General features: G+C 72.9%; 410 protein-coding genes, 6 tRNA genes, 7 pseudogenes, 1 CRISPR repeat array and 1 riboswitch (2 of these 425 cut by a window edge). Of the genes and pseudogenes, 224 read left to right on the top strand and 199 right to left on the bottom strand.

Annotated elements, in window-relative coordinates; all coding sequences use genetic code 11:
- The 3 genes in view from STTU_RS17930 to STTU_RS17920 are tightly spaced (at most 45 nt apart) and all read right to left on the bottom strand, a layout consistent with a single transcriptional unit that may run on beyond the window.
- Positions 1-1083, bottom strand: partial view of a YncE family protein gene (locus tag STTU_RS17930; RefSeq protein ID WP_043255579.1) — the 5' portion only. 138 nt of this gene lie to the left of the window's left edge; only the first 1083 of its 1221 coding nucleotides appear in the window; it begins with the start codon at positions 1081-1083; the stop codon falls past the left edge of the window.
- Complete coding sequence (locus tag STTU_RS17925; RefSeq protein WP_007825395.1) at positions 1080-1754, bottom strand: ankyrin repeat domain-containing protein; 675 nt, start codon at positions 1752-1754, stop codon at positions 1080-1082. The genes STTU_RS17930 and STTU_RS17925 overlap by 4 nt, the downstream gene beginning before the upstream one ends.
- Positions 1755-1799: 45 nt before the next feature.
- Positions 1800-2372: a GlcG/HbpS family heme-binding protein gene (locus tag STTU_RS17920; protein WP_007825388.1), complete on the bottom strand. Its 573-nt coding sequence runs from the start codon at positions 2370-2372 to the stop codon at positions 1800-1802.
- Between the two features lie 444 nt (positions 2373-2816).
- On the opposite strand from STTU_RS17920, the gene STTU_RS17915 reads away from it, so the two are divergent.
- Both STTU_RS17915 and STTU_RS17910 read left to right on the top strand, forming a co-directional pair.
- Entirely contained in the window at positions 2817-4100 is a 1284-nt protein-coding gene (locus tag STTU_RS17915; RefSeq protein WP_007825383.1) for a sensor histidine kinase, read from the top strand.
- Positions 4097-4759: a response regulator gene (locus STTU_RS17910; RefSeq protein ID WP_043255577.1), complete on the top strand. Its 663-nt coding sequence runs from the start codon at positions 4097-4099 to the stop codon at positions 4757-4759. The genes STTU_RS17915 and STTU_RS17910 overlap by 4 nt, the downstream gene beginning before the upstream one ends.
- A gap of 75 nt (positions 4760-4834) precedes the next feature.
- On the opposite strand, the gene STTU_RS17905 is transcribed toward STTU_RS17910, so the two are convergent.
- Entirely contained in the window at positions 4835-5401 is a 567-nt protein-coding gene (locus STTU_RS17905; RefSeq protein WP_043257514.1) for a Uma2 family endonuclease, read from the bottom strand.
- Positions 5402-5708: 307 nt separating this feature from the next.
- Here STTU_RS17905 and STTU_RS17900 point away from each other — a divergent pair, with 307 nt between their 5' ends.
- Complete coding sequence (locus tag STTU_RS17900; RefSeq protein WP_007825376.1) at positions 5709-6209, top strand: hypothetical protein; 501 nt, start codon at positions 5709-5711, stop codon at positions 6207-6209.
- A gap of 4 nt (positions 6210-6213) precedes the next feature.
- Here the strand turns inward: STTU_RS17900 and STTU_RS17895 are convergent, their stop codons facing one another.
- On the bottom strand, positions 6214-6933 hold the full coding sequence (locus STTU_RS17895; RefSeq protein ID WP_007825375.1) for a pentapeptide repeat-containing protein: 720 nt from the start codon (positions 6931-6933) through the stop codon (positions 6214-6216).
- A 234-nt stretch (positions 6934-7167) separates the two neighbouring features.
- Here STTU_RS17895 and STTU_RS17890 point away from each other — a divergent pair, with 234 nt between their 5' ends.
- Complete coding sequence (locus STTU_RS17890) at positions 7168-7467, top strand: hypothetical protein (protein ID WP_007825374.1); 300 nt, start codon at positions 7168-7170, stop codon at positions 7465-7467.
- Between the two features lie 15 nt (positions 7468-7482).
- On the opposite strand, the gene STTU_RS17885 is transcribed toward STTU_RS17890, so the two are convergent.
- Positions 7483-7995 (bottom strand): GNAT family N-acetyltransferase, encoded by a 513-nt coding sequence (locus STTU_RS17885; protein WP_007825373.1) that lies wholly within the window; start codon positions 7993-7995, stop codon positions 7483-7485.
- A gap of 297 nt (positions 7996-8292) precedes the next feature.
- On the opposite strand from STTU_RS17885, the gene STTU_RS17880 reads away from it, so the two are divergent.
- Positions 8293-9114, top strand: coding sequence for an alpha/beta hydrolase (locus STTU_RS17880; protein WP_007825372.1), 822 nt, complete (start codon positions 8293-8295; stop codon positions 9112-9114).
- Positions 9115-9209: 95 nt separating this feature from the next.
- Here STTU_RS17880 and STTU_RS17875 read toward each other — a convergent pair whose 3' ends face one another.
- Positions 9210-10127, bottom strand: coding sequence for an aminoglycoside phosphotransferase family protein (locus tag STTU_RS17875; protein WP_007825370.1), 918 nt, complete (start codon positions 10125-10127; stop codon positions 9210-9212).
- A 106-nt stretch (positions 10128-10233) separates the two neighbouring features.
- Here STTU_RS17875 and STTU_RS17870 point away from each other — a divergent pair, with 106 nt between their 5' ends.
- The 3 genes from STTU_RS17870 (at position 10234) to STTU_RS17860 (ending at position 13079) form a co-directional block, all read left to right on the top strand.
- Complete coding sequence (locus STTU_RS17870) at positions 10234-11631, top strand: NAD(P)/FAD-dependent oxidoreductase (protein WP_007825367.1); 1398 nt, start codon at positions 10234-10236, stop codon at positions 11629-11631.
- A gap of 135 nt (positions 11632-11766) precedes the next feature.
- Entirely contained in the window at positions 11767-12771 is a 1005-nt protein-coding gene (locus tag STTU_RS17865; RefSeq protein WP_007825365.1) for a phosphotransferase family protein, read from the top strand.
- Entirely contained in the window at positions 12741-13079 is a 339-nt protein-coding gene (locus STTU_RS17860) for a hypothetical protein (protein WP_043255572.1), read from the top strand. The genes STTU_RS17865 and STTU_RS17860 overlap by 31 nt, the downstream gene beginning before the upstream one ends.
- Before the next feature lie 75 nt (positions 13080-13154).
- Here the strand turns inward: STTU_RS17860 and STTU_RS17855 are convergent, their stop codons facing one another.
- Positions 13155-13652 (bottom strand): FBP domain-containing protein, encoded by a 498-nt coding sequence (locus STTU_RS17855; protein ID WP_007825362.1) that lies wholly within the window; start codon positions 13650-13652, stop codon positions 13155-13157.
- A 95-nt stretch (positions 13653-13747) separates the two neighbouring features.
- Between STTU_RS17855 and STTU_RS17850 the strand changes: the two genes are divergently transcribed.
- From STTU_RS17850 to STTU_RS17840, 3 genes are all read left to right on the top strand, one after another.
- On the top strand, positions 13748-14407 hold the full coding sequence (locus STTU_RS17850) for a TetR/AcrR family transcriptional regulator (protein WP_043255570.1): 660 nt from the start codon (positions 13748-13750) through the stop codon (positions 14405-14407).
- A 90-nt stretch (positions 14408-14497) separates the two neighbouring features.
- Positions 14498-15667 (top strand): GDSL-type esterase/lipase family protein, encoded by a 1170-nt coding sequence (locus STTU_RS17845; RefSeq protein WP_043255568.1) that lies wholly within the window; start codon positions 14498-14500, stop codon positions 15665-15667.
- A gap of 436 nt (positions 15668-16103) precedes the next feature.
- Positions 16104-16508, top strand: a complete 405-nt coding sequence (locus STTU_RS17840; protein ID WP_007825355.1) for a VOC family protein — start codon at positions 16104-16106, stop codon at positions 16506-16508.
- A 75-nt stretch (positions 16509-16583) separates the two neighbouring features.
- Here STTU_RS17840 and STTU_RS17835 read toward each other — a convergent pair whose 3' ends face one another.
- Complete coding sequence (locus tag STTU_RS17835) at positions 16584-18041, bottom strand: sugar porter family MFS transporter (RefSeq protein WP_043255567.1); 1458 nt, start codon at positions 18039-18041, stop codon at positions 16584-16586.
- Between the two features lie 247 nt (positions 18042-18288).
- Here STTU_RS17835 and STTU_RS17830 point away from each other — a divergent pair, with 247 nt between their 5' ends.
- The gene (locus STTU_RS17830; protein ID WP_007825353.1) at positions 18289-19020 is read left to right on the top strand and encodes a GNAT family N-acetyltransferase; all 732 of its coding nucleotides are present in this window, start codon (positions 18289-18291) and stop codon (positions 19018-19020) included.
- A 35-nt stretch (positions 19021-19055) separates the two neighbouring features.
- Here the strand turns inward: STTU_RS17830 and STTU_RS17825 are convergent, their stop codons facing one another.
- Entirely contained in the window at positions 19056-19916 is an 861-nt protein-coding gene (locus STTU_RS17825; protein ID WP_007825352.1) for an arylamine N-acetyltransferase family protein, read from the bottom strand.
- Between the two features lie 123 nt (positions 19917-20039).
- On the opposite strand from STTU_RS17825, the gene STTU_RS17820 reads away from it, so the two are divergent.
- Entirely contained in the window at positions 20040-20504 is a 465-nt protein-coding gene (locus STTU_RS17820) for a hypothetical protein (RefSeq protein ID WP_007825351.1), read from the top strand.
- Between the two features lie 39 nt (positions 20505-20543).
- Here the strand turns inward: STTU_RS17820 and STTU_RS17815 are convergent, their stop codons facing one another.
- Positions 20544-21350, bottom strand: a complete 807-nt coding sequence (locus STTU_RS17815) for an HAD family acid phosphatase (protein ID WP_043255565.1) — start codon at positions 21348-21350, stop codon at positions 20544-20546.
- A gap of 606 nt (positions 21351-21956) precedes the next feature.
- On the opposite strand from STTU_RS17815, the gene STTU_RS17810 reads away from it, so the two are divergent.
- Positions 21957-23078, top strand: a complete 1122-nt coding sequence (locus tag STTU_RS17810) for a translation initiation factor IF-2 (protein ID WP_078518999.1) — start codon at positions 21957-21959, stop codon at positions 23076-23078.
- A gap of 54 nt (positions 23079-23132) precedes the next feature.
- Here the strand turns inward: STTU_RS17810 and STTU_RS17805 are convergent, their stop codons facing one another.
- The 5 genes from STTU_RS17805 to STTU_RS35520 form a co-directional block, all read right to left on the bottom strand.
- Positions 23133-23705, bottom strand: a complete 573-nt coding sequence (locus tag STTU_RS17805) for a chloramphenicol phosphotransferase CPT family protein (protein WP_043255562.1) — start codon at positions 23703-23705, stop codon at positions 23133-23135.
- A 128-nt stretch (positions 23706-23833) separates the two neighbouring features.
- On the bottom strand, positions 23834-25231 hold the full coding sequence (locus tag STTU_RS17800; protein WP_043255561.1) for a chitinase: 1398 nt from the start codon (positions 25229-25231) through the stop codon (positions 23834-23836).
- The gene (locus tag STTU_RS17795) at positions 25228-26529 is read right to left on the bottom strand and encodes a glycoside hydrolase family 16 protein (RefSeq protein ID WP_007825345.1); all 1302 of its coding nucleotides are present in this window, start codon (positions 26527-26529) and stop codon (positions 25228-25230) included. Before STTU_RS17795 ends, STTU_RS17800 begins: the two co-directional genes overlap by 4 nt.
- A gap of 391 nt (positions 26530-26920) precedes the next feature.
- Positions 26921-27202: a hypothetical protein gene (locus STTU_RS35525; protein ID WP_234019261.1), complete on the bottom strand. Its 282-nt coding sequence runs from the start codon at positions 27200-27202 to the stop codon at positions 26921-26923.
- Positions 27199-27726 (bottom strand): hypothetical protein, encoded by a 528-nt coding sequence (locus tag STTU_RS35520; RefSeq protein ID WP_234019260.1) that lies wholly within the window; start codon positions 27724-27726, stop codon positions 27199-27201. The genes STTU_RS35525 and STTU_RS35520 overlap by 4 nt, the downstream gene beginning before the upstream one ends.
- A 183-nt stretch (positions 27727-27909) precedes the next feature.
- Between STTU_RS35520 and STTU_RS17785 the strand changes: the two genes are divergently transcribed.
- Complete coding sequence (locus STTU_RS17785) at positions 27910-28080, top strand: hypothetical protein (RefSeq protein WP_007825338.1); 171 nt, start codon at positions 27910-27912, stop codon at positions 28078-28080.
- A 267-nt stretch (positions 28081-28347) separates the two neighbouring features.
- On the opposite strand, the gene manD is transcribed toward STTU_RS17785, so the two are convergent.
- The 5 genes from manD to STTU_RS17760 form a co-directional block, all read right to left on the bottom strand.
- Positions 28348-29556, bottom strand: coding sequence for a D-mannonate dehydratase ManD (manD, locus tag STTU_RS17780; protein WP_007825336.1), 1209 nt, complete (start codon positions 29554-29556; stop codon positions 28348-28350).
- A gap of 54 nt (positions 29557-29610) precedes the next feature.
- The gene (locus STTU_RS17775; protein WP_043255558.1) at positions 29611-30507 is read right to left on the bottom strand and encodes a carbohydrate ABC transporter permease; all 897 of its coding nucleotides are present in this window, start codon (positions 30505-30507) and stop codon (positions 29611-29613) included.
- Positions 30504-31448, bottom strand: coding sequence for a carbohydrate ABC transporter permease (locus STTU_RS17770; protein ID WP_007825332.1), 945 nt, complete (start codon positions 31446-31448; stop codon positions 30504-30506). The genes STTU_RS17775 and STTU_RS17770 overlap by 4 nt, the downstream gene beginning before the upstream one ends.
- A complete protein-coding gene (locus tag STTU_RS17765) occupies positions 31448-32620 on the bottom strand; it encodes an ABC transporter substrate-binding protein (protein WP_007825331.1) in 1173 nt (390 codons plus the stop codon). The genes STTU_RS17770 and STTU_RS17765 overlap by 1 nt, the downstream gene beginning before the upstream one ends.
- A 752-nt stretch (positions 32621-33372) precedes the next feature.
- Positions 33373-34497: a CRISPR direct-repeat array (repeat unit 29 nt; unit sequence GGGTCCATCCCCGCACGCGCGGGGAGCAG).
- A gap of 116 nt (positions 34498-34613) precedes the next feature.
- A complete protein-coding gene (locus tag STTU_RS17760) occupies positions 34614-35384 on the bottom strand; it encodes a FadR/GntR family transcriptional regulator (protein WP_007825327.1) in 771 nt (256 codons plus the stop codon).
- A gap of 182 nt (positions 35385-35566) precedes the next feature.
- On the opposite strand from STTU_RS17760, the gene STTU_RS35910 reads away from it, so the two are divergent.
- Complete coding sequence (locus tag STTU_RS35910; RefSeq protein ID WP_267881229.1) at positions 35567-35692, top strand: hypothetical protein; 126 nt, start codon at positions 35567-35569, stop codon at positions 35690-35692.
- Between the two features lie 750 nt (positions 35693-36442).
- Here STTU_RS35910 and STTU_RS17750 read toward each other — a convergent pair.
- Positions 36443-36910, bottom strand: coding sequence for an ATP-binding protein (locus STTU_RS17750; protein ID WP_043255554.1), 468 nt, complete (start codon positions 36908-36910; stop codon positions 36443-36445).
- 171 nt (positions 36911-37081) lie between these two features.
- On the opposite strand from STTU_RS17750, the gene STTU_RS17745 reads away from it, so the two are divergent.
- From STTU_RS17745 to STTU_RS17715, 7 genes are all read left to right on the top strand, one after another.
- Positions 37082-37951, top strand: coding sequence for a helix-turn-helix domain-containing protein (locus tag STTU_RS17745; protein ID WP_043255553.1), 870 nt, complete (start codon positions 37082-37084; stop codon positions 37949-37951).
- Positions 37948-38142, top strand: a complete 195-nt coding sequence (locus tag STTU_RS17740; RefSeq protein ID WP_043255551.1) for a DUF397 domain-containing protein — start codon at positions 37948-37950, stop codon at positions 38140-38142. The genes STTU_RS17745 and STTU_RS17740 overlap by 4 nt, the downstream gene beginning before the upstream one ends.
- 1078 nt (positions 38143-39220) lie before the next feature.
- Positions 39221-40423, top strand: coding sequence for a helix-turn-helix domain-containing protein (locus STTU_RS17735; protein ID WP_007825301.1), 1203 nt, complete (start codon positions 39221-39223; stop codon positions 40421-40423).
- A 237-nt stretch (positions 40424-40660) separates the two neighbouring features.
- The gene (locus STTU_RS17730) at positions 40661-41005 is read left to right on the top strand and encodes a hypothetical protein (RefSeq protein WP_234019259.1); all 345 of its coding nucleotides are present in this window, start codon (positions 40661-40663) and stop codon (positions 41003-41005) included.
- Between the two features lie 362 nt (positions 41006-41367).
- On the top strand, positions 41368-41820 hold the full coding sequence (locus STTU_RS17725; RefSeq protein WP_007825298.1) for a hypothetical protein: 453 nt from the start codon (positions 41368-41370) through the stop codon (positions 41818-41820).
- A gap of 14 nt (positions 41821-41834) precedes the next feature.
- Positions 41835-42455 carry a class F sortase gene (locus STTU_RS17720; protein ID WP_007825297.1) on the top strand — a complete coding sequence of 207 codons (621 nt, stop codon included), beginning with the start codon at positions 41835-41837 and terminating at the stop codon, positions 42453-42455.
- Complete coding sequence (locus STTU_RS17715; protein WP_043255548.1) at positions 42452-42943, top strand: RNA polymerase sigma factor; 492 nt, start codon at positions 42452-42454, stop codon at positions 42941-42943. The genes STTU_RS17720 and STTU_RS17715 overlap by 4 nt, the downstream gene beginning before the upstream one ends.
- 57 nt (positions 42944-43000) lie before the next feature.
- Here STTU_RS17715 and STTU_RS34975 read toward each other — a convergent pair whose 3' ends face one another.
- The 6 genes from STTU_RS34975 to STTU_RS17680 form a co-directional block, all read right to left on the bottom strand.
- A complete protein-coding gene (locus STTU_RS34975) occupies positions 43001-43561 on the bottom strand; it encodes a hypothetical protein (protein ID WP_007825295.1) in 561 nt (186 codons plus the stop codon).
- 6 nt (positions 43562-43567) lie between these two features.
- Complete coding sequence (locus STTU_RS36095) at positions 43568-44530, bottom strand: bifunctional class I SAM-dependent methyltransferase/NUDIX hydrolase (RefSeq protein ID WP_324607907.1); 963 nt, start codon at positions 44528-44530, stop codon at positions 43568-43570.
- Positions 44437-45324 (bottom strand): RBBP9/YdeN family alpha/beta hydrolase, encoded by an 888-nt coding sequence (locus STTU_RS36090; protein WP_324607906.1) that lies wholly within the window; start codon positions 45322-45324, stop codon positions 44437-44439. Before STTU_RS36090 ends, STTU_RS36095 begins: the two co-directional genes overlap by 94 nt.
- Complete coding sequence (metX, locus tag STTU_RS17690) at positions 45260-46405, bottom strand: homoserine O-acetyltransferase MetX (RefSeq protein ID WP_007825293.1); 1146 nt, start codon at positions 46403-46405, stop codon at positions 45260-45262. Before metX ends, STTU_RS36090 begins: the two co-directional genes overlap by 65 nt.
- A complete protein-coding gene (locus STTU_RS17685) occupies positions 46406-47728 on the bottom strand; it encodes a bifunctional o-acetylhomoserine/o-acetylserine sulfhydrylase (protein ID WP_043255545.1) in 1323 nt (440 codons plus the stop codon). It lies immediately after the preceding gene.
- A 328-nt stretch (positions 47729-48056) separates the two neighbouring features.
- The gene (locus STTU_RS17680) at positions 48057-48644 is read right to left on the bottom strand and encodes a TetR/AcrR family transcriptional regulator (protein WP_043255543.1); all 588 of its coding nucleotides are present in this window, start codon (positions 48642-48644) and stop codon (positions 48057-48059) included.
- Between the two features lie 531 nt (positions 48645-49175).
- Between STTU_RS17680 and STTU_RS17675 the strand changes: the two genes are divergently transcribed.
- Positions 49176-49249, top strand: a tRNA-Thr gene (locus STTU_RS17675).
- Positions 49250-49477: 228 nt separating this feature from the next.
- Positions 49478-49846: a hypothetical protein gene (locus STTU_RS17670; RefSeq protein ID WP_043255541.1), complete on the top strand. Its 369-nt coding sequence runs from the start codon at positions 49478-49480 to the stop codon at positions 49844-49846.
- 258 nt (positions 49847-50104) lie between these two features.
- Here STTU_RS17670 and STTU_RS17665 read toward each other — a convergent pair whose 3' ends face one another.
- From STTU_RS17665 to STTU_RS17660, 3 genes are all read right to left on the bottom strand, one after another.
- On the bottom strand, positions 50105-50530 hold the full coding sequence (locus tag STTU_RS17665) for a hypothetical protein (protein ID WP_158678800.1): 426 nt from the start codon (positions 50528-50530) through the stop codon (positions 50105-50107).
- Positions 50531-51140: 610 nt separating this feature from the next.
- Positions 51141-51422, bottom strand: a complete 282-nt coding sequence (locus tag STTU_RS34695) for a hypothetical protein (protein WP_158678799.1) — start codon at positions 51420-51422, stop codon at positions 51141-51143.
- 72 nt (positions 51423-51494) lie between these two features.
- Complete coding sequence (locus STTU_RS17660; RefSeq protein ID WP_234019258.1) at positions 51495-57635, bottom strand: RHS repeat domain-containing protein; 6141 nt, start codon at positions 57633-57635, stop codon at positions 51495-51497.
- Positions 57636-58177: 542 nt separating this feature from the next.
- Here STTU_RS17660 and STTU_RS17655 point away from each other — a divergent pair.
- Positions 58178-61153 carry an FG-GAP-like repeat-containing protein gene (locus tag STTU_RS17655; protein ID WP_234019257.1) on the top strand — a complete coding sequence of 992 codons (2976 nt, stop codon included), beginning with the start codon at positions 58178-58180 and terminating at the stop codon, positions 61151-61153.
- Between the two features lie 414 nt (positions 61154-61567).
- Here STTU_RS17655 and STTU_RS34970 read toward each other — a convergent pair whose 3' ends face one another.
- Positions 61568-62494, bottom strand: coding sequence for a cytochrome P450 (locus STTU_RS34970; protein WP_007825286.1), 927 nt, complete (start codon positions 62492-62494; stop codon positions 61568-61570).
- Positions 62495-62642: 148 nt separating this feature from the next.
- Positions 62643-68507 carry a TIR domain-containing protein gene (locus STTU_RS17645; RefSeq protein ID WP_007825285.1) on the bottom strand — a complete coding sequence of 1955 codons (5865 nt, stop codon included), beginning with the start codon at positions 68505-68507 and terminating at the stop codon, positions 62643-62645.
- Between the two features lie 294 nt (positions 68508-68801).
- Here STTU_RS17645 and STTU_RS17640 point away from each other — a divergent pair, with 294 nt between their 5' ends.
- Positions 68802-69965, top strand: coding sequence for an SLC13 family permease (locus tag STTU_RS17640; protein WP_007825279.1), 1164 nt, complete (start codon positions 68802-68804; stop codon positions 69963-69965).
- Positions 69966-69987: 22 nt separating this feature from the next.
- On the opposite strand, the gene STTU_RS17635 is transcribed toward STTU_RS17640, so the two are convergent.
- From STTU_RS17635 to STTU_RS17625, 3 genes are all read right to left on the bottom strand, one after another.
- Complete coding sequence (locus STTU_RS17635; RefSeq protein WP_043255537.1) at positions 69988-70932, bottom strand: inositol monophosphatase family protein; 945 nt, start codon at positions 70930-70932, stop codon at positions 69988-69990.
- Complete coding sequence (locus STTU_RS17630) at positions 70916-71674, bottom strand: hypothetical protein (protein ID WP_007825275.1); 759 nt, start codon at positions 71672-71674, stop codon at positions 70916-70918. The genes STTU_RS17635 and STTU_RS17630 overlap by 17 nt, the downstream gene beginning before the upstream one ends.
- Before the next feature lie 193 nt (positions 71675-71867).
- The gene (locus STTU_RS17625; RefSeq protein WP_007825273.1) at positions 71868-72824 is read right to left on the bottom strand and encodes a hypothetical protein; all 957 of its coding nucleotides are present in this window, start codon (positions 72822-72824) and stop codon (positions 71868-71870) included.
- Positions 72825-73242: 418 nt separating this feature from the next.
- Here STTU_RS17625 and STTU_RS17620 point away from each other — a divergent pair, with 418 nt between their 5' ends.
- The 4 genes from STTU_RS17620 to STTU_RS17605 all read left to right on the top strand — a co-directional run bounded on the left by STTU_RS17620 (position 73243) and on the right by STTU_RS17605 (position 76544).
- Positions 73243-74364 carry an ABC transporter ATP-binding protein gene (locus STTU_RS17620; RefSeq protein WP_010267471.1) on the top strand — a complete coding sequence of 374 codons (1122 nt, stop codon included), beginning with the start codon at positions 73243-73245 and terminating at the stop codon, positions 74362-74364.
- Between the two features lie 266 nt (positions 74365-74630).
- Positions 74631-75065, top strand: coding sequence for a hypothetical protein (locus tag STTU_RS17615; protein ID WP_007825269.1), 435 nt, complete (start codon positions 74631-74633; stop codon positions 75063-75065).
- A 196-nt stretch (positions 75066-75261) separates the two neighbouring features.
- Positions 75262-76041, top strand: a complete 780-nt coding sequence (locus STTU_RS17610; protein ID WP_007825268.1) for a nucleotidyltransferase family protein — start codon at positions 75262-75264, stop codon at positions 76039-76041.
- Positions 76038-76544 (top strand): GNAT family N-acetyltransferase, encoded by a 507-nt coding sequence (locus tag STTU_RS17605; protein WP_043255533.1) that lies wholly within the window; start codon positions 76038-76040, stop codon positions 76542-76544. Before STTU_RS17610 ends, STTU_RS17605 begins: the two co-directional genes overlap by 4 nt.
- 233 nt (positions 76545-76777) lie before the next feature.
- Here the strand turns inward: STTU_RS17605 and STTU_RS17600 are convergent, their stop codons facing one another.
- From STTU_RS17600 to STTU_RS17575, 6 genes are all read right to left on the bottom strand, one after another.
- Positions 76778-78340: a DoxX family protein gene (locus tag STTU_RS17600; RefSeq protein ID WP_007825266.1), complete on the bottom strand. Its 1563-nt coding sequence runs from the start codon at positions 78338-78340 to the stop codon at positions 76778-76780.
- Positions 78341-78538: 198 nt separating this feature from the next.
- The gene (gene rlmB, locus STTU_RS17595; protein ID WP_043255531.1) at positions 78539-79483 is read right to left on the bottom strand and encodes a 23S rRNA (guanosine(2251)-2'-O)-methyltransferase RlmB; all 945 of its coding nucleotides are present in this window, start codon (positions 79481-79483) and stop codon (positions 78539-78541) included.
- Positions 79484-79611: 128 nt separating this feature from the next.
- Positions 79612-81012, bottom strand: coding sequence for a cysteine--tRNA ligase (gene cysS / locus STTU_RS17590; RefSeq protein WP_007825262.1), 1401 nt, complete (start codon positions 81010-81012; stop codon positions 79612-79614).
- Between the two features lie 672 nt (positions 81013-81684).
- A complete protein-coding gene (gene ispF / locus STTU_RS17585) occupies positions 81685-82164 on the bottom strand; it encodes a 2-C-methyl-D-erythritol 2,4-cyclodiphosphate synthase (RefSeq protein WP_043255529.1) in 480 nt (159 codons plus the stop codon).
- On the bottom strand, positions 82154-82939 hold the full coding sequence (gene ispD / locus STTU_RS17580) for a 2-C-methyl-D-erythritol 4-phosphate cytidylyltransferase (protein ID WP_007825259.1): 786 nt from the start codon (positions 82937-82939) through the stop codon (positions 82154-82156). Before ispD ends, ispF begins: the two co-directional genes overlap by 11 nt.
- Positions 82940-83316: 377 nt before the next feature.
- Positions 83317-83799 carry a CarD family transcriptional regulator gene (locus tag STTU_RS17575; RefSeq protein WP_007825257.1) on the bottom strand — a complete coding sequence of 161 codons (483 nt, stop codon included), beginning with the start codon at positions 83797-83799 and terminating at the stop codon, positions 83317-83319.
- A 731-nt stretch (positions 83800-84530) separates the two neighbouring features.
- On the opposite strand from STTU_RS17575, the gene STTU_RS34965 reads away from it, so the two are divergent.
- The gene (locus STTU_RS34965; RefSeq protein WP_007825251.1) at positions 84531-85193 is read left to right on the top strand and encodes a hypothetical protein; all 663 of its coding nucleotides are present in this window, start codon (positions 84531-84533) and stop codon (positions 85191-85193) included.
- Positions 85194-85339: 146 nt separating this feature from the next.
- On the opposite strand, the gene STTU_RS17565 is transcribed toward STTU_RS34965, so the two are convergent.
- Together STTU_RS17565 and STTU_RS17560 are read right to left on the bottom strand one after the other, a co-directional pair.
- Positions 85340-86020: a response regulator transcription factor gene (locus STTU_RS17565; protein ID WP_029396737.1), complete on the bottom strand. Its 681-nt coding sequence runs from the start codon at positions 86018-86020 to the stop codon at positions 85340-85342.
- Entirely contained in the window at positions 86017-87435 is a 1419-nt protein-coding gene (locus tag STTU_RS17560; protein WP_007825246.1) for a sensor histidine kinase, read from the bottom strand. The genes STTU_RS17565 and STTU_RS17560 overlap by 4 nt, the downstream gene beginning before the upstream one ends.
- A gap of 202 nt (positions 87436-87637) precedes the next feature.
- Here STTU_RS17560 and phoU point away from each other — a divergent pair, with 202 nt between their 5' ends.
- The 3 genes from phoU to STTU_RS17550 all read left to right on the top strand — a co-directional run bounded on the left by phoU (position 87638) and on the right by STTU_RS17550 (position 89212).
- Positions 87638-88315: a phosphate signaling complex protein PhoU gene (gene phoU, locus STTU_RS17555; protein WP_007825245.1), complete on the top strand. Its 678-nt coding sequence runs from the start codon at positions 87638-87640 to the stop codon at positions 88313-88315.
- A gap of 186 nt (positions 88316-88501) precedes the next feature.
- Entirely contained in the window at positions 88502-88642 is a 141-nt protein-coding gene (locus STTU_RS34960) for a hypothetical protein (RefSeq protein ID WP_164990876.1), read from the top strand.
- A 228-nt stretch (positions 88643-88870) separates the two neighbouring features.
- Positions 88871-89212 (top strand): 5-carboxymethyl-2-hydroxymuconate Delta-isomerase, encoded by a 342-nt coding sequence (locus STTU_RS17550; protein WP_043255526.1) that lies wholly within the window; start codon positions 88871-88873, stop codon positions 89210-89212.
- On the opposite strand, the gene STTU_RS17545 is transcribed toward STTU_RS17550, so the two are convergent.
- The 3 genes and pseudogenes from STTU_RS17545 to STTU_RS17535 form a co-directional block, all read right to left on the bottom strand.
- A complete protein-coding gene (locus STTU_RS17545; RefSeq protein WP_043255524.1) occupies positions 89201-90463 on the bottom strand; it encodes an FG-GAP and VCBS repeat-containing protein in 1263 nt (420 codons plus the stop codon). The two genes, STTU_RS17550 and STTU_RS17545, sit on opposite strands and share 12 nt — an antisense overlap.
- A gap of 71 nt (positions 90464-90534) precedes the next feature.
- Positions 90535-91047 carry a DUF4232 domain-containing protein gene (locus tag STTU_RS17540; protein ID WP_007825240.1) on the bottom strand — a complete coding sequence of 171 codons (513 nt, stop codon included), beginning with the start codon at positions 91045-91047 and terminating at the stop codon, positions 90535-90537.
- A gap of 65 nt (positions 91048-91112) precedes the next feature.
- Positions 91113-91569: pseudogene (locus STTU_RS17535) on the bottom strand (NUDIX hydrolase).
- 126 nt (positions 91570-91695) lie between these two features.
- Here STTU_RS17535 and STTU_RS17530 point away from each other — a divergent pair.
- Positions 91696-92484: a hypothetical protein gene (locus STTU_RS17530; RefSeq protein WP_043255523.1), complete on the top strand. Its 789-nt coding sequence runs from the start codon at positions 91696-91698 to the stop codon at positions 92482-92484.
- A gap of 24 nt (positions 92485-92508) precedes the next feature.
- On the opposite strand, the gene STTU_RS17525 is transcribed toward STTU_RS17530, so the two are convergent.
- Positions 92509-93054: a GIY-YIG nuclease family protein gene (locus STTU_RS17525; RefSeq protein WP_007825234.1), complete on the bottom strand. Its 546-nt coding sequence runs from the start codon at positions 93052-93054 to the stop codon at positions 92509-92511.
- Between the two features lie 95 nt (positions 93055-93149).
- Positions 93150-93908, bottom strand: coding sequence for a phosphoglyceromutase (locus STTU_RS17520; RefSeq protein ID WP_007825233.1), 759 nt, complete (start codon positions 93906-93908; stop codon positions 93150-93152).
- A 277-nt stretch (positions 93909-94185) separates the two neighbouring features.
- Here STTU_RS17520 and STTU_RS17515 point away from each other — a divergent pair, with 277 nt between their 5' ends.
- A complete protein-coding gene (locus STTU_RS17515) occupies positions 94186-95541 on the top strand; it encodes an MDR family MFS transporter (protein WP_007825232.1) in 1356 nt (451 codons plus the stop codon).
- On the opposite strand, the gene STTU_RS17510 is transcribed toward STTU_RS17515, so the two are convergent.
- The 4 genes from STTU_RS17510 to mshA form a co-directional block, all read right to left on the bottom strand.
- Positions 95531-97459 (bottom strand): hypothetical protein, encoded by a 1929-nt coding sequence (locus STTU_RS17510; RefSeq protein ID WP_043255521.1) that lies wholly within the window; start codon positions 97457-97459, stop codon positions 95531-95533. The two genes, STTU_RS17515 and STTU_RS17510, sit on opposite strands and share 11 nt — an antisense overlap.
- A gap of 147 nt (positions 97460-97606) precedes the next feature.
- A complete protein-coding gene (locus tag STTU_RS17505) occupies positions 97607-98353 on the bottom strand; it encodes a class I SAM-dependent methyltransferase (protein WP_007825222.1) in 747 nt (248 codons plus the stop codon).
- 203 nt (positions 98354-98556) lie between these two features.
- A complete protein-coding gene (locus tag STTU_RS17500) occupies positions 98557-99090 on the bottom strand; it encodes a YbjN domain-containing protein (protein WP_007825220.1) in 534 nt (177 codons plus the stop codon).
- A 19-nt stretch (positions 99091-99109) separates the two neighbouring features.
- Positions 99110-100495, bottom strand: coding sequence for a D-inositol-3-phosphate glycosyltransferase (gene mshA, locus STTU_RS17495; protein WP_010267292.1), 1386 nt, complete (start codon positions 100493-100495; stop codon positions 99110-99112).
- Between the two features lie 353 nt (positions 100496-100848).
- On the opposite strand from mshA, the gene STTU_RS17490 reads away from it, so the two are divergent.
- The 3 genes from STTU_RS17490 to STTU_RS17480 all read left to right on the top strand — a co-directional run bounded on the left by STTU_RS17490 (position 100849) and on the right by STTU_RS17480 (position 105146).
- Positions 100849-101655 (top strand): hypothetical protein, encoded by an 807-nt coding sequence (locus tag STTU_RS17490; RefSeq protein WP_007825216.1) that lies wholly within the window; start codon positions 100849-100851, stop codon positions 101653-101655.
- Positions 101656-101982: 327 nt separating this feature from the next.
- Positions 101983-103476: an NlpC/P60 family protein gene (locus STTU_RS17485; protein ID WP_043255516.1), complete on the top strand. Its 1494-nt coding sequence runs from the start codon at positions 101983-101985 to the stop codon at positions 103474-103476.
- A 233-nt stretch (positions 103477-103709) separates the two neighbouring features.
- Complete coding sequence (locus tag STTU_RS17480; protein ID WP_007825214.1) at positions 103710-105146, top strand: PP2C family protein-serine/threonine phosphatase; 1437 nt, start codon at positions 103710-103712, stop codon at positions 105144-105146.
- Positions 105147-105256: 110 nt separating this feature from the next.
- On the opposite strand, the gene STTU_RS17475 is transcribed toward STTU_RS17480, so the two are convergent.
- The 3 genes from STTU_RS17475 to STTU_RS17465 all read right to left on the bottom strand — a co-directional run bounded on the left by STTU_RS17475 (position 105257) and on the right by STTU_RS17465 (position 107103).
- Positions 105257-105601: a DUF2516 family protein gene (locus tag STTU_RS17475; protein ID WP_029396735.1), complete on the bottom strand. Its 345-nt coding sequence runs from the start codon at positions 105599-105601 to the stop codon at positions 105257-105259.
- A gap of 153 nt (positions 105602-105754) precedes the next feature.
- Positions 105755-106684, bottom strand: a complete 930-nt coding sequence (locus tag STTU_RS17470) for a hypothetical protein (RefSeq protein ID WP_043255514.1) — start codon at positions 106682-106684, stop codon at positions 105755-105757.
- A gap of 56 nt (positions 106685-106740) precedes the next feature.
- Entirely contained in the window at positions 106741-107103 is a 363-nt protein-coding gene (locus tag STTU_RS17465) for a helix-turn-helix domain-containing protein (RefSeq protein WP_007825212.1), read from the bottom strand.
- A gap of 179 nt (positions 107104-107282) precedes the next feature.
- On the opposite strand from STTU_RS17465, the gene STTU_RS17460 reads away from it, so the two are divergent.
- A complete protein-coding gene (locus tag STTU_RS17460; RefSeq protein WP_007825211.1) occupies positions 107283-107981 on the top strand; it encodes an aspartate/glutamate racemase family protein in 699 nt (232 codons plus the stop codon).
- 401 nt (positions 107982-108382) lie between these two features.
- The gene (locus STTU_RS17455; RefSeq protein WP_043255512.1) at positions 108383-108769 is read left to right on the top strand and encodes a VOC family protein; all 387 of its coding nucleotides are present in this window, start codon (positions 108383-108385) and stop codon (positions 108767-108769) included.
- Positions 108770-108781: 12 nt separating this feature from the next.
- On the opposite strand, the pseudogene STTU_RS33205 reads toward STTU_RS17455, so the two are convergent.
- Positions 108782-109173 (bottom strand): annotated as a pseudogene (locus tag STTU_RS33205) (VOC family protein).
- A gap of 262 nt (positions 109174-109435) precedes the next feature.
- On the opposite strand from STTU_RS33205, the gene STTU_RS17450 reads away from it, so the two are divergent.
- Complete coding sequence (locus STTU_RS17450; RefSeq protein ID WP_007825208.1) at positions 109436-110209, top strand: VOC family protein; 774 nt, start codon at positions 109436-109438, stop codon at positions 110207-110209.
- Between the two features lie 62 nt (positions 110210-110271).
- On the opposite strand, the gene STTU_RS17445 is transcribed toward STTU_RS17450, so the two are convergent.
- The 4 genes from STTU_RS17445 to STTU_RS17430 form a co-directional block, all read right to left on the bottom strand.
- The gene (locus STTU_RS17445; RefSeq protein ID WP_043255511.1) at positions 110272-110763 is read right to left on the bottom strand and encodes a nucleotidyltransferase domain-containing protein; all 492 of its coding nucleotides are present in this window, start codon (positions 110761-110763) and stop codon (positions 110272-110274) included.
- Positions 110764-110893: 130 nt separating this feature from the next.
- Positions 110894-111808, bottom strand: a complete 915-nt coding sequence (locus STTU_RS17440; protein WP_007825205.1) for an RNA polymerase sigma-70 factor — start codon at positions 111806-111808, stop codon at positions 110894-110896.
- 15 nt (positions 111809-111823) lie between these two features.
- Positions 111824-112201, bottom strand: a complete 378-nt coding sequence (locus STTU_RS17435; protein WP_043255509.1) for a DoxX family protein — start codon at positions 112199-112201, stop codon at positions 111824-111826.
- A 282-nt stretch (positions 112202-112483) separates the two neighbouring features.
- Entirely contained in the window at positions 112484-113320 is an 837-nt protein-coding gene (locus STTU_RS17430; RefSeq protein ID WP_007825203.1) for a helix-turn-helix domain-containing protein, read from the bottom strand.
- A 137-nt stretch (positions 113321-113457) separates the two neighbouring features.
- On the opposite strand from STTU_RS17430, the gene STTU_RS17425 reads away from it, so the two are divergent.
- Positions 113458-114084: an NADPH-dependent FMN reductase gene (locus tag STTU_RS17425; protein WP_007825201.1), complete on the top strand. Its 627-nt coding sequence runs from the start codon at positions 113458-113460 to the stop codon at positions 114082-114084.
- A gap of 362 nt (positions 114085-114446) precedes the next feature.
- Positions 114447-115160, top strand: a complete 714-nt coding sequence (locus STTU_RS17420; protein ID WP_007825200.1) for a nucleotidyltransferase family protein — start codon at positions 114447-114449, stop codon at positions 115158-115160.
- 133 nt (positions 115161-115293) lie between these two features.
- Here the strand turns inward: STTU_RS17420 and STTU_RS35905 are convergent, their stop codons facing one another.
- A complete protein-coding gene (locus STTU_RS35905; RefSeq protein WP_043255507.1) occupies positions 115294-116001 on the bottom strand; it encodes a DUF4232 domain-containing protein in 708 nt (235 codons plus the stop codon).
- A 234-nt stretch (positions 116002-116235) separates the two neighbouring features.
- Here STTU_RS35905 and STTU_RS17410 point away from each other — a divergent pair, with 234 nt between their 5' ends.
- From STTU_RS17410 to STTU_RS17400, 3 genes are all read left to right on the top strand, one after another.
- Complete coding sequence (locus STTU_RS17410; RefSeq protein WP_007825193.1) at positions 116236-116814, top strand: TetR/AcrR family transcriptional regulator; 579 nt, start codon at positions 116236-116238, stop codon at positions 116812-116814.
- Positions 116815-116864: 50 nt separating this feature from the next.
- Positions 116865-118217 carry a hypothetical protein gene (locus tag STTU_RS17405; protein WP_007825192.1) on the top strand — a complete coding sequence of 451 codons (1353 nt, stop codon included), beginning with the start codon at positions 116865-116867 and terminating at the stop codon, positions 118215-118217.
- A gap of 117 nt (positions 118218-118334) precedes the next feature.
- A complete protein-coding gene (locus tag STTU_RS17400) occupies positions 118335-119300 on the top strand; it encodes a phosphotransferase (protein WP_007825190.1) in 966 nt (321 codons plus the stop codon).
- A 600-nt stretch (positions 119301-119900) separates the two neighbouring features.
- Here STTU_RS17400 and STTU_RS17395 read toward each other — a convergent pair.
- Complete coding sequence (locus STTU_RS17395) at positions 119901-120746, bottom strand: NAD(P)H-binding protein (RefSeq protein ID WP_007825188.1); 846 nt, start codon at positions 120744-120746, stop codon at positions 119901-119903.
- Between the two features lie 83 nt (positions 120747-120829).
- Here STTU_RS17395 and STTU_RS17390 point away from each other — a divergent pair, with 83 nt between their 5' ends.
- The 3 genes from STTU_RS17390 to STTU_RS17380 all read left to right on the top strand — a co-directional run bounded on the left by STTU_RS17390 (position 120830) and on the right by STTU_RS17380 (position 123252).
- The gene (locus STTU_RS17390) at positions 120830-121432 is read left to right on the top strand and encodes a TetR/AcrR family transcriptional regulator (protein ID WP_007825186.1); all 603 of its coding nucleotides are present in this window, start codon (positions 120830-120832) and stop codon (positions 121430-121432) included.
- 115 nt (positions 121433-121547) lie between these two features.
- A complete protein-coding gene (locus STTU_RS17385; RefSeq protein ID WP_007825185.1) occupies positions 121548-122072 on the top strand; it encodes a GNAT family N-acetyltransferase in 525 nt (174 codons plus the stop codon).
- 148 nt (positions 122073-122220) lie between these two features.
- Complete coding sequence (locus tag STTU_RS17380; RefSeq protein WP_007825183.1) at positions 122221-123252, top strand: MerR family transcriptional regulator; 1032 nt, start codon at positions 122221-122223, stop codon at positions 123250-123252.
- Positions 123253-123308: 56 nt separating this feature from the next.
- On the opposite strand, the gene STTU_RS17375 is transcribed toward STTU_RS17380, so the two are convergent.
- Both STTU_RS17375 and STTU_RS17370 read right to left on the bottom strand, forming a co-directional pair.
- Positions 123309-124397 (bottom strand): glutamate--cysteine ligase, encoded by a 1089-nt coding sequence (locus STTU_RS17375; RefSeq protein ID WP_043257504.1) that lies wholly within the window; start codon positions 124395-124397, stop codon positions 123309-123311.
- Positions 124398-124512: 115 nt separating this feature from the next.
- A complete protein-coding gene (locus STTU_RS17370; RefSeq protein WP_007825180.1) occupies positions 124513-125232 on the bottom strand; it encodes a DUF4232 domain-containing protein in 720 nt (239 codons plus the stop codon).
- Positions 125233-125498: 266 nt separating this feature from the next.
- Here STTU_RS17370 and STTU_RS17365 point away from each other — a divergent pair, with 266 nt between their 5' ends.
- Positions 125499-127328, top strand: coding sequence for a S9 family peptidase (locus STTU_RS17365; protein ID WP_007825178.1), 1830 nt, complete (start codon positions 125499-125501; stop codon positions 127326-127328).
- Positions 127329-127386: 58 nt separating this feature from the next.
- Positions 127387-128175 (top strand): SURF1 family protein, encoded by a 789-nt coding sequence (locus tag STTU_RS17360; RefSeq protein WP_007825177.1) that lies wholly within the window; start codon positions 127387-127389, stop codon positions 128173-128175.
- A 25-nt stretch (positions 128176-128200) separates the two neighbouring features.
- Here STTU_RS17360 and STTU_RS17355 read toward each other — a convergent pair whose 3' ends face one another.
- The 12 genes from STTU_RS17355 to hppD form a co-directional block, all read right to left on the bottom strand.
- On the bottom strand, positions 128201-128392 hold the full coding sequence (locus STTU_RS17355) for a hypothetical protein (RefSeq protein WP_234019254.1): 192 nt from the start codon (positions 128390-128392) through the stop codon (positions 128201-128203).
- A 101-nt stretch (positions 128393-128493) separates the two neighbouring features.
- On the bottom strand, positions 128494-129330 hold the full coding sequence (locus STTU_RS17350) for an ABC transporter ATP-binding protein (protein WP_106432151.1): 837 nt from the start codon (positions 129328-129330) through the stop codon (positions 128494-128496).
- The gene (locus STTU_RS17345) at positions 129327-130469 is read right to left on the bottom strand and encodes a FecCD family ABC transporter permease (RefSeq protein ID WP_234019253.1); all 1143 of its coding nucleotides are present in this window, start codon (positions 130467-130469) and stop codon (positions 129327-129329) included. The genes STTU_RS17350 and STTU_RS17345 overlap by 4 nt, the downstream gene beginning before the upstream one ends.
- Entirely contained in the window at positions 130466-131437 is a 972-nt protein-coding gene (locus STTU_RS17340; RefSeq protein WP_037934934.1) for a FecCD family ABC transporter permease, read from the bottom strand. The genes STTU_RS17345 and STTU_RS17340 overlap by 4 nt, the downstream gene beginning before the upstream one ends.
- 222 nt (positions 131438-131659) lie before the next feature.
- Positions 131660-132718 (bottom strand): ABC transporter substrate-binding protein, encoded by a 1059-nt coding sequence (locus STTU_RS17335; protein ID WP_007825167.1) that lies wholly within the window; start codon positions 132716-132718, stop codon positions 131660-131662.
- A gap of 182 nt (positions 132719-132900) precedes the next feature.
- Positions 132901-133731, bottom strand: coding sequence for a M55 family metallopeptidase (locus STTU_RS17330; protein ID WP_043255505.1), 831 nt, complete (start codon positions 133729-133731; stop codon positions 132901-132903).
- Positions 133732-133787: 56 nt separating this feature from the next.
- On the bottom strand, positions 133788-134795 hold the full coding sequence (locus STTU_RS17325) for a hypothetical protein (RefSeq protein ID WP_043257500.1): 1008 nt from the start codon (positions 134793-134795) through the stop codon (positions 133788-133790).
- A gap of 551 nt (positions 134796-135346) precedes the next feature.
- Positions 135347-136021, bottom strand: a complete 675-nt coding sequence (locus STTU_RS17320; protein ID WP_007825162.1) for a SigE family RNA polymerase sigma factor — start codon at positions 136019-136021, stop codon at positions 135347-135349.
- A gap of 434 nt (positions 136022-136455) precedes the next feature.
- Positions 136456-137535, bottom strand: coding sequence for an aspartate-semialdehyde dehydrogenase (locus STTU_RS17315; protein ID WP_007825160.1), 1080 nt, complete (start codon positions 137533-137535; stop codon positions 136456-136458).
- Between the two features lie 40 nt (positions 137536-137575).
- A complete protein-coding gene (locus STTU_RS17310; protein ID WP_007825158.1) occupies positions 137576-138844 on the bottom strand; it encodes an aspartate kinase in 1269 nt (422 codons plus the stop codon).
- A 193-nt stretch (positions 138845-139037) separates the two neighbouring features.
- On the bottom strand, positions 139038-139418 hold the full coding sequence (locus tag STTU_RS17305) for an SRPBCC family protein (protein ID WP_007825154.1): 381 nt from the start codon (positions 139416-139418) through the stop codon (positions 139038-139040).
- 136 nt (positions 139419-139554) lie between these two features.
- Positions 139555-140760: a 4-hydroxyphenylpyruvate dioxygenase gene (gene hppD, locus STTU_RS17300; RefSeq protein ID WP_007825153.1), complete on the bottom strand. Its 1206-nt coding sequence runs from the start codon at positions 140758-140760 to the stop codon at positions 139555-139557.
- A 282-nt stretch (positions 140761-141042) separates the two neighbouring features.
- Here hppD and STTU_RS17295 point away from each other — a divergent pair, with 282 nt between their 5' ends.
- Positions 141043-141489 (top strand): PaaI family thioesterase, encoded by a 447-nt coding sequence (locus STTU_RS17295; RefSeq protein ID WP_007825152.1) that lies wholly within the window; start codon positions 141043-141045, stop codon positions 141487-141489.
- Between the two features lie 79 nt (positions 141490-141568).
- Here STTU_RS17295 and STTU_RS17290 read toward each other — a convergent pair whose 3' ends face one another.
- Entirely contained in the window at positions 141569-142600 is a 1032-nt protein-coding gene (locus STTU_RS17290) for an FAD-dependent monooxygenase (RefSeq protein ID WP_007825151.1), read from the bottom strand.
- A 125-nt stretch (positions 142601-142725) separates the two neighbouring features.
- Between STTU_RS17290 and STTU_RS17285 the strand changes: the two genes are divergently transcribed.
- Complete coding sequence (locus STTU_RS17285; protein ID WP_399047485.1) at positions 142726-143271, top strand: MarR family winged helix-turn-helix transcriptional regulator; 546 nt, start codon at positions 142726-142728, stop codon at positions 143269-143271.
- A 138-nt stretch (positions 143272-143409) separates the two neighbouring features.
- On the opposite strand, the gene STTU_RS17280 is transcribed toward STTU_RS17285, so the two are convergent.
- Positions 143410-144009 (bottom strand): TlpA family protein disulfide reductase, encoded by a 600-nt coding sequence (locus STTU_RS17280; protein ID WP_007825148.1) that lies wholly within the window; start codon positions 144007-144009, stop codon positions 143410-143412.
- Positions 144010-144068: 59 nt separating this feature from the next.
- Positions 144069-144785, bottom strand: coding sequence for an SDR family oxidoreductase (locus STTU_RS17275; RefSeq protein ID WP_007825147.1), 717 nt, complete (start codon positions 144783-144785; stop codon positions 144069-144071).
- Positions 144786-144904: 119 nt separating this feature from the next.
- Between STTU_RS17275 and STTU_RS17270 the strand changes: the two genes are divergently transcribed.
- The gene (locus STTU_RS17270) at positions 144905-145282 is read left to right on the top strand and encodes a MerR family transcriptional regulator (RefSeq protein WP_007825146.1); all 378 of its coding nucleotides are present in this window, start codon (positions 144905-144907) and stop codon (positions 145280-145282) included.
- A gap of 4 nt (positions 145283-145286) precedes the next feature.
- On the opposite strand, the gene STTU_RS17265 is transcribed toward STTU_RS17270, so the two are convergent.
- Together STTU_RS17265 and STTU_RS17260 are read right to left on the bottom strand one after the other, a co-directional pair.
- A complete protein-coding gene (locus tag STTU_RS17265) occupies positions 145287-145499 on the bottom strand; it encodes a DUF397 domain-containing protein (protein ID WP_007825145.1) in 213 nt (70 codons plus the stop codon).
- On the bottom strand, positions 145496-146350 hold the full coding sequence (locus STTU_RS17260; RefSeq protein WP_043255501.1) for a helix-turn-helix domain-containing protein: 855 nt from the start codon (positions 146348-146350) through the stop codon (positions 145496-145498). The genes STTU_RS17265 and STTU_RS17260 overlap by 4 nt, the downstream gene beginning before the upstream one ends.
- Positions 146351-146520: 170 nt before the next feature.
- On the opposite strand from STTU_RS17260, the gene STTU_RS17255 reads away from it, so the two are divergent.
- Positions 146521-146889, top strand: coding sequence for a hypothetical protein (locus STTU_RS17255; protein WP_007825141.1), 369 nt, complete (start codon positions 146521-146523; stop codon positions 146887-146889).
- A 293-nt stretch (positions 146890-147182) separates the two neighbouring features.
- Here STTU_RS17255 and STTU_RS17250 read toward each other — a convergent pair whose 3' ends face one another.
- Positions 147183-148310, bottom strand: a complete 1128-nt coding sequence (locus tag STTU_RS17250) for a hypothetical protein (RefSeq protein WP_007825140.1) — start codon at positions 148308-148310, stop codon at positions 147183-147185.
- Positions 148311-148431: 121 nt separating this feature from the next.
- Between STTU_RS17250 and STTU_RS17245 the strand changes: the two genes are divergently transcribed.
- Positions 148432-149094: a TetR family transcriptional regulator gene (locus STTU_RS17245; protein ID WP_043255498.1), complete on the top strand. Its 663-nt coding sequence runs from the start codon at positions 148432-148434 to the stop codon at positions 149092-149094.
- Positions 149095-149251: 157 nt separating this feature from the next.
- Here the strand turns inward: STTU_RS17245 and STTU_RS17240 are convergent, their stop codons facing one another.
- The 3 genes from STTU_RS17240 to STTU_RS17230 all read right to left on the bottom strand — a co-directional run bounded on the left by STTU_RS17240 (position 149252) and on the right by STTU_RS17230 (position 151172).
- Positions 149252-149938, bottom strand: coding sequence for a DUF5063 domain-containing protein (locus tag STTU_RS17240; protein WP_009067030.1), 687 nt, complete (start codon positions 149936-149938; stop codon positions 149252-149254).
- The gene (gene recR, locus STTU_RS17235) at positions 149931-150530 is read right to left on the bottom strand and encodes a recombination mediator RecR (RefSeq protein ID WP_009067031.1); all 600 of its coding nucleotides are present in this window, start codon (positions 150528-150530) and stop codon (positions 149931-149933) included. Before recR ends, STTU_RS17240 begins: the two co-directional genes overlap by 8 nt.
- Before the next feature lie 303 nt (positions 150531-150833).
- Positions 150834-151172, bottom strand: coding sequence for a YbaB/EbfC family nucleoid-associated protein (locus STTU_RS17230; protein ID WP_037932523.1), 339 nt, complete (start codon positions 151170-151172; stop codon positions 150834-150836).
- A 355-nt stretch (positions 151173-151527) separates the two neighbouring features.
- Between STTU_RS17230 and STTU_RS17225 the strand changes: the two genes are divergently transcribed.
- Positions 151528-152274, top strand: a complete 747-nt coding sequence (locus STTU_RS17225; RefSeq protein ID WP_007825135.1) for an SLATT domain-containing protein — start codon at positions 151528-151530, stop codon at positions 152272-152274.
- A 712-nt stretch (positions 152275-152986) separates the two neighbouring features.
- Here the strand turns inward: STTU_RS17225 and STTU_RS17220 are convergent.
- The 3 genes from STTU_RS17220 to STTU_RS17210 all read right to left on the bottom strand — a co-directional run bounded on the left by STTU_RS17220 (position 152987) and on the right by STTU_RS17210 (position 156118).
- Positions 152987-153637, bottom strand: a complete 651-nt coding sequence (locus STTU_RS17220) for a hypothetical protein (protein WP_007825134.1) — start codon at positions 153635-153637, stop codon at positions 152987-152989.
- 174 nt (positions 153638-153811) lie between these two features.
- Complete coding sequence (locus tag STTU_RS17215) at positions 153812-154525, bottom strand: GntR family transcriptional regulator (RefSeq protein ID WP_007825133.1); 714 nt, start codon at positions 154523-154525, stop codon at positions 153812-153814.
- A 207-nt stretch (positions 154526-154732) separates the two neighbouring features.
- Positions 154733-156118, bottom strand: coding sequence for an aspartate aminotransferase family protein (locus tag STTU_RS17210; protein WP_007825131.1), 1386 nt, complete (start codon positions 156116-156118; stop codon positions 154733-154735).
- 288 nt (positions 156119-156406) lie between these two features.
- Between STTU_RS17210 and STTU_RS17205 the strand changes: the two genes are divergently transcribed.
- Positions 156407-158029 carry a PstS family phosphate ABC transporter substrate-binding protein gene (locus STTU_RS17205; protein ID WP_007825127.1) on the top strand — a complete coding sequence of 541 codons (1623 nt, stop codon included), beginning with the start codon at positions 156407-156409 and terminating at the stop codon, positions 158027-158029.
- A 255-nt stretch (positions 158030-158284) separates the two neighbouring features.
- Positions 158285-159001: a hypothetical protein gene (locus STTU_RS17200; protein ID WP_007825125.1), complete on the top strand. Its 717-nt coding sequence runs from the start codon at positions 158285-158287 to the stop codon at positions 158999-159001.
- A 30-nt stretch (positions 159002-159031) separates the two neighbouring features.
- Here the strand turns inward: STTU_RS17200 and STTU_RS17195 are convergent, their stop codons facing one another.
- Positions 159032-159595: a GNAT family N-acetyltransferase gene (locus tag STTU_RS17195; protein WP_007825124.1), complete on the bottom strand. Its 564-nt coding sequence runs from the start codon at positions 159593-159595 to the stop codon at positions 159032-159034.
- A gap of 35 nt (positions 159596-159630) precedes the next feature.
- Here STTU_RS17195 and STTU_RS17190 point away from each other — a divergent pair, with 35 nt between their 5' ends.
- Positions 159631-160032, top strand: coding sequence for a hypothetical protein (locus STTU_RS17190; protein WP_007825123.1), 402 nt, complete (start codon positions 159631-159633; stop codon positions 160030-160032).
- 98 nt (positions 160033-160130) lie between these two features.
- Here STTU_RS17190 and STTU_RS17185 read toward each other — a convergent pair whose 3' ends face one another.
- Complete coding sequence (locus STTU_RS17185; RefSeq protein WP_007825121.1) at positions 160131-160817, bottom strand: TetR/AcrR family transcriptional regulator; 687 nt, start codon at positions 160815-160817, stop codon at positions 160131-160133.
- A gap of 199 nt (positions 160818-161016) precedes the next feature.
- Between STTU_RS17185 and STTU_RS17180 the strand changes: the two genes are divergently transcribed.
- A complete protein-coding gene (locus STTU_RS17180) occupies positions 161017-162486 on the top strand; it encodes an MDR family MFS transporter (RefSeq protein ID WP_007825120.1) in 1470 nt (489 codons plus the stop codon).
- 116 nt (positions 162487-162602) lie between these two features.
- On the opposite strand, the gene STTU_RS17175 is transcribed toward STTU_RS17180, so the two are convergent.
- Positions 162603-163886 (bottom strand): adenylosuccinate synthase, encoded by a 1284-nt coding sequence (locus STTU_RS17175; protein WP_009067045.1) that lies wholly within the window; start codon positions 163884-163886, stop codon positions 162603-162605.
- Positions 163887-164116: 230 nt separating this feature from the next.
- Here STTU_RS17175 and STTU_RS35495 point away from each other — a divergent pair.
- Together STTU_RS35495 and STTU_RS17170 are read left to right on the top strand one after the other, a co-directional pair.
- Positions 164117-164380: pseudogene (locus STTU_RS35495) on the top strand (diacylglycerol kinase); the annotation flags it as partial.
- 981 nt (positions 164381-165361) lie between these two features.
- Entirely contained in the window at positions 165362-166069 is a 708-nt protein-coding gene (locus STTU_RS17170; protein WP_234019400.1) for a hypothetical protein, read from the top strand.
- 116 nt (positions 166070-166185) lie between these two features.
- Here the strand turns inward: STTU_RS17170 and STTU_RS17165 are convergent, their stop codons facing one another.
- The 12 genes from STTU_RS17165 to STTU_RS17110 all read right to left on the bottom strand — a co-directional run bounded on the left by STTU_RS17165 (position 166186) and on the right by STTU_RS17110 (position 180284).
- Entirely contained in the window at positions 166186-166860 is a 675-nt protein-coding gene (locus tag STTU_RS17165) for a response regulator (protein ID WP_043255495.1), read from the bottom strand.
- Positions 166857-168515, bottom strand: coding sequence for a sensor histidine kinase (locus STTU_RS17160; protein WP_007825112.1), 1659 nt, complete (start codon positions 168513-168515; stop codon positions 166857-166859). Before STTU_RS17160 ends, STTU_RS17165 begins: the two co-directional genes overlap by 4 nt.
- A 284-nt stretch (positions 168516-168799) precedes the next feature.
- Positions 168800-169675 (bottom strand): alpha/beta hydrolase family protein, encoded by an 876-nt coding sequence (locus STTU_RS17155; RefSeq protein ID WP_007825111.1) that lies wholly within the window; start codon positions 169673-169675, stop codon positions 168800-168802.
- Between the two features lie 622 nt (positions 169676-170297).
- Complete coding sequence (gene kynU / locus STTU_RS17150) at positions 170298-171551, bottom strand: kynureninase (RefSeq protein ID WP_043255493.1); 1254 nt, start codon at positions 171549-171551, stop codon at positions 170298-170300.
- A complete protein-coding gene (locus STTU_RS17145) occupies positions 171544-172467 on the bottom strand; it encodes a tryptophan 2,3-dioxygenase (protein WP_007825106.1) in 924 nt (307 codons plus the stop codon). Before STTU_RS17145 ends, kynU begins: the two co-directional genes overlap by 8 nt.
- A 230-nt stretch (positions 172468-172697) precedes the next feature.
- Complete coding sequence (locus STTU_RS17140; RefSeq protein WP_010277532.1) at positions 172698-173111, bottom strand: DUF3151 domain-containing protein; 414 nt, start codon at positions 173109-173111, stop codon at positions 172698-172700.
- Positions 173112-173453: 342 nt separating this feature from the next.
- Positions 173454-174479: a class II fructose-bisphosphate aldolase gene (fbaA, locus tag STTU_RS17135; protein WP_007825104.1), complete on the bottom strand. Its 1026-nt coding sequence runs from the start codon at positions 174477-174479 to the stop codon at positions 173454-173456.
- A 305-nt stretch (positions 174480-174784) separates the two neighbouring features.
- A complete protein-coding gene (pyrE, locus tag STTU_RS17130; RefSeq protein WP_007825103.1) occupies positions 174785-175330 on the bottom strand; it encodes an orotate phosphoribosyltransferase in 546 nt (181 codons plus the stop codon).
- 35 nt (positions 175331-175365) lie between these two features.
- Entirely contained in the window at positions 175366-176019 is a 654-nt protein-coding gene (locus STTU_RS17125) for a GPP34 family phosphoprotein (RefSeq protein ID WP_007825101.1), read from the bottom strand.
- A gap of 70 nt (positions 176020-176089) precedes the next feature.
- The gene (locus STTU_RS17120; RefSeq protein WP_007825099.1) at positions 176090-176902 is read right to left on the bottom strand and encodes an aldose 1-epimerase; all 813 of its coding nucleotides are present in this window, start codon (positions 176900-176902) and stop codon (positions 176090-176092) included.
- An 84-nt stretch (positions 176903-176986) separates the two neighbouring features.
- Positions 176987-178492 carry a hypothetical protein gene (locus STTU_RS17115; RefSeq protein ID WP_007825098.1) on the bottom strand — a complete coding sequence of 502 codons (1506 nt, stop codon included), beginning with the start codon at positions 178490-178492 and terminating at the stop codon, positions 176987-176989.
- A gap of 103 nt (positions 178493-178595) precedes the next feature.
- Positions 178596-180284, bottom strand: coding sequence for a polyamine aminopropyltransferase (locus STTU_RS17110; RefSeq protein WP_007825097.1), 1689 nt, complete (start codon positions 180282-180284; stop codon positions 178596-178598).
- 459 nt (positions 180285-180743) lie between these two features.
- Between STTU_RS17110 and STTU_RS17105 the strand changes: the two are divergent.
- From STTU_RS17105 to STTU_RS17090, 3 genes and pseudogenes are all read left to right on the top strand, one after another.
- Positions 180744-181250, top strand: a pseudogene (locus STTU_RS17105) (DUF2617 family protein); the annotation flags it as partial.
- 1691 nt (positions 181251-182941) lie between these two features.
- Complete coding sequence (locus STTU_RS17095; protein WP_007825090.1) at positions 182942-184129, top strand: pyridoxal phosphate-dependent aminotransferase; 1188 nt, start codon at positions 182942-182944, stop codon at positions 184127-184129.
- A gap of 90 nt (positions 184130-184219) precedes the next feature.
- Entirely contained in the window at positions 184220-185560 is a 1341-nt protein-coding gene (locus tag STTU_RS17090; RefSeq protein WP_234019252.1) for a hypothetical protein, read from the top strand.
- A gap of 37 nt (positions 185561-185597) precedes the next feature.
- On the opposite strand, the gene STTU_RS17085 is transcribed toward STTU_RS17090, so the two are convergent.
- Together STTU_RS17085 and clpB are read right to left on the bottom strand one after the other, a co-directional pair.
- Complete coding sequence (locus STTU_RS17085) at positions 185598-186131, bottom strand: YbjN domain-containing protein (RefSeq protein WP_043255487.1); 534 nt, start codon at positions 186129-186131, stop codon at positions 185598-185600.
- A 250-nt stretch (positions 186132-186381) separates the two neighbouring features.
- A complete protein-coding gene (clpB, locus tag STTU_RS17080) occupies positions 186382-189009 on the bottom strand; it encodes an ATP-dependent chaperone ClpB (RefSeq protein WP_043255485.1) in 2628 nt (875 codons plus the stop codon).
- A 373-nt stretch (positions 189010-189382) separates the two neighbouring features.
- Between clpB and STTU_RS17075 the strand changes: the two genes are divergently transcribed.
- Positions 189383-189787, top strand: coding sequence for a pyridoxamine 5'-phosphate oxidase family protein (locus STTU_RS17075; RefSeq protein WP_007825082.1), 405 nt, complete (start codon positions 189383-189385; stop codon positions 189785-189787).
- A 142-nt stretch (positions 189788-189929) separates the two neighbouring features.
- On the opposite strand, the gene STTU_RS17070 is transcribed toward STTU_RS17075, so the two are convergent.
- Positions 189930-190253, bottom strand: a complete 324-nt coding sequence (locus STTU_RS17070; RefSeq protein ID WP_009067095.1) for a (2Fe-2S)-binding protein — start codon at positions 190251-190253, stop codon at positions 189930-189932.
- A 545-nt stretch (positions 190254-190798) separates the two neighbouring features.
- On the opposite strand from STTU_RS17070, the gene STTU_RS17065 reads away from it, so the two are divergent.
- Complete coding sequence (locus STTU_RS17065; RefSeq protein WP_007825081.1) at positions 190799-191779, top strand: helix-turn-helix domain-containing protein; 981 nt, start codon at positions 190799-190801, stop codon at positions 191777-191779.
- 331 nt (positions 191780-192110) lie between these two features.
- On the opposite strand, the gene STTU_RS17060 is transcribed toward STTU_RS17065, so the two are convergent.
- The 4 genes from STTU_RS17060 to dnaK form a co-directional block, all read right to left on the bottom strand.
- A complete protein-coding gene (locus tag STTU_RS17060; RefSeq protein ID WP_007825079.1) occupies positions 192111-192572 on the bottom strand; it encodes a heat shock protein transcriptional repressor HspR in 462 nt (153 codons plus the stop codon).
- 2 nt (positions 192573-192574) lie between these two features.
- Positions 192575-193783 (bottom strand): molecular chaperone DnaJ, encoded by a 1209-nt coding sequence (dnaJ, locus tag STTU_RS17055; RefSeq protein ID WP_007825076.1) that lies wholly within the window; start codon positions 193781-193783, stop codon positions 192575-192577.
- 148 nt (positions 193784-193931) lie between these two features.
- Positions 193932-194603, bottom strand: a complete 672-nt coding sequence (gene grpE / locus STTU_RS17050; protein WP_043255483.1) for a nucleotide exchange factor GrpE — start codon at positions 194601-194603, stop codon at positions 193932-193934.
- Positions 194600-196450 carry a molecular chaperone DnaK gene (dnaK, locus tag STTU_RS17045; RefSeq protein ID WP_010263871.1) on the bottom strand — a complete coding sequence of 617 codons (1851 nt, stop codon included), beginning with the start codon at positions 196448-196450 and terminating at the stop codon, positions 194600-194602. The genes grpE and dnaK overlap by 4 nt, the downstream gene beginning before the upstream one ends.
- Before the next feature lie 415 nt (positions 196451-196865).
- Here dnaK and STTU_RS17040 point away from each other — a divergent pair, with 415 nt between their 5' ends.
- Together STTU_RS17040 and STTU_RS17035 are read left to right on the top strand one after the other, a co-directional pair.
- Positions 196866-199142, top strand: coding sequence for a (Fe-S)-binding protein (locus STTU_RS17040; protein WP_007825065.1), 2277 nt, complete (start codon positions 196866-196868; stop codon positions 199140-199142).
- A gap of 160 nt (positions 199143-199302) precedes the next feature.
- The gene (locus tag STTU_RS17035) at positions 199303-200763 is read left to right on the top strand and encodes an FG-GAP-like repeat-containing protein (RefSeq protein WP_007825062.1); all 1461 of its coding nucleotides are present in this window, start codon (positions 199303-199305) and stop codon (positions 200761-200763) included.
- A gap of 130 nt (positions 200764-200893) precedes the next feature.
- On the opposite strand, the gene STTU_RS17030 is transcribed toward STTU_RS17035, so the two are convergent.
- Positions 200894-202036 (bottom strand): hypothetical protein, encoded by a 1143-nt coding sequence (locus tag STTU_RS17030; protein WP_234019251.1) that lies wholly within the window; start codon positions 202034-202036, stop codon positions 200894-200896.
- Between the two features lie 265 nt (positions 202037-202301).
- Between STTU_RS17030 and STTU_RS17025 the strand changes: the two genes are divergently transcribed.
- Positions 202302-203309: a Yip1 family protein gene (locus STTU_RS17025; RefSeq protein ID WP_007825053.1), complete on the top strand. Its 1008-nt coding sequence runs from the start codon at positions 202302-202304 to the stop codon at positions 203307-203309.
- A gap of 68 nt (positions 203310-203377) precedes the next feature.
- Here the strand turns inward: STTU_RS17025 and STTU_RS17020 are convergent, their stop codons facing one another.
- Both STTU_RS17020 and dcd (STTU_RS17015) read right to left on the bottom strand, forming a co-directional pair.
- A complete protein-coding gene (locus STTU_RS17020) occupies positions 203378-203878 on the bottom strand; it encodes a phosphoribosyltransferase (protein ID WP_007825048.1) in 501 nt (166 codons plus the stop codon).
- A 14-nt stretch (positions 203879-203892) separates the two neighbouring features.
- Positions 203893-204468: a dCTP deaminase gene (gene dcd / locus STTU_RS17015; RefSeq protein ID WP_007825046.1), complete on the bottom strand. Its 576-nt coding sequence runs from the start codon at positions 204466-204468 to the stop codon at positions 203893-203895.
- A 382-nt stretch (positions 204469-204850) separates the two neighbouring features.
- Here dcd (STTU_RS17015) and STTU_RS17010 point away from each other — a divergent pair.
- Positions 204851-204924, top strand: a tRNA-Gly gene (locus tag STTU_RS17010).
- A gap of 51 nt (positions 204925-204975) precedes the next feature.
- Here STTU_RS17010 and STTU_RS17005 read toward each other — a convergent pair.
- The 5 genes from STTU_RS17005 to STTU_RS16985 all read right to left on the bottom strand — a co-directional run bounded on the left by STTU_RS17005 (position 204976) and on the right by STTU_RS16985 (position 208403).
- On the bottom strand, positions 204976-206145 hold the full coding sequence (locus STTU_RS17005) for a tyrosine-type recombinase/integrase (protein WP_007825044.1): 1170 nt from the start codon (positions 206143-206145) through the stop codon (positions 204976-204978).
- The gene (locus STTU_RS17000; RefSeq protein WP_043255478.1) at positions 206145-206360 is read right to left on the bottom strand and encodes an excisionase family DNA-binding protein; all 216 of its coding nucleotides are present in this window, start codon (positions 206358-206360) and stop codon (positions 206145-206147) included. Before STTU_RS17000 ends, STTU_RS17005 begins: the two co-directional genes overlap by 1 nt.
- Complete coding sequence (repSA, locus tag STTU_RS16995) at positions 206357-207784, bottom strand: replication initiator protein RepSA (protein WP_052862379.1); 1428 nt, start codon at positions 207782-207784, stop codon at positions 206357-206359. The genes STTU_RS17000 and repSA (STTU_RS16995) overlap by 4 nt, the downstream gene beginning before the upstream one ends.
- A complete protein-coding gene (locus tag STTU_RS16990; protein WP_007825041.1) occupies positions 207781-207978 on the bottom strand; it encodes a hypothetical protein in 198 nt (65 codons plus the stop codon). The genes repSA (STTU_RS16995) and STTU_RS16990 overlap by 4 nt, the downstream gene beginning before the upstream one ends.
- A gap of 227 nt (positions 207979-208205) precedes the next feature.
- Complete coding sequence (locus STTU_RS16985; RefSeq protein ID WP_007825040.1) at positions 208206-208403, bottom strand: hypothetical protein; 198 nt, start codon at positions 208401-208403, stop codon at positions 208206-208208.
- A 123-nt stretch (positions 208404-208526) separates the two neighbouring features.
- Between STTU_RS16985 and STTU_RS16980 the strand changes: the two genes are divergently transcribed.
- From STTU_RS16980 to STTU_RS34685, 5 genes are all read left to right on the top strand, one after another.
- Positions 208527-209366, top strand: coding sequence for a GntR family transcriptional regulator (locus STTU_RS16980; RefSeq protein ID WP_007825039.1), 840 nt, complete (start codon positions 208527-208529; stop codon positions 209364-209366).
- Positions 209367-209373: 7 nt separating this feature from the next.
- On the top strand, positions 209374-209877 hold the full coding sequence (locus STTU_RS33190; RefSeq protein WP_078518994.1) for a nucleoside deaminase: 504 nt from the start codon (positions 209374-209376) through the stop codon (positions 209875-209877).
- Positions 209878-210925: 1048 nt separating this feature from the next.
- On the top strand, positions 210926-211588 hold the full coding sequence (locus STTU_RS16975; RefSeq protein WP_007825037.1) for a hypothetical protein: 663 nt from the start codon (positions 210926-210928) through the stop codon (positions 211586-211588).
- Positions 211589-211697: 109 nt separating this feature from the next.
- Positions 211698-212048 (top strand): hypothetical protein, encoded by a 351-nt coding sequence (locus STTU_RS16970; RefSeq protein WP_043255476.1) that lies wholly within the window; start codon positions 211698-211700, stop codon positions 212046-212048.
- Positions 212049-212107: 59 nt separating this feature from the next.
- A complete protein-coding gene (locus STTU_RS34685; RefSeq protein WP_141712430.1) occupies positions 212108-212488 on the top strand; it encodes a hypothetical protein in 381 nt (126 codons plus the stop codon).
- A gap of 172 nt (positions 212489-212660) precedes the next feature.
- On the opposite strand, the gene STTU_RS16965 is transcribed toward STTU_RS34685, so the two are convergent.
- From STTU_RS16965 to STTU_RS16955, 3 genes are all read right to left on the bottom strand, one after another.
- Positions 212661-213863, bottom strand: coding sequence for a tyrosine-type recombinase/integrase (locus tag STTU_RS16965; protein WP_007825032.1), 1203 nt, complete (start codon positions 213861-213863; stop codon positions 212661-212663).
- Positions 213863-214081, bottom strand: coding sequence for an excisionase family DNA-binding protein (locus tag STTU_RS16960; protein ID WP_007825029.1), 219 nt, complete (start codon positions 214079-214081; stop codon positions 213863-213865). The genes STTU_RS16965 and STTU_RS16960 overlap by 1 nt, the downstream gene beginning before the upstream one ends.
- Before the next feature lie 179 nt (positions 214082-214260).
- Positions 214261-214746, bottom strand: a complete 486-nt coding sequence (locus tag STTU_RS16955) for a helix-turn-helix domain-containing protein (RefSeq protein ID WP_007825027.1) — start codon at positions 214744-214746, stop codon at positions 214261-214263.
- 303 nt (positions 214747-215049) lie between these two features.
- Between STTU_RS16955 and STTU_RS16950 the strand changes: the two genes are divergently transcribed.
- The 4 genes from STTU_RS16950 (at position 215050) to STTU_RS16935 (ending at position 219703) form a co-directional block, all read left to right on the top strand.
- Positions 215050-216297 carry a DUF3631 domain-containing protein gene (locus STTU_RS16950; protein WP_043255474.1) on the top strand — a complete coding sequence of 416 codons (1248 nt, stop codon included), beginning with the start codon at positions 215050-215052 and terminating at the stop codon, positions 216295-216297.
- A 194-nt stretch (positions 216298-216491) separates the two neighbouring features.
- On the top strand, positions 216492-217298 hold the full coding sequence (locus tag STTU_RS16945; RefSeq protein ID WP_007825021.1) for a DUF2637 domain-containing protein: 807 nt from the start codon (positions 216492-216494) through the stop codon (positions 217296-217298).
- A 255-nt stretch (positions 217299-217553) separates the two neighbouring features.
- Entirely contained in the window at positions 217554-217994 is a 441-nt protein-coding gene (locus STTU_RS16940) for a plasmid mobilization protein (protein ID WP_007825019.1), read from the top strand.
- Positions 217991-219703: a relaxase/mobilization nuclease domain-containing protein gene (locus STTU_RS16935; protein ID WP_043255470.1), complete on the top strand. Its 1713-nt coding sequence runs from the start codon at positions 217991-217993 to the stop codon at positions 219701-219703. Before STTU_RS16940 ends, STTU_RS16935 begins: the two co-directional genes overlap by 4 nt.
- Positions 219704-219765: 62 nt before the next feature.
- Here the strand turns inward: STTU_RS16935 and STTU_RS16930 are convergent, their stop codons facing one another.
- Together STTU_RS16930 and STTU_RS16925 are read right to left on the bottom strand one after the other, a co-directional pair.
- Positions 219766-220461 (bottom strand): HAD family hydrolase, encoded by a 696-nt coding sequence (locus STTU_RS16930; RefSeq protein WP_043255468.1) that lies wholly within the window; start codon positions 220459-220461, stop codon positions 219766-219768.
- Positions 220458-221951: a helix-turn-helix domain-containing protein gene (locus tag STTU_RS16925; RefSeq protein WP_007825012.1), complete on the bottom strand. Its 1494-nt coding sequence runs from the start codon at positions 221949-221951 to the stop codon at positions 220458-220460. Before STTU_RS16925 ends, STTU_RS16930 begins: the two co-directional genes overlap by 4 nt.
- 190 nt (positions 221952-222141) lie before the next feature.
- On the opposite strand from STTU_RS16925, the gene STTU_RS16920 reads away from it, so the two are divergent.
- The 11 genes and pseudogenes from STTU_RS16920 (at position 222142) to STTU_RS32255 (ending at position 232355) form a co-directional block, all read left to right on the top strand.
- Positions 222142-222741: an ATP-binding protein gene (locus STTU_RS16920; protein WP_234019249.1), complete on the top strand. Its 600-nt coding sequence runs from the start codon at positions 222142-222144 to the stop codon at positions 222739-222741.
- A 132-nt stretch (positions 222742-222873) separates the two neighbouring features.
- Positions 222874-224190 carry a UDP-N-acetylglucosamine 1-carboxyvinyltransferase gene (locus STTU_RS16915; RefSeq protein WP_007825002.1) on the top strand — a complete coding sequence of 439 codons (1317 nt, stop codon included), beginning with the start codon at positions 222874-222876 and terminating at the stop codon, positions 224188-224190.
- Complete coding sequence (locus STTU_RS16910) at positions 224187-225413, top strand: metallophosphoesterase (RefSeq protein WP_043255464.1); 1227 nt, start codon at positions 224187-224189, stop codon at positions 225411-225413. Before STTU_RS16915 ends, STTU_RS16910 begins: the two co-directional genes overlap by 4 nt.
- The gene (dcd, locus tag STTU_RS16905) at positions 225410-225949 is read left to right on the top strand and encodes a dCTP deaminase (protein ID WP_043255462.1); all 540 of its coding nucleotides are present in this window, start codon (positions 225410-225412) and stop codon (positions 225947-225949) included. Before STTU_RS16910 ends, dcd (STTU_RS16905) begins: the two co-directional genes overlap by 4 nt.
- The gene (locus STTU_RS16900; protein WP_043255461.1) at positions 225946-226482 is read left to right on the top strand and encodes a dCTP deaminase; all 537 of its coding nucleotides are present in this window, start codon (positions 225946-225948) and stop codon (positions 226480-226482) included. The genes dcd (STTU_RS16905) and STTU_RS16900 overlap by 4 nt, the downstream gene beginning before the upstream one ends.
- Positions 226479-227600 (top strand): glycosyltransferase family 4 protein, encoded by a 1122-nt coding sequence (locus tag STTU_RS16895; protein ID WP_043255459.1) that lies wholly within the window; start codon positions 226479-226481, stop codon positions 227598-227600. Before STTU_RS16900 ends, STTU_RS16895 begins: the two co-directional genes overlap by 4 nt.
- Before the next feature lie 100 nt (positions 227601-227700).
- Positions 227701-228747, top strand: coding sequence for a serine hydrolase domain-containing protein (locus STTU_RS16890; RefSeq protein WP_007824995.1), 1047 nt, complete (start codon positions 227701-227703; stop codon positions 228745-228747).
- 12 nt (positions 228748-228759) lie between these two features.
- The gene (locus STTU_RS34680; protein ID WP_158678797.1) at positions 228760-229044 is read left to right on the top strand and encodes a hypothetical protein; all 285 of its coding nucleotides are present in this window, start codon (positions 228760-228762) and stop codon (positions 229042-229044) included.
- A 63-nt stretch (positions 229045-229107) separates the two neighbouring features.
- On the top strand, positions 229108-230601 hold the full coding sequence (locus STTU_RS16880) for an AAA family ATPase (protein WP_007824993.1): 1494 nt from the start codon (positions 229108-229110) through the stop codon (positions 230599-230601).
- Entirely contained in the window at positions 230601-231476 is an 876-nt protein-coding gene (locus tag STTU_RS16875) for an HNH endonuclease (RefSeq protein ID WP_052862378.1), read from the top strand. Before STTU_RS16880 ends, STTU_RS16875 begins: the two co-directional genes overlap by 1 nt.
- Positions 231477-231618: 142 nt before the next feature.
- A pseudogene (locus tag STTU_RS32255) lies at positions 231619-232355 on the top strand (transposase family protein).
- Positions 232356-232511: 156 nt separating this feature from the next.
- Here STTU_RS32255 and STTU_RS16865 read toward each other — a convergent pair.
- The 3 genes from STTU_RS16865 to STTU_RS16855 all read right to left on the bottom strand — a co-directional run bounded on the left by STTU_RS16865 (position 232512) and on the right by STTU_RS16855 (position 238445).
- The gene (locus STTU_RS16865; protein ID WP_078518993.1) at positions 232512-233702 is read right to left on the bottom strand and encodes an XRE family transcriptional regulator; all 1191 of its coding nucleotides are present in this window, start codon (positions 233700-233702) and stop codon (positions 232512-232514) included.
- Positions 233671-234342 (bottom strand): hypothetical protein, encoded by a 672-nt coding sequence (locus STTU_RS16860; protein WP_043255455.1) that lies wholly within the window; start codon positions 234340-234342, stop codon positions 233671-233673. Before STTU_RS16860 ends, STTU_RS16865 begins: the two co-directional genes overlap by 32 nt.
- A 1418-nt stretch (positions 234343-235760) precedes the next feature.
- Positions 235761-238445, bottom strand: coding sequence for an AfsR/SARP family transcriptional regulator (locus STTU_RS16855; RefSeq protein ID WP_199785026.1), 2685 nt, complete (start codon positions 238443-238445; stop codon positions 235761-235763).
- A gap of 102 nt (positions 238446-238547) precedes the next feature.
- On the opposite strand from STTU_RS16855, the gene STTU_RS34270 reads away from it, so the two are divergent.
- From STTU_RS34270 to STTU_RS36085, 4 genes and pseudogenes are all read left to right on the top strand, one after another.
- Complete coding sequence (locus STTU_RS34270; RefSeq protein ID WP_043255453.1) at positions 238548-239240, top strand: hemerythrin domain-containing protein; 693 nt, start codon at positions 238548-238550, stop codon at positions 239238-239240.
- A 308-nt stretch (positions 239241-239548) separates the two neighbouring features.
- Positions 239549-240322 carry an SDR family NAD(P)-dependent oxidoreductase gene (locus tag STTU_RS16845; RefSeq protein WP_007824985.1) on the top strand — a complete coding sequence of 258 codons (774 nt, stop codon included), beginning with the start codon at positions 239549-239551 and terminating at the stop codon, positions 240320-240322.
- 167 nt (positions 240323-240489) lie between these two features.
- Positions 240490-241344, top strand: coding sequence for an LLM class flavin-dependent oxidoreductase (locus STTU_RS16840; protein WP_043255451.1), 855 nt, complete (start codon positions 240490-240492; stop codon positions 241342-241344).
- Between the two features lie 454 nt (positions 241345-241798).
- Positions 241799-241870 (top strand): annotated as a pseudogene (locus STTU_RS36085) (DNA-binding protein); the annotation flags it as partial.
- A gap of 541 nt (positions 241871-242411) precedes the next feature.
- On the opposite strand, the gene STTU_RS16835 reads toward STTU_RS36085, so the two are convergent.
- On the bottom strand, positions 242412-243170 hold the full coding sequence (locus STTU_RS16835; RefSeq protein ID WP_078518992.1) for a glyoxalase: 759 nt from the start codon (positions 243168-243170) through the stop codon (positions 242412-242414).
- Between the two features lie 411 nt (positions 243171-243581).
- Here STTU_RS16835 and STTU_RS16830 point away from each other — a divergent pair, with 411 nt between their 5' ends.
- Positions 243582-244421, top strand: coding sequence for a PIG-L family deacetylase (locus STTU_RS16830; RefSeq protein ID WP_043255449.1), 840 nt, complete (start codon positions 243582-243584; stop codon positions 244419-244421).
- Between the two features lie 39 nt (positions 244422-244460).
- Here STTU_RS16830 and STTU_RS16825 read toward each other — a convergent pair whose 3' ends face one another.
- From STTU_RS16825 to STTU_RS16805, 5 genes are all read right to left on the bottom strand, one after another.
- Complete coding sequence (locus STTU_RS16825) at positions 244461-244970, bottom strand: hypothetical protein (protein WP_007824977.1); 510 nt, start codon at positions 244968-244970, stop codon at positions 244461-244463.
- 7 nt (positions 244971-244977) lie between these two features.
- Positions 244978-245748 (bottom strand): polysaccharide deacetylase family protein, encoded by a 771-nt coding sequence (locus STTU_RS16820; protein WP_007824976.1) that lies wholly within the window; start codon positions 245746-245748, stop codon positions 244978-244980.
- A gap of 147 nt (positions 245749-245895) precedes the next feature.
- Complete coding sequence (locus STTU_RS16815; RefSeq protein ID WP_043255447.1) at positions 245896-250977, bottom strand: DNA repair ATPase; 5082 nt, start codon at positions 250975-250977, stop codon at positions 245896-245898.
- Positions 250974-253199, bottom strand: coding sequence for a hypothetical protein (locus STTU_RS16810; protein ID WP_007824961.1), 2226 nt, complete (start codon positions 253197-253199; stop codon positions 250974-250976). Before STTU_RS16810 ends, STTU_RS16815 begins: the two co-directional genes overlap by 4 nt.
- 251 nt (positions 253200-253450) lie before the next feature.
- Positions 253451-253747: a hypothetical protein gene (locus tag STTU_RS16805; RefSeq protein WP_007824959.1), complete on the bottom strand. Its 297-nt coding sequence runs from the start codon at positions 253745-253747 to the stop codon at positions 253451-253453.
- A gap of 273 nt (positions 253748-254020) precedes the next feature.
- Positions 254021-254098: riboswitch (Fluoride riboswitch) on the top strand.
- Between the two features lie 120 nt (positions 254099-254218).
- Between STTU_RS16805 and STTU_RS33175 the strand changes: the two genes are divergently transcribed.
- The 3 genes from STTU_RS33175 (at position 254219) to STTU_RS16795 (ending at position 258251) form a co-directional block, all read left to right on the top strand.
- Positions 254219-254425, top strand: a complete 207-nt coding sequence (locus STTU_RS33175) for a DUF2180 family protein (RefSeq protein ID WP_007824955.1) — start codon at positions 254219-254221, stop codon at positions 254423-254425.
- A 146-nt stretch (positions 254426-254571) separates the two neighbouring features.
- Positions 254572-255852, top strand: coding sequence for a phosphopyruvate hydratase (eno, locus tag STTU_RS16800; protein ID WP_007824953.1), 1281 nt, complete (start codon positions 254572-254574; stop codon positions 255850-255852).
- A gap of 179 nt (positions 255853-256031) precedes the next feature.
- Positions 256032-258251: a SpoIIE family protein phosphatase gene (locus STTU_RS16795; protein WP_007824951.1), complete on the top strand. Its 2220-nt coding sequence runs from the start codon at positions 256032-256034 to the stop codon at positions 258249-258251.
- 163 nt (positions 258252-258414) lie between these two features.
- Here the strand turns inward: STTU_RS16795 and STTU_RS16790 are convergent, their stop codons facing one another.
- Positions 258415-259455 (bottom strand): aldo/keto reductase, encoded by a 1041-nt coding sequence (locus tag STTU_RS16790; protein ID WP_029396599.1) that lies wholly within the window; start codon positions 259453-259455, stop codon positions 258415-258417.
- Between the two features lie 161 nt (positions 259456-259616).
- Between STTU_RS16790 and STTU_RS16785 the strand changes: the two genes are divergently transcribed.
- On the top strand, positions 259617-261131 hold the full coding sequence (locus tag STTU_RS16785; protein WP_007824947.1) for a cryptochrome/photolyase family protein: 1515 nt from the start codon (positions 259617-259619) through the stop codon (positions 261129-261131).
- Between the two features lie 355 nt (positions 261132-261486).
- Here the strand turns inward: STTU_RS16785 and STTU_RS16780 are convergent, their stop codons facing one another.
- The gene (locus STTU_RS16780; RefSeq protein ID WP_007824946.1) at positions 261487-262656 is read right to left on the bottom strand and encodes a spore photoproduct lyase family protein; all 1170 of its coding nucleotides are present in this window, start codon (positions 262654-262656) and stop codon (positions 261487-261489) included.
- 379 nt (positions 262657-263035) lie between these two features.
- On the opposite strand from STTU_RS16780, the gene STTU_RS16775 reads away from it, so the two are divergent.
- Positions 263036-264262, top strand: a complete 1227-nt coding sequence (locus STTU_RS16775) for an MFS transporter (protein ID WP_007824945.1) — start codon at positions 263036-263038, stop codon at positions 264260-264262.
- Positions 264263-264394: 132 nt separating this feature from the next.
- Here the strand turns inward: STTU_RS16775 and STTU_RS16770 are convergent, their stop codons facing one another.
- Both STTU_RS16770 and STTU_RS16765 read right to left on the bottom strand, forming a co-directional pair.
- The gene (locus tag STTU_RS16770) at positions 264395-264814 is read right to left on the bottom strand and encodes a hypothetical protein (RefSeq protein ID WP_007824944.1); all 420 of its coding nucleotides are present in this window, start codon (positions 264812-264814) and stop codon (positions 264395-264397) included.
- A 58-nt stretch (positions 264815-264872) separates the two neighbouring features.
- A complete protein-coding gene (locus STTU_RS16765) occupies positions 264873-265466 on the bottom strand; it encodes an MSMEG_1061 family FMN-dependent PPOX-type flavoprotein (RefSeq protein WP_043255444.1) in 594 nt (197 codons plus the stop codon).
- Between the two features lie 186 nt (positions 265467-265652).
- Here STTU_RS16765 and STTU_RS16760 point away from each other — a divergent pair, with 186 nt between their 5' ends.
- Positions 265653-266018, top strand: a complete 366-nt coding sequence (locus tag STTU_RS16760; protein WP_009067155.1) for a PH domain-containing protein — start codon at positions 265653-265655, stop codon at positions 266016-266018.
- A 103-nt stretch (positions 266019-266121) separates the two neighbouring features.
- Here the strand turns inward: STTU_RS16760 and STTU_RS16755 are convergent, their stop codons facing one another.
- Positions 266122-267039, bottom strand: coding sequence for a chitosanase (locus STTU_RS16755; RefSeq protein ID WP_007824941.1), 918 nt, complete (start codon positions 267037-267039; stop codon positions 266122-266124).
- 681 nt (positions 267040-267720) lie between these two features.
- Between STTU_RS16755 and STTU_RS16750 the strand changes: the two genes are divergently transcribed.
- Positions 267721-268455, top strand: a complete 735-nt coding sequence (locus STTU_RS16750) for a hypothetical protein (protein ID WP_043255441.1) — start codon at positions 267721-267723, stop codon at positions 268453-268455.
- 497 nt (positions 268456-268952) lie between these two features.
- Here STTU_RS16750 and STTU_RS16745 read toward each other — a convergent pair whose 3' ends face one another.
- A complete protein-coding gene (locus STTU_RS16745) occupies positions 268953-269618 on the bottom strand; it encodes a fasciclin domain-containing protein (protein WP_043255440.1) in 666 nt (221 codons plus the stop codon).
- A gap of 164 nt (positions 269619-269782) precedes the next feature.
- Positions 269783-271717, bottom strand: coding sequence for a molybdopterin-dependent oxidoreductase (locus STTU_RS16740; RefSeq protein ID WP_007824934.1), 1935 nt, complete (start codon positions 271715-271717; stop codon positions 269783-269785).
- 177 nt (positions 271718-271894) lie between these two features.
- On the opposite strand from STTU_RS16740, the gene STTU_RS16735 reads away from it, so the two are divergent.
- The 4 genes from STTU_RS16735 to STTU_RS16720 are packed head-to-tail and all read left to right on the top strand — an operon-like array spanning position 271895 to position 276172.
- Positions 271895-273202 carry an NAD(P)/FAD-dependent oxidoreductase gene (locus STTU_RS16735; RefSeq protein WP_007824930.1) on the top strand — a complete coding sequence of 436 codons (1308 nt, stop codon included), beginning with the start codon at positions 271895-271897 and terminating at the stop codon, positions 273200-273202.
- Positions 273199-274005, top strand: coding sequence for a DUF1365 domain-containing protein (locus STTU_RS16730; protein ID WP_078518991.1), 807 nt, complete (start codon positions 273199-273201; stop codon positions 274003-274005). Before STTU_RS16735 ends, STTU_RS16730 begins: the two co-directional genes overlap by 4 nt.
- Positions 274002-275303, top strand: a complete 1302-nt coding sequence (locus tag STTU_RS16725; RefSeq protein WP_043255438.1) for an SAM-dependent methyltransferase — start codon at positions 274002-274004, stop codon at positions 275301-275303. Before STTU_RS16730 ends, STTU_RS16725 begins: the two co-directional genes overlap by 4 nt.
- On the top strand, positions 275300-276172 hold the full coding sequence (locus STTU_RS16720; RefSeq protein WP_043255436.1) for a DUF1295 domain-containing protein: 873 nt from the start codon (positions 275300-275302) through the stop codon (positions 276170-276172). Before STTU_RS16725 ends, STTU_RS16720 begins: the two co-directional genes overlap by 4 nt.
- 86 nt (positions 276173-276258) lie before the next feature.
- On the opposite strand, the gene STTU_RS16715 is transcribed toward STTU_RS16720, so the two are convergent.
- Positions 276259-276615 carry a putative quinol monooxygenase gene (locus tag STTU_RS16715; RefSeq protein WP_043257478.1) on the bottom strand — a complete coding sequence of 119 codons (357 nt, stop codon included), beginning with the start codon at positions 276613-276615 and terminating at the stop codon, positions 276259-276261.
- A 194-nt stretch (positions 276616-276809) separates the two neighbouring features.
- Positions 276810-278138: an alkaline phosphatase gene (locus tag STTU_RS16710; protein ID WP_007824923.1), complete on the bottom strand. Its 1329-nt coding sequence runs from the start codon at positions 278136-278138 to the stop codon at positions 276810-276812.
- Positions 278139-278336: 198 nt separating this feature from the next.
- On the opposite strand from STTU_RS16710, the gene STTU_RS33170 reads away from it, so the two are divergent.
- Both STTU_RS33170 and STTU_RS16700 read left to right on the top strand, forming a co-directional pair.
- Positions 278337-278888, top strand: coding sequence for a DUF2809 domain-containing protein (locus STTU_RS33170; RefSeq protein ID WP_234019248.1), 552 nt, complete (start codon positions 278337-278339; stop codon positions 278886-278888).
- Positions 278885-279748: a DUF3626 domain-containing protein gene (locus tag STTU_RS16700; RefSeq protein WP_043255434.1), complete on the top strand. Its 864-nt coding sequence runs from the start codon at positions 278885-278887 to the stop codon at positions 279746-279748. The genes STTU_RS33170 and STTU_RS16700 overlap by 4 nt, the downstream gene beginning before the upstream one ends.
- 21 nt (positions 279749-279769) lie before the next feature.
- On the opposite strand, the gene STTU_RS16695 is transcribed toward STTU_RS16700, so the two are convergent.
- Together STTU_RS16695 and STTU_RS16690 are read right to left on the bottom strand one after the other, a co-directional pair.
- Positions 279770-280537: a class I SAM-dependent methyltransferase gene (locus STTU_RS16695; RefSeq protein ID WP_007824921.1), complete on the bottom strand. Its 768-nt coding sequence runs from the start codon at positions 280535-280537 to the stop codon at positions 279770-279772.
- A gap of 55 nt (positions 280538-280592) precedes the next feature.
- The gene (locus STTU_RS16690; RefSeq protein ID WP_007824919.1) at positions 280593-281492 is read right to left on the bottom strand and encodes a helix-turn-helix transcriptional regulator; all 900 of its coding nucleotides are present in this window, start codon (positions 281490-281492) and stop codon (positions 280593-280595) included.
- 169 nt (positions 281493-281661) lie between these two features.
- Between STTU_RS16690 and STTU_RS16685 the strand changes: the two genes are divergently transcribed.
- Both STTU_RS16685 and STTU_RS16680 read left to right on the top strand, forming a co-directional pair.
- Positions 281662-282639 (top strand): aldo/keto reductase, encoded by a 978-nt coding sequence (locus STTU_RS16685; RefSeq protein WP_043257472.1) that lies wholly within the window; start codon positions 281662-281664, stop codon positions 282637-282639.
- Positions 282640-282665: 26 nt separating this feature from the next.
- Positions 282666-283694, top strand: coding sequence for a zinc-binding dehydrogenase (locus tag STTU_RS16680; RefSeq protein WP_199785025.1), 1029 nt, complete (start codon positions 282666-282668; stop codon positions 283692-283694).
- A gap of 127 nt (positions 283695-283821) precedes the next feature.
- Here the strand turns inward: STTU_RS16680 and STTU_RS16675 are convergent, their stop codons facing one another.
- The 3 genes from STTU_RS16675 to STTU_RS16665 form a co-directional block, all read right to left on the bottom strand.
- Complete coding sequence (locus tag STTU_RS16675; RefSeq protein WP_007824914.1) at positions 283822-285300, bottom strand: FAD-dependent monooxygenase; 1479 nt, start codon at positions 285298-285300, stop codon at positions 283822-283824.
- Positions 285301-285605: 305 nt separating this feature from the next.
- Positions 285606-286193, bottom strand: coding sequence for a hypothetical protein (locus STTU_RS16670; RefSeq protein WP_043255432.1), 588 nt, complete (start codon positions 286191-286193; stop codon positions 285606-285608).
- Entirely contained in the window at positions 286190-287368 is a 1179-nt protein-coding gene (locus tag STTU_RS16665; protein WP_050781458.1) for an MAB_1171c family putative transporter, read from the bottom strand. Before STTU_RS16665 ends, STTU_RS16670 begins: the two co-directional genes overlap by 4 nt.
- A 174-nt stretch (positions 287369-287542) precedes the next feature.
- Here STTU_RS16665 and STTU_RS16660 point away from each other — a divergent pair, with 174 nt between their 5' ends.
- The gene (locus tag STTU_RS16660) at positions 287543-287905 is read left to right on the top strand and encodes a type II toxin-antitoxin system RelE/ParE family toxin (RefSeq protein WP_007824906.1); all 363 of its coding nucleotides are present in this window, start codon (positions 287543-287545) and stop codon (positions 287903-287905) included.
- Positions 287905-288228 carry a helix-turn-helix domain-containing protein gene (locus STTU_RS16655; protein ID WP_007824903.1) on the top strand — a complete coding sequence of 108 codons (324 nt, stop codon included), beginning with the start codon at positions 287905-287907 and terminating at the stop codon, positions 288226-288228. The genes STTU_RS16660 and STTU_RS16655 overlap by 1 nt, the downstream gene beginning before the upstream one ends.
- A 32-nt stretch (positions 288229-288260) precedes the next feature.
- Here the strand turns inward: STTU_RS16655 and STTU_RS16650 are convergent, their stop codons facing one another.
- Positions 288261-288821, bottom strand: coding sequence for a hypothetical protein (locus STTU_RS16650; protein ID WP_007824901.1), 561 nt, complete (start codon positions 288819-288821; stop codon positions 288261-288263).
- 3 nt (positions 288822-288824) lie between these two features.
- Positions 288825-289286, bottom strand: a complete 462-nt coding sequence (locus tag STTU_RS16645; RefSeq protein WP_007824899.1) for a hypothetical protein — start codon at positions 289284-289286, stop codon at positions 288825-288827.
- A gap of 551 nt (positions 289287-289837) precedes the next feature.
- On the opposite strand from STTU_RS16645, the gene STTU_RS16640 reads away from it, so the two are divergent.
- Positions 289838-290425 carry a sigma-70 family RNA polymerase sigma factor gene (locus STTU_RS16640; RefSeq protein WP_009067173.1) on the top strand — a complete coding sequence of 196 codons (588 nt, stop codon included), beginning with the start codon at positions 289838-289840 and terminating at the stop codon, positions 290423-290425.
- The gene (locus STTU_RS16635) at positions 290422-291159 is read left to right on the top strand and encodes an anti-sigma factor (RefSeq protein ID WP_043255430.1); all 738 of its coding nucleotides are present in this window, start codon (positions 290422-290424) and stop codon (positions 291157-291159) included. Before STTU_RS16640 ends, STTU_RS16635 begins: the two co-directional genes overlap by 4 nt.
- Positions 291160-292012: 853 nt before the next feature.
- Here STTU_RS16635 and STTU_RS16630 read toward each other — a convergent pair.
- Positions 292013-292708: a TetR/AcrR family transcriptional regulator gene (locus STTU_RS16630; protein ID WP_007824890.1), complete on the bottom strand. Its 696-nt coding sequence runs from the start codon at positions 292706-292708 to the stop codon at positions 292013-292015.
- A 115-nt stretch (positions 292709-292823) separates the two neighbouring features.
- On the opposite strand from STTU_RS16630, the gene STTU_RS16625 reads away from it, so the two are divergent.
- From STTU_RS16625 to STTU_RS33165, 3 genes are all read left to right on the top strand, one after another.
- Positions 292824-293783, top strand: coding sequence for an NAD(P)-dependent alcohol dehydrogenase (locus STTU_RS16625; RefSeq protein ID WP_199785078.1), 960 nt, complete (start codon positions 292824-292826; stop codon positions 293781-293783).
- Positions 293784-293821: 38 nt separating this feature from the next.
- On the top strand, positions 293822-294514 hold the full coding sequence (locus tag STTU_RS16620) for a histidine phosphatase family protein (RefSeq protein ID WP_007824887.1): 693 nt from the start codon (positions 293822-293824) through the stop codon (positions 294512-294514).
- A gap of 205 nt (positions 294515-294719) precedes the next feature.
- A complete protein-coding gene (locus STTU_RS33165) occupies positions 294720-295253 on the top strand; it encodes a hypothetical protein (RefSeq protein WP_078518990.1) in 534 nt (177 codons plus the stop codon).
- Between the two features lie 276 nt (positions 295254-295529).
- Here STTU_RS33165 and STTU_RS16615 read toward each other — a convergent pair whose 3' ends face one another.
- The gene (locus STTU_RS16615) at positions 295530-296207 is read right to left on the bottom strand and encodes a TetR/AcrR family transcriptional regulator (protein ID WP_043255426.1); all 678 of its coding nucleotides are present in this window, start codon (positions 296205-296207) and stop codon (positions 295530-295532) included.
- 147 nt (positions 296208-296354) lie between these two features.
- Between STTU_RS16615 and STTU_RS16610 the strand changes: the two genes are divergently transcribed.
- From STTU_RS16610 to STTU_RS16600, 3 genes are all read left to right on the top strand, one after another.
- Positions 296355-297221, top strand: a complete 867-nt coding sequence (locus STTU_RS16610) for an SDR family oxidoreductase (RefSeq protein WP_007824875.1) — start codon at positions 296355-296357, stop codon at positions 297219-297221.
- A 135-nt stretch (positions 297222-297356) separates the two neighbouring features.
- Positions 297357-297653, top strand: a complete 297-nt coding sequence (locus STTU_RS16605) for a type II toxin-antitoxin system VapB family antitoxin (RefSeq protein ID WP_009067182.1) — start codon at positions 297357-297359, stop codon at positions 297651-297653.
- A gap of 986 nt (positions 297654-298639) precedes the next feature.
- The gene (locus STTU_RS16600; protein ID WP_043255424.1) at positions 298640-299242 is read left to right on the top strand and encodes a LytR C-terminal domain-containing protein; all 603 of its coding nucleotides are present in this window, start codon (positions 298640-298642) and stop codon (positions 299240-299242) included.
- 555 nt (positions 299243-299797) lie between these two features.
- On the opposite strand, the gene upp is transcribed toward STTU_RS16600, so the two are convergent.
- Positions 299798-300433: a uracil phosphoribosyltransferase gene (gene upp, locus STTU_RS16595; protein WP_007824873.1), complete on the bottom strand. Its 636-nt coding sequence runs from the start codon at positions 300431-300433 to the stop codon at positions 299798-299800.
- A 109-nt stretch (positions 300434-300542) separates the two neighbouring features.
- Here upp and STTU_RS16590 point away from each other — a divergent pair, with 109 nt between their 5' ends.
- The 4 genes from STTU_RS16590 to STTU_RS16575 all read left to right on the top strand — a co-directional run bounded on the left by STTU_RS16590 (position 300543) and on the right by STTU_RS16575 (position 302858).
- Positions 300543-300812 carry a hypothetical protein gene (locus STTU_RS16590; protein WP_007824872.1) on the top strand — a complete coding sequence of 90 codons (270 nt, stop codon included), beginning with the start codon at positions 300543-300545 and terminating at the stop codon, positions 300810-300812.
- Positions 300813-301566: 754 nt separating this feature from the next.
- Positions 301567-302133, top strand: a complete 567-nt coding sequence (locus STTU_RS16585; RefSeq protein WP_007824871.1) for a hypothetical protein — start codon at positions 301567-301569, stop codon at positions 302131-302133.
- 77 nt (positions 302134-302210) lie between these two features.
- Positions 302211-302702, top strand: a complete 492-nt coding sequence (gene tadA, locus STTU_RS16580) for a tRNA adenosine(34) deaminase TadA (RefSeq protein WP_007824870.1) — start codon at positions 302211-302213, stop codon at positions 302700-302702.
- Positions 302703-302767: 65 nt separating this feature from the next.
- Positions 302768-302858, top strand: a tRNA-Ser gene (locus tag STTU_RS16575).
- Between the two features lie 405 nt (positions 302859-303263).
- Here the strand turns inward: STTU_RS16575 and STTU_RS16570 are convergent.
- Positions 303264-305102 carry a nickel/cobalt transporter gene (locus STTU_RS16570; protein WP_007824869.1) on the bottom strand — a complete coding sequence of 613 codons (1839 nt, stop codon included), beginning with the start codon at positions 305100-305102 and terminating at the stop codon, positions 303264-303266.
- Positions 305103-305803: 701 nt separating this feature from the next.
- Here STTU_RS16570 and STTU_RS16565 point away from each other — a divergent pair.
- From STTU_RS16565 to STTU_RS16535, 7 genes are all read left to right on the top strand, one after another.
- Positions 305804-307501, top strand: coding sequence for a DUF4331 domain-containing protein (locus STTU_RS16565; RefSeq protein ID WP_007824868.1), 1698 nt, complete (start codon positions 305804-305806; stop codon positions 307499-307501).
- On the top strand, positions 307498-308178 hold the full coding sequence (locus STTU_RS16560; protein ID WP_063894611.1) for a class F sortase: 681 nt from the start codon (positions 307498-307500) through the stop codon (positions 308176-308178). The genes STTU_RS16565 and STTU_RS16560 overlap by 4 nt, the downstream gene beginning before the upstream one ends.
- 45 nt (positions 308179-308223) lie before the next feature.
- Complete coding sequence (locus STTU_RS16555; RefSeq protein ID WP_007824866.1) at positions 308224-309588, top strand: tetratricopeptide repeat protein; 1365 nt, start codon at positions 308224-308226, stop codon at positions 309586-309588.
- A gap of 185 nt (positions 309589-309773) precedes the next feature.
- Positions 309774-310763 carry an aldo/keto reductase gene (locus STTU_RS16550; RefSeq protein ID WP_007824865.1) on the top strand — a complete coding sequence of 330 codons (990 nt, stop codon included), beginning with the start codon at positions 309774-309776 and terminating at the stop codon, positions 310761-310763.
- A gap of 541 nt (positions 310764-311304) precedes the next feature.
- On the top strand, positions 311305-311544 hold the full coding sequence (locus tag STTU_RS16545; protein ID WP_007824863.1) for a hypothetical protein: 240 nt from the start codon (positions 311305-311307) through the stop codon (positions 311542-311544).
- An 89-nt stretch (positions 311545-311633) separates the two neighbouring features.
- Complete coding sequence (locus tag STTU_RS16540; protein ID WP_007824861.1) at positions 311634-312488, top strand: helix-turn-helix domain-containing protein; 855 nt, start codon at positions 311634-311636, stop codon at positions 312486-312488.
- Positions 312489-312684: 196 nt separating this feature from the next.
- Positions 312685-313074, top strand: a complete 390-nt coding sequence (locus STTU_RS16535; protein ID WP_007824860.1) for a hypothetical protein — start codon at positions 312685-312687, stop codon at positions 313072-313074.
- 12 nt (positions 313075-313086) lie between these two features.
- Here STTU_RS16535 and STTU_RS16530 read toward each other — a convergent pair whose 3' ends face one another.
- Complete coding sequence (locus tag STTU_RS16530; protein WP_043255421.1) at positions 313087-313569, bottom strand: hypothetical protein; 483 nt, start codon at positions 313567-313569, stop codon at positions 313087-313089.
- A gap of 809 nt (positions 313570-314378) precedes the next feature.
- A complete protein-coding gene (locus tag STTU_RS16525) occupies positions 314379-314828 on the bottom strand; it encodes a helix-turn-helix domain-containing protein (RefSeq protein ID WP_007824858.1) in 450 nt (149 codons plus the stop codon).
- Positions 314829-315085: 257 nt separating this feature from the next.
- Here STTU_RS16525 and STTU_RS16520 point away from each other — a divergent pair, with 257 nt between their 5' ends.
- From STTU_RS16520 to STTU_RS16510, 3 genes are all read left to right on the top strand, one after another.
- Entirely contained in the window at positions 315086-315355 is a 270-nt protein-coding gene (locus tag STTU_RS16520; protein ID WP_043255419.1) for a WhiB family transcriptional regulator, read from the top strand.
- Between the two features lie 205 nt (positions 315356-315560).
- Positions 315561-316430 carry a hypothetical protein gene (locus STTU_RS16515; RefSeq protein ID WP_234019247.1) on the top strand — a complete coding sequence of 290 codons (870 nt, stop codon included), beginning with the start codon at positions 315561-315563 and terminating at the stop codon, positions 316428-316430.
- A complete protein-coding gene (locus tag STTU_RS16510) occupies positions 316427-316657 on the top strand; it encodes a MerR family transcriptional regulator (RefSeq protein WP_043255417.1) in 231 nt (76 codons plus the stop codon). Before STTU_RS16515 ends, STTU_RS16510 begins: the two co-directional genes overlap by 4 nt.
- Positions 316658-316818: 161 nt before the next feature.
- Here the strand turns inward: STTU_RS16510 and STTU_RS16505 are convergent, their stop codons facing one another.
- Positions 316819-317133, bottom strand: a complete 315-nt coding sequence (locus tag STTU_RS16505; protein ID WP_052862377.1) for a hypothetical protein — start codon at positions 317131-317133, stop codon at positions 316819-316821.
- Positions 317134-317502: 369 nt separating this feature from the next.
- On the opposite strand from STTU_RS16505, the gene STTU_RS16500 reads away from it, so the two are divergent.
- The 4 genes from STTU_RS16500 to STTU_RS35485 all read left to right on the top strand — a co-directional run bounded on the left by STTU_RS16500 (position 317503) and on the right by STTU_RS35485 (position 319580).
- Positions 317503-317913, top strand: coding sequence for a hypothetical protein (locus tag STTU_RS16500; protein WP_007824850.1), 411 nt, complete (start codon positions 317503-317505; stop codon positions 317911-317913).
- Positions 317914-318182: 269 nt separating this feature from the next.
- Entirely contained in the window at positions 318183-318773 is a 591-nt protein-coding gene (locus tag STTU_RS16495) for a hypothetical protein (RefSeq protein ID WP_007824849.1), read from the top strand.
- Between the two features lie 106 nt (positions 318774-318879).
- On the top strand, positions 318880-319170 hold the full coding sequence (locus STTU_RS16490) for a hypothetical protein (RefSeq protein WP_007824848.1): 291 nt from the start codon (positions 318880-318882) through the stop codon (positions 319168-319170).
- A gap of 47 nt (positions 319171-319217) precedes the next feature.
- Entirely contained in the window at positions 319218-319580 is a 363-nt protein-coding gene (locus STTU_RS35485; RefSeq protein WP_234019397.1) for a hypothetical protein, read from the top strand.
- A gap of 647 nt (positions 319581-320227) precedes the next feature.
- Here STTU_RS35485 and STTU_RS16475 read toward each other — a convergent pair.
- From STTU_RS16475 to STTU_RS16465, 3 genes are all read right to left on the bottom strand, one after another.
- On the bottom strand, positions 320228-320653 hold the full coding sequence (locus STTU_RS16475) for a hypothetical protein (protein WP_234019246.1): 426 nt from the start codon (positions 320651-320653) through the stop codon (positions 320228-320230).
- Between the two features lie 125 nt (positions 320654-320778).
- Entirely contained in the window at positions 320779-321210 is a 432-nt protein-coding gene (locus STTU_RS16470) for a DUF3592 domain-containing protein (protein ID WP_007824843.1), read from the bottom strand.
- 350 nt (positions 321211-321560) lie between these two features.
- Positions 321561-321944, bottom strand: coding sequence for a DUF3592 domain-containing protein (locus STTU_RS16465; protein ID WP_043255411.1), 384 nt, complete (start codon positions 321942-321944; stop codon positions 321561-321563).
- A 68-nt stretch (positions 321945-322012) separates the two neighbouring features.
- Here STTU_RS16465 and STTU_RS16460 point away from each other — a divergent pair, with 68 nt between their 5' ends.
- From STTU_RS16460 to STTU_RS16405, 12 genes are all read left to right on the top strand, one after another.
- Positions 322013-322810 (top strand): hypothetical protein, encoded by a 798-nt coding sequence (locus STTU_RS16460; protein ID WP_007824838.1) that lies wholly within the window; start codon positions 322013-322015, stop codon positions 322808-322810.
- A gap of 15 nt (positions 322811-322825) precedes the next feature.
- The gene (locus STTU_RS16455; protein ID WP_007824836.1) at positions 322826-324019 is read left to right on the top strand and encodes a hypothetical protein; all 1194 of its coding nucleotides are present in this window, start codon (positions 322826-322828) and stop codon (positions 324017-324019) included.
- On the top strand, positions 324016-325287 hold the full coding sequence (locus tag STTU_RS16450; protein ID WP_043255408.1) for a hypothetical protein: 1272 nt from the start codon (positions 324016-324018) through the stop codon (positions 325285-325287). The genes STTU_RS16455 and STTU_RS16450 overlap by 4 nt, the downstream gene beginning before the upstream one ends.
- A 97-nt stretch (positions 325288-325384) precedes the next feature.
- Entirely contained in the window at positions 325385-326392 is a 1008-nt protein-coding gene (locus tag STTU_RS16445; protein WP_007824832.1) for a phage distal tail protein, read from the top strand.
- A 60-nt stretch (positions 326393-326452) separates the two neighbouring features.
- Positions 326453-327658 (top strand): hypothetical protein, encoded by a 1206-nt coding sequence (locus STTU_RS16440; RefSeq protein WP_007824830.1) that lies wholly within the window; start codon positions 326453-326455, stop codon positions 327656-327658.
- A 13-nt stretch (positions 327659-327671) separates the two neighbouring features.
- Entirely contained in the window at positions 327672-328796 is a 1125-nt protein-coding gene (locus STTU_RS16435) for a hypothetical protein (RefSeq protein ID WP_007824828.1), read from the top strand.
- Positions 328797-328799: 3 nt separating this feature from the next.
- The gene (locus tag STTU_RS16430; protein ID WP_007824826.1) at positions 328800-329534 is read left to right on the top strand and encodes a hypothetical protein; all 735 of its coding nucleotides are present in this window, start codon (positions 328800-328802) and stop codon (positions 329532-329534) included.
- Positions 329535-329596: 62 nt separating this feature from the next.
- Entirely contained in the window at positions 329597-331042 is a 1446-nt protein-coding gene (locus STTU_RS16425; RefSeq protein ID WP_007824823.1) for a hypothetical protein, read from the top strand.
- Between the two features lie 32 nt (positions 331043-331074).
- A complete protein-coding gene (locus tag STTU_RS16420) occupies positions 331075-331938 on the top strand; it encodes a peptidoglycan-binding protein (protein WP_007824822.1) in 864 nt (287 codons plus the stop codon).
- A gap of 33 nt (positions 331939-331971) precedes the next feature.
- Entirely contained in the window at positions 331972-332208 is a 237-nt protein-coding gene (locus STTU_RS16415; RefSeq protein WP_007824821.1) for a hypothetical protein, read from the top strand.
- Positions 332205-332468: a hypothetical protein gene (locus STTU_RS16410; RefSeq protein ID WP_009067215.1), complete on the top strand. Its 264-nt coding sequence runs from the start codon at positions 332205-332207 to the stop codon at positions 332466-332468. The genes STTU_RS16415 and STTU_RS16410 overlap by 4 nt, the downstream gene beginning before the upstream one ends.
- A gap of 73 nt (positions 332469-332541) precedes the next feature.
- Positions 332542-333393, top strand: coding sequence for a peptidoglycan-binding protein (locus tag STTU_RS16405; RefSeq protein WP_007824817.1), 852 nt, complete (start codon positions 332542-332544; stop codon positions 333391-333393).
- A gap of 210 nt (positions 333394-333603) precedes the next feature.
- On the opposite strand, the gene STTU_RS16400 is transcribed toward STTU_RS16405, so the two are convergent.
- Positions 333604-333831 (bottom strand): hypothetical protein, encoded by a 228-nt coding sequence (locus STTU_RS16400; protein WP_007824816.1) that lies wholly within the window; start codon positions 333829-333831, stop codon positions 333604-333606.
- Between the two features lie 195 nt (positions 333832-334026).
- Between STTU_RS16400 and STTU_RS34955 the strand changes: the two genes are divergently transcribed.
- The 3 genes from STTU_RS34955 to STTU_RS16385 all read left to right on the top strand — a co-directional run bounded on the left by STTU_RS34955 (position 334027) and on the right by STTU_RS16385 (position 336680).
- Positions 334027-334200: a hypothetical protein gene (locus STTU_RS34955; RefSeq protein WP_007824815.1), complete on the top strand. Its 174-nt coding sequence runs from the start codon at positions 334027-334029 to the stop codon at positions 334198-334200.
- A gap of 306 nt (positions 334201-334506) precedes the next feature.
- On the top strand, positions 334507-335331 hold the full coding sequence (locus tag STTU_RS16390) for an RNA polymerase sigma factor SigF (protein WP_007824814.1): 825 nt from the start codon (positions 334507-334509) through the stop codon (positions 335329-335331).
- Between the two features lie 263 nt (positions 335332-335594).
- On the top strand, positions 335595-336680 hold the full coding sequence (locus tag STTU_RS16385; protein WP_029397165.1) for an RNA polymerase sigma factor SigF: 1086 nt from the start codon (positions 335595-335597) through the stop codon (positions 336678-336680).
- A gap of 75 nt (positions 336681-336755) precedes the next feature.
- Here the strand turns inward: STTU_RS16385 and STTU_RS16380 are convergent, their stop codons facing one another.
- On the bottom strand, positions 336756-336962 hold the full coding sequence (locus STTU_RS16380) for a hypothetical protein (RefSeq protein WP_007824810.1): 207 nt from the start codon (positions 336960-336962) through the stop codon (positions 336756-336758).
- A 346-nt stretch (positions 336963-337308) separates the two neighbouring features.
- On the opposite strand from STTU_RS16380, the gene STTU_RS16375 reads away from it, so the two are divergent.
- From STTU_RS16375 to STTU_RS16355, 5 genes are all read left to right on the top strand, one after another.
- Complete coding sequence (locus STTU_RS16375) at positions 337309-337794, top strand: MarR family winged helix-turn-helix transcriptional regulator (RefSeq protein WP_007824809.1); 486 nt, start codon at positions 337309-337311, stop codon at positions 337792-337794.
- Between the two features lie 13 nt (positions 337795-337807).
- On the top strand, positions 337808-340354 hold the full coding sequence (locus tag STTU_RS16370) for an MFS transporter (RefSeq protein ID WP_043255405.1): 2547 nt from the start codon (positions 337808-337810) through the stop codon (positions 340352-340354).
- 178 nt (positions 340355-340532) lie between these two features.
- Positions 340533-341351, top strand: a complete 819-nt coding sequence (locus STTU_RS16365; RefSeq protein ID WP_007824807.1) for a YceI family protein — start codon at positions 340533-340535, stop codon at positions 341349-341351.
- Positions 341352-341697: 346 nt separating this feature from the next.
- A complete protein-coding gene (locus STTU_RS16360; protein WP_037884985.1) occupies positions 341698-342225 on the top strand; it encodes a tetratricopeptide repeat protein in 528 nt (175 codons plus the stop codon).
- A gap of 108 nt (positions 342226-342333) precedes the next feature.
- On the top strand, positions 342334-342804 hold the full coding sequence (locus STTU_RS16355; RefSeq protein ID WP_007824805.1) for a PPOX class F420-dependent oxidoreductase: 471 nt from the start codon (positions 342334-342336) through the stop codon (positions 342802-342804).
- A 240-nt stretch (positions 342805-343044) separates the two neighbouring features.
- Here STTU_RS16355 and STTU_RS16350 read toward each other — a convergent pair whose 3' ends face one another.
- From STTU_RS16350 to STTU_RS16335, 4 genes are all read right to left on the bottom strand, one after another.
- Positions 343045-343821, bottom strand: a complete 777-nt coding sequence (locus STTU_RS16350) for a TetR/AcrR family transcriptional regulator (RefSeq protein WP_010273518.1) — start codon at positions 343819-343821, stop codon at positions 343045-343047.
- A 465-nt stretch (positions 343822-344286) separates the two neighbouring features.
- Complete coding sequence (locus STTU_RS16345; protein WP_037935003.1) at positions 344287-345048, bottom strand: response regulator transcription factor; 762 nt, start codon at positions 345046-345048, stop codon at positions 344287-344289.
- Between the two features lie 669 nt (positions 345049-345717).
- Positions 345718-346680, bottom strand: a complete 963-nt coding sequence (locus STTU_RS16340) for an amidohydrolase family protein (protein ID WP_007824787.1) — start codon at positions 346678-346680, stop codon at positions 345718-345720.
- Positions 346681-346901: 221 nt separating this feature from the next.
- Positions 346902-347780: a DUF2797 domain-containing protein gene (locus STTU_RS16335; RefSeq protein ID WP_007824785.1), complete on the bottom strand. Its 879-nt coding sequence runs from the start codon at positions 347778-347780 to the stop codon at positions 346902-346904.
- Between the two features lie 198 nt (positions 347781-347978).
- Here STTU_RS16335 and STTU_RS16330 point away from each other — a divergent pair, with 198 nt between their 5' ends.
- Positions 347979-348530: a hypothetical protein gene (locus STTU_RS16330; RefSeq protein WP_007824783.1), complete on the top strand. Its 552-nt coding sequence runs from the start codon at positions 347979-347981 to the stop codon at positions 348528-348530.
- Positions 348531-348704: 174 nt separating this feature from the next.
- Here the strand turns inward: STTU_RS16330 and STTU_RS34675 are convergent, their stop codons facing one another.
- Positions 348705-348932 carry a hypothetical protein gene (locus tag STTU_RS34675; protein WP_158678795.1) on the bottom strand — a complete coding sequence of 76 codons (228 nt, stop codon included), beginning with the start codon at positions 348930-348932 and terminating at the stop codon, positions 348705-348707.
- Between the two features lie 325 nt (positions 348933-349257).
- Complete coding sequence (locus tag STTU_RS16325; RefSeq protein ID WP_234019245.1) at positions 349258-350622, bottom strand: restriction endonuclease; 1365 nt, start codon at positions 350620-350622, stop codon at positions 349258-349260.
- Between the two features lie 709 nt (positions 350623-351331).
- Between STTU_RS16325 and STTU_RS16320 the strand changes: the two genes are divergently transcribed.
- Positions 351332-351952: a nuclease-related domain-containing protein gene (locus STTU_RS16320; RefSeq protein ID WP_007824779.1), complete on the top strand. Its 621-nt coding sequence runs from the start codon at positions 351332-351334 to the stop codon at positions 351950-351952.
- 3 nt (positions 351953-351955) lie between these two features.
- Here STTU_RS16320 and STTU_RS16315 read toward each other — a convergent pair whose 3' ends face one another.
- Positions 351956-352714 carry a GntR family transcriptional regulator gene (locus STTU_RS16315; protein ID WP_007824777.1) on the bottom strand — a complete coding sequence of 253 codons (759 nt, stop codon included), beginning with the start codon at positions 352712-352714 and terminating at the stop codon, positions 351956-351958.
- Positions 352715-352901: 187 nt separating this feature from the next.
- Between STTU_RS16315 and STTU_RS16310 the strand changes: the two genes are divergently transcribed.
- From STTU_RS16310 to STTU_RS16255, 13 genes are all read left to right on the top strand, one after another.
- Positions 352902-353237, top strand: a complete 336-nt coding sequence (locus STTU_RS16310; RefSeq protein ID WP_007824776.1) for a hypothetical protein — start codon at positions 352902-352904, stop codon at positions 353235-353237.
- 3 nt (positions 353238-353240) lie between these two features.
- Positions 353241-354587 carry an FtsK/SpoIIIE domain-containing protein gene (locus tag STTU_RS16305; protein ID WP_007824774.1) on the top strand — a complete coding sequence of 449 codons (1347 nt, stop codon included), beginning with the start codon at positions 353241-353243 and terminating at the stop codon, positions 354585-354587.
- Positions 354588-354592: 5 nt separating this feature from the next.
- Positions 354593-354772 carry a hypothetical protein gene (locus STTU_RS16300; protein ID WP_007824772.1) on the top strand — a complete coding sequence of 60 codons (180 nt, stop codon included), beginning with the start codon at positions 354593-354595 and terminating at the stop codon, positions 354770-354772.
- Between the two features lie 6 nt (positions 354773-354778).
- Positions 354779-355480 (top strand): DUF2637 domain-containing protein, encoded by a 702-nt coding sequence (locus tag STTU_RS16295; protein ID WP_043255401.1) that lies wholly within the window; start codon positions 354779-354781, stop codon positions 355478-355480.
- A gap of 15 nt (positions 355481-355495) precedes the next feature.
- A complete protein-coding gene (locus STTU_RS16290) occupies positions 355496-355684 on the top strand; it encodes a mobile element transfer protein (protein ID WP_007824768.1) in 189 nt (62 codons plus the stop codon).
- An 18-nt stretch (positions 355685-355702) separates the two neighbouring features.
- On the top strand, positions 355703-355999 hold the full coding sequence (locus STTU_RS16285) for a hypothetical protein (protein ID WP_007824766.1): 297 nt from the start codon (positions 355703-355705) through the stop codon (positions 355997-355999).
- Between the two features lie 5 nt (positions 356000-356004).
- Positions 356005-356562: a GGDEF domain-containing protein gene (locus STTU_RS16280; protein ID WP_007824764.1), complete on the top strand. Its 558-nt coding sequence runs from the start codon at positions 356005-356007 to the stop codon at positions 356560-356562.
- Between the two features lie 87 nt (positions 356563-356649).
- Entirely contained in the window at positions 356650-356838 is a 189-nt protein-coding gene (locus STTU_RS16275; protein ID WP_007824762.1) for a hypothetical protein, read from the top strand.
- Positions 356839-356843: 5 nt separating this feature from the next.
- On the top strand, positions 356844-357020 hold the full coding sequence (locus STTU_RS34950; protein WP_007824759.1) for a hypothetical protein: 177 nt from the start codon (positions 356844-356846) through the stop codon (positions 357018-357020).
- On the top strand, positions 357017-357709 hold the full coding sequence (locus tag STTU_RS16270) for a DNA cytosine methyltransferase (RefSeq protein ID WP_043255399.1): 693 nt from the start codon (positions 357017-357019) through the stop codon (positions 357707-357709). The genes STTU_RS34950 and STTU_RS16270 overlap by 4 nt, the downstream gene beginning before the upstream one ends.
- On the top strand, positions 357706-359100 hold the full coding sequence (gene repSA / locus STTU_RS16265; protein ID WP_043255397.1) for a replication initiator protein RepSA: 1395 nt from the start codon (positions 357706-357708) through the stop codon (positions 359098-359100). The genes STTU_RS16270 and repSA (STTU_RS16265) overlap by 4 nt, the downstream gene beginning before the upstream one ends.
- Entirely contained in the window at positions 359097-359303 is a 207-nt protein-coding gene (locus STTU_RS16260; protein WP_043255395.1) for an excisionase family DNA-binding protein, read from the top strand. The genes repSA (STTU_RS16265) and STTU_RS16260 overlap by 4 nt, the downstream gene beginning before the upstream one ends.
- Positions 359300-360526 (top strand): site-specific integrase, encoded by a 1227-nt coding sequence (locus STTU_RS16255; RefSeq protein WP_043255392.1) that lies wholly within the window; start codon positions 359300-359302, stop codon positions 360524-360526. Before STTU_RS16260 ends, STTU_RS16255 begins: the two co-directional genes overlap by 4 nt.
- Positions 360527-360601: 75 nt before the next feature.
- On the opposite strand, the gene STTU_RS16250 is transcribed toward STTU_RS16255, so the two are convergent.
- Both STTU_RS16250 and STTU_RS16245 read right to left on the bottom strand, forming a co-directional pair.
- Positions 360602-360674 (bottom strand) — tRNA-Arg (locus STTU_RS16250).
- A 293-nt stretch (positions 360675-360967) separates the two neighbouring features.
- Positions 360968-361058 (bottom strand) — tRNA-Ser (locus tag STTU_RS16245).
- 446 nt (positions 361059-361504) lie between these two features.
- Between STTU_RS16245 and STTU_RS16240 the strand changes: the two genes are divergently transcribed.
- The gene (locus STTU_RS16240; RefSeq protein ID WP_043255390.1) at positions 361505-361963 is read left to right on the top strand and encodes an SSI family serine proteinase inhibitor; all 459 of its coding nucleotides are present in this window, start codon (positions 361505-361507) and stop codon (positions 361961-361963) included.
- A gap of 415 nt (positions 361964-362378) precedes the next feature.
- A complete protein-coding gene (locus STTU_RS16235; protein WP_063894610.1) occupies positions 362379-366743 on the top strand; it encodes a PAS domain-containing sensor histidine kinase in 4365 nt (1454 codons plus the stop codon).
- Between the two features lie 152 nt (positions 366744-366895).
- On the opposite strand, the gene STTU_RS16230 is transcribed toward STTU_RS16235, so the two are convergent.
- The 3 genes from STTU_RS16230 to STTU_RS16220 are packed head-to-tail and all read right to left on the bottom strand — an operon-like array spanning position 366896 to position 370118.
- Positions 366896-367552 carry a LutC/YkgG family protein gene (locus STTU_RS16230; RefSeq protein WP_043255388.1) on the bottom strand — a complete coding sequence of 219 codons (657 nt, stop codon included), beginning with the start codon at positions 367550-367552 and terminating at the stop codon, positions 366896-366898.
- Positions 367549-369282 (bottom strand): LutB/LldF family L-lactate oxidation iron-sulfur protein, encoded by a 1734-nt coding sequence (locus STTU_RS16225; RefSeq protein WP_043255386.1) that lies wholly within the window; start codon positions 369280-369282, stop codon positions 367549-367551. Before STTU_RS16225 ends, STTU_RS16230 begins: the two co-directional genes overlap by 4 nt.
- Entirely contained in the window at positions 369279-370118 is an 840-nt protein-coding gene (locus STTU_RS16220; RefSeq protein ID WP_009067250.1) for a (Fe-S)-binding protein, read from the bottom strand. The genes STTU_RS16225 and STTU_RS16220 overlap by 4 nt, the downstream gene beginning before the upstream one ends.
- 331 nt (positions 370119-370449) lie before the next feature.
- Between STTU_RS16220 and STTU_RS16215 the strand changes: the two genes are divergently transcribed.
- The gene (locus STTU_RS16215; RefSeq protein ID WP_007824732.1) at positions 370450-372219 is read left to right on the top strand and encodes an L-lactate permease; all 1770 of its coding nucleotides are present in this window, start codon (positions 370450-370452) and stop codon (positions 372217-372219) included.
- Positions 372220-372300: 81 nt separating this feature from the next.
- On the opposite strand, the gene STTU_RS16210 is transcribed toward STTU_RS16215, so the two are convergent.
- From STTU_RS16210 to STTU_RS16190, 5 genes are all read right to left on the bottom strand, one after another.
- On the bottom strand, positions 372301-373059 hold the full coding sequence (locus tag STTU_RS16210; RefSeq protein WP_043255384.1) for a FadR/GntR family transcriptional regulator: 759 nt from the start codon (positions 373057-373059) through the stop codon (positions 372301-372303).
- 474 nt (positions 373060-373533) lie between these two features.
- Positions 373534-375183: a long-chain fatty acid--CoA ligase gene (locus STTU_RS16205; protein WP_043255382.1), complete on the bottom strand. Its 1650-nt coding sequence runs from the start codon at positions 375181-375183 to the stop codon at positions 373534-373536.
- A 417-nt stretch (positions 375184-375600) separates the two neighbouring features.
- A complete protein-coding gene (locus STTU_RS16200; RefSeq protein ID WP_007824725.1) occupies positions 375601-376269 on the bottom strand; it encodes a SigE family RNA polymerase sigma factor in 669 nt (222 codons plus the stop codon).
- 358 nt (positions 376270-376627) lie between these two features.
- Positions 376628-377464 (bottom strand): glycoside hydrolase domain-containing protein, encoded by an 837-nt coding sequence (locus tag STTU_RS16195; protein WP_007824723.1) that lies wholly within the window; start codon positions 377462-377464, stop codon positions 376628-376630.
- A 1311-nt stretch (positions 377465-378775) separates the two neighbouring features.
- On the bottom strand, positions 378776-379087 hold the full coding sequence (locus tag STTU_RS16190) for a hypothetical protein (protein ID WP_007824720.1): 312 nt from the start codon (positions 379085-379087) through the stop codon (positions 378776-378778).
- A 406-nt stretch (positions 379088-379493) separates the two neighbouring features.
- Here STTU_RS16190 and STTU_RS16185 point away from each other — a divergent pair, with 406 nt between their 5' ends.
- Complete coding sequence (locus STTU_RS16185) at positions 379494-380498, top strand: bifunctional DNA primase/polymerase (protein ID WP_043255380.1); 1005 nt, start codon at positions 379494-379496, stop codon at positions 380496-380498.
- A 173-nt stretch (positions 380499-380671) separates the two neighbouring features.
- Here the strand turns inward: STTU_RS16185 and STTU_RS16180 are convergent, their stop codons facing one another.
- The 3 genes from STTU_RS16180 to STTU_RS16170 all read right to left on the bottom strand — a co-directional run bounded on the left by STTU_RS16180 (position 380672) and on the right by STTU_RS16170 (position 383833).
- Positions 380672-381535 (bottom strand): class I SAM-dependent methyltransferase, encoded by an 864-nt coding sequence (locus STTU_RS16180; RefSeq protein ID WP_043255378.1) that lies wholly within the window; start codon positions 381533-381535, stop codon positions 380672-380674.
- 249 nt (positions 381536-381784) lie between these two features.
- Positions 381785-382546, bottom strand: a complete 762-nt coding sequence (locus STTU_RS16175) for a histone deacetylase (RefSeq protein ID WP_199785024.1) — start codon at positions 382544-382546, stop codon at positions 381785-381787.
- Between the two features lie 339 nt (positions 382547-382885).
- Positions 382886-383833 (bottom strand): phosphotransferase family protein, encoded by a 948-nt coding sequence (locus tag STTU_RS16170; protein WP_234019244.1) that lies wholly within the window; start codon positions 383831-383833, stop codon positions 382886-382888.
- Positions 383834-384010: 177 nt separating this feature from the next.
- On the opposite strand from STTU_RS16170, the gene STTU_RS16165 reads away from it, so the two are divergent.
- The 3 genes from STTU_RS16165 (at position 384011) to STTU_RS16155 (ending at position 387098) form a co-directional block, all read left to right on the top strand.
- The gene (locus STTU_RS16165) at positions 384011-384631 is read left to right on the top strand and encodes a hypothetical protein (protein WP_043257457.1); all 621 of its coding nucleotides are present in this window, start codon (positions 384011-384013) and stop codon (positions 384629-384631) included.
- A gap of 988 nt (positions 384632-385619) precedes the next feature.
- Positions 385620-386480 (top strand): FkbM family methyltransferase, encoded by an 861-nt coding sequence (locus tag STTU_RS16160; RefSeq protein ID WP_158678819.1) that lies wholly within the window; start codon positions 385620-385622, stop codon positions 386478-386480.
- Between the two features lie 42 nt (positions 386481-386522).
- Complete coding sequence (locus STTU_RS16155; protein ID WP_043255373.1) at positions 386523-387098, top strand: hypothetical protein; 576 nt, start codon at positions 386523-386525, stop codon at positions 387096-387098.
- Here STTU_RS16155 and STTU_RS16150 read toward each other — a convergent pair.
- Both STTU_RS16150 and STTU_RS16145 read right to left on the bottom strand, forming a co-directional pair.
- Positions 387074-387844, bottom strand: a complete 771-nt coding sequence (locus STTU_RS16150; protein WP_043257452.1) for a glycosyltransferase family 2 protein — start codon at positions 387842-387844, stop codon at positions 387074-387076. The genes STTU_RS16155 and STTU_RS16150 overlap by 25 nt on opposite strands.
- A 2-nt stretch (positions 387845-387846) precedes the next feature.
- On the bottom strand, positions 387847-388635 hold the full coding sequence (locus tag STTU_RS16145; protein ID WP_007824711.1) for a GntR family transcriptional regulator: 789 nt from the start codon (positions 388633-388635) through the stop codon (positions 387847-387849).
- A 441-nt stretch (positions 388636-389076) separates the two neighbouring features.
- On the opposite strand from STTU_RS16145, the gene STTU_RS16140 reads away from it, so the two are divergent.
- From STTU_RS16140 to STTU_RS16055, 18 genes are all read left to right on the top strand, one after another.
- Positions 389077-389457: a RapZ C-terminal domain-containing protein gene (locus tag STTU_RS16140; RefSeq protein WP_007824709.1), complete on the top strand. Its 381-nt coding sequence runs from the start codon at positions 389077-389079 to the stop codon at positions 389455-389457.
- Positions 389458-389563: 106 nt separating this feature from the next.
- Positions 389564-389782: a hypothetical protein gene (locus tag STTU_RS16135; protein WP_007824708.1), complete on the top strand. Its 219-nt coding sequence runs from the start codon at positions 389564-389566 to the stop codon at positions 389780-389782.
- Positions 389783-389950: 168 nt separating this feature from the next.
- Positions 389951-390217, top strand: a complete 267-nt coding sequence (locus STTU_RS16130) for a DUF6284 family protein (RefSeq protein WP_007824707.1) — start codon at positions 389951-389953, stop codon at positions 390215-390217.
- Positions 390214-390831: a hypothetical protein gene (locus STTU_RS16125; protein WP_043255371.1), complete on the top strand. Its 618-nt coding sequence runs from the start codon at positions 390214-390216 to the stop codon at positions 390829-390831. Before STTU_RS16130 ends, STTU_RS16125 begins: the two co-directional genes overlap by 4 nt.
- Positions 390828-391904: a DUF2637 domain-containing protein gene (locus tag STTU_RS16120; protein WP_043255368.1), complete on the top strand. Its 1077-nt coding sequence runs from the start codon at positions 390828-390830 to the stop codon at positions 391902-391904. Before STTU_RS16125 ends, STTU_RS16120 begins: the two co-directional genes overlap by 4 nt.
- A complete protein-coding gene (locus tag STTU_RS16115; protein ID WP_043255365.1) occupies positions 391901-392527 on the top strand; it encodes a GGDEF domain-containing protein in 627 nt (208 codons plus the stop codon). Before STTU_RS16120 ends, STTU_RS16115 begins: the two co-directional genes overlap by 4 nt.
- On the top strand, positions 392524-392853 hold the full coding sequence (locus tag STTU_RS16110; protein WP_043255362.1) for a hypothetical protein: 330 nt from the start codon (positions 392524-392526) through the stop codon (positions 392851-392853). The genes STTU_RS16115 and STTU_RS16110 overlap by 4 nt, the downstream gene beginning before the upstream one ends.
- Positions 392854-392879: 26 nt before the next feature.
- Positions 392880-394391 carry a DNA cytosine methyltransferase gene (locus STTU_RS16105; RefSeq protein WP_007824688.1) on the top strand — a complete coding sequence of 504 codons (1512 nt, stop codon included), beginning with the start codon at positions 392880-392882 and terminating at the stop codon, positions 394389-394391.
- An 82-nt stretch (positions 394392-394473) separates the two neighbouring features.
- Positions 394474-396744, top strand: a complete 2271-nt coding sequence (locus STTU_RS16100) for a hypothetical protein (protein ID WP_007824686.1) — start codon at positions 394474-394476, stop codon at positions 396742-396744.
- Positions 396745-396885: 141 nt separating this feature from the next.
- Positions 396886-397179 (top strand): hypothetical protein, encoded by a 294-nt coding sequence (locus STTU_RS16095; protein ID WP_043255361.1) that lies wholly within the window; start codon positions 396886-396888, stop codon positions 397177-397179.
- 3 nt (positions 397180-397182) lie between these two features.
- Positions 397183-397365, top strand: coding sequence for a hypothetical protein (locus STTU_RS16090; protein ID WP_007824685.1), 183 nt, complete (start codon positions 397183-397185; stop codon positions 397363-397365).
- A 17-nt stretch (positions 397366-397382) separates the two neighbouring features.
- The gene (locus STTU_RS16085) at positions 397383-397853 is read left to right on the top strand and encodes a hypothetical protein (RefSeq protein WP_007824684.1); all 471 of its coding nucleotides are present in this window, start codon (positions 397383-397385) and stop codon (positions 397851-397853) included.
- Between the two features lie 10 nt (positions 397854-397863).
- Positions 397864-398265 carry a hypothetical protein gene (locus tag STTU_RS16080; protein WP_007824683.1) on the top strand — a complete coding sequence of 134 codons (402 nt, stop codon included), beginning with the start codon at positions 397864-397866 and terminating at the stop codon, positions 398263-398265.
- On the top strand, positions 398262-398513 hold the full coding sequence (locus STTU_RS16075) for a hypothetical protein (RefSeq protein ID WP_043255359.1): 252 nt from the start codon (positions 398262-398264) through the stop codon (positions 398511-398513). The genes STTU_RS16080 and STTU_RS16075 overlap by 4 nt, the downstream gene beginning before the upstream one ends.
- A gap of 118 nt (positions 398514-398631) precedes the next feature.
- A complete protein-coding gene (locus tag STTU_RS16070; protein WP_007824682.1) occupies positions 398632-399474 on the top strand; it encodes a bifunctional DNA primase/polymerase in 843 nt (280 codons plus the stop codon).
- 3 nt (positions 399475-399477) lie between these two features.
- The gene (locus STTU_RS16065) at positions 399478-400947 is read left to right on the top strand and encodes a hypothetical protein (protein ID WP_007824681.1); all 1470 of its coding nucleotides are present in this window, start codon (positions 399478-399480) and stop codon (positions 400945-400947) included.
- 409 nt (positions 400948-401356) lie between these two features.
- Positions 401357-401551 carry a helix-turn-helix transcriptional regulator gene (locus STTU_RS16060; RefSeq protein WP_043255357.1) on the top strand — a complete coding sequence of 65 codons (195 nt, stop codon included), beginning with the start codon at positions 401357-401359 and terminating at the stop codon, positions 401549-401551.
- Positions 401552-401616: 65 nt separating this feature from the next.
- Complete coding sequence (locus STTU_RS16055; RefSeq protein WP_043255355.1) at positions 401617-403026, top strand: integrase; 1410 nt, start codon at positions 401617-401619, stop codon at positions 403024-403026.
- Positions 403027-403168: 142 nt separating this feature from the next.
- On the opposite strand, the gene STTU_RS16050 is transcribed toward STTU_RS16055, so the two are convergent.
- A tRNA-Ser gene (locus STTU_RS16050) sits at positions 403169-403255 on the bottom strand.
- Between the two features lie 43 nt (positions 403256-403298).
- Positions 403299-405023 (bottom strand): S1C family serine protease, encoded by a 1725-nt coding sequence (locus STTU_RS34945; RefSeq protein ID WP_043255354.1) that lies wholly within the window; start codon positions 405021-405023, stop codon positions 403299-403301.
- 527 nt (positions 405024-405550) lie between these two features.
- On the opposite strand from STTU_RS34945, the gene STTU_RS16040 reads away from it, so the two are divergent.
- From STTU_RS16040 to STTU_RS16030, 3 genes are all read left to right on the top strand, one after another.
- The gene (locus tag STTU_RS16040) at positions 405551-406402 is read left to right on the top strand and encodes a glycerophosphodiester phosphodiesterase family protein (RefSeq protein ID WP_007824676.1); all 852 of its coding nucleotides are present in this window, start codon (positions 405551-405553) and stop codon (positions 406400-406402) included.
- Positions 406403-406913: 511 nt separating this feature from the next.
- Positions 406914-407594, top strand: a complete 681-nt coding sequence (locus tag STTU_RS32250; protein WP_420713573.1) for an ATP-binding protein — start codon at positions 406914-406916, stop codon at positions 407592-407594.
- A gap of 829 nt (positions 407595-408423) precedes the next feature.
- The gene (locus tag STTU_RS16030) at positions 408424-409398 is read left to right on the top strand and encodes a DUF5926 family protein (protein WP_007824675.1); all 975 of its coding nucleotides are present in this window, start codon (positions 408424-408426) and stop codon (positions 409396-409398) included.
- A 318-nt stretch (positions 409399-409716) separates the two neighbouring features.
- On the opposite strand, the gene STTU_RS16025 is transcribed toward STTU_RS16030, so the two are convergent.
- On the bottom strand, positions 409717-410463 hold the full coding sequence (locus STTU_RS16025) for a bifunctional DNA primase/polymerase (protein WP_007824674.1): 747 nt from the start codon (positions 410461-410463) through the stop codon (positions 409717-409719).
- Between the two features lie 881 nt (positions 410464-411344).
- Between STTU_RS16025 and STTU_RS16020 the strand changes: the two genes are divergently transcribed.
- Complete coding sequence (locus STTU_RS16020) at positions 411345-412775, top strand: PP2C family protein-serine/threonine phosphatase (protein WP_043255352.1); 1431 nt, start codon at positions 411345-411347, stop codon at positions 412773-412775.
- 341 nt (positions 412776-413116) lie between these two features.
- Positions 413117-414583: an aminopeptidase P family protein gene (locus tag STTU_RS16015; RefSeq protein ID WP_007824672.1), complete on the top strand. Its 1467-nt coding sequence runs from the start codon at positions 413117-413119 to the stop codon at positions 414581-414583.
- A gap of 148 nt (positions 414584-414731) precedes the next feature.
- Here STTU_RS16015 and STTU_RS16010 read toward each other — a convergent pair whose 3' ends face one another.
- Entirely contained in the window at positions 414732-415169 is a 438-nt protein-coding gene (locus STTU_RS16010) for an ATP-binding protein (protein WP_009067269.1), read from the bottom strand.
- Positions 415170-415502: 333 nt separating this feature from the next.
- Between STTU_RS16010 and STTU_RS16005 the strand changes: the two genes are divergently transcribed.
- The 8 genes from STTU_RS16005 to STTU_RS15970 all read left to right on the top strand — a co-directional run bounded on the left by STTU_RS16005 (position 415503) and on the right by STTU_RS15970 (position 425054).
- The gene (locus STTU_RS16005) at positions 415503-416258 is read left to right on the top strand and encodes a hypothetical protein (RefSeq protein ID WP_043255350.1); all 756 of its coding nucleotides are present in this window, start codon (positions 415503-415505) and stop codon (positions 416256-416258) included.
- A 129-nt stretch (positions 416259-416387) separates the two neighbouring features.
- Entirely contained in the window at positions 416388-417218 is an 831-nt protein-coding gene (locus tag STTU_RS16000; RefSeq protein WP_043255348.1) for a YcnI family protein, read from the top strand.
- 69 nt (positions 417219-417287) lie between these two features.
- Positions 417288-417971, top strand: coding sequence for an SCO family protein (locus STTU_RS15995; protein WP_043255347.1), 684 nt, complete (start codon positions 417288-417290; stop codon positions 417969-417971).
- Between the two features lie 47 nt (positions 417972-418018).
- Positions 418019-418528 (top strand): copper chaperone PCu(A)C, encoded by a 510-nt coding sequence (locus STTU_RS15990; RefSeq protein ID WP_050781349.1) that lies wholly within the window; start codon positions 418019-418021, stop codon positions 418526-418528.
- 104 nt (positions 418529-418632) lie between these two features.
- Positions 418633-420570 carry a copper resistance CopC/CopD family protein gene (locus STTU_RS15985; protein WP_043255345.1) on the top strand — a complete coding sequence of 646 codons (1938 nt, stop codon included), beginning with the start codon at positions 418633-418635 and terminating at the stop codon, positions 420568-420570.
- 68 nt (positions 420571-420638) lie between these two features.
- Positions 420639-421964, top strand: a complete 1326-nt coding sequence (gene efeB / locus STTU_RS15980) for an iron uptake transporter deferrochelatase/peroxidase subunit (protein WP_007824666.1) — start codon at positions 420639-420641, stop codon at positions 421962-421964.
- 715 nt (positions 421965-422679) lie between these two features.
- Positions 422680-423969, top strand: coding sequence for a serine--tRNA ligase (serS, locus tag STTU_RS15975; RefSeq protein ID WP_007824664.1), 1290 nt, complete (start codon positions 422680-422682; stop codon positions 423967-423969).
- Positions 423970-424211: 242 nt separating this feature from the next.
- Complete coding sequence (locus tag STTU_RS15970) at positions 424212-425054, top strand: Cof-type HAD-IIB family hydrolase (protein ID WP_007824663.1); 843 nt, start codon at positions 424212-424214, stop codon at positions 425052-425054.
- Between the two features lie 681 nt (positions 425055-425735).
- Here the strand turns inward: STTU_RS15970 and STTU_RS36205 are convergent.
- The 5 genes from STTU_RS36205 to STTU_RS15945 form a co-directional block, all read right to left on the bottom strand.
- Positions 425736-426188, bottom strand: a complete 453-nt coding sequence (locus STTU_RS36205) for a hypothetical protein (protein WP_007824661.1) — start codon at positions 426186-426188, stop codon at positions 425736-425738.
- Positions 426189-427206: 1018 nt separating this feature from the next.
- The gene (locus tag STTU_RS15960) at positions 427207-427932 is read right to left on the bottom strand and encodes an ABC transporter permease (RefSeq protein WP_007824657.1); all 726 of its coding nucleotides are present in this window, start codon (positions 427930-427932) and stop codon (positions 427207-427209) included.
- Positions 427933-427950: 18 nt separating this feature from the next.
- On the bottom strand, positions 427951-428862 hold the full coding sequence (locus STTU_RS15955) for an ABC transporter ATP-binding protein (RefSeq protein ID WP_009067281.1): 912 nt from the start codon (positions 428860-428862) through the stop codon (positions 427951-427953).
- Positions 428859-429746 (bottom strand): ABC transporter permease subunit, encoded by an 888-nt coding sequence (locus STTU_RS15950; RefSeq protein ID WP_043255344.1) that lies wholly within the window; start codon positions 429744-429746, stop codon positions 428859-428861. Before STTU_RS15950 ends, STTU_RS15955 begins: the two co-directional genes overlap by 4 nt.
- Positions 429743-430795 carry an ABC transporter ATP-binding protein gene (locus STTU_RS15945; protein WP_007824654.1) on the bottom strand — a complete coding sequence of 351 codons (1053 nt, stop codon included), beginning with the start codon at positions 430793-430795 and terminating at the stop codon, positions 429743-429745. The genes STTU_RS15950 and STTU_RS15945 overlap by 4 nt, the downstream gene beginning before the upstream one ends.
- A gap of 601 nt (positions 430796-431396) precedes the next feature.
- Here STTU_RS15945 and STTU_RS15940 point away from each other — a divergent pair.
- The 6 genes and pseudogenes from STTU_RS15940 to STTU_RS15915 form a co-directional block, all read left to right on the top strand.
- A pseudogene (locus STTU_RS15940) lies at positions 431397-432251 on the top strand (alpha/beta fold hydrolase); the annotation flags it as partial.
- 324 nt (positions 432252-432575) lie between these two features.
- Positions 432576-433154 (top strand): RNA 2'-phosphotransferase, encoded by a 579-nt coding sequence (locus STTU_RS15935; RefSeq protein WP_043257446.1) that lies wholly within the window; start codon positions 432576-432578, stop codon positions 433152-433154.
- A 117-nt stretch (positions 433155-433271) separates the two neighbouring features.
- Complete coding sequence (locus STTU_RS15930) at positions 433272-433901, top strand: cyclodeaminase/cyclohydrolase family protein (RefSeq protein ID WP_007824650.1); 630 nt, start codon at positions 433272-433274, stop codon at positions 433899-433901.
- Positions 433902-434010: 109 nt separating this feature from the next.
- On the top strand, positions 434011-434916 hold the full coding sequence (locus STTU_RS15925) for a bifunctional 5,10-methylenetetrahydrofolate dehydrogenase/5,10-methenyltetrahydrofolate cyclohydrolase (protein ID WP_007824648.1): 906 nt from the start codon (positions 434011-434013) through the stop codon (positions 434914-434916).
- A gap of 188 nt (positions 434917-435104) precedes the next feature.
- Positions 435105-436001 carry an LLM class flavin-dependent oxidoreductase gene (locus STTU_RS15920; RefSeq protein ID WP_043255342.1) on the top strand — a complete coding sequence of 299 codons (897 nt, stop codon included), beginning with the start codon at positions 435105-435107 and terminating at the stop codon, positions 435999-436001.
- Between the two features lie 892 nt (positions 436002-436893).
- Positions 436894-437817 carry an HAD hydrolase family protein gene (locus STTU_RS15915; RefSeq protein ID WP_043257442.1) on the top strand — a complete coding sequence of 308 codons (924 nt, stop codon included), beginning with the start codon at positions 436894-436896 and terminating at the stop codon, positions 437815-437817.
- 89 nt (positions 437818-437906) lie between these two features.
- Here the strand turns inward: STTU_RS15915 and STTU_RS15910 are convergent, their stop codons facing one another.
- From STTU_RS15910 to hisC, 5 genes are all read right to left on the bottom strand, one after another.
- On the bottom strand, positions 437907-438992 hold the full coding sequence (locus tag STTU_RS15910) for a M23 family metallopeptidase (protein WP_175417711.1): 1086 nt from the start codon (positions 438990-438992) through the stop codon (positions 437907-437909).
- A 360-nt stretch (positions 438993-439352) separates the two neighbouring features.
- Positions 439353-442931: a thiol reductant ABC exporter subunit CydD gene (gene cydD / locus STTU_RS15905; protein WP_043257440.1), complete on the bottom strand. Its 3579-nt coding sequence runs from the start codon at positions 442929-442931 to the stop codon at positions 439353-439355.
- Between the two features lie 138 nt (positions 442932-443069).
- Positions 443070-444071 (bottom strand): cytochrome d ubiquinol oxidase subunit II, encoded by a 1002-nt coding sequence (cydB, locus tag STTU_RS15900; protein WP_007824638.1) that lies wholly within the window; start codon positions 444069-444071, stop codon positions 443070-443072.
- A gap of 21 nt (positions 444072-444092) precedes the next feature.
- Positions 444093-445712, bottom strand: coding sequence for a cytochrome ubiquinol oxidase subunit I (locus tag STTU_RS15895; RefSeq protein WP_043255339.1), 1620 nt, complete (start codon positions 445710-445712; stop codon positions 444093-444095).
- Between the two features lie 2328 nt (positions 445713-448040).
- Entirely contained in the window at positions 448041-449126 is a 1086-nt protein-coding gene (gene hisC, locus STTU_RS15890; protein ID WP_007824634.1) for a histidinol-phosphate transaminase, read from the bottom strand.
- 564 nt (positions 449127-449690) lie between these two features.
- On the opposite strand from hisC, the gene STTU_RS15885 reads away from it, so the two are divergent.
- The 3 genes from STTU_RS15885 (at position 449691) to STTU_RS15875 (ending at position 455399) form a co-directional block, all read left to right on the top strand.
- Positions 449691-450818, top strand: a complete 1128-nt coding sequence (locus STTU_RS15885; protein WP_078518986.1) for a LacI family DNA-binding transcriptional regulator — start codon at positions 449691-449693, stop codon at positions 450816-450818.
- 1964 nt (positions 450819-452782) lie between these two features.
- Entirely contained in the window at positions 452783-453931 is a 1149-nt protein-coding gene (locus STTU_RS15880; RefSeq protein WP_267881227.1) for a metallophosphoesterase family protein, read from the top strand.
- Positions 453932-454472: 541 nt separating this feature from the next.
- Positions 454473-455399, top strand: a complete 927-nt coding sequence (locus STTU_RS15875; RefSeq protein ID WP_007824626.1) for a hypothetical protein — start codon at positions 454473-454475, stop codon at positions 455397-455399.
- 144 nt (positions 455400-455543) lie between these two features.
- On the opposite strand, the gene STTU_RS15870 is transcribed toward STTU_RS15875, so the two are convergent.
- A complete protein-coding gene (locus STTU_RS15870) occupies positions 455544-455900 on the bottom strand; it encodes a hypothetical protein (protein ID WP_234019242.1) in 357 nt (118 codons plus the stop codon).
- A 202-nt stretch (positions 455901-456102) separates the two neighbouring features.
- Positions 456103-456513: the 3' end of a phosphomethylpyrimidine synthase ThiC gene (thiC, locus tag STTU_RS15865; RefSeq protein ID WP_007824622.1), read on the bottom strand. It continues 1392 nt past the right edge of the window; 411 of the gene's 1803 nt are visible here — the last part of the coding sequence; its start codon lies beyond the right edge, outside the window; its stop codon occupies positions 456103-456105.

The following is a 456513-nucleotide window of genomic DNA, read 5'->3' as shown; positions in this document are numbered from 1 at the left end:
GTCCGGGGACGCGCTCACGTTCTCGTGCGGGCCGTCGAGCGGTACGACGCGTTCCGTGCCGTCCGGGGCGCGGATCGTCAGCGACGGGCCCTCGTCCTCGGCGGGGTCGATGGGGCCCGTACCGACGACGAGGAGGTGGCCGTCGTGCGTGAGCGCGGTGCCGTGCTGGTGCGTGTGCGCCGTCATGCGGCGGACCCGGGAGCGGCCCGTCGCGGGGTCGAGGTCCACGAGGCGTTCGCCCTCGAAGGGAAGCAGGAGGTGGCCGTCCGAGGGGCGCACCGCCGCGTAGTGCGGCTTGAGCCAGCTCCCGAGGCCGCCCTCGGTCCCGTACGGCGCGACCTCCACGCGCCGCTCGACGCGCGCCGCCCCGCCGTCCCCGGAACCGCCCGCACCCGAACCACGCTCACCGTCACCGGGGTCGATGACCGTCACCTCGAAGGAATCGTGCGCGGTCACGTACACCCGCCCGCCGTCCGGCGCCACGTCCACGTCGAAGGGCCGCCGGCCCACCGGCAGGACGGCCGTCACGCGCAGCGTCCGCGTGTCCACGACCTCCAGCGTGCCGCGCCCGTCCGGCACGTTCACGCCGACGTAGGCGTGCCGCCCGTCGGGCGCGAGCGCGACGCCCATGCCGCCGCCCCGGTACTCGCCGTGCGCGACGGGCCCGGTCCGCGTCCGGTACGGGACGCGGGCGACGCGCTCGCGGGTCCGCGTGTCCACGACGGCGAGCCCTTCCGCCGTCGCCACCCACGCCCTGCCGTCCGCGCCGACCGCGACGCCGTACGGGGCGACGCCCACCCGGACGGCATCCGGGCGGCCCCGCCCGTCCGCGGGCAGGAAGGTCACGGTGTCGGCGCCGAAGTCCGCGAGGAGGAGCGTCGCGGAGGAACGGGTGGGGGGCGTGCTGCCGGTCGGCGACGGCTTCGCCTCGCCCGTGCGGCCCGGCCGCGGCGCGGCGGTGTCCGTACGGCCCGGCCCCGCCGGGGCGGTACGGGGCGGGTCGCCGTCCTCGGCGGACGGCGGCCCCGCACACCCGGCGAGCGCCACGAGCACCGCCGCCGCGAGGAGGGCCCTCCGTCTCATCCGGCCGCTCCGTCCCCGGTCCGCCCGGCCTCCGCCGGACCCCCGGTCCCGGCCGGGGACCCGCTCTCCGCCGCCGCCAGCAGCGCCGCCATCCCGGCGAACCCGCGCCGCTCCGCGTGCTCCCGGGCCGTGACGCCCTCGCCGTCCGCGAGGTCGGGGCGCGCGCCCGCCGCGAGCAGGAGCCGCACGATCTCCTCGTGCGCGGCGCCGCCGTCGCCGAGGATCACGGCCTCCAGGAGCGCGGTCCAGCCGAGCCGGTTCACGTGGTTGACGTCCATACCCGTCTCGCGCAGCGCGGCCTCGACGTACGCGACGTTCCCGCGCTCGCTCGCCGGGATGAGCGCGATCCCGCCGAAACGATTGCGCAGCCGCACATCCGGTCCGGCGGGAAGCAGCGCGCGCATCATCGCGACGCTGCCCGTGACGCCGGTGGCGAGCCACGCGCTCTCCAGCCGCGTGTCCTGCGCGTTCGGGTCGGCGCCCGCGGCGACGAGCACCTGGGCCGCCGCGACGTGGTCGCCCTGCGCCGCGAGCAGCAGCGGCGTGCGCCGCGCCTCGTCCCGCACCTCCGGGTCCGCCCCGTCCGCGAGCGCGCGGCGGACGCTGTCCGCGTCGCCCGTGCGGGCCGCGGCGAGGAGGAGGGCGGCAGCGGGGGACTGGGTTCCTGACATGGGTGGCTCCTGCGGGTACGGGACGGGGACGGGTCCTACTTCATCTCACCTGCCCAGCGCGGCGACACCCGCCTTCGCGAACGTCTCGTCCTGGTCGCCGCTCGGCGCGCCCGCGACACCGACCGCCGCGACCGGCGCGCCCTTCGCGGTGACCGGGGCGCCGCCCGCGAGGAAGAGCGTGCCCGGGATGTCCTTGAGGGTCGGCGCGGAGTCGAGGCGCTTGACGAGCGCGGAGGTGGGGGCGTTCCACGACACGGCGGTGTACGCCTTCTTCACGGCCGACTCGTAGGACTGCGGGCCCGCGCCGTCGCCGCGCAGCGTGACGAGCGTGCGCCCGTCGCGGTCGACGACGGCGACCGAGACGTTCTGGTGGGCGCGGTGGGCGGCGTCGAGCGCGGCCTGCGCGGCGCGGGTCGCGGCGGCGGTCGTGAGGTGCGTCGTGGTGGTCGTGTCGCGGCCCGAGGCGTCGGCGGCCGGAGCCGCGGAGGCGGCGGGGCGGGACTGCGGGGACTCGGCGTTCGCGGAGACGGTGCCGAGCACGCCGGCGGTGCCGAGCGCGGCGACGAGGGTGCCACCGGCGAGAAGGCGGCTGCGGCGGGTGCGGAGGGTGAGGGACATGAGTGCGCTCCAGGGGTGTGCGTCGGGGGTACGAGGACCGGGCCGGCCCTCGCGGGTCGGAGGCCGGGCCTCACGGGTACGGGGCCGGTCCCGCGACCTCACGGGTGCGGGGCCGGTCCTGCGGCCTCACGGGTACGGGACCGGGTCCGGCCTCACGGGACCGCCGTTCCTCCGGCGGCTCCCGCTCCTCCAGCCTGGCCGCCCGCACCCGCCCGTCCCGTCGCCCGCCCGGCCACTCCCCGCGCCCCGACCGGCGGGCCCCCGGGTCGGCCGATCGGTTGATGCGCGGCCCCGCGCCCGGCGCGATGATCGAAGGGGGCCGCCCCGCCCCCGTACCGCCGACCCGCCACGTACCGCCGTCCCCCGTCCCGCACCGCCGACCCGTACCGCCACCCACCCGGCTCCCCGCTCCCCGCCCACCCGCTCCCCACAGGACCCCCGCCCATGCCCCCACCGCAGACCGCCGCCCCCTTTCCCGCCTCCCGGGCCGACGCGGCCGACGAGGCCGCCGAGGCCGATGAGCGGCGGCTCACCGCGCTCCTCACCGTCGCCTTCCTCGCGCTGCTCGCGGGCGCGCTGCTGCGCTACGTGCTGCGGCACGGCGACAGCGGGCGGCTGTCGTGGGTCGTGGCGCTGAGCGTCGTGCTCGCGGGGACGCAGCTCGTACGGGGCGGGTCCGCGCGGGCGCGGCGGGGGCGGCTCGGGGTGGTCGCGGTGTGCTGGGCGGTCGTCGTGCTGCTCGCGCCGAGCTTCGCGTGGTGCGCGATCCCGCTCGTGCACACGGCGCTGCGCGTGCTGCCCGTGCGGGCGGCGCTCGCGGCGATCACCGCGCTCACGGCGCTCGTCGTGCTCGCCGAACTGCGGCTCGCGGACGGCTTCGACCCCAACCTCGTGCTGCTCCCGCCGGTCGTCGCGGCGCTCGCGACCGGGGTGTTCCTGCACCTGAGCCGCGAGTCGGCGCGGCGCGGCGCGCTCATCGACGACCTCGTGCGCACGCGCAGGGAACTCGCCGCGACGGAACGCCGCGAGGGCACGCTCGCCGAACGGCAGCGGCTCTCGGGCGAGATTCACGACACGCTCGCGCAGGGCCTCTCCAGCCAGCGGATGCTGCTCCAGGCCGCCGAACGCCAGTGGGACCGCGACCCGGAGGCGGCCCGCGCCCACGTGCGCACGGCCGCCGGGATCGCGGCCGAGGGGCTCGCGGAGGCGCGGCGGCTCGTGCACGACCTCGGTCCGGCGGGGCTCGCGGGCGGTACGGACCTGGGGGCGGCACTCACCGCGCTCGCGGCGCGGTCCTCGCACGACGGGCTCGCGGTGCGGGCCGAGGTGCACGACGAGACGGGGGCGGGCCCGGCCGTCCTGCCGGACCGGGTGGCCTCGGCGCTGCTGCGGACGGCGCAGGGGGCGCTCGCGAACGTACGGGAGCACGCGCGCGCCCGTACGGCGACGCTCACGCTGACCCTGCTCGACGACCTCGCGTTCCTCGACGTCGCGGACGACGGCAGGGGCTTCGTGCCCGACCTGGCGGCGCGAGCGCGCGGGCCGCGCGGCCACGGGCTCCCCGCGACGCGGGCGCGCCTCCAGCAGCTCGGCGGGACGCTCGCCGTCGAGTCGGCGCCGGGTGAGGGCACGGTCCTGACGGCGCGGGTCCCGCTGCACGAGTGGCGGGACGGGGACGAGCCGGAACGAACGTTCTCCACCGGACCGACCGAAGGGCCCACCCCATGACGGACACCACCGCGACCGACCCCGCGACGCCCGGCACCCCCGTGCGGCTCCTCCTGTGCGACGACCACGCCGTCGTACGGGCCGGGCTGCGCGCCCTGCTCGCGAGCGCGGCGGGCATCGAGGTGAGCGGGGAGGCGGGGAGCGGCGAGGAGGCGGTGGCGCTGGCGGCGAAGCTCCGTCCCGACCTCGTGCTCATGGACCTCCAACTCGGTCCGGGCATCGACGGTGTCGAGGCGACCCGGCGGCTGCTCGCGCTGCCCGCTCCGCCGCGCGTCCTCGTCCTCACGACGTACGACACGGACGCGGACGTCACGCGCGCGGTGAACGCGGGCGCGACGGGCTACCTCCTCAAGGCGGAGCGCCCGGAGGAGCTGTTCGCGGCGATCCACGCGGCGGCGCAGGGGCGTACGGCGCTCTCGCCGCCCGTCGCCCACCGCGTCCTCGCCCACCTGCGCGCCCCGCGCCCCGAGCTGACCCCCCGCGAGCGCGACATCCTCGCGCAGCTCTCCCAGGGCCTCGGCAACCGCGACATCGCCCGCGCCCTGCACATCAGCGAGGCCACGGTGAAGACCCACCTGGGCCGCGTCTACCAGAAACTGGGCGTGGACACGCGAGCCGGAGCGGTGGCGGTGGCGAAGGAACAACGACTGCTGGAGTGAGCGGCCCGGGCGGGGCCGGGCGGAGTGGGCTCGGCTAAGCGGTCGGGACTCGGCCTGGCTGGTCTCGGCCCGGCCTCACAGCTGCCCCGAGTCGAGTGTGAAGCCGACCGGCTCGGGGAGTGGGACGGGGTCGCCCACCTTGTAGGTGGTCTTCTGGCGGTAGTCGTCACCGGAGGGACGGGTGCAGACGACGATGTGGGCCGCCTCGCGATCCACCACGAGGTAGACGGGGATACCCGCCCGTGCGTAGCCCCGGATCTTGCGCACGCGGTCATTGGCGGCTGTGGAGGGGGATGTCACCTCGGCGGCGAGCAGCACGGGCGAGGGGTCGTGCCATTCCTGCCGGTCGGCGAAGCTCCCGCGAGGGGCAAGGACGAGGTCGGGGATGACTCGCCCGCTGCCAGAGGCGCCGGGCACCCGGAGGCCGATCCCGGTGTAGCGGGCGAGATCACGGCGGTGGTCCCGGGCCTGACCGCTCAGTTCCGAGACCATCTCCTCGTGCTCGCCGTTCGCCGGTGGTGCCACGTGGATTTCCCCTTCGACCAGCTCCACGCGCCATCCCTTGGGGGCAGCGGCGCTGAATACCTCGAAGGCCGCGTCGACCGAGGGGGCCGGCAGGCTGGAGCCGGCCAGCTCGGCCAGGAGGGACGCACGATGCGCCCACTGGTCCGGCTCGGCCGACGTGGACTCGTACTCGGGGACTGGCTCTGCCACGGCGAACCTCCTTCGCTTCAGCGACAGTTTTCAGCGTATGCGGGAAACCCGCCCGCGAAGCCGAGGCTCTTCACCCGAACCGGGCACGCCCCGTCATGGAGTTGCCGTGCGGACCCCCTCCGAGCCTGCGGCGAGCCCGCCGCGAGCCTGCCGGGCGAGCGCGTCCAGGGCGGGGAACCCGCGCCCGTTCCTGCCCCTCGGCCGCCTCTCGCGGCTCCGTGACACCATTTCCTCCGTGCTCGACATCGGTTACGCCCTCTCCCGCCGCCATCCCGACTCGCCGCAGACCGACTACCGGCGCGCCGACCGGTACGCGCTGCGGCACGACCTTTTTCTCGGGGACGTGTATCTCGCGGACACGGAGGAGGACCGGGAGCTGGCGACGGCCTGGGGGTGGGTGCCGGTGCTCGACTTCGCGTGGGCGCTGTGCGACATCGCCGAGCTGCTCGACCAGGACCCGATGGGGAGCCGGGCGAGCAGGCCGCAGTACGCGGAGCTGGACTTCACCGAGTCGGCGGACCGGCTGCTCTTCGCGCGCCGCTTCGGCTGGGTCGACATCGAGGCCGAGTGGCGCCCCGAGAGCGAGCGCCCGCTGAGCTTCGCGCACGCCGAACTGCGCCGGGAGGCCCGGGACTTCCTCCACGACCTGCTCGCCGATCTCACCGAGATGCACGAGGAGCTGGACGAGAACCCGCTGGTGTGGGACCTGCGGGCCCGCTTCCCGCGCGTGTCCTGAGCCCTCACTCCCCCAGGTCCAGGACCCGCATCCCCAGCTCGGCGGCGAGTGCGGGCGCGAGGTCGATGAGCTGGTCCGGGCTGATCGCCGCGCCGCGCAGCCCGCCGATCCCGGCGGCGACGCCCAGTTCGGCGGCCCGGCGCAGGTCCACGTCCTTGAGCGTCACCTTGTTGAAGTCCGCGCCCTTCACGACGCAGTCCACGAACGCGACCCGCTCCAGGCTCGCCCCGCCGAAGTCGGGCTCGACGAGCACGCACGCCTCGAAGACGACGTCCTTGAGCTTCGCGCCGCGCAGATTGAGGTAGTCGAGTTTCCCGCCGCGCACCACGACCCGTTCGAGCACGGCCCCGTGCGCCTGCGTCCCGCCGAGTCGCGCGTCGATCACCTCGACGTCGCGCAGCGTGGCCTCGGCGAGCTGCGTCCCAACACCCCGTACGGCTTCGAGGCGCGAGTCCACGAACCGCGCGCGCGTCAGGCGTGTGCCGCCGAGGCCGCAGTCGCTCAGGAGGCAGTCGAGGAACGAGGCGCCGCCGCCGTCCCCGTCGTCGAGCGCGTCCCCCCGCCACTCGACGCCGTCGTAGTCCCCGTCAGGCACGAGCCCCCAGCCGGGCGGTTCGACGAGCGGGGGCAGCCGCAACTCCGGCCTGCGCGGCGGCCGTACGGCGGGCGTGCGCCGCGCGGGGCGCGGGGCGGTGGAGCGGGGACGGGTCGAGCGAGAGGTCATGGGGCCACTGTGCCGTAGGGGACTGACAGGGGGCGGGGGAGGCGGTCCACGAGGCCGATTCCGGAAGGCCGTCCTGGAACCCGTGAGGACCCGGCCCCGCCCGGAACCGTACGGCTTGCGGACCCGGCCCCGTCCGGAACCGTGCGGCCTGAAGGCCCCCATCCCGCCCGGAACCGTGCGGTCCGTGCAAGCGGAGGCGTATCTACCGGGCCCGTGGCCGGTTAATGTGCCCACATGACGGATTCCGCCCAGGAACTCCCCGCCCCGGCAGCCCCCGCGCCGGGCCCACCCTCCCAGGACACCCCCGCGCCGGACACCCCCGAGGACGGGGCGCCGGAGGCCGCCTTACCGGGCGGCTCCTCGCCCGGGGCGCCCGCCGATGCCGCCCCGGAAGTCCCGGCCCCCGTCCGCGCCGCGCTGCGGCTCACGCAGACGCCCTGCCAGCGCTGCGGCACCCTCGTCGCCGGGCTCAACGGCCGCTACGCCTGCCCCGTGTGCGACTGGGCGAACCCGTGGGAGGACGGCGCCCGCTGAGTGCCCGCCGGGCCCTCAGCTCCCCATCCGCCGCAGGCTTTCGCCGGTGAGCCGGTACTCGGTCCAACCCGTGTGCGGCAGGGCGCCCATGGACTCGTAGAAGGCCACGGTCGAGGTGTTCGAGTCGAGTACGGACCATTCGAGGCGTTCGTAGCCGCGCTCCACGCACGTCCGGGCGAGCGCGGCGAGCAGCGCCTTGCCGTGGCCGCCGCCCCGGGACGTGGGGCGCACGTAGAGGTCCTCCAGGTAGATGCCGGGACGCCCGCGCCAGGTGGAGAAGTTGCGGTACCAGAGCGCGAAGCCCGCCGTCGCGCCGTCCGGCGTCTGAGCGAGGTACGCGCACGCCATCGCGTCCTCGCCGAAGAGCGCCTCGCCGATCTCCTCCTCGGTGGCCCGCAGCTCGTGCAACGCCTCGTGGTAGGCGGCCAGTTCGGTCACCATCGCGTAGATCTCGACCAGGTCCTCGGGTTGCGCGGTCCTGATCCGGCCCTGGTACCCGCCACTCGCGCGCCCGCTCGTCTCACTCATCCGCGCAGGTTAACCGGCCGGTACGGGACATTCCGGCAAGGCGAGCGGGGACGCGGCGGTGGCGTGGCGAGGGCGGGGCGGGGGCTCGGGGGCGGTTCGGCCGGTGTCCCCCGAAAAGGGGTGGAGGAGGGCCGGTCACGGCTGATAGCTTGCGGCCGACCGTGACACCGCCCGAGGAGGTGAGGGACCCATGAACGCTGTTTCGACGTGGGTGCTCCCCCTTTCGCGTCACGGCCGGCGGCCGAGGTAGGTCCGCCGGGAGCGCCTGACCACCTGGCACTCCCGAAAGGCACCACCGTGCACTCTCTCGCCTTCACCGCCGAGTCCGCCGCGAACGGCGTGCTCACCCGCTGCTTCGCCCTCGGCGACATCCCCGGCGTCCTCTGGTCCCCCGCCCCGCCCGCCGCGACCGCCCCGTCCGCCTCGCGAGCCTCATCCCCCTCGCCCGCCCCCTCGCCCGCCCCGCTCGTCCTCCTGGGCCACGGCGGCGGCACGCACAAGAAGCACCGCGCGATGACGGGCCGCGCCCACCGTCTCGTCACCGGTTTCGGTTTCCACGTCGCCGTGCTCGACGCGCCCGGCCACGGCGACCGGCCGCGCGGGGAGCGGGACGAGCGGGACATCGCCGCGCTGCGCGAGGCGCAGGCGGCGGGCGCGCCCGAGGGCCCCGTCGTCGTCCCGTACAACGCCCGGCTCGCGGAGATCGCCGTGCCGGAGTACCGCGCGCTCCTCGACGCCCTCCTCGAACTCCCGGGAATCGGCGGGCCCGTGGGGTACGCGGGCGTCGGTCTCGGTACCGCGATCGGCGTCCCGCTCGTGGCCGCCGAGCCCCGGATCAGGGCCGCCGTCCTCGGCCTCCACTGGCCCGACGCGCTGACGGAGGCCGCGCGGCGGATCACCGTGCCGGTCGAGTACGCGGTGCAGTGGGACGACGAGCGCATCCCGCGCGAGGCGTGCCTCGCCCTCTTCGACGCCTTCGGCTCACGCGAGAAGAGCCTGCACGCCAACGCGGGCAGGCACGTCGACTTCCCGCGCCACGTCGAGGCGGACAGCGCGGCCCGCTTCCTGGGCCGGCACCTGAGGCCGCAGGCGGACACGACGGCGGCCACGGCGGCCTGACGGGGACGGGCGCGGCGTCCGCACCTCGTACGGGTACGGGCCCCGCGCCCCACCCCGCCCCGCCTCATTCCCCGTGCCGTCCTCGCCTCACCCCCCTAGCGCTCTGCCACCTCGCCCCACATCCCCGCCACCTCGCGCCCCGCCTCGACCTCCCACAGCACCGCCTGGAGCACGCGGCCCCGTGTCCACGCCGCCGCCCGCTCGCGGTCCGCTCCGACCGCCTCGGCGAGGGCGGCGAAGCGGCGGGGGGTGTCGGTGGGGTCGTAGCGGTTGGTGAGGGCGGGGAGCAGGTCGAAGGCGGGGGCGCCCGCGAGCGGTTTGGGGTCGATCGCGAGCCAGGGGGCGCGGCGGGCGGCGAGGACGTTCCCGTAGTGGAGGTCCCAGTGCAACAGCCTTTCGCCGCTGGGCCCTTCGCTCCGTACGGCCCGGAGCGCGGCGGCGCAGTCGGCGATCAGGGCGCGGGTCGCCGCGTCGCCCGGGGCGGCCTTCGCGGCGCGGGCGAGGAGGTCGTCGGCCACGTCGTCGAGGCGGCGCAGCCCGGCGGGGGCGCGGACGGCGGTCAGGCGCGCGAGGAGCGCGGCGAGCGGGCGCAGCGCGGCGCGCACGTCCGGGACGGTGTTCAAGTCCCGTACCGCGTCGAGTCGTTCGAGCAGCAGCCACGAGACCTCGGGGCCGCTCCCCACGTCTTCTCTGTCCTCCGCGAGGACGCGTACCGCCCCGTCCCCGTCCCACGCGCGCAGCGCCGCTCCCTCGCCCGCCGTCTCGTCGGTCCGCAACTGCGCTTTGAGCACCGCCTGTTCGCCGTCACTCGTCCGTACGGGCAGGACGAGGGCCGCGACGCCGTGCCGCACGCGCCCCTCGGGGCGCAGTGACCACCGTTCCAGGCGCCGCGCGGCCATCGCGGGCGCGGCGGCCACGAAGGCGGCGCCCGCCTCGCCCTCGTACCGCCGCTGGCCCTCGGCGAAGCGGGCGGGGACGGTGAAGGGGACGGTGAAGGGGACGGAAGGGGCCATACGGGAAGGGTACGGGCGCCGCCCTACCCCCGTCCTCCGGGACCGGATACCGTCCCCCACCTGCGCGGCGCCGTGACGCCGTGCCGCACCGAGGAGGCGGTCGGGGATGGACGGCAGGGACGTCGTGAACGGCGGGATCTCGTACTGGTGGGCGCGCGAGGGGCTGCCCGCGCCGCGCGAGCCGCTCGCCGGGGACACGCGGGCCGATGTGTGCGTGGTGGGGGGCGGGTACACGGGGCTGTGGACCGCGTACTACCTCAAGCGCGCGCTCCCGTACCTCGATGTCGCCGTGCTGGAACGCTCCTTCTGCGGCTACGGGGCCTCGGGCCGCAACGGCGGCTGGCTCTACAACGGCATCGCGGGCCGCGAGCGGTACGCGCGGCTGCACGGCAAGGACGCCGCCGTCCGGCTCCAGCGGGCGATGAACGAGACGGTCGCGGAGGTCGTGCGGGCGACCGAGGCGGAGGGCATCGACGCCGACCTCGTCCGGGGCGGGGTGCTCGAAGTCGCGACGACGCCCGCGCAGGCGGGGCGCCTGCGGGCCTTCCACGCCGAGGAGTTGGCGTACGGGGAGAGCGACAGGGAGCTGTACGGGGCGCGGGGGACGGCGGCCCGCATACGGGTCGCGGGAGCCGTCGCCTCGACGTGGACGCCGCACGGGGCCCGGCTGCAACCGGCCAAGCTGGTGCGCGGGTTGGCGGCGAAGGCGGAGGAAATCGGCGTACGGATATACGAGTCGACGCCGGTCACGGAGATCCGGCCGCAGCACGCGGTGACGCCGTACGGGACGGTGCACGCCCCGTACGTGCTGCGCTGCACGGAGGGCTTCACGGCGGGGCTGAAGGGGCAGCGGCGCACGTGGCTGCCGATGAACTCCTCGATGATCGTGACGGAGCCGCTGCCCGCCGGGTTCTGGGAGCAGGCGGGGTGGGAGGGCCGCGAGACGCTGGGGGACTTCGCGCACGCGTATCTGTACGCGCAGCGGACGGCGGACGACCGGATCGCGCTGGGCGGCAGGGGCGTCCCGTACCGCTTCGGCTCGCGGACGGACAACGACGGGCGTACGCGGCCGTCGACCGTCGCGGAGCTGCGGGAACTCCTCGTGAAGCTCTTCCCGCAGCTCGCGGGGGCGCGCGTGGCGCACGCGTGGTCGGGGGTGCTCGGGGTGCCGCGCGACTGGTGCGCGACGGTGTGCCTGGACCGGTCGACGGGGCTCGGCTGGGCGGGCGGCTACGTGGGCTCGGGCGTCGCGACGAGCAACCTGGCGGCGCGCACGCTGCGCGATCTGGTGCGCCAGGACTCGGGTCAGGGCGGCCCGACGGAACTCACGGCGCTCCCCTGGGTCGACCACCGCGTCCGCAAGTGGGAGCCGGAGCCGCTGCGCTGGCTCGGCGTCCACGGCATGTACGCGGCCTACCGCGCGGCGGACCGCACCGAATCCCGCACGTACGCGGCGGGGACGGCACGGCTGGCGCGGTGGGCGGACCGGGTGGCGGGACGGTAGCCCCGCGCGAGGCCGAAGGGCGCGCCCGGCCCGGCGCTCAGGGCTCCGCCCCGTCCGTCGCCCAGAGCCCCGCCCCCTCCTGCCGCCCCGCAAATCGCCTTGCGCGTCCCACGCCTCCCGCCCGACCCTTGCCCCATGCACCCGGAGTCCCAGCCCGTCGCGCCGTCCCCCGCCCCCGCCGCCACCGGGGTCCGTCTGCCGTGGGGCGAGGTCCCGGCGGGCGTGCGGGCGTGTGCCGAGGAGCGGTGGGGCGGGGCGGTCGTGGCGGCCGTGTCGCAGGCCGGGGGGTTCTCGCCCGGTGTCGCCGCGCGGGTCCGACTGGCCGGTGGGCGGCCGCTGTTCGTCAAGGCCGTGGGGCCGGAACCCAACCCGCGGTCGCCCGCCTTCCACCGCCGGGAGGCCGCGATCGCGGCCGTGCTCCCCGCCTCCGTACCCGTCCCGCGGCTCCTGGACCGTGTCGAGACGGAGGGGTGGGTCGTGCTCGCGTACGAGGAGATCGCGGGCCGGCAGCCGCGCGAGCCGTGGGCGGCGCGGGACCTCGCACGCGTCCTGGACGCGACGGAGGCGCTCGCCGCGCGGCTCACGCCCGCGCCGCCCATCGGCGCGCCCTCGCTGGCCGAGGACGACAGCTTCCGGCACTGGCGGCTCCTCCTGGAGGGGTACGAGGCGGGTGAGGCGGAGGCGGGGGACACCGTCGCCGGGCTCCCCGCCTGGGCCGGTGAGCGGCTCGCGGATCTCGCGGAGCGCGAGGCCGGGTGGCCGGAGGCGGTGGCCGGTACGACGCTGCTCCACTGCGACCTGCGCGCGGACAACCTCCTCCTCACGCCCGACCCGGAGCGGGCCGTCGTCTTCGTCGACTGGCCGCACGCGGCGACGGGGGCCGCGTGGGTCGACGTCGTCGGGATGGGCCCGAGCGTCCTCATGGGTGCCCCCGGGCTGCGGCCCCTCCTCGACGCACACCTCACCGCGCGCGGCGCGGACCCGGCCGCCGTCGCCACGGCCCTCGTCGGCTTGGCGGGCCTCTTCCTGACGAGCGCGGCCCGCCCCGCGCCGCCGGGCCTCCCGACACTGCGCCCCTTCCAGCGCGCCCAGGGCGAGGCGGCGCTCGCGTGGCTGCGGGCGAGCTGGGGCGGCGTGTGAACGAGGAGGAGTACCGCGCGTATCTCCGCGAGGAGCGCGCCGCCTTCGCCCGGGTCCTCGAACGGTACGGCTCCCGCACCCCGGACCGGGCCCGCGCGGAGGCCCTGGCGGCGTACCCGTACGAGCCCCCGGAGGCCCCGTACCGCGGCCTGGTCTTCCACGACGAGGCGTGGCACTGGGCGATGCTGCACCTCCACGGCGAGCGCTACTGGCACGACCACCCCGAACTCCTGCACGCGCCAAGGGAGTACGAGAAGCCGTACGAGCAGCAGGCCGACCGGCCGAACCCGCCGCCGCCCACCCCGTGACCCGGCTGAGGGCGCCCGGCCGGAGCCCGAGGACATCGCGACCGTGCGACGCGGTGCCGCCGCGCGCTGAGGGGCTCACCCCTCGCCGGTCAGTACCCGTCCCACGAAATCGTCCAGGTTCGCCATCATCCGCGCGACCTTCTGCTCGACCGTCAGCGACTCGTGCATCCGGTCCGAGCCCACGTCCTTCTTGCCGCGCACGTAGAGCGGGCAGGCGAGGTCCTCGCACAGGTACGTGCCGACGGAGTTGCCCGCCTTGCCGGCCTTGCCCGCGCGCGGCGCGACCATCAGGGCCACGCCGCCGGAGTGCGGTGTGAGGCAGATCGAGCACATGCCGCGCCGCGTCTGCCACGCCGCCGTCGCCGGGCGGCGCAGCGTGAGGGCGAGCGTGCGGCCGTCGACGACCGTCGCGAGGTAGGCCCGGTCCGGGGCCTGCGGGTCGCGCCAGCCGAAGTAGTCCAGGTCCTCCCAGGGGCGTTCGGCCAGGTCACGGGGGATGTGGAGGCGCTTGGCCTCGCCCTTCGAGCAGTTCACGAAGGCGGCCCGGATCTCGGGGTCAGTCAAGGGCTTCATACACGCCAGGCTAAATTGCCTATACCCTGTAGGCAAATGCTTTATAGGCACAGGCGCAGGCAGCAGCAGGGCGAGCGAGAGGACCGGGCGGCGCGATGGGACGAGTGGGACTGAGTACGCGGCGGCTCGTACGGGCCGGGGCGGAGCTGGCTGACGAGGAGGGCTTCGCGCAGGTCACGCTCTCGGCGCTGGCCCGCCGTTTCGGCGTGAAGCCCGCGAGCCTGTACGCGCACGTGCGGAGCTCGGACGACCTCCGCACCGGCATCGCGCTGCTCGCGCTCGACGAGCTGGCCGACCGGGCCGCCGACGCCCTCGCGGGCCGGGCGGGCAAGGACGCGCTGTCCGCCTTCGCGGAGGCGTACCGCTCGTACGCGCGCGAGCACCCGGGCCGGTACGCGGCGACCCGCCACCCGCTGGACCACGAGACGGCTCTCGCGAGCGCGGGCCCCCGGCATGCCCGGATGTCCCGCGCGCTCCTGCGCGGCTACGCGCTCGACGAACCCGACGCCACGCACGCCGTACGGCTGCTCGGCAGCGTCTTCCACGGCTTCGTCGACCTGGAGCTGAGCGGCAACTTCGCGCACAGCGCGCCCCCCGCCGAGGAGAGCTGGCACCGCACCCTCGACGCGCTCGACCACCTCCTGCGCACCTGGCCCCCGGCCCCCGCGACCACCCCGGCCCCCGGTCCGGACGACCCGGCACCCGCGACCACCCCGGCCCCCGGTCCGGGCAGCATCGCACCCGCGGCCACCTGACCCCCCGGCCCCGTACCGCCCGGCCCCTCGCCGACCCGACCCGCCTCGCCCCTCACCGATCCGCCTCCCACCAGGAATCCCGGTCCCACCATGCTCACCACCATCCCCCTCACCCCCGCCCTGATCCGTGGCGCGCTCGAACTGGAGCCGACCGCGCACGGGCTGCTCCCGCACCGACTCCCCGCCGCCGCGCGCGCCCAGAACACGGACCCCCAGCTCGCGATGGCCGAGAGCCAGCCCTCCGGGGTGCGGCTCGCGCTGCGGACCGCCGCGACCGTCGTCGAGCTGGACACCCTCCCCACCAAGCGCCTCTACCCGGGCGCGCCCCAGCGCCCCGACGGCGTCTACGACCTGCTCGTGGACGGCGAGCTGACCGCGCGCGGCACGGTCCCGGGCGGGCGCACCCTCGTCATCGACCTCGCCACCGGGCGCGGCGAGGCCCGGCCGGGCGCCGAGCCGGGCACGCTGCGCTTCGACGGGCTCGACGCGCGCGAGAAGGACGTCGAGATCTGGCTGCCGCACCAGGAGACGACGGAACTCGTCGCCCTGCGCGCGGACGCCCCCGTGGAGCCGCTGCCCGCGCGGGGCCGCAGGGTGTGGGTGCACCACGGGAGTTCGGTGAGCCACGGTTCCGACGCGGCGAGCCCGAGCACGACGTGGCCCGCGCGGGCCGCCGCGCTCGGGGGCGTGGACCTCGTCAACCTCGGTTTCGGCGGCTCGGCCCTGCTCGACCCGTTCACCGCGCGTGCGCTCAGGGACACCCCCGCCGACCTCCTCAGCCTCAAGTTCGGCATCAACCTCGTCAACGCGGACCTCATGCGGCTGCGCGCGCTCGGGCCCGCCCTCCACGGCTTCCTCGACACGGTCCGCGAGGGCCACCCCGAGACGCCGCTCCTCGTGGTCTCGGCGCTCTACTGCCGCATCCACGAGGAGACCCCGGGCCCCGCCGCCTTCGACACGAGCGCCCTCGGCGAGGGCCGCCTCTCCTTCGTCGCCACCGGCGACCCGGCCGAGGTCCCGGCCGGGCGCCTGACCCTGCGGACCGTCCGCGAGGAGATGGCCCGCGTGGTCGCGAGCCGCGCCGCGAGCGACCCGCACCTGTACTACCTCGACGGCACGGAGCTGTACGGGGCGGAGGACTACACGGCCCACCCCCTCCCCGACGAACTCCACCCGGACCCGGAGACCCACCTCCGCATCGCCGAACGCTTCGCGGCGAAAGCCTTCGGCACGACGGGAGCCTTCGCGGCACGGGCCTGAGACGCCACGGGCCTGAACCGGGACGGGCCCGAGCCGGTACGGGCCCGAGCCCTGCCGCACCGCCCGCCCCGGCCCCCCGAGCCCTGCGCCCGCCTCCGCCGCGCCGAGCCTGGGGGGTGGCCGGCGAAGCGGGAGGGCGGACGGTGGAGGAGAGCGGGCTCGGGGACGGGACGGACGGTACGCGGTGCGGGGAGCAGGGGGACGGTAGTAACTCCCCGCACCCACATGACTACCGCGTGTACGTCGTGATGAACCCCACGCGTACGAGTGGTTTGAACGACGCCCCGGCGGGCCATAGGCCGTCTTTTCGCACGCGGTGCGACAGCGGACCGAAGCTGTCCGCCTTCCGGCCTACCGTCCCGGGTGTCGCGCGTCGCCGCTCAGCGTCGGCGGGGCGCGGCCCGCACACGTACCGCCCGAGGACCTAAGGACCGTCATGGACTTCGTCTCGCTCCGCATCGTCACCACCGACGTGGCTCGCCTCGCCGCCTTCTACGAGAAGGCCACCGGCGCGCGGGCCGCGTGGGCCACCGAGGACTTCGCCGAGGTGCACACCCCGCACGGGAGCCTCGCCCTCGCCCACTCCCGCACCCTCGCGTCCTTCGCGCCCGGCGCCTGCCGCCCCGGCGCGAACGAGAGCGTGATCATCGAGTTCCGCGTCCCCGACGTGGACCGGCTCCGCACCTGCCTGTCCGGCACGGAGATCGTCGCCGAGCCCACCACGATGCCGTGGGGGAACCGCTCCTGCCTGGTGCGCGACCCCGACGGCAACCTCGTCAACTTCTTCACGCCGGTCTCGGAGGCCGCCAAGGCCAAGTACGGCATCGCCACCACCGCCTGACCCGCGGAAAGCCCGAGGGGCCCGAGGAACTTTCCCCTCGGGCCCCCTCGGGCCCTCTCGCGCGGTGCGCCGGTCTCAGGCCCTCCGCCTCGGCTCCCTCGCCACCCGCTGGTGCGTCTCCCCCGTCATGTCCTCCAGCTCGCGGTTCTTCGTCTCCGGGACCTTCCCCAGGACGAAGAAGAAGCTCACGATCGCGAAGAAGGCGAAGGCCCCGTACAGCCACGACAGGCCCACGTTCCGCGTCAGCGGCTCGAACGAGAACGTCACGATGAAGTTGAAGATCCAGTTCGCCGCCGTCGACAGCGCGAGCGCCATCGCCCGCATCCGGTTCGGGAACATCTCGCCGAGCATGACCCACATGACCGGCCCCCACGACAGCGCGAAGAAGACCACGAACGCGTTGGCGCCGATGAGGGCGAGCGGCCCGTACGGGTCGGGGAGGCTGACGTCCTTGCCGGAACCCTGCTGCTGCGAGAACGCGATCGAGGTCAGGAGCAGCGCGCAGAACATGCCGATCGAGCCGATCAGGAGCAGCCTGCGGCGGCCGACCTTGTCGACGAAGAACATCGAGACGATCGTCATGACGACGTTGATCCCGGCCGTGATGACCGAGGTCGTGAAGGAACTGGACTCCGAGAAGCCGACCGATTTCCACAGCGTCGTCGAGTAGTAGAAGATCGCGTTGATGCCGACGAGCTGCTGGAACGCGGCGAGCGCGATGCCGACCCAGACGAGCGACTGGAGGCCGAAGTGCGGGCCGCGCACGTCCTTGAAGGTCGCCTTCGGCTCCTTGCGGAGCGTGTCGCGGATCTCCTGGACTTTCGTCCGCCCGTTCGCCGCCCCCGAGACCCGTTCCAGGACGCCCGCCGCTTCCTTGTCCTTGCCCTTGAGCACGAGGTAGCGGGGTGATTCGGGGATGCTCAGCGCGAGAATCCCGTACACCGCCGCGGGGATCACGCCGACGAGGAACATCCACCGCCACGCCTGGAGCCCGAGCCACAGGTCCTGCGAGGAGCCACCGGCCGCGCCCGCGAGCCCCTTGTTCGAGCTGAGCACGACGAGCTGACCGATCGTGATCGCGAGTTGCTGGAGCGAGCCGAGGATGCCGCGCTGGGCCGCCGGGGCGACCTCCGCGATGTACGCGGGCGCGATGACGGAGGCGATCCCGATGCCGAGCCCGCCGATCACGCGCCACACCAGCAGGTCCGGTACGGAGAACGCGAGACCGGAACCGACCGAGCTGATGATGAACATGACCGAGCCGAGCAGCATGACCCGCCGCCGTCCCCAGCTGTCCGCGAGCCGCCCGGCGTACCAGGCGCCCACCGCACAGCCGAGCAGCGCGATCGACACGACGAAACCGCTCAGGAAGTCCCCGAGGTGGAAGTGGTCACCGAGGGCGTCGACCGCGCCGTTGATGACCGAGGAGTCGAAGCCGAAGAGGAAGCCGCCGACCGCCGCCGCGATCGAGACCCCGAGCGCCTTCCCCTTGTGACCACCTGCCGCCGTCGCCGGTTCGGGGCTCGTCGCCATCCGCACGCACCTTCCACTCGGACCACGGGATGCCGCCGGCGCGCACCACTGCCGTGGCGGCGCACGGACGTCCCCTTCCGAGGAGTACATCCACTTCTGATCACTTCCGCCTGTACGGGTGCGCCGAATGGCGGAGTTCATGCCTGACACGGGTCACTCCCCCTCCCGCAGACAACGAGAAGTAAGGGGTGCTACCGTGCACTGGCCGTTACCAACGAGGTGACGGGCCAACGTCGGGAGGGGTCTCATGACGAGCACGAGCACGGCGGGACACGTGAGGGCGGCGGGTCACGGGGGCGGAGCCGAGGCCGGTGGTCCGACCGGCGAGGCATACGTACGGGAGTGGGTCCACGGCTGGGTCGTCTCCCGGGCCGCCGCCCCGCCCGAGCCGCGCCCCTGGGGCTGGTGGGTCACGGTCGGGCTGCCGCAGCACGTCGGCCGGTACGTTTTCGGCGGGATCGGCGAAGGGGTCCGCGAGGAGGACGTACGGGCCGTGACGGCGGCCCCGGCGGGGCGCGGCACCCAGCTCAAGATCGTCGCCGACCCGGCGCGCGTCACGCCCTGGTTCGCACCGGGCTGGGAGTGCTTCGACGGGGACGACTGGTTCATGGCCAGGGACCTGGGCCCCGCTGACACCGCCCCCGGTTCCGTCCCGGACGGCTACCGCCTCGCCTCGTGGACCCGCGCCGACGTCACACGCGTCGTCCTCACGACCGCGACGGGCGATTTCGCCGCGCACGGCCAGGTCGGCGTGTGCGGCCCCTCGGCCGCGGTCGACCAGATCGAGACCGCCGAGGCGCACCAGCGGCGCGGCCTCGGCGCCTACGTCATGCGCCACCTGCACGCGGCGGCCCGCGCGGCCGGGGCCGAGCGCGCCGTCCTCGCCTGCACCCCCGCCGGTCGCAAGCTCTACACGACGGTCGGCTGGCACGATGTCTCCCCGTTCACGCACGCGCGGTACGTGGGCACGCGGGACTGACCCGCGAAGCCCCCGGCTCCGCCGCGAGCGGCCCGTCAGCCCACGTCCCGAGGCGTCACGTCCACCAGCCCCAGCTCCCCCTCCAGCACCGCCGCCACCTCCGCCCAGCCGGTGAGCGTCCGGCGCTCGCTCCGTCCGTCGGCGTACGTCGTCGTCAGCTCGGCGCGTTCCGTCGTGCCGTTCACGGGCGGGTCGCCGAGCAGCGCGCGGTGGGCGTCGGGGCTGGTGCGATTGACGACGAGGCGGCGCGTGAAGGGGGAACGGGGGTGGGTCGCGACGTACCAGTTGGCGACCTCGCGGTCGATGGGCGGCGCGGGCGCCGTGGACAGGACGTACTGCGTCTCCCAGCCGTCCGGCGTCCGGGCCGCGAGGCTCCAGCGGTCCTCGTGCCGGTCGAGCCGGTGACGGCGGCCGTGCGCCGCGTGCTCGGCGCCGTCGCGCAGCGGGAGGGGTCCGGGCAGGGCGGCGAGCGCGCCGAAACCGGCGTCGGCGAGGTGGGTGCCCTCCTCCGTGTCGACGGCGAGCGCGAGGTGGGTCGCGGGGCGGCTCGCCCAGCCCTCGTCGCCGACCCCGAGGACGACGCGCCCGGCGAGCGGGCGCACCGTGAAGCCGAGCGCGGTGAGCGCGGCCGAGAGCAGCCCGTTCAGCTCGAAGCAGTACCCGCCGCGCCGCCGCCGCACCAACTTGTCCTCCAGCGCGGGCACTTCGAGCGCGGGCACGATCCCGCGCACGGGATCGAGGTTCTCGAAGGGGATCGCGAGGAGCTGGGCCCGCTGCACGGTGCGCAGGGTCGCGAGCGTGGGCGGCAGCGCGGAGGGCGCGGCGCCGATCCCGAGGCGGCCGAGATAGGCGGCGAGGTCGGGACCGGACTCCGGGGACTGACTGCTGATGCTCATGCGGCCGACCCTATGGGGAGGCCCGTACGGGCCCGGGTCCCCGGTCCAGGGCCCTAGTCCCCCCCCGGCCCCCCGTACGGAGCCGCCCCCGCCCTCCCCCGTACGGCCGATAGGCTCGTTCCCATGACGGACTCCACCCCCACCGGCACGGCCCTGACCAGCACCGCTCCCTCGCCCGCCGCCTACCTCCACGCGTTCCACTCCGCCTTCGGTCTGCACATGCGGGAGACGCCCGGCGTGGTGGACGAGCCGACGGCGGCGTTGCGGCGGGCGCTGCTCGCGGAGGAGTTCGCCGAGGTGGACGAGGCGGCCGGGGAGGTCGCGGCGGACCCGGGGGCGCTCGCGCACTTCGCACAGGAGCTCGCCGACCTCGTCTACGTCACGTACGGCACGGCCCTGACCCACGGCATCGACCTCGACGCCGTGCTCGCCGAGGTGCACCGCGCGAACATGTCGAAGCTCGGCCCCGACGGCTCCCCCGTGCGCCGCGCGGACGGCAAGGTCATGAAGGGCCCGCACTACCGCGCGCCCGACATCGCGGCGGTGCTGCGCGCGCGGGGCTGGGAGCCGGGCGAGGCGGGGCAGTGACACCCGCCGCGACCGGCTCCCCCGCCCCGCGCCGACTGACTACTCCACGAAGTACGTGGGGTTCGGCAGCTTGTAGCCCTTGTCCGCGTAGCCGCCCGTGAGGTCGGACTGCTGGTCGCCGAAGTTGCCGACGAGGCGGTAGCCCCGGGACTCGATGTACTTGCGGGTGCCCGCCTTGTACTCGACGGTCGTGCAGGTCCAACTCGTCGCCGTGGCACAGTTCTTGAGGTAGGACGGCGGGTTGGTCTTGTTCTTGAGGAAGAGGTGCTTCGCGTCGAGCGGCACGTCGTAGCCGGTCTTCGTGAGGTTCTTCTCGGCGCCCGCGCGCTGCGGCTCGCTCAGGCCGGTGAGGAAGAAGACCTCGACGCCCTGCTTGCGGGCGTAGTTGACGAGGTCGGGCATCCCGAAGACGGCGGGGCGGTTCGCCTGGTCGACGTAGGCGTTCCAGGTGGCGTCGTTGTAGACGTAGTTGGTGCGGCGCTCGTAGTCGAAGCTGAGGAGCGCGGTGTCGTCGATGTCGAGGACGATCGCGGGCTTGGCCCCGTGGTGGCCGTGGCCGTGGCCGTAGCGCTGCGCGGCCTTGCGGATGTCGGCCTTGGCGCCCTTCTCGACGCGCGCGAGGTCCTTGGCGTAGTCGCTGTCGGCCGAGGCGGTCCAGGTGCCGTCGGCCTGCTTCTCGGCGCCGTAGTAGGCGTCGATCTGCTGGGTGAGGAGGCCGATGTTCTGCGGCTCGTGACCGGCGTGCGGGGCGTTGCCCTGCGCGCCGGCCGCGCCGACCCCGTAGACGAGGGTGCCGGCGAGGGCGCAGGCGGCGGTGAGGCCGGCCGCTTTGAGGGACTTCCGCATGGAGGCGCCTTTCGCGAGAGCGATGGTATCGGCCGCTTGTCTACGCGCATTGCGCCCCGTGCCACAAGCTCTTCCGCGAATCGATATCTGACGTATACACACACCGGCCCGGCCGGTACCCGGCCGCCGGGGGTGCCCCCTGCTCCACCGGTACCGGGTGGGCCGGGCTCCGGTGCGGCACGGCTCCCCTTCAAAGAACCGGGGGAAAGAACTCCCACCCACCCACCCTCCGCGCGAGCGGAGCGGAGCGGAGGCGGCGAGCACGGGGGGCGGCTCGGGCGGGACGGCGACGGGGCGGCGCGGGCGGCGGGCGCGGGGCGGACGGCGAGCGCGGGACGGCGCGGCGCGGACGGGGGGCGCGGACGGTGGGCGCGGGGCGGACGGTGGGCGCGGCGCGGACGGTGGGCGCGGCGCGGGCAGCCGAAGCCGCCCGCCGACCCGCGACGTCAACCGCCCGCCGCTCGCCACTCGTCCGAGTGAGCCGCTTGCACGCTCTGTGCGCGGGCGGCTACGTTCGCCGCCACAAGCACCCACATAGTTCGGCCCCCGGCCGGGACTGGCATCCCGATCGAGGGCCTGACCAATCAGGAAGAAGAAACCTTCCCGATGGATGACAGGCAGTCTAACGCGCGCGCATGCGCCGATTCCGGCCCTTCTCCCGACACTTCGCCGCCCGCCGGAGTGGTCCACGTCCGCACCCGGCTGACGTCCGACTTCACGGTCCTGGCGAACGCCCTCGCCCAACGGCGGGGCAGCGCGGTCACGGTGGGCGTGGCCGCCTACATCCTCTCGCTGCCGGACGGCGCCCGCGTCTCGATCGCCGCGCTGTGCGCGCACTTCACGGAGGGCGAGATCCTGATCTCGCGCGCGCTGCGGGAGTTGGAGGCGGAGGGGTACGTGGAGCGCCGCCGCGTGCGCCTCCCGTCGGGCCGCTTCCGCACCTGCACGTACGTGCACGACGTCCCGCACGGCACCGTACGGAAGCGGCCCCGCCGCCCCCGCACGGAACGCCCGCCAACCCCCCACCCCACACCCGGCCCCCCGAAACCCCCGGCCCCAGGACGCCCCCCGCGCGAGCCGCGAATCCACCCGGCCCCACGGGAACCCGCACCCTCCCGTGGCCTGCCAACCCCACCCCAGCGAGCCCGGACCCAGTCGGCCCCACCCCCGCCGCTCCCGCAGCCCCCGACCCACGAGACCCCTGACCCGCCAACCCCGGCCGAGCAGACCCCGAACCCGCCAACCTCGACCCACCCAACCCCGAACCCGCCACCCCCGACCCAGCAGACCCCCAGCCCGCCGCCCCCGCCCCCACCGTCCACCCGCCTCCGCGCCCCCGCCCCGCTCGCGGACATCGCCCCCGAGGCCCTCGCCGTCCTCACCTCGCTCCGCCGACTGGACCCGAGGCTGGTCGTGTCGGAGCGCGAGGCCGTGGCGCTGGCCCCGGCCATCAGCCGCTGGCTGGCGACGGGCATGGACCGCTCACGGCTCGCGGACACCCTCACCACCGGCCTGCCTGCCCGCTTCCTCACCCGCCCGGCCGCCCTCCTGGCCTTCCGCCTCCAGGACACCCCCCTCCCCGCCCCACTCCATCGCACCCCGGCGCCTCACCCCCCGCGCCCCCACCCCTTCCAGACCTGCGACACCTGCGACCGCGTCTTCCGCGCCCCCACCCCGGGCCTCTGCCGCGACTGCCACGACTCCCCCCGCCTGGACGCGACGGCGTGACCCGAGTGCGGTGAGGGGGAGACGGCGCGGCGCCGCCGGGCCCCGTTCGCGCGGTCAGGGCAGCCTCACGAGTCCGAGTTCGGTGGCCATGGCCGCACGGAGTCGCTTGAATGCCGTGGGACGCGCGGGCTGTTCGACGGTGGCGAGGACGTGCTCGGCGCACTCCGCCGGGGTCAAGCGGCTCGTGTCCACCTCCACGTCGTACACGCCGTGGGCGTGCACCTTCGGGTACTGGGCCGCCGCCGTGCCCACCACCCGGTCCCCCCGCTCGCGTTCGCGCCGGACGACCACGTCCAGCGGACACCGCACGCCGACGAACACCACGGCCTCCGCGGGGAGGAGGACGAGCAGTTCGCGCAACCGGGTGCGGTTGCTCAGGACATGGTCGACGACGAGCGTGTGCCCGGCCGCCGCCGGCCCCGCGATCACACGGTGGAATCCGGCGGCGGTGCGGGCGATCTCACCCGGCAGGCTCGCCGCCGTGATGTCCGGGCCCCTGCGCATCCGGCGGAATTCATCGACCGCGAGCAAGTACGAGGGGCGCCCGAGTCCCGCGCAGATCTCCTGCGCGAGGCTCGATTTTCCGGCGCTGCTGGTGCCGTTGAGGAGAATCACCTGTGCGTCCACAGGAGTGCACGGTAGCGGCCGGGTACCGGGGCGGGACGCCGGACGGTACGGGGCGGGGCCCGCGTCCCCCTCTCGCGGTGCCCCGCCCCGTACCCGTCCCTCACGTACTCCGTGGAACGCCCCGGGCCTCAGCCCGTGTACGCCGCCAGTGCCTTCGTGAACTCCCAGTCACTCTGCGGGACTCCCGAGCACGTGTCGGCTCCGCCGCCCGTGCAGGGGCGGTCGCGGTTGACCGACCAGAAGGTGAGGCGGGCGAGGTGGTGCTGCTGCGCGTACGCCGTCATGGTGCGGAAATCCGCGACCGTGATCGTCTCGCCGACGTCCGTCGTACCGTTCATGGAGGAGATGCCCATGAGGCGGTACGCCTGGTCGTCGCTGTAACCGTAGGCGCTCTTCAGCGAGTTCTTCAGGCCCTCCGCCGCGCGCGTGGTCAGCGTGCCCATGTTCTGGCCGTTGCCGCCGAAGTTGAACGGCATGATCGTCCAGGCGTCGACCGTGAGACCGGACTGCGCGGCCTTCGTGATGAGGCTCGTGTCGGGGCCGTTCTGGCCCGTCCCCATCGTGACGAAGACCTTCAGGCCCGGGTTGTTGGCCTTGACGGTCTTGAGCGCGTCGACCGTGCGCTGCTGGACGGTCGCGCTGTCGTACGCCTCCGCCTCGATGTCGATGTCGATCGCCTTCAGGCCGTACGCGCTGATGACCTTCTGGTACGCCCCGGCGAGCGCGCTCGCACTCGTGCAGGACTGTTCCAGCTTGTTGCCGCTCCATCCGCCGAAGGACGGCACGACGTCACCGCCGTTCGCGCGGACCGTCGTGATCGTTTGCTGGTCCACGCCGCCCGTGAGCGGACGACCGCCGTCCCACTGCGGGTTGCACGTGCCGTTGGAGAGGACGAAGGCGAGCGTGAACCACTTCACGCCGGTCGCGTTCATGACCGTCGTCGGGCTCGGCGGGTTGCCCCAGCCGTTGTAGAGGTACGGGGCGACCGCGGCCGGCGCTCCCCCGGTGGGCGGATTCGTCCCCCCTCCGGCAGAGGGCGCGTTCCACTTCTGGTTGGAGGTGCCCGTACACGTCCACAGCTGGACCCGCGCGCCGTTCGCCGTGCTCTTGTCCTGCACGTCGGCGCACTTGTCCGCCTGCGGGTTGACGAGGTCCTTCGCGGCGGTGACGGTCCACTTCTGGGCGCCGGAGCCGTTGCAGTCCCACAGCTGGAGCTTCGCCCCGTTCGCCGTGCTGCCGCTCGCGACGTCGAGACACTTGCCGAGCGCGCGGACCGTGCCGTCCGCGCCGACGTTCCACTGCTGCGCGGACGTCCCGTTGCAGTCGTACATCTGCACGGCCGTCCCGTTCGCGCTGCTCGCCGCCGCGACGTCGAGGCACTTGCCGCCGAGCCCCGTGATGGTGCCGGTGTCGGCCGCCGCCTCGGGGGCCTGGACGACGCCGAGGGCGAGGAGCGGGGCGAGGAGCACCGGGAGGAGGCGGGCGCGGCGCGAGGTGAGGGCGCCGCGCAGGGAGGTCGCGGTCATGAGACGGTCCACTTCTGGTTGGCGGTGCCCGAGCAGGTCCACAGCTGTGCGCGGGTCCCGTTGGCCGAGGAGTTGTCGGTGGCGTCCACGCACTTGTCCGCCTGCGGGTTGACGATGTCCTTCGCCCCGGTGACGACCCACTGCTGGGCTCCCGAGCCGTTGCAGTCCCAGAGCTGGAGCTTCGCGCCGTTCGCGGTCGAACCGCTCGGTACGTCGAGGCACTTGCCGAGGACGCGGAGGGTGCCGTCGCCGCCGACCGACCACGCCTGCGCGCTCGTGCCGTTGCAGTCGTAGAGCTGGACCGCGGTGCCGTTGGCGTTGCTCGCCGCGGCGGCGTCGAGGCACTTGCCGCCGATGCCCTTGATCGTCTTCGTGCCGGTGGGCGGCGGGGTCGTGCCGCCGCCGTCGCTCACGTGCACGTAGTCGACGACGAGTTGCTGCGGGAACTGCGTGGAGGAGTTCGGGTCGCCGGGCCAGTAGCCGCCGACCGCGAGGTTGAGGATGATGAAGAACGGCTTGTTGAAGGCCCACTGCTTGCCGCCGAGGTCGGCGGGCGTACGGGTCTGGTAGACGTTGCCGTCCACGGACCACTTGATCGCGTTCGGGCTCCAGTCGATCGCGAACGTGTGGAAGGCGTCCGCGAAGGCGGCGCCGCCGGGCAGCGAGTAGCCCGCGCCGATCCCGCCCGAACCGGAGTAGCCGGGCCCGTGGATCGTGCCGTGCACGGTGTTGGGCTCGAAGCCGACGTTCTCCATGATGTCGATCTCGCCCGAGTTGGGCCATCCGACCGAGCCGATGTCGTTGCCGAGCATCCAGAACGCGGGCCATATCCCCTGCCCGCGCGGCAGCTTCATGCGCGCCTCGACGTGCCCGTACTGCGAGGTGAACCGGCCCGAGGTATTGAGCCGCGCGGAGGTGTACTCGCACCGCCCGTACCAGCAGTTGTAGTTCCCCGGGTTCTCCTTCTTCGCGGTGATGACCAGGTGGCCCTGGCCGTCGAGAGCCGCGTTGTTGGTGCCCGAGGTGTAGTACTGGCGCTCGTGGTTGTTGACGTTGTCGCCGGTCTCCGTGAGCCACTTCGAGCCGTCGACCCCGGCCCCGGCGGGCCCGTCGAAGTCGTCGGTGAAGGTCGCCGCCGCCGCGGCGGGTACGGGAGCGGGGACGGGCGCGGCGGCCTGCGCGGCGGCGGGCGTCAGGGCGGCGAAGCCGAGACACGCGGCGGCGGCGAGCAGGGCGAGGGAGCGGGGGCGCCGGGAGGGGGATCTGCGGCGCCGGGCGGGGGTGCGCGAAACGCGCATGGGGCATCACATCGCTTCCGTGGGGGCGGTCGGGGTGGGGGTCGCGCGATGGTGCGGGTGGAGCGGGTGGAGCGGGTGGAGCGGATGAAGCCGATGGTGCGGGTGGAGCGGGTGGAGCGGGTGGAGCGGCACCGTGTGCCCGTTCCGGGGCGGGAATGTGTCGCGTTCATGTCAGTGAACACAACATGAACTCGCCCCGCTCAGAAAGGGCTTGCTCCGTTCACCTGTTGACGCTGTTGATTTAAGAAGCGCCCCGGGAGTCCGTCAATACATTCGTCTGGACCAATTCCCGGCCCCAGGTCCCGGCACGGCCGGCAGCCGCCCGGCCCGGCTACTCGGGGTCCCGGTGCGCGGCCTCACCGCGCAAGGGGTCAGTACGTCTCGCAAGCGGTCAGTACGTCTCCCAGGGCCCCCGCAGCTTCTCGTGCACCGACCGGAGCCAGGGTTCGCGGACGGCCGGGAGGCGGGTGAGGGCGGTGCGCGGGGTGAACCGGCAGGGCTCGGGTGGGAAGAACTCGTACGAGCGCGGCGAGCGCTCCGGCGCCTCCGGCAGGAAGCGGCCGCGTGCCGGGGCGCGGAGCGGAGGTCGCGGGCGGACGAGGTACCGCCAGGCGGGCTCGTCGAGGGGGACGAGGGTGCCGGTGGCCGCCGTCGGCCACAGCTCCCCGGTCACCTCGTGCGACGGTACGAGGACGACGTCCGCGTCCGGCACGGGGAGCCCGGGACCGGCGAGGCCCAGCGTGCGGTGGGCGGCGGGGCGGGCGGCAGCGCCGCGAGGACGGGGCCGAGGCTGTCGGTGACGGGGCCAGGGGGCAGCGCGAGGGGTGCGCCGCCCGAGGCGGCCAGGACGTGGGCGAGCGCGTCCCCGAGCCCGACCTCCACCCGCGCCCGCCAGGCCAGGCCGTTCTCCTCGCGGGTGCACGGCGGGCGGTCCCACTCCGTCGGCGCGTCCCCGACGCCCAGGGTCGTCACGCTCCGTACCGCCTCCGGCGCGAACCGTACGGCCTGCCACAGGTTCGGCCCCCGGCTGCCATCGATCCCGCAGCAGCTCCCGCCGTGGCGGCCGGGGAGGAAGGCGGTGCAGCGCACGTCCCCGGGGGCGAGGACGAGGTGGCCGGGGGACCCGTACGAGAGCGCCTCGTCCGGCGCGTACGCGCCGCCATGGCCACCGGCAGCCCGTGCGCGCCGTTGCCCCACGCCGCCCGCGCGTGCGGGGGCAGCGCGACCCGCGTGAGCGGCACGCTCAGCGCCGCCCCGCACCGGACGCACTCGCATCGCGTCGACCGCCGCTCCCCCGGAAGGTCTCGAAATGATCACAGACCGAATATGTGGTGTGCATGACCGAAGGCAGGGCACCCGGAGCGTCGGAGGTTGATAATCATGGTTCCCCTGCTGCTCGTTCTTCTTCTCGCGCTGATCCTGTTCGGCGCCGGTTTCGCGGTCAAGATCCTCTGGTGGATCGCGATCGCCGTGCTCGTCATCTGGCTGCTCGGCTTCCTGTTCCGGTCCGCCGGGACCGGTGGCAAGCGTGGCCGCTGGTATCGATGGTGAGCTGATCACCGCACCCCTCAAGGGGGAAGGGGCGGATCACGGCCTGCACGCCGTGGCCCGCCCCTTCTGTATGCCCGCATGGCGGGCGTGGGTGCCCGGTCCGCCGGGCGGGGCGGTACGGGGCGGTCGCCGATGGAGGTCGCACATGGTTCCGGTGCGGGCGATCACCCCGTACGCACCACTTCCCCTACCCTGCCACGCACCGCCCACCGCCGTGTTGACCGGTGGGGTCCGTCTCGCCCGGCGGGGTCCGCCCCGCCGCTCGGCTCACCAGTCGTGGACCGTCCCGTCCTGCAGGCGGTTCACCGGCAGGTACGCCGGGTCGTACGGGTGTGCGGCGGCGAGTTCCTCGTCGAGTTCGACGCCGAGTCCGGGGGCCTCGCCCGGGTGCAGGTGGCCGTCCGTGAAGGTGTACGCGTGGCGGAAGACGCGGTGGGTCGTCTCCGTGTAGCCGCTGTACTCCTGGATGCCGAAGTTGTGGATGGCCAGGTCGAGATGGATGCCCGCCGCCATGCCGACGGGGGAGATGTCCTCGGGGCCGTGGATGGCCGACTTGATCTGGTACTGGCCCGCGAGGTCGAACAGGCGACGCAGCGGGGTCACGCCGCCGAAGTGCGTGACGGCCGAACGCACGTAGTCGATGAGCTGGTTGGTCAAGAGGTACTGGTAGTCGTGGAGCGAGTTGAAGACCTCGCCGATCGCGAGCGGCGTCGTCGTGTGCTGCCGTACGAGCTTCAGCGCCTCCTGGTTCTCGGCCGGGGTGCAGTCCTCCAGCCAGAACATCCGGTACGGCTCCAGGTCCTTGCCGAGGCGCGCGGCCTGGAGGGGCGTGAGCCGGTGGTGCGCGTCGTGCAGGAGCGGCAACTCCGCGCCGAACTCGGCCCGTACGGCCTCGACGACGCCGGGCAGGTGGCGCAGGTACGCGGCCGTGTCCCAGTCCTCGACGAGCGGACGCGGGTGCCCGTCCGGGCCCGTGCCCGCCTCGGCGCCGCCGACGCCGTACACCGCCTTGAGCCCCGGGACGCCGGTCTGCACCCGGATCGCCGGGTAGCCGAGAGCGAGCTTCTCCCGTACGGAATCGAGGAGTTCGGGGATGTCGCGCCCGCTCGCGTGCCCGTACGTCGCGACCTTCTCGCGGCTCGCGCCGCCCAGGAGCTGGTAGAGCGGCAGTCCGGCCGCCTTGCCCTTGATGTCCCACAGGGCCATGTCGACGGCGGCGATCGCGGCCATCGTGACGGGCCCGCGCCGCCAGTACGCGCCCCGGTAGAGGTACTGCCACGTGTCCTCGATGCGGTGCGGGTCGCGGCCGAGCAGGAGCGGGGCGACGTGGTCGCGCAGGTACGAGACCACGGCCAGCTCACGGCCGTTGAGGGTCGCGTCGCCGAGTCCCGTCAGCCCCTCGTCGGTGGTGATCTTCAGGGTGACGAAGTTGCGGCCGGGCGAGGTGACGACGACCTCGGCGGAGACGATCTTCATGGGTGCTTCTCTTTCTCGTGGTACCGGCTCCGCGCGGAACCGGGACGGGCCGTGTCAGCCCTTCGTGGCGCCGGAGGTCAGCCCCGCGACGAGGTATTTCTGGCCGAGTACCGCGGCGAGCAGCACGGGGACGGTGATGAGGGTCGCCGCAGCCATGAGCCCGCCCCAGTCGGTGCTGGCGTAGGAGATGAAGTTGTAGAGGGTCACGGGCACGGTCTGCGTGTTCTCGTCGGCGAAGACCAGCGAGAACATGAAGTTGTTCCAGCTGAAGACGAAGGCGAGCAGGCAGGCCGTCGCGGTGCCGGGGGCGGCGAGCGGGAGGCTGATGCGCCAGAACGCGCCGAAGGCCGAGAGCCCGTCCGTACGCGCCGCTTCCTCCAGCTCGACGGGCAGACCGGCGAAGAAGCCGGTCATGATCCACAGGATGAGCGGCACGGCGGCGAACATGTGGCTGAGGATGAGCACGGTGTAGCTGCCGACGAGTCCGGCCCGCGCGAAGAGGTAGTACCAGGGGACGAGGAGCGAGACGGCGGGCACGATCCGCGCGATGAGCACGAGCGAGCCCGTACGCCGCATGTCGAACCGCCCCACGGCCCACGCGGCGGGCACGGCGAGGAGCGCCGAGAGCAGCGTGGACACGACGCCGATGAGGACCGAGTTGCCCATCGAGCGCAGCAGCGTCCCGGCTTCGAGGACGCTGCGGAAGTTCTCCAGCGTCGGCTTGAACCACAGCCCCACGGAGGGGTCGGTGACCTGCACGTTCGTCTTGAAGGCCGCGGCGAACATCCACACCATGGGCAGCAGGAAGACGAGCATGACGACGACGATCGCGACGGCCTTGAGCACCTTGCCGGTGCGGGCGCGGCGCAGTCGCCGGGCGAGGACGGGGTCGACGGGCGGGGCGGCGGCCGGCGCCGGGGCGGTCGTGGGGGCCGTGGTGGGGGCGCTCATGCGGCGGACTCCTTCCCGGAGCGGCGCAGCAGCACGACGACGCCGATGATGAAGAGCGTGAACAGGACGAGCACGGCGGCGGCGAGCCCGTACTCCTGGTAGTCGAAGGTCAGTCCGTAGGCGTAGACGTTGAGGGTCTCGGCCTCGAAGTCGGAGCCGCCGCCGGGGCCCTTCGCCGCGTAGAGCAGGTCGAAGGTCTTGAGCGCGTCCACGGCGCGCAGGACGAGTGCCGTTCCGAGCGTGGGCAGCAGCATCGGCAGGATGACGAGCCGGAAGCGCTGCCAGCCCGTCGCGCCGTCCACGAGCGCGGCCTCCTCGGGCTCCTCGGGCAGCGTGCTGAGCCCGGCGAGGAGGAGCAGCGTCATCATCGGCGTCCACTGCCACACGTCGATGAGCATGAGCGTCGGCAGCGACTGCCCCACGGACCCGAGGAACTCCTGCCGGGGGATGCCGACTTGGGTGAGCAGGTGGTTCGCTATGCCGTTGGTCGGGTCGAGGATGAGCAACCAGAGGATGCCGATCGCGACGGGGGTCGTGAGCAGCGGGATCAACAGGACGGTACGGAACCAGCGTTGGCCCCGGAACGGCTTGCGCAGCAGCATCGCGACCGCGAGCCCGAAGACGGTCTCCAGGACGACGGCACCGATGGTGAAGACGGCGGTGCGTCCGGCGGCCGGCCAGAAGCGCCGGGTGTCGCCGAGCGCGTCGGCGAAGTTCTGCCAACCGACGTGCTTGCTGGGCGCGTTGACCGCCCCGAAGGCGTCGGTGAAGCTCAGGTCGAGCGTGTACAGCAGCGGGAAGATGATCATCGCGGCGACGAAGAGGAGCGCCGGGGCGAGCATCATCCAGCGCAGCCGCCGGTTGGTCTGCTCGAACGTCCGCTGCTTGCGCGGCCGTTCGGCCTTCGTCGGACGGGCAGGGGCCATGACGTCGGCGGCCATCACGCCTCCTTGTGGCGGTTGTCGCGGACGAGGAAGTCGGCGAACTCGGCGTCCGCGTCCCGTACGACGGAATCGACGGGGCGGCCGAGAATCCCGGCCACGAGGGGCCGGCCGACGATGTCGCGGGCGCGGCTCACCTGGAGCACGCGCGGGCGGTCGTAGCCGATGCCGCGTTCGGCGTTGAGGCGCATGGCCTCGGCGAGGTCGTCGGGGAAGGCGGCGAGGGTACGGGCGTCCCGCCAGGCGGAGTCACGGGCTCCCGGTATGCCGCCCTTCTGCACCTCGGCGACCATCTCCTTGCTCGCCGCCCAGAGGATGAACTCCCAGGCGTCGTCCTGGAGCCGGGAGAAGGCGTTGATGCCGAGGCTCCAGGAGGGGATGTTGTGCGGGCGCGCGCCCGCGGGTCCCGCGGGGAAGGGCGCGAAGCCGACCTTGTCGCGGACGGTCGAGACCTTCGGATCGAGGAAGCTGCTGTAGATCGCGTCGGCGTCGATGTAGAAGGCGGCCTTGCCCTGCGCGAAGATCGGCATGGCCTGCTCCAGGCTCATGTTCGTCGCGCCGGGCGGGCCCGCGTCGTGGAGCAGCTTGCCGTAGAAGCGGTACGCGGCGAGCGCCTGCGGCGAACCGATCGCGGACCGGCCGCCCTTGAGGAAGTCGCCGCCGTGCGAGTAGAGAAAACTCGACCACTGCGACACGGCCCCGTTGCGCTGCCCGCGCCCGACGTACCCGAAGAAGTTCTTGTCCTTGCGGGTGAGTTCGCGGGCGGTGGCGTAGAGGTCGTCGAGGGTGGCCGGGGGCCGTCCGCCGACGAGATCCTTGCGGTAGTAGAGCGCGGGCCGCTCGGTGACGACGGGAACGCTGAGGATCTTGCCGTCGGTGAGCGACACGTCCCGCGCGGACCGCTGGAAGTCCTGCCACGCGAACCCGCGCTCGCCCTCGACGCGTTCGGTGAGATCGACGAGCCACCGGTTGTGCCCGAAGACGAGCTGCTCCTGCAGCGCGCGGACCATCATGACGTCGACGTCGGTGCCGGAGGCGTTGAGCTTGACGTTGTAACTGGACGCGAGCTGGTCGGCGGTGAGCATCTGCATGCTCACCTTGCGCCCGATGCGCTCCTCGAACTCCGGGAGCTTCTTCTTGATGGCCTGGGACCAGACGTGGTTGATGGCCATGATGCGGAGAGGCGTGCTCTGGGAGGGCGGCCCGGAGGGGGCGCCGCAAGCGGCGAGCGCGGGGGCGGCGAGAGCGGCGGCGGGGGCGGCGAGGGCGAGGCGGGCGAGGGAGCGACGGGAGAGGTGGCGTGCCGCTGGGGGGCGGCTCGTGGCGGGCTCGGGGTGGGGGTGGCGTGTCGCTTGGGGGTGGTTTGTGGCGGGCTCGTGGTGGGGGTGGCGCTCGGCTGGGGGGCGGCGGGATGCGGGCTCGTCGAGCGGGGGGCGGTGCGTGGAAGGGGGCGGGGTGGGGGGTGCGTTGCGTGCGGCGTGGGGGGCTGGGGGTTCGGGGCGCGCGGGCGTGCTGCTTGCCGGGCGGGAGGCCGGGGCCTCGGGGCCTGGAGGGTTGGCAGGGTTGCCGGTCGGGGGCCGGTGGCTTGCGGGGCGGCCGACCGGGGGCCGGGGGGTGGACATCGTTGTGCCACCTCTCTGGGGCGGGGGACGGGGTAGGACGGGGGCGTGGGGGCGGATGCGGGGGCTTCCTCGGGGGCGGGTGGTTCGGCGGTCCGACTGGTAGGACCAGTTGGGCCGGGCGAGAGGGAGGCTAGCAGGAGGCGAGGGGGGAGGCTAGGGGGCGGGAGGGATTGATGGGGCGGGAGGGGAGCCGTCAGATACCGGGGGCGCTCGCCGTTGATGCTCACCCATCCCGCTGGAGCGGGACATGACCGGAGGCTCGGGAAGCAGTCCCCCAGGATCGAGACCGGCGCTGCCGTCGGGGCTCCATCTCTGCACGCGCGGGGAGCAGTGTTCGCTCAGTCCCAGCCGATGTCGCCGGCCGGGTCCATCCCCGCACGCGCGGGGAGCAGAGCCACTCGTACCCGACTCCGCAGCCCACGTCGGGTCCATCCCCGCACGCGCGGGGAGCAGACCGGCCTCGAAGTCGAGGCGACCGCGTCCTTGGGTCCATCCCCGCACGCGCGGGGAGCAGTCTCGTCCCGAAACACCTGGCGCGATCGAGTGAGGTCCATCCCCGCACGCGCGGGAAGCAGACGTGTCCCGGGGCGCCGGTGATGTACGCCTCGGGTCCATCCCCGCACGCGCGGGGAGCAGACCCGCCACGGCCGCCAGACGGACGACCCGAAGTCTCCATCCCCGCACGCGCGGGGAGCAGGGGTCGTCCTTCCAGCCCAGGCGCCGAGAGACGGGTCCATCCCCGCACGCGCGGGGAGCAGGCCGTCGCCGATCCGCCCGACGCTGCCGCCGAGGGTCCATCCCCGCACGCGCGGGGAGCAGAGTCGTCCGGCGTAACGATCCACTCGTGGACTGGGTCCATCCCCGCACGCGCGGGGAGCAGACATGGGGCACGAGCTTGAAGGGCTCACCGCAGGGTCCATCCCCGCACGCGCGGGGAGCAGGCCCTCGTCGACCTCGATCACGAGACCGCCCAGGGTCCATCCCCGCACGCGCGGGGAGCAGGTCCGCGACGCCATCGCGCTCGACCGCGCCGAGGGTCCATCCCCGCACGCGCGGGGAGCAGGCAGCGACGGCACCCGCATGGGAGACCTCCTCGGGTCCATCCCCGCACGCGCGGGGAGCAGCGGTCGATGACCACCCGAGCGATGAAGGCGGAGGGTCCATCCCCGCACGCGCGGGGAGCAGAGTCCATGTGTTGGGCGGCACGCTGGGTGACTGGGTCCATCCCCGCACGCGCGGGGAGCAGAGGCGCTGGGCTGGGGCGCCACCGACCGGCCCGGGTCCATCCCCGCACGCGCGGGGAGCAGCCCGTGCGCTCGACGATGCGGAGGAGCTGGTCGGGTCCATCCCCGCACGCGCGGGGAGCAGAAGGGCGACAGGGCCGGACCTCGCGACCCTGGGTCCATCCCCGCACGCGCGGGGAGCAGGCTTTCCGACCTGGGGGTTTACCCCCGCCCCGGAGCCGTGCGCGCAACAATTGCAAATTCCGGCATATCTACAACATCCGACATACAACCCATGGCGGCCCGACCTCCGTCCCCCCTCACCCCCGCCCCTCCCCCAACAACATCTCAATGTGCTGCTTCGCCATCACATCCACCTGCACGTCCAGGTCCCGCCCGTACGTCCGCAGTCCCAACCGCAGGTGCGCCCGCATCCGTTCGACCGCCAGCTCCGCATCGCGGCGCTCGATGGCCTCGAAGATCTCCGGGTGGTGCGGGACGCCCGGCTCGGCGATGCTCGGGTCCGAATTCGAGCGCAGCATCATCTCGAACATCATCCCGCTGATGGACGAGAGCATGATCCGCAGTACGGGATTTCCGGCCGCGACGGCGATGGCCTCGTGGAACTCCAGGTCCGCCCGCGCCTTGCTCACCGGCTCGTCCGCGCACTCCAGGGCGACGACGGCGGCCCGCATGACCGCGATGTCGCGCTCCGTCGCCAGCTCAGTCGCGAGGCGGACCATCTCCGTCTCCAGGGGGAGCCGCGCCTCGATGAGCTGCCGCACGGTCGGCCGCCCGGCCCGGTAGAGCGCGTCGTACCCCCGCGCCTGCGCGGAATTCTGCTCCCGTACGAAGGAACCGCGCCCCGGCGCCACCTCGATGAGCTGCTGGGCCTCAAGCCGCCGCAGGACCTCCCGCACGACGTTCCGGCTCGCCCCGAACCGTACGGAAAGCTCCCGCTCCGAGGGCAGTTTGTCCCCCGGCGCGTACTCCCCCGTCCGAATCCCGTGCTCTAGTTCGCGTGCGATGCGCTCGGTGAGGAGACCGCGCCGCGCGGGCTCGGGGGTGCTGGTGGACATGCGGTGGAGCATAGCGGGACGGATCGCGAGGACGGACGGGCGCGCACCCCCCGGACAGCGCCGGGGCGCGGCGTACGTATCCGACCGGCATCCCACTCGCCGAAGCGACCCAGGCCGAGTCACGCAAGATCGACGAGCGGCTCACCCGCACCACTGAGCCGCCGGGCGAGCTGCGCCCCGATCCCCCGGCCTGCGTGACCCCGCAGGCTTCGTGGTCGTACGTGGGTGACCTGTTCGTGGTGGTGACATGGGAGGAAGGCGGCGCCGAGCGCTTCCGCGCGGGGGACGAACTGCTGCTGAAACGGCCCGGATCGGCGTAGGCCGATCCTGCGGCGCCGTCCCGCAGCGGAAAATTCCTCGCACGCGGGGAGCAGCCCATCCACTTCAGCGACTCCGCGCCGTTCCCGGACCATCCCCGCACGCGCGGGAAGCAGACCCACGCCGAAGTCGCCGAGCCAGAAAGCCTGGGACCATCCCCGCACGCGCGGGGAGCAGGAGTACGACCCGAAGTGTGAAGCCTCCGGGTGGGGACCATCCCCGCACGCGCGGGGAGCAGCTGTCGCCCCACTTGGGGCCGATCGCGGAGTCGGGACCATCCCCGCACGCGCGGGGAGCAGACTGCGTGACCAGCAGGTTTAGCGGGCCAATGGCGGCAGTTGCGCAAGGATCGAGGAATCCGACCTTTCGGGCGTAGCGGACCGCCGTCGCAAGGCGCGATCCGCTCGAAGCCTAGCCCTGCGGCACCTCGCTCCGACTTGCCACGCTCCCCCTAGCCGGCCAGCGGCACTCCCCGCCGCATCACCACCTCACCTCGCGCCCCCCCTCAGCCTTCCGACTCGCCCCTCCCACAACGACACCGCCCCGGCTCCCCCACCTCCCGGGCCACCACCAAGTACTGCGTCTCTGCCACGCGATAACTGGCATGGCCGGTCGTCCGGTTGTGCTCCAGGCACCACATCCGCGCCGAGTCCGCGTTCACGACCTCCGGCGAGTACCTCCCACACATCAGACACCAGCTCCGTACGCGAAAGCCGGGGACCGCCGTGTCCTCGTACAGCAGCCGTTCCGCGTCACGCGCCAGGGGTCGCACGGGCCGCCACCTCCCGCCCGTTGGCGGATACGTTCGAGGCATCCGGCTCCAGGGCGAGCAGGGCCCACACCGTCTTACCCACGACCTCGTCCCGCACGCCCCAGTCAGCCGCCACCGCGTCCACGACCGCGAGCCCCCGCCCGCTCTCCTCCGTGAACGGAACGGCCGCACGCGGCACCGGCATCCCCCGCCCGCTGTCCCGCACCTCGACCCGCACGGCGCCATTCCCTCGTACGAGCGTGAGCGCCACCTGTCGGCCCGCACCACAACGGGCATGCACCACCGCGTTCGTGACCAACTCGGAGACAACGAGCGCAAGCGCGTCCGCGAGCTCGCGGTACCCCCAGGCTCCCGCTACCTCGCGGGCGAAGTCCCGCGCTTTCCGCACGCTGGCCCGTCGTCGCGGGAGCCGCGTACGGCGCACCGTCCCGCCCTGGTTTTCGGACATACGAACGCCCTCATCTCCGTTGTTGCGAGCGCGAGTTGAGCAACCTCGCCATGAGTACCATGCACGAGAGCGCCTCCATATTGTCAATAACCCAAAATGGTGAGTCACCATTTTCGTTGCCGCTGTTCGCCCCACCAGGCACACTGTCTTCCGTCGCCTGGAGGTGGAGGAATGTCAAGCACGAACGCGGGTCCGTCGATCCGTCAGCGCCGCTTGGCGCGCCTGCTCAAGGACCTGCGCATCGCGGCCGGGCTGAAGCACGCGGACGCCGCGCGCGTACTCGATTCGGCCGAGTCGAAGATGACGCGTATCGAGAACGCCAAGTCCGGCATTCGCCTCGTGGACCTGCGAACCCTTCTCGACGCGTACGGCGTGACGGACCCCGCCGAGCGGGCGCAGATCGAGCAGCTTGCGAAGGACGCGCGGAAGAAGGGGTGGTGGGCGCAGTACGCGGGCAGCGTCAGCCCGTCGTACGCGGCGTACATAGCGGTGGAGTGGGACGCCGTCGAGATGTATGACGTGGAGCCCATCCTCATCCCCGGGCTGCTGCAAGTCCCTGCGTACACCAAGGCGCTCGCTCGAATTCACGTTCCCAGCGCGGACGAGGACCTGCTTGAGACACGCGCCCAGATCCGCCAGGACCGGCGCAAGACCCTCACGCGCGATGACCCGTTGCAGCTATGGGTGATTGTGTCCGAATCCGCCTTGTACCACGCGGTAGGTGGTGCCGACGTGATGCGGGAGCAGCTCGAATCGCTCCTGACGGACAGCGACCTGCCCAACGTCGAGTTGCAGATCCTGCCGAAGGAGAGCCCGATGAACGCGGCACTCTTCGGACCCTTCGTCATCATGAGCTTCTCGCCGTCCTCGGCAGAGGATCTCGTGTACGGGGAGCTGAACAACGGCACGGTCTACTACGAGGAGCCGGGCGACACGGAGCGATTCGCCGCCCTCTTCCGGCGCCTCAACATGGCCGCGCTCGACCCCCCGAAATCGCGGGCTCTCATCCGCAGAGTCCTGAACGAAATGGCAGGCGAGTGAACCACCAGCACGACGATCCACAGCATCCCACGTGGATCAGGTCCCCTTACTCCGGCACCGAGGGCAACTGCGTCGAGGTCGCCACCTCCCGGGGCCGGCTAGCCGTTCGCGACTCCAAGGATCTCGCTTCCCCGCACCTTGGATTCAGCCCGACAGCGTGGCAGCACTTCCTCGACGGCGCGCACATCTGACGTTCACCACCAGTCGCCGCCAGAGCCGCACCGGACCTCGCAAACGCCGCAGGTCCGCGTGTGCTGGGGCTGCGGCTTGTCGTAGCTTCCGTAGCGCGGCGCCCGCCGCACCTGACCACGATGCGCATTCCGCACACCGCAACCCCCAGTCGGTCTCGTGGTGACCGCGGGGAGCAAGGGTGATTCTCGGCGTGCCCGGCGTCCACCACGGGGCCATCCCCGCACACGCGGGGAGCAGGCCGTATCCCCACTGGGTGACGCGGGTGACCAGGGGCCATCCCCGCACGCGCGGGGAGCAGTGAGCTGCGCCACGGCTCAGCGCTCGAAACCGTGGGCCATCCCCGCACGCGCGGGGAGCAGCACCCCCGCGCGCAGTACCACCTGGCCCGCGAGGGGCCATCCCCGCACGCGCGGGGAGCAGCCCTTTTGGCTTCGAGATGGCGTCGATTCGGCAAGAAGTGGAGAGTCCGGCTTTTCGGACAAGACGGTTCGGCGCCCGAGCTCTTCGGACCGTCCGCAGCCTAACGCCCGTTCCCGCGTGGCCACGCCCATCCACACCCATCCACGCCCGCCCCCCCACGGCCACCCCGCCCGCAGCCGGCTCGCCCCCCGGGGCCGCCACGCAGCGGATCGCACCCCGAGGCGCCGGAACCTCTTGGCCCCACGACGCGCCCCCCGCATTCCCCGTACGGTGATCCCCACCGCCACCTCCCCCGCCCCCAACCCCCCTCCCCCGCCCCGGAATCCCGGCACAGGGGGCGCTCGGTGCGCATCCCCGGGAGCACGGTGGGGCAGAGGCCGGGGTACGGGGGGTCGGTGGGCCCCGCCGCGCGCCTCGCAGAGCCCCGTCCGCGCCCCCCGTACCGTACGGCCCGGAGGGTATTTCCCGGGCGAAGGCCGTACGGCCGAGGCGGGAACCGCAGCGGAGCGGGTCCGCCACCCCTCGCCACCGAACGCCACCGCCGCGCCGCCCGAAATCCCGTCCTCGCGAGGGTGAACGCCGCTTCTCCCCGCGCGCCGCGCCGCCAAGCCCCACTACCGTGCTCACGCCGCGCCGCCCCTCCCACCGGAGCACCCCATGCAAGAAATCGCGCCCGTCGACGACCGTCTCAGCACTCCCACCGGTATCCGCATCAAGCGGCTGCGGCAGGAGCGGCACCTCACGCAGAAGGCCCTCGCCGACCTCGCCGGGCTCTCGTACTCGACCGTCACGAAGACGGAGAAGGCCCTCATCCCGCTCACCCCGCACGTCACCGCGTGCATCGCGCGGGCGCTGCGGGTCGACGTCGCGGCGATCACGGGGCAGCCGTACTACACGGAGCTGCGGCAGGACGAGCTGGACGTGCTCATCCGGCCGATCCGCGAGGCGCTCGACGTGTACGACCTCGGGGCCGACCCGGACGTGCACCCGAGGCCGTACGAACAACTCGACGGCGAGACGGAGGAGTTGCTGGGGCTGGTACGGGCCGGGGAGATCAAGCGGGTGGCGGGGCGCGTCGCCGCGCTCGTGCAGGAGGTGACGACGCTCGCGCACCGCATCGGCTCGACGGAGGGGTGGTCGCTGCTCGCCCGTACGTACCGGACCGCGTACGACGTCAGCTCCAAGCTCGGCTTCGGCGATCTCGCCGCGCTCTCGCTCGCCCGCATGGACTGGGCCGCGCAGCGCGCGAGTTGTGCCGTCGTCAGCTCCATGCACCGCTACATGCGCGCCCTCACCTACCTCCGCGAGGGCCAGTACCGCACCGGCGAACGCCTCATGCGGCTCGGTCTCGACACGCTCGGACAGGCCGATCCCGGACGCGAACGGGACGTGGTGACGGGGCAGTTGCACCTCGGTTCCGCCGTCATGGCGGGGCGCGCGCGGGACGCCGAGGCGGCCGGTACGCACCTCGACGAAGCCGAGCGGATCGCGCGCGGGACGGGCGAGGCGACCCGTGTGCACTGGCTCTCCTTCGGGCCGACGAACGTCGCCGTGCACCGTGTCTCGGTCGCCGCCGAGCTGGACGACTACGGGCGTGCCGCGCGCGACGGCGCGCGGATCACCTTCCCCGCGGACTGGCCCGCCTCGCGCCGCAGCCACCACTACGCCGAACTCGCCCGTGCGCAGGTGTGGACCGGGGACCTCTCGGGGGCCTTCACGCACCTCCTCGCCGCGCGCAAGGCCGCCCCGCAGCAGGCGCGTTACCACGCGACGGTGCGGGAGACGTACGCGGCGCTGGAGGCGGCGAAGCGGCAGCTCCCGGACTCGTTCCTGTCGTACGGGTCGTGGCTGGGGGCTTGAGGGGGCGGGGTACGGGAGTGGCGGCCGACGGGACGGGGTCCGGTCCGGGGGGTGGCGGTACGGGACGGGTGCGCGCGGGACGGCCGTCCCTCCTCGCCCGCACAGCCCCGCCGCCCGCCCGTACCGCCTCGTACCGTGAATCCATGGCCCCGGCTGTCAGTAAACAACTGACAGTCGGGGCCTTGCGCTTGTCCCAAGATGTCATGACGAGGACGCGTATCGGACATGGAGCCCGCCATGAGGACGACACAGGGTGACGACACCGCACTCCCCCACCCCGCCACACTCACCCCCGACCAGGTCCGCGGCGCCCACTGCGTGTGGTGCGGCTCCCTCCTCCGCCCCGAAACCGTCGTGGACCTCGGCCCACGCCAGGACCCCCGCGCCACCCACATCGCCACCTGGTGGCCCCGCGCGTGCGGGGACTGCGCGCGGCGCCGGGCGCGGGAAGCGGACGACGGGGGGACGGCGAGCGAGGGAACGGCGGGTGCGGGGGCGCCGGGTACGGGGACGGCAGGCGCCGGGGTTGGAGGCGCGAGGGGCAGCAGGGGAGCGGGCCACGACGGGGCGCTGAGCGCGTAAAAACGCCGGGGGACGCCGGGCGGGGCGGCGCAAGCAAGCACGCCCGCACCCACGCCCGCACACCCCCACCCCCACGCCCCCACGCCCCCACGCCCCCACGCCCCCACGCCCGAGCAGTAATGCCGGATCGGGGCGGCGCGCGCAAGGCGGGGATGCCGGGCCTCGGGCGCCGCCCCCGCCGCCTTTGCCTGTTCTTTACAACCCGCCCCTCCCTCCCTCCGTCTCTGTTGCCGTCCGCGTGGTCATCGCGTGCGACACCGTCCGCGCGCACGCCGCGTGCGACACCGTCCGCGCGCACGCCGCGCGCGGCACCTCCGCCCGTGCGCACCGCGCGGGCCTCCCCAGAGACGAAGGACCCCACCTTGCGCCGCAAGTCGTTCCTGGCCGCCGCCGTACTCGCCGCCGCCCTCACCACGACCGCCGCCCCCGCCTTCGCGGACGGCGCCGCGCCCGCCCAGTCGGCCGAGGCCGCGAGCCCCGCCGCCCAGTCCGCCGAGGCCGCGAGCCCCGCCCCCTCCGCCAAGGAGGGCAAGCCCTCGCAGGACTCCACTCCCCCGCCGAGCGCCGTCCCGTCCGCGCCGGGGAAGGAAGCGGCCACCCCCGTCCCCTCCGAGGCCAGGAAGGGCGCCACTCCCGCCCCCGCTCCCGCCCGCGGGCAGGTCGGCACCGTCCCGGCCGGCGCCCCCGACACGGGCTCCGGCACCGGCTCCTCGGGCGGCGACACCGCCCTCATCGGCGGGGTCGCCGCGGCCTCCGTCCTGCTCGCCGGGGGCGTCGTGGTGCTGCGCCGGCGCCGTCAGGGCGCGGGGGCGTGAGGCGCGGCTCCGGGTTGTTCGTGGCCGGGCTCGCACTGGTGTCGCTTCTCGGCACCGGCTGCGGGCCCGGCCCCGGGCGTACGGGCGACGCGGGCGCCGCACCCGGCGCGGCACGTACCACCGCCTCGCCCGCCCCCTCCCGTACCACGGCGGCCCCCGAACCGGGCCCTTCGCGGCCGTCCACCGCCCGCCCCACGCGCCTGCTCGTCCCCGCGGCGGGCGTCGACACCTCGCTCACCCCGCTGGGCCTCGCGCCCGACCGGACCGTCGAGGTGCCGCCGCTCGTCGCGCACGACGTCGCGGGCTGGTACCGGTACGGGCCGCTGCCGGGCGAGCGCGGGCCGGCCGTCGTGCTCGGGCACGTGACGACGGGGCCGCACCGCGACGGGGTGTTCCGGCGGCTCGGGCGCGTGCGGGCCGGGGACCGGGTGGTGGTCCGGCGGGCGGACGGGGCCTCGGTGCGCTTCGTCGTGGACCGGGTGCGTACCGTGGCGAAGACCGAGTTCCCCACGCAGGAGGTGTACGGGGACGTGAAGCGCGCCGAGCTGCGGCTCATCACCTGCGGCGGGCAGCGCAGCGCGGCCGGTTACTCGGCCAACGTCATCGTCTTCGCCCACCGCACGGGGGCCTCGTGAGGCGCCGCGAGCGCGAGGCCGCCGAGCTGTTCGCCGCGCTGTACCCCCGGCTCGCCGGGTGGGTGCGGCGGCTCGTCGACGACGACGGGACGGCGCACGAAGTCGCCTCGGAAGCCTTCACCCGCCTCTGGGCGCGCTGGAGTTCGGTCGACGAGCCGCGCGGCTTCCTCTACGTGACGGCCGCGAACCTCGTACGGGACCACTGGCGCGCCCTCGACCGCGAACGCACCGCCCTGCGCCGCGCCGGCACGGAGACGGCGCTCCGCGAGCCCGAGCAACTCCCCGACCCGACCGTCAGATTGCTCGTCCAGTCGCTCCCGGAGCGGCTGCGCGTGCCGATCCTGCTCCACTACTACGCCGATATGCCGGTCCGCGAGGTCGCCGCGTTCACCGGACGCAAGGAGGGCACAGTGAAGGCCGACCTGCACGCCGCCCGCGAACTGCTGCGAGCCCACTTGAGGAGGACCGTTGACCACCCGGTTCGATGACGAGGACCCCTCGGACGACCCGCTCTTCGTGCTCCTGCGCGGCGACGAGGGTACGGATCATCTCGCCGCGCCCGCCGGGCAGTTCTCGACGGTCCGCCGTCGCGCGCGGCGCCGCAGGGCGGTCCGGACGGGAGCGGGCGCCGCCCTCGCGACGGCAGCGGCCTGCGCGGCCCTGTTCACCCTGACGCCGCACTCGGCCGACCAGCGGGAACGACACGAACTCCCGCTCGGCCCCGGCCCTTCGGCGAGCGGCGAACCCGCCACGCCACCGCACCCGAGCGAGTCCGTGGAGCAGACCCCCGCCCCCGCCCCTTCGGGGCCGAGCGCCGTGCCCTCGGGACGCTCGACGGTCACGGGAGCGCCGCCGAGCGCACGACCGGACGGAGCCAGGCGGCCGGACGGGCCGACGGAGGCCCGGCAGCGTCCGACCGGGGCGATCCCGTCACCGGAGAGGTCGACGCCGGGGATGTCGTCTCCGGGGTCGTCGAAGTCGTCGGAGTCGTCGGAGCCATCAGGGGGTCCGGCGGCGGCGACGGAGGCGACGAGGGGGAGCGGGGCGGACGCGGAGTGACGGCCGGGGCGGCTGAGAGCGGCAGCGGCTGAAAGCGTGGCCCGCACCCCGGCTCAGGCGGCTGGGTAGACGTGCGGGAGCGCGAGGCCCGGCAGGGTGCCGGGGAAGGCCACTTCGATGACGTGGGCGGAGGGCGTGAAGATCGCCCCGACCGTGGCGAGTTGAGCGCGCTCGTGCCACTCCCAGCGGGTGAAGAGGTGGGGCTCGGTGACGTGCGGGGTGCCGTGCCAGGCCGTGGCGCGCACGGCGGCGGTGACGCGGCGGAGGTCCCGGCTGTCGTCGTGGAGGAGGGCGAGGAGACGGGTCGCCGTGGCGGTGAGGCCGGTCTCCTCGGCGAGTTCCCGCACGGCCGCCTCGGTCACGGACTCCCCGGCGTCCACCTTGCCACCGGGCAGACTCCACATCCCCTGGACCGAACGACCCAGCAGCACACGCCCGTTGGGGTCGGTGACGACGACTCCGGCCCCGAGCATCGCCTGCGCGACCGGCTCGCGCGCCATCTCGGCGGCGGAGTACGAGCCACCGGGCCGCCGCAGCACGAGCGCGGCGAGCCCGTCCACGTCGTACCGCTCGCACTCCTCGAACCCGTCGGCGAGCACGCGCAGTTCGTCCTCGTCGAGGGCGATGTGCCGCATCGGCTCCGAGATGCGTCCCGGTACGGGGCTGAGCACGACGAGCGCGCCGCCCTCGCGCAGGAGCGCCCCCAACTCCCTTACGATCCGTGCCCGGTCCGCCCAGAAGGCGGCAGCCCTTCGCACCGTCACCAGCGCGTAGCCCCCGCTCTCCCCCGCGCGCTCCCGCTCCACGTCGCACACCCGCACGGCGACCGCGTCCCCGCACCGCTGCCGGGCTCGCGCGACGGCTCCTTCGGCGAAGTCGACCGCTTCGGTCTCGTACCCGAGTTCGCCGTGCAGGAAGGCGGCTAGCTCCCCGGTCCCGCAGCACACGTCCAGGGCCCGCCCCGCCCCGACCGCTCCGGCGACCCTCCGCAGCAGAGCCCGCTCCTCGTCCCCCAACGGACGGAAGTCCTTCCCGGCCTCGTAGTGCGCGGTCCAACGGGCGGGAGGGATGAGGGAGGCGGAGGAAGAGGAGGCCATGGGGCAATTCTGCGCCCCGACCGCCCGGGGCGTCGGGCGGACGGGGCGGGTACGGCGGGCGCGCGGAGGTGGGGGAGGGCGCGCGTCACGCGGACGGGGGCGGCACGAACTCCCCCAGCAGTTCCCTCCCCTCCCCCCCACTCCCCCACCCCGCCGGCCGTGTTGAGGTGGCCCCGGCTTCCCACGAGGCGCAGTCGCGCGCCCCAGGCCGTTGCCAGGTCCGCCGACTTCCGCGGTGCGCAGTACGGGTCGTCCGTGCTCGCCACGAGCAGCGCCGGGCACGGGAGCGGGGCGGGGCGCAGGGGGACGAAGGCGGGAGCCGCCTCGGCCGGGAAGGCGGGGCCGTGGGGGTCCGGGGGCGCGACGAGGAAGGCCGCCGCGCCCTCGGGGCGGGCGCGGCGCAACCACTCGGCGACCGCCCAGCACCCCAGGCTGTGCGCCACGAGCACGACCGGGCCCCGCCCCGCCACCGCCTCGTACGCCTTGCCCACCGCCGCCACCCAGTCCTCCAGGTCCGGCGCCGACCAGGACCCGGGCGCGATCCGGACCGCCTCCGCGCCCCATCCCGCCTCCCACCGGCTCTGCCAGTGCGCCTCGTCGGACCCGTCGATCCCCGGCACGACCACGTACGACACCCCTGCTCCCTCCTCAGCCGTCCGCCAGCAACTCCGCGACCAGCGCCGACACTTGTTCCGTCTCCGTGAGGAAGCCATCATGCCCGTGCGCCGACTCGATCACACGGACCGTATCGGCGCCCGGGATCAGCGCCGCCAACTCCCGCTGCTGCGCGAGCGGGTAGAGCCGGTCGGAGTCGACGCCCGCCACGAGCGCGGGCGCCGTGACGCGGGTCAGGGCCGCGCGGAGGCCGCCCCGCTCGCGGCCCACGTCGTGGGCGTTCATGGACTCGCTCAGGACGACGTAACTGCCCGCGTCGAAGCGGCGGACGAGCTTCGCGGCGTGGTGGTCGAGGTACGCGTCGACCTCGAACCGGCCCCCGGCGCCCGTCGTCCGCCCGAAGCGGTCCTGGAGTTCGGCGGCCGTACGGTACGTGACGTGCGCGAGCCGCCGGGCCTGTGCGAGACCGCCCACCGGCCCCCGGCCCGTGCCGTGGTAGTCGCCGGCGTGCCAGTGCGGGTCGGCGCGGATCGCCGCGATCTGGAGCCCCGACCAGGCGATCTGTTCGGCGCTCGCCGCCGCCGCGGTCGCGAGCAGGAGAAGCGCCCCGGTGCGGGCGGGGTGGGCGACGGCCCACTCGACGGCCCGCATTCCGCCCATCGAGCCGCCCACGACGAGCGCCCAGCGGCCGATGCCGAGCGCGTCCGCGAGCCCCGCCTCGGCGGCGACCTGGTCGCGCGGCGTGAGGAAGGGGAAGGCACCGCCGAAGGCCCGGCCCCCGCCGGGTCGTACGGACGACGGGCCCGTACTGCCCTGGCAGCCGCCGAGCACGTTCGGCGCGACGACGAACCACCGGTCCGTGTCGAGCGCGCGTCCCGGCCCGACGAGCCCGTCCCACCACCCGGGCGTCGGGTGCCCCGGGCCCGCGGCTCCGTGCACGTGGCTGTCCCCGGTGAGCGCGTGGAGGACGAGCACGGCGTTCGAGGCGTCGGGCGCGAGCGTGCCCCAGGTCTCGAACGCGAGTCGCATGGAGGGGAGTTCGCCGCCCGCCTCCAGCGCGAGCGGCTTGTCCGCCGCGTACCAGCGCCTGCGGCCCGGCGGGTCCCCCGCCCGCCAGGCCCCGGAGACCCGCCACGGCTCCTCGCGCCCCGTCTCCCGTACGGCGGCGGCCTCCCGCACCTACGCGGCACCCTTCGCCGCGCGGAAGCCCGCCTCCAGGTCCGCTTTCAGGTCGGCCAGGTTCTCGATGCCGACCGACAGCCGGACGAGCCCGGGAGCGGTGCCCGTCGCGCGCAGCTCCTCCTCGCCGAGCTGGCTGTGGGTCGTGGAGGCGGGGTGGATGATGAGGCTGCGGACGTCGCCGATGTTGGCGAGGTGGCTGAACAACTCCACGGCGTCCACGAAGCGTTTGCCCGCCTCCACGCCGCCGCGCAGCTCGAAGGACACGATCGCCCCGGCCCCGCGCGGCAGATACGTGCGCCCCTTCTCGTACCAGGGGCTGGACTCAAGTCCCGCGTAGTGGACGGCACTCACCTCGTCGCGCCCTTCGAGCCAGGTGGCGAGCGCGGCGGCGTTCGCCGTGTGGCGCTCGATGCGCAGGCTCAACGTCTCGACGCCCTGGAGCAGCAGGAAGGCGGAGTGCGGCGAGAGCGCGGGGCCGAGGTCGCGCAGGAGCTGGACGCGGAGCTTGACCGCGTACGCCCCCGGGCCGAGCGCGGGCCAGTACTGGAGGCCGTGGTAGCTCGGATCGGGCTCGCTGAAGTCCGGGAAACGCGCGGCGTGCGCGCCGAAGTCGAACGTGCCGCCGTCCACGACGACACCCGCGATCGCGGTGCCGTGCCCGCCGAGGAACTTCGTCGCGGAGTGCACGACGATGTCCGCCCCGTGCTCAAGTGGCCGCAGGAGATAAGGAGTCGGGACGGTGTTGTCGACGACGAGCGGGACGCCGACCGCGTGCGCGACGTCGGAGACGGCGCGGATGTCGAGGACGTTGCCGCGCGGATTGCCCAGCGTCTCGGCGAAGAACGCCTTCGTGTGCGGCCGGGCGGCGGCGCGCCACGCCTCGGGGTCGTCGGGGTCGTCCACGAAGGACACCTCGATGCCGAGGCGCGGCAGGGTGTGGCGGAAGAGGTTGTACGTACCGCCGTAGAGCGAGGCGCTGGAGACGACGTGGTCGCCCGCGCGCGCGAGGGTGAGCAGCGCGAGCGTCTCGGCCGCCTGCCCCGAGGCGACCGCGACGGCGCCGACTCCCCCCTCCAACGCGGCGATCCGCTGTTCGAAGACGTCCTGCGTCGGGTTGTGGATGCGCGTGTAGATGTTGCCGGGCTCGGCGAGCGAGAAGAGGTCGGCGGCGTGCCGCGTGTCCCGGAAGACGAAGGAGGACGTCTGGTAGATCGGCGTGGCACGCGCCCCCGTGGCGGGATCGGGCACGGCACCCGCGTGCACCTGCTTCGTCTCGAAGGACCAGGACTCGGCGGCGGACTCGGCGGGCTGCGTGCTCATGGCGCTCCTCGTACGGGACGGCGGGCGGACGTCCGGCCGGTCGTACGGGGACGACGGCGGACGTCCGACGAGCGAAGCACGCGGGGGCCGCGCGGGGCCCGGCATGTCACGCGACCGCCATGCGAACGCCACGGGACGACACGCGCCGTTCGCAACGCGGGCAGGGAAGGCGTCGACCGGCGGGGAGCGCGTCAACCCGGGCGGGCGGCGCGTCACCCGGCCCGGCAGCCCGGCGCCCTCACCCCGGCGCGCGGCATGAGCAGACCGCCCCGGCCCGGCAGGAGCAGACACCCCGGCCCGGCAGCACGTCACCGGGGCGCGCAGCCCCTCACCCCGCCCGGTAGCGCAACCCGTCCATGAGCAGCCCGACGACCCGCCCCGTGTAGGCGGGGTCGTCCGGGTCGACGACGTTGGCGAGCGTGACGAGGAGGTCGAACGGGGAGAGCCCCGCGCGGATCTCGCCGGTCGCGGCGGCGGCGTCCATGAGGCCCTCGATGACGGGCACGAAGCGGCTCTCGAAGTACTCGCGCAGCCCCTCGTACGCCGGATCGCCCGAGTGCAGCGCGCCGCTCAGCCCGCGCTTGGTCGCGACGAACCCGGCGAGCCGTTCGAGCCAGCGGACGAGCGCCTCGACGGGCGGGTGCGCGGCGGAGAGCGGCGCGGCGGCGGCCATGAGCGCGTCGACCTCGTGCCGGAAGACCGCGACGATGAGGTCCGAGCGGAGCGGGAAGTGGCGGTAGAGGGTGCCGACCCCGACCCCGGCCCGCTCCGTGATGTGCCGCACGGGCGCGTCCACGCCCTCGGCCCGGAACACCTCGGCGGCGGCGGCGAGCAGCGCGTCGAGGTTGCGCCGCACGTCCCGCCGCATGGCCCGGGGCGCCTGCGGCGCGGCGCCGGGAGTCTCGTCGGTGGCCACGGCGGCTCCTCCCTCGAATCGGATCGTCGTTCCACATTGTACGAGACCGCGCGCGGCCCCCACCTGCGGGCGACCACCCTCACCCCCGCGAGCGCCCCGGCCCCGGCCCCGTACCCGCACCACCACCCGCCCCGCCCTCGCCCGTCAGCCGCTCCAGCGCCCGCCAGGCCGCCGCATGCAGCCCCGAGGCCACCCCCCGGCGGCGCGACACCCTTGACCGCCCAGCGCGCGGTGCGAGGGGTGCCGAAGGCCGCATTGCCGCTGCCGTTGAACTTGCCCTCCAGCGGCTGCGCCGCGGTGATGCGCTGCTGAACCAGCTCGCCGTTGTTGTCACTGGAGCCGCCTGCGCCCTTGACGAGCGAGGCCAACGCCGGCCAACCCATGCCGAACGTCACGCTTCCCCCTGTCCAGGCGCCCCCGCCCCCGGCCACGTCACGGAGTCTCACGCTCACGCCCGCCACCCCGCGCCCCGCTTCGTCGCCCACTCCCGGACACCCTCCATCCCCTCCCTCCGTTACACTGCTGGCACCCGCCTCCTTAGCTCAGATGGCCAGAGCAACGCTCTTGTAAAGCGTGGGTCGTCGGTTCGAATCCGACAGGGGGCTCCCAGAAAGGCCCAGGGCAGACGCCCTGCCTCGACGAGTCGGCCGGGCGGCTCGGCACGCGCGCACACCGGCCCGTTGGCGGGCGTGGCTCCAACGGCCGCACCTTCTGCAGTTCCTCGCCCGCGACGGCGGGGACTTACGATTTCCTACGCGGCGGCGTCACCTGCCGTCGCACCAGGAGGCCCTTGTCCGCTTGGGCGAGGACGCAGCGGCCGCCCCCTCGCCCGCTTGGCCTCTCTCCTCGCCGACGAGAGCAAGAAGTTTCCCGCTTCCGGTTACGAATTCGGCGAGCGCGGGTGGCTCGCCGGCTTCCTCCGGGACGTCCTCTCCACGCGTCTCGCTGTCATGCCCGAGCCATACGACGCAGACGACGAGGAGAGCGGCAGGGCCTGGCGCACCTACCACGAGGCCGGATTCACCATCCGCTCGGCGAAGGAATGGCTCGACGACTTCGACGAGTTGCTGCGCCTGCTGTCCGACCACGCCGCCTGTACGTTTCCTGGCGCGGCAGGCCCGCCCGGTTCCCGCCTGCGTAGCCCGGCGTACACGGTTCCGGTCCGCCGAAGCAGGGGAAAGCCGCGCCGCAGGGCCTTGTAAAGCCCGGGTCGTCGTTTGGAATCCAACAGGAGGCGTAGCGGAAAGCCTAGGTCAGCATCCAGCTCATCTGGGCTTTGGCGATTTCAAAGATCACTCGACCGCTGCGGCCTCAACCGCAGAACCGCCGTCCACATCATTACCGGGCTCAAGGTGCACGCACACCCAATGGGCGGCTGGGGTATCGGTGCTGTTCCCCGACGCCCCAGCCGCGCATAGTCCACGGAGTCTTTTACGTGGAGGAGCTGTGGCGGGAATGCCTCACGAGGGACGCTGCGCGATCTTCGCCGCGTCCAGCAGCGCCTTTTTCACCCGGTCAGCGCGCGTGACACGCCCCATCCAGGCCGCATAATTCGGTTTTTCCACAGCGAAGGCTCGGACCTTGGCGCCGTCCCGGCCGAAAAGAGATGTCCCTCCGTAGCCGACATCCACGCGCACGACGTCCGTCAGCATTACCTCTTCCGTCAGGCCGAAATTCCTGACGATGACGCGGTCGTCGGTCAGTGTGATGCTGGTAGCGAAGCCGTACAGCAGGCCAGCAACTCCTGCGGCTGCGAGGAAGAGTACGAAAACCGGCCCCGCCTTGGCCACCCCGGCAATCACCCCGAAAACCGCGAGTGCGAGAAATCCTACGCCCAGGCTCACGGATGCAATCCGATTCGGCCAGGCAACTTCCCATCTGGCCACGACAGTCTCGCTCCTCAGCACCATTGTGGCGCATTCATTTTTGTGCCGCATCCGGCCCATCCAAGGACGACGTTGTTGGCGTAGCTGCCCCACTGGAAAAGCCTGCCGACCTGAGGAGCATCTTTTGACCCTTACATGAAACGTCGCGGGCGTGGCGGCTAGTAGGGAGGAATTTCCGCACCCCGTTTATAGCGCCAAGACGCCCTAGCCAATACCTCACGGTCACGATTTTTCATTCTATACTGCTTCAAATTCATTAGGAATTCCTCGGATACGGGCACGCTTCACGCCCCCACCCGAGGCTCAGAGGTCAGCAGATGGCGAAGCGCGCATCCCCGCTTTATCGTCTGGCTTCGATGGGGGGCGGGTAACGAAAGTTCTTCAGATCCAGTTGCCCCAGCCGAACGTGGCCAATGTAGGCGCGTCGAACATAATCCCAGTCGGCGGGCCCGGCCTGGTTCGAGGATCCGCACCGCCTCCCAGCCGGTCGGCGGCGACGCCTCGGCATGGGGCGCGAAGATCCACCGAAAGGCGGACAACTCGGCCGGGTCGCAGGTTTCCGTGTTCGCCGCTCATCATGCAGAAGCCGAATGAAACCGCTGCACCCGCCTCAGAATCCGCGAAATGTTTCCTTTTTCTGCCGGTATGACTTCCCTGCCGACAATCCGATTCCCATAGCTACCGCACCGACAGCAATCACCCAATACCAATTCAGGACAATTGCCGCAACAATAAGGCAGAAACCGATAGGCATTAGCCATCGATACCAAGCGCCCGCAGGGAGCCTGAGGGAGTCCCAAACGAGGAGGGCGCACAGCACCAGAATAACGATCCCCCCTCCAACAGGAATGCCCGCAGGAGTAACAGTCAGGCCAAGCTTCATTGATTTCATACCCTTCTCCCTGCGATCGGGACGGCCGGCGGGTACTCTTCGGCCAGATTTCCCGCCGACCGTATCCGAATTCTACCAGCCCAAGGTTCCCCACGTGAGCGCAGCGGTCTGTTGGTAAAGTCTCGCCTGCCCCGCCCGCGTCGATATACTGGGCAGGAATTTCAGTCCACCCTTTACGAAGAGGGCAGGCTCGCGAACTGCGTTAACACGCCACCCCACGGTGTCGAAAGCAACGCCTGAGCCGAAGGCCAGCCAGTCCTTCGTGGACCTTCTACTGGTTGCGAGGCTATATGACCGGTTGCCAACAGAAAGGGCGAAAGCACCCCCAGCGATCGGTGCACAAATTCCTGCAGTGCCAACGGTACAGGCCACAAAGGCGGCTCCGCCCGCGACCTTTACGATGGTGCCCCTGTTTTTCCATGTCCATTTCGCCGCGTCAGCGGCCGCCTGTGTGCTGTCTTCTTTCAGGTTTGTCAACGCGTTCCCCCAGTTCCCCTTCTTGAGGGACCCCCATATACCGTCTTTTTTGCGGCGTTCAGCGTCGGCTTTCTTTTTCTCTTCCGCTCTTCTCTTGTCTGCGCGCTTCTTCGCCTGGGCCTTTGCTGCGGCCGCCTTCTTGGCGTCGTAGTGGAAGACCTTGTAGGTGCTGGGGCTGGCCTTGTAGGCGGCGTATTTCTTCTGGGATGCCTTGTCCTTCTTGGGGGTCTGGTTCCAGACCCATTTGCCGTTCTTCTTGGTGTAGCCGGCGGTCATGCCGCGGTCGGCTGCCCAGCGGTCGTCGTTGTAGGTGGCGCCGCCCGCGGGGCCGTCGGGGCGGAGACCGTCGGGGTCGGCCTGGGTGATGGGGTTGTTGTGGGCGTAGGAGTAGGCGTTCATCTGGGCCGGGTCGGTTTCGTCGATGACGGGGTCGACGGAGAGGAAGCGGCCGAGGGTGGGGTCGTATTCGCGGGCGCCCAGGTGGACGAGTCCGGTGGGGTCGTCGGTGCCGCCGACGAAGCCTCGGGTGCCGGGGATGGTTTCGGAGTCCTCCGAGCGGGACTGGCCGAAGGGGAGTTGGCGGCGGCGGGTGATGAGGAGGGTTCCGGCGGTGACGGCGGTCAGCGCCGTGCCCTGGTGGTCGTTGATGAGGTAGCTGAATCCCTTCCCTGTGCGCACGGCCACGGTCTCGTCGCCGTGGGTGTAGTAGCGGGTGGCGTCCTTGGCCCCCGCTGCGGTGACGGTGAGTTCGTTGCCGCCTGGCAGGCTCAGGGTCGTGCTGCCGTCCGCTTGGTGGGCGACGAGGCGTGAGCCATCCGCGTCGTAGACGTAATCGGTGCTCTTGCCGTTCTCGGTGAGCGACTTCAGGTGCTGCTCGTCGTCCCAGACCAGAGACTGCGCACGGGTGCCGAGCGCGCGCGTGGTGGTGTTGCCCGCCTTGTCGTAGCCGAAGGTGTCCTTGCGGCCGTCGTCCGCGCCTCCTTTGACCGTCGCGGTCTGGACCGCGTGCGGCAACGTCTTGCCGGGCTCGGGCTGCGTGTAGGTGGTGGTCGCTCCGCTCTGGTGATCGACCTGCTCGGTGCGGTTGCCGACCGCGTCGTAGGTGAAGGACTGCCAGTACGCGGCGGGGCCGCCGACCGTGGCCGAGGAGGGCTTGGCCGTGCAGTCCTTCGTGGCCGTCCAGGCCTCGGTTAGCTGGCCGAGTGCGTCCTGGGTGTAGCACTGCGTGTCGACCGTGCGGGCCGTGTCCTGCCCGGACGCGGTCGTGAGCGAGGTGATGTTCCCCGCGTCGTCGTACGTCCACGACGAGTCGTCCACACGCTGCGGGGCGAGGTCCCGGTCGGTGATCTGCCGGGTGAGGCGACCGGTCTGCTCGTCGTAGATCCGGCTGCGATAGAGCCTCTTGCCGAGCGGCCCGAATTCGAGCCGGGTCGGGCGGGCCCAGGCGTCACGCGTGGTGTTGTTGACCAGGACGAGGGCTCCCGCGGTCGTCTTGAAGGGCAGGTTTCCCTCGCCGTAGACGCTGGTGACGCGTTCGCTGGGCAGGTTGCCGACAGCGGGCTGCTTCACCCATTCCCGTTGTCCGGTGTACTTGTTGTACCCGAACGTCCAGTCGTACGTGCCCGCGACCGGTCCGGCCTGGTCGGGGATGGTGACGGTGCTGGCGGTGGGCTGGTAATCGTCGTTGTACGCGGTCGTCGCGCTCGTGTACTCCTTGCCGTCCACCACTCGGGTGCTCGAAGTGGGCTGGCCCTTGGCGACCGTGTCCCACACGCGGCTGGTCAGGGTCGTGGACCCCTTCTTGACCGATGTCTCACGGCCGAGCGCGTCGTAGGTGGTGGTCAGCGTGATGCCTCGCGCGTCGGTGACCGCCGTGGCGCGCCCGAGCTTGTCGTAGCCGGTCGTCGTCGTGCCCTTGTCGGGGTCGTCGGTGCGGACCTCCTGGCCGCGCGCGTCGAAGGTGTGGGTCCAGGTGTTGCCGGCCGGGTCGGTGACCTTCACCGGCTCGTCCCACTTGCCGTACGTGTACGAGGTCTTCTGCGAGGCCGTGCGGGCCGCGTTCGTGTACTCGTACAGCTCACTCGTGCGCCCGAGGGCGTCGGTGACCGTCGTGGTCGCCTTGCCGCCCGCCGGCGGGATGACCGTGGTGCGGTCTCCCGCGTACTGGGTGCGGGTGCGCCAGGTCTCGTCGCCGAACTTGCGGGAGATGGAATCGGTGACGCGGTTCTGCCCGTCGTACAGGTTCTCCGTCATGGACGGGACCTTGTTGTCCGGTGTACTGGTCAGCGCGGCCGCGGGGGCACCGTCCGCGTAGTAGGAGTCGTAGCTCTTGTACGCGTTGCCGCGGGTGTCGTAGAGCGTCTCGGTGATCAGACGGTTCTTCGTACCGTACGCGGGCGCCTGGGTCTCGCGGCTACGGAGCAGGCCGTCGAGGATGTCGTAGGTGGTGACATAGGAGCCGTCGTACTGGAGCGACTTGGTCGCGACGGCGTTCGCCGCCGTGGTGGAGACGGTGTACGCGAACTCCTGGACCGGCTGTGTGGCATGGGCGCTCTTGGGCCAGGCCGGTGTCCAGGCGCGCAGGGTGCGGCCGAGGCCGTCGTACTCGGCGTCGGCGCGCTTGCCGTTGGGGTCCACGACACCGGTCGCCAGGTTGCGGGCGGGATCGTACTCGGTGGTGGTGACGTGGCCGAGCGCGTTCGTCTCGGTGACCTTGGTCGGCGCGGCGAGCGTGGCCGGGGTGTAGGCGGTCTTGCTCGTCTTGCCGTCCGCGTCCGTTTCGCTCAGCTCACGGCCGTGCTGGTCGTAGGTGTGGGTGGCAGTGGTGAGGTAGCCGGTGCCCTTGTCGTCCTGTTCGTCCAGGCGTGTCACGTCACCCGTGGCGGGTGCGGTGTCGAGGCTGGTGGCGCCGTCGTAGTAGTGCCGCTCGACGGATATGAGGTCGTCGGGCAGGGAGGTGGACTCGCCGCAGGCCTTGGCGGTGGTCTTGACCTCCTTGACGAGGGTGAGGATGTTCTTGTCCACGTTCTTGGCGTACGAGGTGGTGGTGCACTCCTCGTCGCCGCCCCTCGCGGTGTCGCCCAGCTCCGACTCCGTGAGCGGCTGGCCGTTGTCGTCGAAGGTGCGCTCGGTACGCGTCGTACGCCACTTGCCCTCGCCCAGCGACGTGCGGGAGACGTCGGTGGCGCCGCCGGTCGCGTACGCGTACTGCGTGGGCAGCCCCTCGCGCTTGTGGGTGGCGGTAGCTGCCGAGTGCCACGGGGTGTAGCTCGTGGTGGATTCGAGGGTGCCGCCGTCCTGGCTGTACGTGGCTTCCTCACGGGTCATACCGGCGAAGGCCGGGTGGTCGGTGACCGCGGTGCCCTCGTGATCGGTGACTTTGGCGTCCTTGATGCCGCGGAAGTAGCGGTACTCGGTCAGGGTCTGCTTGCCCTCGGCGGGGGCGCCGGTACGGACCTGGACACGGCCGTAGCCCTTGCGGTCGCCGTAGGTGAGGTACTTGGCCTTCGTGAACTCGTCGGCCTCCTCCTTCGCCCAGCCCATCCCGTCCAGGTAGCTGTAGTCCGTCTCCTTGACCGGAGCGCCGCCGGTGTTGTCGCTCTCCAGGACCTGAGTGACGACGTAGGAGTGGAACCAGTCCAGGTACGGCTCGTACTCCGCGCCCGGGGAGTCGGGCGGGGACCAGATCACCGGGTAGCAACGCCGGTTGTTGGACTCCGGCTTGGGCATGACGCCCGGCTTGCAGTCCGGGGCCGAGTACGTGACACCGAGCGTCGAACCCGACTCGGTGTTCACCGCGTAGACGCGGTAGCGGACCAGTGGCGGTACGGGATCGGGGCGGCCACCGGTCGTGGCCCCCTCCACACGGTTGGCGAGCTGCTGACCCTTGAACGTCACCTTCGGCAGCGTCACATCGCCCGTGCCGGTGTGACCTGTCCGCTCGATCGAAGCGAGCCACAGTGCGGGAGAGGAACCGTCCCCCGTGGACGGGAACTGATGCGCCAGCGCCCAGGAGTCGACCGGCTTGTAGGCGTCGCCGACGAGAACCGAGGTGTCGATCTTCGTGAGCCGCTTACGCGTCCAGAACGACGGCGAGTAGCGGTCCTTGCACTCCTCGCCGCTCTTGCAGTACCGGTCGAAGGGGACATCCGGCCAGTTCTTCGCGTGCGCGGAGTCGAAGGTGCCGCAGTCGCTCAGGCACCGCTCCGAGGTCGTGAACGCGACCTTGGCGGCGGCCTTCTCGCTGTAAACGGAGTCGGCGCGCAGCCCGTAGTCGACGTGGTCGAGCCAGCCGCCACGGTCGTAGGTGGTCGCCGTCGACGCACCCGTGTCCGGGTTGACGTTGCGGCCGTAGAAGTTGGACTCCTTCTGCCAGTAGTAGGCCATCGCGTCGTCGTGCGGGTCCACGACGTAGTCGAGGTTCCACCGCCACCCCTGCTGGCACCACGAGTCCTTGTACGCGTCCGCGTGGCAGGGCTCGCCCTTCTGGTTGCCGAACACCGGCGCGTTCCACGTCGAGTTCGTCTCCGGCTTGCCGCTGCTCCAGCCGGGCAGGCGGTTGTAGCCGAAGTAGTAGCGCGTGCCGTCCGGCGTGGTCACCCGCCAGTACTCGCCGTCGTTGTCGCCGTTGCCCCGGTCCGTGCTGCTGAGCTTGGCGACCTTCGTGCCGTCGTCGCTCTCCAGGTGCCACTGACCGCTCGTGTCGTCCTTGACGAGCACATTCGACTGGCCACCGAGGTTCAGGACCGCGTTGTCCGACTTCCAGCACTGGTCACCGCTCTTGTCGGTGCCATTGCCGTCCTTCACGTCGTCCGAACAGGAGATGTACCGGCGCTCGATGTAGCCCGGCTCCATCGACCAGCCGTCACCGATCCAGTTGGCCTGATTGTTCGTCGCCGCCGTACGGCCGTCCACCGACTGCGAGTTGTAGCCGAGCGATAGTTCGGGCTCGACACCGCCCGGGACCTCAGGGGTGTCGAGATCGTACGACCACGTGAAACCACCGTTGGAGCCACCGGCCGACCAGTTCGACGAAGGAGCCAGCGACGTGGCACCGAAGTCACCGGCAGCACCCGACGCGGACGCCGTCGCGGCCAGCAGGACCGTACCGCGCGCAGCCGAAAGACCCGTCGCCGAGCGGGTCGTGGACGGCGCGGTCGTTACCGGGTCGGCCTGTGTTTCCCTCTCAGCCTTGCCGAGGGAGACGTTTCCGGAGACGGTACCGGCGGCAGTGTCGTTCACGACCGAGGCGAGTGGTTCGCCCGTGCCGCAGTGGGCGGAACCCGGTGCGTCGAGCGCGCAGTCGGGCAGCCGCTTCAGCGTCAGCCGCGAGGCCCAGTCGGCTCCGTACGCTCCACGGATCGCCCGGTAATCCACCCGCACGTTGGCCTTGCCCGCCATGCCCGCGGTCGGGCGCACGGCGAGGACCATCCCCTCGATGCCCATGCGCCGCGACGTCTCGCGGTCCAGGAGCTGGACGTCAGCCTTGCTCGGTCCCTCCTGTGCCTTCGCGCGACGTATCTCGACGGGCAAGCCATCGGCCTTCACCCGCGTCCGCCCCGTCCCGGGCAGCGTCACGGCGGTGGCGCCGGCCTTCGGCCAGGCAACTTCGGGGGCTTTCCACGCACGCCCCTGCGTCTCGTCCTTGATCTGGAGACCATGTGTCTTCGCGTCAGAGGTCGGCACGGGTTTCTGCCGCACAAGGTCCACCAGGTTCAGCCCGGCCGCCTCAGCCACAGGCCCTCCGATGAGCCCCGCGCCCAGCAGACCGGCGAGGCCACCGGCCACCCACCTGATCCGTCGTCGGCCTCTCCCCGGGCCCGTCTCACGACGGCGTCCTCCACCCCGCGAGGCTCTTCGCTTTTCGAGCACAACACACCCTTCCTCTTCACAATATGCAGTCGGAAAATTTAGCAACAGTAAAGGACTTCGCGAAAGATGCCACCAGACTCTCATCTAATTTCGACCCGCACACACTTAGAATGTCGCAAATGTTGTTATTCCTCATGGAATAGCAACACGGGAAGCCCATCTGGCATTTTGGGCTGACATGCACCGCGAAAATCTCCATAAAGTGGACAGAAGCGAGCGCTAAGCTGCCGCCGCGCAGCGGGCCAGGCCACGCACCCCTGGCACCGGGGAGGTAAAGTCCGCCGCGATCGCATTCGTGAAGGTCACGTATAGGAGAAGTAATGAAGAGAATTCTTTGGAGGCGGAAGAGATTTACAACTCGCCTTCTTCTGCCTCTTGTTGCCGCATCGGCGCTCACAGCCGCGGCCGTGCCGGCCACCGCAGCAGGGGCCTCTCAGGGGCAGGGCCTCGCGGACAGTCCGGAGGCCGAGGCAGCTCAACAGGCGGCCGACAACGGTGACTCCGTAGAGGTGCTCGCGCGCAGGACCGAGACATCACAGGTGTTCGCCAACCCTGACGGGACGTTCACCGAGGACCGGTACGCCGTCGCCCAGTGGACGCGGCAGAATGGCGCGTTCGTCGACATCGACACCCGGCTCCACCGGGAGCCGGACGGCGCGCTCCGGCCGCAGGCCACGAGCGTCGGCATGCGCTTCGGGGGCGGTGGCGACCGTACGCTCGCCTCGATCACGCGGGACGGCCGCACACTGACCTTCACGTGGCCCATGCCTCTGCCGTCACCGACGATCGCCGACGACACCGCCACATACCCCGACGTGCTTCCCGATGTCGACCTCAAGCTTCGGGCAGGAGCGACCGGCTTCGCCCAGCTACTCGTCATCAAGAGTCCCGAAGCGGCCTCCGACCCCGCCCTGAAGACCCTCACCTACGCCCTCGAGTCCGACGGCGTGTCACTCCAGGCCGATGAGCACGGCAACATGAGCGCGCTCAACCCCACCGGTCAGCTCGTCTTCACCGCGCCCACGCCCCGCATGTGGGACAGCACCACCACCTCGAACCCCGTCGTTGCCCGCACCGCCCAGGAGGCGGGCACCGCCGCGGACACAAGCGAGTTCGAACCACCGCACGGCGCCAACGAGGCGGCCATGCCCGTGAGCATCGACGGCGACAACTTGCGGCTTCACCCGGACCAGGACCTGCTGAACGGCGAGAAGACCCAGTACCCGGTCTACATCGACCCCTATGTCGACGGCTCCCGCTACTCCTGGACCATCGCCTACAAGAAGTACCCCAACAGCTCGTTCTTCAACGGCGCCGGCTGGGGCGGCTCGGGCAAGACGACCAACGAGGCGCGCGCGGGCTACGAGGACGAGACCAACGGCCTGGCCCGCTCGTACTTCCGGATGAACACCAAGAACCTGTGGAACACGGACAAGCAGGTCACCAAGTCCACGTTCCGGATCAAGAACACCTGGTCCTGGTCGTGCACCAAGCGCAAGGTCAACCTGTGGCGCACCGCCGTCATCGGCGCCTCCACGACCTGGAACAAGCGCCCCACGCGCCGCGAGAAGATGGACGACGTCACGGACGCCAAGGGCTGGGGCTCCGGATGCCCGGGCGGCAACCTCGCGTTCGACATCACCAAGGGCGCCAAGGACGCGGCCTCCAGCAAGTGGAACACGATCACCCTGGAGCTGTCGGCGGACAACGAGAGCGACGTCTACGGCTGGAAGAAGTTCGACGCCAAGTCCGCCGTCATGTCCACCACCTACAACACACCGCCGAGCGCCCCCACCGGGCTGGACACCATTCCGTCGACCAAGAACAGCAAGGGCTGCGGTGACACGGCGCCCTACGGCCTCATCGGCAACACCGACGTCACCCTGACCGCCAAGGTCAGCGACAAGGACGGCGGCACCGTCACCGCCCGCTTCCACCTCTGGGCCACCGGCCACCACGACGACAAGGCCAAGGTCTTCTTCGACCAGACCGTCTCGGTGACCTCCGGGACCATCGCGAAGGTCAAGGTCCCCAAGGCCACGCTCAGCAAGTACCTGAACGACGCGAACGGCAACTTCTCCTGGAAGGCCCAGGCGAGCGACGCCACCGCCAAGTCCGACTGGACACCCACCCTCGGGGCCGCGGGCTGCCGCTTCGTCTTCGACCCCAACCGACCCAGCACACCGCCCACGGTCACCTCGAAGGACTTCCCCGACAGCTCGGACGGCGTACCGACCACCACCGGCCGCGTCCGCGCCCCCGGGACCTTCACGATCGCCAGCGGAGGCGTGAAGGACGTGGCCAAGTACCAGTACTGGACCGACTCCGACACCACGAAGCACGCCCTGACACCCTCGGCCGCAGGGGGCTCGGTCAGCGCCAAGCTCACCCCCACAGCCGCAGGGACGCACACGCTGTACGCCCAGAGCATCGACAAGGCCGGCAATGTCTCGGACGCGGCCACGTACATCTTCTTCGTCCTCGGCCTCGAACAGGCGGACCAGCCCGGCGACATCAACGGCGACGGCAACCCCGACCTCTGGGCCATCGACAAGGACGAGGTCCTGCACCGCATGTACGGAGCCGGTGACGGGACGGTGGCGGACGTCGCCAACGAAGCCTCCCACTCCAACTGGAAGGGCGTGCGCGTCACCCACCGTGGTGACTGGACCGGCGACGGCTACGAGGACCTCATCGCCGCCCGGCACGACGACACCGCCGACGCCGACCGTCTGTGGATCCACCCGAACAACGGCTACGGCTTCGCCTGCACCGACTGCACCGAAGAGGACGGCGGAGCCCGCCAGGAACTCACCGTCTACGAAGACAGCAACAACCACTGGCAGAACGCCGACCAGATCCTCGCCATCGGTGACGTCGACGGTGCCCTCGACTACGACGGCGACGGAACCCCTGACACCCCGGGGCACCCTGATCTCCTCGTCAAGCAGGGCGAGCAGCTCTGGCTCTACTACGCCACTGAAGACAACCGCCTCGACACCGAGCACGATCCCGTCCTGCTCGGTGACAACGCCTGGGCGAGCATGGATCTCTTCGCGCCCGGCGACACCGATGGCGACGGACACGTGGACCTCGGCGCCCGCGACCGGAGCACCGGCGACGTGTACATCTATCCCGGCACGGACGACGACGGACTGCCCGACCTCGCGCACGGGGTGAAGATGACCACCACCCTCACCACCACCGCCAACCCCCTCCTCACCTCCCCCGGGGACGCCGACCACAGCGGCGCCTTCGACCTCTGGTACACCCAGGTGGGCGCCTCCGGCACGAAGCTCATCGGACACCGGGACCCAGCCACCGGCAAGGCGACCAAGGTCGACATGCCCGCTGACTTCGCTCCCTTCCGCGCAATCAGCTGAACCCGCAACAGCAATGCCGATGCGGCAGAAGGCCCGGCTGTCCCTTGCCCAGCGAGAGCAGCCGGGCCGCGTCGCACACGGACGCCCGGCGCAAGGGCCACTGCGGATGTGCACTCTGGGCTTGCCCGACTCCGTCGAGACGGGATTCGCCCCCCACATCCGAAGGACCACGGTGTTCGCCGGAGCAATCGAGGTGTCCGGCCACGGAATAGCCGACCGCGGGCCGCACTGCCGCAAGGCGTGCGGCGGCGCCCCACACCCCTTGTGGACCTTCGGCGATCGGCGTGAGACGTAGCTGTCCCGCGACAGCTGCGCTGAGGTTCCGTGCATGCGCCGCGCACGAACTCGACGGTCTGAAGCCGCTGCTCGGACCGCCTCTGATCTGGGCTTTCGCTGTTCGCGTCGGCCCGCTTCCTACGGGGTCGGTTGCCCGTGGCGGACCGGAAGCGACTCCGGGCCGCGGACCGGGCGGGTCCGGCGCCAGCGGACGTGTTCGGGCGGGACGGCGAGGCGGATATCGGGGAAGCGGCGCGGTACCGCCCCCAGGGCGATCTCGGCCTCCGCCTTTGCCAGGGCGCCGAGGCAGCGGTGGATGCCGTGGCCGAAGGCGAGGTGTCCCGCGGCGTCGAGGGTGTCCGGGGCCGCGAAGCGGGCGGGGTCACGGTTGGCGGCGCCGAGCGCGATGTGGACGGGGTGGCCTGCGGGGATCTCCGTGCCGCCGAGCGTGACGGGCTCGGTCGTGAAGCGGAAGGTGGCCGTGCTGACCGGGGAGTCGTAGCGGAGCAGTTCGTCGAGCGCGGCCGGGACGGCGTCGGGGTGCGCGCGGAGGCGGTCGCGCTCGGCGGCGTACAGGAGGAGAGCCAGGAGGGCGTTGCCGAGGTGGTTGGTGGTCGTCTCGTGGCCTGCGACGAGGAGCAGCGCGGCGAGGGCGACGGGGAGAGGGGCCGCGGGCCCGGCGACGAAGTCGAAGGGCTCGCCCGGGGGCCACTGGTCGAGCAGCGTGTCCGTGATCCGGGCGATCGCGGGGCGGAGCGCGGCGACGGCCCCCGTGGTGAAGGTCCCGGTCACGAATTTCCGCACCCGGGTGTGCCCGGGGGGGCCGCTGGCCAGCATGTGGTGTGCCAAGGCGGGGCGCGGGTCACGCGTCGATTCCCTGCCCGCGAAGAAGGCGGCCGTGTCCTTCGAGAGCCGGACGTCGCCGAGGGCCTGCCGGGCCTCGGCGTAGCCGGTGACCAGATAACCGTCCCGTCGTCCGGGCCCGTTGGGGACGGGCCGTACGGGGCACGCGGAACGCGCCGCCGCACGGGACGGGGACGTGTCGTCGCGCGCGGGCTCGCTCATGTCCCCAGCCTCCCACCGCCGGGCCCGGCACCGGGCGGGAGGACCGGGCCCGCCGCTCGGAGCGCCCGGCGGCCCCTCGCAGCTCCTCCGACGCCCCCGTCACACCGCCCCCCTCACAGTTCCTCCGACACCCCCGTCACACCGCCCCTCACAGCTCCTCCCCCCGCGCCAGCCTCCGCGCCCCCGGCAAGTGCCGGTCCAGCTCGCCCGGGGCGAACCTCGTCATGCCGACGACGTGCCAGAACTCGCCGCCCACCTCGCCCTCCGCCTTGTAGCCGCCGTCCGGTGTGAAGGCCGCCCAGCCGCCCTGGACGCCGACGAGCGTCGCCTTCGGCGTGACGGCGTCCCCAGTCACCCGCCACAGCCGCACCGTTCCGTCGTCGCCCGCGCTCGCCAGGTGTCCGCCGTCGGGGCTGAACGAGAGGGAGTAGACGCGTCCGCTGTGGCCGGTGAGGGCGCCCACGCGCGCGCCCGTCGCCGGGTCCCACAGGCGGATGACGCGGTCGTCGCCCGCTGTCGCGAGGAGGGGGAGCGTGGGGTGCGCGGCGGCCGTCCACAGTTTGCCCGTGTGCTCGCGCAGTACGTGCCGCGCGGCGCCGTCGCGCCAGATGACAGCCGTGCCGTCCCACGAGGCGCTCGCGAGCCAGGAGAGGTCCGGGCCGAAGGCCACCGCGTAGACGCGGTCGGTGTGGGCGCTCAGGGTCGCGGCGAGGGCGCCGCCCCTGGTGTGCCACAGCCGTACGCGCCCGTCGTCGCAGCCCGTCGCGATCGTCGCGCCGTCCTTCGCGAAGGCGACGGACCGCACCCGGCCCTGGTGGCCGTCGAGCTGGAGGCCGTGGGAGCCGGTCGCGCGGCGCCACAGGCGCACCGAGTCGTCGTCGTTGGCGGTGGCGATCTCCTCGCCGTCCGCGCTGAACGCCTCCGCCCAGGTGCGGTCGGTCTCGACGTCCAGCTCGCGCAGGAACGCGCCGCCGTCCGCGTCCCACAGGTAGACGTGCCCCGTGCTGCCCGCCGTGGCGAGGACGGTGCCGACGGGGCTGAACGCCGCCGAGATCAACCGGTCCCCGCGGCCGACGAGTTCGTGCAGCCGCCGCCCGGTGGCCACGTCCCACAGGCGTACGGTCCCGTCGCTGCCCGCGCTCGCGAGCCGCGTGCCCGTCGCGTCGAAGGCGACCGCGTTGACGCGCCGCCCGTGCCCGCGCAGGATCGGCTTGCCCTGGCCCGTCGCCGCGTCCCAGATCTGCACGACGCCGTCGTCCCCCGCCGTCACGAGCTGGGTGTCGTCGGGGCGGAAGCGGCAGGCCCAGGCGGAGCCCTGGTGCGGGGTGGGCTGGAAGCGCTCGGGGGCGGCCTCGTAGCCCTCGTGGCCCGCCGAGAGCTGCCAGAGCCGGACCGCGCCGTTGGAGTGGCACGCGGCGAGGTGGCGTCCGTCGTCGGCGAAGACGACCTGGTAGACGCCGCCCGCGCCCTTGTCGAGCGCCGGGCCCGGCAGCCCCGTGCGCGGGTCCCACAGGCGTACGCCGCCGTCGGTGTCACCGCTCGCGAGGAGGTCGCCGTCCGGGTGGAAGTCGAGGGTGTAGACGCGTCCCGTGTGGCCGTGCATCTCGTGCAGGAGCCGCTGGTCGGAGGCGCGCCAGATCCGTACGGTGCCGTGGTCGTCGATGCCCTCGTCCGCGGTCGCGAACAGGGTGCCGTCGGGGCTGAACCGGACGCGGAAAACCGGACCTTGGTGCGGCCCGAGGCTCGCGACGAGCGCTCCCGTCGCCGTGTCCCACAGGCGTACGGTGCCGCTCCTGTCGCCCGTCGCGAGCGTGCGCCCGTCGGGGCTGAAGACGGTCGTGTAGACGAGGACGGTGTGCCCGGGGAAGGCGTGCGTCTGCTCGCCGCTCGCGGTGTCCCACAGGCGTACGACCCCGTCGCCGTCGCCCGTGGCGAGGACCGTGCCGGTCGCGTTGAGCGTGATGGGCCACACGCCGTCGGGGTGCACGGAGAGCGTGGCGCGGCAGCGGCCGGAGACGGGGTCCCACAGGCGTACGGTGCCGTCCGCGCTGCCCGTCGCGAGGACCGAGTCCCGGAACTTGATCGCGTAGACGCGGTCGGTGTGGCCGTGCAGGACGCGCAGCGCCTCGCCGTTCTCGGGCGCGCAGATCAGGACGGAGCCGTCCTGGCTGCCCGCCGCGAGGAGTTCCCCGTCCGGGCTGTACGCGACGGGCTCGGGGAGCCGCCCCTGCTGCCTGCTGAAGCCGTACGGGACGCTCACGGCGGCCGGGCGCAGGACCGTCTCCAGGGGCATCCCCGGAGCGATCGTCGCGGTGGCCAACTCCGCTGAACGGGCTGCTTGTTCGTCGATCTCGGTACGGATGAGGACGGCCCTGCGCCAGCGGCTCCCGGCGAGCCGCGCGCCGCGCAGATCGGCGCCGATGAGGCGGGCGCGGCGCAGGTCGGCGTGGCGGAGGTCGGCCTCGCGCAGGTCGGTGCCGTCGAGCCGGGCGCCGCCGAGGCGCGCGCCGTGCAGGACGGCGTGGGAGAGGTTGGCGCCGGTGAGCTGGGCGTCCGTGAGGTTGGCGCCGGTGAGGTCGAGGCCGGACAGGTCGCGCCCGGAGAGGTCCTCGCCGGGGAAGTGCACGCCCCGCAGGTCGACGTCGGCGGGCACGCGGAGGCGGCGGGTGATGCGGTAGGCGTTGGTACGGGCGGCGTCGGTGGCGCCCTGCGCGGCGCGGCTCCCCGCGCCCGCCCCGCCGGTACCGGCCCCCGCCTCGCCCGCTCCCTGCCCCGGGCTCTCCAGCGTCTGCCGCGCCCACGCGGTGACGCGTTCCCCGTCGGCCAGGTCGCAGAAGAACTCGACCGCGAGCGGGGAGAGTTCGCGTCGGGCGAGGAGCGCGTCGTCGTCCTCGCCGAGGCGCCGCGCGGCCTCCCTCGCCACGAGCCACTCGATGACCGATTCGTGGATGAAGTGGAAGATGCCGTCGTCGACGCGGATGAGGAGCGTGCCCGCGCCCACCGCCTGCGCCTCCTGCGCGAAGAGCATCCCGTCGCTGCCGCGCCCGAAGGTCTCGGCGACGATCTCGGTCAGCTCGTCGAGCCGCAGGCTCCCGCGCCCGCTCTCCCAGAGCCTGAGCGCCATCGCCGTCACGGCCCGCCAGAGCTGGTCCAGCTCCAGTCCGGGCGCCGCGCCGGGGCCGCCCTGCCCGCGCCGCTCCTCGAAGCGCAGCCATGTGCTGAAGACGTCCTCGTAGAGCCGGGCCGCGCTGAGCGTGCCCTCGGAGCGCGCCACGGCCCGTACCTGGTCCTCGTCGAGCGCGGCGACGAAGCTGAGCAGCCGGGGGTTGCCGCACAGGTCGAGCAACTGCGGGATACCGAGGAGGAGTTCGTAGCGGCGGGCGGCGGTCGGCTCGTCGCCGTAGTAGTTGGTGAGGTAGCGGCGGATCTGGTGGGGGGTGAAGCCCTCGACGGAGAGGAGCCGGCGCTGCGGGAGGAGTCCGACCTGCTCGCCGAGCGGGGTGAGGACCTGCTCGCGGGAGCGGAAGTGCTGGGTACGGCCGCTGATGACGATCTTGGCGCGGTCCACGGCGGCGTTGAGGAGGGTGTGCAGGTGGTCGGCGGCGCGCTCGTAGCTGACGCGGTTGACCAGTTCGTCGAAGCCGTCGAAGAGGAGGACGACACGGCCCTGGCGGAGCATGTAGCGCAGGGCCCGCAGGTCGATGACGTCGACGCCGTGGTTGGCGAGGTGGGCGGCGACGAGCCCGTCGAGGCTGTGCGAGCGGTCCAGGGAGCGGAGCGGGATGAGCAACGGGGCGAGGTGCGGCAGGCGTTCGGGGATGCGGCGGGCCAGTTCCCGCAGCGCGAAGGTCTTGCCGTGGCCGAAGTTGCCGAGGAGGAGGAGCACGCGGCCCTGGTCGGTCTCCAGGAGGCGGAGCATCTCCTCGACGAGGTCCTCGCCCTCCTCGTCGCCGGGGTGGATCTCGTCGCGGTAGCGCTGCGGCAGGTACAACTCGGGTGCGTAGGCACCGTCGCCCGCGAGTTCGGCGGTCTGCGCGGCGACGTACTCGCGCAGGTCGATGAGCCCTTGCAGCTCCAGGAAGCTGCGCACCCGCACCCCGCCGCGCGCGGCCCGCTCGCGCAGCCCCGGCTCGGGGCGCTCGCCCGCGTACACCAGCTCGGCCTCGGTGCCCGCGTCGTCGGCGTGCGCCTGGGCGAGGAAGCGGTCGAGGTCGGCGTCGGTGAGGGTGCCGGGCTGGACGGCGACGCGCAGGAGCCGTACGACGCCGTCCTCGTCCCACGCGGCGACGACCTGCGTCAGGTCCTCGGGCAGGGCGGGGCGTACGTCACGCAGGCGCACCCCGGGGCGCCGCGCGCGCAGCACGTCCTTGACGCGCTCGGCGAGCTGGGCGCCGGGGTCGTTGACGGCGCGGTTGTCGGAGTGCGCGGCGTCCCGCGCGGGGCCCTCCTCGTCCTCCGCGCCGCCGGGGAAGCGGGGCGCCGCGCGCCAGTCGACGGGGAAGACGGCGGCGCCCTCCGTGGCCCCCTCCGTCCGCGGTGACCAGCGCTCGACCCCTTGCGCGCCGATGCGCAGGAGGCTGAATCGCGCCGGTCCGGCGGCACCGAAGAGCGGCAAGGTGCCGGTGGCGGAGGGGAGTTCGCCGTGCGTGGGCACGGCGCCCTGGCCCCGGCCGTCCCCGCCGGGGCCGTGCAGGAGCACGTGGAGCCGGGGCGCGAGGAGGCGCTGGAAGACCTCGGTGTCCCGGAGCGGGCCGGGGCCCTCGCCCCCGTTCCCGCCGGTCCGGGCGGGGGCCAGGAGCGGGTGCCGGACGAGCCCGACCCGGAGCCAGCCCTCGTCCTCGTAGCGCCGCAGCGCCTCCGCGAACCACGCGGCCTGCGCCCGGCCCACCAGCCCGTACCGGTCCTCCAGGCGGTGCGTGCGCGCGATCGAGGAGTTGAACCCGGCGACGACGGTGCGCAGTTCGGGGACGGGGAAGAGCGTCCAGGGCTGGTCGGCGCCGAAGACGGCGTCGAGCCCCTGGTACAGCTCGCCGAACAGCCTGCTGAAGTGGCGCCACTTGGGCCAGTAGGGCGCCTGCGGGCGGATCTCGTCGGCCTCGCACGTGTGGAAGTACGCCTGACAAGCGGCCTCGCTCACGTCCTGGTTGCCCGGGACGACGAGCACGCGGCCCGGGGCGAGGCCCAGTTGGGCACGCAGCCCGGTGAGGAAGTCGAGCGCCTGCGCGCAGTTGCGCGGCGAGCCCGAAGCCGTCACATCACCTGACACCAGTACGAGTTCAGGCGCGGGAGCGCCCGTGTCGCGCAGCTCGATGAGGTCGCTCTGGATGTCCCTGAGCAGTTCCTCCGGCTCGCGCCCGCGCCCGAACTCGGGGCCCGCGAGGTGCAGGATGTTCACGGCCTCCTGGCGCGCGCCGCCCGGCACGGCCGGGGGGTAGTGCGGGGCGGTCCCGGGCCGCCGCCGCCCGCCCCGCTCGCCGCCCCCGGTGAGCGGCTGCCGCCAGGACTGCGCGGGGACCGGGGCGGTCACGGCGCCGCCCGAGCCCGGGTACGCGGGGCTGCTGCCGGGGCGCGCGTGCCCGTCCAGCGCCTGTCCGACGCGGGTGAGGAGCAGCCCGCGCGCGGTCCGCGCGTCCGGGACGCCGACGAGATCGACGTACGTGATCGTCGCGAGCAGCCCCTCGACGGGCGCCTCGTCCACGCGCACGGTGAGCAGCCTGCGGTCCGGCTGGTCCGGCTCGGAGCGCAGCGCCGCCTGCCACTCCATCCGCCCGTACCGCGAGCCCTGGTAGTTCCGCGAGAGGACGGCGATGACCGCGACGGACTCGCTCACGCCGCGGTCCATGTAGTCGATGAAGTTGCTGCCCGCGACGAAGTCCCACGCCTGGATCACCGTGCGGAACCCGGCCTCCTCCAGCGTCCAGGCGATCCACGAGGCCCACGCCTCGTCGGCCGGGGAGTAACTGATGAAGAAAGTGGCCTGCCGCTGCGCCGCGTCCGTGCTGCCCGTCACCATCCGACCATCCTAGGAACCCGGGTAACCCCCCGCCGGTGGACAACCGGCCAAAAGTCCCGGTTACGGGGACGAGTCGGCACCTGCCGGGGTACGTACAGTCGCCGGGCGGGCACGCGTGCGGTACGGGGCGCCGGAACGGACCCGCACGGGCCCCAGCGGGCCCGCACGGACCCGTACGACCGTTCGGACCCCACGCCGCCGCCCCGCTCCCGCGCACCCTTCTTCGCCCCCGCGCGCATGTGCGAACCTGTCGCCGTGCCGACACCCAGACCCCCGCGCCGCCGCCCGCACCCCTTGGACCTGCTGGCCTGCGCCCTGCTCGCGTGCGGCCTGCTCCTCCTCGCGACGGGCGCGCTGCCCACCCACGCGGCGGGGGACGTGGCCCGCCGGACGGCACCCCTCCTGGCCTTCCTCGCGACCGTCATCGTCATGGCCGAACTCACCGGCCGGGCACAGGTGTTCGACGTGCTGGCCGGGGGGATCTCACGCGTCGGCAAGGGCAGTTACGCACGCCTGTTCGGCCTCTGCGTGCTCTTCGCCTCCGCGACGGCGCTCATCCTGAACCTCGACACGACGGCCGTCCTGCTCACCCCCGTCATGCTCGCGATGGCGGCGCGCGTCGGCATCGCACCCCTGCCGCTCGCGATGACGACGGTGTGGCTCGCCAACACCGCGAGCCTCCTGCTCCCCGTCTCGAACCTCACGAACCTCCTCGCGGCGGACCGCGTCGGGCTCTCCGCGGGGGGTCTCGCCGCCCGCATGTGGGCCCCGCAGGCGGCCGTCATCGCGGCGACGGCGGTGTGCCTGTGGGCGATGTACTGGAGGCGCGGGCGGCGCGGCGCCGATGTCTACGTGCCGACAACGGCGTTCCGCCCGGCCGACCCGGTCCTCTTCCGCACGTGCGCCCTCGCCTGCGCGGGCTTCCTCGTCGCGATCCTGGTCGCGCCCGTGCCGCTGTGGGCGGACTCGCTCGCCGCCGCGCTCGTCGTGGTCGTCGCCTTCGCGCTCCGCAGGCCCGGCGAACTGCGCCTGTCACTCGTCCCCTGGCGCCTGCTGATCATGGTGCCGGGCATGTTCCTCGTCGTGGAGACGGTCAACGTCCATGGTCTGCATACGCTGTTGACGCACGCGATGGGCACGGAGGAGGGCGCGGGCGGCCTCTTCCGCTCCGCGTCGGTCGGCGCCGGGCTCTCCAACGTGCTCAACAACCTGCCGGTCTACCTCGCGGGCGAGGCCGCCGTCCCCGACGGCAACAGGGACCAGCTCCTCGCCTTCCTCATCGGCACCAACGTCGGTCCGCTCGTGACCCCTTGGGCCTCGCTCGCGACCCTCCTGTGGTTCGAGCGCTGCCGCACCGCCGGGGTCAAGGTGCCCCTCGCGCGCTTCGTCGGCACCGGGCTCGTCCTCGCGCTCACGGGCACGGCGGCGGCGACGGGCGCACTCGTCCTGACGAGCTGAACAGGGCCCGTACGTAAGGTGGTCACACCACGGCGGCCCCCACCGCCTCCCGCGTGAGCGCCACCAGCCGGTCGAGGACCCCGGGGCGCCCCGCGACGAAGCAGCGCGTCGTGTCGGGCCCGGCGAAGCCGACGCGGAACGGGCCGCCTTCGAGCGTACGGAACTCGCAGCCCGCCTCCAGCGCGAGCAGCGCCCCCGGCGGGAAGTCCACCGCCTCCGCGCAGTACCCCACGAAGCCGTCGATCGTCCCGCGCGCCAGCATCGACCAGCCGAGCAGCGGCGCCCACAGCGCGAGCACGCGCCGCGTGCGCCGCTCCAGCGCGACCCGCAACGCCTCCGCGAGCGCGTCGTCCTTGCGCACCGAGTGCCCCTGCGTCCAGGCCACGACGAGGCGCGGCGAGGAGGCGGGCACGGCGACGTCGGGGGGCAGCGTCTCGGCGGCAGGTACGGAGACGGCCGCAGATACGGGCCCCGCCGCAGGTACGGGCCCCGCCGCCAGGACGGGACCCTCGCCGTCCGCGCCGAGCCGCCTCCCGCGCCCGTACGTCCCGCCGCCCCGCACCGCGTGCCACGTGGCCCCCGTGTGCGGTTCGTGGACGACGCCGAGCACGGGTGCCCCGGCCACGCACAGCCCGATGCCCACCGCGTACGTGGGCAGCCCGATCGCGACGTTGTTGCTCCCGTCGAGCGGGTCGACGAGCCACGTGCGGTCCGCCGCGCCCGCGAGCACCCCGGCCTCCTCCGACCACACCCGGTCCTCCGGGAACGCCTCGCGCAGTCTGCCGAGCACGATCCGCTCGGCCGCCAGGTCGAGTTCGGTGACGACGTCGCCGTCCTCGCTCTTGACGCCGATGCGCCACGTGTCCCCGAAGCGGGCGCGCAGCATCCGCCCCGCCTCCTCGGCCGCGGCCAGCGCGACCTGCAACTCGGCCGCGTAGTCGCCCTGTTCCTCAGTCGCCCGGTCCATCGATCCTCCTCAGAGCGGCGCGCACCGCCACGACGGTCTCTTCCCGGTCGCAGATCTCCCGCACCGAGCGGTGCCCCTCACCGCGCAGCGGTCCCAGGGACATGTCGCTGCGCCCCGGCAGCGTCGCGCCGAGCACGAGCGTCGCGGCGGGCCGGCCGCCGCCCACCACCGTCGCGTGGAACTCGCCGGGCCCGACGACGTAGACGTCACCGCTCGTGCTCCGCTCGGAGCCGCCCGGCTCCGCGCGCACGAGCCGCGCGGTGCGCCGCACCTCGTCCGTGCCGTCCGGCCCGCTGCGCACCTCGTACACGCGGTGCGTCGGCGCCACGGGGTCGTCGACGACGCGTACGGAGCGGTTCGTCACGCGCCCGAGGAGGACGAGGCTGACGAGCGACCAGCTGTGGGCGTGGACGAGGGGCGCCCGGCCGCCCGGCCCACCCCCGGCGTCCCGCCCGCCCGTGCCGTCCCCGAGGTCCGCGCCCCCCGCGTCCTCCTCCGCGTCGTCGCCGTCGAAGAGGTGCACGCACACCCCCTTCGCCCCGTCCCTGAGCACCGGCAGGCACAGGAAGCCGAGCGGGTGCCGGATCGCGGGCAGGTCCCAGCGCCCCTCGGCGACGGCACGGAGCGCGGCGGCGGCGAGGTCGCTCGCGACGGTACGGTCCGCGGGCGGCGGCCCCGCGCCGGGGGCGAGCAGCGCGTGCAGGGCGTCGTAGTCGATGTCTATCCCGTGGGGCAGATCCATGGCGTGGCGCGGCCTGGCCTCTCGGATCGGTGCGGCTCGGATCGGATCGGGTAGGGCTCGGTGCGGCTTGCGGCTCGGTGCGGTTGACGGCTTGCGGCTCACGGCTGGGTGCGGCGTGGGGCTTGCGGCTCGGTGCGGCGTGCGGCTGACGGCTGGGCTCGGCTTGCGACGGGGGCGTACGGCTCGGTGCGGCTCAGATCGGGTACGGGTTCTCCGCGTGCAGCGCCTTCTCCACGATCTGCCGCACGTCGGTGTCGGAGAAGGTCGTGGGCAGCGGCAGGCCGAGGTCCTCGAAGAAGGCCCGCGCCTGGTCGTTGGTCGGGTCGTTGTCGAGGGCGCGGGCCTGGCCGAGCTCGATCTTGCGGGCCTGGTTGCGGCTCTGCTGGAGTTCGACGCTGTAGTAGCGGTGCAGCGGGTGGTTCTCGGTGACGAGGAGGCCCGGCCGGGCGCGGTCGTCCTGCGTGATGATCAGCCGGGACTGCGAGACGTCGAAGCGCAGGGTCGGCGCGGTGGACGACAAGTAGAGGTGCACGGTCATGCCGGGCAGGCGCTGGAGGTGCCACCCGGCGGCGAGGACGGTCGCGTACGACTCCTTGCTCGTCCGCTCCTCGGTCCACGCCTCCGGCTCGTACGAGCCCTCCGTCGTCGCGTACGAGCGGCGGAAGCGGGCGTAGGCACGGCAGGCCGGGGTATCGGCGGGGTCGACGATGTCGATCGTGAAGGTCAGGTTGGAGCGGTTGCCCCGGGCCCGTTCCACGCACTCCGGCAGCGTCACGGCGCGCAGATAGGTGCCCGTACCGCCCTTGAAGGCCCAGAAGTCGCTGCGCTCGCGCGCCTTGCGCAGCTCGGCGCCGATCTCGCTGCCCGTGAGCGAGCGCACCATCTGCATGCCCTCGAAGGCCCGCTGGATGTCGTGGACCGCGTCGGCGAGGTTCTCGTCGCGGCGGCGCTGGCGCAGCGAGCCGGCGGCGAGGGCACCGAGCACGAGGACCGTGGCCCCGGCCGTGGCGTCCTCGCCGAGCGAGTCGCCGAACAGGTCCATGACGCCGACGGTGATCGCGCCGAGCACCGCGAGCAGCAGCTCGAAGTTCCGCGCGATCCAGTTGAGCAGCCTCTCCAGGCGCCCCGGCTCCCCCGGTCCGCCAGCCATGGTCCCCCCGTCGTCCCCCGTCCGCTCCGACCGGACCGATGGTAGGTGCGGGGTGGCGAGCCCACCAGAACGCCTTTTCAGCCGCCGCGAGGGATCCCGGGAGGGGTGCCCGACGGGCTGCGTGACGTGCCACGAGCGGGCTGCGGGAGCCGCGCCGCGGGACCTGTCGACGCGACCGCCCGTGGCGCACATCTTCCGGAGCGTGACCACCCACCCCGCGACCGGCGACCGGCGCGTCCGGGAGAAGCGGGGCGAAGAGGGGAGGTGAAGCGCCGGTTGAACATCACATGACCTGGACTACTGACAATCCGCAGACGCCGGGGTAGCGTCACCCGCAGTTCACCCGTGTGGACTACACCACTTCTCCTCTCTTTACTCGGATCGTCCGGCACGTTCCTGCCGGTGAAGGGGGCCCGCAATGGCCACTGTGACGTTCGACAAGGCAACCCGCATCTACCCCGGCGGTACCAAGCCCGCTGTCGACCAGCTCGACATCGCCATCGAGGACGGCGAGTTCCTCGTCCTCGTCGGCCCCTCCGGCTGTGGCAAGTCCACCTCGCTGCGCATGCTCGCCGGTCTGGAGGACGTCAACGGCGGCGCCATCCGCATCGGCGACCGCGACGTGACGCACCTGCCCCCCAAGGACCGGGACATCGCGATGGTGTTCCAGAACTACGCGCTGTACCCGCACATGACCGTCGCCGACAACATGGGCTTCGCGCTCAAGATCGCCGGCGTCAACAAGGCGGACATCCGCAAGAAGGTCGAGGAGGCCGCGAAGATCCTCGACCTGAGCGAGTACCTCGACCGCAAGCCGAAGGCGCTCTCCGGTGGTCAGCGCCAGCGTGTCGCGATGGGCCGCGCGATCGTCCGCGAGCCGCAGGTCTTCCTCATGGACGAGCCGCTGTCGAACCTCGACGCCAAGCTCCGTGTCTCGACCCGTACGCAGATCGCCTCGCTCCAGCGCCGCCTGGGCATCACGACCGTGTACGTCACGCACGACCAGGTCGAGGCCATGACGATGGGCGACCGCGTCGCGGTCCTCAAGGACGGTCTGCTCCAGCAGGTCGACTCGCCGCGCAACATGTACGACAAGCCCGCGAACCTCTTCGTCGCCGGCTTCATCGGCTCCCCGGCGATGAACCTCATCGAGGTCCCGATCGCCGACGGCGGCGTGAAGTTCGGCAACTCGGTCGTCCCGGTCAACCGCGACGCGCTCAAGGCCGCCTCCGACAAGGGTGACAAGACCGTCACCGTCGGTGTCCGTCCCGAGCACTTCGACGTGCAGACCGAGGGCTCCGGCGCCGGTCTCACGAAGGACGCCCCGGCCGGTCTCCCGGTCACCGTCAACGTCGTCGAGGAGACGGGCGCCGACGCGTTCATCTTCGGCACGGTCGAGATCGGCGGCGAGACGAAGGACCTGGTCATCCGCGGCAACTCCCGCGCGGTCCCGGCCAAGGGCGAGGTCCTGCACGTCGTCCCGCGCCCCGGCGAGAGCCACGTCTTCGCGACCTCGACGGGCGAGCGCCTGAGCGACTGACGCCGCTGCCTTCACTCGTACGGGTGCATTACGGGCCCGTACGGGCCGAAGAGGCAACCACGCGCCAACGGGCCCCGTCCTTCCCCGCAGTGGGGAGGGCGGGGCCCTCGCCGTGTCCACACCTGTCCGGCACCTGCCGAAGCACCCTGGAGCACCCCCTCCCCGACCTGCGAAGTCAACTTCCATACCCACGAAACACCGAATTACCTCACTCGATAGAGTGACTAAATGTCGCTATATCAGCACGGAGCGCTACGCTTCCCCGCGTGAATTACACCGCCCGCCGCATCGGCCGAACGCTCGCCCTCGTCCTGCCCGTCGTCCTGGTGCTCTCCGGGACGCTCGCCGTGACGCACGTCAGCTGGACGACCCAGGGGTCGAGCGATTCCACGCTCACCGCCTCCGCCTCCGACGCCTCCTCGCCCGCGGGCGCGGACGCGAAGAACAAGCGCCGCGCACCCGAGGAGGTGCTGCGCACCAAGCTCCTCTCCGAACTCCAGGAGAAGGACCCGGGCATCGCCCTCACCCACCTCCAGCAGGCGATCCACGAGCGCCCCTCGCTCGCCAAGCACTGCGTCTCGCTCGCCCGTTCCCTCGGAGAGGCGGCCGTCCGCGCCTACGGCCCCAACCGCGCCCAGTCCTTCGCCCGCCCGGTCTGCGACACGGCGTACGCGACGGGCGTGGCGACGATGCAGGGCTGACGCGGGCCCCGGCGGCACGGGCCGGACGGGGACGGCGCACGGGCCGGACGACGGCCCGCCGCCGGTCGGACGACGGCCCGCCGCCGGTCGGACGACGGCGGTACGGGCCGGACGACGGCCGTACGGGACGGGGGGCACCCCGTGACCGGGCGGCCACCCCCGCCCCGCTCCGTCCCCTTCCCCGTAAAGTGCCGCCATGAGCGAATCGCACGCGCGCCCGACCACGGACGAGGGCACCGCCCCCGCCTGGCCCGCCGGGGCGCCCCGCCAGGCCGTGATCCTCGCCGGGGGCCAGGGCTCCCGGCTGCGCCCGTACACCGACGACCGGCCCAAGCCGATGGTCGAGATCCCGGGCACGGGCGTGCCGATCATCGGCCATCAGCTGGAGTGGCTCGCGCGCGAGGGCGTCACGGACGTCGTCATCTCCTGCGGCCACCTCGCCGACGTGCTCATCGCCTGGCTGGAGCAGACCGAACTCCCCCTGCGCGTCGAGACGGTGATCGAACCCGAGCCGCTCGGCCGGGGCGGCGGCCTCAAGTTCGCCGCCGCGCACCTCCCGCACCCGGGCGAGCCCTGGTACGCGACGAACGGCGACATCTGGACCCGCTTCGGCCTGCGCGCGATGGCCGCCTTCCACGCGGAACGCGCCGCCGTGGCCACGCTCGCGCTCGCCCGCCCGCGCCTGCCGTGGGGCGTCGTCGAGACGGACACCTTCGGCCACATCAGCGACTTCGTCGAGGCCCCGCCCTCCCCGTACTCGGTCAACGCGGGCGTCTACGTGCTCTCCCCCGCCTTCACGAACCTGCTCCCCGAGCGCGGCGACCACGAGCGCACCGCCTTCCCCCGCCTCGCCCGCGAACGCCGCCTCGCCGGCTACCCGATCCCGCAGGGCGCCTACTGGCGCGCGATCGACACGGCGAAGGACCTGAAGGAGGCGGCGAAGGAACTGGCGGAGGAACGGGGCTACGAGGCATGACGATCCGGGCCGCGCGCCCCGCCGACCTCCCCCGCCTCCAGCGCATCGAGGTCGCGGCGGGCGCCCCCTTCCGCGAGCTCGGCATGCCGGAGATCGCGGACGACGCCCCGCCCTCGCTCGCGACCCTGGAACGCCACCGGCAAGCGGGCCTGGCCTGGGTGTGCACGCTCCCCGACGACACCCCCGTGGCCTACCTGATCGCGGACCGGGTCGACGGCGGCCTCCACATCGAACAGGTCTCGGTGGACCCGTCCCACGCCCACCAGGGCCTGGGCCGCACCCTGATCGCCCACGCGACGACCCACGCCCGCACGGAGGGCGCGAAGGCCCTCACCCTGACCACCTTCACCGAAGTCCCCTGGAACGCCCCGTACTACGCACGCCTCGGCTTCGAGGAGGTCCCGCCCGCCGCCCTCCCCCCGGGCCTGCGGAAGATCCGCGCCGAAGAGGCAGCGGCCGGCCTGGACCGCTGGCCCCGCCAGGCGATGCGCCGGAGGCTGTGAGGGGCCGTAGCGGGCCTGGGGCTGTGAGGCCCGTACGGGCGCCCGGGGCGGGCGGCAGCACGCGCCCAGCATCCTCCGCGGGCCGCGCACGCCTCGCTCGTCCCCGCACCCGGTGCGGGAACCCACGCGGGAGAGGGGCCCACCCCCGTCGGGTGGGCCCCTCTCCCGTACCGCACCGGGCGGACGTCGTCGCCGGGTCTCGTCAGGCGGGCCGGTACTCCACCGGCCCGCCGCTAGCCGAAGAGGCCGCCGAGTCCCTGACCACCCCCGCTCTCCGGTTCCTGTCCCTCGCCGGAACCACCGCTCTGCGGGGCCGAGTCGGCGGGGGCCGAGCCCTGGGCGCCGCCGCCGGAGCCCGAGGCCGGGCCGCCGCCCCCCGTGGACGAGGGGGCCTGTTGCTGCGGCGCCTGCTGCTGCGCGGGCGGGGCCTGCGGGGTGTCCCCCGGCGTCGTACCGCCGCCGCCCTGCGCGGGCGTCCGCGGCGACGTACCGCTCTGCTCACCGCCCGTGGACCGCGGGGGCGCCGACGTGGGCGCGCTCGGCGCCACCGAGGTCTCGGCGGCGGGCGAGGAGGGCTTCGCCGAGGGCGAGTTGCTGGGCTTGCGCTTCTCGGCGTCGCGCGGGAACGGCGAGCCGGGCAGCTCGTTGCGGGGCTGCTCACCCGGTCCCGGGGCCGTGATGCGGTCCGCGTCCCGTACGGCCGCACCGAGCATCGCCCCGATGAGGAGCGTGCACCCGATGACGACGAACGCGAGCACCGAGCCGCGCCGCAGCACCCGCCCGCGCAGCGCCGCGAGCGTGGCGCGCGGCCCGAGCGCGCGCCACGCGCCCGAGGCGAGCCGCGCGTCGACCGAGTAGACGGGCGCGCCCGCGATGACGAGCGGGCTCCAGGCGGCGAGATAGATGAAGTCCGGCGCGTCGTACGCCGGTACGGTCCGCCAGGTCACCGTCACGAGCAGCGCCGCCGAGAGCGCGACGCCGGTCGCCGCCGCGAGCCGCTGCCACAGCCCGAGCACGGTGAGCACCCCGGCGATGACCTGGAGGAACGCGATCGATAGCCCCGCGCCGACGGGGTGCGAGAGCGCGAAGTCGCGGAGCGGCTCGGCGAGCGCCCAAGGGTGCAGCGACGTCAGCCACTTCACCATCGAGCCGCGCTCGCCACCGTCGAAGTACACGGGGTCGCAGAGCTTGCCCATACCGGCGTAGACGGAGATGAGCCCGAGGAAGACGCGCAGCGGCAGGAGCACGACGCCGAGGTTGAGACGCCGGCCGGGGTAGTACCCGTGCCGCGCGTTGTCCTTGCGGCTGCCCGTACGGGACCGGTCCTCGACGAGCGGAAGCTCCCCCGTCGGCACACCCCCGTACCGCGGCCCCTCCTCCTCGAACGCGCTCCCCGAACCGCGCATCCGCGGCAGCAGCGGCGCCCCGGGCCCGCCCGCGGCGGCGAGGGCCCGCGTCTCGACGAGGGCCTGGGTCTCGTCGGCTCCGTACGCGGGGATCGCCTGCGTCAGCTCGCCGGTCTCCCCGGCCGCGCGCGGCGCCTCGCCGTGCCGGATGCCGGTCGTCCGCACGGCTTCGAGCAGTCCCGTCGCCGCGGTGTCCCCGGGCCCGGAACTGCCGTTCCACACGACAGGCTTGCGCCGCGCACCCCCCGTCCCCACGACGGGCTCGCGCCGCGGCACAGCGGCCCGCGCGGCGGCCACCCGCGAGGAGGCCCGGGCGGTGGAGGGAAGCTGCACACGGAAACTCGCGTGATTGACGATCACCTGCGCCGGATCACTGGCCACCTTGACCATGGCCAGCAAGGGGGGTTCGTCGAATCCCGTCGAGGTTCCCCCGGTGGGATTGCGGGGTGTTCTTGTGTCCACACTCATCTAACCGAGTGACGCCCGCTTTGGACACTGCCTTGACGCCCACGATCTGTCCGGACCCCGTCAAGGCCCGACACGACACGGGCGAAGGGGACGCCACTCCGCCGTCCCCAGCCGAAGCCGCTACCGCCGTGCCCGGCGCGAAGCCGCCTCGTACATCACGATGCCCGCCGCGACGCCCGCGTTGAGTGATTCCGCTCCGCCCGGCATCGGGATCGAGACGCGGTAGTCGCAGGTCTCGCCGACGAGGCGGGAGAGGCCCTTGCCCTCGGAGCCGATGACGATCACGACGGGGCCGTCCAGCGCGGCGAGTTCGCCGACCGTGTGCTCGCCGTCCGCCGCGAGGCCGACGACCGTGATCCCGGCCTTCTTGTACGCCTCCAGGGCGCGCGTCAGGTTGGTGACGCGCGCGACCGGCGTGCGCGCCGCCGTGCCCGCCGAGGACTTCCACGCCCCGGCCGTCATGCCCGCCGCGCGGCGCTCCGGGACGACGACGCCGTGGCCGCCGAAGGCCGAGACGGAGCGGACGATCGCGCCGAGGTTGCGCGGGTCGGTCACGCCGTCGAGCGCGACGATCAGCGGGTCGTCGCCCTCGTCGTACGCCGCCGCCGGAAGGTCCTCGGGGTGCGCGTACTCGTACGGCGGGACCTGGAGCACGAGCCCCTGGTGGTTGAGGCCGTTCGTCATGCGGTCCAGCTCGGGGCGCGGGGCCTCCATGAGGTGGATGCCGCCGCGGTCGGCCGCGAGCTTGAGGGCGTCGCGCACGCGCTCGTCGTTGTCGATGAACTGCTGCACGTACAGCGCCGTCGCCGGGACGCCGTCGCGCAGCGCCTCGAAGACCGGGTTGCGGCCCACGACCAGCTCGCTGCTCGACTTGCCGCGGCTCTTCGCGGCGGTACGGCGCTGGGTCTGCTTCGCCTTCGCGTTGGCGAGGCGGTTCTTCACGTGCCCCTTGCGCGCCTCGGCGGGCGGCGTCGGGCCCTTGCCTTCGAGGCCGCGCCGGCGCTTGCCGCCGCTGCCGATCTGCGCGCCCTTCTTGCCGGACATGCGTCGGTTGTTCGCGGCCATCGTTCTACCTGTTTCTGCTGGTGCTGCGGGGGTCCCCGGTCGGTGCGCGCCCATGGAGGTACGAGGGACGCTCCCACCAGGGTACGGAAAGTGCCGGGCCCGCCCCGAATCGCGGGCCCGGCAGGGGGTCAGCGGGGCCCGAGCGTCCAGCGCGGTCCCTGCGGACTGTCCTCGATCGCGAGCCCGGACTGCGCGAGCTGGTCGCGGATCGCGTCCGCGGCCGGCCAGTCCTTGCGGGCCCGCGCGTCCTCGCGCTGCTTGAGCACGAGCCGTACGAGCGTGTCGACGACGCCGTGCAGGTCCTCGGCCTGCTCGCCGCCCGTGGCCCACTGCGGGTCCAGCGGGTCGAGCCCGAGGACGCCGAGCATGGCCCGTACCTCCGCGAGCCGCGCGACCGCCGCTTCCTTGTCGTCGGCCGCGAGCGCGCTGTTGCCCTGCCGCACGGTCGTGTGCAGCACGGCGACGGCCTGCGGCACGCCGAGGTCGTCGTCCATCGCCTCGGCGAAGGCGGGCGGCACCTCGGCGGCGGGGGCGACCTCGCCCCCGTTGAGCTCGGTGACGCGCTGCACGAAGCCCTCGATGCGGCCGAACGCGGACTCGGCCTCGGCCACGGCCTCCTCGCTGTACTCGATCATCGAGCGGTAGTGCGGGGTCGCGAGGTAGTAGCGCAGGACGATCGGTCGCCACCGCTTGACCATCTCGCTCACGAGCACCGAGTTGCCGAGCGACTTCGACATCTTCTCGCCGCTCATGGTGACCCAGGCGTTGTGCACCCAGTACTTGGCGAACTCGTCGCCGTACGCCTTGGACTGGGCGATCTCGTTCTCGTGGTGCGGGAAGATCAGGTCGAGGCCGCCGCCGTGCACGTCGAAGGCGGCGCCGAGGTACTTGTGCGCCATCGCCGAGCACTCCAGGTGCCAGCCGGGACGGCCGCGCCCCCAGGGGGTCTCCCAGCTCGGCTCGCCGGGCTTCGCGGCCTTCCACATGGCGAAGTCGCGCGAGTCCCGCTTGCCGGTCTCGCCCTCGCCGGAGGGCTGGAGCAGATTGTCCAACTCCTGGTGCGACAGCTCCAGATACCCCGGGAAGGAGCGCACGTCGAAGTAGACGTTGCCGCCCGACTCGTACGCGTGCCCGCGCGCGATGAGCGTGCGCATCATCTCGATCATCTCGGTGATGTGCCCGGTCGCGCGGGGCTCGTACGTGGGCGGCAGGCAGCCGAGGGCGTCGTACGCGGCGTTGAACGCCCGCTCGTTCTCGTAGCCGATCGCCCACCAGGGGCGACCCTGCTCGGCGGACTTGTTGATGATCTTGTCGTCGATGTCGGTCACGTTCCGCACGAAAACGACCTCGTAGCCGCGGTAGGTGAACCACCGCCGCATGATGTCGAAATCGAGCCCGGACCGGATGTGCCCGATGTGCGGAGCGCCCTGCACGGTCGCACCACAGAGGTAGATCGAGACACAGCCCGGCACGAGCGGGAAGAAGTCACGGATCTGCCGGGCGCGGGTGTCGTACAGCCGAATAGTCACGGGGTCCAGGGTAGACGGCGCGGGACGGTGCTGGGGCCGGGCGGCGGGGGGAAGAGGGGGGCCGGGAGCGGGGACGGCAGCCGAAAAGAAACCGGCCCGCGCCGAACCCCACGGAGAGCCCCCGCGTGCGGCCCACCGAACCCCACCCGGGCCGGGCAGCAGGTCCTGCGGCGGGGCGGTGAGGGCGGGCGGGATTCCCCGCACGTGGTCGTTGACGGCAGGGAGGCCATCCCCGCGCGCGCGGGGAGCAGTCGGTCGCCATCTCGCAGGCGTCCCGGGCGGTTGGGCCATCCCCGCGCGTGCGGGGAGCAGCGCCTCCGGCACCGGCTCCGCGTCGATCCTGGGGGGCCATCCCCGCGCGTGCGGGGAGCAGGATTCGGACTCGTTCTTCGTGGACGGCACGGCGGGGCCATCCCCGCGCGTGCGGGGAGCAGCTCCGTGACCTGCTGTTTTGTCACGTGGCGCCCGGTATATCGGCAAGGAGTGGACACTCGGCCATATCCGGCAGATCGCGCATGGCTCTCCCGCCGTCACCCTTCCCCCGCGCCCCCGCAACCAACCCCCAAGCCGGTCCGCCGCACGGCGTCCGCGAGGGCGCGGGACGCGAGGCGTCGGGAGCGGTCCGTACGAGGTGTCGATTCGTCGTCGGGCCTCCCCGGACCCGCGCGCCCCTCACCCCGCCTGCCACACCACCGCCGTCGCCAGGCCCGCCAGGCCCTCTGCGCGGCCTGTGAGGCCGAGGCCGTCCGTTGTCGTTCCGGAGACCGAGACCGGGGCTCCGACCGCGTCCGACAGGGCCTGTTGGGCCTCCGCGCGCCGCTTGCCGATCTTGGGGCGGACGCCGATGACCTGGATCGAGACGTTGCCGATCTCGAAGCCCGCCTCGCGGACCAGGCGGGCCGCCTCTGCCAGGAGTGTCACGCCCGCCGCTCCCGCCCACTCGGGGCGGTCCGTGCCGAAGTGGGCGCCCAGGTCGCCGATGCCCGCCGCCGAGAAGAGCGCGTCGCAGGCCGCGTGGGCCGCCACGTCCCCGTCCGAGTGGCCCGCCAGGCCGTCGCCTTCCCAGAGCAGGCCCGCGCACCACAGCTCCCGGCCCGCCTCGAAGGCGTGGACGTCCGTGCCGATGCCGACACGAGGGATCTCAGAACGCATCGTTCGCCCTCCTCCGCGCGAGTACCGCCTCCGCCAGGACCAGGTCCAGCGGCCGTGTCACCTTGAACGCCTCCGCGTGGCCGGGAACCACCACCACCGGCAGGCCCAGCGCCTCGCACATGCCCGCGTCGTCCGTCGCGCCGTCGCCGGAGACGGCGACCTCCTCGTGCGCGCGGCGCAGCGTCGCGCGGTCGAAGCCCTGCGGGGTCTGGACCGCGCGCAGGCGGGCGCGGACCGGGGTCGCCACGACGGGCTCCGGCTCACCCGCCGGGCGGGGGTCCACTTCCTTCACCGTGTCCGCGAGGGGGAGGGCCGGGACGACCGCGGGGGCCCCGGAGTGCACCGCCTCGATCACCGCGTCCACCGTGTCCGCCGGGACCAGCGGGCGCGCCGCGTCGTGCACGAGGACGGTGGTCACGTCCTCCGGCAGGGCGTCGAGCCCGGCCCGTACCGACTCCTGGCGCGTCTCGCCGCCCGCCACCACGCGGAAGTCCGTGCGCTCGGGGAGCGCGTGGTCCTGGAGCAGGGCGCGTACGGAGGCGACCTCCTCCGCCGGTGCGACGACGACGACCAGCGAGACCGCCCTGCTGCGCGCCATCGCGCGCACCGCGTGCACGAGCATCGGCGTGCCGCTCAGCGCGCGCAGCGCCTTCGGGGCGCCGGGGCCGAGGCGCACGCCGCGCCCGGCGGCGGGGATCACGGCGGCGGTACGGACCGGGGCGGTGGGGGACGGCGGGGCCGCGGCGTCCCGCGCCGGGCTGGCTTGCTCAGTCATCGCTTCCGTTCGGCTCTCAGGGCATACGGGAGACAGGTTTGTGTGCGCGGGCGGGGTGGGTAGGCCCACACCGTGCCGGGCGAGGCGCCCGGACCGGTCCCTTCCGTGACGTACCGGTCAGGTCGCCCCGGGCACGACGTGCACCGCACGGCAACAGCGTGCCGTATGTCACGCGGGGAGGGGTACGAGGGGGGAGAGAAGTGCGGGACTCCGACCGCGGAGGCGGGCTTCGCCCGCGTGGGTCCGGGTACGGTTTCCGCCACGGACACGCATGCCGTTTCCGCCACGGAGACGCACGCCACAGACACGTATGCCGTGGTGCCCGGCACCCCGGCGGGGGTCCACGGGCACCACGGCACAGGTGTCCAGGCGGCGGCTCAGGAGGCGAGAACCTCGTCGAGCAGCGCCTCGGCCTTGTCCTCGTTGGTGTTCTCGGCGAGCGCCAGTTCGCTCACGAGGATCTGACGGGCCTTGGCGAGCATGCGCTTCTCGCCGGCGGAGAGACCGCGCTCGCGCTCCCGGCGCCACAGGTCACGGACCACCTCCGCGACCTTGATGACATCACCGGAGGCGAGCTTCTCCAGGTTCGCCTTGTAACGACGCGACCAGTTCGTGGGCTCCTCGGCGTAGGGCGCGCGCAGCACCTCGAAGACCCGGTCCAGTCCATCCTGACCGACCACATCGCGCACACCCACGAACTCGGCATTGTCCGCCGGTACACGCACCGTCAAGTCGCCCTGGGCGACCTTGAGCACCAAGTAGGTCTTGTCCACACCTTTGATCTGGCGAGTTTCGATTGCGTCGATCAGCGCGGCCCCGTGATGGGGATAGACCACGGTGTCGCCAACCTTGAACGTCATGTGACAGGTACCCCTTCCGTGGCTATCCAGGGTAACACGAGAACGCCGCCCTTTGGATGGCGTTTTCGCAGGTCAGGGCATATCTCAGGGCTTGACAACGGTGCCGGAAACGTGCATCCGGAGGCTTCCGGGAGCAGGTATTCGCAGGTCGGAGCGGCTGTCCGCACAAAGGGAAACGCGTAAGTTACACGCATCACGAGGGCCCCCCAAGGGGGCATACGTCCCGTTTTGTCCGCACCGCCGACCGTGTCTTTCGCTACTCCGTTCGGGGCAGGGAAGGCGTTTCGAGCAAATCCGGAATTCCCCGGGCGGTGCGCGCGCCGCCGCGGAAGGCGATCTTCCGGGGTGGCGGGAAATCGCGCACGGGAGTGCCCGCGCAATATGATCTTCGCTCTCGTCACAGCCGCCCCAGCCGTCTCGCGGGCATCGTGAAGGGGGAGTTGTTTTCCCTGATCACAGGACAATCACGGGAGGAATTCGGCAGCCGTTAACGCCGGGTGCCGCGACCACCCCCGCCCCCGCACCCCCGCCGGGGCTCCCCGTGCCGCCATCCGCCGTGAAGGGCGGGTCGGGTGCGGCGGCGCGCGGACGGCTCGGTAACCTGAGCGCGCTGACACCCCGTTTAGGGCGGCTTTACCGCTGTCCGTACGTGCTCGGGGGCGTCCGAACCCGTACCGCCTCGTTCCGTTCCGTGCACTCTTCAAGTCCTCGTTCAAGGAGTAGCCGCCGCCGTGAGCAGCAGCCTTCGACGCGGCGCCCTCGCCGCCTCCGCCCTCGCGTTCTCGATCGCCACGCTCGCCGCCTGCGGCGCCGGTAACAACGCCCAGACGCTGGAAGTGAAGCCGGACAACGCCGCCACCTCGGTCGGCGACGTCAAGGTCCAGAACGTCACCGTCGTCACCCAGCCCGAGCGCGACGCGAGCGGCCCCGCCGCGATCCTCGCGACCGTCTTCAACAACAGCGCCAAGGCGCAGACCCTCGACTCGCTCGCCGTCGGCGGCGAGCAGGCCGACCTCAAGCCCGCCAAGGGCTCCGGCTCGCTCTCCGTGCCCGCGCACGGCAAGGTCATCATCGGCGGCGAGGGCAACGCCTCGGCGAAGCTGCCCAGCGGACGCGAGGCCCTCAACGACGGCGACGTCCAGGAGGTCGCCTTCGGCTTCAGCGAGACGGGCACCGTCAAGCTCAAGGCGTACGTCCTCCCCGCGAACCACTACTTCAAGGGCTGGGGGCCGAGCGAGACGCCCAGCGCGAGTGCCGGCGAGTCCGCCTCGGGCTCGCCGTCCGCCTCCTCCTCGGAGTCCCCGGAGTCCGGCGCCTCGGGCGAGGCCGCGACGGGCAGCGGCTCGCCCGACGCCGGCGCCTCCTCCTCGGCGAGCGGCGACACGGCCCAGTAGGACGCGGGCACGCGGCACGCACACCGCGCGCCACGCCACACCGCACGCGCCATGCCGCACGCGCCACGCACAGCGAAGGGGCCGGTCACCGTCGACACGGTGACCGGCCCCTTCCGCGCGTACCGCGCCCGTACCGGCGCCCCTCTCTACGGCTCGAACTTGTACCCGAGCCCCCGCACCGTGACCAGGTACCGCGGCGCCGAGGGGTCCGGCTCGATCTTGGCGCGCAGGCGCTTGACGTGGACGTCGAGCGTCTTGGTGTCGCCGACGTAGTCGGCCCCCCACACGCGGTCGATGAGCTGCATACGGGTCAGTACGCGGCCCGCGTTGCGCAGCAGCATCTCCAGGAGGTCGAACTCCTTGAGCGGCAGGTCGACCTTGCCGCCGCCCACCGTCACGACGTGCCGGTCCACGTCCATCCGGACCGGACCGGCCTCCAGGGCGGTCGGCGTGACCTCCTCGGGCTCGCCCCGGCGGCGCAGCACCGCGCGGATGCGGGCGACCAGCTCGCGCGAGGAGAAGGGCTTCGTCACGTAGTCGTCGGCCCCTATCTCCAGGCCGACGACCTTGTCGATCTCGCTGTCCTTCGCGGTCACCATGATCACGGGGACATTGGAACGGCCGCGGAGCTGGCGGCAGACCTCGGTCCCGGGCAGTCCGGGGAGCATGAGGTCGAGGAGGACCAGGTCGGCTCCGTTGCGCTCGAACTCGTCGAGGCCATCGGGCCCGGTGGCGGCGATCGCCACCTCGAAGCCCTCCTTGCGGAGCATGTAGGACAGGGCGTCGCTGAAGGATTCCTCGTCCTCAACGACGAGCACTCGGGTCACGGAAGGACCTCCGGGGCGGGAAGGGGTTCGAACGAGGCGGTCTCGTCGGACGTACCGGTGGAAGCAGAGGGGGCGGCGCCGCGGGCACGGGAGGCGCGCGGGGCCGGGTGGTCGGGGGTGGTGGTACGGGTACGGGGCGCCTCGCCCTGGCCCGTACCGCCGCCGTTGCCGCCGCGCTGGGTGCTGCGGGTGACGGCGCGCGTGGCGCCGCGGGCGGTGCGGGGGGTGGTGCGCGAGGTGTCGCCGGGGCTGCCGAAGGTGCGCGCGGTACCGGCCTCGGGCAGGCGGAGGGTGAAGGTCGAGCCCTCGCCCTCCGTGCTCCAGACCGTGACCTCGCCGCCGTGCGAGGCGGCGACGTGCTTGACGATCGCGAGGCCGATGCCGGTCCCGCCCGTCATGCGGGAGCGGGCCGGGTCGACGCGGTAGAAGCGCTCGAAGACGCGCTCGCGGTCCTTCTCGGAGATCCCGATGCCCTGGTCGGTGACGGCCAGCTCGACGAGGTCGCCGCCGCCCGCGGGGTTGCGGCGCGCGGCGATGCCGACGCGGGTGTGCTCGGGGCTGTAGTTGACGGCGTTCTCGACGAGGTTGCCGAGCGCGGCGGCGAGCTGGCCCCGGTTGCCCCATACGGACAGGTCCTCGCCCATCCCGCCGGGGACGATCGTGATGTGCTTCGCTCCGGCGGTCTGGCGGCAGCGGTCGACGGCCTCGGCGACGAGGTCCCGTACGAGTACGGGCTCCGCGTCCTCCAGGGGGTCGTCGTTCTGCACGCGTGAGAGGTCGATCAGCTCCTGCACGAGCGTCGTCAGGCGCGTCGCCTCCTTCTGCATCCGCCCGGCGAAGCGCTCGACGGCCTCGGGGTCGTCGGACGCGTCCATGACGGCTTCGGAGAGGAGGGAGAGGGCGCCGACCGGGGTCTTCAGCTCGTGGCTGACGTTGGCGACGAAGTCGCGCCGTACCGCCTCGATGCGGCGGGCGCGGGTCAGGTCCTCCACGAGGAGGAGGACGAGGCGGGAGCCGAGCGGGGCGACGCGGGCGGAGACCGCGAGCGGGCCGCCCCTGCCCGTGCGGCGCGGGAGGTCGAGTTCGGTCTGGCGTATCTCGCCGTCGCGGCGCGTCTCGCGGGCGAGCTTGAGCATCGGCTCGACGGCGAGGCGTCCGCCCCGTACGAGCCCGAGGGCGTACGCGGCGGAGCTGGCCTTGACGACGTTGTCCTCCTCGTCGAGCACGACGGCGGAGGAGGAGAGGACCGACAGGACGGTGTCCACGCCGGGCGGCAGTACCGCCTCGGTGTGCAGAGAAGTCCTGGTCGGGCGCTTGAGTTCGCGCTCGCTCCAGCGGAAGGCGAGCGCGGCGATCACGCCGGTGCAGAGCCCGGCGAGAGCGGCGGCTGCGGCCACCGCCGCGTTCACGTCCATGCCGCAAGGGTAGGTCGCCGCGTCGGGTACCTCCCAGCCGTTCGGGGGTCACCTCGAACACTCGTCGCCCAGAGTTCACCTTGGTGACGGTGGCGGTTCACTTGGGCGGCCGGATTCCGTCGCGTACGGGACGGACCGTGGCAGCGTGGGCGCGGGGAACTCCCCCGTCCGGCCCTGTTTCGGTCTTGGAGTGAGGAACGCCATGCGCGACGCGTACCACGAGGAACTCGACTCGATCAGCGACGACCTGGTCGAGATGGCCAGGCTCGTCGGCTCGGCGATCGGCCGGGCCACGACGGCGATGCTGGACGCCGATCTCCAGCTCGCCGAGAACGTCATCGCGGCGGACGCGCGCGTGGACGAGCTCCAGCACGAGCTGGAGGCGAAGGCGATCGAGCTGCTCGCCCGGCAGCAGCCGGTCGCGACGGACCTGCGGGTCGTCGTCACGAGCCTGCGGATGAGCGCGGACCTGGAGCGCTCGGGCGACCTCGCCCAGCACGTGGCCAAGCAGGCCCGGCTGCGCTACCCCGAGTCCCCCGTCCCGCGCGATCTCCAGGCGACCCTCCTGGAGATGGGGCAGCTCGCCCAGCGGCTCATGGCGAAGGCGGCGGAGGTCATCATCACGAAGGACATCGACCTCGCGCTCCAGCTGGAGCAGGACGACGACGAGATGGACCTCCTGCACCGCACCCTCTTCCAGCACCTCATCGACGAGCGCTGGAAGCACGGGATCGAGACGGCGGTCGACGTGACGCTCCTCGGCCGGTACTACGAGCGGTTCGCGGACCACGCGGTGTCGGTGGCGAAGCGGGTGGTGTACCTGGTGACGGGGGAGCACGCGGACGCCATCCAGGCGGTGGGGCCCGTGGAGGGGAGCTGACCTCCCGGGGCGCTGCCCCGGACCCCGCTCCTCAAACGCCGCAGGGGCTGCTTTCCGTGGTGCGGGGAGCCTGACGGGCGCACGGTGGTACAAGCCTCCGCCGCCCTGCCCCCCGTACGCCGTTGACGCCCCCCGCCCCGTGCGGTTCCCCTGGATACGAGGTACGCCCCCGATCGAGGAGGACCCATGCCCGAGACCCCTGACGACATCCCCACCCCCGCCGAAGGCAAGAGCCTCCCCCTCCTCGGCGCCTGCGGCTGCGGCTCCGGCTGTGGTTGCGGGTGCCAGTCGGGGTCGCCGTGCCAGTGCGGGGGCTGCTCCGGCTGAGTACCCGCCCCCGCGAGGTGGGTGAGCACTCACTCACCTCGCGCGGGTGTCCCCCGCCGCGAGCAACTCCGCCGTGTACCCGAACCCCGCCTCCGGCGCGGGCCGCCCGCGCCTACGACGGGCGTGACCGGGGTCACCGCTCCCCCGTGCCGCCGCCCCCGGACCCCGCGCGAAAATGGGTGGTACGCCCATCGAGCCACGATCGGGGGAGCCGGAGCGGAGCCGTCCATGCCACACATCACCGTCGACTACACGGAACGGCTGGACGACACCCTCTTCGACCGGCACGCCTTCGCGAAGGAACTCGACCCGCTCGTCGTCACGGAATCGCACTCCGCCGGGGTCGGCAAGATCTTCTTCCGCCCCGCGCCGCTCACCTTCGTCTCCGGCGAGGAGCACCCGTACGTGCACGTCACGGTCGCGCTCCTGCCGAACCGCTCGCCCGCGCAGAAGGCACGCCTGTCGGACGCGGTGCTCGCGCTCCTCGGGCGGTACGTGGCGGGCGGGCCGCACGTCGTGACGTCCGTCGAGGTGCGCGACCTGCCGGACTCGTACCGCCTACGAGGCTGAGCCGACGCGCCGCCATTTCACGTTCCGCCAGTTCCCGTCGTCCCCCACCTCGCCCTCCCGCACGAGCAGTTCCTGCCGCCCGTCGTCGGCCTCCACCGCCCGTTCCGCGAGGACGGGGCTGCCGCCGATCCGCCGCCACGGCGCGGAGCCGAGGCCGTGCGCCGAGCCGCCGCGCAGCACGGTGAGCGTGTCGGTCTCCAGCCAGCGGTCGGGCGCGGCGCGGACGGCGAGGTCGTCGCAGCCGTCGCCGTCGAGATCGGCGGTGAGCACGCCGAGCCCGAAGCCGCCGCGCCGGGCGCCGCCCTCCAGGACGACGGGGTGGGCGCGGTCCTTCCCGTACACGACGAGGACCCGCCCGCGCCGGTCCGCGACGGGGGTCTCGCCGTCGTCGTCGGGCACGCCGCTGTCGCCGATCGCGAGGTCCGGGAGGCCGTCCCCGTCGTAGTCGCCCACCGCGAGGGCGTCGCCCGGGGGCAGGGTGCGCGCCGCGCCGAAGCCGCCGCCGCGCTTGCCGGGGAGGAGGTACGGGGTGCCGTGCGCGCCGGGCTCGTACTCGACGAGGTCGTCCACGCCGTCCCCGGTCGCCTCGGCGGCGAAGAGGGTCAGGCCGGAGGCGAAGGCCGGGGCGGCGTGGTCGGGGCTGCGGCGCACCTCCGTACGGGCCGGGCGGCCCTCGCGCGTGAAGGGGCCGTGGAGGACGACGAGCCGCGCGTGATCGCCGTCGACGCGGAGCGAGGCGAGGTCCGGGTGACCGTCGCCGTCGAAGTCGCCGGTGACGGGAGGGTGTTCGATGTCGGCGTCCGGCGCGTAGGGGAAGCGGAGGCGGGTGGGGGCGGCGGCGTGCGGGCCGCCCCAGTGGACGGCGGGGAGCGCGCCGGTCACGATGTCGGCGGCGCCGTCCCCGTCGAGATCGGCGACGGCGGGAACGCCCGTCGCGGAGCCGCCGACCGGCTCCCGCTGCCCGTGCAGCCCGAAGTCCTCCTGCGCGAGGTGCGCGGTACGGGCGCCGCCCCCGTACCGCACGGCGATCCGCCCCGTGTCGATCCCGGTCCGCTCGTCCCCGTCCGTCTCCAGGACGACATCCCCCCGCCCGTCCCCGTCGACATCGGGCTCCCGCTGCGGCTGTCTGGCCTCCGCGCGGCACGCGCTCCCGTCGACGGGCCGGGCGATCCCGTCATTGGCGGAGGCGGTGCCGACGGCGCCGAGCACGACAACACCGGTGAGAGCGAGAGCGATCCGGGAACGTTCCATGCCTCCACCTCAACATGAGCCCGGGCGCGGAGGGGCATCGGTAGCGAGGCTGTTGCCGGACCGGGACGGGCCTACCAGGTGAGGGCGAGGTCCGGGGTGGACTGCCAGTAGGTGACGAAGGCGGAGTCGTCGACGTGGGTGGGCTTCGGGAGGGCGAGCGTGGCGGGGTCGCCGACGGCCTGGAGCTTGCGGTTGGCGAGCCAGGAGCTGAGGTGGTGGACCGTCCGGCCGCGCGGGCCCCCGGGGCTGGACAGGCCGATCGCCGCGTAGGCGGAATCGCCGGGCTCCAGCGTGACGACGGCCTGCGGGACGCTGTCCTGGAGGATGCCGGTCACCGCCGGTTCGTCGTCGAAGACGACGGTGGGGGCGCCGTAGGCGTAGCAGGGGCGCTTGCCGTCGTTGGTGAGGGTGAGGAGGAGGTGGTTGACGGGCCGCCTGACCCTGTCGACGGCGAGGGAGGTGGCGGCGGTGGAGCACGCCTTGACGGCGGGGGGCTCGGGGACGGGGGCCGCCTGCGCGGCGGGGGCGGCGAGGAGGGCGGCGGAGGCGACGAGGACGGCGAGGGGGGCGAGACGGCGGCGCATGGGACTCCTAGCGTCACAAGAGGTGCGTACGGGACATCACTCCCCGCTCCGGACCCCTACGAATGTCACGAACCATCAACAAACGCCCAGCCGTCATGACTCCGCACGACAACCCCGTCCCGCACGGCATCGAAAAGCCGCACGGCGAACACCTCGGCCACCCGCTCCCGCACCTCTTCGGCCGTCAGCCACACCACCTCGCTGCTCTCCTCCGACACCCGCAGGGCACCCCCCCACCGGCCGGCACCGGAACACGAGCGCGACGATCCCCCTGGCCAGGTTCTTGTACACCCCGCTGAGCCCCCCGACCTCCACCTCGACCCCGGTCTCCTCCCCCACCTCCCGCCGCGCCCCCGCCTCTGGCGTCTCCGCCAACTCCAGCACCACACCCGGCAGTTCCCACGCCCCGCTATCGGCCCGCCGCATCACGAGAAACCGCCCCTCGGAGTCGATGACGGCCCCGGCGACGGAGACGGAGTGGCGGGGCGTCGACCCGGCGCGGGGCGTGGTGGTACCGCTCATGCCGGGAGCGTAGAAGAGAGGCAGGCGCGGCAGGCGCTTCCGCGCCGAATTCCCCGAACGCCCCCGCTCGCGAACGCGAGGCACAAGGCTCTTGGCATGCCGAAGCTAAGGAGTGAGGAGAAATGGGTGCAGGCCTACTTGCGGGCCAGTCTTCCCGGGGTGGACGTGTGTCAGTACGACGACGGCAGTCGGCCTGGGATGCACGACTTCAACCTGTACCGAAACGGTCATCGCTTCGCCGCCCTTGAGGTGACGACCGCCATGCACGCAGCCGCCCACGAGCAGTGGCAACGCACGCCCCGGGGAAACACGTGGACGGACAGCAGGCTCTTGGGCGAATGGACCGTGCGCCTGGCCTCCAACGCGCGCGTCAAGTCGCTCAAAGCCCGGCTACCGGCTGTGCTTGCCGCGTTGGAGGCCGCTGATGTGAGCGACTTCAACGGTTCCTGGGGCCCCGGCGACGAGTGGCTCGATCAGGCGGAGAGCTTGGGCATCGACACCGCGCATCGTTCTCCTCGTACCGTCACCCCGGGGGCCATCCATTGCCTCCCGGCTCTCGATCCGGAGCAAGCGGGAGGCTGGGTCGCCGAGACCGGCGACGGCTTCGCCCACTGGGTCGGCCAGTGGCTGCGCGAGCCGTCGCGGGCGGACAACCTCAGCAAGCTGCGCCGATCGGGCGCGCGGGAAAGACACCTCTTCGTACTGATCCCGATGCTTACTTCCGCGCCGTTCACCGCCTTCGACCCCTTGCTGCGCTCCCCCAGCCCCCTTCCCACTGTGCCCCCCGACCTACCCACCGAGGTCTCGCACGTCTGGGGCATCTGCACTCACGGCGACGGGGACGCCTTTCACTGGTCGCCCAGTCGGGGATGGACCGGTTTCCCCAAGCCTTGGCGGGCTGAGCCCCAGCCGTAGGGAGAGGTGGCGGGGGCGGGAGGGCTAGATCGTGATCGGTAGCGCGCGGGCTCTGGTGCGGGCCTCGGCGCGGAGGGTTTTGAGGCGGGGGTGGAACGGGTTGTGGGTGTTCTGGTCGAGGTTGAGGGGGAGGTCCAGGGCCGTGATGAGCCGGGACTCCAGCTCCCAGGGCGCGGCGCTCTCCGCCCAGCACACCCGCGCGTGCGCGGCCATCCACGCGGTCAGCTCCGCCTCGCCCGTCCTGCCGAAAGTCAGCCGCTTGCCGCTGCCCACGCGGCGGAGTTCGATGCCGAGGAGGCAGCCGAGGCTGAGGCGGAGCGTGGAACCGTAGGCGTTGCCCCGGTAGTGGTAGCCGATCCGGGTGCGAAGGCTCTGGCGGCTCGTGCGGTTCGTCATGTGCCGGGGCGCGATGCCCACGTAGAGGAGGCGGCCCGCCGGAAGATCCGGGTGCGGCGGGGCGGTGAAGTGCCAGCCGTAGACGCCGGGGGCCGCGGGAACGGGGCCCGGACGGCTCCGTACCTCCTGCGCCGTCCACAGACGGGCGGGTTCGGTGAGTGCGGGGAAGTCCATGGCGCGCCTCCGGGTGCGAGCGGATGCCGGGAGACTACGCGCGGGATACGACAACGGTGCCGTCCCCGGACCGGGGACGGCACCGTGCGGGGCGCTTACTTGCGGCCCTGGTTCTTCACCGCTTCGATGCTGGCCTTCGCCGCCTCCGGGTCGAGGTACGTGCCGCCCTTCTTCACCGGCTGGAAGTCGGCGTCGAGGTCGTAGGCGAGGGGGATGCCCGTGGGGATGTTCAGGGCCGCGATGTCCTGGTCCGAGATCTGGTCGAGGTGCTTGACCAGGGCGCGGAGGCTGTTGCCGTGGGCCGCGACGAGGACCGTGTGGCCGGCCTGGAGGTCGGGGACGATCGCGTCGTACCAGTACGGGAGCATGCGGACGACGACGTCCTTCAGGCACTCCGTGTCGGGGCGGGCGTCCGAGGGGATCGTCCGGTAGCGCGCGTCGTTCGCCTGCGAGTACTCGGCGTCGGCCGCGAGCGGGGGCGGCGGGACGTCGTAGGAGCGGCGCCACTGCTGGAACTGCTCCTCGCCGAACTCGGCGAGCGTCTGCGCCTTGTCCTTGCCCTGGAGCGCGCCGTAGTGCCGCTCGTTCAGGCGCCAGGAGCGGCGGACGGGGATCCAGTGGCGCTCGGCGGCCTCCAGGCCGATCTGCGCGGTGCGGATCGCGCGCTTCAGGAGCGAGGTGTGGACCACGTCGGGCAGCAGCCCGGAGTCCTTCAGCAGCTCACCACCGCGCAGGGCCTCCTTCTCGCCCTTCTCGGTCAGGTTGACGTCCACCCACCCGGTGAACTGGTTCGTCGCGTTCCACTCGCTCTCGCCGTGGCGGAGGAGGATCAGCTTGTACGGTGCGTCGGCCATGGCCCCGAGCGTAATCCACGGGTACCGGCCGCGCCGCGCCTGCCCGGAGCCTGGAACGGCCCGCTCGTACGGGCGCCCGGCGGCTCTTCCGTACGGGCGCCGGGCGGCTCTTCCGTACGGCCGCGTGCGGCTCTTCCGTACGGGCGACGCGGGGCCTTCCGGTGCGGTGCGGACGATTGACGGGCGGCGTCAATCCAGTGGCTCCGCGCTCACCCCGCTCCGTAAGGTGTCGATGGCTGTTCGGCCGCTTACCGCAGCACCGTTCCCTGGGGGTCCCATGTCGTCCGTCGCGCGGGTGCGCAACGCCCTGCACGAGAGCGTGTCGGGGCTCCCGCGCGCCTTCTGGTGGCTGTGGACGAGCACGCTGATCAACCGGCTCGGCGGCTTCGTCTACACCTTCATGGCGATCTACCTGACCGTCGAGCGCGGCTACTCCGCCTCGTACGCGGGTCTCGTCGCGGCCCTCTTCGGGCTCGGCGGCGTCCTCGCCTCGCTCGTCGGCGGGGTGCTCACCGACCGCTGGGGGCGGCGGCCCACGATGTTCACGGCGCAGGCGGCGACGGCCGTCGCGGTCGCGGTGCTCGGCTTCGTCACGCACCCGGTCGCGATCGCGGCCGTCGCGGCCGTCGTCGGCTTCGTCAACAACGCGGCGCGCCCCGCCGTGCAGGCGATGCTCGCCGACCTCGTACCGCCCGAGGACCGCGTGCGCGCCTTCGCCCTGAACTACTGGGCGATCAACCTCGGCTTCGCCGTCTCCTCGGTCCTCGCCGGTTTCGTCGCCGAGTACAGCTACCTCGCCGGTTTCCTCGGCGACGCCATCCTCACGATGGCCTGCGCGATCGTCGTCTTCCTCAAGCTCCCCGAGACGCGGCCCGAGCGGCCGGGGAAGGGGCCGCGCGAGGACGAGGTGGGCCTGCGAACGGTCGCGCGGGACGGGCGGTTCATGGCCGTCGTCGGGCTGTCGTTCCTCGTCGCGCTCGTCTTCCAGGAAGCCTCGGTCGGACTGCCCATCACGATGGGGCAGGCCGGTTTCTCGCCCGCCGACTACGGCAGCGCGATCGCGCTCAACGGCGTCCTCATCGTCGTCCTCCAGATCCCGCTGACCCGTTTCATCCAGCACCGCTCCCCCGGGCGGCTGCTCGTCCTCTCCTCGCTCCTCGCGGGGTACGGGCTCGGGCTCACCGCCTTCGCGGACTCGATGGGCGTGCTCCTCATGACGATCACGGTGTGGACGCTCGCCGAGATGGTCAACGCGCCGACGCAGACGGGCCTCGTCGTGCAGCTCTCGCCGGTCCGGGGGCGCGGGCGCTACCAGGGCGTGTACGGGCTCTCGTGGTCGGCCGCCGCGCTGGTCGCCCCGCTCATGGCGGGGGCGATGATCGACCACCTGGGGGCCGGGTGGCTGTGGGGGTCCTGCGCGGTGCTGGGGACGGTGGCGGGGGCGGGGTACGGGGTGGTCCTGCGGACGACGAAGAAGGCGGGTGATCAGGGCCCGGCCTCGCGGGACTCCGCCCCGGTCCCCGCTCCGCTCACTCCCCCGGCCCTCGGCCCGGAGGCAGGCCCGGAGGGGCTGGACATCCAGGCGCCCGCCCCGGGCACCGGGCGTCCGGCCCCCGACGTCACTACTTCGTGAAGTACAGGTACTTCCACGGGCTGTACGCCGTGCTGTTCACGTTGTCGCCCGAGCTGTTGTTGACGTACGCGGCGCGGACGCGGGCCTTGACGCCGGTCTCGCCGGGGTTGCCGAGGTTGACGAGCGACTTCCCGTTCGTGGCGAGCTTGAAGTACTCGCTCGCGCCGTCGTACCACTTGCCGTGGTAGTAGATCTCCAGGTCGAGCCGCTGCTTGCGGCCCTTGTAGTAGTTCATCGTCGTCGTCGTGTGCGCGTCCTTGTTCTTGTGGAAGTACGCGTACGTGTGCGAGCCGATCCTGCCGGTCCTGTACTGGTTCGACAGGCTCAGCGAGACCTTCGCCTTCGCGTAGGCCGTGACCTTGACCGACGTGGCCGCGTAGCGCGAGTCGCCGGTGAACTTCGCGGTGAGCGTCGTGTCACGGGTCATGTCGACCGTCGCGGTCAGGTCGCCCTTGGAGTTGACCTTGGCCTTCTTGACGAGCTTGTCGGGCTTGTCGCCGCCGTACGGGTCGGCCCACAGCTCGACGGTGCGGTTCTTGTACGTGGAGCCGAGGTGGGCGGTGAACTTCACGTCCGCCCCGTACCCGTAGACCTTCTTGTTGTTGTCGAGCTTGAGCGTCGGCGTGGCGCGCGAGACCTCGACGCTCCTGGAGGCGCCTGCCGCCGGGTGGTCGGCGTCGCCCGCGTACGAGATCTTGTACGTGACCTTGCCGCCGGCCGGCGGGGTGTCCGTGAAGCTGAACGCGCCGCCGGTGCCGAGGGACTTGGCGCTCAGCGTCTTGCCGCTGGGGGACTCCAGGTCCGTGCGGACGACCTTGAGCGGGGTGCCCTTGGGAAGGGCGAGGGCGGACTTCACCGTGCCCTTGATGGTGAGGGACTTGGCGCGGGTCGCCTTGGCGGGGGCGGAGGCGGTGAGGGTGGTGGGGTACGTGCGGGGTGCGGTGAGGGTGCGGACGTAGGTGCCCCTGTCGTCCTCGGCGAGGACGTAGAGCTTGCCGCCGTCGGCGGACCAGTCGATCGTGTGATCGCCGAAGGGGTCGGAACGGTCGCTGATGTCGCGCGTGACCGGCGGGCGGGAGGAGATCCTGGAGTAGACGAAGACATCGTCGCCGTTGCTCGTGTAGGCCGTCGTCGCGGCCACGGTGCCGTCCGGCGCGACCGCGACCGAGCGCGCGTACTCGGGCGCGCTGAGGGTCCGCGTCACGGAGAGGCCGGGGAGCCGGTATGCGACGACGTGGCCGCGGCCCGTGACGGCGGCGAGGGTGGCGCCGCCGGGGGCGAGCGAGATCGCCCCGACCCCCTCCGCGAGTTCGGCGGAGGCGCGGAGCACGGGTGCGGTGCCGCTCACGTCGTAGAGGCCGATCTTGCCGTTGCCCGCGACGAGCAGTGTGCCGGGTAGGGCCGGGTCGGCGGCGAGGTTCGCCGTGGTCCAGGTGAGCTCGCCCATGTCGGGCCGTACGGGCACCGGCTGGGTGGCCGTGAGGTCGAAGTAGCCGAGACCGGAGGTGCTGCTGAACCACAGGCGGTCGCCGACGAGCGCGAGCGAGAAGGGCTGGTCGGCGTCGCCGATGGACCAGCGGGCGCGCTGGGTGAGCGTGGCCGTGTCGTAGACGGTCACGGTGTGCGCGATCGGGTCGGAGACGTAGAGCGCGCTCTCGTCGGGGCTCAGGATCATGTCACCGGGGGAGCCGGCGGCCTTGAACTGCTTGACCTGCTTCCCCTCGAAGGTGGTGACGAGCACGCTCCCCGTGGAGGTCATGAAGAGGTGGCGGTGGGTGTCGTCGACGATCAGGTTCGCCATGTTGTACGAGGGCAGCCTGAACTCGGAGTCGGCCGAGGCGGCCGGAGCGGCCGTCAGGGCCGCCGAGGTGAGAAGGGCCGCGAGCGCGGTGGCCGCGGCGGGAGTGCGGGTACGCACGGTGGTTTTCGAACCCCCCGGAACGAAGTGAGTGGCCCGTCGTGGGAACGCGGTCCGCGCCGCACGGAATGGTGCGGGGACTGTGGGGTTCCTGTAACGGTGAGCGGATCTTAAGCCATGCGCGGGCATCCCGCGCGGGGATACCGCTCAGGCTGCGCGCCGGAACAGCCCCGCCCACAGGAACTCCGCGCCGAAGAGGCCCTCGTCCGGGCCCGGGACCCGCATCGGGCGCAGCTCCACGCAGGTCAGCGAGGCGGGGGCGGTCGCGAAGATCTCGCGGAGCGCGTCGGCGGGGTAGGCGAGGCCGCCGTGCAGGGAGCCCGCGAACTCGCCCCGGTAGAAGGCCGCGTCGGGGAGTTCGGAGCCTGAGTCGGGGTGGCCGCTCGCGAAGCACGTGAGGGTGAGGAGGCCGCCGGGCCGCAGGACGCGGGCGAGGAGGGCGAGGTGGCTCAGGCGGCGGTGCGGGGGGAGGTGGTGGAAGCAGCCGCCGTCGTGGACGAGGTCGTACGGGCCGCTCAGGGCGGGCAGCGTGAAGGCGTCGCCGTGGTGGAGGCGGACCGTGGCGGGGACGCGGGTACGGGCCGTGGCGAGGGCGGTCGCGGAGAGGTCGACGGCGTCCACCTCCCAGCCGTGCGCCGCGAGACGGGCGGCGTTGCGGCCCGTACCGCAGCCGAGGTCGAGGGCGCGGCCCGGGGTGCCGAGGCGACCGGTCGCGAGGTGCGCGGCGAGGTGTTCGTCGGGACCGGCGTCGCGGAAGGGGATCGCGCGGTCCGCGTCGCCGTAGAAGGAGTCCCACCAGGCCGAACCGTCCTCGCTCCAGCGGTCGGCGGAGGCCGCGAAGAGGCCGTCGAGGAGGGTGAGGACATCTTCGGTGGTACGGATGTGGCGCAGCACGGCGGAGCCCTTCGGGAGGGGGCGCGGGGGGTGCCGTGAGCCTAGGCGGGCGGAAGGTTTCGCGCGCGGGGAGCGGGGTGAGGGGGCGCCGCGCGCGGGCGTACGTCGTCGTGTCCCGTACGAGCACGGGGGCGGCGACCCGACGGTGCGGAGGCGAGGTCAACTCGTGCGGGGGTGGGCGCGGTTGGCCCGTACGGGGCCTTTCAGCGGGGCCCCTCGGCCCCTTCTTCGGGGCCCCGGCCCCTCCCCTCCCCCGTCAGCCGTCCGAACGCCTCCAGGTTCCGCGTCGATTCGCCGCGCGAGACGCGCCACGCGTACTCCTTGCGGATCGCGTCGGCGAAGCCGAGTTCGAGGAGCGTGTTGAAGCTGCCGTCCGCCGCTTCGAGGACCGAGCCGAGGAGGCGGTCGAGTTCGGCGGGGGTCACGGCGGCGAGCGGGAGGCGGCCGGTGAGGTAGATGTCGCCGAGGCGGTCGATCGCGTAACTCACGCCGTAGAGCTTGAGGTTGTGCTCCAGGAGCCAGCGGTGCACGGCGGGCTCGTTGGCGTCGGGGTGGCGGACGACGAAGGCTTGCAGGGAGAGGGTGTGCTTGCCGATCAGGAGCGAGAGCGTCGTCGAGAGCTTGCGGGTGCCGGGGAGCTTGACCACGTAGGTGCCCGGCTCGGGGCTCTCCCACTCCAGTTCCGTGTCCTTCAGGAAGGCGGTCAGGACGGCGTCGGGGCTTTCCTCAGCGGTCATGGTGCTCGTTCCTCCCAGGTCAGACGTGCTGCGAGCGTACGCGACGCCTGCGTTCCTGCACGGCGGCGGCGTACACCTCGGCCGTCGCCGAGGCCGCCGTGTCCCAGCCGAACGAGAGCGCGTGCCGCGCCGCCGCCTCGCCCATGCGGGCGGTCAGCTCGGGGGCGTCCACGAAGCGGGCGAGGCGGGCCGCGTAGTCGGCGGGGTCGTGGCCCCGTACGAGGAAACCGGTCACCCCGTCCCGTACCGCCACCGGGAGCCCGCCCACCGAGGCGGCGATCACCGGGGTGCCCGCCGCCTGCGCCTCGATCGCGACGAGCCCGAAGGACTCGCTGTACGAGGGCATGACGAGGACGGAGGCGGCGCGGAACCAGTCGGCGAGCTGCTCCTGCCCGACGGGGGGCTGAAAACGTACGACGTCGCTGATGCCGAGCCGCGCGGCCAGCTTCTGGAGCCGCTCGGGCTTCGCGAGGCCGCTGCCCGAGGGGCCGCCGACGACGGGGACGAGGAGGTGGCGGCGCAGGTGCGGGCGCTCGGCGAGGAGGTGGGCGACGGCACGGAGGAGGATGTCGGGGGCCTTGAGCGGCTGGATGCGCCCGGCGAAGAGCGGGATGAGGGCGTCCTGCGGGAGGCCGAGGCGGGCGCGGGCCGCCGCGCGGCCGTCGTGGGGACAGAAGCGGTCGAGGTTGACGCCGGGGTGCACGACGGCGATGCGCGCGGGGTCGGCCGCGTAGTGGTGGACGAGTTCCTCGGCCTCCTCCTCGGTGTTCGCGATGAGGCGGTCGGCGGCCTCGACGACCTGCGTCTCGCCGATGACGCGCGCGGCGGGCTCGGGGGTGTCGCCCTCGGCGAGCGCGGCGTTCTTGACCTTGGCCATCGTGTGCATGGCGTGCACGAGCGGGACGCCCCAGCGCTCGGCCGCGAGCCAGCCCACGTGCCCGGAGAGCCAGTAGTGCGAGTGCACGAGGTCGTAGTAGCCGGGACGGTGCCCGGCCCAGGCGCGCATGACGCCGTGCGTGAAGGCACACAACTGCGCGGGCAGGTCCTCCTTGTTGAGCCCCTCGTACGGACCCGCGTCGACGTGCCGCACGAGGACGCCGGGCGTCAGCTCGACGCACGGGTCGAGGCCGCCCTCGGTGGCGCGCGTGAAGATCTCCACCTCGACGTCGTGCGCGGCGAGGCGGCGGGCCAGCTCGACGATGTAGACGTTCATGCCGCCCGCGTCGCCCGTCCCCGGCTGGTGCAGGGGCGAGGTGTGCACGCTGAGCATGGCGACGCGGCGCGGGGCCCGGCGACCGGGACCCGGCAGGCGCAGGCGGCCCGCCTGCGCGGCGAGCCGTCCTGTGCCGGTCCGCCCGCCGGGGGCGGTCGGCCGGAGCCCGAGCCTCGACACGTACTGGCTCACGGGGCGGTCCTCCTTGCGGCGTGCGGTCGGCTGCGGGGCTTCGCCGTACGTCCTCGTGCGCGCGCGACGTCTTCGTCCGCGTGACGCGTGGTACGGCGCGGGGCGGGCTCCCCACGCCGTAGGGGGCCGCCTCGCGGGCCCACGCCCCGTCCGGCTCGCGCGTCCCACGCGATACGGGCGGAGTACGGCCCTCAAGCGGGAACACCGGAGGCCCGGCGTCCATTTCCGCCCGGGCGACAGCGGCCGTTTCTTTACCCAACCCTGACCGTCCGGTGATCAACCCTGACCGCCGGTGACCACGCGGGCACCTTTGCCCGCTCCCGTACCTCGCCGCTCCCCGTACGCTCGTACCCATGAACCCGCGCCCGTCCCCCGCCCGTCCGGTGGGAACGGTGACGCGCGGGACGACGAACCCCAACCGGCTGCGGCGCATGGACCGCTGGATCGCGCGCACGCACGGCCCCGCGCTGCGCCGCGCCGCGTCCCCCGCCGCGGTCGACCTCGGCTACGGGGCCGCGCCGTGGACGGCGGTCGAGCTGCTGGGGCGGCTGCGCGCGACGGCGCCCGGGGTGCGGGTGTACGGGGTCGAGATCGAGCCCGCGCGCGTGGCGGCGGCGGCCCCGTACCGGCGCGAGGGGCTCGACTTCCTGCACGGCGGCTTCGAGGTGCCGCTGCCGGGAGGCGCCCGGCCCCTGCTGATCCGGGCGGCGAACGTGCTGCGGCAGTACGACGAGGACGAGGTCGCCGGGGTCTGGGAGCGGCTGTGCGCGCGGCTCGCGCCCGGCGGGCTGCTCGTCGAGGGGACGTGCGACGAGATCGGGCGGCGGCACGTGTGGATCGCCCTCGGCCCCGAGGGCCCGCGCACGGTCACCTTCGCGGCCCGCCTCGCGAGCCTGGACCGCCCCTCCGACCTCGCCGAACGCCTCCCGAAGGCGCTCATCCACCGCAACGTCCCGGGCGAGCCGGTCCACGCCTTCCTGCGCGACGCCGACCGCGCCTGGGCGACGGCGGCCCCGTACGCGGCGTACGGCGCGCGGCAGCGCTGGGCGGAGACGGCGCGCGCACTGCGGGCGGCGGGGTGGCCGCTGGTGGGGCGTGAGGAGCTGTGGCGGGAGGGGGAAGTGACGGTGGAGTGGGGGGCGGTGGCGCCGAGGGCGTGAGGGACTTCGGGGGCGCCGAAGGGGTGAGGGGCTTCGGGGTGGGTGAGTGCTCACGCACTGGAGGTGCGCACCCGTCCCGCAGGGAGATTCCCGCACCCCTGGGGGGTGCGGGAACAATGCGGTCCGCTTGTTCGTCCGAGAGTTCGAGAGGCCCGTGCGGGGGGAAGTGAGGGGTGGGGCGGGGGGATTCACAGCAAACCGGCGCTCCGCGCCTCTGTCGCCACGCGGGGGCGGCATGGCACCATCCGGGTGGGTTACCTGCGGTAAGGGACCTTTGACGGCCGGATGCACGGACAGGCGGGGCTGAGGAATCGGGGGGCGGGGACGTTGAACCGTGACGTGAGCGCGGGGCGGGACCGGGTGCGGGACGAGATTCCGGCCGGGTCCGCGGGGACGAGAGCCGACGCGCCGCGCCCCCGGAGGGGAGGCCGCAGGCTGCTGCTCAGCGCGCTCGCCGTCGTCTGCGCCGCGCTCGCCTTCTCCGCCCCCGGCTCCGCCTTCGCGGCCCCGCTCCCCGAGCCCGGCTCCCCGGGCGTCACGAGCAAGTCCCCCGGCAAGGAGCTCAGCAACGCCGAACTGGAGGCCGTACGGACCCGTATCGACGACCTCTACGCCGAGGCGGGCAGGGCCACCGACGCGTACAACGCCGCCGAGGAGAAGCGCTCCGCGCAGTCCGACAAGGTCGAGGCGCTCACCGCCCAGGTCGTCCGGGGCGAACAACGTCTCGCCGACCTCCGCGACCGCCTCGCCGCCGCCGCGATCGCCCAGTACCGCGACCAGGGCGGCGGCCTCTCCGTGCAGCAGCGCCTCCTCCTCAGCGACGACCCGGACGACTTCCTCCGCGCCGCCGAACTCGCCAAGGAGGGCAACAAGGGCAGCGCCATCCTCCTCGACCAGGTCCGCGACACCCAGCGCGAACTGACGCGCGACAAGAAGAACGCGACCGCCTCGCTCCACCGCCTCGAAAAGGCCGAGAAGGACAAGGACACGGCGCGCGCGGAGGTCCGCAAGGAGATCAAGGCCGCCAAGCTCCTCGAATCCCGGCTGGAGGAGAAGGAGCGGCAGCGGCTGCTCGCCCTGGAGAAGGCGGAGGCCGAGCGCGCGCAGGCCCGCCTCCTCGACACGGGCGTCCTGCCCGACGCGGGCGCGGGCGCGGGTGCGGGTGCGGGTGCGGGTGCGGGGAAGAACGTCGCCACGGGTACGGGCGCGAGCGAACAGGGCGCGAAGGCCGTCGCCTTCGCCTCGGCCCAGCTCGGCAAGCCCTACGTGTGGGCCGCCGAGGGCCCCGACTCCTTCGACTGCTCGGGGCTCACCTCGCAGGCGTGGGCGGCGGCGGGCCGCATCATCCCGCGCACCTCGCAGGAGCAGTGGCGGCAGCTCCAGCACGTACCGCTCAGCCAGATCCGCCCCGGCGACCTGGTCATCTACCACTCCGACGCGAGCCACGTCGGCATCTACATCGGCAAGGGCGACATCATCCACGCCCCCCGCCCCGGCCGCTCCGTCACCGTCGCGGGCGTCGGCTCCATGCAGATCCTGGGCGCGGTCCGCCCGGACCCGGAGGCGGCGGCCACGACACAGCCCCAGGACGAGAAGAAGACCGGGAAGGGCGAGGAGAAGAGCGCGAAAACGGGGGCGAAGAAGGGCGCGGAGAAGGGCACGGACAGGGGCGCGGACAAGGCGGGCAAGGGCGCGGACAAGAACGCCGCGCGCGACTCCGCCCGCGATGCGCGGCACGGCACGAAGCGCGACGCCCCCGACCCCGCGAAGGACGGCGCCGACAAGGCCAGCAAGGCGGACAAAAGCCCCGTGAAGGGCTGATCCCGCCCCGCGTGACCCAGGCCACGCACTCCCGCCGGTTGCACCCTCCCGGCGTGACCTTCGTCATTCCGCGCCCGGTCGGCTCGTCCGCAAATGGCCTGCTGGGGGCGGCATATGACGCTGTTCCGCGCCCGCCCGGCATTCCGTTCGCGGCGTGCCGACCGCTAGGGTCCCCGTCGGTGGGGCGCCGTTCGGCGTCCCGTCGCGGCCTCGGAGGGAGGCGGAGGAAGCTGATGCCCGTACCCGGGAACGGAAACCGGCCAGGACCGGTCCAGGCGCCGTCGTCCACGGCTCCCCGCACGCACCCCGCCCCGGTCACCCTGGGTGACCACCCCCGCGCGGGGCTCTACGGCGCCGGGCTGCTCGCCCACGGCACGGGCCTCGCCGTCACCCCCGTACCGCCGAGCGGGGACACCCCGCCCGAGCCGGGCGAGGGCGAGGGCCCCGGAAAACCGGACCCGCGCCACGGGGCCGCACCGGACATCACACCGTCCGCGACCCCCGCCACGGGCGCGGGCCACCTCACGCTGCTCCTCGTCGAGAACGACCCGTCGGGCGCGCTCAGCATCCCCGAGATGCTCGACGCCTCCGGCAAGCCCATCCGCGTGCGCACCGCGCGCAACCTCACCGAGGCCGCGCGGCTCCTCACCGACGACGTGCACTGCGTGCTGCTCGACCTGAACCTCCCGGCGGCGGACGACGACGACCGGCTCGCGGTCCTGCGCCGCCTCCTCGACCTCGCCCCGCACCACGCCGTCCTCGCCCTCACCGCGTCCGAGGACGTCGAGGGCGGTGCGGAGGCGGTCCGCGTCGGGGCGCAGGACTTCCTCGTGCGCGACGAACTCGACGGCCGCGTCCTGAGCCGCGCCGTCCGCTACGCCGTCGAGCGCAAGCGCGCCGACACCGCGCAGCGCCAGCTCGCCGAGGGCCGCCTGCGCGCCCAGGAGAACGCCCGCCTGGAACGCGGCCTGCTCCCCACCCCGCTCCTCGAAGGCGCCCCGCTCCGCTTCGCCGCGCACTACCGCCCGGGGCGTTCGCGCGCGCTGCTCGGCGGTGACTTCTACGACACCGTGCGCACCCCGGACGGCACCGTGCACGCGATGATCGGCGACGTGAGCGGGCACGGCCCGGACGAGGCGGCGCTCGGCGTCGAGCTGCGCATCGCGTGGCGCGCGCTGACGCTCGCCGGGCTCAGCGGCGACCGGCTCCTCGCGACGCTCCAGGAGGTCCTGGAGCACGAGCGCGAGGACGAGGAGACCTTCGCGACGCTCTGCACCGTGGACATCGCGCCGGACGGCCGCAGCGCCGCGATGTGCCTGGCCGGGCACCCGGCCCCGGTCGTGCGGCGCGGCGGCGGGCGCGCCGAACTGCTGCCGCAGGAGCCCTGCGGGCCCGCGCTCGGCCTGCTCCCGCGCGGGCGCTGGCCGCGCACGCAGGTCGGCCTCGGCCCGGAGTGGTCGCTCATGCTCTACACGGACGGCCTCATCGAGGGGCGGATCGGCGCGGGCAGCCTGCGCCTGGGCCAGGAGGGCATGCTCGCGCTCGTCCGCGAGCACCAGGGCGCGGGACTGCGCGGCGCGGAACTCCTGGAGTCCACGGTGCACGCGGCCCGCGACCTCAACGGCGGCGAACTCACCGACGACGTCGCGGCGATCCTGCTCGCGCGCTGACCCCGCGCGCTGACCCCGCGCGCTGACCCCGCGCGGCTGCCCGGCGGGGCTCGGCCCGGTCAGGTTCACCCCGGTGGGGCTCAGTGCGGCGAGGCTCACCCCGGTGGGGCTCAGCGACCGCCGTTGTACGGCCCGTACGGACCGTCGCTGCTCGACCCGCCGCGCCGCCGGCCGCCGCCGGTGACCTGCTTGAGCGCGGGGCGCACGTCCACGACGTAGACGATCGCGGCGATGAGGCCGATGATCGACAGGAACGACATGGGGCCGACGCCGAAGATGAGCGCGACCGCGAGCGCGAGCCCGAGGACGATCGCCCAGAACGGCTTCGTCTTCTTGTCGGCCGCGCGGAACGCGTCCTCGCGGCGGAAGAGGCTGTCGAAGAACGCGAAGGCGCAGAAGAGAGTCAGCGCCAGGGACAGCAGGGACAGGAAGTTGCCGAAGCCCTGCATCAACACGATGGCCACCGCCCGGTTCGTTCGGTCGTTCTTACGTACGTGTCCGCCTGCCCGCCGCGACCGGCCGGTACGGCGTGTGACTGTCCACCGTACCGGCTGGCACCGACAGGGCACCCGTGCGCGAAGGGACGCGCCCGCGGGGCGCGCCCCCGGCTACTCCTGAGCGCCGCCCGCGCTCCCCTTCGTGTCGCGCTGCGCGTCGCGCTCCGCGGGGGTCGTGGCCGGGGTCTCCTCGGCGCTCTTCCTGGCGGGCGGTGTGGCGGACGGCTTCCTGGCCGCGGGCTTCCGCGCGGCGGGCTTCGCGGCGGGCCGGGCGGCACGGCGGGGCGCGGCCTTGCGCGGGGCGGGGGACTCCCCGGCCGGGGCGGGCGCGGCCTCCGGGGCTTCGGCGACGGCCTCGGGCGCGGGCTCCGTCGTGGCAACGGGCATGTCGGGCACCGGCTTCGTCGTGACGACGGGCTCGTCCGCCACCGGCTTCGTCACGACCACCGGCTCGACCCGCTCGACGGGCTCCACGCGCTCGACCGGCTCATCGGGCTCCGGGTCGACGGCGACGCGCGGGGCGCCGGGCGCGGGGGCCTCGTCGGCGTCCCCGGACCGCATCCCGGACCGCGTCCCGGTCCCCGTACCGCCCTCGTACCCGTACCCGTCCGCCTCCTCGCCGCGCCAGCCGCGTACCGCCTCCTCGCCGCGCTCGGCGACCTTCTCGTACGTCTCCCGCGCGCGCACCGCGTACTCGGCGGCGAGCCCGAAGCCGCGCAGCGCGAAGCCCTGCGCGCTCTCCTGGAGCCGCTTCAGCTCCGCGTCGCGGCTCTCGCGCGAGGAGAAGGCGGTGACGACCTCGGTGACGGCGGCGCGCGCGACGGCCTGCGCCTCGCGGGCGCGGGCGACGGCGCGGTCCTGGATCTCCTTGGGGTCGCTCTCGCGCACCGCCTGGATGCGGGCGGGCGCCTCGGCGCGGAGCTGGTCGAGGATCGCGGGCAGCCGCAGCGCCCGCTCGACGGCCAGCTCGGCGGTACCGGCGGCGAAGTAGAGGGGGGTCGGGTCGGTGAGGGTCTTGCGCAGATCGTCGGTGATGGCCATGGCGTGGTCCTCCCGGAACACGAGTGAGGGTGAGTGCCTGGCAGTACGGGTGCGGGTCAGTCGTCTTCCACGGGAATGCCGTTCTCCCTGCGGAAGGAGTCGTAGATCTGGAGCAGTACTTCCTTCTGGCGTGCCGTCAGCGTGGGGTCGGCGAGCAGGACGGCCCGGGTCTCGGCCTCGGCCCGTTCCCGCTCGTCGAGGATTCCCGCCTGCACGTAGAGCGTCTCGGCGGAGATCCGCAGGGCCTTGGCGAGCTGCTGGAGGATCTCGGCGCTGGGCTTGCGCAGCCCGCGCTCGATCTGGCTGAGATACGGATTCGACACCCCGGCCGCGTCGGCGAGCTGCCGCAGCGACAACCGCGCCGCCCGCCGCTGCTCCCGCAGGAACTCCCCCAGTCCCCCCACATCAAGCGAAACCATGCCGTCGATGCTGCCCCACCTTGCTAACTATTGCAAGCGCCCTGCTAGCGGCGGCTAGCGGCCGCGAACGGCACAGGCCGGCAGGAGCGCGCCCCGCGCCCGGAGCCGTCGCGAGGGTGGTCTCGCCGTCCGCCGGTTCCTCGCTCCGCGACCGGAGAGGCGCGTGGCAGAGTGGAGCGATGAAGACCATCGGGTTGATCGGCGGCATGAGCTGGGAGTCGACGGCCGAGTACTACCGGCTGCTCAACGAGGGGGTCCGGGAGCGGCTGGGCGGCCTCCACTCCGCCAAGTGCGTCCTCTACTCCGTCGACTTCGCCGAGATCGAGCGGCTGCAGGTCGCCGGGCTCTGGGAAGATGCCGGCCAGGTGCTCGCCGACGCCGCCCGGTCGCTCCGGGCCGCTGGTGCCGACCTGCTGCTGATCTGCACCAACACGATGCACAAGGTGGCCGGTCAAGTGGAGGCGGCGGTGGATGTTCCGCTGCTGCATCTCGCCGACGCGACAGCGTCCGCGGTGCGGACCGCGGGGCTGCGCCGGGTGGGGCTGCTGGGTACCGCGTTCACCATGGAGCAGGACTTCTATCGCGACCGCGTGGCAGGGCACGGCCTGGAGGTGCTGGTGCCCGGCGCGGACGACCGGGCCCTGGTCCACCGAGTGATCTACGAAGAGCTCTGCCTCGGCATCATCCGCGAGGAGTCCCGCGCGGCCTACGGCGAGGTGATCGGCCGGCTCGTGGCCGCCGGCGCGGAGGGCGTCATTCTCGGCTGCACCGAGATCGAGCTCCTCGTCAGCGCGGAGCACAGTCCGGTTCCCGTCTTCCCCACCACCCGCCTCCACGCCGCGGCCGCCGTCACCGAGGCGTTCGCACACGGACGCTGATCCCGGGCCGCCCTCATCCGGCCGCGCCCGGCCACCCGGGCCCGCCCGAAAGCCACCGGCCGGCCGGACGATGCCGGGCGATGCCGGGCGATGCCGGGCGATGCCGGGCGATGCCGGGCGACGACAGCAGTCCCCGCAGCGCACGGGCCCCGGGCGCCGGAGGGACAGGCGGACGCACGCGCCCGAGACGGGGCGCCCGCGCCACCGGAGCGCCTTGTGAGGCGGGCGCGATGAAAGGCGGCTCCGCACCCTCCCGGCCGTGCGGGCGGACGTGCTGCGGCGTCTCGCGCGCCTTCCCCGGGAGGTGGCCTCGCGGTACTGACACGTGGCATTCCGTCCCGGCCGGTTCTCCACCCGTTGATCCGGGGGTACTGACCCCCGGCATGCCGAAAGGAACACGTATGACCAGCCGCTTCACCGAACTCGCCGTCGACTGCGTCGATCCGCGCGCGCTCGCGCGGTTCTGGTGCGCGGTGCTCGGCTACGAGGTGTACGAGGACGAGGACGGCGACTTCGTGTCGATCGGGGCGCCGGGGACGGGCGCGGCCCGGGCCGGGGACGCGCCCCCGTCGCTCGCGTTCGCGCGGGTTCCCGAGGGCAAGGCGGTCAAGAACCGGCTGCACATCGACGTCAATCCGAGCGATCGTGAGCAGGCCGCCGAGGTCGAGCGGCTGCTCGCGCTCGGGGCGCGGCACGTGGACGTGGGGCAGGGGGACGACGTGTCCTGGGTGACCCTCGCCGACATCGAGGGCAACGAGTTCTGCGTGCTCGCCCGCCGCGTGGAGTGAACCCGGCGGGGCTCAGCCCTTCCCCTTCTCCCGCTTCTTCCGCACGATGCAGAAGGGGTGGCCCGCCGGGTCCGTGAGGACGCGGGCGTGGTCGGGGTCGTGCGGCTGGTGGCCGGGTACGGCGGCGCCGAGGGCGAGGAGGCGGCCTCGGCCGTGCCCAGGTGCTCGTCGACCTCGTAGCAGAGGTGCACGTGCTGCGGGACGTCCTGGCCCGGCCGGCGCGGCCGGTAGTCCTCGACGGCCTGGAAGCCGAGGACGAAGCCGTCCGGGCCGGTGAGCGCCCCGCACCCCGCGCCCGATCCGGGGTGCGGGGCGAGCCCCGTCGCCTCCCGTAGAAGGCCGCGAGCGCGAGCGGGTCGGCGCAGTCGAGGGGTGACGGCGACGGGACGCAGGTACGGGGGCACGGGGCGGTTCCTCGGTCGGCGGGGCCCCCGCACGGTACGGAGCGGGGCCGGGACGGCACGGACGCGGGCACCGGACCGTACGTACGGACGCAGGCCCCACGCCGTACGAGAAGGCCGCCCCGCCGCATACCGGCCCCGCGGGCCGACCCCGCGGGCCGACCCCGCACCGTACTGACGCGCGCCCGGGTGGCGGCGTGTCAGGTGGCTGCGGGCTCGTCCGGGCCGTCAGGGTGTGGGACGAATCCCATGAAAGGGGCGCAAGGTGCCTGAAATCACCAGCCCGTACACGACCGGCACGCCGTGCTGGGTCGACCTGATGGCGAAGAACCAGCAGAACGCGATCGACTTCTACAGCGACCTGCTCGGCTGGCAGGGGCGGCCGGGCCCCGTCGACTCCGGCGGCTACGCGATCTGCGAGCTGCTCGGAAAGCCCGTGGCCGGTATCGGCGCGGCTCCCGCGGACCAGCCGGAGATGCCGAACGTCTGGACCACGTACTTCGCGGCGACCGACGCCCCGGCGATGCAGGACACGATCGTCGGCGCGGGCGGCTCGCTCGTCGCGCCGGTCATGGACGTCGGCGACCTCGGCCGGATGCTCGTCGCGGCCGACCCGCAGGGCGCGGTCTTCGGCGTCTGGCAGGCGGGCGAGTTCGCCGGGGCGCGGCTCGTCAACGAGGCGGGCGCTCTCATCTGGAACGAGCTGCACACGGCCGACGTGCCCACCGCCGCCGCCTTCTACGGCGAGGCGTTCGGCATGAACTTCGAGCCGGTGGAGGGCGTCGAGGCGTACTGGGAGATCAAGGTCGCGGGCAAGACGGTGGGCGGCGCGACGCAGCTCAGGAACGACCCGCCCGGCACCCCGGCGCACTGGCTGACGTACTTCGCCGTCGACGACGTCGACTCCACGGCGGACGCGCTCATCCGCCGCGACGGCACGGTGCTCGCGCCGCCCTTCGACATGGTGGCGGGCCGCATGACGGTCGTCGCCGACCCGGAGGGCGCGCAGTTCGCCCTCATCAAGCCGCCGTCGCGGTAACGGGGCGGGGGGTGCGGGGTGGCTCCGCGAGGTGAGTGCGCACTCACCTCGCCGGGGCTCGTTCAGTACGGGGTCCGCACCCCGAAGGCGCGGCGCAGCCGCTCCATGTCCGCCACGTCGTGGGGCCTCGGTTCGTAGCCGGTGTGGAAGAAGACCTGCTGCGCCGCCGAGAGGCACGGCACCGCCGCCTCCGCGATCGTGCCCTCCACGAAGCAGTCCGCCGGGTACGGGAAGGGGCGGCCGGGCTCGAAGGACTCCTGCCACGCCGAGCCGTCCGCCGCGAAGGCGAGCGGGTGCAGGTCGGCCGCGCGGCCGTCGGGGGCGGTCATGACGTGCCGTACGGGCCGCTGGTCCTCCGTCTCGGCGAAGCCGTCCGCCGCGAGCGCGGCCACGACCGCCGCCTCGTCCTCGCGGCGGTAGGCGAGGTCCACGTCCTGGTGCTCGCGGGTCTGCTCCCCGAGCAGCGCGTCGATCCCCCACCCTCCTTCGACCCACACGTCGGCACCGGCGCGGCGCAGGAGGGCGAGCAGGGCGAGTACGTCGTCCGCGGTCATCACGCGAGGAGGGTAGGCGCGGGCGCGCGGGCGCGGCGAGCGAATTCCGTACGGGGCGCGGAGAAAGCGGCCGAGGGCGGCGCGGCGCCGTTCCCGTTTCCGTCCCCGTCCCCGGGGTGACCCGCCCCCGTCACCGCGCCCGCTTCACCTCCGCCGACACCTCCCACGCGTCCGCCACCGGCCCCAGGTGCCGGAGCTTGTCCGGGTTGAGGACGAGGCGGATCGTCTGGACGCTGCCCTCCGCGATGTCCAGGACGAGCGTCTGGAGGATCTTGCCCGTGCGATCCCGGAAGACCGCGCCCGGCTGCCCGTTGACCGGGCACGGCTCGTACGTGATGCCCGCGCGGGCCATGCGCGGGAAGACGGCGGCGAGGAGGCGGGCGACCTTGTCGGGGCCCGCGACCGTACGGGCCAGTTGCGGCGTCTTGCCGCCCCCGTCGCCCACCACCGTCACGTCGGCGGCGAGGAGCGTGCGCAGGCCGTCCATCTCGCCCTCGCGCAGCGCGTCGAAGAAGCGGGCGGCCAGTTCCTCGCGCTCCGCCCGGTCCGCCGCGAAGCGGGGCCGCCCCTCGCGCATGTGCCGCCGGGCCCGTGCCGCCAATTGGCGGCACGCGTCCTCCGAGCGGCCGACCGCGCCCGCGACCTCCGCGTAGCCGAAGTCGAAGACCTCGCGGAGCACGAACACGGCGCGTTCGAGCGGGCTCAGGCGCTCCAGGAGGAGCAGGGCGGCCATCGAGACGGAGTCGGCGAGTTCGGCGGTGCGCTCGGGGTCCTCGTAGGGGTCGGCGAGGAGCGGTTCGGGGAGCCAGGGGCCCACGTACGTCTCGCGGCGGACCCGCGCCGAGCGCAGCACGTCGATGGCGACGCGCGTGACGACGGCGGCGAGGTACGCGCGCGGCGCGCGCGGTTCCGTCTCGACGGCCTCGTACCGCAGCCACGTCTCCTGCACGGCGTCCTCGGCCTCGGCGACCCCGCCGAGAATCCGGTACGCGACGGAGAGGAGCAGCGGGCGCCAGCGCTCGAACTCGGCTGTGCGATTGGTCATTTCATCCCCCGGTGATCAGAAGCGGTACGGGCCGAAGCGGCCCCAGGCGAGCAGCGCGGCGAGCGCGAGGTAGGCGAAGTTCAGTGCCACGAGGGCGAATTCACCCCGCCTGCCGTGCGTGAGCATCGCACCCAGCATGAGCGCGACCCAGCACGCGGCCGTCACGGGCACGAGTACGGGCGCGATCCCCAGCAACACGGGTAGCAACAGGCCGAGCGCGGCGGCGAGTTCGAGCAGCCCGAGGGTACGGACGAACCCGTCGCCCGCATGGGCGGTCCAGCCGCCGCCCCGCACGGCGGCGAGGTGCTCGCGGGCCACGAAGGTCTTGCTGATCCCGCCCGTCAGTGCCACCAGCGCGAGCAGCGCGGCAGCGGTCCACAGCACGGCGTCCACGGCGTCCTCTCCCCTCCGGGTCGTTCGCCCGGGGTACGCCACAGGGACGAGACGGGGGGCGCGGCTGTGACACGCGGGGAGGGGTGTCGTCCGGGACGGGGACGTGGGGGCTCCGCCTCGCGAGGGAGCGTGCGGGCTCGGGGGGGGCGGGCGGGTACGTACGGGCTCGGCCCGGCGCGCGACGAGGCGGGCGGGCTCAGCCCGGCGCGCGCAGAGGCGGGACCGCTCAGCCCGGTGCGCAGGGGCGGGCCCGCTCAGCCCAGCGCGCAGAGGCGGAACCGCTCAGCCCAGCGCGCGCAGGGGCGGGCGGCCTCGTCCCAGCCGCCCGGCCGCGCGTTCCGTCGCCTCGTCCGCCGGCAGGAGCACGAGGAGGAACTGTTCGTCCGGGGACGGGAGTTCGAGGCGTTCGCGGTGCCAGCGCAGCGGGCCCTCGTCCGGGTGGACGAGGTGGAGCGGGTCGCGGGGCGGGGGCAGGTGGCGGCGGGCGCGGCGGGTGAACTCGGGGCCCGCCTCCGCCGCCAGGGCGCTGGTGAACCAGGCCGACGCGCTCGCGGAGGGGCCGAGGCCGGCGTCGAAGGCGAGTTCGTCGGCGAGCTGTTCCCAGTCGGGGAAGACGGTGCGGGCGCGCGGGTCGGTGAAGACGTACCGGGTCACATTCGGTGCGGGCGCGTCGAGGAGTCCGCTCGGGCCGAGGAGCGCGGCGAGGCCGGGCGTGTGGGCGAGGACGTCGCCGAGCCGGTTGGTGACGTACGCCGGTGCGGGGGCGAGGAGCCGGAGCGTGGCGAGGACCGTGGGCCGGACCTCGCGCGAGGGCGGGGCCGGACGCGCGCCGCCCGGACAGTGCGCGGTGGTGAGCTTCGCGAGGCGCCGCAGGTGCGCGCGCTCGCCGGGGTCCAGACTCAGCCCGTCCGCCAGGGCGTTGACGACGGCAGGGGACGGATTGCGGTCCCTGCCCTGCTCGATGCGGGTCAGGTACTCGACGCTGATGCCCGCGCGTCCCGCCAGGTCGATGCGGCGCAGCCCCGGCGCGCGCCCGCGCGGCTGCGCCGCGAGACCGAGGGACTCGGGACGGATGCTGTCGCGCTTGGCCCGGACGAAGTCACCCAGTGGCGTGCCCATACGGCCACTGTAGGCAACGGCGGCCGGGCGGGGGCAGGGCCTTGGGTGGCCCTGCGGGGACCAGCCCCGATGGCCCTGCTGTGGCTGGCCCCGGCCCGGTCTCCCCCCGCGCACCGGATCGGACGATCCTGGCTGCCATGACACAGACACCGGACCACGCCTCCGCCCGCCCTCCCGTCCTCCCGGTCCTCACCGTCCTCGTCGCGAGCGTCCGCGAGGGCCGTTTCGGTCCCGTGGTGGCCTCGTGGTTCGCCGAACAGGCCCGTACGCACGGGGTGTTCGACGTACGGGTCGTGGACCTCGCGGACATCGAGCTGCCCCTCACGCTCCCCGCCTCCTCGCCCAAGTACGCGGGCGACGCCTACCCGCGCCCGGCCGGGATGGCCCCGCTGACGCGCGCGCTGGCCGAGGCGGACGCCTTCGCCTTCGTCACGCCCGAGTACAACCACAGCTTCCCGGCGTCCCTCAAGGCCGCGATCGACTGGCACTTCACGCAGTGGGCGGCGAAGCCCGTCGCCTTCGTGAGCTACGGCGGTGCGGCGGGCGGCGCCCACGCGGCCCTCCACCTGGAGAACGTCCTGACCGAACTCCACGCGGTCCCGCTCCGCGACCGGCTCGCCTTCGCGCGCTACCTCACCGCCTGGGAGGACGGCCTCCCCCTCGACCCCGCGGCGGGACCGCTCGCGAAGGACCTCCTGGACCGGCTGGGCTGGTGGGCACGGACCCTGCGGGCAGGACGGGAGACGGAGCCGTACCCGGGGTGAGGGGGTGGCGGGGGGACCGCGTGGCGCGCGGCGGACGAGGCAGGAGCCGAACCGGAACCAGCACATCCCGGGGAACCCGACGCGTCCGGGCCCGAACCCGGGACGGCGGGGGTGACCGCCCGGCGCGCGGCGGACGACTCAGGAGCCAACCGGAACCAGCACGTCCCGGGGAACCCGACGCGTCCGAGCCCGAACCCGGGACGGCGGTGGTGACCGCCCGGTGCGCGGCGGACGAGGCGGGACCCGCGTGGAAACCCGACGCGTCCCGGGGAACCCGACACCTCCCCGGCCCGAACCCGGCGACCGCTGACGGGCCTCGGCCGCGCGGGTCGCTGTCAGCGGTACGTGCGAGGGTGCCCCGCATGACCGACGAGGCCCGCCCGGCCGCCCGCGCCCGCCTCCCCGCCGACGCTCCGCATGCCGCCCGCGCCCGCCTTCCCGTCGATGCCGACCGCGCCGCCCTCGCCCGCCTCCCCCTCGACGCCCAACTCGTCGCCCTGCGCGAGATCCTGGCGCGCAACGAGATTCTCGGCGAGGTCGTGCGGCGAGCCGCCGGGCTCGGGCTGCCCGGCTGGTACGTGACGGCGGGGTGCGTCTTCCAGACGGTGTGGAACGTCGTCACCGGCCGCCCGCCCACGCGGGGAATCCGGGACTACGACCTCTTCTACCACGACGCCTCCGACCTCTCCTGGGACGCCGAGGACGCCGTGATCAGGCGTGGCCGCGAGGTCTTCGCGGGGCTCCCGGCCGAGGTCGAGATACGCAACGAGGCGCGCGTCCACCTCTGGTACGAGGCGAAGTTCGGCGTGCCGTGCGCCCCGTACCCGTCGAGCGAGGCGGCGATCGACTCCTTCGCGGCGACGACGTGCTGCGTGGGCGTGCGGGCCGGGGAGGGCGAAGGCCCGTGGCGCGTGTACGCGCCGCACGGTCTCGCGGACGTCTTCGGCCTCGTACTGCGCCCGAACCCGGTGCTCGCCCCTCGGGAGGTGTACGAGGCGAAGGCGGCCCGGTGGCGCGAGGTCTGGCCCGAGCTGCGGGTGCTGGAGTGGGGCGGGGGTGGAGCGCTCGACGGGTGAGGGCGCGCCCGGAAGCCGTCACGCGCTCACCCTCCACGCCGGCGCTCGACGGGCGAGGGCGCGCCCGGGACCCGGTACGCGCTCGCGCTCCGCGTCGGCGCGGTCCCCGGCCGTACGGCCCGCGCCGGTCCGCTCACTGCTTGCCCGCGCCCACCGGGTCCACGACGAGGAGGCCGGGCTTGTCGGCGCCCGCCTCGACGCTGAAGCCGACCGAGAGGTGCTGTGTGTGGGTCTCGTTGGGCGGCGTGACGTCGACGGCGTTGATGAAGACGCCGGAGTTGCCGCTCTTGCTCGGCGGGTAGTGCAGCGTGAAGCGGGTCGTGTCACCGGACTTGAGGTTGACGGCGGGCGCGGTCATGTCGCTGCGCTCGGCGCTGAGCGGCGCCCCGGCCTCGTCGGAGAGGATGTCGATCCCCGGGAAGCCCTTGAGCGAGCAGGCGTCGCCGCTCGTGTTGCGCATACTGACGACGAGGGTGCCCTCGCCCATGCCGTGCGCGGTGTCGAAGGCGAGGTTCTCGGTCTTGCAGGCCCCGGCGGTGATCCGGCCGCCGCCACTGCCCTCCGGCTCGTCGGCGTCGGCCGAGGAGCCGGAACCGGAGCCCGAGGAGGCGTTCGCGGAGCCGCCGGAGGTACCGGCCGCCTTGGCCCCGCCCGTGGCGCTGCCGTCGCCCTCGGAGGCCCCGCCGACGGACGCCTGCCCCGTGGCGGCGGACGAGGTCCCGCCCCCGGCGCTGCCGTCGGACCCGCCCCCGGCGTTGTCGTCGGAGCCGCCCCCGCAGGCGGTGAGGGAGAGCCCCGCGAGGAGCGCGACGGCGGCGAGGGGGAGCTTCTTGACCCGCATGAGACTTCCTTCGTTCGTTCGGTGCGCCATTGCGGTCAAGAGGACCACGAGACCGCCCCGGACCGTTCCCCCCGTCCCCCCTCTCGTACATCCCTGTGACACGCACCCCTCCCTGTGGCACGAACCCCCCCCCGTGACACGCACCGCGCATCACCACGGGCGCGACGCGACGGACCACCGAGGGCCCCGGGGGTCTTTCTTGAACAGGCGATCCAGATAGCCTACGGTGGAGCCATGGCAAGGACACGGGAGTTCGACACCGAGGCGGCGGTGGGCCGCGCCATGGAGTTGTTCTGGACGCGCGGGTACGAGGCCACCTCGGTGCGGGACCTGACCCGGGAGCTGGGGATCGGCCAGGGGTCCCTGTACGCCGCCTTCGGCGGCAAGGAGGGGCTGTACCAGGCCGCCCTGACGCACTACCGCACCACTCTCGCCGCCGCCGCCCTGCGCACGCTGGAGGAGGGGACGGACGCCCGGTCGGTGATCCGCTCCCTGCTGGTCGAGCGGGTCCGCATCGCCGTCGAGGGCGGCGGTCGTGGCTGCCTGGCGGTCAACGCCGCCTGCGAACGCCTCCCCGAGAGCCCCGAAGTCCGGCGCGCCGTACGGGACATGCAGGACGCCAGCCGGGACGCGCTCGCCGAGGTGCTGCGCGCCGCGAGGGAACGGGGCGAGATCGAGCCCCGCCACGACCCGAGGACGCTCGCCGCCTACCTCGTCACGTTCCTCAACGGACTTCTCGTCTCCGCCAAGGTCACCCCGGACACCCGCGCCCTCGAACCGCTCGTGGAGGTCGCCCTCGTCGCCCTCGGGTGAGTTTTTCACGGCTTGAATATGTAACGTACGATCCAGAAAGGACCGACACCATGTCCTCCGCACCCGTCCAGGACACCGCCGCCGCTCTCGGCGGCAGCCGCTGGAACACCTTCCCGGCGGCCGGTTCGCCCCTCACCGCCCACGCGTTCCTCGCCGCCATCGAGCCACTGCTCCAGGGCGTCATCGACGACAACGACCTCACCGCCGCCGACCGCGAGGTACTGGACGCGCAGATCCGCGCGACCCTCGCACTCGGCACCCGCGAAAGCTCCCTGCCGCTGGTCACCGGCCCGGACAGCGACGAGGGGGCGCGCGAACTGGCCGAACAAGCCGGGACGATCGGCCGGCGGCTCGCGGCCTGGGCCGGCGCGTCCCTGGAGCGGCTGCTCGGCGAGCGGCTGCCGCTGCCCGCAGGACCGCTCGTCGTCCGCAGCCACTGCTACGGGCACCTGCTCACCCCACCCGCCGTCGACCTCCTCATGGGCCGTCGCGGCGGGCCCGTCACGATGCGGCTCTACAACGAGTGGCTGCACCAAGTCGTCCTGCTCCGCGACGCCTTGCTGCCCTTCACCAACTGGCAGGACGTGCCGCTCCTGATCACGCCGACCGGCCTGCGGCACACCGAGGCGGCCCGTGACGCCTTTCTCACCGAGCTGCTGGTCCGCCGCGTCCGGCACTCCGCCGTTGTGGACTTCGCCCGCCAGGTCGTCACCGGCACCTCCGGCCCGGCCGGGTACGGCTTCGAGAACGCCGGAGGCAGCGCCCTGCCCGCCGTGCTCGACCAGCCGCCCCTGACCGCCCCGAGGCACCTGCTGACCTGGCGCCCGGCCGAGGCGGGGACGGACGGGGCCACCGCGACGTACGTGCCCGAGGCGGACGACTACTACGCCGCTCACCGCACCCTCGTCGAGGACCTGCCGCCCACGCCCGTCGCACGCGGACCGCTCACCGCCCGCACCCGCCCCGGCCCGCTCACCGAGGGCACCCGCACCGCCTCCGTCGAGGTCACCGACGACGACACCACCACCCGCGTCGACCTCGGCCAGGCCCTGCGCGGCCACCGCTACGCCCGACGCCCGGCGCCGGTCGCCCCCTCCGGCCCCGCGCCGGCACCCGTGGACCCCGCGCCCGCCGGTCCCGCCCCCGGGGCTGCCGCGGCTCCGCCCCGTACCGCCTCCGTCCGCGCCGCCCTCCGCGCCCCGGGGCTGGTGTGGACGCGCGCGGGCGACACGGCGCTCGACGCCACCGGCGAGGACGACCTCGTCGTCCTCGCCCTGCTCGGCCGCCTCTACCCGGAGAACGTCACCCTGCGCCCCGCCCCGCTCCCCGTCGCCCTTCCCGCCACCGGCCACACCGGCCCGAGCCGCCTGACCGCCCTCGTCACCCCGCCGCGCGCCGACTGACCCCCACCCCCGAACGGCGGCCCGCCTCCCCGCCCGCACACCCGCGCCCCCCACCCGGCCGCGCGGCCGGCGCCGAAAAGCGCTGGTCCGCGCAGCCCCCTCCCCGCCACACTCCCCATGCCGCCACTCCACCCGAACGAGATCCCCACGACCCCCGCCCTCGTCCGCGAACTGCTCGCCACGCAGATGCCGGAGTGGGCGGGGCTGCCGCTGCGGTACGCGGGGGCGGGGACCGACAACACGATGTACCGGCTGGGGGACGAGTACGTCGTACGGCTGCCGCGTACGCCCGAGGGATCGTCCGCGCGCGAGCTGACGTGGCTGCCCCGGCTCGCGCCGCACCTGAGCCACCGGGTGCCGGAACCCTTGCGCCACGGGGCGCCGACGGACCGATTCCCCGCCGAGTGGACGGTGTCGCGGTGGATCGAGGGCGCGGAGCCGGGCCCCGGGACGGTACGGGACTGGGCCGCCTTCGGCGCCGATCTGGCCACGTTCGTACGGGAGTTGCACGGCGCCCCGCTCATGGGCGCGCGGCGTGCGGACGGGCTGAGCTGGTACCGGGGCGGGCAGTTGCGGGGGATCGCGGCGCAGGCCGAGGCGGCGCTCGCCGGGTGCGCGGCGCTCGGAGACGCACTGGACCTGGACGTCACGGCGCTGCGCGAGGTGTGGAGGACGGCCCTCGCGCTGCCCGACGCCGAGGGCCCCGAGGGCTGGCTCCACGGCGACCTGCGCCCCGCGAACCTGCTGGTCGAGGACGGCAGGCTGCACGCGGTCCTCGACTTCGGCACCCTCTCCCTCGGCCTCCCCGACGCCGAGCACGCCCCCGTCTTCGACCTCCCGCCCGGGGCCCGCGCCGCCTACCGCGCAGCCCTCGCCCTGGACGACACGACCTGGACCCGTGCACGCGGCTGGGCCCTCGCGGTCGCGGCGCTGGCGGTCCCGTACTACTGGAACACGCTCCCGGACTTCGCGGCCGAGAGCGTGACGCGCCTCCGCAACGTCCTGGCCGACGCGGCCGGTACGGGTCCGGACGACCGGGCCCCCGACACGGCACATCCCGCGGCGGGAACGGTGGCGCCATGACCCCGTACCCACCGATCGGGTGCGCGACTCGGCGCGGGGCCGGACACCCGGACGGTTCACGTCCGTACGCAAGGGGCGATGGGTCCGGAGGGCCGGGGTGCGCAGGCGGGCGGGGGTTGCCTCCGTACAGGCGTGGCGGGTCGAGGCTGAGCGGCCTCGTGGCGCGGGCAGTCACCCCGCACGACCACGCACCCGACCAACACCCCTCATGGTGAGTGAGCACTCACCCACCACGACGCACCTCTCCAGCCCCGCACCATCCGTTGCCCCGAACAGACTCCCCCGCGCACGGCGGGCCGAGACCGCTCCGAGGGTTCCGCGACGCAATGAGCGCATGGCGACCGCACGCGGCTCGCGCACTCCCGGCGGGCACTCGGGGTGCGGGCGCGACGTACCCGCCCCGCTCCTTCGTCCCTTCGTCGTCGGCGAGGCGGCGGGCGGGCCGGACGGCGTGGGTGGGCGGCTGCCGCGCCCAGGCCCTCGCCCGTGCAGGTGGCCGACCGGGCGGCAAGCCTCCCTGGCGAAATCGCCCGCGCATCCCGCGGAGTCGCCCGTCCGTACGGCCCGCCGGAGGCCGGTGCCGTCGTCCGGAGGCCGGCTCTAGCGGAAGGCCGGCAGGTTGCGCGCGACCCAGTCGCCGAAGGGCCTGGCCGGGCGGCCGAGGAGGTTCCGTACGTCGGGGCTGATCGCCTGCTCGGCCGGGAGGGGGGCTCCGAGGACGTCCAAGGTGCCGTCGACGACCTCCTCGGGCATGAACCGGACCATGTGGGCGCGGGCCTGTGCGCGAGAGAGTTCCACGAAGGCGATGTCCTCTCCCAGGGCCTGAGAGATCACCGCGGCCTGTCGGCGCGGGCCGATGGCCTCGGGGCCGGTGAGTGTGTACGTACGGCCCGCGTGCCCCTCCTCGCACAAGGCGACCGCGGCGACCTCGGCGATGTCGGCCGGGTCGACGACGGGGAGGGCCACGTCGCCGAACGGGGCGGAGATCGTGCGCCGGGCGCGGACCGGCTCGGCCCACCCCAGGGCGTTGGAGGCGAAGCCACCCGGTCGCAGGATCGTGAAGTCCGCTCCGGACGCGCGCACGGCGGCCTCGAACTCGCGCAGGCGCGCGTGCGAGGAGGCTTCGGGGCGGGTCGAGCCGACCTGGGAGGAGAGCAGGACGATCCGTCCGACCCCCGCGTCCCGGGCCGCGCCGAGCAGGGCATCGGGGCTTTCGCCGTGAGCGTTGAGTTCCCCGCCCAGCAGGATGAAGAAGGCGTCGGCACCGCCGAGGACCGGCCGCATGCTCGCGCCGTTCCCGACATCGGCCCGTGCGTGCCTGATCCCGACCGCGAGCCCTTCGGGCCGGGGGCGCCGGGAGACGGCCACGACATCCCGGCCCGCCTCCGCCAGCAGGGGTACCAAGGTCCGTCCGATGGTGCCGGTCGCGCCTGTCACGACGATCATCGCGATCCCCTCGTATGAGTTAGTCGACTGACTTAGTCGGGACCGTAGCACGGCTCAACTGGATGTTGTCTATAGTCAGTTGGGTGACCAACTCAGCGAAGCCGCGCGCGCGGGCGGCGGACAAGCGGCGGCGGCTGACCACCGAGGCGGCCCGGCTGCTGCACGAGCGAGGCGTCGAGCGCACCAGGCTCGCGGACGTCGCCCAGGCGGCCGACGTTCCCCTCGGAAACGTCTACTACTACTTCAGGACCAAGGACGAGCTGGTCCTGGCCGCGCTCTCCGAGCACAGCGCGCACCTGGACGAACTCACCGGCAGACTGGACCGGTTGCCCGATCCCCGCGACCGTCTCAAGGCCCTGGTCGAGGCATGGGTGGACCAGCGCGAGGTCGCCGCCCGCCACGGCTGTCCCACCGGCACCCTGGCCGTCGAGCTCGACAAACGCGCCGACGGGACCCTCGACGCGGAGGCCGGCGCGGTGATGCGGCGCCTGCTGGAGTGGGCCGGGCAGCAGTTCCGCGCCCTGGGCCTGCCCGGACCGGACGACCTCGCGGTCACCCTCGTCGCCGCCTATCAGGGCATGTCGCTGCTGGCCAACGCCCTGCGCGACCCGGACATCATGGCCCGCCAGGGAGCCGGTCTCCTCCGCTGGCTCGATTCCCTCGGGGCCCCGGACGAGAGCGCCTGATCCGGGGAGCCGTCGGCCGGGCACCGGCCGGACACCGCCGGGCGCGGAGGCCCGGGGCGATCCGTCCGGCCGCGAGGCGGGCAGCGTTGTCGGACCCCGCCCGTACGCTGCCCGCATGACAGTCCCCGAACGTCCCGCGCTCTCCCTCGCCCCCTGGTCCGAAGGCGACGTGGATCTCCTCCGCGCGAGCAACACCGCCGCGATGACGGAACACCTCGGCGGTCCGGAGACGGAGGAACAGTTGCTCGCCCGGCACCGGCGCTACCTCGACCCGGACGCCAACGGGACGATGTTCCGGATCGTGCTGCTCCCGGGAGGGGAGGCCGTGGGGAGCACGGGGTTCTGGGAGCACGAGTGGGACGGGGAGGCGGCGTACGAGACGGGGTACGCGATCCTGCCGGAGTTCCAGGGGCGGGGCCTCGCGGTGGCGGCGACGCGGGCGGTCGCGGACGCGGCGCGCGCGGACGGTGCGCACCGCTACCTGTACGCGTTCCCGTCCGTCCACCACACCGCTTCGAACGCGGTGTGCCGCAAGGCGGGCTTCGAGCTGATCGGCGACTCCGAGTTCGAGTACCCGAAGGGAAACCTCATCCGCTCGCACGTGTGGCGCGCGGACCTCCGGGGCCAGGCCGGGCACTAGCGACGGCGCGCGGAGCGACGGCGGGCGCTGATCCGGGCGGGCCCTCGACGCGTAGGAGGCCGCGATGGCCGCGAGCGGTGCGCCCGCACGCCGTGACGAGCCGTGACGGCCCTGAGCCCGTGGTGGCGGACCCGGCAGGATGGGGCCCATGACTCTGCTCGGGATCGGGGACTTCGCGCGCGCAGTGCGGCTTTCGGCGAAGGCGTTGCGGCTCTATGACGAGAAGGGGCTTCTCGTGCCCGCGCGGGTCGATCCCGTGACCGGGTACCGGTACTACGCGGGGTCGCAGGTGGAACGGGCGCGGCTCATCGGGTGGTTGAGGCGGGTCGGGATGCCTCTCGGGCGGATCGGGGAGATCGTCGCGATGGAGCCCGGGGCCGCCGCGGAGGCCGTACGGGGGTGGTGGGGCGGGGTCGCCGCGGAGACGGCGGTGCGGGGGGAGCTGGCCGCCTTCGTCGCGGACTCGCTCGCGGGGGCGCCCCCGGGGCCCGCGCTCGCCTTGCGGTCGGCGGCGCTGAGCGATCGGGGGCTCGTACGGGGCGAGAACCAGGACGCCGTGCACGCCGGGGAGCGGCTGCTCGCGGTCGCGGACGGGTTCGGGGCGAGCGGGGCAAGGGCGAGCGCGGGGGCCGTGGCCGGTCTGCGGCGTTTCGCCGAGGGGCCCGATCCCGTGCCCGGCGCGCTCCTGGGCGCGCTCGCGGACGCCGTCGACGAGGCCGCCCGGCGGGTTCCCGCGCGGGCCGGGACCACGCTCACCGCGCTGCTCCCCGCCGGTCCGCGCCTCGCCCTCGTCCACGTCGGCGACTCGCGCGCGTACCTCCTGCGCGAGGGCTCGCTCTCCCGGCTCACGCGCGACCACACCCTCGTCCAGGCGCTGGCCGACGAGGGCCGCATCACGGAGCGGGAAGCGGCCTCGCACCCGCAACGGGCGCGGCTCGTCCGCGCTTTGACGCCCCCGGCCGCTCGCCCCGACCTCCAGCTCCGCACCCCGCGCACCGGTGACCGCTACCTCGTGTGCTCCGACGGGCTCACCACCACCGTCCCCGAGGCCGCGATCCTCCGCGCCCTGGACGAGAGCACGACCCCCGCCCACGCGGCCCGCACGCTCGTCACCCTGGCCAGGGCGGCGGGCGGCCCGGACAACGTGAGCTGCGTGGTCGCGGACGTCGCGGCAGACTGAGCGGCGCGGGCCGCGCTCACCGCGCGCACCCCGCCCCGCCCGTCACGGCGCACCCCTCACTCCCCCACGGTGTACCGCGCGCACTCCCGTACGACGTCCCCGAGGCTGCCCGTCTCCTCGTACACCGCGCGCTGCCGCCGCGCCCCGTTGCCCTCGCGCAGCAGGCGGGCCGTCTCGGCCTCCACCAGGTCGCGATCGCCGTTCTCCTTCAGGGCGTCGCCCGCGTGGGCGAGGAGCGCCTCGACGACCTCGCCGGGGGTGGCGGGGGTGTGGTGAACCGGGTGGAGGAGCTCCCCGTCGAGGCCGGAGCGGGCGGCCTGCCAGGAGGCGAGGCGCAGGACGGCGGTGGGCACGGGGGCGGGCGACACACGCCCGGCCGCCTCGTGGGCGGCCGTGTCGACGAGGGCCCGGCACAGGGCGGCGAGGAGCGCGGGGGTGCGCGCGTCCAGGCACACGTCGGCGACGCGGACCTCGACCGTGGGCCAGCGGTGCGAGAGGCGCGCGTCGAAGTAGACCATCCCCTTGTCGCGCAGCACGCCCGTCCCGAGCATCGCCCGCACCTGGGCGTCGTACGCCTCCGGGCTGCCCGCGATGTCGTACGGGCCCGCCGAGGGCCAGCGGTTCCACACGCGCGCGCGGTGGCTGCCGTAGGCGGTGTCCTTGCCCTGCCAGAAGGGCGAGTTGGCGCTCAGGGCGAGAAGCGTGGGGAGCCAGGGGCGGATGCGGTCCAGTACGGCGACGCCCTCCGCGTCCGAGCTGACGGAGACGTGCACGTGGCAGCCGCACGTGAGCTGCTCCTGGGCCAGGGCGCCGAACTTGTCCGTGACCCAGCGGTAGCGCTCGCCGTCGCTGACCTGCGGGCTCACCGGGAGCGGCGAGGTGGCGAGGGCGGCGACGCGCGCGCCCGCGCGGCGGGCGAGGGCGTCGGTGGTGACGCGCAGGCGCTTGATCTCCTCGGCGAGTTCACCGATGTCGGCGCGCGGGCTCGTCGCGAACTCGATCTGCTGGCCGTGCAGTTCGCTCTCGACCGAGTGGTCCCGGGGTGCCGCGTCGGCCGAGGCGAGCACTGCCGCCGCCCGCGCCTTCGGCTCCCCGGTCCCCTCGTCCACGAGCAGAAGTTCTTCCTCGACGCCGACCGTCCGCACCACGCACCACCTCTCCGCTGTCACACCCTGTGTTCCGTGACCACCGGATGCCCCGCGCGGGGCCTTTGAAGCGGCGGAGAGGCGGCGCACTCGGGTGAGGTGCGTCAGGCCGGGCTCAGCCCTCGCCCTGCCCGATGCTCCCCATCGGGCCGATCACGACGGCCTGTCCCTTGTCGCTGTCCGACACGGGCAGCGAGGGCTGGCCCGGCCAGGAGAGCTTCACGGAGTGGGTCTCGTCGGGCGGGGTGACGGTGAGGCCCGTGATGCGGACGCCCGAGCCGCCGGTCTTGTTGACCGGGTAGAGGACGGGGGCGTAGGTCTTCTCGCCCGGCTTGAGGACCACCGGGTGGTCCGGGACGGACGCCTTGATGCCGCGCTCGGCGGAGAGCGCGCCCGCGTTGGTGCTCAGGTCCGCGCCCGCGTAGGCGTTGAGGGAGCAGGAGGCGCTCCCGGTGTTCTCGAAGGTGATCGCGACGGTGGCCGGGTCGTCGTCGCCGATCGTGGCGTCCGAGGCGGAGATCTTCAGGTTGCTCGTGAGGCACTTGCCCGTCTTGGCGCTCGCGCCCCCGCCGGAGGACCCCGAGGAGCCCGCGGAGTCGGAGGAACCGGAGGAGCCGGAGGACGAGCCGGAGCCCGCGGAGGACGAGGAGTCGCCGGAACCGGTCGAGGCGGAGGGCTCCGCCGAGCCCTGCTCGTCCGCCGACGCCGAGGAGTCGGCGGCCGTGTTCCCCGCCGGGGCGGCCTTGTCGTCGCCGCCGTCGTCGCTCTGGCATGCGGTGAGCGTGAGACCGGTGAGGACGGCGAGGGTGGCGAGAGCGAGCTTGCGGGAGTGCATACGGTTTCCTCCGTCGAGCTGTGGGGGGTGCCATCAAGCGCTTACTTGTACGAGGACCCCGTGGCCGTCCCACCCGTTCCCGCCGCTTCCGCCTCGGAACGGCCTCGTGACAACCTCGCGACACTTGGCCGCACGCCCCCGCCCGCGCACCGCCGTCCGCACGCCCCCGTCCGCAAGCCCCCCCGCCCGCCGCCGCGCCCGGCTCCCCGCCCCCGCCTCACCGGCCCGTGCCCCGCTCCACCGGCGGAAGGGAGTTGAATGGGCCCATGACGACCGACGCGGCCAACATGCCGGACGACGCAGCAGCCATGCCCGACTGGGAGAAGCGGTTCCGCGCCCCCCGGGTCTCCCTCCCCGAGTGGGCCGAGGACGCCCCGGACCGCTCGCTGTTCGTCTCGAACGCCACCGGGACGTACGAGCTGTACGCCTGGGACCGGGCCACGGGGGCGCAGCGGCAGGTCACCGACCGCGAGAACGGGACGACGGACGGGACGCTGAGCCCGGACGGCGCGTGGATCTGGTGGTTCGACGACCACGACGGGGACGAGTTCGGGGTGTGGCGGCGCCAGCCGTTCGCCGGGGGCGAGGACGCCGAGGCGCTGCCCGGGGTCGCCGCCGCGTACTCGGCGGGGCTCGCCCTCGGGCGCGACGGGCGGACCGTCGTCGTGGGCAGTTCGAGCGACGAGCACGGCTCGCTCGTGCACGTCGTACGGGACGCGGGCGCGCCCGTCGAGGTGTACCGGCACCGCGAGTCGGCGGGCGTCGGGGACCTCTCGTACGACGGGAGCCTCCTCGTCGTCGAGCACACGGAGCACGGGGACGCGATGCACTCCGCGCTGCGGGTGCTGGAGCTGGGCGAGGGCGGCGAGGTCTCGCGCACGGTCGCGGAACTCGACGACACCGAGGGCGGGACGAAGGAACTCGGCCTCTCCGTCATGGGCTTCGCGCCGCTGGCCGGGGACGCGCGGCTCCTCGTCGGCACGCAGCGCGAGGGCCGCTGGCTGCCGATGATCTGGGACCCGCTCGCGGGCACGGAGACGGCGCTCGCGATCGACCTGCCGGGCGACGTCAGCGCCGACTGGTACGAGGACGCCTCGGCGCTCCTGATCGCGCACAGCCACGAGGCGCGCGGCGAGCTGTACCGCTACGACCTCGCGGCGCACCGCCTGGAGCGGATCGAGACCCCGCGCGGCACCGTCTCGGGCGCGGGCGCGCGTCCGGACGGCAGCGTCGAGTACCTGTGGTCCTCGGCGGCCGAGCCGCCCGTCGTCCGCTCCACGACGAGCGGCGTCGTCCTCGACCCGCCCGGCATGAAGGCCCCGGCCTCCGTGCCGGTCACGGACGCGTGGGTGGAGGGCCCCGGCGGGCGCGTGCACGCGCTCGTGCAGACCCCCGACGGGGAGGGCCCCTTCCCGACCGTCTTCGAGATCCACGGCGGCCCCACCTGGCACGACAGCGACGCCTTCGCCGCCGGGCCCGCCGCCTGGATCGACCACGGGTACGCGGTCGTGCGGGTCAACTACCGGGGCTCGACGGGGTACGGGCGCGCCTGGACGGACGCGCTCAAGCACCGGGTCGGGCTCATCGAGCTGGAGGACGTCGCGGCGGTGCGGGAGTGGGCGGTCGGCTCCGGGCTCGCGGACCCGGCGCGGCTGATCCTGTCGGGCGGCTCGTGGGGCGGGTACCTCACCCTGCTCGGGATCGGCACACAGCCGGGGGCGTGGGCGGCGGGGGTCGCGGCCGTGCCCGTCGCGGACTACGTGACGGCGTACCACGACGAGATGGAGGCGCTGAAGGCGATGGACCGCACGCTCTTCGGCGGCACGCCCGAGGAGCTGCCCGAGCGCTGGGCGGCGTCGAACCCGCTCACGTACGTGGACGACGTGCGCGCGCCCGTCTACGTCTCCGCCGGGGTCAACGACCCGCGCTGCCCCATCAAGCAGGTCGAGAACTACGTGGACCGGCTGGCGGCGCGGGAGCACCCGCACGAGGTCTACCGCTACGACGCGGGACACGGCTCGCTCGTCGTGGACGAGCGCGTGAAGCAGGTGCGGATGGAGCTGGACTTCGTCCGGCGGTACGTGCCGGGCGCCTGAGCCGCCGTGGTACGGGGGCGGGCGCCGGGCATCCCGGCCCGCCCCGTACCGTGGGGGTGTGTACCGGTTCCTGCTGACTCCCCGGTGGTGGGGAATCCACGTCTTCGTCCTCCTGGCGATCCCCTTCTGCGTCTTCATGGGGTCCTGGCAGCTGAGCCGCTTCGAGGACCGGGTGGACACGCACAAGGACGCCGAGGCCACGGCCGAGGCCCACGCCGACGGGGCGGCCCGGCCGCTCGCGAAGGTCCTGCCCGTCACGACCGAGACCTCCGGCGAGCGCACGCGCGCCACGGGCCGGTACGTCAAGCAGCTCCTCGTGCCCGACCGCGGGCTCGACGGGGCCGACGGCTACTACGTGCTCGGGCTCCTGCGGACCGGCGAGGACAAGGTCCTGCCCGTCGTCCGCGGCTGGCACGAGGGCCCCGCCCCGGCGAAGGCCCCCGCTGCCCCCACCGGCACCGTCACCGTGACGGGGGCGCTCCAGCCCTCGGAGGACGCGCGCAGCACGGGCGTCAACGCGAGCGGCGGCCTCCCGGCCGGTCAGGTCGGCATCATCGGCGCGGCCTCGCTCGTCAACCTCACCTCGTACGACGTGTACGACGGCTGGATCACGCTCGACCGCGCCGAGGCGGGCCTCACCCCGGTCCCGGCGAAGGCGCCGGAGGGCGGCGGCCTGGACCTCAAGGCGTTCCAGAACCTCGGCTACACGGGCGAGTGGTTCGTCTTCGCCGGCTTCGTGGTCTTCATGTGGTACCGCCTCGTACGCCGCGAGGCGGAGGCGCTGAGGGACGCCGCGCTGGGCATCGCGGCGGAGGAGGAGCCGGAACCGGAACCGGCGGGGGTCTGAGGGCGGGCCGTCCGGCCGCCTCCCCTCACGTCTCCTCGCGGGCCGACTCCTCCTGCTTCACGTTCGGGCGCAGGGCGTCTCCGCTCTCGCCCGGGTGGTGGGGATGCTCGCCCCCGACGTCCTTGGCGGCCTTCTCGGCCTCTTCCCGGATCTCCTGGGCCGCGGTACGGGGCTTCTTTCCGTCTCCGGGCTTCTCCTGCTTCGCGTCGTGCGGCACGTGGTGCTCCTTCCGCTCGTCGTCGCAGCCGGTCACCGTGGGGGTACCCGGCTCCCGCGCGATGACACATCCGCCCGGAACCCGCGCCTCCGCACCGTCTCCTACGCCTCCGCGCGCCACCCCATCCCCGGCACCACGAGCGGGCCGCCCGTCACCGGGTCGGGGACGACGACCGACTCCAGGCCGAAGACCTCGCGCACCAGGTCGGCCGTGATGATCTCCGCCGGGTCGCCCTGCGCGATGATGCGGCCCGCCTTCATCGCGATCAGGTGGTCGCCGTAGCGGACCGCCTGGTTGAGGTCGTGGAGGACCGCGACGACCGTGCGGGCCCGCTCGTGGTTGAGGCGGCGGACGAGGTCCAGGACCTCGACCTGGTGGGCCATGTCGAGGTACGTCGTGGGCTCGTCGAGCAGGAGCAGGTCCGTCTCCTGGGCGAGCGCCATCGCGATCCACACGCGCTGCCGCTGGCCGCCGGACAGCTCGTCGACGAGGCGTTCGGCGAGCTGGGCCGTGTCGGTGCGCTCCAGCGCCTCCGTCACCGCGCGCTCGTCGTCCTCGGACCACTGCCGCCACCACTTCTGGTGCGGCTGACGGCCGCGCGCGACGAGGTCGGCGACGGTGATGCCGTCCGGCGGCTGCGGGGTCTGCGGCAGGACGCCGATCGTGCGGGCCGTCTCCTTGCCGGGGGCGCGCGCGAGGTCGGCGCCGTCCAGCAGGACCGTGCCCGCGCGCGGTTTGAGGAGCCGGCCGAGCGCGCGCAGGAGCGTGGACTTCCCGCAGGCGTTGGGGCCCACGACGACGGTGACCTTCCCGTCGGGGATCTCGACGTCCAGGTCCTCGACGATGACGCGGCCCGTGTCGTAGCCGAGGCTCAGGCCGCGCGCCGCGAGACGGGTCGCGGGGGTGTCCACGACGGACGGAGCAGGGGGTCGGCTCACGAGGGAACACCTCCGGTACGGCCGCGGGTGCGGATGATCAGCCACATCAGGTACGGGGCGCCCACGGCCGCCGTGAGCACACCGACCGGCAGTTCGACAGGCGAGAAGAGGCGGCGGGCGAGCAGGTCGGCGACGGTCACGATGAATGCGCCGGTGAACGCCGCCGTGAGCAGCGGGATCTGCGCGGTACGGGTGAGCCGCCGCGCGATCTGCGGGGCGAGCAGCGCGACGAAGTCGACCGGGCCCGCGGCGCCCGTCGCGACCGAGGCGAGGACGACGCCGATCACGGTCAGCCCGAGGCGGGTACGGTTCAGGCTGATGCCGAGCGCGGTCGCCGTGTCGTCGTCGAAGGCGGCCCCGCGCTGGGCGCGCGCCGCCCACACGCTCGCGGGGACCGCCACGAGCAGCGTGACGACCAGCGGCCACGCCTCCTGGTAGCCGCGCCCGTTGAGCGAGCCCGTGAGCCACACCTTCGACTGCTGGGCGACGAGGTAGTCCCCCTTGGTCAGCAGGAGCTGGATGACCGAGCCGAGCGCGACCGAGACACCGATCCCGATGAGCACGAAGCGCGAGGAGTGCAGCCCGCCGCGCCACGCGCACACGTACACGAGGAGCGCCGCGGCGAGCCCGCCCGCGATGGACACGTACGGGAGCCGGTCGGCCGGGACGAGGCCGAAGCTCATCGCGGCGACGGTCGCGGCGCCCGCGCCGTGCGTGACGCCGATGACGTCGGGGCTCGCGAGCGGGTTGCGCGCGACGGTCTGCACGAGCGCGCCCGCGACCGCGAAGGCCGCGCCCGCGAGGAGCCCGAGCACGAGCCGGGGCAGGCGCAGCGTGCCCACGACCAGCTCCGCCTGGCTCGGCTGTCCGAGGACGACCCGTACGACCTCGCGTGGCGAGACCCAGGACTCGCCCCAGCACAGCGAGAGCACGACGGCGGCGGCGAGGAGCACGGCGAGCGCGGTCGCGACGAGGACGGTGCGGCGGTGGACGAGGAAGCTCGCGCCGCGGCGCCGGACGAGGAGGTGGCCGACGGGACGCAGGCCGGGGGGCCGGGTGGCCGCCGGGGCGGGCTTCCCGGCGGTCGCGGGAGTCGTGGGGCTCGTAGAACTCGTAGAACTCGTGGGGCTCGTGCTCATGACGAGACCGCCCCCTTGCGGCGCACCAGGACGATGAGGAAGGGCACGCCGATGAGCGCGGTCATGACGGCCACCGGGACCTCCGAGGGCGGGAAGAGGACGCGCCCGACGACGTCCGAGAGCAGGATCATCGCGGGCCCGAGGAGCGCCGCGAGCGGCAGTACCCAGCGGTGCGCCGTGCCGACGAGGGCGCGCGCGATGTGCGGGACGGCGAGGCCGGTGAAGGCGATCGGGCCCACGGCGGCGACGGCGGCCCCCGTGAGCACGGTCGCGCCGAGCGCGCCGAGGACGCGCAGGAGGCCGACGTGGTGGCCGAGGTTCTTCGCGGCGTCGTCGCCGAGCGCGAGCGCGTCGAGGCCGCGCGCCATGGCGAGGACGAGGACGGCCCCGGCGAGCAGGAAGGGCCAGATCTGGCCGATGATCTCGCTGCCGCGCCCGTTGAGCGAGCCGACCTGCCAGTAGCGGAACTCGTCGAGCGCGCGGGCGTTCGTCGTGACGATCCCGGAGGTGAAGGAGGCGAGCAGCGCGTTCATCGCGGCGCCCGCGAGCGCGAGCCGCACGGGGGACGCGCCGCCGCGCCCGCCGCTCGCGACCGCGTAGACGCCGACCGAGGCGAGCGCCGCGCCCGCGAAGGCGAACCACACGTAGCCGGTCAGGGTGTGCGCCCCCGCGAAGGCGATCGCGCACACGACCCCCACCGAGGCGCCCTGGCTCACGCCGAGGACGCCGGGCTCGGCGATCGGGTTGCGCGTGATGCCCTGCATGACGGTCCCGGCGAGCGCGAGGGCCGCCCCGGCGAGGATGCCGAGGACGGTGCGGGGCACGCGGAAGGCCCGGACGACCTGCGCGTCATCGCTCGTGCCGCCGTGCAGCAGCGCCGAGAAGACCTCGCCGGGGGCGACCTGACGGCTGCCCACGGCGAGGCTGAGGAGCACGGCGAGCAGCAGGATCAGCGCGCTCGCGAGCATCCAGGCGAGGCGGCGGCGGGTCGGGGGAACGGCGGCGCGGGGGGCCGGGCCCGTACGGAGGGCGGGGGCGCCGGTACCGGGTTCGGAAGAGCCGCTGCCGGGCTCGGAGGAGCCGGTACGGGGATCGGGCACCCCCGGTCGTGGGGCGCCCGCCCCGGTGCGTGGGGCAGGTGACCCCATGACGTCCTTCCCCTCGCGCTCGTCGCTCGCCGTCCGCCGGCCTCAGGCCGTCAGGTGCTTGTCGAGGTCGTCCAGCACGGCGTTCGCGGCCGTGACCCCGAGGCCCAGGTACCAGGTCTCGTCGGGGACGTCGAAGGCGTGCCCGTCCTTGACGGCCTTGAGGTTCTTCCACAGCGGGTTGCCCTGGGCCTTGGACTTGTCGGTGGCCTTCGGGTCGCCGTAGACGCCCGTGAAGATCCAGTCGGCGTCGGCCTTGTCGATGTTCTCGGCGCTGATCTCGGCGGCGAGGTCCGCGATGTCCTGGTTCTTCGGGCGCGGGATGCCGACGTCCTTGAGGATCGTGCCGATGAAGGAGTCGTTCGCGTAGAGGCGGATGACGCCGTCGGGCATGTAACGGACCATCGAGACGGTCGGCTTGTGGGCGCCGAGCTTGGCGCCGAGGGCCTTCGCGCGCTTGTCGTAGGCGGCGAGGTTCGCCTTCGCCTCGGCGGTCTTGTCGAGCGCGGCGGCGTTGAGGAGGTAGTTCTCCTTCCACGTGAACCCGGGGCGGATCGAAAAGACGGTCGGGGCGATCTTCGACAGCTCGTCGTAGGAGTTCGCGGCGCGGAGCTGGCTGCCGAGGATGAGGTCGGGCTTGAGCGCGGCGATGGCCTCCAGGTTGAGGCTGTTGATGGTGCCGATGTTCTCCGGCCTGCCCGCCTTGCCCTTGAGGTACGAGGGCAGCTCGGGCGAGCCCTCGGTGGGGGCGAGGCCCACGGGCTTGATGCCGAGCGAGACGACGTTGTCCAGCTCGCCGACGTCGAGGACGACGACGCGCTGGGGCGCGGACTTGATCTCGGTGCTGCCCATCGCGTGCTTGACGGTGCGCGGGAACTGCCCGGCCTTCGCGTCGGTGCCGAGCGCGGCGGTCTGCGCGGCGGCGTCGCCGAAGTCCTTGCCGCCCTGCGCGACGGACTTCGAGTCCTTCTTGCCCGCGGCGGCCGAGGAGTTGCCGCTCGCGCTCTTCCCGTCGCCGGAGTCGTCGCCGCCGCACGCCGTCAGGGACAGGGCGGCGACGACGGCGAGAGCCGCCGCGGCCGTGGAACGGCGCCGAAAAGACATGGGGGTTCCTTGCTGTGGTTCAACTGTCAACTAGGTAGGGAAGGCTTACCTTACGCCTTGCCACCTGCGGCGCCGGAGCGGGGCTCCCGCCGGAACGGGGCTCGGCAGCGGGCAAGGCCCGGTGGGGGGCGAGGCCCGGCGGCGGGGACGCCGGACCCTGGGGAGCGGCGGTTCCCCGCCCGCTACGCCGGCGTGATGGTCGTGAGCTGCGCCAGGAGCAGGAGCAGGCGGTACGCCTCGGCGTAGTCGGCGGAGGTGAAGGCGACTGTGCGGCCCTCGCCCTCGCGGCGCGAGACGCCGGGGACGAGGGTGGCGAGGTCGGCCGTGGTCGGCGAGGCGAGGTCCACCTCGACGGCGAGCGGGCCCCGGTGGGCCAGCGGCGGGACCTCCGCGCGCCGCGCGATCGCCTCGGCGGCGGCCCGGCGCAGCCGCTCCCCGGCCTCGTCCGGGTGGAGCGTGACGGCCGCGCCCAGGGCGAGGGCCTGCTTCACCGCGACGGTACGGGCCTCGGGGACCAGCGCGCGCAGTTCGGCGCACGCGGCGTCGTCGCCGCCGAGGAGCACGACGGGGACGCCGAGGTGCCCGGCCATCCCCGCGTTGAGGCCGATCTCGCCGAGGGAGCGCCCGCCGATCCGTACGTCGAGGAGGCCGTCCGTCATGGTGTGCGCGAGCACGGCGGGACCCCGGCCCGCGCGGGCGTGGTAGCCGACGAAGAGGACGGCGTCGGTGTCCGCGTCGAGACCGCCGAGCATCCCGAGCGGGCGCGGCTTGCCCCGTACCAGCCGGGCCCTGCGGTCGAGTTGCTCCGGGAGCAGGTTGCGGAAGGTGCCGTGCGCGTCGGCGACCCACACCTCGGCGTCCGGCTCGGCGTCGAGGACCCCGGCCACGACGCTGTTCGCCTCCGCCGTCATCGCGGCGCGGGCCCGCGCGTAGTCGTACCCCGCCGGGCTGGTCTCGGTGCCGTGCACGACCCCCGAGATCCCCTCCATGTCCACCGATACGAGTGCCTTCATGGAGAGGACCCTACGGGGGGCCGCCGCGCCCGGGGCCGCCGTGCGTCAGCCGTCCCTCAGCCGCCGTTCGCCGGGAGGAGGCCCGTGCGGTAGACCGTGCCGGGGCAGGACTCCGGGATCGTCGTGTTGGTGACGGGGCCGCCCGGGGCCGCGTTGTGGGTGACCTCGACCGTGCCGGTCGCGGGGGTGTCGTCGAGCGGGACGCTCCGGGTGAACTGGGTCGTGGTCTGGTCGAGCGCCGCCGAGTTGTCGGGCGTCGAGCCCGCGCCCGAGCCGCCGCTCTCGGCGGGGGGCTGGGACGTCTCGACCGGGGGCGGCGACGAGGGGTCGGGGTCGCCGGGGCCCTGCGTCGGTCCGCCGGTCGGACACGTGCTGTCCGGTACGAACGCGAACCGCACCTCGTACGACTGACCCGGGTCGAGCAGCAGCGCCCGCACCGACTGCGAGGTGCCGGGGAGTCCGCCGGCCGCGTCGCCGTCCTGGTGCTGGACGACGGGCACGGTCGTACGGGACGTGCCGCCCACGACCGCGACCTGCACCTGGCCCGGCGAGGTGACGGCACACTTCTCGCCGGAGATGTTCGCGACGCGGAAGCTGCCGTAGACGGTGCCGTCGGCGGCCGGGGTGCCCCGGTCGGCGGCAGCGTCGCCGAGCTGGGTGGGCTCGCAGCGGGGGGCCTCGGCGAGGACCGTACCGGCGGAGGAGTGCGTCTCCGGGTCCGGCGAACCGCTCGCGCCGCCCCGGTGCCCGCCGCTCGCGGAGGAGTGCGGCGACGCGCTCCGGCCGCCGCCCTCCACGTGCTCGGGGCTCTTGGGCCGCTTCGTCTCGGCCGAGGTCGGGGTGTGCGCGTCCTGGCTGCTGCCCGCCATCGCCGGGTCGGCCTCGTGGCCGGGCGCCGCCGCGACGTGGACGGCCGCGGGGATCGCCGTGCCGAGGAGGATCACGGCCGCCGCGACCCCGACGAGCGTCTGCCGCTTGCGGGCCCGGCGGGCGGGCACGGCGGCCTGGAGCCGGTCGAGCGTCCCCTCACCGGGCGCGAGCCCGTCCACCGCACCGTGGAACAACGCGCGCAATTCGTCCTCACCGAAGGAGGAATCGGGCGAAGCGGGGTCCGCGGGGGCGGAGTTCGGGGGGGTGGGGTCCGCGGGAGAGGAGTTCGCGCGGGTGGGGTCCGCGGGGGAGTCGTCGGAAGGGGACGCACCGGCCGGAGACCCGTCGGCTGAGGACGCGTCGGCCGGGGAGTCGTCGACCGAAGCCGCCTCCGCCCGGGACCTGCCCTCTGAGGACCCGTCCGCCGCCGGGGAATCCGCCGCCGAAGGACGCTCCGCCGCCCCCACGTCCGCCGATCCCGCACCCGCACCCGTCGAATCCACCGGTCCCGGTGCCGCCGCCCCCGGATCAGCCGCCACCGCGTCCGCCGGCCCGGCTTCCTCGGGAAGCGCCGGGATCTCCCGCGTCTCCCCCTCCCCCGGCGCCCCCGAAGCTCCTGCCGCCCCCGGTGTCCTGCCGCCGCTCACCGCCGCGCCCTTCTCATCCCGAGCCCCATCCCTCCGAGCCCCGTCCTTCCGGCCCGCGTCCCGCTGGGCCCCGTCCCGCCGTGTGCCGTCGCCCGCCGTCACGTCACGGCTCCCATCGCGACGCGCAGCGCGGCGATGCCGCGCGAGCCGTACGCCTTCACGGAGCCGACCGAGACGCCGAGCGTCTCGGCGACCTGCGCCTCCGTCATATCGGCGAAGTACCGCAGCACGAGCACCTCCCGCTGCCTGCGCTGGAGCCCGCGCATGGCCTTGATGAGGTCGTCCCGCTCCAGGAGGTCGTACGCCCCCTCCTCCGCGCTCGCCATGTCCGGCATCGGCTTCGAGAGGAGCTTGAGGCCGAGGATGCGGCGGCGCAGCGTGGACCGCGAGAGGTTCACGACGGTCTGGCGCAGGTAGGCGAGGGTCTTCTCGGGATCACGGACCCGCTTGCGCGCCGAGTGCACGCGGATGAACGCCTCCTGCACGACGTCCTCGCACGAGGCGGTGTCGTCCAGGAGGAGCGCGGCGAGGCCGAGCAGCGAGCGGTAGTGGGCGCGGTACGTCTCGGTGAGGTGGTCGACGGTCGTACCGACCGCCGGGGCCTCCGCGTCCGTCTCGTCAGCGGCCCGCTGCCGCGGAACGGAGGGCCTGGTCAGGGGCATCGGCGCGATCACCGGCATGGTGCCGGGGGCGCGGACCGGCCTGCGGCGTCCCGGGGGACGCAGCGGGAGGGGCGCCACGCGCGCCGTCGTGAATTCGAGAACCTCAGCCACGGTTGTTTGACACCGCTGACCCCCTCGGGGTTGTACGGCGATCCGAGACGCCGCGGACCGGCCCCTTCCGCCCCCCTCACCCTCACCCGCACCCGCTTCTTCCTCCCCGTGTCGGAACACCCCCGTGCTCGCGCCCCCGTGCGCCCCTCGCGTCGTGGGGACCGTGCGGCGTTCCTGGTGTGGGGGGAGACGTCGGGTCCACCGTGCGCGGTTGCGGGGGGACGGACTCGCATCGTCCGTTGTGGAGGCGAGGCGGCACAAGGGCGACCGGGGCACAGTTGCACACGGGAACATCACAAATTCGTCACAGCGGGCCCATATTTCGGGAGGAGGGGGACGTACGCCCCGCGCGCGCACGCCCCGCGTCTCCCCGCGCGTTCGCCCTGCACAGCCCCCGCTCACGCCCCGTCAGCGGGTCCCGTCAGCGGGTCCCGTCAGCGGGCTCCCACGACCAGCTCGGCGATCTGCACCGCGTTGAGCGCTCTTCCCTTGCGCACATTGTCGGCGCACACGAAGAAGTCGAGCGCGTGCGGGTCGTCGGCGTCCGCGCGCACGCGCCCGACCCACGCCGGATCGGTCCCCGCCGCGTCCACGGGCGTCGGGTACTCGCCGTGCTCGGGGTCGTCGATGAGGACGACACCGGGTGCCGTGGCGAGGATCTCGCGGGCACGCCCGGCCGAGACGGCGTGCTCGAAGCGGGCGTGGACGGTGAGCGAGTGGGTCGTGACGACGGGGACGCGCACGCAGGTCGCGGAGACGGGGAGCCCGGGGAGGCCGAGGACGCGGCGGGGCTCGTCGCGGAGCATCCGCTCGGTCGTGGTCCACCCGTCGGCGGCGTACGCGCCGGTCCAGGGCACGACGTTGAGCGCGACGGGGTCGGGGAAGGGCCCGCTGTCCCGGCCGAGCACGCGGCGTACGTCGCCCGGCGCCGTACCGGGGGCGGGGGTGCCCGCGCCGCTCGCGCGCCGTTCCTCGGCGACGAGCGTCCCGAGCTGGCCCCACAGGGCCTCGGTGCCCGCGCGTCCCGCCGCGCTGACGGCCTCGTACGTGGAGACGACGAGGCCCGTGAGGCAGAACTCGGCGTGCAGCGCGCCGAGCGCGACGATCATGGCGAGGGTCGTGCACTGGGGCGCGGCGACGATGCCGCGCGGCCTGGCGCGTACCGCGTGCGGGTTGACCTCGGGCACGACGAGCGGCACGTCGGGATCGGTGCGGAAGGCCGGGGAGGTGTCGACGACGACGGCGCCCGCCTCGACGGCGCGCGGCGCCCACTTCTCCGCGACGTCCTCGGGCACGAGGAAGAGCGCGAGGTCGACGCCGTCGAAGACGCCGGGCTCCAGCGCGTGGACCCGGTTGGGCGTGCCGCGCACGCTCAGGACGCGCCCGGCGGAGCGGGCGGAGGCGACGAGACGGATCTCGCCCCAGATGTCGGCGTGCTGGCTGAGGATGCCGAGAACGGCGCCACCGGCGATTCCGGTGGCGCCGACCACGGCGAGCACGGGCCGCCCGGTCACGGCACCTCCGTGCGTGCGCCGTGCGGCCCGTGCGGGTGGGTCATCGCCCGGTGCCCCCGTAGACCACGGCCTCGTCGCTGTCGCTGTCGAGACCGAAGGCGGTGTGCACGGCGCGTACCGCCTCGTTGACGTCGTCGGCGCGCGTCACGACCGAGATGCGGATCTCGGAGGTCGAGATCAGCTCGATGTTGACGTTCGCGCGGCTCAGCGCCTCGAAGAAGGTCGCCGTGACGCCCGGGTTGGTCTTCATGCCGGCGCCGACGAGGGAGATCTTCGCGATCTGGTCGTCGTAGCGCAGCGACTCGAAGGCGACGGTGGCCTTGAGCTTCTCCAGGGCGTCGACCGCCTTGCGGCCCTCGGACTTGGGGAGGGTGAAGGAGATGTCGGTGAGGCCCGTGGAGGCGGCGGAGACGTTCTGCACCACCATGTCGATGTTGACCTCGGCGCCCGCGATCGCGCGGAAGATCGCGGCGGCCTCGCCCGGCTTGTCCGGCACCCCGACGACGGTGATCTTCGCCTCGGAGGTGTCGTGCGCCACCCCGGAGATGAGTGCCTGCTCCATGGCTTCGTTCCCCTGCGTTCGGCCGACCCACGTGCCCTGGAGCCCCGAGAAGGAGGAGCGGACGTGGATCGGGATGTCGTACCGGCGGGCGTACTCCACGCAGCGGTGGAGCAGCACCTTCGACCCGGAGCTTGCCAGCTCCAGCATGTCCTCGTAGCCGATGTGGTCGATCTTGCGGGCCTTCTTCACCACCCGCGGGTCGGCGGTGAACACGCCGTCGACGTCCGTGTAGATCTCGCAGACTTCGGCGTCGAGCGCCGCCGCGAGCGCGACGGCGGTCGTGTCCGAGCCGCCGCGGCCCAGCGTGGTGATGTCCTTCTTCTCCTGGGACACGCCCTGGAAACCGGCCACGATGGCGATGTTGCCCTCGTCCACGGCCGTACGGATACGGCCGGGCGTGACGTCGATGATGCGCGCCTTGCCGTGGGAGCTGTCGGTGATCACCCCGGCCTGGCTGCCTGTGAAGGACTGCGCCTCGTGCCCCAGGTTTTTGATCGCCATGGCGAGCAGCGCCATGGAGATCCGCTCTCCCGCGGTCAGCAGCATGTCCATCTCGCGGCCGGGAGGCATCGGGGACACCTGTTCCGCGAGATCGATCAACTCGTCCGTCGTGTCACCCATCGCGGACACCACGACAACGACCTGATGGCCGTTCTTCTTGGCTTCCACGATCCGCTTGGCGACCCGCTTGATGCCTTCGGCATCGGCAACGGATGAGCCTCCGTACTTCTGCACGACAAGGCCCACGTGCGCGCTCCTCGATAGTCAGTCCTGCGATCGGCTCAGTTTAGCGAGCGGCCGGTTTTCGCCCGGTACGTATCGGCTGCTGAGACGTCCTGCACAGCCACCGAGCCGCACGCGGCACCCGGTGCCACTCCCTACCGACCTTGCCCAGGCCCGTGCGGGGCACTCGGATTGTGGGACAGGTCACGTGCGCGGCTCACTCCCGTACGAGGCGGGCGAGCGCGAGACGGGCCGGCGGCTCGTAGGCGAGGACGTACGGAGCGGGGCCCGCGAGCGCGAGGCGCGTCACCGAGCCGCCGCCGCGCAGCGCCCGTACGCCGTGTTCGAGGCGCAGCCGTACGGGCCCCAGCCGGACCACCCACGACCAGTCCGCGCCCGCCACTTGCTCCACGCGGAAGCGGACCCGTACCCCGAGCGGCCCGCGCACCGTCCCGGTGGCCCCGCTGGCGAGCCGTTCGCCCTCCGTCTCGACGCCCCGGATCTGCGGGGACCACTCGGGCCAGCGGGCGAAGTCGGCGTAGCGCTCGGCGACGAGGGCGGCGGAGGCGGGACCGGAGCGGTGCAGGGTGCGGCGCATGGGGCCACTATGAGGCCCGAGGCGCCACCCTCACGGAGCCCCTCCGGCGTTTGAGCGGGGTGTGGGGCGGAGCCCCACGAACGGGCCCGGGGCGGAGCCCCACGGGCCCCGCCCCGGCAAGCGCCGAACGGTCCCCCTAAAAGTTCCCCCTCCGCTCCTGCTCGCGCTCGATCGCCTCGAAAAGCGCCTGGAAGTTGCCCTTCCCGAACCCGAGGGACCCGTGCCGCTCGATCATCTCGAAGAACAGCGTCGGCCGGTCGCCGAGCGGCTTCGTGAAGATCTGGAGCAGATAGCCGTCCTCGTCGCGGTCCACGAGGATGCCGCGCTTCTGCAACTCCTCGATCGGCACCCGTACTTCACCGATGCGGGCGCGCAGCGCGGGGTCCTCGTAGTAGGAGTCGGGGGTGTCCAGGAACTCGACGCCCTCGGCGCGCATCGCGTCGACGGAGGCGATGATGTCGTTGGTCGCGAGCGCGAGGTGCTGGGCGCCCGCGCCCCCGTAGAACTCCAGGTACTCGTCGATCTGCGACTTCTTCTTGCCGGGCGCCGGCTCGTTGAGCGGGAACTTCACGCGGTGGTTGCCGTTGGCGACGACCTTGCTCATGAGCGCGGAGTACTCGGTGGCGATGTCGTCGCCGATGAACTCGGCCATGTTGGTGAAGCCCATGATGCGGTTGTAGAAGTCGACCCACTCGTCCATGCGGCCGAGTTCGACGTTGCCCACGACGTGGTCGAGCGCCTGGAAGACGCGCTTCGGCGCCCCGGGGCGCCGCACGTGGGTGGAGGTGCGGGCGACGTACCCGGGCAGGTACGGGCCGTGGTAGCCGGAGCGGTCCACGAGGCTGTGCCGCGTGTCGCCGTACGCGGCGATCGCGGCGACCCGCACGGTGCCGTGCTCGTCGGTGACGTCGTGCGGTTCTTCGAGCACGCGGGCGCCCTGCGCGCGGGCGTGGGCGACACAGCGGTCGACGTCCGGCACTTCGAGCGCGATGTCGGTGACGCCGTCGCCGTGCGCGCGCTGGTGGTCGGCGACGGGGCTCGCGGGGTCGACGGCACCGTTGAACACGAAGCGGATGGCGCCGCTGCGCAGCACGTACGAGTGGTGGTCGCGGTTGCCCGTCTCGGGCCCCGAGTACGCCTCCAGCTCCATGCCGTAGGCGGACTGGTAGTAGTGCGCGGCCTGGCTCGCGTTCCCGACCGCCCACACGATGGCGTCCCACCCGGTGACCGGGAACGGGTCGGCGTTGTCGTCGTACTCCACGAGCCCGACGAGCTTGCGCAGTTGGGGGAGGTCGAGTTCGGCCAGTCGTTCCTGGTCGGTGAGGGTGTCCTGGATGCTCATACGGGCCAGGACAGCCCCCGCGCGGGGGCCTCGGCAAGAGGACGCGCCCACGAGTGGGCACCCTGTTCACCTTGCCCAGTCGCCGGGGGTCGGGGACGGACAAAGTGTCCACTCAAACCTGCCGGACGTGTGCACTTAGCGGAACAGGGACGGGGCGGGGTGGGGCAGGCGCGGGGCATGGACCGGCCAGGCCCGGTGCGGGGCGGGCCAGGCGCGGGGGCGGGCCAGGCGTGGGGCGGCGGACGACGGGGCGCCGGTTCCGCCCGCCGCTATCTTGGCGCCATGACCGAAGACGCCCCCTCGCCCGAAGAGTTCGCCCGCCGCGTCTTCGCCGCGCAGCCCTTCACGCGCTTCCTCGGCGCCGAACTGGTCTCGGCCTCGCCCGGAGCGGCCGAGATCCGGATCGCCAACCGTCCCGACCTGCGGCAGCAGCACGGATTCGTGCACGGCGGCGTCCTCAGCTACCTCGCCGACAACGCCCTCACCTTCGCGGGCGGCCTCGCCCTCGGCGGCGACGCCCTGACGGCCGAGTTCAAGGTCAACTACGTCCGCCCGGCGACGGGTCCGACCGTCACGGCCCGCGCGGAGGCGGTGGCGACGACGCGCCGACAGGCGGTGTGCCGCTGCGAGGTGTGGTCGGTGGAGGAGGACGGAAAGCAGAACCTGGTGGCGGTGGCCCAGGGCACGATCGTGTCCGCACACACCCCGGACGCGAGCCCCTCGGCGTGAGGGACCGCCCGCACCCAGCCCCTCCCGGCGAGGCTCGCCCGACCCAGGGCCCACCCCCCTAGCCGCTGAGGCCCGCCCGCTAGAGCGGCACCTTCTCCGCGCCCCCGCGCAAAAGCTCCTCGTACCGGGCGAACGCCCCACCGTGCGGACCCCCCGCCCCCAGCTCCTCCCCCAGTACGTACGCACCCACCAGCGCCTTCCCCGCCCCCTCCCCCGCGAGCAGCGAGCCGCCCCACGCCGCGTCCCCCACGAGCGCGACCCGCTCGTGCGACCACGCCCGTATCCGTATCTCGCCCACGACATCGACGTGCAGGTCCTGGGCCCGCCACATCTCCCGCACCAGAACGGGCAGTTGCCACACCTGTTCGGGGAAGTAGCCGCGCACCAGTTCGCGTTGGGCCCACGGGTCGCCGAACACCGTGTAGGGCGGGTCCTCGCGGGTGAGGGTGAGGCACGCGTGGGCGGGCTCGCCGGGCCCGTACGCGGTGAGGCTCGCGCGGCGCCCGGGGGCCTCCCAGACCACCGTCTCGTGCGCGAGCCCGAAGTCGTTCGGGAGCGAGAAACCGGCGAAGACCTGGCCGTGGTAGTGGTGGAAAGGGCGCTCGGGGCCGAAGACGAGGCGCCGCGTGTTGGAGTGCGGCCCCTCCGCCCCGATCACGAGGTCGTACGTGCGGAAGCCGCCGCTGTCGAAGGCGACATGGACCGCGTCCCCGTCGTCGTCAAGCGTCGCGACCGAGTCGCCGGTCAGGAACTCGACCCGGCCTTCGAGCGGGGCGCGCAGCGCGGCGAGGAGGTCACCGCGCCGGACCCGGAGCGCGTCGTCCGCGCCCCGTACCGACTCGCGCACCTCGCCCGCCGCGTCCAGGCGCGTCGTCAGCCGCCGCCCGACGTGCGCGGCGCGCAGGGCGGGGAGCAGGCCCATGCGGTCCGCGACCTCGCGCGCCGCTTCGCCGAGCGCGACCGCGTGCCCGCGACCGGGCGCGGGGGCGGAGGCGGCCTTCTCGACCACGGTGACGTCGAAGCCCTGGCGGTCGAGCCGGTGGGCGAGCGCGGACCCGGCGACGCCCGCGCCGGAGACGAGGACACGACGGGGAGAGGACGGCGCATGCATGAGGCGCACCCTTCCGACAGAAGATACGTACCTTAGGTATCCTTATGAAAGCCGCACGGGACCGCTGCCTCGTCGGCCTCCCCACACTATAGATACGTAACTCAGGTATGCAAATGGAGGCGATCATGACCCCCGAGTCCCCCGGGGCGCCCGCCGCGACCGGAACGGACAGGTGCGCGGGCCCTCCCCAGCCCGACGCCATCTCCGGCTTCCTCTCGGCACTGCCGAGGTTCACGCAGCTCAACGCGGCCTTCACGAAGGGCAGGCTCCCCGAGCGGGCCGCCGAGGCGTCCGGGCTGCACCTCGACAAGCCCGCGATGGGCGTGCTCTTCAGTCTCCGTACCGCCGACCGCGCCCTGCGCATCGGTGAGATCGCCGAGCGCATGGCGGTCGTGGGCCCGCACGTCACACGGCACGTGCAGGTACTGGAGAAGCGCGGCCTCGTGCACCGCGTCACCGACCCCGAGGACCGCCGCGCGAGCCTCATCGAGCTGACCCCGAGGGGCCGCGAGGGCATCGAGCGCTACGGCGCCTCCCTCTTCTCCTGGTTCACCGACGTCCTCGCCGACTGGCCCGCGCAGGACCGCAGCGAGCTGACCCGCCTCCTGACCCGCCTCGCGAACGACGTCACCGACCGCATCGCCCGCCTCGACGAGGAACCGGAGGGCTAGGCCCTGCGGGCCACTCGACCGGCGCCCCCGCCGGGACGCGTCGCCGCACCTCGCCGTCCAGGCCGAGCCCCCTGGACGGCGACCCGGCGCCGCACGGCCGTCACGCGGCTCGCCTCCGCCGCGCCCCTCCACGCCTCTTCACTCCTCGGCGAGCAGCTCCCCCACCACGGCGCCCGCCCGCCGTTCGGAGACCGCGCCCGCCATGGACGCCGCCACCCTGCCCTTCTTGTCCACCAGGAAGGTGAACGGCACGAACTGCGGGTTGACGACACCCTTCGGAATCCGCAGCAGCTCGTGCCCCGAGGGGTCGTACAGGACGGGGTACGTCACGCCGTACCGCGCGACGAAGGCCCGCGCCGCGCCCTCGTTGGCCTCCGCGTTGTAGCCCAGGACGCGCAGGCCCCGGTCCGCGTACCGCTTCTGGACCCGTACCAGCCGCGGCATCTCGGCGCGGCACGGCCCGCACGTCGACTGCCAGCCGTTGACGAGCACGACCTGCCCCGCGAACCGTGACAGCGCGACCCGCTTCCCGTCGAGCCCCTTGCCCGCCAGGTCCGGCAAAGCCTTGCGCTCCGCGCGCGGCACGAGCGCCAGCGGCTCGCGGACCGCCCCGCCCCCGCCTCCCGCGCCGTCCCCCGCGCCGCCCGTCCCGCACCCGGCGAGCACCAGCGCGCCCGCCGCGACGATCACCCGCGCCACGCGCCTCTTCCCCCGCACCCGTATCCCTCGAAGCCGCATGGCGCCAGGCTATGCCGCGCCCGGCGGGGGACTTCTGCCGGGCCGTCACGTCCGGGCCGTCACCCCAGCAGGTGGCTGAGCACCGCGTTCGGCTCGCCGGGCAGCGCGGCCTTCACCGTGCGGCTCCAGTCGTCGGCCAGGATCTCGATCTCCCCCTTCTCGACGCCGTCGAGGCTCTGGCGCGCGACCTCGGCCGGGTCGATCTTCGGGCCCTCGTAGTCGCCCATCATGTCGGTGTCGGCGGCGCCGAGGTGGACCCCCTGGACGAGGACGCCCGCGGGGGCGAGTTCGATACGGAGCGTGTTGGTCATGGCCCACGCCCCGGCCTTCGAGACCGCGTACGCGCCCGAGCCGGGGACCGTGAACCAGGAGAGCGCCGACAGGATGTTGACCAGCGCGCCCCGGTGCGCGCGGAGCGCGGGGGCGAAGGCGCGGGTCATGTCGAGCGCGCCGTAGAGGTTGGTGTCGAGAGTGCGCCGGGTGGTGTCGAGCGGACCGTCGAGCAGCGGCGCGCTCACACTGATACCGGCGTTGTTGACGAGCAGTGCCACGTCCCCGGCCTGCCGCGCCGCCGCCTCGACCGAGGCGCGGTCGGTGATGTCGAGCCGTACGAGCGTCACGCGCGGGTCCGCGCGCAGCGCCTCGTCCGCGCGCTCCGGGTCGCGCACGCCCGCGTAGACCTGGCGGACGCCGCGGGCGAGCAGTTCCTCGACGAAACGGCGGCCGATCCCGCGGTTGGCACCCGTGACGAAGGCGGTCTGTCCGGCGATTTCCATGGCACGTCTCCTGGGACGAATCGGGAAAAACCCCGTCTTCCGGGGTCACCGACTACGCTAGAACCTGACACCAATGTCAGAGACAAGCCGTACCGGCCCGATGTGACGGGAGCCACCCGATGAAGATCGGCGAACTGGCGAAACGCGCCGAGGTGAGCGTGCGCTCGCTGCGCTACTACGAGCAGCAGGGCCTCCTGGAGTCCACCCGCACCCCCGGCGGCCAGCGCGTCTACGCGGAGGAGGCGCTCGGCCGCGTCCAGCTCATCCAGCTCCTCTACGCGGCCGGGCTCCCCAGCCGCACGATCCTCGCCCTCCTCCCCTGCGTCGCCACGGGCCACGCGACACGGGACATGTACGAGAAGATCCGCCACGAGCGCGCGTCCATCCAGCGGCGCATCGACGAACTGACCCGCGCCCGCGACCAGCTCGACGACGTCATGGAACACGTCCGCCGCGCGGGCCTCACGGAGGACCGGGCCGCCCCGGCGCGCGTGTGAGCCCCTAGACGGTGGCGCGGAGGAAGCGGGTCCAGGTGGCGGCGGAGAAGAGGAGGGTGCCGCGGCGGCGGTCCTTGGTGTCGCGGACGGCGGCGGTGCCGGCGGGGGTGGCGGCGTGCTCGACGCAGCCGTTGTCAGCGCCGCTGTACGTGCTCTTGTGCCAGGCAAGGCCGTCCAGTGCGGTCGCAGGGGCCGCCGGGCGGGATTCCCGCGTCATCGCTCACGTTCCTCGATCATGTCCTGCAGGTAGCGCCGCGAAGCCGAGGGGGACAGGGCCGCCGCTGTCAGCTCGTCCCACGAGGAGCGGTACAGCTCGACGTCGGACCGGCGTTCGAGCAAGCTACCACCGGTCATGTGCTCCAACCACACGACGTCGACGGGCGGTTCGCCGCGTTGACTGAAGATGTTGTACGGGACGCGCTGGTTCATCGGGAGCGACGCTTCGAGCGGGAGGATCTGGAGGGTGACGCGGGGACGGCCGGCGGCTTCGACGAGATGCGCCAACTGACCGAGGACGAGTTCACGGTCGCCCGCGATGCGGTGCAGTACCGACACGTCGACGACCGCGCGGAAGCGGAAGTCCACGTCCTCGTCCAGACGCTCCTGCCGCTTCAGGCGCACCCGCACGAGGTCGTCCACCCTGACCGGCCGGTCGTTCGCCGCGAAGATCTGCCGCATGTACGGCTCGGTCTGGAGCAGGCCGGGCAGGACGCTGGACTCGAAGGAGCGCATCTGCTCCGAGTCCGCCTCCAGGGTCAGGAAGTCCTTGAGGGTGTCGTAGAGCAACGGCCCCTCCCCCGACCACCAGTCCCGCTTGTGGATCTGCTTCGCCAGCCTCCGAACGTTATTGCGGTATTGCTCGTCCTCCACGCCGACCAGATTGAAGAACGTCGTCAGGTCGAGTGGCCGTATTCCGCGTTTTCCGTTCTCGATCTGGCTGATCTTGGGCTGGCCGCATTCCAGGGCCGTGGCCACGTCGTTGACCTTCAGCCCGGCCTCCAGGCGGAGGCGGCGGAGTTCGGCGCCTAGGCGGCGGCTGCGCATCGTCGGCATGTCGCTCTGAGCCATGGCGACATGATGAGGTGCTGTTTCACAGGGCCACAAGGTCCCGTGGCCAACTCATCCCTTTGAGTGATGAGTGCGGCGGAATAACTTGCCTCCGGGAATGGGTACGGTCCACTCTCGTAAGCGCGGAAGCCTCCCCGTTCCGCCAACTCGCCCGCACCGCTGGAGGGTTCATGCCGGCCGCCACTCTTCCCCTCCGGTACTGGTGCCGGTGCGAGCGGACGCCGGCGCCTTCGGCCCCGCGCGGGATTCTCGCGCTGACGCCGGGGGAGGCGCTGGAGTGGGTGCGCGAGGGCGTGCGGGACGTCGTCGCGGAGCTGGCGGCCGAGGAGTTCGACCGGGCCTGGTCGTGGCTCGGGGACCACTGGCGGCGCACGGAGGCGGACCGGCGTTCGCTGCGGGCGGGGCTCCCGTACGCGCTGCGGCTCGGCGGCCCCGCGGCCCTGTGGACCTGGACCGTCCACCCCGTGCAGCCGCTGCCCCTCCTCGACCGCCGCCTCGCCACCACGACACGGAGAATCGCGCAACCGGCCGAGAGGTGAACGGCGCGCCCAGCACGCGAGCACGGCCGCTCCGGCCTTCGGCCGGACGTGGGGATCGCGGTCGGCATCGCTCTGGGGCCGTCGAGGAGCAGAGCCTCGTCGGGGGCTCGTGGTGGGCCGTAGGGGGGTCATAGGGGGCTCGTATTGCGCTCGCAGCGGGCCGTAGTGGGCTCGCAGGGGCCGTAGTGGGCTCGCAGGGGGCGAGCACCGGGGCGTGACTCACGAGGGCCGCGATGGCCGTGGGGACCGGCGTCTCGTCCGGCACCCGGGGCACCCGAAACGCCAGCGCCTCGTCACCCGCCTACCCGCGCCTCCTCCCCTCGTCCCGCGCGCCGCAGCGCCACCAGCACCATCGCCAGGCCCGCCGCCGACCAGGTGCCGAGTACCGCGAGCGGGGCGCCCGCTCCCGTGCCGTCGAAGAAGGCGTCCGCGCGCAGGAGGGAGCCCGCGGCGCCCATCGGGAGAAGCCGGCCGAGCGTCGACCAGCCGTCCGGGAGCCAGTACGGGCCCGTCGCGAGGCCCGAGAGCGGGTTGCCGAGGAACATCATCGCGACCGCCAGGCCCAGGAAGCCGCGCTGGCCGAAGAGGGACTGGAGGCCGAGGAAGGGCAGGCCCAGCGCGAGCATCCCGAAGGCGAGGCCGAGCCAGGTCCGCGCGTACTCGCCGTCGATCGTGCCCGTGGCGAAGTGGAGCACCGCCGTCACCCCCGCCGCCGCGACGAGCGCGAAGGCGATCACTCCGCCGAGCCGGGCGCGCAGCGTCGCCGCCCCCGGCGCCACGAGCGCCAGGATCAGGACCGGCAGGATGCCGCCGAACATCAGCGGCAGCGCGAGCGCGCCGAGGCCCGTGCCGTGCGGGTCGTCCGCGCCGAAACCGACGACCTCGTGCGTCGTCGCCTTCACGTGCCGCTGATCCGCGAGACCCGTGCCGAGGCCGCTGATCGCCGTGCTGATCTGCTGGCCGCCCGCCGACGCGGTGTACACGTCGACCCCGTCCGCGCCGAGCGCGAGGCCGCCGACCACGTCGCGGTCGTGGATCGCCTCGGTGAGCGCGTGCGCGTTCGCGTACGTCTTCACGTCCCACTGCTCCTGCGGCAGTCGCTCCCGCACCCCTGCCACCGCCTGCCGCGGCCCGCTGACGCCGAGCGGGGCGTGGTGCGGGCCGCCGTGGGCGGAGGGCAGGCCGAAGGCGCACAGCAGGAGCGTGATCGCCGCCGCGAGGCCGACGACGACGGCGGCGATACGGCGGGTGCCCTTCGTGCCGCCGGGCGCGGGCGGTGGGGTCGCTGCCGTGGTCCCGGTGGCCGCGGTGGCCGCGGTGGCCGCGGTGACATCGGCGGTCCCGGTGACCTCGGTTGTCCCGGTGTTCCCGGTGTTCCCTGTGGTCTCGGTGGGGGCGGCGGTGGCGTCGGACGTCGACATGGCGACCCTCCTCTCTCGGACGTGGTGGGTCGCCGTCACTGTACAACTCATCGCACGCTGAGTTCATCGTGAGATGAGTTACGGCGCCGGAGCGGTGCGGCGCGGGAGGCATGATGGAGGAATGGCTGAGGACGCGGAGACCGGTACGGGGCAGGGCAAGCACGCCGGGGGGCGCAGGCCCGGCGAGACCCGTACGCGCGCGGCGATCCTCGACGCGGCCCGCGCCTGCTTCGCCGAGCGCGGTTTCGACGGCACGAGCCTGCGGTGGATCGCCGAGACGGCGGGCGTCGACCAGGCGCTCGTGCATCACTTCTACGGCTCGAAGGCGAACCTCTTCGTCAAGGCGCTCGAACTGCCGGAACGCCTCTGGAACGCGCTCGGCGAGGCCGCCGCGGGCCCGCGCGAGGGCGTCGGCGAACGCCTCGTGCGCGCGCACCTCTCGGTGTGGGAGGACGCGGTCTCGCGCCCCGCGCTCATGGCGATGGTCCGCTCCGCGGCCGTCCACGGCGACGCGGGCGCGCGGCTGCGCGAGGTCGCGGGCGGGGTGCTCGCGCGCACCCTCGTACCGGCCCTCGGCGGCGCGGACGTGAAGCTGCGCACCTCACTCGTCGCGACCCAGCTCATCGGCCTGTCGCTCATGCGGTACGTGATGCTGCTCGAACCGCTCGCCTCGGCGGACACGGAGTCGGTGGTGCGGTGGTACGGGGCGGCGGTGCAGGCGATCGTGGACGGGGGCGAGGGCGGGGACAGGGGCGGCGGCGGGAGCGGGGACGGCGGGGTCTGAGGGCGCGCCTCGTACAGGGCCCCTCAAGCAGGTGGCCCGCCCGCACACGGAGCCCCGTCCCGCACGGGCCCTGGGCGGCACGGGCCCCGTCCCGCCCAGGGTCCGCCCCGCCTCGGCAGCGGCCTCACGCCCCCGGCACGTCCGCCGTCCCGAGCGCTCAGCGTGCCTCGCGGCCCAGGATCTCGGCGCGCATCACGCGGCCCGCCTCCTCCGCCAACTCGTCCTCGCCGTCCAGCTCCTGGTCCGTGTCGAGGCCGTCGAGCGGGGTGAGGGGCTGGTCGAGGCGGACGTGGGCGACGAGGGACTGGAGGGCGCGCAGGGCGGCGGACGCGCTCGGACCCCAGTTGGTGAAGTACGAGAACTGCCACCACCACAGCGCCTCGGAGACCCGCCCCGCGCGGTAGTGCGCGAGGCCGTGGCGCAGCTCGGTGACGATGCCCGAGAGGTCGTCGGAGAGGCGGTGCGCGACGGGGGCCTTGCGGGGCTCGTACGGGTCGAAGACCTCGGAGTACACGTCGACCGGGTCGAGGAGCGCGGCCAGGCCCTCGCGGAGCGGGTCGCTGTCCGGCTCGTCGCCGAGATCGGGCTCGTACCGCTCGTCGGGAAGGATGTCCTCGTACGCGCCGAGGCGACCGCCCGCGAGCAGGAGCTGCGAGACCTCCAGGAGGAGGTAGGGGACGGCGCTGTCCGGGTCGTCGCCCTTGGCGATCTCGGTGACCGCGAGGAGGAAGCTCTCGATCTGGTCGGCGATCTGCGTGGAGAAGTCGGCGGGGTCGGAGCCGTCCGCGCGCACCGCCTGTGCGAGGGGCGCGCCGGCTTCCGGCCTGCTCGTGGTCTCAGACATCGAGGAGTCGTCTCCCTTCGAAGGCCCGGCCGAGCGTGACCTCGTCCGCGTACTCCAGGTCACCGCCGACCGGGAGGCCGCTCGCCAGCCGTGTGACGCGCAGGCCCATGGGCTTGATCATGCGGGCGAGGTACGTCGCCGTGGCCTCGCCCTCCAGGTTCGGGTCCGTCGCGAGGATCAGCTCGGTCACCGTGCCGTCGGCGAGGCGGGCGAGCAGTTCGCGGATGCGCAGATCGTCGGGGCCGACACCCTCGATGGGGCTGATCGCCCCGCCGAGCACGTGGTACCTGCCCCGGAACTCTCGCGTCCGCTCGATCGCGACGACGTCCTTCGGCTCCTCCACGACGCAGATGACGGCGGGATCGCGGCGCGGGTCGCGGCAGATGTTGCAGTGCTCCTCCTGGGCCACGTTCCCGCAGACCGCGCAGAAGCGGACCTTCGCCTTCACCTCCATCAACGCGTTCGCGAGCCGGCGCACGTCGGCCGGCTCGGTCTGGAGGATGTGGAAGGCGATCCGCTGCGCACTCTTGGGACCGACGCCGGGGAGCCTGCCCAGTTCGTCGATGAGGTCCTGGACCACGCCTTCGTACAACGGATCGCCTTTCCTGTGTCCGCGCCGGGGCACGCGGTGGTCGCGCGCCGGTCCGGAACGGACGGTCGTGTCTCACGGTAGGGGGCCCGGAGGGCCGGGGGAACCCGCTTCGGTGAAGATCCGGGTTCCTTCGGGGTGGACCCCTGAGGGGACCTCAGGGGCATCCCTGAATTCCCCCCGATGTTTCGCCGGGTTCAGCCGGGTCCGGCGTTTCCCGGGTTCAGCCGGATGCGGCGTTCCCCCGGGTCAGCGTTCCCCCGGGTTCCCCCCGGATTCCCCCGGGTCCCCCCGGGTTCGGCCGGTTCAGAAGGGCAGGCCGGGGATGCCGCCGCCGAGGCCCTGGGCCAGCGGGCCGAGCTTCTGCTGCTGGAGCTGCTGCGCGTTCTCGTTCGCCGCCTGGACTGCGGCGACGACGAGGTCCGCCAGGGTCTCGGTGTCCTCCGGGTCGACCGCCTTGGGGTCGATGACCAGGCCCTTCAGCTCGCCGGAGCCGTTGACCGTGGCCTTCACGAGGCCGCCGCCCGCCTGCCCGTCGACCTCGGTCGCCGCCAGCTCCTCCTGGGCGCGGGCGAGGTCCTGCTGCATCTTCTGGGCCTGCTGGAGCAGCTGCTGCATATTGGGCTGGCCACCACCGGGAATCACGATCAGCTCTCCTGGCTGCTGGGTCGGGCCGCACGGTCGCACGGCCCGTACGGGGTCGTACGGCTGGCAGGGCGGACTCGTACGGCGCTCGCGCGATCCGCGTACCACCGCCGTCGATTCCACCCGCGTCGAGCCTACGTGAGCAGCGTGCCCCGTGCCCCGGCACTCTTTCGAGTGATCCCGGACACGGTCCTATACCTGACCAGACCGCTCGTCCGGGCGGAAAAGGTTTGAATCGGCGCTCCTCGCCACTCGCCCGGCGGTAGGAAGGAGCCTTGCACCAATCGCACCAATCGCCCGCGGAACGCGGAGCGGTACCGCAGGCAGAGGGAGTGGACGGGTGAGTCAGCCGGACATGCAGCCCGAGGGTCCCCCCCAGGACCCCCGAGCGCGGCGGGCCGGGCGAGGGGGCCCCACGGCCGCCCGCCCCGACCTGACCGGGCGGCCCTTCCCGCTCGGGGACTGGGGCGAGCCCGCCGAGCGGCTCGACGAGCTGTACCAGTGGGTGGAGGCGGGGGCGCTCGCGACGGCCGAGTGGTACCTGCACGACCGCTACTGGAAGCGGCGCCTGGCCCGGCTGCTCCGCCTCGCCGCCGCGCTCGGGGTGATGGCGGGGGCGGCGCTGCCGATCCTCGACCTCGCGGGGGCGCTGACGGGGCTCGCGCCGTGGGGGTACCTGGCGCTGTTGCTCGCGGCGGGGTGCGTGGGGCTCGACAGGTACCTCGGGCTCGGCTCGGGGTGGATGCGGGATGTGGCGACGGCGCAGGCGGTGCAGCGCAGGCTCCAGATCCTCCAGTTCGACTGGGCGTCGGAGAGCGTCCGGGAGGTCCTGGGCCCGGCGGAGGGCACGGCCTCCGAGGCGACGGAGCGGTGCCTGTCGGTCCTGCGGCGCTTCACGGAGGACGTGACGGAGCTGGTGCGGGCGGAAACGGCGGACTGGATGGTCGAGTTCGGTACGGGCCCGACCCCGCTCGCCACGCAGTCGGCCTCGGGCGCGGTCCCCCTGCCGGGCCGCCCGGACCCCCTGCCCCAGGGCCGCTTCCCACTCCCCCCGGGAGCAAGGCCGAACATGCCGCGACAACGCCCCCCGGAACCAAGATAAAAACCGGCCCCCACTCCCCCACCACGACAACAACGCAACCCCTGACCGGAGGCGGCGGGCACAGCCCGGAAGCGGGGGCGGGGCAGCCCGGAAGCGAGGGGCGGGGGCACAGCCCCGAAACGGGGGCCGGGGCATAGCTCCCAAGCGAGGGGCCGGGGACGGGACGCAGCCCCGAAACGGGGGCCGGGGCATAGCTCCCAAGCGAGGGGCCGGGGACGGGACGCAGCCCCGAAACGGGGGCCGGGGCACAGCCCCAAAACGGGGGGCCGAGGGCGCAGTCCCCAGGCGGGGGGCCGGAGCACAGCCCCAAAACGGGGCTCCGGGGCACGGCCCTGGAGCAGGGGCCCGGGAGCGCAGCCCCAAAGCGGGGCCCGGAGACACAGCCCCACAACGGGCCCGAGGCGCAGCCCCCAACCAGAGCCCGAGGCACAGCCCCAAGCAGGGCCCGGTGGCGCAACCCCGGAACAGGGGGCCCGGGGCACAGCCCCCGAACGGGGACCCGGGGCACAGCCCCCAAGCAGGGCCCGGGGCGCAGCCCCGGAACCGGGGCCCGGGGGCGCATCCCCCGAACGAGGGCCCGGGGGCGCAGCCATAAAGCGGGACCCGGGGGCTCAGCCCCGGAACAGGGCCCGGGGGCGCAGCCCCCGGAACGGGGGCCGGGGGCGGAGCCCCCGGGGGTGGGTGGCCCGCCCTGGCCGCCCCTGCGAGGGGGTCAGCTGAAGACGATCATCGCCCCCTGCGCCAAGCTCCTCGTCGCCGCCGCGTGCAGCCCCAGCCACACGTGGCGTTCGCGCGCGAAGGGGCTGTCGTCCGGGGGTGGGGGCGCGGCCGGCTCCTCCAGGTCCGTCGGGCCCGGGGGCGGCGGGGGCGGGGCCGGGGGGTTGGCCGGGTTGATGCCCAAGTCGGGCGCGACCAGTTCCAGTTCGCGGAGCAGCCCGTGCGCCGAGCCCAAGGGGCCGCCGCCCGCGAGGAGTTCGTCGTCCGCCAGCGGGGCGGGGAAGTCGAGCGGCACGTACGCCCCCGCGTGGTCGTAGTGCCACACGAGGTGCGACTGCTGCGCCGCCTCCTCGAACATCTCCAGCAACTGCTCGTAGTCGCCGCCGAGTTCGTCGACCGGTGTCACCGCGAGCCCGCACAGCTTGAGCAGGTAGGCGCGGCGCAGGAAGTGCAGCGCCTCGTAGTCGAAGCCCGCGACGGGGGCGACGTCCCCGCTCAGGCCCGGCATGTACGCGTACACCGGGACCGGCGGCAGCCCCGCCTCGCCGAGCGCCTTGTCGTACCGCGCGATCTCCTCGGCGAAGGGGTTGTCGGGGCTGTGGCACAGCACGTCGACCAGGGGGACGAGCCACAGGTCACAGGCCAAGAGACGTCTCCTCGCTCTCCACGGGCGGGCGGGTCCCGCAAGCGTAGTGCGGTACGGGCCGCCCCGTGCCCCGGGTCCCGCGATCGGCCCGTACCGGCGACGCAGAGCCCCGTACCGGCGACGCACCGGCCCGTACGGACCCCGTACCGCACCCGTACCCCCCGCGATGCGCCCTCAGAACCCCTGCGTCCGCACCCCGTTGCCCGTGCCGCCGCTCGCGAGCGCCTCGACGAGCCGCAGCGACTCCTCGTTGTAGGTCGTGATGATCGCGCGGGCCGCCTGGGCGTCCCCGCCGAGCAGCGTCTCGACGAGGTGCCCGTGTCCCGTCCACAGGAGCCCGCGCAGGTCGTCCTGGCGGCGCAGGAAGGGCACGGTGCTGACCCAGGACTGCACGCGCAGGCGGTGCAGGAAGTCGGTGAGGTACGCGTTCCCGAAGACGGCGCTCAGCTCGCGCCAGAACCGCAGGTCGTAGCCGATGAGCACGTTGAGGTCCCCGGCCGCCGCCGCGCGCTGCGCCTCCTCGCCCCTGCGCCGTACGGAGGCGAGCACGCCCGGCGCCCCCGCGAGCAGCGCCTCGGCGGCTATCCCGCCGAAGACGGCGTCCGAGACGAGGCAGCGGGCCTCGATCATGGTGCGGAAGTCGTCGAGCGAGAAGGTGTGCACGCGGAAGCCCCGGTGCTGCACGGAGTCGAGCAGCCCCTGCGCGGAGAGGTCCACGAGCGCCTCGCGCACGGGCGTCGCGGAGACCCCGAAGCCCTCGGCGATCTCCTTGACGGTGAACTCCTGCCCGGGAGCGAGCCGCCCCGAGAGGACCTCGTCCCGCAGCGCGTCCGCGATCTGCTGCCGCAGCGTGCTGCGCGTGACGATCCCCGCGCCCTCACCGCGCATCCCACGTCCTTCCCACCCGGCCCCCCTTGCCGGAGCCTGCCATGACACGCCCGTCACCCTACCCGCGCGTACCGGCCCGAAAGGAATTCACATGGGAACGAGTGAGGTCAGGGGGGTGAAGACGAGGGGCGGGAAGGCAGGTCCGGACCACGTGCACCGCCCCGGACCCGCCGCCGCAGCCCTTCCGGACCACCCCCGCCGGGCCCGTCACCCCACGAACCCGTCCGCCACCCCCAGCGCCGCGTCCAGGGCCGCGAAGCCCTCCTTCAGCTCCGCCTCCGTCACGTTCAGCGGCGGCACCACGTGCGTCCTGTTCATGTTCACGAACGGCCACAGGCCGTGCTTCTTCGCCTCCGCCGCGAAGGCCGCCATCGGCGCCGCCGCCTCGCCGCTCGCGTTGTACGGGGTCAGCGGCTCGCGCGTCTCCCGGTCCCGTACGAGTTCGAGCGCCCAGAACATGCCGAGGCCCCGCACCTCGCCCACGCTCGGGTGGCGCGCGGCGAGGTCCCGCAGCGCGGGCTCGACGACCTCGCGCCCGAGCCGCTCGGCGCCCTCGACGATCCCCTCCTCCTCCATGACGTCGATCGTCGCGACCGCCGCCGCGCAGGCCAGCGGGTGCCCGGAGTACGTGAGGCCGCCGGGGTACGGCGTGCGCGCGAACGTGTCCGCGATCCGCCCGCCGATCGCGACCCCGCCGAGCGGCACGTACCCCGAGTTCACGCCCTTCGCGAAGGTCAGCAGATCCGGGACGACGTCGAAGTGCTCCGCCGCGAACCACCTGCCCGTCCGCCCGAAGCCCGCCATCACCTCGTCGAGCACGAAGACGATCCCGTACTGATCGCACAACTCCCGCACCCCGCGCAGGTATCCGGCGGGCGGCACCATGATCCCCGCCGTCCCCGGCACGCTTTCGAGCACGAGCGCGGCGATCGTCGAGGGCCCCTCGTACGCGATCGTGTCGGCCAAGTGCTGGAGCGCGCGCTCGCACTCCTCGGCCTCGTTCGCGGCGTAGAACGCGGTGCGGTAGAGGAACGGCGCCCAGAAGTGGACCGTCCCCGCCGAGCCCTGGTCGTTGGCCCAACGACGGGGGTCACCCGTCACGTTGATCGCCGCCGCGGTCGCACCGTGGTACGAGCGGTACGCGCTCAGGACCTTCGGCCGCTTCGTGTGCACCCGCGCCATGCGGACCGCGTTCTCGACCGCCTCCGCGCCGCCGTTGGTGAAGAAGATCTTGTCGAGATCGCCGGGCGTGCGCTCCGCGATGCGCCGCGCCGCCTCCGAGCGCGCCTCGATCGCGAAGGCGGGCGCGAAGGTCGTCAGCGAGGCCGCCTGCTCCTGGATCGCCGCGACGACCTTCGGGTGCTGGTAGCCGATGTTCGTGAAGACGAGGCCGCTCGTGAAGTCGAGGTAGCGGCGCCCCTCGTAGTCCCAGAAGTACGAGCCCCGCGCACCCGCGACGGCGAGCGGGTCGATGAGCTCCTGCGCGGACCACGAGTGGAAGACGTGCGCGCGGTCGGCGGCCTTGACGGCGGCACCGCGGACGGGGTCGGGCTGGGGGACGTACGGGGCCTGCTGAGGCTGCTGAGCGGTCATGCCGCCAGGCTAGGAGACGGGAACGGGCGCCGGGTACGGGCGATGCGTCGCCGGGGCGGGGGGCGCGGGCGACAGAGTGTCGTACGGGGGCGGGGGCGGGGGGAGGCGTGCCCCCGTACCGCGTATGCGGAACTGAACGTTCTCCCCCGGCGGCGAACACCCGGTAAACACTGGCCGAGCACTCCGTTCCCCGGGGTCCTCCCCCGCACCGTCCCGCTTACGTTGTACGCCCCGAGGCGCCGGGGACGGGGGAACCGGCGCCCGGGGCCTGGCTTCGGGGGGCGTGCCGTGGACTGGTTCAGCGCGGAGAACGTCGTCGCGATCGGCACGGCCGTGCTCGGTGTCGCGGCCTCGATCGTCCTGCTCTGGTACGAGCGCCGCGTGCCGCGCCGCCGCCACCTCGGTTACCGGGTGCAGGTGGACATGCCGATACGGGCCAGGGCGGGCGCCCGTACGACGGGCCGCGTCACGCCGGGCAGCCTCGGTCTGCTCGACGGGTTCGGCGAGGACGGCCTCGGGGACGACGGCCCTGACGGGCCCGACGGGGAGGGGCGTGTCCCGCACGGGCGCGCGCTCAGCCTCGTCCTCCTCCGCGTCGAGAACGACGGCGCCGAGTTCCTCGACAGCTCCCACTACACCGGGCACGAACTCCACGGCCTCACCGCCGAGTTCACCGGCCGCCGCGTGCGCGGCCTCGACGTCGCGCAGCGCCCCGGCTCCGACCACCTCGCCACGCACTTCACGCCGGGCGCCGGGCTCGCCTGGAGCGAGGGCACCCTCAAGATCCCGCGCGTCCCGCTCGGCCGGGGCGAGTACTACAAGCTTCTCGTCCTCCTCGACGGCGGCGCGCCCGGCGACCCCGTCACGGTCCGCGGCGGTCTCCTCGAAGGCCGCGTCACGCCGAACCGCGCGCTGAGCCCCGACGACACGCCCCCGCTCCTTTCCCGCTGGGCCTGGGCGATCATCAGCGCGCTCACCGCCTTCGTGTGCGTCCTCGCGACGCTCATCCTGCTGCCCGACGAGCGCCTCCCGATCGGCTGTGCGACGGGCCGCCTCACGCTCACCGGGTCGACGGCCTTCGCTCCGGCGCTGCGGGGCGCGGCGCGCGCGTACGAGGAGGAGTGCCCGGGGGCCGAGGTGGAGGTGAGCGCCGCGGGGAGCGGCGAGGGCGTCGAGACACTGACCGAGCGGGGCCTCGCGGCGAAGGGCCGTTTCCCCTCGGTGATCGCCTTCTCGGACGGCCCGGCGATCGACGCGGCGCCGGGGCTGGTGCGCCGCCCGGTCGCGCTGACGGCCTTCACGGTCGTCGTGAACGCCGAGCTCCCCCGCCGCGACCTGACTCCGGACGAGATCCGCGCGATCTTCCTCGGCGACCTCACCCACTGGAAGCAGCTCAAGGGCTGGAAGGGCGAGAAGGCGCCCGACCTGCCCGTCACCGTCGTCTCGCGCACCTCGGGCTCGGGCACCCGCGCCACCTTCGAGCACACGCTGCTGCACGAGGGGGAGGGCGAACCCGCGGTCACCGCCCCCGACTGCCGCAGCCGCACCAACGCGGACGTCGCCCTCCTGCGTTGCGAACGCCCGTCCACGGAAGCCTTGTTGCGCACGGTCGCCGGGACCCCCGGGGCGATCGGCTACGCGGAGCGCCGCGCGGACACCCTCCCGCGCGAGGTCCGCGCCCTCACGATCGGCGGCACGGCGCCCACGGCCCGTACGCCCGACTACCCCTTCACGGCCGTCGAGTACGCGTACACGTACGGGACCCCGCCCGAGACGTCCCCGGCGGCGGGTTTCCTCGACTACCTGACGACGGGACCCGGCACGAACGCGATCCTGCGCCAGCGCCAACTCCCGTGCGGGGCACCGGAGACGGGGGGCCGGTGCGGGCCGGACGAACGTCCCGGCGAGTGACGGGCGCGACCGGCCCGCCCACGCTCCTCCGCATGCCACGCAAGCGACGAGGCCCCGACGGGCCGGGAGCCCCCGCCTCGCTCCTCCCGCACCGCACCGCACCGCCGCCGACGCCACCCCTGCCTGACCTCCCCACTTGTACGCGCAGCCACATCCCGCCGCCCGTACGCCCCCCGCCACCCGCCCGTACCCGCGGCTCCTCCCGCCGCCCGCCCGTACGCGCAACGACCCCGCCACCCGCTCGTTGGGCAGCGCGTGACAGCACCCACCGCCCGTCGCGGGCTCCGCCTCCTCGTCGCTCTCTCCGCCCTGGCCATGGGCTCCACGGCCACGCCGGGGGCCGCCGCTCCCGAGGCCGTACGGGCGTACGACGCCGCCCCGGCCCGCAGCGGTGGCGCGCACCGCGACTGCCCCTCCGGCGAGGTCTTCGCCACGAACAACACGGCGGTCGTCACGGACCCCGCCGACCCCCGCCTCCGTACCCGGCTCACCCGCTTCGACCGCGAGGTGCGGGGCATCATCCGCGCCCACGGCGCCCGCCCCGGCGCGTCCACCCTCCTCGACGGCGTCTTCTGGTCCGCCGGCCTCGGGAAGACCACCTTCGAGCGCTCGCGCGAGTTCGACGTCGACGGGACGGGCCGGGACGGTCTGCGCCACCTCGCGGGCGTCCTCGCCAAGCGCTACCACCAGGAGTCCGTCCTGACCTTCCGCTGCCTGCCGCGCCACGCCCCCGCGACGGACGCGGCGCGGATCGAGGCCCCGGGCGTGAGCGCCGCCGCACTCCGCGAGGCACTGCGCACGCATCCCGGGGCGAGGGAGGAACTGGGCGGCGGCTCGGTCACCGAGGACGGCCGCCTCGTCCTCGTGTCCCCGCTCGAAGAGCTGCCTCTGGCGTGGAAGTTCACGAAGGATCTCGGAGTCGACTGGAACACGGCGGAAGTGTGCTACGGGGAAAGGGAGTTCGTGAGCTGAACGACCGGGCCGGACCCTCCGGAAGCCCCCTCAAGCCACCCCGCCGTCGAGTTCCCTGACCAGGAAGAGCGTCGGGTCCGCCTGCTGGTGCTCGGTCCCGTCGTGGTCCACGTACGACCAGCGGTCCAGGTACCGGACCGCCGGCCGGTAGCCGAGGCGGGCGTAGAGCCGCGCCGCGCCCGGGTTGCCCGTCTCGTCGACGCCCAGGCCGATACGGGCCGTTCCCCGGCGTACGGCGAGCGCTTCGGCGTGGCGGATCAGCCCCGTACCGATGCCCCGGCCGCGCAGCTCGGCGACGACGTCGAGCCCGTTGATCTCCGGGCAGTCGCCGAGCGCCTCGCGCACCTCCGGTGCCGCGCAACCACCCCACCGCACCTCGCCGTTGCCCACCGGCACGCCGTCGATCCAGGCCACGAGATACGTGCTGCCGCCCGCGCACTGCCGCGCGAAGCGGCGCGCGTGGAACGAGGTGGCCTGCCCCGACGGCAAGTGCGCGTCGAGCAGCGCGACATCCTCCGTACGGCACGCGGCGAACCGCGCGGGCGCGCCCGCCCGGCCCTCGTCCCCGTCCCGCAGCGCGTCCGATTCGTTCAAGACCCCGCCCCCGTCCCCCCGCTACCGTCGCCGCCATGACGCACAGCACCCGCCACTTGAGCATCCACGTCGACCGTACCCGCGACGACGTCTACGCCTACGCCTCGAACCCGGAGAACCTGCCCGCCTGGGCCCTCGGTCTCGGCGGCTCCATCGAGCGGGACGGGGAGGAGTGGATCGCCCCCGACACCCCCATGGGCCGCGTCACCGTCGCGTTCGTCCCGCCCAACGACCTCGGCGTCCTCGACCACGACGTGACCCTCCCGGACGGCGAGGTCGTCAACAACCCGGTCCGCGTCATCACGGACGGCACGGGGAGCCTCGTCGTCTTCACCCTCCGCCGTCCGGCCGGGGCGACGGACGCCGCGTTCGAGCGCGACGCGGAGATGGTCACGGCGGACCTGGCCCGCCTGAAGAAGCTGCTGGAATCGGCGTAGTCCTCCGGAGCGGCCGGACCGGGCGCCCCGGAGGGCGGCCGGACCGGGCGCCGCCCCGCCACCCCGCTCGCTCCCCGGCCCACGCTCCCCCGCTCGCGCTATCCCGCCCGCTCCCCCGTCACCCCGAGCAGCGGCAGCCACACGACGTCCACGATCTCGACGATCCTCTCGTCCGGCAGGGCGCTCAGCTGCATGAGCAGGTCGTGCCGCATCAGTTCGAGGGGGAGGTCGAGGACGCGCGCGGGGCGGGGGACGTCGGGCAGTTCACCGCGCGCGACCGCGCGGGCGACGAGAACCTCGCCCGGACCCGGCGCCGGAGGGCTCAGGGCGGCGCGGAGCTGGACGAAGTTGGTGCCCGTGTCGCGGAAGTAGTCGGCGAGCTGGACGAGCATGAGCGCGGCGGTCGCCGCGCGGTCCTCGTTCACCTCGCGGAGGAACGCGAGCACGTCCCCGCGCAGGCTGCCCGTGTCGGGGATCTCGATCCGGCGCAGATGCCGGACGAGGGTCGCGAGGAGCATGTCCTCGCGCTTCGCCCAGCGGCGGTAGAGCACGGGGCGGCTCGTCCCGGCGCGGGCCGCGATCGCCTCGTACGTGAAACCTCCGTACCCGTGCGCGAGGAGCACCTCCCACGCGGCGTCGAGGATCGCGCTCTCCAGCTCGGCCCCGCGCCGGCGCGTCGCCCGGCCCTTCCCGGCCGGACCCTTCCCGGCCGCCACAGCCTCCTCGGGCTCTGCGGCCTCCTCGGGCTCTCCGGGCTTCTCCGGCTCTCCCGACTTCTCCGGCACTCCGCTCTCCTCCGCTCACGATCCCCGGGCGCCCCCTTGCGCACCCCGCGCACCCTGCGCACCTCTGCCCCCATCCTCTCCCGCCCCGCCGCGCCACCGGGACAGGACCGGGTTTAGATGCACTTGCGTATCTTACCGGGGTTCCCCTACCCTCGACCATCATAAGATGCACTCACGTACCTTAAGGTGGCCGTTCCCTATGTCCTCGCGCACCGCTCCCGCACCCGCCTCCGCGTCCCCGCCCTCCCAGCGCCTCGACCCCACCGCCCTGCGCATCGCGATCGCCGTACTCGTCGGCGGCATCGCGGTGATCCTCGACTCGACGATCGTCAGCGTCGCGCTCGACGACCTCGCGCGGGACCTCCACTCGGGCGTCGACGCGATCCAGTGGGTCAGCACCGGCTACCTCCTCGCGCTCGGCGTCGTCATCCCGACGGTCGGCTGGTCGCAGGGGCGGCTCGGCGCGAAACGGCTCTGGCTGTGGTCGCTCGCCGTCTTCCTGCTCGGCTCGGTGCTGTGCGCGGTGGCGTGGGACGTGCCGAGCCTCATCGGTTTCCGCGTGCTCCAGGGCCTCGGCGGCGGCGCGATGCTGCCGCTCATGACGACGATGGTCATGCAGTCGGCCCCGGCCGCGCAGGCGCGCAAGCTCGTGGCGACGATCGCCCTGCCCGCAGCCGTCGGCCCCATCCTCGGTCCGGTGATCGGCGGCCTGATCCTCGGCGCGGGCTCGTGGCGCTGGCTCTTCCTGGTCAACGTCCCGCTGTGCCTCGCCGGGCTCGTCCTCGCCCAGCGCGTGATCCCGGGGGACGCCCCCGCCCCCGACGCCCGGCGCCCGCGCCTGGACCTGCCCGGCTTCCTGCTCCTCGCGCCCGCGCTCGTCGCACTGCTGTGGGGCCTGTCGAACGTGACGGGCGACGGCGGCTTCGGGCAGACGAAGGTACTGGCGCCCCTCGTGGCGGGCGCGGTGCTGCTCGCGGTCTTCTCCGTACGGGCCGTGCGGCAGGGCGGCGCGCCGCTCGTCGATCTCGGAGTCCTGCGCTCGCGCCCCACCTGGGCCGCGACGGCGCTGTTCTTCCTCACCGGCGCCTCGCTCTACGGCGCGATGCTCCTGCTGCCGCTCTACTGGCAGCAGTTGCGCGGCGCGAGCGCCCTCGTCGCCGGGCTCTACCTCATCCCGCAGGGCGTCGGCTCGCTCCTGAGCCGCGCGCTCGCGCCGGGGCTCACCGAACGGATCGGCGAACGCTGGGTCACGGTGCTCGGCTTCGTCCTCGTCGGCGTGGCCACCGTCCCCTTCGCCTTCGCGGACGCGCACACGACGACCTGGCCGCTCATGATCGCGCTGCTGGTACGCGGCCTCGGCCTCGGGATCGTCGTCATCCCGCTCATGACGGTCGCCTTCAGGGGCCTCGCCCACGCCGAGGTCCCGCACGCCAGCATCGTGACCCGCATCGCCCAGCAGGTCGGCGGCTCGGTCGGCGTCGCCCTCTTCGCCGTCATCCTCGCCCGCGCGGCCCACGGCTCCGGCTCCCTCGCGGACGCCTTCGCGACGGCCTTCTGGTGGGCGACCGGCTTCACGGCCCTGGCGGTCGCGCTCTCCTTCGTGCTGCCGGGACGGGAGAAGGAGGCGAGCACGCCGGAGGAAACGGAAAGGGTCCCCTCCGCGAGGTGAGTGAGCACTCACCCACCTCGCGGAGAGGCCCCCTGGGCGCCCACCTCGGGGAGGGGACCCCTGGGCACCTCACGGAGGGGACCCCTGGGCGCCCGGCTCCGGCCGGGCCCCGGGTCCTACAGGAACGAGTTGATCTCGATCGTCTCGTTGCGGCCCGGACCGACCCCGATCGCCGAGATCGGGGCGCCGGACATCTCCTCCAGCGCCTTCACGTACGCCTGCGCGTTCTTCGGCAGCTCGGCGAAGGACTTGGCCTTCGTGATGTCCTCGCTCCAGCCCGGCAGGTACTCGTAGACCGGCTTCGCGTGGTGGAAATCGGTCTGGTTGTACGGGACCTCCTCGACGCGCTTCCCGTCGATGTCGTACGCGACGCAGACCGGGATGCGCTCCCAGCCGGTGAGCACGTCGAGCTTCGTGAGGAAGAAGTCCGTAAGGCCGTTGACGCGGGTCGCGTAGCGGGCGATCGGCGCGTCGAACCAGCCGCAGCGCCGGTCGCGCCCGGTCGTCACGCCGCGCTCGCCGCCGATGCGGCGCAGCGCCTCGCCGTCCTCGTCGAACAGCTCCGTCGGGAACGGGCCCGCGCCGACGCGCGTCGTGTACGCCTTCAGGATGCCGATGACGCGGCTGATCTTCGTCGGCCCGATCCCGGAACCGGTGCAGGCACCGCCCGCGGTCGGGTTCGACGAGGTCACGAAGGGATACGTGCCGTGGTCGACGTCCAGGAGCGTGCCCTGACCGCCCTCCATGAGCACGACCTTGTCCTCGTCGAGCGCCTTGTTGAGCACAAGCGAGGTGTCCGTGACGTACGGACGCAGCTTCTCCGCGTACTCCAGAAGCTCCGCGACGATCTGCTGGGCGTCGATCGCGCGGCGGTTGTAGAGCTTGACGAGCATCTGGTTCTTTATGTCGAGGGCCGCCTCGACCTTCTGGAGCAGGATCGACTCGTCGTACAGGTCCTGCACGCGGATACCGGTGCGGTTGATCTTGTCCGCGTACGTCGGACCGATGCCGCGGCCCGTCGTGCCGATCTTCCGCTTGCCGAGGAAGCGCTCGGAGACCTTGTCCATCGTCACGTTGTACGGCGTGATCAAATGGGCGTTTCCACTGATCAGGAGCTTCGACGTGTCGACGCCGCGCTCGTTCAGCCCGCTCAGCTCGGAGAGCAGGACCGCCGGGTCGACGACGACACCGTTGCCGATGACCGGCACGCAGGTGGGCGACAGAATGCCGGAGGGGAGCAGGTGGAGCGCGTATTTCTGGTCGCCGACGACGACCGTGTGGCCGGCGTTGTTGCCGCCCTGGTAGCGCACCACGTAATCGACCGAGCCGCCGAGCAGATCGGTCGCCTTCCCCTTGCCCTCGTCACCCCACTGAGCACCGAGCAGCACAAGTGCGGGCACAGGCGTACACCCCTTCCGGGTGGGGCATGTCCATGGTCGGGGCGTACGTGGTTACGACGTACACCGTCTTCCGGTACGTGCCGCGCCTGAGAGTGCGCGGGCGTGTACCGGCGACCGTCATCGGCCGCGAGCCGTCGGACCGGTGCCCCGGAATAGACGAAGCCCCTGGCGCAATAGCGCAAGGGGCTCTTGCACAAAGATGCTACCCGACTACCCGAGGAAGGACAGCGGTGTCGGCTCCAGAGCCCTCGGCGTACCCAGCCCCCTCCCTGCTGCTCGTGATCGACCCCACAGCACGCCGCACGGACGGCGAGTCCGTCCGCATCGCCCGCGACGTCCTGGCCGCGGGAGCGGAAGTGAAGGTCTGCCTCCCCGAAACCCCCGAGGAGTACGCGGACGCGATCCGCCGAGCGGGCCGGAGACGAGTGGTCGTGGTGGGCGACGAAGCGGCCCTGATCCGAGCGGTGGGAACGCTGTACCGAGGACGGCTGCTGGGTGTGGGGGGCGGGCCGGGCGGCGACGGTCTGAGGGACGAGGGCGCGGGGGGCGAGGGCTCGGGCGGCGACGGTCTGAGGGGCGAGGGTCTGGGGGGTCAGGGCTCGGGGAGTCAGGGCTCGTTGGGTGAGGGCGCGGGGGGTGGCGGCAGCCGGGGCGCGGGCTCGCGGGGTGGAGGCACCCGGGGCGAGGGCTCGCGGGGTGGGGGCTCGCGGGGTGGGGGCCTTCCGGCGGAGGGCTCGGGGGACGGGGAGTGGGGGGCTTCCGGCTCGCAGGCCCGGGGTTCTCAGGGCGACTGGCCTCGTCCACAGGGGCCCGGAGCCGGGGGCTTGCGGGCGGGCGGCTTCCGGGGCACGGACCTCCCGGCAGAGGGCGCCGAGGCCGGGAACACGGGTGACGGCGGCTCGCGAGCTGCGGGCTCGGCGCCCGAGGGCTCGCAGGCCCGGGGTTCTCAGGACGACCCACCTCGTGCGCAGGAGCCCGGAGCCGGGGGCTTGCGCGCGGACGGCTTCCGGGGCGCGGACCTCCCGGCGGAGAGCGCCGAGGCCGGGAACACGGGCGACGGCGGCTCGGGAACTGCCGGGTCGGCGGCCGAGGGCTCACAGGCCCGGGATTCTCAGGACGACCGATCTCGTGCGCAAGAGCCCGGAGCCGGGGGCTTGCTGGCGGGCGGCTTCCGAGGCGGGGACCTCTCGGCGGAGAGGTCGAAAGCCGGGGACCTCCCGGCGGAGGGGGCGGAGGCCGGGGGCCTCCCGGCGGGGGGCTTCGGCGGCAGGGGATCAGAGGCTGCGAGCTCGCAGGCCCAGCGGGCTCTGAGCGAACGGCCGCCTGCGCAGGTATCCGGGGCCGGGGGCTCCCGGCGGCGGGGCTCTGTGGGTGAGCCCTGGGTGTCGGGCGAACGGGGCGGGGTCTCCCGGACGGGCGACGGGCATGGTGGGGGGCTGCGGGGACGGGTGGGACGGCGGGGGCGGGAGCAGGTCGTGGGGTGGGTGCCGGTTTCGGCGGGGGCCGCGCTCGCGCGGGTGCTCGGGGTGCCCATTGATCCGGTGGCGGCGGCGCGGGCGGTGCTGGAGGGGCGGCCCGTGGCGCGGGACCTGCTGGTCGACGACAGCGACGGCGTCGTACTCGGGGCTCTCGTACTGCCCGTGCCCGGGGCGCGCGGCAGGGGCGGCGCGCTGCGACGGCTCGGCGTACGGGCCTCGGGCGGGGCGGAGGCCGGTGCCGGGCCGCTGGCCGGAGCGGGCGCGATACCGCCCCGCGAGGAGGCGCAGCCGGAACGGCCGGGCGGGGGGCACGGCTGGTGGCGGCGGATACGGGGGCTGCGCGCGGCCCCGGACCAGGTGCCGGGCGCTGCCGCGAGGGCCGGGCTGCGGATCGAGGCGGACGGGGAACTCCTCGCCGACCTCGCCACCCCCCTGCACTCCCTCACCGTCACCCCCTCACCCGCCCGCGCCCCGCTCGGCCCGGTCGGCGCCGCATCGACCGCGCCCCGCACCGACACCTCCGGCTACGCCGGGGTCCGCATCGTCCCGGCGGCGCGCACGGCCGACCCCGTCCTCGCCCACGCCCGTACCGTCACCGTCTCGGGCCCCGACTTCCACTACCTCGTCGACGGCGCCCCCGCCGGCCCCGTCCGCAGCCGCACCTGGACCGTACGGCGGGGGATATGGAGCATCGTGGTGACGTGAGGCCCTCCGGGGCCCCCCCGGGCGTCGTGGCGACGTGAAGCCCCCGGCGGCGCGCCCCCGCCGCGCCCCTCCCCCGGTCGGCACCCCGTGCCCCGCAGCCGCCCGGTCGCTTCCTGCTACCCCGGCTCCACCAGCCTGTTCTCGTACGCGAACACCGCCGCCTGGGTCCGGTCCCGCAGGCCCAGCTTCACCAGGACCCGGCTCACGTGCGTCTTCACCGTCGACTCCGCCACGTAGAGCTTCTCGGCGATCTCCTGGTTCGACAGGCCGCGCGCGACATGCACGAGGACCTCCGTCTCGCGCTCGGTCAGCTCCCCGTAGGCGCCCCCGGGGTGGGGGCTCGCGGGGCCGCGCAGGACCGTCTCGGGGACGCGTGCGAACTCGGTGATCAGGCGCCGGGTCACGCTCGGCGCGAGCAGCGCCTCACCGCGTGCGACGACCTCCACGGCCTCGGCGAGCTGACGCGCCGACGCGTCCTTGAGGAGGAAGCCCGAGGCCCCGGCCCGCAGCGCCTGGTACACGTACTCGTCGAGGTCGAACGTCGTCAGGACCAGCACCTTCGTCCCGACCGGGCTCGCGACGATCTCGCGGGTCGCCCCGATGCCGTCGAGCCGTGGCATCCGGATGTCCATGAGGACGACGTCCGGGGCGAGGCGCGCGGTCAGCTCGACCGCCTCGCGCCCGTCGACCGCCTCGCCGACGACCTCGATGCCCGGCATCGCCCCGAGCAGGACCGAGAAGCCCTCACGGACCATCACCTGGTCGTCGGCGATCAGCACCGTGATACTCATCCGCTGCCCTCCTTGGGCGCCGAGTCCTTGCGGAACGACATCGTGGTCGCCGCCGGCCGACGCGGTCCCGCGCCGCCCGTGGCCGGAGGGGGCGCGGTGCCGGCGGCCGGCGGAGGTGGTGGGCTCTGCGTCCCGGCGGGCCCGGCGGCCCCCGGCTCCGCCCCGCGCCCCGCACCCGGCCCCCGCTCGGAGGTCCGCCCCGCGCCGCGCTCCGCCTCCGGCACCCGCTCCGCCTCCGGTTCCGTCACCGGGACCGGAATCCAGACCGAGACCTCGAAGCCCCCCGACTCCGTGGGCCCGGCCGTCAGTTCGCCCTCCAGCATCGCCACACGCTCCCGCATCCCCGTGAGCCCGTGCCCGCTGCCCCTGTCGGCCGGGGCGGCGACCGCCGGGGAGGGGGTGGGGGCGGGAGCCGGGCCCTCCCACAGGGCTTCCCCGTCCCAGGGGCCGCCCTCCTCGACCCACGCGTCCTCCTCGTCCCACGGGACCGGCGGCGCCCAGTTGAAGACGCGCAGCCCGAAGCCGCCGAGCACGTAGGACAGCTCGACCACCGCTTCCGCGCCCGGCGCGTGCCGCAGGGTGTTGCTCAGTGCCTCCTGCACGATGCGGTACGCCGACAGCTCGACGCCCTGCGGCAGTTCCCTCACCCGGCCCGTGACCCGCTTCGTCACCTCCAGCCCGGCCCCGCGCACGTTGTCGAGCAGTGCGTCGAGGTCGGCGAGCGAGGGCTGCGGGGTGTGGGGCAGTTCGGCGTCCTCGGCCCGGACGACCCCGAGCACGCGGCGCAGTTCGGTGAGCGCCACCACCGCGTTCTCCCGAATCGTGGAGAAGGCCGCGACCAGCTCCGGCGGCGGGTCGATGACCCGGTAGGGCGCGGCCTCGGCCTGGATCGCGACGACCGACATGTGGTGCGCGACCACGTCGTGCAGTTCGCGGGCGATCGTGGTGCGCTCCTCCAGGAGCGTGCGGCGCGAACGCTCCACGAGGGTCACCTCCTCCTTGCGGGCGACCTCGGCCGCCTTCTCGGCGACCTCCGCCTCCTTCACCGCGACCTGCTGCCGCGCCTGCCGCCAGCCCCGCAACGAGGCCGAGACGAGGAGGGCGAGCGCGCTCAGGAAGAGATACGCGCCGATGTTGCCCTCGTTGCCCCCGTTGAGCGCGCCGTTGAGGCCGAAGGCGAGGAACGCGCTCACGAGCCACATGCTCGCCGCCGTGCGGGGCCGCGCCTGCCAGGCGCCCACCACGAGAACGACGAAGGCGGCGGCGAAAGCCTCGACGGAGTAGTCCAGGACAGCGGGCAGCAGGCACAGGGGCAGGGAGAGCCACCAAGCGCCGATCGGCCGGAACATCGCCAGCAGGACGAGGAACCCGGCGACGGGACCCAGCACGATTCCGTACGGGCCGGTCGCCGAGACGGCGAAGCACACGAGCGCCGCGAAGACCACCACCGCCTGCGGCAGCCAGCGCGTCCACGCCCACCGCGCCCCTCGCTCCGGCACCTCGCGCACGGGCAGCGGCCGGAACGCGAAGGCATCCGCGATCAGGTCCTCGCGCATGACGCGCGTCACGAACTCCGCGATCCGCCGCTCCGTCGCGAGCCCGGAAGCGAGCGGCTCACGTCCGGAAGCCGAAGCCGAAGCCGAAGTCTCATTCATGCACACCACGCTAGGGCGTCGATCGCCTCCGGGCGTCCCTCGCGCGTATGCACTTCGGCCGTCCATCTCAAGGAGGACGCGACCGACTTGAGAGGGACGCCCCCGGTCACGACACGCCGCCGGTCCTCCGCACGACGGACCCGGCGGGACCCGGAGCGGACCCGTACGGCGCGTGAGTCCGACCGGAGCGGACCCGTGCGGCGCGTGCCTCCGCCCGGAGGCGGACCCGTACGAGCGACCCGCCCCGTACCGTACGCGCCTCACCCCCGCCCCACCCTCGCCTCTTACCAAGCGAGTTGGGCGATCTCCTCCGCGACGACCGCCGAGGCGTCGGCCGCCGGGTCGACGAGCGCGTAGTGCCCGATGCCTTCGAGCAACGTCACGCCCGCGGGTTCGCCCGCCGCCGAGGCCGCGTCGGCGAAGGACTCGGCGACGGCGGAGGGGACTTCGGTGTCGTCGCGCCCCTGCACGAGTGTCGTCGCGATGCCGGTCGGCAGCAGACGGGCCGGATCGGCGTACGGCAGGCGTTCCCCGAACGTCGCCGGGCCGCCGAGGAAGGGCTCGACGGCGCCCTCGCACACACCCCGCTCGCGCGCGAGCGCCAAGTCGGCGAGCGGCGCGAGCGCCACGACGCCGCGCAGCGCGGGGGGTTCGGCGCGGCGCCACGGCGCGTCGGCCGGGAGGACGTGGCGTGCCGCGGCCCACAGCGCGAGGTGCCCGCCCGAGGAGTGCCCGCACAGCACCGTGCGCGCGGGGTCCGCCCGCGGGAGCGCCTTGCGGGCGAGTCCGGGCAGCGTGTCGAGCACCGTCGCGATGTCGTCGAAGGTCTCCGGCCAGCGCCCGGGACGGGCCTTCGCGCCCTGCCCGGGCAGCCCCGCGCCCCTGCGGTACTCGGCGAGCGCGACCGCGAAGCCGCGCCGCGCGAGCAGCCCGGCGAACGGCGTCAGGTGCGCCCTGTCGTACGTGGCCCGCCAGGCGCCGCCGTGCAGGACGAGGACGAGGGGGTGGCCGCCGGGGTGCTCGGGGCCGCGCGAGGCGTAGAAGTCGACGAGCTGGTCGGGGTGCTCGCCGTAGCGAAGCGTGGCCTCGGGCGGCACCGGGGGATGCGCGAAGAGCGAGTCGGCCTCGGCGGCCTCGCGGGCAACGGCGTCGTCCGGCATGTGCGACCTCTCAGCGTTCGCGGTCTACGGTCCTCGGCCCACGGGTCGCCTCACGCGCACCCCCGCAGGTCCTCCGGGGGCCCACGGGCGGCCTCCTCCGACCGGCCGGGACGCTATCAGGCGGGTGACGTGCGCGGATACGGGCCTGAGGTGATCGCCCCGGGCCGGGCGTTCGCCCTGGTGTCGTTCCCGCCGCGCACGGCGGCCTCGCGCACGCACCGTGCACGGGCGGGAACGGCACGAGACCGTTTGACCTGAGGAGAGCGGGGCAAACCTCAGGCTTGCGGCAATCCACCCGAAAGGGGGGAATCGGCGGAGGGGATACGGGGCGCGCCCCGGAGAGCCCCCGGCGGGGACTGGTCCAGGACGTGGAAATCCCTCCGGCGAGGAACAGACCCACACGACGGAATCACCTCGCCAAGGGTCAGCCCACGCCACGGATCACCCCGCCGGGGGTCGCCCGTGCCACGGAACCCCGGCGGGTCCGGCCCACGCCACGGAGCCCCCGCCAGAGTCCGGCCCCCGCCCCGGAACCCCGCCAAGGTCCGCCCCCGTCACGGGAACCCCGCCAAGCCCGCCCCGCCGCGCGACGTACCTCCGCCACGGGCTCAGTCCCCCCGGCTCACTCCCCCGCGCCCAGCTCCTCCGCCAGGACCCGCGCCGCGCGTTCCGCGTCCGCGTATCCCACGTACAGCGGCGTGAAGCCGAAGCGGAGGATGTCCGGCGGCCGGAAGTCGCCGACGACGCCGCGCGCGATGAGCCGGGGCATGAGCGCGGCGGCGCGCGGGGTGCGCAGCGCGAGCTGGCTGCCGCGTTCCTCGTGCGCGGCCGGGGTGACGGACTCCAGGCTCCCGGCCGGTACGTACCGGTCGACGCACTCCAGGAAGAAGTCCGTGAGCGCCAGCGACTTGGCCCGTACGGCTGCGAGATCCACGCCCTCCCAGACACCGAGCGCGGCCTCCAGGGCGAGCAGCGACAGGATGTCGGGGGTCCCGACCCGCCCGGCTGTCGCGCCCTGCGCGCGCGTGTAGGCGGGCCGCATCCCGAAGGGTTCCGCGTGCGAGTTCCAGCCGGGGAGCGGCGAGTCGAAGGCGGCCTGGTGGGCGGCGCGCACGTACAGGAAGGCCGGGGAGCCCGGCCCGCCGTTGAGGTATTTGTACGTGCAGCCGACCGCGAGGTCGACGCCGTGCGCGTCGAGCCGCACGGGCAGCGCGCCCGCGCTGTGGCACAGGTCCCAGACGGCGTACGCGCCCGCCTCGTGCACGGCGGCGGTGAGTCCGGGCAGGTCGTGCAGGCGCCCGGTGCGGTAGTCGACGTGGTTGAGGAGCACGGCGGCGGTACGGGGACCGAGCCGGCCGGGCACCTCGGCGGGCAGGACGGGGACGAGGCGGTGGCCCGTCAGCCGTACCGCCGCCTCGGCGATGTAGCCGTCCGTCGGGAAGGACGAGGAGTCGACGAGGACCTCGTCGCGACCCTCGCCCGCGAGCCGGACGGCCGCGACGAGCGCCTTGAAGAGGTTGACGCTCGTCGAGTCGCCGACGACGACCTGTCCGGGCCCCGCGCCGACGAGCGGCGCGATCAGCTCGCCGACCCGCTCCGGCGCCTCCCACCAGCCGCTCTCCGTCCACGAGCGGATGCCGAGCGCGCCCCACTCGTGCGCGATGACGCGGGCGAGGCGGTCGGGGACCGCCTTCGGCAGGGCGCCGAGCGAGTTCCCGTCGAGGTAGACGACGTCCTCGGGGAGCGTGAACCGCTCCCGCACCGGCCGCAGCGGGTCCTCGGCGTCGAGCCGGTGGGCGGTGGCACGGAGCGCGGCGGCGGTGTCGTTCCCGGAGGCGGGTCGTGCGGACGTGTCCGCGGCGTGGCGCTCAGACACGGCCGCGCGCCGTCCACAGCTCGGGGAAAACGCTCTTCGTGGCGCGTTTCTCCAGCCAGGCGACGCCCGCCGAGCCGCCAGTTCCCTGCTTGGAGCCCATCGCGCGGCGCGTCGCCGTGAGGTGGTCGTTGCGCCATCGCCACACCAGCTCGCCCACGTCCGTGAGCGCCTCGCCGAGCCGTACCTCCTCGCCGCGCTGATCGCCCCGGTAGATCTCCGCCCACACCGCCTCGACCTGCTCGGACGGCTCGTAGCGGCGGCTCAGGTCGCGGTCGAGCACGGAGGGCGGCACGGGGTGGCCGCGCCGGGCGAGGAAGCGCAGCGCCTCGTCGTAGAGACCGGGCTCGTGGAGCGCCTTCTCCAGCTCGGCGTGCGCCCGCGCCGTGCCCTTGTGCGGCACGAGCATCGCCGCGGACTTCTCGCCGAGCAGGAACTCCAGGCGCCGGTACATCGCCGACTGGAAGCCCGAGCCCTCGCCGAGGGCGCCCCGGTAGCTGTTGAACTGGGCGGGGGTGAGCCCCGCGAGCGGGAGCCAGGAGGCGTTGAGGGCATCCAGCTCGCGGCGCGAGCGGCGCAGCGCGTCGAGCGCGCGCGGCAGCTCGTCCTCGCGCAGCGCCCGCGCGGCGGTCTCCCACTCGTGCACGAGGACGGTGAACCACAACTCCATGACCTGCGTCGTCACGAGGAAGACCATCTCGCCGGGGTCCTCGGAGCGCAGCTCCTGGAGGTGCGTGAGCACGTCGGCGTGCACGTAGTCCTCGTACGGGGTGCTGCCCGCGAAGTCGAGGTGGGGGGCTTCGGGAGCGCTGTCCGGGGGATTCGGGGTGTCCGGGGTGCCCGGGTGAGGCGCGGTGCCGGCGCTCGCGGGGTGCGCGGCGTCCGGGTGGTTCGGGGTATTCAAGGGGTCGTACGACATCGATCTCTCCGGTGGAGACGGCTGCCGGGTAGCGGTCCGCCCCCGCCCGCGCTGCGCGCCCGCCGTCGTCGTACGGCGTCCCGGCGGAGGGCTCCGGTCCCCTCGGGCCCGTGATCCGGTTCTCCGGCACGCGTGTCCGGTACGCGGACGGGCCCACCCGCATCCTCCGTCCCCGGGGCGGGGGACGGCAAGGCGGGAGGGCCCGTACCGGAGGAAAAGCGGCCGGAAGGTCAGCCGAGGGTCTGCGCCGCGGTGGGCGAGGAGTCGCGCAGGAAGTCGGAGCAGCGCTCGTACTCCTCCGTCTCGCCGATCGCCTGGGCGGCGCGGGCGAGGGCGTGCAGGGCGCGCAGGAAGCCGCGGTTCGGCTCGTGCTCCCACGGCACCGGGCCGTGGCCCTTCCAGCCGTTGCGGCGCAGCGCGTCGAGGCCGCGGTGGTAGCCGGTACGGGCGTAGGCGTACGAGGCCACGGGGTCGCCCGCTTCGAAGGACTCGTCCGCGAGCAGGGCCCAGGGGAGCGAGGAGGCCGGGAACTTCGCGGCGACCTCGGTGGCGGGGGTCCCGGAGGCGAGCAGCTCGCGCGGCTCCGGCTCCTCGGGCAGGTGGGTCGGGGGCACGTCCCCGAGCAGGTTCTGGTGAATGGCCATGGTTTCCAGTCTGCCTGACGGCTGGAGCGGCCCGGCCCGTTCGGGCGGCCCCGCACGACGTCCGCGAGCGGGCCCGCCCCGGACGTAGGCGGGAAGGCCCACCCCGTACGTACGCGAGAAGGCCCACCCCGTACGTACCCGAGCGGGCCCGCCCCGTGCGTACCCGAGCAGGCCCACCCCGTGCGTACCCGAGCGGGCCCCGCCCCGGACGCACGGGGGCCCCGCCCGTACGTACGCCGCCCCGCCCCGTACCCACGCGAACGGGCCCCCGGCCCGCACGACCGAAGCCGTACGGGCCGGGGGCCCGATGCGTACGGGCCGGGGCCCGCGTCGTCCGCCGGGTCAGGCGCTGAGGCTGTGACCCGCCGAGCGCAGCGTGCGGGCCGCCTCGGTGACGCGCTCGGCCATACCGGCCTCGGCGAGCTTGCCCCAGGTGCGGGGGTCGTACGTCTTCTTGTCGCCGACCTCGCCGTCGACCTTCAGCACACCGTCGTAGTTGCGGAACATGTGGTCCGCGACGGGGCGCGTGAAGGCGTACTGCGTGTCCGTGTCGAGGTTCATCTTGACGACGCCGTTCTCCAGCGCGGTCTCGATCTCCTCCTTGGTGGAGCCGGAACCGCCGTGGAAGACGAAGTCGAAGGGCTGCTGCTTGCCGTACTTGGCGGCGACGCCCTCGCTCAGGTCCTTGAGCAGCTCGGGGCGGAGGACGACGTTGCCCGGCTTGTAGACGCCGTGCACGTTGCCGAAGGAGGCGGCGAGCAGGTAGCGGCCCTTCTCGCCGAGACCGAGCGCCTCGACGGTGCGGATCGCGTCGTCGACGGTGGTGTAGAGGTTGTCGTTGATCTCGTGCGAGACGCCGTCCTCCTCGCCACCGGTCGGGGTGATCTCGACCTCAAGGATGATCTTCGCGGCCTTCGCCAGCGCGAGCAGCTCCTGCCCGATGGCCAGGTTGTCGTCCAGGGTCTCGGCGGAGCCGTCCCACATGTGCGACTGGAAGAGCGGGTTCTGACCGGCCTTGACGCGCTCGGCGGAGACCGCGAGCAGCGGGCGGACGTAGCCGTCGAGCTTGTCCTTGGGACAGTGGTCGGTGTGCAGGGCCACGGTGACCGGGTACTTCTCGGCGACGACGTGCGCGAACTCCGCGAGACCGACCGCGCCGGTGACCATGTCCTTGCTGTACTGACCGCCCAGGAACTCCGCACCCCCGGTGGAGATCTGGATGATGCCGTCGCTCTCGGCCTCGGCGAAGCCGCGCAGCGCCGCGTGCAGGGTCTGCGTGGAGGTCACGTTGATGGCCGGGTAGGCGAACTTGCCTGCCTTCGCCCGGTCGAGCATCTCGTTGTAGACCTCGGGGGTTGCGATGGGCATGTGTCCGCTCCTTGTGATGTGCGGGTGTGTGCAGTGACCCTGACCTGGGGGCGACGCCGGTGTCGGCCGGGTCCATCTTTCCAGACGTACCGATTTGCTCCCAGCGAGGAGCGGTGGCGTGAGACGACGAAGGCGATGTTTCACGTGAAACAGGACGGGACCGGTGTTTCACGTGAAACATCGCCTTTTGGCGAGCGGAGGAGGTCAGGGGCCCGTGGGGCTCGCGAAGAGCTCGCTCGTCAGAGGGGCGGCCTGCTCAGCGGAGGCCGAAGCTCCGCCGGGCACGCCGGGGGAAGAACCGCTCGTCAGAGGCCCAGCTCGTTGAGCGCGTAGGCGTAGAGGTACGGGACGCCCGCCTCGCCCGCGATCTTCTCGCCCGCGCCGGTGTCGCGGTCCACGATCGTGGCGACGGCGACGACGTGCCCTCCGGCCTCGCGCACTGCCTCCACGGCGGTGAGCGGCGAACCGCCGGTCGTGGAGGTGTCCTCGACGACGAGCACGCGGCGCCCCGTGATGTCCGGGCCCTCGATACGGCGCTGCATCCCGTGCGTCTTCGCGGTCTTGCGCACCACGAAGGCGTCCACGCGCTTCCCGCGCGCGTGCGCGGCGTGCAGCATCGCGTCGGCGACCGGGTCGGCGCCGAGGGTGAGCCCGCCGACCGCCTCGAAGTCGAGGTTGTCGACGAGGTCGAGCATGACCTCGCCGACGAGCGGCGCGGCGGCGCCGTCGAGCGTGATCCGGCGCAGATCGACGTAGTAGTCGGCCTCGATGCCCGAGGAGAGCGTCACCTTGCCGTGCACCACGGCCTTGTCCTTGATCTGCTGGAGCAGCTCGGAACGTGCGTCAGTCATGGGCACGAGCTTAGAGGGGCGGCGCGGGGCCCCGCTCAGCTCCACCCGCCGCCCACGGACCGGGCCGAGAGGATCGAGGTGAGCAGTGCCGCGCGCAGTCCGGGGACGCGGGCGTCGAAGTGGGCACCGAAGCGCTTCAGCGTCTCCTTGTGGGCCTTCTGCTCCTTGCCGGTGAAGAGCGCCCCCGTGCCGCCCTCGGCGCACAGCACCGCGAGCGTCACGTCCTCGTCCGGGACCTGCTCCGGCAGCGCGTCCGCGAGCACCGGGCCGCGCGTCCGCTCGCGCAGCGCGAGCAGTCCCCCGGTGTCGCTGGGCGCGCCCTTGTGCTTGGCGAGCGGATTGAGGCGGTGCCCGTGCGGCTCCTCCACGTACCCGGCCTCGCGAAGCTGCTCGCGCACCGGGGTCTCGGCCGTGTGGGCCTTGTTGTGGACGAGCCGGAGCCAGCCCTGCGCCTTGTCAGCGGGAAGCTCGTCCCACACCCCGTGCAGGAACGTGTCCCGGGGCGCCTTCTCCGCGAGGCGCCACGCCTTCTTGCCGTCGGTGCGCACGAGACCGTCCGTCACGAGCACGGCGAAGGCGGCGGCGCGCAGGCGCTGGCCCCGGAACTGGAGCCCGGTGGCGGTGAAATCGGCCTTGTCGGGGTCGTAGGCGGAGAGGAGGTAGATCCGCTGGGGCAGCGTCAGTTCCATGGGTCTGTGCCTTCCTTCGGGTACCCGGCCCCCTCCGGGTACCCCGCGACAGCCGCCTCCCCGCCTCGGATCACAGCAGTCGCCAGCTCCACGTCGTCGACGCCTCCAGCGGCTCGATCGGGGTGATGAGACGCGGCTGCGAGTTGAGCCCGTTCGGAGGCCCGGTCTGGGGCTCCACGCAGACCCAGTCGGCCTGCTCGTCGTAGACCACGACCCACTTCTCCGCGCTGGTCACGGTCAGCTCCAGCTCGCCCGGCCACGTGAGCAGAACCGTCACTCCGTCCGGCATCCCGAAGCAGTCGTCCCACGGGCCCGGCAGCGGGTCGATGCGGCGGCCCGTCGGCAGGTGGTCCGCGCCGCGCTCCTCCTGCCAGCCCGGCTGGAACGTGATCCGCACGTCCTCGCCGCCCTTCCCGAGGTTCCGCCGGAACCACGGGTGCCAGCCGACCTGCCCGGGGAACGAGTCCCCGTAGGTCTCGATCCCCATGCGCAGCGTGAGGGCGTCCTCGCCCAGCTCCATCAGCTGCGTGACCCGCCCGGTGTACGGCCACGGCTCGGCCAGGTCGTACGTAAACGCGGCCGTGGCCCGTCCGTCCTCGCTCTCCGGGGCCGGCGCAGTCGCCCACTGGTGGTCGCGCGCGGTGCCGTGGATGGCGTTGGGGTCGTCGTTGAGCGGGAGCTGGTGGATCGTCCCGCCGTTGGTGAAGCGGCCGTCGCGGGTGCGCCCGCAGAACGGGGCCATCGGGAACGAGCCGTAGTGATCGCCGGGCCGCAGCAGTTCGTACTCCCCCACCCTCAGCGAACTGAGCCGGGCGCCGAGGTCCGGGCGCACGGTGAGGGAGGAAGTGCGGGTGGTCAGCGTCGTCTCAGGTGCGGTGGTCACGGGGGTGACCTTACGCGGGGCGCGGGGCGCCGAGGAGATCACCCGCGCTCACGGCTCCCGCGCCCGTGCCCCGCGCCTCGGCCGTCAGTGCCTGCGGCGCAGCGCGCGGCCCGCCACCACCGCCGAGGCCACGACGAGCGCCGCCACGGGGGCGGCCCAGCGCAACGTGTTCGCGGCGGAACCCGCGCCACCGACCGCTTCGGGCGCGTACCGGCCGCGGGGCGGAGCGTGGTCGACCTCCTCCGCGCTGCGGCCGATCATCGTCCGGCGGGCATGGGCGGCCTCGGCCGGTGGTTCCCCCTCCTCCGGGCCGAGCGGTCCCTCGTCGCGGCCCAGCGAGGACGGCGGGATCTCGGTGTCGAAGACGGAGGCGGGGGTGTCCGGCACGATGCCGAGGAGATCGTCCTCGCCGGGCTCGGGGGCGTCGCCGGGCTCGGGGGCGCCCTGGGGCTCGGGGGTGTCACTGGGCTCGGGGGTGTCCCCGGGCCCGGAAGCGTCTGTGGGCGCGGGGGTGTCCCCGGCGTCGTCGGCCTCGTCCTTCGCGGGGTGAGCGGCGTCGGCGTCGGCCTCGTCCCTCGCGACGTGAGCGGCGTCGGCGTCCCCTGCGGCGTCGGCCTCGTCCCTCGCGACGTGAGCGGCGTCGGCGTCCCCTGTGGCATCGGCGGGGTCCACCGGCTCGGCGGCATCCTTCGGCTCCGCGTTGCCCTTCGGCTCCGCGTTGCCCTTCGGCTCCGCGTTGTCCTTCGGCTCCGTGTCGTCCACGGCCTCCGCCGCCCCTGCGTTCTCCGCGTCCCCCGTCCCCTCGGTCCCGACCGCTTCCCCCGGGCCCTCCGGGCGCTTCGCCGCCGCCTCGCCCTCCGTCCCCTCTCCCTCCGGCTGTTCGCCCGCCCCGCTCGTCCTGTCCGTCCCGTCCGTCATCGCGTCCTCCCCGAACGCCGTACCCGAGTCTTCCTCCGTACCGGCTTCCCTACCCGCCTCCGCGCGCGCTTCCCCACCGGTCTCCGCACCGGTTTCCGCGGCGGCTCCCGTACCGGTCCCCGCCCCGGCCGCCTTCACACCCGGCTCCGCCACGCCGGGGCCCGTCGCGCCCGGCCCCCCGGCACCCGTCTCCCCGGCTTCCTCCCCCACCAGCGCATCGCCCGCGCGCCCCACGTTGGCGGCGAAGCGGTTGAGCAGGCGGTGCAGGGCGGATTCGGCGGCCTGCGGGCCGGCCTCGTCGAGCAGTCGGCCCGCGACCTCGCCGCTTCCGGCGAACCGCACCCGCGTGCCGCCCTCGGCCTCCGCGAGCGTCAGGCTCAGCCGTGCCCGTACCGAGCCCTCGCCGCGCGCCTCGGTCGCCGCGACGTGCAGCGCCCAGCTGTCGTCGGGGCGGGCGGTCAGACGCAGCCCGCCCCGGTACGTGATCGTGTGGCTTCCGGCGCGCAGCCGCAGGCGGCCGTGCACCGCGATGCCGTCACCGCCGGGTGCCGTGCGGGGCTCGGGTCCGGGCTCCGCGCGCAGCCCCGGCACGCAGTCCGGGACCCGGGTGGGGTCGCCGAGCGCGCGCCGCAGCGCGGTGGGGGGAACCGGGACGAAGACCTCATGCTCCATGGCGGGCGAGCCTACCCACGCCCGCCCCTTCCGTACCCTCCTCGTCCCGAACGCCTCGCCGGACCCACCCGCGGGCACCCCGTCACCGCGCACCCCGGACCCCTCACAGCCCGTACCGGGGCGACACGAGCGTCGACGGCTCCAGCCCCCGCACCCGCGTCCCCGCCACCCGCCGCGCACCGGCCAGCAACTCCCGCGCGCCGAACCCGCCCCCCGGCCGCGCGGGCACCGCGAGCGGTGGTCGCTCGCCGGAGGCCGCGAGCAGGAACCCCCACTCCGCGCGTCCCTTCTTCGCCGCGTACGGCGCCGTGCGCAGTCCGGCGGCGCGCAGGGTGCGCTCGGCGCGCCAGTAGTCGCGCGCGTCGCGTCCCGGCGAGCCGACGTGCACGACGGAGCGGGCACCGGGGGCGAGGGCCCGCTTCAGGAGCCCGTAGAACTCCTGCGAATAGAGCTTCGTGGCCGCCGTCTGGCGCGGGTCGGGCAGGTCGGCGACGACGGCGTCGAAGCGCCGCCGGTTGGCGCGCAGCCACGTGAAGGCGTCGTCGGAGACGGCGTGCACGCGCGGGTCGTCGAGCGCGTGCCGGTTGAGGCCGCCGAGGCGGGGGTCCCTGCGGGCGAGGCGCAGCAGCTCGCGGTCCACCTCCACGACGTCCACGACGCGCACCCCGGGAACGCGCAGCACCTCCCGCACCGCGAGCCCGTCGCCCCCGCCGAGGACGAGCACGCGCGCGTGCGGGCCGGCCAGGGCGGGGCGGACGAGCGCCTGGTGGTAGACGCCCTCGTCGGCCGAGCTGACGCGCGGTCCGTCACCGAGGTAGAGCGTCAGCGGCTCCCCGGACCGGCCCGCCAGGACGATGTCCTGCACATCGCTGTGGAACGCGACGCGTACGTCGTCGCCGAAGACGGCGCGGCGCGCGGCGCGTTCGAAGTCGCCGACGTGGGTCGCGGCCATCGCGAGGAGGCCGAGGACGAAGGCGTTGAGCACCAGGAGGGTCCAGCGGGCGCGGCGGCTCAGGTCGCGGTGGAAGAGGCCGAGGACGAGCGCCGCGCCCGCGCAGGCGTTGATCGCGCCGGTGAGCAGCGCGCCGGTGAGCTGGCCGAGGAAGGGAAGCAGGAGGAAGGGGAAGGCGAGCCCGCCGACGAGCGCCCCCACGTAGTCGGCGGCGAAGAGGTCGGCGACCGCGCCCCCCGCCTCCTGCCGCCTGATGCGCTGGATGAGCACCATGAGCAGCGGCACCTCACCGCCGATCAGCACCCCGATGGCGAAGGTGAAGCCGATGAGCAGCCCGCTCGAACCGCTCGCCCACGCGCCCGGGAAGCGCCCCGACCAGGCGAAGGCCCCGTAGAGCGCGAGGGCGCTGCACCCGCCGACGAGCGCGAGCCCCGCCTCGATCGCGCCGAAGGCCGCCGCGGCGCGTGTGCACAGCCGTTTCGCGAGGAGCGAGCCGATGCCCATCGCGAAGACCATGACGGAGAGGACGAGGGACGCCTGCGTGACCGAGTCGCCGAGCAGGTACGAGGCGAGGGCGACGAGTTCGAGTTCGTAGACGAGTCCGCAGGCCGCGCAGACGAAGACGGCGAGCAGCACGAGGAAGCGGCCGACGCCGGGCCGCACCGGCAGCGAGAGCGGGAGCAGTTCGGGCGCGGCGTCCTGCCCGGCCTCTTGCCCGGTGTCCCGCCCGGCAGCCTCTCCGCGGGGTCCGCGTTCGTCCACGAGCACGTCGCCCGAGCCCTCCGCCCCCGGCCGGGGCGGTGGCTGAGCGGGTGGGACGACGGAACGCGGCTCGGACACACCAGCCACGCTACGTGACAGATGGAGCACTCCTTGTCACCCACACGAGTGGTTTTCTCGCCGGGAACGGGGAAGCACTGGACAAGCCCCGCACCCCCCGCGACCGGCACCGCGCCCCGCTTCGCCCCGTCCCGCAGCCCGAACCCCGCCCGGCGCAAGCTCCTGGCTGGTTGAACATGTGAACTGACCGGCCCTCTGGGGGATGGAAACCACCCGGAGTTGGGCGAAAAGGCGGTCAGGGCACGAGAGTTCATGATTCCCTCTAAAACGTCGCCGCCCCTCCGCCGTCGTTCCCGTCCCACACAGCTCACGGGCACGGCCCCGGTGGGCACGAGCCGGCTACTCCCGCACCCCGGCCCGTACCACGGAACCCGGGTCCCGACCCGCCGGTCACCCCGCCGCCGTCCCGTGGGAGACAGCCCGCCCCTCCTCGTCCTTGCGCGCCTGTGGAGCCGAACCATGCTCACGACCCTGAAGACCACCTACACCGACACCCGCGCGAGCGATCTCGCGTGGGCGCTCGGCCGCGAACCCCTCCCCTGTCTCTCGGCTCTCGATCTGAGGCTGGAGGAGGCGACGGTGCAGTTGCGGCTGCTCGGTGCCTCCCACCAGGTCCTCCTGGAGGACGAGCACGGAGAGTGCTCGGAGACCGTCGCCTGCCTGCCGGGCGGCGGCGCGCCGCTCCCGGTGGGAGTCGTCGAGGAGTTCGACGGCTTCGACTACCACTTCGCCGCGCGCGTCGAGGAGCTGCCGCCCGGCGCGTTCGCGGGGCGCGCGCAGGAACTCCTCGCGCTCGTCGCCGAGCACCCGCACGGCCTCGCGGGCGTCTTCCCCGGCAGCCCCGACGCGTTCACCGCGATGCTCGTGCAGCGCCGCGACGGCGAGACGCAGTGGCGCACGTGGCACGCCTACCCCGAGGACGGCCAGCTCGTCGTCACCCGCACCCGCCTCGCCCCGCGCCCCGCCGCGCTCAGCGGCACGCGCCGGGGCCGCGCGCGGCGCGGGAAGCGCCTCGCGGGTGTGCCGCTCGCCCCGGGCACGACGGGCCTCGGCAGCCACGTCCCGGCCGGGGTCGGCGCGCCCGGCCGCCCCGACAAGACGCGCGCGACGCGCGGACGCGGTCTCTCGGTGGTGCCGAAGGGCATCGTCGGCGGAACGGACCAGGTGGCCTCCTCCGCCTCCTGACCTCCGGCGGCCCGGTGGGCTTCCGAGGCCACGCCGGTACGGTCCGCCGCTCGGACCACGGCGGAACGGCCCCCCTCCCGGTGTACGGCGGCGGTGGGTCCGCCTCCCGGACCACGGCGGTACGGTCCGTCTCCCGCTGCACGGCGGCCGTACGGTCCGCACCCCCGGTCTCCGGCAGTGCGGTCCGCCCGCGGGACCACGGGCGGTACGGTCCGGAGCCACGCCCACCGCGTCCCCACCCCGTCCCCCGCTGGGTCCGGACCGCGCCCCTGCGTGGCTGGCTCCCCCGGCGGACCCCCGTCCCTCCCGCGTGGCTCCCCCCACCGACCCCCATCCCTCCCGCGTCGTACGCCCCGTGAGGGAGCGCCCAGCCGCGACGCGCACAAGCCCGCGCGCACAACGCGCGCACAAGCCCGGGGCCCCACGAGTCTCCTCGTGGGGCCCCGGGCCGCGGGCGGATCAGACTGCCCCGTGTCAGTTGCCTCCGCCGCCCCCGCAGGAGGAGCCACCCCCGCAGGAAGAACCACCCCCGCCGCAGGAGGACGAGCTCCCGCCGCAGGACGAACCGCCGCCTCCGCACGAGGAATTGCCCCCACAGGAGGACGTGCTCCCTCCCGAGTCGTGGTGGCCGTGTCCTCCGTGGTGATGACCCGACCCACCCGAGGAGGAGCCGCCGTCGGCCCACCAGCTCTGGCCCGGGTCCTGCGCCAGCACGATGCCCGAGGCGGTGCCGTGGTCGTGGGACCCTCCCCCCGCACCACGCGGGCCCGCCGCACCCCGCTTCCTGACCGGCCCCCTGTGACGGGCCCTGCTGGCCGTGGCCACCAAGAGGAGCACCACCGCCACAACCGCCACCACGACGGCCACCCCCACGAACACCTTCATCCCGCATCCCCCTTCTCCGTCGTCTCCGCCGCCCCCGCGCGAGGCATGCCCCGCGGGACGACGTGTCCCCTGCCGAGCCGCGGCCGACCGTCCGGCCCCGTGCCCGCCCAGTCGTTCCTGTCCGCCCAGTCGCCCCCCGTCCGGTCAGTCGCCCCCGCCGCCTCCGCAGGAAGAGCCACCCCCGCAGGAGGACCCCCCGCCGCAGGAGTGTCCGCCGCAGGAGTGACCCCCGGAGTGGTGTCCCCCTCCCGAGTCGGACGAGCCGGAGTCCCCGCCCACCCACCAACTCCCCGAGTCGCCCCCGGAGGACGACCGCGAGCGGCGCGCGTACCCCCGGGAGGAGGACCGCGCCCGGCCCCCGGAGACCGTGCCCCGTACCGCCGTCACGATCCGCACGACGAGCGCCACCACCACGAGCCCGAAGATGCAGAGAACCGCGATCATCACCGCCATGTCCTGCCCCCCTTGTTGCCTCTTCCGCCGCCCCCCGGGCGGCCCCCGTTGCTTCGTTGCAGCGGGATTGCCCGGTGGGCTCGCCGCTCAAAGCACGCTTGAGCAAGACCAGAGCTTCGGCGCAGGATGACGCCATGACCCCCAAGCCCCCGCCCTCCGGCCGCCCCCTGCTCGCCCCGCGTCTCGCCGCCTTCGGCACGACGGTCTTCGCCGAGATGTCCGCCCTCGCCGCCCGCACGGGAGCGATCAACCTGGGCCAGGGCTTCCCCGACACGGACGGTCCCGAGGAGGTCCGCGAGGCGGCGGTCCGCGCGATCCGCGAAGGGCGCGGCAACCAGTACCCGCCGGGCCCCGGCATTCCCGAACTGCGTGAGGCGGTCGCCGCCCACCAGCACCGCTTCCACGGCATCACGCTGGACCCCGACACCGAGGTGCTCGTCACGGCGGGCGCGACCGAGGCGATCGCCGCGACGCTCCTCGCCCTCGTCGAGCCGGGCGACGAGGTCATCGCCTTCGAGCCGTACTACGACTCGTACGCGGCCGGGATCGCGCTCGCGGGCGGCCACCGTGTCCCCCTCACCCTGCGCGCCCCCGGCTTCCGCCCCGACCTCGATCGCCTCGCCGCCCTCATCACCCCCCGCACCCGTCTGCTCCTCCTCAACTCCCCGCACAACCCCACCGGCATGGTCCTCACCCGCGAGGAGGCCACCGAGATCGCCCGCCTCGCCGTCGCCCACGACCTCCTCGTCGTCACCGACGAGGTCTACGAACACCTCGTCTACGAGGGCGAACACCTCCCCCTCGCCACCTTCCCCGGCATGCGCGAGCGCACGGTCTCCATCTCGTCGAGCGGCAAGACCTTCTCCCTGACGGGCTGGAAGGTGGGCTGGGTGACCGGCTCCGCCGCGCTCGTCTCGGCCGTGCGCACCGTGAAGCAGTACCTGACCTTCGTCAGCGCGGGTCCCTTCCAGTACGCGGTCGCCGAGGCGCTGCGTCTTCCGGACGCGTACTTCGACGACTTCCGCGAGGACCTGCGCCGCAAGCGCGACCTGCTCTGCGACGGGCTCGCCGAGGCCGGGTTCGCGGTGCACCGCCCGCAGGGGACGTACTTCGTGACGACCGACATCACCCCGCTCGGGCTCGGCGACGACGGCACGAAGTTCTGCCTCGCGCTCCCCGAGCGCTGCGGTGTCGTCGCCGTACCCAACGCCGTCTTCTACGACGACCCGGACGCGGGCCGCCCCCTCGTCCGCTTCGCCTTCTGCAAGCGCGAGGACGTCCTCCGCGAGGCGGTGGACCGGCTCAAGCGACTCGCGCAGTGAACCGCACTGCGCCACCCGATCGGGCGGCGTGGGCGGTGAAAACGGCTTGTCAGGGCCGGTCGGTCGCCCGCCCCCTGCACAGTGCTCGATGTGAGCGAACTCCTGGAGCCCGGCGGCGGACGGACGGAACCGAAGGGCGGGGGCAGAGGCCCGGGTGACGGCGGGGACCCGACCGGGGGGCCGGGCCCGCGCCGGGGCCGGGGGGCGTCCGTCCGCCCGGCCCCGGCCCGACGGGGCGGCCCGGTCGTCCCGCCGCAGTCCGGCCGCTCCCCGCTCCTCGCGGCCGGCCCCGCGCTGCCCCCCTCGCTGCGCCGTGCCGCGCCCGCGCTCGTCGGGTTCCTCGCGATCCGGCTCGCGGGGACGCTTCTCGTCGTGCTCGGCTGCCTGCTGTTCGGCGACTCCCCGTACGAGCGGCTGCTGCGGCCCTGGGACGCGCAGTGGTACGAGCACATCGCCACCTACGGCTACGGCTTCGCCCGGCACGGCAGACAGCCGGGCCTGCACTACCGCGACATCGCCTTCTTCCCGCTCTACCCGGGACTCGTCCGCACGCTGCGCCTCGTCGTCCCCTTCTCCGTGCCCGTCCTCGCGCTCGTCGTCTCCTGGGGCTCCGCGCTGCTCGCCGCCTGGGGCATCCACGCGGTCGTCGAGCGGCTGCGCGACCACCGGACCGCGACACTGCTCGTGCTGCTCTGGGCGCTGCTGCCGCACGCGGTCGTGCTCTCCGTGCCGTACAGCGAGTCGCTGCTCGTCGCCTGCGCGGCCTGGGGGCTGTGGGCGCTGCTCGACGGGCGGTGGGTGTGGGCGGGCACGTGCGCCGCGCTGGCCGGGCTCGCGCGCCCGAACGGCGCCGCCCTCGCCGCCGCCGTCATCCTCGCCGGGCTGTGGCTCGCCTGGACGACCCGCGCCGTCCCCGCGCCCCGCGTCCTCGCGGGCATGGCGCTCTCACCGCTCGGCTGGTTCGGCTACGTGCTGTACGTGGGGTGGGAGCGGGGCGACGTGTTCGGCGGGTACTTCGCCGTACAGCGCGACTGGGGCTCCACCTTCGACTTCGGGCTCGCGATGCTGCGCTACACCGACCACATCGAGATCGGCGTGAACCGTCCCGAGCGAATCGTCGCCGTCCTGCTCGTCTCGGGGGCGCTGCTGCTCTACGCCGCGCTGCTCACCGAGGAGCGGCGCCCGCTGCCCGGGGCGCTGCTCGTGTACACGGGGGTGCTGGTCCTCATCGCGGTCGGCGGGTCCGCCTATCTGACCTGCAAGCCGCGCTTCCTGCTGCCGGCCTTCCCGCTGCTCATCCCGCTCGCGGACCGCCTCGCGGCGGCGCTGACGGCCCGGCCGGGGCGCGCGCTAATCCTCCTCGCCTCCCTGGCCGGGCCTGCCCTGCTGTACGGGGCCTATCTCGTCTCGGCGGCGCCGACGGCGCTGTGACGGCAGGCCCCTCGGGGGCTCGCGGCCCCGGGACCGCTCAGCTCTCGTCGTCGCCCGGCTTCTCCTCGCCGCCCTCGGCGATGTCCTGCTCCAGGCCGAGCTGTTCGACGAGCCAGCGGTCGAACTCGATCGCGGCGCGCACCCAGCTGACGGTCGAGGAGACGAAGTGCTCCAGGCTCACGCCCGTACCGATGAGCATCTGCGCCTCGCCGATGAGGCGGACCGAGCCGTCGTCGTGGGTGTGCGTGTAGACCTTCGGCCACAGGGTGCGGCGGTTCCAGTCGTCGATGGCTTCGAGGAGCTGGGGCTTGTCCTCGATGCGGTGCTCGCGGTCGTAGAACGTCCGCACCGAGAAGACCTGCTGCTCGTTCTCGCCGCGGAACATGAAGTACGTGCGGAATTCCTCCCACGGGGCGGCGAGGTCGCCCTCGTCGTCCACGACGTACTTCAGCTCCATCTGTTCGAGGAGCTGCTTCACCAAATCCTGGTCGGGGACGACGGGGCCCGCCGGTCCTTGGGGCTCTGGCTGGTTGCCCCCGAAGTTCGGAATGGAGGACGGGTCGATGCTCACCGTGTATTTCCCTTCGTACGGATGGGGGCCATCCTCCCCCATGTGCGGTGGGGGCTGGCAAGCCCTTGCCCCCCGGGCGGGGCGGGGCAGGGGCGGGGTGGCGGGTTCCTGACGGTCGGGGCGGGGGCCGTGGACGGGCGCGGCGCCGGTACGGGACCGGGCCGCCCGGCCGGGAAGGCGGCCCCCGCCCGGGTGCCCGCCCGGCCCCCGGCTAACCACCGGGGACCACGGCTGCGCTTTCCCGCGCAGGTCAGAGCGTTTTCGCCGGACCCTCCTGCTCCCGTGTCGCCACCTCGGCCACCGGCCCGACGAGGAGTTCGTCGCCGAAGCGCTCGACGCGGACCGTGTCGCCGTCCTCGATCTCGCCCGCGAGGATCGCACGGGCGAGCCGGTCGCCGATCGCGGTCTGGATGAGGCGCCGCAACGGGCGCGCCCCGTACGCCGGGTCGTTGCCCTCGGAGGCGAGCCAGGCGAGCGCGTCGGGGGTGACGTCGAGGCTGAGCCGGCGCTCGGCGAGCCGCTTCGCGAGCCGGTCCACCTGGAGCCGCGCGATGTGCGCCAGCTCGTCGGCGTCGAGCGCGGAGAAGACGACGACGTCGTCGAGCCGGTTGAGGAACTCCGGCTTGAAGGAGGCCCGGACGACTTCGAGCACCTGCTCCCGCTTCTGCTCCTCGGGGGTCAGCGGGTCCACGAGGAACTGGCTGCCGAGGTTCGAGGTGAGCACGAGGATCGTGTTGCGGAAGTCGACGGTGCGGCCCTGGCCGTCGGTGAGGCGGCCGTCGTCGAGCACCTGGAGGAGGACGTCGAAGACCTCCGGGTGCGCCTTCTCGACCTCGTCGAGCAGGACGACGCTGTACGGGCGGCGGCGCACCGCCTCGGTGAGCTGGCCGCCCTCCTCGTAGCCGACGTATCCGGGCGGGGCGCCGACGAGCCGCGCGACGGAGTGCTTCTCGCCGTACTCGCTCATGTCGATGCGGACCATGGCCCGCTCGTCGTCGAAGAGGAAGTCGGCGAGCGCCTTGGCCAGCTCCGTCTTGCCGACCCCGGTGGGGCCGAGGAAGAGGAACGAGCCCGTGGGCCGGTCGGGGTCGGCGATCCCGGCGCGCGTCCTGCGCACCGCGTCCGAGACGGCGGCGACGGCCTGCTTCTGCCCGATGAGCCGTCGTCCCAGCTCGTCCTCCATGCGCAGCAGCTTGCGCGTCTCGCCCTCCAGGAGTCTGCCCGCCGGGATGCCCGTCCAGGAGCCGACGACGTCCGCGATGTCGTCGGGGCCGACCTCCTCCTTGACCATCGTGTCCCTGGCGGCCTCCTCCTCGGCGCGGCTCGCCTCCTCCAGATCCCGCTCCAGGGCGGGGATCTCGCCGTAGAGCAGCTGCGAGGCGGTGTCGAAGTCGCCGTCGCGCTGGGCGCGCTCGGCCTGCCCGCGCAGTTCGTCGAGCTTCTCCTTCAGCTCGCCGACCCGGTTGAGGGAGCGCTTCTCCTTCTCCCAGCGCGCCGTGAGCCCGCGCAGCTCCTCCTCGCGGTCGGCGAGGTCCTTGTGGAGCTTCTCCAGGCGCTGCACGGAGGCGGGGTCGGTCTCGTTGCGCAGCGCCAGCTCCTCCATGCGGAGCCGGTCCACGGCGCGCTGCAGCTCGTCGATCTCGACGGGCGAGGAGTCGATCTCCATGCGGAGCCGGGACGCGGCCTCGTCGACGAGGTCGATCGCCTTGTCCGGCAGGAAGCGCGAGGTGATGTACCGGTCCGAGAGGGTCGCGGCGGCGACGAGGGCGCTGTCGTTGATCTGGACCTTGTGGTGGGCCTCGTACCGGCCCTTGAGGCCGCGCAGGATCGCCACCGTGTCCTCGACGGTGGGCTCGGCGACCAGGACCTGCTGGAAGCGGCGCTCCAGGGCCGGGTCCTTCTCGATCCGCTCGCGGTACTCGTCGAGCGTCGTCGCGCCGACCATGCGCAGCTCGCCGCGCGCGAGCATCGGCTTGAGCATGTTCCCCGCGTCCATCGCGGAGTCGCCGCCCGCGCCCGCCCCGACGACGGTGTGCAGCTCGTCGATGAAGGTGATGACCTGCCCGTCACTCTCCTTGATCTCGTTGAGCACCGTCTTGAGGCGCTCCTCGAACTCGCCCCGGTACTTGGCGCCCGCGAGCATCGCGCCGAGGTCGAGCGAGACGAGGCGCTTGTCCTTGAGGGACTCGGGCACGTCGCCCTTGACGATGCGCTGGGCGAGGCCCTCGACGACGGCGGTCTTGCCGACGCCGGGCTCGCCGATGAGCACCGGGTTGTTCTTCGTGCGGCGCGAGAGGACCTGGACGACCCGGCGGATCTCCTGGTCCCTGCCGATCACGGGGTCGAGCCGGCCCTCGCGGGCCGCCTCGGTGAAATCGGTGCCGAACTTCTCCAGGGCCTTGTACTGCCCCTCGGGATCGGGAGTGGTCACCCGGCGTCCTCCCCTGGACTTCTGAAACGCTTCCTGAAGCTTCCGCGCACTGGCGCCCTGCCCCGCCAGCACCTCGCCCGCCTGTCCGCCCCTGGCGGCGATGCCGAGGAGCAGGTGCTCCGTCGACAGGTACTCGTCACCGAGTTCCCTCGCGCGACTCCCCGCGTCCTGCACCACGGCGAGCGTCTCACGGTCGGGCTGCGGCGGCGCGACCGTGGAGCCCGAGACGCTGGGCAGCGCGCCGAGCAGGCGCTCCGCCCCGGCCCGTACCGCCGACTGGTCCGCGCCGACGGCGGCCAGCAGGTCCGTCACGTTCTCGTTGTCCTGGCCCGCGAGGAGGGCGAGCAGCAGGTGGGCGGGCGTCAGATCAGGGTGCCCCCCGGCCACGGCCCGCTCCCCGGCCGCCTGGATCGCCTCCCGGCTCCTGTTCGTCAGTTCCACGTCCACTGCGCATGTCCTCCTTGCCACGACGACCGATCCGGCCGCTCCCCGCGACCGCGACGACTTCTCGATGACTCCTACAGCCTCGATGAAGTTGAGTCTATTCCACTCAAGGAAGTGGAGCGAGCAATCTTCGAGCACTCTTTCGAGGGAATCCCCAGGATCTCGCGCTGACGTTCGACCGGCGTGCGGGGTGGAGGAGGTGCCGGGCGGTACGTGCACGGATCGCGGGGACGCGGGGCGGCGGAGGAGCGGGGACGCGTGACGCGGGGACACCGCCCGGCCCGCGTACGGCGCGTACAGGACCGCACCGGCACCAGCCCGCCCCGCGGCTCCCCCCTCCCGGCGCCCCGCGCCCCCACGCCGCTACTCTCCCCCCATGCCCGTCCCGCTCACCGCTCCGCCCGCCTCCTACCTGGACTTCTGGCGCGAGCGCCACGTCTGCACGCTCACCACGCTCCGCCCCGACGACACCCCGCACGTCGCCCCGGTCGGCGTCACGCTCGACCACCCCGCGGGGCTCGCCCGCGTCATCACCAGCCGCACGAGCCGCAAGGCGCGCAACGTCCTCGCCGCCGGGCCCGCGGGCACGCCCGTCGCCGTCTGCCAGTTCGAGGGCCGCCGCTGGGCCACGCTGGAGGGCCGCGCACGGCTGCTCACCGGCGAGGAGGAGATCGAGGAGGCGGTACGGCGCTACACCGAGCGCTACGGACGCGTCCCGAGGCCCAACCCCGCGCGGTCCGTCATCGAGATCACCCTCACGCGCCTGCTGGGCAACGCCTGAGCACCTCTCACCCGACCCGGCGCTCCGAGGGGGACCGGGTGCCCGTACGCACACATGGCAGCGGCGCCGCCGGGGTTTCAGGACCTCGGCGGCGCCGCTGCTGGGGGAAGCGCCTGGCGATCTGTTTCAACGGGGGAATCGCTCAGGCACTGCGGGGGGTGACGTAGGAGTCCGACCAGTCGGCGACCTGCTGGTGGTCGCGCTGGTCGAGGTTGACGAAAAGCATTCCGTAACGCACGGCGCACCGTACGGGCTGCGGGGCACCACGGGGCCGGCGGAGACAGCGGTACGCCCGTACGTCCTCGGCCCCGTCCCGCACGACGACGATGGGTTCGCCGAAGAGCGTGACCATCAGCGAGTCGCCGTCGTGGGGGATCGCCGTGACGAGATCGATGAAATGCCAGCCGGAGCGATAGGCGGTGGCCATCTCACGCCGGAAGGTGTGGTCGTCGGGCGGGGTCGTCATGCCTGGACCGTGCCCCAGGAGGGCTCGCCCTCGGCGGCATCCGACTGGTTCGGCTCATTGGCGGGAGCGACGCCCCAGGACGGCTCACCCACCGGGACGACACCCCAGGAGGGCTCACCCTTCGTGGCGGTCGCGGGAACCACACCCCAGGAAGGCTCACCGGCGGGGGCGACCCCCCACGACGGCTCACCGACCGGGACAACACCCCAAGAAGGCTCACCAGCGGGAGCGACACCCCAGGAGGGCTCACCCTGCACAGAGGCCGGGACCACGCCCCAAGAGGGCTCCCCCGGGTGGGCGGAGGCACTCACGGACCCCGACGGCTGGCTTCCCCACGACGGCTCACCGAGAGCCACCGCGCCAATGGCGAGAGCCGCCATCGCGGAAACGCAGAGCGTACGAAGCTTCATGGACATGCTGGGCTCCCACCTCTGTGATTGGTATGTGAACGACCCCCGCCCTGCAACGATGGCCCAGGCAGGGCGCTTTCACTAGGAAACCCATGCATCATGTTCCTGTATTACATGAGCCTGAGGGGGGGACATATGCGGAGGAGGCCCCTCGAAAAGTCTCATTCCCATCCCCAGGAGCCGCTCTGCGTCACCGGTCGTGAGCTGTACGCCGCCGCGCTGCGCTCCGGACGCCTGAAACGCGAGGAACTCGCCGACGCCCCTTGCGTTCTCGACCTGGGACTGCTGGCCCCCGACCCGGCGGAGCCCGCGACCCTGCTCCCCGTCCAGCCGTCGACGGCCCTCGGCAGGCTGCTCCAGCCGCTGGAGAACCGCATCCTGCACAACCGCAAGGCGGCCGTCGCGCTCACCGAGACCCTGGAGCCCTTCATGGCTCTGAGCGGGCACGATCCGGCCAGTCAGGCCGTCACCGTGCTCGACGGGCTCGACCGCATCAACTCCACGCTCGACCAGACCGTCATGGAGTGCCAGGAGGAGCTGCTCACGCTCCAGCCGGGCAGCGGACGCGCCCCCTACCTCCTGGAGGACGCGCTGCGGCGCGTGGAACCGTTCTTCGGCACCAGCGTCCGGATGCGGACCCTGTACCACCACACGGCTCGTCACCATCCCTCCACACTTGCCTACGTGGAGAGGACGATGCCGGAGGGCATCGAGTTCCGCACGATGGAGCAGCTCCCCGAGCGGCTCATCATCGTGGACCGGCGCGCGGCGTTCATCCCCATCAGCGACGACCGCAAGATCGCCCTCAAGATCGAGCACCCGGGCCTCGTCGGCTACCTCGCGGGCGTCTTCGACCAGTTCTGGAGCCTCGCGCGCCCCTGGTCCGAGGCGACCCCGGCACCCGTGCCGAGCGGCATCACGAGCACCCAGCTCTCCATCGCCCGCCTGCTCGTCGAGGGCCACGTCGACGAGGCCATAGCGCGCCGCCTCGGCATGAACGTCCGCACCTGCCGCGCCCACATCGCCAAACTCGCCACCACCCTGGGCAGCGGCAGCCGCGCCCAACTCGGCTACCTGATCGCCCAGTCCGGCCTGCTGGACACACCGGGGAGCTGAGGGCGGGGGGCGAGGAAGCGGTACGGGCCGCGCCCGGATCATGCGGGGCGCACGGCGGTACGGGCCGAGCCGGCCCACGCGGGGCGCTCAGCGGTATGGGCCAAGCCCGGCCCACGCGAGGCGCCACAGCGGTACGGGCCGTGCCCGGCGCACGCGACGCGCACAGCGGTACGGGCCAGCACCACGCCCCGCCGCTCACGCGGCACCCGCGACGGTACGGGCCAGGGGCGCGCCACACTCCCGGGAGCCCACGCACACAAGGCGGCACCCCCGCGCGCGGATCACCCCGCCCGTACGGCACCGCCCCGGCCCGGCCCCGCGGGGCCGCCCGTCACTCCCCCGCGCCCTGCCCGCGCTTGTTCTTCGGGCGCCACACCACGAGCGCGCTCGCCTGCTGCACCTCCTGGTACGGGACCAGGTCGCGCCGGTACGAGGCGTGCACCTGCGCCTCGCGCTGCCGCATCGTCGCCGCGGCCCCGTCGAGCGCGGCGCTCAGTTCGGCGATGCGCTGCTCCATCGCGCTGACCTGCGACTGGAGCTCAATGATCCGCTTGATACCGGCCAGGTTCACCCCCTCGTCCTGCGACAACTGCTGCACCTGGCGCAGGAGCTGGATGTCGCGGGCCGAGTAACGGCGGCCCCGGCCCGCCGCGCGGTCCGGGGAGACCAGGCCGAGCCGGTCGTACTGACGCAGTGTCTGGGGGTGGAGCCCGGAGAGCTGAGCGGCGACCGAGATGACGTACACGGGTGTCTCGTCGGTCAGCTCGTACGGGTTCCTGCCTCGCCCTTCCATGGTCATGCTCCCTTCGCCGCCTCGAACAACGCCGCCCGCGGGTCCTCCCCGGCACTCGCGTCGCGGTAGGACTCCAGGGCCTCCCTGGCCCGGTCGTCGAGGTGCGCGGGCACCGCGACCTCCACGGTCACCAGGAGGTCCCCGCGCGTACCGTCCTTGCGGACCGCGCCCTTGCCGCGGGCGCGCATCGTCCGGCCGTTGGGGGTACCCGCCGGGAGTTTGAGGGTGACGGGCGGGCCGCCGAGCGTCGGCACCCGCACCGTGCCGCCGAGCGCCGCCTCGCTGAAGGTCACGGGGACGGTGACCGTGAGGTTGTCGCCCTTGCGGGCGAAGACCGGGTGCTCCTTGACGTGCACCGCCACGTAGAGGTCGCCGGCCGGGCCGCCCCGCTCGCCCGGGGCGCCCTTGCCGCGCAGCCGGATGCGCTGCCCGTCCTGGACGCCCGCCGGGATGCGCACCTGGATCGAGCGGGCCGACTTCGCGCGCCCGCTGCCCTTGCACACCTCGCAGGGGTCCTGCGCGATGAGCCCGCGCCCCTTGCAGTCCACGCACGGGTCGGTGAGCGAGAAACCGCCGCTGCCGCCGCGCGAGACCTGGCCCGTGCCCACGCAGGTCGGGCAGACGCGCGGGGTGCCGTTCTTGTCGCCCGTGCCCGAGCACGCCTTGCACGGCTCCTGGCTGGACATCCGCAGCGGGACCGTCGCCCCGTCCACCGCCTCGGTGAAGGTGAGCGTCACCTCGGACTCGATGTCCTGGCCGCGCCGGGCGCGGTTGCGCGTCGCGCCGCCCTGCGTGCCCGCGCCCGGCGCACCGCCGCCGCGGTTGAAGAGCCCGCCGAAGACGTCGCCGAGGCCGCCGCCGAAACCGCCGCCCCCGCTGCCGCCCGGACCGCCCCCGAAGAGATCGCCCAGGTCGAAGTTGAAATTGCCGCCCGCACCACCGGCGCCCGCACCGCCTGGGCGGAAGCCGCCGCCCGCGAAGAGGGCGCGCGCCTCGTCGTACTCCTTGCGCTTCTTCGGGTCGCCGAGGACGTCGTGCGCCTCGGAGATCTCCTTGAAGCGGTCCTCCGCGCGGGTGTTGCCCTTGTTGGCGTCCGGGTGGTTCTCGCGGGCGAGCTTGCGGTACGCCTTCTTGATCTCCGCCTCGGTGGCGTCCTTCGGCACGCCGAGGACCTTGTAGTAGTCCTTCTCGATGAAGTCCTTCGTGCTCATCCCCGACGTCCCTCCTTCCGTGGCGGCGCGGCCCCGGGCCACGGCCCCGCACGGCCCGCCCGGCCATCTCCTGTTGTACCGGGCCCACCCGGTGGTACCCGGTCGCCCGGCCGGATCATACGGTCCGGCCGGGCGACTCCCGCTGTGCTCAGCCCTTGTCGGGGCCGTCCTTCTCCTCGTCCGCCGAAGCGGCCTTGTCCTCCTCGGCGCCCGCCTGCTCCTTGGCGGGGGTGGCCGCGCCCGGCTGGGGCTCGGCGACCGCGACCCGCGCGGGGCGGATCGTGCGCTCGCCGAAGCGATACCCCGGCTGGAGGATCGCGACGCACGTCGTCTCGGTGACGTCCGGGGCGTAGGAGTGCATGAGCGCCTCGTGGATCGTCGGGTCGAAGGGCTCGCCCTCCTCGCCGAACTGCTCCAGGCCCATCTTGGCGGTGATGGACTCGAGGGAGTCGGCGACCGACTTGAAGCCGCCCGTCAGCTCCTCGTGCTCCCGCGCCCGGCCGATGTCGTCGAGCACGGGCAGGACCTCGCTCAGGAGGTTCGCGACCGCGAGCTCCTTCACGGCGATCCGGTCGCGCTCGACCCGGCGGCGGTAGTTCTGGTACTCGGCCTGGAGCCGCTGGAGGTCCGCCGTGCGCTCGCCGAGCGCCGTACGCACCTGGTCCAGCTGGGCCGTCAGACCGGCCTGCTGAGCGTCCCCGCCCGGGGCGGGCCGCTCCTGCTCGGAGCAGCCCTCCTCGGCGGCGTCGGGGGCGGCGCCGTCGGAGACGTCAGCGGGCTCGTTCTTCTCGTCGAAGCCCCCTGCGGTCTCCTCGCTCACGCCGCACCGTCCTTCTTGTCCTCGTCGACGATCTCGGCGTCCACGACGTCGTCGTCGGCGGCCTTGGCACCGGCGTCGGCACCCGGAGCGGCACCCTCGGCACCGGCCGTGGCCTGCGCGTCGGCGTACATCGCCTGGCCGAGCTTCTGCGAGACGGCGGCGACCTTCTCGGTGGCCGTCTTGATCTCGGCGGTGTCCTCGCCCTTGAGCTTCTCCTTCAGCTCGGTGAGCGCGGCCTCGACCTCGGTCTTGATCTCGCCCGGGACCTTGTCCTCGTTGTCCTTGAGGAACTTCTCGGTCTGGTACGTGAGCTGCTCGCCCTGGTTGCGCACCTCGGCGGACTCGCGGCGACGGTGGTCCTCGTCCGCGTACTGCTCCGCCTCCTGGCGCATCCGGTCTACCTCGTCCTTCGGCAGCGAGGAGCCGCCGGTGACGGTCATCTTCTGCTCCTTGCCCGTACCGAGGTCCTTCGCGGTGACGTGCATGATGCCGTTGGCGTCGATGTCGAAGGAGACCTCGATCTGCGGCACCGAGCGCGGGGCCGGCGGCAGACCGGTCAGCTCGAACATCCCGAGCTTCTTGTTGTACGCGGCGATCTCGCGCTCGCCCTGGTACACCTGGATCTGCACCGACGGCTGGTTGTCCTCGGCCGTCGTGAAGATCTCGGAGCGCTTCGTCGGGATCGTCGTGTTGCGCTCGATGAGCTTCGTCATGATGCCGCCCTTGGTCTCGATGCCGAGGGACAGCGGGGTGACGTCGAGGAGCAGGACGTCCTTGACCTCGCCCTTGAGGACACCGGCCTGGAGCGAGGCGCCGATGGCGACGACCTCGTCCGGGTTGACGCCCTTGTTCGCCTCCTTGCCGCCGGTCAGCTCCTTGACCAGCTCGGCGACGGCGGGCATACGGGTCGAGCCACCGACGAGCACGACGTGGTCGATGTCGGCGAGCGCGATGCCCGCGTCCTTGATCACGTTGTGGAACGGGGTCTTCGTCCGGTCCAGGAGGTCCGCGGTGAGCTGCTGGAACTGGGCGCGCGTGAGCTTCTCGTCCAGGTGCAGCGGGCCCTCGGCGGAGGCCGTGATGTAGGGCAGGTTGATCGTGGTCTCGGTCGACGAGGACAGCTCGATCTTCGCCTTCTCGGCGGCCTCGCGCAGGCGCTGGAGCGCCATCTTGTCCTTGCCCAGGTCCACGCCGTGACCGTTGTTGAACTGCTTGACCAGGTAGTCGACGACGCGCTGGTCCCAGTCGTCGCCACCGAGCTGGTTGTCGCCGTTGGTGGCCTTCACCTCGACGACGCCGTCGCCGATCTCCAGGAGCGAGACGTCGAAGGTGCCGCCACCGAGGTCGAAGACGAGGATCGTCTGGTCGTCCTTGTCGAGGCCGTACGCGAGCGCGGCGGCGGTCGGCTCGTTGACGATGCGCAGGACGTTGAGGCCCGCGATCTCACCGGCCTCCTTCGTCGCCTGGCGCTCGGAGTCGTTGAAGTACGCCGGGACGGTGATGACCGCGTCGGTCACCTTCTCACCGAGGTACGACTCCGCGTCGCGCTTGAGCTTCTGGAGGACGAACGCCGAGATCTGCTGCGGGTTGAAGTCCTTGCCGTCCAGATTGATCTTCCAGCCGGTGCCCATGTGGCGCTTGACCGACCGGATGGTCCTGTCGACGTTGGTGACCGCCTGACGCTTGGCGACCTCGCCGACCAGCACCTCACCGTTCTTCGCGAAGGCGACGACGGACGGCGTGGTCCTGGCGCCCTCGGCGTTGGTGATGACGGTGGGCTCGCCGCCCTCCAGAACGCTGACGACGGAGTTAGTCGTGCCCAGGTCGATGCCGACCGCACGTGCCATTTCGGGTCCTCCAGATGACTTGAGTGGAACTGGCTCAACCATGCAACAGCCCCCCACCCCCTGTCAACAGACCTGAGCCGGGCGCACTCAACTCTTATTCAGCCCTTACGCGCAACGACCCCCCGACCGGGCACGGAACACGGCCCGCGGCGCGCGGCGCTCCCGGGCGAGACGCACCCCGAAGAGCACGGCACACCCCGCAGGACGCACGCCGCACCGCCCGGGACGCACCCCGCGCCGCGCCGTGCGCCAGATCACGCGGGGCGAGAGGCCCATGCCGACGGAGAGTGGATACCCTCCCTACAGAACCGATTAAGTTACTGCTTAGTAAGGCGACCCTTCCCGGGCCGCACCGGGCCTCCCGGCCCACCGACCCCAGTACCCCGCACTTCCGCGCAGGTTCGAGGAGCCCTCCATGCAGCTCGCCGCGATCATCGTGTCGCTGCTCCTGACCGTGGTCGGCGTGGCGCTCATCTCCCGAGCGATCGCGCAGATCGTCCAGCACGTACGGCTCGGCCAGCCGGTCCCGGCCGGCAGCCGTACCGACCGCTGGAAACAGCGTTCCCTCACTCTCGCGAGGGAATTCGTCGGTCACACCCGGATGAACCGCTGGGGCATCGTCGGTGTCGCCCACTGGTTCGTCGCGGTCGGCTTCCTCACGCTGGGCCTGACGATCGTCAACGCGTACGGGCAGCTCTTCCAGGCGGACTGGATCATCCCCTGGATCGGCACCTGGCCCCCGTACGAGGTCTACATCGAGTTCATCGCGCTCTTCACGACGCTCGGCATTCTCACCCTCATGGGCATCCGCCTGCTGAGCCTGCCCTCGCGCGCAGGGCGCAAGTCCCGCTTCACGGGCTCGAAGCTCGGCCAGGCGTACTTCGTCGAGTACGTCATCCTGATCATCGGCCTCGCGGTCCTCCTGCTCCGCGGCCTCGAAGGCGCGATCCACCACGTCGACGGCTACGAGGCGGGCTACTGGGTCTCGTACCCGCTCGTCGCCGCCTTCCGCGACCTCGACGTCTCCACGCTCCAGAACCTCATCTACCTCACGGCGATGATCAAGCTGGGCGCCACGATGATCTGGGCGATCACCGTCGGCCTCAACACCAACATGGGCGTCGCCTGGCACCGCTTCCTCGCCTTCCCCAACATCTGGTTCAAGCGCAACGCGAGCGGCGCGGTCTCCCTCGGCGCGCTCCAGCCCATGACGAGCGGCGGCAAGCCGATCGACTGGGAGGACCCGGGCGAGGACGACGTCTTCGGCGTCTCGCAGGTCGAGCAGTTCTCCTGGAAGGGCCTGCTCGACTTCTCCACCTGCACCGAGTGCGGTCGCTGCCAGTCGCAGTGCCCCGCCTGGAACACCGGCAAGCCCCTCTCGCCGAAGCTCCTCATCATGTCCCTGCGCGACCACGCGCACGCGAAGGCCCCGTACCTCCTGGCCGGTGGCGGCAAGACGATGGAGGGCGAGGAGAGGGCGAGCGAGGAGCAGCTCAAGGACGTCCCGGCCGCCGCGCTCGCGGAGGCCGAGCGCCCCCTCATCGGCACCGCCGAGGAGAACGGCGTCATCGACCCCGACGTCCTGTGGTCCTGCACCACCTGCGGCGCCTGCGTCGAGCAGTGCCCCGTGGACATCGAGCACATCGACCACATCGTCGACATGCGCCGCTACCAGGTCATGATCGAGTCGTCCTTCCCCTCCGAGGCCGGGACGATGCTCAAGAACCTGGAGAAGAAGGGCAACCCCTGGGGCCTCGCGAAGAAGAAGCGCCTGGAGTGGACGAAGGAGGTCGACTTCGAGGTGCCGGTCGTCGGCGAGGACGTCGAGGACCTGACCGAGGTCGACTACCTCTACTGGGTCGGCTGCGCCGGCGCCCTGGAGGACCGCGCGAAGAAGACGACGAAGGCGTTCGCGGAGCTGCTGAACATCGCGGGCGTCAAGTTCGCGATCATGGGCGGCGACGAGAAGTGCACGGGCGACTCGCCGCGCCGCCTCGGCAACGAACCGCTGTTCCAGCAGCTCGGCGCCGAGAACGTGGCGATGCTCAACATGGCCTTCGGCGAGGACGACGAGGACGAGTCCACGAAGAAGCCGAAGTCCGCGAAGAAGATCATCGCGACCTGCCCGCACTGCTTCAACACGATCGCGAACGAGTACCCGCAGCTCGGCGGCGAGTACGAGGTCATCCACCACACCCAGTTGCTCCAGCACCTCGTCGACGAGGGCAGGCTCGTCCCCGTCACGCCGGTCGAGGGCCTCATCACGTACCACGACCCCTGCTACCTGGGCCGCCACAACAAGATCTACACGCCGCCGCGCGAGATCATCGCGAAGGTCCCGGGCATCCGCAGCGAGGAGATGCACCGCCACAAGGAGCGCGGATTCTGCTGCGGCGCGGGCGGCGCGCGCATGTGGATGGAGGAGCGCATCGGCAAGCGCGTCAACAACGAGCGCGTCGACGAGGCCCTCTCCCTGGACCCCGACATCATCTCGACGGCCTGCCCGTTCTGCCTCGTCATGCTGACCGACTCGGTCAACGGCAAGAAGAACGACGGCCAGGCGAAGGAGTCGGTGCAGGTCGTGGACGTCGCCCAGCTCCTGCTGGACTCGGTGAAAACCCCCACCGACCCCGAGCCCCCCGCCGCGACCGCGGACGCCCCGGAGCCGGAGCCGGCCCCCGCGGCAGGCTGAGCGGTACGACCCCCGGAGGGGGCGCCGGGACCCGTCCCCGGCGCCCCCTTCGCCGTACGCGCGGCCCCGTACAACCAAGCGGGCGCCCCACGGGTCTCCTTCTCGCCACACGGCCGCGGGCGGCATACGGTGCCCCCCGCGTTTCGCGCAGGAGAACTCCATGCCTTCTCACTTCCGTACCGCCCTCGCCGCGACGGCCGCCGTCGCCCTCACCGGCGGACTGCTGACCCTCTCGACGGGCTCCGCCGCCGCCGCGACGCCGCTGGCCCCGGGCCGCGCCGACGCCGACTTCAACCACGACGGCTACGCGGACGTCGCGATCAGCTCCTCGCACGCCTACGTCAGCGGGCACAAGAACGCCGGCGCCGTCTCCGTCCTCTACGGCGGCAGGAGCGGCCAGCGCACCGCGACGTACACGCAGAACTCCGCCGGGGTCCCCGGCGCCGCCGAGGCCGACGACTACTTCGGCGCCGACACCGCCTTCGGCGACTTCAACAACGACGGCTACGACGACCTCGTCGTGGGCGCGCCCGGCGAGGACGTCGGCAGCGACAAGGACGGCGGCACCGCCGCGATCCTGTGGGGCTCCGCCTCGGGCCTCAAGGGCGGCACGACCCTCAAGGACCCGCGCCCCACCAAGCACGACAACTACGGCGCCCCGCTGGAGGCCGGTGACTTCAACGGCGACAAGCGCGACGACATCGCGGTGGGCACCACCTCCGGCGCCGCCACGGTCGACATCCTGCGCGGCGGCTTCAGCTCCACGAAGGGCGGCGGCGCCGGCTCGTACACCGTCTCCCCCGCCGTCTGGAGCGGCAAGGGCTCGGGCATCAAGAACCTGCACTCGGGCGACGTCAACGCCGACGGCAAAGAGGACCTGATCGTCAACGGCTACGCCAAGAACGACGACCTCGACGCCAACTACTGGCTCCCCGGCTCCGCCTCGGGCGCCACCACCAAGGGCGCCCAGCGGCTCCCCGCCGGGTTCATCACCGACATCGGCAACACCGACAAGGACGGCTACGCCGACATCGTCACCGGGCTCGAATGGGACAGCGGCATCGGCCACACCCACAAGGGCGGCACCGCGCTGATCATCCACGGCACCAGGAGCGGCCCCGCCTCCGGCACGATCCAGACCTTCACGCAGGACACCGCGGGCGTCCCCGGAGCGGGCGAGAAGAACGACTGGTTCGGCAGCGAGCTGGACCTCGGCGACGTCAACGGCGACGGGCACCTCGACCTGATCGTGGGCGCGCCCGGCGAGACCGTCGGCAGCGCGAAGGCCACGGGGGCCGTGACCGTCCTCTTCAACAAGGCCGACGGCTCCGGCATCACCGGGACGGGCTCGGTCTTCCTGAGCCAGAACAGCGCGGGCGTCCCCAACGAGGACGAGGCGAACGACGGCTTCGGCTCCGAGGTCCACATCGACGACCTCAACGGCGACAAGAAGGGCGACCTGATCATCGCCGCGCCGTGGGAGAACGGCAACGGCGCGGTCTACCCGCTGCTGACCCAGCCGAACGGCAAGAGCTTCAAGGGCAGCGCGGGCGTGTACGTCTCCACGGTGGGCATCTCCACCGCGGGCACGCCGATCTTCGGCCACAACATGGCCGACTGAGGCCCGTGGTCCCCGCATCCCTCGACACGCCGGGCGTCAGGGAATCCCCCCGGATTCCCTGACGCCCGGCATCCCCCCCGGTCCCCCGGCGGCCTTCGCGGCCCCGGGGGACGTCCGTGCGGCGCGCGGGTCAGCGCAGCGCCGGGTCGGTGAACTCGAAGTGCTTCCACAGCCGTTCGTCCTGGACCTGGAAGCGGTACGGCGCCGTGACCGCCACGTACGCGGCCCGGCCGAGGAGCGCCAGCCCGGCCACGCCGAAGAGCACCGTCGCCCACGCCGGGAAGAGCCCCGTCATCGCGGGCACGGTCGCGAGGACCACGCCGAGACCGAGCGCGAGCAACCGGTCATGGGCCCGCGCGAGGTAGAACGAGGGCCGCCGCACCGGCGCGGCGCGCAGTCCGATGTCCGTCTCGCGCGGCGTCAGGAACCCCTCCGCGAGCGCCGTCTCGACGAGTACGGGTTCGATCGCCGCCCACACCACGTGCCCCGTGTCGCTCGCGAAGAAGGCCGGGACCAGGGGCCGCTCCCCGCGCACGCCCGTGTACGCCCGCCACTCGCGCGGCACGCAGAACCACCCCTGATGCCCCGCGAGTTGCGCGACCGAGTGCGAGAGATGCCGCTCCCCGATCGTGAGCCGGTACATCTTGCGCTCGTCCACGGCCTCCACCCCGAAGAAGCCCTCGTCCTGCGGGGACACCACCTCGCGCGCCCCCTCGGGCGTGACGGCGAGTCCGTAGGCGACGCTCGTGACGATCTCCCCGCTCCCGGTCGCCGAGGCGGTACGGACGTCGACCCGGAGCGGCCTGCCGAGCCGCGCCCGCGTCGCGAGCACGGGCTGCCCGGAGGCGACGCGCCTGCGGAAGCCGCGCAGCGGCGGCGGCAACTGACCGCTCATCAGGAGCGGCAGCCGGGCCAGCGCGGCGATCGTGCCGATGAGCAGCAGGAAGCCCGGCAGCTCCCCGAGAGCGCTCCCCGGCGAGGGGGCGGCGACGCGGACGAGGACGTACGGGGCGAGCAAAAACAGCAGGACCTGCCCGATGTGGGGCCAGTTGCGGCGGATCGGGGCGAGGTGCCGCGGAATCCCCGCGCGTACCGGCCCGTCCGGCAGCCGCTCGACCCCCGGCGCGGCCCGCACGGCGAGCAGCCACAGCGCGCAGCCGACGACGGCGAGGCCGAACAGGACGAGCGCGGTCCACATAGGCCCGCCGTCGTCCGAGCCGACCCGCGTGACGGCTTCGACCAGTACCGCGACCGTCCCACCGAGCGCCGCCACGAGGGAAATCCCCCCGAGCGTCGCCGACAAGGCCGTGGAGCGATGACGCATCCGTTCCCCCCAGGAACGCGAACCGGGCCGCGAGGTGGGGCGCGCGGGTCTGCCCTCGGCAGAACGTTCGAACCTATAAGGCGGTACGTGTGGGGCGCAAGGGTCCCGTCGCGTCCGGCGACACACCACCCGGAGATGTCACAGCTCGGCCGCAAAGCCCCCGCTCGGGCGGGACCGCTCCGTACCGGCCCGGATATGCGGGTACGTTCGGTTCGTGGCTGGATTCAGGATCGGACGCGGCCGGGACAACCGCACGAGTGGGCAGCAGCAGAACCCTGGGGGCAGGCCCCCGCAGGGTCAGTACCCCGCGCCGGGGCAGCGGCGGCAGCAGCCGTACGGCGGTGCCCCGCGCCCGCCGCAGAGCGGCGGCAACGGCTGGCCGGCGGCACCCCAGGGCAACGGCTGGCCCGCGCCCCAGGGCAGGCCCTCGGGTCCGGGCGAGCCGGAGTACTTCGGCGGCCCCCCGCAAGGCCACCCGGGCCCGCGGAACGGCGGCCACGGCTACCCGGACAACCGCCCCCCGCAGCAGCAGGGCGGCGGCTACGGCTACCCGGGCCCCTCCGCGCAGCCCCCGTACCCCTCCTCCGCCCAGCACAACAACCCGGGCCACACGCAGGCATTCGCGATCGGCGAGGACCCGTACGGCCACGACGCGCCCCCCGCCCCCGCGGCGCCCTCGGGCCCCCGGCTGCGCTGGCAGGACCTGCTCAGCGGCATCGTGCTGCGCCCGCATCAGACCTTCCAGCGGATGCGCGACTACCCGGTCTGGGGCCCGGCGCTCGTCGTCACGTTCGTCTACGGGCTGCTCGCGATCTTCGGCTTCGACGAGGCCCGCGACGACGTCATCCACGCGACGCTGGGCACGGCGGTCCCGTACGTGCTCACCGCGGCCGTCATGATCACGGTGAGCGCCTTCGTGCTCGGCGTCGTCACGCACACGCTGGCCCGCCAGCTCGGCGGCGACGGCTCCTGGCAGCCCACGGTGGGCCTGTCGATGCTGATCATGACGCTGACGGACGCGCCACGCCTGATCATCGCGATGTTCGCGGGCGGCGACGCCTCGTTCGTGCAGGTCGTCGGCTGGATCACGTGGATCGCCGCGGGCCTCCTCTTCACCTCGATGGTGAGCCGCTCCCACGACCTCGCCTGGCCCCGTGCGCTGGGCGCGAGCGCGATCCAGCTCGCGGCGCTGCTCTCACTGATCAAGCTCGGGACGTTCTGAGGCGCGGCGTACGTACGCGAAGGGGCCCGCCGGAGGTGTCGGCGGGCCCCTTCACGTACTGACCGTGCTCAGGCGTCGAGCACCTGGTCGTCGCGGCGCACGACGGGCGGCTGGACGCTCCACGGGAAATTGATCCAGTCGTCCGTGCGCTTCCACACGTACTCGCACTTGACGAGAGACTGCGACTTCTCGTAAATGACGGCGCTGCGCACCTCGGCGACGTGCTCGACACAGAAGTCGTGCACGAGCTTGAGGGTCTTCCCGGTATCGGCGACGTCGTCAGCGATAAGGACCTTCTTGTTGCTGAAGTCGATGGCGTTGGGAACGGGCGCGAGCATGACGGGCATTTCGAGCGTCGTACCCACACCGGTATAGAACTCGACGTTGACAAGATTGATGTTCTTGACGTCGAGGGCGTAGGCGAGACCACCGGCGACAAAGACGCCGCCGCGGGCGATGGAGAGCACGATGTCGGGCTCGTAGCCGTCGTCGGCGATGGTCTGCGCGAGCGCGCGGACGGCGCCGCCGAAGTCCTCGTACGAAAGCTCTTCGCGCTTGCCGCTGTTCACGGGGCTCACGGGGCTCACACCTCGGTCCGGTGGAAGTTCAGGTAGGAACGGGAGGCGGTGGGCCCCCGCTGGTCCTGGTAGCGCGAGCCGTACCGCTCCGAGCCGTACGGGAACTCGGCGGGCGAACTCAGCTGGAACAGGCAGAGCTGGCCGATCTTCATGCCGGGCCACAGCTTGATCGGCAGGGTTGCCAGATTCGACAGCTCAAGGGTGACGTGCCCGGAGAAACCGGGGTCGATGAAACCGGCCGTGGAATGCGTGACGAGCCCGAGCCGGCCGAGCGAACTCTTTCCCTCAAGACGCGAGGCGAGATTATCGGGCAGCGTGACGACCTCGTACGTCGAGGCGAGCACGAATTCCCCCGGGTGCAGGATGAACGGCTCGTCGCCCTCGGGCGAGACCTGCCGCGTGAGATCCACCTGCTCGACGGCGGGGTCGATATGGGGATACCGATGGTTCTCGAACACCCGGAAATACCGGTCGAGACGCACATCGACACTGGAGGGCTGGATCATCGATTCGTCGAACGGATCGATCCGCACCCGACCGGCATCGATCTCGGCCCGGATGTCCTTGTCTGAGAGAAGCACGCGGTCAAGGGTACGGCCCGCCCCACGCCGGGACGGGCCCCACCCCGCTCAGCGCGCCCCGGCCTCCACCGGAACCGCGTACCTCAACCGCGCACACCTCGGGCACCGCACCAACCGCCCGGGCCCGATCCGCGCGGCCCCGAGCCGCCGCATCGGAAACGAGGACGTGGCAAACACATGCCCCTCAGCACATCGCACGACGGTGTCCCCCATCAACCAACAGGCCCCTTCCACAAACCGACGAGCCAGGACGAACGCCACATTACGCCCCCGCCCCACCCCGCACCCAACCCCCCGCCCCCATACGGTAGAGTTCCCCACAACGAAAAACCCCGACGCCACCGGACCCCCGAGGTCTGGTAAGCTGCCGAGGTATTTCTACGCGGGTGTAGTTTAATGGTAGAACATGAGCTTCCCAAGCTCAGAGCGCGAGTTCGATTCTCGTCACCCGCTCCACGACAAACCCCCAGGTCATCGACCCGGGGGTTGTTTGTTGTCTAGACCGCGCTAAGCGTCTTGCACCAGATCCGCACCAGAAGGCCCGGCGTCGCCTTCCTTCGCACGTTCCCGCTCGGTCCGCACCAGAGCGTCCAAGCCCGTGGCGATCTCCTGTTGGCGGGACAGGTCCGAGTGCTGATAGATCAACGCGGCCCGCTCCGAGGACTGGCCGGCGCGCACCATCGTGTCCTTGAGCGTGGCGCCGGAGCGTGTCGCCATGGTGTGCCCCGTGTGGCGCAGATCGTAGAACCGGAAGCCGTCCGGGACGCCGACCACCTCCCGAGCACGGCGCCACTTCCGCCCGAAGGTGGAGCGCCGGAACGGCTTGCCTTTCTCGCCCACGAAAAGGAGCCCGTCCGGCCCCTTCTCCGCGTACCAGTCGAGGTGACGGCGAAGGTCGGTCCGCAGGAAGGAGGGAAGGACGATCAGCCGCCTTCCGGCCTCAGACTTGGTGTCGCCGGGGACCCGCCGACCGGTCGTCAGCTCGGGGGCTGCCATGCGCACCCGGATCGTCATGGTGTCCAGGTCCACGTCCCTTCTGCGCAACTCGGCCTGCTCCTCGGGGCGCAGCGGACCGTACGCGCCGAGGTAGACCATGAGACGCCAGCGGGGCCCGAGCGCGTCAGCGAGGGCATCGACCTGAGCGACAGTGGCCACCTGGCGCTCGGGGGCCGACTCCTTCCCCGCACCTCGGATGCGGCAGGGGTTCCGGCGGATCAGCTCATCATCCGTTGCCGTTTCGAGGATGGCTTTGAGGAGGCGATACGCCTTTGCCACGGTGGTGGCTGTGCCGGTCTCCACGAGCCGTTCGGCTCGCCAGGTGCGGACCCTTGGCGGCGTGATCTCGTCAAGGTCCCACGTCCCGAACGTCGGCAGGATGTGGAGCCGCAGCAGGCGCCGGTACAACTCCGCCGTCGTGGCGGACAGACCGCGTTCTGCGACCCATTGGACGGCGTAGGTCTCGAAGTTCACCGCCCCGGCATCCGGGTCCTGCCAGTCACCCCTTGTCAGGTCGGCTTCTACCTGGGAGAGCCAGACTTCCGCTTCAGACTTCGTCGCGAACGTGATGGGCGCCCGCCGCACGAGACCGGACGGGTCCGGGTAACTTGCGGTCCACCGACCCGAGCGGTACTGCCGTACGGCCCCGAATCGGCGTCGAGATCCTTTGGTGTTTCCCATCAGGCCACCGCCCGAAAACGCCGCCCACGCAGGACCGGCTCGACGGTGTGTGCGTCGATGTATGCCGTGACGACGCTTTCGGGGATACGGACATGCCTCCCCACCTTTACGAAGGTGATGCGCCGCTCAGCGATCAGCCGCCGGGGGAAGCGCACAGTGGTCCCGAGCAGTTCGGCAACCTGCTCCACAGTGAGCAGACGATCAGCCGTAGTCACAACTCCCCCTGGTTCTCGTCATCGAAGGCCGCGAGTTCTTCGCGGGCGGTTTCGCGGTTGGTGCGGATCTCGTGGGCGATGCGGGCGGTGAGCCAGGATTCACCGGGGGTGTGGCCGTGTCCGGCGTAGATCCAGTGGGCGAGGGTGAGCGTCGAGGCGTCGGGGTGGTCGTCGGGGTCCGGCAGGCCCCTCTCGTGGCGTTCCTGGCGGGCGCGGTATTGCGCGCGGGTGTGGCGCAGGGCGCCGAGGGTGGTGGAGTAGCGGCGGGACTTGGTGGAGAAGTGCCCGCGGAAGCCGAGCATGTGGGCCCACTGCCAGAGCTTGCGGTCCGGGTAGGCGTCGTCGAGGCGGTAACAGGCTTCGATCAGGTGGCGGGTGTGCTGCGGGAGCTCCCGGAACCTGTCCAGCTCCGCCAGCTCCCCGATGCGGCGATCGACCGTTCCCGTGGTCTCGGCGGCTTTGGTGGCGTACTTGGCGACGTAGGCGGCCACGGCCTCTTCGCTCAGCTCCGTGTTCGCGCTCGCCGCACCGATCGGGCGCACATCCACCTGCGCACCCCAGCGCAGGACGCGGGCCGGGAAAGCGCCGGCGGGGGCGAGCGGCACAGCGACCCGGCGGGCAGCGGCCGGGATCGCGTCCTCCAGGAGCCCCGTGGTCGCCCAGGCGGGGGGCGGCTCGTCGGGACCTTCGGGGCCGTCGAGGCGGACGATCGCATGGAAGTGGATCGCGCCGCGTTTCTGGAACTCGGCGACCTTCCCGAACGAGATCCGGCACACCGCGCCCAGGGCGGACTGGGTGAGCCCGGCGCGGCGGGCGATCTCGCGGCGCAGGTAGATCGTGAAGCGGCGCCACAGGTCCCCGGCGTGGTTGTTCCACAGCACCGCGCCCGCGTAGTCGTACGTGGTCGGGTCCAGGGCCGTGCCCAGGGCGGGTGAGTCCTCGGGGTGCTGGGTGCCGCAGCGGCAGGTGCCGGAGGCGGGCCGGTTGTGGACCGGGCCGAAGCTGGGGGCGGTCAGGGTGGCGAAGACCTTCGGATGCGCGGCCACCGTGCGCGGGGTGCCCTTGTTCGGGTCCCCGGACAGGCCCGCGCGGATCAGGTGGAAGGTGTCGCCCGCGTACGTCCAGGCGCACGAGGGGCAGCGCGAGGCACGCCGGTTGCCGCACGCCACCCGCAGCACCCCGCCCGGCTCGTGCTCGGTCGAGTACGAGTACAAGACCTGTCCCGTGGCCTTGTCGCGGGTCACCGTCTGACCCGACAGGCGGATCGGGTCCGAGCAGCCACCGGTACGGCGCACCTGTTCCTGCCAACGCTCGAAGCCCGGCAGGTTCGCCACCCGCAGCAGATCAGCCAGGGTCGTCGGAGCAAGACCAACAGCCGCAGCGGAAGAGGCCACGGCCGAAGGCTCGACGGGGAAGACCGTCATGCGGCCACCCCGAGCAGTTTTGTCACACGGGCGACGTGACGGGCGACCCGGGCCGCCGCGTTCTCCGAGACCGGGGCCCCCGCGCTGTGCTCCAGCAGGCCCGCACCCCCGCAGGTGGCACAGAAGATCTCGGGCGACTCCTCACCGGCCCAGCCCGTCCCCGCGCACCCCGAGCAGTCCGCCCAGGTGCCCACGGTCAGAGCGAACAGGCACTCATCCGGGTGCCAGCAGCGCCCGGACCCACAGACCGGGCAGCACCGCCTCGACACCATACGAACAGCAGCCGGACGAGCGACCACAGAGGCGGCAGGCTGCGAAGCGATCACAGATGCAGGCATGATGGAACTTCCCCTTCGAGGGAGAAGAGGGCGGCGCTACTGCTTGGAGGTAGGGGCGCCGCCCTCTGCCGGAAACCTGGCTTCTAGCGGCCGGACTGGCCGGACTGGCGACGGAAGCGACGCGACTCGAACTTCGGCAGCGGCAGCATCTCGTCGCGCCAGTTGTCCCGCTCCGGGTCGTAGTCCGGGTTGTACGGGAAGGTCGGGTGGTCCAGATGCGCCTTCAGCTTCGCCCGGTCCCGCGTCCGTGCGTCCCGCTCACCCTGGTTCCTCTTGAACATGGCGTACCCCTTCCAGACTTTGCGGGTTTGTGGGCAAACCCGCGAACTGATTCGAGACTAGAGCAGGGATCGACCGCACGCAAGGGTTTGCCCACAAACTCGCGAGGCCGCATCATGGCCTGCATGGACCCGCAGCCGACAGCCGTAGCCCGCCCCATCCAGTTGCAGATCGCCGACGACATCCGCATGCAGATCGAGGCGGGGCGACTCGCGCCCGGAGACCCGCTTCCGACGCTCTCAGAGATCTGTAAGCAGTGGTCTTGCTCCATGAACTCAGCACGTGGGGCCGTCTCGCTGCTCAAGGCGCAGGGGCTCATCACTGCCGGACGAGGGAAGGCTCCTCGGGTGCGCATCGCGCCCGCGCGGGTTATCCGCTCCTCGGAGCGCCACCAGGCAGAGAAGGATCTAGCGCGCAAGCCCGAGCGTGAACGATCAGCCGTTGGCGAGGCGGAAACCAACCTCGGCATGTCCATTCAGGAACAGGTTTTCAGCACCGAGTACAACACCATCACGGCCGACACATCGTTGGCCAAAGCCCTAAATGTGGCCACCGAGGAACCAATCCTCCGCAGGGTGTACAAAGCGATCGACGGAAGCAGCGGCCACCTGCTTTCCTTCAGCACCTCGTATATCCCGCTCGACCTCATCGGGGAGAATCCGGATCTTCTAGACGAGACGAAAGAGCCATGGCCGGGGGGAACGATGCATCAACTGTCTACCGTCGGCATTGAGGTGATGACGATCGTTGACGAAGTGACGGGTCGTATGCCTACAACGGTCGAGGCTCAGGCGTGGGGACTTACGGACGGGATTCCCCTGCTCCTGTGCCGCCGCATCTCGATCGACAGCAAAGACCGCGTAGTGGAAATCTCCGACGCAGAATACCCAGCCGACAGAACAGAACTACGCTTCGTGACCCCTTTGAAGGCGTGGCGCAAAAGGCCCCAGTCCCGTTCTAAGTGAGGACGAAATGAGCAAGCAGACCACGAGTCAAAACGGGCACTTCTTGAGCCGTGCGATTCAAATCTCTCGCAGCTCCCTGGAGCGTGGAGGCACACCTTTCGGCGCCATCGTCGTGATGAATGGGGAGATCGTTGGCGAAGGCGAAAGTAGCGTAGTGGAGAGGTGGGACCCTTCTGCTCATGCGGAAGTGATGGCCCTCAGAGACGCCGGTCAAAGGCTCAAACGGCACCTGTTCGAAAACAGCACCATGTATGCGAGTAGCGAGCCATGCCCCATGTGCTTGGCCGCCTGCCTCTGGGCGCGAATCCCTCGATTGATCTATGGCGCCGATAGCCACGATGTTGCACGCAACGGATTTGAGGACGTCCAGTTTTATCGGGAATTGGCGCTCCCTACCAACGACCGAACCCGCATCACCGAGACCCAGTCCAGCGATCACCGACCTCAGGCCCTCCAAGTCCTCACCTCGTGGGCCGAAGGACTTCCCGAGCCCGTAGAGCCCAAGCTTTGAGCCCAAAGGGCGCCGTTACAGGTTTCTCTACCTCATCAAGGCACCCGGCTGCGCTCCGCTCCGCCGGGCGCGCTCCCGGCTCCACCGGGGCGCCGCTCCTGCCTCCGGCCCGCTCCGCCCCGCTCCGCCGACGCGCGCCCCTGCAATCGGGGGCGCGACGAAGGCCCGATGGGTTGCGACCCGTACGGGAGCTCCGGTCAAAGACGTGCCTCCGGCGGGGGCGCTCATGCGTCCGGGGAGCAGGGGGCCCGGCAGGCGTCCACCGGCATCGTCGGGGTTGCCGCGGGGAGCTTCCATCCCGCCCACCTTCGGCCCAGCCAGAGGCGAGCAGCCACGGCCCAGGGCGTCAAGGTCGTTCGTACAGTGGCGCGCTCCACCTTGACGCCCTGGACCGCGCCCGCTCCACGGTGTGTGGGCCGAAGGCGGACGGGATGGAAGCAAGGGTGGGTGGTGGGTAGGGGTAGTGGGCCAGCGCACGCACCAGAAGCGCACCAGACGGGACGGGAAACCCCGGATAAGCACGGTCACTCGGACGCACCTGACAGGCAGCCTCCATAGGGCAAAGGGCCTGCTCAGCCGGTTCTTTCAGTCATTGACGACGGTGATTCCCAAGCTCAGAGCGCGAGTTCGATTCTCGTCACCCGCTCCATGAGAAAGCCCCAGGTCGATGGCCTGGGGCTTTGTTGTTGTCTAGACCTCTCCGAGGCGGCGTGCCATTCGCGTGCCATAGAGGGGGGCCTCAGGGATGTCGAAGCAGAGGACAATCCGGCCGGCATCACCGGAGGCGGGTGCCTCGGGCGGAGATGGTCTGACTGAGCTTCGCGGGCCAGAGGGACACATCCGCGGGCAGCCCATGCGGCCACGGGCTCGACACAAGCCGCTGAGCCCGAAACGCGCTCCCCAGGCACACTTGTTGCGGGGGGGACGCGAGCCGCTACCAGTCAGGGACGCGCCCCTTCGCCGCAACGATCGACGAGCACCCGGCATTAGCAGTCTCGCTCTCATCGCAAAGCGTTGCCTTGTCGGCCCCTGTCGGTAACGTCAGCTCATGGATCAACTTACAACCGACCAGTGGACGGTCATCGTTGCCGTCGTCGCCGCCCTTATCGCCACCTGGCAAGCCGCTATCGCACGCGTAGCCGCAAACAAGCAACTGGTTCTCTCGGAACGTATCCACCGGGAGCAGAACGAGCCATACGTCATCGTCGACATTCAGCCCGACGGCAACCACGGGTCGCTTCTGCTGATCATCGAGAACACCGGTCCGACCGTTGCCCGCGACGTTCGCATCTCCTGCGACCCACCGCTTGAGTCCGGGTGGGAGCCGCGACCTGGAGAGCCTGATCTCACTCAGGTCATGCAGGAGATCTTGGCCCGGCCGATCCCCATCCTGCCGCCGCGCCGCCGTCTGACGTTCCTCCTGGACAACCAAGATCGGTTCGAGAACGTTCAACTGCCCCGCGTCTACACCTTCACGGTGGACGCTAACGGACCCGAAGGAGAGGTGGAGACGGCTCAGTACACCGTTGATCTCGATGCTCTGAAGTGGGTCCTCCTCGAAGAGCGGCCCACCAAGCGTGTGGAAGACAAGCTGAGCAAGATCGAGAAAGCCGTGCACGCGCTAGTTCCGAACAACCGCCGATCGGCGCCTTCGAGGACACATGCTGCGCCCGTACACCAGCGGCGATCCAGCTCTGGCGACACAGCATGAGATGGGCTCAGGCGAAACAGTCCGGAGGGCAACACTCTGCGCCCAGCACCTTGGTCTTAGGACATGCAGATCAAGTGATTCTCTCCGCAGAGCCACGTAGCATCCTCACGTGCTGTTTGTGATCACCGTCGTCGTGGTGTGCGTTGGCGCCGTGCTCTCCGTTGCCGGCGTCTACTGGGGTGCGGCTGGGACGCTGAGGAACTATCGGTCGCTCAAGTCCGACCTTCAGCGTCTAGATGACATCGCTCGTGACGAGTCGATTCCAGATGAGCAGAAGTCTGCTCTTCGACACGCCATCCGAACGCCGCATGGGAACTACGGGATGGTGGAGTACTTCGACGAGCACGCCCAGTTGAATGCTCTGACGCTCGTTGCCCAAGGACTCAAATGGCCAGCGCTGCTGGCTGTGGCGGGGGTTCTACTGAGTGCTGCGGGAAGTGTCCTCTCCCTGTGGCTGTAAGGGCCGTGGCCATACGGCCGTATCGAACAGGGGAAATCATGGGCGGAGCTATCACTTGGGTGACACCGATTGCTGGTCTGGTAGGTGCATTCACCGGCGCTTCGCTGTCCCCATGGCTGACGTCGCACCTGTCGTGGAGACGCACGAGGAAGGAGGCGTTCAATCAAGCCATCTCCGCGCTTCGCGTCGCTCAGGTAGCCAGGCATCTCCCAACCGGCGTGCACGCCACCTATCTGGGGGGCGATGTCGCTGCGGCGGAGGCTTACAGCTTGCGGCTTCGGGAACGGAGCGTTGACCGATACATCGACGCCATGTCTGAGGCCAAAGTGGCGCTCGCGGCACTTGAACCCTTCTACAGGGTCCGTGGAGATCTTGATAGTTGGGAGATCACCGAACCTGACGCAGAACGGATCATGCGTGAACTGATTCGCGCACGGTGAGACTCGGGCCGGACATCTGGCGCTTCCGAAGCGTCGCCTGCGTGATCGGCGCGGGGGCTAGGTCGTCGACGTCAAGGATTCCTTCCTTGGCTTGCTAACGCCGGCGCCGGATCCTAGCGACCATTCCGAGTGGCAGCGGGTGGAGGTCTGCTTGGACCCCCACCCGCGCCTCTCACCTCGCTCGCGCAGCTCCACCGGAGCCCATCGGCGGCGCCGGAGTGCCTCGGGGGACAGCAACGGCGCCGAGGGGCCGGCCCGCCGCGCGCTGGCGGCGTACGTCGGCGTCGATGTCGTCGGCGAGCCTGCGCTGATGCGCCTTCGTGGAGTGCTGGTAGATCAGTTGAGCCCGTTCCGAGGACTGGCCGGCGCGGACCATCAGGTCCTTCAGCTTGGCGCCGGTGTCGGCGGCGAGGGTGTTGCCCGTGTGCCGGAGGTCGTAGAAGCGGAACTCCTTCGGCAGGCCGACCGTGTCGCGGGCACTGCGCCACTTCCGGCCGAAGGTGGTGCCCCGAAGGGCAGCCCCCCGCTCCCCGACGAAGACAAGGCCGTCCGGCCCGTCCTGAGCGAACCACTCCAGATGCCGCCGGACATCGAGGAGGGTGAAGCTCGGCAGCATGATCTCCCTCTTCCCGGCACGGGACTTGGGATCGCCGACCACCCGGTGACCTGTGTTCAGCTCCGGTGCGGCCCGCCGGACCCGTACCGATCCAGCGTCGAGGTCGATGTCCGACCGGCGCAGTTCTGCCAGTTCCTCAGGGCGCATGGAGGCGAAGGCACCGAGCAGGACCATCAGCCGCCAGCGGATGCCGATTGCGTCCGCCAGCGCGAAGACCTGTTCCACAGTCGCCACCGGTCGCTCGGCAGCGTCCTCGCGGCCGGCCCCACGGATGAAGCAGGGGTTCCTGCGGATCAGGTCGTCCTCGACAGCCGTCTGCATGATGGCCTTCAGCAGGCGGTACGACTTGGCCGTCGTCGTGGCACCGGTCACCTTCCGCCGTTCCGCGCGCCACGTCCTGACCTTGGCGGGGCCGATGGCGTTGACGTACGTGTCGCCGAAGGTCGGCTCCAGGTGGAGGCGGAGCAGCCGCCGGTACAGCTCCTCGGTGGTGGGCGCGACGCCGCGCTCGTCGATCCACCGGGTGGCGTACTCGGCGAACAGCACCTCGCCCGCGGTCGGGTCGATCCAGTCGCCCCGGGCCTGGTCGGCCTGCACCTGGGCAAGGAACAGTTCGGCTTCGCGTTTGGTCTCGTACCGCTCCGGGGCCGCGCGCAGTGAACCGTCCGTCCCGGGGTAGCGAGCCTGCCACCGCCCCGAGGGAAGACGGCGTATCGCCCCAAAGCTGCGGCGCGGGGCCCTCGTGCGGGATCGTGCCATCAGGCCACCAGCCCGAAACCGGAGCGTCGCCCCCGGACGGGTTCGACCGTCCGCTCCGCGACGTAGGCCGTGAGTACGCTCTCCGGGATCCGGACGTGCTTGCCGAGCTTCACGTAGCGGATGCGGCGTTCCTGGATGAGCCGGCGGATGAAGCGGACGCCGGTGCCGAGGCGTTCGGCGGCCTGGTCCACCGTGAGGAGCGGGTCGTGGGTGTTCACCTCCTCTCGCCGAGGGGGCTGGGCGGAGGCGTGCGGTATCGCCTGGTGGGGCAAGGGGTGCTCCGGTTCTGGCCGAGGAGCGGAGCGGCAACTCCGCTGCGGCCGGGTCGTTCTGGGATGGGTCGTGTGGTGCGTCCGTCGTGAGGGTTTGCGGCTCACGACGGACGAGGTACGGGCGGTTATGAATCCGAGTCGGGCCCGTACTCTTCGTTGATCTTCGTCATCTCGGTGGCGATGGCGTTGGACACCATCACGTCCGCCTCTTCGCGGATGTCCGGGTGGTCGGCCAGGTAAGCGTCGAGGCGGTCTCGGGCCTCGCGGGCCTCGTGGTTGGCGCGGTGCGAGGCTCTGTAGGCGGCGACGACGCCGTCGATCAGTTCCATGGCGCGGCCCATGGTCGCGAGGCGCGGCGGTCCCACGAAGTTGGTGAGCGGGACGCCGAAGACCTCGGCGAAGCCGATGGCCTCGTCGAGGTTGATGCGGCGCTTGCGGTTCTCGATGCGCCACACGGCGGACGGGTTCATGTCGAAGCCGGCCTCGTTCAGCAGGTCGGAGACCGTGGTCGTGCTCCAGCCCCGCTTCTCTCGTTCGAGCTTGACGCGCACGGCGGCGTTCTCCTCGCCACTGAGGATCACCCCCGCTGACGTGTCCTCGTCGTCCGGCATCGCGCCTCCTTTCAGCGGTACGTCTCACCGCACCTTTGCGACGTGGCACAACCCTAGCATCGGTTCTGCCGTACGCAAAGTGCTATGCGTACGGCAGAGGTGGTGGTACAGTCGTACTCCCACGGGACCCTTGCGCTCTGGTGGGGCACCCGTCGGGTGCGTATGAAACGCGGAAAGCCCCCCGGTGACGCAACACCGAGGGGCTCACAGCGCAAACCTCAAGCCGCCCATCCCTGAACGACGACTCGCGAGGCCGGGATTGCCGTCCCAGTGGCCCGCAAGCAGAGGAGCTTCATGTCGAGTATGAACGATCCCGCCCCGAACGCGCCATCCCAGCCGCCCGCAGACCCCGCTTGGCCGCCGGTGGCGATACCTGGTCGGCCCGTCTCTCCGCAGGTCACCGAGGGGCAGCGCGCCCTGGAAGAAATCCGTGAGCATCTGCGCCGGTACGTCGTGCTGCCGGGCGAGGAGACCTTCACGGCGGTGACCCTGTGGGTGGCCGCCACGCACCTCCAGAAGGCGTGGCAGCACGCGCCCCGCCTGGCCGTCGTCGGACCCGCCAAGCGCTGCGGGAAGTCACGGCTGCTGGACGTGATCACCGAGAGCGTCCACGACCCCTTGATCACGGTCAACGCCTCGGCAGCCGCGATCTACCGGTCCATCACCGAGGACCCGCCCACGCTCCTCGTGGACGAGGCCGACACCCTCTTCGGCTCCTCGAAGGTCGCGGAGAAGAACGAGGAACTGCGCGGCCTGCTCAACGCGGGACACCAGCGCAACCGCCCCACTCTGCGCGTCTCGGGCCCCAATCACGAGGTCACGAAGCACCCCACCTTCGCCATGGCCGCCCTGGCCGGGATCGGCGATCTGCCCGACACGATCATGGACAGGTCGGTCGTCATCCGTATGCGCCGGCGCAGGCCGGGCGAGAAGGTCACGGAGTTCCGCACCTTCCGCGACACCCCGGCCCTGCACGCCGTACGCGACCAGCTCGCCACCTGGCTGGACCCGCTCCACGCCAAGGCGATGGAGATGACCCCCGCCATGCCCGTACAGGATCGCGCGGCCGACACCTGGCAGCCCCTCGTCGCCGTCGCCGACCTGGCGGGCGGACCGTGGCCCGACCTGGCGCGCACCGCCTGCCAGGTGATGACCGAGCGCGAGGCCGCGAACGAGCAGGACAACGGCAGCCTCGGCATCCGCCTCCTCGCCGACATCCGACACGCCTTCACCACCGAGGGCAACCCGCCCGCGCTCCGCACCAGCCGTCTCCTCGACATCCTCAACCAGGACGCCGAGACGCCCTGGCCCGAGTACACCGTCAACGGTCTGACTCCCCGGGGTCTCCAGATCCTCCTCAAGGAGTACGGGATCAGCTCCGCGGTACGCCGCTTCCACGGCAACGTCCAGGCACGGGGCTACGCCCGCCTGGACTTCGCCGACTCCTGGGCGCGGTACTGCCCCGAGCCCGTACCCGGAGCACCGGCCGGGACCGAAGCATCGGTCGGTGCCGACGCATCGGCCGCTACCGGAGCACCGGCCGGGACCTGACCCGACACGACCCGTCACGACTCGTCGCCCCGCAGGTCAGCGCGGTGACGGGTCGCGGCGCGGTGACGAGTCGTCCCGATGCCGCGCCCGCACCCGTACCTGCTCTGAACAGGCACGCGACGGGTCGCGACGGGTCCCCCACCTTCTTCGCCGGCACCGACCGGCCGACAGCCGTACCCCTCCTGGAGCACCCCTTGCCCACCCCTCCCACGCCGCCCGCCGAGCCGGTCCCGCTGGCCCCGGCCGCCGAGCCTGTCGCACTGACCGCAGCCGTCCGGACCGGCGTCGCGCTACTGGCCCTCGCCGCCTTCGCGCTCTCCTACGACGCCCTGCGCCAGATGGCCGCCGCCAGCCAGATCCACCCCGCGCTCACCTACGCCTTCCCCCTCGTCATCGACGGCTTCATCGCCATCGGTATCGGCGCACTCCTCGTGCTGCGCGCCACCCCGCTCCCCAGCCGCCTCTACATCTGGTCCCTCGTCGGCCTCGCCACCGCCACCAGCATCTGGGCCAACGTCCTCCACGCCATCCGCCTCAACCAGCAGACCCGCCACACCGGACTCGCCCTCGGCGACATCACCGTGGGAACGATCTCCGCCATCCCACCGCTCGCCCTCGCCGGAGCCGTACACCTCTACCTCCTCATGGGCCGCCGCCACGTCGCGGACAACCGCCACAAAGAGGAGGGCCACACGTCGCCGGCCCGCACCATCAGCGCGCCGACCCCCGCCACAACCGACGCGACCGAGCCGGAAGCCCACGCCAAGCCGCAGGCACTCCCCGCCCGCACCGGCACGGGACACCCGCCGATCCTCCCCCTCGACGAGGCCGTCGCCATCGGGCGCACCGCTCCCCTCGGACGCGGTGACCGCGTCTCCCGCCGCAACGTCGAACAGGCCATACGTGCCCAGGGATTCGGCATCTCCCGCAGCCGCCTGGACGAGGTCAAGGACCTGCTGCAAGGCGAGCGCGACGCCGCCGTCGGCGCCGGTACGCACTGATCCGCAGGCCCGCACCATCCCCGGCCTCCTTCGCTCCGAGCGCGGGAGGCCGGGCTCCTCGTTCCGCTTCTTGCAGGAGTCCTCGTGCCCGAGAACAGCTCTCAGCAGCCCTCCGTACCCGCCGCCGGGAAAAACGTGCACACCACAGACACAGACGCAGCAAGTTGTCGGGTAAGGAGTCCTTACCCGGCCTCGGCCCCCGTGGGGGCCGAGGCGTCCGACGCCCGGGGTGCGTCGGAGACGGCCGGCCCAGGGGTGCCGACCGGGGAAGGGCCCGCCCACCGGACACCCGACGCACCGCAGCAGTGCGCACCGCATCGCCGTCTGCGAAACCCGAAGCTCCGCGACCGCCGCGTCTCGCCGCGCTTCAACGACGCCGAGTTCGTACTCGTGCGCGACGCCGCCGCTCTGAGCCGCATGACCCCCGGCGGCTACGTCGCCGAAAGCGCGCTCGCGGCTGCCCGCGCCGACGACCCGACCGCCGCCGTCGCCGACTACCGCGCCATGGTGCAGGCGCTGATGACCGCCAACGGGCAACTGGGCAAGGTCGGCAGCAACCTCAACCAGCTCGCTCGCCACATGAACATGGAGGGCGAGTGGCCCCTGGCTGACACCGTCATGCGGCTGCTGGCCCGCGTGGAGGCGTCGATCGCCGACGTGGACACCGCCGTCGCCCGCACGCTGGAGGCACGGTGATCCCGAAGATCATCCTCGGCAAAGGGCCGAGGGCCACACACCGCACCATCGGCTACCTCTTCGGCCCCGGCCGGGCCAACGAGCACGTCGACCCGCACGTGGTGGCGTCCTGGAACGGCTTCGCCCCCGATCCGGGCCGGACACCCCATCGCGACCCCCGGAACGTGGCAGACCAGCTCGCCGCCCAACTCGACCAGCCCGTACGGATGCTCGGTGACGCGGCTCCCGTGCACACCGTCTGGCACTGCCCCGTTCGTGCCGCGCCCGAGGACCCGGTCCTCACCGACGAGCAGTGGGGCGAGATCGCCCGGCGCATCGTGGCCGCCGCCGGCATCGCGCCACAAGGCGACGAGGAGGCTTGCCGCTGGGTGGCCGTCCGCCACGCCGAGGATCACATCCACATCGCCGCCACCCTCGTCCGCCAGGACGGCCGCCGCCCCGCACGCGACCACGACAAGCGCGCCGTCCAGAGGGAAGCCAGGAAGATCGAAGCCGACTACGACCTCCGGCGCCTGAACCCGGGCGACGGCACCGCCGCCAAGCACCACACGAGCAAGGAGCACTTCAAGGCCAAGCGCCAAGGCGCCGCGACCACCACCCGCCAAGTCCTGCGCCTGCGTGTGCGCAGGGCCGTGGCCGCCGCGTCGGACGAGGCCGAGTTCTTCTCGCTCCTTGAGGCGACCGAAGTGATCGTCCGCCTCAAGCACGGCCCGTCGGGCGATGCCCTGGGCTGCAACTTCGCCCTGCGCGGCGACACCAACGGGGCGGGCGATCCGGTCTTCTACTCGGGGTCCACCCTCGCCCCCGACCTGTCCCTGCCCAAGATCCGCCAGAGCCTGGAAACCCCGACTGCCGGTGCGCCCGTCGCCACCCGGGCCGGCGATCCCTGGCACCAGGCCATCGCCGCCGTCGAACGCGTCCCGCACCACCTCGCGCACGGCGACGAACACCTCGCCCAAGGGCAACTGGCCGCACTAGGCACATCGCTGGACCTGCTGGCCGCCATCGCCCCGGCCGACACGAGGGCAGACCTCGCGCACGCGGCCACAGCCTTCGAACGCGCCACCCGCTCCCGTATCGCCGCTGATCTCCACAGCGCGCGCGTGCTCCGCCGCAGTGTCCTGACGATCTGGCGACAGCGGCCCCCGGACCGTGACGGAGCAGCGTTCGCGATGCTCCTGGACGCCACGCTCACCGCCGTGGCCTTCGCCCTGCACTGGCACCGCACACACCAACACGCCCAGCAGGAGGCCGCGACCAAGCAAGCCCTCCCGCACATGCAGTCCGCGTCCACACGCGCCGCCGACACCGCGCTGAACCACCTCGCTCGGCGCACACCTCCGCCCCAGACGAGGCGGCGACTCGCCCAGCACGTGGCACACGCAGTGCCCGAGCACGCCGACCGCATCCTCCACGATCCCGCCTGGGACGCACTCGCCACCGCCCTCGCCGAAGCAGAGGCCACGGGCCACTCCGCGACCGCCCTGCTCGACCAAGCACTCGGCCAGCGCTCCCTGGCGAACACCCGCAACCCCGCGCGCGTACTGACCTGGCGCGTCCACCGACTCGGCGCACGCACGGCACCCAGCCCCCGCGCGCAGGCGGCTATGGCGCGCAGCACGGTGCGGGGTCCGGTACGTGGCGCCGGGCCGAATCTGACGGCGACGAATCCCCTGCCGGGACCGACAACCCCGGTACGCCGCCGGTGAGGTTCACGCCGTGCCGACACTACGAACGAACAGCGGACGGGTGAGGCGGCAAGCGCAGGCGGCTATCCCCTCGCGTGGATCAGCTCCAGCAGCCGCACCGGGTCAGTGAGGTCGCTCAACACTTCATCCGCCCCCGCGTCGGCGAGCGCCTCGGCCGCTGTCGTGCCCGAGGCGACACCGATCACCCGGGCGCCTCCCTCCCGGCCCGTGCGGACGTCTTGCAGGGAGTCGCCGATGATGACCGTGTTCGCGCGGGTGAAGGGCCAGCCGTGGGCGCGTTCCACGCGGGCCTGGGCGATGCGGACCAAAGCGGGGCGGTGGGGGTCGTCGGAGGCGTAGCCGCCCAGCGAGACGTCCACGTACTCCGTGAGACCGAAGGCGGCGAGCTTGATCTCGGCGCTCTCCCGCAGGTTGCCCGTCACGATCGACGGGACGAGGTCCGCGTCCGCGCGTACCGCTGCGAGGGCTTCGACCGCGCCTGGCATGAGGTGGCCGTCCCGAAGCAACTCGCTCCGGTGGCGCAGCAGTTCGGCGGGGAGGCGCGCGACAATGAGGGGGGCCAGACGGTCCGCCTCCGGGACGTCGTTGGCCGCGAGGAGTTCCCGTACCGCCACGGGCATCGTGACCCCCGTTCCCTTCGCGGGCAGCTTCGTCGCCGGGCGGCCGACGACGGTGCGGAAGACCTCGCGGTAGACGAGGCGGTCGGTGTCCCCCGCGTAGAGGAGGGTCCGGTCGATGTCCCACAGGACGAGGATCATGCCGGCACCCGCTCCCGGAGGACCTCTTCGCCGTGCTCGACGAAGGACCGTATGGCCCTCGCCCCGCCGAAGCGGCGAGCCTCGGCAAGCATCGCGTGCAGGTGCTCGTCCAGCCTCGCCGACCGCACGTCCCGCACCATCCCGAGGACCTCCTCCCCGGTCGCACACCCGGCGTCGGCATCACCCGCACGCATCTGGGCCGTTGCCGCGCGGGAGAGGAACTGCGCCTTCGTCCGCGCCGCGTCCGCAGCGAGTGAGCCTCGGGCCGACGCGAAAGCCGCCGCAGCTTCGGCGGGCTTACCCAACTCCAAGTACACGCTGCCCCGTTGTCCATGGATCTCACCCGGGTTCACCCAGTACAGCCAGTGCGGGTCGTTCTCGCCCGGCCCCCGCGCGCACAGCGCCTCCGCCTCCTGGAGTGCCGCGAGGGCGTGCCGCTCTTCGCGCAGGCGGGCGTGCCCGCGCGCTTGCCGCGTCAGCAGCATCGCGCGCAGGGCGGGGACGTCCTGGTCCGCGAGCAACTGCCGTGCGGTCCTGGTGGCGGTGACCGCATCACGCGGATCGCCCACGGAGTAGCCCTGGATGGCGAGGAACGACAGCGCTCCGGCACGCAACCGCGAGTCCTGCGAGGCATGGGCCGCGCGGAGCGCGCCCAGGAGAAGACGCTGCGCGGCCTCATGACGGCCGCCGTCGAGCGCGTACCAACCCGCCTGCATGGCCGTGTCGGCGGTCACGGCCGCGAGGCGCCGGCCGGTTCTCTCGTCGTACGTACCTGACTTCGTGAGGCCGAGCAGGACGCGCAGGTGCCGCGTGGCGGTCCCGGACAGGTTCCCGCTGCCGCTCGTCGCGTCCAACTCCCGTAGCGCGTCCGTCGTGCGCTGGAGCGAGTCGAGCAGGGAGGCGGTCACCCGCGTTCCCTCCCGCCCCTCTGCGGCGAGCGCTTCAGCAGGCGCGACGGCCGAGTGGAGGATGTACGGGGTGAGGGCGGAACCGCTCAGGGCGGTCAGCACGTTTCGACGCTTCACGGGGCCTCCGACAGCAACTTCGAGTGACGTCACCATACGAGTGGCCGTCCACGGCAAAGCCGGGTCCAGAGCCTCCGCGACGGCGGTTCGCGGGGGTGTGGAGAGGGGCGTGAGGAGGATCGGCCGGAGGTCGGCGGGGATGCCGAGGCCCGTGAGCAGGCCGATGATGGCGTCCCGTCCGCCGAGCTGTTTGCGGCCGTTCTCCAGGTCGGAGATGTGCGACTGGGTGAAGCCGGTCAGGGCCCGTACGTCCATCTGCGAGAGGCCCGATCGGCGGCGGAGCAGGCGTAATAGCTCCCCGAAGTCCCATACAGCGAGGGCCTGTTGCACTGAGGCATCACGCCAAGCCCGATCCGGTACATGCGGCGCGGCTACGGAGCGAGCGCACCGCGCGCACTGGGAGTCGGGGTTGTACTGACTCAACGTGCTCCCGCACTTGCCGCACGCGCGACCCGGCTTCTTCATGGCAGCACCCGCCGTACTCGGGGAGTTGACGACCTCACTGAGTCACAGGCTAGGCGCGGATCGATATCGCTGCGGCGATATCGCGGCGGCGGTCGGTACGGCGAAAACAGGCGCCCACACTCTTCCCACCACGGCGGAACGGACCGACGACGGTCCGCCCGTCGAGACCTTCACCGATCGGAACGGGGACGTGGGCATCGTGGCAGAGCGCTTCTCCCCCTTCGTCCGTGTACCGAGCAGTCGTGCGGCTGCCCTCCCCACGGCGACAGGGGCCCAGGCTGAGCACGGTCCGTCGCGTGGAACGGCCGAACCCCCCGACGCTGCCAGGCGGCCGGCCGGGTTCAGGCGCGAGCCTCCGCCCCCGGCCGCCGCTGCCGGTCCGGCATCGGACTTCGTCTCCGGGCCCGCCCTGGGCCACGGCATCGAGGTCGCCTTCGCGTCCGACAAGGCCCGCGTCGCGGAGATGCGCCGGATCACCCGTGACCAGCTCCGTTGCTGGCGGACCTCGGAGGCGCTGGCGGGGGACATCGTGCTCGCCGTGTCGGAACTCGTCACCAACGCGGTCTGCTACGGCTCCGGGTACGTGAGCCTGCGAGTGTGGCCGACCACGGGCGAGTTGGTGGTCGAGGTGCGCGACGGGGCCCCGCAGGCGCGGGCGGAGATCAGGTGCCCCGGCGACGACGAGGTGTCGGGGCGCGGCATCTTCCTGGTCGCCACGCTCGCCGACCGCTGGGGAGTGAGTGACGGCGGTGCCACCACGTGGTGCCTCTTCTCCCGCAGCAGCGGCTGACGGGTTCCGGCCCCGTCGGCCAACTCCGACGACGGCAGGACGGCAGCGTCGCGAAACGTCCCAGCAGCAGCAACGCAAGGTCAAGCGTCAGGGGCGGGACATCGCCCTTCCACCCGCGAACCGGAGGTTCTGATGGATCTTGCCCGCACCTCTACGAGAGCCGCCGACACCGTCACCGTCCGCCCCGGCCGCCCACTCGCCGGGACGGTACGAGTGGACGGCTCGAAGAACGCGGCACTGCCGCTGCTGGCCGCCGCCGCGTCCGTAGGCCGTGCCGTCCGTCTGTCCGGCATCCCGGCCAGCGCCGACGTCCAGAGGATGCTCGGTCTGTTGGAGCGGAGCGGCTACCGCGTCGCTCGCCCTGTCGCCGAGCCGGGAACCGTGATCGTGGCGCCCGACAAGCGTCCCACCACCGCGCCAGACCTGACGGACGCCACCCGAATCAGAGCCTCTTACTACCTGGTGGCGCCGCTGTTGGCCGCTCACGGGCAGGCGGCTCTGCCCTGGCCGGGTGGCTGCCGGATCGGTGACCGGGGGATGGAGCTGCACTTCGCCGTCTACGAGGCGTTCGGCGACGCCGTTCTCCTCGACGAGTCCGGGTACCGCGTCCTGGCTGCCGAGCGGAGCCGCGACGAGGTCACCCTGACGCTGCCGTTTCGCTCGCGGGGAGCGAGCGTCGCCGCGATCTGCCGGGCAGTCGTGGCCGGCAACCGCCTGGAACTGGGCAACCCCAACCTGTCCCCGGAGACCACGGGCGTACTCGCGGCCTTACGGGCCGCCGGGTGGACGGCCCACGCGGACAGCCGGAAGATCACTCTGGTCCCACCACCGGGTGCCGCGTCCGAGACCGCCGTCTGGAGGGTCCCCGGCGACAAGATCGAGGCGGGCACCCTGGCCTGCGCGATCGCCGCCACCGGCGGGGAGGGCCGCGTGGAGGGCGTCCACGGGCCGGACCTCACGGTGTTGGCCGACCTGCTGAACTGGGCTGGCGTTCCCGTCACCCTCGACGCCGACGCCTTCACCGTCCACCGGGCCCGCGCCGTGAGTGGAGGGCCGCTGCGGGCGATCGCCTCGCTGACCCCGGACGGCCTGGACGCCGACTTCGAGCCCGCGCTGATGGCCCTGGCGCTCACCTTGCCCGGCACCCACACGCTCGCCGACGACATCAACCCCGGCCGCCACGGCAACCTCCTCCCCCAGCTCGCCCGGCTCGGCGCGGTGATCGAGGAGCTGTCGCCCACCCGTTGCCGCCTGACCGGGCCCCAGCGCCTCACGGGCACGACGGTGCAGGCCACCGACATCCGCACCGGCTCCGCCCTTCTGATCGCCGGCCTCACCGCCCGGGGCACCACCACCGTCAGCGGCCTCGACCAGCTGCGCCGAGGACACGCCGACCTGCCCGCCAAACTCCGCGCCCTCGGCGCCGACCTCACCGACGTACCGCGATGAGCAGGACGTACGGCCAGATCGTGGCCACCACCGACGTCCACTCCGCCCTCGACCAGGCCGGCAGGCTCCTTCCCCACCTGCACGACCTCAAGGCAACCTCGCTCATCACCGACTGCGGCGACTTCTTCGAGGGCACCGGCTTCTACCGGCTGGGCAAGGGTGCCATCGAGCGCGAGATCCTCATCACGCTGTACGACGTGCTGGCACCGGGCAACCATGGCTGGCCCCACTACTTCGAACCGGGCCTGCGCGAGATGACGATCTGCGCCAACGCCGTCGAAGCCACCACCGGGCAGCCGCTGTTCGACCGCCTCCGTATCGTCGACATGCACGGCCGCCGGGTCGCCGTCTCCGCGGTCATCGGCGTCAGCGCGTTCCACACCATCCCCGCCGTTCAACGGGCGAGGCACCGCGTCACCGACCCCGTGACCGCGCTGCGTGAGCTGATGCTGGAGCACCACCACCACGTCGACTCCTGGATCGTGCTGTCCCACTCCGGTTTCGAAGAGGACCTCGAACTCGCCCTCGCCTGCCCGTTCCTGGACGTCGTCTTCGCCGGGCACTGCCACAGCGACACCTACGGACCGGTGCGCGTCGGCGACACCCTCGTGGTCAAGGGCCGCGAGCTGGGCGCCGGATACGCCGCCGCCGAACCCGTCGGCTCCGGCTGGGCCGCCCGTATCGCCGTCTTCCCCGCCCCGGCGACGGTCCCGCACCACCTCGCCGCCCTGGAGGAGAAGATCGCCTCTACGTGGCAAAGGCTCGCCACCCGCCTCGGCACCGTCAACGAGCCCTACCGCGATACCGTCCTCGATCGCCACCAGCTCCTCGAAGAGATCGCCTCCCGGCTGTACACCGGCCTCGGCGCCGACGCCGTCGTCCTCAACGACACCGCGCTGCGGCCCACCCGCCTCGGCGATGCCCTCACACTCGGAGACCTGCTGGCCATCGAGCCGTTCGACAACCAGCTCGTCCACGCCTTCCTCCCCGACCGGCAGGCGCAGAACCCAGACGGACTGCTCGCGGACCTGGCCAAGCAGGCCGGCCCGCTGGTCGCCTCCCCCTCGCCCCTGCCGCAGGGCGTCCGGTCCGTACTGACCACCGGCTACCTCGCCGACACCTACCTCGGCGGACGCACCCACCAGGCGGGCCTTCGGCTCGCTGAGGCCGTCCGCAGCGTCATCGCCACCCCGCTGCCCGAGGCGGAAGAGGGCATCCGATGATCCTCACCGGCCCCGAGATCACCGCCGCCGCCCAGGACGGCCGTCTGACGATCAGCCCGTTCGAGCCGGAGCAGGTCAACCCCAACAGCTACAACGTCCGGCTCGGTCCCAGGCTCCTGACGTACACGACCCCGGTCATCGACGCCCACCGGGCGAATCCGACCACCACGGTCGAGATCGACGAGGCCGGATACGTCCTCCAGCCCGGCGAGCTCTACCTGGGCCACACCCTGGAGCAGGTCGGCTCCGACACCTTCGTCCCGCTGCTGTTCGGCCGCTCCTCGGTCGGCCGACTCGGCCTGTTCGTCGAAATCACCGCCCCCATCGGCGACATCGGCTTCCACGGCCAGTGGACCCTGATGCTCTCGCCGGTCCGCCCACTGCGTGTCTACGCGGGGATGAAGATCGGGCAGATCATGTTCTTCGTCTCCAGCGGCGACATAGACCTGTACGCGGGCAAGTACCAGGCCGCCGAGGGCCCTCAGCCCTCCCGCTACTGGCGCGACGCCGAACCCGTCGAGGCGGTCGCCCCGTGATCCTCACCGGTCCCGCGATCACCGCCGCCGTCCGAACCGGCGAGATCACCATCGACCCGTACGACCCCGCCCACGTTTCCCCCAACGCCTACGACTGGCGCCTCGGCGACACCCTCCGCGTCTGCGCCGGGGAGCTCGACGCCGCCGCCCCCACCGCCTACACCGAGCAGACGATCCCCAGCTCCGGCCTGGTCCTCCAGCCGGGACTGCTCTACCTCGGCGTCACCCACGAGCGCACCGGCTCGGAGACGTACGCGCAGCTGCTCAACGGCGACCACACCATCGGTTCCCTCGGCATCTGGGTCCACGTCTCCGCGCCGCTCGGCCACCAAGGCCACGCCATCCGCTGGACCCTGGAGATCCGCGCCGCCCGGCCCGTCCGCGTCTACCCGGGCATGACATTCGGCAAGCTGGTCTTCCTCACCACGCAGGGGACAGCGGCCAGCTATCAGCGGCAGTCGGCGAAGTACGCGAGCACCGAGGGCATCGACATCTCCCGTCTGTACGAGGAGATCGGCGGAGGCCGCCGATGAGCGACCTGGGGAGCCCCGCTCCGAAGCAGATGACGGCCACATTCCTGGACCTGCCCGCAGGCAGCCCCGGCGGCAGCGTAGAACTGTTCCTCGACCTCTACACCGGCGACGAACCCCTCATCCCCGCGCAGGCTTTCATGCTCGCTCCGAGCGGCCCCCGCCTGCGGACGCCGACCGGGCTCAACCTGCTCAGGGTGCCGGGCAAGTGCCTGGAGGGCCCGGCCTTCCACCGGTACGTCGGCAACTTGCAACAAGCCCTGCTCTCTGCGGTCGATCCCGCCCACATCGAGGTGCTGCACCTGCACCACCTCGCCTTCGGCGCCACCCCCGCCCTGATCCGGGCCCTGCCCGGGCACCCCCGTATCGCCTTGGTCCACGGCACCGACCTGCTCTTCGCCGAGACCCACCGCGACCAGCTCCAGGTCCTGCGGGCGACCGCTCGCGCCGTCGACGCCATCGTCGTCCCCACCAACGCGATGGCCGACCATCTCCTCAAGCTCGCCCCGCAGACCGACCGCCGCAAGATCACCCACATCCCGTGGGGCATCCCGGACCGGCTCCTCGCCCATCCGCCCCTCCGCACTCCTCGCCTGGCGAAAGGTCACGTCCGCCTGCTGTACGCGGGCCGACTGACCGCCGAGAAGGGCGTCGAGGCCCTGATCCGGAGCGTGGCCCCGCTCCGAGGCGTCGAGCTGTCGATCGCCGCACCGCGCGCCCAGTTCCGCGTGCTGGCTCCCCGACTGCAACGGGCCGGGGTGAGCGCCCGCTACCTTGGCTGGCTGCGCCGTCCACAGCTGTGGAAAGCCTTCTCCGAACACGACGCCCTCGTCATGCCGTCCACCACCCTGGAGGCGATGGGCTTGGTCGCCCTCGAAGCCCAAGCCTGCGGCCTCCCCATCCTCTACCAGCCGGTGCCCGGCCTCAGCGAAGCCTTGGCCCGCTCCGGTCTGGCCACCGACTTCACCCGCCCCTCCGCGTTCGCCCGGGACATGGACCGCCTGCGAACCGAACCCGACTTCCTGCCCGCGATGCGGCAGGCCGGATACGCCAACGCCGCGCGCTACCCCCTGTCGAAGACCGCCCGAGAACTTGTCGGCCTCGGCCGACAGCTCACCTGAGATCCGGCCATGCCGAAGCGACCTTCGGCACGCCGCTGCCCCGCCTCTCCGAGCGGGCTCACTACGCTGCCCACGGGACGCCCATACGAAGAGGGAGACCATGCCGTACCGCACCGACCGCATCGAGCACCTGCTGAGCGAAGGCGTCCGCGACAAGGTCTACCCAGGCGCGGTATGGGCCGTCGGCGACTCGGGCGGGGTACGGGCGCGGGGCGCCACCGGTGTCCTGGACCCGGACGAGCCGGATGTGCGGATGCGGCCGGACACCGTCTTCGACGTCGCCAGCCTGACCAAGATCCTGGCCGTCTGGGCCTCCACCGGGGCCCTGTGGGAGGACGGCGTCCTCGATCTCGACGCCCCGCTCGGGACCTTCTGGGACGAGGTCGCGGGCCACCCCCTCGGTGCCGTGACCGCCCGGCAGCTCCTCACGCACACCGCTGGCCTGCCCCTACGGGCGCAGCTGAAGAACCTGTACGGAACCGACCCCGTCGCTGTTCGCAGGGGGGTTCTGCACGAAGCCCTCAACCGGCCGCCCGGCGAAGCCGTCGAGTACACCGACCGGGCCGCCCTCATCCTCGGCTACCTCGCCGAACACCTCTCCGGCCAGCCCCTCGATCGGCTCTGCGAGGAGAGGACCTGGCGCCCACTCGGCATGGACTCCACGCGCTTCGGCCCCCTGCCCGCCGACATGTCACCCCGCTGCGCCCCCACCGAACTCGACGAGGACACTGGCAACCACCTCAAGGGCACCGCCCACGACTTCTCCGCCCGCCTCCTCGGCGGCGTATGCGGCATCGCGGGCGTCTTCACCATCCTCGACGACGTCGCCGCCTTCCTGCGGTACATGCTCGCTCCCGCGACAGCCCGCACCAAGGCGGGCTTCGGGACCGAGTGGATCGCCCAGTCCCTCACCGTGCAGACCGACAACCTCCAACCGGAACGCGGGCTGTTCTGGCATCCGGCACCGGGGACCACCAGGGAGCAGGACGTCTGGGTCCACTACGGCTTCACGGGCACCGGCATGTGGATCTCCCCAGCTCAGGACCGGTGGGCAGTACTGCTGACCAACAAGCTCTACTGCACCCGCGACCGCCAGCTGCTGGCCGACGTGCGCAATGCCTTTCGCGGTCTGGCTTTCAGCCAATGAGCTGAACCGCCATTGAGCATTTTCCAACCTCACGCTGATGCATGGCTTGCAGGTGCAGGTGCAGGTGCAGGTGCAGAGACGGTACTGGCGACGACGTTCCTCGCCTGCCCGACGGTGATGCGCCAGGTCGCAAAGCGCCAGGCCAGCCTGCATCGCTACCAGGCCCGCAGCTGGATCGCCGGGCACAAGCACGTCGCTCTGGCTATGTTCGGCCTGCCGGTCCTGGCCGTGGCCGCTGACGATACGAGGATGACCAAACCCTCCCGCGATGCACCGAGTATCGAGGCGATTCGGTGATTGCTCCGGGCGAGAAGAAGTATCGGGCGGACGTGATGCGACCGGTCCGGGTAGCGTGCGCGGGTGCTCTTCACGCAGATACAGCCGCGCCGTGTGCCCCCGATGAAGGCACCGGGTGCGTTCCTTGTTCAGGACATGTGGGACGACTTCGGGTTCAAGACCAGTTTCACACTGTGGTGTTTCAACGGCTCACGGCAGATCGAGATCGGTACCTGCAAGGTTGCCTACTACGGGATGGAATCAGGCAGGGTCGACCTCCCGCCGACGTTCGAGCGTCTCTCCGACCGGTACTTCTCGCTGGGGGTCGACGAAAGCTACTACACCCAGTTACGTGACGAGTTCGACTCCAGCACGCGCGAGTCCATCCTCAAGACGTTGAAGGATGCCGCGTTCGATCCCCACCTCTTCGAGGTCGCTTCCGAAGAGGCGGTGATGACAATTTCGCTCTTGCGAGGCACGGAACCCGAGACGGTGACCGGCCAGTTCCACCGCATCGCGACCGGAGGGCCGACACGCTCCAAATTCGACATTGAGTACCACCAGCGCGTCTCGGAGCCCGATCGGTCGTGGATCCGCCTGGGCCTTGAAGTCGACCCCGATGCCATGCCGCCGACCAACGTGCACGCACTGATCGGCAGCAACGGTGTCGGCAAGACCCGCCTCCTGGACACGCTCGCCCGCACAGTGCTTGGCGCGCGTCTTCATCCAATTGATGGAAGTCGGCTCATCGACCGTGCGGGGAATTATGCGTATCCGTTCGCGAACCTGGTTTCTGTCGGGTTCAGCGCCTTCGACGCCCACGAGCCGCTCGCCCCGACCCGGCATGTCGGCTACCAGTACGTCGGCCTAAAGAAGCGCGGGGAAAGCAGCCTGAAAGAGCTATCCGAGCTCGGGGAGGAGTTCGCCAAGAGCGCGAGCGCCTGCGTGTCCCAAGGCCCCGTACGCAAACAGCGCTGGCGTGAGGCTCTGGAGCGTGTGGAGGAGACCGACCCGATCTTCCAGGACCAGCAAATCGCTCTCCTCGCAGCCCCCGACGGTGAACGGCCCGACGCGGAGAGCCTCTTCGCCCCGTTGAGTTCGGGGCACAAGATCGTCCTTCTCACCCTGGCCAGACTGGTCGAGCACTGCACCGAGCGGACCCTGGTCCTGGTCGACGAACCCGAGGCACACCTGCACCCGCCGCTACTGTCGACTTTCATCCGAGTGCTGTCCGCACTGCTCCTGGACGCCAACGGGGTCGCGCTCATTGCTACGCACTCGCCGGTGGTCCTCCAGGAGACACCGCGCCGCGCGGTGTGGGCGCTGCGCCGGGCGGGAAGCGACGTGGCGGTGGAACACCCCGAAATCGAGACGTTCGGGGAGAACGTAGGGGTCATCACCCGGGAGATCTTTGGTCTGGAAGTCACCCGCACCGGATTCCACGCCATCATCGAACAGTTCGCGAGGGAGGGGTACACCTACGAGGACATTCTGGGCACCTTCAACAACGCGCTGGGGGCAGAGGGCCGTGGGCTGGCCCGTGTGGCCGCTCGCCGCCACCGGGACGGGACGCACTGATGCTGCACATCAATCGCCCGGTGCAGGAGTCCGCCCGTGAAGCCTTCCAGCTCTGCACCAGCACCAAGGTCGGCAAGGAGCAGGGAAGGATTCTGTCGGGATACGAGGAGTCCATAGTCAAGGCGGCAGAGACCTTCGCCGCGGCGTGCACCGCATCTGCGCTGCACTCACTGGACCGCAGGGCGTTCCGCCCGAACCCGCCCGATAAGAATCACACCACGGCGCTGATAGGGCTTTACGATCGGCGGCTGCGGGACAAGGAGTACCCCGGGCGCCCGCTCTACGACCGGATCAGGAACGCTCCTGGCAAGTGCCCGTTGTGCGGGATCGGCCGCATCAAGCAGGTGGACCATCACCTTCCGAAAGCCCACTACCCCTTCTTAGCGGTGGTGCCCGACAATCTCATCCCTGTCTGCGCCGACTGCAATACCATCAAGCTCGATCGCTTCCCGGCCACAGGGGGAGAGCAGAGCCTCCACCCCTATTACGACGACATCGAAGACCAGCTCTGGCTGCGCGCCGAACTCCTCGTCCAACCTGGCCCGGGGCCGCTCGATTGGCGGGTCCGCTACTTCGTGGACCCTCACCACACCTGGGGTGAGGACCTCGCCGACCGCGTACGGTTCCACTTCGATGCCTTCGAGCTGGACTCGCTCTTCGCGAAGCAGTGCGCCGACGAACTCGTCACTGTCGGCGCGGCTCTGGAGGAGGTGTTCCTTGCCGGTGGGGCGGGGGACGTCCGGGCCGAGCTCGCAAGCTTGATGCGCTTTCGCAGCAAGCCCCGGCGGAACAACTGGATGGCGGCCCTGTACCGCGCGCTCGCCAACAGCCACTGGTACTGCGAGGGCGGGTTCCGGGACATAGCTGCGGGTTGAAGGCCGGTGCGGCACGGGCGCTCTGCAGTGAACGAGCCTGCTCCAACCTGCCGGACTTACTCCGGCGTTAGGCTGACAGCGCCAAGGAGCCTCTGGTAGACGGGTTTTCGACCAAGAGAACCGGATCCCTCAAAGGCTTCGCGTGCTTATTTACCGCTCCGGCATCGGACCTGTCCAGCTTCACCTTGTGCTTCCTGGCCGGCCAACTGCGCTCGCGGCATCGATGGCAGGGCATGCGATGGGGGCGCCTGCCGCCAGACCACCAGAAACTGCTGGTCCTGGCCCATCTGCGCAAGGGCGATACCTACGCTCAGCTCGCCGCCGGGTTCGGCATTGGCACCGCCACGGCCTACCGCTACATACGCGAGGCGATCGAAGTCCTGTCCGTCCTCGCCCCGACGCAAGGCGTTCCTGATCCTGGACGGCAACGCTCCTGCCGATCGACCGGATCGCTCCCGACCGCCCGTACTACTCCGGGAAGCACAAACGCCATGGAATGAACGTGCAGCTCATCGCCGACCCGCACGGCACACTGCTGTGGGCCTCGCCTGCGTTGCCCGGTACCACCCACGACCTGACCGCCGCCCGCACCCACGGGATCGTGGAGGCCCTGAGCACCACTGGGCTGACGACCTGGACCGACCGCGCGGGCCAGGCGGCGGGGCGACACATCCGGGGGTCGATCCGCGGCCAGAACTCAAGCGGCGGCAGCGCCGCCACAGCACAACCCACGCCAAGATCCGCTGCGTCGGCGAACATGCCGTCGCCACGCTGAAGGGCTGGCGAGTCCTCCGCAAGATCCGATGCAGCACCAACCGGATCACCAACCTTGTCCGGGCCGTCCTCACCCTTCATCCGGCCAGGTCAACGCAGAGCTGAAATCCGCTTATTGTCCGTCAGCCAGTGGCCGCGCCGAGACAGCCACCCGACCCCCGCCCTATCTGGACGGTGGGCTGAAGGCTGCCCAAAGGCCGCCTTCACCACCCTGCTACCCAGCCCGCACGGGCCCGCCACTGGCACGGTTAGGCGCCCGCATCAGCGAGCTAGCCGAGTAGGGCCAGTGGTCGGGCCCTCGCTGCGGCGCACGAACTGAACCACTCGCGACTCACCGGTCGCGTCGTCCTGCTGCGGTGACCGCGCGGGCCTGCGAATGCCTGGCGCCTTCGGCGTGGGTGCGATCGACCGGAGTACAGCTGGCGGAATCGCCAAGTGATCTGCCCCGGGCACGTATGGTTTAGGGCCGAAACGCCGTTCCAGGAGGGTCCACAAAAGAAGAGGACTCTCTTGACCGACTTCAACCGGTTCCTGCTTTCGCCAATTGCGTTGAGAAAGCTGAACATACAAGGACCGCTTGCGCGTCTCATCGATCCTGCCAACAGCGGACGCACGCATAATCAGAGCCTGGATGGAGATACCCCATGTGGCCTTCATCCGCGCGTACTCCGTCAGCGTCATACGCGGTGACAAATCCTCCTGTGCCCGCTCCCGAGGCATGAGTAGAGCCGATGCGAAGCGGTTTGCCTCTGCCTCGGCGTCCTTGGCCCGGGGCCGGAATGTGTGAAGAACGAGGTGCCCTAGCTCGTGAGCGAGGGTAAACCGGTCGCGGTCACCACTGGCCGGAAAATAGCCGATCAAGGCTGTGCCACCGAGGCCACTCCAGTAGGAGACACCGAAGTGATCGTTGCTGCTGGGTTCGTCGCCGGACTGGTCGGTCAGAACCATAGGGGCAACAGCGATACCCCCTCGCTCGAGAGCTCGTGTTAGGTGGGGAATCGGCTTGTCCGGGGCAAGCCGGAGGGTGATACGAGTCTGATCCGCTAGCTCTTCGATCTCCCCACTGGTGACCTTGTCGGCGCCCGTAAAGGGCAGAGGAGGTGTTGGATACCGCTCCGCTGTGATCAAGTCGTCGGAGACTCTGTAGCTCTCGCTGTAGAGGGCGTGCACTCGCTTTGTCACCGTCCGCTTCGCGGAGGCGAGCTTCCTGAACCGTAGGGAGTCCAATGGGACTGCCATGGGCTGGACGTAGAAGAACCTGATGGGCGTCTCGGTGGCCTTCGCGATGAGTTGCAGTTTGGCATCGTCGTGATCCCGATAACCGTTCTCAACGTCCGAGATCCAGGACGATGCCACTCCGGACATCGACGAGACCTGGGCCTGCGTGAGACCCATCAGCTCTCTGAGCGTGCGCAGGCGTTCACCGGGAGATGCCGCCAGCACCGAATTCATTGCCCTCCTCCTCGTTCGGGATGTTCAAATTGATGTCCTCGTCCGAGGGAAAGAACTCCATCGAGCCCAGTTCCTCGGCAGTGGTGGGCAACACGAAGTCCACGTCTACGGGGACACTCCGACCGTAGAGGCTAGGGCCAATGGGGCGGACAACCCGCAGCGTCGGCTCCCTGTTGGCGGCGTCCAGGTCCCACAGGATCAGCAGCCGGTCGTTCATCGGGCCAAAGATCGGCTCTTGCAGCCCAAACCGCATCTGCCTCGGATCGAGGGGCACGTTCCGGTAGAACGCCCGCCGCGCAAGGTTTCGTCCCGCAGCAGGAATATCCCCGGACGGACCGTGAAGGACACGCGCGCGTAGCTCGCCGTCCGTGAGCCAGAGCTCGCCGTTGCGCCGGTGATTGCCCGAGAGTCTCCACGGGTCTACGTTGCGCTTGCTCAGCTCGTGGTGCACGTGGGCACGCACGTAATGGGTGCGAAGCCACCTGTAGTCGCGGCCCGAGAAGTCAGGAACGTGATCCCGCTCGGACTCATCGGGGCAAAAATGGATCTTGGCGACGCCTGCACGGGCGAAGCAGTCGTACAGCGGCTCGCACAGGTCAGTCATGGCCTGCTTGATCCGTTCCACACCACTGTTATCCATGGGGGTGAAATTATCACGCGAAAAGTTAAGGGTCCAGCAGGCAACCCCACGGATACCGCGAGGTCATAGCCGAACTTTCGTTCGGTACACCTACCCGATCACGCTCAGCCTTTCGGCCACAAAAGCGACAGGCCAGCCCTGACCGTGAGCCCAGCCCTACAGCTCCGAAGGCCACGGGCGGGCGGACGGTCCGGGCGACGAACGAAGCGCAGAGGGGGATGTGGCCGACGACGGGCGGCCAGGTGAGCGACACCGTGTCCGCTCATCACGGGTGCGAGTCAGTGCCGACCGGGGCGCACCCCCTGCCCAAACCCGGCCATGAGGGCCAGAGACTCCCACTATGCCGCCGGCCACAAAGCACCGAATCAGTGCGCGGCGAAGCGCGAACTTGGGCATGCTGAAGGAACGGCGCCTGCTCGGTGAAGCGTGTCAGCCAAGGACAGGCCTCCCCTCGCACGGTTGTACCCGCCTGCATGACCGACGAGAGGCACTGCGCCCGCCAAGGTGCTCCCGCTTGCGGGTTTCGCAGCAGCCTCGCCTTCGCGCGCATCGCCCGAGGAGCGTGCCACATCGTGCCAGTAGGGGCGGTAAACAGCGGACAACAACGGCGTCATCCCACATCTGTGGGGCAGACGCGGTAGCCCGTCGCCGCAGCTCAGGAGCGTGAAACAGCCCGAAGTACGGGTGATTCCCAAGCTCAGAGCGCGAGTTCGATTCTCGTCACCCGCTCTTATATGGAGCCCCAGGTCAACGACCTGGGGCTCCAGCGTTGTCTAGACCTTCAGGGGGCGGCGTGCCATTCGCGCGCCCTTGGACGTCGTTTCCTTTGGCAGGATCACTATCCGATCTGAGCATGACGAGCCTTGCGGAGCGGTGGGCGCCGGGCGAGTTATGGAGGTCGTTTCGGCGGGTAGTGGCTCCAACAGTGGTGATACGTCCGCAGGGTGGGGGCCGGTGGCGGGCGCGTGACCGCGAGGCGTTGGTCGCGATCGTTTCGTCGCCCGTTCGGGATGCACCAGGCGGCAGCTCCCTCCGGTCTTCGGCCCTGCCTGGCCCACGGTCTACCGGTGGATCGAAGCTGCTTCCTTGGCCAGCGGAACCCCCGGCCAAATGATCGCCAGCAGCACCTGGCCGAGCAGCCCGAACGCCGCCCTGGCCGGCGGCAGCGGCCAGGCCGACGGTGTCCCTCACGCCCGGATAGGCGAACCGGCCGGTGATACCCAGCCTGGAGAAGCCCGTTTCCTCCGCTCGCAGGCGGGGAATCACCGAGGCGCGGACGTCGCCCCACCTGGTTGGGTCTTCCGATGCCAATGCGCATCGAGAAGCTCCTGAGCTGATACGGGTGTCGACGTATTACGGGTCGTGGACCGCTTCCGGCCTGATCCTGGCCGAGCACCTATATACCCGGGTGACACCGGTCAGACAGCGCGCACCGAGGCGCTCAGGACGGCGAGGGCGTCGTTGAGCGCTGCCGGCTGGGAGGGCGGCGGGCCCTCGTACCAGCCCTGCGGCACGGTCGACTGCAGAAAGGTGCCAGCCGGTCGGATGTCGCTGTGTGCCTGGTGAAAATGGACGATGCCGCGAAGCAGCGCGGCGCCGGCCGCGTCGTCGGCGGCGTCCAGGACCAGGGCCCCGTTGTGCAGCACGGCCAGCTGATTACTCAGGTCTCCTTCGACGAGGAAGCGTTGCAGTGAGGACCGCAGCAGGGGCAACGCTTCGCTGCCCTTCGCGTCGACCAGGGTCTGGGCCAGCATCAGCTCGCTGAGCGCGGCCGTCCAGACGAGCCCGGAGCCGTCGGCGAGTTGCACCGCGGCCCGCAACCGGTCTCGGCCTTCGACGGTCCGGCCGGCCATGACGAGGGCGGCGCCCCACGCCATCGCGGTCGCCGCGACAAGCCAGGTGGTCTGCGTTTCGGTGGCGATGACGTGCGCCTCGGCCGACGCGGCCAGCGCGACCACCGGGTCGCCTCCCGGCAACTGGACCAGCGCCTGGTAGTAGCGGACCTCGGCGAGCAAGCTTCGATACCTCGGTTCCGAGGCCACCGCCAAGTTCGCCTCGGACAGCGTGTGGCGCGCGGTGGTGACGTCGCCGGTGAAGTAGGACAGGGCAGCCGAGGAGGTCTTGGCACGCACGATGTCGCCGAGTGGCGCGTCCGGCGCCGCGGCAAGGGCCGCGCTCAGCGTCCGGTTGCCCTCGGCAAGCAGGCCGCTGCGGATCCAGAACCACATGAGCCGCGCGGCCGTACGCAATGCCTCAACCGGGGCATACGTCAGGTCGTGAGCGAGCCCGGCGCGCAGGTTCGGCAATTCCAGACGCAGCGCCGCCATCGTGGTGGCGGACCGTACGCCCTGCAGGTCGCCCTCGGCTTGGGCGACCAGCTTGCGGACCCAGAGGGCATGAGCAGCCCGGGTCGCCGCCGGATCTCCGTCCACCAACCGGCCGTACGCCCGGATCGTCTCCAGCATCCAGTAGCGCGCCGTGCTGCCGCCGGTCTCGGCGGTGACCACGGACTGGTCGACCAGCGAGACGAGTGCGCCAAGATCACCGGCGGAGCCCGCGGCCTCCAAGGGGAAGCCGCCCTCGTAAGGCCAGAGCCGCACCGCGAGGTCGTGCTCCTCGCCGGACAGGAGGTCGAAACTCCACGCGACAGCTTCCTGCAACGTCGCGTGGGGGGTCATCTTGCTGTGCGGGATCCTGCCCAGCACGGTGAAACGGTCGTCCAGGTTCGCGATCAGCCCCCGTACGCCGAAGGTCCGCACCCGCGCCGCCGCCAGCTCCAGGGCCAGCGGCAGACGGTCCAGCGCGTTGGCGAGGCGGCCCAGATCCTTGCGGTCGGCGTCCTGCTCGGTCCAGCCGGGACGGCCCGCGCGAATGCGATCGGCCAGTAACGTCACGGCGTCGCTGGCAGCCAGCGGCCCGAGCGGCAGACTGTGCTCGCCGTCGACGCCGAGCGGGCTGCGGCTGGTGGCCACCACACGCAACGTGGGGATCCGGTCGAGCAGGTCGACGACGACCTGGGCCACCTCGCCGCCGAGGTGCTCGCAGTTATCGAGTACCAGAAGTTTCCCGTACAGGCGCAGCCGCTTGATGAGTGCCTCGTACAGGTCCCCGGTGCACCCGGTGACGCCGGTCGCCGCGGCGACCGCTGAAACCAGGTGGGCGGGGTCGGCTACATCGGCGAGCCGGACGACTGCGTCCCGCCCCGCCCATTCCACGGCCAGACGGGTCTTGCCCGATCCGGCGGGCCCCACGACGGTGACGAGCCGGTGCAGGCCGACGAGACGGCTCAGCAGGGCCAGATCGGCGTCGCGTCCGACGAACGACGACAGCTGCCGGTCATTGGGCTTCACTGCCGGGGAACCGGTGGCCGCCAGGGCCGGGTCCTGGGACAGGATGCGACTTTCGAGCTGCCGCAACACCGGTCCCGGGTCGATACCCAGTTCCTCGGCCAGCAGGGTTCGCACGCGGCGCACCGCGTTGAGCGCGTCAGCTTGGCGTCCGCAACGGTAGAGCGCCAGCGCAAGCAGTTGCCAACGACGTTCGCGGTACGGCGCCGCGTGCACCAGCGGTTCGAGCCTGGCCACGGAACCGGCGTGGTTACCGGAGGCCAGTAGTGACGCGGCGGCCTCCTCCTGGGCGCTGTCACGCTGTTCCAGCAAAGCGGCACGGATCGCCACCGTCGACTCGTCGTCGCCCAGGTCCTCGTAGGGTGTCCCGCGCCACAACCCCAGCGCCGCCTCGAAAGCCTCGTGCGCCTCGGCCTGGCGGTCGTCGGCCACCAGCGCATGAGCGCGGACGAGGTGGCCACGGAACTGTTCGACGTCGGTGCCGACGGGAACGAGCCGGTAGCCGCCGGCGGAGCGCTGCAACGCCGTGCCCGGCAGCACCCGGCGGAGCCGCGAGACGTACACCTGCAAGGCGCCCGCCGGGTTGCGTGGCTGGTGGTCCCCCCACAGCCTTTCCGCCAGGCTGTCCTCCGAGACCGGTCGGCCTTCCCCAGCGACCAGAATCGCCAGTAGCCTGCGGGACATTCGGCCCCCGACGTGGACCGAATGATCACCCGCACGGACTTCGAACGGACCCAGCACCGCGAACGTCAGCACCGCACCATGTAAGCCCATGGCACCGACGGCGGCAACGTGGTGAGGACTCCGCGGTATGCGTGCTGTATGCGGTTTGAAAGGTGCGGTCTCAAAACTTCTTTCATGCACACCGATAAGAACGAGAAGATGGCTGACAGCCGCGACATGATCGGCGCGCACGACGCCATGCGGAGAGAGTTCGGCGCTCTGCCCGCGCTGATCGTGGGTGTGCCGGCCGGTGACGCGCGGGGCGCTGACGTCGTCGCCGGCCACGTACTGATGATGGTCGACTTCCTGCATGCCCATCACACCAGCGAGGACGACCATGTGTGGCCCCGGCTGCGGGAGCGCTGCTCCGATGACGTCGGGCCCGTCATCGAGGCGATGAATCAGCAGCACACTGCCATAGACGAGGACTTGAAGGCGCTCGCCGCGAACGGCCGGCGCTGGCAGGCCACCGCCGACGTGTCCGACCGGGATGCCGTCGCCGCCGTCGCGGAGCGTCTGCTGCCGGGGCTGTATGAGCATCTGGCGCTGGAGGAGCAGCGTATTCTGCCGCTCATCGATCGCCACCTCACCGAACGCGAGTGGAAGACGACGGTCGAGGCGTCCCTGGGCAAAGTGCGTTTCTCGCAGCGCCTGCTGATGCTGGGCATGGCCCTGCACGGGGCGAGCGAGGTGCAGGCCCAGCTGCTGCGCGCCGCCGTTCCCGCTGTCGTCTGGCATGCCGGCCGCCCGCTCGGGACCCGTCTTTATCGGAACCACCATGAGCGCCTGGTTTCCGCGAGCCGGGACGCAGACCTCGGCACCAGCTGATCGATGACGACAGCGGATCCGGCGCGGGCCCGCATTCCCGCAGAGCACCGCGCCTCCCTGTTCTCGATCCGCTTGTCCGCAGGAGGAGCCTGCCGAGCCTGGCCGGCTCGCCCCGGCCAGGGGCCGGCGGGGTACGGGAAGCCCCGCCCGAGCCTGCCCTGTCCGGCCCGTGCACCGAAACTCGGTTGAACACGGCTTCAGAGAGGACGACCAGCCCGGCTTCTCGCAATTCACGTAGTGCCCTGCCCATGCACTCGGCAGCCAAGGCCCATCGCCCCTCATCCCCCCAAGGGAAGGTTGGACACGAGTTGGTTAACGTCCTCATCATCGGCGCCACACAGGGCACCGGCCGGGAACTGGCCGCCGCCTACCTGCGCGACGGCGCGAACGTCGTCGTCACCGGGCGCGAGGCCAAGCGGGCCGAGACCGTAGCCGCAGAACTGACCGCCGAGGTCGTGGAGACCGCCGCGACGGTAGCCGGGCATCAACCGGCCGTCGCCAATGACGGTGGCCCGCCTCGTCTGGGCGTGGTCACCGGTCTGGCGCTCGACCTCAGCCGCCCGGAGACCGTAGCCGCGGCGCTCACTCCGGTCGACCAGGTCGATCGGCTCGTCCTGGTCGGTATGGTCCGCGACCGCAATAGTCTGGCCGGCTTCGACATAACGACGGCGCGCCAGTTGGCCGTGACAAAGGTCGTCGGGTACACGGCCGTCATAGCCGCTCTGGCCGAACGCCTGGCGCCGAACGCGGCAGTGCTGCTGTTCGGCGGCGGCGCCAAGGACTACCCGTACCCCGGCTCGACGACCCTGACGGCCGTCAACGCCGCCGTGACCGGGATGGTGCGGACGCTGAGCATCGAACTGGCGCCGGTCCGGGTGAACGCGATCCACCCCGGACCGATCGGCGACAGCCCCTTCTGGCAGGGCCGGGCGGAACTGGCCGACACTCTGGCCCAGTTCCGGTCGGAGACGCTGACCGGCGAGCTCGGCCGCATGGCCGACATCGTCGACGCCTGCCGCTTCCTGCTGGAGAACCGGCTGGCCAACGGGATCGACCTGTCCGTCGACGGCGGGCATCCATAGGACCGGACACGGCGTGCCCCCGTTCTCTCCTCAAGTCGGCCGCCAGGCTTCTCACACCGCTCAACACCCCCGAATCACCGAATGAACAGCACGCTCCGCAAGCGCGATCCCGGCAGTGAGCACAAGACCATCCGACACCCTGACCATTCACAGAAAGAACACAACCCATGAAAATTGGTATCGGAATCCCCAATCAGATACGCGATATGAGAGCGGACGTCATTCCAGAGTGGGCGCGGCGCGCCGAAGAATCGGGGTTCGCCTCCCTGGGCAGTGTGGGTCGTGTCGCCTACCCAGGAGTGATGGACACCGTCGCGCTTGCAGCGGCGGCAGGTGCCACCAGCAGGATCGGGCTCATCAGCAACGTCCTCCTCGGCCCGGTGTGGCCTGCTCACCTGCTGGCAAAGGAGGCGCAGAGTATCGACGGTGTTTCGGGCGGCCGATTCACCCTCGGTATCGGCCTTGGAGGGCGGCCCGACGATTTCGTAGTGGAGGGTCTGGGCCCTCGCGGAACGGGCAAGCGGCTCGACCGTGATATCGAGACATATAAGAGCGTGTGGCGGGGCGAGGCTCCCGCCGGCTGCGACAATCCGCTGGTGCCCCAGGGCAGCCGTGAGGTGCCTTTGCTCTTCGGCGGCATGGTCCAGGCTTCGTATCACCGCGTGGCACGCTCCGGCCGTGGCTATATCGGTGCGTCGGTCCCGGCACACATGATCGCCGGTGCCTTCGACGGCGTGCGTACAGCGTGGACGGAAGCCGGACGTGAGGGCTCTCCGCATTTGGTGGCTATCGCCTATTACGCGGTCGCGGATATCGAGGCTGGCCGGGCGAACGTCTACGACTACTACTCCACCGCAGGAGCAGATACCGCTGATTTCATCGCATCCGCGGTGAGCGGAGGAGCGGACGTGATCAGGAAAACCGTCAGCGAGTTCGAGGCGATCGGAGCAGACGAACTGATCCTCAATCCGACCAGCGACGACATCGACGAGATCCTGCGCGTCGCCGATATCGTCCTCTGACACGTTCACTGGGGTTCATGTGATCCACGACGTGGCTAAAGGCGCAATCACCACACTCGTCGCACCCGGGATCGGACGACTCAAAGGGCGCCTGAACCGCTCTGCATTTCCTGGAGTCCGGTGGGCTTGACTCCTGCGGACCGGAGGACTGATTCTCCTTCGCCAGGATCGTAACCCTGGCATCAGGGGCTTCACCGAAATCGGAGCAGCCCAGAGGCCGGTGCAGAGGCTGGTGGCGATCGCTGTGTAGGCCAGGAAGTGTTCGGGTTTCTCACGGACAACGTTTCCGGCTGCGTGGGCTACGTGGCGGAAGCACTGGCCCGCCAGCTCCGGCACCACCTCCTGGGCGACGGTCTCCGCCGTCATGAGGCGAAGCACGGCCCCTTCAGCGACGAGGAGTTCGCCGAGGGACGCGCTTCGGCTCCGCCGGCACCTCCGAGGACGCGGACGCCTCGTGAGCGAGCGCGTCGAGACAGCCGTCCTAGACTCCGAAGGGCTCTCCGCCTGGATCGCCCAAGGCCGCGAGAGTCATCGGACTGCGTGTGCACGAGCTCGCCACAGTCGCCGAGGTCACCCTGCGACAGCCAAGTCCGCGCCTTACCTCTCTGAGCCACCAGCCCACCCGGAGCACACACATCACTGGGCCCGTCGCACCGCCAGCCCTCGTGCCCCATCCGTGCCCAGCAGAGCGGACAACAGCGGTCAGATGCGACTCCCATGGACCATAGCCAACCACCCCGTCCAAGGAAAAGTGCAGTTCAGAGCACCTGCAGTAGTCCAAGCACCACTGATTCCCAAGTTCAGAGCACGAGTTCGGTTTTCGTTGCCTCGCTCCGTCGTGTAAGGCCCGAGTCGGTGACTTGGGCCTTCATCGTTGGCGGGGCTCTCGGTCGGAGATGTCTGTGTCGTGGGGTGGCGCGCAAGCCGGTCGGCTTGTGCGGTTGCGGGATCGGTTCGAGGGGACGCCTCCGCGTTGTTCAGGTTGTCGATCCGTGGTCGGCGCCTGCCGGGGTTTCGGCGGGGGCCGGGTCTCTCGGGAGGGACGCTGCGCGTGCTCCAGCGGCGGGTCAGTCCTGGGGATGCGGGGGTGTGGCAGTGGGCGGGAGGTGGAGCGTCTCGGGGGTGCGGAGGGTCTTGGTGACCTGGTGGCGTTCGGTGGCGGTGAGGGGGAGGGCGGTGAGGCGGCGGCGCCAGTCGTCGACACCCTCGGGGTCGTCCAGGGCGGTGGCGAGTTCGATCAGGGTGGCCAGGGTCCGGGCTACGTCGAGGGGCGGGGCGGTGCTCCCGTACTTGCGCAGGCCCGTAATGAGGATCCGCAGGGCCGTGCGGTCGTCGTTCTTGAACTCGCTGAAGACGCGGGCGTTGTCGAGGACCTTGGCCAGGCCCGTAAGGCTCTTCGAGCCGCCGTACTCCAGCTCCGCGGGCTCGTCGCGCTGGATGAAGATGAGGGAGTTCCCCGAGGGGTCCACGACGGTGAACCGGCTCGCCCCCGGCCGGAACCGGGTGATGCGCGGCCTGCCCTTGGCCAGGACCTTGCCATAGGCGGCGCGCAGGGCCCGGGTGAATTCCGCGTGGTAGGGCGCGACTTCGTCCACCATGACCAGGCAGGCGCCCGCGTCCTCCCTGCTCGGGTCGATGTTCTTCGGCGGCGTCCCGAAGTGCAGCGCGACACCGCTCCACTCCAGCGCCAGGTAGAGGTAGGGCCGCGTCTGCTTGTAGGCGACGCCGAATCCGAGCGCCTGGTAGAACTCCAGCGTCTCCTCCACCGACGCGCACGGCAGCACCGGCACCGTGGTCTCGTTCGCCCGCACCATCGCCTCCGTCACCTTCGCCGTCCTTCCCGATTCCCGTCCCGCCCGGCCTCCAAGGCTGCCGCAAAACCGATTCGGGCGCCTATGGAACTCTTCGCTGCCCTTCCTCCTGCGGGCCGTCGGGGGCCCTGGAAGGTCGGTCGCGCATACGGCGGCCGTCCGTTGCGCACATCCAGATGCGGCCGAAGACCGACGCCTCCACGTGCCACGGGGGGGGGACGCTCCCTCTCCTCCGGACCGCACCGCCCGGGACCTGCCGCACCGGTGTACGGGCGCGGCCGGTGATCTGCCCCGCGGGGCCCGCCGCCGCCCGGCCCCCACCCGGCTCGGCCTCCCGTCTGTAAGGATCGGGAGGCGTGCCGTGTGTGCGGGACGAGACGCAGTGGTTTGTGCGGGACGAGACGTAGTGGTGCGGAAGGACTTTTCATGACTGGCGACGACCGGGGCCTGACCCTCATGGCTGTGCACGCCCATCCCGATGACGAGGCCACCGGGACCGGTGGGGTGCTCGCGCGGTATGCGGCGGAGGGGGTGCGGACCGTGCTCGTGACGTGTACCGACGGGCGGTGCGGGGACGGGCCGGGGGGTGTGAAGCCGGGGGACGACGGGCACGACGGGGCGGCCGTGGCCGCGATGCGGCGCGAGGAGCTCGAAGCGAGTTGCGAGGTGCTGAAGATCAGCGACCTGGAGATGCTCGGCTACGGCGACTCCGGGATGATGGGGTGGCCGAGCAACGACGTGGCCGACGCCTTCTGGCAGACGCCCGTCGCGGAGGGTGCCGCGCGGCTCGCGGAGCTCATGCGGCGGTACGAGCCCGATGTCGTCGTCACCTACGACGAGAACGGCTTCTACGGGCACCCCGACCACATCCAGGCCCACCGCATCACCATGGCGGCGGTGGAGCTGAGCGGCCTGGCGCCGAAGGTGTACTGGACGACGACGCCCCGGTCCGCGATGCGGCAGTTCGGCGAGACCATGCGCGAGTTCCAGCCCGACATGCCGGAGCCGGACCCCGAGGAGCTGGCCGCGATGGCCGAGATCGGCCTCCCGGACGAGGAGATCACCACGTGGGTGGACACCGCCGCCTTCAGTGACCAGAAGTTCGACGCCCTCGCCGCGCACGCGAGCCAGGGCGAGAACATCTTCTTCCTCCGGATGGGCAAGGACCGGTTCCGGGAGCTGATGGGCACGGAGACGTTCGTACGGGTCCAGGACGCCACGGGCGCGGACCTCCCTGAGGACGACCTCTTCGCGGGGCTGCGCTGACCGGCCCGTACGCGCGGAGGTGACCGTCCCTCGCCGCTCTCACCGCTCCCCGGGGTCCCGCCGGTCGCGTTCGGGGTCCGCGGGCGGCGAGAGGATCGCGCGGGCCGTCGCCATGAAGGCCGTCTTGGCGGCCTCCAGGTGCTCGTTGACCTCGGTGTCGCCGATCTCGCGCCACACGGCCTGGTTGAGGGCGCGGGCGTAGGTGCGGGCGGAGGCGTCCAGGGCCGGGGGGCACAGGAGGGTCATGTGGCGTTCGGCGATCCACAGGGCCGTCATGGTGTCCCCGGCCCGCTGCCGCCAGTCCGCGTCCTCGCCCCAGGAGTCCGGGCGGCTGTAGGCGGCGCGTTCGGCTTCCTGGGCGCGGGCGAGGAAGTCCTTGACGGACTGGAGGCGTTCGGCCCGGCGGGACTCGCTCGTGGCCGCGCGCAGGCGGCGTTCCTCGGTCCGCTCCGCGGAGCGCTGCGTGGCGCGCTGGGAGAGCGCCGTCAGGCCGGCGCCGAGCGCGACGCCCGTCAGGGACAGCGCCGAGGCCCAGATCTCCGTGGTCACGCGTGTCTCACCGGACCGGGAAGCCGAAGGCGTACCCCTGCTGCTTCAGCCAGGGGAGGACCTGGCGGAGCGCTGCCAGGGTCTCGGCGCGGTCGCCGCCCGCGTCGTGGAAGAGGATCGTCGGGCCGTTGGGGAGTTCGTTCCTGACCGTCGAGACGATGGCCGCGACGCCGGGGTGCTCGAAGTCCTTCGTGTCGACGTTCCAGCCCAGGGGGCGCATGCCGTGGGACGCGGCGAGGTTGCGGCTGTACGGGGTGAAGGCGCCGCCCGGGGCCCGGTAGTACTGGGGGCGGACGCCGCCGGACGCCTCGGTGATCATCCGTTCGGCGTCGAGGATCTCCTTGGCCTGGTATGCCTCGGACTTGTGGTCCATGGCGGTGTCGTGCGAGATCGTGTGGTCGCAGAGGCGGTGGCCGTCCGCCACGACCTGCTTGACGAGGTCCGGGTACATCCGGGCCTGGGTGCCGACCATGCAGAACGTCGCCTTGACCCCGTACTGCTTGAGCACCGCGAGGACCTGCGGGGTCCAGGTGGGGTCGGGGCCGTCGTCGATCGTGATGTTGACGCCGCGGGCGCCCTTGTCCGAGGCGTGCGCGATGCCGATCGCGACCTTCTCGGGCTTGGCGGCGTGGGTCGCGGACGCGCTCGGGCGCGGTGCCGGGCCCGCGAGGGTGTCGGCCTGCGCGGTCCACAGCGAGGTCACCGCGACGAGCGCCGAGACGCCGAGTGCCGCCGCGACGTACTTGCCGCGCCCGCCCTTTTCCCTGTGCCGTGCCATCTCCGCTGCCCGCCCCTCGGTGTCGCCGCCGTTGCCGTGCCTCCATCTAGTCATACGTCTGGCCTGCGGAGATACCCCGGTTACCGATCGCGGACAAAGCTGCGAGGGGGTGGCGACATACGGGAGGGGACGGGGACGCGGGCCCACTCACGCACGGTTCTCCTCCCGCACCGCCGCGATCGCCCGCTCGACGCCCGCGAGCCGGTCCGCGAGGCGGTCGGCGAGGAGCGCCACCGCTCGTCCCACCGGGTCGTCGCCCGTCCCCGCGAGCGCGCTCGTCCTGCGCTCCGCCTCGCACAGGGCCTGCCAGCGCGCGCGTTCCTCCGGGGTCGGGTCCCCGCGCAGGTGGGCCAGTTTGAGGAGGGACGCCTCCGCGTGCGGGCCGAGGGTCTGGGCCTCCGCGCGGTAGTGGTCGGTGAGGAGGGATTCCAGCTCCTCGGGGGTCGTGCCGGAGGTGACGCGGGCGGCGATCTTGTTCATGTCGCGGTAGGAGCCCTGGAGCTGGAAACGCGGCTCGGTGCGGGCCGCTCCGGTGCGGGCCGCCGAGGCGATGTACGCGGCGTTGACCCGCAGGAGTGTCGTGCGGGCATGGGCGAGGTGGCCCAGCACGGCCCGGATCTCGGCGCGTTCGGCCGGTCCGTAGGCGTGTTCCGTCGCCGTGTCCGCGAGCAGCGCGGGGATGTCCGCGGGCGCGCGCGAGGCGAGCGGGGCGAGGGAGGGGTGGGCGGTGAGGGCGTTCTCCAGGAAGCTGAGCGCGAAGGCGTCCTCCTTGCCCCGCAGGACGTCGCCGAGGTTCCACACGTCCGCGCGGCTCGCGAGCATGTCGGGGACGTGGAAGGACTCGCCGGACTCCGTGTACGGGTTGCCGGTCATGACGACCGCGAAGCGCTTGCCGCGCAGGTCGTGCCCGTCGAGCGTGCGGCTCGTGTCGCACAGCGGGATGAACTGCTGGAGCAGGCGCGGCGAGAGGTGCTGGATGTCGTCGATGTGGAGCAGCACGTTGTTGCCCGCCGTGAGCGCGAAGCGCAGCTTCTCCAGTTCGCGGCGGGCGCCCTCGTCGGGGGCGCGGTCCGGGTCGAGCGACGTGGTGGCGCCGCCGAGCGCGGGGCCGTCGACGCGGACGTGGAGCAGGCCGAGGCGGGCGGCGACCCAGCCGGTGAGGGTCGTCTTGCCGTAGCCGGGCGGCGAGAGGAGCAGGAGGAGGCCGCCGCGGTCGGTGCGGCGGCCCGCGCCCGCGGTGCCGAGCTGCTTGGCGAGGTTGTCGCCGACGAGCGGCAGGTACACCTCGTCGACGAGCCGCCCCCGTACGAACGAGCCCGCCACGCGCGGCACGTAGCCGTCGAGGCCGAGTGCCGCGCGGGCCTCGGCGAGGTAGCGGGTGCGGTGGCGCTGGTAGGCGCGGAAGGCGGGTGCCGTCGTGGTGCGGAAGGCGTGGGTGCGCGGAAGGAACTCGTCGATGCGGAGGGTGAGTTCGCGGCCTCCGGCGGGGGCGGGGGTCAGGCGCGGGTGGGTGCCGAGGAGGCCGGTGACCTTGACGGACTGGAGCGCGTCGGGGGCGCTGACGTCGTGCGCCCGCCCCGCGCACAGCTCCAGCGCGACCGCCTCGGCGAGGTCCCCGTCCGTCTCCGGGCCCGCCTCGCGAGCCGTCGCGCCCCGTACGTACGCCTCCAGCCACCCGCGGACGAGGGCAGCCGCGCCCTCGGGGTCGTCCGCCGCCAGGCGCTCGCGCGCCTCCTCGGCGTACGGGGGCGTGCCAACGTGCGCGCGGAAGCCCGCGAGGAGGGAGCGCGCCCCCGGGCCCACCACGAAGTCCTCACTATCTGACGCGAGTTGTTCGATCAGGTACGCGGCGGCCTCCTCGCTCAGGCCGTCTCCCCACACGCCGCTTCCCGCGTGCGCGGCGAGGCGGGCGCGGAGTGCGGTGAGGGCGCCGGGCTCGACGCCGAAGGTGTCGCGGGCGCGGGTCAGGGACACGCAGGCGCGGGCGAGCGCGTCGCGATCCTCGGGGCCGTGGGTCCAGTACAGGCGCGCGGCGGCGCGATCGGCGGCCGAGTGGCACAAGAGCCCTGCGGACAGGGCGAGTTCGAGGAGGGCTTCGAGGAGGAGGGCGGCGTCGTGGTCGTGCACGCCCGGCTCGTGACCCTCGTCGTACGCGGCGGCGGCCTCCTCGCGCACGAGTGCGGCGCGCTCCTCGGTGGTCCGTGCGGCGAGGGACGCCGGGCCGTGTGCGGCGAAGAGGCGTGCGGCGAGGTGCTCGGCGCGGTAGACGTCGGCGTTCTCGCTCGGCAACTCCTGTGACCAGAAGTCCGGTTGGGAGGTGAGGACGGGGTCCGTGACAGGGGTGCGGTGGTCGGTTCCGGTGAGGGCGAGGACGAGGCCGTCGCCTTCCGGGGCGGGGACGAGGGTGAGGACGGGGGTCTCGCGGGTGACGGCGAAGCGGTGGCGGCCGAGGCGGACGGTCGCGCCGTCGTCCTCGTACAGGTCGCCGCGGTCGCGCAGGGCGCGGCGCGCCTCCTCCTGGACGGCGGCGAGCCGGGCCTCCAGTTCGTCGGCCCGTACGGAGTCGCCGAGTGCGCGCAGGTTCCGCACGACGTCCCGCACCTTGAGCGGCATCGGGTCCGAGGCGAAGTACGCGGCGAGCGCCGCCGGTTCGCGCGCGTCGGCGGCACGCCGCGCGACCGTGGCGAGGAGGGAGCGGGCCGAGTCGGCGAGGCGTTCGGCGCGGCGGGCGCGGGCGTCGCGCAGGCTCTGGCCGCGCCCGGCGAAGGCGTCGCTCACCTCGGCGCGCTTCTCGGTGAGCGTGGCGAGGAAGGCGTCCTGCCCGGCGAACCTGGCCTCCAGCCCTTCGAGGCGCGCGAGCAGCGCGGTGAGCCCGCTCTCGCAGTCCTCGGGGGTGTGCGCGGCGGCGAGCGCGCCCGTCACGGCCTGCCCGAAGAGAGCGAACTCGGCGGCGAAAGCGTCCTGTTGCTCCGCCTCGCCGAGCTCTTCGGCGCGTCCGGCGGCGAGCGCGCGGGCGCGGTTGAGGCCGCCGAGGAGGCCGGTCACGCGGTGCAGGACGCGGGTACGGGCGGTGGCCTCGGTGCCGTCGAGCGAGGTCAGGGTCTCGGTGAGGGTACGGAGCCCGGCGGCGAGGTCGTCGACGCGTGCCGTCAACTCCGTCGCGGCCGAAGCTTGTTCGAGGGCTTGGGCCTCGGCCTCGTAGGCCGCGAGCTGTTCCTCCTGGGCCGTGAAGGCGGCCGTGTCCTCCAGGGCGGCGAGAGCGCGGCGGGCCGTCGTGTCGAGGCCCTGCCCGGTCTCGGCGGCGAGCGCGTCGACGGCCGCCGTGTCGACGTGGCGCAGCCCGGCGAGCGCGAGGACCGCGCCCTGCGCGCGGCGCAGTTCCGTGAGGCGCTCGACCCAGGTGAAGACGCCGGACGCCGGCTCGCCCGCGACGCGGCGCAGCAGGCCCCGCACCTCCTCGGCGGCGCGCGCGACCTCGGCGGCCGACTCGGCGGCGAGCGCCCGCACGGTCGCGTACGACTCCAGCGTCCGCCGCGCCGCGTCGCCCACCTCGCGCAGCGGGGTCCGCAGATCGACGGGCAGGTCGTCGGCGGCGAGCCAGGGGTGACGGTCGAGCGCGCGGTCGCAGGCGGTGAGGAGGGCCTGGTGGGCGGGCTCGGTGGTGGCGTCGGCGAAGGGGGTGGGGGCTTCGGTGGGGCTGTCGGGGGCTGGGGTCCCGGCTTCGGCTCCGGCTTCGGCTTCGGCTCCGGCTCCGGTGGGGCTGTCGGGGGTGGAGGCTCCGGCTTCGGTGGCGCCTCCGGCCCCGGTCCGGGCGTTCCCCGTCGCCGCGTCCCCCGTCCCCGCGCCTCCCCTCGCCGCGTCCCCGGCCGCCGCGTCCCCCGCCCCCGCGTCCCCCGTCGCCGCCCGCGCGAGGCGTACCGCGTCCAGGCAGTCCGCGATGCCGCGGACGAGCGCCGCCGCGCCGATGCGGGCCAGGGGCCCCGCCGCCTCCGCCTCGCGCGCGCGGGCCTCGAACGGGGTGCGCCAGGCGCGGACCGCGTGCGCGGTCGTGGCCTCGGTGCCCGGCGCTTCGAGCGCGTACAGCGTGCCGTCGTCGAGCAGCGCGTGGCCGTGGGTCGTGAGCGGTGTCGCGACCTCCTTGCGGACCCGGTGGTACGGCAGGAGGAGGGCCGGGCCGCCCTCCGTCGCCCGGAAGACGTAGAGGACCTGCTCGCCGTCCGGGGAGGCGACCTCCTGCTCGAAGCGGGGCCCGTCCTCCTCGCGCCCGGTGAGGTCGAAGCGGCGGACCTCGCCGGTCGCGAGCACGTATCCGCCGGGGTAGACGAGGCCCTCACCGCCCGGGAGCCGCCGGAACGAGCGGCCCAGCGCGTCGAGCCTCGTGACGCGGCGGGTCAGCGGGTGGAAGACGAAGTAGCGGGGCTCCTCCTTGTACGGGCGCACGCGGAGCAGGAGGAGCGCCCCGGCCTCCGCGTGCGCGAACTCCGCGTCGCCGAGGGACTGGAACGGCTCGTCGACGGGCTCCTCGTGCAGGACGTCCTTGGTCTCGGTGTCGTTCTCCGTCTTGACGGTGAGGCGTCCGCCCACGGTCGAGACGTAGAGCGCGCCGCCCGCGAGGCGCACGTGCGGGTTCCGGCCGGGGACGTGGTCCGCGCGGTCCGCCTCGTGCCAGTCGACGTCGTACCGCCCGGCCGCCGCGTGCTCACGCTCGCCCGCCGCGTCGAGGAACCGGTACGTGCCGTCGCCGGTGTCCTCCCAGCGCAGGACCTTGAGGTCGCCCTCGCGCTCGCCCGTGCGGAACACGGCCAGGAGCCTGCCGGGGACCCGGCGCAGGCGGACGAGCGCGGCGCGCCGGAAGTAGCGGTGCAGCGCGGCGAACTCCCGCCGGAACGCGGGGTCGCCGAGCAGACCGGGCACGGCGTCCTCGGCGAGCGGGCGCAGCTTGCCGTCGTACAGGCGCAGGACGTCGCCGACCTCGGGCTCCCCGCGTACGGTCCCGGGGCCGGGCACCTGCCCGAGGAGCAGCGTGCCGGGGGCGACGGCGAGCAGGTCGCCGGGGTGCGCGGGGCGCGGCACGCCGATCTCGCCGTGCCGGTCCGGGACGACGTCGGTCCCGCCGAACGCCTCGCGGCGGGCCGCGTCGAGCGCGGCGAGCCGGGTGGCGAGGACATCGGTGCGCGCGCGGAGGCGGGAGTGGTCGGCGACGAGGGCCGCTCCGGGGGCGGAGGTCACGCGGGGCTCCCGGGGGCGGGGGCGCCGTTGAGGGCGGAGGCGGGGGCACCTTGGGCGGGCGGCGCGGGCGTCCCCGTACCGCCGCCGAGCGGGCCCGTACCGCCGCCGAGCGTCCCCGTACCGCCGTCGGCTCCGCCGAGCAGGCCCGCGAGCGGCAGGTCGCCCAGGCCCAGGCGCTGGACGGTCGCGGCCAGTTCGGCGAGTCGCGGGTCGCCGCCGCCCGCCATGAGCCGGGCGAGCAGCGCCGAGACCGTCAGGTTCTTGATGTCGCCCGTCGAGACCGCGCCGAGGACGCGGGTCAGGTCGTCGGTGAAGGAGGCCGTGCCGTCGAGCCACGGGCCCGCGAGCGCCTGGGCCGTCTCCGAGCCCTGCACGAAGCCGTCGAGACCCTTGCCGAGCGAGACCGAGCGCACGAGGCGGTCGAAGAACACGTCCTCGCCGCCGACGATGCTGACGTTCGCGTGCTCCAGTCCCGTCGCGAGGACGGTGGCCTGCGACTCGGCGACGTGGCGCTGTGCCTCCAGGCCCGCGAGGCGGATGTCCTTCTCGGCCTCCAGGCGGAGCCGGTACTCCTCGTGGCCGCGCGAAGCCTCGTCGAGCGCCGCCATCGCCGCCGCCTTGTCGGTGAGGCCCGCCGCCTCGGCCTTGAGCTTCTTCTCGACGGCCGCGGCCTCCGCGCTCGCCTTCTCCTGCGCGCCCGCCGCCTCGGCGAGGGCCTTCTCGCGCGTGCCCTCGGCCTCGGCGAGGGCGAGTTCGCGGGCGCCCGCCGCCTCGGCGCGCAGCCGTGCCTCCGTCGCGCGGGCCTCGGCGAGCCCGGCCTTCTCGGTGACGGCCGCCTCCTGCTCCCGTACCCTCACCGCCGCGAGCCCCTCGGCCGCCGCCTCGGCCTGCACGCCCTCCGCGAGCCGCACCTTCGCCTGCGCGTCGAGCGAGGCCGCCTTGTCGCGCGCCTCCGCGAGCGTGAGCTGCTCGGCCGCGCGGTGCACGGCGGCCTGCTCCGCCGCCTCGGCGGCCTTGATGTCCTTGACCAGTCGCTCCTGCGCCTCCGCCTCCGCCGCGATGACCGCCGACTGCCGCAGCCGCTCGGCCTCCTCGACCGCGCGGAGGCGCTTGATCGCCTCCTCCTGCTCGGCGACGGTGCGGTCCACGGCGACACGCTCGCGGATGACCTCGGCGATCGCGCGACGCTCGCCCTCGACCTCCTTCTCGGCGGCGATCCGGGTCAGCTCGGTCTCGCGGTCGCGGCCGATGACCTCCAGGAGGCGGTCCTTCTCGATGCGCTCGTTCTCGATCGCGATGACTCGCTCGCGGTTCTTCTGCGCCACCGCGATCTCCCGCGCCTGGTTCTCGCGCTGGACGCCGAGCTGCTCCTCCGTCCGCAGGAACGCGGCCTGCGCGCGCAGCCGTTCCTCCTCGACGACCCGGGCCGTCTCGGCGTCCTCGCGCGCCCGCACCGTCTCGATCTCGCGCTTCTGCTTGCTCTCCGCCTCCGACTGGCGGCGCTCCAGCTCCAGGATCGCCTCGCGCGCGTCGACGTTCTGGCGCGTGATCTCCTTCTCCTCCGTGCGCTGGAACTCGTTGGTGCGCACGTGCTCGACGGCCGTCAGCTCGGTGATCTTGCGGATGCCCTGCGCGTCGAGGACGTTCGCGGGGTCGAGCTGGGCGAGCGGGGTCTGCTCCAGGTAGTCGATCGCCGCGTCCTCCAGGCTGTAGCCGTTGAGGTCGGTGCCGATGACCTGGATGATGCGGTCCCGCAGCTCCTCGCGCATCGTGTAGAGGTCGGTGAAGTCGAGCTGCTTGCCGACCGTCTTGAGCGCCTCGGAGAACTTGGCGTTGAACAGCTCCTGGAGCGTGCCCCGGTCGCTGGCGCGCGCCGTGCCGATCGCCTGCGCGACCTTGATGACGTCCTCGACGGTCTTGTTGACCCGCACGAAGAACGAGATGCGGATGTCCGCACGGATGTTGTCACGACAGATCAGGCCGTCCGCGCCGGTGCGGGAGATCTCGATCGTCTTCACCGAGATGTCCATGACCTCGGCCTTGTGGAACACCGGCAGCACGACCTGCCCGGTGAACGTGACGCTGACCTTGCGGTACTTGGAGACGATGAGCGCCCGCCCCTGCTCGACCTTCCGGAAGAGCTTGCTCACGAGCAACAGGCCCACGGCGAGCAGGAGAAGCAGGACGACGGCCGGAATTCCGACCCCCAGAAGCAGATTCACGAGTGACCCCCCGGTCGGGAACGAATCAGTGCGCCAATGCGCGGGTATGCGGAGGAATGGGGTGTGGGGTGGCGTGGCGGGCGCGCGGTGGGGCGCGGAATGCTGGGCGGGACGTGGCGGGGTGGTGCTTGGCGGGGTGGTGCGCGGACGGTGGTGCGTGCCCGGCGGTACGCGGCCGGGCCGCGTCGGCGGTCTTGTGCGCGTACGCGCTCGGGCGGGCCCCGCGTCGCCTCGGACGGTGGGGGCGTGTGTCAGCGGCCCGGTTCAGGAGGGGCGGGGTCGAGGCCGGGGTCGAAGGGCGTGACCCAGAAGAACCCCTGGTCCTCCTCGTAGGCGTAGAGCAGCCCGGTGCTCCCGAGCGCCAACTCCTCACCCTCGTACTGCCGTACCTGCACCAGCGCGGTGGACCCGTCCGCCGCGCGGACCTCGGCCTGCCCGAAGCGGACATCGACCCAGCCCGTACGGATGACGCACAGCGCGCCGACGAACTCTCGCAGCGAGGGCCCCTCGTCCCCCGCGAACCGCGCCCACGGCTTCCGACCCCCCACGGTCACCCACCCCCGTTCCACGGCCCTGGCGCCGGGCCGCTCCCCCGATCCTGCACTCCTCCACGCTCCCGGCGCACTGCCCGGTTCCGGCAATGTTCGACGGGAGGTCGGTGCCGGGGTGGAGGTGGGGCGGGCGCATGTTTCACGTGAAACATCCGGTACGGGAGAGGAGCGATGTTTCACGTGAAACATCCCCCGGGCGCGATGAGTGCCCGGAAGCACGGCTCCCGCGCGGCGCGCTGCTTGACCGCCGCCCACGGCAGGAGTTGACTGCTCGCCACAGGCGATGAATCCCGCCGGGGCCCCTTACGGCCCGAACCGCCCTCCCGGGCTGATGGCTTCTGACACCCAGTTGTCGGATTGCCGTGCCCGAGGAGCGCCGTATGCGGAGCAACGCCACCCCCTCCCGAGGTCCCCCGGAGCGCGCCGCTTCCGCCTCCGTCCACGCGTGACCTCCGAAGGGGACCTCCCATGCACTGTTACGAATGCGATGCCGTCGGCCACGACACGACCCCCGCCGTCGCCGTGTGCCGACGATGCGGGGCCGCGTTGTGCTCCGCTCATGCCCGGACCGGTACGACGCTGCTGCGGCGGGCGGGCGGAACCGGTGGCGTCGTACGGGCGGTGACGGCCCGCCGGATCACCTGCGACACCTGCCGGGCGGCGGAGAACTCCTGAACCGCGGGGCAGCCGACCGCCGGACCCGCTCACCCCCACCGCTCCGCGCCCCCACCGCGGGCCCCCACCCGCCCGGCCCCTCCCCGCTCGCCGTGGCCGCGCCCGCGCGGTGGGCTGGGGCGCCTCCCTCTACGCAAGGAACGCGCATGAGTTTCACCGTTGCCTCCCTCGACGCCGTCGAGATCCTCGACTCCCGCAGCCGTCCCACGCTCCAGGTCGCCCTCGCGCTCGGCGACGGCACGCGCGCCGTCGCGGGCGTGCCCGCCGGGGCGTCGACGGGCTCGCGGGAGGCCGTCGAACTGCGCGACGGCGATCCGGACCGCTATGCCGGGCAGGGCGTGCTCCGGGCCGCCGCCCACGTCCGCGAGGACCTCGCCGCGCTGCTCGGCTCGCGTGCCTGGGACTCGCTCGCCGAGGCCGACCTGGCGATGGACGCGCTCGACGGCACGGGCACCAAGGCGCGGCTCGGCGCCAACGCGATCGTCGGCGTCTCGCTCGCGCTGGCACGCGCGCTCGCCGCCTCGGCGGGCGTGGAGCCGTACACGTACCTCGCTCCCGAGGGCGTCACGCCGCGCCTGCCCGTGCCGCACTTCAACGTGCTCAACGGCGGTGTCCACGCGCCCAATCCGCTCGACTTCCAGGAGTTCATGATCGCGCCGCTCGGCGCGCCCTCGCTCGCCGAGGCGGTGCGCGCGGGCTCGGAGGTCTACGGGGCACTCAAGCGGCTGCTCCGCGAGCGGGGGTACGACACCGGACTCGGTGACGAGGGCGGTTTCGCGCCCGACCTCGTCCAGCCCGAGGACGCGCTGCGACTGCTCGTCCAGGCGATCGGCGACGCCGGGTACACGGCGGGGCGCGAGGGCGTCGCGCTCGCGCTCGACCCGGCGTCGAGCGAGTTCCGGCAGGAGGACGGCACGTACCGCGTGGCCGGGGAGTCGCTCAGCGGCTCCGACATGATCACGCGGTACGAGGCGATCGTCGCGGACTTCCCCGTCTGGTCCCTGGAGGACGGTCTCGGCGAGGACGACACGGAGGGCTGGCAGGAGCTGACCCGCCGTCTCGGCGCCCGCGTCCAGCTCGTCGGTGACGACAACCTCGTCACCCGTCCCGCGCTCATCCGGGAGGCGATCACGGACGGCATCGCCAACGCCGCGCTCATCAAGGTCAACCAGATCGGGACGGTGACCGAGACGCTGGAGGCGATGCGGCTGTGCCGCGAGAACGGGTACGGGGCGCAGATCTCGCACCGCTCCGGGGAGACTCCCGACCCCTTCATCGCCGACCTCGCGGTCGCGACGGGCTGCGGCCAGATGAAATCCGGCGCCCCGGCGCGCGGGGAGCGCGTCGCCAAGTACAACCGCCTCCTGGAGATCGCGAAGGCACGGCCCGAGCTGCCGTACGGTCCGGCGCGGGGGCGGGAGGGGTAGGGGCGGTACGGCCGACGGGGGCGGGTGGCGGGCCCGTATCCGTACGGGAGACGTCGCTCCGCCTCCGTACCGCCGCGCCCCCGCTCCGTCCGTCCCACCCCCGGACCCCGACAGCGCGCCGGATCGGGTGGGCGCGGAGACGATGGGGGGAGGGTCGAGGCGGAAGGCGTGGTGGAGCGATGGCGCAGGAGGAGGAGCCGCTGTTCACGATCGACGGCGCGGGGCACGTCCTCTCGTGGAGCCCCGCGGCCGGGCGGCTGCTCGGCCGCGGGGACGGCGGCGACGCGGCCGGAAGCGGCATCGCGCTGCGCGCCACCGCCGGTGGCGATGCCTCGCCGTGGGAGATCCGCCCCGCCCTCGTCGACCCCCGGGCCCCCCGCTCCGCGCTGGAGCGGGCCCTGCTCGACGCCCTGCTCTCGGAGTCGCAGCTCGGGCTCGTCGTGCTCGACCGGCGGCTGCGCGTCGTACGGATCAGCGCCGCCGCGCGGGAGATGGCCGGGGCTTCCTCGCCCGCCCTCGTGGGCCTCCGGCTCGACGAGGCGTTCCCGCTCCAGGACCCGCGCCGCGAACTCGCCGCCGCGCACCGCCTGCTCCGTACCGGCGAGCCCGTCCTCTCGCGGCTCGTGACGACGCTGCCCGCCGACCGCGTCCGGCGCGGGCACTTCTCCGTCTCCGCCTTCCGCCTGCACGGCGAGGACGGGGAGGTCCTCGGCCTCGCGATGACGCTCCTCGACGTCACGCGCCGCGAGCGGGACCGCGCCCGCGAGCTGACCATCGCTCGCGTCCACGAGCGGGTCGGCCGCTCCCTGCGCCTCGTCGCCACGTGCGAGGCCCTCGCCGACGCCCTCTGCCACGATTTCGCCGACCTCGTCGTCGTGGCCCTCACCGAGGAGGCCGCAGGCGGCGATTTCGCTCCCGCCGAGCCCTTCGACGCCGCCCGCCTGCCGCTGCGCCCCCTCGCGGTCCGCGCCCCGGCCGGTGTCCCGCCGGGCATCCGCGCCGGCGACCGCGTGACGCTCGGCGACGAGCCCGTGCTCGTCCGCGCCCTGCACTCCAGGCGCCCCGTCCTCGTACGGCGCGACGCCTCGGGCGGCGGGCTCTCGGCCGATCCCGTGCGGGAGCGCGCGCTGCGCGCCGCCGGGGCGCACAGCATGATCGTCGCCTCGCTCGCCGTGCGCGGGCGCCTCCTCGGGATGCTCGCCCTCGTCCGCCGGGGCGACGCGGACCCGTACTCCCACGCCGATGTCCGCACCACCGAGACGGTTGCCCTGCACGCGACCCTGTGCCTCGACAACGCCCGCCGCGCCGCCCACGACCGCGCCCTCGCCTCCACCGTCCAGCGCCGTTTCCTCGACAAGGTCCCCAACGCGCAACTCGGCGTCGACGCCGCCTTCGTCGCCCTCTCGCCGCTGCCGCAGAGCGGCTCCTGGTTCGACGTCCTCCCGCTCTCGGGCGCCCGCTGCGCGCTCGTGCTCGGCGAGATCCCGCGCGACAGCACCGACGCACTCGTCCTGCAAGGCCAGTTGCGCACCGCGCTGCGCGCGCTCGCCGACCTCGAACTCCAGCCGGACGAACTCCTCGCGCGGCTCAGCGACACGGTCACGCACCTCGCCGAGGAACTGCCCGGCGGCGGCGCGCCCCGTACCGCGCGCTGCACCTACGCCCTCTACGACCCCGTCGCCCGCACCGTGCGCGTCGCCTGCGCGGGCCACCCGCCGCCCCTCGTCATCGGCCCCGACACGACCGTCACGCACCTCGACGAGGCGAGCGGCCCCGCGCTCGGCGCCGACGATCCCGCGCCCTTCGCGATGGCGACGCGCGAACTCGCGGACGGATCGACGCTCGTCCTGCCCAGCGGCGACCTCGGCGCCTCGCTGCGCCCCGAGTCGCTCGCCGGGCTGCTCGCGGGCGACGCCACCGCGCAGGACCTCGCCGACAGCCTCTTCACACGCCTCGCCCCGCACAGCGACAGCACGGGGACGGCGCTGCTCGCCCGTACGTACGGGCTCGGCGGCGACCGTACGGCCTGCTGGGAGCTGCCGGCGCACGAGGAATCGGCCGCCGAGGCCCGCCGCCTGGCCCGCGGCTGGCTGGCCGCGCACCCCGACGCGATCGGCGCCGACGACCTCGACTCGGCGGACCTCCTCGTGAGCGAACTCGTCACCAACGCCGTGCGCTACGGCACCCCGCCGCTCACCCTGCGCCTCATCCTCAACCGCTCGCTGACCGTCGAGGTCGGCGACTCCTGCGCCACCTCACCGAGCCTGCGCCACGCGCGCGTCACCGACGAGGGCGGGCGCGGGCTGTTCATCGTGTCCCAGCTGACGGACAAATGGGGGACGCGGCGGGTGGGGGGTGGCAAGGCGATCTGGGCGGAGCAGCCGCTGGGCGGGGGGTGAGGGGTGCGGGGGGGTGCGGGCGACGGGGCTGATGGTCGTTCGCGGCGGGGGGAGGCGCGTTCGCGGCGGGGTGGGTCGGCCGCCGGCACGGGTGGTACGGGTGCGGGGCCGCCCTTCCCGCGAGGCCGCCCCGCACCCGTCCACCGCGCCCCCGCACGCCCCCTCAGGCCGCCGGTGCGTCCGCCGCCGCGCGCTGGGCGGCCGGGCGCCTGCGGAGTCCCGGGTCCGTGAGGGCCGGGGGCTGGAAGACCATGTCCATGCGGCCGATGTCCGTGCCCGGCGGGACGATCGCGTCGATGGCGTCGAGCACGTCGTCGCTCAGCGCGATGTCGGCGCCCGCGAGGAGGTCGTCCAGGTGGGCCTTCGTGCGCGGGCCGATGATCGCCGAGGTCACGCCCGGGTGGGCGAGGACGAACGCCGTCGCCATGTGCGTGAGCGAGATGCCGCTCTTCTCCGCCAGCGCGAGGAGCTGTTCGACGGCGTCGAGGCGCCGCTCGTCGCCCAGGTACGAGAACATCCCCTCGCGCCGCCCGTCCGAAGCCCGGCCCTTGCGGTAGCGGCCCGTGAGCTGGCCGCCCGCGAGGGGGCTGAAGACGAGCGCCCCCATGCCGTACTTCTCGACGACCGGCAGGATCTCGCTCTCGATGCCCCGATCGAGGATCGAGTAGTTCGGCTGCTCGGTGCGGAAGCGCTGGAGTCCGCGCCGCTCGGCGACCCACTGCGCCTCGACGAGGTACGAGGCCGGGAACGACGAGGTGCCGATCGCGCGCACCTTGCCCGCGCGCACGAGGTCGGTGAGCGCGGAGAGCGTCTCCTCGATGTCGGTGTCCGGGTCCGGGCGGTGGATCTGGAGGAGGTCCACGTGGTCCGTGCCGAGGCGCCGCAGCGAGTCCTCCAGGGCGCGCGTCAGCCAGCGCCGCGAGTTGCCCCGCATGTTCGGGTCCTCGCCCATCGGCAGGTGCGCCTTCGTGGCGAGCACGACCCCGTCCCTGCGGCCCTTGAGCGCCTTGCCGACGATCTCCTCCGTCTCGCCGCCCGCGTAGAAGTCGGCGGTGTCGACGAAGTTGATCCCGGCGTCCAGCGCCTGGTGGATGATCCGCACGGAGTCCTCGTGGTCCGTGTTCCCGTGCGCCCCGAACATCATCGTGCCGAGGGCGTAGGGGCTGACCTTCATTCCTGTCCGGCCAAGGGGTCGGTAGTGCATGGTGAAGCTCCTGACAGAAAACGGAACAACGTTCAGTTCGACGATACGGAGCACCGTTCCGGATTGCAAGCGGAGGGCGTCCGGGCGGGTCACGGGGTGTCGGGACGGCCGGGCGACCGCTTCCTGACAGCATCCGAAGCCCCTGCGGAGAGGCAGAACCCATGCCTGACGGCCCCCGCCCGCACTGGCTCTTCGGCGACCAGCTCGGGCCCCACTTCCTCAGCCCCGGCCACGACGGGCCCGACGCGCGGGCGCCCGTCGTCATGATCGAGGCGCGCTCCGTGCTGCGGCGCCGCGTCTTCCACCGCGCGAAGGCGCACCTCGTGCTCTCGGCGATGCGCCACCGCGCCCGCGAACTGGGCGACCGCGTCACGTACGTCCGCGCGGAGACGTACGGCGAGGGGCTGCGGCAGGTCTTCGGCAAACGGCGGCCCCCGCTCACGGTCTGCCATCCCACCTCGCGGCGCGCGCTCGACCTCGTCCATCGCCTGGGGGACGTGGAGGTCCTCCCCGCGAGGGGCTTTCTCGTACCTCGGACGGATTTCGCCCAATGGGCGGGGGAACGGCCGCATCTGCGGCTTGAGGATTTCTATCGCTGGGTACGTCAGCGGCATGACCTGCTCATGGACGGCGAGCGGCCCGCCGGTGGCCGCTGGAACCTCGACCACGACAACCGCGAGCCCCCGCCGCGCGACGCCGAACGGCTCGACGTGCCGGGTCCCTGGCGCCCGCGCGAGGACGACATCGACGAGGAGGTGCGGCACGATCTGGACCGCTGGGAGCGCGCGGGCGAGGTCTCCTTCGTCGGCCGCGACGGACCGCGGCTCTTCCCCGCGACCCGCCGCGAGGCCCGCTCGGCGCTGCGCCGCTTCGTCGCGCACCGCCTCGCCGGCTTCGGCCCGTACGAGGACGCGATGCTCGCCGCCGACCCGGTCCTCAGCCACAGCCTGCTCTCCGCGCCCCTCAACCTCGGCCTCCTCGACCCCGCGGAGTGCGCCGAACTGGCGGAGCGCGCCTACCGCGAGGGCGAGGCCCCGCTCAACTCCGTCGAGGGGTTCGTGCGGCAGGTCGCGGGCTGGCGCGAGTACGTGTGGCAGCTCTACTGGCACTTCGGCGAGGAGTACCGGGAGCTCAACGCCCTGCGGCACACCGCCCCGCTCCCCGAGTGGTTCCTCTCGCTCGACGCGGGCGCCGTGACGGCGAACTGCCTGTCCACCGTCCTCGCGCAGGTCCGTGACACGGGCTGGACGCACCACATCCCGCGCCTCATGATCCTCGGCAGCCGCGCCCTCCAGGACGGCTGGGACCCGGCGGCCGTCACCGACTGGTTCCACCGCTGCTTCGTCGACGGCTACGACTGGGTCATGCTGCCGAACGTCCTCGGCATGTCGCAGTACGCGGACGGGGGCCGCATGACGACGAAGCCGTACACCTCGGGCGGCGCCTACGTGCACCGCATGAGCGACCTGTGCGGCCCCTGCGCCTACCGGCCCACCGAGCGCACCGGCCCGCACGCCTGCCCGTACACCGCCGGGTACTGGGCCTTCCTCGACCGCCACCGGGCCCGCCTGGAGCACAACCACCGCACGGCACGGGCGGTGAAGGGGCTGGACCGGCTGGGGGACCTGGCGGAGGTACGGGAGGTGGTGGCGGAGCGGGGGGACGGGGCGCCGTGAGGGGTGTCGCGGGGGACGGCTTGCGGAGGCGGGTCGCGCGGGCGCGGGTGTAGGCGGGTCGCACGGGCGCGGGCGGAGGCGAGTTGCGCGCGCGTGCGCGAAGGCGAGTCGCGTGCGTGCGCGGGGGCGGCGACCTCGGGGTCCGCCGCCCCGGCGCCCCGGCCCCGGCGGTCGGTCGCGCGCGTGCGCGAAGGCGGCGGGTCGTACGAGGGCGATACCGGGGCGTCACTGGGCGGGATGCCAGGTCGGTCGCGGGGCGGGGTGCCGCAGGCGGCAAGGGCACCGCAAGCCGGAGGCATGCCGCAGATGGGAAGGGCGCCGCAAGCCGGAGGCATGCCCCAGGCCGGAGGCGTGACTAGAACGCGTAGCGGACGCGGAGCCAGGGGGCGTGCTCGGCGATCAGGCCCGTCAGCCGTTCCAGGGCGCGCGCCTTGATCCCGTACGCGTACCGCACGTTCTCCGCGCCGTTCTGCGAGCGCTTCGCCTCCTGCGCCTCCGGCTGCCACAGGACGTCCTCGGCGCGCGGGTGCCAGCCGAGGTTCACCTCGTGGAGCGCCTTGTTGTGCGTGAGCATGATGACCTCGGCCGCCGCCTGCTCCTTCACCGCGCGCGGCAGCACGTCGTCCAGGTGCGTCAGCAGCTCGCCCCAGTCGCGCTGCCAGCCGGGCCGCAGCACGACCGGGGAGAGGTTGAAGTGCACCTCGTACCCGGCGTCGAGGAAGTCGCCCGCCGCCGCGATGCGCTCGGCGACGGTGCTCGTGCGCAGGTCGAGGAGGCGTGAGTCGGCGGCGGGCATGAGCGAGAAGCGGATGCGGGTGCGGCCACGCGGCTCGTACCCGAGCAGATCCGGGTTGACGAACTTCGTGGCGAAGGAGGCTTTGGCGTGGGGCAGTTCGCGGAAGGCGGCGACGAGTTCGGCCGTGCTGTCGCTCAGCAGCGCGTCCACCGAGCAATCGCCGTTCTCGCCGATGTCGTAGACCCACGCGCGCGGGTCGCACTGGTTCGGCTCGCGCTTGGGCCCGAGGCGGCGGACGTGGCGGCCGACGGCCCCCACGATCGCGTCGGTGTTCGTGAAGAGCGTGACGGGGTTCGCGTACCCCTTGCGGCGCGGCACGTAGCAGTAGGCGCAGGCCATGGCGCAGCCGTTCGACGCGCCTGGCGCGATCCAGTCGGCGGAGCGGCCGTTGGGGCGGACGGTGAGGCTCTGCCGCACGCCGAGGACGAGCACCTCCGTCTTGACCCGGGTCCAGCGGGCCACGTTCGTCTCCTCGCCGTGCAGGGCGGGGATGCGCCAGTGGCTCGCCACCTCGGTCACGGGCACGCCGGGCAGCGCGGCCAGAATCCGCCGCCCCCGCGGCGCCTCGCGGGCGGCGGGCTCGGCGTACACGTGGCGGATGCGGACCATCCGCCGGGCGCGGGCGCTCGACCGGAACGGGTGCGGCGCCGCGGGGGCCGGGTGCCCCTCCGTCGCCTCGGCCCAGGCGAAGAGCGGCTCCTGCCCCTCGGCCGGGGGGAGGGCGGACACAGCGGGTGATCCCTTCTGGCGTGGGGCTCGGGCATGACGCGCGGGGGCGCCGTCGTGGCGTGACGCGCACGGGGTGCGCCTCATGACGCGTCCCCGGAAAGCCTGCCACGCGCGGGGACGTAGCGGGCGAATCGGCGCCCCGCCCCCCGTGTGCCATCGGCCGCCCCACCCCCCACCTCGCCCCCTGTGACACGTCTCACGCCACTTCGGCCGGTCCGGGCGGAATGCCGGACAGGCTCCGCGTCGCTGGCACCTGTGGCGGGGACCGCGCACCGGTCCTCGCTTCGGCGTGCGCGCGGGCAAGGACGCCCGGCGCGGCCACACCCGTCCCCCTTCTCCACGTGGCCGTCCCCAGCCCCCTTCCGGAGGTACCCCCGCCATGCCCCTGGCCCTGCTCGCGCTCGCCGTCGTCGCCTTCGGCATCGGCACGACGGAGTTCGTCTCGATGGGCCTGCTGCCGCAGATAGCCGACGGCGTCGGCGTCTCCGTGCCGCAGGCGGGCAACATCGTCTCGGCGTACGCGCTCGGCGTCGTCCTCGGCGCGCCGCTCCTCACCGGGCTCGGCGCCCGCGTCCCGCACAAGAAGCTGCTGCTCTGGCTCACCGGCCTCTTCGTCATCGGCAACACCGCCTCCGCCTTCGCGCCCGGCTTCGGCACGCTCTTCGCCGCGCGCGTCCTCGCGGGCCTGCCGCACGGCGCGCTCTTCGGCGTCGGCGCGGTCGTCGCCTCACGCCTCGTCGCGCCCGAACGCGCCGCCCGCGCGGTGTCGATGATGTTCCTCGGCCTGACCGTCGCGAACATCGTCGGCGTCCCCGCCGGTACGGCGCTCGGGCAGGCGCTCGGCTGGCGCGCCGCGTACCTCGCCGTCGCCGGGATCGGCCTCGTCGCGCTCGCCGCGCTCGTCAAGCTCGTACCGCACCAGCCGCGCGGCGAGGGCGCGGGCATCGGCCGCGAACTGCGCGCGATGGGCAACCGCCACGTCGCGATCATGCTCGCCACGGCGGTCGTCGGCTTCGGCGGCTGCTTCGCCGTCTACAGCTACCTCGTGCCGATGCTCACCGAGGTCACGGGCATGGCCGAGTCGTCCACGACGTTCGTCCTCGCGCTGTACGGGGTCGGCATGACGCTCGGCACGCTCGTCGCCGGGCCGCTCACCGACCGCGCCCCGCGCCCGACCCTGTACGGCGGACTGATCATCCTCGCGATGACGCTCGCGGCCTTCTACTTCGCGATCCACGTGCTCGCGACGGCGCTCCTGTGCGTCCTGCTGATCGGCGCGGTGGGCTCGCTCATCACGACGCCCGTGCAGATGCTCCTCATGGCGAAGGCCGACGAGGCGCCGACGATGGCAGCCGCGTCGAACCACTCCGCCTTCAACCTCGCCAACGCGGGCGGCGCCTGGCTCGGCGGCCTGGTGATCTCGGCGGGCTGGGGCTGGACCGCGCCCGCGCTCGTCGGCACGGCCCTCGCGGTCGGCGGCCTCGCGCTCGCGCTCGTCGCGGGCCGGATGGACGGCGGCGTGTCGCTGCGCGGCCGTACGAAGGTGGTGGCGAGCGGGGCGCCGGTGGCGGTGACGGCCGTCGAGACGGCGGAGGCACGGGACTGAGGACGGCGGCAGCGGGCGGCGGCACGGAGCGGGAGTACGCAGCCGGGCGGCGGTACGCAATGGGGCGGCGCTCGCCCGTCGCGCCCGTCCCGGAGCGGACGCCCTAAGCCGGCGGTGCTGGAAAAGCCGCCGTTACGGACGGCCGTCCTTCCGTCGTGCCCACGCGCGTTCGGCGCGCTCGATGTACAGAAGGTGGGTGCGCAGCCGGACGGTCGCGCGGGCGCTCGCGAAGAGGCCGACGCCGGTGACGGCGAGGGGGAAGCCGATGACGAGCGGGACCGTGGAACTCTGCCAGTCGCGTGCGGCGGCACAGTCCGCGCCCCGGGCGCCCTCGTAGCCATCTGGCCGGTAGACGTCGTCCCCGTCGCGGTGGAAGGGCGCGGCGCACTCGACCTTGTTGTCGGTCGTGTACGGCGTGAAGGTGTGCCAGGCGGACCAGGCCCAGCACAGCCCGGCGGCGATCAGCAGGACGATCCCCCAGAGGCGTCGTTTCTCGACGCTCGCACGGAAGCGCTGTTCGCTCTCAGCAGGATGCTCCGGCTCGACCAGCATGCGCGCCGCCCCCGTCGCCTCAACTCCCTTGCGCCGCAAGACTATAGGCGGACGCCACCTACTTCCACAGGGCCGCGCGGCGCAGCGACTGGGGGCAGTGCAGGAAGATCTCGTCGATCGCTATCTCGATGGCGAGGGCGGGGCGCAGCGCCTTTCCGGCCGCCGTCGCCGTCATCGCGTCGAAGTAGGGGGCCTCGCTCAGGACGCGGGCGCGGCCGTTGACGCGGAGGACCTCCTTGCCGCCCGGGATGAGGTAGAGGAGCCCGACGTGCGGGTTGCGCAGGATGTTGTGGAGGCTGTCGCCCCTGCGGTTCCCGGGGCGTTCGGGGAGGGCGATCGTCGAGGAGTCGACGACGTGCGTGAAGCCGGGGAGGTCGCCGCGCGGCGAGGCGTCGCAGTTGCCGTCCTCGTCCGAGGTGGACAGGACGCAGAAGGGGGCACGGGCGAGGATGTCGAGGTCCTCGGGAGCGAGGCGGTCGTGGACCTTCTCGATCACGACGGGCCAGGGCTCGCCGAGGAGCGCGGACAGCTCTTGGGGGTCGCGGATCTCGGTGGCGGGGACCGTGACGGCGGGACGGGCCTCGGCGCCGGGGGCGGGGGCCGGGGGCGCCGTGGGGGCGGTGGGGCCTTCGTGGCCGGTGAGCGTGGACATTAGGCGTACCTTACTTTCTTCCGTACGTATGCCCGATACCCGGCTCGGCGCCCGTACCCTCGACGGTACGAGCGCACGACGAACGCGGCGCGCACGCAGGCGGATCGCACGCGGGAGCCACGCGGGGCGCACGCGGCGTGCGGCACGGGGGCCGTGCGCGAGCCGCGACGGCGAGGAGCCCTGCCCATGGCACTGTTCGGGAACGCCCACACCATCGACCCGGCCAAGGCCGCGCACGACTACGCGCGACTGCTCGGCCCCGGCGAGCAGGTGCACGCCGCGTACCTGCTCATCCGCGACACGATCCTGCTCACCGACCGGCGGCTGCTGCTCGTCGACAAGCAGGGACTGACCGGCAAGAAGATCGAGTACCACTCGGTCCCGTACCGCAGCATCACGCACTTCGCGGTCGAGACGGCCGGGCACTTGGATCTCGACGCGGAGCTGAAGATCTGGCTCTCCGGGACGGAGGTGCCGATCACGAAGACCTTCACGAAGGGGGTCGACATCTACGAAGTCCAAGCGATCCTCACGCAGTTCGTGACGCGGTGAGGCGGACGGGGGCGGCACGGGAGAGCAAGGCGTGACGCGGTGATCGGCACCGGGGGAAGCGTGACGCGGAGGCGGGGGCTGACGCACCCCGCCCCCGCCCGCCTCACCCGATCCGGTAGCTGTCCCCGTACACCTTCCACTCCAGCGGCGGCTCCAGCCCGAGGTTCCCCGCGTCCAGGAACACCCGCTGCGCCGTGTCGACGCGGCTCGTGTCGGAGTGCGCCTCCTCCTGCTTCATCGCCCAGACCCGCGCGTCGAGGAAGGCGTTGAGCCACGCCGTCTCGTCGCCGCCCTCGGCCGGCGGCCGCGCCTCGCGCAGGGCGCGGGCGCGGATGCCGCCGAAGCTCGTGCCGTCGTCCCCGGGTCCGTGCATCACGATCGCGTCGTAGTAGATGAACTGGCCGAGCGTGCCGACCCCGTCCTCCTTGCCCTGCGCCACGGCCGGGTCGAAGTACACGCGGTCGCGCTCGTCGTTCTGCGCCTGCTGGAAGGCCGGGTCCCCGGCCGCCGTGCGCCAGGCGTCCTCGAAGGCGGAGCCGAGGCCGTCGTGCGAGTCGGTGCCGTTCACCTCGCGCAGGGCGGGGAGGTAGGGGGCGAGTACGTTGCCCGGCGTCGTCCTCGCGTACCGCTCGACCAGGTCGAGCATGTCGCCGGTGCCGGAGCAGAAGCCGATGATCCCGGCGGTGTACCCGCGTCCGTCGCCGATGTCCTCGATGTAGCGGTACTGGTCCTTCCAGTCGAGCGAGGAGTTCTCGGCGCTGGAGACGAGCTGCATCGCGATCTCCTTCTTCGCCGGGTCGTCCAGGCCCGTCGCCGCCTTCGTACGGGCCTGCTCCGCCCGCGCTCCGGCGCTCGCGGCGGGCGCGGGCGCGGGGGCGGGCGAGGCGAGGGCGTACGAGGCGCCCGGGACCGCGAGCGCGAGCGCCACGACGAACGGCGCCAGCCGCCGCAGCCGACGGGCGCGGGCGGAGCGGGAGTGGTGGGGAGCGGTGCTCGGGGTGTGGGGGGTTTTGAGGTTCAACGCCCTTCCTCCATCGCAGAGTCGAGAGGTGCTGGGACGTGCCGCAGACCGGGGCCCGGCCTGTTAGGAAGCTTTCCTAACAGACTCCGCGACATACGTACAGACCTTCGCCTTCACTCCTTCGCGCGACACCGGCCGCCGACGACCGCCCGCACCTCCCGGCGCCCGCCTCCCCGGCTCCCCCTCAGGCGCTCCCCCGCCGCCGCACCGCACCACCCGGCACTCACACGCCCGCGAACGCTGCCGGAATCCGGCAATGCGCCCCGCCCCCGGAACCGTGCATCATCAATCCATCGCACCGGCCCCACGGGGGACGGCCTCCTCACGGGGGACTCGGGGGAGCCCGGAGGCCGCCGGGGCCGGTACGAGAACCCCTTGGGGGGGGACCCACGGGGGACACGGGGGAGGGGTCGAAGGACTCGGGGGAGCCTTCGGGACCACGGGGGATACGGGGGATGCCGCCTGCGGTGCGGGGCCGAGCGCGAAGCCGCTCACGCCCGCGCACCGAGGCGGCCGTCCACCCCCACAGGCACCCCCACGAACCGCCCGCCGCCCCGCCCCCGCCGCACATGCACGTGCCCCACCGCACGCCCCGCCGCGGCGCATTCGCATGTCCCGCCGCGGGCCCCGTTGCCGCAAATTCACGTGCCCCACCGCACGTCCCGCTGTTAGCTTCGGCGCGTGCCCAAGCTCAATCAGATCATCGCAGTGGAGAAGGGCGTCAAGGCCAGGTCCGCCCAGGAGCTTGCCCGCGCGCACCAGGAACTCCAGAAGCCCGCCCTCCTGGCCGGGCTCTCCCGCAGCTACCAGCCGAAGGACGAGGAGGGCGAGCAGCTGCCGCCCGAGTCGACCCGTGTCCAGGTCAAGGCCGAGGAACTCCTCAAGGCCGCCTCCGAGGCGCTGACCAGGCTCTTCGACGTGACCGCCACGAAGGACTGGGCGAATCTCGACGCGCGCGCCGACGTCGTCGTGGACGGCAGGACGCTGCTCGCCGCCGCCCCGGTCCCGTACCTGCTCTTCCTGGAGAAGCAACTCACCGCGCTCGACGGCTTCTTGCGCAGGCTGCCCGTGCTCGACGCCGCAGAGACCTGGTCGCAGGACCCGTCCACCGACACGTGGCGCACCGATCCGGTACGCACCGTGCGGACCCGCAAGGTCCCGCGCAACCACGTCAAGGCCGAGGCGACCGAGCACCACCCGGCGCAGGTCGAGGTGTACTACGAGGACATCCCGGTCGGTTACTGGACCACCGTGAAGTTCTCCGGCGCCCTCCCCGCCCGCCGCGTCAACGAACTCCTCGACCGCGCCGAACGCCCGCTCCAGGCCGTCCGGTTCGCCCGCGAGGAGGCCAATGCCGCCGAGATCGAGGACCGGCGCGCGGGCGCCGCCCTCCTCGGCTACCTCTTCGGCGGCTGAAACAGCGCACGGGCCCCGGGGGGCCCATCAGCCGCCACCGCTGCGGCAGCCACCCGAGCGGCCACCGGGAGCGCCACCCCGGCGCCCACCCCACCATCGCCCTCCGACGAGCGCGGAGGGCGCGCGCACCGCACGGTGCGCGCACGCTGAAGCTCAGACCGTGAAACTGAACGGGCCCACCCGGCACGCGGTGCGCCCTCAAGCTCAGACTCTCGCTCCAAGCTCAGCATCGGCCGCCCCACCCCGCCCGACCGGCACCGGACACTTCCGCGAGATGGAGGTTCAACTCCTCTCCGAGCCTCCGAACCCCTCTGTCACAGAGGGCACTTGGCTCGGTAGCTCAAAGGCAGAGCGCGCGGGGAGAGACTGATCCGGCGGCCTCCCAAGGGCCGGGGGGACCACACGGTGGCACGCGAGGGGCCCGGGAGTTGGACATGCTCCCGGGCCCCGTCACCACTCACCCGCCGAGGGCGCGACCGCCCCCGACGCGTCGGCGATCACATCTTCGGCATCAGCACCGAGTCGATGATGTAGACGTTCGCGTTCGCCGTCCGGACGTTCCCGCACACGACCTTCGCGCTGTCGTTGACCTTGTACGAGGTGCCCGAGCCGGACGTCATGAGGGTGCTCTTCTCCAGCGTCTCGAAGGTGCCCTTCTCCAGGTTCTTCGGCGTCAGCTTCTTGCCGACGACGTGGTACGTCAGGATCTTCGTCAGCTGCGCCTTGTCCGCGAGGACCTTGTCGAGGTCGGCCTTCGGGATCTTCGCGAAGGCGTCGTTCGTCGGCGCGAACACCGTGATGTCCTTGGCGTTGTTGAGCGTGTCGACGAGTCCGGCCTTCTTGACCGCCGTGACGAGCGTCGAGAGCGCCGGGTTGTTCGAGGCGGCCGTCGCCACCGGGTCCTGCGCCATGCCGTCGAACGAACCGGCGCCGCTCTTCGGCACGCCCGCACAGCCCGCGCCGAAGGGACCCGCGGCGTCCATCGACTGGTCCTGCCCGGCCGCCGGCGAACTCGCCTCGTCCGACGCTTCCTTGGACGCCGAGGACGCCTTCGAGGAGCTGTCCGAGGCGTTGTTGTCGCTGTCGCCCGAGCAGGCGGTGAGCGCCACCGGGAGGACGGCGACGGCGAGCGCGAGGGCGGTGCGACGGAGGGCGGTGTTCATGGTGTTCTCCAGGTGAGGGGGTGCGTGAAGGAGTGAGTGAGGGAACAGGGATCGCGCGTTCGTGAAAGCGCGGGTCACCGGGGATCGGGTCCCCAGGTCTGGCATGTACGCGTCACTTGCCCACGTACGACGGCATCGGCTGCCGCCGCCGTACGTGGCGGCCGTCAGTCCACGGTGACCACCACCGAGTGCCAGCCGCTGGACCCGTCCGGCACCGTCCCGGCCCGCTTCGCCGTCTGGCGGTGGCCCTCGCCGTCCGTCGCGCGGACGGTCAGGGTGTGCGTGCCGGGGGTCGCCCGCCAGGGGATGGACCACTGCCGCCACGTGTCACGGGTGTCCTGCGCCGCGAGGTCCGCGGGGCGCCAGCGCCCGTCGTCGACCCGGACCTCGACCTTCTCGACGCCACGGTGCTGCGCCCACGCGACGCCGGCGATCGTCACCGTGCCCGAGTCCGGGCGCGCGAGCGGCTTCGGGGTGTCGATGCGCGCGGACGTCTTGATCGGTGCCTGGCGGGCCCAGTCCCGCTTCACCCAGTACGGGTCGTACGCGTCGAAGGTCGTCAGCTCGATGCTCTCGATCCACTTGCACGCCGACACGTACCCGTACAGCCCCGGCACGACCATCCGCACCGGGAAACCGTGCGTGAACGGGAGCGGTTCGCCGTTCATGCCGAAGGCGAGGAGCGCGTCGCGCCCGTCCATGACGTCCTCGACGGGCGTCCCGAGCGTCATGCCGTCGACCGAGCGGGCCACGAGCTGATCGGCCTTCCCGCCGCGCGAGGGGGGCCGTACGCCCGCCTCCCGGAGCAGTGGCGCGAGCGGGACGCCGAGCCAGCGCGCGTTGCCCACGTACGGGCCGCCGACCTCGTTCGACACGCACGTCAGGGTGATGTCGCGCTCGACCGCCTCGCGCCGCAGGAGAGCGGCGAAGCTCAGCTCGACGTCCTCGCGCACGCCCTCGCCGTGGATGCGGAGCCGCCACGAGCCCGCGTCGACGTGCGGCACCACGAGGGCGGTGTCGACGCGGTAGAAGTCCTTGTTCGGGGTCGTGAAGGGCGAGAGGCCGGGGACGTGGAGCCGCGCTCCGGCCGGTACGGCGCGGGCCGGCGAGGCCGGGCGCGGGAGCGTGATCGCGTCCCGCGAGGCCACCGCGTTCGCGATGTCCCCGCCCGCGAGCGCCCGTCCGGCCGCCCCTGCCCCGGTCGCCCCGACGGCGGTCGCGGCGGCGGCCAGGACGAAACGGCGGCGGTCCCACGGCACGGAGGGGGTGGCCGATGCCGTTGCCCCGGCTTCGCCGCCGGGCCCCGTACCGCCCTCGCCCACGAACTCCGCGGGCTCGGTGGCACCGTCCCCCGCGGGGCGCGCACCGCGCTCACCCACGAGCCGGGCGGACCCCGCACCGCCTTCACCCGCGAACCGCGCGGGCTCCCCGGCCTGTCCACGCCTCTCGGCGCGTCCCGCACGTCCCGCGGGCTCCCGGAGCCTCGCGGGCTCCTCCGCCTCCTCCGGCTCCTCGTTCAAACGGCCCCCAGGGTTCCCCTCGGTCCCCCGGGGGCCGTCGGGCGCGGTGGCGCCCCGAATGCGCCACCGCCCGAGCGATCCGGGCCACACCCACGGCGGCAGGTACGCACCGGCGTACACCGGTCCCACCAGCAGGTACAGCAGGACCGCACCCGCTGCCGCTCCCACCAGAGAGGGCAGCGTGTCCGTGATGCCCGCGCTGTCGGGGCGGCTCAGGGCCGCGACGGCGCCGACGACGCCGATCGCGAGGACCCCGGTCGCACCGCTCAGCCGCCACCGGGTGGCGAGCGCGCCGAGCGCGAGGGCGAGAAGGGCGAGGACGGCGAGGATGCCGAGTTCGAGCACGCGCTTGTCGTTGCTGCCGAACTCGCGGATCGCCCACGTCTTGAGCGGGGTCGGCACGAGGTCGACGGCCGCGCCCCCGACGACGGCGATCGGGCCCGCCTCGGCCCGTCCGAGACCGGCCACGAGCTGTCCGGCCGCGAGGGCCGCGTAGCCCGCGAGCAGGCCGGCGAACCCGCCGGCCGCCCAGCGGGCGAGGGGGCGGGGCGCTCGGCGCCGTGCGGTTTCTCGGGTCACATGAGGCATCCGGAGCCACCCGCCCCTCCGGATGGGTGCCGAGTTGCCGGTTCACCCGTTCGTGGGAATTCTGGGGGGAGAGAGGAAGAAGTGGGCATCTGGGACCCATCCCCGACCCGCGCGGCTCCGTATCCCCCACGACAGTTGCCATGACAGGCACGGCGGGAGGAACCAGAGATGCGCACGCACGACCACGGCGACCCGGCCCAGCCGGGCGCGGCCCCGCACACGGCCGTCATCGGCGCGGGTGTCGCGGGGCTCACCGCCGCGCACGTCCTCACCGGCTCGCGGCCGGTCGATCTCTACGAGGCGGACGAACGGCTCGGCGGGCACGCGCACACGCACGAAGTGCTCGACAGCCGCGGCTTGCCCGTGCACGTCGACTCGGGTTTCATCGTCCACAACCGGCGCACGTACCCGACGCTCCTGCGCCTCTTCGAGGAACTCGGCGTCGAGACACGCGAGTCGGAGATGAGCATGTCGGTGCGCTGCGAGGGCTGCGGCCTCGAATACGCGGGCGCGCGCGGCCCCGGCGGGCTGCTCGCCTCCCCGCGCAACGTGCTCAGCGCCCCGTACCGGCGGCTGCTGCGCGAGGTCCCCCGCTTCCACCGCGCCGCGCGCGCGACGCTCGCCACGCCCGAGCCCGACGAGGCGGCGCCCGAGACGCTCTCCCGCTTCCTCACCGCGCACCGCTTCTCGCGCTACTTCGTCACGCACTTCATGACCCCGCTCGTCGCCGCCGTCTGGTCCTGCGACGCGCACACGGCGCTGCGCTACCCGGCGCGCTACCTCTTCCGCTTCCTCGACCACCACGGCCTGCTCTCGGTGACGGGCTCGCCCGCCTGGCGCACGGTGTCCGGCGGTTCGCGCACGTACGTGGAACTCCTCGCCAAGCGCCTGCACCGCGTCCGTACCGGCACGCCCGTGCGCGCGGTGCGGCGGCACGCGGACGGCGTGGACGTCACGGACGGCGGGGGCACGACCCGGACGTACGAGTCCGTCGTCATCGCGACCCACCCCGACCAGGCGCTCGCCCTCCTCGCCGACCCGAGCGAGGCCGAGAGCGCCGCGCTCGGCGCCTTCCGCTACTCGCGCAACCCGACGCTCCTGCACACCGACACCTCCGTCCTCCCCCGCGCCCCACGCGCCCGCGCCTCCTGGAACTACCTCCTGCCCGACTGCGCGGCGCCCGCCGACCACGTGCGGATCTCGTACGACATGAACCGGCTGCAAGGGCTCAGGACGCCGGACCGCTACGTCGTGACGCTGAACGGCGAGGACCGCGTCGACCCCGGCTCGGTGCTCGCCCGCATGGTGTACGAACACCCCGTCTACACCCCGGAGTCGGTGACCGCGCAGCGGCTCCTGCCCGCGCTCAACCAGGGCCGCACCGCCTTCGCGGGCGCCTACTTCGGCTGGGGCTTCCACGAGGACGGCGCGCTCGCGGGCGCCCGCGCCGCCGCGTCGCTGGGAGGCCGCTGGTGACGGCACGGACCAGGAACACCCGCGCACGGACCGGGGCATCGTCGTCCCGGTCCGCGAACTCCCCTGCCCAGGCGGCTCTTTACCCCTGCGAGGTCTTCCACCTCCGCAACCGCCCGGTCCGGCAGCGCGTCCGCCACCGCACCTACCTGTGGTACGTGGACGCCGACCGCCCGCCCCGGCTCCCGCGCCCGCTGGGCCCCTTGGCCCGCTTCGACCCGCGCGACCACTTCGGCGGCACCGCGCCCACGCTCCGCGCCGGGCTCGACCGCTTCCTCGCCGCGCACGGCATCGACCTGCGCGGCGGCCCGGTGCGGCTCCTCGCGAACGCCCGCGTCCTCGGGTACGTGTTCAATCCGCTCAGCCTGTGGTGGTGCCACGACCCGGAGGGCGCGCTCGTGTGCGTCGTCGCGGAGGTGCACAACACGTACGGGGAACGGCACGCCTACCTGCTCGGCCCCGAGCAGATGAGCGGCGGCGAGGACGAGTTCAGCGTCCCGAAGGAGTTCTACGTCTCGCCGTTCTTCCCCGTCGACGGCTCCTACCGCATGCGGCTCCCCGAGCCCGGCGCGCGGCTCTCGCTCGCCGTGCACCTGGAGCGCGAGGGCGCCCGCCCCTTCACCGCGACCGTGCGCGGGCACCGCGTCCCCGCCCGTCCCGCGACCGTGCTGCGCGCCTCGCTGCGGCACCCGCTCTCGACCCTCGTCGTGTCGGCCGCGATCCGCGCCCACGGCATCCGTCTCTACCTGCGCGGTCTGCCCGTCGTACGGCGACCGCGCCACCCGCTCCAGGAGGGAATGCGGTGACCGCCCCGACCACCAGGACCCCGGCCACGACCCCCGCGCGCGCGAACGCCGTCGCGCCGCTCACGATCGACCCCGGGCGCTGGCCCGACATCGCCTCGGTGCCCGCGAGTTCGGCGGCGCGCACCGCGATCACGCGCCGCATCGTGCGCCACGCGCTGCGTCGGCTCCCGCTGCTCGTCCGTTTCCCGGACGGCAGCAGGCTCGGCCTCGGCGGCCCGCTCCTCGACATCCGCGACGCCGACGCCTTCCACGCGCGCATCGGACGCTTCGGCCTCATGGGCTTCGGCGAGTCGTACATGGCGGGCGAGTGGGACGCCCCCGACCCGGTCGCCGCGCTGACCGTACTCGCCGGGAACGCGGCCGAGCTGATCCCCCGGCCGCTCCAGCGCCTGCGCGGCCTGTGGGCCCCGCGCCGCCCCGAGGCCCACCGGGGCACGCCGAAGAACGCGCGCGACAACATCGGCGCGCACTACGACCTCTCCAACGACCTCTTCGGCATCTTCCTCGACGACACCCTCACCTACTCCTCCGCCGTCTTCCGCGCCCTCCCGGCCCGCTGGGAGAACCTCGCGGGAGCCCAGCGCCACAAGATCGACCGGCTCCTCGACCTCGCCGAAGTCCGCTCCGGCACACGACTGCTGGAGATCGGCACCGGGTGGGGCGAGCTGGCGCTGCGGGCCGCCGCGCGCGGCGCTCACGTCACCTCGCTCACCCTCTCCGCCGAGCAGCGCGCCCTCGCCCTGGAGCGCGTCGCCGCGGCCGGGCTCGCCGACCGCGTGCGCGTCGAGCTGTGCGACTACCGCGAGGCGGAGGGGAGTTACGACGCCGTCGTCAGCGTCGAGATGATCGAGGCGGTGGGGCACGAGTTCCTGCCCGTCTACTTCGAGACGATCGACGCGCGCCTGCGCCCCGGCGGGCGGGCCGCGCTCCAGGCGATCACGATGCCCGACGACCGGATGCGCGCGAGCCGCGACACCCACACCTGGATAGGCAAGTACGTCTTCCCCGGCGGCCTCATCCCCTCCGCCGAGTCGATCGAGGCCGTCACCGCGGGCCGCACCGCGCTGCGCACGACCCGCGCCGACTCCTTCGGCGCGCACTACGCGGAAACGTTGCGGCTGTGGCGCGAGCGCTTCACCGCGCGCGCGGACGAGGTCGACGCGCTCGGCTTCGACGCGGTCTTCCGCCGGCTGTGGACCTTCTACCTCGCCTACTCCGAGGCGGGGTTCAGGTCCGGCTACCTGGACGTGCGGCAGTACCAGTTCACGAAGGACGCACGGGCCCGGGGCACGGCGTGAACTTCCCCTGGGGCGCCTTCGCGCTCGGTCTCGCGCCCGCCGCCGGAGCCTCCGCGCTCGTCCTCGGGGCCACGTGGCTGCTCTCGCGGCGGCGCGGGATCTACCGGTACGTGGACAGCGCCTGGGGCTTCGCCTTCGCCTTCCTCGCCGTGGTCTCGTGGCTCTTCGCGTACGGCTCGCAGGGCACGGACGGCTCGCGGGGGCTCGGCGACCCCGTACGGGCGGGCCTCGCCGCCGCCCTCACCGTGGTGTGGGGGCTGCGCCTGGGCGTCCACATCGCCCGCCGGGGCCGGGGCAAGGGCGAGGACCCGCGCTACGACCGGATGCTCTCCAAGGCCCCGGAGGGCACCCCGCGCCCGCGCTACGCGCTCCGCGTCGTCACGCTCCCGCAGGCCGCTCTCGTGTGGCTCGTCTCCGTCCCGGTGCAGGCCGCGGTGCTCCTGCCGTACGGGACGTGGTGGGTCACGTGGGCCGGCGTGGCCCTGTGGGCGCTCGGCCTGTTCTTCGAGGCGGTCGGCGACGCGCAGATGGCCCGCTTCAAGTCCGACCCGGCCCACAAGGGCAAGCTCATCGACGTCGGCCTGTGGCGCTGGACCCGGCACCCCAACTACTTCGGCGACTTCGCGGTGTGGTGGGGCCTGTGGCTGCTCACCCTCCCGGCCGCCGGAGCCCCGGCCGCCGCCTGGGGACCCGCCGCGGCGACCCTCGTCTCACCCCTGCTCATGACGTACCTGCTCGTCTTCGGCAGCGGCAAGCGGCTCACGGAGCGGGGCATGGCGGAGCGCGAGGGCTGGGAGCGGTACGCGGCGCGGACGAGTGGCTTCCTGCCGTGGCCGCCGGGGGTGTGGCCGAAGGGGCGGGGGGACTGACCTGGGGGCTGAGGGGGCTCACGGGCCGGGCGAGGGCCGGGTGGGGGCCGGGTGGGGCGGGCCGGACGGGGGTTGCGGAAGCCCGCTCAGCCCTCCGTACGCGGCCCCGTCCCCGTCCCCGGCAGCAGGCCGCCCAGTACCGCGAGGTCCGTCCGCTCCGGGGGGCCCGCCACCAGGGCCAGGACCTCGGACGGCGCCGGGGAGCCCGTCGCCTCGGCGGACGAGGCGAGCGCGGCGTCCGCGTCGGCCGCCGCGCGCCACAGCTCCGTCACGTGCACGACGTCCGGGCTCCGCTCGTCCCGGCCGATCGCGTAGAGCAGGCAGCCCGGGAAGCCGTCGAGCGCGTCCGCGACGCGGAGCAGCAGCCCCGCGAGGTCCGCGCCCCGCCCCGGTCGCGCGGTGAACTTCATGAGCCGGCCGACAGGTCCCGTGTGCGTCGTCATGACGGCGACCGTACCGGGGCCCACCGACAGGAGGCGGGCGGACGGCCGGGCGGGGCGGTGCCCCACGGCGGTACGGGGCTCCCCTCAGCGAACGCCCGCCCCGCCCGTACCGCCGTGCCCGTCCCGCGCCGCCGCACCCGACGTGCCCGGGTCGTGCCCGCCCCCCCGTCTCAGCGCCGCCTCAGCCCCCCGCCTCAGCGCCGCGTCAGGATGTCGCTCAGCACCGTGTGCACGTACGTGTTCGCGTGCTTGCCGTTGAAGCGGTCGGCGGTGGGGCCTTCGGCCGTGACCGGGACGGCGACGGAGGTGTGCTGGCCCGTCGTCCAGTCGATCGTGAAGGACTTGTCCGAGTCGCGGATCGGGAAGGGGCCGTCCTCGGTGGACTGGCCCGAGCCCGTCTCGTCCGCCGGGTCGTTCTCCTCGACCGCGAGGCCGCCCGTCTCGTGGTCGGCGGTCACGACGAGGAGGGTGTCGGGGTGCGTGGCCACGTACTGCCGCGCGACCGCCACCGTGCGCTCCAGCTGCCGCATCGACTCCAGGGTCTTCTCGGCGTTGTTGGCGTGCGCGAACTCGTCGACGCCCTCCTCCTCGACCATGAGGAAGAAGCCGTTCCTGTTCTTGTTCTTCCCCTTGCCGTCGAGTGTGCCGAGCGCCTTCGTCGTCATCGTCGCGAGGTCGACGACCGGCTTGTAGACGTCGCCCTGGCCCTCGGGCTTCTGCTGGAACATCTCCTCGTTGGCGAAGAGGCCGAGCAGCTTGCCGTCCTTCGCCTTCGCCTTGCCGAGCTGCTTGGCGGAGGAGACGTACTCGTACCCCTTCTTCCTCGCCTTCGCGACGAGGTTGCCCTTCGTGCCCTTGCTCGCCTCGCTCGGGTCCTCGGCGGGCTTGTCGGGGAAGGCTCCGGCGGTGCCCTTCGGCAGCCACCAGTCCTCGCCGCCGCCGAGGATCACGTCGGGCTCGGAGACGTCGAGGTACTGGCGGGCGATCTCGTCCTGCTGGCCCCGGTCGGCGGTGTTGGAGAAGAACGCGGCCGGGGAGGCGTCGGTGACCTGCGCGGTCGTGACGAGGCCGGTCCGCTTCCCGGCGGCCTTCGCCTGCTGGCCGAGTGTGGCGAGCTTGTTGCCGTCGACGTCGACGCTGATCGCGCCGTTGTAGGTCTTCTCGCCGGTCGCCCACGCGGAGGCTGCGGCGGCCGAGTCGGTGACGACGGCCTTCGGGTCGTGCGGGCTCGTGGTGAGCTGCCCGGCGACGGGGAGCTTGTCCATGGTCAGCTCGCCGTCGAGACCGGCGAGGTAGAGCCGGGCGGCCTCGCGGGCGGCCGGGCCCATGCCGTCGCCGTTGATGAAGATGACGTTCTTGGCCTCGGGCGCCTTCTTCGCGGTGGCCTGCGGGGACTTCGCGCCCTGCGGTGCCTGCGCCGAGGCGCCGAGGGTGGGGCTGACCACCATCGTGACGACCGCCGTGGCCGCGACGGCCGCGAGGGTGGTGCCGAGGCGGCGGGGCTTGCGGGTGTTGCTGTCCACGGGTCTGCTCCCCGGTGCTCGTGGTGGACCGCGCGGGCCGAGGGGGCCGCGCGCGGACGGTGCGGGCTCCGGCCGGTGAGGACCGTCGCGCCGAGGACGCTAAGGACGGCAGCGGGCGCCCGGGTGAACGGCGGGTGAGCGGCGGAGGCGGATAGGGTGTCAGGACAATTCGGTTGTGGGGGACAGGAGTTCGCGACGGTGGTGGAAGAGCCGGTCAGCGCGGGGGACGGGGCGGCGCCGGAGCGGGGCGTCACGGCGGTACGGGCCCCGGCGCGCCCGGGAGAACGGGACTCGGCGGCGGTACGGGACGCGGCGGGCCCGACGGCGCGCGGCACGGCGGCCGTTCCGCTACGGGGCGGGGCCCGCACGCGACTCCTCGCGGCCCCGGCCGCGCTCGCCACCATCGCCCTCGCCCTCTCCGTACGGGCGCTGTGGCCCGCCACGGACTTCGCGAAGTACGCGGGGGACGCTCTCTACACCGTCCTCCTCGCCTGCCTGTGCCTCCTGCTCGTCCCCGCCCTCGCGGCCCGCCGCGCCGCCGTCGTCGCCCTGGCGCTGAGCTGGGCGGTCGAGCTGGTGCAGCTGTGGCCGTACGTGGCCGGGCTGTCCGCCCGCCACACCCTCGCCCGCTACGCGATCGGCAGCACCTTCAACGCCCCCGACCTCCTCTGGTACGCGGTCGGCGCGGCCCTCTCGGCGGCCGTCCTCGCGCCCCTGACCGGCCGGGCCCCGGCCCGGGAGCCCCGGTGAACCGCGCCTCCCCGCCCCCCGCGGCCGCGCCGCTCGCCGCCCACGCCCGTACCGCGCTCGCCCACGTCGCCACCCTCGCCACGGGCCCCGCGCTCCCCGCGCACGTACGCGTCACGCTCCAGTTCCACCCCGACCGCCTCACCCGCGACGGCACCCCCGTCCTGGAGCGCCTGGCCGCCGACGGCTCGTACTACTCGCAGTACGTGACGGGCACGAGCAACGGCGGTCTCACCGCGTACCCGGGCGGCGACCGCCACCGCTGGGAGAGCCGCATCTTCGGCGGCGCCTACGACTCCGCGCCCCCCTCCGCGCGCCCCGTGTACGGCGCGCTCGACGACGGCACGCGCGGCCCGGTCGGCGCCGCGCCGCGCTTCGGGTCCTCGTACTTCCGGCTGCGTCCCGAGGCCCTGCGCCGGGCCACCCTCTGCTACCCGGACAGCGCGGCCGAGCCCGAGGACTTCGGGGTGCGGGAGCGCTGCGCACTGCTCGGCCTGTGCCGCGCCGGGGGCCGGGACCCGCTGGACGCGTACGTCGAGACCCACGTCCACGGCGGCGTCCGCCTCGCGGACGACGTCGAGGCCGTCGTCCTGGACGCCGCCTACCGGGGCACGCCCGTGGAGGCGGCGGCGCGGCGGCTGCCGTGCGCGGTGGAGTGGCACCCCGGCTTCACGATCGAGGCGGAACTCCTGCGCGTGTACCCGGAGTTCAGGGGCCCTGAGATCGTGGCGCTGGCCCTGGAGGTGGCCGAGGACGGTCGGCTCGATCCGAGGGTGATCGGCGACGCGGTACGGGCCGGACGGGCCCACCCCCAGGACCTCAAGAAGATCTGGCACTGCCTCGCGCGGTACGGGTCCCCCTGAGCGCCCCGCTCACTCCCCCGTTCACTCCCCCGCGACGAGCAGCCGGTACCCGTAGTCCACGGCATCGCGCGTCAGCAGCTCGGCATGGCGGCGGTGCCACTCCCCCGACTCCAGGTCGGCGCGCAGCCGCGCGACGGCGGGCCCGACGACGGAGCCGGGAAGCTGCGCGAACGTCGAACTCGCCGCCCTCACCACGGGATCGAGGAACATCTCGGGCCGCCGCCAGTACGCCGTCTGAAAGCCGTCCGTGAAGTCGTGCGGGATGGGGAACGGCACGACGGTGTGCGCCCCCATGGACTCGGCCACCTCGGACACGGGCGTGAACCGCGCCCGCTCCATCGCGCGGATCTCCGGGAAGTACTCGCCGACGACCCACAGTTCGGGCCGGTGGACCGGGTCCCACGTGAAGACGAGCTGCCTGCGCGCCACGCGCCGCAACTCGGCGAGCCCCTGCCGCAGGCCGGGCCAGTGGTGCACGGTCATCACCGCCATGGCCGCGTCGAACGCGCCGTCCCCGAAGGGCAGCGCCTCCGCACCGGCCAGCACCTTCCGCGCCCCCGGGTGCTGGTCGAGCATGACCTGCGAGGGGTCGACGGCGACGACCTCGGCATCGGCCGGCTCGTAGGAGCCGGTGCCCGCGCCGACGTTGACGACCGTACGGGCCCCGCCGAGGCCCTCGCCGATCAGCGCGGCGAGCCGGGGATCGGGGCGGCGCACCCGCCGGTAGCCGACACCGATGCGGTCGTAGACGGCGGACGGGGCGGGGCTCGCCGAGGCAGACGTGTTCATGTGGTCGATCCCACCACCCCGCGCCCGGCTCCGGAAGGGCGCCGCCGGACGGCGCCTAGAAGCGCCGTCCCGCCTCCTCCGTCCGCGCGGTCCCCGGCCGGGGCTCCGTGTTGTCGAGGAGGAGCAGCGCGTCGTGGTCGGGGCTCCCGGGCTCGGCCGTGTAGACGCCGATGCGCTGGCCGGGGGTGCCCTCGATCTGGAGCGACTGCGAGGTGAGCGTGACGGTGCCGACCCGGGGGTGCTGGAAGGTCTTGTGGGCCGGTTTGCGCCCCGCCACCTCGTAGCGCTCCCACAGCCGTGCGAAGTCGGGGCTCTTCATGAGGAGTTCGCCCACGAGCTGGGTGAGGTCGGGGGCGTCGGGCGCGGTCCCGGCGACGGCCCGCAGCCGCGCGGCGCAGCCCGTGACCTGCCGCTCCCAGTCGGTGAACAGTTCGCGGGCCGCCGGGTGCAGGAAGAGGTAGCGGGCGAGGTTGCGGTGCTTGGCGGGCCAGTCGTCCAGCCCCGCGTACAGGGCGAGCCCTCCGGGGTTCCAGGCGAGCAGGTCCATGCTGCGGCTGATGACGTACGCCGGGTGCGGGCGCAGCGAGGCGAGCAGCAGCTTCAGGTGCGGGTGCACGGTGCGGCTCGGCGCGGGCGGCGGCTCGGGGGCGTAGCGCGCGGCGCGGGCGGCGAGTTCGCGCAGGTGCTGGTGCTCGCGCTCGTCCATGCGCAGGGCGCGCGCGAGGGAGTCGAGCACGGCGGGGCTCGGGCGGGTCTCCTTGCCGCGTTCCAGCCGTACGTAGTAGTCGATGCTGATGCCCGCGAGGGTCGCCAGCTCCTCCCGGCGCAGCCCCGGGGTACGGCGCAGTCCCGCGCCGACCGTGAGGCCGACGTGGGCGGGGCTGGTCTGGGTGCGGCGGGCGCGCAGGTAGCGGCCCAGCTCCGCGCCCTCGCTGTGCGCGCTCTCGGTTGCCATACCCCCAGTCTCGCGCGGCGCGGGGCCGGTCCGCACGGAAGTGGGGGGCCCTGTCGTTACCCCCGAAGAGCCCGCCCTGCCACCCCCGCGACATGCGGGCGAGGCTGGGGGACAGCACCATGAACGGACGGTGCGCGGCGGTATCACCCACCGGAGAGGCGAGAACGCGATGCGGTACATCAAGCTGCGTGACCTGAAGGTTTCCCGGATCGGCCTGGGCGCGATGGGCATGTCCCACGGGTACACGGGCTCCGGCACCGACGACGCCGGGTCGATCAGGGCCGTGCACCGGGCCCTCGACCTGGGCGTCACGCTCATCGACACGGCCGAGATCTACGGCCCGTACACCAACGAGGAACTGCTCGGGCGGGCCCTGAAGGGGCACCGCGAGAAGGTGGTCCTGGCCACGAAGTTCGGGCTCGTCTCCCACGCGGGGGGCGGCCCGTGGCACCAGGACTCCACCGCGGCCAACATCCGTACCGCCGTCGAGGGCTCCCTGAGGCGGCTCGGGACCGACCACATCGACCTGTACTACCAGCACCGGGTGGACCCCGCCGTGCCCGTCGAGGAGACGGCGGGGGCGGTCGGGGAGCTGATCGCCGAGGGCAAGGTGCGGGCCTTCGGGCTCTCGGAGGCGGGCCCCGACACGATCCGCCGCGCGCACGCCGTGCAACCGGTCAGCGCGGTGCAGTCCGAGTACTCCCTGTGGACGCGCGGCATCGAGGAGCGCGTACTGCCGGTCCTGCGCGAGCTGCGCATCGGGCTCGTCCCCTTCTCGCCGCTCGGCCGCGGTTTCCTCACCGGCGCCGTGCGCTCCACGGAGCAGTTCGACGAGAACGACTTCCGGCGCGACAACCCCCGTTTCTCCGAGGAGAACTTCGCGCACAACCTGGCGCTCGCCGACGAGGTCGCGGCCGTCGCCGCCGAGGCCGGGGCGACGCCCTCGCAGGTCGCGCTCGCCTGGCTCCTCGCCCAGGGCGACGACATCGCCCCCATCCCCGGCACCAAGCGCGTGCGCCGCGTCGAGGAGAACACGGCGGCGGACGCGCTCACCCTGAGCGCCGCGCAGCTCGACCGGCTCGGCAGCCTGCCGCCCGCCGCCGGGGACACCCACACCGAGGCGCAGGCCCGGATGCTCGAACGCTGACCACCACCATCCCTGGGAGACCCCTCATGCGCGCCACTGTCATGTACGGAGCCGGAGACGTCCGCGTCGAGGACCGGCCCGACCCCAAGCCCGTCCACCCCACCGACGCCGTCGTGCGCACGCTCGCCGCGTGCGTGTGCGGCAGCGACCTGTGGCCGTACGCGTCGATGCCCGCCACCGACACGGGGCGCCCCATGGGCCACGAGTTCCTCGGCGTCGTCGAGGAGACCGGCGCCGACGTGCGCGGGCTCGGCCCGGGGGACCTGGTCGTCGCCCCGTTCACGTACAGCGACAACACGTGCGACTACTGCGCGAAGGGCCTGCACATCTCGTGCCGCCACGGCGGCAGGTACGGGCTCGACGGCGTGGACGGCGGCCAGGGCGAGGCCGTGCGCGTCCCGTACGCGGACGGCACACTGGTGAAGCTGCCCGTGGCCGCCGACTCCGCGCTCCTCCCCTCGCTCCTCGCCCTCTCGGACGTCATGACCACCGGCCACCACGGGGCCGTCACCGCGCGGGTGGGGCGCGGGGACACGGTGCTCGTCGTCGGCGACGGGGCGGTGGGGCTGTGCGCGGTGCTCGCCGCCGCGCGGCTCGGCGCGGAGCGGATCGTGCTCGCGGGCCGCCACGAGGCGCGCACGGCGCTCGGCCGCGACTTCGGCGCCACCGACGTCGTCGCCGAGCGCGGCGAGGAGGGGATCGCCCGTGTCCGGGAGCTGACCGGGGGCGCGGACAAGGTGATCGAGGCGGTCGGCACCCGGGCGGCGCTCGACACCGCGCTCGGCGCGGTCCTGGACGGCGGGACCGTCAGCCGCCTCGGCGTCCCGCAGTACGAGCAGGGCCCGATCGGCCCGGCCGTCTTCATGCGGAACCTCACCCTGACCGGCGGGGCGAGCCCCGCCCGTGCCTACATCGAGGAACTGCTCCCCGACGTCCTGGACGGCACGATCGCCCCCGGCCGCGTCTTCGACCGGACCTTCCCCCTGGACGAGACCCCCGGCGCCTACCGCGCGATGGCCGACCGCCGCGTCCTCAAGGCCCTCATCCGCCCCTGACGGCCCGGGACGGCGGGGGCGGCCCGGGACGACGCGGACGGCACGGACGGCACGGACGGCCCCGGACGACCTGACGGCCTCGGCGGACCCCTCTGGCGCTCCCCCGCCGCTTACCGCTCCCTGCCGCCTACCGCTCCCCCACCGTCTCCCCCTCCGCCCCGAACCACCGCTCCAGAGCCTCCCGCAGGCCCTCGTCCTCCCCCGTCGTCACCCACACGACATGCCCGTCCGGCCGCGCGAGCACCGCCCCGCCACCCCGGAGCACCTCGCCGGCCGGACCCTCGTCCTCGCCGCCCGCCGCCCCCACGACGTGCGCGACCCGGTCCTCCCACCCGGCCGCGGAGAACCGCGCGGGCCCGCCCTCCACGAGGACCCCGCGCCCCCCGTGCATGGCCGCGTACACGCGCCCGTCGGCGAGATCCCGCAACCTCCGCCCCAGCAGGGGGTGTTCACCACCGCCCACGTCGTACCGCACGCCGATCGCCGTCAGCTTCTCGATCAGGTGCTGGTTGACGGCGTCGTACGAGACGACCAGCTCGCCGAGCAGCCGCCGCACCGCCCGCGCCCCCGGCGTCGTCGACAGCAGCTCCATCTGCGCGCGCGTGTTGTCGAGCACCTCGGCCGCGACGGGCCGCCGCTCGCTCTCGTACGTGTCGAGCAGCCCTTCCGGCGCCCGGCCGGTGATCTCCGCCGCGAGCTTCCAGCCGAGGTTGAAGGCGTCCTGGACACCGAGGTTGAGGCCCTGGCCGCCGGTCGGCGGGTGGATGTGCGCGGCGTCGCCCGCGAGGAGGACGCGGCCCACGCGGTACCGCTCGGCGAGCCGGGTCGCGTCGCCGAAGCGGGTCAGGCGGCGCGGCGCGCGTACCCCGAAATCCGTCCCGGCGACGGCCCGCAGGGACTCCCGCAGCTCGTCGAGCGAGGGCGCGGGCGCCTCGGGCCCGGCGACCCCCCGCGCGGGCGTGACGATCCGCCAGTACCCTTCGCCCATCGGCCCGAGCCCGAACCGCTTCTGCGTCTCGCGCACCCGCGCGACCACCGCCGTGACCTCGTCGGCGGGCGCGGTCACCTCCGCCTCCGCGAGCAGCGTCTCGTTGCGCGTGGGCTCGCCGGGGAAGCCGACGCCGAGCAGCGAGCGGACCGTGCTGCGCCCCCCGTCGCACCCCACGAGCCACGAGGCGCGGTGCGCGCTGCCGTCCGCGAGCCGCACGTCGACGCCCTCCGCGTCCTGCGTGAAGCCGGTCACCTCGGCGCCGCGCACGATCCGCGCGCCGAGTCCCGTGGCGTGCGCGGTGAGCAGTTCCTCGGTCACGGTCTGCGGGATGCCCAGCACGTACGCGTGCGCCGAGTCGAGCCCCTCCGGCCAGTGGTCCCCGAGCGCGGCGAAGAACCCGCCCACGCGGAAGGTCCTGCCGCGCGCGAGGAACTTCTCCAGGAGCCCCCGCTGCGCCATGATCTCGATGCTGCGCACGTGCAGCCCGAGCGCCCGCGACCAGGCGTACGGCACGGGGTCCTTGTCGAGCACCAGCACCTCGACACCGTGCAGCCGCAACTCCGCCGCGAGCATCAGTCCGGTCGGCCCGGCACCCGCGATGACGACATGGCTCATCTACCTGATCTCCCTCGGTTCGCACATCCGGGGACCGCGACCGGCCCCGAGCGGGAGATTCTGCGCGAAAAGGGGGGCCTTGCGGCAAGACCCCCCTTGCGCTATAGCTTGTGAGTGGCAGGGAGCGGCGACGCTCCCTCTTCTGCCGCACGGGGGTCTTTTCGGGCCGTTTCGGTCCCTTCCCGACGCCCCCGCAGTCCTCCTCCGCCGCCTCCCACACCTCCGGACGCGTGGCCCGCCGAGGTCAGGTGGACGAGGAGCGCCACGTCACGCCTCCCGCGCGCGCCATCCGGTAGGCCACGCCCTCACGCCCCCACGTACGCCACCGCCGTCGCCGCGCCCAGCGCCGCGCCCGCGCAGACCTGGGCCACCGTGTGGTAGCCGAGCGCCACGCGCGACCAGCACACGGCCGCCGTCAGGGCGTACGCGCACAGCCACCACGGGGAGTGGACGCAGGCGAGGAGGGCGACGACCGCCGAGGCCACGGAGGCGTCGACGCTGATCTTCCAGGCGGTGTTGACCGTGAGCAGGATGATCGTCATGAGCCACAGCGCGAGCATCGCGCGCAGGATGCCGTTCGGGGCGTGCCCCAGGAGCATGATCACGGCACCGGTGCCGATCGAGGCGAGGATGACGAAGAAGATCGGCGCGCGCTGCCGGCGGTCGACGACGTGCCGGTCGCCCCACGTGCCGCGCCCGCGTTCCCACTCGATGTACGCGGCCGGGATGATGCCCGCGCACAGCGCGCCGAGCAGCCCCCACAGCAGGCCCGTCCAGTCGCCGGCCGCCGCGAGCCCGACCGCCGCCATGCCGCCGAGGAGGAGGTTGCGCGGCTGGAAGACGTCGGTGACGGTACGGGCCAGGCGGTGGTCCTGAGCGGTCGTGGTGCTCACGAAGGGGTGCCTTTCGGGGTCGGTACGGGGGCGGGGCGCGGCGTCGCGGGCTTCCGCACGGCGTCGCGGTACGCGGCCGAGACGCGCAGCAGCCACGCGATCTCGCCGTCTTGGTCGGCCGCCTGCGGGGGGACGAGAGCGGGGCCCGCCGGGCCCGCGGGGGCGCCCGTCGCGTGTGCGGCGAGGGCCGCCCTGATCCAGCGCGCGGACTCCTCGGGCCCGCGTCCCGCCGCAGGGCCCTCGGGCGCCCAGTGCCTCAACTGCTCGACGGCGTCCGCGATGTCGGCCGCCCACCGGTCGATCCGCACGTCCGCCGGGGTGCCGAGGCGCAGGAGTTCGCGGGCGAGGGGCGCGGGGGGCGCGAAGGGCTGCTCGGGGAAGGCGGTCATGAGGTCGCGCCACAGCGGGTGGAGCGCGGCCTGCGCGCGCCACAGGCGCAGCCGCCGGGCCCCGGTGGCGAAGGCGGGGATCGAGGCGCCGACGGCGAAGAGCGTGAAGAGCACGACCTGCCCGGCCTCGGTCCACTTGTCGAAGGAGAGCGCGAAGCTCTCGCTCGGGCGGTCGGCGACGCTGATCCACAGGAAGAGGCCGCGGCTCACCGTGTACGCGACGCCGATGACCATCGCGACGGCCATCATCCCGAGCCCGATCCGCAGGTGGCGGCGCGGGGCGGAGCGCACGGCGAGCCACCACTGCACCGCGCACACGGCGGAGGCGGCGCCCAAGTACACGTAGAACACGGTGTAGTAGAGCGTCGCGCCCCACTCGCCCGCGTGGTCGGCGACGAAGCGGTCCGAGGGGTGCGAGCGGTCGACGACGGTGAAGAAGAGGACGGTCAGGAGGACGAGGGTGGCCAACGCGGCGCGGGCGGCGACGCGTTGGACGGTGCGGGCGAAGCGGACGTGGCGCGGGACGTCGACGTCGCTCTCGTAGCGCCCGTAGATCGCCACGATGTAGCTGAGGATGGCGAGGATCGCGATGGTCGCCGTGTAGTGCTTCACGAGCACGGCGAGATCGATCACGGGACTGTCGTTGAGCCGCACGCGCACGTACTGCGTCTTCGTCCACAGAGCGGCGGCGAACCCCGCGTAACACCCCCACAGGGCCCGCCGTCTTCGGTCCTCCTCGTCCCCCCACAGAGCGGCGGGCATGCGCCACAGGGCGACGGCGGTCATGAGGCACGCGACGGCGTACCCGGCGAGATCGAGCGGGGTGGGGGACACGGACCGAAATCCTAGGCGGAAACCACGAACAGGTGTACGGGGGTTCCGGGGTGCGAACGCGGCCGGACCGGGGCGACGGCCCGACTGACTTGCGTCATACAATCCGCGGTATATATCGTCAATTGCATGACGGCGCGGTGGGAGATCGAGCCCGAGGTCCGGGGCTGGCTGGAGCTGCTCCCGTTCCGCCTCTACCGTCGGGTCGAGGACAAGACGGACCGCCTGCTGGACGCGCCGACGACCCTCGGCGAGCCCTACTCCCGGCACCTGGGGGGCAAGCTGCGGGAACTCCGCTTCGTGCTCGACGGCGACGCCGTGCGCATGCCGTACTGGCTGGCGCCGCAGCAGCGCATCGTGCTGCTGACGGTCTTCCGCAAGACCAGGATGCGCGAAGCGGCGGAGATCGAGCGCGCGTTTCAGGCGCAGAAGATCTGCGAGGCCGAGCACGGTCATGCCCGGCACCGGTACGAGCGGCACAGGGAGAGCTGATGCAGCACAACACGTGGAGAACGCGGCGGACGCGGGAACTCGCGGGCGAGGCGGTGGAGCACGACCAGGAGTACATCGACGCGCGGCTGGCCGGAGACCTCGGGCAGGCGGTCCACGATCGCCGGGTCGAGCTCGGACTGTCCCAGAGCGAGCTGGCGGAGCGCGCCGGGATGACGCAGCCCCAGGTCTCCCGCATGGAGGGCGGAGACACCGTACCGACGCTGCCACTGCTCCGACGCCTGGCCAGGGCGTTGGACGGGGCCCTGAACCTCGCCATCGACGAGAACGACTCCCACGTCACCTTCACCCCGCACGCGGCCTGAGCCGCCGCGTCCGCGCGTCCGCCGCGGGCTCCTCAGCGGTCCTCCTGGTCCCGTCTTCCGAAGAGTCCCCGTCTGCGGTGGGCGACCGGGCGGGAGAGGGAGCTGGTGAGGCGGCCCACCATGTCGTCGCTCACCGCGTCGCGGGCCATGCGGGGGATGAGCGAGGCGCCCAGCTCCGCCATGCGCTCGTCGTGGGTCCCGTAGCCGGCCCGCGCCTGCACCGAGCCGCCCTCGCCGAGCACCCTGCGGACCAGGTCGGAGTCGAAGACCGGGAGCAGGCGGGCGAGTTGGTCCGCGTCCGGCGAGGCGCCGTGGTCGAACCACTCGTGACACAGCTCGTGGAGCACGACGTGCTGGGTCTGGTACGGGGTCGGGCGGCGCCGGTACAGGACGAGGCTCACGCGGGGCGTGGCGAGCCGGAGGCCGCAGGCACCTCCGGGGCGGGCCAGGTGCTCGGGGAGTTCGCGCAGCACGATGCGGCGCCCGCGCGCGGCCTCCATCGCGGCGACGAGCCCCTCGATCGTGAACGGGCTCGGCACCGGCAGCCCCGCGAGGCGCTCCTCGCACTCCTTGCGCAGCGCGCGCAGGGACACGGCTCAGCCCTCCGGCTCGGCGGACGTCCCGGCGGCGGTCCCGCTGCCCAGCGCCGCCCCGTCCTCCTCGGCGAGCAGGCTCAGCGCGAAGTCCAGCAGCTCCGGCGGCAGCCCGTCCCGTACGGGCCCGCGCGCGGCGACCCCGCTCACCTCGCCCGTGCGGTGCCGGGCGAGGAAGCGCAGCCCCGAGAGCACGTCCTCGACGACCTCGGACTCGTCCTTGAAGAACCGCCAGTCGACCCCGAAGCCGAGCCCGAGCGCCTTGAGGATGTCCTCGGAGGGGTGCGTGACCTTCCCCGCGAGGATGTTGGAGAAGTAGCTGTGGGACAGCGCGCCGCCCTTGCGGCGGACGTGCTCGGCGAAGAAACGGCCCGAGACCCGCTGGCCCGGAAACGTCTTTTCGATCATGTATTCGACCTTGGCGCGCAAGCCGCTGAGCTGCGGCGCGGACTCCTCCACGGCCACCCCCGTTCCCCCCTCCGCTCGCCCGGAACGCGAGATTCCGTGGCCCCGAACGCGAAATCAGACTTGCGTAAACACTCTACGTCACTGTTAACTCGAAAAAACATACGCCAGGGGGCCGCGAGGGGAGTCCCCTGACGATGTGACTACGCGCGTCCGCCAGCCGCTTGTGTCCGTTTCGTGGGGTTTCCCACAGTGGAAGGGGCACTTCCGGCGGTGGATCGCGCCGTGGCGTACGGGGCGCGCGCCCGGACCGCAGGCGGACCACCTGCGGAAAGGGCGACGCGCACCGGGCGCCCTTTTTCGTATGCGCGCACTCCGGAGGAGGCGAGACCGACCCGGGACGATCGGGGCGAAGCCCGTCCCGTACGAGGCCGCCCCCGCCCCCTTCCCCCGCCCCGCGGAATCCCGCACCCATCCACCCCGCCCCCCGCTCCGAATCACCCCCGTAACGCCGACGCCTCGCCCCTCGTTCGGGGCATACGGGGCAAGGGCCGCCGGGGCGACATCGCGCCGGCACCGGGGCCGAGGCAGTGGGAGCGAGCGAGGTACGCGTGAAAGAGCCCGTCTACATCGTGGGGAACCCGGCCGCCGCGCCCCCGCTGGAAGAGCTGGTGGCCAGGGTCGCGCGCGGCGACCGCGACGCCTTCTCGGCGGTGCACGACGCCGTCGCGGGGCCGCTGCTCGGCGTCGTACGCCGCGTGCTGCGCGATCGCGCGCAGTCCGAGGAGGTCGCGCAGGAGGTCCTCGTCGAGGTGTGGCGCACGGCGGGCCGCTACCGCCCGGACCTCGGCTCGGTCACGAACTGGGTGCTCACGCTCGCGCACCGCCGCGCCGTCGACCGCGTGCGGTCCGTCGAGGCGTCCGCCGCGCGCGAGCGCCGCGCGGGCCTGCTCGAACAGAACACGCCCGCGTACGACGAGGTCTCCGAGCAGGTCGAGACCCGGCTCGAACAGGAGCAGGTGCGGCGCTGTCTGGGCAGCCTCACCGAGCGCCAGCGCGAATCGGTGACCCTCGCCTACTACCGCGGCCTCACCTACCGCGAGGTCGCGGAACTCCTCGCGCTGCCCCTCGGCACCGTCAAGACCCGTCTGCGTGACGGACTCATCCGGCTTCGCGACTGCCTGGGAGTGGGCACATGAGCACGACGGCCGACAGCCACCTCCTCACCGGGGCGTACGCGCTCCACGCCCTCGAACCGGCCGAGGAGGCCGCCTTCGAGCGGCACATGGCCCACTGCGCCGCGTGCGCCGAGGAGGTGCGCGAGTTCACCGAGACCGCCTCGAAGCTGGGCCTGGCCGCCTCCGTGAGCCCGCCGCCCGGCTTCAAGGACGCGGTCATGGCCCGTATCGCTGACGTACGGCAGGAGCCGCCGCGGGCAGTACGTGCCACGCCGCCCCGCCGCCGCCCGCGCGCCGTGCACTGGACGCTCGCGGCCTGCGTCGCGCTCGCCGCGGCGCTCGGCGGCACGGCGGTGTGGCAGGGCCAGCGCGCGGACGAGGCCCGCACGGAGGCCCGCGCGGCCCAGGACCGCGCCGCGCGCCTGGACGCCGTCCTCTCGGCCCCGGACGTCAAGGTCCTGAGCGCGCCGGTCGACGCGGGAGGGCGTGCCACGGTCGTCGTCTCGCGCGCCCGCGACGGCGCGGTCTTCGCGGCGGCCGGCCTGCCCACGCCCCCCGCGGGCAAGGTCTACCAGCTCTGGTTCGACGTGGACGGCACGATGCGCCCCGCCGGGCTCCTGCCCGACTCCTCGGGCACGGTCCTCATGAAGGGCTCCCCGCGCACGGCCACGGCGATGGGCGTGACGGTCGAGCCGGAGGGCGGTTCGCGGGCGCCGACATCGAAGCCGGTGGCGCTCATGGCCCTCCCGGGGTGAGGAGCGACACGCTGTCGCGGAACGCCCCCGCCCGTCCGCACCGACCCACGGCATGACCCGCTGGGCGACGAGCCGCACAACAGCCGGACCGGACAGACCGAGCCGGCGGTACGGGCACGGGACATCGGTTTCCTGGACGAGTACGACGCGAGCACACACCAAGCCCCCGAGGGCCCCACCAGTTCGCCGCCGCCGCCGGATACGGAGAGGACAGCCGCGAGGGGCCGACCCGCCTCGTCACGGCGGCGGAGACCGGCGGAGGCTGGCGTGGATGGTGGCGCGGGCCCGCCCGTGCTCGTCCTGACCTGCCGAAGCGGCCCGACCGGCATGGACGGCATGGACGGCATCGGCAAAACGCCCCTCGCACAGCACGCGGCGCACGCACTCGCCGCGCGCGCATCCCCGAAGGCCCCCTGCCCCTCTCCATGGACCTTGACGACGGCCGCAGGAACGCGACCGCGAACACGAGCGGCACCGTCGACCAGCTCCTCGTGGGGCTCCGGGTCGACCCGAAGTGCTGGGTTGCGCGGCTTCGCGCGACGCATCCAGCAGTACTGGGACCGCCGCAACCCGCGCGAACTCCGACCCGGTAACGGCCGAGGGAGGACTCGGGCGACGGCCCGGCTCCGGCAGGTGGCGGTACAGCCCGCTGCCGAAACCGATGAAGAACCTGCGCCGTTCGTTCTTCAGCGCCCCGTCGTCGCCCTCGCGCACCACTCGCCACCCCGTCACGAGCCCCGCCCCATCGGTCCCGGCACAGCGGACCGCACCGCACAACTCTAGCCAGGCGTCTGTGACTTCACAGGCTGTTGGGGCAGAGCATCCGGTGGGAAGTGCCGCGCCCCTTCCCGCCTCACGCGCCCGGACTGGCGGGCTGAGCAGCGGTGTTCGGCTGCGGCCAGGCGATGAGGTCCAGGGTGCCCGGTGGGGGGAGGGCTGTTCTTGAGGGGCGGGCGCGGAAGGACTCCAGGAGGTAGGCGACGAGGCGGCGCGAGGACGCGCGGTCGGCCGGGGCGGCGGCGACGAGGCCGCCGTGGGCGAGGAGCAGCATCGAGAAGTCGGCCGGGTGGAAGTCGGGGCGAAGGGCCCCAGCCGCCTGCGCGCGAGCGACGAGGCGCGCGAAGTCCTCAGCGGCCTGCGCGCGCGCCGCGTCGGTGTGCGCGCGGGCGGCGGCCGGGAACGCCCGTACGAACGCCTCCGGGAAGCCGCGCTCCTCGGCCTGGAGCGCGCACACCGTCTCGACGAGACGCTGGAAACCGCGCCAGGGGTCGGGATCGGCCACCGCCTCGTCGAGCACCCGCGCGCACGTGTCCATCTGCTCCGCGAAGGCGGCCCGTACGAGGTCGTCGCGCGTCGGGAACCGCCGGTAGAGCGTGGCCACGCCGACCCCGGCGCGCCGCGCGACGGTCGCCATCGGCGCGTCGAGCCCGCGCTCGGCGAAGACCTCGCGGGCGGCGGCGAGGAGGCGGGCGCGGTTGCGGAGGGCATCGGCGCGCAGAGGCGGGGCGGGAGGCGCGGCGAACGCCTCGCGCGCCGTCCCGGGACGCATCCGAGAGGAATCGGCCGGCACTGTCTCTCACCTCCGGTCCAAGTGGACGGTTCCGTCCGTTTGCCAGCCTACGCTCGGCCCGGCGGGGGCCCGACGAGGAAAGGTGTGCGTGACCATGAAGGCTGTGCTCTACGACCGGTACGGCGGCCCCGAGGTGCTGTACGTCGGCGACGTGCCCCGCCCCGAGCCCAAGGCCGGTGAAGTACTCGTGCGCGTACGGGCATTCAGCGTCAACGGCGGGGAGCTGGCGGGGCGCGCCGGACGGGTGCGGCTCGTCACGGGGCGGAAGTTCCCGCAGCGCGTCGGGCTCGATTTCGCCGGGGAGGTCGCCGCGCTCGGTCCCGGTGCGAGCGGCTTCGCGCCCGGCGACCGCGTGTGGGGCATCGTGGGGCGCGCCTCCGGTTTCGGCAGCGCGGCGGAGTACGTGAAGACGACGCCCGCCCGGCTCGGCAAGGTCCCCGACGGGCTCGACCTCGTCACCGCCGCCGCGCTCCCCGTCGGCACGACCGCCGTGACCGCGCTGCGCGACAAGGCCCGGCTGAAGCCCGGCGAACGTCTCCTCGTACGGGGCGCCGCGGGCGGCGTCGGCAACGTCGCCGTCCAGCTCGGAGCCGCCCTCGGCGCCGAGGTGACGGCCCTCGCCCGCGCCACGAACCTGGACTTCGTACGGAGCCTCGGCGCGAGCCACGCCTACGACCACCGCGCCGTCTCCCCCGGCGATCTCGGCCCGTACGACGTCATACTCGACACGGCCGGCACCGAACTCCTATCCTATCGGCGCCTGTTGGCTCCCGGGGGCCGCATGGTCACGATCGCCTTCGACCTCGCCCACCCCTTCGCCTCGCTCGGCGGCATCGCCGCGAGCGCCGTGCACGGGCGCAGCCGCGTCCGCTTCTTCAGCGGGAACCCGAAACGCGCCCTCTTCGACGAGGTCGCACGGCTCGTCTCCACCGGGGCCCTCCACCCCGAGGTGGACAAGGTCTTCCCGCTGGAGGAGACCGGGGAGGCCCACCGGGCACTGGAGGCGGGAGGCGTTCGGGGCAAGTACGTAGTGCGGGTGGACGCGGAGGGGTAGAGCTGTGCGAGGACGATCCCCAGCCCCGGGAGGTACTCGTGTCGGTTCCCGCCCTCACCCCGCCCTGCGCGCTCGTCGAACTGTGGGCCGTACGCCACGGGGAGAGCACCGCGAACGCCGTCTACGCCGACCCCGCGACGGCGGACCGCACCGAGCCGCTGCCGGGACTCGACCGGGACGTGCCCCTCTCGGAACGGGGGGTCGCCCAGGCCACCGCGCTCGGCGGCTGGCTCGCCGAGCGTGACCCCGGCCTCCTCGTCGTCTGCTCCCCGTACCTGCGCGCCCGCGAGACCTGGCGGCTCATGGCCGAGACGGCCGGTCTCTCCGCCGACGACGCCCTCGTCGACGACCGCCTGCGCGACCGCGAGCAGGGGATCTTCACCCTCCACCCGCCCGCCGCCTTCGTGGCCCGCGATCCGCGCGAGGCGGAGCGGCGCAAGCGGGTCGGCGCCTGGTACTACCGGCCACCGGGCGGCGAGGCGCTCACCGACGTGACGGTCCGGGTCGGCCAGTTCCTCACCGAACTGTCACGCGCCGCGACGGGCCGCCGCGTGCTCCTCGTCGCCCACGACGCGGTCGTGGTGGCGGCACGGCAGTACTTCGGCGGCATCGGCTACCCCACCCCGGACCGACTCCCACCCGTACCCAACGCCTCGGTGTCGCGCTGGGTGGCGGAGGCGGGACGGTTGGGGCTGACGGAGTGGGGCGGGGTGGGGCACTTGCCGGGGTGAGCTCCTGGGGGGGATGGGGAGGGGAGACGAGGTTGGTGGGGGGTGCGGGGGTTGGGGTGAGGGGGCTGGGGTGAAGGGGCAGGGGCTGGGCGCTAGGGGGCCCGAGGGTATGGGTGTACGGGACGGAAGCTGCGCGGGTCCCCCGTACGGGTGCTAAGCGGGGCCTTCGCGCACGGGTCGCGGGATCGGTGGGAAGAACCGCCCCATGCGGAGCTTGGACGTGTCGGGGCGGTGGCTGGTGGCGCTGGCCGCCGCGCTGCTCGGGCTCTGCTGCGTGCTCGTCGGCTCGGCGGGGGCAGTGGGGGCTGCCCCCGAGGGGGCGGTGTCTTTCACCGGTGCGGGACTTTCCGGCGGCACGGGCTTCCTCGGCAGTACGGGTCACCCCGGCAGTACGGATCACCCCGCCAGTACGGGCTACTCCGGTGGCGCGGCCAACCCCGGTGGTTCAGGCACCTTCAGTGGTACGGGTGCCCCCGGCGGCGTGGGCGCCCCCAGTGGCACGGGCATCCCCGGCGGTACGGGCACCCCCGGTGGCACAGGCACCTCTGTCGCCGAGGTGGAGGCGGGCGCGCCCGTCGAGGAGGCCGTTGCCGAGGCGACCTCCGCCGCTCCACCCCGCGCGCCCGCGCCCCGCGCCGGACGCCGGCTCGCCCTTGTACCGGGGGTGCCCGCACCCGCGCAGGCTCCTCCCGCCCCCAGCACTCACCCCGCTCCCCCGCACGTCGTCCTGCGCTGCTGAGAGTCCCGCTCCACCCGCTCAGCACGCCCCGTACGACCCACCAGCACCACCAGGGAGCACCCCCATGCCTTTCGACCGTGACGCAGCCCTGTACGCCCTGCTCCGCGCCGAGGCGCGCCGCCGTACCGAGCACCACGACGACGGCCCCGTTAAGGACCACCGGCCCGAGCGCGAGCCCGAGGCCGCGCCCTCACCCTCACCCGAGGCCGCAGCCTCACCCTCGCCCGAGGCCGCACCGGATACCCCGGCCGCCACCCCCTCCCCCCGTCCGGCCGCTCAGTCGGAGATCCGTTCCAGCCACTCCCCCATGAGCTGACGCTCCGCCGTCGACAGCCCAGTGACCCCGTCGAGCCCGGCACGGAGCGCGCGCGCCGCCCCGGCCGGGCCCGCTGGGCTCTCGAAGGCGGGGGCTCCGGTCGTGACCGCGGCGACGAGTGCCTCGCGCGAAGCGGTCAGCAGCTCGTCGTCGCGGCGCCCCTCCGCGAGCACCGTGAGGACCGTACCCCGTCCGGAGGCGTGGACGAGGTCGGTGGCGAGGCGCTCGCCGACGCGCAGCCGGCCCGCTGCCGCGAGCCTGCGTATGCGGCGCGTGAGGTGTTCCTCGGCGGCCGTGAGGGCGGGCGACGCGGGTGGAGCGGTGCCCGGGTCCGCGTACATGAGGGAGTAGAGCGCCGGGTGCGCGAGGCCGAAGTCGACGTGCAGGTCCCAGCCGGCCCGCAGGTCGTCGACCGGGTCCTCCACATGCTCTTGCGCCTCTTTCTCGCTCAAGTAGGCGCCGAGTCCTTCGTCCGCGACGGCGTGCAGCAGACCTTCCTTGTCGCCGAAGAGCCGGTAGATCGCCGGGGCCTGGACGCCCGCGCGTGCCGCGACGGCCCGCGTCGTCACCGCTTCCCTGCCGCTCTCCTCCAGGAGTTCCGTGGCAGCCGCCACGATCCGCTCCCGCAGTCCTTCCACAGCCGCCACCGGTCCCTCCTCCGTCCGCATGCACGCGGCGCGTGCTCGTGAGCACAGAGTATCACCGTTATCGCTGAATTGGTAACACGGGAATTATCGGTGTTACAGTGTGCATGTTAGCGACGATATCGCCTCAGGAGGACACTCATGATCATCGTGACCGGAGCCACTGGGCAGCTCGGCCGCCCGCTCGTCGAACAGTTGCTGCGGCGCGTTCCCGCCGAGCGCGTCGGGGTCAGCGTGCGCAGCCCCGAGAAGCTCGCGGACCTCGCGGCGCGAGGCGTACGAGTGCGGCGCGGCGACTTCGCCGAGCCCGAGAGCCTGGCGCACGCCTTCGAGGGAGCCAGTCAGCTTCTGCTCGTGTCGGTGGACGCGACGGGCCCCGAGGCCGTCGCGCGGCACGCGGCGGCGATCGACGCGGCGCGCGCGGCCGGCGTCGGGCGCGTGCTGTACACGAGCCACCAGGGCGTCTCGCCCACCTCCCCCTTCCCGCCCATGCCCGATCACGCGGTGACCGAGAAGCTGCTCGCCGAGAGCGGCATCGCCTACACCTCGCTGCGCAACGGCTTCTACGCGTCCACGACTCTCCAGCTCCTCGGTGACGCGCTGGACAGCGGAAAGCTGTACGCGCCGGAGGACGGCCCGGTCTCCTGGACCACACATGCCGATCTCGCCGAGGCGGCGGCCGTGATCCTGGCCGACGGGGAACGTGGCGAGGCGCCGTTCGACGGCCCGACCCCCGCCCTCACCGGGCCCCGGGCCCTCGATCTCTCCGACGTGGCACGCATCGCGGGGGAGGTCACCGGGCGCCCGGTCGAGCGGATCGTCGTGCCCGACGACCAGTGGCGGGAACAGCTCATCGAGCATGGGGTGCCGGAGCCACAGGCAGACCTGCTGCTCGGCCTCTTCCGGGCGAGCCGGGCGAAGGAGTTCGCCGAGACGGGGCCGACGCTCGGTGAGCTGCTCGGCCGTGAACCGCTCGACCTGCACGGTTTTCTGACGGAGAGCCTGTGAAGGCGATGTGAATACACGGGGTGACAACTCGGCCCGTACGGGATACGTGCACGAAACGTAGGGGAATCGGTCGCGGCGGGCCGTAAACCGCCCGCTCGGCTGCGCCTCGGGGACGCGGCCCGGTAGGCTTTCCGTGTGATCTTCAAGCGCATCGGAAACGGCCGGCCGTACCCCGATCACGGCCGGGAAAGCACCCGGCAGTGGGCGGACGTCGCACCGCGTCCGGTCCGCCTCGACCAGCTCGTCACCACTAAGGGACAGCTGGACCTGGAGACCCTGCTCGCCGAGGACTCCACCTTCTACGGCGACCTCTTCGCGCACGTCGTGAAGTGGCGCGGCGATCTGTACCTGGAGGACGGACTCCACCGCGCGGTCCGCGCGGCGCTCCAGCAGCGGCAGGTGCTGCACGCGCGCGTGCTGGAGATGGACTGAGGGGTCTCGCGGCGCGCGTCGGAGGCGGTACCTCGGTTGGGGGTACCCACGGCGGAGTGCTCGGGCGGGGCTTCCCGGCGCGGGGCGTGGGGCTTTTCGGTGGGCTGCTGAGCGTCGGGCGGGTAGGACGCGCCGCTTCCCCGGGAGATGGCACGTGCGGCTTTCCGGCAGGCTGCGGGCTGGACTTCCCGGCGGGCAACCGGCTTCCGCAAGGCGGGCAAGCTGGCTTCCGCAGGGCGGGCAAGCTGGCTTCCGCAGGGCGGGCAAGCTGGCTTCCGCAGGGCGGTGGGCTGGCTCCCACAAGGCGGCGGTGGGCCGAGCGTCGCGCTGGTGGGCGCGGGAGGCTTCCGGGAGGCGGCGGACACGGCGCACGCACCGGCTTCCCGGCGGGCAGCAGGCTGCACTTTGCGCTGGGCGGCGCTGAACAGGGGCGCACACGGCACACGGCACACGGCACACGGCACACGGCACACGGCACACGGCACACGGCACACGGCACACGGCACACGGCACACGGCACACGGCAGTATGAGCGCTGGGCAGGTACTGCGGTATGTCCCGAGTCGGCGTCGAGGCGTCCGCCTCCGGCACTGGACGTGCCTACCGGCTGACTCTGGACGCCCGCCAACCGGCGACGCGCGTGCGCGAGCCAGCTCTCCTGACAGCGGCACCCGGCGCCGGCCGGGCGGCTCCGGACGTGCACCGGCAGACATCCGGCGTTTCCCGCCAGCGGCCGGGCCGCCGGTCTCCAGCCGGGGCCTTCCCGCCGGGGCCTTCCGGCCGGGCTCGTTCCGCCGGGCTCGTTCGGCCGGGCTCGTTCCGCCGGGCTCGTTCCGCCGGGCTCGTTCCGCCGGGCTCGTTCCGCCGGGCTCGTTCCGCCGTTCGGGTTGCTCCGGGTGATCTGCACCCAAGTGGATGATCATTAAGTAGGCATGGCTCGCGGGCCGCACTACGCTGCGTGTATGAGCATGCTCACACCTCCCGGCATGGGCGGCAAGTACCGCATCACGGGGGACAAGTACCCCCATATGCGGCGCCCCCGCAAACGCGGCAGGCTCGTGGCGGTGATCGTCGCCTCGGCCGCTGTCCTCGGTCTGCTCGGCTGGGGTTCGCTCCAGCTCTTCGACGTGTTCTCCGGCGGCGGTACGGCGACGGCGGCAGCCGGGCCCAAGCACTGTGCCCGCCCCTCGGCCGAACCCGCGCGGGTGTCGAAGCTGCCCGCGCCGAAAGCGGTCAAGGTCAACGTCCTCAACGCGACGACCCGCTCGGGGCTCGCGAAGGAGACGGCGGACGAGTTGAAGAAGCGGGGCTTCACGATCGGCGAGGTCGGCAACGCGCCGGCCGCGTACGACAAGAAGGTGAAGACGGCGGGGCTGCTGATCGGGCCGAAGAGCGCGGCGGACAGTTCGCTGAAGGTCCTCGGGACGCAGTTCGCCGGGGCCGGGACGCGGACCGACGCGCGGAAGGGGGCGGCGCTGGATCTCGTGATCGGGGACGGCTTCACGAAGCTGACCGCTCCCGGCACGGCCGAGAAGGCGCTTGCCGCCCTGCAGCGGGGGCCCGCCGAGTCGGCGAAGCCGAAGTGTTGACGGGCGGGGTTTACCGGGGCGGGCCGACCGGCCCCTCGGGACCTCGGCGCCCCCTGGCCCCGGCCGGGCGGCCTTTCGGGTCGACCGGACCGGGCCGCTGAGGAACCACAACCTCAGGGCCGGACCGCTGGGGGGCCGCCACGACGTCAGGACCGGGCCGACTGAGGGCCGTCATGGCTGAAGGGCCGGGCGACCTGAGGGCCGTCACGGCCGCCGTGGCCGAAGGGCCGGGCGACCTGAGAGCCGTCACGGCCGTCATGGCCGAAGGGCCGGGCGACCTGAGGGCCGCCCTCGGCCTCCGGGCAGGACCGCTGAGAGCGTCGCGCTCTCCACGCCGGGCCACCCGAGGGCCCCACGGCCTCCGAGCCCGGCCCCCGGGCCTGACCGCTGAAAGCGTCGCAACCTCCGGTCCAGCCGACTGAGAACGCCGCGCTCCCGGGCCCGACCGAGTGCCCGTCCGGGCGCGGCCCCAAAGGGACCCAGGCCCGGACCCCGCTCACCCTGAGCCGCCGGAAGGGCTCGGAGACGGAGCCCGGACCGACGGGTGTTGCCTATCTACTCCGCAGCGCCGTACATGCGGTCGCCCGCGTCGCCGAGGCCGGGGACGATGTAGCCGTTCTCGTTGAGGTGCTGGTCGACCGAGGCGGTGACGACGGTGACGGGCGTGCCCGCGAGTTCGCGTTCCATGATCTCGACGCCCTCGGGGGCGGCGAGGAGGACGACGGCCGTCACGTCGTCGGCGCCGCGCGCGATGAGTTCCTTGATCGCGGCGACGAGGGTGCCGCCGGTGGCGAGCATCGGGTCGAGTACGTAGACCTGGCGGCCCGAGAGGTCCTCGGGCATGCGGGTCGCGTACGTCGACGCCTGGAGGGTCTCCTCGTTGCGGACCATGCCGAGGAAGCCGACCTCGGCGGTGGGCAGCAGGCGGACCATGCCGTCGAGCATGCCGAGCCCCGCGCGCAGGATCGGGACGACCATCGGGCGCGGGTACGAGAGCTTCACGCCGGTGGTCCGGGCCACGGGGGTGTCCAGGTCGACCTGGTCCGTGCGCACGTCCCGCGTGGCCTCGTAGGCGAGCAGGGTGACCAGTTCGTCGGCGAGGCGCCGGAAGGTGGCCGAATCGGTGCGCTTGTCGCGCAGCGTGGTGAGCTTGTGCGCCACCAGGGGGTGGTCGACGACGTGAATCCGCATCTCACCACAGTAACCGGACGCCCCCGGGGCACCCGACCGGCATCAAAGCCCCCTGCCCGGGGAACCGAAGGGACACAAGGGCGCGGGGTGCCCACCGCGGCGGAGGACGGTGACGGACGGCATGACGGAGGCAGCGGTACGTGACGGAGAGGAGCCGCGCCGCGAGCGGGACACCCTGGGCGGCGAGGCCGGGCTCCCGGAGCCGCGCGCCGAGGAGGCCCCCGTACCCCCGCCGGACCGGGAGCGGCGCCGCCGTCGCGCGGAGTTCCTGCGCGACCTGAAGGAGGCCCGGGAACTGCGCGAACGGGTTCAGCCGCGCCGGGCCCGCGCGGCACGGATGCGGCGCCAGCAATTGCGGATGCGCAGCTTCCGGTGGTGAGAGGGCCGCGGCGGACCCGTACGCGCACCCGCCACGGGCGCCCGCGCCCAGACCCCACCCCGCACCACATCGACGCCCGCACCCGCTGGCCCGCAAGCCCGTCAGCCCGCAGGCCCGCAGGCCCGCAGCCCGCCAGCGGGACCCGAGCCCCGCCCGATCCCGGCCGCGCCCACCGGCCCACAGGCGTCACCCCCTCCCGCAGCACCCTCGCCGCCCCACGCAGACCTGGCACCGCCCCCGCGCAAACCCGGCACCGCGCAGACCGGCCCCGCCCCACGCAGACCTGGCACCGCCCCCGCGCAAACCCGGCACCGCGCAGACCGGCCCCGCCCCACGCAGACCTGGCCCCACCCCACGCAAACCCGACGCCGCCCCGCGCGAACCCGCCACCGCCCCCGCGCGATCCCGACCGCCACCCCACCCCCGCCGCTCCTCAGGCACGCCCCCTCATCCCCTCCGCCCCCAGCCCCTCCCCCTGTGACGAGCCCCCTCACCCCCCTCCACCCCTCACCCCCTCCCCCGGACCACCCATATGCCGACCCCGTTTCGGCGCGGCCCCTGTTCCTCGGGTGGGCGGGCGGCGCAGACTCGGTGGCGGAGTCGAAGCGGGGTGCGGACACAGAGGCGGGAACACTTCACCCGGCGACCGCGCTTCTGCCACGATTCCGCTGAAGGGGACGGGGACTTCGCACCGCCCTCCGCCCCCGGCCTCAGCCGGGCGACCGGCACCCTCAGAACCAGTGGGAGAGTCACGGTGTACTTCACCGCACTGCTCGCGCGCACCGAAGACGGGTGGGAAGCGAGCGACACGGAGCTGGACGATGTGGAGACCCTGTCCGACCTGACCGATCTGGCCAGGGAGTACGCGGAGAGGACCGGTGCCGAGGACGACACCGTGCTCGTCTACGTGGAGCAGGAGGAGGGGGCCTGGTTCGGCCTCGTCCGGGTCGACGGGGAGGACGATCCCCGCGTCTACGTCTCCGCCGCACAGGCGGCTGCCCGCAGTTCGTACGGGGAGATCCTCCTCACCGACGAACTGCTCGGCCGCGAACCGACCGACGTCGACCCCTCGACCGATCTGGACGCCCTGGACCTCGACGGCACCGAGGAGGGCGACCCCGACCAGGAGGAGGACGCGGACCGCGAGGACTACGGCTCCGCGTCCGCCGACTCCGTACCCCCGGGCCCCGTGGGCGACGCGGAGATCCTCGCCGACCTGGGCATGGCCCCCGCCGACCTGCTCACGGTCGACGAGTCCGACCCGCTCGCCGCGATCGGCGAGGCCCTCGGCATCGGCGAACTGGCGGACGCCGTGCGCTGACCCCCTCGGCACCACCACCGCACCGCCCCGGCGCCGCCGTACGGGTCCCCTCGTACGGCGGCGCTACGGTACGTGCCATGCAGCCCGAGGTACGTGCCGTGCACCCCGATCCCGTACGAGACCCCTGGCGGCCCGCGATGCGCACGGCGCTCGCCGAGGCCGCCGAGGCGGCCCACGCGGGGGAGATCCCGGTGGGGGCCGTCGTGCTCGACGCGTCCGGTACGGAGCTGGCGCGGGCCCGCAACGAGCGCGAGGCGACGCACGACCCCACCGCGCACGCCGAGGTCCTCGCGCTGCGCCGAGCCGCCGCCGTGCGCGGCGAGTGGCGGCTGACCGGCTGCACGCTCGTCGTGACGCTGGAACCCTGCCCGATGTGCGCGGGCGCGCTCACGCAGTCGCGCGTCGAACGGGTCGTGTACGGGGCGCGCGATCCGAAGGCGGGCGCGGCGGGCTCGCAGTGGGACCTGCTCCGCGACCGCCGCCTCAACCACCGCGCCGAGGTCGTCGAGGGCGTCCTCGCCCCCGAGTCCACGGCCCTCCTGGACGCCTTCTTCACCGCTACCCGCTGAGCCGTTCCCCGGCGGGCGCACAACCGATTTCAAACCACGGCCTTTCATGGGCTAGAGTCTTTCTCGGTAGCGTGTCCGAGCGGCCGAAGGAGCTCGCCTCGAAAGCGAGTGTGGCGTAACCCGTCACCGTGGGTTCAAATCCCACCGCTACCGCCAGCGAGAACCGCCCCCGACCTGGGCAATCAGGTCGGGGGCGGTTTTGCGTTGCCCGCTGGACCCCGGGCCGGGCGGATCTCTCCGCGGTGCCCCGTGGACGTTGCCGGGCAGGCCCCGAGGCCCCCAAGCCGCCCTGGACGACCGGTTGCCGCTCAGCCGGGTCGCCGAGACAAGTGCGCCCTTCGTGATCAGTCGCTCGGCCTCGCCCCGCGCGAGGTCGCGGCCCTCAGCGATCGGTCGGCGGCCGGACAACCCGTCCCGGCGGCAAGGCACTTGCGAGAAGCGGCACCGCTCCACCGGTTTTCGGGCGCCTCAGCGCCAGTGCCCTGTCGGCTCGGGGGCGCCCCGGCCCCTCACCGTCCTCGCCACCGGGCGACCGAGCCGCGACCGCATCCCCTGCGGGGGTCAGAGCACCGGGGGGAGGCTGCGGATGATCAGGCCGAGGCCCACGACGAGGACGAGGGTCGCGGTGAGCAGGGCGGTGTACGGGGCGAGGCGGCGCAGGAGGGCGAAGGCGGGGCGTTCGGCGATCCGCTGCGCGCGCTCGCCGAGGCGGACGAGGAGCAGGCCCACCGCGGTGAGCGTCGCCGCCATGCCCAGCCCGTAGACGAGGACGAGGCTCGCGCCGAAGAGCGTGCGGCCCAGGCCGATGGCGCCGAGCAGCACGACGAGCGCGGACGGGCTCGGCACGAGGCCACCGGCGACCCCCAGGCCGATCAGCCCGCGCAAGCCGAACGGCTGGCCCGCGGCGGGGAGGTCGTGCGTGTGGCTGTGCGGGCCGTGGGTGTGGTCGTGGTGGCCGAACAGACCGTGCCGGTGCGGTTTTTCGGGGGTGTGGGGGCTGCCGTGGTCGTGGGAGTGCGGGTGCACGTGGTCGTGTGCGTGGCCATGCGCGTGCGGGTGATCGTGGGCGTGAGGGTGAGGGTGGTCATGTCCGTGCGGGTGCGCGTGGCCGTGGTCGGGGCTGTCGGTACCGCGGGTGGCCGGGGTTCGCGTCGGCTCGTACGGGGGGCCGGACGGGACCAGCGCCTCGGGGGTGCTCGCCGCCTCGTGCGGCTGGGCGGGGAGCCCGGCCCGTACGTGCGCGACCGCGTGCGCCCGTGCGGCGCGGGCACGACGTACCGCCTCGACCACGAGCATCGCGCCGACCAGCGCCACCAGCGCGCCGCTCACCACCCCGAGCCAGGCGAGGACCGTGTCCCCCGCCAGCCACGAGAAACTCGTGAGGGCCAGTCCGAGGACCACCACCCCCAGGGTGTGGGTGAGCGTCACGGTCGCGCCGACCACCACGGCGTCCCGCGCGCTGCCGCGTCGGCCCGCCAGGTAGGCGGCCATGACCGTCTTGCCGTGGCCGGGCAGGAGCGCGTGCCCGGCGCCGAGGAGCAGCGAGAGGAGGACGGCGAGGAGTCCGACCGTGAGCGTCAGGTCCTGGGTGCCGGTGAGGGCGAGGAGGCGCTGGGACAGGGCCTCGACCTGCGCGGCGGGGCCGTTGCCCAGGGAGGGGGCGGGGGCCTGCGCGCCGCTCGCGCCGTCCGTCGCCGCCCCCGCGACGGCGGTGAGCCGCGCGCTCGTGTCGCCCCGGGGGGTGGAGAGCAAGTCCCGTGGGTAGTCGCGCAGTTCCTTGCTGGGGGAGGTGCGGGGCGCGGTGGAGTCGCGCAGCCGCACGCCCTCGCCCTTCGCGGTGATCTCGTGCCAGCCCACGCGTTTCGCGTCGTCGCCCGTGCGCACGTTCAGGCGCACCGGCTCGGTGCCGATGGTCAGCGGGGCGTTCATGCGGCATTCGAGACGGCCGGTGCGCAGCCCGCCCTGGCCCGCCGCGTAGGCGAAGCGCGCCGAGGTCACGCGCCAGGAGAGCCGGTCCGGCGCCGACACGTCCAGGGTGCGCGCGGCGTCGGCGCAGCGGTTCGCGGCCCAGGCCGCCCGTTCCCCGGCGTCCGCCGTGCCGTCGCCGTCCGTGTCGAGGGAGGGCGCCGCCTGGAGGGTGGGGATCTCGGCGGTGTCGGTGACGCGGAGGGCGTCCACGCGGTCGGGGCGCAGGGTGAGGCCCGTGTACTCGTTGACCGAGAAGTTGCCGAGGGGGTGCGCCTCGGCGGCCGGGGCCGCCCCGCACCACAGCCCGAGCCCCGCGACGACGGCGAACACGCGACGGGCGCGGCGGAAACGGGAGGTGCGGGCGGCGCGGGTGGAGAGGCGGGCGCGGGAGGAGGGGCGGGGCGGGGCGGCGGGGCTGAGGGGCGGGGACATGCTGTGCGGCTCCGGCGATCGACGGGCTGGGGCTGAGACGTAGGGGACCGCCCGGGACAGCACCACTGGCGCGGACGGATCGGCGGCCGGGGTCCCGGGGCGGGCGAGGGCGGCGGTACGCGATCCGCCGGGCCGTCGTCACGGACGGAGCCACATCCGTACCCGCGACGGCCCTGCCCGGCCCGGCCCACCGGGGCCGCCACCCACCCGGACCAGCACTTGCCACGCGACAGCCCAGTGGCCGCTCCGCGCGCGGCCCCCGCGCTCCGCCCTCGCGACCGTCCGCACCGCGAATCGTCCGCACCCGGGACCGACCTCCCCGGCGACCGACCCCGCCCCGCGCGACCGGACCCCACCCCGCGGCAGTCCCCGCCCCGCGCCACCGGCCCCACCCCGCCACCGGCCGCCCCGCACGCCCCCGCCCCACCTCTCCCGGCCGTAGGGCCGCTCGGGTTGCGCTCCTCCCGTTCGGCCCCACGTCGTTGCGGCGGCCGTGCACCCGTGGTGCTCTATGGGTGGCTTTGCGTCACATAACCGGATTATCTGTTTCGCCCTATACCGCCCGTCGCCCGTCGTCCGTCATCAGTCGTTCGTCGTACGGACTGCGCGCGGGTCCGGTGTGCCCGAGCCACCACAGTTCACCTCTGTCCGCTCGCCCTCACCCCTCGGACGGCTCGCGGCTCCACCCGGAACGGATGGCCATGCAGTCCTCTCCCACGACGCGTCCCCGTCGGGCCCGTACGCTCTCCAAGCGCGCCGAGCGCGTCCTCGCCTGCGCGGGCACGCTCTCGCTCGTGACCGCCGCGGCGGTCACCGGTCTCGCGCCCACGAACAGTGCGGCGTCCAGCCACCGCGAGGCCCCGCTCACCTCGGGCGACCCGAAGGCCGACAACACCGACGTGTACGCCTTCACCAGCCCCGACAAGCCGGACACCGTCACCCTGGTGGCGAACTGGATTCCCTTCGAGGAACCGAACGGGGGCCCGAACTTCTACCCCTTCGCCAACGACGCGCGCTACAACATCAAGATCGACGCGGACGGCGACGGCAAGCCCGACACCACGTACACGTGGAAGTTCACCGACCACGTACGGGACGCGGCCAACCAGTTCCTGTACAACACCGGCGTCGTGAACTCCGTGCACGACAAGACGCTCAACTTCCGTCAGACGTACACGCTGACCTCGACGGACGCGCACGGCAACACGACGACGCTCGTCGAGGACGCCCCCGCCGCGCCCTCCAACGTCGGCAAGGCGTCGATGCCCGACTACGCCGCGCTGCGCGAGCAGGCGATCGTCGGGCTCCCCGACGGCGGCCAGACCTACGCCGGGCAGGCGTCCGACCCGTTCTTCCTCGACCTGCGGATCTTCGACCTGCTCTACGGGGGCAACCTCAAGGAGACCGGTCACAACACGCTCGCCGGGTACAACGTCAACACCATCGCCCTCCAGGTGCCGAAGAAGTCCGTGGCCCTCAACGGCGACCACAGCCGCAACCCCGTGATCGGCGTGTGGTCGACGACCGACCGGCAGGGCACGGCCGTCGCGGGCGCGCAGGGCAAGGGCAGCGAGGGCACACCCGCCCCGCGCGCCAAGGAGGTGCCCGCCGACGACGGCAAGCGCCGCGAGGACGGCATGGGCCACCACGACACCGGCTGGCGCCAGGTCTCGCGCCTCGGCAACCCGCTCGTCAACGAGGTCGTCGTCCCGCTCAAGTACAAGGACGCCTTCAACGCCCTCACCCCCGACCTCGACCACACCGTCACCCCGGTCGTCGACAAGGTGAAGGACCCGATCGTCCCGAAGCTCATCCAGAAGATCTACGGCGTCCCCGCGCCCGCGACCCCGCGCAATGACCTCGTCGAGATCTTCCTCACCGGCATCTGCAAGGCGTGCGGCCCGATCAAGGCCGACCTCAACTCGCAGCTCCTCAACGCCGACGCCGACAAGAAGGCGTTCGTCCCCGCCGAGGAACTGCGCCTGAACATGGCGGTGCCGCCCACCGCGAAGCCCAACCGCCTCGGCGTCCTCGGCAACGACCTCGCGGGCTTCCCCAACGGCCGCCGTCTCGACGACGACGTCGTCGACATCGAGCTCCAGGCCCTCGAAGGCGCCGCCCAGACCGGGAAGATCGTCCCGGCGCTCGCGGCGGGCGACGCAGTGGACACCCCCTACCGCCAGCCGGGCGCGAGCTTCCCGTACGTCGCGCTCCCCAACACGGCGGCCGTCAACCAGGCCGACTCGCTGCACCCCGAGGGCGGCGTCGGCGCCGGTCTCGGCGGTACGGCCGCCGGCGACGGCTTCCCCGTGCTGCCCGTCACCGTCGCGGGCGGCGGCGCGCTCCTCGCGTGCGCCGGGGCCCTGGCCCTGCGCCGCAGGCGCGCCGAGCGGGCATGACCGGTCCGCACCCCGAGCGGCGCCCGCCCTCCCTCGCGGAGGGCGGGCGCCCGTCCCGCTGGTGGCTGGGAGCAGCCGCACTGTGCCTCGGTGCCGCCGTCGCCGCAGGCGCCGGGGCCGCGGCCCTCGTCGAGCCGCGGCCCCGCGAGGTCCACGTGCGCGAGGCGGGCACCGTCCCCGTCCCCACGGACGCGGCACCGGCCACGCGCGCCCCCGCCTCCGCCACCGCCCGGCCCGCCGCGCCCGTCCGCGTCCGCATCCCCTCCATCAACCTCGACGAACGGCTCACCGGGCTGCGCGTCCAGCAGGACGGGCACCTCGCCGTGCCCACCGACCCCGCGCGGGCGGGCTGGTGGAGCGACGGGCCGCGCCCCGGCGAGAACGGCGCCGCCGTCCTCGTCGGCCACCTCGACTCGGAGAAGGGCCCGGCGGCCTTCTACAACGTCGCCTCACTGCGCCCCGGCGCCCGCGTCACTGTCACGCGCGCCGACGGGAGCACCGTCGCCTTCGTCGTCCGGGCCCTGCGCCAGTACGAGAAGAACGCCGTCCCCGACAGCCAGGTCTACGCGACCAGCGGGCCGCCCGCGCTGCGCCTCATCACGTGCGGCGGAGCCTACGAGGGCCCGGGGCGCGGCTACCAGGACAACGTCGTCGTCTTCGCGGCACTGGCCGACTGAGTTCCCGTCACCCTCGCCTTCCCTCCCACCCTTTGGAGCACGCACGTGAGCGGCCCCCGCCCCCACTGGTCCCGTCGGCACCTCGCGACCCTCGTCGCGGTCCCCGCCCTCGGCGTGAGCCTCTTCCTCGCCGGAGGGCTCGGCCTCGCCCCCGAGGAGGCGGCCCGCCCCGCCCACGCCCCCGCCGGGCCCCCCGTGCCGCGGACGGCGGCCCGCGCGACGGACCTGGCCACGCTCCAGGCGCGCGTACGGGACACCCCGCGCGACCCCGAGGCCCTCGGCGCCCTCGGCCTCGCCTACGTGCAGAAGGCCCGTACCAGCGGTGATCCCTCGTACTACCCGAAGGCCGAGGCGGTCCTGCGCCGCTCCCTGGCGGCCGAGAAGACCGACAACTTCACCGCCATGGGCGGCATGGCCGCGCTGGAGGCCGCCCGCCACCGCTTCGCCGACGGCCTCGGCTGGGCCCGCCGCGCCGTCGCGGCGAACCCGTGGAACGCCACCCTGTACGGCACCCTCGCCGACGCCTACACCCAGCTCGGCCGGTACGCCGAAGCCTCCGACGCCGTGCAGCGGATGGTGGACCTCAAGCCCGGCACGCCCTCCTTCGCGCGCGCCTCCTACGCCGCCGAACTGCGCGGCGACACCACCGCGGCGCGCAGCGCGATGCGGCGGGCGCTCGACGCGGCGAACGGCCCCGACGACACCTCCTTCGCCCGCTACTACCTCAGCGAACTCGCCTTCGGCAGCGGGGACGCCGAGACCGCCCTCTCCGAGGCCGAGGCGGGCCTCCGGGCCACCCCCGGCGCCCCCTCACTGCTCCAGGCCAGGGCCCGCGCCCGCGCCGCGCTCGGCCGGGGACAGGCCGCCACCGAGGACCTGAGCAAGGCGGTACAGGCCCTGCCCCTGCCCGAGTACCTCGTCCAGCTCGGCGAGTTGTACGACTCACTCGGCCAACACCGCGAGGCGGAACGCCAGTTCGCCGTCCTCCGCGCCGAACAACGCCTCTTCACCGCCAACGGAGTCGCCCTCGACTCCGACGCGGCCCTCTTCGAGGCCGACCACGGCGACCCCCGCCGCGCCCTGACCCTCGCCCGCGCCGGGCTGCGCGGCCGCCCCTTCCTCGACTCCCACGACGCCCTCGCCTGGGCCCTCCACAAGAACGGCCGCGACCGCGAAGCCCTCACCGAGGCGGACCGCGCCCTCGCCCTCGGCACCCGCAACGCCCTCTTCACGTACCACCGCGCGATGATCCTCGAGTCGCTCGGCGACAAGGCCGCCGCCCGCACCGGCCTGCGCACGGCCCTCGCGACGAACCCGCACTTCAGCCCCTTGCACGCACCCCTGGCACGGGCGGCGCTGAAGGAGCTGGACCAGCGGGGGGACGGTGCCGGAGGCCCGGCCGGCGCGTGACCGTTGCGCACGGGGCCGCGCGCGAGGCGGCACAGTGCCTCTTGCGGGCGACGCGGCACGGTGCCTTTTGCGGCCGACGCGGCACGGTGCCTCTTGACTTCGAGCGCACTCCATCTCCTAGCGTCATTTCCTGGCACCGGCTGCCCATAACCGGACGAAGGCCACGACGAAAGGCTCGTACGCACATGAAGCAGCGCACACTCGGGGACCTGGAGGTCTCGCCGCTCGGTCTCGGCTGCATGGGGATGTCCGCCTTCTACGGCACCACCGACGAGAAGGAGGGGATCGAGACGATCCACCGCGCCCTCGAACTGGGCGTGGACTTCCTCGACACCGCGCAGATGTACGGCCCGCTCACCAACGAGTCGCTGGTCGGGCGCGCGGTCAAGGGCCACCGCGACGAGTACGTGATCGCCACGAAGTTCAACCTGCGGATGGACGACGCCGTCCCGGGCGACCCGAGCACGGTCGGGCGGCAGGATGGTTCGGCGGAGCACGTGCGCACGTCGATCGAGGGCTCGCTCAAGCGGCTCGGGACCGACTACGTGGACCTCTACTACCAGCACCGGGTCGACCCCAATGTACCGATCGAGGAGACGGTCGGGGCGCTCGCGGAGCTGGTCGCCGAGGGGAAGGTCCGCCACATCGGGCTGAGCGAGGCGAGCGCGCAGACGATCCGGCGCGCGCACGCGGTGCACCCGATCGCGGCCGTGCAGACGGAGTACTCGCTGTGGACCCGCGACCCCGAGGCCGAGGTCCTGCCCACGTGCCGTGAGCTGGGCATCGGCTTCGTGCCGTACTCGCCGCTCGGCCGCGGTTTCCTCGCGGGCAGGTTCTCCTCGCCCGAGGAGCTGGACGAGAACGACTTCCGCCGCCACGGCCCCCGCTTCACCGGCGACAACCTCACCGCGAACCAGCGCCTCGCGGCGAAGGTCAAGGAGATCGCCGCCGAGAAGGACGTCACCCCCGCACAGCTCGCCATCGCCTGGGTCCTGGCCCAGGGCGAGGACCTCGTCCCGATCCCGGGCACGAAGCGCCGCACGTACCTCGAACAGAACGTGGGAGCGCTGGACGTCACGCTCACCTCGGACGAACTCGCCCGCATCGACGCCGAACTGCCGAAGGCGGCGGGCGAGCGGTACGACGAGGCGGGAATGCGCGCGGTCAACCGCTGAGGCGAGGAGCGGCCGGGACCGGACGGGCGAGCCCCGGCCGGGACCGGCGGCTCGCGCCCCGGCAGGCGAGCCCTGGCCGGGACCGGCGGCCCAGACGAGCACCGGTTGGTCCCGGCGGCCCAAAAGAGCACCGGTTGGTCCCGGCGGTCGAGCCCTGGCCGGGCCTCGGCGGGCGAGCGGCAGCGGACAGATCCCGGCGCGCGAGCCGCGGCGGGCAGATCCCGGCGACCCGCGCCCGGTCATCACCTCAAAAGGCCCCGCACCCCTCCCCGTCCTCGCGCAAACCTCCGCAAGCACGCGCCCCCGACCCCGTCTCAGCGCGCGCCGAACCACCCCGCCCCGCCCCGGCGTCCCCGAAACCGCTCTCCCTCATCCGCTGCAAACCCTGCCTTTTCCTCGCAAAAGATCCCGCAAAATCGCGCAAGTACCCCCGGCCTCCACATGCCTTGCGCAAATATGCGCAAGCGACTGGTCGGTGACCGTGCGTCGCGACAATCCTTCCAGGAGTCGGTCACCCCGAGCTTCGAGGGAGTAACTACCCGTGGCCATTCACCTGGTGTGCAAAGACCCCGCGAGCCCGAACAACAACAGCCCCACGCTGTACTACGACGACGAGACGGACACCTTCCTGCTCCAGTCCTGGATCGTCCAGGACGCCAGCCGCCTGGACTCCCTCTCCGTACCGGACCACGAGACCGTGGTCGAGTTCCCGAAGCGGCTCTTCGCCCTCTTCCCGACCGCGGGAGAGGTCCTGGCCCTCGAACGGAACCGGAAGAACTAGCGGGAATTCAGGCGCCGTTGCGGACAAGCAGGGTGATCCGGGCGACGACGGCTTGGGGCGAGGGCTTTGCGCACGCCAGACTGAACGGCATGTCTTCCTCCTCCGATTTCGACGCCGCACGGATCGCCCTGGGGAACCGCTTACGGGCCCTGCGCAGACAGCGGGGCATCACCGCGAGAGCGCTGGCCGCCGACTGCGGCTGGCACGAGTCGAAGATCAGTCGCGTCGAGAACGGCAAGGCCCTCCCTTCCGTCCAGGACCTCACGAAGTGGACGGAAGCCTGCGGCGCCGCCCCCGGCACCGTCGACGAACTCGTCGCCATGGCACAGAACATCGAGCTTCTGTACGTCGAATGGCGCCACCTGGAGCGCAACGGTCTGCGCCGCGCGCACGACCGCACCCGCCCCCTGTGGAGCGCCACCCAGCGCTTCAAGAGCTACAGCCAGTGCCTGCTGCCCGGCATCCTCCAGACCGAGTCCTACACGCGCGCCGTCCTGACGGCGATCCGCGACCGGCGCGCCGTCCCGGACGACCTGGAGGAGACCGTACGGGCGCGCAGGGAACGGCAGCAGATCCTCAAGGACGGCGGCAAGCGCTTCGCCATCGTCCTGGAGGAGGCCGCCCTGCACTACCGGCTCGGCGACCGCCAGGTCATGGTCGAGCAGTTGAGCCGGCTCATCACCGTCTCGGCCTACACGAACGTGAGCCTCGGCATCATCCCCCGGACCGCCCTGCGCGCCGGGATGTGGCCCGTCGAGGACTTCTGGCTCTTCGACGACCGCGAGGCGAGCGTCGAGACCGTCTCCGCTCTCCTGACCCTCAAGCAGCGCACCGAAGTCGCCCTCTACCAGGACGCGTTCACGCGCCTGCACAAGCTCGCGCTGCACGGCAGCGACGCCTTTCCCCTGATCATGGCGGCCCTCCCGAAGGACCCGCGCGAGTAGCACTCCCGCGACGACGGGCCGCCGCGAAACCCGCGCGGCTGGAGGCCCGTTGTTCCCCTCGTTCCCCCGTACGCACCGCGCACGACGTCGCGCGCGGGCCGTCCGCCCCGCCTTCCCCCGGCCGCACGGACACGAGACTCCTTACCCAAAGCGCGCTCGGCGCAGAGCCGTTGTCTCCAGCGCGGTCTGCGCGACGGTGCTCGTCGCGCTCGCGGGCGCGGGGAGCGGCGAGGGTACGGGGCCGTCCGGCGGCGCGGACGGGACGCGCGAGACCTTGCGCCGGGTACTGGAGCGGGAGCGGCTGTCCGGCGAACACGTCCGCCGCAGCGGTGTCACCCACGCCGGGAGCGTCACCCGCATCACTCTGGACGGCGCGCGGCCCGGCGGTGAGGAACTCGTCCTGCTGTGCCGCGGCGGCGGCGTGCTGGAGCTCGGGACGGAGCCCGCCCAGCCGCTCGGCACCTCGGCCCGGAGCTGCGCGGGAGCGGTGACGCGGCTGCGTGCCCGCGGGACCACGACCATCGAGATGCGCGCCGATGAGGGCACTGGAGACGTGGCCTGGGCGGTGGCCTCGTACCGGCGCTGAGCGGCCGCCCGCTCAGCTCTCCCCCTCCTCCCCGGTACCGCGCGGGCGGAGTCCGGGCTGGCGGGGGATCGTGGGGACCTTCGAGCGGCGGCTCTTGGGGGCGAGTGCGGGGCGGTGCGAGGCGGCGGGCGCGGAGCGGACCCCGGGCGGGTCCGCCTCCTGCGGCGGGGATTCGGCCGGGGCCTCGCGGCGGCGGAAGGGGATGATCGCGGCTTGGCCCGGAGTACGGGCGGGCGGCCGGGGCGCGAGGGTGCGGTGCTCGGCGGCAGCGTCGCGCCAGCCGCTGCCGTACGCGCGGAACTCGCGGCGTTCCAGCTCGGTGCGCGGCAGCAGGACCAGGTCCTCGGGGGCGTGGCCCTCCAAGAGGGTGGCGAGGGTCGCGAGGAGGGAGGGCAGTCCGCCCGGCTCCGTCCCCGCCACCGAAGGGCCCCGGCGGCGGGCGGCGGCACCGTCCGTCTCCGCGACCGGCCGGGAGCCCTGCTCGCTCTCGACCATTGCGTGCGGCTCTTCCTGACGTTCTCGCGCGAGCGCGCCCCGTCCGGCAGCCGGTCCCCGCCCCTCTCCGCCGGAGTCACCGTTTGTCCCGCCGACCCGTACAGGTGACATCCAGTCAATCTATGGGGCACGATTCGATGACAGCTTAGCTTGCCGGATCTTGCGGCGGGTGGGTGCGGACGAGAGCCGGGGAAAGCCCTCTCCCCCGAGGGCGGAGAGGCGGGGAGGGGGGAGGCGCGGGGGCGCTCGGCTGTCGGGGGCGGTGGGGCGTCGGGATGCCGGGACGGTGGGGCGCCGGGACGTCGGGACGGTGGGGCGCCGGGACGGTGGGGCGCCGGGACGTCGGGATGCTGGGGGGTCGGGACGCTGGGGGGTCGGGACGCTGGGCCGCGGGCGTTGGGGCACCGGGCCGCCGGGGCGCCGGGGCGCCGGGGCGCCGGGGCGCCGGGGCGCCGGGGCGCCGGGGCGCCGGGGCGCCGGGGCGCCGGGGCGCCGGGGCGCCGGGGCGCCGGGGCGCCGGGGCGCCGGGGCGCCGGGGCGCCGGGGCGCCGGGGCGCCGGGGCGCCGGGGCGCTGAGGTGCTGGACCGCTTGGGCTGTTGGGCCGCTGCGGTTGCCGGGCCGCTGGGGCGTTGGGGTGGTGGGGTGGTGGGGCGTCCGGGGCCGTTATGCCGCCGGGGCCGCTCAGCCGCTGGGCCCACCGGGTCGGCCGGACCACCACCACCGGGCCACCGGGCCACCAGACCACCGGCCCATCAAGCCTCCGGCCCGCCGGCCGCTCACCACTCGCCCGCTGCGCGCGGCCCCGCGTTCAGCCCCTGCGCTTGCGGCGGGCGGGAAGCTCGCGCGCGGTGTGCTCCTCGGGGATGAACTGCCCCGCGACCCGCAGGAACATCTCGCGCTGCTCGGGCGGCACGCCGAGCGCGGCGGCGGCCTCCTCCAGGCTCAGCCGCCCCGTACCGGCCCCGGCGCCGCCCTCCTCACCCGCCTCCGGCAGCGGAAGCTCCTCCTCGGTGAGCTGGCCCGAGTGGATCAGCATGTCGCGGACGGGGATGCCGAGCGCGTGCGCGAGCCTGCGCATCGTCTCCAGGTCCGGCATGCTCTGCCGCTGCAACAGCCGGGTGACGGCGGCGCGATGCACGCCGGCCTCGTCGGCGAGGCGTGACTTCCCGCCACCGCGCGGGCTGTCGATGTCATAGCCGCGCCGCCGGATCTCGTCCTCGATCCAGGCCGCGAACCGGTCCAGTTCGTTGACGGTCACGACTGCCTCCCTCCGAAGCGACTCCCAGGCTACCGCGCTTGCCCGCACAGAATTACGCGCTTTCGCGTGCGCAACGTGAAGATCTTGTCGAGGGGGTGAGGGGTGTGACGAGCGCGTGGGAACCGCGAGGCGGGAAGGGTGGCGGCGCGGATTTGTAATTGCGCGTGCGCGCGCAATCTGTCAGGGTGAAGTACACGGCTCCGGTTCTCTCCCGGCTCACCCGTCCCACCCGCCACTCGCGTACCTGGAGCAGCCCGATGGATCTGTCCCTCCTCGCCCTCCCCGCCGAGACCTGGACCCGTTCCGCCGCCTGTCTGGGGCTCCCGCCCGAGGTGGTCTTCGCCCGCCACGAGAAGCTCGCGGCCCCGGCGCTGCGCGCCTGCGCGCGCTGCCCGGTCACGCGCGAGTGCGAGGAGGCCGTGGACCCGGGCGGGCACTGGTTCGACGGGGTGTGCGGGGGACGGCTGTGGCGCAACGGGCGCCCGGTGGAGGCCCGTCGTACGCGAGGCGCCGGGGTGGCGGCGTGAGCGGGGGCCGCGCCCGTACGGGGCGGGATGGTCCGTACCCGCGTCGCGCCCCTACGGAGCGGGACGGCCCGTACCCGCGTCACGCTCGCGGCGCCCCGTTCCGCCCGGCCCCGTACGCGTACCGCGCTCGCGGGGCCCCCACGTGCCCCGCCCCGGGCCCGTACCGCCCCCGTGTCCTCACCACCCGCAGCAGAAGGGACCCGCGATGAGTGGGAAGAACAGCCGCAGCGCGACCGCCCCGGCGGGTGTGTCGCCCGAACCCCCGCGCGCGCCGCGCCGGCCGTCGCGCATGGCGCCGGACCCCCACCCCGCGCCGAACCCCCTTTCCGCATCGGCACCGCACCCCGCGCCGAACCCCCTTTCCGCCTCGGCGCCCCACCCCGCACCCGACGCCTCCGAGGACGCCGCCGCCTTCGTGCGCGACGCCACGCTCTGGGCGGCCCTGCTCGCCCGCCAACTCCCCGATCTGGTCGAGGAACTGGCCCCTTCCGCGGGTGCCCGCCCCGCGTCCGCGCCGCGCGCCCCCGGCCCCGCCGAGCGCGCCGCCCGCGCCGCGCTGCTCGCCGTCGAGCGCGCCGAGGCGCTGCGCAACGAGCAGCACCACGGCCTCGCCGTGCCCGGACACGGAGCCGCCCCCATCCGCCTCCACGTCTCCGACGCGCTGCGCGACATCGGCGACGGCGTGACCGAGCTGGAGGAGGCGCTGTTCGAACGGCTCGGGCACGGGCGGCCACGCCGCGCCCCCGTCGCCGAGCGCCTGACGCGGATCGCCGCGCTCCTCGGCCGTACCGCGGCCGACCCGACCCTCGCCCGGCACGCCCGCGACGAACTGCGGCGCATGGCGCGGCGCTGCGCCCGCGCGCTCGGCGAGACCGAGGAGATGGTGCGGCTCCCCGGCCGCTGCCCCTGGTGCGACTCCGTCTCGCTGCGCGTCTTCCCCGAGCGGGACGCCGTCCTGTGCGTCAACCCGGGCTGCCGCTGCGCCGACCCGGCGTGCGACTGCGCGAGCGACCCGGCCTTCCGGCACCTGTGGGAACGCGCCGAGTGGGACGTGACGCGGGACGGTGGGCGATGAGCCCCCGCGGCGGTGCCGCTCGTCCGGCGGCGTACGGCCTCGCGCTCGTCACGGGCGCGCTCGCGGCGCGGGAGGCCGGGGTCGTGCCGGCGACCATCAGGAAGTGGGTCCAGCTCGGGCACCTGAGCCCGGCGGACCAGCGGGGCAGGACGCACCTCTACCGCCTGGAGGACGTCTTCGCCGCCGAGCGCGCGGCGCGTGGCCGACGCCGCTCCGCGCGGGACTGAAGCCCCCGCGCACACCACAACGCCCCTGGCACGTACGGGAGTACGGGCCAGGGGCGTTCGCGTGCTCCGGCACGAGGGGGCAGCGCGCGGCCGGGGTGCCGGGGCGCTGGGCCCCGGCGGGGACCACGGGGTGCCGGGTCGCCGGAGGTGGTTCCGGGGGCTCAGAGGTGTACGGGCCCGGGGCCGGGCGCCGCACGGCGGGTGCCGGGGGCCGCCGCGCCGCGGGGGCCCGCACCGGCCGCGCGCAGGGCTCTCGCGGGCGCCGGCGCTCTCGTGGCCATCGCCTCCTGCCATCCCGTGGAGAAGCCGCGCAGCTCCGCGTCCCCCACGATCCTCGCGCCCATCTCGCCGACGACCGCCGCGAGAGTACGGGCCGTCTCGACGTTGTACTTGCCGGTACGCGCCGACTCCACGGCGACCGCGACCGCCGCCGCCGTCACATCCGCGAGCTGTTCCCGCGCCCCACCGGTCACCACGATCGTTCACCGCCGGTGACCGGCCTCCGTTCGCCGTTCCTCGTCACGAACCCACCGTCCTTACGCCTGCGGCCGTTACGCCGCACTTCGCAGCCGTTCGAATCAATGTTCGAATCGAGCGTTCAGCGTAACGCAGCCGCCGGGCGAACGTCTGTCATATGACCCGGCGACACTCCGCGACCGGCGCGACGCCCCTCCCGCAGGAAGTTGGTTGCGCGCACGCAATTCATGGATCACTATGAGTGCAGCGGCGGAGCTGTGCCCACCTCCCTCCGGGGGCCCGGCTCCGCCGCTGTCGTGTCCCGCGTCCTTACGGGCCCGCGCCGGGACTCCCTCTGTCCCCGGCCCGTACTCGATAGGAGTGACCCCATGCCCACTTCCGCGCCGGGGTTCTTCCCGGACGTCCAGGCGATCGTGCGGGACCTGCTCAAGAAGCGGCCCGAAGTCGCCGAGGCGTACGTGGACGACGCCCCGCCGGACGGTTTCGACGGCACCCAGCTCGCCGTGCTCGTCTCGCGGATGGGCGGCGCCTGGGTCGACGACCTGCACGTCGACCAGCCGCTCATCCAACTGGAGGTCTACGGGCCGACGAAGTCGCAGGCCCACGCCCTCGCCAACGCCGCCCGCGCCACCCTGCTCGCCGCGACAGGCACCGTCTTCGGCACCTCGTTCATCGGCGAGGTGACCGAGGAGGACGGCCCGCGCTGGCTGCCCGACTACATCTACGCGGGCGCCAACCGCTACGTCTGCATCCTGCGCATGGCGGTCCGCACGGACTGAGCGCGGCGCCGGGCGCGCGGGCTGAGCGCCGCGCCAGGCGCACGGACCGAGCGCCGCGTCAGGCGTACGGACCGAGCGCGGCGCCAGGCGCACGGACCGAGCGCCGCGTCAGGCGTACGACCTGAGGGCCGCGCCTGCCGCACGCGCCGTACCGCCCCCCTGAACCGGGCCCCGCCGACCCCTCGGCGGGGCCCTCGCCGTACCCGCCCAGGGACACGGCCGCCCCCGCCTCGCCGGGGGCACTCCACCCCTCGAAAGGAAGCCAGCACATGGCCGGTAACAACTCCTCCGAGATCCGCATCGCCGGTACGGGCCGCATCCTCGTGGCCCCGGCCGGCACCCCCGCGCCGACCGAGTTCTCCGCCGACCCGGCGGCCGACTGGGACAGCAAGGTGTGGCGCGACCTCGGGTACACCTCCACCGACGGCGTGACCTTCTCCAAGAAGGACAAGCTCGACCCGGTGGAGACCTGGCAGGCGGTGAGCCCGGCGCGGTTCGTCTACTCGGACCGCGACCTGACGCTCAAGTTCGCCATGCTCCAGTTCAATGAGGACACGCTGCCGTTCTTCATGGGCGGCGACATCGTCAGCCCCGTCACGGAGAACCCGGGTGTCTTCACCTACGACGTGCCGGACGGCCCGCAGTTCGACGAGCGCGCCCTCGGCCTGGAGTTCCATGACGGCGCGGATGTCACGTACCGCTTCGTCATCCCGCGCGGCCAGGTGACGGCCTCGGACGACATCAAGCTCGTCCGCAAGTCCGCCGCCACGCTCGGCGTCACCTTCACCGCGCTCTCCTCGGGCGAGACCCAGCCGCTGGCGACCTTCGTCATGAAGGACCCGTCCTTCGCCACGGCCTGACCCGCCCGCCCGGCCCCGGCCGGGCACCCCCGGGGGTGCCGGTGCCGCCGCGCGCGGCCCGGCACCCCCGTACCCGTACCACCCACTCCCCCTGAACGGAGACCCCATGGCCCCCTTCGACGTCAACGCCGCCCGTGCCCAGCGCATGGAGGCCCTCGGCCACGACTGGTCCTTCGCCCTCGACGGCGAGACCTTCCGGCTGCCGACCGAGCTGAGCCGCGCGACCGCCCGCGGGCTGCGCGCGCTCGACGACAACGACGTGGACGGTCTGCTCGAACTCCTCCTCGGCAAGGAGCAGTTCGCGCGCTTCGCCCGGCTCGACCTCACGATGCAGGACATCGCGGCGATCCTCGACGCCTACGGCAAGGAGACCGGGCTCGGCCTGGGGGAAGACTGAGCCTCGACGCGTTCGCCGAAGAACACGCCGAGGCTCTCGAAGCCGATCTGCTCCGCCACTTCGGGCTCGACCTCCTCGACTGGCACCGGGGCCGCCTCACCTCGCGCCGCCTCGCCCTCCTGATCCGCCACCTCCCGCGCGACAGCGCGACGGTCCGGGCCACGGAGGGCGAGGCGGCCGAGTGGTCGGTCACCGACTACCTCCTCGCGGCGGTGGTCGACCACCTGGCCGCCGCGAACTGGATGTTCTCCCTCGTCAACAGCGACGGCGAGTCCGAACAACCGGACATGCCGGAACCGGTCCCGAGGCCGGTACGGGCGGGCACGGCGGCGGAACCGCGCTCCTTTCCCGCCCCCGAGTCCCCCGAACCACTGCCCGCTCCGCACGAGTTGAGCAGTTTCTTCCGCTGACGGGCGAAGCGGGGCCGCGCACGGCGCTCAGCTCACCAGCAGCACGACAGACCCGACGAGCGTCACCACGGCCACCACCCAGAAGCCCCGGAGCCAGTTCCTCACACGTGCGGGGTTGCGGGGCATCTGCGCACTGAAGCACCACCGTTGCGGGTCCTCGGGGTCGTAGACCACCGGCCTGTTATCCGAGGGTTCCGATGACTTGCTGGTCGACCACACCGTGACCGTCCCGGCCCCTCCCCACAGGTCGAAGCCCCACTCGACACGGAACTTCCGCCAGGACCGAACACGCCGCACCTCCCACGCGAGAGAGTGCTTCCCCCGTTCCCGCAACGGCCTCTGCTGCACAAAAGGAACACCTATATAAACCAAAACGAGAACCGAGAAGACAAAGACGAATCCACAGACAGCAAGCATTGCGGCCCTTCAATTCCGCGCGGAAGTCATCCGCTGGGTCTGAAAAGAGCGAGCGCCCCGAGGCCCGGGGGGCCCGCACCGGCTCAAGCGAAGATCAGCAGGACGGTCGCCGCGACAGCCATGACCGCCCCGAGCAGCACCACGAAGCCACCGACCGTGCGCCACCAGGGCGCGGTGAACTCCTTCAACGTCATGGCACGCCCCGGCCTGCCCGGGTGATCTCCGCCGCCCTACTGGAGTATCGAGAGTCCGATCCACGCCAACGCGAGGGGAATGAGCCCGAAAGGAGAGACGTACAGCACGCCCCACCACGGGTCGCCGCGCTTACGGTCCTCGGCCAGCTTCATGTCCCTGTGGTTTTTCGGGTCGTAGGAGAGCGTGACGCGCTCGCCTTCCCGGAAATGGCGCCGGACACCGTCCCCCTTGAGATGCGACACGATCGTGGGGTCTGCGGGTCCTCGAACATGTACGAGTACGAGTTCGCCGAGCGATCGTGCATCACCATCACGCACCGGCCCACGGTCTCCCGCCTGCGCCACCCACGCCACACCTCCCCGAGGGACAGGCAGATCCCTGTACCGATCCACACGAATCCACCGGTAAAGGCCCAGATCCTGCCCCCCCGACAGATCCAGCGCCAACTCGCTGTACAGCACTCGATACCCCTCCCCGGCCATTCCGCCCCTGGCCGACAGCGCGGCGAACCCCAGCTCACCGGCATCACGATCGCTCCCACAACGATGTATGCGGCGTCCTCTGGAACTCCCCCTCCACCGTCGCCCTACTGGAGGATCGAAAGACCTATCCACGCTTGAGCGAGGGGGATGAGCCCGAAGGGGGAGACGTACAGGACGCCCTTCCACGGATCGAGGCGTGAACGCTCCTCAGCGAGCTTCGTGTCCCTGTGGTCCTTGGGGTCGTAGGAAAGGGTGACGCTCTGCCCCTCCTTGAAGTGCCCCCGGCCGCCGCCCGACTTCACCCTGATGTGCGCCTCGACCGTGGAATCGGTCGGGTCCCTGAACAGGTACGAGTACGACCTGTCCGAAGGCCGGTACGACGAGGACACGCACTTCCCGGTGGTCTCCCGTCGGCGCCGCCCGCGCCGCACTTCCCCGAAGGACAGCAGAATCCCGAAACCGATCCACACGAATCCCCCCGTGAAGAACCAGATCCCGCTCCCCGAAAGATCCAGCGCCAACTCGCTGTACGGCACCCGATTACCCTCCCTGACCATTCCGCCCCCTGGCCGACCACGGGGCGAATCCCAGCTCACCAGCATCACGATGTCTCCTACGAGCGAGACGGGGCGGTGGGGCGAATGCCCGGAGCCGATTCCATGTGCGCGCCGTATTTGCCGGCATTCGCGTGGTGAACAGCGACGTCGCGGTTCCTCGGGTCCTCGGAGTCGTCAACCCCCGCCCTGTTCGCCGCGGTTTCGCTTGTCCGTCCGTACGCCCCCCGTCGCGACCATCCCGGCCTCGCCGCCGAGGCCGAACGCCGACGAGCTGTCAGCCGCTGTGAAGTCTCCCCGCAAGCCCGCCGGCCCGGCCTGCGCGCATCGACTCAGGCGAAGATCAGCAGGACGGTCGCCGCGACAGCCATGACCGTCCCGAGCAGCACCACAAACCCACCGACCGTGCGCCACCAGGGCGCGGTGAACTCCTTCAACGTCATGGCACGCCCCGGCCTGCCCGGGTCAAAGACGAGCGCGACCGGATCACCACGCCCCTCACCGTCGATATCCGAGAAATCCACCGTGATATGCCGCTCCGCACCGTGCGGGTCCACGTAGTGCACGACGACATCGAGCGAGCCGGTCCCGCCACTCGCACTCCCACGCTCCCCCACGACCGGCTTGCCATGCCGCTTCAGGAAATACCTCGGCAGCATCATCAAAAGCCCGATCACCGCGGCCACGACAGCAGGCGAATAGAAAAGAAAAATCACGATAAACGGCGCCTTTCCCGGCAGAGCGCCACCCTGCGGAGCCCTGTCTTCGAGAAAAGGTAACGGAGATGTCTGACGAGCAAAAGATCCGCACTCTGGAACAGAAGGTCAGCGGCCTTGAGAAAGACCTGAAGGAAACCGCCAAGAAGAGCGACATCCGCAAGGAGGCGCTGACGAGCGGTGGCGGGGACGGGCTCGCCACCACGGCCTACGTCGACGAGAAGACGAAACCGAAGGAAGCCCCCTTTGTCGGGTACGACCCGGTGGCGTCCTCCAACTTCAGCTGGACCGGCTCCGCGATGGGCACTTTCACTTCCTTCGGTGTGGGTTCGATCGCCACGGCCACGCTGGGAACGCTCATCAGCGCGTCGATCCTCCCCGCGCTTTTCTCCGGCAGCGAGATCATGGTGAAGTTCCTGGAACGTAAGGGCTTCTACCGGAACAAATACGGCTTCATCTGGAAGGAATCGGCCGCCGCGCAGGCCGAGAGGGCGAACACGCAGCACGCCCGCGACAACATCCGCACGATCGAGACGCATGTCAACGACCTGCTCGCGAAATTCACCGGCTCCGGCGAGGTCGTCACCCTGCGCGACACAGTCCGCGGACACACCGCCGACCTGGGGTCCACGGGCCGGATCGGCCGTCTGGTTCCGGTGGTGGACCGCCTCGCGCGCGAACTCCCTGCGGGTGGCCACCACACCCGGCTTCCCAGCGACGTCGACGCCCTCAACGACCGGGCACGTCGTACGCAGACCGCCGCCTCAAGCGCGAGGGGTGTCACGGGGACCGGGCGCCGCCGCCAGGACCGGGACATCGACACCCTTCGCCGACAGGTCGAGCTTCTCGTCAATGCCCTCGTCTGACAGGAATGACCACTCATGGGACTCGCCCAAGCTCTCAGCAAGGCCTCCAGCGGCCTCCAGACCTTCAAGAGAAATGTCCAGCAGGCCGAGCAGTCGGCCGGTGCGCTTTCCCGCTCCGCGCAGAACGGCGGCACCGGGCTGCGTTCGCTCAAAACCTCCGCCACCCAGTCCGCCAAGGAGCTGGGCTCCCTCAAGTCCGCCGCCGACAAGGCCGAGAAGTCCGTCACCAAGGCCGGGAAGGCCGGGCAGACGGGCGGGGCCGCGATCGGGAAGTTCCAGTCCGGGGCCGCCAAGGCGGACAAGGGCATGAAGGGGCTCAACAAGTCGATGAAGGGCAACCTCATCGGCGTGCTCATGGCCCTGCTCGCCCCGCTCATCGCCAAGGTCGTCGACATGGCGGCCCAGTCGAAGACCATGCAGAAGGTGCTCAAGGCCGCCTTCAGCGCCATCCGCACCGTCATCAGCGCCGTCATGAAGGCCGTCGGCCCGATCATGAAGGCCGCCGGTGACCTCATGAAGAAGGTGTGGAACGGCATCAAGACCGCCGTCTCCACCGTCGTCAAAGCCGTCGCCACCGTCGTCAAGACGTACTTCAACATCTGGAAAACCGTCATCACGACGGCGATGAAGGCCATCAAGAGCGTCGTCACGTCCGTCTGGAACGGCGTCAAGGCCGTCATCTCGCCGGTCGTGAACTGGATCCGCAACACCGTCCCGGCCGCCTTCACCGCCGTGCGCAGCAAGCTCTCCAGCGCCTGGAGCGGCCTCAAGTCGATCGCGAGCAACGCCTTCGGCGCCATCAAGGGCGCGGTGAGCGGGCCGGTCAACGCGGTGATCGGGCTCATCAACTCGGCGATCGGCCGCCTCAACGGCATCCGCGTCTCGGTCCCGGGCTGGGTGCCCGTCGTCGGCGGCAAGTCCTTCGGCATCCACCTGCCGACGATCCCGCGCCTCGCCCAGGGCGGCATCGTCCAGCCCCGCTCAGGCGGCGTGCACACGATCCTCGCCGAGGCCGGTGAGGCCGAGGCCGTCCTGCCGCTCTCCAAGCTGAGCCGGCTGCTCGGGCACTCGACCCGCGCCGGGGTCCTCGGCACGGGCGCGGCGGCGAGCGACGGCGGCTTCTACATCGAGCAGTACTACGAGGCGAACACCGGGAGCCTCCAGGACACCGCCTCCGCGCTGCTCTTCCTGTCGAAGGCGCGCGGATGACGAGCCGCCTCGCCGACCCGCTCGCGGGCATCGCGGGACCGCTCGGCTCCTTCCTCGGCAACGCCTCCTCGGCGGGCGGCGCGGCCCGGCGCCTGACGACCGCGCTGACCCGTACCGGCGCCTCGGTCGACGCCGTACGGACGCGGGCCAACGAGGCGACGGGCGGGGTGCGTTCCGTCTCCGCGCCCGCCACGAGGACGGCGGCGGCCCTGCGCGGGACCGGCGCGTCGGCCGGTTCGGCCGCCGGCCGCATCCGCTCCGGCGCCACCCGCGTCCGCACCCCCCTCGCTGCCCTCGGCGCCCTCGCGGCCGGGGCCGGGCTCTTCGGCTCGGCGACCGGCCTGCTCGGCTCGGCGACGCCCCAAGTCACCAAGTTCATGACGCTGTTCGGGACCGCCCTCACCGTCGGCTCGGTCGCGATGACCGCGATCAACACCGTCATGAAGGCGAACCCGCTCGGCTTCCTGCTCGGCGTCGTCGCCCCGCTCGGCGCGCTGATCATCGAGTACGCGCTCAACTCCGAGACCGGGCAACGGATCGTCCAGCAGGTGTTCGACGCGGCCCTCGAAGCGTTCCGGGCCGTGAGCGCGTTCATGCTGCCGCTCATCAGCGGCTGGGGCGAGACGATCGGGAACGTCTTCGCGGGGATACGGGACACGACGAGCGCCGTGCTCAAGGCGATCGGCGGTCCGCTCGGCACCGCCTTCCGTACCGCGCAGAGCACCGTGTCGACCGCGAGCCGCGCCCTGACCGCGCTCGCCAGGGCCCCGTTCGCCGCGCTCAAGGACGCCGTGCGACCCGTACTCGACTGGCTCCGCTCCAAGCTCCCCGGCGCCTTCACGCGCGTCCGCGACGCGATGACGAAGACGCTGCGCGGCATGGGCGGCTTCCTCGCCACCGGCATCCAGACCGTCGCCGGAGTCATCACCGGGCCCGTCAAGGGCCTCATCGCCTTCGCGAACTGGATCATCGACGGCCTCAACCACCTGAGCTTCAGCTTCTTCGGCAAGAAGTTCGGCGTCCACCTCTCGAAGATCCCCATGCTCGCCGAGGGCGGCATCGTCCAGCCCGCCGCGAGCCCCGGCGCCGCCGCCGTCCGCCCGCTCGCCGCCCTCGCCCGCCTGCTGCCCGCGCCCGCCCCCGCCACCACCGGGCCCGCCCTCTTCGCCGGCCGCCCCGGGGTCCGCGTCTACGCCGAGCGCCCCGGCAGCAGCCCGCTCACCGTCGCCGACGACCTCCTCTTCCTGCGGGCCTCGGCAGCGGCCTGACCCGCCCGGCGGGCGGCCCGAGCGGCCCCGTACCGCTCACCCGCCCGACGCGGCCCCGCCCCCGTACCGCTCCGACCCGTAACGAGGTGACGGCCCCATGGCCGAGACCACACCCCTCCTCCCGCTCGTCGAGAACCCGGCCGGTCCGGCCGAGGCGAACCCCGCCGACCAGGCGGCAGGCGCCCCCGACCCCACCGCCGACCTCGCCCCCGGCTCCCTCATCACCCGCGACGGACAACTCCAGTTCGGCGGGCTGCTCCTGGGCGAGGGCACCCCCTACCCCGTCGACCGCTCCGGCCTCACCGGCTGGGACGACCTGCCCGAACTCGACCTCGGCGACGTGCTCCGCCCCGACCAGCACGGCGCCTGGCCCGGCGACCGCTGGGCCCAGTCGCGCCTCGTCGGCGCCACGCTGTGGCTCGCGCCCCCGGCGGGCACCGCGCCGCTCGCCCATGCGCGGACCCTGCGCGCCGCGACCGGGCCCGACGGCGGCGAACGCTGGCTCGCCGTACGGCTGCTCGGCGAGACGCTCGCGGTACGGGCCAGGGTCAGCCGCCGGGTCGTCCCGCAGGACCGCGGCTACGCCACCCAGGGCGTCGCCAAGCTCAGCCTCCAGTGGACCGCGACCGACCCGCGCCGCTACGGCATCGCGCTCCACGAGGCCACCACCGGGCTGCCGAGCGCGGAGGCCGGGCTCTCCTGGGACGACGCGAACGGCCCGCACCTGAGCTGGCCGCTGGACTGGGGCAGCAGCGGCGCGGCGGGCTCCCTCACCGCGCTCAACGACGGCAGCGCCGCCGTGCGCCCGCTCGTCGAGTTCCACGGCCCCGTCCAACGGCCCTCGCTCACCCGGCTCTCGGACGGCCGCCAGCTCCAGTACGGGATCGCGCTCGGCGCGGGCGACGTGCTCACCGTCGACACACAGGCCGGCACGGTCCTCCTCAACGGCACCGCGTCCCGCCTCTACACCGCGACCCCCGACTCCGCGCCCGAGCAGCTCTTCCAGCTCGACCCCGGCACCACCGACCTCGCCTTCCGCGCCGACGACACCACCCCGGACCCGGCGGCCCGCGTCACGGTCAGGTGGCGCGACGGCCACTGGTGACGCGCGCGCCGCGCGAGAAGGCCACCCACCCCCGTACCCCGCGAACTCCCAGGAGACCCCATGCCCGTCCGCAGCGCCTGGCTCGTCAACCGCACCGACGCCGAGACCGGCCAGTCCCGTACCGACACCCGCCTCGCCCCCCTCGGCACCATGACCCCGACCAGCGGCCTCGCGAGCCGCGGCGGCATCGTCCCCGGCTCGCCGGACGGCAAGTCGCTCATGTCCGGGCTCTACGTCTTCGGCACCACCGCCGGGATGACCGCCACCATCGCCCCGGGCCGCGCCGTCGTCCAGGGCTCCGAGGCCGCCGGGGCCTACCCCGTCGTCCTCACCGACTACACCGCCCTCACCTTCGCGGACGGCGACGCCAACAACCCGCGCACCGACCTCGTCGTGCTGCGGGTCTACGACGCCCAGTTCGACAACACCGGCCGCACCGAGGCCGTGCTCGAAATCGTCCAGGGCGCCCCGGAGGCCACCCCGCGGGCCCCGCAGACCCCGCCCGCCTCGCTCCCGCTCGCCACCGTCCTCGTCCCCGCGGGCGCCTCGGTCGGCACGGGCGGTGTCAACTGGACGAGCGCCGTGACCGAGCTGCGCACCACGACCGTCGCCGTCGGCGGCATTTTGCCGCTCTACGGGGGCGCCGCCGAGCAGGGCGCCTACCCGGGCCAGTACCGGGACAGCGGCAGCCAGCTCCAGCGCTGGGACGGCACCCGCTGGCTCGGCTACCCGAGCCAGCTCGGCGGCATCGCCCCGGCCGGTCAGCTCGCCACCGGCACCTACACCGGCCAGTACCGCGACAACGCGGGCCGCCTGGAGCGCTGGAACGGCACCGCGTGGACCCTCGCGGCGCCCAGCCCGTCGTTCTCGTTCAACAACGACGGCGGCTACTGCAAGGCGACCGCGTGGACCGAGTCCCTCACCGACACCAACGGCCCGACCGTCACCACGACCTTCACGGCGCCCCCGTCCGGGAAGATCCTCGTCACCGTCGGCTACCAGGGGCGCTCCTCGGTGGACGGCGGCTGGGGCCGGATGACCATCAACCTGCGCAAGGACGGCGCGCTGATACTCGGCGCCCCGACCGACGAGACCCGCTGCGCGACCACCGCGGGGCGCGACATGCAGTCGGTCAGCACGACCTTCCAGATCACCGGGCTCGTCGCGGGCGCCACCTACGCGGCGGTCTCCGCGTACTGCGCCAGCGCCACGACCAACAGCCACTGGTTCGACAACCGCTTCGTCCGCGTCGACCCCGTCTTCTAGAAGGAGCCGCCGCGTGCCGAGTTCCCCGCGTACCGCGTACGCGCCCCTCACCCCCGTCTACCGGGCCGTCTTCTGCGATCTGCGCACCGACCAGGTCATCGACGTATTGCCCCTGACGGACACCAAGTTCGACGACTACATAGGCAAGGCCGGCTCGCTCTCGGCGACCGTCCCGCTCCCCGACGCCGCGCTCGCCGCGCGCGCCCGGACGGCACTCGTGCCCGGACGCACGGCGGTGTGGCTGGAGCGGGACGGGGACATCTGGTGGGGCGGGGTGCTGTGGACCCGTACCCCCTCCAGCGACGAACGAGGCCGCGTCCAGGTCGAGTTCCAGGCCGGCACCTTCGACTCGTACCTCGATCACCGCATTCTCGCGCACGACTTCACCGCGACGGCGACCGAGCAGTTCGACCTCGCGCGGATGCTCGTCGCGCACGCGCAGGAGCAGCCGGGCGGCGACATCGGCATCCAGCTCGGCAGCGAGGTCTCCGGGATCGCGCGCGATGCCTCCTTCGCCGCCTCCGGGCTCACCCGTATCCGCGAACTCCTCGACCAGATCGCGCAGTTCGACAGCGGCTTCGAGTGGCGGGTGCGCTGCTACCGGGACGCCGAGGGGCGCCGCGCCAAGCGCCTCCAGCTCGGCCACCCGGTCATCAGCGGCAGCGCCGAGGACCTCGTCCTCGACCACCCCGGCCAGGTGCTCACCTACAGCCTCCCGGCCGACTCGACCGTGCAGGCCGACGTGTGGGTGGCGCGCGGGGACTCGCCCAACGCCGACCAGGCCGAGGAGTCCCAGCCGCTCACCGTCTCGGTCGAGTCCCCGGAGGACCTCGCGGCCGGCTGGCCGCGCCTGGAGTCCACCTCGGACCACAGCGGGGTCACCGACCCGGCCGTCCTGCGCTCCCTCGCCCAGGCCCAGCTCGCCCGGCAGCGCATGCCCGAGGTGATCCCGGAGATCACCGTGCGGCTCGACGGGCGGATCTCGCCCGCGCTGCTCGGCGCGAACGTGCGCCTGCGGCTGCGCGACCTGTGGCACCAGGAGCCGGAGGAGGAGCGCTTCCGCGTCGTCGGCATCGCGATCGAACCGCCCCAGCGCGCCAAGGCCGAGACGGCGACGCTCTACCTCGAAGGGATGTGAGACATGGCCACCGTCCCCACCGATCTCCTCGACCGCATCAGGGAGATCGAGCGCCGGGTGCGCGGTCTCATGGCGAGTGCCAACAGCAGCCCGCCGATGAACCAGGTCGGCAACGGAGACATCGTCGTCGGCGACCAGGGCCGCATCCGGGCCCGCACCTCGCTCGGCGAGGACCTGTTCCTCGTCGGGCGCGTCGAGCCGGACCGCGACACCGAGGCCAAGCGGTACCAGCAGGGCCTGACGCTGCGCCGCGACGACGGCTCGCTCGCCCTCTCGCTGCTCACCACCGATCCCGAGAAGGCCCCGGTGCAGGCGCTGCGCGTCCTCGACCACCGGGGCAACACGGTCCTGGCCACCGACGCGGCGCGCGGCGGCCTGGGCCGCCCGTACCTGCCCTTCCCGACGCCCGTGCCGGTGGCGACGGCCGGATGGCAGTCCACCTCGGCGACGGAGTGGACGACGCTGTACGCCGGTCCCGGTTTCGCCCAGCACCCCAAGGTGTACGGGCTCGTGGCCGTCTCCGGCTCCGCGGGCGCGGCCGTCCGGCTGCTCGTCAACGGCGCCCCGGCGGGCGAGGAGCAGCGGGTGACGGGCGCGGCGGGCCAGAGCGTGACGCTCCTCGCCGACCTCCCCGGTTCCTTCGGCGACATCGTCGCCTTCGAGATCCAGGCGAAGGTCGCGACGACGGGCGACACGGTCGCCTGCCAGCCGCGGGGCCTGTACGGCGTGCAGTCCTGAGCGGGAACACCGCCCCGCCCCGCTCCCCTTCTCCCGCTTCCCTCACCACCAACGGAGTTCTCGTGCTGCCCGAATCCATCCCCACCGTCCGGCTCACCGCCCGGTACCTCGGCCTCGACGGCCACCCGCTGGGCGGGAGCGTCGTCTTCCAGCCGCCCGCGCTGCTGACCCACTCCGCCGCCGACCTCTTCGTGGGCGGGCCGACCACGGCCGCGCTCGACGCCGAGGGACGGCTCGACGTGACCCTCCCGGCCACCGACGCCGAGGGGTGGAACCCGTACGGCTGGACGTACACCGTCACCGAGCGCCTGACCGGCGCGGGGCGCCCGCGCACCTACCACATCGCGCTCGCCGCCGCCGTGCCCGAGGTGGACCTCGCCGACCTCGCCCCCGCCGACCCGGCGGGCACCCAGTACGTCACCGTGCCGGGACCGGCGGGGCCGCCCGGTGAACCGGGGCCGCAGGGGCCGGCCGGTCCGGTGCGGTCCGTCAACGGCCGCACCGAGACCGATGTCGTCCTCGACGCGGCCGACCTCGGCGCCGTCGCCGCCTCGGCCGTCGGCGCGGCCGGCGGGGTCGCCCAGCTCGACACCACGGGCAAGGTCCCGGCCGCGCAGCTCCCGGCGGGCGGCGCCGGGGTCGCCTCCGTCAACGGCAGGACGGGGGACGTCGTGCTCGCCGCCGCGGACCTCGGCGCGCTCACCCGCACCGACGCCGACGCCCGCTACCTGACGCCGGGCTCGGCGCCCGTCGTCTCGGTCAACGGGCAGACCGGAGCCGTCGTCCTCGCCGCCGCCGACCTCGGCGCCGTCACCGCCGACGAGGCGGTCCTCCTCACCGGCAACCAGACCGTCGCCGGGAGCAAGACCTTCTCCGCCGCCCCCGCCACGACCGCCGACCCGACGAGCCCCAACCACCTCGTGCGCCGCTCGTACGTCGAGTCCGTCACCGCCTCCGGGGTCTGGACACCGGCCGCCGTCGGCTTCAAGGCGTGGGCCTACGACCCGGCGACGTCCTCCGCCTCCAGCGCGCAGTACTGCATCAACGGCAACGTCTACCTCATCGGCATCCCGCTCACGAGCGGCGGGACGATCACCAACGTCTGCTTCTACGTGCCCGGTTACGCGGGCGGAGCGCTCGCGGCCACCTCGTACGCGGGCCTGTACACGAGCGCCGGCACACGCGTCGGGGTCACGGGCACGCTCGACAAGCTGATCACCAAGACCTCCGGCGCCACCTTCGTCCTCAAGCTCACCACCGCCTACACCGCCCTCGCGGGCAACTACTGGGTGGCGCTGCTCGTCAACGGGCCCGACCCCAAGGGGAACGGCCCCGCCTTCCTCGTCGGCGCCAGCATGGGCGACCGGCCCGGTGGCGGCGCCTCCATGCCGAACGCCTTCCAGCGGTACGGGCGGCTGACGGCCACGGGGCAGACCTCGCTGCCGACGAGCTTCACCCCCTCCACGATCATCCCGGACGCCAACGCGATCTGGGCCGCGGTCTCCTGACCGCCTCCCCTCCTCCGGAAGGAACCACCACCATGGCCACCCCTCTCACCGCCGACGCCCTCCTCACCGCCCTGCGCGGCGAGGGCGTCACCGCCGTCGAGTACGGCGACTGGCGCACCCACAACCGCAACGCCGTGGGCGCCTGGGGCCCCGTCAACGGCGTCATCGTCCACCACACCGTCACCTCGGGCACCGACGCCTCGGTCGCCTACTGCTACACCGGCGACTCGGCCCTGCCGGGGCCGCTGTGCCACGGCGTCATCCCGAAGGACGGCAGCGTCCACCTCGTCGGCAACGGGCGCGCCAACCACGCCGGTTCGGGCGACCCCGACGTACTCGCCGCGGTCATCGCGGAGACCCCGCTGCCCGCTCCGGACCAGACCGGCGCCGACGGCAACACGCGCTTCTACGGATTCGAGTGCGTCAACCTCGGCGACGGCTCCGACCCGTGGCCCGAGGCCCAGCTCGAAGGCATCGCCCGCGCCTGCGCCGCGATCTGCCGCGCGCACGGCTGGACCGCCGCCTCCGTCATCGGCCACCTGGAGTGGACCAACCAGAAGATCGACCCCAAGGGCTTCAGCATGGCCTCGATGCGCGCACGGGTCGCCGCCCTGCTCGCCGCGGCGCCCGGCAGCGACGCCACCCGGTACCAGCCCTTCCCGGGCGACGCCTTCTTCCGCGCCGCGCCGAAGTCCACGATCGTCGCCGCGATGGGCGGCCGGCTCGTCGCCGAGGGCTGCTCCGCGTACACCGAGGGCCCCGGCCCGCAGTGGAGCGAGGCCGACCGCGCCTCGTACGCGAAGTGGCAGACCAAGCTCGGCTACACCGGCGCGGACGCGGACGGCTGGCCGGGGGCGGGCTCCTGGAACGCGCTCAAGGTCCCGTACACGGCCTGACACCACCTCGGAAAGACACCGGAGGACACGCGCATGACCCCCACCACCACCCGTGCCCTGCGTACGGTCGTCCAGACTGCCGTGGGGCTGCTCCTCGCACTGCCCGCACTCGTGGACAGCGGCTCGCTGCCCCGTTCCCTGCCCTGGGTGGGCGGGGCGCTCGCCGTCTCGGGGGTGCTCGCCAGGATCATGGCGGTGCCCGCCGTGCAGGCGGTGCTGCCCGGCTGGCTGCGCACGGGCCGGGACGACGAGGTACGGGGCCGGTCGTGACCCCGACCGACGCGAACGACCCGGTCGCCGTGGCCCGCGAGCTGGAGCGGTTGCGCGGCACGATGGAAGCCGGCTTCGCGCGCGTCGACGGCTCCCTCGCGCTCGTCGTCCAGCGCAACGACCAGACCGACCGGCAGCTCCTCGACCACGAGGCCCGCATCGACGCCCTCGAACGCGCCCGCTGGCCGCTGGCCAGCATCGCCGCGCTCACCGGGGTCTTCGCCGCCGCCCTCACGCTCTGGCAGTTCGCCGCCCGCTGAGCCCCGCCCCCGAAGGGGCCGCCCGCACCACGCGTGCGGGCGGCCCCTTTCCCGTACCTCCTCAGGAGCCCCCATGGCCACCCCGCTCTCCGCCGCCGCCCTGCTCACCGCCCTGCGCGCCGAAGGCGTCAGTGTCGTCGAGCACCCCGGCTGGCGCACCCACAACCGCAACACGAAGGGCCCCTGGGGGCCCGTCAACGGCGTCATGATCCACCACACCGTCACCTCGGGCACCGCCGCGACCGTCGCGCTGTGCTCCGCCGGACGGTCCGACCTGCCCGGTCCGCTGTGCCACGGCGTCATCGCCAAGGACGGCATGGTGCACCTGGTCGGCAACGGCCGCGCCAACCACGCCGGTTCGGGCGACTCGGCGGTGCTCGCCGCCGTCGTCGCCGAGCGCGCGCTGCCCGCGCCGCACCGCCAGGACACCGACGGCAACACCCGCTTCTACGGCTTCGAGTGCGAGAACCTCGGCAACGGCAAGGACCCCTGGCCCGAGGCCCAGCTCACCGCGATCGCCCGCGTCTCCGCCGCGCTCTGCCGCGCGCACGGCTGGGGCGCGGCCTCCGTCATCGGCCACCGCGAGTGGACGAACCAGAAGATCGACCCGGCAGGCTTCACCATGGCCTCGCTCCGCTCCCGCGTCGCCGCACTGCTCGCGCGGAGGACCGCGCCCGCCCTGGCTCCCTTCCCCGGCGCCGACTGGTTCCACAAGGCCCCGAAGTCCGCGCTCGTCACGGCGATGGGCCGCCGCCTCGTCGCCGAGGGCTGCTCCGCGTACGCCGAGGGCCCCGGCCCCCAGTGGACGGCCGCCGACCGCGCCTCGTACGCGAAGTGGCAGCGCAAGCTCGGCTACACCGGCGCCGACGCGGACGGCTGGCCGGGGGCGGCTTCGTGGCGGGCGTTGAAGGTGCCGGGGGTGTGAGAGGGGGGCGGGACCGCCGTCTGCCGGGGGCCGCGAACGCGGGACCGCGGGAGGGGGCGAGGGTGCTCGGGCGGGTGGGTACGGCTCCGTACCGGGCCCGCCGCGCCGATTCGCCGCAGCTCCGCCTTCACCCCCGGCGCCCGCGCCGGGGGCCCGCCCCGCCCCCGGTGGCTTGTCGGCATCCGCTCAACGGCTCACGGGCTCTCCCGCTCACTCGCGAGTGCCGTGGCGGTTCGTGTCGCGTTCCTTCTCGTGGTCCTCGCGGACGCGGCCCGCGTAGTCGTCGAACTTGTCGCGGGCCTCCAGCATGGCCTTGTAGTCGTGGCCGTGGTCGCGCGTGTTCGCCTTCTCCTGGTCGCGTCGCCGCAGGATGTGCAGCTCGTCCCGGGCCGCTTCGATGGCCTTCTCGAGGTTCTTCTCGCGCTGCGTGTCAGGCATGGCTCAACCCCTTCGACGGACTCTTCCCAACGTAACCCCGGCCCCCGGGGGCGGCGATTCGGGCGCCCGTGGGCGGGAGCGGGCCCGGCTCCGTACGGAGGGGACAGGCTAGACTCCCCGCGCGTACCGTACGACCGTACGATTGGGCGTCACGGGCGGGATGACCGGACGTCACGCACAGGGGAGGGGACCGGAGTGCCGCAGGCCAAGAAGCTCGCGCTGTTCGCGGTGATCGTCTTCGTGCTGTACGTGATCATCACCGATCCCGCCAAGGCCGCCGACTACGTCCAGACGGGCTTCGAGGGCGTCTCGGACGGTGCGAGCGCCGTCGGCGACTTCATGACGTGGGTGGCCAACGGGGCCAAGTGAGCCCCGCGACCGCGTAGAGCCCCGCGACCGCTTGGAGTCCGGCGCCGCGTAGAGCCCCGCGCCCGGCGCCGCGTAGAGCCCCGCCGCCGCGTACAGCCCCGCGACCGCGCGGAGCCCGTAAAGCCGCGCCCCGCGCACCCTCCCCGCGCCCGTACCACCGCGCGCGCCCTCTCACGCCGCCCTTCCGCGCCCCCAACACGACCTTCACCGGTGCTTGCGCACGATGCGCATGTCTTGTGATGCTATGACCGCTTTTGACGGAAGAGTGAACAGGTCGGGTCAGGGACAGACCGAGGCGGAAAAGGGATGGCGATGACCGTGCCGGCCAGTACGACGCCCGTGACACCGCCGCCGACGACGCCCCGGAGCCGGGGGGCCGATACCCGCGCCCTGACCCAGGTGCTCTTCGCCCGGCTCAAGAACCTCACCCCCGGCAGCCCGGAGCACGGGCGGGTGCGGGCCGCGCTCATCGAGGCGAACCTGCCGCTCGTGCGCTACGCCGCGGCACGCTTCCGCAGCCGCAACGAGCCCATGGAGGACGTCGTCCAGGTCGGCACGATCGGCCTCATCAACGCGATCGACCGCTTCGACCCCGACCGGGGCGTGCAGTTCCCGACCTTCGCGATGCCCACCGTGGTCGGCGAGATCAAGCGGTACTTCCGCGACAACGTCCGCACCGTCCACGTACCGCGCAGGCTCCACGAGTTGTGGGTGCAGGTCAACAGCGCCGCCGAGGACCTCACGACCGCGCACGGCCGCTCCCCCACCACCGCCGAGATCGCCGAGCGCCTGCGCATCGGCGAGGACGAGGTGCTCGCCTGCATCGAGGCGGGCCGCTCGTACCACGCGACCTCGCTGGAGGCCGCGCAGGAGGGCGACGGGCTCCCCGGGCTGCTCGACCGGCTCGGGTACGAGGACCCCGCGCTCGACGGCGTCGAACACCGCGACCTCGTGCGCCACCTGCTCGTCCAGCTCCCCGAGCGCGAGCAGCGCATCCTCCTGCTGCGGTACTACAACAACCTGACGCAGAGCCAGATCAGCGCCGAGCTGGGCGTCTCGCAAATGCACGTGTCACGTTTGCTCGCGCGCAGCTTCGCGCGTCTCAGATCCGCAAACAGGATCGACGCGTAACCGGAACGGGTACTTTCGCTTTTGCCTCCCACCAGGCCGTGACCCGCCTGAAATAGCCCCCGAAGCCCCTTTTCCCGGGTCTGCCCGGCTGCCGTTTGTCGACATACCGCTACAGCGTGTTGCCGACATGTGACATTCTGCAGGAACGGCGTTTGCCGCAGCCCCGCCTCCGGTATTCAGGGGGAAGGCTGCGTTCCTCAGACGGGAGCGCCCGCCGCGACCGTCCGCGACCTCAAGGGGGTGGCATGTCCTCCATGTCCGCCATGTCCGCAGAACAGGGCAGCTCGAAGGTGCTCACGCTCAGCAAGGGCACCCCCGACGGGCTCGACCGGGTGGCCGCCACGCCTCCCGCCCGGCCCTTCGCGGGCCGCAGCACACTCGACACGGGGCTCCCGCAGCCCCGTACCGAAGCCGTCACGGAGCGCCTCGCCGAGGACGCCACCGACGTTCCGTCAGACGTGCTGCCGCTGCTCGCGGCTGACGTCCCGTTGATCGACGCGCCACCGGCCGGCATCCCGCCGGTCGTCACCCCGCCCGCCGACGCCCCGTCGGGAGCGGCGCCGGAGACGGGCGCCGCCTCCTCCGCGAGCCTCGACACCCGCACCCTCTCGCGCGCCCTCTTCCTGCGCCTGGCGACCCTCGCCCAGGACAGCCCCGAGCGCGCCTACGTCCGCGACACCCTCATCGAGCTGAACCTCCCGCTCGTGCGGTACGCGGCGGCACGCTTCCGCAGCCGCAACGAGCCGATGGAGGACATCGTCCAGGTCGGCACGATCGGCCTGATCAAGGCGATCGACCGCTTCGACTGCGAGCGCGGGGTCGAGTTCCCGACCTTCGCGATGCCGACCGTGGTCGGCGAGATCAAGCGGTTCTTCCGCGACACCTCGTGGTCGGTGCGGGTGCCGAGGCGGCTCCAGGAGCTGCGCCTCGCGCTCACCAAGACGAGCGACGAGCTGGCGCAGAAGCTCGACCGCTCCCCGACGGTGCCCGAGCTGGCGAAGGCCCTCGGCGTCTCCGAGGACGACGTCGTCGACGGTCTCGCGGTCGGGAACGCGTACACCGCCTCCTCGCTCGACTCCCCGGCCCCCGAGGACGACGGCGGCGAGGGCTCGCTCGCGGACCGCCTCGGCTACGAGGACACGGCCCTGGAGGGCGTCGAGTACCGCGAGTCGCTCAAGCCGCTGCTCGCGAAGCTCCCGCCCCGCGAGCGGCGGATCATCATGCTCCGCTTCTTCGCGAACATGACCCAGTCGCAGATCGGCGAGGAGGTCGGGATCTCGCAGATGCACGTGTCGCGGCTGCTCACGCGGACGCTGGCGCAGCTGCGGGAAGGGCTGATCGCGGACTGAGCACGGGTACGCGAAACGGGGCGGGCTCCTTCGACGGGGCCCGCCCCGGACGCGTACGACAAGAAGCAGCGGTGGTCAGCCGACGGCCAGCCACACCACGGCGGCGATGACGACGATCGCCACGACAACGCCGATGATCACGCCGACGCGCGGTCCGGAGGACGTGGCGGGCTGCTGAACGCCGCCCTGGCGGCGCGGCGCCTCCTCGTCCACGAAGGCGCGGAACATCTGCGTGTTGCCGGCCGGGTCGGGGGTCTGCTCGGGGCCCTGGTTGTGTGCCATGGGCGGGACCCTAGCGAATCCGGGCCCAGGCCCCAACCCAGCCCCCCGAACAAGCCCGTTTCGTGGGGGTTTTGAGCGGTGGTCACGCCGTGCGGCCCACCCCGCCCAGCCCCTCCGGCGCTTGAGGGGCAGAGCGCGGGGCGGAGCCCCACGAGGGGCCCGGGGCGCGACCCCGGAGTCGAGGCCCGGGACGGAGCCCCGCACGGCACTACGGCCACTCTGCGTCACCACACCCCCACCTTTGCGCACCCTTTGCGAAACCTTTGACTCGCTTGGTCCGATTTCGTTTGCCTGGGGCAACCATCAGTTTTATGTTTGCCTTAAGCAACAAAAACGGGAGATCGAGATGGCCAAGCAGCCTCGATACGAGGAGCTGGCCCGTCAGCTCAGCGCCTTCGGCGTCGTCAAACGCAGCCTCGGCCGCATTCTCCCCCCCGACTGCCCCGGTGGTTCCGCCGCCGTCCTCCACCTGCTGAGCAGGTACGGAGAGATGCGGATGAGCAGACTGGCAGAGCTGCTCGCGGTGGACATGTCCGTGACCAGCCGGCACGTGGCACACGTGGCCGATCGGGGGTGGGTGGAACGCGTGGCGGACCCGCACGACAAGCGGTCCCGCATCCTGCGGCTCACACCCGAGGGCACGGACCTGCTGGCTCAGCTCGCCGAGCGCCATGTCACGGCGCTCTCCTACTACCTGGAGGACTGGTCCGACGAAGACGTCGACCAGCTCAACTCGCTGCTCGCGCGCCTGCGCGACAGCTTCGGGGACTGCCGGACCGCCTGGTCCAAGCTCCCGGACTCCATCGCACAGACCACCGGTACACCCTCGTAGAAGAAGGAAGTCCATGGCAACAACCACACCATCCGGTGTGCGGGGCAGCCATGCCAAGCACGGTTCCTCGGCGCCTGGCGACAACGGCCAGGTGCAGATGAGCCACCGGCAGATCATGGAGGCGCTCTCCGGGCTGCTGCTCGGCATGTTCGTGGCGATCCTGTCGTCCACGATCGTCTCCAACGCCCTGCCGAAGATCATCGGCGACCTCGGTGGCGGCCAGAGCGCCTACACCTGGGTGGTCACGGCCTCGCTCCTCGCGATGACCGCGACGACGCCGCTGTGGGGCAAGCTCTCCGACCTGTTCAGCAAGAAGCTGCTGGTCCAGGTCGCCCTGGTGATCTACGTGCTGGCCTCCGCCGCCGCCGGTCTCTCGCAGAGCGCGGGGATGCTGATCGTCTGCCGCGTCTTCCAGGGCATAGGCGTGGGCGGTCTCTCCGCCCTCGCCCAGATCGTCATGGCGGCCATGATCCCGCCGCGCGAGCGCGGCAAGTACTCCGGCTACATCGGCGCGACCTTCGCGGTCGCCACCGTCGGCGGACCGCTGCTCGGCGGCGTCATCACCGACACCTCGTGGCTCGGCTGGCGCTGGTGCTTCTACGTCGGCGTGCCGTTCGCGATCATCGCGCTCGTCGTGCTCCAGAAGACGCTGCACCTGCCCGTCGTGAAGCGGAAGGTCAAGGTCGACTGGGCCGGCGCCTTCTTCGTCGCCGCCGCGGTCTCGCTGCTCCTGCTCTGGGTCACCTTCGCGGGTGACAAGTACGACTGGATGTCGTGGCAGACCGGGGCGATGCTCGCCGGCGCCGTGGTGCTCGGGCTGATCTTCGTCTTCGTCGAGTCGAAGGCGGCGGAGCCGATCATCCCGCTGCGGCTCTTCCGCAACCGGACGATCACGCTCTCCTCGCTCGCCTCGCTCTTCGTCGGTATCGCGATGTTCGCGGGCACCGTCTTCTTCAGCCAGTACTTCCAGCTGGCGCGGGGCAAGTCGCCGACGATGTCGGGTGTCCTCACCATCCCGATGATCGCGGGCCTCTTCATCTCCTCGACGGTCTCCGGCCAGGTCATCACCAAGACCGGGCGCTGGAAGGCGTGGCTGGTCTCCGGTGGCGCGCTCGTCACGGCGGGCCTCGGCCTGCTCGGCACGATCGAGTACGACACCGCGTACTGGCAGATCGCGATCTTCATGGCGCTCATGGGCCTCGGCATCGGCATGATGATGCAGAACCTCGTGCTCTGCACGCAGAACCAGGTCAAGCCGCAGGACCTCGGCTCCGCGAGCTCCACCGTCACCTTCTTCCGTTCCCTCGGTGGTGCGGTGGGCGTCTCGGCGCTCGGCGCGGTGCTCGGCAACCGGGTCAGCGACCACATCAAGGACGGCATCGCCGCGCTCGGCCCGAAGGCGGCCAAGGCCGCCGGAGGCGCGCTGGGCAACGACGGGGCCATCCCCGACGTGAAGACCATCCCGGAACCCTTCCGGACCGTGATCGAGAGCGCATACGGCTCCGGCGTCGCGGACGTGTTCCTCTTCGCCGCCCCGTGCGCGCTGATCGCCTTCATCGTCACGTGGTTCATCAAGGAGGTGCCGCTGCGCACCTCGATGAGCCAGGAGCCGGCCACGACCGGCGAGGTCACCTCGGAGGCGCCCGCACAGGCCGCCGCCCAGGTCCCGGCCCCGCAGGCCGCCGCCCTCGGCGCCACGCAGCCGCTCCCCGCGGACGGCAGCGGCACGGCGACCGCCCTCGCCACCGCCCCCGTCGCCCAGGCGACGGCAGCGGAGCCCGAGGACACGGCGCCGACCGGGGGCATCCCGGTCAGCGGTTACGTGCGCGGCGCCGAGAACGCGCCGCTGGCGCAGGCGAGCGTCACGCTCATCTCGCTCGGCGGCAGCCAGCTCGGCCGTGCCGCCGCCCGTCCCGACGGCGGGTACACGACCGAGGCGCCCGGCGCGGGCTCGTACGTACTGATCGCCTCGGCCGACGGTTTCCAGCCGCAGGCCACGACGGTCGTCGTCGGCGAGGAGCCGGTGACGTACGACATCGTGCTGAGCGGGACGAGCGGCCTCGCGGGCGTCGTCCGCAGCGCCGACGCCGGTGAGCCGGTCCCGGACGCGATGGTCATCGTGACCGACGTGCGCGGCGACGTCCTCGCCACGGGCAAGACGGCCGCGCAGGGCGAGTTCGCCTTCGGCGAGCTGGTCCCCGGACAGGTGACGGTCGCGGTCAACGCGAGCGGCCACCGCCCGGCGGCCCTCCCCGTCGAGATCGCGGGCACCGGGGTCACCCGGGTCGAGGTCGCGCTCCGGTCCGGCGCCCAGGTGCAGGGCGTCGTCCGCGCCGCGGGCGGACCGCTGCGCGACGCGCGGGTCACCCTCGTGGACGCGGCGGGCAACGTGGTCGGAACGACCACGACCGGGGACGACGGGGCCTACGGCTTCGCCGACCTGGACGGCGGCGAGTACACGGTCATCGCGACCGGATACCCGCCGGTGGCCACCGGTCTGACAGTCAACGGTGCCGGGGCCGAGGGCCACGACATCGAGCTCGCCCACCCGGGCGAGTAGAGAACCCCGGTGGGCCCGCGCACGCCCGGAGCGGAGGCGTGCGCGGGCCCTTCGCGGGAAGGGCCCCGGTGAGCGGCGGCCGGCAGGGGACGGCCGGCCACCTCCGCGCACCGGGGCCCGCATTTCGTCGTACGGACGCCGGGGGCGCGCTCCCGGGGGGCAAGGAGAAGGAAACCGGATGGGACTCAGCGCTCGTATCCGCACCCGCGACGGGTGGGCGGTACCGCACGCGGTCGTCACGATGACCGACATGACCGGCACGCAGGTCCTGCGCGCACAGGCCGACACCGACGGCGACGTCCAGGACGCCACCGACCTCAAGCCGGGCCCGTACACGGTGATCGTCACGGCCGTGGGCTACGCGCCCGCCGCGTCGACCGCCCTCGTCACGGTCTCCGGGCGGGCCGAGGCGGGGACCGTCGTCCTCGCCCGCCAGGGCGGCACCGAGCTGCCCCCGCCCGGCCCCTGGTCGATCGACCCGGTGCACTCCTCGGTCGGCGCGGTCGCGCAGCACCTGGGCATCTCCAGCGTCCGCGGGCGCTTCACGCGCTTCAGCGGCCGGATCGACATCTCCGAGGACATCGCCCGCTCGCAGGTCACCGCGACGATCGAGGCCGCGTCGATCGACACGGGCAACGAGATGCGCGACGGGCACCTGCGCTCCGCCGACTTCCTCGACGTCGAGAGCTACCCGGAGCTGACCTACCGCTCCACCGCCGTCGTCCCCGCGGGCCAGGACCGCTGGACCGTCGAGGGCGAACTGACGATGCGCGGCGTCGCCCGCCCCGTCGCCCTCGACCTCAGCTACCTCGGCACCGGCGCCGACCCCTGGGGCGGCACCCGCGCGGCCTTCCGTGCGACGACGGAGCTGCACCGCGAGGACTTCAAGATGAACTACAACCAGGTCGTCCAGGCGGGCATCGCGGCGATCGGCACGACGCTGCGGGTCGAACTGGACATCCAGGCGGTCCAGGGAGCGGAACTGCCCCAGATGTGACCGGTTCCGGCCGGAAAGAGCGCGCTTCCGCTGTGGCGGGGGCGCGCTTTTTCGCCTGTGGGGCGGGGTGGGTGGGCTTCGTCGCGCGCGGGGCGGCGTGGGTGCGGTTCTTCGCGCGCGGCGCGGGGCGGCGTGGGTGCGCCTTTTCGCGCGGGCTGCGGCGGGGGGGGGAGGCGCGGGGGGTGCGGGTGAGGCGCGGGGGGCGGGGTGCGTTTTTTTCGCGCGCGCCGCGGCGGTCCGCGCCGGTACGGTGACGGCCGCGCCGGTGCGCGGCGGGTCCACGACCGCCGGTACGCGGCCGGGCGCCCCGTACCCGTACCGCCCCTCCGGAAGGACGTACCGCCGCATGACCGCCACCACCGCCCAGGACTGGGAGGACCGCAGCGCCGCGCTGTGGTCCCGTATCGACGCGCTCGCCCCCGAGGACTTCCTCGCCCGCACCGACGCGCTCGCCGCCGAACTCGGCGCGGACCACCCCGTCGCGCTCTTCGAGCGCGCGGCGGCCCGCGACTCACTGGGCCGTACCGACGAGGCCGTACCGCTCTACCGGCGGGCGCTGCGCGGCGAGCTGCCCGGCGAGCGCCGCCGCCGCGCCGTCATCCAGCTCGCCAGCTCGCGGCGCGCGCTCGGCGACCCGGAGGAGTCCATCAGCCTCCTGACCGCCGAACGCGCCCACGGCGAGGACCACTTGAGCGACGCGCTGACCGCCGTGCTCGCCCTCGCGCTCGCCGACGCGGGACGCGCCCGCGAGGGCGTCGCCGAGGCCGTCGCCGCGCTCGCCCCGCACCTGCCGCGCTACCAGCGCTCGATGGCGAACTACGCCCGGATGATGGGGGAGGCAGAGGCGCAAAAAACCAGCCCCTCCGGCGATTGAGGAGCGGGGTCCGGGCGGAGTCCCGGAAGGCGAGCCGGCTTCACGGGACGGCCCCGCCGAACGGCAGCCGCTTCTCCAGCCGCCCCGAACGGGAATAGGCTCCCCGCCATGGCACCTTCCGTCGCGACCAACACCACCGTGGACCTGGCCGGGCTGCTCGACTTCGTACGCCCCCGGCACCACGCGATCCTCCTCACCCGCCGCGCCGACGGCTCCCCGCAGGGCTCGCCGCTGACGTGCGGCGTCGACGACTCGGGGCGCATCGTCGTCTCGACGTACCCGGAGCGCGCGAAGACCCGCAACGCGCGCCGCGACCCGCGCGTCAGCATCCTCGTCCTGAGCGACGACTTCGGCGGCCCCTGGGTCCAGGTCGACGGGACGGCCGAGGTCATCGACGCCCCGGACTCCGTCGAGCCGCTCGTCGAGTACTTCCGCAACATCTCGGGCGAGCACCCCGACTGGGACGAGTACCGGGCCGCGATGATCAAGCAGGGCAAGTCGATCATCCGCGTCACGCCGACCCGCTGGGGACCGGTGGCGACGGGCGGCTTCCCGGCGAGGCTTGTCGAGGGGGACTGAGGCGGGGAGCGGGGGTTGCCGGGGGGGGAGCGGGCGGACTGGGCGGGGCGGGGCGGGGTGACTGTCGCCGGGGACGGGGACGGAGACGGGGACCTGGTGCCGGAGACGCGGACGAGGACCGGGGGCCGGGGACGAGGTCTTGCTGTCTGCTGAGGTGGCGGCGGTCTCCCGTCCGCCCGGACGACGGCCGTTCCCCGCGCTCGGGTGGCGTCTCCGTACCCGGGCGGGCGCACCGGGGGCTCAGGTGGCGGCCGTCTCCCGTGCCATCGCCTCGATGCCGGTGACGAGGAGGTCGAGGGCGAAGGCGAAATCGCGCTCGCGCATCTCGGCGACGCCGCCGCCCATGCCCTCGGGGCCGAACAGCTCCTCGGTGTCGCCGAAGGACTCGACGAACTCGGGGCGGCGCGCCATCGAGCCCATCGCCTCGCGGTAGTACTCGTCCTGCGTGTGGCCCGCCGCGCGGCAGCGGCGGATCACGTTGCCCTCGATCGCGCCGAACCCGTAGACGAAGCGGAAGACGGCGGAGAGCGCGCCGAGTTGCTCCTTGGCGCCGAGCCCCGAGTCGTGCAGCACGGCGCGCATGCGCCGCGAGAACGCCTGCGAGCAGGGGCCGATGTTGAGGTAACTGCCCATGAGCGGGGCGACCCAGGGGTGGCGGACCATCATCGCGCGGTAGGCGCGCGCCAGCTCCCGCAGCCGCTGCCGCCAGTCGCCCTCCAGGCCCTCGGGGCCCACGGTCAGCTCGCCGACCACGGCGTCGAGGGCGAGTTCGAGCAGGTCCTCCTTGGTGTCCACGTACCAGTAGACGGACATCGCGGTGACCTTCAGCTCACCCGCGAGCCGCCGCATGGAGAACCGCGCGAGCCCCTCGCGGTCGAGAAGCCGCACCGTCGCCGCCGTGATGCGCTCGCGGTCGAGCCCGGAGGGCTGCTCGCTCCTGCGGGTACGTGTCCGGGCGGCGGCGTCCGTGAGCCACACGCTCGCCCGCGGAGCACTCACCGCGCGCCCCTTCACCATGCCCACCTCACCACGCTGCCCTCACCTCCGCCGCCGGAGCGGCTCCTGCCGGCCCCACCCGCGCCCCGCACGGGTGTGCGGACCGCTGAGGACCGCGTACCCCATGATGCGCCCTGTCCTCCCCCACGTCTGCCACCGTGCCCCCGCGACCTGCACGGACCGGGCCGAACGGCCCTCGCGGAAGAGGCCGTTCGGCGGGGCGGGGAATGTGGCGGGAGTGGTGGGGACGGTGGGGCGTGGGCGGAGCGTCGGGAGGGCGTCGGCGGGGCGGGTCGCCGGGCGGTGAACCGCGGGTGAGAGGTGTCGCACAGAGCCTGCACGCCACGGACCGCACCGAAACCGGCCCCCGCGCGCTTTCATCCCTGCGGGTGAAGTGAAGGGTGGGTGGGGGGTGTTCGGAGGGGCGGAGGGTGCGGGCCTTGCGTGGGCCAGGTTTCGGGGCCGGGTGATGCGGCGCGGCCCGGGTCAGTGGCGTCCGGCGGGGACGGCGGCGGCGAGTTCGGCGGGCTTGATGAGGTACCCGGCGCCGCGCCGGGTGTGGATCATCGGCTCGCGGCCCCGGTCGATCTTCCGCCGCAGGTACGAGATGTACAGCTCGACGACATTGGCCTGGCCGCCGAAGTCGTAACTCCAGACGCGGTCGAGGATCTGCGCCTTGCTCAGCACACGTCGCGGATTGCGCATGAGGTAGCGGAGCAACTCGAACTCGGTCGCGGTGAGATGGATGTCCGTACCGCCCCGGGACACCTCGTGGCTGTCCTCGTCGAGTACGAGATCCCCGACCGTGAGCACGGAGGTGGACCGCCGCCCGGCACCCGCGCGCCGGATGAGCCCGCGCAGCCGCGCCACGACCTCCTCCAGGCTGAACGGCTTGCTGACGTACTCGTCGCCACCGGCGGTCAGCCCCGCGACACGGTCGGCGGCGGCGTCCTTCTCGGTCAGGAAGAGCACGGGCGTATCGGGCTGCTCACGGCGCATGAGGTGCAGCACGCTGAGCCCGTCCATGTCGGGCAGCACCATGTCGAGCACGACGGCGTCGGGCCGGAACCCCCGCACCTCGCGCACCGCGCCCGCGCCATCCGTCGCGGTACGGATCTCCCAGCCCTCGTAGCGCAGAGCCATGGAGAGCAGCTCGGTCAGATTGGTCTCGTCGTCCACGACGAGCACCCGGACGGGACGCCCGTCCACGCTCGCTTCGGTGTGCCCCTGGGGCGGAATCGTGGTCATGCGCCCCATCCTGTGCGTCTCCTCTGAGAGGCCCCTTGCGCGAATCTGTGATTTCGCTGAGAAATCCGTTGAGGGGTGGCAAAGGGAGGGTGGGGGGAGGCAAAGGGGGGTGGGGTCGGGGGAGGGGTCGGGGTGGGGGTGGGGGGAGGAACGGAGGGCGGGGTCGGTGGGCTGGGCGGGCTGGGCTGTGGACGGGCTCGGCGGACGGGACCGGGGGGCTGGGTGGTGGACGGGCTCGGCGGACGGGACCGGGGGGCCGGGTGGTGGACGGGGTCGGGGGGCGGGACCGGGGGACGGGCTCGGCTAGCTGGGTCGGTGGACGAAGCTGGCGCGCTGGACCGGTAGATGGGGCAGTGCGCATGGGCGGGGGACGGGGTCGGCAGACGAGGTCGGGGGGCGGGCTCGACGGGCCGGGCTGAGGGCATGGCCGGTGAACAGGCCCGAGGACAAGCCCGTCGAACAGGCCCGGCGGACAGCCCCCACCCGCCCTGGGGGGCGACCCCAACACCAAGTCTTCCGCACCCCCGCCCCCATCCCGTCCCCTCCGCCCACTTCTGTGGACAACTCCGCGAAACCCGCGCAACCGCTCACCCTCACGAGTGAGCCGATTTCCGCTTGGGCCCGACTTATCCACAGGCGGCAACGAACTGTTCGCCTGCCCCCCACTCCTCAACTAGCGTTGTCATCCAGTCCGAAGAGGCTAGCCGCGTTGTCGTGGCAGACCGCCCGCAGCCACTCCTCGCCGAGGCCCAGGTCCGTCATCACCTCCAGCTGATGCGCGTACGGGTACGGGGTGTTGGGGAAGTCCGTGCCGAGCAGCACCCGGTCCCCGTACGCCGCGAGCCGGGGCAGTTCTGCGTGCGGGAACGGCGCGAACTCCTCGGCGAAGCCCGTCCACGCCATCGTCGTGTCGAGCCGCACCTCCGGGTAGTCGGCGACGAGGTCGAGGAACTCGCTGTACTCGGGCATGCCGAGGTGCGCGACGACGAGTCGCAGTCGCGGGTGTCTCGCGAGGACCTCGCGCATGGGCCCCGGCCCCGTGTACTTCCCCGGTACGGGCCCCGAGCCGCAGTGCGCCACGACCGGCACCCCGGCCTCGGCGAGCAGCCCCCACACCGGGTCGAGCACCGGCTCCGCCGGGTCGTAGGCCCCCACCTGCACATGCGCCTTGAACACCCGCGCCCCGCCCTCGACCGCCGCCCGCACGTAAGCCTCGACGCCCGGCTCCGGGAAGAACGTCGCCGTGTGCAGGCACTCCGGCACACGCGCGGCGAAGTCGGCGGCCCACCCGTTGAGCCACTCGGCCATGCCCGGCTTGTGCGGGTAGAGCATCGACGTGAAGGCGCGCACGCCGAAGGCCCGCAGCACCGCGATGCGTTCGTCCTCGGCACGGCGGTACGTGATCGGCCACTGCCGCCCGACGAGCGGCTCCGCCGCGTCGAAGTACGCCCACACCTTGCGCAGCACCCGGTCCGGCATGAAGTGCGTGTGCACGTCGACGAGCCCGCGTTCCGCCCCGATCCGCCGCGCGAACTCCCGTACCGCCGCCGCCTCCCGCGCGCCGCCGGGCTCAAGCCCCAGGACCCGCGCCGACCGCTTCCCGTACTCCTCGCCCAGTTCCTCACTCACCATGCCGGCCACCCTGCCGCCCCCACCCGCCGGGAACAAGCCCGGGCGGAAGACGCGCAGGCGAAGGCCGGGACCGCACCGCCAGAGGCGACCCACCCGGAAGCGGCTCACCCGAAGGCCACCCGGCCGGAAGCAGCCCCGCGGAAGGCCGCCCGGCCGCCAGCAGTCCAGCCCGAAGATGCCGCGCCAGGGCAGGCCGCGCTCAGAGCCAGGACAGGCCGCGCTCAGAACAACTCCCCTTGTTCTCCCCCCTCTCCCACCCGCTCGACGAGACCCGCCGTCGTCACCGCGTCCTCGCCCACCCCCGCGAGGCACCACCCCGCGAGCCGCCGGGTGTCCAGCACGACGGTCGCTGGCTCGCCCGCGACATCGAGGTGCACATCAGGACCGGCCACCCCCCGTACCGTCCCCACGAGCACCGCTCCGTCCCGCAGCCCGCGCACCAGACCCCCGTACGGCAGCGGCAGGCCGAAAACGGCGCCGTGCTCCACGACCTCATCGGGCAACGGCTCCAGCGTCTCCGGCCACCCGGGCAGTTTCCGCGCCGCCCCGTGCACCCGCTCCAACTCGGCCCGGCAGTCGCCGCCGCCCGCGCGGGCCGCCCGCTTGCGCGCGTACGGGATCCGGTCCGGCACCCCCAACCCGTGCCGCACCACCTCCTCGGCCCGCCGCGCCGCCATCAACGGGCCCTGACCAAGCCAGCAGTAAGCGAGCGCCCCCTGCTCCAGGAGCCGCACCCCCTCACGCGCCACCCCCGTGATCCCCACCTTCACGAGCCCCGGCCCGAACCACGCCAGGTACACGCGGTACGGGCGCGGGTCGTCCGCGTACGTATCGGCAGCCACCGAACGCACCCGGTCCAGCGCCGCGCACTCCTCGCACTGCGCCCGCGCACCTCCTTCCCGGAGCACGGCCCCCCGGCCGCACTCCCGCCACCGGCCGCCCCGCCACACCCCGAGACACCGTCGCTCACCCAAGACCCGGAACCCGACCCGCTCCCCCGCGCCGAGCCCGCTGACCCGTTCCCCCACCCACCGCAGGCCCACCCGCCCGGACGCCTCCCACCGCGCCCCGGCACACCACCACCCCGCACCACGCTCCATTGCGCCGACCGTAACGGAAGCCACTGACAACGGGCCCCGCCTCCGTCCCTCACCGGCCCACCCGGGACACCGGTCCGCGACCACCGCGCGACGCGACGCGGATTACAAATCGGCCACACCTCCTCCACACCATCCCCACATCCGGCACCGGCTCACTACCGTCGTCCCACTTCACCAACCGCTCCCCGGGGGGACGACATGACCAGCCCCAACCCGTACGGCACACCAGCAGCGTCGACGACGGACCCCGCCCCCGCGCGCCCGCTGCACAAACGCGTTTTCGTGTGGGTGGGCGGTACGGCGCTCCTGCTCACCGGCGCGCTCATCGGCTCCGCCGGGGACGACGGGCAGGAGACCGTCGCAGCCAAGGCGGCACCCACGACCACCGTGACCGCGCGGGCGACCGTCACCGCCACGGCCACCCCCGAACCCGCCCCCACCGTCACGAAGACGCTGGAGGCCAAGCCCGAACCCGCCCCGACCGTTACGGTCACGGTCACCAAGACAGCGCGCGCGAACACCGCCGCAGGCACCAGTACCAGCGGCGGCGGCGGCACCAACAACAGCACGGGCGGCAGCGGCACGGCACGGAGCAACACCGGCACCTGCTCGATCGTCTCGAACGCGGGCAACTGCTACTCGGCGGGCCAGTTCTGCCGCAACGCCGACCACGGCGTCCGCACCACGACATCCGCAGGCACCCCGATCACCTGCTCCTACCGCTCGAACGCCTGGCGCTGGACGTCCTGACGGACCCCGCCACCCCACAGAACCGACCGACGGGAAACCGCACCCACAACGCGAAGAGGCCCCGGAGAAATCCGGGGCCTCTTCTCTGCTGTGCACTCGGCAGGATTCGAACCTGCAACCTTCTGATCCGTAGCTCTATGTGGATCGGTCAGGCTGGGGCAGAGAGGTCATCATCTAGGCGCTGTCGGGTGATGCTGTCCGCAGCGGGTTGCTGTGGTTGCGGTACTTCGCTGCTGTACCGCTGGCTGCGATGAACAGTGCAAGCAGCGCTCCTGCGTCCGCGTACGCACCGACAATCTCGGCCCAGGACGGTGAGGCGAGCATGATCACGACGATCACCGTGATCGCGATGAGTTGACGTCGCGGGTTTGACACGCATCGCTCGGCAAGGGGCAAACTCATGTAGAGCCTCCGGGTTCAGTTGCCCACCTGCCGCTCGGCCTGCCAGCATGCGCGGTCAGGTGGGCTTCGTTCTGACCTGGTGGATGCTAGCCGGCACAAGCTGTCGACTCAGTTCGTGCGATTACTCCCGGCTGCACGGGTCGAACCCCGTCTCTCACGCGAACACCGAGCGTGACAATAGATGCAAGAAATGCTTGCGTCTCTGCAACGCATAATTGCGTTACTCATGAGCACTTGGCCTTTGGTGAGGCTAACGCCAAGTAATTGTGGCGTACAGTGTTGGCCCGTTTTGGCCCCTCGCAGTAAGTACCTGACTGGGGGCGCGCTACTCAAGCAAGATCTCTTCTGGGCGCCGGTTCGTGATCGCGATCTCCCTCTGGGTGAGGATGTGATCGAGGCAGGCTTCCAGATCTCCCCCGTGATCGTCCCGGGCCATGCTCCTGAGCTCCCTGGCCAGTTCCAATCCGTTGATCAAGACGATCGGGTACTGGTCTTCGACCATCTCTGTCTGTGCCGGCACGGAGTAGGCCCCGGTCGTGACGTACACGCCGATCCAGCCGCGGCGGAGTCGGGCCACGACGCGGGCGATCTGTTCCGCGGTGACGAGGTTGTCGAGCTTGACGCACTTGGCCTGGCCGAGGACGACAAGGCTGGTGCCGGCCAGTCCGCTGCCGATGTCGAGCCGGCCTACGAAGTCGGCGCCTCCATCCCCGGATCGACGCGTCAGCCAGCCTTCGACGTAGCTGTTCCCGGCGCCACGCAGCACTCGTGCTGCTACCGCTGAGGCCACTGCCTCGAAGTCGTGCTTACGCCCGTCGAAGTGCTTGTAGATCAGCTCAAGGTCCTTGGCCTCAACGGTCCCCGGCTTGGCCCGCTGCTCGGGCACCTTGGTCACCTTGGCCCGGGCGACCCGCCGGCGGAGCCTGGGAAGGGCCGAGTGCCCGTGCTTGACCCACTCCCGCCAAGCCCGCGGGGCGAGTTCGAGCGTCTGCGCGTCGGCCAGGCTCTTGTCCCTGCGAGAGTCGATCCAAGCCCAGGCAACCGTGTCATCCTCAGCAGTGAGGTCGATGAGGGCAATGTCGTAGACGTAGTTCGTGAACGTCGCGTGGTCGCTACCTCCCCACTGCACCAGACGCTCCGCCCGCTCGATCACGCCCAGTCCGCAGAACTCGACGTGACCCTTGACCTTTCCGCTGCGCGATACCGCGCGGAACAACAACAGCGGGACCGCGGCTGCTCGCTCCTCAGGCGTGTGCCCCTGGTGTCCGGTGAAGGCATCGAGCAGGGCCGCATTGCCCGTGGTCCTGCCAGGCGTCACGGTGGTCGTGGCCTTGTGGTCCCCGAAGTAGCGAACGTGTCCGTTGTCCATGTCGAACACGTCGTGCCAGGGCGTCTGCTCCGAGCCAGCCTTCCAGGGACTCGACCGGATGAAAATCGCCGGTCGGCGGTCGCTAGCCGCTGTCCGCACCTTGGCCATGCCGTTGATTCCAGCTTCCAGCAGGGCCCGGGCGCGGTCCGGCGAGTGAGTCACATGGTGGAAGTTCGGGTACCCCTCAAGCGTGGCCGGCTTCGGATCCTTGCCAGACGCGTACCGATAGACCTGACCAACACGCAACTGCCCACCCACGTGAACCCTCCGCAACAGATCTGGCCTGACGATTTCCATGACCGTAGTAGCCAGCACTGACATGCGAGCCAGACTCGTAAAGCCCTGAGCTTGGGAATCACCGTCGTCAATGACTGAAAGAACCGGCTGAGCAGGCCCTTTGCCCTATGGAGGCTGCCTGTCAGGTGCGTCCGAGTGACCGTGGTTATCCGGGGTTTCCCGTCCCGTCTGGTGCGCTTCTGGTGCGTGCGCTGGCCCACTACCCCTACCCACCACCCACCCTTGCTTCCATCCCGTCCGCCTTCGGCCCACACACCGTGGAGCGGGCGCGGTCCAGGGCGTCAAGGTGGAGCGCGCCACTGTACGAACGACCTTGACGCCCTGGGCCGTGGCTGCTCGCCTCTGGCTGGGCCGAAGGTGGGCGGGATGGAAGCTCCCCACGCTCACCCCGACGATGCCGGCGGACGCCTGCCGCGCCCCCTGCTCCCCGGACGCATGAGCGCCCCCGCCGGAGGCACGTCTTTGACCGGAGCTCCCGTGCGGGTCGCAACCCATCGGGTCCTCGTCGCGCACCCGCTTGCAGGGGCGCGCGTCGGCGGAGCGGGGCGGAGCGGGCCGGAGGCAGGAGCGGCGCCCCGGTGGAGCCGGGAGCGCGCCCGGCGGAGCGGAGCGCAGCCGGGTGCCTTGATGAAGTAGAGAAACCTGTAACAGCGGCTGGCTGGTTCGCTTCCTAGGCACGGGCCTCGTACGGATGATGCGCTGATGGGGTTATCGAGGCAACGGGGGAGGAACGGTGCGGGATACCGGTGATCTGTCGGCGCGGCGCGCTGGGGATGCGGTTCGGCGCAAGCTGATCGAGTTGGAGCCCAACCCTCTGAAACGGGCTATCGACCGACGACGGCCGAAGTCGGACCTCTGGAGTTGGTCGAGCGGGCTGGCAGGCGAACAGTTCACCGGCAAGCGTCTGAACCGTCTTCGCCGCCACGGCTGGTACGTGCTCCACGCGCTCCAGTGGCCGACCGGCACGGACGTAGATCACCTGGCCATCGGCCCAGCCGGGGTCTTCTCCATCAACTCCAAGCGCCACAAGGACAAGAAGGTCTGGTACGGAGATCGTGCCATCACCGTCAACGGCCGCTCGACCCCGCACATAGCGGCCAGTCTCGCTGAAGCACGGCGCGTCTCCGACCTCCTGTCGCGGCGCTGCGGCATCGCCATACCCGTACGCCCCGTGATCGCCGTCATAGACGCTGCCAAGGTCACCGTCAAGAACGCGAACCCGCCGGTCCTGGTGGTCGAAGCGCCGGAGATCGGGCGGCTTCTCTCCGGGCTCACCCCGTCCTTGGACCGGGACTTGATGACCCGCGTGTACGAGGTCGCCCGGCGCGAGGAAACGTGGCTGTCGCCTCGGTGAGACTCAGGCGTCGAAGTCGTACTCCAGGATGTACGAGGCGGCGTCGAGCGTCATTTCGTTGATCTCGACGGGGCGGCCCTCGTCGGCGAACGCCGTGCGGCAGATGAGGATGACGGGCGTGCCGGCGGTGATGCCGAGTTGCCGGGCCTCGTCCTTCGAGGGCATACGGGAGCGGATCTCTTCGCGGAAGTGCACGGGCTTGAAACCGAGGTCGGCCAGCCTCGCGTACGTGCCCCCGGGCCCGGTGTTCTCCTCGGTGATCGCGGACCCCGCGACGATGCTCATCGGCAGGTAGCTCGTGGCCAGGAGGACCGGCTTGCCGTCGAGGACGAACCGGCGGCGGCGGACGCACACCGTCCCCTCCTCCTCCAGGTCGAGTACCACCCCGATGCGCTCGGGTGCGGCCTCCTCGGTCACCTGTACCTGATCGACCACGAGGTCGCGGTTCTCCGTGTCCGCCGACCAGATCGAGCGGCCCGAACCCCACTGCTGCTGTGAAAGCCGCTGGATGCCCCGGCGCCGCAGGGGACGGAACGCGCGGACGAAGACGCCGGCGCCCTTGCGGGATTCCGCGATGCCCTCGCTCTGCAACACCCCGAGCGCCTGCCGGGCAGTCATGCGCGCCACGCTGTGCGCGTTCATGAGGTCGTTCTCACCAGGAAGCCGATCACCTGGGACGTACTCGCCTGCCTGAATCGCTTCCCGCAACGTGTCCGCGATCCGCTGGTACTTCGGCCGACGGTCGCCGTCGGTGCTGGCCATGGGTAGCCCTCCTCTCTTCTCTAGACAGCCTAGGGCAAAGGTCCGTCACCGCATCTCGCGCGCCTTGCCGATCTTCGACCAATCGAACGTCTCTATACATCCCTCTTGACGTCTCTAGAGATCTGCTTTTCACTAGAGATGTCTAGAGAGGTTGCGAACGGCAGCCTCCTCGAACAAGGGATGAGCTATGGCCGTCTTCAAGATCGACCTTTCGACCGCGATTGTGTTCGTGGCGACCGCGCCGGTGCCGAAGCTCGTGAACAAGCAGACCGGGGAGCGGGCGGTGGACCGGGAGACCGGTGCCGGGCTCTCCACGGTGGGGCTGCTGATCTCGGACGACGGGGAGGGGAACCTCTACCAGGTGACCGTGCCGGAGACGGGTGTCTCGTCGGACCTCGCGCCGGGTTCGCCGGTGTCGGTGACGGGGCTCAAGGCGCGGGACTGGGAGAACGAGTTCAACGGCCAGAAGCGGCACGGGATCTCGTTCCGCGCGGTCGCGGTGACCAGCCTGGCGGGTGCGTGAGTCATGCCGGATCTGTCGCTGTGGCTCGAAGCCTCGGGGGCCTTGTCGGCCGCCGGCGGGCTCGGAGTCGCGAAGTACCGTGCGCCTCGCCTGTACTGGTCCACGGTGGGCCTCCCGCTCGCCTCGGCCCGGTTCACGTTCACGTACTCGTCTGTGATGGACGTGTGTGACCTGACGGTTCAGCCGTCGCGGTTGCGGGCTTTCATGGTCCGCAACGTCGCTCACCGTGAGGTGCAGCCGGTTCCGCCGAAGGTGCGTCGCTTGCGCGGTACGTCCACGGGTTTGCGGGTGTCGTTGCGGCTCCCGGCCGGTCTGGAGCCTGCCGACGTGGCCGCTGCCTCGGAACGCCTTCGGCACGCCTGGGGTGTCCACTCGGTGACGGTGGTCCCGACGAAGCCGGGGTTCGTGGAATTGCGGATGACCGGCTACGACGTACTGCGTCGGGTACGGATGCCGCGCCGCTCGCCCAAGGGCAAGGGCCTGGTCGTCCCGGTGGCGCTGCGGGAGGACGGTACGGCGTTCGTACGGGACTTCCGGCAGGTGCCGCACTCGCTGACGCTGGGGGCGAACCAGTCGGGCAAGTCGATGTACCAGCGCAACCTGGTCAAGGGCCTCGCGCCGCTGTCGGTCGCCGTGGTCGGGATCGACTGCAAGCACGGCGTCGAGCAGTCCGCGTACGCCCCGCGCCTGTCCGCCCTGGCGACCACCCCGGACGACGCGGACCGGCTCCTGTCGGTGCTCGTGGCGGAGATGGAGGCGCGGTTCGACCTGATCGCCTCGCACGGCGCCTCGGACATGTGGGAGCTGCCCGCGAAGTTGCGGCCGGTGCCGCTGGTGGTCCTCGTGGACGAGGTGGCGGAACTCTTCCTCACCGCCTCGCGCAAGGACGAGGAACGGCGGGAGCGGCTGGTCACGTCATTGATCCGGCTGGCGCAGATGGCCCGTGCGGTCGGGATCTACCTGGAGGTGTGCGGGCAGCGCTTCGGCTCCGAGCTGGGCAAGGGCGCCACGATGCTCCGCGCGCAGCTCACCGGGCGGGTCGTGCACCGCGTCAACGACAAGCAGACCGCCGAGATGGGACTGGGGGACGTTGCCCCGGACGCCGTACCGGTCGCCACGTCGATCCCGCCGGACCGGCCCGGCCTCGCGGTCGCCGCCGACTCCTCCGGGGGCTGGTCCCGCATCCGCACCACGCAGACGACACAGGCCGAAGTGGTCGCCGTCTGCCGGGAGTTCGCCCACCTCGTCCCCGACAGCCTGCCCGCGCTCGCCCCGTTCCGCCCGCCCGCCCCCGCGACCCCGGACACGGTTCCGGCCCCGGTCGTGCGGCCCCGCCCGGTGACGGAGTGACCGCCATGACCAGGAAGAAGACGCCGCCGGCACCCGCCGCATGCGAGACGTGCCAGGGCTCCGGAGTGGTCGCGGTCGCCGTCCGGGTCGGTCGCAAGCGCCGCGTGGTCGGCAAGCAGGACGGCATGTGCCTCACCTGCTTCGGCAGCGGCGAAGCCACCCCGACCACTCCCGAGAAGGAGTGAACCACCGTGTCTCGTATGCGAGTTGACGCGGTGCTCGTGCAAGCGGTCATCGCCGGTGCTCTGTCCTTCGCTCACATCCACGACGTGGCGGACGCGGCGGGGCAGGACGGGTGGAAGGCGTGGGCCTACCCGATCTCGGTGGACCTGCTCCTGGTCGCCGCGTGGCGCCGCCTGCGGACCTCACGCGGGGACCGTACGGCCTGGACGTGGTTCGGGATCGCCCTGACCGCCTCCCTCGGTGCCAACGTCGCCACCGCCGGTCTCCTTGACCTCGTGCATGTTCCCGCCTGGCTGCGCATCCTCGTCGCCGGCTGGCCCGCGCTGGCCTTCCTCGGCGGCAGCCTCCTCATCCACCACACCACCCCGAACCCCGCACCCGACCCCGATCCGGCGCCCCCGGCCCCGGTCCCGGCTTCGGCTGAGGTCGAGATCGACCGCGAGGAGGAACCGGCCCCGGCCGCACTCCCTGCCGCCGACCCCGCACCCGCACCGACTGTCGAGCCGCCACCCGCCCCGAAGCCTGAACCACCGGCCCCGAAGCCGTCCGCCCCCGGTGTTCCGCCCGCGCTGCTCGATCACGCGCGCAAGGTCGCTGACGCCCACCGCGCCGCCTTCGGCGAACCGATCCCCGCCGCCACGCTCCGGGCCCGCCTCGGCCTGCCCGAAGCCCTCGCCAACGCCGTCACCGCCGAACTCCAGCCCACCTGACCGAAGGGAAACGCCGTGCCTCTGCCCAACCGCTACCGCCGCACGATCCGGATCGGACCCGTGCAGGTCGGCACCTACTACGACCGCCACGGCACCGCCCGCCACACCGCCGCCTGCACCGCCCCCGGCTGCGGCTTCTCCGCCGACTACCGCGACCGCTCCGCCGCCGAACTCGCCGCCCGCACCCACCACTGCAAGCCCTGACCGGAAGGAACCACCACCGTGTTCACGCCGAAGTACCCGCCCCACGACACCCCGCCGACCACCCCGACCGCCCCCGTGGACGGCACCGTCCCGATCCCCATGCAGGCCCCGGCGCCCGTGCCGGTCTCTCGGCCCACGGTCCAGCTCACCCCGACCGCCGTCATCACGGTCGCCGCCGGCGGGACGGCCGTCGTCCTCGTCGTCGGGACCGTGCTGGTGTCCATGCTCCTCGCGGTCGCCATCACCGGCGTGTCCGTCGCCGTGGTCGCCGTCGTCCTGCGCCTGCTCCTCAACGACCTGCGCAAGGCCCGGTGAGCCCGGTGGACGCCACCGCCCTCGCGGCCGTCGTCCCGGTCGTCGGCTGGTCCGCCCACTCCGGGTTCCTCACCCGGCGTCTCGCGACCGCCCGCCGCGACCCGCTCACCGATCTGCCCACCCGCGCCGCCTTCACCGCCCGCGCGTCCCGGCTCCTCGCCAAGTCCCCGAACGCCGTCGTGCTCCTGGTGGACCTGGACGACTTCAAGGCGGTCAACGACACGTACGGGCACGACGCCGGTGACGCGGTGCTCACCGCGACCGCTCAGCGCCTTGCCCTCTGGGCCGGACCCCACGGGATCGCTGCCCGCCTCGGCGGGGACGAGTTCGCCGCCGCCGTCCCCGACCTCGCCCGCACCCCCGGCCCCCGCGCCCTGGGCTGGGCCCTCAACCAGCCCGTCACCCACCACGGCACCCGGCTCCCGGTCGGAGCCTCGGCGGGCTTCTGCCACCGCTACGACCTGCCGGTCCCGGACCTGTCCGCCGCGCTCACCCTCGCCGACGCCGCCATGTACGCGGACAAGGGCAGGGGCCGTCGCGGCAGGCGCAACACCCACAACTGACCAACCCCCGGAGCGGCCTCGGTCGCCAAACTTCCGCCGCTCCGGGGCGTACCCACCCGATCCGAAGAATCAGAAAGGCACGCCCCCATGATGCCCCAGCCCTACCCCGTCACGCCCATCTGCGGCGCCTGCGACGGTTTCGCGGTCGCCCACATCACCACCGGCCGGACCACCCCCACCGGCCAGCGGCACACCCTCCCCGCCGTCTGCCCCGCCTGCCACGGCACCGGCATCACGACCCGCACCGCCCCCGCCCCCGTCACGGCCGGGCGGTGACCGGCATGGCCTTCCTTGACTGGCGCTCGCCCGAGCACTACGACCACAACGGCGACAAGCCGTGCGTGATCTGCACGAAGCCGACCCCGCTGCGCTCCGACCGGGGCAAGCCCGTCCACAAGGTCTGCGCCGAGGAGTGGATCGACGCCCACACCCCGAAGGACGAGGGGGCGGGCAAGTGAACCGGCCTCTCCTCCTGGACCTGTTCTGCTGCGCCGGCGGTGCCGCCACCGGCTACGCCCGCGCCGGATTCGACGTGATCGGCGTGGACCTCGTGGACCGCCCCCGCTACCCCTTCCCGATCCACCGCGCCGACGCCCTGTCCCACCTCGCGGCACTGATCGGCTCGGGCGAGATCGAGCGGTACGCCCTCGTGCACACCTCCCCGCCCTGCCAGGCCGGCTGCGGGCTGACCGTGGGCACCAACGCCTCACGGGGCTGGGGCGGCACCCACACCGACCTCGTGCCCGCCGTCCGGGCCCTGTTGGAGCGCTCCGGTGTGCCGTACGTGATCGAGCAGCCCAACGGCCGCGCCGCGATCCGCAAGGACGTGTCGCTGTGCGGGGAGATGTTCGGTCTGGGCGTCCTGCGGCACCGCAACTTCGAGTTGGGCCGCTGGGCCACCGCCCGGCCCGCCCACCGTCCGCACCGGGGCTATGTGCGCGGCCACCGCCACGGCGTCTACCGCACCGGCCCCTACGTCGCCCCGTACGGCAACGGCGGCGGCAAGGCGAGCGTGGCCGAGATGCAGAGGGCTATGGGCATCACCTGGACCGACGTGCGCGAGGAACTGACCGAAGCCATTCCTCCGGCCTACACCGAGTGGATCGGCCACGCCTTCCACACCGCCCGCCAGGAGGCCCTGGCATGACCCACCCCGCCCTCACAGCGGCGGGCCTGACCCCGGCCATCCTCACCGACGTGTGCAGGGTGGCCGGGGCCCCCGGCTTCGACCGCTGGCAGGACCAGACGCGCCGCACCGGCGGCTGCGCCGACCCGATCCGCCTCACCGGCGGCACCAAGACCCTCGACGCCGCCACCCGCCAGGTCCTCCACGCCTACACCACCGACCACGAGCCCGGCGCCGTGCTCCGCGTCGCCTGCGGCAACCGCCGCGCCTCGCGCTGCCCCTCGTGCGCCCGCACTTACAGCGCCGACACCTACCACCTGATCCGCGCCGGACTCACCGGCGACCCTGACAAGGGCACCCCGCACACCGTGCGCGACCACCCCCGCGCCTTCATCACCCTCACCGCCCCCAGCTTCGGCCCCGTCCACAACCGCCCCCGCACCGGCCGCTGCCGCTGCGGCACCACCCACCCCGACGACGCCCCCGAACTCGGCACCCCGCTCGACCCGGACACCTACGACTACGCGGGCGCCGTCCTGTGGAACAACCACGCCGGACAGCTCTGGCGCTACCTCACGATCTACCTGCCCCGCGAACTCGCCAAGCGCGCCGGCCTCACCCAAGCCGACCTCAAATCACAACTCCGCTTCTCGTACGGGAAGGTCGCCGAGTACCAGAAACGCGGCGCCATCCACTTCCACGCCGTCGTACGCCTCGACGGCCCCGAAGGCCCCGACACCCCGCCCCCGCCATGGGCCACCCTCGACCTCCTCGAAGACGCCTTCCGGGCCGCCGCCACCCGCGCCGCCGTCGACGTCCCCGCCGCCGGTGACCAACCCGCCCGCACCCTGCGATGGGGCACACAGCTCGACGTGCGCCCCATCGTCGCCTTCGGCGCCGGCGAAGACCTCACCGAACAGGCCGTCGCCTCCTACGTCGCGAAGTACGCCACCAAAGCCGCCGAGACGACCGGCACGGTGGATCGCCGCATCGGCAGCAAGGACGCCCTCGACCTCCTCGGCGTACCCGACCACCCCGCCCGCCTCATCGCCGCCTGCCTCGACCTGCACCCGCTCTACCCGGACTTCAAGCTCCGCGACTGGGCTCACATGCTCGGCTTCCGGGGCCACTTCTCCACCAAGTCTCGCCGCTACTCCACCACCCTCGGCGCCCTGCGCCAGACCCGCGCCGACTACCGCGCCGCCCAACAACGCGAAGCCCTCGGCCTGCCCGACCCCGACGACGCCGAAGCCACCACCCTCACCCTCGCCCACTGGGCCTACGCCGGCCACGGCCACACCCCCGGCGAATCCTGGCTCGCCGCCCGCATCGCCCACGAGATCCACACCAACCGCGAAACCGCCCGCGAAGAACTCGCCCAACTCGCCCACGAGGAAGGGGACATGGCATGACCGCTGTCGTGATCCAGCGCAAGTGGCACACCACCGCCGAGGTTGCCGAGATGCTCGGCTTCGGCCTGTCCAAGACCAAGACGCTCGTGCTCACCGGAGAGATCCGCTCAGTGAAGGTCGGGCGCAACCGCCGCATCCTCCCGGCCTGGGTGGACGAGTACGTCAGCCGCTGCGCTGAGGCCGCCGAGGAGTGGTCCGCATGAGCGGCAAGCGCGGCAACGGTGAAGGCTCCATCTACCCGTACAGAAACGGCCACGCCGCCTACGTCTGGGTCACCAAACCGGACGGCAAACGCGCCCGCAAGTACGTCTACGGCAAGACCCGCGAAGAGGTCCACGACAAGTGGATCAAACTGCACGCGGAGGCGAAGAAAGGCCCCGTGGCCACGAGGCACCGTACGCTCTCCGCCTTCCTCGCGTACTGGCTGGACGAGATCGTCAAGCCGAATCTGGCGCCGTTGACGTACGTGTCGTACGAGGGCTCGGTGCGGCTATACATCAACCCGTACCTCGGGCAGAGGCGGCTCGACAGGCTCACGGTCCGGGACGTTCGCGAGTGGATCAACAAGCTTGCCAGCAGTTGCCAGTGCTGCGCGCAGGGCAAGGATGCGAAGCGTCAACCCTCAGCTCAGCGATGCTGCGCCGTGGGGGATTGCTGCGAGGCTCATCCGTCGAAGCGGGTTGTGCAGGCGGCCCGCGATGCCCTTCGAGCGGCCCTCACCCACGCGGTGACCGAGGAGGAGATCAACAAGAACGTGGCCTCCCTGGTCAAGGTTCCCAAGCCCCGGCGCAAGAGGATCAAGCCTTGGTCCGTGACCGAGGCGGGCCGCTTCTTGGCCGACTGTGCCACTCGGGGAGATCACCTGTTCGCGGCCTGGGTGCTCGTGCTCTGCCTCGGCCTGCGCCGGGGGGAAGTGCTGGGCCTGACCTGGAAGTCGGTTGATTTCGAGGCGGGTGAAATCTATGTGGATCACCAGATCCAGCGGGCCCAACGTCAGATCCTGCACCGCCAGACCAAGACGGAGGAGTCGGACGACTTCATGCCGCTGCCCGCGCTGTGCCTGAAAGCGCTCAGGATGCGTCGGGCTCAGCAGCTCGGAGACCGGAAGGCCGCAGGTGATCTCTGGCAGGACACAGTCGGCCTCGTCTTCACCACGAAATACGGCACCCCGATCGAGCCGGGCAACCTCACCCGCATGTTCGCCCTGCGGGCCCTTCGCGCCGGCGTCCGGGTCATCCCGCTGCGAAACACGCGGCACACGGTCGCGGCGCTGCTGGTTGTTCTCGGCGTGCACCCGAAGATCGCTCAGCGCATCCTTCGGCACTCGCAGATCGCCATGACGATGGAGGTCTACGCCGAGGCAAGTGACGAAGACGTGCGGGCTGCACTCGGCAAGCTGTCCGACGCGATGGGCGGTAACGGCTGAGCGGTTGCTGTACTTCGTTGCTGTACGGCACGACAAAGCCCCTCCCGGATGAACCGGGAGGGGCTTTGACCTGTGTGCACTCGGCAGGATTCGAACCTGCAACCTTCTGATCCGTAGTCAGATGCTCTATCCGTTAAGCTACGAGTGCTTGTGCTCAGTGCCTGGGTTTTTGTCCCCCGGCTGCCTTGCGAGAACAACATTACATGAAGGTCGCCCGGACGCGAAATCCGTATCGCGCGCCCGGCCTGAGCTGGGCGGACGGCCGATTTCAGGGCCCGCCGCAGAGCCGCGATTCGCGTTCCCCGGCGCCCCCTGGTCCCGCGTTCCCCGCGCCCCCGGTCCCGCGTTCCCCGTCCCCCCGGTCGTCCGCCTCCGTTCCCGGGCCCGGGAACGCCGCAGGGCCCCGACGTCCTGGGGACGAGCGGGGCCCTGCGGGTGCTGCGGAGGCGGAGGGATTTGAACCCTCGATGGGGGGTAAGCCCCAAACCGCATTAGCAGTGCGGCGCCATAGACCGGACTAGGCGACGCCTCCAAAAGCCACACCTGCCTGCGAGCAAGCGCCTGCGGGTGCGTGGAGATGATGACACAGCCGTGCGGGCTGCCACCAATCGGCACCCACGGTACTAGGCGGCAACGGGTGGGGCAAAGAGCTTTCGGCGCCCGTTCCCGGGGGCGCACGCAAGCGCTCCGCCGCTGCCCGTACGGCGTTGCGCGCCCTCCCCGCAATCCCCCGCCCGCCGTCGCGCGCCCCTTCCACCCCTCGACCACTTTCCCTGGGCGACCCCCCGCGCGACGGCTCCCTCGCCGTCCCCACGCACCCCCACCCCGTCCACCACACACCCCCCGCCCCGTCGCCCAACGACCCCCGCATCCCCTCCCCCCACCACCCCCCGCGTGTCCTCCCCCCTCCCCCTCCCGTTGTGCACCCTGATGCGGAACGGGGCCCCCGTGCCGCGCGCCCGCTCCGAGCGAGGGTTCATGTCCGTTTTCCGTCCGCGTGCTCCCCGTACCGCCCTGCTCCTCGCCGGCTGCCTCCTCGGCCTCGGTGCCGGGGCCGGGCCCGCCGCCGCCGTCTCCGTGCCGGGGCCGGTCGGGGGCGACCGGCTGCTCGTGGAGGTGAAGGAGGACGGCGGGTCCGTCACGCGGTACGAGCTGCGCTGCCACCCCGCCGGGGGCGGCCACCCCGACGCCGAGGCGGCCTGCGCGCGGCTCGACGAGGTGACGGTATGGGGGCGCGACACCTTCGCGCCCGTGGCGCCTGACGCCATCTGCACGATGCAGTACGGCGGGCCGCGGACCGCGCACGTCAGGGGGGAGTGGGCGGGGCGGCCCGTCGACACCACGTTCACGCGGGCCAACGGGTGCGAGATCGCGCGCTGGGACCGGCTCGTACCGCTGCTGCCCGCGCAGGACGGGGCGGGGACGGGCGCCGCGTAGAGCCGAACGCCCGGCGCGCGGCAGGCGACAGGCGACAGGCGACAGGCGCGAGCCCACGCCGTCCCGCTCCCCCGGCACCCCGCGCGCCGTCCCACTCCCCCGGCACCCCACCCCGCCAGGCTCCCCCGGCACCCCGCGCGCGATCCGCGCCCCGCGCCCGCGCCGCGCCCCACCTCGCGAAGCTCCCGCGCACGGTCCGTCGCCGCTTGCGCGCGGGATGCTCACGACTTCCTCGTGCGACCGCTCGCGGCTCCCCCGTACGAGCGAGCGCGGCTGCCCGTAGACTCCCAGGCGTGACACGTCGCGGACCGCGCGGCACGATGGCCCAGGCGGGCCGCCGGCGGGACGGTCCGGGAGGGCAGGGCGGGGAGCCGCAGGCGCGGTCCCCGTGGAACGGCAGGGAGGAACGTTCGTCGTGAGCAGCAGGCCATCCCGGGGCACTGCTCGCCTCGCAGCCATACTCGACTCCCTCCCCGACGCCCTCGTGCTCGTCAACACGAACGGCACGGTCGTCAACGCGAACACCATCGCGCTCCAGGCCCTGGAGTCCCCGGGTACGGCGCTCGTCGGACGCGGACTGCTCGATCTCCTCCCGGAGTTCGACTCCCGGCTCATCCCCGGCTCGATGCGCCGCCCCGACGCGAAGGACGAGCGCGGCCGGACGAAGCCGCTGCGGATGATCGCGCGGCGCACGGACGGCGGCGAGTTCCCCGTCGAGGTCACGAGCGCGAGCATCAACCCGGCGGCGCAGTCCCCCGGCTCGTACTCGGGTCCGTACGAGGACGCTTCGCGTTACTCCGGTGACGAGTTGCTGATGATCGTGATCCGCGATCTGACCGGAACTGTCGATACCGAGGCCGAACTCGCCCGCTCGCAGCGACAGACGGAGATGATCCTGCGCGCGGCGGCCGAGGGCGTCGTCGGTACGGACACCGAGGGGCACGTCGTCCTCGTCAACCCGGCGGCGGCGCAGATCCTCGGGCACCGCGCGAGCGACCTCGGCGGTCGCGAACTGCACCCGCTCGTCCTGCACTCGCGCGCCGACGGCACCCCCTTCCCGTACGCCGAGTCGCCGCTCGCCGACACGCTCCGCTCGGGGCGCAAGCACCGGGTGCGCGGACAGGTGCTGTGGAACAAGAAGGGCGAGAAGGTACCCGTCGACCTCACGACGGCACCCGTGCGCGACGGTGATCAACTCGTCGGCGCCGTCATGACCTTCACCGACCGGCGCGCCTACGAGGAGCTGGTCGAGCGGCACGCGGCGGAGAGCGGGGAGCTGCGCGAGAGCCACGCGAGCGAGGTCGCAGGACTGCGCGAGACGCACGCGGCCGAGGTCGCCGGGCTGACCGAGGGCTACGAGGCGCGGATCGCGGAGCTGGAGGCGCGGCACGAGGAGGCCGTCGCGCAGGCGCAGGACCGGTACGCGGCGCTCGCCGAGCGCGAGAAGGACCGCTTCGAGGCGCTCGCGGCGCGGCACGAGCAGTTGCTCGCCGTGCTGGAGACCTCGCTGCGCGGGCCGCTCGACGAACTGCGGCGCGAGCTGGGGACGCTGGCGGCCGACCCGGCCGGTCAGTTGTGGCCGGAAGCGAACCAGATTCTTCACCATCTGACCGCCGGTTATTCGCGTATGACCACGCTGGTCGACAACGTGCTCAGTTATCAGCGGCTCGACGTCGGTACGGACACGCTGCACCGCCGCAACGTCATGCTCGACGCCGTCGTCCAGGCGGGTGTCGACGGGGCTGTCGAGCTGATCGGGCCCGGACGCGCGCAGTTCGCGGTGCACGCGCCGCCGATCGAGGCGCAGGTCGACCCCGAGCGGCTCGCGACGGCGCTCGCGCACCTCGTCGCCGACGTCGCGGGCATCGACGCGACGGGCAACGCGCGCCAGGGCCTCGTCAACACGGGCTGGGTGGACTCCACGATCGTGGTGGCCGCCGCGCAGCGCGGTGACGCGGTACGGATCGAGGTGCGCGGCCCCTACCCGGGCGGCGACCCGGTGCACGGGCCGATCGTCACGGGCATCGTGCGCGCGCACGGCGGCGTCCTCCAGTCGCACGTCGTTCCCGGCATGGGCGGTGCGACGTACGTGCTCGACGTGCCGCTCGGCGAGGGCGCCGGGGCGGTGGCGGCCCCGGTGGCGCCGCAGACCGACGCGGGCGCGGACGGGGGCGGGCCCGGTGCGGGCACCGTCGACGGCACGGGCGACCCCGACTCCACGACGAGCGGGCACGGGCGGCGGCGGGCGCGGCGCTCCTCCGTGGACGCCTTCCTGGAGAGCGACGTCGAGGCGGCGAAGGCGCGGCCGACCGGTCGGCGGCGGCGGCCGTCGTCGGAGGGCGGGGGCGGCCCGGAGTCCGAGGACACGGCCGGCGGGGCCATGGGGGCGGTCGCGCTCCCGGCGCCCGGCGGGGCACGGTCCGGGGCTGCCGCGGGACCCGGCGGCGGGTCGCCGTTCGCACTGCCCGCGGGGCCGTCGGGCGCGCCCGGCGCGGCTCTCGCGGTCGCCGGTCCCGGCGGGCATGTCGGCCGTACGGGGCACACGTTGCCGCACGGCGCCGTCGTGACCGCGGCCGAGCACGCCGCCGGGACCGCCGCGGCGTCGGCCTCGCTCGGCCCTGTCAGCGTGCCGCCGGGCGGGATGCCGGTACGGGTCGGGGCCGCGCAGTCGGCACTCGCTCCCGCGCTGCCGCTCGCGGCCGGGCCCGAGGCGGGGAGCGCGCAGCCGCTCGCGGTCGAGGCCGCGCCCCCCGTACCCGCCGAGAACGCCGGGGACGCGCAGGCTCCGCAGGGGCGCAGGGCGCGGCGGGCGGCGGCACGGGCCGCCGAGGAGGCCGCCGCGGCGGCGGAGGCGGGGCCACGGGTGCCGTTCGCGCTGCCGCCGGCGGCGGGTGACACGGAGGGCGCGATGCCCGCGCCCGTACCCGCCCTTCCGGCCCTCCCGCCGCATCCGGCGAACGCCGGGAACGCGGCCGAGGTCGTGTCCGAGGCGCCGTCGCCCGCCGTTCCCGGGAGCCCGCGCGGCGTGATCCAGCCACCGCTCGCCGCGCCGCCGCAGCCCGTGGCACCACCTGCCGCTCAGCCGGTGGCGCAGCCTGTCGCTCAGCCGGTCGTCCCGGCCGGGGCGCAGCCGCACGGCGGGCCCGCCGTGCCGGGGGCCCCGGCGAACACGGCGGGGGCCGGGCAGCAGCCCGGCAGTCCCGCGCCCGCCGACCCGATGGCGGGTCAGGCGGGTCAGGAGGCCGTCGAGGCGCCCGGCGTGCCTCCCGTCGAGTCGCCCGAGACGCTTTCCCAGCCGCTGCCCGCCGAGGAACCGGCGCCGGGGCACGAGGAGGCCCATCAGGGTGCGACGACGCGGAGCGGGCGGGCGTTCAGCGTGCGCACGCTCGGTGCCGGGGTGCCCTTCGACGAGGGCATCGGCGGACCGCACCCGGCCGCCGGGCAGTTGCCCGCGCAGGCGGCGCAGCAGTTGCGGCAGGCCCGGATCGCGCGCCGCCAGGGCCAGCCCGCGCCGGGCACGGCGGCGGGCACGCCCGCGCATGGCACCGGCTCGGGCGGGTCCGGCAGGCGCCGCAAGCTCGCGACGCCGCAGGACCGCGAGGCGACCGCGGGAGCGGGCGGAGCTACTGCGGCCGGTACGGGCACGGCGGGTGCCTCGCGGCCCGCGCCACCCCACAGCGGCGACCATGAGACCACCGGGGCGCGCCCGCACCCCGCCTCGGCCGACCCCGCGCCGCACCCCCCGCTCGCGGCACCCCCGCAGCCCCCCGTCCCGCCGCGGACGGTCCCGACGCAGGGCGGACCGGGGCAGGGCGGACCGGCCCAGGCCGCACCGGCGCAGGCAGCGCCCCCGCAGCCCGTACCGCCGCAGTCCGCGCGCGCCGCGGAGGCGCCCGCCGCCGCGGCGCAGCAGCGGCTCGCCGGGCAGGAGCACGGGCGCTCGTACGCGATCGGGGCGCCGGACGCCGGGGCCGAGGGGCCCGAGCCGCTCGACGGGCCGAACGGGGCCGTCGAGGTCGCGAACCGGCCCGCGCCACGTCCGCAGGACGACGAGCTGCCGCCCGAGCCGCTCGACAACCCGCGGCGGCTGCTCGTGTGGCCCGCGCCCGACGCGTCGACGCAGGCCGCGCTGAGCGACCGGGGCTACCGCCCTGTCGTCGTCTCCTCGCGCGACGAGGTGGACGCGCAGATCGCCGCCTTCCCCGCCGCGCTCTTCGTCGACCCGCTCACCGGGCCGATCACGCGCACCGCGCTCCAGTCGCTGCGTCAGGCGGCCGTCGCCGCCGAGGTGCCCGTCCTCGTGACGGCGGGGCTCGGGGCGGCGGCCCGCGAGGCGGCGTACGGCGCCGATCCGGCCGTGCTCCTGAAGGCGCTCGCGCCGCGCGACAGCGAGCAGCACCCGCCGCGCGTCCTCCTCGTCGAGGAGCGCGACGCACTCGCGGGCGCGCTGACGGCCGCGCTCGAACGGCGCGCGATGCAGGTGACGCGCGCCGCCGACGACGCGCAGGCGGTCGCCGCCGCGAGTCAGGTGCCGCCGAACCTCGTCGTCCTCGACCTCATGCAGGTCCGCAGGCGCCGCGCCGGGATCATCGACTGGCTGCGCGCGAACGGCCAGCTCAACCACACGCCGCTCGTCGTCTACACGGCGGCGGGCATGGGCCCGGGGGAACTCTCCGGGCTCGCGACCGGCGAGACCGTCCTCTTCCTCGCGGAACGCTCGACGAGCGAGGAAGTGCAGACGAGGATCGTGGACCTGCTGGCGAAGATCGGGACGAACTAGGGCGATTCGGGGCGGGAAGGTGATGCGGTACGGGTACGCAGCCAGCCCGCGCCCACCGCGCCCCGCCCTTACGTCAACCGTCCGCCCGCGCGCTCACACGAAAGGGACTAATCCACAACGGATTCGCCCCTTTCCGGCACTCCGGACCGATCTCAGACGTCTGTGCGAATGACGACGTCGAGCGTGCGCGGTCCGTGCACGCCCTCGACGCGTTCGAGTTCGATGTCCGAGGTCGCGGAGGGGCCGCTGATGAGCGTGGTGGGACGGCCGGGGACGAGGCGCGCGATCGCCTCGGGGACCCCGACGGTGACGGTGGAGAGGTCCACGACGCACACGTGCAGGTCGGGGACGAGGCTCAGGGCGCGGCGGCCCTGGTCGGCGCCGCCGTCGAGGAAGATCGTGCCGGTCTCGGCGCAGGTCACGGCCGACGCGGTCACGACGCCGTCCAGACCGCCGAGCGCGGGCGCGGGCACGTCGGGGCTGTCGGTGCGTACCTCCCCCGCGAAGTCCGCGAGCCAGGCGCGGTCGAGCCCGGCGGGGACGCCGACGAGGCGCGCGCCGCGCGTACGCAACACCTCGGCGATGGTCCCGGCGGTATCGGCGGCGGTGCAGGGGTGCACGTATGCCTTGTAGTCGAGGAGCCGGTCGGTCAGGAGGGCGAGCCGCTCGGCGTCCGGGAGCGTACGGCCCGTGCGGTAGGCGCGGGGGACGGTCACCGGGTCCTTCGGCGCGAGCGCGAGGGCGTCCCGGACGCGGGAGAGGACGGTCTCGCGGGCGCTGCCGCCGCGAGGAGTGGTGGTCTCGCTCATGCCTTCTCGCCCTTGTCCTGGTCGTCGTGGGTCTCGGTGGCGGCGGGGGGCTCGGCCTGCGTAGGGGGCACGTCGGCCTGCGTACGGGGTGCGTCCGGCTGCGTGCGGGGCGCGTCGGCCCGCGCCTCGGACGGGTTCCCCTGCGTCCGCGACGCGTCGGCCTCCGCACGGGACGTATCGGCCTCCGTGTGCGAGGCGTCTGCCTCCGTACGGGACGCCTCGCCCTCCGCCTTCGCCGCGCGCAGCGCCTCGCGGCCGTCCGCCGAGTCGAGCCAGCGGCGGAAGCTGCGCCGGGGCGGGGCGGGGGTGTCGCGGCTGTCGCTCCAGCCGTTGAAGGGCGCGGGGAGGTGCTTGATCTTCGCGTCTCGCCCCGCGAGGACGCGGCCGAGCCCGGCGGCGCGCTGCGCGCCGGTGTAGAGCCCCGGGCGTGCCATGACGGCCGCCGCCGCCTTCATCGCGAGCGATTCCGCCGTCGTGCCCGCCTGTTCGGTCTTCTGGTGGCGCAGTTCGACGAGCAGCGAGGGGATGTCGATCTTCACGGGGCAGGCGTCGAAGCACGCCCCGCACAGGCTCGACGCGTACGGCAGCGAGGCGTTGGGGTCGTCCTTGGCCGCGTCCATGCCCGCGAGTTGCGGGGTGAGCACCGCGCCGATCGGGCCCGGGTAGGTCGAGCCGTAGGCGTGGCCGCCCGCGCGCTCGTAGACGGGGCAGACGTTGAGGCAGGCCGAGCAGCGGATGCAGTGCAGCGCTTCACGGCCGATCTTGTCGGCGAGCGCGGCGGTGCGGCCGTTGTCGAGGAGTACGAGGTGGAACTCCTGCGGCCCGTCGCCCTCGGTGACGCCGGTCCACAGCGAGGTGTACGGGTTCATGCGCTCGCCGGTCGAGGAGCGCGGCAGGAGCTGGAAGAAGACCTCCAGGTCCTGGTGGCGGGGCAGGACCTTCTCGATGCCCATGACGGTGATGAGCGTCTCGGGCAGCGTCAGGCACATGCGGCCGTTGCCCTCGGACTCGACGACGGCGAGGGTGCCGGTCTCGGCGATGCCGAAGTTGGCGCCGGAGACGGCGACCTTCGTCGTCATGAACTTCTCGCGCAGGTAGGCGCGCGCGGCGGCGGCGAGTTCGGCGGGGACGGAGGTCAGCTCCGGGTCGACGCCGGGGATCTCCTTGAGGAAGATCTCGCGGATCTCCTCGCGGTTGCGGTGGATCGCAGGGACGAGGATGTGCGAGGGCTTGTCGTGGGCGAGCTGGACGATCAGCTCGGCGAGGTCGGTCTCGTGGGCCGTGATGCCCTCCGCCTCCAGGTGCTCGTTGAGCCCGATCTCCTGCGTGGCCATCGACTTGACCTTGATCACCTCCTCGCTGCCCTTGGCGCGCACGAGGCGGGTGACGATCGCGTTCGCCTCGACGGCGTCGCGCGCCCAGTGGACGGTGCCGCCGCGCGCGGTGACCCGTTCCTCCAGTTCTTCGAGGAGTTCGGGGAGGCGGTTGAGAGTGTCCGACTTGATCGCGGAGCCCGCGTCGCGCAGGTGCTCCCAGTCGGGGAGTTCGGCGGTGACGGCGAGGCGCTTGGCACGGATCGTGTGGGTGGCCTTGTGGAGGTTGCCGCGGAGCTGAGTGTTCTGGAGCTCGGTGTGGGCGGCCTTCGGGAACTTCTGGTCGCCGCGCAGGTTGCCCGCGCCGTAGGGGGCGCGGGGCGGGGCGCTGGGCAGGCCGAGGAACGTCGTGCTCATCGGGTCACCTCCGGGGTGGTCGCGGCGGGGGTCGTGCTCGCGCGCGGGCTCGTCGGGGTCGCGCGCGCGGTGGGCGGGACGCCCGGCAGGACGTACGGGGTCGTGCGGGTCGAGGCGAGGATCTGCGCGAGGTGGAGGGTGCGCGTACCGGCCCGGACGCGGGAGAGGCCGCCGCCGATGTGCAGGAGACAGGAGGAGTCGCCCGCAGTGCAGACGTCCGCGCCCGTCGCCGTGACGTTGCCGACCTTGTCCTGGAGCATCGCCGAGGAGGTGTCGGCGTTCTTGACCGCGAAGGTGCCGCCGAAGCCGCAGCAGGCGTCGGCCTCGGGCAGTTCGACGAGGTCCAGGTCCTCGACGGCGCGCAGGAGCCGCAGCGGCTTCTCGCCGACGCGCAGCATCCGCAGCGAGTGGCAGGTGGGGTGGTACGTGACGCGGTAGGGGAACCAGGCGCCGACCCCGGTCACGCCGAGCACGTCGACGAGGAGTTCGGACAGCTCGTACGTCTTCGCCTTGACGGTCGCGACGCCCTGCCGGAGCGCGGCGTCGCCGTAGCGCTCGGCGACGATCTCGTGCTGGTGGCGCACGGAGCCGGCACAGGAGCCCGAGGGCATCACGACGGCGTCGAGCGAGGGATCGCCGAACTGCTCGGCGAAGTTGCGCACAAGGGGGACGGGTTCGCGCTGGTAGCCGGTGTTGACGTGCATCTGCCCGCAGCACGTCTGCCCGGGAGGGAAGACGACCTCGTGGCCGAGCCGCGTGAGCAGCACGGCCGTCGCGGAGACGGCGTCGGGGAACATCGTGTCGCCGAGGCAGGTGGCGAAGAGTCCGATGCGCATGAGGACCTTCCCGTACGCGGGCGGTGCCGTACGTGGGCAGTATGGACGATTTACGGTCCGACCATACCGCCGTAGAACCCGTGAAGGCAGGGGGTGGGGCCCAGCGAGGGCAATGAGTGGTCGACAACACTTTGGTCGGACCTTATTGACATGGGACTTCAGGGAGTGCACTACTTCTCGGTAGTTCATTTCCCGCCACACCCGTCGCCCCCGTCCCCCGCGCCGCGCGAGGGACCGGCTTCCGCCTGCCCGCACGGCGGCGGCCCGGTCCCCGGATGCCGACCGGGCGGTATGGCGGGGCGGCGGCGCACAACTCAACGAGGAGCACCTTGTGGCCTCCCTGCTGACGGCCCTCGCGGCCACGGGTACCGGACCCGCCTCCGGTGCCCCGGTCCCGGAACCGGCCGCCTCCGGCCTCCCGGCGCCGGGTACCGCGACGTCCGGCCTCCCCCTGGCCTCGTACACCCCGGACGTGCACGCCGTCGGCGGCAGCCTCGCCGGGACCGCGCTGCTCGGGCTCGTCCCGCTCGCGGTCTTCTTCGTGCTCCTCATGGTCGTGCGCCGCTCCGCCTTCCAGGCGGCCCTCGGAGCACTGGTCACCGCGCTGCTCGTCGGCATCCTCGGTATGGGCATGCCGGTCCGGCTCGGCCTGCTCTCCGCGAGCCAGGGCCTGCTCAACGGCCTCTTCCCGATCATGCTCATCGTCGTCGCGGCCCTCTGGTTCTACGAACTCACCGTCGTCAGCGGCCGTTTCGAGGACCTGAGGCGCTGCTTCAACGCGGTCGGGCGCGGGGACCTCCGCATCCAGGCGATGCTCATCGCCTTCTGCTTCGGCGGCCTGCTCGAAGCGCTCGCCGGTTTCGGCGCGCCCGTCGCGATCACCGCCGCGATGCTCATGGCCCTCGGCCTGCCCAAGCTCAAGTCCGCGATCACCGTGCTCGTCGCCAACACCGCGCCCGTCGCCTTCGGCGCCATGGCGATCCCGGTCACGACGGCCGGGAACCTCACCGGCATCCCGCCGGAGGACATCGCCGCCGTCATCGGACGGCAGAGCCCGCTGCTCGCGCTCTTCGTGCCGCTGCTGCTCCTCACCCTCGTCGACGGCAGGCGCGGGCTCCGTCAGCTCTGGCCCGTCGCGGTCGTCGTCGGCCTCGTCTTCGCCGTCGCCCAGTACTGGTGCTCGGCGCACTTCGCCTACGAGCTCACCGATGTCGTCGCCTCCCTCGCCGGCTTCGTCGCGGGCGTGCTGATGCTGCGCCGGTGGCAACCGCGCACGCCGGACGACCAGCGCTCCCAGGTCGAGGCGGAGCGACTGCCCGCCCGCCGCGTGACGCTCGCGGTGCTCCCGTACGTCCTCGTCATCGCGATCTTCGCCGTCGCCAAGATCCACGTCGGCGGCTTCGACATGCCCGACATCCTCAGCGTCGCGACCCTCAGGTGGGAGTGGCCGGGGCTGTACGGCGAGATCCTCACCCCGGACGGCAAGCCGTCGACGAGCGCGGTCTACTCGCTCGACGTGCTCGCCAACCCGGGCACGCTGCTGATCATCTCGGGCATCCTCGTGACGCTCGTCTACAGCCTGGTCAAGGACAGGGACCAGTACCCGATGTCGGCGGCGCTCAGTGTGCGCACCGCGGGGCGCACGCTCGTCACCCTGCGCGGCGCGATCGCCACGGTCGCGACCGTGCTGATGCTCAGCTACGTCATGAACCAGTCGGGCCAGACGGTCGCGATCGGTACGTGGCTCGCGGCGGCGGGCGGCGCCTTCGCCTTCCTCTCGCCGATCCTCGGCTGGCTGGGCACGGCCGTCACCGGCTCCGACACCTCCGCCAACGCGCTCTTCGCGACGCTCCAGCAGACGGCGGGCCACCAGGCGGGCATCGACCCGACCCTCCTCGTCGGTGCCAACTCCTCCGGCGGCGTCGTCGGCAAGCTCGTCAGCCCGCAGAACCTCACGATCGCCGCGACGGCGGTCGAGGAGCCGGGCAGCGAACGCGTCCTGCTCCGCAAGGTCGCCAAGTACAGCCTCGCGATGCTGCTCGTGCTGTGTGTGCTGGTGTATCTCCAGTCCACGGCCGTGCTGTCATGGATGCTGCCCTGAGCCGACGGCGGTGTTCCACGTGAAACATGGCGGGGCTCCCCGATCCCGGGAGCCCCGCCATGTTTCACGTGGAACCGTCGTTCACCGCGCGCTGTCCGCGTCGCCGCCGCGCTCGGCCGGTTCATCCTTCACCAGCGTGCCGTGGAAGCCGCGGATGTGGAGCTCGGCGAGATCGGCGGCGGTCGTGGCCTCCCCGGCGCGGACGAGGCGGAGCAGTTCGGTGTGCTCCGCGTTGAGCGCGGCGGCGGTGGCGGGCCAGTCCTCGGCCGCTTCGAGGGCGTGCAGGATGAGGGGCCGGACGGACTCGCGCACGGCGGCGGTGAGCGTGGAGACGAGGCGGTTCCCGGAGGAACGGGCTATCGCGACGTGGAAGGCCGTGTCCAGCTCGTTGAACTCGGCCGGTTCGATGCCGGGTTCGCGCAGCCGGGCGAGGAGGTCGGCGGCCTCGTCGAGATCCTCGGACGCGGCCTGCCGCGCGGCGGCCTCGAAGCTGGACCGTTCCAGGACCACGCGGGCCTCCAGCACGTCCTCCAGGCGGTAGCTGCCGAGGCCGAAGTGCAAGCGGAGGAGGCGGCCGAGGGCGTCGTCGGGGTTCCGTACGATCCGGGCGCCCGCGTCGGCACCGCGCCCCGAGTGGGCGACGAGCACGCCGATCGTCTCCAGGACCCGCAGCGCCTCGCGGAGCGCGGAGCGCGAGACGCCGAGCGCCGGGGCGAGTTCGCGTTCGGGGGGCAGCCGGTCACCGGCCTTGAGCTGCCCGGCGAGCACCTGTTCCTCGATGCTCTCCAGGACCAGCTCATGCGTACGCGCCTGCCGCACCGGTCGCCATTCCGCGGCCATGCGCACCTCCCCGACAGGAACCGACGTGAGGTCTCCCAATCTATGTCACACACGGGGAATGGTCGGACCTGTGGGGCGTGAGGTGTGGCACCGGGGGGTGGGTGCGGGGGGCGCGGGGTGGGACGTGCGGGGCGGGACGTGCGGCGTGGGGCGTGGGGCGCGCGGCGTGGGGCGCGCGGCGTGGGGCGTGGGGCGCGCGGCGTGGGGCGCGCGGCGTGGGGCGTGTGGCGCGCGGCGTGGGGCGCGCGGCGTGGGGCGCGCGGCGTGGGGCGCGCGGGCTGTGCGGTGCGGGGGCGGCGTCGGCGGTACGGGCGGGGCCTCGGCGGTACGGGGGACGGGCTGACCGGCTGGCGGTGCGGGAGCGGGGTCGACCGCCCGGCGAAACCGGGCGGTCGGCCATCTCGCGGTACGGGACCGGGCCGCGCCTGGCGCCGCCTCGCCCCCGTACCGCCGTGACGCCCGTCGCCGCGCCCCTCAGAGCACCGTGACGTCGAGCCCGTCCTCCGCGTACCGCGCTCGCAGCACCTTCTTGTCGAACTTGCCGACGCTCGTCTTCGGCACCGACTCGATCACCGACCAGCGCTCGGGAAGCTGCCACTTCGCGACGCGCTCCGCGAGGAAGGCGCGCAACTCGGCCGGGCCCGCCGCGGCGCCCTCCTTGAGGACGACCGTCGCGAGCGGGCGCTCGCCCCACTTCTCGTCCGGCACCGCGATGACCGCCGCCTCGGCGACGTCCGGGTGCGCCATGATCTCGTTCTCCAGCGCCACGCTGGAGATCCACTCGCCGCCGGACTTCACGACGTCCTTGGCACGGTCGGTGAGAGTGAGGAAGCCGTCCGCCGAGATGACGCCGACGTCCCCCGTGCGCAGCCAGCCGTCCGGGCTGAACTTGTCCTCGGGCCGCACCGGCTCCTTGCCCGTGCCGCCGAAGTACGCGCCCGCGATCCACGAGCCGCGTACCTCCAGCTCACCGGCCGACTCCCCGTCCCACGGCAGTACGTCCCCGTTCGGCCCGATGAGCCGCGGCTCGACCCCGGCGGGAAAACGTCCCTGCGTGAGCCGGTAGCGCCACTCCTCCTCCGGGCTGTCCGCCCCGGCCGGGGGACGCGCCACGGTGCCGAGCGGCGAGGTCTCCGTCATGCCCCAGGCGTGACAGACCCGCATCCCGAGCCGGTCGAACGCCTCCATGAGCGCGGGCGGGCACGCCGAACCGCCGATCGTCACCTGGCCCAGCGAGCTGACGTCGCGCGTCTTCGCCGTCAGCTCGGCGAGCAGCCCCTGCCAGATCGTCGGGACCGCCGCCGCGTGCGTGGGGTGCTCGGACTCGATCATCTCGGCGAGCGGTGCGGGCTGGAGGAAGCGGTCCGGCATGAGCATGTTCACGCCGGTCATGAAGGTGGCGTGCGGCAGTCCCCAGGCGTTGACGTGGAACTGCGGCACGACCACGAGGCTCGTGTCGCGATCGGTCAGGCCCATGGACTGCGTCATGTTGACCTGCATCGAGTGCAGGTAGACGGACCGGTGGGAGTAGAGCACGCCCTTCGGGTCGCCCGTCGTGCCGGAGGTGTAGCAGAGCGCCGCGGCCTCGCGTTCGTCGAGCTCCGGCCAGTCGTACGTGGTCGGACGGCCCGCGAGCAGTTCCTCGTACTCGTGGACGCGCACCCCGGTCCCTTCGAGCACGGAGCGGTCGCCCGCGCCGGACACCACGACGTGCTCGACCTTCGGCAGCTGCGGCAGCAGCGGTGCCAGGAGCGGCAGCACCGTGCCGTTCGCGATGATCACCTTGTCCTCGGCGTGCCGGACGATCCAGGCGAGCTGCGCGGCGGGCAGGCGGAGGTTGAGGGTGTGCAGGACCGCGCCCATGGACGGAAGCGCGAAGTACGCCTCGACGTGCTCGGCGTTGTTCCACATGAGCGTGCCGACGACGCTCTCGCGGGTGACGCCGAGTTCCTCGCGCAGGGCGTGGGCGAGCTGGGCGGCCCGGTCGCCGATCTCGGCGAAGGTACGGCGGTGCGGCTCGGCCTCCCCGGTCCACGTCGTCACGGTCGAACGCCCGTGAATCCTCCGCCCGTGCTCCAGAATCCTGCTGATCAGAAGCGGGGTCTCTTGCATCGTGCTCAGCACGGCGTCCTCCCGATGGGCGCTACGCGCCTGTAGGCAACGGCTCTGTCGTCTCAACGGTCCGTGGGGGTGTGGCGGCCCGTGGGGGTCGTGGCCCGATTCTGCGCACATACCAAGCGGTATGTCACTAGCGGCAGCCAATCGATTCACGGAACACGTGAAGACGGGGGGGGGAGGGGGCGGGCAGGCCCGCTCGGCCCGGTGCGGGCCAGAGCGCGAGGCCGGGGTGGCGCGGGCGCGTGGCTGGTGCCGGCCCAGTAGCCGGGAGCGGGCAGGCCCACCAGGCCCCGTGCGGGACAGAGCGCGAGGCCGGGGCGGCGCGGGCGGGTGGCTGGTGCGGGCCCAGTAGCCGGGAGCGGGCAGCCCCACCAGGCCCCGTGCGGGCCAGAGCACAAGACCGGGGTGGCGTGGGGGCGGCGTTCAGCGGAGGAGGACCAGTTCGCGGTCCTCGCGGAGTTTGGCGAGGGCGCGGGAGACGGCGCTCTTGACCGTTCCCACGGAGACGCCGAGCACCTCCGCCGTCTGCGCCTCGCTCAGGTCCTCGTAGTACCGCAAGGTGACCATCGCCCGTTGCCGCGCCGGAAGCCGCAGCACCGCGTGCCACATCGCGTCGCGCATCGCCTGCGCCTCCGCCGGATCGGTCGCGGGCAGCGGCTCGGGCTCGGGAAGCTCCGCGCACGAGTACTCGTCGACGCGCCGCTTGCGCCACTGCGAGGTCCGCGTGTTGACGAGCGCCCGGCGCACGTACCCGTCCACCGCTCCGTGGTCCTCGATCCGCTCCCAGGCACTGAACGTCTTCGCCAGCGCGGTCTGGAGCAGGTCCTCCGCGTCGTACGGGTTCGGCGTCAGCGACCGCGCGGTCCGCAGCAGTCCCGCTCCCCGGGCCCGCACGTAGGACTCGAAGGTGAGGGGGAGGGCGGGCGCGGTGCGCGGGGAACGGGCGCGGGCGCGCGCGAGGCGGGGCTGGGGCGCGGTGCCCGGAGCCGGCTCCGGGTTCGTACGGGCCTCGGGCCTACGGGCCTCCGCCTTACGGGCCGTTGCCGCGTGCTCCGCGATGGTGCGGGCGGCGGCGCGGTCGCGGTCCGCCACGGTGCGGGGCGGGCACGGAGTGGACGGGCCTCGCGGGGGCGCGGGGGTGGCCGGGGCGGCGGACGGCCGGGGACCCGCGGACGCGGGCACGGACGCCTGCGAGGACCGCGAAGCGGTTCGCGCGGGGGCGGTCGGTGCGGCGGCCGGCGCGGCAAGGCGCCTGGGGACCTCGGTCACAGTCATATCCCCCACGCTAGAAGCGCGGAGCGTGCCGGGGATCGCCCGTAGGTCCCGACCGCCCGTCCCCCTTGGGGAGTAGGACGGGGGGTTCGCACCACCTCCTGAAGGGGGAGGACGCACCCCGACCCCCTCCGGGTTGAGCCCCGCCCCCACTCCGCCGACCGAGGCAGGAAACGGCTCAGCCCAGCGTCGCGACCGGCGCGTCCACCTGGTTCCGGTCGATCGAGAGCGCCTGTCCGCCGTACGTCTCCGTCACGTTCCCCTCGTACTGGTGGATGCGCCGCTGCGGCGTCCACGCCTGCGGCGCCAGCACCTCCGGCGCGTCGAGCGAGGCCCTTCCCGTCCAGTGCGCGAACCACATCACCTCCGGCAGGTCCGCCGTTCCGGCCCGCCGCTCCCGTTCCAACTGCGCCACCCCGGAATCCGCGCTGCTGTAGAACCCCGGCACGTATCCCTCCGCGGTGACCGCCCGGTCCCACGCGCGCACGAAGGAGAGCACGGCCGCCGCGCACTCCGCCCGCCGCTCGTCGTACGCCTCCACGTCCAGGTACAGCGGACTGCGCGCGGCGATCCCCAGCTCCCGCGCCGCCCGTACCGCGTCGCGTCCCTCCTCCGTCCCGGTGCCCATCGGGTCCTCGCCCAGGCGGTACTTCTTCTTGTTCGCGGCCTGCACGCAGGGCGCCTGCGAGCCGACGTAGAGCGGCAGCACCGACCAGCCGAGGCCCCGCACCCCGCGCAGCCAGCCCGCGTTCAGCTCCGGCTGCGGGCAGGCGCGTGCCCGCCCGCCGACATACACGCCCACGGCCCGGTAGGGCGAGGCCCCCCATGCCCGCATCGTCGCGAGCGGCGGCGCGGAGCACGCGTCGAAGGCGCGCCCGGCGAAGGTCGCGACCCCGCGCGCCGACCACGAGGGCCCGTCCGCGCCGAAAGCGGGAGAGGAACCTCCGAAGAGGAGAAGGAGGACGGAACTCAGGACGCTCAGCCGAAGCGGGACCGGTCCCGCAAGTCGTCGCATACGCATCTCCCGAGTCAAGGCGGCTCCCGCCCCGCTCCGCCGGTGGACACACCCCTCCCCGGGGCGGCTCCCCCTTCTGCCCGCCGACTGCCGCCCACGCGCCTCCCTGCGGACGAGCCCCGCCGGGCCCGGCAGGCGCGCACGGCCCGGCGGGCCCCTTCCGCCCTCCGGCCGCCGCACGACCCGGAGCACCCGGGCCACTCCCCACCCACCGGACCACACCACGCGAGCCGCCCGAGGCGCTCCGCGCGGCGACGGACACGCCACCACGAGCCATCCGCGCCACGACCGGCACGCCGCCCTCGACCGTCCGCATCACTTCACCCACGGCCCCACCGACCGCCCGCCTCACGACGCCCACGGCCCCACCCGCCGCAGCACCCACTGCCCCACCGGCCGCAGGCGCCACGACACCCATGCCGTGACCGGCCGACCGCTCCACGACACCCACGCCGCCAGCCTCCGAGTGCGTCACGGCACCCACACCGCCACCGACCGCCCCTCTCACGGCACCGACAGCACCACCCGCCCCCCACACACGCACGCGCAACACCCGACGCACAGCCCCCTCGGCCGTCCACCCCACCGCGCGCCCGCTGCCATCGGCCGTCCGCCCCGCCTCACCCACACCACCGCGTGCCGCGCTCACCGCCACCCCCCGCAGGGTCGCCCCGGCCTTGACCGGACCTGCCGGCCGCGGCCTGTCGCCGACCGGAGCACCGTTCCCTGTGGCGGCGGTTGACGCGCCGTCGGTGGTGATCGTTTCCTCGTACGAGGCGCCCCTCGCCGCCCCGTACGAAGCTCTTTCCGGTTCCCCTGAGTTCCCGCCTCCCGGGGCCGTCCACTTCCGGCTCCGGCGCGGTGTTCGGGTCTCCGCCCCCTGAAATCCCATGTCTCCCCCTGCGGGCCCCTCTCCCCCTCGGGCCGTCGTCGTCCCCCGGCGCGGTGCGCCGTTCCCGCTGTTCTTCCTCCCTCACGGCTTCTCGGCGTGCCCCCGCACGCCGTGCCGCTCGGGCGTCCTCGTACTCCCTCAAGGACTCACCTCGACGCACCAGCTCTGTCGTGCGAGCCCTCCCCCCTCTCCTCAGGTCCCCGAGCCGTGGGTCGTTTCTCCTCAGGTCCCCGGCCCGTGGGTCGTTCGCCGTTCGGTGTTTCCCGGCCCCCCGCCCGGTCACGAACCGCGCCTCACCGGGCAGGCCTTGACCCCTCCACGAGGGAGGACGCGGGCTCGGCCAGGGACTCACGTCCCTCCCGCGCGCGCTGCTGGCGGGCGGTCGCCCTGGCCTGCCGCGTGGCCCCATGTCCTCGCGACTACCAGAGGCCGGTGTGGTCGACGGCCAGGTCGACGTTGTGCTGGTCGATGGCCGTGAAGGCGGAGCCCGCCACCTGGGCCGTGTTGCTCTGGTTCGAGGCGCCGGCGCCCACGGCCTGTTGCTGGGTCGTCGACGAGTCGTCGAAGTTGTCCCCGCCGACGCCGGAGGCACCGTTCGTCGACACGGCCGCGTTCGATCCGTTGCCCGCGACGGCAGCGTTGTCGGCCTGCGCGACGCCGGTGAACAGCGCGGCGGCGAGCGGCAGCGCGGCAACGGCTGCGAGAGTGCGGGCGGTACGGATGCTTGCCATGTCTTTCCTCCACTGACCGGGATGACCGGTGCGGTAGCCGGCTGCCCCGGTCCGCTCGCGGCAGCTGGGGTGGCCGGTCAGCTTTTCGTGACGCCGGTCCGGTCGGCCGACCGGTCCGGAGTGAACTGTGCGACGTTGTGCGTCCAGAATTGCCCAGGTGACAGCCGTAAAACCAGCCCACGGGCCGCTTTTCGCCCGCACGCGTGACGATCTCTAGATAAACCCCATATGGCCCTGAAATACACCCGCGTGGAGTATCAGGGTCTCTCGGGGTAAACCCTGAGATCACCCCTGAGACAGGCGCGGGCAAGCCTCCCATCGCGCCGGTCCGCCGTGCGCCGCTCACGCACCCCCACACCCCCCGCACGCCCTACCCGGATGCGAACTGGAGTACGAGACTGGGTGGATGGATCGCGATCCCACCCCGCTCGCGCTCGCCCTTGCCGCCGCGGCCCACGGCTACGCCGTCTTCCCGCTCGGCCGCACGAAACGCCCCGCGCTCCCCTCACCCCACCGCTCCGCGGTCCCACCGGTTACCGGAGCACTCCCCCTTGCCCCTGGGGCACTGCCTCCTGCCTCCGGGGCAGTCCCACCTACCCCTGGGCCGCTCCCCGCTCCCGCCGCCCCCTGCCGGGGCGCCTGCGGTCTTCCCGGGCACGGCGTTTACGACGCGAGCACCGAACCGGCCGTGATCCGTGCCCTGTTCACCCGCGCGCCCCGGGCCTCCGGCTACGGCATCGCGTGCGGTCTCGCCCCGTACCACCTGATCGGACTCGACCTCGACACGAAGCACGGCGCCGATCCCCTGCGCGCGCTCGCGCTGCTCGGCGCCCGCCACGGCTTCGTGCTCCCGGCCACCGTCCGCGTCGCGACACCGAGCGGCGGCGCACACTTGTGGCTCTCCGCACCCGCGGGGCTGACGGTGCGCAATTCGGCGAGCAGGCTCGCGCCTGGGATCGATGTCCGGGGCACGGGCGGCTACTTGGTGGGCCCCGGCTCCCGTACCACCCGCGGCGTCTACCGCTTTCTGCCCGGGGCCCCGCCGGGCCCGCCCCGCCCGGCGCCGGCCCCGGCGGCGCTGCTCCGCCTCCTCGCACCCCCGCGCCGCCCGGTCCCGTTCGCAATGCACGGGCACCCCGCCGACCCGGACCGGACCGCCGAGGCCCTGCTGCGCTTCGTCCGCGCCTCGCTTCCCGGCGAACGCGACAGCCGACTTTACTGGGCCGCGTGCCGTGCCGGCGAGCACGGCCTCGCGAGCGGAGTACTCGCCGCCCGACTCGTCGCGGCGGCCCACGCCACGGGGCTCCCGCCGCACGAGGCCGCCCGTACGATCGCGTCCGCCTTCACCCGTACCGCACCGCGCCTCACACCCGGCGGCACGCGGCCACCGGCACCGGAACGGGGGCCGTAGGGAGCCAGGCACGGCGGGAGCACGCGTACCGCAAGAGCGCCACGAAGGGACGGCCCCGAAGGAGCCGCAGCCCTACGCCAGCCGCAGCCCGTCAGGACCCCCAACAGCACGGGAGCCTCATGCCGCGGCGCGCGCGCCGCGCGAGAGCCTCGGCAGCCGAAGCCCGCCCCGCCTCACACCCGCTCCGGCTCCGCGAACGTGTCCTCGCGCCGCCACACGAACACCTCCGTGCTGGGGAGGCGTTCGGAGAAGAGGCCGGGCGGGGAGATCTCACGGAGCAGGCGGCGCAGTTCGGCCTCGAAGTCCTCGCGGCGCGGGCCGAAGAGGTGCGGGGCGGCCGAGGAATGCGAGAAGACCCAGGCCACGAGGTCGTCATCGGTGCGGTCAAGGGGCTGGCCACCGGGTACCACGTGCCGCTCCGGGGCCGAGAAGCCGGAGCGCGCGAGGACGTCGCGCTCGCCGCCCGGCGTCCCGTCCGGCAGCACGCCCTGTCCCGCGCGGCGCACGGGCCCGAGGTAACGCTGGACGAGTTCCTCGATCTCCTGGTGCGGCACGCCCGGGTACGGCAGCCCCGCGTGCGTCCGCACCTCGCCCTTGAGATCCGCCACGTGCACGAGCGAGCCCCCCGGCCGCAGCATCGCGCGCACCGTACGGGCCACCCGTTCCTGGTCCATCCAGTGGAAGGAGTGTCCGAAGGTCGCCACCGTGAAGCTCCCGAGCCCCGCCGGAAGTTCCTCGGCGCGCGCCCGCACCCACCGCACCTTCCCCGTGAGCCCAGCGCCCGCGGCGCGCCGCCCGGCCTCCGCGATCATCCCCCGGTCCGGGTCGACGCCCACGACCTCGCGGAACAGGTGCGCGAGCCGCAGCGTCAGCGTGCCGGGGCCGCAGCCCACGTCCACCAGGCGCCCGCGCCCGTCCAGGCGCAGCGCGCCCGCGAGCGCCTTCGCGAGCCCCGGCGCGTACGGCAAGCGTCCGCGCTCGTAGTACGGGGCAGCCCCCGAGAACAGCGTCTCGTCCCACTCCCAGCCGGAAACCACGCCCGTTACCTCACTCCGTCGTCCGTGCTCTGTCGCCGTGCGCTGTCATGCGTCGTGCCGTGTTGCCGTCGTGCGCCCTGCCGTCACGCCATGGTGCCGTCGTGCCGTCGTGCCGTCCCCGGCGGTACGCGGCGGCGGGCGCCGGGCCGACGGGGCCCTGCCCAGAGCAACGAGCACAAAGCCGAGGAGCGACGGCCCGGCACGCAGAGCGACCGGGAAACGTCCCGCACCCGGCCGGGAAACGACGCTTTACACCGCCGCTGCCGCCGCCAAGTACGCGCGAATCACGGCCGCGCTCCACGCTCCCGCCTCGCCCAACCCCCCTGCCAACTGCGCCAGGTAGCGCTCCGAGGGAGGGTTCGGCGCCACGTCGGCCGCTCGCCACGGCGCCGTGAAGGTGAGTGCGGGGCGTCCGTCGAGCGCGCCGAGACAGAGCAGCGTCTCGTAGCGCCCGGGGCCGCAGCGCACCGCGCGCTCTCCGCCAGCGAGCACGGTCTCCAGCCCGGGACCGTCGCCCGGCGCCCGGTACATCTCCTGCGCGGCTACGTCCGCGAACTGCTCCCGGCTCACGTCGTAGGCCCGCGCGAACACCCGACCCGTACCGACGGCGATCCGTGCCGTACTCACGGCGATCCGTCCCGCACCGAGGCCCGGCCGCCCGTCGTCCAAGTCCGCTCGCCCCGCGCCGGGGTCCGTCCCGCTGTCGCCGGGGCCCGTCCGCCCGCCACCCGCTTCGTCCGGCGGCTCCAAGAACGCGCGTCCACCGCCCCAGATCAGCGATTCCGTCGCGAAGTACAGCCGTCCGCGCAACTCCAGGGCGGCCCAGGCGCGTGGGGGTTCGGGGTCACGGCACCCCGGGTGCTCCAGCGCCCCGCCTTCGGCCCGGCCGCCCCGTACATAGGCAAGGAAGCGGGCGAGCCGCATATTGGAGCCGTAACTGACGTACCAGACCCGGTCGACAGCGCTCCCCGGAGCGCCCACCCAGGGCTCCAGCGTCCGCACCTCGTTCATGAACACCCCGCACTCAGCGATGTTTCACGTGAAACATCCCTCCCACTCCACCCGAACCATGATGTTTCACGTGAAACATCACCACGGACCACCACCCTCGGCGTCACCTCGCACGCTCCAGCCCGGCCGTCATCCGCACGCTCGGCGCCAGCACCACGCTGTGGCTCGACAAGCGGGCGGCGCGCGGCCAGTTGATGCCGGTCGGCGACACCGTGATCCGCCGACAGACGGAGGCGTTCCCGGCGGTACGGGAGAGGGGGGAGCGCGGGGCGAGAGGACGGGTGACCGGCGCACGACGCGGTTGGCGGTCGGAGCATGCGGCCGGGGGCTGTACCGGCTTCAGTCGTACCGTCGCAGCAGCTCCGCCACGTACTCCTCCAGGCGCTCGCCGAGCAGGGCGGGCGTGAGGTCGGTGCGGCCGAGCTCGCGCCAGGGCACGGCGACCTTCTCGGCGTCCGGCGCGAAGGCGAGGGCGTCGAGAAGGCGCCAGTACAGGTGCGCGGAGGGTTCGGGACTCGGCGTCCCGCCCGCCGCGACGTACCGCTCGACGAAGCGCATCCCGGCGGGCACGCCGTGGAGCAGCGCGAGCGCGGTCGAGCAGTGCGCGACATCGAGGTCGACGGGCCCCCACGAGGTCTCGACCCAGTCGACGACACCGCTCACAGCGACCTCCGCCCCGGCACCCGTGAAGAGGACGTTGCCGGGGTGGAAGTCACGGTGCAGAAAGCGGGGTTCGTACGAGGGCGGAGCGGCGCCGATGATGTCAACGGCTCGCGCCCACACGTCCGGCCTCCGTGTCCCCTCGGGAACCCGCACCCGCGCGGGCGAGGTCCACGCCTCGTAGACGCGTGGGCGCTCGGCCGCCGCGGGCCGCACCTCGTGAATGGCCCGGAGCTGCCGGGCGAGCAAATCGGCCCGCCCCTCCGCCCCGTCCTCGTCGAGCCGCACGCTGCCCGGCAACAGCGTCATCAGCAAGGAGGGCGGTTCTCCCGCCGGTTCGACCCCCAGACACCTCGCCGCCGGGACCGCGGCCTCCCGCTCCAGGAGTCCCAGCACGTCGGCCTCACGCCGCAGCAGCCCGGCGGCGTGCCGCACGTAGAACTCCTTCACGAAGCTGCGCAGCACCACTCCGTACGAGCCCGAAGCACCCCGCACCTCCAGCCGCCTCATCTCCGAGGTCCAGCCACCCCGCAGCCGCTCCGCACCAACGACCCGGTCCCCCTCGGGCAGCACAAGCCGCGCCCACGCGACCGCCGCCTCCGCCCCCACCACTCCCGCTGTCCCCATCCCCCGACGGTATGTCACTCCCGGCCGCGCGCCGATCGGTCACGGATTCATGCGCCTCCCCTCTGCGCTGGTGCGCCCCTGTGCCCACTGGCAGGGAAGTGACCCGCTGCCGAGGCTGGCCACGTCCCGCCGAGGGCGGGCGGCGTGTTCTTCGGGGAGGGAGGGCGGACGATGAGCATGGTGAGCCAGTGGGCCGAGGAGACGTTCGGCGAGGCGGCGAAGGCGCTGACCGAGGCGGTCCCCGCGTGCCTGGCCCGTGCCCACGAGCGGGCGCGCGACGGTCACCAGGGGGTGCACACCCAGACCCTGGAGGCTTACGGGCACGGCCTCTACGCGGTCCAGTACGAGGAGCTCGCCACCGGTCTGGCGTCGATACCCGGCGCGACATCGGTCCGGCTCCAGGCCCGGAACGTCATGATCGTCTCCGGCAGACTGATCTACCCGATCCGCTACGCCAAGACGGACGTGCCCGTCACCTCCGCCCGGCTTCGACGGGCCACCGGCCTGCGCGCCGAGCTGATCCGCCGCCACGGCCCCGAACCCCTCCAGGGAGAACTGGACCTCGGGCTCGAAGAACTGAGACCGCGGGAGACCTCCCAGGACCTCGACCGCCTTCCCCCGGACGCGGAACTCGTGCTCGTCGCCTACGCCTGCTCCATGTCCGACGGAGTGATCAGAGCCGAGTGGGGGACCGCCGAACTCCGGACCGAGGACCGCTACCTCATCTGGCACCACCACGAGCCCCTGCCCGTCCCGCACCGACCACCCCAGCCGCCACCGAGCCGGGCAACCACCTGACGAAACCGCACACCGGGCCACAGCTTGGCCACCCCGTCCCCCCGACACGGTGCACCGAGCGATCACCCCCCCCACACGCCGAAGGGGCGCCCCGCTCTCGCGGTGCGCCCCTTCTGAGCTGCGGTCTTTGTGACCTGCGGCGGAGGGTGTGGGATTTGAACCCACGGTGGTGTCGCCACCACGACGGTTTTCAAGACCGATGGGTTGCCGCAGCCGTCATCGCTTCTGAGGTGCGAAGACCCGCACAGAGCGCTCCTCGGATCACCCCCGCTGGCCGGAGGTTGGCCGCAGTCAGCTCGGCCGCGCGGTTACTCGTCCTTGCGTCGGGCCGCGCCCACGGCAAATGGCACGGTCACAGCAGCCACGCCGACACCGACTTCGATCGGTACAGCCAGGGGAGGGAAGAACCAGGCGACGGCCCCTGCCGTGAGAGCCGACATGGTCACCACGACCACGCCTACCACGCGACGAGGCCTAGCGGAGCCGCCGTCGCCACTTTCGACATCGGCTTGTACTGTCAAAGGGTCACCTTCCAGACGCTTGGGAGTGACAGGGCGGCTCCCGTGGCACCGGGGGCCGCCTTTTTGCGACCAGCGCCACCCTGTTATCGCCATAGTGACACCACGTGATCACCCGTCAAATCTGCTTATCCACAACCCTTGTGGATAAGCCTTGGATTCCAAGGATCACTTGTGCAGAAGTCGCGCGATACTGTGGATGAGGCTGTGGAGAGGGGTGTGACCGGCAAGGCCTCATAAGCCTCCGACCTGCGGAGAAGCAGTGTTCACCCTGTGGATAACAAAAACTTTCCAGCCCTGAGGGATGAATTAGTGCGTCATCTCCACAGGCGAGCACGATCGATCATTTACCGACAAAGCTGATCCCGAAGAACTTTTGCCGTGCCCGAGCCGTCGCCGTGGAGGGCGCCGTGAGCGCTACACCAAAAGCCGCCCACGCTATCGCGCGGGCCTACGTCCGATTTTCCCCAATCAGTACCGCAAAGACGCAGATTGTTGAGGCATACCTAAACGATGCCCTACGCGTGCTGCCCCATCATGGGCACTGCCGGACACGGGCTGGATGTCGCTTCGCCGTCGACACCCGCGACCTCATCCAGCGGTACATCTACATGTTCGGGATGTGGGAGCCCAACCTCACCAAGTGGCTGAGCAGTCGGCTCAAGCCCGGGGACGTGTTCGTGGACGTCGGGGCGAACATCGGGTACTTCTCCGCGCTCGGGGCGCGGCTTGTTGGGCCCGGCGGCGCCGTCGTCTCCGTCGAAGCTTCCCCGCCCTTCGCCGACTTGCTGCGGGCGAACCTCCGGCTGAACCGCGCCGACAACGTGCGCGTTGTCGAGCAGGCCGTGTCCGATCGGGAGGAGACGCTCACGCTCGTGCTCGCCAGCTCCGCCAACATGGGCGCGAACAGCATCGTTCCGTACGACGGGCCCATAGAGGCGCGTCACGAGGTGCCCGCCTCGCCGCTCGCCTCACTGCTCACCGAGGATGAGGTGCGGCGGGCGCGCGTCATCAAGGTTGACGTGGAGGGTGCCGAGGGGAAGGCCGTACGGGGACTCGCCCCGTTCCTCGGCAAGCTCCGCCCCGACGCCGAGGTCACCGTCGAGGTCACCCCGTCCCGTATGGCCGAACTCGGGGACTCTGCTGCCGAGTTGCTCGGCACCATGGCCGCCGCCGGCTTCCACCCGTACCGTCTGCCCAACGACTACTCCCCCGGCTCGTACCCCGCCGCGATCCGCGCGCCCCTGCCGCCGCTCCGGCGGCTGCGCGGCGACGTCAACGGGGAGTCCGACCTCATCTTCTCGCGGGTGGATGCCGACGTACTGCCCTGACATCATGCTTCGGGCTGGCGTCGGCACGGGGGAGTCGCGGGGATGGACGTTGTCGGGCAGGTCGTCACGATCGGGGCCGTCGTGATCGGTGCGCTCACGACGCACCTCACGAACCACATGCTGGAGCGGCAGCGTGTCCGGCACGTGCTGCTCACGCGGTGGGACGAACGGAAGTTGGAGACGTACGCGGTGTACATCGACGCCGTGCGGACCTGCATCTACTCCGCCGTGGCGCTGTACGAGGCGCGGACTGGCCTCGCGCAGTCACCGCACCCGGACGGCCGCCTCACCGAGAACCTGACCAACGCGGAAGGCGCGCGAAGCCGTGCGTTCGAGCGCGTCATGCTCCTTGCCCACGAGGACGTGATCGAGGCCGCGCACGCGGTCAACACCGCGACCAAGGCCGTGGACTGGCGGGCGCGCGGGACGACGGACGGGCCGCTCGCCGAGTGGCGCGAGCTGAACCGGGACGCCTTCCGCGCCATCAACGCCTTCCACGAGGCGGCCCGTGCCGACCTGGGCGTACTCGGGGCCTTCCAGGGCGAGGACCACTCCGCCCGCGACCTCATCCTTCCCGAGAGCCGCCGCGACGGTCAGGCGCCGGCGGCCGGGGAGTAGGTCCACCCCGTCGCCGCGAGCGCCGCCGCGCGGTCCGCGATCACCGCCATACGCGCTTCCCGCTCGGTCGGGTCCGTGTGCGTCGCGTCGCCTGTGACCTGCCCCGGCCACTTCCGGTAGAGGAGCCCCGTCTCGGCGTTGAACCATCCCGCGCTCACCGCACTGAGCGCAAGGAGAAGCCCCGTGTCCTCGCTCGCGGGCAGCGCCATCCAGCCGCCCACCGCGAGGAGCAGGGCCCGCCGTACCGCGAGCGTCGCCGGGTGCACGGAGGCGCGGAAGTCGTGCATACGCCAGTAGTCCAGGACGCTGCCGCGCGCCAGCTCGCCGGCGGGCGGGTCTCCCTCGAACCCCACCGTGCTGCCGTCCGGGAGCAGGTCGAGGACGCGGGATGTCGTCCACCCGACGTCGGGGCGGCGTTCGAGCGCCTCAATGTCCCGGGCGAGCGTCCCCGGCGGTAGTTGGTCGTCCGCGTCGAGCACCTTCACGATCTCGCCGCGTGCCCGCGCCAGCCCGAGCATCCTCGCCATGGCGGCCCGGCCCGCGCGCCCCTGTCCGAAGGACACCCGGTCCTCGTCCGGCACGTACGGGGCGACCTCGTCCGTCTGGCCGTCTTCCTGTACGACCCATTGCCAGTCCCACCCGGCGGGGAGTTCCTGCGCCAGCAGGGACTTGTAGGCGTCCGGGAGGTGGTGCGCTCCTGGCGCGTGAACGGCCGTGATGACAGAAATGGTCTTCAAAGGGGTCACCGTCACCACTTTCGCAGAGGGGTCACGAAGGTCAGTTCCGTACGGTCGCCGGGCAGGATGATGCGCGAGAACTCGACCACCCGCCCGTCCGTCGCTCGCGAAGTCTTCCGCAGAACGAGGACGGACACACCCGGTGTGATGTCCAGTTCTTCGGCTTCCTCGACGGTGGGCGGGCGCGCGGTGACCTGCTCCTCGACGGAGCCGAGTTCGATGCCGACCGTGTAGAGCTGGTTTTGCGTGCCGCCCGGCCACGGCTCGTTGGCGGCGTCGAGCAAGTCGGGGTTCGCACTCACGACGTCGCGCACGAGATACGACGAGATGAGCGAGAACGGCGCGTCCTCGGTCCGCTGCCGCGTCCGGTAGCGGCGTTCGAGCAGCCGCGTACCCGCCTCGACGCCGAAGACGGCGGCCAAGTCGTCGTCGGCCTCGGTCTCGACGTACTCGGCGTGGAAGACGAGGTCGGACAGGGTGAGGCCGGTGTCGTGCTCGGTCGACCCGGTCTCGGCGCGCTGCTCCTCCGGGTGCCTGGCGCGGTCCTTCTCCCACTGGTGCCGCTCGTTCGTCCGGTGGTTTCGGGTGCGCTCCTTCCGTACGAAGGTGCCGCGACCGTGGATGCGCTCAACCAGCCCTTCGGCCTGGAGCACGCCCATCGCCTGCCGCATCGTCGGCACGCTCACGCGGTACTTCTCCGCGAGCGCCGTCTCCGCCGGGAGCCGCTCCCCAGGCGCCGGGTGACCGCTCCGGATCTCTTCGCGCAGCTCATCCGCGATTTTCTCGTACCGCTTAGCCATGGCAAGTCTCCTTGGTTCGTAGCGATCACAGCTTAAGTCCTCATGAGGTCTTGACGACCCCGCGTGAGGCAGTTCATAGTCTTAGCAACTCCTCAAGAGGACTTCTCCTCAACAGGACTGAACGGCCCGGTATTCCGATGCCCTTGCGGGTGTCGCCGCCGGGCGGAGGGCCGGGAGAGCGCCCGAGGAAGGCGGCTTCGCCGCACGCCATCGACGCCCTGACCTGCTCGTTCCTTGACAACTGAACAGTGGACGAGGACCCGCCACCTGTCCTCAGGACAAGAAGGTGGCCCGCGCGGTTCAAGTCCCGCGCACAGCTCACCTCCGCCGCCGCTGATCTGCGGCGGCCGGCTGCCTCTCCTCCTCGTCCCGCCCGTTGTGGCGGTACCAGGAGGAGCGCGGGGAGCCGGTTCATCCCCTCTTCTGACCTGTGAGGTTCTGATGGCTGCTGTACAGCTCATCTCGTTCGGCTACCTGCACGGTGCGGCCCCAGCCGCGCACCTGACCGTGGACCTGCGCGAGCACTTCCGTGACCCGCACGTCTCGCCCGAGCTGCGGTACATGACCGCCGAGGACGCCCCCGTACGCGACGCCGTCCGGTCCACGCCCGGTGTCCTCGACCTGGTCGCCGCCACGGCTCGCGCCGTCACCGCCTTCGCCTCCGGGCCGAGCGCCGGGGAGGTCACCGTCGCGGACGGCTGCGCCGGGGGCCGCCACCGCGCCCCGACGTTCGCGCTGCTGCTCGCCGAGCTGCTGCGGGCCGAGGGCCACGAGGTCAGCGTCACGCACCGGGACCTGAGCCGCCCGGTCGTCGAGCGCTGAGCCCTCCCGTACGCACAGCCCCGATGGTCGAAGGCCGGGTTCGACTCCCGGCCGGGGCACTCCGGCGCGCTCTGGCGCCGAGAACCCACCTCTTCAAGGAGTCCGTATGTCCTCCGCCCGTCACTTCTTCTCCCGCAACACCTTCTCCGACGACCAGCTCAAGGCGGACATCACCGCCGACATCAAGGCCACTCGTGGCGCTCAGGACCAGATGAAGGCGGTCGGCAACTACGGGGAGGCCGAGAAGCTGGGCCGTTCCGTGGACGACAAGTTGGACGAGCTGTCCGACGTCAACAAGGGCCGGTGGTTCCCCCGCCACGCCTGATCCCCGCACCGCAGCCCCGATGGTCGAAGGCCGGGTTCGACTCCCGGCCGGGGCGCTGCCTGCCGTCTTCTCGCGGCGGGCCCACCTTCTCAACGGCGAGCACCCCCGGAGTTGCAGCTCCGGGGGTGCGGTTCGGGCCGTTGCCAACTTCCAGGGAGACCACGACCCATGTTCATCATCTCCCCGATTCAGGGGAACCTCATCCCGCGCGGGACCGAGCGGGAGCCCTCCGACGCGGAGCTGCTCGCCGTCGAGGCCGAGATGCCGCTCATCGAGGCGGAGGTCGAACACCTCGACGCGTACATCACGCTCCTGGACCGCGTCCCCTCCGAGATCGACATGCAGCGGCTGCGGCGGACCAACAACCGGGTCCTCGCCGTGCGGCGCGACCTCGCGAACGCCGCCGCGCGGCGGCCGGCGGGGGGTGCCGCATGAGTGCCCCGACCGACACCACCGTCCCCACCCCGGCGCAGCTCGCGGACCACCGGGGCCGCCCCCGCCCGCTCATCGAGGTGCCCCTCAGCTACGAGGAGGCCCGTCTCGGCCTGGCGTTCCACGAGGCGGGCCACGCGGTTCTCGCGCTCGCCTACGGGATGCGCGTGCACACCAGCGAGGTCATCGCCTGGGCCCCGGAGCCGGGCCGGTGGGGCGTGACCGGCGGCACCCGCTCCGAGTCCTCGGTCATGTCGCCGTGGCAGTTCGCCGCGATGTGCGCCGCCGGGCAGGTCGCGCAGGTGGGCTACCTGCTCGCGTACGGGTTGTGGACGCCGGAGCGGGCCCTTGCCTGCGCCGCCGAGCACGACCGCGCCATGGCCGTCGACGCGCTCGCCGGGTTCGGCATCCCGCTGGGGGTCACCTCGGTTCCCGAGGGCGGCAAGTCCTGGGGGATGGTCCGGGGCATGGCCCGCCGCAAGGTCGGCCACCTGTGGGGCGAGATCCGCGCCGTCGCGCTCGCGATGAACGAGCGCACGAAGCTGACCGGCGACGATATCGCCGACCTCACGGGCCTGCCCAACAGGGTCATGCCCGCAGCGGGGGTGGCCTCATGAGCAGCACCGCCGCCGGGCCCCGTACGGACGTCCCGCCGCTCACCCGCCCCGAGATGGGCCTTGCCGGAGCCGGGGCATTCTCCGCCGCCGGGGTCGGCGCGCTCGGGCTCGTCTCCTCCTTCAACGCCGTGTCGAGGGCCGCCGCGCAGTGGGGGTTCACCTCGCCGTGGATGCTTCCGGTCGGCATCGACCTCGCCATTCCCGTCTTCACCGTGGCGAACCTGCTCCTCATCCGCCTGGACATGGCCCTTGCGTGGGTGCGGTTCGTGCCGTGGGTGCTCACCCTGATCACCTGCGGCCTGAACGTCGCCGCCGGGCACGGGGTGTGGGCGAAGGTCGCGCACGGCACGATGCCGCTGCTGTGGGTGGTCTTCTCCGAGATCGGCGCCCACGTCTACAGCGTCCGCATCGGCGCCGCGACCGGCCGCCGCATGGAGAAGATCCGCCGTTCCCGCTGGCTCCTCGCCCCGCTCAGCACGTTCGCGCTGTGGCGGCGCATGACGCTGTGGGAGATCACCAGCTACGGCGACGCCCTCGCCCGCGAGCGCGAACGGGTCCTCGCCCGCGCCCGGTTGCGGGAGTTGCACGGGCGGCGCTGGCGCTCGCGTACGCCCCGGACGGAGCGCGTACTCCTGCGGCTCGGCGAGATCGCCCCCGCCGACGAGGTCGCCCCCGTCACTCCCGTCGCCGAGGACGCGCCCCCGCCCGCCGCGCTGCCCGCTCCGAGCGCGGCGCCGGAGCTGCCGCCCGTACCGCCGACCCCGGCCCCGCCCGCGCCCGCGCCCCGCAAGACGGTGCGGAAGAGGACTGCGAGCAAGCCCGCACCCCGTCCCGCCGACGAAGTCCTCACGGAAGCCCGGAAGTTGACGCACGCCTGGGCGGACGCGGCGCTCACCGCCGACGCGCTGCGCCGTGAGCTGCACTGCTCGGCCGCCGCCTCCCGCACGGTCCGCGACACCCTGCGCGCCGAACGCGCCGCGCAGCCCCCCGTACAGGCGCCCACCGAGGACACGTCCGTACGGGAGGACGAGGACGAGGCGGGCGCCGAGGAGCGCGAGGCGGTCGCCGCGTGAACGCCCTCGACCTCCTCGCCCTCGTGCCGCTCACCGGATGGGCTGTCCACGTCGCGCTCCTGCGGCGCGGCCTGCGGCGCGCGCGCCGTGACCCGCTCACCGGGCTGTGGACGCGGGACGCCTTCACCCGCAAGGCGCGCCGTCTGCTCCGTGACAAGCGGGCCGTCGTCGTCCTCGCGGACGTCGACCACTTCAAGCAGATCAACGACACCCACGGCCACGCCGCCGGGGACGCGTTGCTTGCCTCGGTCGCCCGTCGTCTCGCTCACGCGACCGGAGCGGACGGGGTGTGCGGGCGGCTCGGCGGGGACGAGTTCGCCGCCGTCCTGCTCGACAAGGACGGCACTGCCGCCGACCTCCTCGCCCTGCTTCACGGGGTCCTCGCGCGGCCCGCCGAGGGGCAGCCGGCCGAGGTCGCCACGACAGTCTCGCTCGGCTGGGTGAGGGCCGCCGAGCACCCCGGCACCGACCTTTCCGGACTCCTCGGACGCGCCGACGAAGCGATGTACGAGGCCAAGCGCGCCGCCCACGGGCTCGTCCGCGCTCCGCTCGGGCGGCGCCTGTGGCAGGGGCTCACGTCCCGGCGGAGCGGGCGCCGCAACACTGCGGGGGTGGCGGCATGAGTGAGCCTCTGGCCGGTCTCTCCACGTGGCGGCCGGTGATGCGGGCGGCGGGCTTTCGCTGCCAGTGCACCGGAGCGTGCGGGAACCTGCACGCCAAGAGCGAGGGGCGCTGCCCGCGCGAGCACGACGCCTACACCAGTAAGCACGGGGAGCGGGTGCGGCTGATCGCCGCTCCGGCCGACCCGCTCACCAGGGAGGTGGCCGCAGCCGCCACTCCTGTCGGCGCCTTGCTCGCGTGGTGCGCCCCGTGCCACAGCGCCGCCACGCGCGCCGCGCGCCGTGCGGCGGCCCCCGTCGCCGACGTGCCGGGCCTGTTCGAGCTGTGAACCACCGACGCTTTGAGGAGTTGGGCATGGGCCTGACGTTCACTGACCTGTTCTGCGGTGCGGGCGGCTCATCCACCGGGCTGGTCGCGGCCGGGTACGACCTGCGCCTGGCCGCGAACCACTGGCAGCGCGCGGTCGAGACGCACGCGGCGAACCATCCCGGCGCAGACCACCTGTGCGCCGACGTCAACAACTACGACATGCGGCGCCTGCCGCGTACCGACGTGCTGTGGGCCTCGCCGATCTGCACGGAGATCTCCCCGGCGGGCGGGCGCAAGCGCACCCACGGACAGCTCGCCTTCGACCTGGAGGAGTACGGCGGCGTGGCCGACGGGGCGTGGGAACGCACCCGCGCCACGGCCTACGACGTCATCCGGGCCACCGAAGTCCACCGCTACCAGGCCGTGCTGTGCGAGAACGTCCTGGAGTTCGTCGTCGACTGGGAACTGTTCGAGTGGTGGCGCAAGGGCATGGAGATGCTCGGCTACAACAGCCAGATCGTCTCCGCCTCCTCCGCGCACATCGGGGGCGTGGGCAACGACCCCGCCCCGCAGTGGCGGGACCGCGTCTACGTGGTCTTCACCCGCAGGGGCATTCCGCTCCCGGACCTCAAGCCGTCGCCGCCCGCCTGGTGCGCGCAGTGCGGCCAGGACGTGTACGCCGTCCAGTCCTGGCGCAACGGCCGCCGGGTGGGCAAGTACAAGCAGCAGTACGACTACCGGTGCCCCAACACCCGCTGCCGTCACGCGATCGTGGAGCCCTACGTACGCCCCGCCGCCTCGATCATCGACTGGACCAATCTCGGGGTACGCATCGGCGACCGCGCATCCCACAAGCTCCGACCGCTGGCCGCGAACACCATCAAGCGCATCCGTGCCGGGCTCGACCTGCTCGGCGAACAGCGGATGGTGCTGACCGTGAACCACGGCGGTCACGACGGACGGGCCGTGCCCGCCGACGCGGCACCCCTGGCCTCCCGCACGGTGAAGATCGGGGACGCGGTCCTCGTGCCGAGCGGGGCGTTCTACGTCAAGAACTACGGCGGCAACGCCCGACCGGTCGACATGGTGCGCAGCATCACCGAGCCCTTCGGGACCATCACCGCGCGGGACAGTCACGCGCTCGCCGTCCCGCAGCAGGCCGACGACTCCTTCATCGTCACCCTGCGCCGCAACGCCACCGCCCGCCCCGTCTCCCTGCCCGTCGACACCGTGACCGGGCAGGGCCGCCATCACTGGCTCGTCATCCCCTACCGCAACGCGGCGGCCAAGAGCACCGCAGAGCCGCTGCACACGCTGGGCACCAGGGACTCCGCCGCCATCGCCTCACCGGCGCCGGAGCTGGAGGACTGCCACTACCGGATGATCCAGCCACGCGAACAGCTCCTCGCGCAGCGCTTCCCCACCGACTACACCGTGCTCGGCAACAAGGGCGAACAGACCATGCAGGCCGGGAACGCCGTCTCCTGCAACGTCGCCCAGTGGATCGGCGCCCGCGTCGCCCAAGCGCTCGCCCGCACCAGCGCCAACGCCGCCTGAGCCACTACCTCCCCGGGCCCGGCCGCCCACCTCTCACAGCGTCGGCCGGGCCCGGCCCCTCCATCCCTGGAAGGAAGTGCCAGTGAACCACCCCGACGAGAACCACGAGTTCTTCGAACGTCTCGAAGCCGACATGAACGACGACCGCCCGGGCGATGTCGTCGACCTCGACAAGGTGCGCAACGCCCGCGCCTCCTCGCCCGACCCGTCCGCCGACCCGTCGCCCGACGCGACCGCCGCCGGGTCGGTGCTGCGGTCGGCCGACCCGGCACGCGACGGGTCGGGCGTCGCCACCCTCGACCCGTCGCCCGACGAGGACGGGAGCGAGTCGGGACAGGAGGCGGGGCCGCGTCCGGCCGACCCGGTCGCCCTGCCTGGCCCCGGGATCACGACGTTCAAGCGCAAGCCGATCCTGCCGTCCTGGCTCACGTCCAAGCCCGGGTTCGTCTCCACCACCCAGCGCGCGACGGGCAACGCCTTCTACGCCACCGCCTACCACGGCATCCGTACCCCCTGGTACCTGTACCGGCTCACTCTGGACGCGCCCGCCGGTGCGGCCCGGCTGATCTCGCAGACCAACCGGTGGGTGTGGGACGCCGAAGCCGCCCCGCTGCGCTCGTACGAGGTGGCGCACGAGAACACCGGCGAGTACCTGAAGCTGTCGCGCCAGCGCGACCGCCGCGTGCGGCTGCGCATGCTGGTCATGGCCGTCGCCGGGCTCATCGGGGTGCCGCTGGCGATGGCCTGCTACATCCTGGCGCCGGGCTGGCTCGTGCTGTTCGCGTCCGCCGCCGTGCTGGTCGCCGGGTTCAAGGGTGGCAAGGCCGATGAGCCCGTCATCGGGCGGGCGGTGGTGAAGACCGAGCTGGAGAAGCTGACCACCTCGATCGTCCTGCGCGCGCTGGACAACATCGGCAACCCGAAGCTGACCGCCGCCATCAAGAAGGGTGGCGACATGAACGGGATGCGCTTCACCTCCGAGATCACCCGCGACGGGCCCGGCTACCGCGCCGACCTCGATCTGCCCTGGGGTGTCACCCCGGAGGACATCATGGAGGCCCGCAAGTCGCTCGCCTCCGGGCTGCGCCGCAAGGTCGGCTGCGTGTGGCCCTCGTCCGACCCGACCGAGCACGAGGGACGGCTCGTGCTGTGGGTCGGGGACAAGCCGATGAACGAGACGACCAAGCCCGCCTGGCCGCTGCTGAAGTCGGGCAGCGTCGACCTGTTCAAACCGGTCGTCTTCGGCAACGACCAGCGCATGGGCGACGTGTCCGTGACCTTGATGTTCGCCTCCGTCATCGTCGGCTCGATCCCGCGCATGGGCAAGACGTTCCTGATGCGGCTGTTCCTGCTCATCGCCGCTCTCGATCCCCGCGCGGAGGTCCACGCCTTCGACTTCAAGGGCACCGGCGACTTCGGCGCCCTCGAACCCGTCTGCCACCGCTACCGCGCGGGCGACGAGGACGAGGACATCGAGTACGTCCTCCACACGCTGCGAGAGCTGCGCCAGGAGCTGCGGCGTCGGGCGAAGGTCATCAAGTCGCTGCCCCGCACGCGGTGCCCGGAGTCGAAGGTCACCCCGCAGCTCGCCGACGACAAGTCCCTCGGCCTGCACCCGATCGTCGCCGGGTTCGACGAGTGCCAGGTGCCCTTCGAGCACGAGAAGTACGGCGCGGAGATCGAAGAGATCTGCACCGACCTGGGCAAACGCGGCCCCGCCCTGGGGATGACGATGCTGTTCGGCACCCAGCGGCCCGACGCGAAGTCGCTGCCCACCGGCATCTCGGCGAACGCGGTGCTGCGGTTCTGCCTCAAGGTCATGGCACAGCCCGCCAACGACATGGTGCTGGGCACCTCGATGTACAAGGCCGGGTACCGGGCCACGATGTTCTCCCGCACCGACCGGGGCATCTGCTGGATGGCCGGGGAAGGAGACGATCCCCGCATCGTCGCCAGCGCCTTCGTCGACGCGGTCGGCGCCGAACAGGTCGTCGCCCGCGCCCGCGCCATGCGCGAGGAGTACGGCAACATCACCGGCCACGCCATCGGCCAGCTCCCCCAGACCGAAGACGCCTCCTTCGACCTCCTCGCCGACGTGCTGAAGGTCGTGGCAGTCGACGAGGAGAAGGTGTGGAACGAGAAGGTCGCCACCCGGCTCGCCGACCTGCGCCCCGACGTCTACCAAGGCTGGAAGGCCGAGACCGTCGCCAAGAACCTGCGCCCGCACGGCGTCAGCGCCCTCGACGTCTGGGGCACCTCCGACAAGGGCAAGGGCACCACCCGGCGCGGCATCGCCCGCGCCGACATCCTCAAAGCAATCACCGAACGTGACACAAAGCCCGGAAAGGGCTGACGCGGACCGCTGCTAGGTCTAGCACCCCGCCGGTGCTAGACCTAGCAGCCCCGCTAGCACCACATCCCCGATCTGATCAGGGAACTCGCATCTAGCACCCCACCTGCGGGAATCCCCGGAAGCCGCCCAGGAGGGCACCCGATGACCCCCTTCCTCCTTGCTAGCGCCTGCCTCCTCGGAATCACTCTCTGTTACGTCACCGTGTGTGCGGGCAGCCCGTACGGCGACTGCCGCCGCTGCCACGGCATGGGCCACGCCATCAAGCACAACCGCAAGGGCCGCGCCACACGCGGCAAGACCTGCCGCCGCTGCCACGGTCACGGCAAACGCCTGCGCACCGGCCGCCGCCTGTACAACCTCTGGCTGCGCGTCTACCGCGAGGGCCAAAACGACACCCCCACCCCCGCCGCACGCCCGTTCGTGAAGAAGGGCTGACCCATGGCCATCACCGTCTCCCTCGTCCTGCTCTTCGGCGCCTTCCTGGCCCTGCTCCTGCGGAGCAACAAGAGCTACGGCACCGCGCTCGTGGCCGCGCTGTTCGGCTTCTACGTCGCCTCCACCGGCGCCGCCGTGACCATCGACAACCTCATGACCGCCCTCATCAACGCCCTGCCCAACTGACCCCGCGAGGAGAGGCCGTGAACGAACACCTCACCCACGAGCCCGCCAAGAGCCCCGTGGCCGTCCACCACCCCCAGCCCCTCGACCTCTACGCCCCGGTCCCGTCACCGACGGCCGCCCCGTACGGCGAGCGTCAGCCCGTGGTGTGGGTGCCCGACGCCTACGGACGCATGGTCCCCATGCCCAAGCACCTGGCCCCCGCCCCCGTGCAGCCCATGGAGCCGCGCGACCTCACCCCGGTCCCGCTCCTGGACCCCCTCGCCCAGCGGTTCATGGGCGCCGGGCTCGGCGGCGGCGCCCTCGCGGCCGGCGTCGGCTACGGCGTCGGCGAGGTCGTGAACGCCGCCGCCGGAATCAGTGGCGGCGCCCTGATGTGGGCTGCCGTCGTCCTCGTCGCCCTGCGAGCCCCGCGCGCCCTCGGCGGCGGCAAGGGCAGCACCGTCAACATCCGCCGGGCCGTCTTCAAGCGCAACCGCTTCCACGGCTGAGGCCCCCACCGTGCCCGCCCCTCACTGGCACGCCTACGCCTGGACCGGCCGCGAACAGCCCCGCCCGCGCGATGCCCGCGACCCGTCCAAGCCCGTCCCGCCAAGCCTGATCACCGACTGGCTCTCCAAGCCCCGCAGCCTCCTCGCCGCCACCTTCGCCATGCCCGACGACGGCGGCCACGCCTACGCCTGGCTGGAGACCCAGCTCAAGCAGCACCCGCGCGGCCCGCGCGACTGGCCGCCCCGCGTGGACCTCGACGGCGCCCAAGACCGCCTCACCCGCCGCACGGATGTCGTCTGGGGCTACTGGTCCGCCACCGGCCCCTTCGTCGCCCGCGTCCTCATCACCTGCCCCCGCCCCGGCATCCCCTGCCCGCAGCCCTTCCCCTGGACCGAGGAGAACACGGCATGACGCGCCTGCGCCTCACGATCACCCACTGCCCCCGCCGGGCCCTCATCCTCAGCGACACGCCTCGTCCCGACTGCCCGCAGTGCGCGAGCCAGGGCTTCACCCGCGACGGCTGCCACCTCGCCACCAACGTGTACGTCCAGACCGCCTACGCGACCTGCCCCTGCTGGGACATGAACCGGTGCCGGGTACTCCTCCCGCTCCCGCACCTGCCCTCGCGACGCCGCACACACGACCTCCCGCCTTTCTGATCCCCCACACACACGAGGGCGGCCCCGCTCTCACCAAAGCCCGGGGCCGCCCTCACCAGTTCGCTACTGGAGGTACCAGAATGCCCGACCCCGCCCCCTCCCCGCGAGAGGTGGCCGCGTGAACATTCATGCCGTCAACCTCCGGCTCGCCGCCCTCCAGCTCGCATCCGGCGGCCTCCCCGTCCTGCCCTTGCGGGCCGGGAAGATTCCGTTCGGCAACTGCCCCGCCTGCCTGCGCAACCAGTGCGGCGGCAGGCCGAACATGAAGACCCCGGGCCGGTGCGCGTGCCCGCTGCCGTGCCACAGCTGGGCCGCCGCCACCACCGACACCCACCGCCACGCCACCGAGTGGACGCCGTACTGGCGGCGGGCCGCCGCCGTCGCCTACCACCCCGGCGGCGCGGGCCTCACCGTCGTGGACCTCGACAACGAGGCAGCCATTGCGTGGGCCCGTGCCACGCTTCCGCCCACCCGCACCGTGCCCACCACCCGGGGTGAGCACTGGATCTACCGGGGCGCCATGCCGTCCGCGAACCACGTGCGGCCCGGTGTCGACGTCAAGTCCCGCATGGCGTACGCCCGCTGGCTCGGCCTCGGCGACGGCGTCATGACGGCGCTGCCGGACGCGGTCCGCGCGCTCGTCGTGAAGGCGCCCGCCCCGGCCCGTCCCGCACCGCGCGGCCTCGCCGTGAGCGGGACCGGGGGCGAGTGCCCGCACCGCACCCCCGCCTTCCTTGAACGCGGTCTCGCGATGGCGGAGCAGCGCATCACCGCTGCCGACAGCGCGGTGCACGCCACGGTGTACCGGGCGTTCCTCGCCGTGCTCGCCACGCACGGCCGGTGCGGCTGCCTCACCGACGCCCACGTCGACCGCTTGTTCACGGCCGCTCAGGCCAAGGGCGAGAGCCTGCGGCACTGCACGGACGCATGGGCCAACGCCCGCGCCCGCCTGGGGGTGTGACCCGTGTCGGAGGAGGAGAAGACCCCGGCGCGTGAGGTGATCACCGCGTACGCGCAAGAGAACTTCCGCTACTTCCGTACGACCGAGGGCACCGTCTACGCCCAGCGGATCGGCCACCCCGTGGCCCGGCCGATCCGCTCGCAGGGCACGACGGGGAGCCACCGGCAGGAACTCATGGTCGACCTCTTCAACGACGGGGTCGGCGTCTTCAACGGGACATCGCTCAAGGAGGCGTTGGACTTGATCGAAGCGCTCGCGCTGAGCCAGGACGTACAGGCCACCCACATCCGGGTCGCCCCCGGGCTCGACGGGGCCACCTGGCTCGACCTCGGGCGGGACGACGGGCAGTCCATCCGCATCCATCCCACCGGGTGGGAGATCAAGGTCCCCGACCCGCGCGAGGTGTGCTGGCGACGCACCCAGCTCACCGGGGAACTTCCCCTCCCCGCCCGGGACACGGAAGGCAAGGGCATCGACCTGCTGTTGCGGCTGACGAACTTCGCCACCGCCGAGACCGAATCCCTGGCCCTGGCCTGGCTCGTGGGCTGCCTGGAGCCGGGAGTCCCGGTCCCGGCCCCGTTCCTCACCGGCCCCCAGGGCGCGGGGAAGTCCACGGCCGGCCGGATGCTGGTGCGGGTCGTCGAAGGCATGACCGGTGACCTGCGCCGCGCCCCGAAGGACGAGGAGAGCCTGATCACGGCCGTCGCCGCCGGATGGGTCACCGCCCTGGACAACCTCTCCCACCTGGCCCCGGACCTCTCCGACCTCATGTGCTGCATCGTCACCGGGGCCGAAAGCATCAAGCGCGCCCTCTTCAGCGACGGCGACGTCTACCGCTCCCGCTACCGCCGCCCCCTCCTCCTCACCGGAATCGACGTCGGCGTGATCCGCCCCGACCTCGCCGAACGCCTTCTCCCGCTGCGCCTGGAACGCCCGCGCGTGCGACGGACCGAAGCGGAACTCTGGCGGGAGTTCGAAGCCGCCCTGCCCGTCATCCTCGGCTCACTCCTCGACCTGACGGTCAAAGTCCGGGCCGCCGAGGCGGACATCCCGAGTGACCTGCGCATGGCGGACTTCGCGCACCTGTGCGCACAAGTCGACGCCGCCACAGGGCTGGGCACGCTCCCCGCCTACCGCACCAGCCTCGACGAGCTGAACGACGACGTGATCGAAGGCGACCTCCTCGCCCAGACCGTCCTCAAGCACGCCGCCAGCCTCACCCCCGGCAGTGAGCAGCGGCTCACGTCCTCGGAGTGGCTGCACCTCCTCAGCGGCCTCTACAGCGGCGAGGAACTGCGCCCGCTGCCCAAGGGGTGGCCGACCACCGGCAAGGTGCTCTCCGACCGCCTCAAGCGCCTCCAGCCCACCCTCGCCGCCCGTGGCGTCCTCGTCGACTGGGGCCGCACCAAGGAAGGCCGGTACGTCGAACTGACCCGCCCGGCCCTACCGCCCCACGAACAGCAGCCGCTCTGAATCCTGCGACACGGCGCAAACAAGCAAGAGGAGCACCCCGCGCCACGCCGACGGTGCTCCTCTTGCTGTTCGACGACGCCGCCCATTCACGCGAGCGTGCACAGACACACAAACATCCGCCTCTTTTTTCTTAAGAAGGAAAGAGCTGCGTCACCCGCGTCACCGCAAGGCTCGACACCACCCGTGACCAGCGGTGATCCAGGTGACGCAGGACGGCTTCGGCTGCGTCACCCCGCGTCACCTGCGTCACCCCATGACGCAGACCTGCGTCACCGATGACGCACCCCCAAGTGCCTGCGTCATCACATCACCGCAGGTCAGGTCCCAGGTGTGACGCGAATGACGCGATGACGCAGAAATCACAGCCTCGGACACATCTCGCGCCACCCCACCGCCAAGGAGCAACGCCATGCCCCGCCCGCAGATGCTCAAGCTCCCCGAACTCCTCGCCGAGATCAACCTCTCCCGCGCCGCCTTCTACCGCCTCCGCGCCAAGGGACAAGCCCCGCGCCTCGTCAAGCTCCCCAACGGACAGCTCCGCTGCCGCCGCGCCGACCTCGACGCCTGGCTCAACGCGGGCGAGGAACAGCAGCACGCCGCCTGACCCCACCCGCCTACAACCCCGAGGGCCCGCCGATTCGAACCGGCGGGCCCTCGTCTTGGAGCGACATGCATAGCTACGACGTGCGCTTGTGGAAGGTCCGGAAGCGCGCGAGCAAGGCGTCCCCGTACCAACTGCGTTGGTTCGTCAACGGTGAGGAGTTCTCGGAGCGGTTCACCACGGTCACCCTCGCTGACGCGCGCCGGGCGGAGCTCCTCACCGCCACCAGGCGGGGTGAGCCCTTCGACACTGACACAGGGCTCCCCATGTCAGAGGCACGGGCCCGTACCTCGCCAACGGTCTATCAGGCCGCGACCGAGTACGCCCGGATGAAGTGGCCCTGGCACGCCGCCAAGCACCGCGCGAGCATCGCGGAAGCCCTCGCCGTCGCCCTGCCGACGCTCGTGGACACCAAGCGCGGAGTCCCCTCCCGCTCCGTCCTGCGGCGGGCCCTCTACCAGTGGGCGTTCCGCTTCGTACGGGACGAGAGCAGCGAACTCGTCCCCCGTCACGAGGCGGAGGAACCGCCTGCTGATGTCGCCGCCGCGCTCGCGTGGATGGGCGCGCACTCTCTCAAGGTCGCTGACCTGAGCGATCCCACGCGCTTGCGCCCCGCCCTCGACGCCGTGGCGCTCCTCCTCAACGGCAAGCGCGCCGCCGCGAACACCGAGCGCCGCAAGCGCATGGTCCTCAGCAACTTCATGCGCTACGTCGTCCAGGAGCGTGGGCTCCTCGACACCAACCCGCTGCACCGCCTCGACAGCGCCCCGCCGGACGTCGATGACGAAATCGACTTCCGCTACGTCCCCGGCCCCGCTCTCGCCCGCCGCCTCATCCGCGCCGTGCAGCAACAGGGCGCCCGCGGCGACTTCCTGAGCACGTTCTTCGGCTGCCTCTACTACGAGGCCGCGCGGCCCGCCGAGGCCGCAGCCCTGCGCGACACCGACCTGAGTCTCCCGCCTGACACCCCGGAGGCGGCGGAGGAGTGGGGCGAGATGATCCTGACCGAGAGCCGCCCTGAGGTCGGCAGCGGATGGACCGACGAAGGCACCCCGTACGAGATCCGGGGCCTCAAGTGGCGCGCGAGGCAGGCGACCCGCACGGTCCCGATCCCCCCGGTCTACGTCCGGATGCTCCGCCGCCACCTCGCGACGTACGGCACCGCCCCCGACGGCCGCCTCTTCCCCGCCGCTCGGGGCGGGCGGCTGCGCTCCACCGAGTACACCGAGGCGTGGCAGACGGCGCGCGAGGCGGTCCTCACGCCGCAGGAAGTCAGGACGCCCCTCGCGGAAGACCCGTACTGCAACCGCGCCGCCGGCGTGTCCCTGTGGATCGCTCAGGGCCTCGAACCCGCCGAGGTCGCCCGCCGCGCCGGGCACAGCGTCGCCGTCCTCTACCGCTTCTACGCGAAGGTGCTCCGCAAGGACCAGACCGAGGCCAACCGCCGTATCGCCGCCGCCCTTGAGGCACCGGAGTAGGCCGCGAGCCTGGCCGGAGGTTGGCCGCACGCCCTGGTCACAGGCGGGATTTACGCGCTCAGCCTGAGACACCCCACACGCCGAAGGGGCGCCCCGCTCTCGCGGTGCGCCCCTTCTGAGCTGCGGTCTTCGTGACCTGCGGCGGAGGGTGTGGGATTTGAACCCACGGTGGTGTCGCCACCACGACGGTTTTCAAGACCGTTCCCTTAGGCCGCTCGGGCAACCCTCCCCGCCCCGCCGGAGGCCGGTGGGGCGGGGTACAGCGTACCGGTCTAGTCGTCGCCCTTGCGCTGGCCGAGGGTGACTTCGGTGGTGTGCTCGCTGCCGTCGCGCTTGTACGTGATCTTGACCTTGTCGCCGGGCTGGTGGGTCCAGATCTCGCCGATGAGGGTCGGGCCGCTGTCGATGATCGTGTCGTCGAACTTGGTGATCGTGTCGCCGGACTTGAGGCCGGCCTTGGCGGCGGGGCCGCCGGGGGTGACGGCCGGGTCGCTGCCCGCGCCCTGGTCGGAGACCGTGGCGCCGTCCATGCCCTCTTCGAGGGAGACCGTCGCGCCGATCACCGGGTAGACCGGGGTGCCGGTCTTGATGAGCTGTTCGGCGACGCGCTTCGCCTGGTTGATCGGGATGGCGAAGCCGAGGCCGATCGAGCCGCCCTGGCTGGAGCCGCCGCCGAGGCCGCCGCCCGAGTTGCCGGGCTGGATCGCCGAGTTGATGCCGATGACCTGGCCGCGCTCGTTGAGGAGCGGGCCGCCGGAGTTGCCCGGGTTGATCGAGGCGTCGGTCTGGAGGGCGCTCATGTACGAGCTCTTCGCGCTCTCGCCGTCGCTGGAGGCGACCGGGCGGTCCTTGGCGCTGACGATGCCCGTGGTCACCGTGTTCGACAGGCCGAAGGGCGCGCCGATCGCGATCGTCGAGTCGCCGACGGCCGTACGGTCCGAGTCGCCGAGCACGAGCGGCTTGAGGCCCGAGGCGTTCTTGAGCTTGATCACCGCGACGTCGTAGCCCTGCGCGTGACCGATCACCTCGGCCGCGTACTTCTTGCCGTTGGAGAAGGTCGCGGTGAGCTTGCCGCCCGACGCGGCGGAGGCGACGACGTGGTTGTTGGTGAGGATGTGGCCCTGCTTGTCGTAGACGAAGCCGGTGCCCGTGGAGCCCTCGCCGTCGCCGCCCTGCGCCTCGATCGTCACGACGCTCGGCAGCGCCGCCTGGGCGATGCCCGCGACGGAGCCGGCGGCGCGCTTGGTGCTCGCGGGGCTGTCGGCCGCCGCGATCGTCGTGGAGCCCGTGCCGCTGTCGTCGCGGTCGGCGGCCCAGTAGCCGATGCCGCCGCCTACGCCGCCCGCGACGAGCGCGGCCACGATCACGGCGGCGAGGAAGACGCCACGGCCGCGCTTGCGGCGGGGCGGCTGCGACTGCGGCTGCTGGAAGGCGCCGCCGCCCCAGCCGCCCCAGCCGCCGTTGCCGCCCTGGTCGCCGCCGTAGCCGCCGTGACCGCCGTAGCCCTGCCCGTCGCCGGGGCCGTACGCGGCGTAGCCGCCCTGGCCGTGCTGCGCCGTCGGCTGCCCCTCGGCGGGTGCGCCGGGGTAGACCTGCTGCGGGCCGCCGGACTGGTAGGCGGGGACCGGCGGCGGGGGCGGGGGCCAGGCGGCGGACGGGGCCTGCGGGGGCTGACCGGGCATGGCGGGCGCCTGGGGGGCGGAGCCGGGGGCGGCGGGCGGCGCGTCGGTGGCCGCGGGCGGCGCGTCGGTGGCGGCGGGAGCCGCCGGGGCCGCGCCGGTGGCCGACTGGGGCTCCGGCCGCGCGGCCGGCTTCTCGAAGGCCAGGGTGCTGGGTGAGGGCTCGGCCGGGGCGGCGGGGGCGGCCGAGCCACTCGGCTCGCCCGGGGCCGTACGGTCGCTCGGGCCGGTCTCCGCTCGCCGCTCCGAGCCCTCGGCCGAAGCGGGAGGTGCGGACGGGGCGGGGGGTACCTCGTTGCCCTCGTTCTCGGTGCTCACGGGCTCAGTCTCCTCGGTCACGGCGGTCCCACGGTCTGTACGGGTCCCACGAGTGGGTGCCCGGCCGCCTCCCGGCGAACCGTCCACCCGCCCGGCGCCGGAGCGCCGGTAGTGGTCTCTCGATCGTTGCGCACGATCGTCGTCCACAGTCGTTCGTCTGCGGTCAGCTTTTCCCACCGCACGTCAGGGCACTGTAAGCCGACCCTGTGTGTACGCGTCATGTCGATCATCACCGCGAGCACACCCTTCGGCCCAGCGGATTCCCTGCGGGAACCCGACTGGAGTGCGCCCCGGAAAACTCCGGACGTGCACCAGTACGCCCCCATCAAACACCCCCGCACGCCCCCCGCGCGCGCCCCCTGCCAGGCCCCGCACAGGGCGCGTACACGCCCCGTACACCCTGCGGACAGGCCCTGGCGCGGGCACCCGCGTGAAAGAAGCACCGGAGCATGCGCGAAGGAGCGGCGGTACCCCCGGCCGCCTCGTGTGCCGCGCGGGGGTGGGGGGTGCGATGGGAGCATGGCCGCGTGACCGACGCTCGACACCACACCCCCCAGGTCGTCGCCCATCGCGGCGCCTCCGAGGCGGCGCCCGAACACACGCTCGCGGCCTACGCGCGGGCCATCGAGGAGGGCGCCGACGCCTTGGAGTGCGACGTCCGCCTCACCGCGGACGGGCACCTCGTGTGCGTCCACGACCGGCGGGTCAACCGCACCTCGAACGGGCGCGGCGCCGTCTCGGCGCTCGAACTCGCCGAACTCGCCGCGCTCGACTTCGGCTCCTGGAAGGGCCGGGACGAGGCCGAGGAGTCGCCGGACTGGGACCCGGAGACCACCTCCGTCCTCACCCTCGAACGCCTGCTCGAACTGCTCGTCGACACGAACGCCTCGGGGCGGCGCCTCGAACTCGCCGTCGAGACGAAGCACCCGACCCGCTGGGCCGGGCAGGTGGAGGAGCGCCTCATCCACCTTCTCGAACGCTTCGGGCTCACGGGCAAGACGGGGGTCGCCGAGGACGGGGAGGGCACGGACGATCCCTTCCGGACCGCCCCCTCACCCGTACGGGTCATGAGCTTCTCGGCGCGCTCGCTGCACCGCGTGCAGGCGCTCGCGCCGCTCCTGCCGACCGTGCACCTCACCCAGTTCGCGTCCCCCCGGCACCGCGAGGGCCGCCTGCCCCCGGGGGTGCGGATCGCAGGCCCGAGCATCCGGCTCGTCCGCAATCACCCCGCGTACGTGGCACGCATGCAGGAGGCGGGGCACCCCGTGCACGTGTGGACCGTCAACAATCCGGCGGACGTGGATCTGTGCGTGCGGCTCGGTGTCGACGCGGTGATCACGAACCGGCCCCGGGCGGTGCTCCAGCAGCTCGGCCGCTGAGACGACGGCGGGGCCCGCCACGACACCGCCCGAGAGGCCGGGACGGTGGTGCCGGCGGCCGGAAATCGTCTTGCGTGCGGGGCGGGGGGGATTTGGGCGGGTCCCGGGTGGGGGAGCGGTGGGTGGGGGACGGGGAGGGGCGCCGGGCGTGCGCGGGGTGCGGGCGCCCGGGGCGGGCGGGGTCTCCCAGGTGAGCGCCCCGTGCATATGACGCGGGCATGTTCGCAGGACACCGGGGGTGGCGTGGGCGCGGAGCGTCGGCCGCGTGCCCGGTACGGAACCGAGCGGGCCCGTCCGCTCGTGGTAACCGCTGTCTGCCGGGACGGGCTGTCATGTACGCGGAGTGCTCCGGCGCATCCGCTCCGTGGTGGCCGGGGCGAATGCCTCCGGACTGCGGCCGTTGGCCGGTTTCCGGTCCAGTCCAGGGGGGCATTGACTCCCTGGCGTGGGGGTGAAGGAGGTTCCGGGGGTGGCAACGGTGGTCGCACAAGAGGTGCCCGCGTCGTCGAGCATGGCCGTACCGCACGGTCCATCGGGCGTACGCAGGGCACGGCATCGGCTGCGGGACGAGCTGACCGGGCACGGAGTGCCGGACCCGGTGATCGACGACGCGCTTCTCGTCCTCTCCGAACTGCTCAGCAACGCCTGTCGGCACGGCAGACCGCTGCCCGAGGAGACGGCGCGGCCGGGTGCGGAGGAGTTCGAGGAGGGTGACGTCCTCGCCGCCTGGGAGGTGACGCCCGGCGGTCGGCTGACCGTCGAGGTCACGGACGGCGGCGGGCCCACCCGGCCCGTTCCCTCGACCCCGTCCGTGAGCGCGCACGGCGGCCGGGGGCTCGGCATCGTGACGGCTCTCGCGGAGAAGTGGGGCGTCCGGGACGAACCGCACGGCGAGGTCACCGTGTGGGCCACGCTCTCGCCGGACGACCACCGCGCCGAGGACTTCGCGAGCCGCGTCACCGGCGCGGCGGGCGTCCCGGGCCTCGCGGACCTGGGGCTCGACGAGACCGGCTTCGGGGACACGGAGCCGGAGGCCGCCGGGGGCGGTGGAGGCCGCAGGGGGAACGGCGGCAGCCTCAGCGGGGGCAGCGGCTTCGGCCGGGGCAAGGGCTTCGGTCGCGGAGGCGGCTTCGGCGGGGGCGGCTTCGGAGGCTCCCCGTACGGGACGCCACGCTTCGGCGGAGCGAGCTGAACCGAAGCCTCGGCGGGGCGAACCAGGGGGGCGCTAACCCTTGGCGGCTGGCTGAGCCGGGGGCGAAGACCCGGCGTTCGCGGAGACGAGCGTGCGGTGGTGGTCGCGCCTGCGGCCCAGGGGGGAGCCTGCGGTGAGGGCGGAGCCTTCCGTGAGAGCAGAGCCTTCCGTGAGGGCTGAGCCCCAGCCGGGTCCGGGAGCCCGGGGCCGAACTGCCGAGTGAGGGCCGGGTCCCGAACGAGGCGCGAGCCCCGAACGAGGCGCGAGCCCCGAACGAGCGACGAGCCGGCAGAAGCGGCCAGGTCCTTCCGTACGGCTGATCGCACCCTCGGCAGCGCGAGCCGCACCCGGCACCGCGCGCCTGGGCAGGCTGACCCCGCCCGCGCCGATCGCACACCCCTCGCACGGACGCCCGAACGGCTCGTCCCGAACGGCTCGTCCCTCCCGGGTGCCGCACCCCGCACGCCGCATCCCCGGCCGCGCTCACCCCCGTACTTCCCACTCCCGTGCCCGCTCGGGCACCCTGCCCCCGTCCCTCTGCCCGAATCCCGACCGTCTTGGCGAGCCGCCGGGCCACCCGCCCGCACCAGCCCGCAACGCCGCGCCACCCCGCACCGACCCCGCTGCCCCGGCCCACCCCGCACCACCCCACAGCCCCACCCGCCCCCTGCCGCCCCCCGCCAAAGCCCTCACCCACCCCAACGTCCATCCCCGACCCCCCGCTCCCACCCCCGCTCCCGTTCACCCGTTCGAGTGCGTGCGGCCGGAAAGGGCCGAGGCGTTAGGCTCGCCGCCGTACCTGCCGAGCCGTGACGGGAGAACACCGACGATGGCCAAGAAGCGCCCGCAGTCCAAGGGCAAGGCGAGCACCGCGTTCGCGGGCGGTGAGGTGCCGGTGGTCGGGGCGAGGGAGCCCTGCCCGTGCGGTTCGGGCCGCCGGTACAAGGCGTGTCACGGGCGCGCCGCCGCGCAGGCGGCGACCGAGCTCGTCAGCCGCCCGTTCGAGGGGCTGCCCGGCGAGGCCGACTGGGTCGCGCTGCGTGAACTCGTGCCGGCCGCGACCGTGCCGCTCCGGCTCGCGGGCGGGCTGCCCGAGGGCGTGCCCGCCGTGACGCTCGCGACCGTGCTGCCGATGGCCTGGCCCGCGCTGCGCCGCGAGGACGGCTCCGTCCTGCTCGGCCTCCAGAACGACACCGCCTCGGGCGACCTGAGCCGCGACCTCGCCGACACGCTGCGCCGCGCGCTCGCCGCCGAGCCGGGCAACCCGGTCGAGGCGCGCCGCGCGCCGGTCGACGGCCCGCGCCTCCAGGACCTCCTGGACCTCGACGCGCCGTTCGTTCCCGAGGTGCACGAGGGCTTCGCCTTCTGGCTGCCCGAGGGCGAGGCGCAGAACGCCTCCGCCGAGGTCACGGCCTCGCTGGAGCGCGCCGACGCGGCGGCGGTGCCGACCGTGCGGCTGAGCGGCGTCGACGCCGCGTACTGGTGCGAGGTGCCGGAGAAGAACCACCTGCGGTGGGTCACGACCGTGCCCGAGGAGCGGCTGCTCGACGCGCTCGCGCGGCTGCACGCCGCCGGTGAGTCCTCGCTCGGCGAGGGCACCCGGCTCGTCGGCTCGTTCCGCGCGCACGGGCTGACCGTGCCGGTCTGGGACCTGCCGAGCACGATGAGCGCCGCGGACACCGAGAAGCCCGCCGCCGCCTTCGCCGAGCGCCTCGACACGGCACTCGCCGCGACGACGCCGCTCACCGCCGAGGAGCGACGCGCCCGCGCCGGTCTCACCAACCGCCAGGTCACGCTCAACTGACGCACGACGCCGGTCGCTCGACGCCTGCCGCGTGAGTCCGGTCACACCCGAAGGTAAAGTCCGCTTGAGACCGGGCCCGAACGGATGAGACCGAATTTGCGAACCGGCGATCTCTTGTTACCGTTCAATTAGCCCGGTTGCTGGTGCATCCCCCGTCGCCAGCAACCGGGCCCTTCCATGTCCGGACGCAGGTCACGAGGCCCGCCGCGGCGCCCCGTCACGGAACCGCGCCGTCCCGCGCGCCACCACGTCCCAGGGACCGGCTTCCCCGGTCCGGACCGCTCCCCCGATACGGCCCCGCCCCGCCCGCCTCCGCGCTCAGAACTCCGGCGCGTTGACCCCCGGCCGGGTGAGCGTCTCCACGACCGGCCCGAGCAGCGTCTCCACCTCCGGCAGCCACGGCCGCGCCGTCGCACCGCGCGCGCCCGGCCGCGCTCCCGCGGTGACCCCCGCCGCGCCGTCCCGCTCCGGCAGCGGTCCGCGCGCCCAGCCCGTCGTCCCCGCCCCCGTGCGCGAGGGCGGCAGGACGAGGTAGCCGCCGCTGCCGTGGAAGCGCAGCGCGCCGGGGACCCTGTCCATCGCGTAGAGCAGCGCGCCGAGGCGGGCGAGGTCGTACGGGGCGACGAGCAGCGCCCAGCGGTCGGGGCCCGCCACGACGGGGCCGAGGCGCACCCCCTCGCGGTCGAGCGCCGCGAGCGTCGCCGGGCCCACGGCGGCGGGCACGCTCAGCGCGCAGGGCGCCTCGCCCTCGCCCGTCGCGAGCAGGACGGGGGCCTGCGGGCGCTCCCGCCACCACCAGGCCACCATGCGCGGATCGGTCGTCGCGGCGAGCAGCCCCGGCTCGAAGGGGTGCGCGCCCGGCCCGGCGCACAAGGCGTCGGGGCAGGCGCAGCGCTCGGCGGCGCGCAGCGCGGGGTGCGGCGCGCGGCGCGCGGGGCGGGTACCGGCCCCCGGCAGGACCGGCCATTTCCAGCGCGTCGCGAAGAGGGCGGCGGCCTCGGGGTTGCCGGGGCCGTCCGTACGGCCCGGCCCTGAGCTGCGGTGCTTTCCGGGGATCTCACGCATGCGCGCTCGTTCCTTTCCGTGGGACGCCGAGGAGCCGCACCACTGCGGTGCGGATCGCTTGCCTGCCGTTGCCCGCGCCAGGGAGCTGCCTGCGGCGCGGATGGTGCCTGCGGTGCCGGTGGTGCGTGCGGTGCCGGTGCGGTTCCCGGGCGGGGAAGCGCGGCCCGGTCGCCGGGCGTGCGTCTGGTGCTGTCGTACGTGCGCCTGGTGCGGTCCGACGCGAGGGCGGCCCCGTGCTGTTCGCGGTGCGCGCGTCGGGCGGAGTCGTACGTGGTCGCTGTCGTACGTGTCGCTGTCGTACGTGGTCGCGCGGGGCGGATGCGTACGTCGCCCGCGCCGGGGCCCCGTGCCCGGCGGGCCGGCCGCGGGCCGGTCGTGGTCCGGGCCGGTGGTGGGCCCGCCCGCCCCGGCGGGCCCCAGCCCCGGTCGGCCAGGACCCCGGCGTCTCGTGCCGGGCTCCGTGCCGTACCGCCCCGTTGTGCTGTCGTTCAGGACGCCTTCCGCGCGTCACAGGGTTCCGGCCCAGCCCCCACTGGGTCGCCGCCCTCATCCACGTAAGTACCCCGAGCGACTTCGGTGACGCTCCCCGAGCGCCGTTCGCATTCCGGCGTCGCCGGAGGGCGAACTCCCCCAGTCGACCCCAGCCCCCTGTCCACACCTCTTTTTCCGGCCAACCTGGCGTCCCACGACGGAATGCACGCCCCGCGGCCACCCTGCGCGCACCCCGTTGCCGGGGCCACGGACACCGGGAAACAGCACCGGACAATGCTGGACATGCCGTGACGTACCCGTGTAGATGTGAATCTCTCGCCCAGCCGCAGCACACTTTGGGGGTTTGCGATGCTGACGCGCCACCGGCACCTGCCAGAGAGCCGGACACCATGAGCACCCCGCCCGCCCCGAAAGTGGCCGGAACCCACTCCCCGAATCCCTCCCCCGCCCACAATGCCGACACTCCGGCCGAGTCGGCCGAGTCCTCCGCCGACGCCTCGCTCCCCTCCCCCGCGAGCGCTCCGGGCGCCGGGGAGTCCCGGGCGAGCGGCATCCCGGCCCGCGCGTCCCTCACCCTCCAGGAGCGCCTCGCCTCCTGGCTGCTCGACCTCAGCACGCTCCACGAGCTGAGCGAACGGCTGCACCGCACCCGTACCACCGAGGACGCCCTCGGCGAACTCCTGCGCGCGGGCGCCGTCCTGCTCGGCGCGGAGCGCGGGCTGGTCCGCTTCACCCACGCCGCGGCCCATCCCGCCCGCCTCCACGGCCACGGCCTGGACCGCGGCGAACTCGGCCGCCTGGAGGCGCTGCCCGAGGAGTGCACCTCGCACGGCGCACTGCTCGCGGCGGGCACCGGCGTGCCCGTGACCCGCAGGGACCTGCTCGCCGAACCCGGGCTCGACCCGCGCTGCGCCGCCGTGGCGCGGAGCCTGGGCTGTGCCGCCACGTACGCCGTGCCGCTCTGCGACGCGGAGCGTGTCTTCGCCTCGGCACTGTGGTCCTTCCCCGTGCCGACCGCTCCCTCCTCGCGACAGAGCCGCCTCCTCTCGCTGTACGCGCGCGAGGCCGCGAGCCATCTCGTGGCGCTCGGCGCGCAGGACACCGCCGTACGCGAGACGGCGGCCCTGCGCGCGCACCTCGGCCCCGGGACGCTGCCCCGCGTTCCCGGCGCGCGCCTCGCGGGCCGCTGGCTCGCCGGTCCCGGCGGTGCCGGAAGCTGGTACGAGGCGCTGACGCTGCCCGACGGCGGGTGCGGGCTCGCGGTGGGGACCGCGAGCGGCGACGGTCCCGAGGCGCTCGCCGCGGCGGCGCGGCTGCGCGGGGCGCTGCGCGCGTACGCGGTGCTCCAGGGCGAGGACCCGGCGGCGGTGCTCGCCGACCTCGAACTCGTCCTGCGGCTCAGTGAGCCGGGCCGCAGCGCGACCGCGCTCTACGCGCACCTCGGCCAGGACGGCAGGCGGCTGCGCTTCGCGGGGGCCGGGCACGCGCCGCCGCTCCTGATCGGCCCGCGCCGCGTCGAGTACCTGGAGAGCAGCGTCTCGGCGCCGCTCACGATGCTGAGCTGCTGGGAGGCGCCGAGCGTCGAGGTCCGGCCCGAGCCCGGCGAGTCGCTCGTGTTCTACACGGACGGGCTGCTGCGGGCCACGGGCGACACCACCGACCGCGCCTTCGCACGGCTCCACGCGGCGGCGGCGGGCAGCCCGCTGCGGCTGCGGCGCGATCCGGGGGCGCTCGCGGACCATCTCCTGGAGCGCCTGCTGCCGGAGCGCGCCCTGCCGACCGGGGAGGACCTGGCACTCCTGGTCCTGACCTTCGACTGAGCCGCAGCCGGAAGCCGAGAACGGAAGCCGGGAGCCGCAAGCCGGGAGCCGGAAGCCCGAGAGCCGAGAGCCGGAGAACCGGAAGCCGGGAGCCGGGATCGGCGATGTTTCACATGGAACATCGCCGATGGCCCCTCTTGCGATGTTTCACGTGAAACATGCGCGCTGTCCTGTGGCCCTGCTCACAGCCGCCCCGCCACCGCGCCGGGACGAGCGGAGTCCGTACCGGAGTTGGTCGCCCTCCGCCCGCGCGCGCTCCGCGCGCCCTCCCGCACGCCCTGGCCGGAAGTGCGGACAACCGTACGATGGCCGCATCAGGCGTTCGTATAAGGAGACAGCCCATGCAGGACGGCGGACAGCAGGTTCCGAGCACCGAGGACGGGTCGGAGGAGGAGGCGATCAAGCAGCGCAAGAACGGCCTCTACCGCAACGTCTCGGACGAGCTGGCGGAGAGCATGCGGACCGGCTGGGCCGACACGGAGCTGCACGACCTGAAGCCGATCCCGCAGGCCGCGGAGACCGCCGCGCGCCGCGCCGGGCTGTCGGCCGCCTTCCCCGGTGAGCGGCTCGTGATCCCGGCGGGCAACCTCAAGGTCCGCTCGAACGACACGGACTACCCCTTCCGCTCCTCGGTCGAGTACGCGTACCTCACGGGCGACCAGACGCAGGACGGCGTCCTCGTGCTGGAGCCGACGGCGAGCGGTCACGAGGCCACCGTCTACCTGCTGCCCCGTTCGAACCGTGAGAACGGCGAGTTCTGGCTCGACGGCCAGGGCGAGCTGTGGGTCGGCCGCCGGAACTCCCTCACCGAGTCCGAGAAGCTGCTCGGCATCCCGGCGAAGGACGTCCGCGAACTGCCGGACGCGCTGCGCGAGGCGAGCGGCCCGGCGCGGGTCGTGCGCGGCTACGACGCGGGCATCGAGGCCGCGCTCACCGACAAGGTGACGGGCGAGCGGGACGAGGAGCTGCGCGTCTTCCTCTCCGAGGCGCGCCTCGTGAAGGACGCCTTCGAGATCGCCGAGCTCCAGAAGGCCGTCGACGCGACCGCGCGCGGCTTCGAGGACGTCGTGAAGGTGCTCGACAAGGCGCAGGCCACCTCCGAGCGCTACATCGAGGGCACCTTCTTCCTCCGCGCCCGCGTCGAGGGCAACGACATCGGTTACGGCTCGATCTGCGCCGCGGGACCGCACGCCACGACGCTGCACTGGGTCCGCAACGACGGCCCCGTCCGCGCCGGTGAGCTGCTGCTCCTCGACGCCGGGGTCGAGACGCACACCCTCTACACGGCCGACGTGACGCGCACGCTGCCGATCGACGGGACCTTCACCGCGCTCCAGCGCAAGATCTACGACGCGGTGTACGAGGCGCAGGAGGCCGGGATCGCGGCCGTGCGCCCCGGTGCCAAGTACGCGGACTTCCACGAGGCCGCGCAGCGCGTGCTCGCCACGCGGCTCGTCGAGTGGGGCCTCCTGGAAGGCCCCGTCGACCGCGTGCTCGAACTGGGCCTCCAGCGCCGCTTCACGCTGCACGGCACCGGGCACATGCTCGGTCTCGACGTGCACGACTGCGCGGTGGCCCGCACCGAGACGTACAAGGACGGCGTCCTGGAGCCGGGCATGTGCCTGACGGTCGAGCCGGGCCTCTACTTCCAGGCCGACGACCTCACCGTGCCGGAGGAGTACCGGGGCATCGGCGTGCGGATCGAGGACGACCTCGTCGTCACGGAGGACGGCAACCGGAACCTGTCGGCCGCGCTGCCGCGCACCTCGGACGAGGTCGAGGCGTGGATGGCGCGCGTCCAGGGCTGAGGGGCGCGACGGCGTTACGGGCCACGGGCGGCACATGCCGCAGGCCGCGTACGTACGCCGCCGCAGGCGGTACGCGACGCAGGCGGTACGTGGACGGGCCGGGTCCCCTCGTGGGGGCCCGGCCCGTCGGCGTGTGCGGGGCGGGCGCTCAGGCCGCCGCCAGCGGGGCTCCTTCGCGCCACTTCACGAGCTTGTCGAAGCGGACGACCGCCCCGCCGCGGCCCGCGCGGTTGCGGAACTGGGCGTGGTCGGAGAGTTCGCTGATGATGCCGAGGCCGCGACCGCTCTCCGCCTCCAGGCGGGTGCGACGCAGCGGGACGCCGCGGCGGCCCCGGAAGCCCGGCCCGGAGTCGCTCACCTCGATGTGGCAGCGCTCCTCGTCGAGGCGCACTGTGACGCGGTACTTCGCGCTGCTCGCGCCGCCGTGCTCGACGGCGTTGGCGCACGCCTCGGTGAGCGCGAGGGAGAGGTCGAACGCGGTGTCGGGGTCGACGCCGGCCGTGTCCATGGCACCGGCGAGCAGCTTCCTGGCGAGCGGGACGCTCGCCGCCTCGCGCCGCAGATGGAGCGACCACCAGATGCTCATGTTCCAGCCTCCTGTGCACGGCTCGACATAGAAGTACGTATTGCCGCCAACACCGCCCCTCAACCGCCCTCTTGACACCGTGAAGTCGGGGCAATACGGGGTGAAAGTCGCGAATCCGGCGGGAACTTCACGCCAATGCCGCCCTCCGGACACCTGTCCCGGGCGCCCCACGCGTCCCGTCCGTCGCACCCCGGGCGCCCCACGCGCCACGCCCGTTCCACGCCGGACGTCCCCATTCCCCCGTACCGACGCCATCCCCGCCCAAGCAGACCTTCGGGACCTTGCGGACCTGCCCGCCCACGCCGGGGGCCGCGATGGGATGATGGGCCCGCCATGGCTGCCCCCCACGTGTTCACGCGCGCCGGAGCGGGACTCCGGCTGCTGAGGGCCGCGGTATTCACCGCGGTCTGCGTCGCGTTGTCCGCGCTGGGGCACTCCACGGCCTCGGGGGCCGGTGTTCCGTTGTGGAGCCTGGGCCTCGGCTTCCTCCTCGTCCTCCTCGCCGTCTGCCCGCTCGCGGGCCGGGAACGCTCCCTGCCCGGCATCGCCGCGCTGCTCGCCGCCGGGCAGCTCGGGCTGCACGCCCTCTTCGGGCTCGGCCAGCAGGGCATGGCGATGGGCCCGGCGCCGGACAGCGCCGCCGAACGCGCCGCGCGCCTCGTGTGCGGCGCGGGGGCCTCCTCGCTGAGCCCCCTGGAGGCGCACCACATCCTCGCGACCGCCGGGCTCGACGACCCGGCGGCGCACGCGCACCCCGGCATGGGGGTCCTGCCCTCGCTGCCGATGCTCCTCCTGCACCTGCTCGCGGCGCTCGTCGCGGGCTGGCTGCTGCGCCACGGCGAGCGGTCCCTCTTCGGGCTCGTACGGCTGTCGGGGCAGTTGCTCGCGGGGGTCGCCGCCGGGGCGCGGCTGCGCGCGCTGTGGTGCGCGCTCGCTCTCGTACGGCTGCGGCTCGCGGCCCTCGCGCTGCTCCGGCAGCCGCGCGCCGCCCGCGGGGACGAGGAACGGCTGCCCCGGGACGGGGCCGCTCTCCGGCACTCGGTGATCAGGCGGGGCCCGCCGCGCGCGGGTCTGACTCTCGCCGCCTGACCACGACCGGCACACCCGCCGGGCCCGGCCCCGTCCGTGCCCCGGCGCCGCCGCGTCGTGCCGCCGCGCGCCACCGAACGGGCGCGTGGCCACCTCACCGTTCCCCACTGCCGAAAGTGGAGTTTCGCCATGCACGCTTCGTACGACGAGACGTACGCGCACACCGCCCCGACCGGCCGCCCCTCCGCGCCGGCGCGCCGCCGGGGCACCCGCCTCGCGGTCCTCGGCGCGCTCGCCGCCTCCGGGGTCCTCGTCCTCGCGGGCCCCGCCGCCGCGCACGTCAGCGTCGCCCCGCAGGGTGCCGCCGCCAAGGGCGGCTACGCGACCGTCAACTTCAAGGTCCCCAACGAGCGCGACGACGCCTCGACCGTGAAGCTGGAGGTCAACCTCCCGACCGACCACCCGCTCGCCTCCGTGCAGCCGCAGCCGGTCCCCGGCTGGACGGTGAAGGTCACGCAGGCCAAGCTCGACAAGCCGGTCGAGATGCACGGCGAGAAGGTCACCGAGGCCCCCTCGAAGATCACCTGGACCGCTGAGGGCAAGGGTGTCGAGCCCGGTCAGTTCCAGCAGTTCCCGCTCTCGCTCGGGCCCCTGCCCGAGGACGCGGACCAGCTCGTCTTCAAGGCCCTCCAGACGTACTCCAACAAGGAGGTCGTCCGGTGGATCGAGGAGCCGAAGAGCGACGGCAGCGAGCCGGACGACCCCGCGCCCGTGCTCGCGCTGAGCGCCGCGGCCGATGAAGCGCACGGCGCGGCGGGCGGCACGGCGAGCAGCGGTACGGACGCCAAGGACAAGAGCGACGGCGCTCACGACAAGACCGCCACCGCCTCCTCCGACAGCGACAGCGGCTCCTCCGACACCACCGCGCGGGTCCTCGCCGTCGTCGGCATCGTCGTCGGCGCGGCCGGGGTGGCCTTCGGGGTGCTCGCGGGCCGCCGCCGCACCGCCACCACCGACTGACGCACCGCGGGCGGGGCGCTCCTCGGGGCGCCCCGCCCTCCACCCCCTTCTCACTTCAGGACTTCGCACATGCGCACCACCAGCCCCGCCCGCCTCCGTCGTTCGACGCTCCTCGCCGCCACGTTCGTCACCGCCGCCGCGCTCACCCTCGGCGCCTGCGGCGGCAGCGACGACGACAAGCAGGACGCCGCCGTCGTCGACGTCTCGGCCGCCTCCGGCTCGCAGAAGGCGGCGACCGTGCTCGACCAGCCCTTCACGAAGCCGGACCTCGTCCTCACCGACACGGCGGGCAAGAAGTTCGACCTCAGGGAGCGGACGGCCGGGAAGCCGACGCTCGTCTACTTCGGCTACACGAACTGCCCCGACGTCTGCCCGCTCACCATGAGCAACATCGCCATCGCCGCGAAGAAGCTGCCCGCCGCCGAGCGCGCGAAGCTCCAGGTCGTCTTCGTCACGACCGACCCGAAGCGCGACACCCCGAAGGCGCTCGGCTCCTGGCTCAAGGGCCAGGACCCCGACTTCATCGGCCTCACCGGTGACTTCGACGCGATCCAGGCGGGCGCGCGCCAGCTCGGCATCAGCGTCGAGCCCGCGCACAAGGACAAGAACGGCAAGACCGTCTCGACCCACGGCACCCAGGTCGTCGCCTTCTCGCCGAAGACCGACAAGGGCTACGTCCTGTACGGCGAGCAGGCGACCGCCGACGACTACACGAAGGACCTGCCCCAGCTCGTCGAGGGGCGCAAGCCGTGACGGCGCGAGCACGGGTACGCGGCCCGCGCGGCACTCGTGGACGGAGCGTGCGCGGCACCGGTGCACGCGGCGTGCGCGGCGGTACGGGGCTGCTCGCGCTCCTCGCGGGGGGCCTCGCCCTCACCCTCACCGCCTGCGGCGGCGACAGCGCGGGCGCCGACGACGCGAAGCCCGAGCTGAAGGTCAGCACCGGCTACGTACCGCAGCCCGTGGGCCACGACATGGCCGCCGGCTTCTTCGTCGTCACCAACAAGGGCGGCGCCGACCGCCTCACCTCCGTGACCAGCCCGCTCGCCGCGGAGGTGACCCTGCACAGCACCAAGGACGGCGAGATGCGCGAGCAGGACTCCTTCGCGGTCCCGGCGCACGGCCGCCTCGACTTCGCGCGCGGCGGCAACCACCTCATGTTCGAGCGGCTGCGGCACACGCCGAAGCGCGGGGAGACCGTGACGGTCACCCTGCACTTCGCGAAGTCCGGGGCCGTCAAGGCCGTTCTGCCCGTGAAGGAGACGACCTACCAGCCGCCCTCGGCGGGAGACACGCAGGACAAGCAGTGAGGAGCACCCGATGCGCAGCCCCGCACCACTCGCTCTGAGCACCGCCCGCACCCGGGGGGCCGGCCGCGCCCCCGGGGGCGGCCGGCCCGGTGCGGCCCGCCGCCGTGCCCCGGGGGGGCCGCAGGCTCGCCCTCCTCCTCGCGAGCCTCGCCGCCGCGCTGCTCGCCGTGCTCGCGGGCGCCGCGCCCGCCTCGGCGCACGCGGCGCTCGTCGACAGCGACCCGAAGCAGGGCGCCGTGCTCGACACCGCGCCGGACCGCGTCGTGCTCGACTTCTCCGAGAAGATCGGCGTCTCCGACAACGCGGTCCGCGTCCTCGACCCCTCCGGCGAGCGCGTCGACACCGGCAAGCTCACCGACCTGAGCAGCGGTTCGCGCGCCCGCTACGCGGTGAAACTGCACGCCGGGCTCCCCGACGGCACCTTCACCGTCGCCTACCAGGTCGTCTCCGCCGACAGCCACCCCGTCGCCGGTGCCTTCACCTTCTCGATCGGCGCGCCGTCGAAGACGAGCGCGGGCGTCCCCGAGAACGAGGCGGGCGGCGGGCTCGTCGGCTTCCTCTACGACGTCGGGCGGTACGTCGCGTACGCGGGCTTCATCGTGCTCGTCGGCGGCGCGGCCTTCGTCCTCGGCTGCTGGCCGCGCGGGACCCGGCTGCGGGCCCTGCAACGGCTCGTCGTCGGCGGCTGGGCCGCGCTCACGGCGGCGACCCTCGCGCTGCTCCTGCTGCGCGGCTCGTACACGGGCTCGGGGAAGTTCTCCGACGTCTTCGACCTCGGCGCGCTCGGCGACGTGCTCCAGACGAAGCCCGGCGCCGCCCTCGTCTCGCGGCTGCTCCTGCTCGCCGTCGCCGCGCTCTTCATCGCCGTGCTCTTCGGCGCGTACGCGCGGCGCGAGGACCCGGCCGAGCGCCGCGACCTCGGCTTCGGGCTCGCGATCGGCGGCCCCGTCGTCGCGATCGGCCTCGCCTCGACCTGGGCACTCGCCGAGCACGCCTCGGCCGGGCTCCAGCCCTCCGTCGCGATGCCCGTCGACATCCTGCACCTGCTCGCGGTCGCCGCCTGGCTCGGCGGGCTCACGGCGCTGCTCGTCGCGCTCTACCGGGACCCCGCCGTCGAGTCGGCGGCCGTCGACCGCTTCTCGCGGCTCGCCTTCACGAGCGTCGTCGTCCTCGTCGGCACCGGGATCTACCAGTCCTGGCGCCAGGTCGGCACCTGGTCGGCGCTCACGGACACGTCGTACGGGCAGCTCCTCCTGGTGAAGGTCGGCCTCGTCGTCGTCCTCGTCGCCGTCGCCTTCTTCTCCCGCCGCTGGACGAGCCGTCTGGCGGAGGGCGGGGAAGCGGCGGCGGTGCCGGGCAAGGGGGTTCCCGCCGCGCGGAAGGCGGAGCCGAAGCGTACGGAAAAGGCCGCCGTGCGCGAGGGGAGCGGCGCCCGCGGCAAGGCCCCCGAGGGCGGGGACACCGCCGATCCCGTACGGGCCGCTCAGCTCGCACGGCAGCAGGCGGCCGTCCGGGTCGCGAAGGAGAAGCGGACGCGGGACGCCGATCCGCTCCGGTCCGGGCTACGCCGCTCCGTACTGATAGAGGCCGGGATCGCCGTCGTCCTGCTCGGCGTCACGACCGTCCTCACCACGACCGAGCCGGGCCGTACCGAGGAGCAGGTCTCCGCCGCGAAGGGCGCGAGCGGGGCCACGAGCGGCGCGGCCGTCTCCGTGAAGCTCCCCTTCGACACGGGCGGCGAGAACGGCAAGGGCACCGTCCAGCTCGACATCGACCCGGGCCGCTCGGGCGCCAACACGGTGCACGTCTACATCGAGCGCCCCGGCGGCGCGCCCTTCGACCTGCCCGAGGTGCGCCTCTCGCTCACCCTGCCCGAGAAGAACCTCGGCCCGATCGCGGTCCGCCCCCAGCACCTCGCGGCGGGGCACTGGAGCGCCTCCGGCGTGCAGATCCCGATGGCGGGCGAGTGGCAGCTCGGCGTCACCGTCCGTACCTCCGACATCGACCAGGTCACCGTGGACAAGACCGTCCGCATCGGCTGACACCCCGGCGCCCGCGCCGCCGCCTCGGCACGCGGGCGCCGGACCGCACCTGAAAGCACTGAAGCACCATGACAGACCGCATCCCGTCCCAGGACCGGGCCACCACCGGCCGGGCGTCCGCCGCCCCCGGAACCGCCGAGGACCGTACGGTCCAGGAGCGCCCCGGTGGCGTCAGCCGCCGCGCGCTGCTCGGCACCGCGGGGGCCACCGGGCTCGTTCTGGGGGCCGCGGGGGGTGGCGTGGGGTACGCCCTCGCGCCGGAGGGGAGCGAGGCGCCGACGGAGGCGCTCAGCCAACTCGGCGCCCGGCGGGCGATGTTTCACGTGAAACATCAGCCGGGGATCACCACCCCGCTCCAGGCAAAGGGCCATCTCCTCGCCTTCGACTTGCTCGCGGGGAAGGGCCGGCGGGAGGCGGCGAACCTCCTGCGGCGCTGGTCGGGGACGGCCGAGCGGCTCATGGCCGGTGAGGCGGTCGCGGCGGACGGGCACGACACGGGTGTCGCGCTCGACGCCGGCCCCGCCTCGCTCACGGTCACCTTCGGTTTCGGGCACAGCTTCTTCAGCCGTACGGGGCTGGAGAAGCAGCGGCCCGAAGCCCTCGCGCCGCTCCCGCAGTTCTCCTCCGACCACCTCGACGCGAAGCGCGGAAACGGCGATCTGTGGGTGCAGATCGGCGCCGATGACGCGCTCGTGGCCTTCCACGCGCTGCGCGCGCTCCAGAAGGACGCGCGCGGGACGGCGCGGGTGCGCTGGCAGATGAACGGCTTCAACCGTTCCCCCGGCGCGACCGCGAGCCCCAGGACCGCGCGGAATCTCATGGGGCAGCTCGACGGGACGGGCAATCCGAAGGAGAGCGACAAGGACTTCGCCCAGCGCGTCTTCGTGGGGCCCGGGGACGGCCCGGAGTGGATGGCGAACGGCTCGTACGTCGTCATGCGCCGTATCCGCATGCTGCTCGACGACTGGGAAGGGCTCGGGCTCGCGGAGCAGGAGAAGGTCATCGGCCGCCGGAAATCCACCGGCGCCCCGCTCACCGGGGGCGGCGAGCGCACCGAACCCGAACTCGACGCGACGGACAAGGACGGGGATCTCGTCATTCCCCTCAATGCCCACGCCCGTATCACCCGGCCCGACCAGAACGGCGGGGCCGCGATGCTGCGCCGCCCGTTCTCGTACCACGACGGCATCGACGCGGACGGCGTCCCGGACGCGGGTCTCCTCTTCCTCTGCTGGCAGGCGGACCCGCTGCGGGGCTTCGTCCCGGTGCAGCGCAAGCTCGACCGCGGCGACGCGCTCTCCGAGTACATCCGCCACGAGGCGAGCGGGCTCTACGCGGTGCCGGGGGGCGCGGGGGAGGGGGAGTACGTGGGGCAGGGGTTGCTGGAGGGGTGACGCGATGCTGCCGGGCGTGCGCGACGGCGGGCGAGGCGTCGCGCGCAAGACGTCGCGCGCAAGACGTCGTACAAGATGAAGAAGTTGTCCACAGAGTTATCCACAGGCGGGCGTCCGGAGCTGGGGACAAGTCGACAGACTCGCCCGACATGGTCGACAAATCGCCCTGTAGACCCCCACGGCCACCAAGTCCGTCCACAGTCATTTCCTGGCCGCTCCGGCCGGTTCACTGCCTTTCGGCGGCACTTTTCCCTTGATCAACTCTATGGGAACGAGAATTTCCACCCGAAAGGGGTCGCCCACAAGGTTTCGAAAGGGAAATCCACGGAACGAACGGCTTGATTCGGAACTCCGCATTCCGACATCCACAGCAGCCGTCCGCAGCCTGTGGATAACTTTTCGGGAACGCGCTCTCCTGTGGACAACTTCGCCCCGCGCCACCGCCGTACCGCCACCACGCCGCCCCCGCACCGCCCCGTTGGGTCTCGCGGGCCGCCCGGCCGGAGCGTTCCCGTTCCCTTTCGCGGCCTCGGCGACCGTACGCCGAGAAGCGCCGTCCGCTCAGGGGAATGCCGAATAAGCCCTGCGGCCATTCCGGCAAATCACCCATTTCGCCCTTAACGCGCAAGCAGGTCCGGTAAAAGATCACACTCGCGAACCGATGCGCCCCGAATCCCGGTCGAGCCCAGGACCGGCGCCCCGGTAGCCTGGCTCTGTGATTGACCTTCGCCTGCTTCGTGAGGACCCCGACCGTGTGCGCGCTTCGCAGCGCGCCCGAGGAGAGGACGTCGGGCTCGTCGACTCCCTCCTCTCCGCCGACGAGCGCCGCCGCTCCTCCGGGGTCCGCTTCGACGAGCTGCGCGCCGAGCAGAAGCAGCTCGGCAAGCTCATCCCCAAGGCGCAGGGGGACGAGAAGCAGGAGCTGCTGAAGCGGACCGGCGAGCTGGCCGCCGCGGTGAAGGCCGCCGACGCCGAGCAGAGCGACGCCGCCGCGCAGACGCAGGACCTCCTGCGCCGCCTCGGCAACCTCGTCCACCCCGACGTGCCCGTCGGCGGCGAGGAGGACTTCGCCCTCCTGGAGACGCACGGCACGATCCGCGACTTCGAGGCGGAGGGCTTCGCGCCCAAGGACCACCTGGAGCTCGGCCACCTGCTCGGCGCGATCGACGTCGAGCGCGCCGCGAAGGTCTCCGGTTCGCGCTTCTACTACCTCAGCGGCATCGGCGCGCTCCTCGAACTCGCCCTCGTCAACGCCGCGATCGCGCAGGCCACCGCGGCCGGTTTCACGCCGATGCTCACGCCCGCCCTCGTCCGCCCGCAGGCGATGGACGGCACCGGCTTCCTCGGCCAGGCCGGGCAGGACGTCTACCACCTCAAGGACGACGACCTGTACCTCGTCGGCACCTCCGAGGTGGCCCTCGCCGGCTACCACATGGACGAGATCATCGAGGCGGACCGGCTGCCGCTGCGGTACGCGGGCTTCTCGCCCTGCTTCCGCCGCGAGGCCGGCTCGCACGGCAAGGACACGCGCGGCATCTTCCGGGTCCACCAGTTCGACAAGGTGGAGATGTTCACGTACGTCGCCCCCGAGGACTCCGAGGCGGAGCACCGGCGGCTCCTGGAGTGGGAGAAGCAGTGGCTGACCTCGCTCGGGCTGCCGTTCCGCGTCATCGACGTCGCGACCGGTGACCTCGGCTCCTCCGCAGCGCGGAAGTTCGACTGCGAGGCGTGGATTCCCACGCAGGGCAAGTACCGCGAGCTGACCTCGACCTCGGACTGCACCGAGTTCCAGGCGCGGCGCCTGTCGATCCGCATGCGCGACGGCAAGAAGACCCGCCCGCTCGCGACCCTCAACGGCACGCTGTGCGCCGTCCCGCGCACGATCGTCGCGCTCCTGGAGAACCACCAGCAGGCGGACGGCTCGGTGCGGGTGCCGGAGGTGCTGCGGCCGTACCTGGGCGGGCGCGAGGTCCTGGAGCCGGTCGCCCCGGCCACCGCCAAGTGAGCGCCGAGCCCGTTCACACGGGGGACGAGGGGGCGCGCACGGAGGCGGGGGCGGAGGCGCGGCTTGCGCGGACGGAGGCGGTGCCCGCGGCGGGTGCTGTGCCCGCGACGGGCGCCGCGTCGGCGGCCGGGGGCGCGTCGGCGACCGGTGCCGCGTCGGCGGTTGGTACCGGGCCCGCGACCGGTGCCGCGTCCGCGGTGGGTGCGGGGCCCGCGACGGGTGCTGTGCCCGCGACGGGTGCTGTGCCGGTGCCCGCGCAGGGCCAGGGGACCGGTCGTTTCCCGTACCGGCTCGTCGCCACCGACCTCGACGGGACGCTCCTGCGCTCCGACGACACCGTCTCGCCGCGTACGCGCGCCGCGCTCGTCGCGGCGGCGGAGGCGGGCGCGCCGCACATCATCGTGACGGGGCGGGCGGTGCCGTGGACGAAGAAGGTCCTGGAGGAGCTGGACTACCAGGGGCTCGCGGTGTGCGCGCAGGGCGCGCAGGTCTACGACGCCGGGAGCGGGCGGCTGCTCACCTCGGTGACGCTGGAGCGCGGGCTCGCCCGGCGGGCCATCGAGCTGATCGAGGAGCACACGGGGCCGCTCGCCCTCGCCGTGAGCCGCGACGGCCTGGACGGCGATGTCCTCACCGGCCCCGGCTACCGGGTCCAGGAGGGCGGCCTCGCCTCCATCCGGCTCGACGACGCGGACCGCTTCGCCGCGCTGTGGGAACAGCCGATCAACAAGGTCTACATCCAGCACCCCGAGCTGAGCGACGACGCCCTCGCCACGACGGCCACCGCGATCGCGGGGCAGCTCGTGGGCGTCGTGATGGCGGGCGAGGGAGTCGTCGAACTGCTCCCCCTCGGCCTCACCAAGGCCACCGGCCTCTCCCTCGCCGCCCGCCGCCTCGGCGTCAGGGCGACCGAGACGATCGCCTTCGGCGACATGCCCAACGACATCCCGATGTTCCGCTGGGCCACCCACGGCGTCGCCATGGCAGACGCCCACGAGGACCTGAAGACCATAGCGGACGAGATCACGCTGTCCCACGACGCGGACGGGATCGCGGTGGTGCTGGAGCGGTTGCTCGGGGGGTGAGGGACGCGTCCCAGCGGCGTCAGCACTCTCGGCTTTGTACGGGCGACATGAACCGCGAGGCGGCCGTGGTCCGGGGCGGTGGCCCGAGGTCGGAGGCCCGGGGCCGAGGGTGACGGGCCCCGAGGGCCGGGAGCGGGGGTCCGGGCCCGGGAGTCGGGAACGGCGGGCCGGACGAGCGGAGCCGAGGTCGGCCTTGTTCCCGGGCGAGGAAGGCTCGGGCCGTGCGCGACCCCGCGATGGAGGAAGGCTCGGGCCGTGCGCGACCCCGCGATGATCGCGTGTCCGGTTTTGGGCATACCCGTACGCCGCGGGCGGGTGTGGCGTACGGGTCAACCCCAGGGGGTGGGCGGCCCAGGGCGACAAGCGCACCATAGACCGCCCCGGGCGGGTCGCGTGGAGCTCGACGGAGCGGAGGTGGTCGACTCCGGAGCTACTCGGACGCGAGGGTCCGCCCTTTCGGGAGCGTGGGGGACGCGGAGGTCCGCGCCACGTTCCACTCCCCGTGGAGACCGGACTCGGGTGAGGGGTCCGGCACGCACAACTCTGCCCGCCCCCGCCCGCCCGCGCCAGGTCTTTTTCATTACGTTTCGGCCGCCTTCCCGCGCCGGTCGGGGGACTTCCGCTACGGCGAGCGGCGCGGCCTGAAGTCCCGTACGGCGGAGAGCGGTTTCCCGCTCCGGCTCAGCCGTCCCCGCGCCGCTTCCTCCGTCTCCGTCCCCGCCGGGAACGGCTGAAGAACCAGCCGGCCGGGGGCTCGTCCGACCGCCATGGCTGGGGCGACGGCGGACCGCCCTCCTCACGCCAGCGAGCGGCGAGCATCCGGGCCCGTGCCGAGGGCTCCGCGGTGTCGGCGGCCCGGATGAAGTCCATGTCGAACTCCACGTCGTCCCAGTCCCCGCCCTGCTCCGCGTCCGCCCCGCCCTCGGCGTCCCGGTCACCGGCACGGGACGCACCGGCCCCGGCTGCCCGGCTCCCGACGCCCGCCCCGGAGTCGGCGGCCGGTCCGGTATCCGTACGAGGATCGACGGCCCCCTCCTCCGCACCCGAACCCGTACCCGTGCCCCCACCGTCTTCCGCCTCACGGCGGGACGAGGGGTCGGGCTCTTCGGGGGATGGGGTGTTGTGTCCGGTCATGGGTTCCGCTCCTCACGAGTCCGGGAACCAGCGGCGGCTCGTCTGCGTCGACGCGACACGATGAATGCATTGAGCACCCTTCGTACCGATCCGTCCCTTCTCCTCCAGTGTCGCGCGGACGACATCAGAACGGCGTCAGTGCCCCGAAAGCCCACCCGCGCACGGCCGCAAGCCTCGTACGGCCCCCGCGCGAGGCCCCTTCCCGGCCCGGCGCGAGCCCTACGCCAGCCTCGCGCGGCACCCGCGACAGCCCGCCTGCGCCTGCCTGCCCCTGCCGCAGCCCTACGCGATCCTTGCCCGAGCCAGCACGGCGCCCGCGCGGCCTGGGGAGCACCCGCTCCGGCCCTGTACGAACCCGGTGAAGCCCCCGCCCCAGCCGGGCGCGAGCCCTCCGCAGCTCCCGCCCGCTCCCCGCGCCACCAGGGCACCTGCGCGACTGCGGGTCCCCGTGCCACCCCCTTACGAATCCAGCAGCCCTGCGGCCAGCACGGCCCGCCGCCGGGTCCCTGCCCGAGGCAGCCGCCGGGTGCGTGCGGGCCCGGGCCCCCGCGCCACCCCGTACGAGCCCGCCGAAACCCCTGGATCGGCCTTGCGCAAGCTCGACCAGAGCTCCCTCTGAGCCCTGTGCGACCCTCCGTTCGGCCACGCACGAGCCCTTCCAACCCCACGCCCCCTGCCCCTGCCCTGGCCCCTGCCGCAGCCCTCCCGGTGAGTGCTACCGGAGCCACCGGGGCGGCGCGCGCGAGCCCGGGGAGGATCCCTGCGGCCAGCCCCGTACGAGCCCGGCGGAGTCCCAGGCCAGTCAGCCCGCGCTCTCGCAGATCTGTGCCCGAGCCACCGGGACGCCCCCGCTACCCAGGAGGTATCCCCGCACGAGCCCGACGCGGCGGCCCCGGCGGCTGGTCCGAGGGCCTGCGCAAGCCGCGCCACGACACCCGTGCGCCCCGGGCGCGCCCCCGCACTACCCGGGTACCAGCCCCGGGAGCCCCCGGCCAGCCCCGCCCCAGCCGCTAGCCCCCTACTCCTCCCCCGCCGCGAGCTTCAGGCTGCGGAGTTTCTGGCCCGCGTACCACGTGGCGAGGCCCGTGACCGCGACGAGGAGCACGATGCCCACCGGCAGGCTCACGTCGGAGCTGACCAGGTCCGGCCGGCCCACGACCTTCTCGGCGAGCGAGAGTGCCCACTGCTGCACGCTGAGCGTTCGCGCTCCGGCGACGAAGGAGCCGAAGAGGGCCTCCCAGACCAGCGCGTAGACGAGTCCGGCGATCACCGCGTGCCGCGTGATCGTGCCGAGGAGGAGGAAGATCGCGGCGTAGGCGATGGAGGCGACGAGCGCGGCGACGGTGTAGGCGACGGCGAGTTGCTGGCCGTTGCCGTTGAGGATGAGACCGGCGACGAAGGTGGGCACCGCGGCGAAGGTTATGGTCACGGCGATCGCGACGATCAGCTTCGTGAAGATGATCGTCGGCCGCTTCACCGGCTTGGCGAGCAGGTAGAGCACGGAGCCGTCGTCGATCTCGGGGCCGATCGCGCCCGTACCGGCGATGACGCCGATGATCGGGACCATCGTGGCGAGGGCGAAGCCCCCGAGGACCTCGCTCGCCGTGTTGTCGTCCGCGCCCGCGAGGACGCGGGTGAAGACGGCGATGACGAGGAGGAGGACGGGCAGGGCGAAGAGGATGAGCGCGCGGCGGCGGCCGAGCAGTGCCCGGTAGGTGAGCCGGGCGACGGTGGGGTGGTACATCGGACTCCTTCCGGCCCGCTAGGCCGCGACGAGGTAGGAGAAGACGGATTCCAGCGACTCGTCGGACGGCGAGACGGTGAGCAGGCGGATGCCGCCCGCGCGGGCGACCTGCGGCAGCAGCGCGGTGAAGCGGGCGAAGTCCACGGCCTGGACGAGCAGCGCGTCTTCCTTGAGGTCGACCTCGATCCCGGCGGTCGACGGGTCGGCGATGAGCGCGGCGGCGAGCGCCCGGTCGTCGCTGGAGCGGACGAGGTAGCGGTGCGGGCGGTCGGTCATGAGGCGGCGGATGCGGCGGAAGTCGCCGCTCGCCGCGTGCCGTCCGGCGACGATCACCTCGATGTGCGAGGCGAGTTGCTCGACCTCCTCCAGGATGTGCGAGGAGAACAGCACGGTCCTGCCCTCTTCGCCCATGCGCCGGAGCAGGTCCATGAGCTGCATCCGCTGGCGCGGGTCCATCCCGTTGAAGGGTTCGTCGAGCAGCAGCACGGACGGCTCGTGGACGAGCGCCGACGCCATCTTGACGCGCTGGCGCATGCCCTTGCTGTACGTGGAGATCTTGCGGTCCTGCGCGTACTCCATCTCGACCGTGGCGAGCGCCTTGGCCGCCGCCTTGTCGTCGAGCCCGTGCAACTCGGCGTTGGCGACGACGAATTCGCGGCCCGTGAGGAAGTCGTACATGCCCTCGCGCTCGGGGACGAGACCGATCGAGCGGTAGCTCTCCTCATTGCGCCAGATCGGCGTGCCGTCGAGGGTCACGGTGCCGCCCGAGGGGGCGAGGAAGCCCGCCATCATGTTGATGAGGGTCGATTTCCCCGCGCCGTTGGGCCCGAGCAGCCCGGTGACACCGGGGCCGACGGTCATCGAGACGTCGTTGACGGCGACCACGTTGCCGAACCAGCGCGAGGTGTGGTCGAGGTGGAGGGTGGTCACAGCACGGCCTTTCGGTAGCGGCGCAGCAGGAGCGAGTAGCAGCCGGCGACGAGGCCGAGCACCAGGAGCAGGAAGACGAGTCCCTGCGCGACCGAGAGGTCCTGCGCGCCCGGCCAGGACGGGGAGGCGCCGAGGAAGGCGGACTGCACGCCGTCGATGAGCGTGATGGGCGAGAAGAGCCCGAGCCAGGAGACGGCGCTGCCGCTGCTCTGCGTGTAGGCGATGCCCTGGAGGGTGCTCACCGCGCCGTAGCTGATGGTGAAGACGGCGATGACGGCGGCCACGCCGAAGCCGCGGCGCGGGGTGACGGCGGAGACGACGAGCCCGATACCGGCGAAGAGGAGCGAGAGCAGCGCCACGGAGACCAGTCCCTGCGCGAAGCCCTTCGTGTGCTCCGCGACGTCGAATTTGGCGAGGAGCGCCCCGATGTACATCACGAGCAGCGGGGTGCCGGTGAGGATGAAGAGCGCGGTCGCCGTCGCGGCGAACTTCGCCCGCACGTAGTCCGCGGTCTCCAGGGGGCGCGAGAAGTAGAGCGGCATCGTCCGGAACCGCAGGTCGTGCGAGACGGCCTGGGGCGCCTGGGCGGCGAGGAAGAGGCCGATGACCGCCTGCATGACGATCGCGTAGCGCGTGTAGTCGAGCGGCAGGTCCTTGAGCTTCGCCGCGATGGTGACGGCCGCGAGGATGCCCGCGACGAGGAGCATGACGCCGAAGAGCAGGGCGGGCAGCACCTTGGACTTCGCGGCGCGCCCGAGACCGAAGCTCCCGCGGAGGGACTGCGCGTAGAGCGCGCGGCGGATGGCGGTGCGGCCCAGGCGGGGGCCGTCGTAGTGGCGGTAGCCGATGTCGTGGATCGTCGAGGACCCGGCGGGGCTTGTCATCGGTTCCGCACCTCCTGCGGGGACGGGCCGGCGGGTGCGGCGGCGGACGGGGAGGACCCCGTGGGCTGGGGCAGGGCGGGGGCGCCGTGGCCCGGCGCCCCCGTGGTGGCGGGCGCTTCGGAGCGGAAGACCTCGGCGATGTGGTGGCGGCGCTGTTCCATGCGGACCAGGCCGAGACCGAGGTCGGCGACGGTGTCGCGGACGAGGTCGTACGTCTGCTCGCCCGCGGCCTCGAGGAGCAGGATGTGGCCCGCGCCCGGCAGACCCTGCTCGGCGGGCCCCTTGTCGAGGGCGACCCCGGCGGCGGTCAGCGCCTCGCGCAGGGCCTTGGTGCCGTCCGGGTGCGCGTCGGAGTCCGTGACCTCGACGGCCAGGGTCGTCGTGGTCTGCGTGAAGTCGCTCGTGGAGCTGGAGCGGAGCAGGGTGCCGCCGTCGATCACGACGACGTGGTCGCACGTGCGCTCCAGCTCACCGAGCAGGTGCGAGGTGACGAGGACGGAGATGCCGAAATCGGCGTGCACCCGGCGGATGAGGCCGAGCATGTCGTCCCTGCCGACGGGGTCGAGCCCGTTGGTCGGCTCGTCCAGGAAGACGAGCTCCGGGTCGTGGACGAGGGCCTGCGCGAGCTTGACGCGCTGCTTCATGCCCGTCGAGTAGCCGCCCATGGGGCGGTAGCGCTCTTCGTAGAGGCCGACGTGGCGCAGGGTGTCGGCCGTGCGCTCGCGCGCGGCGGTGGCGGGAAGCCCGGCCATGCGCGCCATGTGGACGACGAACTCGGTCGCCGAGACGTCGGGTGGCAGGCAGTCGTGCTCCGGCATGTAGCCGACGCGGCGGCGGATCTCGCCGCCCTGGCTCGCGACATCGAGTCCGAGCACGGCGGCACGACCCTCGGTGGCCGGGGAGAGGCCGAGGAGGATCTTGATCAGGGTGGATTTTCCGGCCCCGTTGGAGCCGACGAGCCCGGTCACCCCGGGCCCGACCTCCACGGTGAGCCGGTCGAGTGCGGTCACCTTGGGGTACCGCTTGCTCAGGCTTTCGGTCGCGATCACAGTCACGGAAACGACGCTAGTGGGCCGGGCCACACCCGTCGTCAACCTGTGGATTGGTCTTCGGGTCCCTCTCGGGTACTACGGGTACCCCTAGGGGTCCCCAAGGGGAAGGGGTGGAGGCGACCGCTCCGGCCTGCGGTTTCGCCCCCGCCGCACCGGTGCCGAAAGGTTTCCGCAGCTCCCCCGGGGTTTCCACCGGTAACAACCGGGGCTTGACGTGGACGGCACAGGGTTGCGACGGTCGTCACCGAGCCGGACCCGCCCGGGTCCGCCGGAGGGACCAGGGGGCAGGGTGCCGGAGCGACGAGCGGAAGACGGTACGGGCCGGGACGCCGAAGCGGCGGACGGTACGGGCACGGCCAGCGGGGGCGGGGACCGTAAAGGCGGCGCGGACCGTACGAACGACGCGGGCACCCCGGACCAGACGGCAGACGCGGACCGTACGAACGAGGCGGGCGACGGCGCGGGCGCCACGAACGACGCGGACCGTACGAGCCCGACCGGCCGCCCGGACCGTGAGCGCGCCGGCGCGGCCCCCGGCGGAGACCCGTCCGCCCCGCCCCCCGCCGACGTCCGCGAGAGCTGGGTCGAGACCGGCGGCGTGCGGCTGCGGGTGCTCGCACGCGGGGACGCGGCGCGGCCCACCGTGCTGCTCGTGCACGGCTACCCGGACTCGCAGGAGGTGTGGGAGGAGGTCGCGGAGTTCCTCGCGGACCGCTTCCACGTCGTCACGTACGACGTGCGCGGGCACGGCGGTTCGACCGCGCCGCTGCCCCTGCGCGGCGGCTTCACGCTCCCGAAGCTCACCGACGACTTCCTCGCCGTCGCGCACGCGGTGAGCCCCACGCGGCCCGTGCACCTGGTCGGCCACGACTGGGGCTCCGTGCAGGGCTGGGAGTTCGCCACCGTGGGCCGTACGCAGGGCCGGATCGCCTCGTTCACGTCGATCTCCGGCCCCTCGCTCGACCACCTGGGCCACTGGTACGCGAGGCGCGGCAGGCACCCGAGCCCCGAGGGACTGCTCCAGCTCGTCGACCAGGGCCTCAAGTCCTGGTACATCGGCGCCCTCCACCTGCCCCGGCTGCCCGAACTCGCCTGGCGGGGCCCGCTCGGCCGGGCCTGGCCGCGCGTGCTGCGCCGCGCCGAGAAGCTCAGCTCGACCGCGTACCCGACCGCCTCGCTCCCCTCCGACGCCGCGAACGGCGCGTGGCTCTACCGGGACAACATCCTGCCCCGGCTGCGCAGGCCGCGCCCGGACGCCTTCGCGCACGTCCCCGTGCAACTCGTCATCCCCACGCGCGACGCCTTCCTCTCCCCGTACCTCTACGACAAGGTCGGCGACTGGACCCCGCGCGGGCTGCGCCGCCGTGCCGTCCCGGCCAAGCACTGGCTGCCCCGCTCCCGGCCCAAGCTGCTCGCCGGGTGGATCGCCGACTTCGTCGCGGAGCACGAGGAGTTGGGGGAGGACAAGGACTGAGGGGACGGCGCGAGCAGGCCAAGGAGGCTTTCCACACCTCCTGTTGATGGCGTGTCACGTAACTGCTCACCATAGGCGCATACTTGGACAAGTGCCGCAAAAGCCATACGACTTATCCACAGCCAAGCCAATATGCCTGTGGATAAGTCGAGTTGCTTGTGGATCAAACCTGTTCAGCCATACGAGTGAGGTAAAAACGCGGTGCGATCCTACTGATCCGATGGTCTGCTGATAGGCATGAACGAGAGTCGTGTGTCGAACGAATCGCCGAGGCCGACCACGGGCGGGCCCGAGGGCGAGGCTGTGCCCGACGACGCTCTCACCGCGCCCTTCGACCGCCGCCTCGTCGCCCTCTCCCGCTTCCTCTCCCGTCACCTGCGCCACGCCCCGGACCGCATCGGCATCACGCTCGACCACGCCGGATGGACCGGCATCGGCCCTCTCCTGGACGCGGCGGCCCGCGAGGGACTGCCCGCGACGCGCGCGGATCTCGCGCGCGTCGTCGCGGGCAACGACAAGCGCCGCTTCGCCGTCGAAGGCGACCGCATCCGCGCCCAGCAGGGCCACTCGGTCCCCGTCGACCTCGGTCTCGAACCGCTCACGCCGCCGCCGTACCTCTTCCACGGCACCCGGCCCGCCGCGCTCGCCGCGATCCGCGCGGAAGGGCTCCGGCCCATGACACGCCACCACGTGCACCTCTCGGCCGACCGCGAGACCGCGCGCCGGGTCGGTGCGCGGCGCGGCAGGCCCGTCGTCCTCACGGTGCGCGCGGGGCAGTTGTACGAGGACGGGGCCGCGTTCCTGCGCTCGGGCAACGGCGTCTGGCTCACCGCGCACGTACCGCCGCAGTACCTGTATCTCCCGGGACCGCACGTCGGCTGAGTGGCCGTCAGCCGAGCCATGCGCCGTCAAAACGGACCGGAAAACCCCCGAAGCCGTCGCCCCGCACGGAAGAATCGCCCCATGAGCGAGTCGCCAGGAACCCACGCCCCCACGCCCGTGTCCGCCGTGCGCACCACGCCGCTCGACGCCTACCTCGGCCGGCTCGCCGCGCGCGAGCCCGCCCCTGGCGGCGGCGCGGCGGCGGCCGTGCACGCGGCGCAGGGCGCGGCGCTCGTCGCGATGGTGGCGCGCTACTCGACGGGCCCGAAGTACGTGGCGCACGCGGAACGCCTCGCGGAGATCACCGCCGAGGCCGATGACCTGCGGGAACGCGCGCTGACCCTCGCCGACGAGGACGCCGCGGCCTTCACCGCGGTGACCGACGCCTACCGGCTGCCGAAGAACACCCCCGAGGAGAAGTCCGCCCGCTCCGGGGCCATCGCCGCGGCGCTGCTCGGCGCGGCGACTCCCCCGGCGGCGCTCCTCTCCCTCGCGGAGCGGATCGTCAGCCTCGCGGAGGAGCTGCTGCCGGTCGGCAACCCGAACGTCGTGACCGACGTCGCCGCCGCTGCCGAGGCCGCACGCGCCGCCGCGAGCACCGCGCGCGTCAACGTCGAGATCAACCTCGGCGGCATCAAGGACGCGGAGGCGCGCGAGCGCCTCACCGCGACACTCGGCCGCACCGAGCCCCTCCTCGCCCGCGCCGAGGCGGTCACCGCGGAGGTCCGGTACCGGCTGAGGTCCTGAGCCGGGCCGCGTCTCGTACGTACCCGACGCCGCGCGCCACCCGCCGGGCGCGCTCGCGCCGCCCCCGGCCCCGCCGCACCGCCCTTCCCTCCCCGCACCGAGGAGCCCCATGAACGCCCCCGTGAACCCGACCGGTACCGAGAGCGGCGAGGGCGCGCGCCCGCTGCCGGGGAAGGCCCTCGCCGCCTCGCTGCGCGAGGGGACGCGCGCCGCCGTCGAGGCCGCGCGCAAGGCCGGGAGCGCGCCGAAGCTCGCTGTCGTGACCGCCACGGACGACGAGTCGAGCGCCTGGTACGTGCGCTCCCTCGTCTCCGCCGCCGAGAAGTCCGGGCTGCTCCACGAGGTCGTGCACCTCGGTCCGAAGGCGAGCACGGAGGAGGTACGGGACGCGCTGCGCGGACTCGGCGAGGACGGCTCCGTGCACGGGGTGATCCTCCAGACCCCGTTGCCGCCGGGCGTCGACGCGCGGGCGCTCGCGGAGGCGGTGCCGGCGGCGAAGGATGTCGACGGCGCGAACCCGCTGTCGCTCGGCCGCCTCGCGGCCGGGCTGGCGGCCTTCGCTCCCGCGACCGCCGAGGCCGTGATCGCGCTGCTGGACCACTACGAGGTCCCCTTGCGCGGGGCGCGCGCGGTCGTCGTGGGACGTTCCACGGTCGTGGGCAAGCCGCTCGCGCACCTGCTTCTCGCCCGAGACGCGACCGTGACAGTGTGCCACTCGCGCACGCGCGACCTGGCGGAGGTCACGCGCGAGGCGGACATCCTGATCGCCGCCGCGGGGCAGCCGGGACTCGTCACGGCGGAGCACGTCCGCCCCGGCGCGATCGTGATCGACGTCGGCACCAACCCGACCCCGGACGGCGGCCTCACGGGCGACGTCGACCCGGCGGCGGCGCGCGTCGCCGGAGCGCTCAGCCCCGTCCCCGGCGGCGTGGGGCCGGTGACGACGGCGGTACTGCTGGCGCACGTGGTGCGGGCGGCGCAGGGGACGGGGATCGGGGAGGGCCTGCGGGGGTGAGGGAAGCGGTCCGCTTGAGTTCGTCCCTCGGGTGGGCCCTCCAGGGAGGCGTTTTTCGGAGGGGCCCCGCGATGTTTCACGTGAAACATCGCGGAGGCGCGAAGAGGCGGGGCGAGCACGGACGAGCCTCGGACGGCTTCACGCGGGGCCTGCGGCCGGGCGCCCGAGCCGCCTCGTAGAGTCGTCACATGCGTCTGAGCACTGTCATCCTCCCCGTGAACCGCTGGTCGGAAGGGGGTCGCGCCCAGTGGGTGCGCGCCGAGGAACTCGGCTTCCACGCCGCGTACACCTACGACCACCTCTCCTGGCGCACCTTCCGCGACGGCCCCTGGTTCGGCGCCCTCCCCACCCTCACCGCCGCGGCGACCGCCACCACCCGGCTCCGCCTGGGGACGCTCGTCACCTCTCCGAACTTCCGGCACCCGGTCACGCTCGCGAAGGAGCTGATCTCGCTCGACGACATCTCCGGCGGGCGGGTCACGCTCGGGATCGGGGCCGGGGGCGACGGCTTCGACGCGACGGCGCTCGGGCAGGAGAAGTGGACGCCGCGCGAGCGCGCCGACCGGCTCGCGGAGTTCGTCCCGCTGCTCGACCGGCTCCTCACCGAGGACGCGGTGACGCAGGAGGGCACCTTCTACTCCGCCGTCGAGGCGCGGAACATCCCCGGCTGTGTGCAGCGCCCTCGGCTGTCCTTCGCCGTCGCCGCGACAGGGCCGCGCGGGCTCAGGCTCGCAGCGCGGTACGGGCAGGCGTGGGTGACGACGGGCGACCCCAAGCTGTACGAGACGGGCACGCCCGCAGAGTCGGACGCGGCGCTGCGCGGGCAGATCGCGAAGCTCGGCACGGCGTGCGAGGCCATCGGGCGCGATGTCGCCGAGCTGGACAAGATCCTCCTCACCGCCTTCACGCCCGACCGCTCCACGATGCTCGCCTCGCTCGATGCCTTCGTCGACTTCGCCGGCCGCCAGCGCGAGGCCGGATTCACCGAGCTGGTGCTCCACTGGCCGATCGCCGACTCCGACTTCGCCGCCGACCAGTCGGTGTTCGAGCGCATCGCGACGGAGGGACTGGCGCAGCTGGGGTGAAGGGAGTGAGGGCCGTGCCTGACGATGGGTCCTTGGCGCGGACGCGCCCCGGGCCGCACGCCACCACGCACGCGGTGGCCGAAGTGGCAGCGGCGACGCTAGCGCGTGGGGCCCCGAGACGCCTCCACGGGTCGAGCGCTCCCTGATCTTTCGAGCGGTGCGGGCCCCGTCAAGCCGTCCCCGGCCCGCCCGGCCGTTTGGGTCGCTCTCTTTTTCGGCCGATTCTCCGTGGCCGAAGGCCGTGTCCGGGGAGCGGCCCTCCGCCTCACCCGCCTCGCCGGGGGACGGCCCCTCCAGGGACCCGACCGGCGGTGCGTGGGCAGGCGGCCGGTAGGCAGGTCGGGGGCCGTTGTGCGGGGCCGGGCGGGAGCGGGGCGGGGCGCTTGGGCGCGCGGGGTGGGCCGAGGGCGCGCGGGCGGGTGCGGGGGAGCGGGGTGACGGATGGGCGCGCCGCGCAGGGGCGCGTACGGGCCGTACGCCCCCAGGGGCCCCGGGCCCGGCTGACCGGAAAGCGGCGTCTGTCCAGGACACGGGGTTTGGCGCGCGGTCCCATGGGTGCGCGCGGCGCGTTGCGCTCTTAGGGGGCGCGAATGGCTCATCTGTGCGGGAAGTCGCACGCCCGTGCTGGCATATGCGCCACAATGCCGGAGTGACCTCAGCGACCTCTCCGACCGCAGGGCCTGCGGCCGTCCAGCCCGGTACGAACCGTCCGTCCCGGTCCGCGCAGTCCGGCGCCCGCGCGAAGAGCGAGCCCGCACCGGTGCGCGCGATCACCGGCCCCGAGCCGTCCGAGGGGCCGTGCGCCGACGACGAAGCGCCCCCGGCCCGTACGAACGGCGAGGCGGGCGCCGTTGGAGAGGCCGACGCGGAGAGAGCCGCCGTCACCACCCGGTTGCGGCTCGCTGGCGGCTCCCCCCACTCCGCGCCGCCCTCGGTCTCCGACCGCGCCTGGCCGGAGATCCCACCAGGGCCCAGACCCCGCCTCATCGCGACGGACCTCGACGGCACCCTCCTGCGCGAGGACAAGACCGTCTCCCCGCGCACCCTCGCGGCCCTCGCCGCCGCGGAGCGCGCGGGCGTCACCGTCTTCTTCGTCACCGGGCGGCCCGCCCGCTGGATGGACGTGGTCGCCGGGCACGTCGACGGCCACGGGCTCGCGATCTGCGGCAACGGCGCGGCGGTCGTCGACCTGCGCACCCCCGACCGGGAGCGCGGCGTGCCCTACCGCTTCGTACGGGTCAGGCCCCTCCCCTCCGCCACGGTGCTCGATGTCGCCGAGCGCCTGCGACGTGCCGCGCCCGGTACGCAGTACGCGGTCGAGCGCACGGGCGGCATCCACCACGAGCCGGGCTATCCGCCCCTCCACCTCGATCCCGCTTCGAGCATCGCCCCGATCGCCAAGCTCCTCGGGCTCGACTCGGGGCCCGTGCCTCAGCCGGAGGAGTCCGAACCCGTGCTCAAGCTCCTCGCCCACCACCCCGACCTCGCCCCGGACGCCTTCCTCCGGCTCGCCAGGGACACGGTCGGTGACCTCGTCGCCGTCACCCGCTCCAGCCCGACCGCTCTCCTGGAGATCAGCGCCCGCGAGGTGTCCAAGGCGAGCACGCTCGCGCAGTGCTGTGCGGAACGCGGCATCGCTTCCGAGGACGTCATCGCTTTCGGGGACATGCCCAACGACATCGAGATGCTGACGTGGGCCGGGCGGTCCTGGGCGATGGGCAACGCCCACCCCGAGGTACGCCTCGCCGCCTCCGCCGTCACGCACCCGAACACGGAGGACGGCGTCGCCGCGGTCATCGAACGGCTGCTGGCCTGAGTGGCGCCGCCCCCGTCGTCGAGCGGTCGCGGGTCCCCCGGCGGGTGCCCTCGTACGTCCCCTGAGCACCCGGTCACAGGGGGCGGGCACTACCCGACCGGCACTCCGTGCTCGCGCAGCCACGGCAGCGGCGAGACCGCCGAGCCGTAGTCCGGGGTCAGGCGGACCTCGAAGTGCACGTGGGGGCCCGTCGAGTTCCCCGTCGTGCCGGACTGGGCGATCCACTGCCCCGTCCGTACGGTCTCGCCCTGGTCCACGGCGACCGAGGAGAGGTGCGCGTACTGCGTGTAGTAGCCGCCGGGGTGCTGGAGCACCACCTCGATCCCGAAGGGCCCGCCGCAGGAGACCCGCACCACCCGTCCTCCGCCCACGGCACGGACCGGGGTGCCGATGCCGACGGCGAAGTCCTGCCCCGTATGACCGTGCGACCAGTGGCTTCCCGAGCCGCCGAAGCCCGCTGACAGGACGAAGTTCTGCACCGGCGTCACCCACCGCTCCCTCGGGTACTCGGACGCCGCCTGCTCCATCCGGGTCGCACCCCGGCAGCGCCCCGCGAGCACCGCGCTCTCGCCCTGCGCCTGGAGCCGGCCCCGCGCGCTCTGGAGCTTCGCGTCGACCTGCTTCTTGAGCGAAGCCATGTGCGCCGTACGCGACTCCACGGCCTCACGGTTCGTCCGCACCTTCCGCTCCGCCTTCGCGAGGGCGCTCTCGGCGCGGGCCGAGCGCTGGACGAGGTGGGTCACCGCACGATCGCCGTTGCCCGCGAGCCCCACGTTCTCCATCAGTGCCTCGGGGTCGTCCGAGAAGAGCAGGTTGGCGGTGAGCGAGAGGCCGTCGTCATGGCCCCGGTACTGCGCCCGCGCGAGGCGCCCGACGTCCTCGCGGAACAGCCGCAGGCGTCCGCGCTCCTTCGCGAGGTGCGCCTCCAGGACCCGCGACTTCGCCCGCAGGGCCTTGACGGCCTTCCGGCCCTCCTCGTACTTCGCGGTCGCCACGGCCGCCTCGCGGTAGAGAACCGCGACCTCGGCACTCGGCGTCGCGGGCCCGTCGTTCTCGGAGTGGTCCGCCCCCGCCGCCGAACCGGTCAGCCCGAGGGCGCCGAGCAGGAGAAGACTCAGGGCCGAGGCCACGAGGGTGCCGCGCGGGCGTGCGGAGGTTCCGGTTCGGAGTGCCATGCCCCGGATCGTGGGCGCCCCGCTGACCGCGCGCCTCCGCAGCGCGTGCACCCGGGGGACTCGCTGAGCCGTACGGAGGACGAAGAGAGCCTGACGATGTTTCACGTGAAACATCCCCAAAGCTGCCTCGGCGGATGTTCCACGTGAAACATCCCCGAAGGGCGTCCAGCTCATGTTTCACGTGAAACATCACGCCTGCCGAGCGATGAACCAGCCGATGTTTCACGTGGAACATCACCCGCGCCCGGCCGCACCCGATGTTTCACGTGAAACATCACGCTTGCCCCAGGACGCACCCCATGTTCCACGTGAAACATCGCGCGCCCAGGAGTACGGGCTTCTCCGGCCCCTCGCCCCTGCTCAGCGCGCGGCGACCACCGTGTCCCGTGCCTCCGCCCTAACCTCCTCCGCCGAAGCCGACCCCGCCGGCCCCTCCCCCGCGGCTCCGCGCAGCGCGTCCGTCGCCCGCTCCTGGCGCCACATGTGGTGGAGCGGGCCCGGGGTGCTGAGCAGCGTGGTCATGTCGCCGCGCTGCACAACGCGGCCCTCGTCGAGGACGACGACCTCGTCCACCGCGCCTTCGAGGCCCGCCAGGCGGTGGGTGATGAGGAGCGTCGTACGGCCCTCGGTCGCGGCGAGCAGGTCGCGGGTGAGCGCGTCGGCGGTCTCCAGGTCGAGGTGTTCGGCCGGCTCGTCGAGCACGAGGACCGGGAAGTCCGCGAGGAGGGCCCGCGCAAGCGCGAGCCGCTGGCGCTGACCGCCGGAGAGCCGCGCCCCGTGCTCGCCGACGAGCGTGCCGAGGCCGTGGGGCAGCGTGTCCACCCAGTCCAGGAGCCGCGCCCGCGAGAGCACCGTCCGCAATTCGGCCTCGGTGGCGTCCTTGCGCGCGAGGAGCAGGTTCTCGCGTACGGAGCTGTCGAAGACGTGCGCGTCCTGGGCGCACAGGCCCACGATCTCGCGCACCGCGTCCCCGTCGAGCGCCGTGGCGGGCGTGTCCCCGACGCGGTACGTGCCGCCCTCCGCGTCGAGGAAGCGGAGCAGGACGTGCGCGAGCGTCGTCTTGCCCGCGCCCGAGGCGCCGACGACGGCGATCCGCCGCCCCGCGTCGAGCGTCAGGTCCACGCCGTCGAGCGCGGGCCGTGCCGCGCCCGGGTGCCGCGCCACGAGTCCTTCGAGCCGCAGCGGGAAGGGCGAGGCAGGCGCTTCGGCGGGCCGCTCGGGTTCCCGTACAGGCGCGGGCGCGTCCAGGACCTCGTACACGCGCTCCGCGCTGCGCCGCACGCGCTGGCGCTGCCGCACCGCGAGCGGCAGGCCGAGCACGGCCTCGAAGGCGGCGAGCGGAGTGAGGACGACGACGGCGAGGGCCACGCCGGAGAGCCGCCCGTCCACGACGGCGTTCGCACCGCACGCTGCCGCGCCCGCGACGGTGAGGCCCGTGATCAGCGCCATGAGCCCGTCGCCGAGCGCGGTGAACGCGGAGGCGCGCGCCGCGATGCCGGTCAGCTCGGCGTCCGCGGCGCTCGCGGCCCGCAGGCGGGCGGGCAGCGCTCCCGCGACGGTCAGTTCGCCGGTCCCGGAGAGGAGTTCGGTGACGCGCGTGGCGAGAACGCCGCGCGCGGGGGCGAGCCGCCGCTCGGTGTCACGGGCGCGCCGCGCGGTGAGCCACGGGACACCTACCCCGGCGAGCAGCAGTCCGGCGGCGAGCACCGCGCCCGCCTCGGGGAGCAGCCAGGCCGTGAAGCCGACCGCGCCCGCGCTCACGAGGAACGCGGCGCCCGCGGGGAGCAGCCAGCGCAGCCAGTAGTCCTGGAAGGCGTCCACGTCCGCGACGAGCCGCGAGAGCAGATCGCCGCGCCTGCGGTCGCGCAGCCCGGCGGGGGAGAGGCGGGCGAGCCCGCGGAAGACGGCGACGCGCGTGTCCGCGAGCATTCGCAGCACCGCCTCGTGCGAGACGAGCCGTTCCCCGTACCGGAAGACCGACCGCCCGATGCCGAAAGCGCGCGTCGCGGTGACGGCCACCATGAGATAGAGCACCGGCGGCTCCTGCGAGGCCCGCGAGATGAGCCACCCGGACGTCGCCATGAGCCCCACGGCGGAGGCGAGGGCGAGCGCCCCGAGCAGCAGTGCGAGCGCGAGCCGCCGCCGGTGCGCGCCGCCGAGGGCCCGCACACGGGCGAGTAGAGCGGCACCCGTACGCGCCCCGGTCTCCTCCGGCACGGGCCGGGCGGGCCCGGCGGGCGGCGCCCCCTCCCCCGTACCACCGCCAACGGCCGCAGAACCGGCGGCAACAGCCGCACCGACGGGGACGGCGCCCGCGTCGATCCGCACCACCCGGTCCGCCACCGCGAGCAGGGCGGGCCGGTGGACGACGAGGAGGACCGTACGGCCCGCGGCGAGGCGGCCCACGGCCTCGACGATGCCCGCCTCGGTCGCGCCGTCGAGCGCGGCGGTGGGCTCGTCGAGGAGGAGGACAGGGCGGTCGGCCAGGAAGGCGCGAGCGAGCGCGAGGCGCTGCCGCTGTCCCGCCGAGAGGCCCGCGCCGTCCTCGCCGAGCACCGTCCGCACGCCGTCGGGCAGCTCCCGTACGAACTCCCACGCCCCCGCGTCGCGCAGCGCGCGCACGACCTCGGCCTCGGTGGCGTCGGGACGAGCCAGGAGGACGTTCTCCGCGAGGGTGCCCGCGAAGAGCGCGGGGTGCTGCGGGACCCAGGCGATCCGCGCGTGCCAGAGGGCGGGGTCGATCCCCGCGAGATCCGTGCCGCCCACGGTGACACGACCCGTATCGGGGCGGGCGAAACCCAGCACGGCCTGGAGCAGCGTCGACTTGCCCGCGCCGCTCGGCCCCACGAGCGCGACCGTCTCGCCGGGGCGCACCCGCAGCGAGACCCCGTCGAGCGCGGGCGCGGTGCGGCCGGGGTAGCGGACGGTCAGGCCCTCGACCCCCAGTTCGCCCTCGGACACCTCCATGGTGCCTGCCGCGCGCTCCTCGGTCTCCAGGACCTCGAAGACCTCCTCGGCGGCGGCGAGTCCCTCGGCCGCCGCGTGGTACTGCGTGCCGACCTGGCGCAGCGGCAGGTACGCCTCGGGGGCCAGGACGAGCACGACGAGTGCCACGTACAGATCCATGTCGCCGTGGACGAGCCGCATGCCGATCGTCACGGCGACGAGCGCGACGGAGAGCGTCGAGAGGAGTTCGAGCGCGAAGGAGGAGAGGAAGGCGATCCGCAGCGTGCGCATCGTGGCGCGGCGGTACTCGCCCGTGATCCGGCGGATCGACTCGGCCTGCGCCTTCGCGCGGCCGAAGACCTTGAGCGTCGGCAGCCCCTCGACGACGTCGAGGAAGTGCCCGGACAGGCGCGAGAGCAGCCGCCACTGGCGGTCCATCCGCTTCTGCGTCGCCCAGCCGATGAGGATCATGAAGACCGGGATGAGCGGAATCGTGACGACGATGATCGCCGCCGAGACCCAGTCCTCCGTGACGATCCGGGCGAGCACGGCGACGGGGACGACGACCGCGAGACCGAGCTGGGGGAGGTAGCGCGAGAAGTAGTCGTCGAGCGCGTCGACTCCGCGCGTCGCGAGGTTCACGAGCGAGCCGGTCCGGCGCCCTTCGAGCCAGCCGGGGCCCAGGGCCGCCGCCTTCTCCAGCACCCGTTGCCGCAGTTCGCACTTCACCGCCGCGCTCGCGCGGTGCGCCGTCGTCTCGGTGAGCCAGGAGACCAGCCCGCGCCCGCACGCGACCGCGACGAGCAGCAGGAGCGGGTGCAGCAGCTCGTCCGCGCCCTCGCCGTGCTGGAAGGCGCCCACGACGACCTCGGCGATGAGCATCGCCTGCCCGACCACCAACAGGGCGCCGAGCACACCGAGTCCGACGACGGCCCCCAGGAAGAAGCGGGTGGCGCGGGCGTACCGCAGGAGTCGGGGATCTACGGGTTTCACGTGGAACATCCTTCCGCGAGCGAGGCGGATGGGGCAGGGGTGGCGGCTGAGGGCGGGGCGGGGGCAGACCGGCAGCGGCTGCCTCGGAGGGGGAGGTGCGGGGCCACCGGGTCGCCGGCCGACGGCCCCGCACCGGTCTCAGTGCGCGCGGGCGATGTGCTGCGTCCCGATGCGCTTGCGGAAGACCCAGTACGTCCAGCCCTGGTAGAGCATGACGAGCGGGGTCGCGACGGCCGCGCACCACGTCATGATCCTGAGCGTGTACGGGCTCGACGAGGCGTTCTCGACGGTCAGGCTCCAGTCGCCGTTGAGCGAGGAGGGCATGACCGCCGGGAAGAGGGTCAGGAAGAACATCGCGATCGTGACGGCGATCGTCACTCCCGAGAGGGCGAAGGCCCAGCCCTCGCGCCCGCGCAGCGTGGCGAGGAGCGCGAGCACGAGCGCGAGCACCGCGACCACGAGGGCGACGAGGCTCTTGCCGTTCCCGCTGTCGGCCTGGGTCCAGGCGAGGAAGCCGAGCGCGAGTACGGCGGTGACGAGCCCGAGCCGGAGCGCCAGGGCGCGGGCCCGGTGCCGGATGTCACCGGCGGTCTTGAGCCCGGTGAACACCGTGCCGTGGAAGGTGAAGAGGCTCAGCGTGACGAGCCCGCCGAGCAGCGCGTAGGGGTTGAGGAGGTCGCCGAGGCTGCCCACGTACTCCAGGTCGCGGTCGATCTTCACCCCGCGCACGATGTTCGCGAAGGCGACGCCCCACAGGAAGGCGGGCAGCAGGGAGCACCAGAAGATGGCGTGTTCCCAGTTGCGCTGCCAGCGCTCCTCGTCCCGCTTGTGGCGGTACTCGAAGGCGACGCCGCGCACGATGAGGCACAGCAGGATGACCAGGAGCGGCAGGTAGAAGCCCGAGAAGAGCGTCGCGTACCACTCGGGGAAGGCGGCGAAGGTCGCGCCGCCCGCCGCGAGCAGCCAGACCTCGTTGCCGTCCCAGACCGGGCCGATGGTGTTGATCAGGACCCGCCTCTCGGTGCGGTCCCTGGCCAGCAGCTTCGTCAGGACGCCGACGCCGAAGTCGAAGCCCTCCAGGAAGAAGTAGCCGGTCCACAGGACGGCGATCAGCACGAACCAGACGTCGTGGAGTTCCATGGTCGTTTCCCTCCTTCGGGCTCAGTAGGAGAAGGCCATCGGCCGGTCGGCGTCGTCATCGTTGTCGTCACGCGCGTCCTCGCGGGCCGCGTCACGGTCGTCCCCCGGCGAGCTCTCCGCCGTGTCCCGGCCCGTACGGGCCGGTCCGGGCGGGCCGCCGATGCGCGTGGGCGGGTGCAGATCGGCCTCGGTGAGTTCGGGCGGCCCGGCCTTCGCGTACTTCACCAGGAGCTTGGACTCGATGAAGGCGAGCACCGCGTACAGGAGCGTGAAGGCGCTCAGCGAGATGATCACCTCGGCCTGCGAGACGCCGGGCGAGACCGCGTCGGCCGTCTTGAAGAGGCCGTACACCGCCCAGGGTTGACGGCCCGTCTCGGTGAAGATCCAGCCCGCCGAGTTCGACAGGAGCGGGAAGCACATCGTGGCGAGTGCGGCGAGCCAGAAAAGCTGTGTGAAGCGGGGGCTGAGCACCTTGTCCCGCCACAGCACGAGGTGCGGGATCTCGTCCTCGGCGACGCGCAGGTGCTGCGGCAGCATGAACTTCTTCCTGGTCAGCCACAGGCCCGCGAGACCGAGGGCGAAGGATGTCATGCCGAAGCCGATCATCAGGCGGAAGCCCCAGAAGGCGACCGGGATGTTGGGCTTGTAGTCGCCGGGCCCGTACTTCTCCTGCTCGGCCTTGTTGGTGTCGTTGATGCCGGGGACGTGCGAGGTGAAGTCGTTGTCGGAGAGGAAGGAGAGGATGCCGGGGATCTCGAAGGCGACACTGTTGTGCCCCTTGTCCACGTCCCCGTAGGCGAAGATCGAGAACGGCGCGGCGTCCTGGCCCTCCCACAGCGCCTCCGCCGCCGCCATCTTCATGGGCTGCTGCTTGAACATGACCTTGCCGAGCGAGTCCCCGCTGATCGCGGTGAGCAGACCGGCGACGACGAGCGTGACGAGACCGAGCCGCAGCGAGGTCTTCATCGTGGCGATGTGCCGCTTGTCGTGCTTCGCCCGGCGCTTACGGCCCAGGTGCCACGCCGCGATGCCCACGATGAAGGCGCCTCCGGTGAGGAAGGAGGCGGCAAGCGTGTGGAACATCTGGGTGAGGGTCATCTCCTGGGTCAGCACGGCCCAGAAGTCGGTGAGTTCGGCCCGTCCGCTGCCCTTGTTCACGCGGTAGCCGACCGGGTGCTGCATCCACGAGTTCGCCGCGAGGATGAAGTAAGCGGACAGGATCGTGCCGATCGACACCATCCAGATCGTCGCGAGATGCAGCTTCTTCGGCAGCTTGTCCCAGCCGAAGATCCACAGGCCGATGAAGGTCGACTCGAAGAAGAAGGCGATGAGCGCCTCGAAGGCGAGCGGCGCCCCGAAGACGTCCCCGACGAACCGCGAGTAGTCGGACCAGTTCATGCCGAACTGGAACTCCTGCACGATCCCGGTGACGACCCCCATCGCGATGTTGATCAGGAAGAGCTTCCCCCAGAACTTCGTCGCGCTGAGGTACTTCTCCTTGCCGGTACGGACCCAGGCCGTCTCCAGGCCGGCGGTGAGCGCGGCGAGCGAGATGGTCAGGGGTATGAAAAGGAAGTGGTAGACGGTCGTGATGCCGAACTGCCAACGGGCCAGCGTCTCGGGCGCCAGTGCGAGATCCACGAAATCCTCCTCGCTTCGCTGATCTCTGTGCACGCGGTGGACACCGTGGGCACAGCCTGATCCCGCCCTCACGACTCCCGATTGGTCCGCATTCGCCCAGGGCAAAGCAGCCCCAACCGGGACGCGCTTGTGAAAGCGTTCACATTCACAAGCATTATGTCCCACGGTCGTTTCATACGAACAGGGGGTCCCCGGGGTGAGGGCTTCGCGTGGTGGTGATTTAGGGAATTACACGCTTGCTTTTGTACCGATTAGCGGCTTTTGCGGTGGTGTTGCAGGCCGATCTGAGGCCCGAAACCGGGGGCTGTGACGTCCACTACAGCGGTACGGAGCGCTCCGCTCCTGGGCAGGGGCCGAGGGGGGCGGGTTCTGGCGAAGGGGCGGGGCGCTTGGTACGGGGGGCGGGTTCGCCCTCGCCCTCCGTACGCGTCGAGGGAGCGGGGGTGCCTGGTCCGGGGGCGGTGGCCTCGCCCCGGAGGGGCCGGGCGGCGCCTCGCCGGGAGGGGTCGGGGGCGCCTCGGCCGGAGGGGTCGGGGGCGCCTCGCCAGGAGGGGACGGGGGTGCCTCGGCCGGAGGGGCTCTCGGGGGCGCCTCGCCGGGAGGGGACGGGGGCGCCTCGGCCGGAGGGGCTCTCGGGGGCCGGGGGCATCTGGTGGCCGGAGGGAGTCGGAGCGGCGCGCGTGCGGGGGCGGCTTCGGTCCGTTCTCACACTTCGCCCGCGACGCTTGTCGCGGCCGGCGTACGTGTGGGGGCGGCTTACGCGCTTATCGGCGGGGGGCTGGTCTGGCTCGCGTACGTACGTGCCGACGGGGCCTCGCCGTGGGGCGGGGGCGGCCTGCCGGGGGGCGCCACGCATTGGGTGGGCTGGCGCGCTCTGGGCGCAGTGTTGCGGGAGCTAGCCCGGCATTGCGGAACGGACGTGGCCTTACGGTGGCTGGGCGCGGCATCGCGGACCAGGCTCAACACCGCCGGTTTCCCGGGGTGGGCGCCACGTCTGGGGCGGGCTGGCGCTTACGGGCGTGGCGGCGCGGAAGCAGGCGTGCGCACGGCGCAGGCGTGGCATCGCGGAAGCGGCGTGCCGTTCTTGGACGGGCGTGACGCCACGGGGCAGGGCCCCATCGCGAAGCGGGCCCGGCATTGCCGGCGGGCCTGCCCTGGCGGGCGGGCGCTTCGGGCGAGGTGACACTCATGGGCACGGCATGGCGGGAGCTGCGCGCGGCGTCGCAGGGACTGAGCGCGGCATCGCGGGTGCGGGCGTGCCGTCTCGGGCGGGTGTAACGCTACGTGGCGGGGCGACCTCGCGGCTGGGCGCGACGTCGCAGGGGCTGAGCACGGCATCGCGGACCAGGCTCAACATCGTTGATCACCTGCCGGGTTGGGCGTCGCGTCTGGGGCGGGCTGGCGCTTACCGGCGTGGCGACGCGGAGCAGACGTGGCGACGCAGGGCGGGTCCACATCGCCAAGCGGGCACGCCATCGCTGGCGGCCCGCCGAGGTGGGCGGGCCCCGCAGGTCGGATGGCACTCATGGACGACATCGCGGGGGCTCGGCAGACATCGCAGGGATTGAGCAGCGCATCGCGGACCAGGCTCAACATCGTTGCCTGCCTGCCGGGGTGGGCGTCACGTCTGCGGCGCGCTGGCGCTCACGGGCGTGGCGACGCGGAGCAGACGTGGCGACGCAGGGCGGGCCCACATCGCCAAGCAGGCTCGCCATCGCTGGCGGCCCGCCGAAGTGGGCGGGCCCCGCAGGCCGGATGGCACTCACGGACGACATCGCGGGCGCAGGCGCGACGTCGCACGGATTGAGCAGCGCATCGCGGACCAGGCTCAACATCGTTGGCTGCCTCTCAGATTGGGCGGTCTGGTGGGGTCGCACTCACAGATGCGACATCGCGGCGACTGGCCGCGCCCTCGCCGGGGTGGCCGCGGCATTGCCGGAGCAGGCGTGCCATCTCGGACGGGCGCAGCGCTACGGGGCGGGGCGGCATCGCGGAAGAGGGACAGCATCACGGGAGCGGCCTGGCATCGCGGAAGCAGCCCGACAACGCGAAGGCCGCCCGGCGACGCGGAGGCGGCTCAGCATTACAGAGGCCGCCCGACAACGCAGAAGCAGCGCAGCACCACAGAAGCGCCCCGACAACGCGGGAGCGGCCCGACGACGCGAAGGGCGGCCCCGCACCACGGAAGCAACGCCGCCCCGCGCAACCGACGCCGAGGCGGGGCGGTCGTGGCGTGTGGTGGGCGCTCGGGGGCCGCCGTGCGCCCCCCGAGGGTGGGCCGGCCCCCGCGCGCCCGGCGGCTCCGTCACGTAGGCGGGAAAAGGACCGTCAGCGGTCCAGTTCCTTGCGGTAACTTGCCGCAGCCGACAGGAAGATGTCGTTCGCCTCCGTCTCGGCCACGGTGACGCGGACGCCTTCGCCCACGAAGGGCCGCACGACGACGCCCGCGCGCTCGCAGGCGGCGGCGAAGTCGAGGGTGCGCTCGCCGAGCCGGAGCCACACGAAGTTCGCCTGGGTCTCGGGGACGGTCCAGCCCTGGGCGCGCAACTCCCCCGCGATGCGGGCGCGTTCGACGACGAGGGCGTCGACGCGCTCCAGGAGCGCCGACTCGGCGGCGAGCGAGGCGACGGCGGCGTCCTGCGCGAGCTGGCTCACGCCGAAGGGGACAGCGGTCTTACGGAGCGCGGCGGCCACCGGCTCGTGCGCGATCGCGAAGCCGATCCGGAGCCCCGCGAGACCGTATGCCTTCGAAAAGGTCCGCAGCACGCACACATTGGGGCGATCCCGGTACAGCTCGACACCGTCCGGGACCTCCGGATCACGGATGAACTCCCGGTACGCCTCGTCCAGCACCACGAGCACGTCGGAGGGCACCCGGTCGAGGAAACGTTCCAGCGCGGCCTTCCGTACCACCGTCCCCGTCGGGTTGTTGGGGTTGCAGACGAAGACGAGCCGGGTCCGCTCGGTGATCGCCGCGAGCATCGCGTCGAGGTCGTGCTCCTCGTCGCCCGTGAGCGGGACCTCGACGGCCTTCGCCCCGCTGATCCGGGTGATGATCGGGTAAGCCTCGAAGGAGCGCCAGGCGTAGACGACCTCATCACCCGCCTGAGCGGTGATCTGGAGCAGTTGCTGCGCCACGCCGACCGAGCCCGTACCCGCAGCGAGGTGCGAGACCGGTACGGCGAAACGTTCCGCCAGCGCCTGTACGAGACCCGTCGCCGCGAGGTCCGGGTACCGGTTGAGCGACCCGGCCGCGGCGAGCGCGCTCTCCATGACCCCGGGGAGCGGCGGGTACGGGTTCTCGTTGGACGACAGCTTGAACGCCGGACCGTTCCCGCCTGCCGCCGCCTTGCCCGGCACATAGGCCGGGATGTCGTCCAGTACCGCTCGCAGTCTGGGGTTCGTACCGCTCACCGCGGGACCTCCTTCTGTACGTGCCGGTATTCCCGCGCGGCCCGTGCCGCCCCGGGAAACGGGCCCCGAGCCTCCCGGCCGGCTCGGGGATCGCCCACCGCCGCCGGGCCGCCCTCGACGCGCCCGTCCGCATATTGGACACCGTGGAGGGCGCACCCGGTAGACGCCCAGCGCATGAAATGACCCACGCGCCCCCACCTTGACGCGGGCGCCCTCACCTCGCCTCCCGGGAGAGGTGCCGTCGGCCGCCTTCCGGGGGAGACGAGAACCGAGCCGCCCGCCGCGCTCTCCCGTGGCGACCGCCGGGGGGCGCACGCTCATCTGCGTGCGCTGCTGGCTGGCGCCGTGGCGCGCGTCGCCCGTACAGGTGAGCCGCACCCCCGTGGCGGCCCCCACAGAGACCCGGCACACGACCGGCCGACTGGCGAGTAACTAGCCCGTATGCGGATAACTTCCTTGCAATACAAGGCTTTTGACGGTGTGTCACCTTGCAGAAACGTGACATCACAGGTCTGCATATGCACCCGCCGTACCCACCTGACAGACCCCTACTATCGGCAACCCATGACAGCAGCAGGGAAGCAGCAGGTGAGCCGAGCCGAAACTCCCCGCAGGGGCAAACGGTCCGGACGGCCGGGAATCCGAGATGTGGCAGCGGCGGCGGGGGTCTCGATCACGACCGTCTCCGATGCTCTCAACGGCAAGGGCCGTCTCCCCGACATCACCCGCCACCATGTGCGGGAGGTGGCCGAGCAACTGGGCTACCGCCCCTCGGCGGCGGCACGCACACTCCGTACGGGCAAATCGGGCCTCATCGGCCTGACCGTGACCACGTATGGGGATGAACCTTTCACCTTCACGGAATTCGCCTACTTCGCCGAGATGGCGAGAGCGGCGACCTCCGCCGCGCTCGACCGGGGCTACGCCCTCGTCATCCTGCCGGCGACCTCACGCCTGAGCCCGGTGGACGTGTGGTCCAACGTGGCGCTCGACGGCACCGTCGTCGTCGACCCGGCCGACCACGACCCGGTCGTCGCGGAACTCGTGCGGCAGGGGCTGCCGGTGGTCTCGGACGGGCGCCCGGACGGCACCCTCCCGGTGACGGCGTGGGTCGACAACGACCACGAGGCAGCGGTCCTCGGCATACTCGACCACCTCGCGGACTCGGGAGCGCGCCGCATCGGCCTCCTCACCGGGACCACGACCGACACGTACACCCGGCTCTCCACGACGGCCTACCTCGACTGGTGCCGCCGCGTGGGCCAGGACCCCGTCCTGGAGTCGTACCCGGCCCACGACCCCTGCGCGGGCGCGGTCGCCGCCGACCGGCTCCTCGCCCGCCCCGACCGCCCCGACGCCGTCTACGGTCTCTTCGACCCCAACGGCACGGATCTGCTCGCGGCGGCGCGCAGGTACGGGCTCCGCGTCCCCGAGGACCTCCTCCTCGTGTGCTGCAGCGAGTCGACGGTCTACGCCTCGACCGAGCCACCCGTCACAACGCTCTCGCTCAAGCCGCGCCGCATCGGCACGGCCGTCGTCCAGCTCCTCATCGACGCGATCGAGGGCATCGGCGCACCGCACCAGCTCGAACGCGTCATCCCCACCGAACTGATCATCCGCACCTCCTCCCAACGCCGCTCCCCCCGCACGACGGTGAGCCCACCACGGGAGTCGGGGGAGGGGGCGGGGTAGCGGCGGGGACGCCGGGGCGGGGCCGAGGGGCGTTCCGGGGGCTTCCCGGGGGCGCGGCGTTGGGTGTCGTGGCCCCGGGGTGCGGCTCGGGGGCGTGTGGCGCTCCTGGGGCGGGGTGGGCCGGGTGAGGCGGCCTCGGGGGCTGCGCGCTTCGGGGCTGCGCGCGTCGGGGGCTGCGTGCTTCGGGGGCTGCGTGCTTCGGGGGCTGCGTGCTTCGGGGCGAGGCGCGGTGAGGCGGCCTTCGAGGCGTGGCCTCGTGGTCGGGGCGGCTTACGCGGCGCCTTGGCCACTTGGAGCGGTACGGCGCGGGGGCGCGGCCCGGAGCGGCGGCTTCCACGCCGTGGCTTCGGGCCGGGCGCCTTGGCCACCGCGCGCAGTACGGCCTCGGACGCGACCTGGGTGAAGCGGCTTCGACGTGGTGGTGACCGCGTGCTCGGGGTGCCTCCCGGGGGGCCACCGGACCGGTACGGCTTCGCGAGGCGGCGTCAAAGCGGGCCTCGGGCTCGCGGTCCCGCCTGCGACACCGTGGCCACGAGGGTGACGACGCACCAAGGGCGGTGTCCCTTCGGGCACGGCCCCGAGAGGCAGCCCCGAAGCGCGGCGTCGGGACGCGGCCTCAGGAATCGGTAGCCACCCAGGGCGCCTTCGGCCAGGAGGGCGGTACGGGCTCGTCAAAGCGGGCCTCGGGCTCGCGGTCCTCCCCGCGACACCGTGGCCTCGGAGGCGGCGTCGCCCCGCAAGCCGTGCTCCTTGGGGCGCGACCCCGAGAGGCAGCCCCCAGTGTGGCGACGGGACGCGGCCTCGGAATCGGGGGGCCGCCTAGGGCGCCTTGCGCGGTACGGGCCCGGAAGGCGACGTCAAGGCGTGGCCCCAGGGACACCGGTCCTCCCCGAGGCAGCGTGGCCACGGACGTTGTCGCCCCGACGGCAGGACTCCTTTGGACGCGACCCCGAGAGGCTGCCCTTGGGCGCGACCTCGGGCGCGGCCTCGGGGCCAACCGTCCTCCCGGGGCCACATCGCTTCAGAGGTGGCGCGGCCGGGGAGGCGCCCCGCTAGGTGCGCCTTCACGGTGCGGCAAGCCTTCACGTCGCGGCGTCAAAGCGTGGCCTCGGGACGCCGGTCCCCTCCGAGACACCCTGGCCACGGATGGCGTCGCGCCGACGGCAGGACTCTTCTGGGCGCGACCCCGGGGGGCTTCCCTCGGGGCCAGCCGCCCTCCCGGGGCCACAGGCGCCCCGCTAGATGCCTTCACGGCGTGGCGTCGCGGCGTGGCCTCGCGGCGTGGCCCCGGGAGGCCGGTCCTCCCCGAGGCACAGTGGCCACGGACGTGCTCGCCGCGACGGCAGTACTCCCTGGGCGGGGACCCCACCAGGCAGCCCCCAGGGCATGGCCTCGGGCCAGCCGTCCTCCGAGGGCCACATCGCCCCAGAGGTGGCGCGGCCCCGGGACGGGCCCCGCGAGGTGCCTTCGAGACGTGGCGTCGCGGCGTCGCGGCGTGGCGACGTCGTGGCGTGGCGACGTCGTGGCATCGCAGCGTGGCCTCAAAGCCGGTTGCCCCCGGACCTTCATCCGTCTCCACGCCCCCAGAGCGCCCCGTGGTCCCCAGCCACAGCCGCCCCCCGAGACAGGCAGCGCACCGGCAAGCGGCGGCACTGGGGGTCACGACGAGTCCGGAGCGGCGCTTCAGGCCCCGTTGCGGTTCCGGGCTTGCGTCGCTCCCCGCCGTCCTCCCCCTCGTGGGTACTCCCTACGGGGGACCGGTTCCGCGTCCCGGCAGGGCGTTTCCGGGGCCGGGACCGGCGCCGCGCCCCGCCATTTCGGCGCAAAACGCCGGGCCGGGGTGGAGTGCGGCGGGATTCACCACCCTGATGCGTCCCACACCCCGCACCGCATTCCTATGATGGGCGCACGACACCGAGGGCCGCTGCGACCGAGCAGTCCGGGCGGTGGGGAGCGGCGCGATCGTGGTGGAGGGGTCAATGACTCAGGGGGCCGGTCAGGGACCCGCGGAACGAACACCGATGGTGCGCGACTTCCGCGTCCCCGCCTACATGCCCCAGCCCGAAGCCTTCGCGGACGGGGCGGAGCCCTATCCGGGCGAGGGCGACAGGTACGCGGACGCGGCACAGGCGTACGCGGAGCGCCAGGCCCCCGAGGCGGCCACGCCGTCCGAGGCCGCCCCGCCCGCCGGTCCCGGGGCCCCCGTGGACGAGGACTACACGCCCACCCAGCGCGATCTGCCGGTCATCGGCTCCCAGCCGGAACCCGCGCCGCAGCCGCCCGCGAACGGCCCCGGGCCGCTCTACGTCGTCGGCGACGTGCACGGATACCTCGACGAGTTGGTCGCCGCCCTCCAGGAACAAGGGCTCCTCGACGAGGAGGCCCACTGGGCCGCGGGCAACGCCCGCCTCTGGTTCCTCGGCGACTTCACCGACCGGGGCCCCGACGGCATCGGGGTCATCGACCTCGTCATGCGCCTCTCCGCCGAGGCCGCCGCGGCCGGCGGCTACTGCAAGGCCCTCATGGGCAACCACGAGCTGCTCCTCCTCGGCGCCCGCCGCTTCGGCGACACCCCGGTCAGCTCCGGAGCGGGCACCGCCACCTTCCAGGCGGCGTGGCTCCTGAACGGTGGCCAGAAGACGGACATGGACCGCCTCCAGGACGTCCATCTCCAGTGGATGTCCCGGCTCGACGCGATCGTGGAGGAGGACGAGCACCTGCTCGTGCACTCCGACACCACCGCCTACCTCGACTACGGCTCCACGATCGAGGCCGTCAACGACACGATCCACGACGTCCTCACGCGCAACGATCCTGACGAATGCTGGGACCTCTTCCGCAAGTTCACCAAGCGCTTCGCCTTCCGTGACGAGCGGACGGGCCCCGAGGCGGTACGTGAACTGCTCGACACCTTCGGCGGCTCCCGCATCATCCACGGCCACAGCCCCATCCCGTACCTGCTCGGCGATGTCGGCACCGAGGACGGCGAGGAGACCCCGCGTCCGGTGATCGAGGACCCGCACATCTACGCGGACCGCCTGGCCGTCGCGATGGACGGCGGCGTGACCATGACGGGGACGCTGCTGGTACGTCAGGTGCCCTTCCCGGCCTGACACCCCCCGCCCTGCCCCACCACCCCGCACGCCCCGCGCTGCCCCACCACCCCGCACGCCCCGTACGGCACCCACCACCCGCACGCGCCGTACGCCCCCCCCGGCCATCACCGCGCCGCCCCGGGTACCCGCGCGCCGCACGGCCCCGCACGCGCCGCGCCGAAGGCCCCCGCACGCGCCACCCCGCGCCGCCCCCGCCACCACCCCCGTACGATCCGCGCCGCCCCGCCACGGCCCCGTACCACCCCCACCCACCCGCACTCCGTGCCCGCTCCGGCGCACGGCGATCCCGCACCGCCCCGCGCACGAGCACGCCCGCCGCCCGTACGCCCCTCCCGGCCTGCCCGGACGGGCGCGCCACCCGGCGTGCGGGGGGCGCACGTGCCGCCGCGTCCCCCTGTACGACCGGTCAATTTCCGGAAACACCCTGTTACCCTGCGCCGTCCCCGGCCTACCATCGCCTTATCCGTAGCAGGCTCTCCTCCGCTTCCGCCCTCTGCCCGCACCCAGCGGGCGCCTTGGCCCTACGGAGCATCGGGGGATGCACATGAACAGCGCTCCGCACTTGCTGCCCGAGGACCACCCCGAGTTCGAGCGAGTCCTCGACGAGGCCCTGCGCCAGGCCGTCCCGCGGCCGGCCGCGCCGGACCCCGACGGGCAGTTCCCCGCCACGCGGCTGAAGGCCCTGGCGCTCGGCTCGGCGGGCCTCATCGCCGCCACCGCCGCGCCCGAGTACCGGCATTACGTCAGAGTCCGCGAGGACCTGCGGATACGCGCGTCCGGGGACACCGAGAGGGCCGAGGTACCGGTGCGGGCGCAGGAGGGCGGAGGGCTCGCCGCCGCGCTCGGTGAGGTGACGGAGGCATCGGGAGCCGGGGCCGTCGCCGTGGTCGCCGCGCTCACCCCCGTGCTCGCCGCGGTCGCCGCCGTCGTCCTGCTGCTCATCGGCTACCTGCTGCGGCTCGTGGACAGCGAGCACGTCATCGGCGACGCCCTGCTCACCGCGGGCTGGATCTTCGCCCTCCTCGCAGCCGCCGCCATCCTCGTCGCCGGGGTCGCCCTGCTGCTCGCCGCCCTGCGCAACGGAGCCACCGCGCTCCCCGCCGACCCGCGCCGCGCGCGAACCGCCGAACCCGATCCGGAGGCCGAGGGCGTGGAGCGGGCCCGCGCCGACTGGCGACGTGCCCTTCTGGAGAAGGGATTTCTGCCCTTCTTCCAGGAGCACTTCCAGAACGACGCGGGCCTCCAGGAGCACGGCGGGGAGGGCCCACCGGGCGAGGAGGGCCCCGCGCAGGACGGGCCCGTGCCGAGCCGCAGCGGCGGTGCCTCCCGTATGCCCCGACTCGGCTACCACCGCCCCGGCTTCAGCAGCCCCGAGGCGGACGGTGAGGCGGCCTCCCGCCCCCGGTACTCCAGCCCCGACTTCAGCAGCCCCGACTTCGGCGGCCCGGAACACCGCCCGGAGTGAGCGATGTTTCACGTGAAACATCGCAAGCCGTCGCCCCCGCTCGGGCGGCCCCACCCCACGCCATCCCCCTCGGCACCCGCCCCCGCACGCGGAAGAGCCCGATGTTTCACGTGAAACATCGGGCTCCGAGGGGAACTCCCCTCGCTACAGCTTCCCGCCGGTCAGCCGCGTGAGCGGTCCCACCGCTCGTACGCCGGACTTCCGTCCCGCGAGGAACGAGGCAGTGGCCACCGTCAGCAGCCCGGCGCCCGCGCTCGCCGCGGCCACCTTGTGCTCGCGGACCGTACCCCAGGCCGTGCCCGCCGAGGCGACGGCCTTCTCCGAGACCTCGGAGACCTTGCGCCGCCCGGCGTCCACGCCCGTCCTGGCCTTCGCTTCGACACGCTTGCCCGCCGCTCCGGCGGCGCGCGCACGTGCCCGTGCCGCCTCGGTGGCCTCTTCCGTCTTCGCCCCGGCCACGGAGAGCGCCGCATCGGCCTTCTCCGACGCTGTTGCCGCCACCGGGGCATTGTCGGTCCCGGGCGCGGAGGCCGAAGCGGCCACGGCGTCGCGGGAGTGCTTGGTCTGCGGGTTCTCTCCAGTCATGGCCTGCGGGTTGCCGCTCAGCACCGGAGGAAACCCGCGACCGGGCGGTGAAATGGGCCCGGAACCGGGCCGGGACACGCCATGAGGAGCCCGGCCCGGCCCGCCCGACGGCTCCCGCTCACTCCGCCAGCGGCAGGTACACGCGGTTCCCCGACGCGGCGAACTCCCGTGACTTCTCCATCATCCCGGCCGCGATCTCCTCCTTGCTCAACTCCGCCTCGCTCTCCGCCCCGAATCGCTCGCTGATGTCCCGACTGATCCGCATCGAGCAGAACTTCGGCCCGCACATGGAGCAGAAGTGCGCGGTCTTCGCAGGCTCGGCGGGCAGCGTCTCGTCGTGGAAGGCCCGCGCCGTCTCCGGGTCGAGCGACAGGTTGAACTGGTCCTCCCACCGGAAGTCGAAGCGCGCCTGCGAGAGCGCGTCGTCCCACTCCTGAGCCCCCGGGTGCCCCTTCGCGAGGTCGGCGGCGTGGGCGGCGATCTTGTACGTGATGACACCGGTCTTCACGTCGTCCCTGTCGGGGAGCCC

Source organism: Streptomyces sp. Tu6071 (assembly GCF_000213055.1).
GTDB classification, from domain to species: Bacteria; Actinomycetota; Actinomycetes; order Streptomycetales; family Streptomycetaceae; genus Streptomyces; species Streptomyces evansiae.
The sequence above is the reverse complement of the archived record's forward strand: the minus strand, read 5'-3'. Positions and strand labels throughout refer to the sequence as shown.

Excerpts from the sequence above, each read along its gene's own strand:
- STTU_RS17925 (WP_007825395.1), bottom strand. The coding sequence starts at position 1,754 with ATGTCAGGAACCCAGTCCCCCGCTGCCGCCCTCCTCCTCGCCGCGGCC.
- STTU_RS17920 (WP_007825388.1), bottom strand. The coding sequence starts at position 2,372 with ATGTCCCTCACCCTCCGCACCCGCCGCAGCCGCCTTCTCGCCGGTGGC.
- STTU_RS17915 (WP_007825383.1), top strand. The coding sequence starts at position 2,817 with ATGCCCCCACCGCAGACCGCCGCCCCCTTTCCCGCCTCCCGGGCCGAC.
- STTU_RS17910 (WP_043255577.1), top strand. The coding sequence starts at position 4,097 with ATGACGGACACCACCGCGACCGACCCCGCGACGCCCGGCACCCCCGTG.
- STTU_RS17895 (WP_007825375.1), bottom strand. The coding sequence starts at position 6,933 with ATGACCTCTCGCTCGACCCGTCCCCGCTCCACCGCCCCGCGCCCCGCG.
- STTU_RS17890 (WP_007825374.1), top strand. The coding sequence starts at position 7,168 with ATGACGGATTCCGCCCAGGAACTCCCCGCCCCGGCAGCCCCCGCGCCG.
- STTU_RS17885 (WP_007825373.1), bottom strand. The coding sequence starts at position 7,995 with ATGAGTGAGACGAGCGGGCGCGCGAGTGGCGGGTACCAGGGCCGGATC.
- STTU_RS17875 (WP_007825370.1), bottom strand. The coding sequence starts at position 10,127 with ATGGCCCCTTCCGTCCCCTTCACCGTCCCCTTCACCGTCCCCGCCCGC.
- STTU_RS17870 (WP_007825367.1), top strand. The coding sequence starts at position 10,234 with ATGGACGGCAGGGACGTCGTGAACGGCGGGATCTCGTACTGGTGGGCG.
- STTU_RS17865 (WP_007825365.1), top strand. The coding sequence starts at position 11,767 with ATGCACCCGGAGTCCCAGCCCGTCGCGCCGTCCCCCGCCCCCGCCGCC.
- STTU_RS17855 (WP_007825362.1), bottom strand. The coding sequence starts at position 13,652 with ATGAAGCCCTTGACTGACCCCGAGATCCGGGCCGCCTTCGTGAACTGC.
- STTU_RS17850 (WP_043255570.1), top strand. The coding sequence starts at position 13,748 with ATGGGACGAGTGGGACTGAGTACGCGGCGGCTCGTACGGGCCGGGGCG.
- STTU_RS17845 (WP_043255568.1), top strand. The coding sequence starts at position 14,498 with ATGCTCACCACCATCCCCCTCACCCCCGCCCTGATCCGTGGCGCGCTC.
- STTU_RS17840 (WP_007825355.1), top strand. The coding sequence starts at position 16,104 with ATGGACTTCGTCTCGCTCCGCATCGTCACCACCGACGTGGCTCGCCTC.
- STTU_RS17835 (WP_043255567.1), bottom strand. The coding sequence starts at position 18,041 with ATGGCGACGAGCCCCGAACCGGCGACGGCGGCAGGTGGTCACAAGGGG.
- STTU_RS17830 (WP_007825353.1), top strand. The coding sequence starts at position 18,289 with ATGACGAGCACGAGCACGGCGGGACACGTGAGGGCGGCGGGTCACGGG.
- STTU_RS17825 (WP_007825352.1), bottom strand. The coding sequence starts at position 19,916 with ATGAGCATCAGCAGTCAGTCCCCGGAGTCCGGTCCCGACCTCGCCGCC.
- STTU_RS17820 (WP_007825351.1), top strand. The coding sequence starts at position 20,040 with ATGACGGACTCCACCCCCACCGGCACGGCCCTGACCAGCACCGCTCCC.
- STTU_RS17815 (WP_043255565.1), bottom strand. The coding sequence starts at position 21,350 with ATGCGGAAGTCCCTCAAAGCGGCCGGCCTCACCGCCGCCTGCGCCCTC.
- STTU_RS17810 (WP_078518999.1), top strand. The coding sequence starts at position 21,957 with ATGGATGACAGGCAGTCTAACGCGCGCGCATGCGCCGATTCCGGCCCT.
- STTU_RS17800 (WP_043255561.1), bottom strand. The coding sequence starts at position 25,231 with ATGACCGCGACCTCCCTGCGCGGCGCCCTCACCTCGCGCCGCGCCCGC.
- STTU_RS17795 (WP_007825345.1), bottom strand. The coding sequence starts at position 26,529 with ATGCGCGTTTCGCGCACCCCCGCCCGGCGCCGCAGATCCCCCTCCCGG.
- STTU_RS17785 (WP_007825338.1), top strand. The coding sequence starts at position 27,910 with ATGGTTCCCCTGCTGCTCGTTCTTCTTCTCGCGCTGATCCTGTTCGGC.
- manD (WP_007825336.1), bottom strand. The coding sequence starts at position 29,556 with ATGAAGATCGTCTCCGCCGAGGTCGTCGTCACCTCGCCCGGCCGCAAC.
- STTU_RS17775 (WP_043255558.1), bottom strand. The coding sequence starts at position 30,507 with ATGAGCGCCCCCACCACGGCCCCCACGACCGCCCCGGCGCCGGCCGCC.
- STTU_RS17770 (WP_007825332.1), bottom strand. The coding sequence starts at position 31,448 with ATGGCCGCCGACGTCATGGCCCCTGCCCGTCCGACGAAGGCCGAACGG.
- STTU_RS17765 (WP_007825331.1), bottom strand. The coding sequence starts at position 32,620 with ATGGCCATCAACCACGTCTGGTCCCAGGCCATCAAGAAGAAGCTCCCG.
- STTU_RS17760 (WP_007825327.1), bottom strand. The coding sequence starts at position 35,384 with ATGCTCCACCGCATGTCCACCAGCACCCCCGAGCCCGCGCGGCGCGGT.
- STTU_RS17750 (WP_043255554.1), bottom strand. The coding sequence starts at position 36,910 with ATGTCCGAAAACCAGGGCGGGACGGTGCGCCGTACGCGGCTCCCGCGA.
- STTU_RS17745 (WP_043255553.1), top strand. The coding sequence starts at position 37,082 with ATGTCAAGCACGAACGCGGGTCCGTCGATCCGTCAGCGCCGCTTGGCG.
- STTU_RS17735 (WP_007825301.1), top strand. The coding sequence starts at position 39,221 with ATGCAAGAAATCGCGCCCGTCGACGACCGTCTCAGCACTCCCACCGGT.
- STTU_RS17730 (WP_234019259.1), top strand. The coding sequence starts at position 40,661 with ATGAGGACGACACAGGGTGACGACACCGCACTCCCCCACCCCGCCACA.
- STTU_RS36090 (WP_324607906.1), bottom strand. The coding sequence starts at position 45,324 with ATGGCTTCCTCACGGAGACGGAACAAGTGTCGGCGCTGGTCGCGGAGT.
- STTU_RS17685 (WP_043255545.1), bottom strand. The coding sequence starts at position 47,728 with ATGAGCACGCAGCCCGCCGAGTCCGCCGCCGAGTCCTGGTCCTTCGAG.
- STTU_RS34695 (WP_158678799.1), bottom strand. The coding sequence starts at position 51,422 with ATGAAATCAATGAAGCTTGGCCTGACTGTTACTCCTGCGGGCATTCCT.
- STTU_RS34970 (WP_007825286.1), bottom strand. The coding sequence starts at position 62,494 with ATGAGCGAGCCCGCGCGCGACGACACGTCCCCGTCCCGTGCGGCGGCG.
- STTU_RS17645 (WP_007825285.1), bottom strand. The coding sequence starts at position 68,507 with ATGGTGACGGGCAGCACGGACGCGGCGCAGCGGCAGGCCACTTTCTTC.
- STTU_RS17635 (WP_043255537.1), bottom strand. The coding sequence starts at position 70,932 with ATGGACCGGGCGACTGAGGAACAGGGCGACTACGCGGCCGAGTTGCAG.
- STTU_RS17630 (WP_007825275.1), bottom strand. The coding sequence starts at position 71,674 with ATGGATCTGCCCCACGGGATAGACATCGACTACGACGCCCTGCACGCG.
- STTU_RS17625 (WP_007825273.1), bottom strand. The coding sequence starts at position 72,824 with ATGGCTGGCGGACCGGGGGAGCCGGGGCGCCTGGAGAGGCTGCTCAAC.
- STTU_RS17620 (WP_010267471.1), top strand. The coding sequence starts at position 73,243 with ATGGCCACTGTGACGTTCGACAAGGCAACCCGCATCTACCCCGGCGGT.
- STTU_RS17610 (WP_007825268.1), top strand. The coding sequence starts at position 75,262 with ATGAGCGAATCGCACGCGCGCCCGACCACGGACGAGGGCACCGCCCCC.
- STTU_RS17605 (WP_043255533.1), top strand. The coding sequence starts at position 76,038 with ATGACGATCCGGGCCGCGCGCCCCGCCGACCTCCCCCGCCTCCAGCGC.
- STTU_RS17600 (WP_007825266.1), bottom strand. The coding sequence starts at position 78,340 with ATGGTCAAGGTGGCCAGTGATCCGGCGCAGGTGATCGTCAATCACGCG.
- rlmB (WP_043255531.1), bottom strand. The coding sequence starts at position 79,483 with ATGGCCGCGAACAACCGACGCATGTCCGGCAAGAAGGGCGCGCAGATC.
- ispF (WP_043255529.1), bottom strand. The coding sequence starts at position 82,164 with ATGCGTTCTGAGATCCCTCGTGTCGGCATCGGCACGGACGTCCACGCC.
- ispD (WP_007825259.1), bottom strand. The coding sequence starts at position 82,939 with ATGACTGAGCAAGCCAGCCCGGCGCGGGACGCCGCGGCCCCGCCGTCC.
- STTU_RS17575 (WP_007825257.1), bottom strand. The coding sequence starts at position 83,799 with ATGACGTTCAAGGTTGGCGACACCGTGGTCTATCCCCATCACGGGGCC.
- STTU_RS17560 (WP_007825246.1), bottom strand. The coding sequence starts at position 87,435 with ATGGACGTGAACGCGGCGGTGGCCGCAGCCGCCGCTCTCGCCGGGCTC.
- phoU (WP_007825245.1), top strand. The coding sequence starts at position 87,638 with ATGCGCGACGCGTACCACGAGGAACTCGACTCGATCAGCGACGACCTG.
- STTU_RS34960 (WP_164990876.1), top strand. The coding sequence starts at position 88,502 with ATGCCCGAGACCCCTGACGACATCCCCACCCCCGCCGAAGGCAAGAGC.
- STTU_RS17550 (WP_043255526.1), top strand. The coding sequence starts at position 88,871 with ATGCCACACATCACCGTCGACTACACGGAACGGCTGGACGACACCCTC.
- STTU_RS17545 (WP_043255524.1), bottom strand. The coding sequence starts at position 90,463 with ATGGAACGTTCCCGGATCGCTCTCGCTCTCACCGGTGTTGTCGTGCTC.
- STTU_RS17540 (WP_007825240.1), bottom strand. The coding sequence starts at position 91,047 with ATGCGCCGCCGTCTCGCCCCCCTCGCCGTCCTCGTCGCCTCCGCCGCC.
- STTU_RS17525 (WP_007825234.1), bottom strand. The coding sequence starts at position 93,054 with ATGGACTTCCCCGCACTCACCGAACCCGCCCGTCTGTGGACGGCGCAG.
- STTU_RS17520 (WP_007825233.1), bottom strand. The coding sequence starts at position 93,908 with ATGGCCGACGCACCGTACAAGCTGATCCTCCTCCGCCACGGCGAGAGC.
- STTU_RS17515 (WP_007825232.1), top strand. The coding sequence starts at position 94,186 with ATGTCGTCCGTCGCGCGGGTGCGCAACGCCCTGCACGAGAGCGTGTCG.
- STTU_RS17500 (WP_007825220.1), bottom strand. The coding sequence starts at position 99,090 with ATGACCGCTGAGGAAAGCCCCGACGCCGTCCTGACCGCCTTCCTGAAG.
- STTU_RS17490 (WP_007825216.1), top strand. The coding sequence starts at position 100,849 with ATGAACCCGCGCCCGTCCCCCGCCCGTCCGGTGGGAACGGTGACGCGC.
- STTU_RS17480 (WP_007825214.1), top strand. The coding sequence starts at position 103,710 with ATGCCCGTACCCGGGAACGGAAACCGGCCAGGACCGGTCCAGGCGCCG.
- STTU_RS17470 (WP_043255514.1), bottom strand. The coding sequence starts at position 106,684 with ATGGCCATCACCGACGATCTGCGCAAGACCCTCACCGACCCGACCCCC.
- STTU_RS17465 (WP_007825212.1), bottom strand. The coding sequence starts at position 107,103 with ATGGTTTCGCTTGATGTGGGGGGACTGGGGGAGTTCCTGCGGGAGCAG.
- STTU_RS17460 (WP_007825211.1), top strand. The coding sequence starts at position 107,283 with ATGAAGACCATCGGGTTGATCGGCGGCATGAGCTGGGAGTCGACGGCC.
- STTU_RS17455 (WP_043255512.1), top strand. The coding sequence starts at position 108,383 with ATGACCAGCCGCTTCACCGAACTCGCCGTCGACTGCGTCGATCCGCGC.
- STTU_RS17445 (WP_043255511.1), bottom strand. The coding sequence starts at position 110,763 with ATGACCGCGGACGACGTACTCGCCCTGCTCGCCCTCCTGCGCCGCGCC.
- STTU_RS17440 (WP_007825205.1), bottom strand. The coding sequence starts at position 111,808 with ATGACCAATCGCACAGCCGAGTTCGAGCGCTGGCGCCCGCTGCTCCTC.
- STTU_RS17430 (WP_007825203.1), bottom strand. The coding sequence starts at position 113,320 with ATGGGCACGCCACTGGGTGACTTCGTCCGGGCCAAGCGCGACAGCATC.
- STTU_RS17425 (WP_007825201.1), top strand. The coding sequence starts at position 113,458 with ATGACACAGACACCGGACCACGCCTCCGCCCGCCCTCCCGTCCTCCCG.
- STTU_RS17420 (WP_007825200.1), top strand. The coding sequence starts at position 114,447 with ATGACCGACGAGGCCCGCCCGGCCGCCCGCGCCCGCCTCCCCGCCGAC.
- STTU_RS35905 (WP_043255507.1), bottom strand. The coding sequence starts at position 116,001 with ATGCGGGTCAAGAAGCTCCCCCTCGCCGCCGTCGCGCTCCTCGCGGGG.
- STTU_RS17410 (WP_007825193.1), top strand. The coding sequence starts at position 116,236 with ATGGCAAGGACACGGGAGTTCGACACCGAGGCGGCGGTGGGCCGCGCC.
- STTU_RS17405 (WP_007825192.1), top strand. The coding sequence starts at position 116,865 with ATGTCCTCCGCACCCGTCCAGGACACCGCCGCCGCTCTCGGCGGCAGC.
- STTU_RS17400 (WP_007825190.1), top strand. The coding sequence starts at position 118,335 with ATGCCGCCACTCCACCCGAACGAGATCCCCACGACCCCCGCCCTCGTC.
- STTU_RS17395 (WP_007825188.1), bottom strand. The coding sequence starts at position 120,746 with ATGATCGTCGTGACAGGCGCGACCGGCACCATCGGACGGACCTTGGTA.
- STTU_RS17385 (WP_007825185.1), top strand. The coding sequence starts at position 121,548 with ATGACAGTCCCCGAACGTCCCGCGCTCTCCCTCGCCCCCTGGTCCGAA.
- STTU_RS17380 (WP_007825183.1), top strand. The coding sequence starts at position 122,221 with ATGACTCTGCTCGGGATCGGGGACTTCGCGCGCGCAGTGCGGCTTTCG.
- STTU_RS17370 (WP_007825180.1), bottom strand. The coding sequence starts at position 125,232 with ATGCACTCCCGCAAGCTCGCTCTCGCCACCCTCGCCGTCCTCACCGGT.
- STTU_RS17365 (WP_007825178.1), top strand. The coding sequence starts at position 125,499 with ATGACGACCGACGCGGCCAACATGCCGGACGACGCAGCAGCCATGCCC.
- STTU_RS17345 (WP_234019253.1), bottom strand. The coding sequence starts at position 130,469 with ATGAGCACGAGCCCCACGAGTTCTACGAGTTCTACGAGCCCCACGACT.
- STTU_RS17340 (WP_037934934.1), bottom strand. The coding sequence starts at position 131,437 with ATGCTCGCGAGCGCGCTGATCCTGCTGCTCGCCGTGCTCCTCAGCCTC.
- STTU_RS17335 (WP_007825167.1), bottom strand. The coding sequence starts at position 132,718 with ATGTCTTTTCGGCGCCGTTCCACGGCCGCGGCGGCTCTCGCCGTCGTC.
- STTU_RS17330 (WP_043255505.1), bottom strand. The coding sequence starts at position 133,731 with ATGAAGGCACTCGTATCGGTGGACATGGAGGGGATCTCGGGGGTCGTG.
- STTU_RS17305 (WP_007825154.1), bottom strand. The coding sequence starts at position 139,418 with ATGCGCCGCACCCTGCACCGCTCCGGTCCCGCCTCCGCCGCCCTCGTC.
- hppD (WP_007825153.1), bottom strand. The coding sequence starts at position 140,760 with ATGAGCATCCAGGACACCCTCACCGACCAGGAACGACTGGCCGAACTC.
- STTU_RS17295 (WP_007825152.1), top strand. The coding sequence starts at position 141,043 with ATGACCGAAGACGCCCCCTCGCCCGAAGAGTTCGCCCGCCGCGTCTTC.
- STTU_RS17290 (WP_007825151.1), bottom strand. The coding sequence starts at position 142,600 with ATGCATGCGCCGTCCTCTCCCCGTCGTGTCCTCGTCTCCGGCGCGGGC.
- STTU_RS17285 (WP_399047485.1), top strand. The coding sequence starts at position 142,726 with ATGACCCCCGAGTCCCCCGGGGCGCCCGCCGCGACCGGAACGGACAGG.
- STTU_RS17280 (WP_007825148.1), bottom strand. The coding sequence starts at position 144,009 with ATGCGGCTTCGAGGGATACGGGTGCGGGGGAAGAGGCGCGTGGCGCGG.
- STTU_RS17275 (WP_007825147.1), bottom strand. The coding sequence starts at position 144,785 with ATGGAAATCGCCGGACAGACCGCCTTCGTCACGGGTGCCAACCGCGGG.
- STTU_RS17270 (WP_007825146.1), top strand. The coding sequence starts at position 144,905 with ATGAAGATCGGCGAACTGGCGAAACGCGCCGAGGTGAGCGTGCGCTCG.
- STTU_RS17265 (WP_007825145.1), bottom strand. The coding sequence starts at position 145,499 with ATGACGCGGGAATCCCGCCCGGCGGCCCCTGCGACCGCACTGGACGGC.
- STTU_RS17260 (WP_043255501.1), bottom strand. The coding sequence starts at position 146,350 with ATGGCTCAGAGCGACATGCCGACGATGCGCAGCCGCCGCCTAGGCGCC.
- STTU_RS17255 (WP_007825141.1), top strand. The coding sequence starts at position 146,521 with ATGCCGGCCGCCACTCTTCCCCTCCGGTACTGGTGCCGGTGCGAGCGG.
- STTU_RS17250 (WP_007825140.1), bottom strand. The coding sequence starts at position 148,310 with ATGTCGACGTCCGACGCCACCGCCGCCCCCACCGAGACCACAGGGAAC.
- STTU_RS17245 (WP_043255498.1), top strand. The coding sequence starts at position 148,432 with ATGGCTGAGGACGCGGAGACCGGTACGGGGCAGGGCAAGCACGCCGGG.
- STTU_RS17240 (WP_009067030.1), bottom strand. The coding sequence starts at position 149,938 with ATGTCTGAGACCACGAGCAGGCCGGAAGCCGGCGCGCCCCTCGCACAG.
- STTU_RS17225 (WP_007825135.1), top strand. The coding sequence starts at position 151,528 with ATGCAGCCCGAGGGTCCCCCCCAGGACCCCCGAGCGCGGCGGGCCGGG.
- STTU_RS17215 (WP_007825133.1), bottom strand. The coding sequence starts at position 154,525 with ATGCGCGGTGAGGGCGCGGGGATCGTCACGCGCAGCACGCTGCGGCAG.
- STTU_RS17210 (WP_007825131.1), bottom strand. The coding sequence starts at position 156,118 with ATGACCGCTCAGCAGCCTCAGCAGGCCCCGTACGTCCCCCAGCCCGAC.
- STTU_RS17190 (WP_007825123.1), top strand. The coding sequence starts at position 159,631 with ATGACGCACAGCACCCGCCACTTGAGCATCCACGTCGACCGTACCCGC.
- STTU_RS17180 (WP_007825120.1), top strand. The coding sequence starts at position 161,017 with ATGTCCTCGCGCACCGCTCCCGCACCCGCCTCCGCGTCCCCGCCCTCC.
- STTU_RS17165 (WP_043255495.1), bottom strand. The coding sequence starts at position 166,860 with ATGAGTATCACGGTGCTGATCGCCGACGACCAGGTGATGGTCCGTGAG.
- STTU_RS17160 (WP_007825112.1), bottom strand. The coding sequence starts at position 168,515 with ATGAATGAGACTTCGGCTTCGGCTTCGGCTTCCGGACGTGAGCCGCTC.
- STTU_RS17155 (WP_007825111.1), bottom strand. The coding sequence starts at position 169,675 with ATGCCGGACGACGCCGTTGCCCGCGAGGCCGCCGAGGCCGACTCGCTC.
- STTU_RS17145 (WP_007825106.1), bottom strand. The coding sequence starts at position 172,467 with ATGTCGTACGACCCCTTGAATACCCCGAACCACCCGGACGCCGCGCAC.
- STTU_RS17140 (WP_010277532.1), bottom strand. The coding sequence starts at position 173,111 with ATGGCCATTCACCAGAACCTGCTCGGGGACGTGCCCCCGACCCACCTG.
- fbaA (WP_007825104.1), bottom strand. The coding sequence starts at position 174,479 with ATGCCCATCGCAACCCCCGAGGTCTACAACGAGATGCTCGACCGGGCG.
- pyrE (WP_007825103.1), bottom strand. The coding sequence starts at position 175,330 with ATGACTGACGCACGTTCCGAGCTGCTCCAGCAGATCAAGGACAAGGCC.
- STTU_RS17125 (WP_007825101.1), bottom strand. The coding sequence starts at position 176,019 with ATGGAACTGACGCTGCCCCAGCGGATCTACCTCCTCTCCGCCTACGAC.
- STTU_RS17115 (WP_007825098.1), bottom strand. The coding sequence starts at position 178,492 with ATGGAGCATGAGGTCTTCGTCCCGGTTCCCCCCACCGCGCTGCGGCGC.
- STTU_RS17095 (WP_007825090.1), top strand. The coding sequence starts at position 182,942 with ATGACCCCCAAGCCCCCGCCCTCCGGCCGCCCCCTGCTCGCCCCGCGT.
- STTU_RS17075 (WP_007825082.1), top strand. The coding sequence starts at position 189,383 with ATGCCCGTCCCGCTCACCGCTCCGCCCGCCTCCTACCTGGACTTCTGG.
- STTU_RS17070 (WP_009067095.1), bottom strand. The coding sequence starts at position 190,253 with ATGACGACCCCGCCCGACGACCACACCTTCCGGCGTGAGATGGCCACC.
- STTU_RS17065 (WP_007825081.1), top strand. The coding sequence starts at position 190,799 with ATGCGGAGGAGGCCCCTCGAAAAGTCTCATTCCCATCCCCAGGAGCCG.
- STTU_RS17060 (WP_007825079.1), bottom strand. The coding sequence starts at position 192,572 with ATGGAAGGGCGAGGCAGGAACCCGTACGAGCTGACCGACGAGACACCC.
- dnaJ (WP_007825076.1), bottom strand. The coding sequence starts at position 193,783 with ATGAGCACGAAGGACTTCATCGAGAAGGACTACTACAAGGTCCTCGGC.
- dnaK (WP_010263871.1), bottom strand. The coding sequence starts at position 196,450 with ATGGCACGTGCGGTCGGCATCGACCTGGGCACGACTAACTCCGTCGTC.
- STTU_RS17040 (WP_007825065.1), top strand. The coding sequence starts at position 196,866 with ATGCAGCTCGCCGCGATCATCGTGTCGCTGCTCCTGACCGTGGTCGGC.
- STTU_RS17035 (WP_007825062.1), top strand. The coding sequence starts at position 199,303 with ATGCCTTCTCACTTCCGTACCGCCCTCGCCGCGACGGCCGCCGTCGCC.
- STTU_RS17005 (WP_007825044.1), bottom strand. The coding sequence starts at position 206,145 with ATGGGAAACACCAAAGGATCTCGACGCCGATTCGGGGCCGTACGGCAG.
- repSA (WP_052862379.1), bottom strand. The coding sequence starts at position 207,784 with ATGACGGTCTTCCCCGTCGAGCCTTCGGCCGTGGCCTCTTCCGCTGCG.
- STTU_RS16985 (WP_007825040.1), bottom strand. The coding sequence starts at position 208,403 with ATGTTCAAGAGGAACCAGGGTGAGCGGGACGCACGGACGCGGGACCGG.
- STTU_RS16980 (WP_007825039.1), top strand. The coding sequence starts at position 208,527 with ATGGACCCGCAGCCGACAGCCGTAGCCCGCCCCATCCAGTTGCAGATC.
- STTU_RS33190 (WP_078518994.1), top strand. The coding sequence starts at position 209,374 with ATGAGCAAGCAGACCACGAGTCAAAACGGGCACTTCTTGAGCCGTGCG.
- STTU_RS16975 (WP_007825037.1), top strand. The coding sequence starts at position 210,926 with ATGGATCAACTTACAACCGACCAGTGGACGGTCATCGTTGCCGTCGTC.
- STTU_RS16965 (WP_007825032.1), bottom strand. The coding sequence starts at position 213,863 with ATGGCACGATCCCGCACGAGGGCCCCGCGCCGCAGCTTTGGGGCGATA.
- STTU_RS16955 (WP_007825027.1), bottom strand. The coding sequence starts at position 214,746 with ATGCCGGACGACGAGGACACGTCAGCGGGGGTGATCCTCAGTGGCGAG.
- STTU_RS16950 (WP_043255474.1), top strand. The coding sequence starts at position 215,050 with ATGAACGATCCCGCCCCGAACGCGCCATCCCAGCCGCCCGCAGACCCC.
- STTU_RS16930 (WP_043255468.1), bottom strand. The coding sequence starts at position 220,461 with ATGATCCTCGTCCTGTGGGACATCGACCGGACCCTCCTCTACGCGGGG.
- STTU_RS16925 (WP_007825012.1), bottom strand. The coding sequence starts at position 221,951 with ATGAAGAAGCCGGGTCGCGCGTGCGGCAAGTGCGGGAGCACGTTGAGT.
- STTU_RS16915 (WP_007825002.1), top strand. The coding sequence starts at position 222,874 with ATGGATCTTGCCCGCACCTCTACGAGAGCCGCCGACACCGTCACCGTC.
- STTU_RS16910 (WP_043255464.1), top strand. The coding sequence starts at position 224,187 with ATGAGCAGGACGTACGGCCAGATCGTGGCCACCACCGACGTCCACTCC.
- dcd (WP_043255462.1), top strand. The coding sequence starts at position 225,410 with ATGATCCTCACCGGCCCCGAGATCACCGCCGCCGCCCAGGACGGCCGT.
- STTU_RS16895 (WP_043255459.1), top strand. The coding sequence starts at position 226,479 with ATGAGCGACCTGGGGAGCCCCGCTCCGAAGCAGATGACGGCCACATTC.
- STTU_RS16890 (WP_007824995.1), top strand. The coding sequence starts at position 227,701 with ATGCCGTACCGCACCGACCGCATCGAGCACCTGCTGAGCGAAGGCGTC.
- STTU_RS16875 (WP_052862378.1), top strand. The coding sequence starts at position 230,601 with ATGCTGCACATCAATCGCCCGGTGCAGGAGTCCGCCCGTGAAGCCTTC.
- STTU_RS16865 (WP_078518993.1), bottom strand. The coding sequence starts at position 233,702 with ATGAATTCGGTGCTGGCGGCATCTCCCGGTGAACGCCTGCGCACGCTC.
- STTU_RS16860 (WP_043255455.1), bottom strand. The coding sequence starts at position 234,342 with ATGGATAACAGTGGTGTGGAACGGATCAAGCAGGCCATGACTGACCTG.
- STTU_RS34270 (WP_043255453.1), top strand. The coding sequence starts at position 238,548 with ATGCACACCGATAAGAACGAGAAGATGGCTGACAGCCGCGACATGATC.
- STTU_RS16840 (WP_043255451.1), top strand. The coding sequence starts at position 240,490 with ATGAAAATTGGTATCGGAATCCCCAATCAGATACGCGATATGAGAGCG.
- STTU_RS16830 (WP_043255449.1), top strand. The coding sequence starts at position 243,582 with ATGACTGGCGACGACCGGGGCCTGACCCTCATGGCTGTGCACGCCCAT.
- STTU_RS16820 (WP_007824976.1), bottom strand. The coding sequence starts at position 245,748 with ATGGCACGGCACAGGGAAAAGGGCGGGCGCGGCAAGTACGTCGCGGCG.
- STTU_RS33175 (WP_007824955.1), top strand. The coding sequence starts at position 254,219 with ATGCACTGTTACGAATGCGATGCCGTCGGCCACGACACGACCCCCGCC.
- eno (WP_007824953.1), top strand. The coding sequence starts at position 254,572 with ATGAGTTTCACCGTTGCCTCCCTCGACGCCGTCGAGATCCTCGACTCC.
- STTU_RS16795 (WP_007824951.1), top strand. The coding sequence starts at position 256,032 with ATGGCGCAGGAGGAGGAGCCGCTGTTCACGATCGACGGCGCGGGGCAC.
- STTU_RS16790 (WP_029396599.1), bottom strand. The coding sequence starts at position 259,455 with ATGCACTACCGACCCCTTGGCCGGACAGGAATGAAGGTCAGCCCCTAC.
- STTU_RS16785 (WP_007824947.1), top strand. The coding sequence starts at position 259,617 with ATGCCTGACGGCCCCCGCCCGCACTGGCTCTTCGGCGACCAGCTCGGG.
- STTU_RS16775 (WP_007824945.1), top strand. The coding sequence starts at position 263,036 with ATGCCCCTGGCCCTGCTCGCGCTCGCCGTCGTCGCCTTCGGCATCGGC.
- STTU_RS16770 (WP_007824944.1), bottom strand. The coding sequence starts at position 264,814 with ATGCTGGTCGAGCCGGAGCATCCTGCTGAGAGCGAACAGCGCTTCCGT.
- STTU_RS16765 (WP_043255444.1), bottom strand. The coding sequence starts at position 265,466 with ATGTCCACGCTCACCGGCCACGAAGGCCCCACCGCCCCCACGGCGCCC.
- STTU_RS16760 (WP_009067155.1), top strand. The coding sequence starts at position 265,653 with ATGGCACTGTTCGGGAACGCCCACACCATCGACCCGGCCAAGGCCGCG.
- STTU_RS16745 (WP_043255440.1), bottom strand. The coding sequence starts at position 269,618 with ATGAACACCGCCCTCCGTCGCACCGCCCTCGCGCTCGCCGTCGCCGTC.
- STTU_RS16735 (WP_007824930.1), top strand. The coding sequence starts at position 271,895 with ATGCGCACGCACGACCACGGCGACCCGGCCCAGCCGGGCGCGGCCCCG.
- STTU_RS16715 (WP_043257478.1), bottom strand. The coding sequence starts at position 276,615 with ATGACGACGCACACGGGACCTGTCGGCCGGCTCATGAAGTTCACCGCG.
- STTU_RS16695 (WP_007824921.1), bottom strand. The coding sequence starts at position 280,537 with ATGAACACGTCTGCCTCGGCGAGCCCCGCCCCGTCCGCCGTCTACGAC.
- STTU_RS16690 (WP_007824919.1), bottom strand. The coding sequence starts at position 281,492 with ATGGCAACCGAGAGCGCGCACAGCGAGGGCGCGGAGCTGGGCCGCTAC.
- STTU_RS16685 (WP_043257472.1), top strand. The coding sequence starts at position 281,662 with ATGCGGTACATCAAGCTGCGTGACCTGAAGGTTTCCCGGATCGGCCTG.
- STTU_RS16680 (WP_199785025.1), top strand. The coding sequence starts at position 282,666 with ATGCGCGCCACTGTCATGTACGGAGCCGGAGACGTCCGCGTCGAGGAC.
- STTU_RS16675 (WP_007824914.1), bottom strand. The coding sequence starts at position 285,300 with ATGAGCCATGTCGTCATCGCGGGTGCCGGGCCGACCGGACTGATGCTC.
- STTU_RS16665 (WP_050781458.1), bottom strand. The coding sequence starts at position 287,368 with ATGACCGCCGTCGCCCTGTGGCGCATGCCCGCCGCTCTGTGGGGGGAC.
- STTU_RS16660 (WP_007824906.1), top strand. The coding sequence starts at position 287,543 with ATGACGGCGCGGTGGGAGATCGAGCCCGAGGTCCGGGGCTGGCTGGAG.
- STTU_RS16655 (WP_007824903.1), top strand. The coding sequence starts at position 287,905 with ATGCAGCACAACACGTGGAGAACGCGGCGGACGCGGGAACTCGCGGGC.
- STTU_RS16635 (WP_043255430.1), top strand. The coding sequence starts at position 290,422 with ATGAGCACGACGGCCGACAGCCACCTCCTCACCGGGGCGTACGCGCTC.
- STTU_RS16630 (WP_007824890.1), bottom strand. The coding sequence starts at position 292,708 with ATGCGTCCCGGGACGGCGCGCGAGGCGTTCGCCGCGCCTCCCGCCCCG.
- STTU_RS16625 (WP_199785078.1), top strand. The coding sequence starts at position 292,824 with ATGAAGGCTGTGCTCTACGACCGGTACGGCGGCCCCGAGGTGCTGTAC.
- STTU_RS33165 (WP_078518990.1), top strand. The coding sequence starts at position 294,720 with ATGCGGAGCTTGGACGTGTCGGGGCGGTGGCTGGTGGCGCTGGCCGCC.
- STTU_RS16610 (WP_007824875.1), top strand. The coding sequence starts at position 296,355 with ATGATCATCGTGACCGGAGCCACTGGGCAGCTCGGCCGCCCGCTCGTC.
- STTU_RS16600 (WP_043255424.1), top strand. The coding sequence starts at position 298,640 with ATGGGCGGCAAGTACCGCATCACGGGGGACAAGTACCCCCATATGCGG.
- upp (WP_007824873.1), bottom strand. The coding sequence starts at position 300,433 with ATGCGGATTCACGTCGTCGACCACCCCCTGGTGGCGCACAAGCTCACC.
- tadA (WP_007824870.1), top strand. The coding sequence starts at position 302,211 with ATGCAGCCCGAGGTACGTGCCGTGCACCCCGATCCCGTACGAGACCCC.
- STTU_RS16570 (WP_007824869.1), bottom strand. The coding sequence starts at position 305,102 with ATGTCCCCGCCCCTCAGCCCCGCCGCCCCGCCCCGCCCCTCCTCCCGC.
- STTU_RS16565 (WP_007824868.1), top strand. The coding sequence starts at position 305,804 with ATGCAGTCCTCTCCCACGACGCGTCCCCGTCGGGCCCGTACGCTCTCC.
- STTU_RS16560 (WP_063894611.1), top strand. The coding sequence starts at position 307,498 with ATGACCGGTCCGCACCCCGAGCGGCGCCCGCCCTCCCTCGCGGAGGGC.
- STTU_RS16550 (WP_007824865.1), top strand. The coding sequence starts at position 309,774 with ATGAAGCAGCGCACACTCGGGGACCTGGAGGTCTCGCCGCTCGGTCTC.
- STTU_RS16540 (WP_007824861.1), top strand. The coding sequence starts at position 311,634 with ATGTCTTCCTCCTCCGATTTCGACGCCGCACGGATCGCCCTGGGGAAC.
- STTU_RS16530 (WP_043255421.1), bottom strand. The coding sequence starts at position 313,569 with ATGGTCGAGAGCGAGCAGGGCTCCCGGCCGGTCGCGGAGACGGACGGT.
- STTU_RS16520 (WP_043255419.1), top strand. The coding sequence starts at position 315,086 with ATGGATCTGTCCCTCCTCGCCCTCCCCGCCGAGACCTGGACCCGTTCC.
- STTU_RS16515 (WP_234019247.1), top strand. The coding sequence starts at position 315,561 with ATGAGTGGGAAGAACAGCCGCAGCGCGACCGCCCCGGCGGGTGTGTCG.
- STTU_RS16510 (WP_043255417.1), top strand. The coding sequence starts at position 316,427 with ATGAGCCCCCGCGGCGGTGCCGCTCGTCCGGCGGCGTACGGCCTCGCG.
- STTU_RS16500 (WP_007824850.1), top strand. The coding sequence starts at position 317,503 with ATGCCCACTTCCGCGCCGGGGTTCTTCCCGGACGTCCAGGCGATCGTG.
- STTU_RS16495 (WP_007824849.1), top strand. The coding sequence starts at position 318,183 with ATGGCCGGTAACAACTCCTCCGAGATCCGCATCGCCGGTACGGGCCGC.
- STTU_RS16490 (WP_007824848.1), top strand. The coding sequence starts at position 318,880 with ATGGCCCCCTTCGACGTCAACGCCGCCCGTGCCCAGCGCATGGAGGCC.
- STTU_RS16460 (WP_007824838.1), top strand. The coding sequence starts at position 322,013 with ATGTCTGACGAGCAAAAGATCCGCACTCTGGAACAGAAGGTCAGCGGC.
- STTU_RS16455 (WP_007824836.1), top strand. The coding sequence starts at position 322,826 with ATGGGACTCGCCCAAGCTCTCAGCAAGGCCTCCAGCGGCCTCCAGACC.
- STTU_RS16450 (WP_043255408.1), top strand. The coding sequence starts at position 324,016 with ATGACGAGCCGCCTCGCCGACCCGCTCGCGGGCATCGCGGGACCGCTC.
- STTU_RS16445 (WP_007824832.1), top strand. The coding sequence starts at position 325,385 with ATGGCCGAGACCACACCCCTCCTCCCGCTCGTCGAGAACCCGGCCGGT.
- STTU_RS16440 (WP_007824830.1), top strand. The coding sequence starts at position 326,453 with ATGCCCGTCCGCAGCGCCTGGCTCGTCAACCGCACCGACGCCGAGACC.
- STTU_RS16430 (WP_007824826.1), top strand. The coding sequence starts at position 328,800 with ATGGCCACCGTCCCCACCGATCTCCTCGACCGCATCAGGGAGATCGAG.
- STTU_RS16420 (WP_007824822.1), top strand. The coding sequence starts at position 331,075 with ATGGCCACCCCTCTCACCGCCGACGCCCTCCTCACCGCCCTGCGCGGC.
- STTU_RS16415 (WP_007824821.1), top strand. The coding sequence starts at position 331,972 with ATGACCCCCACCACCACCCGTGCCCTGCGTACGGTCGTCCAGACTGCC.
- STTU_RS16405 (WP_007824817.1), top strand. The coding sequence starts at position 332,542 with ATGGCCACCCCGCTCTCCGCCGCCGCCCTGCTCACCGCCCTGCGCGCC.
- STTU_RS16400 (WP_007824816.1), bottom strand. The coding sequence starts at position 333,831 with ATGCCTGACACGCAGCGCGAGAAGAACCTCGAGAAGGCCATCGAAGCG.
- STTU_RS16390 (WP_007824814.1), top strand. The coding sequence starts at position 334,507 with ATGGCGATGACCGTGCCGGCCAGTACGACGCCCGTGACACCGCCGCCG.
- STTU_RS16385 (WP_029397165.1), top strand. The coding sequence starts at position 335,595 with ATGTCCGCAGAACAGGGCAGCTCGAAGGTGCTCACGCTCAGCAAGGGC.
- STTU_RS16380 (WP_007824810.1), bottom strand. The coding sequence starts at position 336,962 with ATGGCACACAACCAGGGCCCCGAGCAGACCCCCGACCCGGCCGGCAAC.
- STTU_RS16375 (WP_007824809.1), top strand. The coding sequence starts at position 337,309 with ATGGCCAAGCAGCCTCGATACGAGGAGCTGGCCCGTCAGCTCAGCGCC.
- STTU_RS16370 (WP_043255405.1), top strand. The coding sequence starts at position 337,808 with ATGGCAACAACCACACCATCCGGTGTGCGGGGCAGCCATGCCAAGCAC.
- STTU_RS16365 (WP_007824807.1), top strand. The coding sequence starts at position 340,533 with ATGGGACTCAGCGCTCGTATCCGCACCCGCGACGGGTGGGCGGTACCG.
- STTU_RS16360 (WP_037884985.1), top strand. The coding sequence starts at position 341,698 with ATGACCGCCACCACCGCCCAGGACTGGGAGGACCGCAGCGCCGCGCTG.
- STTU_RS16355 (WP_007824805.1), top strand. The coding sequence starts at position 342,334 with ATGGCACCTTCCGTCGCGACCAACACCACCGTGGACCTGGCCGGGCTG.
- STTU_RS16350 (WP_010273518.1), bottom strand. The coding sequence starts at position 343,821 with ATGGTGAAGGGGCGCGCGGTGAGTGCTCCGCGGGCGAGCGTGTGGCTC.
- STTU_RS16345 (WP_037935003.1), bottom strand. The coding sequence starts at position 345,048 with ATGACCACGATTCCGCCCCAGGGGCACACCGAAGCGAGCGTGGACGGG.
- STTU_RS16340 (WP_007824787.1), bottom strand. The coding sequence starts at position 346,680 with ATGGTGAGTGAGGAACTGGGCGAGGAGTACGGGAAGCGGTCGGCGCGG.
- STTU_RS16335 (WP_007824785.1), bottom strand. The coding sequence starts at position 347,780 with ATGGAGCGTGGTGCGGGGTGGTGGTGTGCCGGGGCGCGGTGGGAGGCG.
- STTU_RS16330 (WP_007824783.1), top strand. The coding sequence starts at position 347,979 with ATGACCAGCCCCAACCCGTACGGCACACCAGCAGCGTCGACGACGGAC.
- STTU_RS34675 (WP_158678795.1), bottom strand. The coding sequence starts at position 348,932 with ATGAGTTTGCCCCTTGCCGAGCGATGCGTGTCAAACCCGCGACGTCAA.
- STTU_RS16325 (WP_234019245.1), bottom strand. The coding sequence starts at position 350,622 with ATGTCAGTGCTGGCTACTACGGTCATGGAAATCGTCAGGCCAGATCTG.
- STTU_RS16315 (WP_007824777.1), bottom strand. The coding sequence starts at position 352,714 with ATGGCCAGCACCGACGGCGACCGTCGGCCGAAGTACCAGCGGATCGCG.
- STTU_RS16310 (WP_007824776.1), top strand. The coding sequence starts at position 352,902 with ATGGCCGTCTTCAAGATCGACCTTTCGACCGCGATTGTGTTCGTGGCG.
- STTU_RS16305 (WP_007824774.1), top strand. The coding sequence starts at position 353,241 with ATGCCGGATCTGTCGCTGTGGCTCGAAGCCTCGGGGGCCTTGTCGGCC.
- STTU_RS16300 (WP_007824772.1), top strand. The coding sequence starts at position 354,593 with ATGACCAGGAAGAAGACGCCGCCGGCACCCGCCGCATGCGAGACGTGC.
- STTU_RS16275 (WP_007824762.1), top strand. The coding sequence starts at position 356,650 with ATGATGCCCCAGCCCTACCCCGTCACGCCCATCTGCGGCGCCTGCGAC.
- STTU_RS34950 (WP_007824759.1), top strand. The coding sequence starts at position 356,844 with ATGGCCTTCCTTGACTGGCGCTCGCCCGAGCACTACGACCACAACGGC.
- repSA (WP_043255397.1), top strand. The coding sequence starts at position 357,706 with ATGACCCACCCCGCCCTCACAGCGGCGGGCCTGACCCCGGCCATCCTC.
- STTU_RS16260 (WP_043255395.1), top strand. The coding sequence starts at position 359,097 with ATGACCGCTGTCGTGATCCAGCGCAAGTGGCACACCACCGCCGAGGTT.
- STTU_RS16255 (WP_043255392.1), top strand. The coding sequence starts at position 359,300 with ATGAGCGGCAAGCGCGGCAACGGTGAAGGCTCCATCTACCCGTACAGA.
- STTU_RS16240 (WP_043255390.1), top strand. The coding sequence starts at position 361,505 with ATGTCCGTTTTCCGTCCGCGTGCTCCCCGTACCGCCCTGCTCCTCGCC.
- STTU_RS16230 (WP_043255388.1), bottom strand. The coding sequence starts at position 367,552 with ATGAGCGAGACCACCACTCCTCGCGGCGGCAGCGCCCGCGAGACCGTC.
- STTU_RS16225 (WP_043255386.1), bottom strand. The coding sequence starts at position 369,282 with ATGAGCACGACGTTCCTCGGCCTGCCCAGCGCCCCGCCCCGCGCCCCC.
- STTU_RS16220 (WP_009067250.1), bottom strand. The coding sequence starts at position 370,118 with ATGCGCATCGGACTCTTCGCCACCTGCCTCGGCGACACGATGTTCCCC.
- STTU_RS16210 (WP_043255384.1), bottom strand. The coding sequence starts at position 373,059 with ATGGCCGCGGAATGGCGACCGGTGCGGCAGGCGCGTACGCATGAGCTG.
- STTU_RS16195 (WP_007824723.1), bottom strand. The coding sequence starts at position 377,464 with ATGCGACGACTTGCGGGACCGGTCCCGCTTCGGCTGAGCGTCCTGAGT.
- STTU_RS16190 (WP_007824720.1), bottom strand. The coding sequence starts at position 379,087 with ATGGCAAGCATCCGTACCGCCCGCACTCTCGCAGCCGTTGCCGCGCTG.
- STTU_RS16185 (WP_043255380.1), top strand. The coding sequence starts at position 379,494 with ATGGATCGCGATCCCACCCCGCTCGCGCTCGCCCTTGCCGCCGCGGCC.
- STTU_RS16175 (WP_199785024.1), bottom strand. The coding sequence starts at position 382,546 with ATGAACGAGGTGCGGACGCTGGAGCCCTGGGTGGGCGCTCCGGGGAGC.
- STTU_RS16170 (WP_234019244.1), bottom strand. The coding sequence starts at position 383,833 with ATGGGGACAGCGGGAGTGGTGGGGGCGGAGGCGGCGGTCGCGTGGGCG.
- STTU_RS16165 (WP_043257457.1), top strand. The coding sequence starts at position 384,011 with ATGGTGAGCCAGTGGGCCGAGGAGACGTTCGGCGAGGCGGCGAAGGCG.
- STTU_RS16155 (WP_043255373.1), top strand. The coding sequence starts at position 386,523 with ATGGACGTTGTCGGGCAGGTCGTCACGATCGGGGCCGTCGTGATCGGT.
- STTU_RS16145 (WP_007824711.1), bottom strand. The coding sequence starts at position 388,635 with ATGGCTAAGCGGTACGAGAAAATCGCGGATGAGCTGCGCGAAGAGATC.
- STTU_RS16140 (WP_007824709.1), top strand. The coding sequence starts at position 389,077 with ATGGCTGCTGTACAGCTCATCTCGTTCGGCTACCTGCACGGTGCGGCC.
- STTU_RS16135 (WP_007824708.1), top strand. The coding sequence starts at position 389,564 with ATGTCCTCCGCCCGTCACTTCTTCTCCCGCAACACCTTCTCCGACGAC.
- STTU_RS16130 (WP_007824707.1), top strand. The coding sequence starts at position 389,951 with ATGTTCATCATCTCCCCGATTCAGGGGAACCTCATCCCGCGCGGGACC.
- STTU_RS16125 (WP_043255371.1), top strand. The coding sequence starts at position 390,214 with ATGAGTGCCCCGACCGACACCACCGTCCCCACCCCGGCGCAGCTCGCG.
- STTU_RS16120 (WP_043255368.1), top strand. The coding sequence starts at position 390,828 with ATGAGCAGCACCGCCGCCGGGCCCCGTACGGACGTCCCGCCGCTCACC.
- STTU_RS16110 (WP_043255362.1), top strand. The coding sequence starts at position 392,524 with ATGAGTGAGCCTCTGGCCGGTCTCTCCACGTGGCGGCCGGTGATGCGG.
- STTU_RS16105 (WP_007824688.1), top strand. The coding sequence starts at position 392,880 with ATGGGCCTGACGTTCACTGACCTGTTCTGCGGTGCGGGCGGCTCATCC.
- STTU_RS16095 (WP_043255361.1), top strand. The coding sequence starts at position 396,886 with ATGACCCCCTTCCTCCTTGCTAGCGCCTGCCTCCTCGGAATCACTCTC.
- STTU_RS16090 (WP_007824685.1), top strand. The coding sequence starts at position 397,183 with ATGGCCATCACCGTCTCCCTCGTCCTGCTCTTCGGCGCCTTCCTGGCC.
- STTU_RS16075 (WP_043255359.1), top strand. The coding sequence starts at position 398,262 with ATGACGCGCCTGCGCCTCACGATCACCCACTGCCCCCGCCGGGCCCTC.
- STTU_RS16060 (WP_043255357.1), top strand. The coding sequence starts at position 401,357 with ATGCCCCGCCCGCAGATGCTCAAGCTCCCCGAACTCCTCGCCGAGATC.
- STTU_RS16055 (WP_043255355.1), top strand. The coding sequence starts at position 401,617 with ATGCATAGCTACGACGTGCGCTTGTGGAAGGTCCGGAAGCGCGCGAGC.
- STTU_RS32250 (WP_420713573.1), top strand. The coding sequence starts at position 406,914 with ATGGCCGTACCGCACGGTCCATCGGGCGTACGCAGGGCACGGCATCGG.
- STTU_RS16030 (WP_007824675.1), top strand. The coding sequence starts at position 408,424 with ATGGCCAAGAAGCGCCCGCAGTCCAAGGGCAAGGCGAGCACCGCGTTC.
- STTU_RS16025 (WP_007824674.1), bottom strand. The coding sequence starts at position 410,463 with ATGCGTGAGATCCCCGGAAAGCACCGCAGCTCAGGGCCGGGCCGTACG.
- STTU_RS16020 (WP_043255352.1), top strand. The coding sequence starts at position 411,345 with ATGAGCACCCCGCCCGCCCCGAAAGTGGCCGGAACCCACTCCCCGAAT.
- STTU_RS16015 (WP_007824672.1), top strand. The coding sequence starts at position 413,117 with ATGCAGGACGGCGGACAGCAGGTTCCGAGCACCGAGGACGGGTCGGAG.
- STTU_RS16010 (WP_009067269.1), bottom strand. The coding sequence starts at position 415,169 with ATGAGCATCTGGTGGTCGCTCCATCTGCGGCGCGAGGCGGCGAGCGTC.
- STTU_RS16005 (WP_043255350.1), top strand. The coding sequence starts at position 415,503 with ATGGCTGCCCCCCACGTGTTCACGCGCGCCGGAGCGGGACTCCGGCTG.
- STTU_RS16000 (WP_043255348.1), top strand. The coding sequence starts at position 416,388 with ATGCACGCTTCGTACGACGAGACGTACGCGCACACCGCCCCGACCGGC.
- STTU_RS15995 (WP_043255347.1), top strand. The coding sequence starts at position 417,288 with ATGCGCACCACCAGCCCCGCCCGCCTCCGTCGTTCGACGCTCCTCGCC.
- efeB (WP_007824666.1), top strand. The coding sequence starts at position 420,639 with ATGACAGACCGCATCCCGTCCCAGGACCGGGCCACCACCGGCCGGGCG.
- STTU_RS36205 (WP_007824661.1), bottom strand. The coding sequence starts at position 426,188 with ATGACCGGACACAACACCCCATCCCCCGAAGAGCCCGACCCCTCGTCC.
- STTU_RS15960 (WP_007824657.1), bottom strand. The coding sequence starts at position 427,932 with ATGTACCACCCCACCGTCGCCCGGCTCACCTACCGGGCACTGCTCGGC.
- STTU_RS15950 (WP_043255344.1), bottom strand. The coding sequence starts at position 429,746 with ATGACAAGCCCCGCCGGGTCCTCGACGATCCACGACATCGGCTACCGC.
- STTU_RS15925 (WP_007824648.1), top strand. The coding sequence starts at position 434,011 with ATGAACGCCCCCGTGAACCCGACCGGTACCGAGAGCGGCGAGGGCGCG.
- STTU_RS15920 (WP_043255342.1), top strand. The coding sequence starts at position 435,105 with ATGCGTCTGAGCACTGTCATCCTCCCCGTGAACCGCTGGTCGGAAGGG.
- STTU_RS15910 (WP_175417711.1), bottom strand. The coding sequence starts at position 438,992 with ATGGCACTCCGAACCGGAACCTCCGCACGCCCGCGCGGCACCCTCGTG.
- cydB (WP_007824638.1), bottom strand. The coding sequence starts at position 444,071 with ATGGAACTCCACGACGTCTGGTTCGTGCTGATCGCCGTCCTGTGGACC.
- STTU_RS15885 (WP_078518986.1), top strand. The coding sequence starts at position 449,691 with ATGACAGCAGCAGGGAAGCAGCAGGTGAGCCGAGCCGAAACTCCCCGC.
- STTU_RS15875 (WP_007824626.1), top strand. The coding sequence starts at position 454,473 with ATGCACATGAACAGCGCTCCGCACTTGCTGCCCGAGGACCACCCCGAG.